We start from the raw sequence: 426,675 nt of genomic DNA on the forward strand, positions 1-426,675 counted from the left end.
ATGAAAATCAATGATTTAGCACAATACCTTAGACAAATTTCCGGCAGGGTTAGTTCTAATATCTATGCAGGCATTCAAGGACAAGCCAAACCACAACAGCTTTCCTTTGTCCGACAACTTCAAAAAGAAATGAAAGAAAAAAATAACTTGTCCACTCCCCTTAATGAATTAGAAGTGGTCGTATTCGATTTAGAAACGACGGGGTTCTATCCAGAAAAGGGTGATTATGTCCTTTCAATCGGAGCAGTGAAAATGGTCGGTCCTCATATAAGGAATCATGATACTTTTTATTCGCTCATCAAATCAGACCTTCCTTTATCCGATGAAATCTCAACTTTAACAAAGATTCAGGAGGGGCAATTACGTGATGCTCCCATTGCCAGAGATGTCTTACTCCAATTTTTCAACTATTCACAAAGTCATATTCTTGTCGCACACCACTCCAACCATGAAAAGTCCTTTATGCAGAAAATGACTTGGGATCTCTTAAAGACACGATTTGAACATCGAATCATCGATACATCCTTCTTAATACGACTTTCGGACCCATCTATGAAATCTCTACCGCTTGAAGATGTATGTGATCGATGCGGGATTGCCATAAAAGATCGTCACCACGCACTTGGCGATGCCCTAATGACCGCGCAAATTTGGGGGAGCTATTTACACCAAGCTCAAATAAAGGGATATAGTAATTTACAGGAAGTGTATGAACATCTCGCAAAGCTTTGAGCCCAAAAACACTATTTCAAACTAGTGTTTTTTGGTAAATTTCTAAAAGTTTACAACGTGAAATCCTCTCAACTTTGTAACACCTCTATCTTACTTACCTCTGATTATCTCCCCATTTACAATCCTTAGCTCTGTCAAAATAACTTAAAAATAAAAAAATTTTAAAAAACTTTTCTTTGCTGTTTTCCTTATTAGAACAATAATGTAAACGCTAACAATATTTTTGATTTATTTGAATTGTCAGATTTTTATGTTGACCATGTTTTCGATTGGTTGTATGATTATCGAAAATAATCATTCAATTCATTAAGTGCCATCGCTCCCCATCATTTGGAGAAGGGTATGGTAATTCTTTTTTAAAAATTTTTTAGTCATTTAAAGCGGTCTATCACAAAAGAGGAGTGGTTAAGTTGGGGAGTCAATGGATTTTCCTTGACGGTGAGTTCGTCAAGAAAGAGGATGCTGTAGTATCAGTTTTTGATCATGGTTTTTTATATGGTGATGGAGTATTTGAAGGCATTCGAGTTTATAGCGGTAACGTCTTCCGACTCGGTGCACACCTAAAGAGACTATTTGAATCAGCACAATCCATTATGCTGAATATTCCTTACACACAAGAGGAAATGACGCAATTAATCGTCGATACAATCAGAAAAAATCAGCTAGAGAGCGCCTATATTCGTGTCGTTGTTTCTCGTGGAAAAGGGAATCTCGGCCTAGACCCTAAATCCTGCTCAAAGCCAAGTGTCATCATTATTGCTGAAGAATTGAGAATGTACCCTAAAGAGTATTACGAACGCGGGATTAAAATTGCATCGGTTGCGAGTCGAAGAAATCGCCCAGATGTTCTAAGTCCACAAGTTAAATCGTTAAACTACTTAAATAATATTCTTGTTAAATTAGAGGCGAATCAAGCTGGGGTTGAGGAAGCATTAATGCTGAATGATCAAGGTTATGTGACCGAAGGCTCCGCTGACAATATCTTTATTGTGAAAAACGGTGTTATCTATACCCCTCCTGTTTATTTAGGAGCACTAGAGGGAATTACCCGGAACGCCATCCTTGATGTCGCAATGTCTAAAGGTTATGAGGTTAAAGAATCTCCGTTCACTAGACACGATGTCTATGTAGCAGATGAGGTATTCTTAACTGGAACAGCCGTAGAGGTTATTGCTGTTATCGATGTGGATGGCCGTCAGATTAGTGATGGAAAACCCGGTGAGGTTACGAAGGACCTCTTAGAAGAATTTAGAAAAATTGTAACAACAGACGGTGTGGCTTGTTATCCAGAAGGTGCAAACCACGCAATCGTTAGTTAGGAGCTAAAAACATGCGTAGCGATATGATTAAAAAGGGAATTGATCGGGCACCCCACCGCAGCCTATTATATGCAACCGGGGTCAAAACGAGTGACCTTGAAAAACCGTTTATCGGAGTTTGTAACTCGTTCATTGAAATTATCCCAGGACACAAACACCTTAATCATTTCGGTGAGATTGTAAAAGAGGCTATTCGCGAAGCAGGCGGTATTCCTTTCGAGTTTAATACAATCGGTGTAGATGATGGGATTGCAATGGGACATATTGGGATGCGCTATTCCCTCCCAAGTCGCGAATTGATCGCCGATAGTGCCGAAACCGTAATTAATGCACATTGGTTCGATGGAGTCTTCTACATTCCCAACTGTGACAAGATTACACCAGGTATGCTAATGGCAGCAGCAAGAACCAATGTCCCTTCTGTCTTTGTCTCAGGCGGGCCGATGGAAGCAGGTGTTTCACCATCGACTGGAAAGAATCTTTCCCTCACTTCTGTTTTTGAAGGTGTTGGGGCTTACCATAACGGAACGATTAGTCAGCAGCAGCTGCTAGACATTGAAACAAATGCTTGCCCTACTTGCGGTTCATGTTCCGGGATGTTTACAGCCAATTCCATGAACTGCCTAATGGAAGTATTAGGAATGACTGTTCCTGGAAATGGAACCATTGTGGCAACTTCTGAAGAAAGACATGAACTTATTCGTCAAGCCGCCAGGTATTTAGTAGAACTTGTCAAAAAAGATATCCGCCCTCGTGACATTATTACTAGAGAGGCAATTGATAATGCCTTTGCCCTAGATATGGCCATGGGTGGTTCTACAAATACCGTGCTTCATACATTGGCCATTGCCCATGAAGCTGGGATTGATTATGACTTACGTGAGATTAACAAAATTGCTGAGAGAGTTCCTTATCTAGCAAAAATTATGCCAGCATCTGATTATTCAATGGATGACATTCATCGTGCAGGCGGTGTTAGTGCCATTATTAATGAACTTTATAAAGTGGAAGGCGCCTTGCATGATAACTGTATTACCATTACTGGAAAGACTCTTGCAGAAAATGTGAAGGAAGCAACAATCACGAATGAAACGGTCATCCGGACCAAAGACAATCCATATAGCCCAGTTGGCGGACTATCCATCCTTTATGGAAACATTGCTCCTAACGGCAGTGTCATCAAGGTTGGTGCTGTAGATCCTTCCATTAAAACATTCTTAGGTGAAGCAATCGTTTTTGATTCCCAGGATGAGGCACAAGAAAATATTAATAACGGTACGGTTCAAGCAGGACACGTGGTCGTTATCCGTTATGAAGGTCCAAAAGGCGGACCAGGAATGCCTGAAATGCTTGCCCCTACTTCCGCGATCATGGGCCGTGGATTAGGGAAAGAAGTTGCCCTAATTACGGATGGTCGCTTCTCAGGTGCAAGCCGCGGAATTTCCATCGGTCATATTTCACCAGAAGCAGCAGAAGGTGGACCAATTGCTCTTGTTCAAAATGGTGACAAAATCCTAATCGATTTAGAAGCACGCTCTATTGAACTTCTTGTTGATGATGAAGTTTTAGCAGAACGACAGAAGGCATTTGTGAAACCAGAGCCAAAAATTAAAACTGGTTATCTTGCAAGATATGCAGCACTTGTTACATCTGCCAATACCGGCGGGATTATGAAAATTTAAAACTTTAGAACATTGGGAATTCATTAGTACCCCTCCCCTTCCTAAAGGAAGTTAAGGTGCTAAAGCGGTAAAGAAAATCATTTGACAAAAAAATATCCATAAATCGATGACGGGAATAAAGGAATAAGAATTCGTATTTTCAGAGAGCTGGGGTTGCTGGAAGCCCAGTAATACAACTTATTCTGACATCATCCCTGAGTGTTAAGCCGAACAATCATAACTTAAGTAGGCTTAATCGGGTGTCCATCTTGAACACCTGTTACCAAAAGAAGCGTTCCTCAATATTTTAGATGTCGCTTCATAAGGCAGTATTCGTAAGAATACTGTAAAAACGGGTGGTACCGAGAAAATGAAAGGTCTTTTCTCCCCGATTATTCTGCTTTTGATGTTCTTGACTGCAGTCTATTCAGGGAGAATAGGGCCTTTTTTACTATGTTTCTAATAATACCGAAGTTTCAAACAATTTTTTAAAATTCAATCATCCGCAAGGAGGGATTACGACGTGAAAGTAGAAGCAAAAAAGCTTGAGGTCCAAACAACTACAGAGCCGAGAACCGGTGCAGACCTTCTCATCGACTTACTAAAAAAAGAAGGTGTAGAAACACTGTTTGGATATCCGGGAGGTGCCGTGCTTCCAATATACGATGCCATTTATCGCGCCCAGGGTACCATCAAGCATGTTCTTTTCCGACATGAACAAGGAATGATCCATGCAGCTGAAGGATATGCGCGAGTTACCGGAAAACCTGGAGTCGTTATTGCTACCTCAGGACCTGGGGCAACCAACCTTGTGACCGGGATAACAGATGCGATGATGGACTCCCTGCCACTTGTTGTCTTCACAGGGCAGGTAGCAAGAAGTGTCATCGGAACAGACGCCTTCCAAGAAGCGGATGTTATGGCGATCACAACACCCATCACCAAACATAACTATCAGGTACAATCTATCGAGGACTTACCACGTATCGTGAAGGAAGCATTTCATATCGCTTCTACCGGACGGCCAGGGCCAGTCTTAGTCGATGTCCCTAAAGATATTTCCGCCGGATTTCTAACGGAAGAACCTGAAGAAGCAAGCATTAATTTACCTGGATACCAGCCAACAACAAAGCCGAATCCATTTCAAATAAAGAAACTTGCTGATTCGATTTCAAAGGCTTCCAAGCCGGTAATTCTTTCAGGCGCAGGTGTTCTCCATGGAAAAGCATCAGCCGAGCTCACTGCTTTTGCAGAAAAACATCAGATCCCGGTCGTTACTACTTTACTTGGACTTGGTACTTTTCCGGCAGATCATTCCCTCTCACTAGGAATGGGAGGAATGCACGGAACGTATGCAGCGAACATGGCCATTTACGAAAGTGATCTACTTATTAACTTTGGTGCCCGCTTCGATGACAGACTAACAGGCAATCTTAAGCACTTTGCTCCATTTGCGAAAGTCGCCCATATTGACATCGATCCAGCCGAAATTGGAAAAAATGTGCCAACACATCTGCCAATCGTTTCTGATACCAAAGAGGCTTTAAGTGAGCTGCTTGTTCAAGAAATAGAATCACCAGCAACCGCTGAATGGCTGCAAAAATTGAGTCAAAACAAACAGGAATATCCGCTTTGGTATAAACATGATCCAAACGGCATGTGTCCGCAATGGGTTATCGAAGCAGTCCATAAAGTAACAAACGGTGACGCTATTGTCGCAACCGATGTAGGGCAGCACCAAATGTGGGCAGCGCAGTATTACACCTTTAAACAGCCGCACCGCTGGATTACTTCAGGGGGACTTGGAACAATGGGCTTTGGGTTCCCTGCAGCGATTGGTGCACAAATTGCCGAGCCAGATAGTACAGTCGTTGCGATTGTTGGGGATGGCGGTTTTCAAATGACACTTCAGGAATTATCGATTATTTATGAACGAAACCTTCCAGTAAAGATCATTATTGTCAACAACGGCGCATTAGGAATGGTTCGCCAATGGCAGGAACTTTTACACGGAAACCGTATTTCGGAATCGATTCTTCATACACAACCTGATTTTGTCAAACTTGCTGACAGTTATTCAATTAAGGGTTACCGGGTTAACAACCAGGAAGAACTGATTACCGTGTTGCCAGAGGTATTTGCTCATAATGGCCCAGTATTAGTTGATTGCCGTGTACTTCAGCAAGAAAAAGTATTCCCAATGATTGCCCCTGGTAAAGGAATTCATGAAATGATTGGGGTGAAACCATGAAACGGATCATCACAGCAACCGTCCAAGACCGCAGCGGAGTCCTAAACCGTGTCACCGGACTTTTGCAGCGACGCCAGTTCAATATTGAAAGTATTTCAGTTGGTCCATCTGAAACCGAAGGGATTTCAAAAATGACACTAGTCGTCGAGGTTGAAGATGAACAGCGCCTGGAACAGGTGACGAAACAATTAAATAAGCAAATTGATGTTTTAAAAGTTTCAGATATTACGGATAAAGCAATTGTCGCCCGTGAACTGGCCCTAATTAAAGTAGCTTCAAGCAGTCAATTGCGCAGTGAAATTCACGGGATTATCGATCCGTTCCGCGCCCTAATTATTGATGTAAGCAAAGACAGTCTCGCCGTCCAAATTACAGGACGTCCTGATAAAATCGATGCCTTGATCGAAATGCTCAGACCTTATGGCATTAAGGAAATTGCAAGAACTGGTTTGACTGCCCTCCAGCGTGGGCACCAACCGCAAGGAAGCGACCTAGCAACATACTCACTATTAAAATAACAATATATTTGAGAGGATGATTCATAATGGTAAAGGTACTTTATAACGGAGATATTCAAGAAGAGGTTTTACAAGGAAAGAAAATCGCAGTAATCGGATATGGCTCTCAAGGTCATGCACATGCCCTTAACTTAAAAGAAAGCGGCTTTGATGTAGTAGTTGGTTTACGTGGAGGAAAATCATGGGATAAAGCAGTCGAAGATGGGTTAGACGTTCGTACTGTTGCAGAAGCAACTGCAGCTGCAGAGGTAGTAATGGTTCTTCTTCCAGATGAAATGCAGCCAAAAGTATATGAAGAAAGCATCAAAGCAAACCTTGAAGCAGGAAATGCTCTAGTTTTCGCTCATGGCTTCAACATTCATTTTAGCCAAATCGTCCCTCCTGCCGATGTTGACGTATTCTTAGTAGCGCCAAAAGGCCCAGGACATTTAGTACGCCGTACTTATACAGAAGGTGCCGGAGTTCCTGCTCTATATGCAGTTTACCAAGACTACACTGGTCAAGCACGCGATGTTGCTCTTGCTTATGCAAAAGGAATCGGTTCTGCTCGTGCGGGAGTATTAGAAACTTCTTTCCAAGAAGAAACAGAAACAGATTTATTCGGAGAACAAGCGGTTCTTTGCGGCGGTACTACTGCCCTAATCAAAGCTGGCTTCGAAACACTAGTAGAAGCAGGTTATCAGCCTGAAGTTGCATACTTCGAGTGTTTACATGAATTGAAATTAATCGTTGACCTTTTATATGAAGGTGGCTTAGAAAACATGCGTTATTCAATCTCTGACACTGCACAATGGGGAGATTTCGTTTCTGGACCACGTGTAGTGAACGAAGATACAAAAGCTCGCATGAAGGAAGTATTAAAAGATATCCAAACTGGTAAATTTGCTCAGGGCTGGATCTTAGAGAATCAAACAAACCGCCCTCAATTCAATGCGATTAATCGTGCTGAAAACAATCACCAAATTGAACAAGTTGGCCGTGAGCTTCGTGCATTAATGCCGTTTATTAAAAACAAACCAGTAAATGCAAAGAAGGAAGTGGTGGTAAATGGTTCACGTTAACATCTTCGATACGACATTACGCGATGGTGAACAGTCCCCTGGTGTGAATTTAAACCAGCTGGAAAAATTGGAAATCGCAAGACAACTTGAACGGTTTGGGGTTGATATTATGGAGGCCGGCTTTCCGGCTTCCTCCCAAGGCGATTTTGAAGCAGTAAGAGCAATCGCCCGGAATATAAAAAATGTATCAGTCACAGGCTTGGCAAGAGCGACGAAATCGGACATTGACATTGCGTGGGATGCGTTAAAAGATGCAGCAGAACCAAGGTTGCATGTATTCCTTGCCACCTCCCCAATCCATATGCAGTATAAATTGATGAAAACACCTGAGGAAGTTACACAAATTGCTATAGACATGGTGTCTTATGCGAAAAAGAACTTCCCGCATATTGAATGGTCAGCGGAAGATGCATCCCGTTCTGATTTAGATTTCCTTGTTCAAATTATTACCAAGGTCATTGATGCCGGTGCTACAGTTATTAATCTTCCTGATACAGTCGGTTATACCACACCGGAAGAATATGGACGCATGTTCCGTTACATCCGAGAAAACGTTCCAAATATTCATAAAGCAGCATTATCTTGCCATTGTCATGATGATTTAGGAATGGCGGTTGCGAATTCATTAGCTGCAATCGAAAACGGTGTAACCCAAGTTGAAGGTACGATCAATGGAATTGGAGAACGTGCTGGGAATGCTTCTTTAGAGGAAGTTGCTGTTGCTTTAAACATTCGCAAAGATAAGTATCCTTATACGACCAATTTAGTATTAAAAGAAATTAAACGCACGAGTGATCTTGTCAGCCGCTTTACAGGTATGATAGTTCCGCCTAATAAAGCCGTGGTTGGAAAGAATGCTTTCGCCCATGAATCGGGAATCCATCAGGATGGCGTCTTAAAAAATACATTAACTTATGAGATTATTACTCCTGAGTTAGTCGGGGTCAAATCTAATGATTTAGTTCTAGGCAAACACTCCGGCCGCCATGCCTTCAAAGATAAAATTGAACAGATGGGCTTTGAACTACCGGATGAAAAATTGATTGAGGCCTTTACTGCTTTTAAACAGTTAACCGACCGTAAAAAAGAAGTAACGGATGAAGATCTTTTTGCTATTTTAACCGATATTCAAACAACCGCTGTTGATATCAAAAAATATGAACTTGTTGCTTTCCAAGTCCATTACGGCTCAGCCAACTTGCCGACAGCGACGGTAGCATTAACCACTCCAGAAGGTATTCGAGTCGAAACAGCCCGTACAGGTTCTGGTAGTGTTGAAGCTTTAATGAACACATTGGAAGCACTAATTAAAGAAGAAATCCATCTTACAGATTTTAGATTAAGTTCGATTGGTCAAGGACGGGACGCACTTGCTGAGGTCCATGTCAAAATGACCGTGAACGGAACCCCTGTAACTGGACGCGGTTCAGCACAAGACGTACTGGAAGCTTCTGCAAAATCATTCTTAAACGCTGTTAATCGTGTATTTTTCAACCAAAATGCAGCTGTAAAAGAAACGGTAGTCTAATAAATCAAAAACAATAAATGAGGAGGTTGCTTCTAATGAAAAAACGTATTGTCTTACTTCCCGGTGATGGCATTGGCAAGGAAGTTATTAACTCAGCAAAAGATGTATTAAATGCAATCGCTGAAGAATACAATCATACTTTTAGCTTTGAAACCCATGAAATCGGAGGAGCAGCCATAGACCTTTACGGCACTCCCCTTCCGGAATCAACCGTTGATGCTTGCAAACAAGCGGATGCGGTATTGCTCGGTGCTGTTGGCGGGCCAAAATGGGATAACAATCCCTCCCATTTACGTCCTGAACGAGGCCTGCTAGGAATCCGCAAGGCACTTGATTTATATGCAAACTTAAGGCCGATTAAAGGATTTAAAAACCTTCTTCATGCCTCTCCTTTAAAGGAAGAAGTAGTATCTGGAAGCGACCTCCTTATCGTACGTGAGTTAACCGGAGGCCTTTATTTCGGAACACCAAGTGAACGTCGTGATAACGGAAACTCCGTTGTAGACACGCTTGTCTATTCCCGTCAAGAGATTGAGAGAATTGTCGATAAAGGTTTTCAGGCAGCCCAGCAAAGGCGTGGTCATCTTACTTCGGTTGATAAAGCAAATGTACTCGAGTCTAGCAAACTATGGCGCGAAATCGTTGAAGAGAAGAAAGCTCAATATCCAGATGTAGCTGTGGAACATGTATTAGTTGATGCTGCCGCTATGAAACTAATCACGAACCCTAGCCAGTTTGATGTCATCGTTACCGAGAATCTATTCGGCGACATCTTAAGTGATGAGGCCTCAGTTATTACCGGATCACTTGGGATGCTCCCTTCTGCCAGCTTAAATGAAAATGGAGTCGGCCTATATGAACCTGTTCACGGCTCCGCTCCTGACATCGCTGGTAAAGGCGTAGCCAATCCAGTTGCGATGATTTTGTCGGCCGCAATGATGCTTAGATACTCATTCCAATTGAATGACGAAGCTAACATCATTGAAGATGCAGTCCAATCGGTATTAGATGCCGGCTTCCACACTGGCGACCTTCAGGTTCATGATGGACGTCTTGTTGGAACAGCAGAAATGACAAAACGGATTGCAGATTACATCAAATCACAAAATGCTTCGAAGTGCATCGCTAGTTGTTATTTTTAAAAATTTCATTGGGTAAACCGTCTGTTCGGCGGTTTACCCCTAAATTTATCTAAAGAATTAAAATTCATTTACGTGAGGAAGGACGCTATGCAAACACCAAAAAATATTATCCAAAAGATTTGGGAAAAGCATGTAGTACACCAAGAAGACGGAAAACCCGATTTATTATATATCGACCTACACCTTGTTCACGAAGTAACCTCTCCTCAGGCATTCGAGGGTTTACGAATGAATGGTCGTAAAGTTCGCCGCCCTGATCTTACCTTTGCGACGATGGATCATAATGTGCCAACCCGCCAACGCCTTGTCATCAATGATCCTGTTTCAAAGAAACAAATTGATACCTTACAACAAAATTGTCAGGATTTCGGGGTTTCACTTGCTGATATTCATCACCCAGATAACGGAATTGTCCATGTCATCGGCCCTGAACTTGGACTTACGCAGCCTGGAAAAACCATTGTGTGCGGTGATAGTCATACCTCTACACACGGAGCATTTGGTGCGCTCGCTTTTGGAATTGGTACAAGCGAAGTTGAACATGTACTTGCAACCCAAACCCTTTGGCAAGCACCGCCTAAAACCTTAAATGTCAAGGTCAATGGAAAGCTAGGTACGGGTGTTACAGCTAAAGACTTAATTCTTGCCATCATCGGTAAATTCGGTGTCCAATTTGGAACAGGTTATGTGATGGAATACACAGGCGAAGCCATCCGTTCGCTCTCCATGGAAGAACGAATGACAGTTTGTAACATGTCGATTGAAGCGGGTGCAAGAGCTGGTCTTATCACTCCAGATGAAACGACTTTTGAATATTTACGCGGCCGTCGTCATGTACCGCAAGGAGAAGCGTTTGAACAAGCTGTTGCTGAGTGGAAGGCTCTTGCTTCAGATGAAGGGGCAGCCTATGACTTGGTTGTTGAGATTGAAGCAACCGAAGTTGAGCCACAAGTAACCTGGGGAACAAATCCAGGAATGTGTATTCCGATTACGGCAAATGTTCCAAATCCAGACGAAACCGAGAAACCTAGTGAAAAGGACGAAATCCAGCGTGCGCTTGAGTACATGGGCCTTGAAGCAGGTCAGCCGATCTCCAATGTGAAAATTGACCATGTTTTCATCGGTTCTTGCACGAATTCCCGTTTAAGCGACTTACGAAGTGCAGCAGAAGTAATCCGGGGCAAGAAGGTTAGCCCTTCTGTAACTGCCATCGTTGTTCCTGGTTCATTTAGTGTCAAACTAGCAGCCGAAAAAGAAGGCTTGGATAAGGTCTTTACAGATGCAGGATTTGAGTGGCGTGAAGCCGGCTGCAGTATGTGCCTGGCCATGAACGATGACATTGTTCCACCGGGTGAACGCTGTGCCTCCACTTCAAACCGAAATTTTGAAGGCCGCCAAGGAAACGGAGCCAGAACACATCTTGTCAGCCCTGAAATGGCAGCCGCCGCCGCTATTGCAGGTCACTTCGTAGATGTTCGACATTTTGCTGCTGCACAGGAGGTTAGATAGAATATGGAACCATTAAAAATTCATCAAGGCCTTGTTTATCCATTAAACCGATCGAATATTGATACAGACCAAATTATCCCGAAGCAGTTTTTAAAGCGGATTGAACGCAGTGGTTTCGGACAATTCCTTTTTTATCATTGGCGTTTTGATGATGAAGGAAATCTTCGACCAGATTTCTCATTAAATGAACCGAAATATAAGGACGCTTCAATTTTAGTTGCCGGTGAAAACTTTGGCTGCGGATCTTCACGTGAGCATGCCCCATGGGCAGTTCAAGACTTTGGCTTTAAAATCGTCATCGCCCCAAGTTTTGCCGACATTTTTAAAAACAATTGCGTGAAAAATGGGATACTTCCAATTCAGGCTAGTAATGAACAAGTTCAGTACATGATTAAAAAGGCAGAATCCGAAGAATATCAATTAACTGTCGACCTTGAAAATCAGGTGGTTTATGATAATGAAGGTTTCAAGGTTTCTTTCGAAATTGCTCCATACCCTAAAGCCATGCTGCTAAATGGCTGGGATGAGATTGGTGTTACTTTAACCTATGCGGATAAAATTGAGCAATATGAACTTGCTCGTAAATAAACATCAAAAATGAGCCTGGAATCCCAGGCTCATTTATTATTGGTTGTCATAGCTCGTTTAAAATATTTCTATTCTCAGATTCTTCGTTAAAGGTCAATACCTCTTCAACCGGCTCGTATGATTCACCGTAAAAATGATGATCTTTATAAGTGTGAATCATATCATATGTTTTTCTCATGGATTCAAAAATCATTTCTTCTGATTCTTCATTAGGCGCCCAGTAGAGGATTTCCATCCTATTAACCTCGTTTGTCGCTAATGATTTTCTCTCATAGCCGATAGAAGCGGCATGCTCAAATTTTTCACGTTTATAAAAGTGAAGCCGTTTTTCGGTATCGCTATCTTCATAGTTGACTGGTTCTACTTCAAGGATGATAGGCTTTCCTTTTCGTTTTAACTTTTCTAAAAGTTTATGGCCAAGTCCCTCGCCACGTGCATTTTTTGAAACAAATAGATAATCAATAAACACAAAATTGTCTAATTCCGCATACATCAAAACATGATTTGGTCCCTCATCTTTATGATAGATGTTTGAACGTTCTTTCAGTAAGGTTTCCATGTGAGCCCTTGATTTCATTTCTTCCACAGGAAAATACTGATTCAACTTTTCATACCAATGCATGGAAATACTCCTTTATGTGCTACTTAGTTTTTTCATTAAAACTCAGGTAATTGATCAAGATTATTTTCTTTGATACCGTCTGGTTCACTGCGGATAATGTCTCGTCCATATTTATGGAATACATCCACATGAGCAATCATTCCAGCTTTTGCTTCATTTAATGCAGTAATATAATCTAACTCCCGGCCCGTGCTTGTTTTAAACGCGATAATGTCTCCATCATCGTTTTTCCTAACCGATACGAACTCCTCTTTGCCATCAGGATTACTCTGCCCTGCTTCCAGCTGAGCTTGCTGCTGGCTGGCCTGCTTGTACTCATCATAAATTCTTTCAAAATCTTTCTGTTCCAAATCTTCCACCTCCGAACATTTGTTAGTATTTTTCTTTTTAAATAAATTATCCTTGCTTAATGGACAAAAAAGGACCAAATACCTTGGCCCTTTAGAAAATGCTTTATAATTGTTAAAATGCTCTTTACTCAGCTGTTCAGAATTTAAACTTTTGAGGAAACTGTTTGATGATTCCCTCCGATAAGACATCCGCAATTTTCATAAGGTGGATTTCCCCTTCATCAAACGCACGGACATCTCCGTTCCAATCCTTTTTAAGTCTTGCTGTGACACTATCTGTAACCATTTTTAAATGCGCATGCAGCAACTGCCTCAACGTATTCTTATCCCAATTTGGATTGGCACCGCTAAGGAACGTGGCCATATCATCTGCATTTTTGAACCAAGCCGTATTATATTTTTTCAAATCTGCCTGGTTATTGGCTTTGGCAGCTTCGAGGACCTTTCCGGCAAGCAGAATATGTTCTCGTAACATTTTGGCAAGCTTATTACCTGCCGCTTCCCCATAAAAAGGCTTAATCGCATTCCCAATTTCGTCCTGATTTCTCAAAAGTCTTGTAAGGATCACTTGCTTGTCAGGAAGATTTGCTTCAGTGCTAACAATATAACGACTCGTCCAAATCAAATGCTCCATCCAAAGTCTTCTTAAGTTAAACTTAAACTGGTGGGCAGATTCACTCATGGTCTGTTGCTGATTCGGCGGTGGCGGCGGGGCGGCCTGAACACTAATTGCAGGTAAAATTAAGACCATAGATAAGAGCAATACGGTAAATTTCTTGGTTAATTTTTTCAAATGGGAAATCTCCTTTTTTGTTAAGTTTTTTCAAAAGGATTTTTCCCCAAAAATGAAATTTTATTTATCTCCAATAAATGTCATAATAAGTTTAATAAGATTGTCCTTTGGAGGGAAATAATTGCCTTATTTAGAAAAGAACCATGACCCAAGAAGGAACGCCGCAATCCTTGCCGAATTTACCAGCCAATTTGATTTAACAAAGGTAATTCAAGAAGCCGAGCAATATTTTAATCCAACCCGATTGCGTGAAACCTCTCATCGTGGAAAGAATGTAAAGCATTCTACAGGATCTCTTTCGCAAAAACTAGCTGGAATATTTTTTCGCCTTTTATCCACCAAGTCAACTACTGTTTCTCGAGGAAAGGTTATAGTAGATAAGGCTGAAGGCGTTATACCCGATTGGAAAGATCTGTTGGACAATGAGTTCGTTCATCTAGAAAATAATATAAAGAAAGTAGTTAATGTAGTGGATTATGGGGCTGTTGGCGATGGAAAAACGGATAACACCCTTGCATTTAAAAAAGCGATTGGCAACGGAAACGTGAAGGTCATTGTACCGGCTGGCGTCTTTATCACAAAGGGAATCCAACTCCCTTCCTTTACTCTGCTAGTCGGGGCAGGCAAAGGTGTGACGACCATTAAACTTCATGATACAGCCAAAAAAGGCACAAGGCTGATTACAAACGCTGATCATTGGAAGGGTAATCACCATCTTTTCGTTGGGGCACTTAGTTTGGACTGGAATGTGGAAAGGCTTGGCAATGTGGCTAAAACAAGCGCTTGGGGGAACCACTCAAGCTGTTTAACGTATGCAAATGTTACCTATGGCTGGGTTAGGGACATTGAAGCGATGAATCCAGGCCTGCATTGCTTTGATATTTCATCGACTTTGTACAATTATGCTGGCGACGGTTTTCGAGCCCGCGGCGGAAGCAAGTATGTCTGGCTCGATAACTTAAACGGCTATGGCTTCGGTGATGATGGTATCACCACTCATCATAGTGAGTATATTTTCATCTCACGCTGCCACATGTGTGATCCGAGCGGCCGGGCCCACAAAAAGGGTTTTTCCAACTCCAACGGGATTGAAGTCGATGATGGTTCGAGAAATGTCGTATTAGTTAATAATTCTTCATCTAGATGTTTTGGCGGTGTAGAAATTAAAGCTCACGAAAATTCGTCAGCAGCTTCCAATGTCCATATTGTCGGACATATTTCCGTCAATGATAATCGCTCGTTTAATTTCCGGCATATTGGACATCACAAAAGTTCTGATGCTGAATCAAAAACGGCCTATAATATTTGTGCAGCGAATCTCGTAGCGATCGCGCCAATTTTTACTGAGTTATATAAAGGCTCAACACCGCGTGGGATGGTGATCTCCGCTTATAAAAATGTCGTGATTAACCATTTTACTTTGATTGGTGATCCAACTTATGACTACAAAGGCCACCCAGTTATTGCTGTGCAGTATCGGGCCAGAAATATCCTATTAAAGCATATTAAGGTCAAGAATTTTAAACATGCCGGAAGCGATATTAAAGTATTCGGTGGTGAAAATCGTGCGGATTCTATCCAAATTTGTAATGTGGCGAGCCAAGATTCTGCACCTAAAGTAATTGAGATTGGACCAGGTATCGAAGATGTTACAATTGAAAATCCAAAAAGCGTCCACAACTATTTGTGACGCTTTTCTCCTTTTTCAATCGTCATTTCATCGACCAGTTTTTCGGCTGCCTTGCGATATAAATTACTCATATGAACAAGGGAAGAAATCATTAAAACTTGCTCAAGATCCTGCGATTTTCCTTGATTGGCCTCTATTATTTCTTTTTCAACTTCCTTTCCCCTTTCCTCAATGTCTACTTTGAAATCATCAACATTTTTGCGGGTTAAATTCAGATAACTGGTATAAAAAGAATCAAGTTCAATTTCCTCATTGATAATTTTTTGATTGATTCCAGCAAGGGTTGCTTTAATATCATTGATTGATAGTGCCCCTTTTAGTTGGTATATCAAACTCATCAAAATGAGATGTTCTTTTGAATATTTCTTATTATGGATTGGAAAAATGAGTTTTCCTTTCGCGTAGTTGTTGATCATCGTTTTGGTAAGGACCTTGTCGTCTGCATTTCGCTTTGTCCCCGAGAATTTATTTTCAAATAACTGGATTACCTGATCCATATATAAATCGATCTGTGGTATTTCCTCTAAGGTTAAACTTGCTTCTAGGCCGAGCTGTTCAATAATTTGATTGAAATTCTTCAATTTAAAAACCCCGTTCATTTGCTTTATATTTTTTATTATACCTAAACGAATATACATTGACTAGATGAGAGTATATAAGTATTATTATAAGTAGTTATTGAAACTACATGTTGTAACAGGAGGCATTACAAATGAACAATTACATTCGCGAACCTATTAATGGACTGACTCATTTAGCGGGTGCCATATTAGCCTTTGCCGGGCTCCTTGCGATGGTTATTAAAGCGGCTGCAACTACCAGTTCACCGACTGCCATTACTGCGGTCATTATTTTCGGCGTTAGTATGATTCTGCTTTACTCGGCATCAGCCACTTATCACATGGTAATTGCGCGCGATAAAGTCATAGCCTTTTTACGCCGGCTCGATCATTCGATGATTTTCATTTTAATTGCTGGTACGTATACTCCTTTTTGTTTTATTAGCCTGAACGGAAAAATAGGGGCAATTCTATTTTCTATTATTGCAGGTATTGCCATAAGCGGGGTTGTTTTTAAAATGGTCTGGTTTAATTGCCCGCGCTGGATTTCTACCTCTTTGTATTTAGCGATGGGCTGGATGATTGTGTTTGTATTCTCGCCGCTTATGGGAAGCTTAAACCCCAATGGTTTATTTTTGCTCATCCTCGGGGGAATTTTTTATACCATTGGCGGAGTGATCTACGGTGCGAAACCTAAATTCTTGGAGTCAAAATACATGGGCTTCCATGAAATTTTTCATATTTTCATTTTGCTTGGAAGTCTATCACACTTTTTAAGCGTGTTCCTATACGTTATTTAAATATTTGAGACTTCAAAACGCCCTCGACGGATGGCGTTTTTTGTTTTTGAAATAAACTTTTTAAATGTGGCACAAAATAACTTTAATAATGCACCACACACAATAGAGGTGTTCTTAGTTGGTAAGATTAATTTTTCAAATAGTTGTGATTGGACTTTGTTCAATACTTTTTGGATTTGCCTTTAACACGTTTCTTATTCCCCATCAACTGACCTCAGGCGGCGTGACAGGCATCGCTTTTTTTATTCACCATTTTTTAAACATCAATACTGGCTGGATTATTTTGCTGATCAATATCCCGCTATTTTTCTTAGGATTAAAATACTTAGGAAAAAAGTTTATTTTGCTGACAGGCTTTGCAGTTTTTGTTTTATCATTCAGTATGAAGTTCATACCTATTCATGCTATTAGCAATGATATTCTTCTTTCCTGCATTATTGGGGGAGCACTTTATGGAATAGCCGTTGGTCTGATTATTCGGATTGGGGGTTCAACTGGTGGTACGGATATTGTTAGTCTTACGCTTGCGAAGAAAAAGAACTTGCAGGTGGGCTTTTTAAATATTTGTATGAACCTTTTAGTCGTGGGGATTTCTGGATTGATTTTTGGATGGGGTATCACACTTTATACGATTATTGCTATTTATGTGTCAGGCCGGGCAGTTGATATGGTTTACACCAATCAAAATAAATTAACGGTAACGATTGTGACGGATAAATATGAAGAATTGACGGATGCACTCATCCAATTGCATGCCCGTGGCGTGACGGTAACGGACGCAGAAGGAGCGTACACCCACAAGCCCAAGAAGGTGCTGACCACAGTGATTACCAAATACGAATTAAATGAGACTAAACATGCGATTAGAAAGGTGGATGCGAAGGCGTTCGTAAATATCATGCAAACGATGGAAGTAATGGGGCGTTTTCGGAGGGATTGATGGGGTGGGATGGGATGATGCCCTTTTAGGTAATTTTTTGGTTGCAGGGATAATCTCCTTGTTATGGTTACTGTTGGGATGTTTTTTAACCTTTTTCGGGCATCATTGGGGGCCTTTGGGTACGGCGACTCGTTTTTTTTACCTTCTCGGGCATCATTGGGGGCCTTTGGTTACCGTTAACTCGTTTTTTTTACCTTCTCGGGCATCATTCGAGGCCATTGGTTACCGTTGACTCGTTTTTTTACCTTCTCGGGCATCATTGGGGCCTTTGGGTACCGACGACTCGTTTTTTTTACCTTCTCGGGCATCATTCGAGGCCATTGGTTACCGTTGACTCGTTTTTTTAACCTTCTCGGGCATCATTGGGGGCCTTTGGGTACCGTTAACTCGTTTTTTTTACCTTCTCAGGCATCATACCTGGCCCTTGGCTACTGCTGAGCCAATTTTCTAACCTCGACAGCATCAGAAAATCGAGTCCCTTTCTCTTTCTTCAATCCCCCTCAGCTAATCTTCCAAGTTCCTCCATTAATACTCTAGCGTGATTATAGACCGGGTCCTTCGCTCCATATAGGAGCGTGACTGGGCCTCGGGCTGCCATTTCAAAGATTTGCCGGATATATTCCTGCTTTTGTCCATCTGTGCGAAGTTCCTCAAGGTATCTGTTTCGGAATTCTTCAAAAAGCTCAGGCTTATGACAAAACCATTTCCGTAACTCGTTGCTTGGAGCCAAATCTTTAAACCAATTCGACAGCTTTGCCGTATCTTTAGAAATCCCCCTCGGCCAAAGTCGGTCAATCAAAATCCTAAATCCATCCATTTCCTCAACAGGCTCATAGACCCTTTTCATCAAGATCTTATCCATACTTCACCTCCAATTAGTGTAAGGCACCCATAAACCAAATGTACGCTTCGTATGGACAAACTTCGTAGTTTGTCCACGAATGGTGTCAGGCACCAATATTAATACACCATTATCAAACCACCAATATTAATCTTCGTCCTTTACGTCGATGCTTTCTGGGATGGGTTCGTTTAGGATTTCTTCGATTAGTTGTTTGTATTTTTCCATTTGTTTTAGGTGGGTGTTGAATTGTTCTTTGTAGATCAGGTATCCTTCCCCATCAAAGAGGGCGCGGATTTTCTTTTGCTGAATGAGGCTTTTGACGGTTGCCTCTGGAACTGATAAATATTCTGCCGTCTCTTTTATTGTAAGGTACAATTTGATTACTCCTCTTTTAGAAAATTGATTTGGTTAACTACCCTTCCGGCTCTTCCCTTTGTTGTTTCCGCTTGTGATAAAGAATTAAGAATGGCTTCCTCTGTTGCTTCCGCCGCGGCAGTAAAAAGCTGATTCATGATAGGATGGTCTTCACGAAGTTGGCTGCGAGTTTCAATCCTCTCCTCAGAATAGTGAGCCATTTTGTGCGCCGTCGAAAAAGCAATGAGAATATCACCGCTGCCATGACTAAAATGACTGCCAGTTCGACCAAGGCCAATGCCGCAGCGTTTCGCTAACCGCTGTAATTGCCGGTCACTTAACGGGGCATCGGTGGCCAGAACGATGATAATCGAACCATCGGATGTCTCTGACAAGCCTTCCACCTCTGAATAACGAAACGCTCGTAATTCTTCCTTTTTCCCAAAATTGCTAAGAACTAAACATCCGACCGTATAGTCTTCAACGATTCGGGAGGACGAGCCTATCCCGCCTTTATAACCAAAGCAAACCATGCCTTTTCCTGCTCCAACCGCCCCTTCTACAGCCTGATGGTCTGATGCATTCTTAATTGCTTCAACTGCATGCTCTGGTTTTACAGGAAATAGACGAATTGAATTCAAATAACTATCATTACATTCCCCAACGACTACATTAATCGTGCCAGTCGTTTCGCCAATTTCCTGGTTCTCATCGAGCATGTATTGCAGCACTCCCTGTGTGACAGCTGGAACCGCGAAGGTATTTGTTAACATAATCGGCGATTCAAGCACACCTAATTCATTTAACTGCACAAGACCCGTTGTTTTTCCAAATCCGTTAATCACATACCTCGCCGCAATTACTTTTTCTTTAAACAAATTGCCTTTATGAGGAAGAATCGCTGTTACTCCTGTACAGGCATACTCCTCTCCTGACTCATCAAGCGGATAGTCCAGTGTGACATGGCCAACCAACACATCTGCCACATCGGTTAGACAGTTTTTCCTTCCCGTTGGCAGGTTTCCGACAATGATACCTTTTTCTCTAATCTTCATCGAAGAATCCCTGGCCGATGGTCGAGAAAGTTTTGATAAGCAAAGCCGCGAACAACATCTTCACTGTAGTATTTTAATAATTCATTAATAAGATTCTGGCTTTTCGAGGCATCCTCTAGGCTTGTAATAAAAGTTGAAATCCCATCAAAATCCGAGCCGAATCCGATTTGATTGACACCGCCCAATGAGCAAAAATGATCAATATGTCTCACAAGGTCTGAAATTGTTACTTCACCTGATTCCTTAACAAAAGGGGGATAAAAAACAACATGAATCAAGCCGCCCTTGGCAAACATCGCCTTCGCCTGTTCATCTGTTAAATTGCGCAAATGGTTGCAAAGTGCTCGTGCATTCGAGTGGCTTGCTATCGGATACTTGGCTAATTCAATGACTTCCCAAATGCCCATGTCACTCAAATGAGAAACATCAGTCAGGATTTGATGCTCATTATTAAACTCGACAATCTCTTTTCCGAGCACTGTCAGCCCCGCGCCGCGCGGTTCTCCGGCTCCATCTGCAGCGAGATTTGCTTGGTTCCATGTTAAACCAACCGACCGAACCCCGAGTTGATAAAGAATATGGAGTTTCGCTAAATCGTTGCCAATCGGATCTACACCTTCAAGCGTTAACATCGCGCCAATTTGACCAATTTTCAAGCGATCAAAATCAGACCATTCTTTGATATGGACCATGTCCGGATTTTTCCCGAGTACTTCCTTGTAAAAATAATCAATTTGCTCGAGAGCCACTTGAAATTTCTGATCACCCTTGATTTCAGGTTCAATAAATATCGCGAAGCATTGAACTTTGATTTGTCCTTGCTGTAATCGTGTTTTATTTGTATGTAATTCCGGAGCATCCGCGAACCGTAGTTTCCCTTGCGTTTCTTGAAGTTTCATCAGGGCATCACAATGCAGGTCAATGATATTCATTCAGCATACACTCCTTTTTATTAGGCTGTGTTAAACTGGTCTGTTGATTTCCGTTCCAGGCACTTTGCTTTCCGCGGGCGTGCCGGNNCCTGCGGGGTCTCCCCTGCCCCGTACTCCCGCAGGAGTCTTCGTGCCTTCCTCTCCAATCAACAGAGTGTCAATATCAACATAACCTTTAACACAGCCATTTATTAAAAATTTTATCACAACAAAAGGGGCTAGGTTGGTAAAAACCTAGCCCGACAAAAATTTAATATATTAGTTAGTTTGATTCTGCCATCTTTTTAATGCTAGGCAGTTTTTTTCCTCTCCTACAATTATGGACCAAAATGAAAAAAACTCACCGACTGGCGAGCCTGAAACAAATTTTAATATTTTCTTAGAAACACGGCCTCCTTCTCCATCAATTGATTGCGAATGCATTCATGACAAAAAGAGAGGATTTTTTCTATCTCCTGCGTTGTATTTGCCAGGACCCTGAGGGCAAACCCTGGCACAGCCAGCATCGTGAGGCCAATTCGCGCTTCTAAAACCGATTCAAAATAGTTATGGAGTTCTTCTAAAAAAAGCTGGTTTACCCGATCATCAATAACAATCATCGACCCAAAATGGGTATATCCCTCCATCAAACCAATCCCCTTGATATCCCTATCTGGTTGAAGTTTTACATGATCAAATACTATTAATCTCTCATCTCGGTATACTTCCATTTTGGCTTGCAATAAACCATATTGAAATAATGTGCCATCTGGGGCCCAGCCTGGAGTAAATATTTCTGAACAAATAAGAGAGGACCCGCTCTCCATTCGAACTACAGTCCGTTGTTTATAGCATCCATACTGGTAAGCGATAACGGGATCGGGCAGATATTCAAAAACACTGCCTCTTTTTAAATGGATCGTCATCTCTTGAACAGCCGGCTGGACTTGAGTTTTATAGATTTTGGTGGATGACTGCGTCGTGATAATCGCATGGGCTTCTTCTTCCAAACAAATATTAATTTTATAGGAGTCCCCCTCCACATAACCGCCGCCAGGATTCATAATATAAAAACAGGCTTCACCGCTATTTGTTAGGTAAACGGGTCTAGTAATTTTAAAAGCACCCTCAGTATAGGAATCTTTTAAAATTGTTTTCTTCCCCTTTCGCGAAGCGGTTAGTCGCAAGTATCCTGTCCAGTTTTCCACCTACCCTAACCCTACCAGTAATGCATTTGATTTGAGCCAATCAATAACCGCGTTCACTCCGACATCCTCTTTTAAGTTCGTAAAAATATAGGGTTTCTTGCCTCTGGCCGCCTTTGTATCTGCTTCCATGACTTCCAGGCTTGCTCCAACATATGGGGCTAAATCAATCTTGTTGATAATAAACAGGTCCGATTTAATCATCCCTTGACCGCCTTTACGTGGAATTTTTTCCCCTTGGGCGACATCGATAATATAAATAGAAAAGTCCACAAGTTCAGGACTAAAGGTAGCAGCTAAGTTATCGCCGCCGCTCTCGACAAAAATCAGCGCGAGGTCCGGATGTTTCTCTTTTAATTCATCAATCGCAGCAAAATTCATGGATGCATCTTCCCGAATCGCTGTATGGGGGCATCCTCCGGTCTCCACACCAATAATTCGTTCCTCTGGGAGCACACTGTTTTTAATTAAAAACTGTGCATCTTCCTTTGTGTAGATGTCATTGGTTACAACTGCCATTTTATATTCTTGATGGAGGTACCTCGTTAATCGCTCTACTAGCAGCGTCTTCCCTGCTCCAACTGGTCCACCCACACCTATACGAATTGGTTCCATCGTCTCTCCTTCTTTCATGGTTATTTAGGACATAAACAATCGGGTATGTAGTCTTTCGTGGCGCATTTGTGCAATTTCAAGGCCAGGAGCGACAACTCCAAAATCATCAACATCGATACGGTCAATTTCTTCTGTTGTTTTCAATAAAAAAGGCTGCAGTTCTAATAGAATACGCTGACCAGCCGTCTGCCCAAGCGGTATTCCGCGCACGCCATTCTGAATAAGAGTCACCATACTTGAATAAAGGAAAGTCAAGATCCCCTGGCTTTTCTCAATACCTAAGTAGTGACAGATGATCGAAAAAGCAATTCCAGGGTGGCCAAACGCCTCCTTGGCTCGGATTTTCTTAAGATACACTTCTAATAATGGAATGGAATATAAATCAATCCCCATTCGAATCAATCGTTCCCCTATCCGCCGGTTTGCCTCCCGTGTTTCTTTGGGGATATTCTGTATGAACAGTTTCTGATCAAGCAACCAGAGCTCTTCCATATCATTTTGAAGTAAGGTTTCATACGTTATGCGGCAGGCAAGTCCATCCGTATAGGCCAATTGTTTTTCTAAGTAAATGCGAATCCATGCAAAAAAGGTCTCCTTACTATAGACGGTTTCTTCCTGGATATACGTCTCCAATCCAAATGAATGGGAAAATGCGCCTGAAGGAAAATTCGAATCGCCAATTTGCAGTAAAGCCAAAAGTTGATTATCCATGCGAGTGTCCGATATGGCGGAAAGCCTTTTTAACCTTTCTCTCTTCTCTTGAGTACGGAACACCCAATTGGTCGAGCAGTTCCTGAACGAGATAATCATATTGGACGAGCATAACCTCACCTTCAAATTGCGCTGGTAAATGGCGGTTGCCCAACTGATGAGCAATTTCCCCCATTTGCTTTAAACTTGTCGGCTGAATCACAATCAAGTCGTCGCTGGTGACACTGATGACAATCATATTTCGGTCATCCATGAATAATATATCGCCATCAATCAAGTCTTTTGGTTCCTTTAAACGAATCCCAACCTCTTTTCCATGGTCCGTTGTCACCCGCTGAATTCGCTTCACTAAGTCATCACTCGCCAGATATACTCTTTCGATATGGCGTCCAGTCGTTGAGATTTCCTCCACATTGCCAATTACTTTTTCAATAATCATTCTCTCACTCCTAAAATAAGAAATAGCGCTGGGCCATCGGCAATACGTCTGCTGGCTCACAGGTCACAAGGTTACCATCGACGATGACTTCATAGGTTTGTGGATCGACTTCAATGGTTGGCATTTCCGCATTGTGCTTCATATCCTTTTTTGATAGCTGGCGGATTCCCTGTACCGGTTTGATTTGTTTTTTTAGTCCCAACTTTTCAGGCACCCCAAGTTCAATCGCTGCTTTTGACATGAAAGTAACTGATGTGGTGTACTTGGCTTTACCGAAAGAAGCAAACATGGGCCGATACAGAACAGGCTGCGGAGTAGGAATGGAGGCATTGGGATCTCCCATCAAACTATGCGCAATCATGCCGCCTTTGATGACGATCTCAGGTTTAACGCCAAAAAATGCCGGATCCCAAATGACGAGATCTGCCAATTTCCCCACCTCCACCGACCCCACTTCCTCTGCAATCCCGTGTGTTATCGCTGGATTAATTGTATATTTGGCAATGTATCGCTTAGCACGGAAGTTGTCGCAGGCTCCCTTGTCTTCCGGTAGCTTGCCGCGCTGCTTCCGCATTTTATCAGCTGTTTGCCAGGTACGAGTGATCACTTCGCCTACTCGGCCCATCGCCTGGGAATCGGAACTAATCATGCTGAATACGCCTAAATCGTGGAGAATGTCTTCTGCTGCAATCGTTTCTTTTCTGATGCGCGAATCAGCAAAAGCAATATCTTCAGGCACCTCGGGGTCTAAGTGATGACAAACCATTAGCATATCTAAATGCTCATCTAAGGTATTTTTGGTGTAGGGTCGTGTTGGATTGGTGGATGACGGAAGGATATACGGGAAACTCGCGACCTTAATAATATCAGGAGCATGACCGCCGCCTGCCCCTTCCGTATGGTATGTATGGATGACCCGGCCATTAATTGCTGCCAGAGTATCCTCGACAAACCCGCCTTCATTTAAGGTATCGGTATGAATGGCAACTTGTATATCATACTGGTCCGCGACTCTGAGGCAGTGGTCAATAGCTGAGGCGGTCGTCCCCCAATCTTCATGCAATTTAAGACCAATCACACCCGCATTGATCTGTTCAATTAACGGATCCTCAGCAGACGAATTACCCTTCCCTAAGAATCCCAGGTTCATAGGGAACTCTTCCGCCGCCTCCAGCATCCGGTGAATATTCCATTCACCCGGTGTACAAGTGGTTGCATTTGTTCCCGTTGCAGGACCCGTGCCGCCGCCAATCATGGTGGTTATCCCTGATGACAGAGCTGTTTCGATTTGCTGCGGACTAATAAAATGGATATGGGCATCAATCCCGCCGGCTGTTACAATCATCCCTTCTCCGGCAATGACCTCTGTCGCAGCCCCGATGATGAGATCTACGCCTTCCATTAAGAGAGGATTGCCACTTTTTCCAATTCCAGTGATTCTGCCATCTCGAATCCCAATATCGGCTTTATAGATCCCGCTATAATCCAAAATAATGGCGTTGGTAATGACGGTATCCAGTGCTCCTTGTGCTCGTGTCACAAGCGGGTGCTGCCCCATCCCATCACGGATTACTTTTCCACCTCCAAATTTCACTTCATCCCCATAAACGGTAAAATCCTTTTCTATTTCAATAAATAAATCGGTGTCCGCAAGCCGGATGGCGTCGCCTGCTGTAGGACCAAACATGTCTGCATATTGTTTTCTCGACATTCGAAAGCTCATAACGGGTTCTTCCTTCCTTGGTCCAATGGGCCATCCGTTTTATTATTCAAGCCATAAACTTCACGCTGACCAGCGAAGGGGACGAGATCTATTTCTTTCGCATCGCCAGGTTCAAAGCGGACAGCCGTGCCAGCAGGGATATTTAGATGTTTGCCAAATGCTTGGTCTCGGTCAAACTTGAGCGCACTATTTACTTCATAAAAATGAAAATGGGAGCCGATTTGAATCGGCCGGTCACCCTGATTGAGGACCATGACCGTAACAGCTGTTCTCCCTTTGTTACAGATAATCGGATCTTGTCTTAATCGATATTCTCCTGGAATCATTTCTTTTCCTCCCCAACCAAACCACTCTAAATCTAGCGAATCGGTTCATGTACAGTGACAAGCTTGGTTCCATCTGGAAACGTTGCCTCTACCTGAATATCGTGAATCATCTCTGCGATCCCATCCAACACATCCTCACTTGATAATATGTTTGCCCCCTCACTCATCAGTTCTGCCACCGATTTTCCATCTCTAGCCCCTTCGATAATTTCGTAGGTGATCAGGGCAACCGCCTCAGGATAGTTTAATTTTAAGCCTCGGTCTTTGCGGCGCCTTGCCAGGTCTGCAGCAACAACAATCATTAATTTTTCCTGTTCACGCTGAGTTAATTTCATCGCTTTCCTCCCCCAGTAAATCATAAAGTGTGCAGGCAATAATCTTCGCAGCATCAATCAAATCTTCGATGCGGATATGTTCATCGGCCCGGTGCCCGTTGGCCTCTTCTAACACTTTAGGTCCAACACCAAACATGATCGTTGGGATCCCTTTTTCATAAAAATGACGGGCATCTGCATAAATCGGTACTCCGTTAATGGCTAATTCACCCTTGCCCTTCATAATGGACTGCCAATTCGAAGACAGAGCTGAAATCAGTGGGGAATCTTCCGGAACAGGTCCGAAACTTTCCGCATGGAGAATTTTCCGAATCTCAATTTTTATTCCCGGGACCGTCTTTACAGCTTCTTCCACCACACCTCTAAATTCCGCTTCCGCTTGTGCGCCGTCTTCGCCAGGAATCAATCTTCGGTCGACTCTAATCGTACATTCATCAGGGACAACATTCGTGTTAATGCCTCCCGAAATGAGACCAACAACTAAGGTAGGATGGTCAATACCGGGTACAGTAGATTTTTTCGCAGCGAGAGTCTTTCGGTATTCATATAAACGCTTCAAAATCTCAGTCGTCGCCTCAAGCGCATCAATTCCTGTATGAGGCAAAGCAGCATGGGCAGACTTTCCAACTATTTTTACTTCAAAATGCAAACAGCCATTGTGGGCATTCACCGCTGAATAGGTAAAGCCCGCGGCGATCGCTTGGTCTGGTTTAATATCCCCTTGGTCAAGCAGCCTTTTCGGACCTAATTCGCCGCCCGTCTCTTCATCAAAAGTAAAGGCAAGGTTGACTTCCCCGTGCAGCTGCTGACTGATTTTTGCCTGTTTCAAGGCCAAAACAGCATAGGAATAGGCCGCAATATCTGATTTGGAGACAGCCACACCCCGGCCATACATCTTACCGTTAATAATCTCCCCTCCATAGGGGTCAACACTCCAGCCCAACCCTGGCGGCACAACATCACCATGTGCATTTAAGGCTATATTTGTTCCCTCTCCATTTCCAAACTTCGTGCGGCTGAGAACATTGGCCAGACTGATCATTCCATCCGCCTTCACTGCCTCTTCCTCCACATCTATAAGGGAAACATCCTCAAATCCGAGTTCTTGAAGCTGATGATATAAAAAGGCCGCAATTGGATAACAGTCGCCTGCAGGATTATCCGAAGGAACTTGCACGATCTTTTGTAGAAAATCAATCATTTCTACTTGGTGTTCCTCCACCCATTGGACTAACCGTTCCTTATCCTGATTCATCAAATTCCTCCCCTCTACTAAAGACAAACACCAAACTTCCCTTTACTCACCCCTAATTGGTCATCATAAATGACTTTCCCTCGTAAAATTGTTTTCTTCACTTTGAGTAAAAACTCCTTATCCTCATAGGGTGAATAAGCATTTCTAAAGGCCAATGACTGTTTATCAACAATCGTTGATTCATCCAAACGGATCAACACTAAGTCCGCATCGGAGCCGGGCCGAATCCTCCCTTTTCGTTCAGCAATTCCAAACCTCTCTGCCACATTCGACGTCCCTAATGGCAAAATTTGTTTGAGGCTGATTTTCCGTTTAAGGGCTTCATCAAGCAGTGAAAGCCATGTAAATTGAACGCCCTGAATTCCTCCCCACGCATCCCAAATGGAATCCGTTGCTTTCATCGAATAAAGACATGGCGAATGATCGGACCCTATTGTGTCAATCCACCCTCTTTCAAGGCATTCCCAAAGTCCCTCTACTTCTTCACGCGGTCTTAATGGCGGCGCACATTTAAGGATGGCACCACTTTTTAGAAAATCCTCCTCATCAAAAATTAAATAATGCGGGCAGGTTTCAACGGTGACGTCTATTCCGCTTCTTTTGGCCTGCTCGATCAGTCCGATTACTTTCGCCGAACTAATATGCACAAAATGAAGGGCGGTTCCATATTTGGCAGCAAGTTCTAGCGCATAATTAACGGCTTTTTCTTCCGCTGATACCGGTCTGCTCGCGAGAAAGGCCCTTCGTTCATTCATTCCCACTCTTTGTTTATAAAAATCTGTCAACTTATGAATCTCCTCATTCCATTCTGCATGGAGGGCGAGGATTTTGTTATGTTCTTTTGCTGCTTGCATGGCTTGTTTCAACCCATCCGGAGATATGAATGGGAAATCTTCAATCCCGCTCTCACTCATAAATGCCTTCCAAGCAATAATCCCCGCACTCATTTGAGAGAGCTCTTTTCGGTCAGTGATGTTCGTTTCTGTTAATCCCCCCCACAGTGCATAATCAACATATGACTTAGAAGTTAAGTAGTCCTTTTTATCTTGTAAATTCTTACTATTAATGATGGAGGGGGCACAATTTAACGGCATATCAAAAATCGTCGTAGTACCACCGATTGCTGCAGCATGGCTGCCTGTCTCGATCCCTTCCCAATCCGTTCTTCCCGGATCATTGAAATGGACATGGGCATCAATAAAGCCAGAAACAACTAGACAGCCGCCTGCATCGATCACCGTATCCGCTTCCTCTTTCAATGGTTCTGCTTCACTTTTTACAAAAGAATCAATCTGCCCATTAACCACTCGAATGTTTACCTCTCGAAAGCCCTCCTCGATAAAAACAAGCCCATTCTTCACCCAAATTTCTCTCATCTTAGGCCCCCTTAACTCCCTCGATACGTACTGTAGCCGCCAGGTGATATCAGCAATGGAACATGATAGTGGGATTCGGGATCAGAAATGCCAAAGCGAACGGGAACGCAATCTAGGAATGAAGGGTCTCCGAGTAAGGTACCGCGACTACGGAAATAATCTTCCACATGAAAACGAAGTTCATAGATTCCTCTTTTCATATTTTTCCCTTCGAGGAGAGGTTGGTTAACCCGCCCATCCTCATTTGTGTTGCATGTCAAAATGAATTGAAATCGGTTATCTGAATCAACTTGCCATAACTCCACTACCACTCCATTTGCTGGCTTACCAATACTTAAATCCAGAACGTGAGTAGTTAACTTTCCTGTCATTTCGGTAGATCCCCTGGATTTTCTAAATCATCACGTGTCATTGAGAAACATTGAAACCCGTATGGAGGACGAGGTTCGGTAAATACCTTTCCATCTTGTGAGGCTGGAATTTCATCTAAAACGGTTTCCCACGTCCGATTGTTGGATTCAAAGCGAACCTCAACTAACTGTGGAAAACGCTCTAATACACGAAGGCCAATGCGATAGATAAGATTTTGTATGGAGGGAGAATTTTCTTCATGAAAAACCGTATAAGCAATATCCCTTACCTGCTCAGCGGCGACATATCCATTTGCTTTAGTGCCCTTCGCTTCTTCAAAATCGTTATACCGCCACCCAATATTCAAAAAGATAAACAGTGGTCGATCAAAGGATTCTGGAAGTGTTGTATATTCATCTTGCACAAATCCATAAAAGGAACTGCCGCGTACCTTTAAAAGCTTAAGACCCTTTAAACTGCTGAGATGGTCAGTTGTGATAATTCCTTCTCCAGAGCGTTTCACTTCCACTTGCGCCAAAGACTGCTCATTTAATGAATAGCGGAATACTAATGGACTCGGCTCAAAACTATCCTTCGTCGGCACTGGAAGTTCGTCAAATGGGATTTGTTCACTTGAAATATCGACTGCACTCATATGTGAATACGTTTCAAGGAAACGACGGGCGACAAATTCTAGGAACCCTTCTTGGGTGGAACCTTTATAATCGCCAGCATGTTTTAGAATAAAATTTTTCATCGAATCAGTTGCGACCACTAATGAATTATCGCCATCTTTAAATGATGATAAGAAAGCATCACCCTCAACTGCCACCTTCACGTTCATTCCAAACAAAATATTGCTTCGGCCCGTAAAGGCTGATTCAGGAATCGGACGGACGGCTGTAAGCGGGGCTGCGTAAGTACGATAAACCCAAACATCTGCTTTTCCATAACGCATCGTTCTTTGCATAGCATCATCCCCTTTATTCAATAAGATCAGTTAAGCGGAAACCAACAATTTTATAGACCTCGTTTAAGGCTGTCAGGAATTCTTGCTCATAGGCATTAGCAACACGTACTTTCATTGCTGCAAGGATGGTATCCTTGTTTTGGCCCTTCACCGCCATGATAAACGGAAAGCCAAATTGTTCAACATACCTTTGATTTAGTGACATAAACTCCCTATGTTCATCCTTAGTTAACCGGTCTAGCCCGACGCCTGCTTGCTCCTTTTGTGAAACCTCTGAAATGATCAATTTAGTCCCGAGATCCGGATGTGCCCGTAGCAGTGCCAATTGCACAGCTTCTTCTGCATTTTTTACAACCGTCACCATTCTTTGTAAAAGTTCCTCACGAGAATTGCAGGGCAGACTTTCCCATGCCACCCTTGCCACCCATGGAGAGTGCTCAAACACCCATCCTACTCCACTCACAAACTCTTCTTTGTTCATTTGATTTACGGCGTCGATTGAAAGCCGCGGCTTGTTATTCACTACTCGTGCTCACCCCCTTCAGAATTTCATAGTCCTGACAGACTGCGATGACCCCGTTATCGTTCAAAGGTAATCGCCTTTTGCTTCCTCTTACTCCGTTGCTTTTGTATTAGTTCAGCAACGATACTGATAGCAATCTCCTCCGCCCCCTCTGCTCCAATAGAAAGACCGGCAGGACTGTTAATTTCCTGAGGGATTGTCAGTCCCTCAAGAAGACGTTGTGTTCTTATCCTTGGTCCAAGAACGCCTAAATACATTAAGTCCTTCCCTTTTAAATGATCCAATATCTCCTGATCCTTTTGAAATTGATGCGTAAGGACCAAGACTGAATCAGAACGAGTCAAATGAAGCAGTGGAATCGTCTCATGAGGATTTCCAACTAGCCATCCATCCGCATCTGGAAAGTAATCTACATTACACAAAGCAGAACGCCAATCGGAAACAATTACTGAAAATCCTGTCTGCGAGGCCACTTTTACCAATGGCACGGCATCAGCGCCAGCACCAAAAACAACTAGTCGAGGTTTCGGTTCAAACGAATGAATATAAACATTTGATGATAGTTCCGCAAAATATCTGATCCCGCTTTTCGGAAAGTTTTGATGAATTTCGTTTAATAGACTTTTAGCCTCATTTAGTACCCTTCCATGCCATTTTCCAAAATAATGTTGATCATCTGACAAAAATAAATAGTCAGAAACCGAATTTTCCTCGGTCATTTTTTTAATCATCGTGACTCGATGGCCATTGTCCAAATGGAACTTTAGCTTATAAAGGTGGTCACGTAGAAAGGCATCGACAGGTTCAAGAAGCACATGGATGACCCCGTTACAGCCTGCACCCTGGCCCCACGATAAATCGTCCTCCTCCCGCATATCATAAATGACAGATTTTACTTTCCCTTCATCCCTTGCTTCTTGAGCGCGATAGGATAAGTCTGTTTCTAAACAACCAGCACTTAACATACCAACCTTTGTCCCGTCACTTCGTAACAACATGGATGTACCTTCTTTACGATAGGCGGATCCTTTTACATGAATGATGGTTGCTAAACAATCGCCTTCATGATAAGAATCAGAAAATAAGGCGTTTAAGATTTCATGAATCCCTTCCATCTTGGCCCCCTATTCTTTCCTAGTTTCTAACACTATATATATTGATAGACCTCCCAAAATACACCCATGTTCTTTTTCAATTTTCTACTGACCAGGTAGTTTTAAGTAGATTGCCGAACATAAAGAACAAAGTCCATGTCATCTTTTTTCACCATAATATCCAAAAGGGGATCTAGTATCTACACTGATGTTATAAAATCTCACATGGAAATTTTATGGTTTGTGCATCACATTATTTAAAAATCATGTCAGAAATCCTTTCAACAATGGAGCATTTGTGAGCACCATAGTGAATAATGTATGTTAAGTAAATTCACTCATTTCACAGTTAACATTTTAGTACTCGCAACTTCCTCCTAATCTCCCGGTAATGCATCACATGTGGAAGTAATTTAATAGACCAATTGAAAAATAGAATGGAGTGTTAGTATGACGGATACTCTCTTTATGGAAAAGGCGATTGAGCTCGCCTTAAATAATGTATTGACGAAACAAGGGGGTCCATTCGGGGCGGTCGTCGTCAAGGATGGAAAGATTGTTGGTGTGGGCCGAAATCAAGTGACTGGGACAAATGACCCTACTGCCCATGCAGAAGTACAAGCGATTCGAGATGCCTGCCGTAATTTAAATGACTTTCAGTTGAACGACTGTGAGATTTATACCAGCTGTGAGCCTTGTCCGATGTGTATCGGTGCCATATACTGGGCTAGGCCTAAGGCTGTTTATTATGCCTGCACGAAACAAGAGGCAGCAAAGATTGGATTTGATGATCAATTTATTTATGAACAGCTATCCCTGCCCGTCGAAAATCGAAAAATACCGATGATAAAAATCTTTCCAACAGATGGAGACTTACCTTTTAGAACATGGGAGAATGCACAAGATAAAGTGGAATATTAATTTGACAAAAAGGATGTTGTCCTATGGAGAGAAAACAATTAATTAAACGAATCTCTGTATCCTCCAAAAGAGAGCCAGCTGATACTGTTATTAAAAACGGAAAAATTATTGACGTTTTTACAGGGGAGATTATTGAAGGGGACCTTGCGATCGTGGATGGATATTTTGCTGGAATCGGTGAATATGAGGGAAAAAAGATGATTGATGCGAAGGGGCTATATATTTCCCCTGCTTTTATCGATGGTCATGTACACATTGAATCCTCAATGATCACGCCAAAGGAGTTTGCAAAGGTTCTCCTTCCGCACGGGGTGACTACAGTTGTTGCCGACCCCCATGAAATTGCCAACGTATTAGGAACGGACGGAATACAGTACATGCTTGATTCCTCGGAACATCTACCGTTTGACTTTTTCTTTATGCTTCCTTCCTGTGTTCCAGCAACCGAATTTGAAACTTCCGGTGCTACTCTCAATGCCGCGGACCTTAAACCGTTTTATCTCGAGCCGCGCGTACTAGGACTAGCTGAAGTCATGAATTTCCCGGCAGTCTTAAAGGCAGAACAGGAAATGCTTGAAAAAATCTTACAAGCTAAACAATTCGGTAAAAAAATTGACGGCCATGCGGCAGGCTTATCAGCCAATGATATTAATGTTTATATGGCTGCTGGGATTCGAACCGATCATGAAAGTACAACAGCCGCGGAAGCAAAAGAACGTCTCCAAAGAGGAATGTATTTAATGATTCGCGAAGGGACAGTGGCTAAGGACTTGCAACAATTGATAACAATCGTCAATGAGCGTAATGCCAGAAGATGCTTATTTGTCACCGATGATAAACATTTAGACGATCTTGTTCATGATGGAAGCATCGATTACAACGTGAGACTTGCTATCGCCACAGGCCTCTCACCTATTACCGCCTTTCAAATGGCCACCATCAATGCAGCCGAATGCTTTGGACTCGAAAATAAAGGAGCGATTGCCCCCGGATACAAAGCTGATTTCTTCCTGTTTGATGACATGAATAAAATTAATATTAGAACTGTTTTTAAAGATGGGAAGGCTGTTGTCAATAATGGTCAACTGACTATGGATTTAAACACCCAAACTTTCGTTGAAACAGAGCGATTGAGAAATTCAGTTCGTTACCATGAGCTAACAGAAAAGCATTTCCATATTCCTTTAAGAACGAACAAAGCAAATATCATTGAAATTATTCCAAATAGTCTAGTAACTCGTCATCTGATTGAAAAGGTTGAAAAGAATGATGGCGGGTTCTTTCAAACTTCTATAACCAATGACCAATTAAAGCTAGCCGTAATTGAACGCCATCACCTAAAAAATCAAATCGGTTTAGGTATTGTTAAAGGATTGGGGCTAAAATCCGGTGCCATTGCCACAACCATCGCCCATGATTCTCATAATCTTATTATTGCAGGAACGACAGATGATGATATGGTAATGGCCACAAAGGCGATCAAAGAAATGCAAGGCGGTCTGGTCGTTGTCAACCAAGGAGAGGTCATTGCTTCATTGGAACTATCCATTGCGGGTTTAATGTCCGATCGGCCATATCAAGAGGTGTATTCTGGTCTTAAAGAAATCAATCTTGCTCTTCAAAAACTGGGAGCAAATCATCACTTTAACCCGTTTCTAACCTTATCTTTTTTAGCACTCCCGGTCATACCAGAATTAAAACTTACAGATAAGGGGTTGTTTCTAGTCAGTAAATTTAAACATATCGATCTTGATGCAAATGAAGTGTAAAAAAAACATCCTCTTGCCATTTGGGCTGAGAGGATGTTTTGGTGTATTTGCCCTTATAGAGCAACAGAATCCTGATTTTTAATTTTTCTATTATAATACCTATTGAGAAAATGACCATTTAAGGAAGCAAGGACCTGCTGAAATAGCATGCCGACAACCACTGGCACCGCTACTGCGGCTGGGAAATAGGCAACAGCGATCACTGCACCTGCACTAATATTTCTCATTCCGCCAGTGAAAGTTAGCGAAATAATGTTGGCGCGTCCACCTTTAAAAAATTTCCCTATTAAAAACGAAAACAAGTATCCAGTCAATGCAATCAAAAAGACGGTCAACGTAATGCTAACTAATTTAAGATTAATATTTTTTAAGTATGGTGCTACAACTGCTCCATTAAGCATGACCACAAAACCCAGGCATATTTTTGAAAAGGGAGCAAGGCGTGTTCCCAATTGGTCTTTAATTTTCCCCTTGGTCACTTGGTTTAAATACATACCTATCAGCGAGGGGATAACGACCATTCCCAATAGTCCCTTCATAATACTGATATAGTCCATCTCAATGGTTTCACCCATAAATAACGATAGCGAATAAGGAACAATAATGGGTGAAAGCAAGGTATCGATTAAAATAATCGATAAGACCAGCGGAATATTCCCTTTGTAAATGGCCACCCAAATGAAGCTTGTGACCCCTGTCGGGATGACCATTCCTAGAATTAGTCCTGTAATCGTATATATATCACCAGAAAAAACGACATGACCTACACTCCAAGCCCATATCGGCATAAGAATATGGAGGATTAACATCGCAATAAAAATGGGGAATGGATGAATAATTACCTCTTTTAACGAATGGAAATTGGAACTTAAACTTCCTGCGAAGGTCATAAATGCAAAAATCCATGGAATTAAGTAAGAAAAGTCCTTTAGATAGATACTGAATATTACTCCAGTCAATACACTAACCGGAGTGATTAATGGCATAATTCTTTCTAGTTGTTTATTTATCTTTTGCAACATGTTGAGAGTCTCCCTATTTATTTGTGAAGCAACTTACATTTGCCTTCCAAGCAGTAAGTCCCTCTAGAACAGTTACTATATAATTATAAAGAATACCACAATTTCTCTTCATCCTAAATCAAGTAATCTTAAATTCTTTCGAAATACGAAAAAATATACATGTCAAACATCTACTAAAGATGTATAATAATTGCAATCTATTTACATTGTAATTGAAATGAGAAAGAAGTGAAACAGTTGGCAAAAGCGCAAAAATATCAGATATACATGCTATTAGTATTTGTAATGGCCACATGGGGGCTGAATGTCATTGCGACGAAAATCATTGTTACGGCCTTTATGCCAGAGACCATTACTGCACTAAGGGTATTCACAGCGGGCATCTGTGTATTTATCATCCTTGGTTTTTTTAAGAAAGTCAGGCTGCCCTCAAGAAAAGAGTTTCGGTATATTTTTTTCGCATGTCTTTTTAACGTGGTATGCCACCATTTCTTTTTGTCACTTGGGTTATTAAAGACTTCTGCAACAAACGGGGGTCTTATTTTAGGACTTGGTCCCTTGCTCACGACAATTGTTGCCTTTTTCTTATTAGGAACTAGGATCACGTTGATTCGATTGTTGGGAATCATAATGGGTTTTATGGGTGTTACGTTTATTGTGTTATTTGGAAATGCTGGAGTAAGTACAGTTTCCAGTGGAGATATTTATGTGTTCCTGGCAATATTCGCTCAAGCATTTAGTTTTAGTTTAATTAAAAAATGTTCCGAAACTCTGGATCCACGTTTGATGACAGGTTATATGCTAGTGATTGGTTCTGTCATCTTATTTATCATTAGCCGTTTTACAGAACCAAATGGGCTGAAAGAAATTTCTCATGGTTCTGTCAGCGTTTGGATGATATTTTTTGCTTCCGCTATTATTGCCACGGCTCTTGGTCATATGATTTACAATAATGCCATCGGTAAAGTGGGTGTAGCTGAATCGGCTATTTTTATCAATTTCAACCCGTTTTTCGCCTTGATTGGTGCCGTTATTTTTCTCGACGAGCAGATTACGGCATCGCAAATATTTGGTTTTATTTTCATACTTGCAGGTGTTTTATTTGGATCTGGTGCGTTTGAGGAGTTCCTATCTCAATCCAAGCACAAAAAGAATCAATTATATTTGAATAAAGTAAAGGACTTGCATTAATGTGGCTCAAGCTTGAGTCACTTTTTTTATCCACAAAAAACTCAAACCCAATACACCTCAAGTCCTAGAATAAAATAAATCTCTGGTTCATTGAGGATAGCGAGAGGATTTCTTATCCTTAACTAGAAGATGTAAGGAAAAGGGGATGGGAAAAGTGAAAAGAATTATCTTTCTGTTATTGGTGATCACCGGATTATATATTCTCTATAATCAAGTTTCTGCGTTTGATTGGTTTAGTAAAACAGATAATAAAACCACAGAGGCAGCAATGACCAAGGATATTGATGTTATTGAAGTAGATATTTCCAGTGTAAGTACAACAATTATTCCAGAGGATCGGAAAGATGTGAAAGCCATCTACAACGGCAATGATAAGCTAACCGTTAGAGAGCACGGCGACACCATCGAGGTTTCAGTCAAACATAAGGGATTTGGTTGGTTCGACTGGTCTCCTTTCTCAAAAAAGAAGAAATTAGTAATTTATATCCCAGAAGATTATCACCGTGACATGCGCATCAGTTTAGGTTCGGGTAATGTAAGTTTTTCAGGAAAATCCAAAAATAACCCGATAAATCTTGATGAATTAACGGTTGATATTGGTTCAGGCAATATGGATCTAAAGAACATGAACATCAACCATTTTGAACAAAATGTAGCGTCAGGAGATGTAGATATTAAATCACTACAAACAGAAACTGGATCGTTTGATGTAAGTTCTGGCAGCCTGGATGTGAAGGAATATACCGGTGCCATTCAAGCGAATGTTTCCTCTGGGGAACTTGATTTTCAAGTAGATCAACTGACAGATTCAATTGATATTGAAGTCAGTTCCGGAGATGTAAAGTTAGACCTTCCTAACAATGCGGATTTCACCTTAGACGGAGACGTTGCCAGTGGGGATATCATTTGTGAACTGCCATTGACATCAAAAAACATTAAGAAAAGAAGCATCGAAGGAATTCATGGCTCTGGTAAATACAAAATAGACCTGGATGTGTCAAGCGGCGATATTACAATCCGTTAAGTTTCAAAAGCGCGTGGATGTGTGAATTCATGCGTTTTTTTATTTTATTGCTTAAAGGAACCATAATCCGAAAAATATCATATCTTATTCTGGCTTGCGTTTTAAATATGGAAGGAGAGTTACCATGTATTACTATCCCTGCCAATATCCAATCTACCCTCCATTGTCTGCATACCCGCCTCACATCGTATTTCACCCGTATCCAAGGAGTTATCCGCCAGTAGATGTAAAAATATTTGAGGGCTCCGTCAAGTCATTTCGACTATTAATGGACCAAGGGAGTATTTTGTTAGATCGCTTAGGGGACGTTGGCTTCGCTCGGAAAATGATGAGTGCAGCCCAGCAAGGGAAAAAAGCGGAAGTTGATCATTTAATTAGTTCCGTTGGATTAAAAGTACCTGTTGAAACTAGCTTTACACCATCTGGCGTCCAATTCGAACTCTACGCTTCACCGCATCCAAACAATCCTGAAAGTTGCTGCACGTTAAAAGTGTCGATGAAATGGGGGAAGTAAATAAATATTTATCAAAAAAAGTGGTATCCCCATCACAAGCGGATACCACAACTTTTTTTACTTTGCAATTGCACTATATTTAATTTTTAACACTAATATCGTTACAGCTAAAATTAACGTAATAGAGTTAGCAACAATGATTGGAATATCTTTCACAAATAGCCCATACACCAGCCACAGAAAAACTCCACTTGTGAACAAACTGTACATGACTAAGGATATTCCTTCGGTATTTTTCTCTTTAATAGTTTTAATTGCCTGTGGCAGGAATGAAAGGGTGGTTAAAATAGCTGCAGCATAGCCGAAAATTGGTATGAGTTGTTGCATTCTTTTGTCTCCTTAAAGCCATATATCCTTTAATGTCCATGATTCTAATTTAATTAATTTGGCTGCTCCTCCCTCACTAAATAATTCTACAGAAGTACTTAACGGGTCAGGATAAATGCGTGATGTCATTACTGTTTCTCCATTATTTACAAACAACTCCAATGATGACCTGTCAATAAATAGGTGGAGTTTAATAGATTCATGGTTTCCAGGTACAACGCTTGTTCTTATTCCGCCTTCTCCTTTACCCGAGTAATTGCGGTCAACACAAATTTTATCTTCTTTTACATCATATATTACAGAAGTTTTTTCTCGCCCATCCTGGGAACATCGAACACGGATACCAAACTTTTCAGCAGAACATTCCTTCAGAGAAAACTCAGCAATAATTTCTAGGCATTCACCCTGAATTTGTTTCAAAATTATTTTCTCTGAAATGGTGGTTTCTGGTACATAAATGTATTCATTCCGTATCTTCAGCAACTCTTCAATAGGGACCATAGATAAGTTGCCATTTTCATTGAATTTCAATTCACGAGGGATGGTCAATGCTCCTGCCCAACCGTGCTCTTGCTCGGGCATATGTGATTCCCACATATCCATCCAACCAATCACAATTCTTCTTCCTTTGTCATCTAGAAAAGATTGACCTGCATAAAAATCGAACCCTTTATCCAATTCCAAAAATTCACCGTGAGAGAATTTCTTAGAATTATAATCAAACTCCCCAATTAAACAACCATTTTGGTATAAGTTCTGGTATTGATCTCCCTCAGGTTCAACTCCCTGTGGTGAAAAGAGAAGAATATGTTTTCCGTCCAATTCAATGAAATCAGGACATTCAAACATATAACCAAGTTTGCCTGTACTCTCTGCTAAGACACCTTGATATTCCCAAGAAATTAAATCGTTAGATTCATATAAAACGACTCTTCCGAGGTTATCCTTTTGACTTCCGATTACCATATACCATTTATCCTCTTGCTTCCAGACCTTTGGATCACGAAAATGGGGCGAGCCTTCGCTAGGAGGTTCCGCAATCACAGGATTGCTTGAATGTTTTTCAAAATGGACACCATCGATACTTTCCGCAATGCACTGATATTCGATAAATTCATCTGTTTCCTCGTTCAAGGTAACGTGGCCAGTGTAAATCAATGTTAATTTTCCATTATTGTCAACTGCACTGCCGGAAAAACATCCACTTTTGTCATACTCTTCACCTGGGGCCAATGCTATCGGGAGATGCTCCCAATACACCAAGTCCTTACTTTTCACATGTCCCCAGTGAATCGGACCGCCTTTTGCGCTGTATGGATGATGCTGGAAGAACACGTGGTACTCCCCGTTCCACTGAATTACTCCATTAGGGTCATTAATCCAGTTTGCTGGAGCCATAATATGATAGCCAAGGCGAAATGGAGTATTTTTTACGTTTTTACTTGCCTCCTGAATAGTAGCCTGTGCTTTTGCCAAACGTTGTTGATGTTCCTGTACCATGAATATCCCTCACTTTTTTATCAGCAAAAAGAAAAACGATGAAGCGATTAAATTCAATTGCTTTTCATCGTTATCTTTTACTAGTCATCTATTATTCTATAACTCCTTCAAATGCCAAACAAAGCTTTGGAAGTCTCCCTTTATTTCTACCGGTATAGAGAGTCCAACATAAGAAAGTTCATCCCCGCCAAATACCTTTTCACTACCGACAACTTGATATTGTTTCGTAATATCGATTCCCTTCAGTCTTAATACTGTTGTTGGTGCAGCTGGCTCAGCCAAAACCCGGAAATAGTATACGATTGCTTCTGTCTTGTCCTTAGTCGTGAAAAGCCATGCCGTTTCATTTCCATCAAAAGGACTTTGCAATCGATAAAAATCACCAAACTGAATTAATTGGCGAATTTCCTTATAGTGGGAAATTTGCTTTTTGACGATTTCCTTTTCATCTTCAGTTAGTTTGGTTAAATCAAGCTCATAGCCTAAATTTCCAGACATTGCAACATCTCCGCGCATTTCTAAAGAAGGACTTCGATGAACCTGATGGTTTGGTACCGCCGATACATGTGCACCTATGGTAACGATCGGGTAAACAAGACTCGTGCCGTATTGAATCTTTAGCCGTGAGACTGCATCTGTATTGTCACTTGTCCATGTTTGCGGCATGTAATAGAGCATTCCCGGATCAAATCTGCCTCCTCCACCCGAGCAGCTTTCAAATAAAACATGCGGGAAGGAAGAAGTGATAGATTCCATCACTTTATATAATCCCAGCATATAACGGTGCGCTGTCTCTCTTTGTCTTTCAGGAGGAAGAGCAGCCGAACCGATTTCGGTCATATGGCGGTTCATATCCCATTTCACATAGGAAATTGGTACACTTGCTAAAATATTACTAATTCTTTTAATCATTTCATAGCAAACATCTTCCCTTGAAAAATCCAATATTAGCTGATTACGGCTCTCCGAACGATTTCGTCCAGGTACATGCAAGCACCAATCTGGATGTTCTCGGTATAGATCGCTATCAACAGAAATCATCTCCGGTTCAAACCAAAGCCCAAAATCCATTCCCATTTCTTTGACCCGAAGAGCGAGATTATCCAAGCCTTCGGGCAGCTTTTGGCGATCCACGAACCAATCACCTAACGAAGTAGTATCATTGTTTCTCTTGCCAAACCATCCGTCATCTAAGACAAATAATTCAATCCCTAATTCACGGCCAACTTCGGCAATATCCATAATCTTTTCAGCAGTAAAATCAAAATAAGTTGCTTCCCAGTTGTTTACTAAAACAGGTCGCTCTTTATCCCGGAAAACGCCTCTTACAAGGCGGGAACCGTACAACTCATGAAAGGTTCTTGACATACTTCCGAGACCTTCTGATGAATACACCATAACAGCTTCCGGTGTTTGAAAATCTTCACCTGGTGCAAGCTTCCAGCTAAAATCAAAAGGATTTATTCCCATTGTGACTCTTGTATTATTAAATTGGTCCACTTCCACCTGTGCAAGGAAATTACCGCTGTACACAAAGTTAAAAGCATATACTTCGCCAGTATCTTCCGTTGTCCCTTTCCTTAATAGAGCTATAAACGGATTATGCTGATGGCTGCTTGCCCCTCTTGTGCTTTCAACGGACTGGATGCCATGACGCAACTGCTGCCTTTCAATATGCCTTTCCTTTACATGCGCTCCATGCAGATGTAAAAACTCAAAATCGGCATCCCTAAAATCAACGCTAAGACTTTGAGCACTTAACAGCTTTAATGACTCTGCTCCATCATTAATAAATCGTACCGAACGCGTAATGGCATTAAGTTGCTCGAAAACGGTATAGCTTAAGATCACTTTTAAGCCGATGAAGCTATCCTCCATAGTAATTTCAAGCGTTTCTGCCTCATCCTCGTCTTCAACATATGTCGCAGGAAGCCCATCTAACGGAGCCTTTCCTTTAAAAATCGTATGGGACGCATACCTTAAATCCGATACAGTTGAACCATTGTCTAACTGCACTTGATATGCTGGTTTCCGATAATCGGTATTCCCATACTGCGGATATTCCTGAGGAAGAGTATCTAATGAAAAGGTTCTGTCTTCTTTATACGGATTTCCAGAGAAACCACGGTCTAAAAGCTGTAATGGATTTGAATGACGATATTTGTTTATTTTTTTACCCCAGTATAGATGAAGCAAGTATCCGTCACGAACAATTTCCATTACATAACTAGTATCTTTTGCCTGCAAATGAAAGGTTTTATTTTTAGAATCAAATTGAATTCCCATAAAAAAATACAACTCCTAAGGTGTTCTATTTAATAGCACCCTTTACAACCCCGCCAATTATCCATTTTTGTGCAAAGATATACACAATCACCATTGGTGAAAGGGCTAATAAGTAAGATGCGAACGCTAAGTTAAAGTCAGTGCCAAACTCAGACTGAAATATATATTGAACTAATGGAAGTGTTGCATCAGCCGGATCATTCAAGATAATCAACGGCAGCATAAAGTCGTTCCAAGCCCATAAACATGTTAAAATTCCAACCGTTGCATTAATTGGAGTTAATAGCGGGAAAATCACTTTCCAAAATACTCCCCATGTACCGCAACCGTCTACGATAGCTGCTTCCTCTAGTTCCTTGGGAATCGAGCGGATGTAACCTGCGTAAATAAAGATATTTAATGCAGCTCCATAGACTATATATAAAAAGATTAGTCCACCTTGGTTATCCATGCCAAAAGCTGCGGTCTGTTTTACTAGCGGAAGCATAATAATCGGAAATGGGATAAACATAGCACTGACAAAATAGTAGTACAGTCCTTTAAAAAATTTCTTATCCATATTTCTCGCAATCGCATAAGCGACCATTGAATTTGTTAAGATTGTAAAAACCACCGTAACAACCGTAATCAAGGCACTATTTTTGAAGGCGGCAAAAAAGTTGGTCGCTTCGATAGCCTTGCTAAAATTCTCAAAATGAAGGCCTGTTGGAAGAGAAAGTACCGATTGCGCCATCTCGTCCGGTGTTTTTAATGCAATGGAAACGGCAATATACAACGGGAAAAGTATGAATAACGACCCTAAAGCGATTAAAATGGTAACGGGCCAGTTCGTTTTTTGTCTCAACATTACATATCCATCTCCCTTTTTTGAAGTACCTTAATTTGAATTACAGAGATGACAACAATCACAATAAAGTAGATAACGGAGTTGGCTGATTGGTAGGCGAACTCTCCCCCCTGAAATCCACCTTTATAAATTAATAGCGAAATCGATTCCGTCGCACGGCCTGGTCCGCCACCTGTTAAAGCAACAATCTGGTCAAAGACCATAAGGAAGTTTTTCATCGACAGTACCATATTGATAGTAAAGAATGGCGCAATCATCGGGAAAGTAATTTTCCAGAATTCCTGCCATTTATTGGCTCCATCAAGGCTCGATGCTTCATATAGTTCAGATGGAACGGTTTGCAAACCTGATAAATATAAAATCACATTGAATGCACATGCCTGCCATACCGCTACAATGACGATTCCTAACCAGGCAAACTTCTCACTGCCTAAAATATTGATAGAAAGGAACCCAATATCTAACTTATCTCCTAAATTTGGGATGACATTTGAAAAAATAAAATTGAAAATAAACCCTACAATTAATACTCCGAGCACATTAGGTAAGAAGTATGTTGCTCGAAAAAAGTTCTTTCCTTTAATTTTTGCGTTTAATCCTATCGCGATCAAGAGACTTAAAACATTTACGAGAATGGTCGAAATAATTGCAAATTTAAACGTAAATAAATAAGAGTTTAGAATATTTAGGTCTTTAAAAAGGTTTAAGTAATTTTTTATTCCAACAAAGTCGTAAGTGAAACTTAAGCCGTCCCAGTTTGTAAATGAATAATAAATGCCTTGAAGCGCTGGATAGGTATGAAAAATAGCGAAAAGAAGAAGCGCAGGCACGGTCATTAAATAAAAAGGTACGTTTTTGAGTTTCATAGTTTTCTTCTTTACTTTTTTACTAGTAGTAGGAATACTCCCATTTTTTAAGGTGAGTTCTTCTTTACTCACTTCTTTCACTCCTTTATTTATAAAGATGGAGAAATTAGGATTCTCCCAATTTCTCCATGATTAAATTATTATTTACGGTTGGCTACTTTTTCCCATTCAGTATCTAGGGTTTTCAAGTATTGCTTAGCATCTTTTTTCTGAGTTAATACTTGCAATTGTTTATCAAGGGCTACAGCAGTTGGTACATAGTGGTCAGGGAAGTCAACGACTGCACCTTTTTCAAAGCTTGCTTTTAATCCTTCTAACTCAGGTGCTTCCTGTACGATACCTTTTTTTGCTGAAAAGGCGTTTTGCTGTGTAAGGTATTCTTTCATATTTTCATCGCTTAAAAGAAATTCAATGAACTTTTTAGCTTCTTTCGGATGCTCTGTAGTCGAAGATTGAGCAAGTAATAAATCTACACCTGATACAACTTTTGAGTCACCAATTGGGTAAGGGAATACACCTACTTCAATGTTTGGATTTGCTTTTTTAATTTCTGGAATCGCCCAAATACCTTGGAGATACATAGCAGACTCACCTTTTGCAAAGGCTACGTTTCCATCATTATACGCTTTACCATTCTGATCTTTATGGCCATATTTGAGCAAGGTTAATAGCTTTTCAGCTGCTTCCTTGTGCCCTTCAGCAAATTTTGTATCTCCTTTATCTAACTTTTTAAAGAAGTCATCTCCCTGTGTGTTTGCTGCCAGCACATTGTAAGCAGGTAAGGCTGTCCAAGCATCTTTAAAGGTAAAATAAAATGGAATTTTCCCTGCAGCTTTTACTTTTTCTGCGGCCGCGATAAACTCTTCCCATGTTGTTGGTACTTCAATGCCTAATTCTTTGAAAATAGTTTTATTATAAATTACTGCATTTGCATTTGCCGCATAGGGAATTCCATATACTTTGTCCTGTTTTGAAATATCCTTTAACATGTCAATATACGCTGGCTGAATGTCATTTAGTGCACTGTCTTTCGAAACATCTTTCAAAGCCCCTGCCTTTGAAATCTCTGCATAGGATACATCCCCGCCCATTCCAATAACATCAGGAAGATCACGTTTGGCTACCCGCGTTTTTAATACTGTTACAGAATCTGGTGGATTAGTAACAACAATATCAATATTGGGGTTTTCTTTTTCAAATTTTTTGGCTAATTCACTAAATGTACCTTTTGCTTCAGATTTGTACTCTAAAAACTCAATCTTCACCTTTCCATTTGAACCACCTGAAGCTTCTTCCTTATTGCCACATCCCGCAAGAACAGAAAGCGCTATCATACCAGTTGCAACTAACGAGATTGATTTTTTCATAGAAAACCCCTCCAAATTTTAAAAATTTTTTATTTATAAATGAACTCGGGTGTGAATACAAATAGCTATTTATAACCTCACCAAATCCATTTGTATAACACTTTTATCGTTTGTTTGCACTGACACTATCTCGAAAAATAAGCTCTGTTGGAAGGACCACCTTGAGAGGTACTGTTCTTCCCTGTAAGCGGTCATATAGCAATTTAACTGCTGTTCTACCCATTTCATCCCCATGCATTTTTACAGTAGAAAGGCGTGGATTCATATAAGCAGATGCCTCAATATCATCAAAGCTAAACACCGATACTTCATTAGGAACCTGGATATTCGCTTCATGTAAAGCACGAAGTACTCCTAAAGCCATTGGATCACTTCCTACGACAATTGCGCTTGGAAGTTGTCCACTTTCCAATAGTTCCTTTGTTAATGAATAGCCGCTTGTCGGTCCCCAATCACCCTCTAAGACATTGGCAGGATTATAAAAACCTTTTTCTTTCATTATTTTTTCAAAAGCACATTTTCGCGTATCTACTTTATCAAAGGTTTTATTACTGCTAACTCCAAATACCGTTCCTTTTCCGCCTAAATAAGCGATATCAATATGACCAAGATCTATTAAATACTCCAATACTTGGTTTGTTGCTCCTTCAAGATCAGAAATCACAACATCTACTGTATTCACTCGAGGCAGATAATCGACAGCAACAATATTATCATTTTCATAGTAAATTTCTTTTAAATCCTCAATATCTACATCACCAATGACAATGAGTCCGTCTAGACCACTCAAACTCTCTGATGTAATGGTACTTTTTCCAACCGTCATGGTAGCGACGATATTAAGCGAATATTGATTACAAATACTTTCTACTCCAAGTCGGATTGACTGAAAGTATGGATCAACAGTTTCATCGTTTAACATGATCAGTCCAATATTATTGGATTCTGTTTTTTTATCTGCTTTTCCATTCTTTCTTCTCAAAGGTTTATAGTTTAACTCATTAACTATTTCAATAACCTTTTTTCTAGTATCCTCAGATACAGAGAGCGTTGGATCATTATTTAATATCCTTGACACCGTTGCAGTTGAAACATTAGCATGTTCGGCTACATCTTTTATAGTTGCCATTTTTTCACCATCATCCTTAATTTAGTTAAATTAACTAAACTTTATATTAATAATATAACAGATAATACGCTTTCATACAATAGATTTTTAAATTATTTCAATAATACAGTAATATTTACTATATGTTTTAGTTACGTTTACTAAATAAATTACAAAAAAGAGTAAAGATAACTGTGATTTGTAGTTATCTTTACTTCCTACTGTTTACTATTAGAAAAAATATATCATTCAAAAGACTTTCTTTTATTCAGTTTAGGTCTGGTGGTTTGCATGGTGCACATAAAACAATCCTGGGCAGCTTTTTCACCTCAATCACTACAAAAACTCGGATGTAATATCCCCATTGAGGGATCTGTTGTTTTTATAAGCCCAAAAAAGAGAGTCAAAAAGTTCCCACTTTTCGACTCTCTTTTTACATTGGTTTTCTAGTTCCTAGGATCCACAAAATCAGGATAATCTGTTATAATTCCATCTACATTCATTTTTAAGAGAAATTCTGCAGCTTCATGACTGCGCACAGTCCAGGATTGTATTTTCATACCGTTTGCGTGTACTTGCTTGACTAATTCTTCCGTTACAATTCCGTAGCTTGGGTTAAAGTAATCAGCGTATGCAGCAAATTCCTTTAATGATTGTTCAGATGTGTCCGCTCTATTCGACGTAAGGACACCAATCGGTACTTTAGGCAACAGGCTATTTATTTTTTTCATGGATTCAAAATTAAAGGATTGAATAATGATTTTTTCATTTTGCGGTTTATTCAAGTTACGGTCTTTTAATTCTTGGGCTACCATTTCTTCAATTCCAGGATAGAGTTCAGGTGCCTTCAATTCTATTAAAATACCAATCTTCCCATGATAGCGGTCAAGAATTTCATCAAATGCAGGAATCTTTTCCCCTTTAAATTGTTCCCCTTTCCAGCTGCCTGCATCAAGACTTCTGATCTGGTCAAATGTTAAGTCTTTAACATACCCTGTACCATCTGTTGTTCTATCAACCTTTGTATCATGAATGATGACCAATTTCCCATCCTTGCTTCTTTGAACATCAATTTCAATATAATCTGCTTTCATGTCTACCCCTTTATCAAAAGCAGCAATGGTGTTTTCAGGCGCATAACCTGATGCTCCGCGATGGGCAACGGTATCCATTTTTCGTAACTCCCCAGTTGTTTCGGCAGCAAAAGCCTGCTGAAACGGACTAAATAATAAAGTAAAAGCAAGGCCCGTCCCCAATAACATTGTTTTTTTCATTTTTCCTCATCTCCCTTTTGTATGTTTATTACATAGAAAATTGTATGAGAAAAATGTTAAGTCACTATGGTAATCTCATATAGTCATTATTAATATTATGTAAAAAAGTATAGGTACTTGTTCATTCCTTATTTTACAAAAAAGACATTCTATTTCCTTTTGCCAAAATTAAAAAAGCAGAAACCGGATATCGGCCCTGCTCCATTCTAGTATAAATACGCTGTTCAATATACATTCAAGGGTGGCAAGCAGCCTTTTCCCCTCTAATCCATCACTTCAATAAATATATTCTTGTTTCATAGGGTTTAAGAGTGAATTTTTTCCGTAACTTCTTATCCGCACCGTCATAATTATGAAGAACAAGTTCAGAAGTAGAAAAAGATAAACTTCCCGGGATACGAAATCTGGTCGCCTTTTCACTAAAATTGTTAATTACAATCGCTTTTTGATTTCCTAATCTGCGCGTGTACACAAACAACTTCGGATGATTCGCTGCTAACAAATCGTAGGTGCCATAAACAAACACTGGATTCTCTTTTCTCAAGCGAATTAATTTTTTATAAAAAGATAGGATTGAGTCAGAATCATTTACTTGTGCCTCGACGTTAATCTCTGTGTAATTCGGATTGACCCCAAGCCATGATTGCTCCGCAGTTGTAAATCCACCTTTGTTGGTTGCATCCCATTGCATCGGTGTCCGCGCATTATCCCGTCCCTTTTCCCAAATAACTTTCATAATTTCGTCATGGGAACGTCCTTTTGCCGTTTCAACATGATAGTAATTAATCATACCAACATCATTGTATTCTTCAATGGAAGGGAACTGGACATTCGTCATCCCAATTTCCTGGCCTTGGTAAATAAACGGGGTACCCTTCATTAGAAAATAAAGGGCTCCAAGCATTTTGGCACTCTCTTTCCAATACTCCTTGTCATTTCCCCAGCTAGAAACCCGGCGCGGCTGATCATGGTTTTCAATAAATAGGGCATTCCAGCCTCTGCCTTCCAAACCTGTCTGCCATTTGGTTAAAACCTTTTTCAACTTACGAACGTCAATAGACCCTTCTGCATCCTTATCCCACAGATCTAAAAATTCGAATTGAAATATCATATTAAAATAGCCTTTTTCTTCGCCTACCCATTGATCTGCCTCATTTAATCCCACACCGTTTGCTTCCCCAACGGTCATGATGTCATAGTTTTTTATGGTTTTTTGCGAAAACTCTGTGAGGAACTCATCAATTCCATCCACATTCATCATTTTAGGAAAACAAGGTACGTAATCTAAGTGATCAGGGTTTGGCATATCAGGGAATCCTGGTTCTTTTTTTATATGTGAGATGGCATCGACACGGAAGCCGTCAATCCCTTTTTCCAGCCACCAGTTTACCATTTCGTATAAAGCATCCCTTACCTCAGGGTTTTCCCAATTCAAATCAGGCTGACGTGCGGAGAAGATGTGCATGAAGTATTGTTCTGTTTCTTTATCATATCTCCAAGCGGGCCCACTGAAAATCGACTCCCAATTGTTCGGCGCCTTTCCATCTTTACCATCACTCCAAATGTACCAATCACGTTTAGGGTTGTCTTTTGAGGAGCGTGACTCGATAAACCATGGATGTTCGTCGCTCGTATGATTGATGACCAAATCTAGGATTAATTTCATCCCACGCTGATGAACGCCCTCCAGCAGTTCGTCAAAATCAGCCATCGTCCCGAATTCATCCATAATATCCTGGTAATCGGAAATATCATAACCATTGTCGTCATTTGGTGATTTGTACATCGGAGAGAGCCAAATGACATCAACGCCCAACTCTTGTAGGTAATCTAGTTTGGTAGTCACCCCTTTTAGATCACCAATCCCATCGCCATTGCTATCCATAAAACTACGGGGATACACTTGATAAGCAACACTTTCTTTCCACCATTTTTTGTTCACTTGGGCACCTCAGTTCTAGACCGAATTCATTTATTAGCTTAAAAATTCTTGTATGCCTCTCAATCTAAACCCACCACATTTGCGAAACCGATTCCTCAATTAAGACCGATTTCAAATTGGTTACTGCCCGATTGAAACCTTCATTAATCGACATAATTGGATCTTCATGTTCGATACTGACCACATAATCATATCCGTAGGTTCGGAGTGCACTCATCATATCAGACCATTCTTTTAGGCTATGTCCACAGCCAACCGAACGGAACGACCATGCCCTCGTTTTCACTTCTCCATACGGCTGCATATCCGTTAATCCATACATATTCACATTTTCCTGATCAATGTACGTGTCTTTGGCATGGAAATGATGAATCGCATTTTCCTTTGCCAAAATTTTAATCGCTGCCACCGGGTCAATGCCTTGCCACCATAAGTGACTTGGGTCTAAATTAGCGCCAATGGCATCACAGGTCTCCTCACGAAGCTTTAAAAGTGTATATGGAGTGTGAACTAAAAATCCTCCGTGAAGTTCAAGCCCTATTTTTACATTGTGGTCTTTAGCAAATTGACCAACTTCCTTCCAATAAGGAATCAGTTTTTCTTCCCATTGCCACTTTAATACATCACCATACTCATTCGGCCAAGGCGTAACTGGCCAGTTTGGGTATTTAGCTCCTTCATGGTCGCCTGCTGTACCAGAAAAACAGTTAACAACCGGAACTTTCAGCAATGAAGCAAGTTGAATTGTTTTTACGAGTGTTTCGTGCGAGTTTTTAGCAAATTCTTTTTCAGGAGAAATTGGATTTCCATGGCAGCTGAAGGCACTAATCGTTAGTCCACGCTCTTCTACTTTTTGAATATACTCTTGGCGCGCCGCTTCACTTTCCAATAACGTGTCTAAATCACAATGGCTATTACCAGGATAGCATCCAGTTCCGATTTCAACCGCATGTAGTCCTGCACCTTTAACTGTATCAAGCATTTCCTCGAATGATTTTTCAGCAAATAAAACGGTAAAAACGCCTAGTTTCATAATGAATTTCCCTCACTCTCATAAATACGATCAATGATTTGTGAAACTTGAAGTGCCTCTTCAGGCTTTACCACTAGTTCTGCAATTCCAAGACAGGCATCGATAAAATTTTTCGCTTGCGGCACACCCGGATCTTCCTTGCCAGGAAGCCAGGCGGCCTCACTATTTAAAAGCATTCCGTGTTTCGTTGTAAAAAGTTCAAATGGAAAGACGCTTAAACCGCCGTCCGCTCCGGAAATGCTGACATTCGCCTGGTCGTCCTTGATATTCGCCGCCCAAGAAGTTTCAAATAGCATCGATGCGCCATTTTCAAATTTCATATAGGCGGTGACATGATCATCGACATTAAAGGTTTCATGATCAAACCTACCCCATTGGTTCACCTGATTCGGCTGTTTACTTAATGTGTTATATGTGGTGCCTGACACCGCGGTATGTTTTGGATTTCCCATCAGCCAAAGCGCTAAGTCGAGAAGGTGACAGCCAAAATCAATCAGGCTGCCGCCTCCTTGAAGGTCTTTATTGGTAAAACCCCCCCAGCCTGGTACCTTGCGGCGCCTTAATGCTTGGACTCTCACGACTAGCGGCAACCCTACTTCATCCATTGCCTTCTTAGCCGCCTGTGCTTCTTTCATAAAACGGTAATGGTAGGCGATCGCCAGAACTTTGTCCGCTTGTTTGGAAGCAGCGACCATTGCCTCGCATTCTTCGAAGCTAAGTGCCATCGGCTTCTCACATAGAACATGAACCCCAGCATTAAATGCGGCGATGGTAATCTCAGCGTGAAATTTATTTGGCGTACAAATACAAACCGCATCCACTTCTGGAAAAAGATCTAGATAATCCTCAAACGCATTAGGGATGTTATACTTCTCAGCTGTCTCTCTCGCTCGGTGGATATTCACATCGCTTAAGGCCGTTATTTCACAAATATCACTTAACTGTAAAAAAGCCGGGATATGGCGGCCCTGTGCAATACCGCCAACCCCGATAATTCCTATGCGAAGTTTTATCATTGTTCTCTCACTCTTACAATTTGTTTTGTTTCATTTGACTCAAGCGCTGCTAAAATAACCTCTAGTGATTTCATCCCTTCTTCACCGGGTACAAGCGGCTCCTGATCGTGAAGCACGGAATCTACAAAATGATTGATAACATGAGAGGTTCTTTGTCCACCCGCGTCATTGGACTGGATTTTCCCTAGCTGATAATTAACCACTTCTCCGTTCGAATATTGAACAACAAGTGAATTGGTTGGATCATCCTCTAATCGTAAAATCGCTTTTTCACCATATATAATAGTAGAATTATCTTCTTTACTTACATAAGCCCAGCTTGCAGCAAGTGTTCCGATAATCCCGCTTTCTGTTTTTAACACACAAACGGCATTGTCATCAACATCGGCAAATTCCTTAGCGCTCGTTTCAACAAAAGCACCTACTTCAACAATTTCTTCTCCTAGCACATAGCGAAGCAAATCGGTCTTATGAACACCTAAATCACCCATCGCCCCAACGAATGCTTTTTCCTTTTGGAAAAACCATCCTTCTTTGCCTTCGACACTCCAGCCTTCTGGACCGCCATGTCCGAATGCCGTACGGAAGCTATAAATTTTGCCAATTTCCCCGCTTGCTATTAACTGACGTGCTTTTTGATGAGACGGAACGAAACGTTGATTATGGGCAATCATTAACTTTTTGCCGCTCTCTTTCGCTGCGGCAATCATCGCTTTTGCTTCTTGCTTCGAAGTCGCCATTGGTTTTTCACAAAGAACATGTACACCTGCATTTAATGCCGCAATCGAGATTGGCGCATGAAGATAGTTCGGTGTACAAACGCTGACGACGTCCACTTCAGCATTTTTCAATAATTCTTCATAGCTTGTATATGCTGCTGCTCCGAATTTTTCAGCTACTTGATTTGCCCGCTCTTCGTTAATATCACAAACAGCTACAAGCTCTACCTGATTATTTGCTTTATATTCTAGTAAATGACGGTGCTGAGCAATACTGCCGCATCCGATTACTCCGACTCTTAATTTTCCCATTGTTATTTGCCTCCTTTAATTGCTTCTAGCGGTTTTGCATTTCCATAAACTGGACGCTCGCGTTTTACTGGCTGCGCCCATTTCACCGCATTAATAATGACGCGTTGAATGTGTTCGTTATGATAGGTTGGATAGGTTTCATGTCCAGGTCTGAAGTAAAACACTTTTCCATTCCCGCGTTTGTATGTACAGCCACTCCGGAAAACTTCGCCGCCTTCAAACCAGCTTGTAAAAATCAACTCATCAGGCTGAGGGATATCAAAATGCTCGCCATACATTTCTTCTTTTTCTAACTCAATATATTCAGAGATTCCTTCTGTAATCGGGTGGCTTGGACTTACAACCCAAAGACGCTCTTTTTCATCCGCTTCACGCCACTTCAAATCACAGCTTGTTCCCATTAATGTTTTAAAGATTTTCGAAAAATGGCCGGAGTGAAGAACAATTAGTCCCATTCCATCAAGGACACGCTGCTGAACTTTCTGCACAATTTCATCTTTTACTTCACCATGTGCCAGATGTCCCCACCATACTAATACATCAGTATTCGCTAGTACTTCATCCGTTAAGCCATGCTCCGGCTCATCAAGAGTAGCTGTTCCTGCTTGGATACCTTCAATCTGAAGGAAATCAGCGATTGTCCCGTGGATGCCGTTCGGATATATATCCCTTACAACCGGATTTTTTTGCTCGTGACGGTTTTCATTCCATACAGTTACTTTCAACATGATCAACCTACTCCTTTTTATCTTTTATTTACCTTTTATTTTAGAGAATAAAGAAATTAATGAAACGGCTTACATTGACAGATAGGGTGGAAAATATTGAACTCCATCGTTATCTATTTGAAAGGAAATTTCTGTCATCTTAATCCTCCAATTCTATAACATTACTTATTTGATTCCATCTTAAACTTTGTCTCTACAAATAAACATAGATGATATAATTGAAACATCGACTATTTTGCTATTTTATTTTTTCTAAAGGTGGGCATATGATGACAAATATATTATTCTGCGGCTATTCCTTTCACACAAATGGATATCATGCCCAACATAAATCCGGATACCCTGCGTATCTTTTTCGCCTGCAATCAGAAGGTGTCTGTGAAGTAGTGGTAAAGGGCAGTAAGATGGAACTCGAGAAAGGAGACCTTCTCCTCATTAAACCAGGGGATCACTATGAACTGCTGGTTAAAGCGGGACAAAACAGCGGGGATTATCACATAGTCTGTGAAGGAGCTTGGGTGGACGAGTGGTGGAGCCGTTCCGCTAAGCCGCCTGTCTCCCGAATCGATCTTGATGAAAAACTGCTCTCCTTATGGCGTCAAATCATAAACGAAAAACGCCGTCCATCCTCGAGCCAAAACGAAGAACTCACCGTTTATTTGCTGCGAGCACTCTGTTTATACCTGGAACGAGGTGTCAACGAAACGGTTCCTACCTTCAATCACCCGTATACCGTCACACGGATAATGAGGTACATTGAAGAGCATGCCCTAACACCATTTAGAGTGGAGGATGTGGCACGCCATGCTGGCCTTAGCGTTTCGCGTTCCGTTCATCTTTTTAAAAGCAGTGTCGGGAAAACGATGATTGAATATGCCTTAGAAATCCGTTTATCCGCTGCAGTCGAGCGAATGAAATACACATCCATGACACTTGAACAAATTGCCGAAGATTGCGGCTTCGGCAGCTATCCATATTTTCACAGGGTATTTCATAAGAAATATGGCATGGCCCCTGGGGCCTATAGGCGTCTGGAATACTAGAATTCAAGAACAGTAAATAGTAATTGAATGAGTTATTAAAAGCAGACGGTATAGCGGGAATCTTTTATAGATTCTCGTTACCATCTGCATTTTGTTCATCTATTGTTATAGGAATTTGGTGACTGCACGATTGACGTTCAACCAATTTATGTGGAATGATAATGCGCTTGGTCGGTTCTGTTCTATTTTCGATTTTTTGAATTAAACTCCTGGATGCTTGATATCCTAGTTCAAAAATATTAATATCAATGGAAGTTAAGGGTGGTTTTGACATTTCTGATAAAAGGACATTATTAAAGCTAACGACAGAGATTTCTTCTGGAACCCTGATTCCCAGCTCATCTAATGTGCTCAGTACACCTAGTGCCATTAAGTCGTCAACTACTGCGAGCGAAGTGGGGCGTTGTTCAAGCGCCATTAATTCACTCACCGCTTCTTGACCGCCTTCCCGAAGAAATTCTTCATGAAGGATGTATTCATTTTTTATGGGAATGTTTTCCTTTTTTAAAGCCTGCTTATACCCATTCAAACGGTCAACTGTAACCATTAGCTCTAGACTTCCGCCAATAAAAGCGATTTTCCGATGTCCATGGTCAATTAAGTATTCAGTAGCCTCTCTCATTGCACGAACATTATCATTATCAACATGTGTAATTTCTTCTGCATCTTTAGAAGGTTTTCCAATTACAACAAAAGGAAAATCCCTTTCTCTTAAATACGAAATGGCTTTATCCTCCACCTTGGAATTAAGAAGAATCATTCCATCTACTCGTTTTCCCTGAACCATGTGGATGACTGCTTCAAATATTTCCTCGTCTGATTTTCCAGTCGTCATATGCATGGCATATTTTTTATTATGGGCACTTTCACTGATTCCCTGTAACACCATTGAAAAAAAAGGATTCTGAAACACCACATCACCAGAGCTCGGCATGACAAGCCCGATTGTTTGGGTAGATTGAATGGCAAGGCTTCTGGCATTTTGGTTAGGATGATACCCTAGCTGCTCCATTGCCTTTTTAACTTTTCGTTTCGTTGCTTCGCTGATTCGCGAATTATTGGCAATTACTCTTGAAACAGTTGATGGGGCGACATCTGCAAGCTTTGCCACATCCTTAATGGTAACAGCCATTTTCTTCTCCCCTCTCATTCAAAGTTCATTGATTCTTACTACTAATTTTAGAATAATAGAGACGCTTATTTTTGCATATTCCAACATTTGCGAAAACGATTGCACATTCCACTCTTTATTATAAAGGCTTTATAATCAGTTATACAGCTAAAAAATAAGAGACCTCTCGATTTCAATAACCATATATCAGAAAATTAAGATTTTATTTCCAATTTTCTATTGAATTGCGCTGAGAAATAGATATAATAAGTTTTGAAAACGATTGCGCAAACGTTTGCACAATACAACAGCCTCCTATGCATTTTACATACGATTTTTGTGCAATTTCATGCAAACGGTTTCCTAGATTACTAGGTAAGGGAAAGGAGATTTTTCATGAAGAGAAAGCAGAAATCACTTCTGTCACTTGTTACAGTAGTTGGACTAATTCTTCAATTATTTTCTGGACTTGTGACAAGTCAAACAGCCAAAGCGGCAGAAACAGAACCAAAGCAGGTTGTACTTGTTGGCAGTCTGCAGGCAGTTTTAGGGAATTCAGGAGATTGGGATCCATCCTCTTCCAAAACGCAAATGGCTTACCAAGGAAATGGTTTGTATAGCTTTACCGGCACACTGCCGGCAGGAGCATACGAGTACAAAATCGCCATTGGAGGAAGCTGGAATGAAAATTACGGAGACGGCGGCGCGCCTGGCGGAAACAACATTAAACTAACTCTGACCGAACAAAAAGAAGTCACCTTCTACTACAATGACACTACCCATGCCATTGCTGACAGTACCCATTATACACTTTTGGCAGAAGACAAGATGCCTCGTTTAGTTGGAAGCATTCAACCTGCCATTAAGGCAGGGTCTGCCTGGAGTCCGGCAGACTCAACAGCGTTAATGGAGGACACCCATTTTGACAACATCTATTCCTTTACTGCAAAGGTACCTAGAGGCAGCTACGAATACAAGATTGTATTGGGAAAGGACTGGACGGAATCCTACCCTGCTTCAAATGAGAAGCTGAATGTACTCTCTGATACGACAATCACATTTTTCTATAACAACCAAACAAAAGAAGTTTATTCAGATTATAAACCTGTTGGATCTGATGGCATGATAGATAAGAATGCTCTTTATCATGATTCATGGGACCAAGTATACCGGACGCCGTTTGGGGCAATTCCTGCAGGGAAACCCGTCACATTACGGGTATCGGCAAAAAAGGGTGACCTAACAAGTGCCAGCCTGTATGTGAAAAACTATAATACAGGCACAATAAAGGTGCTTTCAATGAAAAATGCAGGCTGGACAGACACAAAGGACAAAGGTGCCATTGAGTTCTGGGAAGCCACCTTTACACCGTCTGACAAAGGAGTTCACGGCTATAAATTCATTGCCGGGGATCAGGATACAACAGTGGAATACGGAGAAGACACACAGGATGGGCATACCGGTAAAGCGGAGGATAAAAATGCAGGTCTCTTCCAATTGACCGTTTTCGACCCGGGCTATCAAACACCGGATTGGATGAAGGAAGCTGTTGTTTATCAAATCTATCCTGATCGTTTTTATAACGGCAACAAAGCAAATGACCATGTAAAGGATCAGATTGGAGCCCGAGGCAGCCAGCCAATAGAACATCCCGACTCCTGGTCATCCTTGCCTGATAATCCATATGAACAAGGCACTGGCTCCTACACAGGGGACGGTGAATTTACAAACGACTTCTTTGGCGGCGACATTGCTGGTATTAAGGCGAAGCTTGATTACCTTCAATCACTTGGCGTCAATACCCTATATTTAAACCCCATTGCACTTGCACCGTCCAACCATAAATATGATGCAACAGACTATAAACAGGTGGATCCGATGTTTGGCTCGGAAAAAGAATTCGATGATTTCTCCAAGGAATTGTCTAAACGGAACATGCACCTGATTTTAGACGGGGTATTTAATCATGTGGCTGATGATTCCATCTATTTTGACCGCTACCACAAATATAAAACAGTGGGTGCCTATGAATACTGGTCTCGTATTTACGATTTAATGAATGACGAAAAATTGTCTGAAACTGCAGCTAAGGATAAGGCCAAACAACAACTCATGGCTGAAGGACAAACCTTTAGCCCATACGGCTTTGAAAACTGGTTCCATATTGAAAATGTTAAAGTTCCAAATGAAAAAGTCAACGGTGTTTCGACGGGGGAGCATTATAAGTATGAAGGCTGGTGGGGATACGACAGTCTTCCTGTATTCGAATCCGTTAATGGCACAAAGGTTGAACATCCAAGTGAACTTAACAACACAGCATTGGCTAATTATATTTTTTATGACAAGGACTCAGTAGGAAAAACTTGGATTAATCGAGGTTCATCTGGCTGGCGCCTGGATGTAGCTAATGAAGTGGACAGTTCCTTCTGGCAGGAATTCCGCAAACAAATGAAGTCCAAGACTATGATAGGAGCTGGAAAAACACTTCAAAAAGAAGAAGAGCCACTTATTCTAGGTGAAATTTGGGATGATGCATCCAAGTACTTCTTAGGGGATCAATATGACTCAGTCATGAACTATCGTTTCCGCGGAGCCATTTTGGATTACTTAAAGAACGGTAATGCCGCTAATGCACAAAACACACTTCTCGCTATACAGGAGGACTATCCAAAGGAAGCTTTTTATGCCCTCATGAACCTGATGGGATCCCATGATACAGCTCGGGCAATCTTCCTGTTAGGCAATGGAACCGATACGTATTTCAGAGCGGAACAAGATCCGAACTACAAATACGATGAAGGTGTGAAGCGATTGAAGCTGGCTTCTATCCTGCAAATGGGTTACCCTGGAGCACCAACCATTTATTACGGAGATGAAGCGGGTCAAACAGGATCCAAAGACCCAGATGACAGACGCACATATCCGTGGGGGAACGAAAACAAAGACCTCATTGCACACTATCAAAAGATTGGTCAAATCCGCAAGGAAAATGCTGACCTATTCGCTCATGGCGATCTGCACCATATATACGCAAAGGGTGATGTGTTAGCCTATGTCCGGACAAAAGAAACAAAATCTGGACTTGTCATTATTAACAGAGGGAAAACCACACAAACGGTTGATATCGATACAAAAGTGCTGCTCGCGAATGGTCTTCGTTTTGTGGACCAATTGGACCCTAAATATGTGACTACAACGAAGGATGGCAAGCTGTCATTAACAGTTCCAGCTGAGTCCGGAAGAATGTTAATAACGGTTAATGATGTTAAACAACCACAGCCTGTTAAAGAAGTTACCGGCACAGCAGGTTCTAAGGAGGTTACTTTAAGCTGGACAGGAACAGGTACAAAATACAATGTCTATCAATCTACAGTTTCAGGTGGATTATGGACAAAAGTGAAGGAAACTACAGGTACATCTGTGAACATTTCCGATTTAAATAATGGTCGTACCTACTATTTTACTGTAACGGCCGTAAATGAAAGTGGTAATGAATCTGTACCTGCAGCCCCATCCGGCCTTGTGCCTCATTACGATGCTGCAAAGGCTAGTATTAAGGACCTGACTACATTAGATAACGGGGAACTGAATCTGGCACAGACCTCCAATGTTAAAGCAGCTTTTTACCTGCCAGGCGCGACAGAAACTGGTGCAGCAGAAGGAATCACGGCCGTTCTCCAAGTAAGAATGAAAGGCCAAACCGCTTGGACATCTTACCAAGCTTTGTATAATGGCCAGGCTCAGGGAGACCAGGCAAATGAGTTTCAGGGAGGCTTTACAGCGTATGAGGCGGGCAAATATGAGTACCGAATGGCCTTTACGCCGGATTTAGGGAATACATGGGTTTACTCAATTACTGGTGAAGTGACCTTTTCACACAGCACGTCTGATACTACCCCGCCTGCTAATGATGTAACTTTGGACACTCCGATCAAGGAATCCGGTCAGGTCAACTTGAATTGGAAACTCACGCAGCCGGATCAGCCATTTAAAACGGTCATTTACCGTGACGGCCAAATTCTTTCAACATTGGACGGCAGCGCCGCCACCTTCCGTGATTATCAGGTGGCAAATGGAACTGCCTACCAATATCAAGTGCGTGTCTATGACCAGGCTGGAAACCATGTAGAATCTAACAAGGTACGTGTAACCCCTGAAATTGTTATGGTACAAGTAACCTTTAAGGTTCATGCACCGGATTATACTGCTTTAGCAGCGCAGGTCAATATACCAGGCAGCTTGAATGGTTGGAATACTAGTGCCTGGACTATGAGCCGTAATGGCGCTGTGACGCCTGATTGGGAATACACAGTGGAACTTGAAGAAGGAACTGAGCTTACGTATAAATATACGAGGGATAATACTTGGGATCATGAAGGGTTAACAGATCATACACCATCCGATCATTCGGATGACGATATCAGTAACTATGGCTATGGTGCCCCAGGAACCGATATGAAAATTGTGGTCACGAACCAAGGCAACAACAAAATGGTGGTACAGGATACGATTTTGCGCTGGATTGATATGCCGCTGGCAGTCAGTCAAATTGATGTGAATGGTACGACTATGACCGTCAAGGGGAATGCGATCAAGGGTTCTGACTTCACCATCAATGGGGAAAAAGTGACAGTCGGAAATGATATGAATTTCACTCAATCCTTTACCCTTAAGGCAGGACAGACACAAGTACCTGTTCATATCGAACCAACTGACTCCACAAAGTCCTCCATCTTTAAAGAGGACGGCGGTTCTATTAGCAAGAATACAAAGAACTATGTCATTGATATCCTAACAAAAACGATAAGCGAGACCAAGTAAGCGGTCATCGAAAAGGTCTGCCGGGATCATGGCAGACCTTTTTTCCAATTAACTTTTTCTAAATACATGACGAATTTAATAACTTTTTATCAACTTATCCTTAAAACCGATTACTTCCTCATGGGTCGGTATGGAAGAAATGGCGCCTACTTTCGTACAAACCATTGCTCCCACTTTATTACTAAAGAAAATGATTTGTTTCAGTTGTTCGAAGTCTTTTAAAACTCTCTTTGGTTCTGTTGTTCTAGCCAACTGGTAAAGTGTTGCGCCTACGAATGCATCACCCGCACCGGTAGAATCGATAGAATCTACTTTTATACTTGGAACCAGCTCCATATTTTGCCCATTAGAAATCATCGTTCCTTCTTTTCCTAAAGTAACCGCAACGACTAATGCTCCCAGTTGATGTAGAACTTCGATTCCATCACTCAACTCTTTCATGCCAGAGATAATTTCTAATTCCTCATCGCTTACTTTTACAAAATCAGCGATAGCGATTCCCTTTTGCGCTAACTCTACAAATTGGTCTCTTCCCCCTTTCCAAAGGTCAATTCGATAGTTAGGGTCAAATGAGATAAATTTACCTTCTTCCTTTGCCGCTTCCATGACACTTAGATAAGTAGATTGAAAGGGATCCGTTAATAAAGCAGTCGCTGATCCAAAGTGAAGAATACCCGCATCCATGATTCTATTTTTATCAAGATCATTTTCCGTTAAGAAGGCATCGGCCCCACGATTAAAGACAAAATCTCTTTCGCCATTTGCTTTTAATGACACAAATGCTAGCGTGGTTGGATGCTCATCATCGAGAACCAGCATCGAGGTATCAACATTCACTTCGTCTAAAGTATTTTTTAAAAAATACCCGAACGGATCTTTGCCAACTTTCCCACTGAAGAGGGCACTGCCCCCTAGTTTCACAATCGTTGCACACACATTGGCGGGAGCTCCCCCTGCCTGTTTTTCAAAATGTTGCCCTGTAACTAAATCGATGTCTACATCTGTGCAGAAAAAATCAATTAATAATTCGCCGATACAAATGACGGATGTATTGGTCTTCATTTCCTCTCACTCTTCCTTTCTTCTAAAATCATTCTTCTTGCAAAAACAAAACTCTAACTCGATATATTCGATTAGAGCTTTGTTGAATAATGAAATTACTTCCCCCATATAGATTCTAGTTCTGTTAATTTTAATAAAGACACCTGGGTGTCTCCTTCATTTGAAAACAAAACAATTTTTTCATATGGCTGATTTGGAAAGATTAAACTAGTAATTACTACCTTCCCATCATTTGCAAATAATTCAATGGAAGAGGTATCGACAAAAATTTGAAGATTGATTTTTTCATTTTCCATTTTCAAAGGAGCTTCTTGTACCGCTGCGAAAGATTCTGAAAAACTATTTTCTCCTGCATTAGTTCTGTCAACTGCTATTAGTTCCCTTTCCACATCATAACAAATCACTGTTTTTTCATCTTTTGAACTTTGTAAGACGATACCAAACGAATTGGAAGTTTGTTTTTCAAACTCTAAATTAACTTCGACCAGTGGACTGAACATATTAAAAGATGCAGGCTGACCTGATTCAATCGTTAGGTCCTGATAAACTTCTGAGCTTTTTCGAATCGAATTGATTTCTGAAACCACCTTTTGAACCAAGCGAACTCCAGCCTCACTAGAAGTTAACAATAATTCTCGAGGTAAAGTCATCGCACTGCGCCATTCTTCCGTTGGTACTTGGTTTGCATAGCGCCAGTTACTCATCCAGCCAATATAAATTCTTCTGCCATCATGTGAAGGGATATCTGACCAGCTGACACCAGCATAATTATCCCGCCCATAATCTACCCAAAGGACCGTTTCATCGTGATGATCATTTACAAATGTGGAACCATCAAAATCACCAATAAAATACTGGGTTCTTGACCCTTCTTTAAACTCCGGGTTATCACCAATGCTGACAAACATGACCCACTTTTGCTTGTTTTCATCTCCATCAACTGACAAACGAAACAGGTCGGGACATTCCCACACGCCGTCATGTGAACCAGCCTGATGGCCAAATTCACTAGCAAACTCCCATTCTTTTAGATTAGCAGATGTATAGATGGTTACGGTTTGCCCAGTTGCTAAAACCATCACCCATTTATTCGTTTCTTCATGCCAGAATACTTTTGGATCACGGTAATCGGTAATGTTGACATCAGACAGGACTGGATTTCCTTCGTACTTCGTCCATGTTCTACCATTGTCGTCACTATAGGCGAGACTTTGACGCTGACGCGGACGTTCGGAGTCCGGATAAGTATCGGCACTTGTATAAATGGCGACTAACCCTGGTTCATCCTGGAAAAAACCTGATGTGTTATTCCAATCAACGACTGCACTACCTGAGAAAATGGCTCCATGCTCATCAGGATAAAGTGCGATGGGCAGCTGTTCCCAATGAATTAAATCCTTACTAACGGCATGACCCCAGTGCATGGGTCCCCAAGTTGTACCAAAGGGATGGTACTGGTAAAAAAGGTGATATTCATCATTAAAAAAGACCATTCCGTTCGGGTCATTCATCCATTTTTCCTCAGGGGAAAAATGAAATTGCGGCCGATGCTTTTCTTTATATCTTTGTGTCATTTGGTCTCACTCCCTTGTTATTTTACATTGGAATAAGACTGTACAAATACTTGCACTGTACAGCCTCAGCCAAAACTTTAATCTATTATTTTGTCGCTCTATCGTATCCTGCTTGTTTGATTTTTATCCAATCTTGTAACCCCAAGCGGTCTAATTCTTTCACATATCCATCCCACTCTTTTTCCACTTTGCCATTTTGAATCCATTCCGCACGTTTTCTCATCACAAAAGCAAACATATCTGTTTCAATGGTAGTAAGTTTGTCACTATCCTCTAATGAGAAGAATACTCTTGGATAAATATTTTCTGCAGTCATATGCGGTACCATAACATCCTTCATTAGCCCTAATCTCCATGCTGCATCATCTGGCTTCGTGGTAACTTTTCCATAATACTCATCTAAAATCGCTAATGGCCCGCCGACATTTGTTTTTTGTCTTAATTCTACTGGCGCAGAACCTTCTAATGGTAAATGTTTTAGCATTTCTGCCGCTTCATCCAATTCAAAGATGTTTTGCTGCGTTTTATCGCCATATGTTCCCCAGTTGTTTTGTACAGATTGTTTTGGTTCATATAATTGATCGATCCATTTTGCTGTCAATTCAATATTTTTATCTGCACTTGTAATAACCATTCGACCTCGATCAAAGCCCATTCCATTGGTTCTAGCTACATTCACATGACCATCAGGACCAGCCAGTGGCTTCATTAAGTCATACTTGTCATTCATTCCGGTAATATTAGCTTTATCCCAAGTAAAATATAAACCATAACGATTATCTTTACCTTTTGCTAGATACGTATTCCAATCTTGTTCAAACGCTTCCACATCGAGTAGGCCTTCTTTATATAACTCATTGAGGAATTTTATCCCCTCTTTATAGCCTTTGTCTGAGGCAGTAAAGGTGACTTTCCCATCATTGCTTACAACCGTATGGTCCCAGTTTTCCCCAAGGCCAAATGAACCAAATAAGAACGCTAAATCTTCCCCGCCTGCTTGCTTACCAATAAACGACATTGGGATTTCATCAGCTTTTCCATTACCATTTGGATCTTTTGTTTTAAAAGCGATCAATACTTGCTTTAATTCTTCAGTTGTTGTCGGCATTTTCAAACCTAATTTGTTTAACCATTCGACATTGATCCATGGGAAATCATCGACGGAGTGAATACTTTCTTTCCCTGAACCTAACTCCTCAATCCATGGAAAGGAATAAATATGTCCATCCGGAGCTGTCATCATCGCCTTATATTCAGGTGCAGCCTCGAGGACCTTTTGTAAGTTAGGCATGTATTTCTCAATTAAATCTTCTACCGGAATAATCGCCCCATCTTTTGCTAGCTTTAATAGATCATGGTCATTAAAACCTGCATCTAAGATCGCATCCGGTAAATCACCGCTCGCCATTACGAGGTTCCTTTTTTCAATAAAAGCATCTGAGGTGTAGTTTTTCCACTTAATATGAACTCCAGATTGATCTTCTAAACGCTTATAAATCAATTTTTTATTAGGGTCAGCCGGCGCTAATGGCGAGCTTTGGGTCATAAAATTCAATGTCACTTTTTCCTTTAAAGGAAAAGAAATATCCTTTAGTTTGTATTCTTTGGATGATGCTGTTTCACTTTTGCTGTTGTTACTGCAACCCGAAACTAGTAAGATCGTAGCAAGTGAGGCAGCCATAACTTTTTTTACATTTTTCATATACTTATCCTCCTAAATGTTATGTGTAAGCATTTACAAGTAAATCTATTAAATTGGCTCATTATTTCAATGAGCCCGCCATTACACCTTTTTCAAAATATTTTTGGAAGAATGGATACATGACCATTAGCGGCAGACTGGAAATGACAATGGATGAGTATTTAATCATTTCTGAGAGCTTTTTAAGTTCAGCCATTGCCTGCTGATCACTAATCATTCCCGGCCCCGCTTGATTTTGGATTAATATCGATCTCAAAACTAATTGTAATGGGTGTAAATTTGGATCTTCGAGATATATCATTGCATCAAAGTAAGAGTTCCATTGACCAACAAACGCATACATCGCCAAGACGAAGATGATTGGTTTTGAAAGCGGCAAAACAATTTTAAAGAAAATTAATAGATCTGAGGCTCCATCCACTTTTGCTGCTTCATGCAATTCGTATGGAATTCCTTTGAAATACGTCCTTGCCAGGATAATATTCCAAACATTAACAGCCCCAGGTAGTAAAATCGCCCAGGGGGTGTTTAACATCCCGAGGTCTTTTACAACTAGGTAAGTAGGGATAAGCCCGCCACCGAAAAACATAGTGATCATAAATAGTGTCATGAAGAAGTTTTTTCCGACAAAACCATTTACCGATAACGGGTAGGCCGCGAAAATGCAGACCACAACAGTGACAATCGCAAATCCTACCGAATATAGAATCGAATTGATAAAGCCTCGTACCATTGCATCATTGGATAAAATCAGCTGATACCCTTTAAAACTCCATTCTGAAAAATTGAATGAAATCCCTTTATTTAATAGAACCGTTGGATCCATGAATGAGGCAAGGACGACATAAACCAAGGGCACTAACACGACTAATACAGCGATGCATAGAAAGATATTATTAAAGCCTAATATGATTCGGTCTATGCGGGTGTGCTTAATATTCATATCAAGACTCCTTTTTCGTTAATATAAACCTTCTCCTTCGTTTAATTTCTTCACGATTTTATTTACAACAAATAATAGAATGACGTTTATGACTGAATTAAATAGGCCAACTGCTGTCGAATAAGCATAATCACCTGACTGCAACCCTACCTTATAGACATACGTAGGCAGGATTTCTGATGAAGGTAAATTCATTGAGGTTTGCATCAAATATGCCTTTTCAAAGCCAATCGACATAATCCCTCCCGCTGCCAAAATAAAGGTCACGGCCATTAATGGCTTCAGTGTCGGCAAATCGATATGGATCATTCTTTGAAGAATATTTGCTCCATCAATTGTTGCTGCATTGTGCAATTCAGGGTCCACATTGGCTAAAGCGGCAACGTAGATAATCGATGACCAGCCTGCAGCCTGCCAAATGCCAGAGATGATATAGATTGACCGGAAGTAATCTGGATTTGACATGAACATTAGCGGTTTTCCTGTTATGAAACTAACAAGGTGATTGATGGGACCTGTTGGTGATAGGAAAATGAACACCATACCCACGATTACAACTACCGAAATAAAGTTTGGTGCATAGAGCACAAGTTGAATATTCTTTTTAACAGCTGCCCTTCGTAGTTGATTTAGCATTAACGCAAGGATGATTGGGACTGGAAATCCTATAATTAGTCCAAAAAAACTAAGTTTAAGCGTATTCATAAAAATGTCAGCAAAATTTGGTGAAGATAAGAATTTGGTGAAATTTTCTACTCCCACCCAATCGCTTCCTACTATCCCTTTGATCGTACTAAAATCTTTAAAGGCAATAACGGCTCCATACATGGGGATGTATTTAAAGATGATAGTTAGAATAACAGCTGGTGCGATAAGCAAATAAAGATGGTAGTTTTTGATGATATAATCGATTTTGCTTTTCAATTTCGATACTGCTTTCTTTTCAGATGGGATTTTTAAAGCGGTTTCTTTTTGGGTATTTACTAATTCTTGCAATCTTTTAACCTCCTATCTATATTGGTTTATCTGGTTCTAACTTTAACAAATTTGAAAAAGGGAAGAGTTTAATATCTTTGGAAACGGAGGTTTAAAATTTTCGGCAGTTGAAAATGATTGCATTAAGGCTGAGGAAAATTTAACAAAGTATTCACGCATATCGTCTGTTAATTTTTGTATGATGAATATGGAGTTTTGAAAATGAGAGAGGATGTGGGAAATGCCTTTTAAAGCCCGAACAGTCCCAGTTGATTTAATCAAACTACGAATTTTACACAACCGAATGAATCTTTCACACGAGGAGAAGCGGTATTATTTATACCAAGAAAAAGGTTTTGCGGGTGAAGTTCAGTTTGATTTGTTAACAGAGAAGATTAGGAGTGAGTGTTATATTTTAAATGATTTGGTGCTGAAGATTAATGACACAACGTTCCAACTAGATACCACGATCATTTTTCAAAAGACAATTAGCGTTTTTGATGTAAAAAATTCCGAAGGCGATTATTGTTTTCGCAACGGCGTCTTTGAAACGCTCGCTGAAAAGGAAATTAAGAATCCGCTCGATCAGTTGAAGCGCAGCAAATCCTTATTCCGCCAATTCCTCCAAAAGCACGGATATAATCTATTAATTGAGGGAAAGGTTGTTTTTATTAACCCCCGGTTTACCTTATACCAAGCTCCTCTTAACGAACCTATCATTTATCCAACGCAGTTAGACACATTAATGGAAGAATTAAATACAGCTCCTTCGAAATTATCCGACCAGAATAAGAAGCTAGCTGAAATGCTAGTTTCGTTACATGATAGAGACTCCTCATTTATTAAGGTACCTCCATATGACTATGAGCAACTGAAGAAGGGGATTACTTGCAGAGATTGTGGTTCATTTATGATCACTGTCTTGGGAAAGAATGTTGTGTGTAATGATTGTGGATGCAAAGAGATAGTTGAAGCTGCTGTTTTACGTAATGTGAATGAAATTAAGCTCCTTTTTCCTAATCTGAAAATAACGACCAAGGTTGTGCATGAATGGTGTATGGTGGTTAAGTCTAAGAAAAGAATAAGCAGAATTCTAGAGAGAAATTTTAAGACGGTAGGGTTACGTAATTGGACTTATTATGAGTAATCCTTGGGAACTTTGTGAAAGACTTTTTTCAGGGTTCTCTATGTGGTTTTGTCCATCGGAACCTTTGCGATAGACTTTTGCCTGATCCCTTGGGCTGTTTTGTCCATCGGGTCCCTTCCGATGGACATTTTGCGTGGTCCCTTGTGTGGTTTTGTCCATCGGAACCTTTGCGATAGACATTTTGCCTGTTCCGTTGTGTGGTTTTGTCCATCGTACACCTCCGATAGACATTTTGCCTGTTCTCTTGTGTGGTTTTGTCCATCGGATCCCTTCCGATAGACATTTTTCCTGTTCTCTTGGGCCGTTTTGTCTATCGGAACCCTCCCGATAGACATTTTGCCTGGTCTCTTGGCCCGTTTTGTCTATCGGCATCCTTCCGATAGACATTTTGCCTGTTCCCTTGGCCGTTTTGTCCATCGGATCCCTCCCGATAGACATTTTTCCGGATCCCTTGTGTGGTTTTGTCCATCGGAACCCTCCCGATAGACATTTTTCCTGTTCCTTTGTTTGGTTTTGTCCGTGGGAACCCTCCCGATAGACATTTTTCCGGTTCCCTTGGCCCGTTTTGTCTATCGGAATCCTTCCGATAGACATTTTGCCGGTTCTCTTGGGCCGTTTTGTCCATGGGAACCCTCCCGATAGACATTTTGCCGGTCCTTTGTGTGGTTTTGTCCATCGGATCCCTCCCGATAGACGTTTTTCCTGTTCCCTTGTCCCGTTTTGTCCATCGGATCCCTCCCGATAGACATAGTCCCTGTTCTCTTGGCCCGTTTTGTCCATCGCACCCCTTCCGATAGACATTTTGCCGGTTCTCTTGGGCCGTTTTGTCCATCGGAACCCTCCCGATAGACATTTTGCCTATTCCCTTGGCCCGTTTTGTCCATCGTACCCCTTCCGATAGACATTTTGCCGGTTCCCTTGTATGGTTTTGTCCATCGGATCCCTCCCGATAGACATTTTGCCGGTTCCCTTGGCCCGTTTTGTCCATCGCACCCCTTCCGATAGACATTTTGCCCGTTCTCTTGGCCCGTTTTGTCCATCGCACCCCTTCCGATAGACATTTTGCCGGTTCCCTTGGCCCGTTTTGTCTATCGGAATCCTTCCGATAGACATTTTTCCGGTTCTCTTGGGCCGTTTTGTCCATGGGAACCCTCCCGATAGACATTTTTCCGGTTCTCTTGGCCCGTTTTGTCCATCGGACCCCTTCCGATAGACATTTTGCCGGTTCCCTTCGGCCGTTTTGTCCATCGGAACCCTTCCGATAGACAATTTGCCTGTTCTCTTGGCCCGTTTTGTCCATCGGAACCCTCCCGATAGACATTTTGCCGGTTCCCTTGGCCCCTTTTGTCCATCGCACCCCTTCCGATAGACATTTTGCCGGTTCTCTTGGCCCGTTTTGTCCATCGGAACCCTCCCGATAGACATTTTGCCGGTTCCCTTGTGTGGTTTTGTCCATCGGAACCCTCCCGATAGACATTTTTCCTGTTCTCTTGGCCCGTTTTGTCCATCGGACCCCCTTCCGATAGACATTTTGCCTGTTCTCTTGGCCGTTTTGTCCATCGCACCCCTCCCGATAGACATTTTGCCTGTTCTCTTTGGCCGTTTTGTCCATCGGAACCCTCCCAATAGACATTTTTCCTGTTCTCTTGTGTGGTTTTGTCCATCGGATCCTAAAAACCACCTGAGCCAATAGGGATATCTTATAATAAAAAAATCTCCTCTAGTACCTTAACTAGAGGAGATTCTTACTACTAATTGCCATTATCCTGGATTTATTTGATTTCTTTAAGACCTGTATTGATTTTTTCAACGGCCTCTTTCGCCGCAACCTTTACATCTTTTCCGCCGATTCCAACATCCTCAAATAATCTTCTGATGGCATCACTGACAACCGGATAAGCAGGAGTAACCGGGCGGTTCTTTGAATATTTTTGGCTTTGCTGTACAAATATGTTTTTAGGATATTCGTTCAACTCTGGGAAATCTTTTGCGACAGAGTATCGGGCAGGGATATCACCGGTAATGGTTACATACTTTTTCACACCTTGATATCCAGTGACATATTTGATAAACTTCCATGCCTCCTGTGGGTGTTTTGACTTTGATGTGATGCCAAGCGCCCATCCGCCATTGGGAACAAACTGATACTTACCCTTTGGCAGGGGAGTTACTCCAAAATCTTCTCCCAGTTTGAACTCAGGATGATTTTTTTCCAAATCTGTCAGTGTCCAAGAGCCAAGCACAGTCATTGCCAGCTTCCCTTCTTCAAAGGCACCACCAGGTATTTCTATCGAAGCAACACCATATTTATGATACAAGTTCTGGTAAAATCGCAGAGCATCTATTGCTTCTTTTGAATCTAAAAAGCTGCTTGCAGTAGTTCCATCAGGACTTAAAACATTAGCCCCAAACTGCCAAAGGAGTGGTGTTTTAAAATAAGCAGGAGATTCTCCATCATTAAATCCCTGAGCTGGGTCTATTCCAATTACTCCTTTAGCAGGATTATTTACTTTCTTAGCAATCTCCAATACCTCATCCCATGTTAAAGGGTTATTGGGATTTGTTGGTGGATCTGGGATTCCAGCCGCCTTTAGTAAATGTCGATTGTAATATAATGCAATACTTGACTCGACAATCGGGGCGAGATAAATTTGTCCCTTATAACTTAATCCTTTTAAAGTAGAGTCAGGGATATCATCGATCTTCCCCTCTTTTCTCATGAAAGGGTCGATTGATAATAACGAACCCGTATTTGCATACAGACCGAGCGTAGGACTGTCAATGGTCAAAATATCCGGAGGGTTCCCCGCGGCAAGTTCCGTTCGCAACCTGATTTCATAATCACTATAGGGAATCGACTTCATATTCACCAAAATATTAGGGTTAGCTGCTTCAAAAGAAGCAACTAATTCTTCATATGCTTTATTTTCTGCCACATTCCCGCCATTTCGCCAGAACGTCAACTGGATTCGTTCGGAATCCTTTACCGTGTCCCCTTTCTCTTTTTGGCCGCTGCCTGAGAATGTATCAAAAAAGGACAATGCATACACTAAAATACCCATAAGAATCACTGCAAAAATAGTGAACCATTTCTTCATCTACATTCCCTTTCTTTCCTGAAAACTTAGGAATCTATAGCATTACGAAATTCAACCGGTGTTTGTCCCACATGTTTTTTAAAAACTGTACTAAAATAGCCGGAGTTAGAAAAGCCAACTAAATTTGCTACATCAATGATTTTAAGCTGCTTGTCTCTCAGAAATTGCTGGGCTTTATCCATTCGTATTTTCACCAGATAATCACTAAAATTCTGACCAACATAATTCTTAAAGGTTTCCGATAAATGAGCACTATTGATATGAAATAGTTCCGATAATAAGGTCAGTGAAATCTCACTGGCATAATGCTGATCCAGATAATTTCGAACACTATCGACGATTAACTTCCCATTTGAAAATCGTGCCAAACGCACCTTTTCAATTATTAATTGGGCTAAGTGAAGGAGGTTTTCAAGCACTTTACTCTGCGAATTAAGCTCCCAAATACTTTGTTGGCAATTCCAAATATTTTTTTGAATATCATTTGTTTCAATATCATATTTTTTGGCAAGTGACCCTAAAAGAAATAACACTCGATTGGCAGCAAACGAAAACGATAATATCGATTGGTTCCCATCTCCTTGTAATAAGGAGTGAATATTTTCTCTAAACGCTTCGAAACTAGCATTTTCAATCGCATTAGTTAACTTTCTCTCAAAATCAGGTGAAAATTCAAACGCTTCCTCTTTCGTTATCGCCGCATCAATCACCTGCGATTGGGAGCCTAGCTGACTTTGGCTCCAAGCAAGCAAACTGGAAATATAACCTGTCTTAAAGTTTGCTAGACCCGTGACAACATTGCCAATTCCAATAACTGTTTCTAAATTCAACAACCTTTTCACATTCCGTTGTAAACTTTCAACTAAATTAGAAGGATTATTTAAATCAATTCGTATTAAAAAATGAACCATATTAGCATAGCTTGGGTCGTAAAAGGAATAAGTTCCTATATGCTCTTTTGAGATTTCCTTACATAGCATTTGAAAAGGAAGCCAGAGTTCTTTTAATCGATTGGGATTACCAAAACTCTCTCGAATTTCCACAGTAACAAATTGGACAACAGCGTTCTTATTGACGAGTTGCTCTAATTGAAGCTGACGTAGTCTCTCGATGACTAAATTAAGCTCCAGCCATTCCTCTTTCACCAAATAAAGCAAGTATTGTTCCTGCACTTCTTGCAGTTGAGATAGAACAAGCTGACGCATCTGCGCCGTTTCAACCTGTTTTTGCCTCTCCGTCTCTATTTCTTTACGGATTTTTTGTAAGGATTCCACTAGTTCATCCGGGGCAACGGGCTTTAATAGATAGTCCTTAACCCCTTCCTTCATGGAACCACGGACCAATTCAAAATCGGAATAACCCGATAATACGATTACTTTAACGTTTGGAAATTCCTGCTGACAGCGTTTAGCCAATTCAAGGCCATCCATAATGGGCATTCTCATATCTGTCAGGACTAGATCAATATCCATTTCCCCAAGCAATTCGAGTGCTTCTTTCCCATTGGAAGCCTCGCCAGCGATTTGAAACCCTTCCTCTTCCCAATCCACTTTCATCCGCAAGCCTTTACGTATTTGAATCTCATCATCCGCTATGATGACCTTCATCATGTATATCACCTCGGTCAAAATTAATACACAATGTAATCCTCGTGCCTACATTTTTTTCAGATTCAATCTTATACGAGAAATCTTGACCGTAGTAAAGCTTTAATCGGCCAAGCACATTTTTTAGCCCAATACTGTTTCCTTTGCTCTCTAAGACACTAATTGCTCCATTCTTTATTTCTTCATTCATTAAATCAGATATCACTTCTTCAGACATGCCAATCCCTTTGTCTTCTAAAATTATCAATACTTGATTGTTAATTTTTTCGGTTTTTATAAAAATATCAGCCGTAGTTTTTTCTATAAAACTATATTTAACGGCATTTTCAACAAGCGGTTGGAGAATGAATTTAATAATAGGAAGATTTTTTGTCTCCGGATCCTCTACAAGATCAATCGTAATTGCATCCTCATATCTCACCTTTAAAATATCTGTATAGCTGCGGATATAGCTGATCTCTTCACCCAATCTCACCACATCATTTTGTGTATTCAAGGAGTACCTCATCATCCGGCCTAAGTAGATACTTACGTTCATAACTTCTTTACTTTTTCCTTGTACGGCTAATCCGCCAATAATTTCAAGTGTATTATTTAAAAAGTGAGGATTGATTTGCAGTAATAAAGCTTTGTATTCCGCATCTTTCCTACGAATGTTCGCTTCATATTCAGTTTCAATTAAATTCTTCAATTGGTCGACAGTATGGTCGAACACTTTTACTACGTAACCAACTTCATCGTTTGACGATTTAATCGTTGGCATAAAGTGTTTGGCTCCTGAAAAATCGCCACGTTCGATAAATTTCATTGCTTTTGCTAGTTTTCCTAACGGGCTGACGATATTAGAAGAAAGCACGAAAGAAGCCACAATCGTTAATAAAAAAACGAGGGCGCTAATTAAAAATAGGTTACGTTGCAGAATATTTACTTTAGAGAATAAGTCAGACTTAGTCACTTCACTGACTAGAATCCAATCACCTACTGCTAACTTTTGAAAAAACACAAAGTATTTTTCGCCTTGATAATCCGTTTCTAATAAACCCTTTTCCTTCTGACTAGTTTTTATTTTATTTAAACTACTTTTCAATACCGATTTAGGGGTATCAATCTTCCCCTCTAACACATTTGCTCCCTGTTGATCTAATAAATATGCATGTCCATTTTTACCAATCGAGATTTTACCTAAGGCTGTTTCTAGCAATGTTGAAGGGAAATTAACCTTTATAAATCCGTAGGAAACAACTGTATTTAAATCAACGAGGGGCAACATATAACTATTACTAGTTCCTTGTGCCGGCATATATGGATCAATATGTGATTTAACAAATCGCTGTTCATTAATAGTAAAGTCTTGAAACCAATCTAGGTTGCGTAAATTGGAATTATTTCCCCATGCTCCTTCACCGTTATTTAAAACGACGGAGATAGACATCCCATTTGAATTGTTCACCATCATCGAAGAAAGCAGCATTTTCAGTTGATTCTTCTGTAACAAGCTCTGTTCTCGTGGTATCTCTTCATCTTTTTTTTCTAACCTTAGCCACTGCTGTGTGGTTTGATTGACTAGGACCTGTTTACCTAAATCCTCCGCCTGGGTTGTAATCGAGTCCGTATACAGCGAGTACTGATCCATCGCTTCTATGGTTAGATCCTGCGTCTGGTCTTCAATAATAGATGTAAACCATCGTGGGATAATAATCGATAAAATGATTAAGGGAATCGTTAACAAACACGTAAATATTATGAATAAGCGATTCCGTAAGGAAAAAAACATGCTATCCCCCCAAACAAAAAAGAAAACCCTTACAATCTATTTCTCAATTAATAAGATTTGGCTATTATTATTTATTCAATTTAACATATCCCCCATCAACTTACCACGGGTGATTTCATTCCAACAAAAAAGCAGAAACCGGAATTCGGATCTGCTTATTTCTGTTTTATATAGGCTTCACGGTATTCATTCGGGGTAATCCCCTCAACCTTTTTAAATACTTTTCGAAAATATTTGTCGTCTTGATAGCCGATCATATTCGCTATTTCATAGATTTTTAGCTGGCTGTTTTTTAATAAAGATTTCGCCTTTTTCATTCGAAATTTAACAATATAATCGGAGATATTCACATTAAATTCTTGTTTAAATTTTCTCGAGATATACTCTCGGCTAATATAAAAATGATCGGAAATCTCTTGCAGTTTTACCTCGCGATCGAAGTTTGCCTGCAGGTATTTTTCAATTTCATAAATGATGTTGCTATTTTTCTGAAGGGTGCCTTTATTAACCTTTTTCAAAAAGATAGCAATCTCTCGTTTCTTTCTCTTAATGTATTCTTCTAACATGAAGGAACCGTTTTCATCGAAAAATAAATCCAGCCTTTTTTGTATATCCTCTATTGCTACATTAGGAAGATGATAATATTTAAACCATCTATTGCTGATGACTAAATATTCATTTTCAACATGGAGCAGCTGTTTTATGGATAGATAGTTTTTTGCCGAAATATCCGTAGTTATTTGATGAATTACTTCATCAAATGCCTCCATTTTACCGACTTGTACAGCCAAATCGATGCTGGCAGAATAGTCCATAAGATTCCTTAATGCATGGTTAGCATGGGTTTCGTTCACATAGATTCGATTTGCTACCTTATCTAAAATATTTGAATAAGAAAATATCTGTTTGGCATGAAGATAGGAATCCATTAATCTGGCGTTCTTACTCACTAGTTTCCCTAAAGTAATCGGACAAGAGATATTCATCGTACTTTTAAGAGTCTTATAGATTCGATTTAATATTTTTCCAATTTCCGCAAACTTTTTCCAGAAGATAATTAACACTTCGCCTTTACTGGATAAATATCGAAATCCAATTCCTGATTCATTTTCCAGCATGATTTCATTTATGACATTGAGAATCGTATAGTACGTTAAATCACGATCTCCTTGAAATACCTCCATGGTCTTGCCATTAATCCGGACAAGAGCCACTTGATAGTTATCAGACGGTTGAATTCCGAAACCCTCATATAAATCGCCATTCAGATTATCACTATTCATCAGTTTGGTAAGCTTTCGGTCTCGATAAACAGGCTTCATTTCATTGATTAATTGTGTGCTGCTTTCTTTTCGGGCACGCTCTAGGGCTTCTTTTTTCCATTCATGCACGGCGGTTTCCAAGGTATGATTTAAGATTTCGGGATCAATCGGCTTTAGGAGGTAGTCAGAACTGCCGAAATGAATCGCTTTACGCATGTAATGATAATCATCATAACCTGTCACAACGATGGTTTTGCTGGTAGACTGATTTTCTTTGATCCATTCTAGCAGCAAGACGCCATCCATTTTTGGCATTTTCATATCTGAAAAAATAATCTCTGGCTTATATTTCTGGATGAGAAGGATGGCTTCCTCACCATTTCCTGCTTCATAAATTTCACTAATCCCATTTTGTTCCCACTCACCCAGTATCTTAATTCCTTCACGAACGTGCTTTTCATCATCAACGATTAATGCTTTCATGAATGCTCCACCTCTTTTTGGATAGCCTTTGGAAACTGAACAGTAACCGTAAATCCGCATCCTTCAATACTATGAATCGACATATGTGCTTGATTATTGTAATAAATTTGTAAGCGGTCATAAATATTTTTTAACCCAATCGTTTCTCTTTGCTCGCCTTCTCTTAATGCACCATTTAATAATTCCTGCCTGATTCGTTCCAACTGTTGACCGCTTACGCCTATTCCATTATCTCTTACCGTAATGCAAACCATCCCGTCCTCTTGCAGCTGACCGTCAATTTGAATGGATGCGTTATCGATTTGCTGGTCAAATCCATGCTTAAAGGAATTTTCTACAATAGGCTGCAAGATCATTTTCGGAATGTGTATTTCTTGGACTTCCTTTGAAATAGTTAAATCAAATTCAAACTGCTCATCAAAACGTTGTTTTTGTAATAATAAATATGCTTTTACATGCATTACCTCCGAATGAACCGGGACAATATCTTCCTTCATATCCATGCTGTATCGCATGATTTTCGATAATGAAGTGAGTAATGAATAAACAGGAGCAGCCTTAGATTTTAACGCTAAGGTCCCAATCGATTGAAGGGCATTATATAAGAAATGCGGGTTAATCTGCGAACGTAATACTCTCAGTTGTGATTCTTTGTTTTCAATCGCGAGTTTATATTCTCTCTCAATTAAATCATTGATTTTGGCGATCATTAATTTGAAATGTCTTCCCAACATCCCCATTTCATCGTTACCTAACGAATCAAAGTCCGCCTCAAATACACCTTGTTCAACCTTTTTCATGTTATCTATTAATACTTTAATCGGTGCCGTAATCTTAAAGGAAACAAACATCGTAGCGATAAATACAAATACGAGCGTCACAATCCCAATGACAATATTAATTAGTGCTGTTTCCCTAGCACTTTGATAGAGAACACGGTAAGGAATCCGTTTAACAATATACCAATTCTTATAAGGAGCGGAGAACTTATCATAGACAATCACACCATTGAATTGCTGATCCTTCCATTCCGTACTTTTACTAGAGACAGGCTCCTTCTTTACAAACTCAAACCACTTTTCCTTATTTTCCTTGCCAATCATCGTTTCATTGGAGGAATAGATAATCGCCCCATTTTCATCCATAATATACAAGTCTTCCATATTCTTTGTAAATAATCGACCAGCAATCGCACTTATTTTTGAAAGATTAATATCAATCGACAAAAATCCTAACATCTTATCAGAAGGAACGTCACGAAGGATGTTATGAAAGCTAAGGACATTTTTCTTTTCCGAGTTTGGTATGACGGAAATATTGTTATAGCTGTACATTTCATGTGGTGGTTCGATGAGTGAAAAGCCGTCATAGCGAGTTAGCTTGGAATAATAGGGATGCGACAAAATACTTTCATATTTACCTCTTCCGCTTATTCTTGAATGATAATTCGTATACGAATCTTTTCCTATATCAATATAGAGATGCATTTGTTCAATCTCTGGCCGGGTATTAAATAAATAGGCAAGAGCACGGCGAACTTCTTCCTGTTTGTTATTTAAATTCTCTGAGAGACCATCCCTCATCACATTCATAAAGGGTGTATATCGATAAAGTACGGACGACATCTGAGCGACATCTTCTAGATAAACCGTAAGTTCTTCCTCACCTTTGACAATTAGGTCATGATTGGTCGAAACAAAACGTTCATTGAGAGAGGTTGTTGTTTGATAATATGTAATCGCGATTGAGCTTCCAAAAGGCAGGACTGTTACAAGCATTAAAAATATAATCAGCTTTTTACGTATACCCCATTGCATAGACATCTTGGTTAGTTACCAAAGAACTAACTTTCCTCCACTTAATGAATTTTCTCTATTGTAACAACATTCCCTATCCATTCCTATGGCATTTATTGACTTGTCATCTATTTGGACTGTTCAATATATTCCACCCTACTGGTCAATGTAAGCCGTTTCATAATTTTCTAGATTCTCTAAAATGTAATTATGGAGGTGCAGGTTATGAATAGCCAAAGTAAGTTGGAAAAAGTAGAAACCCCCGTCTTAGAAGTTCACAGAAGCGCAGCGGTTTCGAAGTCAGTTTCCTTAAATAAACACAAGAAACTGAAAGATGCAGGATTATTTGCACTATTTGTGGGACCAGTTTTGCTAGCTTTTACCCTGATTGTTCTGATTCCTTTTTTTACAGGTATTTATTATGCCTTTACAGACTGGAACGGGATCACGGGAGCGGTCAAATGGGTGGGCTTGGACAACTTTAAGTACATCTTTACCGAGGACAAGCAATTCCAAGATTCCTTCAAACTCACCACGAAATATACGGTTGTTGCGATCCTTTTAACAAATGTAATTGGGTTTGGATTAGCATTACTTGTCACACAAATGCTAAAGACAAGAAATATCTTACGAACCGTTTTCTTCATGCCAAACTTGATCGGCGGCCTTTTATTAGGTTTTATCTGGCAATTCATTTTTGTAAAGGGTTTTGCATCGATTGGACAGTTAACAAAGATTCCCCTTTTTGAAATGGCTTGGTTAGGAGATGCGAATACCGCCTTCTGGGGAATTGTGATTGTCAGTGTTTGGCAAGGTGCAGGCTATATTATGATTATCTATATCGCTGCACTGCAAAACGTTCCTCAAGAATTAATTGAAGCAGCGAAAATAGACGGAGCTAATAGATGGCAGATTCTTCGCCACATAACCATGCCACTCGTTGCACCGGCGGTTACTATCTGTTTATTTTTAACTACTGCCTCATCCTTTAAAGTCTTTGATGCAAACCTGTCATTGACAAATGGCGGTCCTTTTAAGTCTACTGAAATGTTAGCACTAAACATTTATACAGAAGCCTTTGTGAATAACCGTTACGGAATTGGCGAGGCAAAAGCACTGATATTCTTCCTTGTCGTCGCAGCCATTTCCATCATTCAAGTGACGTATTCGAAGAAAAAGGAGGTCGAGTCCTAATGGGAAACAGGTATACAGGAAAAACTTTTATAATGGAGATTCTTGCCATCCTGCTTGGTCTAGCCTTTTTAGTCCCTTTCTATTATGTGATTTCAAACTCCTTGAAACCTTTCGCAGATATTTTATCTAACACCTCAGCCTTGCCGAAGGTTCTGGAGCTTCAGAACTATGTGAGTGCTTTCGAAAAATTGAACTATCTTAAAGTATTTTCAAACTCTTTAATTGTTACTGTTGTCAGTAATGTAGTTCTTGTCATCTTTTGTTCGATGGCAGCCTATATGCTGGTTCGAACAAGGAAGAAAATTAGCCATGTGATTTTCATGATATTTGTGGCAGCAATGATCATTCCGTTTCAATCGATCATGATTCCGCTTATCAAAACAGCCAGTACTTTTGGACTTTTAAATAGCGTATGGGGCCTTGTCATCATGTATCTGGGCTTTGGCTCAGGGATGACCATTTTCTTGTATCACGGATTTATTAAAGGGATTCCAGTTGAACTGGAAGAGGCTGCTATCATCGATGGCTGTTCAAGGTTTGGCGTGTTTTGGAGAATTGTCTTTCCATTATTAAAACCAATTACAGTGACCATTGTGATTTTAAATAGCTTATGGATTTGGAATGACTTCCTATTGCCATCACTTGTGCTTCAGGATCCGGAATTAAAAACGATTCCTTTAGCAACGTTCTCCTTCTTTGGACAGTATACAAAGCAATGGGATTTGGCATTAGCTGCCTTAGTCATGGGCATTATTCCATTATTAATCTTCTTTTTTGCGATGCAAAAACACATTATTAAAGGAATTACTAGTGGCTCTATCAAGTAGAAAATATACCATAGGAACAACCTCTGCTGTCTGCATGACAGATAGCAGAGACAAATATAAAATAGATTTATATACCAGGAGGGAATTTTAATGGGGATCAAAAAGTATTCTTTACTAGCAGGTGTTCTATCCGCTTCACTACTATTAGCAACAGCTTGTTCTAGCGACAGTGCATCTACTGATAAAAAAAGCGGCGGGAAAGACGGCAAAGTAGTGGTCGATCTTTTTAATGGAAAGGTTGAAATTGCCGACCAATTGAAAGCGTTAACAGATCAATATACAAAAGAACATCCCGACGTTACTTTTAATATTGAAACCGTCGGTGGCGGTGCAGATGGATCTGCAGCATTAAAAGCTAAGTTTGCTTCCAACAAGGCTCCTGATATCTTTGGCAATGGCGGTTATCAAGAGGCTCAAACATGGAAAGATAAATTCGAGGATTTATCCGATCAGCCGTGGGTAAAAGATGCCTATGAAAATGCCTTAAAGCCAATGACAATCGATGGAAAAATCTACGGACAGCCAGTAAATATGGAAGGCTATGGCTTTGCTTACAATAAGAAACTATTTGCAAAAGCTGGTATTACAGAACTGCCAAAAACATTTACGGAATTAGAAGCAGCATCGAAAAAATTAAAAGCTGCCGGTATTACTCCTTTCTCTGTCGGCTATGCGGAATGGTGGGTTTTAGCAAACCATGGTCTAAACGTACCATTTGCTTACCAACAAGCAGATGACGAGAACTACATCCAAGGTTTAAACGAAGGGTCAGCGAAAATCGAAGGCAATAAATACTTCAATGACTACTTCAAGCTTGTTGACTTAACGATCAAATATGGCAACAAAAATCCTTTAACAACAGACTACAACACGGAAGTAACCCAATTTGCCAACGGTGAAACGGCAATGATTCAGCAAGGTAACTGGATTCAACCAATGCTTGATAAACTAAATCCAGGCATGGAAGTTGGCTTTATTCCATTGGCACTTACGGATGATGCTGCTCAGGCAGATAAATTAATGGTTGACGTTCCAACGAACTGGGTAGTTCATAACAAAGCTCCTGAAGCGGATAAAAAAGCAGCAAAAGATTTCTTAAACTGGATGGTTACCTCTGAAGAAGGGAAAACAGCTCTAGTTAAGGAGTTCAAGTACATCCCTGCTTTTAAAACAATTGAAGCAAAAGCGGAAGATATTGGACCTCTAGGTGCAGAACTTCAAAAATATTCACAAGAAGGCAAAACCTACTCTTGGCAGTTCATGAAATATCCGGATGGTGCAGGCCAAGAATTTGGAGCTACTCTTCAAGCGTATGTTGGCGGCCAAAAATCGAAAGCCGAAACAGAAAAAGCTTTAGATGCAACTTGGGCTAAGTTAAAGAAATAGTCAGAAAAGCGGAAGCGTCCGTTTAGCGACGTATGGACTGGAGCGCTCTGACTGAGATAAAGGAAACACGGAGAGCGGAGCGATTCGATGTTGACTTATCGTAGGGAAGAGAGCGAAGTACACTAGTCGCTGGACGCTGGAGCTGGACAGTAATAATAGTTCAAACACTAAATTTTTCATCTTATAGGCAAAGGCTCCTCTCTATCTGAGAAGAGCCTTTTGATTATTCACGATCCGGGCTATTGACCATAATTCCAGCCACTTGCGTTAACCTTTCATAAAAAGCCAGCCCGGCAGGTTGTTGATCAAGTCCAATTTCTTCAAATGCTTCTTTCATGCAGCGAAGCCAGCATTTTGCCCTTCTAGGCGTTACTTCAAATGGCAGATGTCGATGTCTCATGGCAGGCGGTCCAAACTCCTGACTGTAAAGGGCAGGACCCCCCAAGAATTGCGGCAAAAACATCCGCTGTTTACGCTTTATTTCTTCCATATCCCCTTCAAACAATGGTCTTAGTTCTGGGTCGGCATATACACGCGGATAAAAAGCATTGACCAATTTATCTATTGTTTCTTGCCCGCCTATTTCATCATAGATCGACTTAAAATTGTAATCCACTTTTCGTCACCATCCACTATTAATTTTCCCTCTGTTTTTGATTATTATAATGTTAAAAAGGATGGTGTTTTGTGATGTAAATCACTATAAATAGCGAAATACAAAAGTTTCGAATCTTAATGCATCAGGGTCAGACCGAAACTGCTAGAATGGAGCGACCAATTCCACTTTAATACGATCTGGATCTTCGAAAAAAACAGCATAATGAGTATCTCCACCGGCAAATGGATGTTTATCCTGATAAAGAATATGGACCCCTTTTTCTTTTAATTGCATTGTTATTTGATCGACTTGTTTTCTTGATTCCGCATGAAAAGCAAAATGATTAAGCCCAACTCGTGAACGATGGTACGAGACATCCAAAAATCGTTCTTCAGTTTGTACAAAAACAAGATAGGTTTCTCCATCTTTCAAGCTGATACCCGACTCCCATTTTTGATATGGTTGATATCCTAACTCCATTAAAAACCACTGCCAAAATTCGATCGTTTTGCTTAGATTGGAAACATTAATTTCTATATGGTGCAGCATCGTTTTAATCTCCTTGTCGGCTTATCTAAATTTCCCTAGCTCCTCTATGAACGCAGGCCGGCGCATATACTTTTCTCTTAATTCCCCAATTAGCTTATGCGACTGAATCGTTCCACAGGCATTTTTGTAGGTTTTTATGATGGAACAAACCTTCCGATATTTTTTTCGATCCGTAGCCTCTTCAGCTTCATTCTCAATGTACTTAATAAACAAGGCAATTACTTCTTCTAAATAATCCTTAATTATATATGGATACAGTTCTGTAATAGTTCGAATATTTTTTTGGCAATAAATTAAAAGTTCATCCGTCAATTTCTCCCCTTGTAAAATAGAAAGGTATGCTGAGGGCTGATAATCCATTTTTTTAAATTCAGCTACAGTTTTTTTCAAAACGCCCTCCCATTCACTTGTTGTATATAGTTCTTTTAGTTTTATGTAATATGTAAATTCACCTTTGAATAACAGTTTGCTCGCCAATTGTTTTTGTTGTTCAATATCTCCAAGCAATTCATAGGCTTGGTATCGGTATTCCCGCCACTTATGGACAAGTCCTCGATATTCTTTATCCGCTTCTTCTCCATCCAAACAAAGTTGAAGTACTTTTTTGAAATCACCTTTTCCTAGTTCATTAACAATTGCCTTTTCACGGAATTCGCTAGATTTTATATTTTTATAGATAAATTCTCCCGCAGCGGCTGCCCCATCACATCGTTCAATGATTTCAAGCTGAAGTAATTTTATTTGTGTTTTTTCATATCTGTCACTCCAAGAAGATTCAGTTTTCTCAAGAAGGGTTTCCAACTGTTTTTCTAACTTTTTTCTCAAATCTTTCATAGGAGAATAGTAGGTGCAAATTTTTAATAAAGCATATCGCCAATCACTCCAGCCATCATAATGTACTTTTCCGGCTTCTTTCATGATCGCCTCAAAAAGACCTTTCTTCTCTTTTTCATTCAACACGGGCAGACTGGCAATCACCACATCGTCAATTGTTCGAATCGCCCAATTCATAACATCACCGATCGAACCATTTGAATCATCAGCAAAATTGAGCATTTTTACAACTGGCTGCATGACAACAAGTGATAATAAAATCGCACTCTCGTATTCACCGTTTTCTACTTTATGCCGCGCTTTTTGGAGGCTCAATTCTGCACCTTGTAATGCAGGACCAACATGACGCCAATCGATAAACCCTTTTCTTTTTGCCCCATTAATTGATGCAGAAATAAGTTTTTTCGCGGATGAAATTTCGTCTTTATGAGGAGTGTATTTAAATAGTAACTGTTTTTCAATTTCGGGATAATCTTCTGACAGGTCAAGAATAATCTTAATTAGTTCTTCTTTGTTTTGATTTGATAGGACGGTAATTAAATCGATTTCGCTCGACTGTGAGGTAGTGTTCGGATTAGATGGACTCATGATTTCCCCCCCCATGATAATAATTTATTCTAATTGTAACATTTTTCGGTTTGGCGGGCCGATAACATCGCTTCTACTGAGGTCCACTTTTGTTTATAATCGGTCAGAATTTTCCCCTTTGCTATGATTCAATTAAAAAGATATAGCATAACGAGAAAAGGAAACACCATATGAAAACAGCATCTACCCACTGTTTCCCATGGTGTCTCCTATGAGAATATTCTTTGAAGAAGAGATTTAGGTTTTTTACGCAATCTAGTCACTGTGCTCTGAAGTCCGTACATGAGCACTGATTTACTCATAAACAAAAGTACCATTTGGTAGGGTCTTAGTCTTATAAGAGAGGCAATTCCTAGTCTTTTTAAAATGTACATCCCTGGATAAGCAAAAAGAGTATCAAAAATTAAATTTAAAAATAGGTATCGAATAAAATTACCAAAAGTCCATTTTAAAATCCATAATGAACCGACAAAAAATGGCCCCAGCATGAATGGCAATTCGCCAATTACCCTAGGATTTATCCTTTCATAAATCCGCCACCACATTCTTTTTTTTGCGAGAATACTTTCAACAGCTACCCAGATGAACATAAATATAGCCCCTGGAAATAAACGCTTAATTGTTCGTTTCCCCATGAACGGCATCGATAACCAAGGCAGGATCATGATAACGAGTAAAATCATTTTATTTTTTCTCATCTATGTGTGCCAATCCTTTTTCTTTTTAGAATGCACAAAATTGGAAAAAACTATTTATGATTTTATAAAAATATTTTTTTCTTTAAATTGGAATTTCATATAGTAGCTATTTTTTTGTATAAAAAGCAAGTACGAACAGATTTAACGCACTATTTACGATTTATGGTAAAATTATGTAGGATGATTATCCGAAAATTCAATTTTGTCATTAGAATTAGGAGGGAGAAATTGAAAATGTTACAACGCCCACTAGTAAATGAGTACCCAGAATATTATAAACCGTATGTAACTCTAGTTCCTGATGGTGATCTATTATTACTTTTGAAGGAGCATTTGGTCAAAACAATCGAACTTTTCGAGTCACTATCCGAGGGGGGTGGCCACTTTCGTTATGCTGAAAATAAATGGAGCATCAAAGAAGTACTGTGCCATATGGCGGATACAGAAAGAATTATGAGTTATCGGCTTCTCCGCGTTGGACGTGGGGACCAGACCTCTTTGGCGGGTTTTAATGAGAATGATTATGTTCAAGGCTCGCAAATTCATAAATTACCCATAAAAAGTATTCTCGAAGACTTTATTGCCACTAGAAAAGCTACCCTTACTTTAATTCAAAATATGCCGGAAGAGGCCTGGACAAACATTGGATTTGCCAATAACACAGAAGTCACTGCCCGTGCCATCGCCTACATTATCGCAGGCCACGCTCTCCATCATTTGAATATTATTAGTGACCGATACCTGCCGTTATTAAAATAGACCAATATCGAGTCCGTGGGAAAATTTATCCTGCGGACTCAATTTTCGTTAATTTTATTGTTGCGAACATAAGTTCTCCGTTTTATAATAGAATTATCGGTAATAATAAGAAGTGGAACTCTTAAATCAAAATGTCCACAACAGCTATTATCGGATAGAGGTTCTCGAAAAAATAATTTTTTAACTGAGGAGAGGTTAATTATGACATTACGTTTGATTCCCTATTTTGTGATGGATGGAAATGCGAAGGAAGCCATACAATTCTATGAAAACGCTTTAGATGCACAAGTTCTTTTTTCACAATCTTTCGGAGAGATGCCAGAAAATCCTGATTTTCCACTACCAGCTGAAGCGAAAGACCGTATAAGTCATGCGACGATTAAAGTGGGCGAAACAGAATTAATGTTTTCCGACACTTTCCCTGGCCAACCACATCAAAGCGGTAATCAAGTGACCATCTGTATTTCAACGAACGATGCAGACCAAGCGCATAAATTCTTTGAAGCCCTGCAACAAGGCGGCCAAGTAACCATGCCTCTTCAAGAAACTTTTTTCAGCCCGGCATATGGCAGTGTAATCGATAAATTTGGTGTAACCTTCCAAATCTTCACTGAGGGCAGACAATAAATTCATACATACACAAGTTGTATTAAGATGAACCCGGTCCAAGATGTGACCGGGTTTTTTTGCCATTCTAACAAAAAAACTAATCAAGCGTGATTAGTTTTTTTAACCCATTTTCGATCGCGAAACGGCTGGCTGATATTTTCTCATTGGGGACTTTTCTAGCACTTCTTGAAGATAATAGATTCCATTCGGACTTGTTTTCTTAAGCAGCTCCAACAAGTATGTAATATCATCTAGTGCTCTATGTGTTTGGTAATCTGTAATGTTGTGTGCTTGTAATAGCGTGAGTAATTTCCCATTGGGAAATCCGTAATTTTTCCAAGGGATATTTCTCATTGTACAGTACCATTTCAGATCGTTAACTTCTGGATACATATGATAAAGAAAGCTTCGATCGAAGGAGGCATTATGAGCAAACACGGAATCGGCACGATGGAAGTATGTTTTTATTTTTACATCATAAAAGCTTTTCCCTTGAACCATTTCATATGGGATTCCATGAACTCGATACGCTGAGTCATAATTATTCCTTGCTGTACGGGAGAGGGGCTCACGTAAAAAGGAATCTTCTTCGATAATATCGATTACCTCGCCAGTGTCGGCTCGATAAGAAAATAACTTTAAGGCAAGTTCGATTACTTCATCTTTGGTTGGCCCTAAACCGGTAGTCTCAACATCTAATACTAATCCCAATTTTTCTGATCTCATTTACATGATCATCCCTTAATACTAAACTTTAACCCATTATACCAAAGGTCAATGGAGAACTGCTATCTCCAAAATGTACCTTCATGAGTATACTCAAGGGAAGAGGCGCTCCAGAGTGCCCACGACAGGTATTTTCTATGTCTTTGGGCACAATGAACCTTCCTATCGACATTAATTAATTCCCTCTTCCATCCCCGCAAGAAATGCCTTGATAATAATCATTAGACTTTCGTTCAAATCCAACGACATCTTGAACCCGCCCTTTTGCTCTAAGGATGAAAATCCATGTAAAATACTGCGCAAGCCCCTCACAGCATGCAGGGCACGCTCCCCTTCTAAATGATATGCCTGCAAAATCCGAACAGAAAGGTCAACGATTTTCGCCCCTGCTTGCTGCACATCCACATCTTCCGGATTCGGTGCAAGTAAGGTAGCCTCATAAATTCCTGGATGCCTACGGGCAAAATCTACATAAGCCTGACTTACCGCGAGGACAGCTTCGGTGCCTGACACCCCAATTGCTGCATCTGCCACCACTTTATAAAGCATATTGATTCCATAGATCGCCAATTTCTTTCGTAATCCTGGAAGTCCGTCGAAATGGTTATATAAAGAAGGCGAGCGGATACCTAGTTTCTTCGCAAGGTTTGCTAAGGTAACTTCCTGGATCCCCTGCTGGTCGGCAAGTTCTCCTGCCGCTTCAATAATAAAAGATAATTCGAGACCGATTTTTGGTCTTGGTGACATTGTCATGACTCCCTATCCAATTTTTCGTTCAAGATGTTTGATTGCCTGTTCCATTTCTTTCCTAGGATTCATCACCATCTCCCCATGGCCGACCGCAAGTAACTCTGGTTGGTAACCCACTAATTTCCGTGCGCTAGTCATGGCTGTTTCTTTACTCCAAGTACCAAAGGCTGGGAATGGAAACCATGGGACTATATCCCCTGCTACCGCCATTCCACCTCGTGTCTGCAAGGCATCCCCAGCAATCAACGCCTTTGTACGTAAATCTAAGAATGACATCGAGCCGGGTGTATGTCCTGGCGTTTCAATCGCGGTTAACGAACCAATCAAGTCGCCTTCCTTCAATAAAATACTAGCTCTCGTTTTTAATTTTTTCGGTACACCGCCTTTAATTGCGGTTTGCGCCTCATGAGGGTCAAGCGAACGATCACCGTTCATTAGCCTATTGTCGCGAACCGAAATATACACCGGTACTGCGGGCAGCATTTCTTTTATTGAATCCAGCGCACCGACATGATCTTCATGAGCATGTGTCAGCACTATTTTGGTAATTGGCTTTCCAATCGATTCCGCGGCCTTCATAATTCCCTTCGTGCAAAAACCTAGTGCCGCATCAATTAACGTTAACCCATCCTCTTCCTCCACCAAATAGCAGTTGACTGGAAAAACTCTTGCCATGAAAGTGACTTGATATAAATATCCATTTTTAATCATCCTCATCTGGCATATCCCCTTTAACTAATATCGTTAGTTTTATAATAACTAATACCATTAGTTTTATCAAGACCTTTTTTGGTAAAAATTTCAACTCTTACTTTAAAGCTATATTCATCTCCTATACCAAAAAATACTAACGAAGCACTCCATGAAAAAGGATTGTTCGTTCAAAACTTGTTCAAAACTTTTTTACGAATATGTGAAATAGTGAACATTTTACCCTAATTTCGAAATAAGTTTGTTATAGTAACAATGTAGAAAACAATTAACAAACTTTATAAACAAGGAGTGTTTCACATGGTAGTAAATTGGTTAAGAGAAAACAAAGTTGCCGCAGGAATTTTAACAGTCCTCCGCCTATATATCGGTTATTCTTGGTTAACAGCAGGGTACCACAAATTAGCAGGTGGCTTCGATGCCTCTGGATTCTTAAAAGGAGCCATCGCTAATCCCGTAAAAGGACCTGACGGCAGCGTAGTTTATGGCTGGTATGTTGATTTCTTACAACACTTTGCATTACCAAACGTTGATATTTTTAACACAATCGTTCCACTTGGCGAGTTTTTAGTTGGACTTGGACTAATTCTTGGATGCTTAACAACTGCTGCAATGTTCTTTGGTCTTGTGATGAATTTCTCTTTCTTCTTAGCAGGAACTGTATCTCATATTCCAACTGACCTTTTCATTGGAGCAATTATTCTATTCGCTGGTTATAATGCCGGCCGCATCGGTCTTGATCGTTGGGTAATCCCATTCATTCGTAAAACAGCTATTGGAGGTAATAAATCCGTAAAACACAACGTTTAAACCAAACAAAAAGCGACGCCAATCTTGGGCATTATGCCAGATTGCGTCGCTTTATTATTAATAGCTATTATCCTCTTCTAAACTTTCCTTGTTCACGTACCAATTGGTTACTTGTGTAAGAATAGCAAAGACGAAAAAGAAATTCATAGCCCAGACATTTATGAATGGAGCTATGCCGCCAAACTCAATGGTCTCAAGGCCTTTGAGATTCATGACAATCATCGATTCGATAAAAATAAGCACAAAACCCACTACACCAGCAATAGCCGCCCTAATCATATGTCTTCCCCCTGAAAAATTATTTTGTATGTAAATTCGATAAATGTATTTTGACAATTTTGTGAACACCTTACTTTTATTATATTGCAAAAAAAGGGAATAACAACACCCGGTAAGAAAAAAATTTATCCACCAACAAACGGCGCAATTTTTATAAATATTCGCTAGTTTAATAGTATCGAGTAAAAATATGGGGAGAAATTTAGATTTCAAATTTTTATAAGTATATGCCATCTTAACTACATTGCACATATAAAATCTTCACAACTTCCACACAAGTTCCACCTAAATTCTACATAAGTTTTTCATATGATTAACTCAAGTTAATACGGAAATGGTTTGAAGAACTCATTTCTTAAAACTTCCCATTATTGGATTGGTGCCTGACACCAATCCTTTTTTTTGCTCAAAGAAAAAGTCAGCCATCCCCTTTTATGATGGCTGACCTCTTTCTTTTCTTAGTTTACTCCTACTTGTGTCCAAGCGGATTTAACGGCATTGTATTGTGTGCTGCCTGATCCATAAAGGTCAGCTGCTGCAGCAAGGAGCGCTGCACGTGCCCCACTAAAATTACTTGTTGGAGTCAAATAAACTGTAAGTGCACGATAGTAGATTTTTTCAGCCACAGCTGTCCCTAGACTTGAAATCGTTAAATAGGCTGCCTTATTCGGAATTCCGCTGTTTGTGTGAACGCCGCCATTATCAGATGTTGTATTTACGTATCCGCTCATATTATCTGGCTGTCCATAAAGTTTAGGATTGGACAGGCTGCGAAGTGCATCACCAGCTGTATTCGGCGTGTAAACATCTTCCCCCATTAAATAATCACCTTTATCAAGAAACACCCCGAATGTGTCAGAAATGGACTCATTTAAGGCACCCGATTGATATTGGTACTGTAACCCAGCTGTTCTTTCCGTAACCGCATGGGTTAATTCATGGGCTACAACATCAAGAGCACCTGACAGCGAACGGAAGGTTTTTCCATCCCCATCTCCATAAACCATTTGTGATCCATTCCAGAAGGCGTTGTTGTAATTTCTACCATAGTGGACAGTGGAGCGAAGAGTGGCTCCATTATTATCAAAACTATTTCTATTAAATGTATTCTTATAATAATCATAAACAACACCGGCATAGTAGTGTGCATCTACATCGGCTCGCTGTCCGGTAGCGTTGAAATTATTATCAGCATCCACTGTATAATTACCAGGTAATCGGGATTGATTTGCTGCCGTTCTTGTTTCAATGACACCCGTCATCGGCTTAGTAATATCATATAAATAGTAAGTTCCGCTTGAGTAGTAGGTGTTTATTGTTTTCGTATCCCCAAGGACACCTACTCCTGTTCCATCAGCCACCGCATTATAGGACTTTAAGATATTCCCGTTGACAGCATCCACATAAACAACCCAATTAGCAGGGTATGGCTGAATAAATTGGAGATTTGTTTTGTAAGCCAGATTAAATTGATCGCCATTCTTATAAACTACTAATTCAGCCTTTTCAACGGTATCCTCTACCTTTTTACCGGTAGGACCATCCTCGGCATTGGTTAGGGTTTCTGCTTTTGTTACTGTAATAGATTTCCAAGACTTATCGAGAGCAGCATCCTTCGATAGCTGAGCTTTTAATGCGCCCTTGAAATAGGAAGATGCTTCTGGAAATACATCTCCATTCACTGCCGTAACAATTCCATTTTTATCGGTATGGACCTTAAACTGTGCTCCATCCACCGGAATCCCCTGAACCGATTGAACAAAATAATAGTGCTTGCTGCCAAGTTCGTCCGTCTGAACATCTAGTAAAGTTAAATCTTTAGCTGTATCTAATTGATATAGCTCTTTATTTTCTTTTAAAAATTGCTTAATGGCATCTTTATCTTTATAGGCTTTGGTAGATAACTTTCCATGAACAAAGGATGGTACCTTTTGACCTTGTTTCCAATGAACCTTTGCATCCTGACCAAACTGCATTGCATCTTTCTGAACCGTAACATTATACAGTTCAGTTTTTGCTGCAGCCGTTATTGGCAGCACAGACCCCACTGTTAATCCCAATGCTAATACTAGTGATGTTCTCTTTTTCATCGCCAACCGCCTCCTAATTTCTCTTTGTATAGAATTTTCAAAATAATCATAACACGGTGAATCTATTAGGATAATTGGGAAAAAGTAGGGGACATGGTGTCAGGCACTAACGAAAGTACTAACGAAAAATAAACTATTCTATTAAAAATCCCAACGCTAGGTTCTCAAAAGCGTTGGGAAAATTTTATTATTTATTTTTTCGGGGGTCTAAACTTTTATTTTATTTTTTGTAACTTTTTATATAGGGATTAAACATTAATTTAAGTTACTCTTTTCATAATATGAATTGATAATAATAATCTATTCGGTATTAGAATCCACTAAATAAAAACATACTATTACCAATAATAAACAACAAAATGTATTTTCGAGTGCTAAAAAAAATAGTAGAATAATCCTATACAACATTGAGGAGTAGATTACTCTTGGTTTTCATTCGCGTTCTATCGTCAATTCTAAAAAATAAATTTCTACTTTATCTACTTCTCACTTTGATTCCCGCTTTAGCCGCTAGTTCGGTGTTAGCCCAACACCAAGTAAAAATTTTGGAAGCACAAAATAAAAATAAAGCCGCACGATATGCCACCTTCCACACAATGAATATAGAAAATTTATTTAACGAAACGGTTGGCCGATTAGAAATGCTCGCAACTTCACTTAAGTATCAGAACACCAACCTATCTAATTTGGAAACAGTGCTTCGAGAAACAAAAGGGAAGGATCCTCGTCTATCTGGTTTCTTTTGGACAAATAGCCAAGGTGACTTATTAATTAGTACGAATACAAATTCTAAAAATGTGAATGTAAACGATCAACCTTATTTTCAACATGCCATCCAGACAGAGAAAACAAGTTTTTCGGACGTACATATTGGCCGGGTTACAGGCAGGCAAATCATCACAATTGCTACTCCGATTGTCGATCATGGAAAAGTGCAGGGTGTGCTTGTTGCCAGTTTACGGACAGATAAAATTGAAGCAGCCATTAAAAACCTGGTTAATGGCGAAATGGTCATTATCACCGATGATTCAAACAAGATTTTATTTAAAGCGGGTTCCCTACCTGAAAAGGACTCGGTAAAATCCAGTATGAAAATAGCCAATGTTAATTGGAAAATATCCGTCTTTGTCCAATCGGAAAATGAACTAGCTTTTTGGAAATCGTTTGTTAAATATTTGATGATTTTTTTAACCATTTCCAATATCGTCTTTTTATGGGCTCAATACTTTCTTTTGAAAAAGAAAGTACAAAGGGAAAATGCGCAAACGGAACATCATAAACTAGAATTAATCGGGAAACTTGCGGCAAGCACAGCTCATGAAATCCGGAATCCATTAACCGGAATAAAAGGATTAATAAAACTTTTAAGCGAGGAATATCACGATCAGAAAGCCCAATCCTATTTCAAAGTAATTCAAACAGAAATCGATCGAATCAATGGTATTGTTAGTGAATTGCTTGTACTAGGAAAACCCACTGCTCATACGCTTAAAATTGATAATGTTAATACCATTCTGACAGAAATCGAGCCGATCATTCATTCCGAGGCTAATTTTATGAATGTGGAGTTAATCATTAATTACTCTAAGGAAAATCTACCCGTTTCTTGTGTCAAAGATCAGTTAAAGCAAGTCATTCTTAATTTAACAAAGAACTCGTTGCAAGCCATGCCTTTTGGAGGAAAACTTTCTATCACACTTGAGGAACAGGCAGAACACTGTTTAATTACCGTCACTGATAACGGAGTGGGAATGCAGCAAGATCAAATCAACCAAGCATTTAACCCATTCTTCACACTCAAGAAAGATGGATCTGGCTTAGGATTAACTGTTTGCAAACGGATTATTGACTCCTATGGCGGGAAGATTTCAATCCACAGTATTCCAAATGAAGGAACACAAGTCATCATTACACTCCCATTGGTATTCAACCAATAGGCGTAAAAAAGCTGCCCTCGAAAACAGGGCAGCTTTAAAAATAAACAAAATGGGTGTCAGGCACCATGTGCATTCTTTTATACTTCCTCACTCTTGTTTAAAAGATTAACGGAATTCTTGAAGAGTGGAATGAGAATAATTACCCCCACGATAAATAGCAGGGCCGATAATTCGTACATGGTTACCAAAGAAGTGGTTTTCTTCAGCCATCCGCTCGCTGTCATGGTAATAACCATTGTCCCCATAAACATAGGGTTTAATATGCCATTGACTCGACCGATAAAAGCTTCTTCTGTGTTTTTCAATATCATTGTATTAATCCCAATGTGAATACAAGGCATAAACAAACCGCTAATGAATTGCGCGGTCAATGTCAGCCACAATTGTTCTGATAGCCCCATCGCGAAAAATCCTAGTGCCGAAGCGCTCATTCCAATGGCAAGCAAGATTTGTGGAGGAGTCTTTTTGGCTAACCCCATCGTGAGTCCACCACCTAAAATCATCCCCGCTCCAAAAGCTGCCATCAACCATTGCAGATCCTCTTTTGGTAAACCAAGTCTTTCTGTAATAAGGAAAACAGATAGTGGCTGCGTCAGTCCCAGCCCTAGACCTGCTGCCGCAAAACAGCCACCTAGCAAGGTCAGCGCTCGACTGTTCCAAACATAACGGAATCCTGCCTTCATTTCGTCCATAAGTGTCGTTTTAACAGGGCCTTCCTCAATTTCTCTGTCAGGTGGAAGCATAAATAGAGTCGCTGCCGAAAGCATAAAGGCAATCCCCATAATCGCAATCGCTGCATTTATACCGTAATGCTGATACACAAAAGTTCCAATAATCGGACCTAAAATCATAAAGAGCGCAAACACCGTTTGGTACATCGACATCCCCATTTGAATTAGTTCTTCTTTTACATGAAGCTTAAAAAGTTTCATTCCAGAAGGCTGTGAAAACTGTGAAAGGATCGATGACACGAGAGTTGCAAAGAAAATGACCTTCCAGCCCCCAAATACCAGTGTTAACAAAACAATAAAGATAGACACCGCACTGAGGAAATCGCACCAAATCATCGTCCGTCTCGGCCGCCACCTATCAGCAAAAGTCCCTCCAATAAAGGAAAAAAGAAAGATTGGTGCGAATTCTGCAACTGAAATCAGTGAGACTGCAACGGGATCTTCATTTGTTTTCTCAATCACAAATAATAAAATGGAGTAGTTACGTACCCAAATACCGATTTGCAAGAATAACGTAGAGAGCAAGATTGTGCGTATGACACGATTCCTAAATAAGTCCCCCATGGTAATGTTTGATTTTGTTTCTTCCATAAAAAAAACCTCCTCATCCAATTATCTGGACAGGAGGTACTTATGTAGCAAAAGGGCACAGTACACCAAGTACCTTTTACTCCCTTTTGTCTATAAAAGCCCGCACTAACCCTATCCAGAAATATGTTCGTTTAATTATCCGAATTTTTTTCTTTTAATAGGTTTAGTGAATCATTGGCCTTATGGTCACCCTTTCAATTATCGTATTCTCCATACTACTCGATTCAACTCGAAGAATCAATAGCGAAGTTTGTCAAACGGTGTATACCAATGAAAATCACCTGAACCCCTTATTAGTTTAGGTAAATCCAAGATATTCTAAACTAATAGGATCAATAAAATTAATATACCTATAGATACCTTTTAGTCTTCAAGTCTTGTTATTTGATTATATCTAACTCCTTCTTAATCATACTTTGTCGCAGTTTCGAATATAGTTCAACGAATCCGATGAAAATTATGGTAAATTTTAAATAGAAAAAAAATGAAAGTAGGCGGCTATGGTGTTAGAAAAATTCCCTGTTTATATGAGCTCTTTTAAACAAGAACGACTGATTAGAGTATACCTGCCTAGTAGTTACAGAGAGGAAAATAAAAGATTCCCAGTCTTATATATGCATGACGGACAAAATGTTTTTGAAGATGAAGGGGCCATCAAAGGGGTATCTTTAGGAATGAAAGATTACTTGGATAAGCATGGGCTTGAGATCATTGTCGTTGCGATTGATCTAAATCCTGAGGGGGAGGAACGAGTCAATGAATACTGTCCATGGGGTCATGGAGAGGTAAGCAAACAAATCTTAGGATACGCCAGTCCATCTGGCGGCCGCGGTGAAGAATATATTGATTTTATTGTGAACGAGCTGAAACCGTTAATTGATGAGAAGTACCGTACCATTCAAAATCATACATCGATGGCTGGAATATCATTGGGTGGATTAATCTCCACCTATGCAGCCTGCCGTTATCCGCATATTTTTAAAAGAATCGCAGCTTTATCACCTGGATTTTATCGAAATCAAGAGGAAATTGAAAACCTGTTAAGAACATCAGACTTATCTAAAATCGAAAAGTTTTATATGGATTTTGGCACAAGAGAAGTTGGTGCAGATGAAGAAATGAATCAAGTTTTCCTTGACCTTACCAATCGTGTATACGAAATATTGAATGAAAAAATACACGATTTTCACTTTCAGCTTGTCGAGGATGCGGAACATGCTTATCCATTCTTTAGAAAAAGAATTCCGGCCGTACTCTCCTACATATTTTCAGATTAATACGAAGAAGTACGAAAAGAAGGGTGTCAGGCACCATGTGAAAAATTCACATAGTGCCTGACACCCAATATAACCCAATTAGAATGGTTTTAAGATCATCAAGCTGATGATGATTAAAAAGATGATATTTTCCAGGTTTTCAAATTGGAAGAGTATTTTTGATAAACGCCAATATTCCGCTGGGATTTCTTCGCCTTTATGAGATTCTAAAAGTGCTTTTACTGGTTTTGACCTAGGTGATAGGACAAGCGGACCAATGGCAAGGGCCGCCAAAAAAAGAATCAGACTGGTTACATACCAACCCATCTTAAATAGGCTTGGGTTAAGGAGCCCCATACTTAACCCTGTAATTAATAAAAGCGTGCCGCCAATCATGACAAAAATGTGCAACTTATGTCTAATCTTATAGGAATGTCTTAATTCGGTCATGTTTTTTCCAGATTTAACCACGGTTGTTAATATGAATCCCGGCCCCATCCCTAGGATGGCTGAAAAAATATGTATGAAAACAAGGATTTTATAGATAGTAATCAATTGCTGCCAACCTCCATTCACTCCATCCCCATTTTATCATATTCTTAATTAATATATTAAAGTGAAATATAGTAGTTTTTGTGGCTCCTTTTGAATAAACAAATTTTTAAAGTTAACCCTATTTACAAAAAGAATATACAAAGGAGCTTTTCTGTGAAACAACCTTATGAAATTTTTAATATGATTGTTGATGAAGAGGCATACGATCAAGAAGAAGTAACCGCTGATTTTACCTACCAGGATCAAGATTATAGTATTACTTTTAAAAAAGGGGACCTCGAAGTAGTGAATGCTTGGGTCTTTAAGAACGGAGTGTCATTGCCGGCTAATTTATCCGAGAATATCATCGAATCAATTAGAGCAGATGTGAAGAATAGAATTTAGTTTATTGATGAAAAAGTATAACACACACGTAAGGCCATCAGAACTCTCTCTGATGACCTTTTCTTGTGCACCTAGTTTTGATGAGATAGGACATCATCCAGTTTCTTGATTACTTTTTAATTGTGTAAGTACCTTTTGATAGGCGGCTGCTTCTTGAATCATCCCTTTTGATTGATACATCTTACTGATTTTCCGAACAGGAGCAGGATTTTGCGGATCGAGTTCCATTTCCCAAAAGAAACAATCGATCGCTTGATCAAATTGTTTGAACTCCGCATAATAATCACCTAATTCCATCATCCGATCAGGATTCTCTAATAATCCAACCATTTCACTTATCTTTTTCATCACTTCCAGTCCCGGGATTACCATTTGTATAGGGCTGAGTTGTTCATACACGGTTTTAAGGTCATGCTCTTTAAGGAGGAATTCAGCACATTGGAACACCTTTTGTTCAAAGCGCCTAGTTTTTTCTGAATGTGGCAAGTGCTGCAACAATTTAATAAATTCATCAAAATGTTCTATGACAAATGTCGAGTCAGAATGATCCCAAATTATTAGGAGATTGGCATTGAAGGAGGCTGGCAGGTCATTGATAAATCTGAATAAGCATAGGGCAGTTTTCTCATAATTACCAGCTTGAAGCATTTTGTTGATGACAGATTCTGAATCAGGCAGCACTCGAAAGGGATTGATATTCAGTTGTGCCAAAATCAGCATCCATTCTTCCATCGTCATAAAGCGTAAGGCTCTGCCTGTATACTTCTCGATCGATTTAGTCCCTATAAGTTTCTCGGTATTTTCTAACCATAGCAATAACTCAACTAAACCGTCTTGTTTATTCACTATTTCTTCTAAACATTTTTGTTCTTCTGGATTGGTTCGATTTTTGAAGCAATTCAATTCTACATATAGGGGGTCCTTGGATAGGATTGCAGGTAAACTTGAGGAATGGTAAAAATGGTGGTATGAACTAAATTCTTGGGCGGTCAAACGTTCTTGTGCTGATTTGAAGTTCGGTGCGAAATCAGCTAACATCTGAAGGATTTGAAAGGATTTTAGAAATTTACCGTTTCTTCTAAAGTGGAAGAAAACCTTATCAATAGCCTTGATTAGTTGCTCTTTTTCGAAAAAAGAGTCAAGTGTGGTTAGTATATAGACCATTTCCTGTGGTGAGTAATCGAGTTGAAGTCGAGAAAAAAGGTTACTTTTATTGGGAATAGTTACGGTTCCTTCGGGGATTAATGCACGTAAGATTGGATGCGGAAATTCAATAGTAATACCTTCTTGAGTCGCTTTATATATAAATGTTCCTTTCTCGACTTGGTCGAGCTTTCCACCAAAAATAAGGGCATTATTATAGTAAATAAGATAATATCTTTCTTGATCTACCGTACTAAGTTGGATTACCTTACTCCTTGCATATACGGCGGCCCTTATTACATTTCCTTTTACCATATGTTTTTTATTTTTTATCGAAATTTCGGTTGGCATTATTTGATTGTTATCCATTCTGCATCTGCCCCCTATCGTAATATACAGCTATTAAAACATTTTACCTTCATGACTTTATTATATCATAAACAAAAAAAGAGGTCCTTTAACCGGGACCTCCCTTTTTAGCCTCCTAATCATTCGGGTTAATAATGGCCAATACCTGATGATCTTCCCATTTTCCGTTTATTTTCACATTTTTCACAGCTAATCCTTCTTTATGGAAACCAGATTTCTCTAATACACGAATGGAACCAATATTGTGCGGCATGACGCCGGCCTCTATCCTGTGTAATTTCAATTCCTTAAATGCATAATCCACCATCAACTTAACCGCCTCTGTTGTAAAGCCTCTCCCATTATGCTTTTCATCTAAAAAATATCCGATAAACGCACTATGAAGTGAGCCTCTAAGAACGTGAAATAAATTTATCGTTCCAATTAAGCAGCCCTCATTTGTAAAAATTCCGAACATATAACTTTGATCATGGCTGATTTCATCTTGATAAACCTGAATTCGCTGCAGTTGAGTTTCGACTGTATAGAAATCTTCACTTCGCTCCATTGAAAACATTTCAAAAAAATGGCGATTATCTTTATTTAATTGAAGGAGTGGTACGGCATCTTCTTTAGAGAACGGTCTAATATAGATTTTTTCACCTTTAAAGACAGACTTTTCTTCTCTTGCTCTTAAATGCAATACCATATGTTCGTCATTATAATCGATTCCATTAACTTTGAAGGCATTTTCCTCGAATCCATATACTTGAAAACCTAATTTACGATAAAGTTGTTTTGCTTTATCATTGCTTGCCATCACAGATAAATTTATTTTTTCAATCGCTGGAATCGATTTGGCTTTATTTATGGCCTCAGTCATTAATGCTTTCCCCACACCCCTACCTTGCTTCTTAGGGGTAACATACATCGCAAAAATATTGGCCCGATGCTGAATTTTTTCAGCATTCTCATGTAATAAAGTGACAACTCCAATTAGACTCTTTTGTTCAAATGCACCAAATGTATAATTCCCTTCAGCATTAAAATTACGGACAACTTGGTCAATCGGATTTTCTCTTTTTAAAGCATCTTCGTAACTCGTTAAGAACGCTTCCGGATTCTGCTTTAGTGCTTCCAACCTTAGCGCCCAATAGCTTTCTGCATCAGAAGCAGTTAGTAATTTAAACTCCATAATAATCCCCTCCGCAAATCTAACAGCCAAGAACTCGACCACATCCTGGCTCAGTACTTTTCTGTTGAAATTTAACAAATAGTGCTTAATAAAATTCTACATAAGTTATTATCTAAAAAGAAATGATAAGAGCAAAAACAAAGAAGGTTATCTCATGAAAAAAGTTTTAATTGGTTTATTTATTTCTATCCTCTGCTTCTCTGGAAGTATAAGTCCACTGACAGCCATAAATATAGGATCTGCGCAACAAAAACCGATTCCTCCATATGCAAAGTGGGGTACATTGGCGTTGAAGGAAACCCATAAAAAGTATCCGCAAGCCAAGATCATTGATTATCTTCACATTGGAAGAACAAGCGGACCGCAAACCTCCACCGAAAAGTTTAAGCTTTGGTTAAAAGATAAGAATAAAGAATTCGGTGTCTTCGTCAATATAGAATTTAATAAATCGACGGAAAAAGTCGTCAAGATCACTTTTCAGGAGACCTCAAGATAGTACTTTTTCAAAAAAAGAGAATCAAATTATGTTAAGATTTCTTCGACAACAGATGTACGTCTTCATACATCCAACGTTCTGATCTTCCTGGCTAACTGATGTAAAATGTTTATTCTTGGCAAACTGGTAATTAACATGGAGAATATCTATATTGTTATTCAAACACATACCAGTTGTGTAATGGAAAAGTGGACGTTGGGTCGTATATCCAAGGCCCGGCAGCATGATGTAAATACTTTTATTCAGTTTCTCATGATGAATCCATGAATACGGAATGCTTGAAAATTCATTTCTAACAACCAGTCCTTCTTTCAATTGCTCCAATCCACTTCACCTCTTTTATATCTTCAAAAACTCCTCATTTAAAAATCAGCTTAAATGACCTCCTTAAATTCATTTATAAAAATTCGAGAAGATGGCTCAACTCACCTTCCTACATTTAGAATTTATGGCTGGACGGGTGTACCTAAAACGACTTGTAAGACAAGATTCTACAGGGATTTGGACGGTTGTTGGGTTTGACCGGATTAATCAATAATATTGAATCAAAAACAGAGAACCACTAAGAGTCTTCAACTCTTAGTGGTTCTTTGCTTTTTGGCAGAATTGCATAGATTCCAATTATTAGGAACAAACTAAATTAACCAGTTAATCGGAGTGAATGTTATGCATAACTCATATTGGTATTATGCTTTACTTGTTCTAAGCATCAGTTTATTTAGTTTTATACTATTCAAAAAAAGAAACACTCAATCACTATACTTATTATTAACAAATATAGGTGGGGCTTTTCTGATTGAGACTGTCATCTATAATTTCTTAGCCTGTTACAATTATAATCCGAATTTTATCAAGGCTAATGAATTCTATGACAACAATTTGGGCGCGTTTGTTTCAAATGCCTTTGCTTTACCGGTTGTGGCCACCTTAATTGCTGTTTTTCATTTAAATTGGATATGGATTATTTTTTTCTCGGGATTATTTGTAGGAATTGAGTGGTTGTTTTTAAAGCTGCATATTTACTCCCATAATTGGTGGAGATTAGCCTATACAGGACTGGGGCTCCCATTCTATTTTGCTATGCCCAGATTTATTATCACTGGATTCTGCGTCCTTCCAAAGGATTCCAACATTATTGGATCCTTTATTTAATAACTGGCTCACTCTCTGCAAGTGCACATGTATTGCCAATCATTTTTTTCTCGAATCGAATATACTCCCCTGGTTGGTTCGAAAATCCTGGCCGTGACTCGATTGCCTTGGGTGCCATTTTCTATTTATGTGACAGTCTGTATTATTGTCTATTGACGAAACTTAGCTTAAAAAGGAATTGGATCAAATATATTTTCACGGGTTTCCTTATGTATGTAGTGAATCTAATGCTTATTAATGCTGGAATTCTTCGTAGCCTGGTCTGGTGGGACATCCCCTATTATGTAGGTTTATCAATTCTGCTCCTCATGCTGACAGAAATTATTGATAAAAGATTATCCCAATTGCCAAAGATACCTTTTGGCTACAGTTCCTCATAGCCTCAAATCCCCTGCTCCGAATAGCTAGATTCCCCATCATATCCTTCCTTTTTGCTGACATTATTTTTATTAAATTCGTTAAGAATAATGAATACACCTTCCTCCCTTTTTATTAGCGAAAAAAAAAGCGCTTGCATTTTTTCAAATTCGGCCTATAATACTTGTATACAAGTGTACTCGTATTCAATAAAGAAGGTGTAGCGATGATAGAATCAAAGGATTTATTATATCCGACCAAATGGCTCACGAAAGCTTCAGTCGGAGATCGGGTAACATATGAGCTAAGGATGCAGATTATTTCTGGTCTAATTGAAAGCGGCACCATCCTATCAGAAAATAAGTTAGCCGCTGATTTTAATGTGAGTCGATCACCGATTCGCGAAGCATTAAAAACCCTTGCTTCTGAAAATTTAATCCGGTTAGAGCGAATGGGTGCGGTTGTCATTGGTTTAACCAGCAAAGAAATAGTTGAAATTTATGATGTCCGATTACTGATTGAATCGTTTGTATATGAACGTCTTGTAAAATTAGACACTACATCATTAGTTAAGGAACTGAGTAAAATACTCGAGATGATGAAAATAGCCATCAAATATCACGATGCAGATGAGTTTGCCTATCAAGATCTCCTATTCCACGAAACAATTATTCGGGCAATCAATCATTCTTACATCACGATGATCTGGAATAATGCCAAACCAGTAATGGAGGCTTTCATCCTTTTATCGATGCGGTCCCGGTTCAAGGAAAAATACGAAGACTTTCCGCGCATTGTGGAAAATCATCAATTATATATTGATGCGATCGATGCAAAAAATAGAGACCTCATGATTCTATCCTTACATCAAAATTTCGATGATGTTCAAGGAAAAGTAGAAGACCTGTGGCGGTCTCAACAAATGCTTTCTAAAGGAGTCGAGCAAGAATAATGACAAACTATATGTTGGGGTTAGACATCGGCACGACTAGCACAAAAGCCGTTTTATTTAGTGAAAAAGGTGAAGTCATCCAACAAGAGAATATTGGTTACCCACTCTATACACCTGATATTTCAACAGCTGAGCAGGACCCAGAAGAGATTTTTGCGGCTGTAGTAAAAGCGATTTCAAATATTATGAAGCATCACCCACAAAAAGAAATTTCGTTTATTTCTTTTAGCAGTGCCATGCATAGTCTCATTGCTATGGATGAAAATGATCAACCGCTGACACCGTGCATCACATGGGCAGATAATCGCAGTGAGGCCTGGAGCCATAAAATAAAAGAGGAATTAAATGGACATGAGGTCTACAAACGGACAGGAACGCCGATTCACCCGATGTCGCCATTAAGCAAAATTACTTGGATTGTGAATGATCGTCCAGAGATAGCTAAAAAAGCGAAAAAATATATCGGGATAAAGGAATATATCTTTAAAAAGTTTTTTGACCAATACGTTGTCGATCATTCCCTTGCTTCAGCCATGTGCATGATGGATCTCAAAAAACTAGATTGGGACCAGGAAGCATTAAAAATCGCTGGAATTTCACGTGAACAGTTATCTAGGCTTGTCTCAACAACTGAGATTTTTACCAACTGTGACCCAGAATTAGCACACCAAATGGGGATAGATCCTCAAACACCTTTTGTGATTGGTGCCAGTGATGGAGTCCTTTCCAATCTTGGGGTAAATGCGATTCGAAAAGGGGAGATTGCGGTCACTATAGGGACAAGCGGTGCAATTCGGACTATTATTGATCAGCCGCATACCGATGAGAAGGGTCGCATTTTTTGCTACGCATTAACAGAAAAACATTGGGTAATTGGCGGGCCCGTTAACAATGGCGGGATGATTTTCCGCTGGGTACGGGATGAATTTGCCGCTTCCGAGGTGGAAACCGCCAAAAGATTAGGCATTGATCCATATGAAGTACTAACAAAAATCGCAGAAGGTGTACGGCCGGGAGCAGATGGATTGATATTTCATCCATATCTAGCGGGTGAACGGGCGCCATTATGGAATCCAGATGTACGCGGATCATTTTTCGGCTTAACGATGGCGCACAAGAAAGAACATATGATTCGCGCTGCCCTGGAAGGAGTTATTTACAATTTATATACAGTATTTCTAGCATTAATTGAATGCATGGAAGGTTCAGTGACACGAATCCAAGCAACAGGAGGATTTGCGAGGTCAGAGGTTTGGCGTCAAATGATGTCCGATATTTTCGACCTCGAAGTAGTTGTTCCAGAAAGCTACGAAAGTTCATGCCTGGGTGCTTGTATCTTAGGTTTATATGCTACGGGAAAAATCGATTCGTTTGATGTTGTTTCTGAAATGGTTGGAAGTACACACAAACATACGCCTAAAGAAGAGGCAGCAAGAGAGTATAGAGAATTACTGCCAATCTTTATAAACTTATCGAGAGTTTTAGAAGAAGATTATACACGGATTGCCAATTATCAAAGAGGATTAATTAATAGAAATAAATAAATTTTGGGGGAATTTTCATGCCATTAGTTATAGTTGCAATTGGGATCATAGCATTACTGATTTTAATCATGGGCTTTAAATTAAACACCTTTGTTTCACTTATCATTGTCTCATTCGGTGTGGCCATTGCACTTGGAATGAAATTAGATGAAATCATCGCAACAATTGAAGCCGGGCTAGGCGGGACACTTGGACATATAGCACTCATTTTCGGGCTTGGTGCAATGCTTGGTAAATTAGTTGCAGATTCAGGAGGAGCGCAGCGGATTGCGATGACTCTTGTTAATAAATTTGGTGAAAAGAATATTCAGTGGGCTGTAGTGGTCGCATCATTCATTATCGGAATTGCTTTATTCTTTGAAGTAGGATTAGTTTTATTAATTCCAATCGTATTTGCGATTTCTAAACAATTAAAGGTTTCTATTCTATTTCTTGGTATTCCAATGGCAGCAGCTTTATCTGTAACACACGGATTTTTACCTCCACATCCTGGACCAACAACCATCGCAGGTGAATATGGTGCAGATATTGGGGAAGTATTACTTTACGGCTTTATTATTTCCATTCCAACTGTCTTTATTGCTGGACCTTTGTTTACAAAGATAGCGAAAAGATTGGTTCCTGCATCCTTTACGAGAACTGGAGATATCGCCTCTTTAGGTGAGCAAAAAACATTCAAAATGGAAGACACCCCTGGATTTGGAATCAGTGTATTTACTGCAATGCTTCCTGTAATTCTAATGTCGATCGCTACAATTATTACTTTGCTTCAAAAAACAATGGGATTTGCAGATAACACTTTACTTGCCATTATCCGTTTTGTCGGCGGTGCATCGCCTGCCATGGTGATCTCGTTATTATTCGCTATTTATACAATGGGGTTAGCAAGAAATATTCCTATTAAAACAGTGATGGATTCTTGTTCAACAGCCATCTCACATATTGGGATGATGCTATTAATTATCGGTGGCGGCGGTGCCTTCAAACAAGTATTAATTAATGGTCATGTAGGAGACTATGTAGCTGAATTATTTAAAGGTACTTCATTATCACCAATTATTCTAGCATGGATCATCGCAGCTATTTTACGTATTGCCTTAGGATCTGCGACAGTTGCTGCTTTAACCACTGCTGGGTTAGTGATTCCAATGTTAGGTCAAACAGACGTGAACCTTGCCTTAGTCGTCCTAGCCACTGGAGCGGGTAGTTTAATTGCCTCGCACGTTAACGATGCCGGTTTCTGGATGTTTAAAGAGTATTTTGGTTTAACCATGAAAGAAACATTTGCAACCTGGACATTACTTGAGACAATCATCTCCGTTTGTGGTTTAGGTTTTATTTTAATACTAAGTTTATTTGTTTAAGATAAAGCCAATAGTGGGGGATTTATGTTCCCCACTATTGGCAGTTTAAAGGAGAAGAAAGTGAAATGGACAATACAATTGGAGTTATTGGATTAGGTGTAATGGGCAGCAATATTGCCTTAAATATGGCAAACAAAGGTGAAAAAGTAGCGGTCTATAATTACACGAGGGATCTCACAGATAAACTTTTACAAAGAATTGACTGTGAAACGATCGCCCCGTATTACGACGTACAAAGTTTTGTTCAATCCTTGGAAACCCCTAGGAAGATCTTCCTTATGGTGACCGCTGGGGCAGCCATCGATTCAGTGATTTCATCGTTAGTTCCTTTTCTTGAGCCTGGGGACATTATTATGGACGGCGGGAACTCCCATTATGAAGATACGGCCAGAAGATATGAGGATCTGAAGTCGAAAGAAATTGAGTATTTAGGGATTGGCATTTCTGGTGGAGAGGTTGGCGCTTTAAATGGTCCTTCGATTATGCCTGGCGGGGAGAAAGATGCTTATGAAAAAGTAGCGCCCATCCTCACCAAAATAGCTGCCCAAGTGGATGGTACCCCATGTTGTACATATATTGGTCCAAAAGGTGCAGGGCATTTTGTGAAAATGGTCCACAATGGCATCGAATATGCTGATATGCAATTGATCGCTGAAGCCTATACCTTTTTAAGGGAAAGATTACAATTATCTGTGAATGAAATTGCCGATACCTTTGAAAAATGGAATCAGGGTGAACTGAAAAGCTACCTTATCGAAATCACAGCCGAAATTTTAAAGAAGAAGGATGAAAAAACAGGCCTGCCATTGATAGATGTCATTCTTGATAAAGTAGGGCAAAAAGGGACGGGTAAATGGACAAGTATGCAAGCTATCGATAATGGGATTCCCTTATCCATCATTACGGAGTCATTATTCTCCCGTTATGTATCATCTTTAAAAGAAGAACGTGTTTTTGCAGAAGAAATTTTAGCTGGACCGGAAGTGGAGCTGTCAATAGAAGATAAAGATTTGTGGATTGAGCATATTAGACAGGCTTTATATATGGGTAAAGTTTGTGCCTATGCGCAAGGGTTTACACAATATAAAATGACCTCTGACCTCTATGACTGGAACTTACCATTGGAGGAAATTGCACTTATTTTCCGCGGCGGGTGTATCATTCGTGCTGAGTTCTTAAACGTAATAAGTGAAGCCTATCAAACACAAGCAAATTTGAAGAATTTATTAATTGCTCCTTTTTTCGCTGAAAAAGTAAAAGAGTATCAATCAGGTTTAAGGAAAATCGTATGTGAGGGAATTAATTCTGGAATCCCCTTTCCTTGCTTAAGTGCTTCCCTTTCCTATTTAGATAGCTATCGAAGAGGCCATTCCAATGCCAGCCTTTTACAGGCTCAACGGGATTATTTCGGTGCCCATACTTATGAGCGAATCGATATGGATGGTGTTTTTCACACTGACTGGAACTAATCTTTAATCAATCACAAAGTCCTATACTCGTTATTGAGTATAGGACTTTGTTCTATTTTTAGATAGAGTGTGAATAGAATGAAACGAAAGGATTATGGAAAGAAAAGCCAACTAATTATAGGAGGGATTTTATGTCAACATCAAGAATACTGAAATGGGTTTCAGGTGGGCTTGAAGCATTACTGGGAATTCCTGTACTTGGAGGTACGATCGTTATCAGTCTTGTATGGACCCCTCTAGCAATTATGTTAATATTACATATTGTTACGTTGGTGATTACCAAAAAAGAGGGCAGCGGGTCCATTACAGGTAGTGTCCTTGGAATCATAACTTCATGTATAGGCTGGATTCCGTTTTTAGGAATGGTTATGCATATTATCTCTGCAGTTATTCTAATGGTTGATGCAGCTAAGGCAGAAGGCAATCAAGCAGGAAGCTAATCTTCCTGCTTGATTGCCTCACTATGTATAAAACCTCTCAAACCTACTCCCCCTGTAAAAATCAGATAGGAATACTAACAGTAATCTTATCTGATTTTTACTGATTAAACTATACTATTAAATGGAATAATCTTGGGGGATAAAGACTTTTAATTGTTGCGGCTTTACAAACACTTCTTCGCCTGTCTTTAGATTAAGGCTGCGAAATTGCTCCTTTCTTAATTCTACTTCTAGGTAGTCCCCGTTATCCTTTCGAATTAGTTCAAGTTGGACAGCTGCCCCAACTAAATGAATATAATTAATTTTGGCAGAAACTGAATCCTGACTGGCTTCCCTTTCGATACTAATATCATGCGGACGAACATAACCAACTGCCTCGGTATTCTCTATCTCCGAAAATTCTGGAGCATCGACTTCAAAATGCCCATTCCGTAATTTCCCGTTATGCAGACGACCTTTAAACAAATTCACATTTCCTAAAAAGTGATAAACAAAAGGACTGTTTGGATTTTCATAAACCTCTTCTGGTGTTCCAATTTGCTCAATCTTCCCTTCATTCATCACGACCACACGATCGGCAACATCCAGCGCCTCCTCTTGGTCATGGGTCACAAATATACTGGTAATCTGATAATCATCATGAAGTTTTCTTAACCATCTGCGAAGATCTTTCCGGACCTTGGCATCTAAGGCTCCAAATGGTTCATCTAACAATAGCACCTTAGGCTCCACCGCTAATGCCCGTGCTAATGCGACCCTCTGCCGTTGACCCCCAGACAAATTGGATGGATATCGATCGGCAAAGGCCTCTAGTTTTACTAACTTTAGTAATTCCATGACCTTTTCTCTTATTTCGTTTTTGGAAGGCCGTAATTTTCTGGGCCGCACTTTTAATCCATAAGCAACATTATCAAAAACAGTCATATGGCGAAACAAAGCATAATGCTGAAAGACAAATCCTACTTTTCGTTCCTTTGTACTGATGTGCGTAATGTCTTCTTCCCCAAACAGAATCGCACCTTGATTGGCTGCTTCTAAGCCCGCGATAATCCTCAGCAGCGATGTTTTTCCAGAACCAGACGGACCAAGCAGTGCAACGAGCTCCCCCGTTTGAATATCAAGATTTATTTGATCAAGAGCTTGGAAATTTCCAAATGATTTTGAGATATTTTGGATTTGAATACTCATCTTAATGCGCTCCTTCTTCTGATTCAAATGACTTTCTTGCTTTCCACTCAATGAAATTTTTTACAATCAGTGTAATGATGGCAAACAATGACATTAAGGAAGCCACCGCAAAGGCAGCGGAAAATTGATACTCATTGTATAAAATTTCGATATGAAGCGGCATCGTATTGGTCAGGCCCCGGATATGTCCCGAAACAACCGATACTGCCCCAAACTCTCCAATCGCCCGCGCACTGCAGAGAATAACCCCATATAGTAGTCCCCACTTAATATTCGGTAAAGTTACCAAAAAGAATGTTTTCCAGCCGCTCGCCCCTAGCGTCAGAGATGCTTCTTCATCGGCCGTTCCCTGCGTTTGCATTAATGGAATCAGCTCCCTGGCGACGAATGGCAGTGTCACTAAAAGCGTGGCCAGCGCAATTCCTGGTACCGCAAAGATGATTTTGATATTATGATCAATTAACCATTGTCCAAATAAACCATGGGCACTAAATAATAAAACAAACACCAATCCCGCAATCACTGGGGAAATGGCAAATGGAAGATCAATAATCGTAATCAATAGACTTTTTCCCTTAAAATTGAACTTGGTAACCGCCCATGCCGCAGCGACTCCAAAGATGGCATTTAGGGGAACAGTAATTAAGGTAATTATCAGTGTTAGCTTAATAGCCGATAATGCGTCTGGATTGCTAATAGCCTCTAGAAAAACTGCCGCCCCTTTATCAAAGGCTTTGATAAAAATAGCAACCAGTGGCAACACCAAAAACAACCCTAAGAATGCTAAAGCGAGTGTGATGAGTACCCAGCGCACAAGGCGTGGTTCAGAGTTGCTGGACGAAGCTTGGACCGGTGCTGTTGAATACTGCAATGAGACATTTCCTGCCATAAGGACCCCCTTCTAGACCTGTTCTTTTTCATCTGTAGTTTGCTATTTTTAGATTCGCTGATAGAACCGGTAAATTCGCTGATAGAATCAGTAAATTCGCTGATAGAACCGGTAAATTCGCCGATTGAACCGGTAAATTCGCCGATTGAACCGGTAAATTCGCCTTCCTCAAAAACAATTAAAATACTAAATAAATTTCCTATTCGTCCACCACTGCAATACGTTAATAATAAGTAAGGTCGTGAAAGAAAAGATCAACATCACGGCCGCAATGGCTGTTGCACCTGCATAATCATACTGTTCTAATTTCGTCATGATTAAAAGTGGGGTAATCTCTGTCCGCATCGGCATATTTCCTGCAATAAAAACTACCGAACCGTATTCCCCCAGGGCCCGAGCGAAGGCGAGCGCGAAACCAGTCAACGCAGCCGGCATTATTTCTGGAAATATTACTTTTACAAATGTTTGCGAACGGTTTGCCCCTAAGCTTGCCGATGCTTCTTCTATTTCTTTCTCCAAGCTTTGCAAGACGGGCTGGACGGTACGTACCACAAAGGGCAGACCAATAAAGGTTAATGCCAGTGTAATTCCAAGCGGAGTAAACGCCACCTTAAAACCTAAAAACTGTCCAATCCAGCCATTCTCTGTATACAATGTCGTTAAGGCAATTCCAGCAATTGCTGTTGGCAGGGCAAACGGCAAATCAACTAGTCCATCAATAATTCGTCGGCCCGGAAATGGATAACGGACTAGCACCCATGCGATTAATACGCCAAAAATAACATTAATAAACGCGGCGGAAAACGCTGCACCAAAGCTCAATTTATAGGAGGCAACCACCCTTGGATCTGAAATCGTCCCCCCAATTTTTGACCACTCAACTGTCACTGAATTAATAAAAATCATTGATAATGGCAGAATAACAAGAATGCTTATATAAAACATCGTAAACCCTAACGACAGGCCGAATCCCGGCAGAACACTTTTTCTTTTCATTTTCATACTTGCTAATCGAGCCATGAGGTTGACCCCTTCCAAATAATATACATGTAGGGCGCCCTCCATCACACTTGATAGAGGACACCCGTCCCACTGAACAACTTTTACGGCTGGTAAATCTGATCAAACGTTCCCCCATCATTAAAATGCGTCTCTTGTGCTTTTTTCCATCCCCCAAAATCGTCGTCAATGGTCACTAGATTAATTTTTGGAAAGACATCTGCATATTTATCAAGAATCGTTTGATTGCGAGGACGATAATAGTTCTTAGCGATTATTTCCTGTCCCACATCACTGTATAGATAGTTCAAATAGGCTTCAGCCACCTCTTTTGTTCCCTTTTTCTCGACGTTCTTATCCACAACTGCAACTGGTGGTTCGGCAAGAATACTGATGGATGGGACGACAATCTCAAACTTGTCTTTTCCTAATTCATTTAGGGTCAAGAAGGCTTCGTTCTCCCAGGCAACCAAGACATCACCAATTCCTCTTTCCACGAACGTCGTAGTTGCGCCGCGGGCTCCAGAATCTAAAACTTCTACATTTTTATATAGTTGGCTCATAAATTTCTTAACTTTCGTTTCATCACCATTAAATTTATCTTTTGCATAGGCCCAAGCAGCTAAGTAATTCCAGCGGGCACCACCTGACGTCTTTGGATTCGGGGTGATGACGGAAGTACCTTTTTTCGTTAAATCGTCCCAATCCTTAATTCCCTTAGGATTTCCCTTTCTAACAAGAAACACAATCGTCGACGTATATGGTGTGGAGTTATCCTTTAGGTTCTTCTGCCAATCCTTAGAGAGTAAGCCTCCTAGATTCGCAATTTCATCAATGTCATAGGCCAATGCTAATGTCACCACATCTGCCTCAAGTCCATCCATAACGGCACGGCCTTGCTTCCCAGAACCGCCATGTGATTGTTGAATCGTCACTTTTTGCCCTTTTTCGTTTTCCCAGTACTTAGCGAATTCTCCGTTAAATTCTTCATAAAGTTCTCGGGTTGGGTCATATGAGACATTCAATAATTGGACAGGTTCCTTCGTTTTTGCAGCTTCTTGTTTGGTTCCTCCATCCTTTTTCTCAGAACTTTGGTTGCTTGCCTGTGTACCGCATCCGGCCAAAATAAGAGCGATTAGAATAAGTACAGTTGTGAATTTGTAAGTTATTTTCATTAGTAATTTCCCCCTTTTATAAACGAAAAAGACTACTTAATCCTAGACCATTCCTTTTGAATGAATTTCTGCGTTACGGCCTTAGTAAAAGACCCGTCAGAAATGGTCATCCTTCGGATTGTCTAGAGAATAAGTAGCCTTCAGTGGACTGATCGGCAATATTTTTAAAATGAACGAGATAATAAGTGTTATTACTTTTGTTCTTTCGGGATGTACTTTTTTTGTTGTGCAAATCTAGTTTTCTCTGTTTTATCAATTTGGGTAATGCTGCCATCATGTACTGTTATCACCACAGATCCATACTCCAGCCCTTTAAGTATCGACAGTATATAATTTGCTTTTGCTTGATCCACGAATGCCATCATATCATCCTCTCTTATTCTACCAATTTCATATAAGAATACTTGGTTTTATTGTAAAAAAAAAATGATCCAATGACAGACAACAATGTGGACTGCACTTACTTATTGGAAAATTCATGATCAGTCACCTTCCTAACAAAAGAGGCCTATACCCCTTTATTATTTCTAAGAGTATAAGCCTTTGGTTTTCCAATCAGCTTAATTTAACGTTTACGATATATTTTAATTATTTACATTTTATTCTGACTTTTCCTACCTGTCAAGTGGGTTTTTAAAACCCATTTGAATTATTTTAAAATAAGTCGAAAAGCTTTTACGATAATACCATCATCGGCAGGCTCGAAGTCGTATTGGGGTAACCGCTCGAAACCCATTCGTTCATATAGATTCATCGCACTTACCATAAAATCCGCTGTGTGCAGTCCTATCGCTGGATATCCCTGTGCTTTTGCACGCTTCATACATTCTGAGATCAAGGCAGCTGCTACTCCTTTTCCTCGAGCGTGCGGTGTGACTGCGAGCATCCGGATCTCGGGATAATCCAACTCACCCACCAATCCTTCATAAGCATCAGTTTTGGCTGGAAATAAGGCAACACTGCCTACGATGCTCCCATCCAACTCCGCAACAATCCGTTCCACATTTTCCTGCAAATCTGCTTCTGACGAAATGGCTTGTTTAAGAGCCTGCCAGTGCTCTTGTGGAATGCTATGGGCATGTTCTTCATAGGAGTGAACTCTTTGCTCGCGAATAAATGGGAATTCATCCGCTTCAGCATCACGTATATTCATTTTTCCACCTGCTTTTAATCAAATTTTTTCTCAATCTATTAAGAATTTCTCAGCGTTTTTACTTAAAGCTTCTCGATGATGTTCCGATGTCAAACCAGATAAATCAGGGCCTTTCGGCAATATAGTATATCCCTTTTGATCATTACTCGCGATATGGTTTGACAAATGGTAGTGCCGTTTAATCGCATCAAAATCTGTCGTATCACCAAACCCAGGAGTCTGATAAAGATCCCTTAAATAGCCCCATAGATTAGGAAAATCGACAATCCGATTTCGATTGGCCTTGAAGGCAGAATAATAGGCAGCATCGAAGCGAATTAACGTAGCATACAACCGAACATCAGAATCCGTAATAAAATCACCAAATAAGAACCGCTGTTTCGACAAACGCTCCTCCAGCTCATCCAATCTTGCAAATAAAGTGTCATATGCCTGTTCGTAGGCTTCTTGTGATTGGGCGAATCCACATTTATAGACGCCATTGTTGACTTCATGAAAAATAATATCGTTTAGCGCATCAATCTCCGCACGTAAATGCTCCGGATACAGATTAGGTGCCTGCTCTTTATGAAATGGAGCCCAGACCGTTTCGAGATAGTTTGTCAGTTTAAAATAATCATTATTAACGACCTTTTGTTCCTTCACATCCACGAAGACAGGCACCGTTGGCCTGCCAGTATAATCTGCAGCTGTTTTTAAATAAATTTCACTCATATACCTAATTCCTAATACTGGGTCAATGCCGTCCTCATCTAAAGAAAACTCCCAATCCACGTGGGGAAGATTCGGCCGCATAGGACTAGCTATCCCTAAACTGATTACTTCCTCTAACCCGAGAACACTGCGGACAATAACCGACCGATGGGCCCATGGGCAGACAGCAGACCATAATAATCGGTAACGCCCGGCTTCAACTGGCAGTTCCCCATCGTTTTGACCGAAAGGCGTAGTAAATCTATTTTTTTGACGATTAAACGCACCATCTGCAGTAATCTCTTTTGGACTTTTATATATTCCCTGATCATCTCGTGACATAAATGAATCCCCTCTAATAAATATTAAATTCTAAGTAATTCAATCGGTTTTATTAATTTTAGTATGATTAATCAATCTGTATAAGTCAATAATATTATCTGACTTCATTTAATATTCAGAATCTATACTCCTAAAGCGATCCCCTTCAAACGAAAAAGGACATCTCCATGTTGAAGATGTCCTTTCTCCGCTATTAAGCTGCTTTTTGTTCTTGATAAGGTTTAAGCTTGTGGCCTTCCCATCTAGTAATAACAATGGCAGCCAAAGAGTTTCCGACAATATTAACACAAGTTCGTGCCATATCAAGGATCCTATCAATCCCGGCAATAAACGCTAAACCTTCTACAGGAATTCCTACGCTTCCTAATGTAGCAAGAAGAACTACAAATGATACGCCTGGTACCCCCGCAATTCCTTTAGAGGTTAACATCAATACAAGTACTAAGGTGATCTGATGGCCAATACTCATATGAATACCATACATCTGCGCAATAAACAGCGCTGCGATCGCTTGGTAAAGGGTAGATCCATCAAGATTGAAGGAATATCCTGTTGGAATAACAAAAGATGTAATCGCCTTAGGACAGCCAAGTTTCTCCATCTTTTCCATGATCTTTGGAAGAACTGCTTCCGAACTTGCTGTTGAGTAGCCTAAAATTAATTCATCTTTTAGATACTTAATGAGATGGATAATGTTAAATCCAACAAGTTTTGCTGTTAAACCTAGGACAACTAAAATGAAGAAAAACATGGCTCCGTATACAACAAGAACTAGTTTACCCAATGGTATTAATGAAGCAACACCAAATTTTGATACAGTCACACCAATTAATGCGAACACACCGAATGGCGCTAACTTCATGATTTGGTTGGTAACATAGAACATCGCATCGGCAGTTCCTCTAAAGAAATTAATGATTGGAATCCCTTTCTCCCCAATTGCCGCAACTCCAAGCCCGAACATAACGGAGAAGAAAATGATTGGCAGCATTTCCCCGTTTGCGAGAGACTGAATGATGTTTGTAGGAACAATGTTTACAACAGTATCAATCATTGAATGAGATTCAGTTTGTTCCGCTGTGCTTACATAGCTGTTTATATCTGTTTTCGCAAGTTTTGATTTATCTACACCTGCACCTGGCTGGAATACGTTTGCAAATAGAAGTCCTAAAACAATCGCAATCGTAGTGATCACTTCAAAATAAAGCAGGGTTTTACCACCCAGTTTCCCCAATGACTTCATATCTCCAGTACCAGCAACACCCACGATTAAACTAGAAATAACAATGGGAACAACAATCATTTTAATTAAACGAATAAATATATCGCCAATCGGCTGCAGGTAACTTGCCACATGTGGATTACCATAAAAAACCGCACCGACAATGACACCGAGAATGAGCCCAATGAAAATCTGCCACGCTAAACTAATCTTCTTCATTTGCATTTCTCCTTTTCAATATAATAAAAGTTGATTACTATAATGAATCAACTCTGACTTATAAAATGAAATATTATTTTCTCTATTCAGTTATACTTAGTTTATATTATATAAATTCTCCTCATATAACAACAATTTTCTTCATGGAAATTACTCCTATTTGTAATATCAGAATAACAATATCCCTTATTTACCAAGACTTTTTTCCTAATATAATCGAAAAATTCCTATCTGAAAAGTATAAGAATAATGAAGATTTACAACCTGTACGAAAAGGTTCCCTACGTATTAGCCTAGCTATTGATGAATAGCCTAGTTGTAGATGGTTTTCCATACTTTTATATAGGAGGGGTCAAAATGGGGTATTATGTAAAGGTTGCCTCTCAAGTCAACATTTATGTAGAAGATATTAATCCCAAGAGCCATAAGACCGTCCTCTTTGTCCATGGCTGGCCTGCAAATCATAATTTATTTGAATATCAGTTTAATGTCCTTCCTTCCATGGGATATCGATGTATTGGGATTGATCTTAGAGGATTTGGCAAATCAGATAAACCATGGAAAGGCTACTCTTACGACAGAATGGCTGATGATATTCGCCAAGTTGTGAAAGCGCTTCGTTTACAGCATTTCACACTCGCTGGCCATTCAGTAGGTGGAGCGATTGTAATTAGATATATGGAGCGTCATAGCGGCTATGGGGTTTCAAAATTAGCCCTATTCGGTGCGGCTGCCCCTAGTTTTACCAAGCGGCCCGGCTTCCCTTTTGGGTTAGAAGCGAAGGATGTCAATACATTACTGGGACAAATTTATAACGATCGTCCGAAAATGCTCGCAGACTTCACGAACATGTTCTTCCATCAGGCAATCACCAAACCATTTTCAGACTGGTTTTTTCAATTAGGACTCCAAGCTGCAGGTCATTCCACCGCAGGTTTACTTAATTCCTTAAGAGATGAAACCTTATTCGATGATATCAAAAGGATTCAAGTGCCTACATTGATTCTTCATGGGAAACACGATCAAATTTGCCTGCCGCCGCTGGCTTCCGTCCTTCACCAAGGCATACAGAATTCTAAACTGGTTTGGTTTGAACATAGCGGGCATGGGTTGTTCTGGGAAGAGCAGAAGAAGTTTACCCAGGAATTGGCTAATTTCATTGGCTAGAATAAAACAAACGCTTCCTACATAAATAGTGGGAAGCGTTCATTATTATTGTTGGGGATATGCCTTTTGTAAAAATTGGATTGACTCGGTAATGAGCTCTTTTAATACAGAAACATCAATATCGGCAACTTTATTGATATAAACACACGCTTTCCCAGTTGTATATTTCCCAAAGTTTTTAAGTAATTCCTCACGCTTCGTCTCACCAGGTGCAAAATACAAACTAATTTTTGCCTTACGTGGTGAAAAGCCAACCAAAGGGGCATCTCCCTCATGACCAGATTCATATTTATAGTGATAAGAACCAAAACCAATGATACTTGGCCCCCACATTTTTGCCTCATAACCTGTCGTTTCAGTAAAGATATCAATTAATTTATACGCATCTTCACGCTTTTTCGGATTGTCTACTTGTTCAATAAACTCAATGACACTGTGCTCAGTTTCTTTTGTTTTTTGTTGATAACTCAATTGGTTCACTCCTTTGTTATATTTTAGTGAATATTGGTATGAAGGACAAATAACAGGCTTTTGTATTAATTAATACTCTTTCAATCCTTCCTTTCCTGCTATTTTGTTGCTTTTTCTCCAAATAAAAAAGGAGAGCAGCTCTACTCTCCTTCTTCTACAACTATGATATATCCATGTTGCTGCGGGCCGTCCTCGTATACTTCGCGAGAAACTATGTAATAGTTTTCCTTACTTTCGTCACTGATGACTAATTCACTTGGACTTTTGTCCACTGCTGCTGCTTCTAAGCTAAAATATGGCAATCCAAGTGTTGAACTATCAAATGGCATGGTTATCCCTCATTTCTATCTATTAAGATGTACATTCCCTTTGTAAAGTATAACAAATTTTTCCCCTTTGTTGTCCTAATGATTTTTCTTTAATTTCAAGTTATGGTACTCTCTTAAAAGAAAAATGAAAACGTTTTGGAAACGGGGGATTATTATGAACGTATTATGGGATTTTGACGGAACTCTTTTTGACACCTATCCAGCACTTGTCTCTGGATTCATCCGCTTAAGCCAACAAGATTTGGACCGTGATGAGGTTCTTAAATGGCTTAAAATTGATTCCAAGACTGCCTTTAAGCATTATGGAATCGGTGAGGAGCAGAGACTTGAATACCAAACTTTACATAATTATTATTCAAAGACAGAAAGCAAGCCATTTGAACACTTAAAGGAAGCATTATCCTCTGTGGAGAATAATATTATTGTGACACATCGTGATAAGGAATCCACTGTATTTCTGCTTGAGAAATACCAATTAAAAGACTACTTTAAAGACATTGTTTCCGTGGAGGAACAAGGATTTACACGAAAACCACACAGCTCCTCATATGAATATGTATTAAAAAGTTACCAAATTGATTTGGTTGTCGGTGACCGTGAGTTAGACTTAATTCCCGCTCGCAAATTAAAGATTAAAACATGCGTCTTTCAGAATCAAAACATTGAGGCGGATTTTCATATTGACAGCTATGCCGATTTTATTCCTGAAGTTCTAAACCGCCTTTAGGTTTTTATTAAAATTTTGAAACTTTATTGAATTTCATTCGTACAAGTATATATAGGTAGGATGAATGGCAGAATAAAAAAAATTATGATAGAACGGAAGATCGATATTGGGCTCTAATATTTTACTTATTGGACATTATGTTTTTGAGGCTTATTATTGGTTAATTTTAATATCCATTTTTGGTTCTTGGTTTCCTAAGTTTCAAGAAACCAAACTTGGGATCTGGATTGGCAAGTTGGTTGAACCTTATTTAGGCTTGTTCAGAAGGTTTATTCCACCACTTGGTCCAATTGATTTTTCACCAATTATTGCATTATTTGCCTTTCAATTTATCCGGAGATTTGCAATCGAAGGTCTTCGCCAATCATTAAATGTTATTGGTGTATAAGGCAAAAGAAAAGGAGCTGCGCTGCAGCTCCTTTTTTCTATATCATCAATATTTCCCTTATATCCTCTTCAGTAAGGGTAGACATGACTTTCTCATCCGAATCAATAATTTCTTCGATAAGGTGTCTCTTCTTTTCTTGCAGTTCATTCATTTTTTCCTCAATCGTCCCGCGTGCTACCAGCTTGATGACCTGGACGATATTTTTCTGACCCATTCGATGGGCCCGGTCTGCCGCCTGTTCCTCAACAGCAGGATTCCACCATGTGTCATATAAAATGACGGTATCTGCACTCATTAAATTCAAGCCGGTTCCTCCTGCTTTCAAGGAAATGAGGAACAAATCACGTTCACCTCGATTAAATCGCTCGCAGATTTCTACTCTTTCTTCTGATGGGGTCTGTCCATCCAGATAGAAGTAGTTCATCCCTTTTGTGGTTAACTCCCTGCCGATTAATTCAAGCATCTTCGTAAATTGAGAAAAAATTAACACACGTCTTCCAGAGAGCTTTGATTCTTCGACAATCTGCAAGAGCTGTTCAAATTTTGCCGAATTCCCTTGATAACCATCTACAAATAAGCCTGGATGACAGCAAATCTGCCGCAGCCGCGTCAAACCTGCCAATATTCTGATTCGATTTTTGCGAATCGTATCTTTGTCGAGATGCTTTAACGTGTCGTGCCTTAGTTTCGCCAGATAGGCGGCATACAATTTCTTTTGTTCTGGGAATAGTTCAACCGATTCCAAAGACTCCATTTTTCCAGGAAGTTCAGCGAGGACATCTTCTTTTAACCTGCGCAGTAAAAAAGGACGGATTCTCCGCGCAATCGTTTTTCTTGAAAGCTTACTATATTCCTTTAACCCGAGAAACAGTTCTGGAAAAACAACATGAAAAATTGACCATAACTCCTCTAAGGCATTTTCCACTGGTGTACCTGTTAGCGCAAAGCGATGCTGGGACTGCAGTTTTTTTACTGCTCGGGCAGTTTGGGTCAACGGGTTTTTAAAAGCTTGTGCTTCATCGAAAAACACAGTATGAAACATTTGTTTCTCAAACCAGATGATCTCGCGACGCAGCAATGGGTAGGAGATTATCATAACATCAACATTTGTCTGTTCTTTCAGGAGTTGGGTCCGCTCTGCTTTCGTTCCATCAATGACAATGGCGTTCAATTGAGGAGCGAATTTCCTGCATTCACTCAGCCAGTTATAGGTTAACGATGATGGACAAACAACAAGGGCCGGCTGCCTATTTTTTCGAATATCGGACTGGACCGACACAATATACGCGATGCTTTGAATCGTTTTTCCAAGTCCCATATCATCCGCCAATATTCCTCCAAAACCATAGTAAGCCAGAGTTTTCATCCATTTAAACCCGTGTTTTTGATACTCTTTGAGAATCGGATCTACACTTGAAGGCACTTGGAACTCTAACTTGCCGGGATGGTGCAGGTGATCCAGAAACTGCCGAAAGGAGTCCTCTAGTTTGAAGGCATCACTAATCTCAACCGTATCAAGGAGTTGAAGACCTTGCTCGATTGGTAAATCCAATCCACTGGCAAGATCCCTATTTTTGGCTAGTGGTGAATAAAGAAAACGTTGGATTTCTTCAAATTCTCTTATCTGAAGCGAGAGCAGCGACCCGTTTGGCAGACGATAATATTTCCGCTTTTCCTCTAAAGCCGCCAAAACTTCACGTATTTGTCTCTCAGGAATACCGTCCATTTCAAATTTGAATTCAAGCCAGTTGGTCCGTTCCCTTTTGACCCTTACCCTTACCTGTGGACGAAAATTCTCTCTCGAAATCCGATTTCGAACAGCTGTCGTTGCGTAAATCCGGACAAGGTTTTGGAGTTTGGGGACGACGTACGTTAAAAAATCATATTCCAGTTCTTCATTATGAAGAAAATATCCCCCGTCCGTCCTGGCAAACGCGCTATCCTCAAAAATCTGCAGGATTTCCTCTTCCTTTTCCACATCACGGATCACTAACGATCCTGTCGGGAGATCTCTATTTTCTAAAGGATTAATGATTGTATTTTCATAATGAAATTCGAGCCCAGCAAGCAGGCGGTTTTTCACACGGTCCAAGTAGAGTTTGGCTACTAGAGGTGTGGTCATCCATTGCTTCATGATTGCTTCGGCGATCGTAACTTGGCCTAATCTTTTTAATCCAGGCGCCACCTTTTCTAAAAAAAACTGGATTTGCTCTTCAGGAATCGGTATTTGACTCATTCCCGAGGCATCAAGCATCCTTTTCAGGTCGAAAAGACGTTTAAAGTCCTGCTCTACCAGTTGTTTTATTTTCCCTTCAAATAAAACAGAATGATAAGCTTCAAAGAAAATCATTCGTTGAAGATTTTTGACTCTCAGCTGATAGCCATTTCCATCCGCTCTAACAAAATCAAACTGTAAAGGCAGCCCTCCGTCAGACACATGCAGTCCCTGATAGCTTCGGCCCTCATACTCCACCTGCACCTTAGTTATCTTTCGGAGGAAAGAAAGCAGGCGTCCCCATGCGGATGATGAAATAAATAGCATTTGCTGTGTATTGATATTGTTATTGGTGTCAGGCACCGCATCCATATAAACTTTTTCATCAAGGACTACTTGGCAGAGTTGCTCGAGTACGTCATTGTATTCTTTTTGAAAGCAGTGCTGATTTGGGTCAAAATTAAATGAAATGGAAAGTTTGAAGGTCTTTCCTGCTCTCATCTGTTCCAGAAAGACACGGATGTTTTGTACTATGACGGATTCGAGTGTAACTTCAATCGTAAATAAATGGCTTCCATTGCCTATATCAACGGGTTTCAAGATAAACCCAATATCCAGCACGGTTCTTTTTTCAAAATGCAGTTGATGACTGCTAGACCGGACCGGCCGGTCGGTAAAAATATTCAATAACCCTTCAGTGAGTTCCTGATTGGTTGAATGAGCGGCGCTCGTGCTCGGGATCGTTCCTTTTTGTTGGTGCTCGTAAATGGCTAATAAAACGGCAGCAATATGCTGACAATCCTTTGAAAAAGAAGCCAGCTTCGGGCAGCTGCATTCCGTTCGAAGATCATCACCTGGACCAATCTCGATGGTTACATGAAAATCTTCATCACCTCTCACGGTTGCTTGACAGCGATGTGGGAGATATTGATGAAATATAACTTTATTCGTTTGATAAAAATACTCTCCCCGTTTGAAGGAGACAGTGCCACACATTTCTTTTATCCGTTTATGAGATAATGTTACGTTCAAGTGTTCTGCTCCCTCCTGAGGTTTGGGCTCTGGTGTCCGTTAAGATATACAACATTATAGCATAGGTAAAATTTTTTCTTATCATAGAAAAAACGCCTGTCCCTATAGAACGGAGGGCAGACGCTTAATTATGAAAATCTATTCTTCAAAACCAACTCTCATTGTATCCGGATGAGAACCTGCGCGGCTATCTTGATTTAATCCATCGATTTTTTCCATATCCTCAGCGGATAATTCAAAATCAAAAAGATCGGCATTTTCAATAATGCGATGTTCTTTGATCGATTTTGGTATAGTCACTACACCATGCTGCAGATCCCAGCGCAAGATCACTTGAGCAACAGATTTATTATATTTATGGGCAAGGTCTTCCAGAACTGGTTCATTTAGAAGCTGCCCTTGTTTTAACGGGGACCATGCTTCCATTTGAATGCCTTCCTTTTTACAGTAAGCAAGCAATTCTTTTTGGGTTAAATGTGGATGGAATTCTACCTGGTTTACCATTGGTTTAATCTCTGCGGTACTGATTAAATCTTCTAGATGATGAACAAGGAAGTTACTTACACCAATGGCGCGGACACGGCCATCTTTATAGAGTTTTTCCAATGCCTTCCATGTATCTTTATACTTATTTTTTCCAGGCCAGTGGATTAAATACAGATCCAAAAATTCAGTTCCGAGCTTGTTAAGACTAGTTTCAAAGGCTGCTAACGTTGATTCATAGCCTTGATCAGAATTCCATACCTTAGAGGTGATAAATAATTCTTCACGCGGCACGCCTGATTCTTTAATGGCCTGACCTACGCCTTCTTCATTTTTATAGATAGCGGCAGTATCAATACTAATATAGCCATTCTTAATGGCTGCTTTAACGGATTGAACGACCTCTTCTCCTTCATTCACTTTGAATACACCTAACCCCACCCATGGCATTTTTACACCATTATGTAATGTAGTAGTGTCTTTTAAATTTGTTGGCATCAACTATTCCTCCTTTTTATTAAAAATCGAAAAAAAGACGAAGGGTCTTTGTTTCGATACTAGGTAACAGCTTTATGGGTTACAGTTTATCTTCCTCTAGCGGCTTGAACTTTTTCAATATACTGTTTTGCATACTCAGTAATTTTGTTAAAATCCCCTGTTTTTGCTGGTGCCAATAGATTACCGCCTACTCCAACGGCTACGCACCCATTCTTAATCCACTGTTCAACATTGTCTAAGCTGACTCCACCAGTTGGCATAATATTTATTTGTGGAAGCGGCGCTTTTACTGCTTTAACAAAATCTGGACCAAAGGCACTGCCAGGGAATAGTTTCACAATATCAACTCCCGCTTCTAATGCACGTTTCATTTCGGTGAGGGTCATACAGCCAGGCATATATGGAACTTGATAAAGATTACATAATGTTGCCGTTTCCTGGTCAAAGGCTGGACTCACTACAAACTGTGCCCCCGCTAAAATGGCAATCCGAGCTGTCGCTGCGTCAAGTACGGTTCCTGCGCCAATCACTACATCATTATTATCTTGATAAAGGGCTGCTAATTCTTTAATCACTTCATCTGCGCCTTGGACGGTGAAGGTAACCTCAATCCCTTGAATACCGCCTTCTACACAGGCTTCTGAAATGTTAACAGCCTCTTCTTTTGAGTCTGCCCTTACAACCGCAACCACACCACATTCCGCAATTTTCGTTAAGATATGGATTTTTTTCATCATCACATTCACTTTCTTTCTATTTATTTTCTTTTCAAAAAAGTATTTTCAAATAGTTTTCATTATTCTTATTTAAATTTACAAAATCATACTCTTATCGTATCATATAATAGAACAGCGTTCCAAAAATATGAACTGAAAAACATTTAAAAGAGGTAGAAATCATGTCTAATGTTCAATCCCTTGAAAGAGCACTTACCATATTAAACAAGCTTTCTGAATATCCCGACGGCATCCAGATTACACGGCTAGCGGAGCAGGTTGGACTGACAAAAGGTACTCTTCATCGATTGTTATCTACATTATCGAATATGAATTATGTTGTTAAAGATGAAGAGACCGACAAATATAAACTTGGCTTACAAATCCTCTTTCTTTCTAGAAACCTTTTAAACAACTCAAATATTGTCACGATTGCTAAACCATTTTTAGAAAAATTATCACAAGAAGTGAATGAAACCGTTCATTTATGCATTGAAGACCGCGGCGAAGTGATTTATATTGATAAAATTGAAAGCAATCAAACCATTCGAATGTATTCGCGCATTGGCAGCAGAGCTCCTATGTACTGTACCGCTGTCGGAAAAATATTACTTTCTGATATGAATCAGGACAAATTTGAAGAACTCGTTTCAAACATTACCTTCATTCCTAAGACACCAACAACAATCACATCAAAAGAAGAATTGATTAAAGAAATCGAAACGGTGAAGGCCAAAGGTTATGCATTAGATAATGCCGAGAATGAAGAAGTATTAAGATGTATTGCCTCGCCTATTTACGACCATAAAGGCAAGATAATTGCCAGCTTTAGTATTTCAGGACCTAATAACCGAGTTACCATGGATTTGATCAACCATACATTAATTGACAAAATGAAACAGTATAGTATCGCTATTTCAAGAAACCTTGGGTATACAGGTTCTTAAACAAGATAATTTAAAGGTGAAGAAAACCAGATAAATCGGATTTTCTTTACCTTTGGCTGTGTTAAACTTGTNNAGTGTCAAAATCAACATTAACCTCTAACACAGCCTTACCTTTAATATTCTCTTCTATTAAAGCTTCTCCAAGGATTCTTCAATAAAGGCTTCCAAGTTATCTCGATTCGGTAATCCATCGTTATCCCCAGGGGACATTACCGCAAGCGCACCGATAGCTGCTCCGCGTTTTACCGCTTCCTTCAAAGGCAAACATTCTAATATCCCGCTGACCACTCCAACGGCAAATCCGTCACCAGCACCTACCGTATCAACGACTTTCTTTACCGGAAAACCCTCGGTGTAGAATTGCTCACCTTGTGAACTGGTGAACGCCCCTGCGGCCCCGAGCTTAATCACGACAGTTTTTACACCGCCGGCGTGATAATAAGCTGCTATCTCATGAACGTCTTCTTTTCCCGTTAACATTTTCCCTTCCTCAATGCCTGGAAGAACAATGTCTGAACGGCAGGCCAAGTCGTTAATGACCCGAACCATTTCTTGTTTGTCTGCCCAAAGTCCCGGACGCAAGTTAGGATCATACGAAATTTGCACACCGCGCTCACGAGCTACCTTCAAGAGCTCATAAACCATCTCTCTACACCCTGCTGATAATGCGGGGGGAATACCCGTTAAATGAATATGGTCAAATCCGTCCCAATTCAAATGAGCGATTGTTTCCAAGTTCATATGCGAAGCTGCTGAATTCTTTCGGGCTGAAAACACTTCTGGATCACCGCTCACTACCTTTTCCTTCCACTGCATTCCAGTTAAATAGTCTGCATGATACGTCACATATGTGGTATCAATCGCATTCTGCTTCAGAAATGTTTCAATATTTTTGCCAAACGGGTCCAGCCCTAATTGGGTAATATAGGTGACTTCATGCCCCAAGCGTGACATCCCAATCGAAAAGTTAACCTCTGCACCTGCCACAAAACGATCAAATCGATCAACAGTTTCTAGGGAACCCTCTTGGTCTGCTACAAATAGTGCCATCGGTTCTCCAACAGTCATAATTCTACTCATACGATCCTCCCCTTAATTGAAAGAGAGACATACATTATGTCTCCCTTGATTTACTTATCAAGCCGTTGCTTTATTTCCGCCCGGCATAACTGGTTCATTTTTTTTCTTTTTCATGTATTGCGACCAATAGGCCGTTAAAATTGGAACTAATATCGACGTTACGATAACAGACGCTGCACACAATGCCGTTGCCGATTGTGCAACCGGAAGAAATTCAGGTTTCATTGTAGCAATAATCATCGGATTGGCAACTGCAGCCCCCGCTGTACTAGAAGCAGCAAGACCAGCTGTACCGTTTCCGCCACCGATAAACTTATCAGCAAGCATTAATGGAATGCCTGTGATAACGATTACAAGAAGACCCAATAAAATTCCTGCCAGACCTGTCTTCGCAATTACCGTCAAATCAATCGAGTTACCTAGAGCAAAACCAAAGAATGGAATCATCGTATGTGTCGCTTTACTGAAAAATTCACGGAAATCTTTATCCAAGTTACCAAGAATAAACCCTACTAAGAAAGGTAAGACAGCTCCTACAAATGCTTGAGGTTGGAATGCGGCCAACCCAGTTGAACCAAGAATTAACATGGTCACTAGTGGACCTGATTCAAGTGACATTAGGACAAACGCTCCGGCTTCCTCTTTACTGCCGTACTGCTGCATAATGGAAGCATATAAGCCTCCGTTTGTCATATCCATGCACGCGATTAAAGCGAGAACAGAGAATCCTGCAAAAAAGCCAGTTTGAATCCCGCCATCTGGGATAAACATAGCAGCAACGATGGCAACGATCCATGCAACCGCTATCTTTGTTAACACAAGTGTTCCTGATTTCCGTAAAACCGTACCTGTTGCCTTAATATTGATTCCTGCACCCATGCAGAAAAACCAAACAGCTAGAATTGGTACAGTACCGGTCATTAACCCATTCGTAAATGAACCAAAATACTCACCTGACTTTGGTGCAAGCGTATGAATAATTGCACCTAAAAATAACGGAACCAGCATAAGACCACCAGGAATTTTTTCAATCGTCTTCATAATTTTCATAATGGCATACCATACCTTTCGGTTTATAATGGGTAATTTTTTTAGTAAAAAAGTGTCGAGACATGCTGTGTTATGTTCCTGAAACAAATCATGACAATCAAAGGCGGCTGGATTTAAACGATATTGACTTTGAACCGCCTCTGTCTTTAAATCACTAATTCCTTTTCCCGGCTTAACGGGCTAACCAACCACCGTCAACTGCTAGAATATGTCCATTCATATAATCGGAGGCTTTACTAGATAAGAAGACAACTACACCCATAAGATCTGACGGGTCAGCCCATCTTCCAGCTGGAATACGGGAGAGAATTTCTGCATTCCGGTTCTCATCTGCACGAATTGGCGCTGTATTGGCCGTAGCGATATATCCTGGGGCAATCGCATTGATTTGGATATTGTAATGTCCTAATTCGTTGGCGAATGCCTTTGTAAGACCCGCAACCCCGTGCTTACTTGCTGTGTATGGAGGAATAAATTTACCACCTTGGAAAGACAGCATCGAACCAATGTTGATAATTTTTCCGCTTTCTTGCTTAGCCATCACTCTAGCAACCTCTTGACTTAGAAAATAGACTGCGTTCAGGTTAATATCCATAACCGCATCCCAATCCTCTTGTTTGTAATCTAGTAATGGCGTACGACGGATGGTACCTGCATTATTTACGAGAATATCTATTTTCCCATAGACGTTCAGACACTCATCTACGATATTTTTAATATTTTCTCTTACCGTTAAGTCTGCTTGATGAAAATGAACTGTGCGTCCAGTCTCTTCGATTATAGCTCTAGTTTCATCCCAGTCTGTATTGTGGGAAACAACAAATAAATCTGCTCCCGCTTTCGCTAATGCAATCGCATAGCCTTGACCAAGTCCGGTATTTCCCCCCGTCACAATTGCAACCTTACCTGTTAATGAAAAAAAGTCTAGTGAAAAATCTCTCAAACTCATTAGTTAGCACCTCTTCTTTTTTGTCTTCTCATTGGCAGTTACAAGTTATCTAAGTTGATCCATGGTGACTTGATCCATATCGTTATAGGTTTTATTTTCTCCGGCCATTGCCCAGATAAAAGTATAATTACTAGTTGCACTGCCGCAATGAATCGACCATGGCGGTGAAATAACCGCTTGTTCGTTCTTCATTACCAGATGACGTGTTTCGGTTGGTTCCCCCATCATATGGAACATTCTTGCATTTTCGTCCAAATCAATATATAGGTAGACTTCCATTCTGCGGTCATGTGTATGTGTTGGCATCGAATTCCATACGCTTCCCGTATTTAATTGCGTCAAGCCCATCACAACCTGGCAGCTTTGGATTCCCTCATTATGTATCATGCGGCGAATCACTCGATCGTTTGCATTTTCTAGTGACCCTAATCGGTCGCCTTCAATATCTTTAAAGGCTGCGTGTTTGACGGGATACTCTTTATGAGCTGGTGCAGAGAATAAATAATACTTCGCTGGGCTTACAGTGGATTCACTCGTGAACAGTAACTCTTTCTTTCCTAATCCAACATATAAGCAATCTTTGTTGTCCATTTGATATGTCTCGCCATCCACAGTGATCCTCCCGCTTCCACCGACATTGAAAATACCCACTTCTCTGCGCTCCAAGAAGTAATCAGCTTTGATTTGGTCATACCCCTCTAAAGAAATCGTCTCTCCCATCGGTGTGATGCCCCCAACGATGGCGCGGTCTTCCATCGTATATACAAGTTTGATTTCGCCTGGCACAAATAATTCTTCAATTAGATAGTGTTTGCGAAGTTCCTCGGTCGTAAATGTTTTTGCATGGTCTGGGTGTGTTGAGTACCTTGTTTCCACAATATCCACTTCCTTATATTTAATAGGTTTTCTCTTGAGTATTTTTTGTTCCACATCGTGGTACGATGTTTCATAATTTAATTATAGCGTTTTCATTTGCAAATGGCTAGTAGTAATTTGTCAAAATTGTGAATTTTATATTTTAATGATTATTACCAGAACTTTTGGTAAAATCATGTAAAAGTATTTTTGGAGGATTTTTATTATGATTAACTACCCGCATTTAAAAAAGGGAGCTGCCATTGGAGTAACTGCACCGTCTTCAGGTGTGCCCGCACCACTACATGAAGTCATTAAACAAGCATGCAGCCGGATGGAGCAAAGAGGATTCAAGGTGGTTTGTGGAGAAACAACTTGGACTCAAGACAAAGCTAAATCAGCTCCAGCATTGATCCGTGCAGCTGAATTTAACTTAATGATGCAAAACAGTGATATTGACATTATCATTCCACCCTGGGGCGGAGAATTATTAATCGAGATTCTCGAACATATAGACTTTGAAAATATTAAAAACAAGTGGGTACTGGGCTATTCCGATGTAAGTGTGCTTTTGCTTGCGATTACCTTGAAAACAGGTATCGCTACCGCTCATGGGACAAATCTCGTAGATTTAAGAGGAGAATTGATGGATGAAACGACCGCCATATGGGAGTCTGTTTTATCAACGAACATAGGTGAATCAATTACTCAGATTTCCTCTGACCATTATCAGAAAGAATGGCAGCATGCTAATCCCTCACCCTGTGTCTTTCATTTAACCGAACAGACGGTTTGGAAAGTTGTCGGGAACCAACCTGTTAAGATCGAAGGGCGCTTGCTCGGCGGGTGTGTTGACATTATTAGGCATCTTATCGGGACACCATTCGGTGATGTAGAAGCTTTTAGAAAAAAACATATAAGCGGAGAGCCTGTTATTTGGTATTTAGAGAATTGTGAAATGAATACTGCTGATTTGCGGAGATCCTTAGTCCAAATGAAATTAGCTGGTTGGTTTGAAAACTGTTCAGGCCTAATGTTTGGACGGAGTGAAGCCAATAAGCCCGTTGAAAGCTATACGGTGGAAGATGTTTATCAAGACCTTGCTAATGAGCTTAAAATACCAATTATTTATGATATTGACTGCGGGCATCTCCCACCACAAATCACCTTCATTAATGGGGCTTATGCTGAAGTGGAAGTTGCCGCAGGTAAAGGTGCCGTTTTACAATTTTTCCGGCCGTAATTACAACAGTTGTCAGCATGACATTCGGACAGCCTTTTCCGATTTTTCGCTTCTCCTGTCCGAGTAACTGAAATACCTACTTTCTAATCAAATCGAATAGTTCATATTTGTTGGAATCATTGACTTTATAAAAATCAAGCAACCCTCCGCCGATCGTGAAATCAAACAAGGTAGAGCTTGCGAATCCCCACACTAAAAATAAAATGGTAATCGATGTAGGTAATCTTTTCGGAAATAGGAAAAATGCCAAATAGGCAACAGCCAGCATAATTAAGATATAGATCTCATTTTTCAGCAAAATGGGATGGGTTGAATCATTACAGCGGGCACGCAAAACACATCCTAAACTGAAATCATATAATCGCCTGGCCATACAGGGTACATTGAAAGGAACGGAACCTATGAAATATAAGATTATTGAAAGAGATCGTTTTAAAGTTGTTGGAGTCAAGCGCGAATTATCATGTGAGAATGGTGAGAACTTAACGGAGATCCCCAAAATGTGGGCTGATGTTCATACTGATGGAACGAACGATTTATTAATCAAGGTGAATAATGGGGAAATTAATGGCGTCCTTGGTGTATGTGCTGAAAAACGAGGCACTCAGGTGCAATTAATGGATTACTGGATTGCTACGGAACATACTGGTGAAACGCCTGAAGGTTTATTGAATCTTGAGATACCTGCTTCTAAATGGGCCGTATTTGAAGTTCACGGCGCAATGCCCGATGCTATACAAAAAGTGTGGCAACAAATATATAGCGAATGGTTCCCTTCCAGTCATTCCAAGCATGCTGGCACACCTGATTTAGAAGTCTATTCCTCCGGAGATCCTTGGAGCCCTGATTACTACTCTGAAATCTGGATTCCTATAAAATAAAGAATATGTTTCTGATTAAACGTTTGGTTAGCTCTCCAAGCCAGGTATACCAAGGATTCCGGCGATTTGATCAGACGTTTGATTAGTTTTTAACCAAAAATTAACTAATGATTAATATTTAGTTCATATTTTATTAATAATAATGAGATATAGTACTTATTAGAGGGGATAGCACGCGTGGCTATCATGGTATTAGGCGTAGGCGGAGCCGATACCTTAGGAAGAGCTCCAGCTTAACAGTTGCTCCCTTAAATATGTAGTCTATTACTTCCTTATTTATAAATACGAAAACTCAACGGGAGTGCACCTCTTCATAGAAGGAGGTGTGTTCTTTTTTATTGGCAAAGAAGAAGTTTATTCCATCAAACGTTTGATTAGTTAGTTTACCCCTACATAATGGATGCCCACGTTTTAATCAAACGTTTGATTAGTTTTCAAAATAGTTCCGTTTGTTTGTAATGAAACAAACATTCGTTGCCTATTAACTCTTTTCCTGAACGTCAGTGGGTTTTTCCCACAGTTCAATCCATCTGCCTTCAGGATCAGAAATCCAAATAAATGTTCCAAATTCACTTTGCTCCGGCTCCTTCAAAAGAGGAACCCCGCATTGGTTAAGATGCTCAAGACACTCAGCCATATTGTCAATTTGAAAATTCAACATAACAGATTGCTCTGGAGGAAAATATTCATTATCCTCTGTAAAAAATGAAAAGGCTGTTTTATTCTCTGCTCCAGGAGTAATGATTGTCATATTCCAATCATTGTCCATAGGGATACCTAGAACGTCGTTATACCATTTTTTTAAAGTTTCTATATTTTTTGATCTCCAAAAGATGCCGCCAAATCCTAATACTTTCATTTTTCCACCCCTTAAATTTAAATACTATACCTTTTAATTTACCCCTTTAATAATTCAAGATTCATTCAACTAATTCCTGTCACTAAATGATTTTTATAGTTTAATACAAAAAAAGCTTGAGGATCATAATCCCCAAGCTCTCATATTCACTATTTACCAATAAACTCCTGTGTCCAATAGTTCCCCTGCGCGACATAACCTACACCAATATAATTGTAGTTCGGGCTGAGAATATTCTTACGGTGTCCTTCACTATTCATCCAAGCTTTGACTACTTCTTCAGGAGTTCGCTGGCCCTTGGCAATATTTTCACCTGCATAACGATAGGTAATCCCATACTTCTTCATCATATCAAATGGTGAACCGTATGTTGGGCTTGTATGGCTAAAGTAACCATTTGCAGACATATCACGTGATTTTTCATGAGCCATTTTGCTAAGTGTTACATCCACTTTAAGGGCCGGTAAGCCATTTTTAGCCCGTTCTTGATTGGTTAAATCAACTACTTTTTGCTCATAAGCACTTAAGGTACTTGTAGTTTGTGTAGTAGCTGTCTCAGTTGCCGGTTGTTGCTGCACAGACTGTGGAGCAGTTTGAGCAGGCTCCTTTGTTTCGACCGTTTGATTCGGTTGAGTTTGAGTTGGCTGCTTTTCGGTATTTTGTGAAATAGTAAATCCTAAACTAGCAAGATATTTCTCCATGACACTAGTAAGCTCGTTCAAATTTGTCCCTTGGTATACATAGACTTTTTCCTGTACCGAAGGGCTATTAGTGGCCGCGTGGGCCTTATTTAAGACCGGATTTGACATCATTAATGCCGCTGCAGCTGCAACAGTAAGAATTGCTTTTTTCTTCATCATTGATTCTTCCTCCTATTTCGACAATTTGCCGTTTTTCCACAAATTCATCGTAACATATGATTTTTGTCATATTTAAGGAAGGATTTTACAACAGAATGAATGATCCATTCTAGTAGAAACTTTATCTCAAGCCAACTCCTTATTCTTTAAGTCTCTTTCTCTATCAAGGTAAAACAGTTCTTTTTGCACTTTTTCCAAATTAAGGAATAACTTCTAATAATTATAGTGAGAATTAATATTGACACCTCTTGCAAAGAGCATCCTTCTTAACAAATATTTCAAAAAAGTATCGTGTTTTACATTTATTTATTAAGAATAACCGGAGTAAGTGCTTCACTACCTGTTAAAACACCCAGCATATTGTCCGCTGCCAAATGAGCCATCTTCATTCTAGTTTTTACACTTGCACTTCCAATGTGAGGCAGGGTTACCACATTCGGCAGCGTTAATAATGGATGATCCGTTGGTACGGGCTCTTGTTCAAACACATCCAGTCCGGCGCCCCAAATCTCTCCATTTTTCAATGAATGATATAATGCTTCTTCATCAACGATCCCCCCTCTTGCGGTATTGATCAGAATGGCCTCTTTTTTCATAAGCGACAATTCTTCTTTACCGATTAAGTGGTGGACTTCAGGACTGTATGGCAGCAGCAGGCACACAAAATCAGATTGCTGCAACAAGTCCTTCATTTCTCGGTAGTGAATCCCGAGCTTTTCCTCCGTTTCCCGTTTCCGTGTCCGATTATGATAAAGAATGTTCATATCAAAACCTTGTGCCCGCTTAACGAGAGCTTCGCCAATTCTGCCTAATCCAATAATTCCCAGGGTAGCACCATAAATATCCTGTCCAGTCATTTGCATAAGGGACCAGGCGCCCCATTCCCCACTGCGTAAGTATTCAGATCCCTCGACGACTCTTCGTGCTGAAGCCATTAATAGGGCAAACGTTAAATCAGCGGTCGTTTCGGTTAAAACACCAGGCGTGTTGGTAACGACAATTCCCCTCTCCGTTGAGGATTGAATATCGATATTATTATAGCCAACCGCAATGTTACTAATGACTTGTAACTGTTTTGCTTGATTTAGCACCTCTACGTCAATCTTTTCTGTTAATAGACAGATCAGCCCGTCTACTTCTTCTATTTCTTTTAATAACACCTCCCGAGGAACCGGAACATTTTCTTCATGCCACATCTTCACATGAAATTGACTTGAGAGTTTATCAATAATTTCCCCGGGGAGTTTTCTCGTAATATAAATCGTTTTTTTCAACAATACCTCCACCTTTCAGCATACACATGATTTAAGCTGTAAACATTTCTAAGAAATGTTCAATAACAAGCGAAGACATCCCTAGTGCGGGAGCATTTTTTCCTAAGGAAGAGAGAAATAGTTCCTGATTGTTGCTTAACATGTCATTACTCCTTGAGGAAATAGAGTTTCTAATCGAGTTCATAACCATAGGCAGGGCTTCAACAATGTCATTCCGGATAATAACTGCTTTCGGGTTAAATGTATTTATAATACTTGTTAATCCAATTCCAAGGTAGAAACCGAAATTTTGTAATCCCATTAATATATCTGGATCATTTTGGTTAGCGCGATTAATTAGGTCCTGGCTGGAAGTGAAGCGATTATTTTGTTGAAAAGGCTGCAGTAATGCTTTTTCGGAGGCGTATAATTCCCAGCACCCTTTGTTGCCGCAACTGCATTTGAGTCCGTTATAGTCGATGGTTAGATGTCCCATTTCACCAGCGAATCCATTAACCCCTCGATATATATCATGATTAATGACAATACCAATTCCGATTCCCGTCCCGATGCTCACATAGATTAAGTTCTCGTAATTTTTAGCTGCCCCAAAGACTTTTTCTCCATAGGCACCGGCATTCGCTTCATTTTCAATAAAAACAGGTACTTGAAATTCCTTTTCGATATCAGCTTTTAAGTCTAGTTGATAATTCCAATCGATATTCGGTGTGAAAATAACCTTTTGCTCTGTACTGACTAGACCAGGTACGCATACCCCTATACCAATCAAACCATAAGGAGATTCTGGGATTTGATTGCTAAGTTCCTTAATCATTAAAAATAATAAATCTTTGTTGGAATCAAGAGAAGGTTCCTTTAGATGATGGAATTGATTTACGACGATGTTTCCTTTTAAATCTGTTAGAATTCCATTGATAGATTCAACACCAATATCAATTCCGATGGAATAACCGGCATTTTTATTAAAAACAAGCATCACAGGCTTTCTTCCGCCGCTGGATTGCCCTTGTCCAATTTCAAAAATCAGTTTCTTTTCTATTAATGTATTTACTTGGGAAGATACAGTCGATTTATTTAATCCTGTTATTTCCGATAATCTTGCCCTCGAGATGGGAGAATTAGAAACAATTTCATTCAGTAATACCTTCTGGTTCATTTTTTTTACTAATATTTGATCAGCGATCATCAATTGTTTGCACCCCATTTGTATAATGCGTAAATTAAGTATCAATTATTTTAGTATTATTATTCCATTATAAATCAACTTTCTGGGGAATTATACTTAAATAGTTCGAAATAAACGATTGATTAAAGCCATTTGTTTTTTTGAGACACACTAAAATATCAGTTCCTTTATTCGAACAACAAACAAATTATCTGTTACTCTTTCTCACTAAAAAAGGGCTGAATATCCAGCCCTCGGTGTTTGTTTTATTATTTGAGATTGAAATTAGTCTTAAAGATTCGAGAAGAACGGCAGGATGATTAAGCAAAGACAAAGAAAAAATATGGCCATTGCACCTATTTTTTGTTTGTCCTTCCACATGGAAACACCGAATCCTATGGTATAAAGAATAATTAAAAATAAACTCATGTAAATAAATATTTTCAACTATGCCCCCACCCTTGGAGGTTTTTTTGTTCTTTTACCATAATCAATAATTTTAACATCTACTTTCACATGAATGTCCGCTTTCTGATATGATTTTCCCCAATTGAATTTTTTATATTCCTGAATCGTCCCAAAGTATTTTCGGGCATACATGGATAATGGATATGGTACACCTTTAAATTTTGTTTGTGTTTTTTTTAATAATTTTTCGTTCAGTGTTTCTATATGAGCGGCTATTTGTTTTTTTACGATTTGTTGATTTTTTTTCTCCGTATAGTTAACCATAGATGGGTTTGATATAATTTCTATCTTTAAAGGGATGGTTATAAAAATCTTGGGCCTTTGACCCTTTAAGTCCATCTTCACTTTATTATTTTCTGTTTTCATGATTCTTGCTGCAAACTGCAACTTGTCTTCCGAAAAAGGATCAGGTATATCAACCAATATATCTTGGATACTTGTTGAATCATCTAGAATATTAATATTGCGTGTTTCTTGACCGGTTAGCTTATCAATCATCACGCCATTCTTGAAGACAGCTGACCCAATAAACTGTGCAGCTCCCACTTCGCCCGTAGCATTCAATTGCCCTGCCATGTATTCATCTTCACTTCTTACCTCAGGATTCTTTTCCTTATTGGCTGTTGTGTACATCGCCAAATAGTTATCTGTCCCTCTTTCCAATGTTTTAAAAAAACGAAAGAGGGTGGAATCTGGGATGAACCCATTTTCAATGCCGTGGTCGATCATGAATTGAAAATATTTATGTGGTCTTGTTTCCATTTTCGGCCGATTCCTAATAAAATACTCACTTGCCTTTTCTTTAGAAATGGCTAAATAACAATCCAAGCGAATGTCTTTATCCTTTAAGATGTCGTAAAACTTCTTAATAAAATCTTTGTCATGTGCATATTCCTCGGAGACAACAATAATCTTTAATAGTTCATAACTAATATCCCGGGAGATAACGGAATTGCCAGTAGCCTTCGCCGCAATGAAATCATTGGCATCAAACGTGACAATTTCCCGCGGCTTTTCGGTTGACCCGCCACCGCCTTGAATACTGCCTACTTCCGCATTGGCTAATAACATGGTGACTTTGATTTTCCCTTCAATTTTGGAGCGATCTAATCCTAGTCCGATCACATAGGCTTTGTCTTCAATTTCTTGACGATCCCAACAACCTGTTAATAAACAAACAATGAGGAAAAACAACAAAATTCTACATACTGCCTCTGTTTTTTTCATGTTTAAATTCTCCCTTTAGCAGTGCCGCCAGCCATAAAGTGATCGAAACAACCAAAAATGTAGGACCAATAACACTTCTTAATATCGGTTTCAGTTGGAGACTGAGGTCATAAGGTGATTCCGGAATGGATCCAATCAAAAAATAAATTGCTGCCAGTGCTGGAATGAGGAATTCAAAATTTTTAATTTTAAATAGTTGACCGAACATAAGTGCATTTATGTACAAAAATACGGCAAAACGAATAAATGCCGCCATTAACCAAGTGACGAAAAATACAATTTCGATATTCGGAAAAAAAGTCCCAATTGAAATAAAACGAATCACTGTGTGGAATGGATAACCAACTCCTCTTAAGGATACATCAAACATACAGATGAAAATGATAATACCCACACTTAATTGGATGCTGACGTAAACTAAGGCTATCCACGTGCCTTTTCGAAAATCTTTGTATGAGGTGATAGACGGTATAATCAAGGCAAACAGAAAAAACTCAGAAAAAAGGGATAGATTTAGGGTGCTTTGCTTCAATAATTCAAGTTTTCCAGGACCCCAAATGGGGAATAGGGATTGAATACTGCTATCTTGAGTACTTAATACGAACGAAAGGAACAAGAAAACGACTGCATAGTAAACAACCAGATAGGCAACTGATCCGATATGCTGAATTCCCTTTTTCGCACCATATACACAAACGCCCATTAAGATGGCATAGATGATGACAATCGGTGTCCTATTAAAATAAAACGTCCTTATGATCGTTGTATACGTTCTTGAATCGAACGAAATGGAAAATACATTGATGATAAATATTAGAAAACAGACAAAAAACCCCAGATATTTTCCGAGTAATTTTTGAATAACAGCAAATAGATTTTTGTTTTGATACAACGACATGGTCTTTAGTAATAAAAAGAGCGGGATAAAAGAGATTGCGGCCGTTATGATTGGGATCATCCATGCTGCGTTTTGGACCTTTTGAAACAGAGCAGTCGGTGTGTCTTCAGTTACTTTGGCACCAACCATTAAAATGGCGATGGACAGATATTCACGGATCCCAATTTTTCCAGGTTGATGCTTCATAGGTTTTTTTATCCCTTTCTTTGTTTGACAGTATCCTTTGGATTTAAATACCCTGGGCGAAACCTTTCTTTCATGGGAACATGACGAATAATTAAGTCTTTTGAAGAAATAAAATGCGGCGTCATGGGTGCAAAGTAAGGAATTCCAAATGATGTTAATGAAACTAAATAAAAAAGTCCCGGTATAAATAGAGCGACTGCGCCATAAATCCCCATAAAGGTTGCCGCCAAAATAAATAAAAAGCGCGATATGCGAATAGCAAAATTCATGCTCACATCACTGATAATAAATGAGCTTAAGCCACTTAAGGCAATAACAATGATGACAATCGGACTAATAATATTCGCTTGAACAGCAGCCTGTCCTAAAATTAATGCACCGACAATCCCAATCGTTGGACCAATAGGGGTTGGTACACGTAGTCCCGCTTCTCGAATGAGTTCAAAGGCGATTTCCATCATTAATATTTCAACGGTCGATGGAAAAGGGACACGTTCCCTTGTCCCGGCAATGGCCATTAATAAATCAGGCGGGATCATCCCTACATGATAATTTGTAATTGCAATATATAAGGGCGATGCAAACATGGCAACAAACAACGCTTGAAACCGCAAAAACCTGATGAAATTCCCATAGGGTGTACGTAGGTAATGATCTTCCGGCGAATGAAACATTGACCAAAAGGTAGCAGGCAGTATCAGACAACTTGGAGAATTTGTCATTAATAAAACGATATGGCCTTCCTCGATGAAGGAGGTGGCCCGGTCCGGACGTTCTGTATATAATATGGACGGAAACAATGACCTTGGCCGTTTTTCTAGATATTGCTCTAAAATACTTAGATCAAGAATTCTATCCGTATCGAGAGAAGCTAACTTGTCTTTTATCGTTTGAAGCAATTCATCATTTACTAGGTCTTTTTCATAAACCAAAAATACATCGTTTCTGGATCGTTTCGAAATAACCTTTGCCTCAACAATAAGATTTTCATTTCTTATCTTTTTGCGAAGTAAGGAAATATTATCCATTACCTTTTCATTAAAAGCTTCCTTTGCCCCTTTTACAATCACTTCATTTTCGGATTTCTCTATGGAACGGCCTGTAATTTTCGTCGTTTCAAATAAGTAGCATTGAGTATCGCCATCCACAAAGAGTGCAGTGACTCCACCTGTAATAAATTCCGTAATTTCCCCAACATTTGTTGCGGTTCTTTCACTTGGGTAGGAAGTGATATTTTGAATCTTACCTGACGGCTGAATATTACCAATTAATTTTTCCATGATGCCCTCTTGAATGCTTTGTGCGTCGACCATCGTAGTTATGTAAATGATAAAAGCACGGAGGTTAAGTGAACCGATGGTAAACTCACGTACCTTAACATCGATATTCATAGGCATACTGAAAATGGATTTAAATGTCACTAAATTTTGATCGTAACTACTGCTAATATCTTGTTTTTTTAATTCAATTTCCTGTGTATTGGACTGTTCACTAAATTGTGGTTCTGGATTGAGCTTCTTAAAAAACTGCTTTAAGATTTTTTTCTGCAAAATGAACCACCCCCTAATTTTTATATTGTTTTCCATTTTTAAGGGTATTTATGTACAGATTAGTAAGGATTCGGGCATATTTAATGGTTGATTTTTATTTGTTTCCAGTTATACCATAGTAAGATGATGTCGCTGCTGTAAAAAGCAGTTATGTAATCATTCATATGGATTTAAGAACAGGGGTGGATCTATTATGAAAGGAAAAATCAGACTTGTTTTGACGATGCTCATTTTTGGGAGCATCGGGGTTTTTGTAAGAAAGATTGACCTGTCTTCAAGTGAAATTGCCTTCTTACGGGGTGTCATCGGATGTCTGTTTCTGCTTATTGCTAGTTTCCTGGTCAAACATAAGCCATCTTTTCAATCACTTAAAGAAAATGCGCTTCTGCTTCTATTATCAGGTGCAGCAATTGGATTAAATTGGATTTTTCTTTTTGAGTCCTATCGCTATACGACTATATCCAATGCCACGATAAGCTATTACTTCGCACCGATTTTTGTGATGATCTTAGCACCATGGATTCTTAAAGAAAAATTGACGAGTGTGAAGATTATATGCATTGCTTCGGCGATGATTGGTTTGTTTTTAATCGTTAATCCTGGTGCTGGCGGCACAAGCGGATCACAGAATCAAACGCTAGGGATTTTTTACGGCCTTTTAGCGGCAGCATTTTATGCCAGTGTGGTCCTAATGAACAAATTTATCAAAAATTTATCAGGTTTTGAAACAACAGTAGTGCAATTAATGGCAGGAGCTCTGGTTCTGTTTCCATATGTACTCTGGCAGGGTAATTTAAACCTGGGTAGTTTAGACACAACCTCCATTATTTTCATCTTAATTCTAGGGATTGTACATACTGGATTTGCTTATTTTTTATACTTTACTTCTCTCCAAGAACTAAAGGGGCAGACGATTGCGGTACTCAGCTATATCGATCCTATATCAGCCGTGATTATTGCCGCGATTTTCTTAAACGAAGGCATGTCACTAATTCAAATGATAGGCGGTGCTCTTGTCTTAGGCTCCACGTTCTTGAGCGAAAAACTGGAATTAAAAATCTCCAAAAAAGGTCAGACTCCCACTACTTCACCGTAATGGAAGGCTGACCCTTTTTTATCCTATTATTCTCCTATACTTTAAGACTCCATTTCATTAGAAGAGCTTTCTTGCCCGTGTTGCGCCTCACAACTTTAATTGTGTTATACTTTAGAAAGTTTGTTCTACAGTGGAGGTTTAAGTAGTGGAGTTACTAAAATCAAATACCTATTCGAAATCGACTTACATCATATGGCTCATTATTGGGATTGTACTAATTGCCTTTAATTTGCGTCCTGCGATTACATCAGTAGGACCGTTAGTTGGAATGATTCAGAAAGATGTGGGACTAGCCCATTGGAGCGCGGGCTTATTAATGAGTTTGCCTTTAATTGTTTTTGCCATCATGTCACCGATTGTACCAAAGCTCGCCAATCGTTTAACAAATGAAATGGCTTTAGTAGTTGGTTTGATCTCTCTTTTAATAGGCATTGTCATACGATCTATTCCCATGGCGTTTTTTCTTTTCACAGGGACTTTGTTTATTGGGGTCGGGATAGCGATTGGAAATGTCCTACTACCTGCGATTGCAAAGGACAAATTCCCAGACCAATTTGGGCTGATGACAAGTGTTTATTCAACATCCATGGGATTAGTTGCCTCCTTAGCATCCGGAGTTAGTGTTCCGTTAGCAGTGGGAATGAACCTTGGATGGAAGGGTGCCTTAAACGTTTGGGGGATTCCCGCTGTCGCAGCGATTTTGGTGTGGATATTCCTTTCTAAATTTAATCAAGGAAATCAAAAGGAGATTAGAAAAGTCACTCCGAGTTCGAATCATGTCTGGCGTTCGCCGCTTGCCTGGCAAATCGCTATATTTATGGGGTTTCAATCTTTTTTATTTTATGTAACCATTTCCTGGTTACCTGAAATCTTACATAGCCATGGATTGAGTATGGAAACAGCAGGCTGGCTCTTGTCATTTAGTCAAATTGTCGGATTACCGGCTAGTTTCTTCATCCCTGTAATTGCTGGACGGTATCGTTCGCAAGTATGGATATCTTTTGTGTTAGGCATATGCTCTATCATTGGTTACGGAGGATTACTGTTAGGCTCTTCTTATCCGATTTTAATCGTAAGTATTATCATTATTGGAATCGCATTGGGAGGAACTTTTCCACTAGCTCTAAGTTATATTGGCCTCCGCTCTAAGAGTGCCGGCGAGGCAGCCGATTTATCTGGGATGGCACAATCAACGGGTTATATCTTAGCAGCAGTAGGTCCCTTGTTTATTGGATTTTTGTATGATTTCACCCATATGTGGATGATTCCGCTAATTACCTTAATCATAATCTCTTTCATCGTTATGCTGTTCGGGATGATGTCCGGCCGAGACAAATATGTGTAATAGTGGGGAATACTAGATTAAATACTTGGCGCACGGTGACATTCACTGTGCGCCATCTTTTTATATTTACTTCTTCCATTTAATTGATCCGCTATCACTGTGAGGATGACTATTCGACTTTAATCGTTTGTATTCATTCTCTAATTCTGTTAAAGAAAACTTCGAAAGCTGCTCCTTATTTTCAAATACTTTAAAGGTAAGCAATATATTTATTAATGTTTTCCTTCTTTGTTCTACAGCATTCCGAAGGATATTCTCCATACCATCCTCTCCCTTTGTCAGTTTGTTTGTGTTTTGATAAGAGTTACTTATTAATACCAACGAGATATCATATTTTTTGTAATTTTACACTCAACCTTTTGGATTTTTATCGACTTTTCCCTTTTATGAGCGAATTTTTGAGTTTTATGAGCGAATTCAGGGGGCAATGAGCGAATTATTAGCATCAATGAGCGAATGAGTGAATTATTGAGCGAATTCAAAATCAACAAGGTTTTAAGAAAAAAGGAGTCTTCCAATAGAATCAGCTCCATTAATTTGGATAAAAAAAAGACTTCTCAGGGGTGGGAGAAGTCTCTATCAGAATAGTCGACTAGTGAAATAGTGAAATGAATTTTTATAGTCAAAAAGGAGACACATTGATTTGTGTCTCCAGTTGTCTGGTAACGATTATTAATTAACTGACTTGTTAAAGATTAAATCAATTTATCTAATTCCAATAATACCCATATGATTACTTATTAGGATAGTAACATCCTCCGATGGATCATGTCAATGAAAAAATCTAAAAAACCTGTTGATAGTCAAAAGATTGGTGTCAGGCACCATGTGAATTTTTTCACATGGTGCCTGACACCTTACGACTTTCGTTTTTACGAAGGATTCTCCACTCAACGACTATGAAATTGACGCTCAACCCTGCCCAGATATTCACATTCAGAACTTCCTCGATCATCTTTTCTCTCCCGCCGGGAAGGGAAGTCATTTAAGTCTCTTCTCCCTTTCTTCTTCAGGCATGGTTCGCCGCTTTCCTCTGTTTTCGCTGACCCCATGGTTTAAACACCGAAATTACAAACATCGCACCAAGCGAAATAATCTGAAGGATAATTCCAATCCAGAGTTGCCACTGGTTTACAGTAAACGATGGGTTCAAAAGAGTGTTCATCCCTACCTTGGATGTCAATGTTACCGCCTTGAGTGTTAAGGAATACATAGCGAAGGGTCCCAATAGAATCGAGAGGAGCGTCAACCCTTCCTTAACGATTATCCAGTAATATTTAAACAATCCCCATTGCGTTAGCACAGATAGTAATATCCCTGTCACCACAGTGCCAATTGTTGAAGCACGAACAGAAGTTTTAGCAAGAACATGCATACTTGTATAACATGCCTTGAGCACACCGGCATCGTTCGTGTTTGCGGCAGTTATACTCAGAATTAAAAAAACAATGGCCACCCCGAACATAATTGCTGCAAATAATAAATGTAAGATAAGCAGCCATCTTCTCTGGGTAAGATTCAATTTCCTCATACTATTCCCCCTTGTCACACATTAAACCGATACCCTACACCCCAAATGGTTTCAATATATTTCGGGTTTGAGGGATTCGTTTCAATTTTTTCACGCAATTTACCAATAAAAACTGTTACCGTGGCATTGTCTCCGTTTGAATCCAATCCCCAGATTTTTTCAAATAGTTCGTCCTTGCTGAACACCTGATTCGGATGGATGGTCAAAAATAGCAGCAAGTCAAACTCCTTCGATGTAAATGGAATTTCAGTTTCATTTACGAAAACTTTTCTAGATAACTTATCAATACGAATACCTCGGATTTGAATTTCTTCTTTGTGTCTCCCAACATTATCTGACATTAATCGGTCATAGCGGGCAAGATGCGCTTTGACCCTGGCCATCAGCTCACCCACACTGAAGGGCTTGGTCACAAAATCATCTGCACCGAGACCGAGGCCTCGTATCTTATCGATTTCTTCCCTTTTAGCGGATACCATTAAAATTGGAATGTTTTTCGCATGTCGGACTTGCCGGCAGATTTCAAATCCATCTGTATTTGGAAGCATGAGATCAAGAATAATCAAATCATATTCATTTTCTAAGGCCTTTTTCAGACCTAGGTCCCCACTTGCGGCAATTTCTACCTCATAGCCGCTTGCTTCTAAATAATCTTTTTCCACTTCCGAAATGACCTGATCGTCCTCTATGATTAAAATTCGTTTCACTCGTCCTCACCCTCATGATTGATCTTTGACAGCGTAAAATATATGCTAGTCCCTTCTCCTAATTGACTTTCAGCCCAAACGGTCCCACCTTGGCCTTCTACTATCTGTTTGACAATAGCAAGACCAAGACCAGTGCCTCCCGTATCTATATTCCTCGAAGGTTCTGTCCGATAAAAACGATTGAAAATATGGAGCAGTTCATTGCTGTCAATTCCCGTTCCATTATCCTGGATGTGTATTGTTGCCTTTGCCTCGTCGTCAAACAATTCCACATTAATTTCCTTATGTGCCTTGTCCATATATTTTAAGCTGTTCTCAATAATGTTTATTATTACTCTGGTCAACTTTTCGTGGTCTGCCATAACACGAACCGGACTGGCCCTGCCAGAAGAAAACGTAATCTTAATGTTATCCATCCGCGGGTCGTGACGTAATTCCTCTATATAATTCCGTAAGTATGCCCGAATGTCCAAAGGTTCCATATGAAATGGCAGTTGATTTAAATCCAGCTTGGAATACAGCATTAATTCATCAATCAAATGATCCATATCATCCGCTTTTTTTGCAATCATATTTATATATTTTTCCTTTTTCGAAACAGTATCTGCGATTCCATCTTGAATACCTTGAACACAGGCTTTAATTCCCGTAATCGGCGTTTTCAGATCATGTGAAATATTTGAAATTAGCTCTTTCCGGTTCTCTTCATACTGTAGTTGAAGATGGATTGACTCTCTCAAACGAACGCGCATTTCTTCAAAGGAAGCTCCTAATTCTCCGAATTCATCTTTGCGTTCCAACTCCACTCCATGGTCCAGATTCCCTTTTTTAATTTGTTCTGCAGCATGTTTTAGTGTAAACAAGGGTTTAATAAAGCTTCGGGAAACTAAATAGGTAAGGACACCGTTCGTTAATCCAATAACAAGTAGCAGCGACAATACTAACAGTGGGAAAAACTTTCTTACTTCCTTGAAAAAGGGATATAAATCAGAAAGTACATATACCGTACCTGTAGTGTGATCGCTAAGGGTGATATTGAATGCTTCAACTAAAAAACGAGTTTTTCCCCAGCGGTCTTGAGTCTGACTCCTTTGCATTTTCTGAATCTCTGAAGCATCTATATCAAGGCTGTTCACAAAAGAGGAAGTGAAGCTCACTTGATTATTTTTCATCACTACAAGTCCTGAATGAACACGATTTAATTGTTCGTCTGTGTTTTTCAAGAATTGGATGTCATTGAATCGGTCTGGGTCATTTTGTGACATAAATTTCACGCCGGCAATCAAATCTCGGCGTTCATTGGTCGTTTCCCAAAAGGCTGGTATTCCCTTCCCATCCATGGTTCCTGCCATATCCTTATAAAAAGTGGAAACAAGTGTTGCTGCAATAAAGGCGAACAACACGATGGGCATGAAGGTCATGGCCATATAGGAAAGCAAAAGTCTCGTCTTGATTGACATGAGCAAATCTCCTTAACGCATTTATCCTCATACAATAATTCATCTGCCTACTGTTATTTATCATAACCTCGAATTATAAACCACTTCTAAACCAATTCTAAAAAAAGTATAAAATTATTTGTCCAGTCGGTTTGTTAAGAAAAAATAGCCGTCTTTTAGCGAAAATGGTTACTTTTATAAGGGCGATAAGTTTTTTTAACAAATAAAAAAACAGAATGCTCAACTGGCCATTCTGCTTTTTAGATCCCTATGAAAGTTAAACTTGCTGTTCACTAGAGGTTGGCTTTCCGTCTTCTATTAAGACTATGCTGCCCAGTTCTCAGCACATTTTAGCTTTCTCTTTGTTGATATTCCGGCACTTTATTCCCTTTTGCAAATGGCCAAACAAACACTTTATGGCCCTCACCGCTGCCTGCAAATTTAAACACAACAATTCCGCCGACGATGACCAGCACGCCAATCAACTGATTGAGCGTAAATGGAACCTTATTCAGACCTAGCCAGCCTAGTGAGTCCCCCAGCAGGGCAAACAACAACTGTGATGTTAACGCAATCGCAATGGCATAGGTTGGTCCGAGCCTCTTAATTCCTTGAACAAGACAAACTACCACACCTACGCCAATCATCCCGCTGAACCAGTACCACGTTTTCATATTTTCCAAATGGGATAACTGTCCACCCTCAAAGATAAGTCCGAACGTCAGTGAAGCAAGAAATCCCATCCCTAATACTAAGGTCGTTGTTGCCCATGACCCTGCCCGTTCATTGACTTTACTGTTGAAAATATTTTGCAAGGCTACCAGCGATCCGGCAATAATTGCGAATAATAATCCTAGAATCATCCATTTTCTCTCCCTTGTATTGATTTTTTTCAAACTTATTCGTAAATATTATCGCCTGCGAGACCTTTCAATCCATTTCTATCCTTAACTAATATGGAACCTCTATTCCGTTCAATCAGACCCTCTTCACAGAATTGTGTGATGACTCGATTCAAATGACGATAACTTGTTCCAATTAAATTGGCCGCATCCTTAATGCTGATACTCAGTTGGTCTTTATCGTGTGAATCAGCTTCATCAAAGGAAACCGACAAAAGGTAACTAGCCAAACGAACTTCGACCGGATACATAATATTAAAGGTCATTAAATTGTTTTTTAGCTGAAACTTCCTGGTGATAATATCCAATAAAAATTGCAGAAATGGCGCGTGGTCACTTCCATATTGCTTCAACCAGCGATAATGAATTCCAATCATCCGAACCGGCGATACCGCCTCCACCGTGTTAATAATATCAATGCCGCGGACATACTCAATATCCCCGATCACTTCAATCGGTTTCTTAAAAGAGAGAATGAGTGTTTTACCTTCCGGCGAACTAGTATAGATTTTGACCTTTCCTTTAACCAAAACATACAAATACTGTGAAGCTTCCCCCTGGGAGCAGATCAGTTCCCCTTGGTCAAAACTGTACAGCGACAAATGAGGAATCAATGGTTCATGAAATATCGAATCTAGTTGGTATGTTTGGATATAGGCGAGCAATTGATCCTGATTCTTTTGTTCCCTCACTCGGTTTCACCTCTGTTTTTAACAGTATCATGCGAGACTTAAGACCTTAGGATGACCACACCTGCAATCATCATCCCGATACCAATAAACTGTGGCAGTTTCATCTTTTGCTTTTCCAGGCCGAACCATCCGCTACTATCGATAATAAAAGTTAATGTTAACTGCGAAATCAGAATAGCCGATATACTAAGGGTTACACCGATTTCCTCAATCGATTTCACATTACTGAAGATAACAATTGCCGCAAAGGCACCACCCATCAGATATAGTGGTTTCACTTGTTTGAAGCCTTGCCATTGGCGTTCTCGAACGCACAGTAAGATAATGAAGGCCATTATGAATCCTGTAAACTGGGTAATGGTTGCAGCTTGCCATGTACCTATATCTTGACTTATTCGTGTATTAGCAATTCCTTGCAAGGTAATAAATGCCCCACCTAAAAACGCAAAGATAATTCCCTTCATTCTCTCTTCTCCCCTAATTTTTATTTCTGTCTATATTAAAAGGTATCACATGCTTGTTTGAATAGGACATATGTCCTCAACTATAAAATTGTGTTAAATGCCTAATATAAAAGACCGCCAAAATGACGATCTTTTACAGTCCATAACTTATTTCGGCTTTTTTTGGGCTTGTCTAACTACCTTTTCAAGTCCATTTTCTCCTGCAAATTCTTGATCATTTGGTTGAGCATTTTTATTGTTCTTCAATTGGTTATTCTTATTTTTAGCCATACGTTCACCACCCTTGTTGTTTCCTAATTCAAGATGCCAATTAATAAATCGTCACCCGCCATTTTAGTTTGCTAACTTTTTTGCGGGCTATGCGATTTGATTTACTATTTTTCTCAACAAATCAAAAGGATTGTTTATAGCAGCCATAGGGGTTAAATAAATAGCTATTGACTACCTTGTTGCCCCATTTTTATTATTCCCAGTCGTCAATAAGCCCTATTGGCTACCCTGTCTCCTCATTTTTATGATTTTCAGGCGTCAATCAGCCTGATTCTTTTAATTTCCGGCCGGCTCTCCTCATGCTTTTAAATAGCTTACAGCAAAAAACAGGCAACCTTGGCCAAGGTTGCCTAATAATCATTTATTCCATGGTCAGCCAGGTTTGTGACCATTTTTCAAGTTCTTGTATGATTGGTTTTAAAGAGAGTCCCTTTTCTGTAAGAGAATACTCAATTCGGACAGGTGTTTCCGGAAACACCTCTCGTTTCACAATCCCCTGACCTTCTAAATCCTTGAGCCGCTCGGAAAGGACTCTTCCGCTAATCCCCATTGAAGATTCCAAGCTGCAGAAGCGTTTTGGGCCTGATAGCAGTTGATAAATAACTAATCCTGTCCAACGCTGGCTTAACATCCCCATCGCTTTTTCAAATCGAGGACAAATGACTGACTCATCCATTGACCTTTCCCCCTCTTCGCAATTAGCAACATAATTACCTTGCAAAATATATTTATTTGACACAATCGGTTTTTAAAAATATAATTACTTACATAAAGTAACTGACTAACGAATAATTATTAACTATGAATATTTTACTTTAACCATTTACGGTTCGTCAATACATCAGATAGAATAAGGTGGTTTTCAAACATGAACCTTGAGGCAGATGTTTGTATTGTAGGTGCAGGTCCCGGAGGCGCGTTACTAGGATATTTGCTTGCCAAAAAAGGAATTTCAACGATTGTACTCGAACGTCACAAAGGGATCGATAAAGAATTCCGTGGTGAACATCTCAATCAGGACGGAGAACGAGTATTAAAAAAATATAATCTTTATGACCAAGTAGAAGCTGCTGGGTTATTATTAATGGAACGAGTGGAATATTGGCAGGACGGAAAGGCAATAAAGACCATCACACCTGGTGCTGGGGAGCAGCATGTCGGCATTCATGTCCCGCAAAAGAATTTGTTAAGCGTGTTAATTCAAGCATCTGAACCTTATCAGAATTTCAAACTGATGATGGGGACAAAGGTGACAGAGTTAATGTTTAATGATATAGGTAATGTAACTGGTTTAAAAGCACTATATGGCGAGCAAGAAGTGACAATAAACAGCAAGATTGTTGTCGGTGCTGATGGCAGGTTCTCAACAGTAAGGAAACTGGCTGAGATGCCTTTTACAAAGAAAACACATGGATACGATTTGTTATGGGCGAAAATTCAAAGCCCAGCTAATTGGGAACCAACTATTAAAAACACTTTGGTGAATGGAAATCAACTGGCTTTGTTTACCCAGGCAGGCGGGTACATTCAAATAGGCTGGAATATTGAAGAAAATTCTTATCCATCCTTAAAAAAGCAATCATGTGAACCTTTTATCAAACAAGTGATAGATGCATTTCCAGAGTTAACCGAAACAATCCGTACCCAGATTCGATCCTGGGACGATTTTATTTTATTAAAAGTGCAAAGCTCACATTCTCCAACATGGGTGAAAGACGGGTTGGTGATCATGGGCGATGCCGCACATACGATGAGTCCAACTGGTGCATTTGGGATCAATTGTGCACTATTAGATGCAGATGTATTAGCTGATGTACTGAGCGAAGCACTCGACAAACAGAACCATAGTGCGGCACAATTAAAAAGATTCGAACACGAACGACGGGATCATACAGAAAAGCTGCAACAACAGCAACGAGAGAAAGAAAAAAACTATCGGGAAAATTTTGCCGTGCCAGTCCTTTCTTGACAGAAATGGCAGTAGGAATCTATGAAAATATGGATTGGGGGAATTCATAGTGGAACAAATTCAATTAAAAGCAGATACTCTCTCTTTTTTAGAGGATAAAATAAAGTTAGTTAAAAAAGGTGAGGAAGCGATTTACCTAGTGGGACCGATCAAGCTTCCAGTCAATTTATATGGTGAAACGGTAGAATTTAAATGGTACAGCTGGCTGAAGAGTGAACATGTAACAGAAGATTTCCAGCAAGTCATTGATCAATTAGCTTCTGGGAATTTAGCGGAATACCAACAATCAAGTGTCCTCGTTTATGGAGATTTTGAATACGGAGAGGATGCATTAATCAGAATGCATTCTATTTGTCATACAGGAGATATCTTTGGCAGCAAGCGCTGTGATTGCGGTTTTCAACTAAAGCAATCGATGAAAATGATTGCCGAGCATGGAACCGGAGCGTTATTTTATTTAGCCAATCATGAAGGCCGAGGAATAGGCTTATTTAGCAAGGCAATGGCCTATATTCTGCAAGAAAATGGCTACGACACAGTCGAGGCAAATGAAGGACTTGGATTTCCAGATGATACACGAAATTACGAGGATGCGATTGAAGTGCTTAAAGCGCTAAGAAGCAAACCTGTCACCCTCATCACGAACAATCCGAGAAAGCTTAAGGCCTTAAAAGCAGCAGGTGCAACAGTTTCTGGACGAACTCCTCTTTGGGGCGATATCTCCGAGTACAACGAAAAATACTTACAGACGAAAGTAAAAAAATCTGGTCATATGGCGTAGGAAAATAAAACATTCAAAGTTATTGACATTTCATGACAATTGTTTTAAAGTAACAAAGGCAATAATTAAATAACAAAATTCATTTGTTTGTGGACTTTTCTAGAGAAATATCTCTATTTTCGCCACACAGTTCTCACGTGAGAGCTGTGTGGCTTTTTTGTTGTTTGGAAACTGGATCGAAAGATTAAAAAAATCAAAAAGGGGTAGAAAAAATGAAAACTTGGCACTATGCATTGATTGTTTTTTTAGGAGGATGCTGTTACGGTGTATTATCGACCTTTGTTAAGCTTGCTTACTCAGCTGGGTTTACGGTAAAAGAAGTTACCGGGAGTCAATTCATACTCGGGACCTTACTCATTTGGAGCGTCGCACTGTTTTCAAAGAAGGCAAAACTTACCCTACTGAACATAGGTAAATTGCTTTTAGCAGGAATTCCAGTTGGGTTGACGGGCATATTTTATTATCAATCCCTGCAGACCCTTGATGCTTCACTTGCGATTATCTTTTTATTTCAATTTGTATGGATTGGCACTTTTATTGAATGGATGGTTTATAAAAAGATACCTAGTATGGGGAAAATGGCTTCGATTGGGGTTCTAATCATTGGCTCGATTCTTGCTGCTGGCATTATTACTGAAGGCGGCGTAGATCTAACCTTGCAGGGAACAGTGTGGGGACTGCTTTCCGCGATTTCATATACTGCTTTTATCTTTCTCAGCAGTTCTGTGGGAGAGGGTACACCGCCAGTACAGAAAAGTGCACTCATGTCCACTGGCGGATTAATCACAGTTTTATTAATTTTTCAGCCAACAAATTTACTTCATTTACCTGTAATGATGGGAGTGGCTCCTTATGGATTGTTCCTAGGATTACTAGGCGTCGCCTTGCCACCGCTTTTATTTTCTATTGGAATGAAGCATGTTGGACCAAGCCTCGGAACCATCTTAACAGCCTCTGAGCTACCGATTGCTGTTATCTTGTCTGCTATCGTTCTAGCCGAGAATGTTAACTTGTCACAATGGCTTGGAGTTGTCCTTATTTTAGGGGGGATTATGGCCGCGAACGTTAAATGGCCTAAGCCTCAAATGAAGTCAGCATCATTGGAAAGTAAATCGGTGTTATAAGATTTGTGGGGGCTGTCATGATGGCCCCCATTTTTATTGATAAGATGGTCTTTTTAAAGAGCATTTACTTGCTGCATCCTGTAAATTCGGAGCGAAGAAGCTTAGCTTTTTTATAAAGTAACAGGTTTCTGGAAAATGATGCTCTAAAAATCGTAAGGTTGTTTTATTAAGCAATTTATTTTCCTTATATTTAATCACCATGTTGTAGACAAATTGGCTCATCTCTTGAGTTGTTTTTCCCACTTCATTAGCAAATTCAGTTTGACGGGCGAACCCTGGCTCTTTGAACCGCAAATAACCCTTTAAGTGGTGATTTTGAACGATATAAACTTGAAATTTGTTGATATACATTTCCGCTTGAGTACTGGCCATGATTTCAATGGGGTCAATAATATTCTTAAACAGAACGGCGTGTCCCAGTTGATCTTCAAGCCATAAATCCATTAGGTCTGGTAATGGAAGAGGTACAGGCTCTCTTCCATAAACCAACAGACTTGAAAACCGCAGATATTCTTGATTTTCAGCTAATGTTCCGTTCAGGTAGGTTGGCGATAAATTTAAATTCACCTTATTATCAATTCTAAGCGCCTGCAATTTCCCTTCAAATTCAAAATATCCTTTTGCAACAGGCCATGCTCTTTGGGAAAAATAGATCATAGCTTCGTCTGTATAGTTACTTGAACTTGGAATATTGTCTAATGATGCAATTAAATCCCCAAATAAATTAATATATTGTTGCGCAGTGTTAACGTATTGAGCTTCGCTAACAGAAAGATTGTCTCTCACAAAATACGCATGATCCTGTAAAACTTCTAACCAAAATAAATGTTCATCCCATACGGAAATCATATTTCTTTGCAATGCTCTCCCCCCCCTCTACCCCATTTATATGGATGAGAGGACTATGAAAGAATAAATTCACACACATTCTTATGTGTTTATAACCAAAGAAAAAAAGACCGATTTGGTCTTTTTTATGTCATCTTCAACTATGCAGCCAATCGCTTAGCAGCAAATAAATTACAACCCGCTATTTCTCCCAAAGCTCGACCAGCCGACCTTCAGGATCTTTAATCGCTGGGAGGTGCTGTTTTTAAATGCAATCTCTCTCGCATACCCCCTTACCTCTCAAACAAGTTAATATTATTATATTACAAATTTACCCTTTTTTCACAATGATTTATTAATAATAGCTTAGTCCTCAATAAGAAAAATTCAATAGCATTCATCAATCCAATTTTTAATGGTAATACTAAAATATATTCGAAAAGTAAAATAGGTAAGGAATGGTAAACGATGCCACGAAAAGCTTCACTAAATAACGAGGTGCCTGACACCGAAGAGATTGTTGTATCGCAAACTAACCAAAAAAAAGAGGATGATATCGATAAACTTTCACGTATGTTAGGTGCTGTAATGAGTTATCTATCGGATGATGAATTAGAGGAACTTGACATCGAATACCTTTTAGATGATACAGAAGGGTTACGGGATTGGTGGGATCAATATCGAGAAAGTAATAAAAAACAATTGGAGGAAGAAATTAAAGAATCTCTAGGTGAACTGTCATTAAAAGAACTGGAAGAAATCCGTGAAAAGATCAAGGAAAAGCAAAATTGAAAACTCACTAATTCATTAAAATCGTTATACACGTTTTTTAAAAATAGACCTCCTAAATTTTAGAAATATCTATTTTAAATTCGTACAAATATAGTTAGAATAGATTTTATATGACTTTAAGTAAAGAAGGAAAATCTATTGACTACAGAAAACAATAAGTACCAGGACCAATCATTATTTAGCATCACGTGGCCTCTTTTTATCGAAATATCGCTCCATATGGGTATGGGAATTGTTGCCACGTTAATTTTAAGCGGATATTCTGATAACGCAGTGGCAGGAGTTGGCGTAGCCAATCAGATTATTAATATATTTATTTTAGTATTTAATGTCACAGCTATCGGAGCAACCATCTTGATTGGTCAAAATTTGGGGGCGAACCGATTAGACCGGGCACGACGCCTTGCAAGATCTGCATTTGGGGTGAACTTCTGGATTGGTGTTGTGATGACCATCGTTGTAGTGGCATTTGGCGGTGTATTTTTAAACTTTTACGGCCTGAGCGGGGAAGTTTACGATTTTGCTTACTCCTTCCTTTCTATTATTGGTCTGTCTCTTTTCCTTGAAGCCATCGCATTAGCATTAAGTGCTGTTTTGCGCAGCTACGGACACACAAAAGAAACTATGGTTGTTACGGTTATCATGAATGTGATTAGTATGGCCGGTTCCTTTATTGCCATTAAAGGATGGTTCGGCCTCCCTGTAACAGGTGTTGCCGGTGTTGCTTATGCCATGTTGGCTGCCCGAATTTTTATCATTGCAGCACTTTTTTATTTTGTTTATAGGCAACTAGCTTTAAAGTTTCATATGAAAGATTTGTTTAAAATTAATAAAAAGGATGTTAAGGGGCTACTTTCGATTGGGATCCCATCTGCTGGAGAAAACCTCTCTTATCAATTTTCACAAGTGGTGATTACAAGCTTGGTAGCACTAACCGGGGATGCTGCATTAGCAGCACGGGTGTATATTTTAAATATATCCATGGTTTGCTTCCTATTTACATTTGCCATTGGCCAAGGGACACAACTGTTGATTGCCCGTTATATCGGAGCCAAGCAATATGACCGGGCCCTAAAAAGGGGCCTGAAGACTTTAAAAATTGCCGTGATTGTTTCGGCATCGGTATCACTTGCGGTTGCTTTAATCGGCAAGCCAATTTTAACTATATTTACAAGCGATGCAGACATAATCGCTATCGCTCTCCCAGTATTATGGGCGATTGTGTTCATTGAACCGGGCCGGGCCATGAATATCGTTCTCATGGGTTCTTTAAAATCAGTCGGTGATGTACGCTTTCCTGTTGTCATCGGTATCATCAGTATGTGGGGTATTGCTGTTGTCTTAAGTTACTTTTTCGGAATTACACTTGGTTTAGGGCTGTTAGGAATTTGGCTTGCCCAAGGATTGGATGAATGTATCCGAGGGTTCTTCGCCCTTAAGCGCTGGGTCTCCAAACCATGGTTAAAGAAGAAAGTGGTCGAACAAAACTTATCATCAAGTTTGTCTTAAATGACTTGGTAACTCTCATTAACATGGCTGCCGAAAGGGCGGCCATGTTCTATTTTTACGAAATTAACTGAAAGTGGATGGTGTGTTTTTAATCCAATTGGATGGTTAATGATTCATCCAGTTGAGCTATTATTAACCTATTAACCTATTAATCTTTAATGGAGATGATGAAAATGACCTGGGCTGTGGTTTCGATAATTATCGTAAGTACGATTAAAATATTATTGACTTGTCTTCCAACCGGGCCAGTGGAATGGCTTATAAGGAAATTTGAAATTCACTCAAAACTAAATGAAACAGACGCCACCATAACCATTGACGGAAAAAACTTAACAGGTGAAGACAAACTTCAATTGATTCATTACTTTAACGAAGCTGTCTTTTTAAAGCAGCATTATATCTATCCAGGGACGGAGGAATTATTTTTACATCCTGAAAATAGTCAGCCTCCAGTGGTTATTGATACGAAAAGCGGCAAAAAAGAGGTTCGATTATTTGTTTACAGTTACAACGATCGCATTGATGTCGTCAAACAGTACAAGAAGAAGGTCATCGCGTATAGTCTATCTTCCGAACCTCTTCAAAAAAGTACTTTGGAAGTCCAATACTAATTATGAAAATGAACACGGAAGCCTAGTCCCGTGTTCATTTTTATTTCTATTGATTTTTTAATTCCTCCGTTATTCTGGTTAAATCCTTTCGGCGATAGACGCTTAAGACAATTCCAACTAAAATAGCATTTAGCAGCGTTGGCATTAGTCCATAGCTGATAAATGGCAAGGATATCGAAATTAAAGGAAAAATACCTAATGTCATTCCGATATTAGTAGCTAGCTGGACGGTATAAAGAGAAACGGCACCGATTAGCAGAAGTTTGCCGTACGGATCTTTCATCCTGCTTGTGATGACCATCATTCTGGCGATAAACAGGCCAAGGATTACCACTAATACAAGAGCTAATAGCCATCCATAGTAATAGGTAAAGCTGACAAAGACTAAATTGGTGTGGGCCAAGGGAATAAATTCTTTGTCCATGGAGTGGCCAAACCAGCCTGCTTTTAACAGAAATTCTTTCACATGCAAGATCATATACCCTGGTCCATCCGCGTATTCTTCTGGGTTTAAGTAAGCCAACAATCGATCTTTTTGGTATATACTTAAAAACTTCCAAGAAATGAAACTCACAACCAAGAATAAACTAACGGAAACTCCCCAGATGGAAAGAACAGTTTTTCGACTAAACCTGCTCCACCAAAGCATCGAAAAGACCATGATGGTGTAAATGTATGTGGAAGGAATACTTGGTGCCGTTAAGAGTAAAAAGAATGGCAGAGAGAAAAGCAGAATAAACTGCCAGACCTTCAACCTCTCAAGATCCAATATGGAAGCCCAGGCAAGGAAGAAGAATGGGAGCGACATGATCGTTTCAATCGTTAACGGTCCAATCCTAAAAAGTGAAAGTCCATTGATTGTGGTATTTGAAAATAGTCTTAACACCAGAAGAATCATTACCCCAATGGAATAATATAACCAGCCTTGCTTTTTGAACTTCCGATAATCCATCAGCATGATTCCTAGAACGGATGCGCTCCCGATTAAAGTAATAATGACTTTAGACGGTAACAAATATTCTCCTATACTGATTGAAAACATTGGTAAAAATCCGAGCCCGAAAATGGTCACTAAAAGAACCACAAGAATCCAATCTACTTTTGGTCGATGGAGTTTATTGAGCTGCTTCCCTAATTGAACCGGGCTTCCCATATGTTCTACTGCCTTTTCTTCAGCTTCTACTTCTAGAAGTCCCTTCTCTATCCAAATATTTTTCGCTTCCTTTACATGATAATTCAATTCATCTATCACATATTTCTTTGCATCCTTCGATTTGATTTGAGCGATGACTTCATTTAAAAAGACTTGTTTTTTATTCACTAATGCCTCACCTCTCAAATAATTCTTTCCATGCCACTTGGCTTTTTATTTGTTTTTTATCGGCTTTCCGTAACACTTTTCGTCCCTTATCTGTTAACTGATAATACTTTGCCTTTGCTTCAGTCCAGCACGATTGGATACATCCGGACTGTTCGAGTCGATGTAAAAGAGTGTATAAAAATCCTTCATTGTCTTCAAACTTTTTAATGCCTCTTCCCCGCAAAAGCTTCGTTAATTCAAAGCCTGTTTTTTCATGAACAAGCAGCTGCATTACCGCTACTAAAATGTCCTCGTCAGTTTCGGGTGGTTGATTAATTTTTCCAAGGATATTCCTGCGATGCTTCTCTGTAAACTTCAATTGAGAAAACGCCTGTCGATCCATGGCTTTTTTTAAGTTCTTTAATCGGTCCTCCATCACCATTCCTCCAATCGTTCTTTCAAAAGTTCCTTTGCCCGTCTAAGCCTGGTTTTCACAGTATTCGCCCCTACTTCCGTTACTACGGCAATCTCCTTAATAGGCAATTCCTCATAATAAAAGAGATAAATGGCTTCCCGATATTTAATAGGAAGGAGCATGATCGCAGCAATCAATTGATCATCCTCTTGTCTTTGGATGACTATTTGCTCAATCATTTCCTTTTTCGTCGTGTTGTTTAACGGCTCCTCTTCAGTAATTACGACGTTCTTGTTGTACCAGCTTTTTAGAAAATCTTTGCAATGATTGATGGCAATCCTCCATAACCAAGTTCGCAACTTGGATTTCCCTCTATATGTATGGAGCCCTTTATAACACTTAACAAAAATGTCCTGAGTCAAGTCTTCCGCGATGGTGCGATTATTCACATATGAAAAGACCAGCTGGAGAACGTCCTGTCCATACCTGTTCATAATTTCATCTATAAGTAATTCTTTATCTTCTGTCTCTATTACTTCCAACGTCAGTTCTTCCATGTCTTCCCCTCCTTCCTAAACTATAGACGATAGACTCCTTTATAAAGTTTTTATAACAAACACCGAAGGCAGGGATAGCACAAATATATACCATAATAGGCGGCTGGCTTCAGGCTGCTGGTAATCCTTCAAATGCAGTTGGTGTAGATATTGAAATATCCGGTTCAGAAGAGGAAGGAACAGTGATAGATGCCCTTGGCAGCGGAATACAAGGCCTTGGTGCAGCTTTTGAGGAAACAAAAAGAACCTTCAATCCAAAGTTAGATTAAAGGTTCGGTATTTTATTACCTTGGTTGCTACTTCAAAGAATTAACTAAAGACCAGCTCTTTTTCTCTTAGTCCAAGTGTCTGCTCTGTGGTAGTATGAATTTCATCCAGAAGGTTTGGATTTTCCATTAATGACATGCCATAAGAAGGGATCATTTCTTTGATTTTCGATTCCCACTCTTTGATATGTTCTGGGAAGCATTTTTTGATGACCTCAAGCATGACGTGAACGGCAGTAGAAGCACCCGGTGAAGCACCTAGCAACGCTGCAATTGAGCCATCAGCGGCAGTAATCACTTCCGTACCAAATTGCAGTGTTCCTTTGCCGCCTGCTTCGGTATCTTTGATTACTTGTACACGTTGGCCGGCTACTACTATATCCCAATCCTCTGTTTTAGCATTCGGGATAAACTCTCGTAACTCTTCCATACGCTGTTCTTTCGTTAACATTACTTGTTGAATCAGGTATTTTGTTAGTGCCATCTCTTTTGCGCCTGCAGATAACATAGTCAAAACATTATTAGGTTTGACAGAAGTAATTAAATCCATATTTGAACCGGTTTTTAAGAACTTTGGTGTGAAACCGGCAAATGGTCCAAATAGCAGCGATTTTTTATTATCGATAAATCTCGTGTCAAGATGCGGAACAGACATTGGCGGAGCACCAACCTTAGCTTTGCCGTATACTTTTGCATGATGCTGTTCTACAACTTCTGGATTGTTACATACCATGAATAGTCCGCTTACTGGGAATCCTCCGACATGTTTTCCTTCTGGAATGCCCGATTTTTGCAGCAAATGCAGACTTCCTCCGCCCCCGCCGATAAAGACGAATTTTGCGGTATGGCGTTTGACTGTACCACTAAATTGATTCTGCACTTTCAATTCCCATTGGCCGTCGTTAGTACGCTTGATACCGTTAACATTATGATTATAGTTTATCTGGACATTTTTAGTCTCTAAGTGGTCAAACAACATGCGTGTTAATGCACCAAAGTTGACATCTGTTCCAGAGTCAATTTTTGTTGCAGCAATCGGTTCATTCAATTTCCGGCCTTCCATGATCAGCGGAATCCATTCAATCAGTTTTTCATGATCTTCAGAGAACTCCATTCCTTGAAATAAAGGATTTTTTGACAGCGCTTCAAAACGTTTCTTCAAAAAAGCTAGATTTTCTTCCCCTTGTACTAAACTCATATGTGGCAAACGTCTAATAAAGTCCTGTGGATTATCAATCAGATTGTTTTTTACTAGATAAGACCAAAATTGCATGGAAACCTGAAACTGTTCATTAATTCTTATCGCTTTACTAATATCTAAAGATCCATCTGGTTTTTCAACTGTGTAATTAAGTTCACAAAGTGCTGCATGCCCTGTTCCTGCATTATTCCATTCGTTAGAGCTTTCCTCACCCGCGTTCTCGAGTTTCTCATACACAGTAATTTCCCATTCTGGTACTAATTCTTTCAAGAGTGTCCCAATAGTCGCACTCATGATTCCGGCACCAATTAAAATGACGTCTGTTTTTGTTTCCCCGTTGTTCATTTTAACCCACCTTATCCCCTGAAATTTGGCAAAAAAGATGCAGGTGTTACACCAAGGTAATGCGCGATCTAATCACACACCTTTTCTGTCTCAAAAGTATTCCAAACTCATAATCTATAACATTATTTAATATTAATATATCTACTATTATTATATGACAATTTTAAATTATTTAAAAGGTATTGAAAAGCGAGAAGTCTTTCCATATGGTTTTTAATGATATTTTTTCCCAAGTGGAGACCAAGGGGACGGTTCTGTCATATGTATCTCTACTTACAACGATCCCTATATTTTTCCAAAGAATGCCGTAAAATAAATCGTATGTTTCCTGAATTATATTATGAATCTCTTAAATAGGTCATATAAATCCCCAGTTTGAAGTGATTTCAAATGATTATCCAGCAAATATCTAAAATAAAGGAAGAAAAACCCGACTCTCCTTAGTAGTAGGAAAATCGGGCTTTTTCTTTAGTAAAATAGTGTTCTACTCTTTTTTTCCGAAAGAGATATTGTGATTTAAAAAAATTTATACCGTTTGCAGTTCTTTTTCACTATAGAATGCCGGTCTTTCTTGAAGTTCGATAGATTCTTTCTCACCTGTTTGCTGGGCTTTGACACATGCATCAGATGTTACTGCTGCTATGTAGCCATCCCATGAGGTTGGTCCTTGCGGCTGACCTTTTTTAGTAATTGAATCAATAAAGTCCTGGATTTCAACATCGTATGCGTCCATAAAACGGTATTTCCAATCAGTTAAGATCGCTGTGCTTAATTTTGCATCTTTGCGCATAACAACACTTGGAACTTCCGGCAATTTCGCGATTCCATCTTCACCAATAACTTCACATTGAATGTCGTAGCCATATCTGCAATTCACAAAAACTTCCACATTCATTACAATGCCCCCAATTGTTTCAATTGTAAATAATTGCGGATCTTGTAATTTTTCATGTGAATATTTGGTTTTCTTTGGAAAAACCACTTGAACGGATTTATAGTCGTCATTAACCAACCAGTGAAGAACATCAATTTCATGGATTAATGTATCTTGAACGGCCATTTCAGTCACATAGTTTTCATCAACTGCCGGGTTACGGTGTACAGCACGAATCATTAATGGTTCACCAATTTCATTGTTGTCAATCACTTGTTTTAATTGAACATATCCGCTATCATAACGGCGCATGAAACCAACTTGAACCAACTTCTTACCCTGCTTCATTTCTGCTTCTACAATTCTCATACAGCCTGCAGCAGTAGTAGCTAATGGTTTTTCACAAAATACATATTTACCAGCCTCAACAGCTGCTACTACTGTTGCTTCGTGTGCAGGACCCCAGCTTGTAACCAGGATGGCATCCACATTCTCATCCGCAATTAGCGCTTTGTCATCAGGATAGACGACTGCATCTAATTGATAGGCCTCAACTGTTTGTTTAGCAGATTCTTGATTGACATCTGTTACAGCAACAATTTTTCCACCTGATAATTTATTAGTAATTCTATCAATATGTTCTCTTCCAATTGCACCTGTTCCTACTACACCAAATCTTAAAGTCATGTTGATACTCTCCTTTATGTTTACGTAATTAATGTATTACAACTAGACAACGCTTACATATTCCACTTAAGTCATCATTCAATCACTGTTTGATACGATTATTGATTGGAAGCTTGTTGATGACTTTCTTGTCCATAGTTACGGAAATAACTTTCTAACTGCTCAAGTGACTTTCCTCTTGTCTCTGGCAAAATTTTATTCACAAATAGTATGGCGGCAATTCCACACACAGCGAAAAGGAAGAAGGTGATCGATAAGCCCACTGCACTTAGTAATATTGGGAAAAATAGCCCAACAAGGAAGTTTGTGATCCATAAGCAGAAAACCGTAACACCCATTCCAAGTCCGCGTAATTTTTGCGGGAAGATTTCCGATAACATGAGCCAGGTGACCGGAGAAATAGCTCCCTGTTGGAATGCAAGGAAGGTAACAGTCAAGGCGAGAACAACAAACGGAAGTGCTGGAGATCCCTTAAGTACTAACGAGAATACTCCAATTAAAGCAAGAGCTGCTGTTGTTCCCGTCAATCCAGCAATAAGCATCGGACGTCGACCAATTTTTCCTAATAGCCAGATCCCGACAATAGTTGCTACTACTGAGATGACACCATTAGCAATATTTCCGATCAGTGCTGCATTTGTTGAAAAACCTGATTTTTGAAGAATTTGAGTACCATAATACATGATGGAATTAACACCAGTTATTTGTTGAACAATCGCAATACCAATTCCAATCCCGATAATCCGGCGGACCCACGGTACATTTAAATCCTTAAATGTTGCATGCTGAGTCCCTGTCTCTTGAGCAATATTATTTTTAATTTCATCAAGTTCCGATTGGGCACGGTTTGCATCACGTATGTCTTTAAGGACTCTAAGCGCATCGCCCAGTTTTCCTTTTGATGCCAGCCAGCGCGGGCTCTCTGGAACCGCTAACATTCCAAACCATAAGACCACAGCCGGAAGTGACGCAATCACTAACATATAACGCCAAACATGTGAAACCCCTTCACCAACTGTATTTCCAAGAATGGCATTAAATACAAACGCTAACAATTGACCGGAAACGATCATTAATTCGTTCTGGGTAACCATTCTTCCCCGCATCTCGGCCGGAGACATTTCAGCTAAAAAGGATGGTACCATGACGGATGCAGCCCCTACCGCTAAACCCAGTAAGAATCGGAAGACAATCATCACACCAGCAGACGGTGAAAGGGTACATCCTATTGCTGCTATAAAAAATAGTAATGCAAGATTAAGAATCATTTTGCGGCGTCCAAAACGGTCTGATAAGCGCCCGCCAAATACTGATCCAAGTGCTGCGCCGAAAAGAAGTGAACTTGTAACAAGACCTTCAGTAGCAGGGGTTAGATTTAACTGGTCCGATTTTGCCATAAATGGTAATGCACCGTTGATAACACCTGTGTCATATCCGAAGAGTAGTCCTCCGAAAGTGGATATAACTGTAATCTTCTTTAAAGCCTTTTTGTAATCACGTGGTCTTTCAATCGCCTGATTACTCATAATTTCCCTCCCCAGGGTTCGTTTTTTTAACCTTTGATTAATGAACTATTTTCTAATGGAAGTAACTCTTCATTAATGTAATGACGGGCTTTCAACGCATACTCCAACGGATGTGCAACTGAGGGGTCTTGTTCTGCTTCAATGACAATCCAGCCTGAATAATTTGTTTCCAAAAGCTGATTGTATACTTCTGTAAAATCGATGCAGCCATCACCAGGAACGGTAAACATTCCTGCCAGAAAGGATTGTAAGAAAGACTTTCCTTCTTTTTCACATTGTTCTTTTACGGCTGGACGCACATCTTTAAAATGAACGTGTTGAATACGATTGATATGGCTAGTTAATAAAGTCATATAATCAGCATCGGATACAAAGATATGGCCGGTATCATACAGCAAATGAACGTGATTCGGATCCGTGTTTTCCATCAGACGATCAATTTCGGCTAATGTTTGTACGCCCGTCCCCATATGATGGTGAAAAACTAGCTTCAAACCATAGCCTTCAGCAATTTTTCCTAATTCATTGAGTCCCTTGCATAACTGATCCCATTCTTTATCTGTGAAGCATGGTTTTTCTTTAAACACATTTTTCTCTGTACCTTGAATACTATAGGTTTGTTCTGATACAACAGCAACAGCTGCGTTAACCGCTTTCAAATATTCGCAATGTTTATGGAAAGCTTGCGATGCTGCTTCCACGCCGTCGCGAATAATAAAACTACTAAACCACTGTCCGGCAATTTTTAAGTTGCGGAGTTGAAGTTCTTTGTTCAATACTTTCGGTTTTGGAAAAAAGCCGCCAACTTCTGTTCCTTCAAATCCTGCCACTACAATATCACTAAGTAAGTGGGACAAGGTATTCTCTGCGCCAATTTCCGGAATATCATCATTTCGCCATCCAATTGGAGCGATCCCCCATGTGATTTTTTTATTTTCCATCGTTTAACCCTCTTCCTTTTTTAAAGTAGGACTGTTTAACCGGTTGACCTTATTTTATAAATTATGAAGAATCGATGTATTATATAAAATTGCTATCAAATTATCATTTCTTGCTAAATTACTTAAATAGTATCAACATTTAATAAAAAGATACCCAAAGAAAAGGGTATCTTTTTAAAATATTTAATTAAAAACAAAGTTTTCTAAACTTTCCAGGAGTAATACCTCCAGTTGATTGGGAGAACACCTTAATAAAATGACCAATACTATTAAACCCACATTCCATGCTTATTTGCTCAACTGAAAGATTGGTTTCCACCAATTGATTCTTAGCCTGGATCAATCTGTAGTTTAGTACATATTGGTGGGGGCTGGTTCCTATATACTTTTTAAACGTACGACAAAAATGATAGGTACTCAAATTTGATATTTCACTCAGCTGCTCGACGCTAATTTTAGATGAGTAATTCTCACTTATATAAGTCAGGACGGCTTGCATTTCGTTTGGTACTGCTTTTGCCACATTTGCATCTCTGTTTTCAAACGTATTCCGGGTACTTTCTACTAAATTACCCAGCAGTTCATAAATTTCTAATGATATTTTAAAATCAATTTCCTGTTTCGACTCTATTAGGGATAAAATAGTGGGAATATTATTTTTTTCAGCAGGCAGTCTATAAATACAACCCTTTCTTTTGTATAACTCGTTATACATAGCTTGCGTTTGACTACCTGTAAAGTGAATAAATTGGAAGGTTGTTTCTTCCAGTGCATAGTAATTATTTTTTTCTTTACAATCTAGAAGAACAATATCATCTTTCGAGGCTACAAATGCTTGGTCAAGATAGTGGAATTGCATCGATCCTTTTTTTATATAAAAAAAGAGAAAGGCATTCATGTAATCACGCTGAATGCTGTAGGGAACATCTACTATATATTCCCCTCCCCATAGGACATAATGATATAATTCTTTCGTTAAAGCGGAAGGTTCATAAAAATATAATCCCTTTTTTGACCTGATGCCCGGTTCTACTTTTGGAATATAGAAATTCACTTTTTCACCTCTCACCTAATTGTAAACACTAACATTACTAAATATAGTATATTTTATCCTGACCCAAAAGTAATGGTCCATTTTTAGGAACTTTTCAACTATTTTATATTCTTTGAGTATCGTGCAAAGTCCTAATTCATTACCAAGAGTTATCAACTAAATTATAAAATAGCACCAAAATACAATTTTAGAGCAAGATTATATAAAGTAATGAAGGAATATTTCTATTAAACTGAAATCGCATACATAAGTTATTAAATGGAGGTTTACCTATGAAATTATCATTTAATGAAGGAACAACATTCGAAAGTGCTTCTCTTCAACAGAATTTAGAGTATTGTGAAAAACACGGTTACGATTTTATTGAAATTCGCTCCATTGATCAGTTAAAAGATTATCTTAAAGAATACACATTAGATGATTTAAAAGCCTATTTTGATACCCATCATATTAAACCACTTTCTTTGAACGCATTATGCTTTTTTAATAACCGTACGAAAGAAGACGAAGAGAAGATTATCGAGGAATTCAAGGAATACTTGGAGATTTGCAAAAAAATAGATTGTCCATATATTTGCGTGGTACCATCTAATATCGATGTGACGGAAAAAGGAAAGACATTGACGGAAGAAGTAAATGCAAGTTGTATTCGAGTTTTAACCCATCTATCTGATTTAGCCGAACCATACGGAGTAAAGATTGCGATTGAGTTTATCGGCATTCCGCAAAATACAGTTAATACATTTGCACAAGCATACAGCATTGCAAAAACAGTTGATCGAGATAATGTAGGTCTCGTGTATGATACGTTCCAATTCACTGGAATGGGGTCAAGATTAGAAGATGTAACAGATGAAACAGCAGATAAATTGTTTATCTTCCATATCAATGATGTGGAGGGTTATCCGATTGGCCAAATGCGTGATAGTGACAGAGTATGGCCTGGGCACGGTGTGATTGATTTAGAAGCACATTTAAAACGATTAAAAGAATTGAATTATGATTTTGTCGCATCCGTTGAGTTATTCCGACCAGAATATTATCAAATGGATCCGGAAGAAGTCATTAAAAAAGCAAAAGAAACGACCTTGGAAGTATTGGAAAAGTACTATCATAATCAAGCTGTTCATAATTGATCGTAAGGCATAAAGGATTTTTTGTAGAAAAAGTCCTTTATGCCTTTTTTAATTCCTATAAAAAATAGGGACTATGTCTTCCTTAAGCGGGAAAAAATAATCTCATTGAACAGATAAAAATTTATTAAAAAAGTAGAGATGATAGGACCATCTCTACTTTTTCAAGTGCTGCTGAAATTTTAAAACTCCAACTAAATGGAAGAAATAAAGGTTAATCTCAAAAACTAAGCGTCTGTTTTAAAGCATCAACTGATGTTCTGATTCCCGCCTCAACAGACATTGTCAGATCTTCCATTTCAAGTGAAACTTCATCGTTATACCCCATCATGCGAACAACCGAGAAGAATTCCTTCCACCATTGCAAATCTTGACCGCAGCCAACAGCTACATAATTCCAGGCTCTATTTGCTATATCCGTAACCTCTTTTGTTTCCAATACGCCATTAATAGCAGATAAATGTCTTTCAAGTCTTACATCTTTACCGTGAACATGGTGAATGGCAGCTCCTAATTCTCTTGCCGCAATAATTGGATCTGCCCCCATCCAGATTAAATGGCTTGGGTCTAAATTCAAACCAACCATTGGACCGACTGCATTACGCAATCTAAATAATGTTTCTGGATTATAGACTAATTGCGAACTGAAATTTTCAAGGGCAATTTTTTCGACACCGCATGATTCCGCCTTTTTCACTAACTCTTTCCAATAAGGAATGGCTACTTCATTCCATTGATAATCCAAAATCTCTTTTAATACTGGAGGCCAGCTGACTGTATAGGTAATCCAGTTAGGAATTTTATCTTCCGGACTTCCTGCCGGCAAACCGCTCATCATAATGACCTTCTTCACACCAAGTAATCCGGCTAGTTCCATTGTTTTTTCTGTTACCTCTCTGTGCTCTTTTCCAAGTTCGCCTGGATCTAAAGGATTCCCGGAACAATTCAAAGCGCAAAGTTTAATATTCCGCTTTTCTAATTCACCTAGAAATTCACTTCTTTTTGCTTCACTTTCCAGCAATTCATTTAAACGCAAATGTGGAGCCGGCGACCAGCCTCCTGTGGTCATTTCAATGGTATCAATACCCATTTCAGCAACAACATCCAACATTTTTTCAAAAGGTAAATGGCCTAAGCTATCTGTTACATATGACAATCTCATGTTAAAAACCTCTCAATCTAGTTTATTTTTATGCCAAAACTAAGCTATCTTTATATAAAGCTGGACATTCTTCAAGTTGAATTTGTACACGTTCCCCAGTATCTCTTGCCTTTGAACAAGCCGTAGAAGTAATCGCCGCCACATATCCATCCCATGCATTGGGTCCATTTAATTCATCTGCTTTCACGAAATCAACCCAAAGCTGAATTTCTCGATCATATGCCTTTACAAAGCGATCCTTCCAATCAGATGATACTTTTGTAAAATCTTTACCTTCCGTACGAACACTTGAAAAAGCTGGATCCGTTAAAAATACCATTCCTTCTTCACACATTACTTCGCATTTTATATCATATCCGTAATGGCAATTCACAAAGATTTCAATATCAATATGAATGCCCGACTCTGTTTCTAAAATGACAATCTGCGGATCATGTAACTCTTTATGTGCACTGGATGTTCTTTTTGGTAAAATAACTTGTGCCGATACATAGTCTTCTTTCAGTAACCATCTTAATACATCAATTTCATGTACCACTGAATTTTCAACAGCCATAGGGGTAGTATAACTTTCATCTACACCAGGATTTCGGTGAGCACAGTGAAGCATTAGTACTTCTCCAAGCTTTCTGCTATCAAGTATTTCTTTTATTTCTTCGTATCCTTGATCATATCTTCTCATATATCCTACTTGAACTAATTTTTTACCTTGTTTTATTTCTTCATCCATGATTCTTTTACAGCCCTCCGCTTCAACAGCTAAAGGTTTTTCGCAGAATACATATTTTTTATTTTTTATAGCTTCTAAGACATAACCCTCATGTGTTGGATCCCAAGAGGTAACGACAACCGCATCCACCTCAGGCAATTGAATGAGCTCTTCTCCAGTTTCTACAAATTTAGCACCAACTTCTTGTGCAATTTGTTGTGCTCTTTCCACATTTATATCAGAGACTGCAACCACCTTTGCCCCCTTTGTTTTATATGTAAGTCTTCGAATATGATCCATCCCAATTGCACCCGTACCGATAACACCAATCTTTAATTCCACAATAAACACTCCCTATTAATAATTTTCCCGGATTAAGCACTTTCCTATAAAAAATCTCACTAGTATTTTTATAGGAAAGTCAGCAATCTATAAAACACAAAAATTTGTAGACGCATACATATTTATATGTAATTCGCCTTTTTTCTTCTAAGACAACAGAAGTTGTTATTTTGATACTGCAGCTTTCTGATCAACATGAACCCCATCATAGGTGCGGAAGTAACTCTCAATCTCCTCAAGAGAGCGACCCTTTGTTTCAGGCATCATTTTCCAAATAAAGGTGATAGAAACCAATCCTACTGCCGCGAAAGCAAAGAATGTTCCAGATAGGCCAACTTTTTCGATTAATATTGGGAACAAGAGGCCAATGACAAAATTTGTTATCCAGAGAAAGAAAACGCTGATCCCCATGCCAAGACCTCTCAGTCTTAACGGGAAGATCTCTGAGAGCGAGACCCATAATACCGGTCCAATGGCTCCCTGCATGATTGCTAGAAACGTGACTGTCAGGGAGAGTATTACATACGGAAGGGATGTATTCCCTTTCAGAAGGGAAGAAAACACTCCAATAAGTAAAAGTACCGTTGTTGTTCCAGCTAAACCACTCAGCATCATGGATCGTCGTCCAACTTTTCCAAGCAGCCAAATTCCGACGAAAGTTGCCAATACCGAGATCACCCCATTCGCAACATTACCGATAAGAGCTGCCTTTGTAGCAAATCCCGCTTCTTTCAAAATTTCAGAACCATAATACATAATCGAGTTAACCCCTGTAAGTTGTGACGACATCGCAATTCCAATTCCTAGAACCACTATTCGTCGCACCCAAGGTAAACCCAAATCTTTCATTGTTGCTTTCTGTATTTCAGATTCTGATGCAATGGCATCTTTAATTTCTTGCAATTCTACTTTGGCCCTGCTTTCTTCACGCACTTGTTGGAGAACACGTAAAGCTTCCCCCACTTTTCCTTGCGATGCCAACCAACGAGGGCTTTCAGGTACGATTAGCATTCCAAACCAAAGGACAACGGCTGGAAGTGTTGCTATAACTAGCATGTAACGCCAAACATGATCATTTTCACCCAATGTTGATGCAATGGCGGCATTAGCAGCGAATGCTAGAAATTGTCCAGTAACGATCATTAACTCATTCTGAGTAACCAACCTGCCCCGCTGTTCGACTGGTGCCATTTCTGCTAAAAAGGTTGGAACTGTAACTGAGGCCCCTCCAACTGCCAGCCCAAGTAAAAAGCGAAAAACAAGCATCATACCTGCATTTGGTGCAAGGGTACATCCAAGTGCTGCAATAAAGAATAGTAATGCCAGACTAAGAATATTCTTTCGGCGACCGTTACGATCTGACAGCCTACCGCCAAACACTGCCCCAAGTGCAGCTCCGAAAAGAAGTGAACTCGTAACAAGTCCTTCTGTTAACGGATTAAGATTGAGTTGGTCGGATTTAGACATATAAGGAAGGGCACCGTTGATTACTCCAGTATCATATCCAAACAGCAGTCCCCCGAATGTTGATATTAAAGTAATGATCCGTAAAAATGCCTTTGGAGTACGCCCCTTTTCAGTTACCTGATTTGCCATAAGTATTTCTCCCCCCACATTTTAATGTTTAATATGAACTTTCGAGCCATTTATGTATAAATCTTAGAGGCTACTTAGGCTCATTTACGCATACGCTTGCATTTATATTTAAATAAAAATGGTTAATTTAATCATTCTTTTTTACTAACCTCCAAATATATCCTTATAAATATAAACGTTTAACGCATACGCTTGCATTTGTTGGTAAAATAATAATTAGTTGCTATTTTTTATCTTCTAAAAGAATCTTAGATTCATGCATACGCTTGCATTAATGAGAGAAAAGGAGTAAGTTAGACTTTTCCTCCGCAAGATTCTCTTATAACTAATGTAGGACTAATTTCAAGTTTTTGTTTCATGGTTGATGTCGAATTTAATTTCTCTATTAACCGTTTACATGTTAGTGTTGCAATTTCTTTTATAGGTTGATGGATGGTTGATAGATATGGTTTATAGAAAGTACATAACTCAATATCATCAAATCCTATCACGGCTATTTCATTAGGAACATTTATATCCAGTTCCTTCAATGCCGAGATTGCCCCTAATGCCATCAGATCATTCTGAGCAAAAATGGCTGTCACATCTTTTAAAATATCCATATTTTCCTTTATCAAGCGGTAACCCGAATGGAAGGTCGTGTCCCCATAAAATAATTTATCACCATCATATTGAAGATGATGATCCTTAAAAGCTGCTTTAAAGCCTTCAGTCCGCTGTTCAAACTCGCCGCCGTTGATATTAGCAGACAAACACATGATGTTCCTATGACCTAGATTAATTAAGTGATCACCCGCAATATACCCGCCTTTATGCTGGTCAACACAAACAAAATCTACATCCTTTGTTTTATAAAATGGTGGTAAATACTTGCAGAATATGAAAGGGACTTCAGTTTTTTCTAGTGCTTTTATGGATTTATCATCTAAAGACGGCTCCATTATAATCAGTCCATCTACTTTCTTTGCAGCAATGAATCTTTCGATATTATTTTGTTCTGTAAACCGATTCTCAAAAAATGAGCTAATAACATCCATTTGCATCTGTTCAAGAGTTTCAATAATTTCATTCTGCCATGAGCTAAAGTATACTTCTATACCCTGTCCAAATAAACTCTTAGGTAAAATGACACCTATAGTACTGGTTTTATTCGCGCTTAAGCTTCTTGCATTAGCATTAAATTGAAAGCCATGCTCTTGTGCGATTTTCAAAACCTTTTTCTTGGTTTTCTCTGAAATCATTGGACTGTCATTTAAACATCTGGAGACAGTAGATTGACTCACATTCGCCATTTTTGCAATATCTTTCGTGGTGATTGCCATAATAGCATTCTCGCCTCTTTATTATCTATTTTTTATTAGACTACGCATACGTATGCGCTTTGAATAATATTTTATAATATTCAGTCTATAAAATCAATAAAGAGTTCTCCTTATCCAGCCCCTCTCTCTAGAAATTTTAAAGAAAGTTATTCAATAGTTTACATTTTGGTTAACTGTTGAATAATCTATGGGTAAATATTAATATCAAAAACGCTTTCAGTCAATAGTTGTTTCAAAATTTATCAAAAAATTTAAAAAAGCCCCTTTCTGTGAGACAATTTTACTATCTGCACAAAAGGGACAATATCAAATGGACATTTATATGTTTAATTTTGAAATGTAGAAGCTCACATGATTCAACACTACTATTCTACGCCTTCATTTTAAAGTTCTCTTCTATCTGTTCAAGCGAAAGCCCTCTTGTCTCTGGTAAGTTTTTCGCTACGAATGCCACCCCAATGAACCCAAACACAGCAAATAAGAAAAATGTTCCTGAAAGTCCGACAACCTTCAAAAGAGTAGGGAAGAATAGACCTACTATAAAATTGCAAAGCCATAAGAATAATGTAGCAATTCCCATACCTACACCACGTAAGCGAGCAGGGGAAATTTCAGCAATAATCAGCCAGCCTAAAGGGCCAATCGCCCCTTGGAAGAAGGCTAAATATAGGACTGTCAGTGTTAAAAGTTCTTAGTCTATTGATTTCTTAGTTATTCCTTCTTGTCTTGTACATTTTTTTAATGGTTAAATAGATTCTAGACGCCAGCCTTACTTTTAGATTGTTGGACAAACAAAGCTGCAGATTCCCCATAACGCACCTCAAGGAAGAACCCTTTAGGAGTTCTTCCTTACTCATTACTCATCGCTATCATTTACTTTTAAGAATTATTATTTTTACTAGAGTGGTAATTTCTGATTCTTTACAGCCCGGCTGTTTCCCGGATGTACTCTCTTGCTTTCACTGCATATTCGAATGGATTGGCAATTGCCGGATCCTGTTCGGCCTCAACTACAAACCATCCATTATAGTTTGCTTCGCTTAGGATCTCAAATACTGGTTTGAAATCAATGACGCCGTCTCCTGGTACGGTGAAAACCCCTGCTTTTACTGCCTGCAAAAAGCTCATTTTTTCACTATGTACTCTTTCCATAACATCCATACGGACATCCTTTAAGTGAACGTGATGGATCCGATCAACGTATTTTTTTAATACTGCCAGATGATCCTCGCCGGAGAATACCAGATGGCCTGTATCGTAAAGAAGGGATACTTTTTCAGGGTCGGTTCCTTCCATTAAGCAGTCTATTTCTGTTGTGGTTTGCACGCCTGTACCCATGTGGTGATGGTAGACAATTTTCATGCCCTTTTCAGCCGCCAGGTCGCCAAGGCGAGTCAGCCCTTCCGATAAGAGCTTCCAATCTTCTTCAGTATTTACAGGTTTACTTGCAAATAGCGGTGTTTCCATTTGGCCCTGGATGCTGTTGCCTTGTTCCGAGACAACAATTACTTTTGCGCCCATATCATGAAGAAAATCACGATGTTCGATAAAGGCTTTTGCGGTTTCATCGAATGGTTTTGAAGTTAAAAAGGAACTAAACCAAGCACTTGCAATCTCTAATCCTCTTAAAGAAAGGGCCTTTTTTAAAACCTCTGTGTCTCGCGGATACTTGTTTCCCACTTCACTTCCCGAAAAACCGGAAAGTGCCATTTCACTTATGCATTGCTCGAAGGTCACTTCACTTCCGAGTTCAGGCATATCATCATTCGTCCAGCCGATTGGGGCAATGGCCAATTTTACTTGATTTGCGCTAAACATGATCATATCCTCCTTCATCTTGTTCTGAGTTTGTAATAATGGCCTATTCTTCTCTTTGCCATTTAGTAATACATAACCTCCTAAAAACGGCAGATCAAGCGGATGATTTTCTCTACTATTAGGAGGTTCGTAGTTTATTTCTTCATTTCTATTAAATTACTAAAGCTGCTTGATTTAATTGAACAGGTGCACCCTTTTCAAGCGATTCTTTTGCTGCCTTTGCAATTTTCTGAGCTTGTAAGCCATCAAAGCCCGTACAGTTAACTTCTGTATTTTTGAGAATAGCGGAAGCAAATTCTACCACTTCATCGATATATGCTTGATTATAACGCTCAAGGAAAAAGTAAAGCGGCTTTTCTTTCGTAACACTCTCTGCTGTTGATACTTCTACATTAGTGGCACGATTGTTATCGGCTTGTGCTGCCCCTTTGGCACCGAAAACTTCAAGACGCTGGTCATAGCCATACACTGCCTGGCGGCTGTTATCAATGACTCCCAAAGCTCCATTGGCAAATTTTAGCGTAACGATTGCAGTATCGATATCACCTACTTCGCCAATTGCCGGGTCAACAAGGACTGCCCCTGCAGCTGATACCTCTACTACTTCACTACCCATTACATAACGGGCCATATCGAAATCGTGGATCATCATATCCATAAACAATCCGCCGGAAGCCTTCACATAATCAACACCTGGTGGCTGCGGGTCACGTGAGGTAATTTTTAAAATATGAGGCTCGCCAATTTGGCCGTCTTTCACAAGTGTTTGAATTTTGCGGAAGTTAGGATCATAGCGGCGGTTAAAACCAATTTGCAGTTTTACACCGGCTTTTTCAACAACTGCCAATGCCTCTTCTGTTTCCTCAACTGAAAAGCTAACCGGTTTTTCACAGAAGATATCTTTGCCGGCAAGAGCTGCTTCTTTAATGATAGTAGCGTGTGTATTGGTTGGTGAACAAATGAAAACGGCTTGAATTTCCGGATCATTTAGCAACTCGTGATAATCAGCTGTTAAAACCTCAATTTGTTTTTCTTTTGCCCATGATTCAAGGTGATCTATAAAAACATCTGAAACACTTTTAATGCGAATTTGTGGTATCTTTCTTAAATTATCTACATGTAATTTTCCAATCCGTCCTGCACCAATAATCCCAATTGTCAATGAAGTCATGAAATGATTCCTCCAATAATATTATTCGGTTAAGCGATTTCCTTAACAACGATTATACATTTTCTATATATTTTCATCGATCAGTTATTTGAATTTCCTTAATTTTAACTTAAAGTGATTAAGCGCTTACTCTAAAAGGGAAAAACCCCGACCTAGCTGGGTTTTCCTTCAATATTTTTTAAACTTCTTACAGAATTCCGTTCTACCAGCATAGGTGAGAGCATGATCCGCTGCTGTGGCATCGTTGGGTCTTTCATTAATTTTAAGAGCTGATCAATCGCATAGTGGGCTAATTCTTCTTTCGGCTGAGCAATTGTTGTTAAACCTGGATCTGCTAATTCAGCGTAAATGGTATTATCGAAACCAACAATTGATAAATCTTGCGGTATACGAATATTTACTTTCCGCGACTCATTAATAAGGATAGCAGCAATCAAATCTGTTGAGGCAAACACAGCAGTAGGCCTATCCTTTAAAGAAAATATTTTCCTTGCTGCGGCTTTTGCCTCGTCAATAGTAGACATCGCGTTGACCGTCCATTCTTCCTCTAACGAAATCCCTTCACCAGCTAACGATTGTTTGAATCCCTCTAAACGCATGCGTCCGCTGGCTCGATTTAATTCGGCTATGATCGCAATATCCGTATGTCCTTTATCCAATAAATAACGGCCTGCCATATATCCACCTCGTACATCATCAGTAGTAACAATGTGTGATGAAAAACGGAGGTTATCAATTGAAAACATTAAATGGGGGATATTTTTTCTTTGTAGATTTTTATATACCTTCCAATCTTCCTGCTCTGTCGCGATAATAATCCCGTCAACTTGCTTTTTTAATAAAAGATCCAAATATTCCTTTTCCCGCTCAATTTGGTAATCAGTGCTACACATAATAATTGCATAGCCCATCTCGCGTGCATTGTTTTCCAACGCCCGCCCAACTTCTGCAAAGAAGGCATTTGAAATATCAGGAACAAGAACTCCAATCGTATATGTTTGCTTTCCTGTTAATGCCGCTGCAACACTGCTTGGCTGATAGTCAAGTTCCCGCATTATTTCAGTCACTTTTTTCCTGGTTTTTTCACTGATCCGACCTGAATTATTAACTACCTTTGATACGGTTGCAATGGAGACCCCCGCCTTTTCAGCTACATCGTAAATCGTCGGCTTCATCCACTTTCAAACTCCTTCTAAACTGTCCTATTTTGATACCATTTTACCATGAAGGAATTTTGGGGGTAATACCAGGACTAATTATTTTGAAATACTCTTTAAGAAATCAAGTTGTTTTTGAGCATTATCCTTCGTAATAACTTGAATTCCACTGTCGATGCGGTTTGAGATCTTTTTGCCATCAGCTACTTTTAAAGCATTTTCAACACCTTGGTATCCCATATTATATGGACTTTGTGCAATAGTACCAGCAAGACCTCCGCTAAGAATTGATTGAACTGCTTCTTGAGTACCATCAGTACCGATTACTTTAATATCCAAGTGTTTTGCCTGAACCGCACGCAATGCTCCAAGTGCCATATCATCATTAGCTGCAAATACACCTTTTACGTCACTGTGTTTCTCAATAATATTTTCCATAACTGACAATGCTTTTGCTTTGTCGCTATCGGCAGGCTGTTGTGCAACGACTTTTATTCCTTCTTTAATAAGTTCGTCCTTAGCACCTTTAATCCGTTGGTCAGTCGCAGGGTTACCGAGTGCTCCTGCAATAAGGACAACTTTATCACCTTTGTGAAGCATGGAACCAAGCAATTTACCTGCTTGAGCACCTGCTGTTGCATTATCCGTACCGATGAAGGTAGTTTTGCCATCAAATGTAGCGTCTGAATCAATTAAAAGCACCGGTATTTTCGCTTTTACCGCACTGGTTAATACTGGTACAACCGTGGTTGGCTGCGATGGAGATACAACAATTGCACTTGGTGACTGGCTGATTTGGTCTTGAATCATGTTAACTTGTTCCATAACTTGTGATTCAGCTGATGGTCCTACTACATTTACATTAACCCCCAGCTTCTTACCTGCTGCCTCAGCACCAGCCTGGACATATTGCCAATAAGGGCTTGATAATGTTTTTAATACAACAGTGACGCTTTTATCACTGTTATTACTTGCGGTTGCGCTGGTGCTTTTACTAGTACTTGATGAACAACCGGCGATAAATGTCATGCAGGATAAGGCTACAGCAGCACCAACTAATTTAATTTTATTCGTATTCATTTGTATTCCCCCACTTTTCCTGTTTTTAATGAAGTTTTATGACTACCACATAGTGATAAAGAAGTCGCGTTTTGTATAGATATTTGGCGAACAAGATACAAACAAAAGAATTACTTTTTCTTTGCTCTGCGTTGACGGATTACGTCTACATAAACTGCCGCGATGATAACGATTCCAATTACAGCCATTTGCGAGTCTGCAGAAACGTTCAGAAGGTTTAAACCATTCCGAAGAACAGCAATTGTTAATGCACCGATTAATGTACCTGAAACTGTACCAACCCCGCCAAAGAAACTGGCGCCACCGATGATAACAGCTGCAATCGCATCAGATTCATAGTTAAGTCCTGCAAGCGGGAATGCTGAGTTAACACGTCCTACCATTACTAACCCTGCAAGACCTGCCATCAAACCACTTAATGAATAAACGATCATAAGCACACGATCAACCTTGATCCCTGATAGACGAGCAGCCTCCGGATTGCCACCAATCGCATAAATATAGCGGCCTGTCTTAGTTCTTGTAAGGAAAATATGAAAGATTACATAAACAACAATTACTAGAAGAAAGCTTACTGGAATCGGACCAACGAATTGATTTCCAGCAAATTGAATCATAAGCGGGAAACCGGCAATTGGTGCAGCCGCAGTTACAATAAGTGCAATTCCCCGGCCTATAAATTGTGTTCCAAGAGTTGAAATGAATGGGTGTGGTAAATGCAGTTTTGTTAATAAAATTCCATTTATCCAGCCGAAGAAAGTGCCTACACCAAGACAAACAATGATTCCGATAACCGGGTTCATGTGCATGTTGACGGTTACAATTCCCATAATCATAATCGATACTGCAAGAATTGCACCTACTGACAAGTCAATCCCAGCAGTCAAGATTGCCAAAAGCATTCCGATCCCAAGGAGAGCATTAATGGAAGATTGACTGGCAATATTCATGAGGTTATTAACCGTTAAAAACTTATCTGACAGGGAAGAAAGGATTACAACCAAGATGATAAGAGCTAATAGAGGTCCCAGCTTACTGATTACTTTCTTAAATGTGTTTTTATCTTTTGGTAATTCGGTTTCAGATTTTGTTACGACTTGAACTTGACTCATTTTTTCATCCTCCTGTAGCCGCTTTCATTATTCTCTCTTGTGAAGCTTCTCTAATCGGCAAATCTGCTGTTAATTTTCCCTCACTCATAACTAACACTCGATCACACATCCCAAGAATTTCGGGAAGGTCTGATGAAATCATTATGACGATAGAACCGTTTTCAACTAATTGATTCATTAAACGATAGACTTCAACTTTTGCACCTACGTCTATTCCTCTTGTCGGTTCGTCAAAAATAAATACCTTTGCCTGGGTACATAACCACTTGGCGATAACAACCTTTTGCTGATTTCCTCCACTCAAGTTCCGAGAGTGAAGTTCAATGTTACCTGGACGAATTTTTAACTCTTTCACATAATTTACTGCTTCTCTACGCATTGCTTTTAAATCGAGCAATCCTGTATTTCCTTTAAACTTATCCATATTAGCTATGGCCATATTAAAGTCAAGCGTCATATCAAGCAACAGGCCTTCACTTTTGCGATCCTCTGTTATAAAGGCAATTCCTGCGTTGATAGCGTCCCGTGGAGATTTAATCCGGATTTCCTGACCATCAATAAAGACCTTCCCGCCTTTATGTTGATCAACACCGAAAATCGCTCTAGCCAATTCGGTACGTCCTGCGCCAACAAGTCCTGAGATCCCTACAATTTCGCCATATCGGACTGAAAAATCAACCGGCACATTTGTGCCTGCTACAACTAAATTTTCAACCCGGAATCCTTCTTTTCCCAAATTAAAGGATTGCTTAGGAAATTTTTCATCCAGTGAACGTCCAACCATTAATTCTATCCAGAGGTCGGTTTCAGTTGTTTTTACTGGTAAAGTTTCAATTTTGAATCCATCACGTAGAATGGTAATTCTGTCACCAAGGTGCCTAATTTCTTCAAGACGATGGGAAATGAAGATAATCCCAATTCCTTTTTTCCTAAGTTCTTCGACCACCTTATATAACTGTTCTACTTCCTGGGCGCTTAAGCTGGAAGTCGGCTCATCCATAATAATTAATTTCGCATCCAGTGCGATCGCTTTCGCAATCTCAACCAGCTGTTGCTGCCCAATGCCTAGTTTCCCAAGCTGCTCATCTGCAAGTTTTGGGTCCTGCCCAAGCAACTCTAAACAGCGCTCTGCTTCTTTTCGCATTGCTTTGCGGTTAAGTAAGGACATTTTGCCGCTGTGTTTTAATTCTCTTCCAAGAAAGATATTTTCATATACTTTTAGTTCTGGAATAACATTCAGTTCCTGATAGATGGTCGCAATACCTAATGTCATTGAATCAACCGGGTTATTTAGGTGAACCAGGTTCCCTTCCCAGTAAATTTCTCCAGCATCCTTTTGATAAGCGCCTGTTAAAATTTTGATTAAAGTTGATTTGCCTGCTCCGTTTTCCCCAAGTAACACATGAACTTCACCAGCTTTTACATCGAGGTCGATCCCCTTTAGTACATGGTTTTGATTGAAGCTTTTTTTAATTCCTTTTATTTCGAGGAGGCTCCTTGTATGTACAACCATATCTGATCCCCTTTCTTCGTTTTCCCCTAAATATAACGAGAACTTCTTGGGTAAGCGCTTTCCCTTTGTCTAGAATTATATCATCATATTCTCAATATGCAACAATATTTTGAATATTTTTTGAACATATTTTGGATAAATGTTGTAAAAATTTTAAAACACTACTATCCTAATGTTTAATATTTGTCATAACAGATCCGTTTGACAATGACCAGTAGGCTTTTTCCAGATAGTGTGCCATTTGAAGGGAGTGATCTGAATTATATACTGGATTTTCCCTGCTAAGTATACAGTCTTGGAAATGTTCAACCTGTCTTAAATATTGATCATCTTTCAATCTTTCAAAAAGAATAACATTATTATTTTCATCTCTGACAGTAATTTTTCCGCATTTATCATCAGAAACGTCAGGCCGAAAAGAGGAATCTACTGTTATGGAACCTTTTGGTCCTATTACTTCATAGCGATTAATAAATGGGAGTTCTATCGAAGCGGACACTTCAGCGATCCGATTTTGTTCGTCTTTTAAAACACAAACGGAAGTTGTATCAACACCGTATTCAGGATGAATATTTCCGCTCATAGAGATTTGAACTGGTTTAAAGCCGATCATTTGAGTTACTGCATGAAGTCCGTAGCAGCCTACATCCCTCATAGCACCTCCGCCCAATTCCTGATTTAATCGAATATCCCCCTGATCCTCAAGCATCCATGAGAAATGGGCTTTGATATGACTGTATTCACCGATGACTCCCGAGTTGATTAACTCTTTTGCACGCTCATGCTGACAATGAAATTGATACATAAACGCTTCCAAAAAAACTACGTTATTTTCTTGTGCAGCATGGTGGATTGACTCCATTTCGGCTTCTGTTAATGCAGCCGGCTTCTCCAGAAGAACGTGCTTGCCATTTTTCATTGTTTTTACAGCCCATTCAGCATGCAATGAATTGGGAAGTGGAATATACACAGCATCAATGGATGGATCCTCAATTAGTTGTTCATACTTTTGATAAACAATAGGAAAATTAAAGCGCTTAACTTTTTCAGAACTCTTTGAAGCAATAGCAGTTACCACTGCACGGTTTGAACGGCGTAAAGCCGGGACAAGCTCATCGTATGCTATATTAGCTGCACTTAAAACTCCCCATCGAATTTTCCTCATAGTTTTCCTCCTTATTTTAAATCTATTAAAAAATTAATATATTACAGATTCATTAGGTTAAGCGCTTTCCTTATTCCTTATTAATAATAACCCCTCATAAGAGAGAATTCAATATTTATTTTTAAAGTATTGAGAATTTTTTGAAAGTTTTATCGAAATAATAAAACTTAAAGAACATCAAGTCAACAGGTTATGTTTCACGCTTACATGGCTAATGTTTTCGTTTTCAAGTATTTCGCCAAAAGTTAACCAAAAGATATATCAACATGAGCACCAGCCTATTCTCGAAAAATAACAGAGAGAATGGGCTGGTGTTTTTTCACATGACCTTTCGTTCTTCTACGAATTGTAATATCTCTCCATTCGACCTTTTTAAATGAATGGTTTTATGGCCATTGATGCCCGGCCTTAAAGTTTATCATGGAAATATTTTATTTTTCGGCTGTGTTAAATTTAGCTGTTGATTGTCGAATAATTAATTCCGGAGAAAGTAACAAACGTTCCTTATTCGTCTTTTCCTCCTTCATTTCCCCGATTAACAATTCAACCGCTTTCGCTCCCATTAGTTTAATCGGCTGTGCTATGGTTGTTAACATTGGCGATGTTGTGGTAGAAAGCACAGTGTTATCAAAACCAACAACCGATAAATCTTGCGGTACGTTTAAACCAACTTCCTTAGCAGCCTGTAAAACCCCTGCTGCTAATAAATCATTGCTCGCAAAAATTGCTGATGGCCTCTCTTTCATTGAGAGAATTTTTTTTCCGCTTTGGTAACCTTTTCGAATGGTTGCTTCTGTTTTTACAATATAGCCATCCGGTATCGATAAGTCCGCTTCAAGCATCGCTTCCTTAAATGCATCCATCCGCGCGGTATTACTACGAACATTTTCGATGATGATTGCAATTCTTTTGTGGCCCAAGGAAATTAAATGGGAAGTTGCTAGATATCCCCCTTTATAGTCATCCACAGTCACAGTATTTACGGATAATTTTGGAATATCTGAAGCTAATAATACCATCGGGAATCCTTTATCCAGCATCTCTTCAAGTAAATCCGGACTTCGGAAAGCAGATGCTACAACCAGACCATCTATCCTTTGACTGGTTAACAGCGATAAATAGCTCTTCTCTTTTTCAGAATCATTATCTGTATTGCACATCATCACGTTATATCCAAAATCATGACTTCGGTCTTCAATACTTCTTGCAACTTCGGCATAAAATGGATTCGAAACATCCGGAACTAGTAGGCCGAAAGCCTTTGTTCGCTTTCCCCTTAATGAGGCTGCAGCTACATCGGGAGAATAATTAAGTTTTTTCATTGCTTCCCATACTTTTTTTCTGGTCTGCTCACTAATGCTGCCAGTATGATTGATCACCTTCGAAACAGTTGTTGTCGAAACACCTGCTTCCTGAGCGACACTATGAATGGTTACCTTCATAATAGACCCTTCTTTCCCAGTAACCTTTTTTATGTTGTGATTATAACACTTTAAAGCCATGAACATCAGAAAAATAGACAGTGCTGCCCTAAAGCAAACTGTCTAAAAAAGAACTTATTTATGAATTTAATTAGATTAAAAGATTTTATAAGGTGATTGAACAGTTATCAATTCTCCTGTTTCAAACGACTCTTTACAAGCATAACCAAGAGCTGTTGATAATACTCCATCTTCAACCGTAACATTCGGCTGTCTCTTTTCTCTGACACAAGAAATAAACTCTTCGACCTCACTTAAATAGGCTTGTTCAAATCTCTCTAAAAATCCATCCGAGCATTCCTTTACAGCACCAGATTCATCAAATACCGTGACCATATTTTTTTCAGGAATGGTTCCAATTCGTAATGTACCTTTTGTACCAATGATTTCTGTTTCAATATGATATCCATGTGCACAGTTACGTCCGGCAATAAAAACGCCCATTTTATTTTGTTCAAATTTCACTAAGGCAGTCCCTGTTTCAGCATCGTTCAACTCCGCTATTTCAGGATATCCATAAGCGCCGCCAATTGCCCAAACTTGTTTAGCTTCAACGTTTAATAACCATCTGGCAAGATCCAAATCATGAATAGCCATATCTAAAAACAAACCGCCACTGTAATTATTTTTTGCAAATTGCATAAATCCATGTATTGCCTTTGCAGGATCAAAACCATAACAGCGAATTAAGTATGGCTCACCAATTTTGCCTTCCTCTATTTTCTTTTTCGCATATGCATAGGACTTGTCATATCTTCTCATAAAACCAAGCATGAATACTTGGTCTTTATGCTTGTTCACTACTTCTTGAACGCGCAATGCTTCCTCCATATATAAACCAAGTGGTTTTTCACTGAATACATGAAAACCTGCTTGTAATGCTTTCTCGATTTGTTCGCAATGAAACCCTGACGGAGAAGCAATAAAGATTGCGTCCAGTTCTTTATTTTTTAGCATTTCATCATAGCTGGTATATGCGTATGGTATATCCCATTCCTTTTGGACTTTTTCAACTTCTTCTGGAATCACACTGCAAACAGCTGATAATTCGCAATTTGGTATGCGAAACGCTAAATTCTCTGCATGTTGTCTCCCTAATCTTCCTAATCCTACAATCCCTACCCTAACCTTTTCCATCGTAAATCCCTGCCTTTTTTTTGGATTATTGTTAAGTAAAACGTTTTCTTTTTTTCATAAATATTAGGAATCTATTAAACCTCAAAAGCAAAAAATATTGTAGATTATACCTGAAAGAAAATGATTATATTTTTAGGTAAACGTTACCCCTTTTTTACGATTATATTATCCATTTATCCTCAAGTCAACATTTTATTTATTAAATCGAGGAAGAAGAAAATCCTAATTATAAAGACTTTTTTAAGTTAACTTTCCTACAAATTATATTCTTACTATTTCTCAGGGTCAGGGTAAACGTTACCCTATATCTAAAGGATATACTCCTTGGAATCGTACACCTTCTAATATCAATTGCTTCAGTTTAAGGATCTCTATCTGGCCTTTAATATTAGAATGGCCATTTCCAATGGCTTAACGATTGGTTCCTATTCTGGACTCCTTTAATCACATTTACTATTATTTATTGCTTTATACTTTTTCATCTTATTATAATAAAAATACAAATACATTAAGCGATATTACTAAATACTTAAATATATTGCTTCTATAAATTAAAGGAGAGCCCTATGAAAATTATTGAAAAAGGTGTGTTGCAAAAATCTGAAATTTTTTTTCATATTCCTAGTGAATTTGCCAAAAAGGCACTTTACTGTTTGCATGATTCTGGCCTTTTCCATTGTGATGATAGATATATCGTGGAAAGAAATCATTACCACAACTATCTCATCATGTTGATTAGGAAGGGATCCATGACCATTAGATATAGAGATCAGGAATATCAAGCTAGAAAAAACACTCTCGTATTTCTCAATTGCCATGAACCTCATACATACTTGGCAAATGAACATGTATTCTTTGAATGGTTTCATTTTTCAGGCATTGCGAGTCAACCTTATTTTGATTTTCTTTATGAGAAAAGTGGATGTATTTTTTCAATCGATAATAATATTGTCATTCCAGAATGCATGGATCAAATACTCCATATGGCCGAAAAGGGTAATATCAATGAGCATTTTGTTTCGATGAATATTCATAAAATTATGTATGAGTTGAATGAGATTTCAAATGAATCAACCGATATTCAAGAAAAAATTATTCTCCAAGCGATTGCCTATATTGAAAGCCACTTTAATACGGAAATCAATCTTAAAGAGCTAGCACAATACGTCAATTTAACTCCCTTTCATTTTTCTCGTGTATTTAAGAAATATACTGGATACTCGCCATATGAATATGTCCTTAACTTTCGCATAAACCATGCGAAAACATTACTTCAGAACACGAATCTTTCAATTAAGAAGATTTCTATTACAGCAGGATTTAATAGTGATACGCACTTTATCACAACATTTAAAAAGCATACGAACCTAACCCCAAAACAGTTTAGAGAATTACAATTCTAGGATCGAGATTTGACGCCCAATAAAAAATCACTTCAAATATTGAAGTGATTTTTTATCGTGAGCCGATCTTTCTTTCCTATAAAGCTTTAAAATTATCTTCTATTTGTTCTAATGAAAGCCCTCTTGTTTCAGGCAGGTACTTTGCTATAAAAATGACACCCAAAGCACCAAATACAGCAAATATGAAAAATGTTGCTGAAAGTCCAATTCCATTTAAAAGAACAGGAAAGAACATACCTACTAAGAAATTGCAAATCCATAAAAACAAAACGGCAATTCCCATCCCCATACCACGTAAACGGGCCGGGAAAATTTCCGATAATGTCAGCCATGTCATCGGACCAATAGCTCCTTGAAAGAACGCTAAATATAGTACGGTCATTGATAATACTACGTAGGGCAACATTGGCGAACCAGCAAGCGCCAGGGTTGCAATCCCAATCGCAATAAGTGCAAGGGTTGCACCGATTAAACCGGTAAGAAACATGGTCCGTCTATTCACTTTGTGCATGATGGACATTCCAACAATAACGGCAATCACAGAAATTAAGCCATTTGCTACGTTCCCGATCAATGCTGCTTTTGTTCCAAAACCAGAATTTTGTAGAATCTGTGTTCCGTAATACATGATAGAGTTTATACCTACTAATTGCGAGATAGCTCCAATCCCCATACCAAGAATGACAATCCGTCGAACCCAAGGGATCCCCAAATCTTTGAATGTTACTTTTTTTGCTTTTTTCTGTTCTAAGATATGTGCTTTAATTTCATCTAATTCGAGTGCAGCGGCATCCTCATGACGAATCTGTTTAAGTATTCTTAGTGCGTCCCCAACTCTTCCTTTCGAAGCTAACCAACGGGGACTTTCAGGTAAAATAATGACACCAATCCAAAGCGCTACAGCTGGTAAGGTAGCAACCACTAACATGTAACGCCATACATGACCTGTATCTCCAAAAACATTCCCAATAACTGCATTAAATACGTACGCAAGAAATTGTCCAGTCACAATCATTAATTCATTTTGAGTTACTAACCTGCCACGGCGCTCTGAAGGTGACATTTCGGCAAGATAAGATGGAACGACTACAGAAGCGCCCCCGACAGCTAGTCCTAATATAAAACGGAAAATAACCATTACAGTTGTATTGGGGGCTATGACGCAGCCTAATGCAGAAAACAAAAATAAAATGGCCAGATACATGATGGCCTTGCGACGCCCCTTTTGATCCGATAAACGGCCGCCAAATAATGAACCAAAAGCGGCGCCTAATACTAAAGAACTTGCGACTAGCCCCTCAGTGAAAGGCGTTAAGTTTAATTGATCGGGTTTAGCCATAAATGGAAGTGCACCATTTATAACTCCTGTATCATAGCCAAATAATAGTCCCCCAAATGTTGATACAATGGTAACTAACTTCAAAAACTTTTCTGGGTCCTTCTTTGTATGTTCCAGTTGAACTGACTTATCAGTCACTCTGATACTTTCCATGTTAAATTTCCCCTTTGCATTAGTTTACATGTTAGTCTAGTTACTTTATGTATTTTAGCAATATAGAAGTCTATCCGATTCTCCAATCACCTTAAAACAAAATTGTAATCGCTTACTATTAATACTAAAAAATAACCCATTTTAGAGTATTATAGTAGTGTTGTCATATTCTGAAAAGCTATTATCTTATCATTTTAGAAGCAAGAGAGCCTGTCAACCAGGCTCTCAAGCATCAGCTCATACCAATTGTTGTTAAGTATTTTCTAGTTCTTTTTGCGATTGGGAATGGTTTCTCAAAAGGCGCAGGATACATATCTTGTTCAACGATTGCCCAACCGGAAAAGTCAATATCCTCTAATACTTGCACGAATGCTTTCATATCGACAACACCAAGTTCAGGCTCACACATAATATCTTCACTCACTGCCTTTGCGAAGGACCAGCCCTGTACTTGCATTTTTTCTCTAACGCTTAGATCACAGCTTTTTATGTGAAGATAAGGAATACGAGCGTGATACTTCCGCATAAAAGAAACTGGATCCCCATCTGCGTATGCATGATGGCCTGTGTCCAAACAGAGATTAATATCCGTGTCATTCAAGAGTCTTTCAATTTGCTCTTCCGTTTCAACATGGCTTTGGGCATGCGGATGAAAAACCACTTCCAAACCGTAATTTACTTTCGCATGGTCACGGATTTTTATGATGTTGGTAATAAACTTGTCCCAGTCTGCGCCGTTTAAATCTCGCGGTCTTACCAATTCACCGGTAAAAAGATCAGTATAACAATCATCAATCAAGACCACATATTTTGCACTCTCAAATTTCAGTTGAAGCTCAGACATCTCATCTAGCAAGGCAATCAGTTCCTCCGTTTTGCGATTGGATGTTAGATCTCCCACTAGGGTAGTTGCGGTCAATTCAAGATTTCTTTTCTCAAGTTCTTCTTTTAGTCGTTCATATTCATTCGGAAGGTATCCCCATGGTCCCAATTCAATTCCTGCATATCCGGCTTCAGCCATTTCATTCATACATCTTTCCCATGGTGTTTGTTTTTCATTTTCAGGAAACCATACTCCCCAAGAATCTGGTGCTGTTCCAATTTTGATGTTCATGTTTCTCTCCTCCTCTTAAATAACTGCTGCCACTTGCTTTTCTACTTCGACCCATTTTCTTTCTGAGGCAGATTCTAGAATAGCGCTTACAGTTCTGTCGATTTTATAACCAAACTCAAAATCACACGCGTATGGCTTGCCTTCTGTAATGGCAGAAAGCAGTTCATGCGCCTCTAAAACTTTCATATCATTGTATCCAATCGCAATCCCAGATGCAGGATAGAAGGCATTGTATCCTTTATGTTCAGGACCGAGAAATACATTTCTGAAACCTCGATCAGCACTACTGTCAGATGTGAAGTAGACATTCACTTCGTTCATTCTTTCTAGTGAATAGTGGACCGAACCCTCTGTTCCTTGAATTTCAAATGATAGATAGTTTTTGCGCCCTGTTGCCACACGACTTGCCCCAATTGTGCCAATTGCTCCGTTTTCATATTCTGCAAGAATATTAATCAAGTCATCATTTTCTACATCAGCAAGTTCCGATGATCCAGCTTGTTTTGGTCTTTTCGGAATCACGATTTTCGATAAGGCATTTACACTTTTAATATCTCCAAGGATAAACTGAGAAACACTAAGCAGGTGTGAGCCTAGATCACCAAGGGCACCACTGCCAGAATGTTTGTTGATATGACGCCATGTAATCGGCAATGTTGGATCCAATAGTCCATCCTGGTCGTAAGTTCCTGAGAACCTCATGATTTTTCCTAGTTTACCAGAATAAACAAGTTCCTTAATATAAGCGTTTGCAGGATTCATCACATTGTTGTAACCAACGTAATTAACGACTCCCTTTTGCTTAGCAAGTTCGGATAATTCTTTCGATTGCTCTGCTGTAAGAGTTAATGGTTTTTCACAGTAAACGTGTTTTTCGTTTTCCAAAGCTGCTTTTGCCACCTCATAGTGGAAGGCATTTGGTGTAGCAATATCAACAACATCTACATTTGGATCCGTAACAACCTCTTGCCAGCTTTCAACCCATCTTGAATATCCAAGTTTCTCACACGCTACCTTAGCTGCCTCAATACTTACATCTGCTACCACTTCAAAAACCGGTTTTCCGGAGTCCGGTCCAAACAACATTAAAGCATTTAAAAATGAATTAGTGTGGGCCTTCCCCATCCATCCTGCACCAACAAGTCCTATTCTGATCTCCTTCATATATATCTCTCCTCTTCAAAATACTATTATTTATTGCTTTCTACATGTTTAATTTTATTACAATGAATACACAATTACATTAAGTGATATTGCTCACTTACTTAAATATCTTGCTCTTTGTAAGGGTGTTCAAAACTTTGAAATATTTTGAATGAGAGTTCCACATAAAAAAAAAAATTCCCCTTTTTTAATAAAAAGGGGAAGATCTTTGTCCAATATATTTACTAGGCACGAGCCTTACTTTTTTCGATAGATTTTTCTACTGCCATTTCAGCATGATTCTTCCCCCAAATGATGGTGAGAAGCGTAGCCAATAATCCCAATAACCCGACAAAATAAAAACCCGCTTTAATTCCCATCATCGAATTGAAGATACCCGCAAAAAATGGCCCTAAAAAGATTCCAATCGCATAAATCGCCTGGTAGGCTCCCATCGCCGTCGCCCTTTTTTCGGGTGCAATTTTATCAATGGCCAATCCCAATAGCAACGGGAAAATTAAGCCCAGTGAAAATCCGCAAAAAATCTGTACGGTCAAAAATATTCCTTTACTCTGAACAAACGGAATCAGTAACGTAAAAACAGAGGCAAGGAAAAAGGCCGTTCTTAGGGCATTCCATTCACCCAAAAGCGGAACCAATACTCTCCCCATAAAAAGAGTCGCAATGGCGTGTGGGATCATAAACGCAAACACGATCCAAGTTAGCTCACTTTTCGTAAAGCCAATCTGGAGGGCATAGTTGGATGTAAAGCCAAACATCGTTGAAAAAATAATACTATGTGCCAAAATCGATAAGAGAGCCACCTTCAACAATGATGGTTCTTTTATAACAACTGCTAATTCCTTCACCTTTAGCGGCTCTCTCTCTATTACTTCTTTTGATTCATAGATAAACAGGGATAGAATCAAACCGAGAACGCTGAAAGATACAGCCAACCAAAATGGAGCTTTCCAACCCCATTCACTTACGATTGAACCACTGAAACTCATCCCTAAAAACTGGGCAAGTACGATAATAAATGAAATACTCCCCATTGCCCGATGGATTTCATGATCAGCAAAGTAACTTGGGTATAAGACGGTAAAGGCAACCCACGTTGCTGCTGAAATTCCTGCAAGTGCGCGGGCTGCAAGAGCCCAACCTAAACTATCGGTTAGTAAAAAAATCACACAACTAAACAAACTGACCAACATACCAAAAATAATAAATGGTTTCCTAACCTTTTTTACATCAGAAAAGATGCCAATTGGGAGTCTGCATAAAAGCTGCATAACCCCGTAGCTGCTTAATACTATCCCAATAAATGTATACTTTCCGCCCAATGATTCCAGATAGGGTGAAAAAATAGGTACATAGAGAAATTGCGGAAACCACAATAGAAACGAAACAACAATAAATAGATATTTGTTTCTATTTGATCGTAATGTACTCAGACATACCACCTCCAATTTAATAAAGTTTAAGAAAAAACCGGGCAAAGATCGCCCGGTTGAAATTATGCTTTATTATTTGATCTAAAATCTCTAATCTTCTCTTTAACTGTTTCTTTCACAGCTTCCTTACCTGGTGTAAGGATTGCCCGGGCGTCATACACTTCTTTATCGTTCTCGAGTACATTGCGGACAGCTTTCGTCCATGCCTGCAAGCATTCTGTATTTACATTAATTTTGGCATGCCCCAATTCAATCGCTTGATGGATTTGGTGTAATGGAATGCCAGAACCGCCATGTAATACAAGTGGCACATTGGTTAATTCTGAAATCTCTTTCATTTCAACGAACCCTAATTTTGGTTCTCCTAGGTAGGGTCCATGTACAGAACCAAGGGCCGCTGCCAGTGCATCAACTTCTGTTTCTTGGACAAGCCGTAAACATTCTTGTGGATCCGCGTAATTAATGCCGCCGATAAGACCATCTTCGTTACCGCCCACGGTTCCGACCTCCGCTTCAACTGTCACACCGTAAAGTCGGGCATAGTCCGTCACTTGCTTTGTCATGGCAATGTTTTCTTCAATGGAATAGTGCGAGCCGTCAATCATCACGGAAGTATATCCAGCATCAATGGCTTCCTTACATCTTTCCACATTTTTTCCATGATCAAGATGCAGGGCAACCGGTACCGTAATCTTCTTTTCCTCTACAATTCTATTTACCATCGTAGCAATCGTCTTAAATCCGCCCAAATAATCTACTAATCTATCGGAAGAGGCCACAATGATAGGAGACCGTTCCTCCTCAGCCGCTTCCAGCATCGCTTCTGCCCATTGAAAGCTGTTGATATTAAATTGCCCTACTGCATATTTTTCTTGTTTCGCTTTCTCAAGCATTTCTTTCATCGGAACTAAACACGATGTTGAGATCATTTCCATCCCACCCCTCTTGTCTGAATTTTCAAATTTATTAAGGCGGATCAAATTCAAGTGAATTTGATCCAACCTCATGTTGTTTTAAGCTTTTTAGTATTGTTTTGCAGTTTCTAATTTGTGCTTCCTTAACTCAAATGCCTTTTGGATGCTTTCTTTATCGGATACTTCTGCCACACCGACATTCCACCAGCTATCATAGCCATCTGTCATTGTTTTTGGAAGGACTTTAATATCGATTAGTGTAGAGACTTCCTGCTTCTTGGCATCTTCTAAAGCAGCCTTTAATTCTTCTACTGTATTGACGCGATATGTTTTTGCACCATATCCTTCCGCCACTTTTGCATAATCAATATTTAAGATTTTATTATCATGGGTTCTAAATTCACAGAAATAACTGCCTCCGCCATGATCCATTTGTAAATTATTGATACATCCAAATCCTGAATTATCAAAGAGGACAACATTGATTTTTTGTCCGTATTGAATAGACGTGATTAATTCAGAATGCAGCAATAGGAAGCTGCCATCACCAACAAGGGAATACACTTCTTTCGTTGGCTCCGCCAATTTTACCCCTAATGCACCGGAGACTTCATACCCCATGCAAGAGTATCCGTACTCGACATTGTACGTATTTGGTTCAGACGTATTCCAAATCCGCTGTACGTCACCTGGAAGGGACCCAGCTGCGGTGATGATCACGCTATCAGGTGAAATCGTCTCATTCACAGCTAGTAATGCGGTCGTCTGAGCAAGCTCTGTGTTAAGTGCGTCCGCATATTCATTTAGTACTTCTTGCGAAAAATGATTTTTTACTTCCGGAAGGAAATTTTCACGTTGGAATGTTACATGACTCAAACGGTCGCGTTCAGCATTCCATTCCGCTTTCAATTCAGCAATTTCACTGCCAAAATCACTTTCATATCCTTCTAATAATGGAGCCAATTGCTCTAATGTTATTTTTGCATCTGCGACAACTTGGAAGGCATCCATTTTATATGCTTGCAGACGGCTGACATTGATGTTTAAAAACTTGGTTCGGTCAAAGTCAAAGGCCGTTTTGGAAGAAGTCGCAAAATCGGTATATCGTGTACCAATTCCAATAAATAAATCGGCTTGACGTGCTGCTTTATTGGCTGCCAGTGTACCAGTAATCCCCATTCCACCTAGATTATTTTTGAAATCAGATTCTATTGTGGCTTTACCGGCTTGTGTTTCTACTAATGGGATATTATGTTTTTCCGAAAGCGAGACCAAAATATCACGTGCTTGGGAGTATTTTGCGCCACCGCCAACTAATATGACCGGTTTTTTGCTTGCACGGATCCGTTCAGCAGCTCCCTTAAGTTCCCGCTCAACTGGTGCTTTACGATCCACATAATGGACTCGTTTTTCAAAGAATTTTTCATCATAGTCAAACGCTTCCCCTTCTACATCTTGCGCAATACAAATCGTTGCCGGACCAGCTTTTCCCTGGTCGGTCATCACTTCAAAGGCACGAAGCAAACTTGGCATTAACTGTTCAGGCCGTGTAATCCGATCCCAATATCTAGAGACTGGTTTTAATGCATCATTTGTCGTTACAGCTAAGCTGTATTCCTGTTCTACTTGTTGTAAAACGGGATCAGGCTGTCTGGATGCAAAGGTATCACCCGGGATAAACAATACAGGGATGTTATTAGCCAAAGCTGTTCCAGCCGCTGCGGCCAAGTTCGCTGACCCTGGCCCAACAGAAGTTGTTACGGCATAAATTTTTTGTCGAAGCATTTGTTTACTGTAGGCGATGGCTGCGTGTGCCATCCCCTGTTCATTTTTGCCTTGAATCACTTTTAAATGGCCTGAGTATTGCTCAAGTGCCTGCCCTATTCCTAAAACATTTCCATGTCCAAATACATTAAAGATTCCTTCAACAAATGGAAATTCTTTTCCGTCCACATGGATATATTGTTGATTTAAAAATTTAATTAATGCTTGCGCCGTTGTTAATCTAATTTTCCCCATGGCTATTCTCACCTCAAACTGTTTGTTCAGCTTTTTCAGATCTTTCCGCAATCAACTGTTCAATTTCAGATACGGTTGGCATCGCTTCTGAAGAACTGTGTTTACTTACCACAATGGCTGCAGAGGCACTGCCGAATTTAAGAGCGGTTTCAATATCCTTGCCTGTGATTAAAGCGTATAAGAAGGCAGATGCGTAAGAGTCGCCTGCACCAAACGTTTTTAAAACTTTTGTTAAGTAAGCGCGGCCTCTAAATGTTTCTCCTGACTTTGCATAGGCATAGGAACCTTCTACACCATGTTTGATCACAACTAATTCTGGAGAATGCTTAAACAACTGTTCGATGGTTGCTGCGTTGCTGCCTTCAGTCACATTTTCCATGACATCAAATTCATCGCGTGTACCAACAACAACATCTGACTGCTGTGCTACTAATGTATAATAAACAGATGTTTCTTCAAGAGATGTCCATGTATATCCGCGATAGTCTAATTCGAATACTACTTTTACATCATTTTTCTTTGCTAGCTGAATCGCTTTTAACACCGCTTCACGAGAAGGGCTTTTGGCAAGAGCAGTTCCGGAAACAAGCAGAACTTTTGCTCTTTTAATATAATTTTCATCTACCTCTGAAGGCTGTAAATAAAGATCAGCAACTTCATCACGGTACATGAGAATGCTGCACTCTTCCGGACTTTTAATCTCTGTAAAAGCCAGGCCTGTCTTATGACCTTCTTGATCCACCACCATGTTGGATGTATCCACACCCACACCGCTCATATATTGCTCAATAAACCGGCCATGCTGATCATCGGCAAGTTTCCCAATGAATCCTGCTTTTAATCCAAGCTTTGATGAACCGATGGCGATATTTGCCGGTGAACCACCTACATACTTTTTAAATGTCATCGTTTCTTCCATTGGACGGTTGTATTCCACTGCGTTCAAGTCCATGCAAGCACGGCCGATGGCAATAAGATCAAACTCTCTATCAGAATGAAATTGAATTTTCATGATTAAAGCCACTCCTTTATTTTCGGTTTAGAATCCATTCATGGGCTGGTTCGTTGTAGAATTTCCAGATACGTGTTGGTCCTGCCATTACATTTAAATAATAGGACTCATAACCATCAGGCACACCAACTGGATGGTATCCAGCCGGTACTAATACGACATCACCATTCTCTACTGCCATGGTTTCATCAAGTGAACGGTCATCTGTATAGACGCGTTGGAAGACAAATCCTTGCCGCGGGTTCATTTCATGATAGTAGCTTTCTTCTAAAAAAGATTCATCCGGCAAATTATCTTGATCATGCTTATGCGGCGGATAGCTTGACCAGTTTCCGCTTTCTGTGAATACCTCTACAACTAGCAAGCTATTTGCAGACGGGTCTGAATCAGGTAAGATATTATGCACTAAACGCTTATTGCTGTATTTTCCTCTATTTTCAATTCCATTCTCTTCAGCCTTTATTAACTTTGTTGGGAGTTGATTGTTCGAAGGAGAGTAGCAAAGAGCCACACGAGCTTGTGTAACACCCTCTACCACAAAAGAACGATCATTTGAAACATAGACACTATCGGTTGGTCTCTTTTCGAAAACGCTTTCCCTTGTGCCAATATTCTCATATACTTCTCCGTCAGCCGACACATTTATTTTTCCTGTTAGGGCAACGATGCAGCATTCCACTTTGCTTAAGTCTTCTGTATACTTAGCACCTGGGGCTAAATCTACTACTTTAAAACCAACATATTCTAACGGGGAGTTTTCACTAGTTACTTCATGAACGATGGTAACTCCTGGTGACGTTTCGTTTTGTTTGGGCTTTCGGAGCAATTTACTCAACTTGTAATCCTCTCCTATCTATGTAATAGCTATTATCCTGACCGTAGAGGACAGGATAATAGCATTTTATGTTGCTATCACTTATTCGAATTTTGGTGTTTTATAATTAGCCGTAACAACTTTTTTATGTGTATAGAATTCAACCCCGTCTTTTCCGTTGGCAGGTAATGTTCCATAGAAGGAAGATTTCCATCCTGAGAACGGGAAGAAAGCGATTGGAGCTGGAACACCTAAGTTAACTCCAAGCATTCCTGCATCGATATTTTCACGGAAGTAACGAATCGAAGATGCATTTGAAGTATAGATACATGCACCATTTGCAAACTCAGATTTATTGGCTGTTTCAACCGCTTCTTTTAGATGTTTAACACGAACGATGGAAAGGACTGGTGCGAAAATTTCATCTTTCCAAATGGTCATATCAGTTGTCACATCGTCGAAAATCGTTGGTCCGACAAAATATCCTTCTTCAGGGGCATTTTCACGGCCATCACATACAAGTTTAGCACCTTCATCAATACCTGTTTGAATATATCCTAATGTACGCTGCTGATTTTGTTCGCGAATAACTGGTCCTAAGAATACACCCTCATCAAGGCCATGTCCGATTTTGACCTCTTTTGCTTTCTCGACTAATTTCTCAAGAAATTCATCTGCAATTCCTTCTTCAACTGTTACAACAGCGCAAGCCATGCAACGTTCGCCAGCAGAACCAAACGCTGAAGATATAACGTTAGTTGTGGCAAGTTCTAAATCTGCATCGTTTAATACGATGGAATGGTTTTTCGCACCTGTTAAGGCTTGAACACGTTTTAAATTTTGGCTTCCGCGCTTATAAACATATTCTCCAACTGGCTTTGAACCTACGAATGAAATAGCTTTTACTTCTGGGTGGTCTAACAGTCCGTTTACTACATCATGTGCACCATGAACCACATTAAATACGCCCTTAGGAAGTCCAGCTTCTTCTAATAGTTCTGCTAATCTATTAGCCAATAATGGTGTTCTTTCAGATGGTTTAAGAACAAAGGTATTTCCAACGGCAATGGCGGTTGGGAACATCCAGCATGGTACCATCATTGGGAAGTTAAATGGTGTAATTCCGCCAACAACACCGATTGGATAACGATAATTTGTGACCTCAACATCTGTTGCAATTGTTGAAAGTGAATCTCCCATCATCAGTGTAGGAGCACCTGATGCAAATTCTACATTTTCAATTCCGCGCCCTACTTCCCCAAGTGCTTCTGTAAGATTCTTACCATTTTCTATTGTAATGATTTTAGCCAATTCTTGCTTGTTTTTTTCTAATAGCTGCTGGAAGTTGAACAGGACTTTCGTACGTTTTAGCACGGGTACATTTTTCCAGCTTTCAAATGCTTTTGCTGCTACTTCTATGGCATAATCAATTTCTTCTTTTGTTGAAAGGGGAACCTGGGCAATGACTACTTTTTTCGCAGGATCGTACACATCTTCGAATTGAGTCGCTTTACTTTCAACCCATTCACCATTTATGTAATTTTTTAGTTTCTTTACCTGTGTTAATACTTTAGACATCTTTTTTCCTCCTTAAGAAAAACTTCTTATCATTTTTTGAGTAATTTTTAATTTCGAAACGATTAAGACTCTAGTTAACTGGTAAGATACTTTTAATTATTTGTTACTTGTTGGTTATGTTTTGGTCATCTTTGATTACATCTTAATACTATAAACGCTTTCAGTCAACTATTTTTTAATATTTTTTTAGTATCGAGTTAACATCATTTCGGCCCTAGGCTCCTTACAATTTACCAGTTAAAAACTGTGCTTCTCCAAATCCAAAGCTCCAGTCAGACGCCCCATTGGTAACAATAGAAACCATAATATCATTTGGGGCAATTCCACAGCTTTCACCAAGCTCTTGTACCAAGAGTTTATAAAAGGATTTCTTTTGCTGATCACTTCTTTGAGTACTTGTTACACTCACAATGACTAAATCATGGCTCCTCTCGAATCCTAATCCAGTATCTTCAATGATTAATTCATTGACAGGATGTTGATTTATTATTTGGTAACGATCTCTTTCAGGTACGCCAAAAGCCTTTACAACGGCTCGGTGGGAAGCATCTAATAATTGTTTTAAAGCTTTATCATCCCGGCCCTGTATTAAATCAAAGCGAATTAACGGCATATGTCTCTCCCCCTATTAAAAGTAGGATTTCAACCAACTTATCAACTCACTATTAAATATTGAGCATCTTTTGGTTAAGTTATGATTATATCATAGTGTTAATTCAGGCTGTCGTCAATACTTATTCAGCCATTTGGAAGAAAAGTTTTTGGAACTACGAGAATTCATTGACTAGCTTTAGGAATTTGCTAAAAGAGATAGAATCTAAAAAAGCCTTTCCTCATCAAACACTGAGGAAAGGCTTTTATTTTATGAGATTTTTCCACCCAGACTAGAGTTTCTAGTATATTCTAAAACGCTACTTGCGCACGATTAAATATATAATCCTTCTCTAATGGATTTCAACGTTACCTCATTGGACCACTCCGGTTTATCAGGAAACGCGAATACTGAATTTGTTACAATTCCATCAAATTTCATTTCTCTTAATTTCCGATATAATGCATCGAAGTTTACTTCCCCTTGGCCAGGATTCAAATGTTGATGGATGGTTACGTTTGCATCAGGCGGATTAATGATATAACGTAATCCAAATGCCGCTTTATGATTAAGCGTATCAGCAATTAGGACATGTGCGAGTAAATCTCCTGCTTCATCTAAGTGTTTGGCTACATCACCAATACCATCATCATAAAAGAAAGCATGTGCTACTGAATATACCAACTTAATCCAATCTTTATCAAGTGCACGAATCATTTGAATTGCCTCCGTGTTCAACTCAATAAAATCATGGGGATGAGATTGTAAATTTAGTTTAATACCTTCTTGTTCAAAGATCGGCATTAACTCGTCCATTGATTTTACAAAAGCAGCTTCACTTTCAACTGGACGGCTTTTGTCACCGGCAAATTCGCTGTTCATTAAATCAACTCCTAATTCAGAAGTGATTTCAATACAACGTTTCCAATTCCTTACTGCAGCCTGGCGTACTTCTTCGTTTGGCGAAGACCATTGTTGAACAGGAAGCACGGAAGAGATTTGAACTCCGGCATCTGAACAATATTTTTTCAAATCTTTTATCAGCTGCTTATCAACCTTTGGATATTGATTAAACCAAATAAAATCTTTACGTGGAGATAACTCCACCCATTCATACCCTAATCTGGCAACTGCATCGATAGTATCTTTTAAATTTGTGTTGTCACGATAATGTGACGGATCGTAAGCTAAACGCATTTTCATTTTCCCCTTTCTTTTGTAAGCAAAAACATGTCACTTATGTTTTGTATTACTATTAATAAGTAAATACTCTTTATTACTCTTAATATGTAATGTAATTCTCTACCCATTCCAAAATATTTTTTAGCCGAATATAAATCCCAAAGCCATTTCATCATTAATAACCTTCATATACCCAAAGTTTTTATTATATGTTGGGTAACTCTTGGTTATCTATATGTACATATTAATACGAAACGTACCTACAATCAATATTTTTTTATTATTTTTTTATGAGAATATGTGAGAACCATAAATATTTACAAAAAATCCCCTTCTTTCGTGGCGTTAGCCACAATTGAAGGGGATTTTGAAAGATTCCACTAGTCAGCCATAACAAGTTGTATGCCATTTTTCTTAGCATATTCTTGATAGGTTTCATTCGGAAGCGCGTCGGTAACAATATAGTCAATTTCATCAAAACCGCAATAGGTCATTAAACCATACTTATCAAATTTATCGTGGTCTACCAATAAATAGACCTCTGCACTTCTATTCACAACGATCTTTTTCAATTCACTTTCTAGGGGGGATGCGTTGGTTACACCATTTGTTAAGGAAATCCCAGTGGAAGCCATAAAGGCTTTCTTAATATTATAATCTTTTAGCAAATCCATATTTCGCGGGTTTACAAATGATTTGGTTTTACGTTCAAGCATACCACCGATTGTGATAACATTTATTTTTTCATATGGAAGTGAATCAACTATAAAATCAATGTTATTTGTAAAAACCGTTACTTGTTTGTCCTTTAAATATTCAAGCATTTCAATTGTAGTCGTGCCTGAATCAATAAAAATAAAATCCCCATCTTCCACATAACTTGCTGCCTTTTTTGCAATTAATTCTTTCCGATCCTGGTTACGCACTTGTCTTACTTGGAAAGATTCGAGCTTACTTTGAACGACGGATACCCCGCCGTACACTTTTTTAAGTTCCCCGCGGTCCACCAATTCTTGGACATCGCGTCTGATCGTATTTTTAGATACATTAAAAACTGTAACTAATTCGTCTAATGACGCTGATTGATGCTCATTAACATATTCTTGAATCTTTTTTAAACGTTTCTCTTTAATCATATCCGTTTCACCCTAGTTTTCTGCATCATAAATTGTTATTGTTTACAATTATAACATATATATTACCAACAACTAACCAAAACCTTGGTTATATTTTTAAAAAATGTAAAGTCATTTATTGGGTCTTTTAATTGGCTATGATTAGTTGTATGCCATTATTCCTAGCGTATTCCTGATAGGAATTACTTGGGAGCTTATCGGTTACTAGATAATCGATCTCAGCTAAACTGCAATAGGTCATTAATCCATATTTATCAAACTTGTCATGGTCTACTAATAAATAAACCTCGGAACTTCTGTCAACAATTGTCTTTTTCAATTCACTTTCTAGAGGGGATGCATTCGTTACACCGTTTGCTAATGAGATACCAGTAGATGCCATAAACGCTTTCTTAATATTGTAATCTTTTAGTAAGTCCAAACTTCGTGGGTTACTAAACGAATTGGTTTTAGGATCAAGCATCCCTCCGATTGAGATGACATTCAAATGTTCAAATGGAATGGCACGAAGAATAAAATCAATACTATTCGTAAATATGGTCAGCTGTCTTTCCTTTAAAAATTCAAACAATCCGATTGTCGTGGTTCCTGAATCAATGAAAATAATATCGCCATCTTCCACATAACTTGAGGCTCTTTTCACAATTGATTCTTTTTGCCCTTTGTTACGTATCTTTCTATCTTGAAAGGATTCAAGTCTTTTACGAACGGTAGTAACCCCGCCATAAACTTTCTTCAGTTCTCCACGGTCAACTAATTCTTGAATATCTCGTCTAATGGTATTTTTAGATACCTCAAAAACTGTAATCAGTTCGTCTAATGACACTGATTGATGCTCAAGAACATATTCCTGAATTTTTTTGATACGCTTCTCTTTCATCATTTTAGTTCACCCTAGTTCTGGCTTAATAATACCCATTTATTATATAATATAACACAAACATCACCAATACTTAACCAATACTTTATTATTTTTTCCAAGAAAGTGATTAACTTAATAATTTGTTATTCTACAAATCGGAATTTAATCGTTCAGGTATATTTTTCTATTTTGTTAATCTACCTAAAAATCAAAAAGTCCCCTTTATAATAAAAAAGGGGAATTTCTTTTGGTTCACTTATTAAGAATTAGATTGGATAATTTGTAATATTTCACTACGAGCTCTAAAACGATGGGATTGTAACATGGATCGAGCAGCATCCGGTTCAGCGGAATGCATAACAGCAACAATGGCCTTCAATTCGGAGTAAAAAAGATTGGCGCTTCATCAATATTCTTTAGCCATATATGCTCTTTACGATTTAAACCGTCCTTCACCCAGACATCACCTTTAGATCCCACTCTCTGCTTGCGAACCCAAGTAAGATAGGTACCAACAACTTGAGGTACTTCATCAAGTTCATTATTGTTTGGAAATGAGATTTGCTTTTGTTCTTTTGTTTTAATATTAATCTCATACAGTGTGGTGAACATCGTTGGAACGGGCCCTTCTTTCCACACCTTGTTCTCTTTTGCGCGAGCGACAATCACCTTTTCCGGTGAGAACCATTCCAAATCAAGGTCTACAAAACCTTTAGGTGTGTATTCCTTTTGCGGCTTGTAAGTTGGCATATCAGCAATCGTCGTTTTCTTATTTTCAACAAAAAATCTTCCTTCTCCTGAAATATAGGCTAGTTGGTTGGCTGATGGAGCCCACTTGAACCAGTTTTTGAAACCTAACATTTTACCTACCGCTTGAAAGTGTTCTCCTTTGGAGGTTAAAACACATAAAGTATTGCTATCCATCGACCAAGAGGCGGTTGGAGTTGCTAAAAAGCTAACCCACTTCCCGTCCGCACTCCACTTAAAATAATCAGCATCAATCGCAAACAGCTCAGGTTCTTTTGTTTTTATGGTATAAAAATGCCTCATTTTTTCTTTCGCGAGATTGGCATCTACTGGTATTCGATAAAGCGGAATGGGCCCCCATCCCGTTGGACGTAACTTAGATTGTGAGGCAACGATAAATTCCTTCCCATTCGGAAACCATTCAAAACCGCTAACCCCAAGTGAGACATTTTCAAAACCTTCCGGACGGCCATTCTTTGTTTTCGTAATGTTCAAAATGCCTTGATCATTGTAGGCTAATTGATTTTTGGTTGGAGACCATTTAAAGTCAGATGTTTCGACCCTTACGTAAGGCTGGTAGGTTTCCCTTTCCTTTGTATCATAAATAAACAGATTAGATTTTTCACCCTTTTCATCCCCATCAATAAAACCAATAAACCTGCCATCATATGACCATTTCTGAGAATACACATATCGATTTTTAGTGATTTGTATTTCTTGTTCTCCCTTTTTGATCCAGAGCTGATGGTCACGGATAAAAGCAGCAGTGAGCGGAGTTTCTGCACTGACAACCAACGAAAAATTAAGACTGAATAAAATTATTAATAATACAATCCGAAATCCCAAGAGTATCCCTCCTGTTTATATTGTGCCCTGATAGGAACTTGGGATGCTCCTAACTAACAATCGTGAAATGGTCCAATTTGGAGGATATCTTCCAATTTTAAGTACCCGATCTGATAAATAACCGGAGAAATTCCGCTTAATTCTTAATTATCATTAAAAAGGGCTCAAATAGACGGAGAAATTCCGCCTATTGACTCGAAAAACATGAAAATGGAAGATTTTTCTTTGCATAAGCGGAAAATCTCCCCTTATTTCCCCCAAAACAAGCCCCATTCTGCATATAACCGGAAAATCTCCGCTTACTTTCGCTGGTTACTCGATTAAGGAAAAGACGTTTTAGTTTAAAAAACTGATTTTCGAATGATTACCCACTGCCTCGGGAATAATTTATTTATATTTAAAGAAGGTGGGATCCTTTTGATTTTAACAAATCCGATAAGCTCATCAGAGGTAGGAACCCTTTGGCTTACATACCAAGAAAAAACTCTTATTATGAGAATTTTAGAATATTTCATGAAAAAAGCGGATGACGAGGAAGCCAGGAATATCTTAGGTGGCTTATGGCAGGAGTTAAATTACTATGTTATAGAAATTGAGAAAATATTTAGCCAGCAAGGGGTCGTTATTCCAATTGGTTTTAGGAAAGAAGATGTTAATTTAGAAGCGCCCAAATTATTTGACAATGGATTTGACGTGATGTTTTTACGAGTATTAAAAGAAGTAAGCATGGGTATGTACACCATTAACATGAATATGGCATATAACGATGATGTAATAAAGATTTATGAAGGACTTACCACTGTTACCCACAAAATTTATAAGTTAGCCACCCTATATTTACTGGAAAAAGGAATCTTGACCCTTCCACCAAAGGTGACAATGCCAAAAACAACAGAATTTATTAAGAGTAAGGATTATATGAACGGCTTTCACCCATTTAATTCTAAACGGGCATTAAACGACATTGAACTTGGTGTACTCCATCATGGAATAGAGACTAATAACATTGGAATGCAGCTTATTACAGGATTTGCTCAATGCGCGCAGAGCAAAGAAGTTAGAAAATATTTTGAAAAAGGGAAAGAACTTGCAAAAAAACAAGTTAAAATATTCCAAGGAATTCTTTTGGAAAATGATATACCGTTTTCGGCCCATTCAGGGGGTACGGTAACAACGTCAACCATTGCCCCATTTTCAGACAAACTAATGATGCATTGTATCACCTTTCTAAATGGATTTTGCATCGTAGGAAATAGCTTTGGTACATTTTTTACATTAAGAAATGATATCTCCTTAAAATTAGCCCTCCTAGCCAAAGATATCTATTTTTATGGTCAAGAAGGGATTGAAATTATGATCAAGCATAGATGGTTTGAGGAACCACCTCAATCAGAAGACAGAAATCAAATCATAAATAACTCATGAAGTTTTGCCAATTCAAATAAAGAGCGTTGCAAATTCTTGCATCGCCCTTTTCACTTCTATACTAGTCTTTTCCTTGCTAGTAAATACCCAAAACCAATAACAAAGACTGTAATTGCAGTAGGAATCAATAACTGTAAATCACGAGTGAGAAATGATACAAATTCGGGTTCCTCGACAATCATTTCTCCTGCAGTCCAAGATAAGATTCCTGAACCTGCATAGGAGATAATCGGGTACTTCTCCATTGCTATTAATATTAACTGGCTTCCAAAGACAACAATTGGAACACTTACAATCACACCGATCACAATACCGCCCAAATTCCCACCAACTGCCCCCGCAATAGCTAGGACATTATCAAGAGACATGACAGCATCTGCAATGATAATTGTTTTGACAGCGGAAAATAAACTTGCCCCGCCCTCTTTCAGATGTTCCTCCTCCTCACCAATTAATAACTTAATGGCAATATACACGAGCAGAAGGCCGCCAATAAAGGTAACGAACGGTACGTCAAGCAGGTTAACAATGACTACTGCAAAAAGTAAACGTAAAATAATCGCTCCAAAGGTTCCCCAAAAGATTGCTTTCTTTTGCTGTTTCTTTGGAACATTTCGTGACGCCATTGCAATTACAACTGCATTATCTCCACTTAATACAATATTAATTACTATAACTTTCAATAATACTGCAAATGACAAACCAAAAATCTCCAAAATATTCACCTCTGGACAAGTTTAACTTTGTCATTATATTCATTTGATATAAAGAATAGAACACCTAATGTCACAATCGAATATTTTATCTCTTATCTAATTGAGTATAGCTCTCCATCTTTGTAACTGAATAAGCGACAAAGTAAAGAGTTAAAAAAATAATAAAATCATATAAAGTGGACCAATTTTTAGGGTTATAAAAGTCGATTGCATCAAAGAAATTCATTCCTCCAAAAGCACTAATTGCAGCGAATACGACTCCTTTTAACAAGGGATTCATTTTTGGCTTTATTTGTAGAGCAATCATGATCCCAACTGGTGCTAAAGAGAAGTGATAAGGTAAAAACAGAAAGGGGGCTAGTGGAATGATTACCATTGGATAAGACCACAACCCTAGAGATAAGGCAGCAAGATCTATTGTAAGTGACAATATAATGGTCATTAAGCCTGCTAAAAGAAGGCGTGCTGTGCTATCTTTTTTCCTAAATATAATCCAAACAATCCATGGAATAATAAATAAGGCCACTCCAAACCACCATTGCCATGTTGAGAGAAAATCTTCTTTCAATGTTTTAGCAAATAAAGAACAAACCTCAGTGAGCTGGTTGTAAGCTTTTTCTGATTGAGCGAGCCCTTCCTCAAATGCCATTCATATTACATCTCCTTAAAACATAGTTATTACATTTTTTCTGTTAAACAGTCTTTTATTCACTTAGCCTTTTAAAGAATTTTCATAACCTAAAATTAAAAAGTTCATTAAAAATAACTTATCAATTTCCATTTGTTCTCACCTCTTCCGTATTTTTTACTGACATAGAAATAGATATGCATTTCTTAGGACTTAAACCTTTTAAGGGAAATTGACAAAAATGAGCTAATAAAATGAGGATGTACATTAGTATGGCTAGAGTTAACAGAAGTAGAAGGTGATTCAGGCTACAATTCACTCCTTGAAAGAATTGACACTACTAATGATTTTTAATCAGATGATTCAATCTAACAATTTTAATTGTGTGGAACACTTTAAGCAAGAACTAGAAAAGTATTTAAAATACTATAATCACAAACGAATCAAGGCAAAATTAAAAGGCATGAGTTCAGTTCAATACCGAGCTCATGCCCAACAAGCTGCCTAACGAAATATTGTGTCTAATAATAAGAAACATCGGTTCCACAGATTCCCACAATTTCGATGCGGAGTATTCCTTCCTCAGCTGAGATATCCGGTATATCAAATTCATGAAGAGCTGTTTCCTTTTGACCTACTGCTACCGCTGCTAAAACTTTTTTAGCCATTTGTTTGCCTCCTTTTGTTATAATGTATATTTTTCTAAAGTAGATTTGGCAAACAAATCTTCTATCTTTAATTGGTTCTTGATCATTCCCTGTTCATAGGAATAGGCTACAGCCGCTTCTAAGGTTTGGCGGTTATTTTCTAATCCGTATGGCCAGAAATCCTCTCCCATTAATTCTCTCGTATTCTCCCATTCGGAAGTGAACCATGGAAGTGTTACTTTTAATGCGGCCGTTTGCTTGAAACCCTCATATACCTTTTGTTTTGCCTGCTCAAAAGCCTTGAATAAATTTTGAGCAACCCATGGATGTTCTGCTAAAATTTCATCTTTTATCGCTACTACATGCATAATAGGAAAAATCCCGGTACGCTTGTAATATTCCTTTTCAACAGCTGGATAATCAGGAAAAAGACGCTGAACATTTGGCGACCCTTCAAGAAAACAAGACGGTGCACGTGGTGCGATAAAAGCATCTATTTCTCCAGATTCGAGCATTTGATTTAAAGTTTGGTTATCATCGATTTGCCTGATGTTAATATTCCAAGGTAGGTCAAGCTTAATCTTCTCGATTCGGCCTGCTGTTTCTTGTCCGCCAATATACCAATTCATGTCGGCTGGATGAACTCCGTAATCATGTTGGAGTATACCACGAATCCAAAGGCAGGCGGTTAACTGATATTCTGGAATCCCAACTCGTTTTCCTTTTAGATCTTCCGGTTTTTTTATACCAGAATTCTTATTGATATAAATGCCGGAATGGCGGAAGAATCGGGACATAAAAACGGGAATCGCCGTGAAATTAGGATAACCGCGATCCTTAGCAACTAAATAAGATGATAAGGATAATTCTGCTACATCAAATTCTTGGTGACGCATCATTCTCCAAAAGGTTTCCTCAACCGGCATATTCAACCAATTAAGATCAATTCCTTCTACTTGAACAGAACCATTAGTTAGAGCATGGATCCGATCGTAATCCCAGCAGGCAAAGCTTAATGATAGTTTAGACATATAGCAACTTCCTCTCTCAATTACTTTATAAAAAATTATATCTTTCATAATGCCTTATGGATGCATGTGTTGGAAACAGGCTGTCCCTTTATACGGCACACTATTTAGCGAAATCATTTGAAAAAATAGGTATTTGTCGTTAAAATAATAATAATAAAAATATTATGAAAATAAAAAGTGAGGGACGAAAAATGTTGTCTTCAGTACATAATGCAATCAGAATTTTACAGACATTTTCGAAGACAGAGACGGAATTAGGAATAACTGAATTGAGTATTCGATTAGGGCTGGCAAAGAGTACTGTTTTCCGGCTTATGAAAACATTAAATGAATCAAATTTAGTCGAAAAAAATCAGGAAACCCAAAAATATCAATTAGGTATCGCTGCATTCGAGCTCGGCTTCACTGTCTATCATTCAATGGAACTACGCAGAGTTTCAGTCACTATCCTTGAAAAGCTAGCAAAGTCTATTAACCGCGTTGTACGGCTTGGTGTATATGATAATGGTGGAGTGGTATACCTTGTTAAGCGAAGTCCCGATGGGGATAATGGAACGAAATCGAAGATCGGTGACCGGATTCCTACACACTGCACTGCAATTGGTAAAATGCTGTTAGCTCACCAAAATGACAAAGAAGTTGAAAGGGTAATTGAAGATGGTTTGACTCAATATACAGATAAAACAATTGTTTCTGCAAACGAATTGAGAGAAAATTTAAACGAAATTAGAAAGAAAGATTTTGCTTTAACAATGGAAGAGTTGAGAAATGGAATCTCCTCTGTAGCAGTACCTGTAAAAAATGACTTAGGAAAAGTGGTAGGCGCGATAAGCATTACCGGTTCTAGATCATTTTTTTATTTAAATCAGATCGAGCAATACGTGCGTGAACTCAGACATTGCAGCAGCCTGATTACAGAACGAATGGGAATGGACTACTATTAATTAATAATAGACTGATAGCAGTAATTACATACTTAATTTTCGAGAAATGATTAGTCTAACTAATCATTCTTTCTTTTTATATAAAGTTAACTATAGGTTTTCATTTTTATTTTAGTAAAATGTGTTGGAGTACGTTGATGAATAACATTCATTGTTAATATTTACAAGTTAACAATAGTGAAAATTTTTTTAAGCTCGTTCCATATATGAGAACAAAGCAAATTACACGCTTATTTTTTTATGAGAATATATTTACTGTAATATTTAGAATATTTTTTAAAAGATAACGAAGACATTCCGATTTTTTTTCGGAGTGAAAGCGTTTCCTTGAAGGAGGAGATAGGTGGTAGAAGGAATCGTTCAATAAAACTGTAATTATTATTTCTTGTACTAATAAAACAAATCTAGGGGGGCTAAATGATGAAAAAAGTAGTATATGGATTTTCACAAAAACTATTCGTCGTACCATTCTTGATACTAGCTTTGATACTTAGTGCTTGTGGAAAAACGGAGAATACTCAATCAAATGTAAAAGCTGGAGACGGTACAAGTAAAGATGGAAAAACGAGCATTAGCATGGCATTCCCTTCCTATAATGCTAGCTATCTGCCAGTATTCGTTGCTGAAAAGAATAAGCTGTTTGAGAAAAACAATCTTGTAGTTTCTATTACAAAGGTACAGGGCGGAGTCATTGCGCTTAGAGGACTTCAGACAAATGAGTTTCAGATTATTTCCAGTCTTCCAGAATCAGTCATAAATGGCATCGCATCTGGAGCGAATATCAAGTTGATTGGGACATTTGACGATCAATCCATGTATAGTATTTACGCAACATCAGATATCAAAAAACCGGAAGATCTTAAAGGACAAGTTGTGGCAACGAATCGGACAGGAAATGGCACAGACATTCAGCTCCGCTGGTGGTTACAGCACAATGGATTGGAACCTGATAAGGATGTCCGTATTATAGAAGCCGGTGAAAACTCAACTCGTCTTCAAGCATTAGTAACCGGTCAAGCGAAGTTAACCATTCTAAGTCAGCCAACAGATTTAAAAGCAGAAGCTGCCGGAATGCATAAATTATCTCTTATGAGGGATGACCTGAAAACGTATAATCACAACATGTTAATTGCCAATGGAGAGTTTTTAAAGAACAATCCGGAAGCAGCAAAAGGCTTTATGGCTGCTATTGCTGAAGCAACCGAGTATGCAAAAAAGCCAGAAAATAAAGAGGAAATGGTTCAAATCATAATGGAAAAATTAGAAATGAGTCAGGGAGACGCTGAAAAATCTGTTGATTTCGTGTTGCCTGCTTTAGCAGATAAAGGTAAAGCTAACATTGAAGGGCTTGAATGGGCTGTTAAAACGGCGAAAGAAGCCGGGATGTTAACAGGTGATATAACAATCGACCAATTATATGATGATTCTTATATTGTAGATTAAACAAGTACATTCTTAAGTAAAATCTATCTAAAGAGGTGATCGCCATGACTAAAACATTCGTAAAAACAAAGACCCCTATTTTAAAATTTGATAATCTGAACGTTATTTATAATGAAGGTCAGCCGAATCAAGTACATGCATTAAAGGATGTTTCCGGAGAAATACATGAGGGAGAATTTATTTCGATCATAGGACCGAGCGGATGTGGAAAAAGTACGCTTCTTCACACATTAGATGGCCTGCTTAAGCCTACCTCTGGTACTATTTTGATAAATGGATCAGAAGTTCATGGACCTGATGAAAATAGAGCAATGGTATTCCAGGATTTTGCCTTAATGCCATGGCAAACAGTCTATGATAATGTTGCTTTTGGATTACGGATGGCAGGAAAGAAAAACAAGGAGATTCGTGATAAAGTCTTGCATTATATCAAAATGGTTGGCTTGGAAGGTTTTGAACATAAATACCCTCATCAGCTGTCCGGAGGAATGAAACAAAGGGTTGGAATCGCCCGTGGTTTTGCAGTAGAGCCAAAGGTTTTACTGATGGACGAGCCATTCTCTGCGATAGATGAACAAACACGGGAAATCATGCAGGAAGAAGTCTTGAAAATCATGTTAAATGAGAAGAAAACGGTCATTTTCATCACACACTCGATTGATGAAGCGGTTTTTCTCTCCAGCAGAATTATCTTAATGTCCGTGCGGCCTGGACAAATAGTGGATGAAATTAAAATAGATATCCCTTATCCAAGAACGCTTGAAACGAAAGTGTTACCCGAATACCAGGAATATAAGCAGTCGATTTGGGATCATCTAAAAGGGGAAGTAAGAAGGCAATATAAGAAGGGGGAAGCATAATGCAAGAAGTAGGAGTTACTAAAAATCTCTCATCATCTACTTTGAAAAAGAGTACATGGAAGATACCTAAAGGTGTCCTCTATCCTTCTGTGACACTGCTCATTATTTTAATTATTTGGGAGTTATGCGGTCGCTTAAATCTCATAGATCCGTTTATGTTTAGCTGGCCAAGCAAAATTTTTTCCGAAGCCATTGTCTTTTTCGTCTCTGCAGAGGTTTTTACACATCTTGCTGTCAGCGGGATGGAGGTTGGCATTGGATTTGCTATGGCGTTAATCGGAATTCCAATCGGATTAGCAATGGGATATTGGAAAAATCTTGAATTAGCTTTTGATCCCTTTGTAACAGCACTCTATACAACACCAATGATCGCATTGACACCATTATTTGTGTTATGGTTCGGTTTAGATACCCTTTCCAAGGTTATGATGGTGTTTGCCCTATCCATTTTCCCAATTTTGATTAACACAATGTCAGGTGTCAAAATGACGGACCCGTCTTTAATTAAGGCTGCCCGCTCCTATGGGGCAAGCAAAGGACAAATGTTTAAAGAGGTTATTTTGCCTTCAGCCTTCCCATTTATTATTACTGGAATCCGCTTAGCACTTGGGCGAGCATTAATTGCAGTAGTTGTTGCAGAAATGCTTGCAGGTAATAAGGGAATTGGGTATGCAATCAGGCATGCATCAGAGCTGTTCCAAACTGCCCAATATTTAGCCTATGTGGCGGTATTAATGGTAGTAGCTGTTTTATTAACAGAGCTTTTAAAGATATTTGAAAAGAAAATTGCTCCTTGGCGGAATTTATAGGGTGAAAAAATTATAGTTTGAGCTGTTTTAAGGTTAAAAACGAAAAAACTCACCGAAATCGGTGAGTTTTTCCCTTCCCTCTCCTTATTATTGGATGGAGTTAAGAGTTACTAAAGGATTATTTAGGTTTTATCTTTTGATTTGGATTTAATATAAATGATGTCCTGATCAACCGTAGATTCCCTTTTTTGACGAGTTTCTTCTATTTAAATAATGTAATCCCGAGGTTCTTTTTTGCGTGTTTGTTATATTATTTAAAATAGTGGGAAATTTTAAAAAAAGTGAAACCTGTTCCATATACAGCAACAGCATAGTTGTATGTGGAACAATTAGTCGATAAAATAATATTAGAAAGTATTATAGATTGCCATTTTAAAGGAGGGTTTTTTAACCATGCAAGTTGAAACTAAAACGGTAGTAGAACCTATTGTAAAACCATTTGATTGTTTAAATTATATTGACGGGAAATTTGTTGAATCTGTAGATGGAAAAACATTTAAAAACGTGAACCCTGTTACCGAAGAAGTTTACGGTACAGTTGCAGAAGGAAGCGCAGCAGATATTGATTTAGCTGTTAAAGCTGCTAAACGTGCTTTTGAAGAAGGACCATGGGGAAAAATGAGTGTTCAAGCTCGTTCAAAAATTATCCGCAAAGTTGGGGATATTCTTGAAGCAAGACAAGAAGAAATCGCTCAATTAGAATCATTAGATACTGGTAAACATCTTAAATTCTCACGTCACGTTGATGCTCCTCGTGCAGCAGCAAACTTCCATTTCTTTGCTGACTATATGCTTTCCGTAGGGACAGAGGCATACCAGGATGAAGTTCATCATGCACTTAACTATGGTTACCGCCGCCCCATCGGAGTAGTTGGATTAATCCAGCCATGGAACCTTCCATTATTCTTATTAACTTGGAAATTAGCTCCAGCTTTAGCTGCAGGTTGTACAGTCGTTATTAAACCATCTGAATTAACTCCAATGACAGCAACAAAATTAATGGAAATTCTTAAAGAAGCTGGCGTGCCAGATGGAGTTGTAAACTTGGTTCACGGTTTTGGACCTGGCGCGGGCAGTGCAATCAACAAACACCCTGACATTGCAGGTATTGGCTTTATCGGACAAGTAAGTACAGGTGCTCGGATCATGGCGGAAGCTGCCCCAACATTGAAAAAACTATCTTTCGAATTAGGAGGTAAAAACCCGAACATCATCTTTGCAGATGTGGATATTGATGAAGTAGTCGCAACAACTGTTAGATCAAGTTTCACAAACCAAGGGGAAGTTTGCGTTTGCGGTTCAAGAATTTATGTTGAACGCCCAATTTTTGACGAATTCGTAGAAAAATTTGCAGCAAAAACAAGAGAATTAAAAGTTGGTGATCCATTTGATCTGTCCAACGATCAAGGCGCATTAGTTGCTAAGGTACACTATGATAAAGTAATGAGCTACCTGAAAATCGCTGAAGAAGAAGGCGGTACTTTCGTTACAGGAGGTAAGCGTCCTGAAGGTTTGGATAAGGGATATTTCATCGAACCAACTATTATTACTGGTTTAGATGACAGCTCTCGATGTGTTCGTGAAGAAATCTTTGGACCAGTTGTTACCGTTATTCCATTCGACTCCGAAGAAGAAGTGATTGCAGCAGCAAACGATACTCGGATGGGCTTAAGTAACACAATCTGGACAAACGATATCCGTCGTGCCCACCGTGTAGCACAAAAAATCGAATCAGGTTTATCTTATATCAACTGCTGGTTTGTACGTGATTTAAGAACTCCATTCGGCGGAACGAAGGATAGTGGAATAGGTCGTGTTGGTGGAGTTCACAGCTGGGAATTCTACACTGAACTAACTAATATTTGTGTTAAACTATAATTCTTTTTAGGCTGTGTCAGATGCCATTGTTGATTTGAGCGGAATAATTAAATGTTTCTCTGCATTTACACACTTTAACTACATAAATAAATAGAAAGGATGTATTCAATTGACTAGTAAAATTGAAAAGTTTGCAGCTCAGTTATTAGAAGCTGAAAAGAAACACGTTGGAATTGACCCTATAACAACAGTTGATCCAGAAATTACGGTTGATGAAGCCTACTATATTCAATTGGAAAATATCAAAAAGAAATTAAATGAAGGACAAAAAATTGTCGGCAAAAAAATCGGTCTAACCTCCGTTGCAGTTCAAAAAATGTTGGGAGTTGATGAGCCTGACTATGGACATCTATTAGATAGCATGGTGGTTGAAAATGGAGGTACGATTTTTTGCGAAAACATGCTCCAGCCAAAAATTGAAGGTGAAATCGCCTTTGTTTTGAAAAAAGATTTAAAAGGTCCAAATGTTACTGCTCTTGATGTATTACAAGCAACAGATTATGTTATTCCCGCCCTGGAAATTGTTGACAGCCGGGTGCAAGATTGGAAAATTAAACTGCAGGACACGGTTGCTGATAATGCTTCTTCTGGATTGTTTGTTTTAGGAGGCACGCCGACAAAAATTGAAGATATTAATCTTGAATTAATTGGTATGGTTTTATACCAAAATGGTGAAGTGGCGAATACCGGTGTAGGTGCAGCTGCACTTGGAAATCCTGCAACTTGTGTGGCATGGCTTGCCAACCGTTTAGCCGAATACGATATTACCCTAAAAGCCGGGGAAGTCATCCTGTCAGGGGCATTATCTGGCATGGTAGTTGCAAATCCTGGAGACAATTTTACAGCAAGGTTTGCTCATCTTGGACAAGTAAGTGTTAACTTTAAATAATAAATAATAAACAAATTAAAGTGACGAAAGAGGAGAAAAAAATGGCTAGTGAGATTATTAGGCAAATTGCTGATTACTTAATTGCTGCAGAAGTAGATAAACGTGAGGTTGTAAAAGTTACTTCAAAAATTAAACCAGATTTAACAGTCGAAGAGGCTTATGAAGCACAAGAATTACTTGTTCAGAAAAAATTGGATGAGGGCAAGAGAATTGTTGGACCTAAAATGGGATTAACAAGTAAAGCAAAATGGGATCAAATGGGTGTCTCGGAACCAATTTACGGATATATATTCGATTATATGCTGATTGATAACGGAGGTGCACTTCCTTATTCTGAACTAATTCACCCAAAAGTAGAAGCAGAAATTGCTTTTGTAATCGGCGAGGATATTGAAGGACCAGGGATTACAGGCGCTCAGGTACTGGCAAAAACAGAGTATGTTTTACCTGCACTTGAAATTATTGACAGCCGCTATGAAAATTTTAATTTTACACATACAGATGTTATTGCCGATAATACGTCTGCTTCCAGAGTAGTATTTGGAAATACGCTTAAAAAACCTAGTGAGTTTGACTTGGAATTAGTAGGCTCAACATTATCGATTAATGGAAAAATTAGAGAACTAGGTACGGGTGCAGCCGTTTTAGGACATCCTGCCAATGCAATTGCTGTATTAGCCAATATGCTTGCAAGAAAAGGTGAAAGAATTTTGAAAGGTGACATCATTTTATCCGGAGCGATAACAAGTGCAGTACTGTTAAACGTAGGGGATTTTGTTTCTGCTAAATTTGATGGTCTCGGGGAAGTTACTTTCACTGTTACAGAATAATTTAATATATCTTGATTTCATACTTGAAAGTATAATAAAAAAACAGATGTTTCAAGAAGAACGATTCTTCAAACATCTGTTTTTTTGTGATTTTGATAGATTCTATTACTATTTATATACTTGGAAACATACTACTTTAAACTTGAAACCTTGTTTTTCGAAAACGTAATAAGGGGATTCCAGCTTCCCGATGATTGTCCGTCTGCATAATAGACTGGAGTACAATCTATGTCGATGACTCCCAAAAGCATCGCTACATGTCGGCCGCCTGATTCCACTTTAGCTATACTTGAAAATTGTGGCAGCATTTGATAGGCAGCATGATAATTTTTATTCATAATTAAATCTAAAAACTCTTTATTAAGGGCATGTTCAGAAAGAGTTGGCATATTGTGCCTTCCACGTACTAAGTTATGGGATAAAGCACCGCTTGAAACGAAAACAACCTTCTCCTTCGTATCCTGTAAAACCTTAGCGATGACTTGGCCCCATTTATAGGTTTCTTCGATATTAGCAGCTAGCGTAACAGATAGGTTGATAACAGGTATATCTTCTTTTGGGACGAGATACCGTAAAGGTACAACCGTACCATAATCCCACTCGAAATGCCCCCCGTATACCCCTTCGACTGGAATATTGGCCGCTTTTCCGGCTTCTACTAATTTTTTTCCCAAGTTTTCGTCACCAGGGTAATTATATGGAACGTCTGTAATCATATCTGGGGCTTCCTGTGCAGTCAGCAGCCCTTTATGAACTGGATTACAGTCAACATAATGTGCAAAAGTAGATGGCCAGTGACAAGAAACTAAAACAATCACATCCGGTTTGATTTGGGCAATTTCCTTTGCAACTTCTTTCAAACCCGCAACTATGTTTTGCTGAAAATCCGGTACTTTATCCTCGTGGCAAAGACTTGGAGCGTGTGGTACAAGCATGCTTAACTCAATTGACATGAATAATTCCTCCTAGATTGTTTTTATATAGTTTGAATTATTTTTGTATTTAAAAAATTTCAACCACTATGTTAATAGTGGCTTATTCCTTTTTCTCCTACAAGGATGTTATTCTTCTATATGGAACAAAAAGGAGATTTTCGTAAGTTTATTTGTGGTTCTTTTCAAGCATCAAAAAACCCCTTTGCAAAAAGGAGCTTTTTGAAGTTTTGTTTTAAACTTTACATCCACGGTGAGACGGTAACTAATAACCGGGATGAGTCAACCTCTCCTGCAGCTGTTCTTAAAGCCAGGTCGGTCTCACTTAATTTATAATTATGTGAATTCATGATACCGAGAGGAAATTTACCGGAAGATATAAGCTCTACAGCCATTTGTACCGATTTATAACTATGTCCGCGAACTCCTTTAATTGTTAACGATTTGTTATAGATGATATCAAGATCAAAATCATTGAAGCGTTGGTGTTTTAATGCTCCTAATAACACAGTACCTCTTGTTTTTACCACTTCTAATGATGAGATGACAGGGTCCGTTCCTCCACTCGTTACATCAATAACCAAATCAGCCATTTTTCCATTCGTTATTTCAGAAACCTTTTCGATCAAATCCTCTGAACTTACATTAACCGTATAATCAGCACCAAGTTCCAGAGCCAGTTTCAGACGTTCAGCACTACTATTTCGTCCAGTCATAATTACCGTTTCAGCTCCGGCTGCTTTTGCAGCTAAAGCACATGCCAGTCCTTGCTGGCCTGGACCTTGAATAACTACAACATCCCCGGGGCCGACTTGCCCGATGATTCGCATCCATTCAAATCCGTTAGATAATGGTAATGTCAATGCTGCCTCATCAGCTGGAACATGAGAGGGAATTTTGTGGATTACAGCATTGGGATGCAGGTATAAATATTGACTGAAACCTCCGTAAAGCGATGGTTCAATAGCAATTGGTGTAGCTCCATATCTAATTCCATTCGCTTTTGGATTCGTGCTTGCACATAAACGATATAAACCGGTTCGACAAAATTCACATTGACCGCAAGGAATATACTCTTCCATGACAATCCGGTCGCCTTCTTTAACGCCCCAACGCTTCGAAGCTAATTCACCAATTTTGTAAATATGACCTACTACATGGTGCCCTAAAATCATAGGTTCTTTTAAATTATTATAATAAGAAACATCCGTACCACAGACCCCTACAATTTCTACTTTTAAAATACCTGTATCTTTATCTATATCTGGTAATTGAACTTCTTTAATCTCTGTATGTTTGGTACTCGTTGCTACTGCAGATAATGCTGTTTCTCCCATGAATACCCTCCTCTAAGAATCCTTATTTAGGTCCCTTACCCCGTTTTATTTTCAATATTAAATATGTTTTTATTACCCCTGTTTAAAACCATGAAAACTATTGTAGGATTAAGATGTTTTCCAACTGCAAAGGAGTAACGTCCCCCTTGCTTTTAATTTTTAAGTTTACTAAGGTGGTAATCCCATACCTTTTGAATATTTTTCGGCTGCCAAATAAATTTTGACATACTAACGATTTCCTCATCCTCTAATGAATGAGCATAGCCTAATTGACTTGCCGTATATTGACGCTGTGCGTTCTCTTCTAAAAACACACTACGCACAAATGTTTCGATAATGGAATGACCGGTGATGACGGCACCATGTGCCTTTAAAAGAGCAATATGATGATCTTCTATTTTTCTTGCCAATTCATCGGCAATTTCAACGTTACTAATTGAATGAGATTTAGAGAAAACTGGAATCGTTCCCAGCACTGCTCCTTGTATAATGACTGGACGCAGCGGCATCTTCGCTATTGTAAAGAGCGTTGACCACCTGGGATGGGTATGACTGATCGCCTGAACATCTGGTCTACGCTTGTAAATTTGTGTATGAAGAGGATATTCATTTGGCGGCCTACCCGTTCCTTCAACAAGGTTTCCGTTCATATCAATGGTAATGATATTATCTACAGTTAAAGAACTTCTGCTTGCTTCAGCCGAGTTTATGAAAATCAAATCGGTTTTAGGAATCCGAACACTGGAATGACCATTAAAATCGATATGTCCGATATTCTCCAACATCCGAATCCCCTCTACCAGCTGCTTTTTTAACTCTTCAAGATGATAAACGTTCAAATAGTAACCTCCCATCACTAACCTAATCGCCTAACCAATTACGATAAAACCTGCTCCGATCATAGCAATAATAGCTGCCAAATAAACAGTTTTAGATGTTCCCTCATGAGTTTTAAAAGTAAAAGCTGACAATATAAGTGTAAAAATAACATCGGTTGACGTAATAATCGCTACTCTGGATACATCACTAAACATTAATGCCGAAAAATATAGAATTTGCCCTAATGAAGTGGCTATTCCTGCGGCAAATAACCAAGGTTGAAAATATGTAAAGGTCTGAACGATCGATTGTTGGAATGTCTTTTTTAGCAAAGAGATAATGAGGAATATCAGGATCCCTACAAGTGCTCCGATCATGGTGCCGAAAAATGGATCAGGAATTTCGGACAACCCCTCTTTTCTCACCACGTAACCGACCGAATACGCTAAGGCAGAGACCACGCCATACATATATCCTAAACTAGTAATTAATTTAAATCGTTTGATCCAAAGTATACTTTTATTTACATTTTTATTGGACTTTACAACTGTAGATTCGTTCGCAGCAGCAGTCTCATTTTTTTGTAATCTTCTATTTGAAATAATCGTTTCATACATCAAGAACGATGAACTAGCAAAGATCATGATCATTCCACTGAAAACCATAAGGTTCATCGATTCATGAAGGAACACCACACCAATCAGGACAGTAAAAAGTGAATTTAAACGTTTAAGTGTAGAAGCCCGTACTGAACCTAAGTGCTGGATAGATGTAAATAGTAAACTTCTCCCGATGTAAGCTGTTAAGATACCTGCTAAAACATACCAGCCTATCCCTTTTGTTGTATATTGCGGCCAATCCTGAAATAGCCCCTTGGCCAGGGTGATGATGCCCGCAAGTCCAAAGGTTATCAGGACAGAGAGAAACGCTCCGTTATTTTTTGAAATAGGGGTTACCCCTTTTTTCACCATGACATTGCACAGCCAAAAGAAAAGGCAGCGACTAAAGCTAAAATTTCCCCTATCATTCCACAGCTACCAAACTTGAATGATATCCGCTGATTCTACTGCATCCCAAAGGTTTTTCACATGAAACCCATCCCGTTCTGCTTCTGTCCATAAATCATCAACTGGCCTAAGCCCAATAACGACTGAGATATCATGATCCCGTAACATTTTTGCAAATTCCATGCCTTCTCTGCTGTATCCCAGTATCGCAATGGATTTACCATATAAATAATCTGGTATCACCAATTGTTCCGCTAATGCCATACGATTCACCCCTTAAAGTAAAAGCCAGTACGATAGAAAAATTCACAACTATTCTATCGTACATGGTTTTCATCTAAATCTGAAATTCTAGTTAATTGCTTTAAATTGTTTTAATAAGCTGATATTTTGCTGTCATATTTTCCTGCAAACCTTTTCTCCAATCAACTCCCTTAGGAAGGAAGGCATCACAAGCCCTTACATCACGGTAGGTTTCTGGATGAATCCCTTTTGGAGCCTTACCACTTTCCACCTCTCTTACCGCTTCTAACAATAGCTGTCTTGCTGCAATAATTGCTAAATCGGCAGTTCCAAGACGTTCTTTTGTACGGTCAGGAAACGGTTTTTCCATGGTCTCCTGCAAAGCATAGTCCTGAGTGTTAATTCCCTCTATTCCGGTAAATGTTTTCGTGCGCTGAACTTCTCGATCAATGAGATAATCATTGGAAGGATTTCGTTTTAATCGATAACCTGGCAGTACATCATCAGGACCTCTTCCAAAGGCAATCTCCTGCTGTAAGGAAAATTCCGGATCTAAAGGAATGGAAGGTTCAGAAGTATATTTAAAATTCCAGACCCACACACTTTCATCATCAATTGGTACCCATATGTGACCGCGAATGGTTGGATATTCCTCTTGGCTGCCATCGTGCCACTTCAACATCTGACCACGCATTTGCTGGGACGGCATGATAAACTGATAGGCACGAATATAGTTGCCATCATCTTTTAAATCGCGGATCCCCGCATAACGAAAACCGTAATCCGTTTTATCCACTTCGAGCTTTGGATTTGTTGCACGGTTGCGTAAGGAATTTTTATCTTGGATATTGTTATTATGAGCAAACGACGAATGGGATGTATCAATTCCGCCTTCAAGAGCTTGCAGCCAATTGCAGCCCTCATAGGTTTTCGACACTTGGAAATGAGTTTCAGGTGCCCTCAACCATTCATAATCCGGAAAGCTTGGCTGTTTTTCTTTAGGTCCCATATAGGTCCAAACGATCCCGTTTTTCTCCCAAGTCGGATAAGATGTCAGATGAACTTTTTGCTTAAAGTTGCTTTCACTCGGTTCATTTGGCATATCTACACATTCACCGTCTCGATTAAACTTCCATCCGTGATATGTGCAGCGAATCCCACATTCTTCATTCCTACCCCAGAATAAATGCGCCCGGCGATGTGGACAATACGCGTCTAAAATCGCTACCTTCCCCTCTGAATCACGGAAAGCAACCAGATCTTCCCCTAATATTCTCAATCTAATTTGCGGACTATCTGGTTTAGGTACCTCTTCTGAAAGAATTGCTGGGACCCAGTATCTTCTGAATACTTCCCCCATTGGTGTTCCTTTGTTCGTTAGACATAGTTTTTCATTATCCTCTTTTTTTAACATAAAGCTCTCTCCTTTTTAAGATTATTTTGAATTTATTGATCATTTATAAGAAAATTATACGATGATAAAAGGGAGTATTATAGGGAGGGTTCTTGCATATGAAACAAAATGAAAAAAATAATCAACCTTTTTAAAAATTATTTATCTGCACCCATAAAAGAAACAGGTTGTTGCGATAGTTTATTTTCTTTTTCAGCGAAAAGGGACAGGTTACACTGTAATCATACGAGGTAGAGATTACTTGCGGGGATAGAGGCTATGCACATGATCAAAAAAGGACAGACTCTCCAAAGGGAGAAGTCTGTCCAAAATCAAAAGAATTCATCCATCAACTGTTTGGACTAGTTGCTTAAGACCAGGGGGCACTAGAAATCTTTTGCATTTTTTTATTTTCTTCAAGTATTTGCACCAGAACATGATTCCTATTTTATTTCGCCTCTACGATATGAGAGGGATTCTTATAATTAAGGTTTGAATGTTGAGGCTCAAAAGTCATGAGCACATTTCCACTGCCCGAAGATTGACCATAGCCATAATAATTACTTTTCTTACTCTCTTCCAGCACACCTAGCAGCGCTGCCAGATGACGGCCACCTGATTCTACACCCGCATTTCTCGCATACTGAGAAAGCATGTTCCTCGCAGATGAAAGGTCATTGTTTTGCAAATACTCTAGGAATTGACGGTCAAGAGCCTGCTCAGATAAGGATGGCATCGCCTCCGGTCCCCTTACAAGGTTATGGGAAAGAGCACCGCTACTGATAAACATGACATGTTTATCGCTTTCCCGTAAAACTTTTCCTATTTGTTGCCCCCAAGCATACGTTTCTTCTAAACTAGCAGCCCATGTCACTGAGAGATCAATGACAGGGATATCTTCTTTTGGAACGAGATAGCGAAGAGGGACGATTGTACCGTAATCCCATACGTATGTTGGATCGTCTACCGCTATGACAGGAAGACCTGTCTCTATCCCTGCGGCTACTAATTGGCTGGCTAGCTCTGTATCTCCGGGATAATAGTAGGGAACATCGGAAATAAGTTCAGGACACTCGAATGCCGTTAAAATCCCCCTGTGTTCAGGCGTAACATCCACAAAATGCTTAAAACTGGACAACCAATGACAAGAAATCATCACGAGCACATCAGGCTTTGCTTCTTCAATGACCTTTGCCACTTGATGCATTCCCTCCACGATCTCGTTCAAAAATTCCGGAGCTTGATCCTCATGACACATGCGAGGTGTATGAGGTGTAAGTATTCCTAGTTCAAGCGTCATTTGCACTTCTCTCCTTTCCATTTACGTTCTATCTGTTTGGCATGTCTGATACAGATATACCCCCGATTCCCCAGTGAGTTTTTGGCACTTCTGATACAAGAATACGAACGTTTTCTTTTGGAGCACCAAGCGTAGTGCTGACGACTTCTGTCACATTATGAATGAGTTCCTTCACTTTCTCTTCGGGTCTTCCTTCCAAAATCTGAATGTTTACAATCGGCATAGCCTAATCACCTCCTCTAACATGAAGAAATGTTCTATTCAGCCATCTTAAAAGACACTTCTCTTAAACCGTCAAGCTTAGCTAGAACCTTATTTCCAGACGCTCAGCGAATGCATCCGTTTTTCAACCCTTGACTTCTTGTTATTTATAGTAACGGGGTGTTGTTCATTATACAACAAACTCATTCTTCTATATGGAACAAAAAAATAAAAATTTTTAAATTATTTAGAATATTGCACTTGTTATGAGGTTTAAGTTAAAATATGTTGTACATCATAAGAGATTAATGTTCTTATATAAGCATCAATTAGAAAGGAGAATGTTTATGGAGACTAAGAACAATCAAGATTACCTGCTTTCTTCAGTAAAAAATGCTCTTCGTCTATTACGAAGCTTTTCGATAGATGAACCTGAGAAAAAGGTAACTGACTTGGCTTCTTCATTGGGTCTGGGCAAAAGCACAGTTAGTCGTTTATTAGCGACTCTCGCAAGTGAAGGGTTTGTGTATAAAGACCCTGAGACGCAAAAATATCGTTTAGGTCTCACCATTCTTAATTTAAATACCATAGTCACTTCAAACCTTGAAATTAACCGTGAATCACAACCTGTTCTCCAAAAGCTGGTCAATGAGGTTGGAGAAACAGCTCATATTGCTGTATTGGAAAATATGGGTGTTGTTTATTTAAATAGGGTAGAGTGCAAACATCCCGTACAAATTTTATCTCATATCGGAAGAAGAAACCCTCTTCACTGTACGAGTTCAGGAAAAGTGATCCTTGCCCACCAGAAGGAGGAAATAATTGAACAATTCTTCGAAGAAGGCCTTCAAAAATATACGATGAATACAATAGCCGATCCTGATGACCTTCGCAACATATTAAAAACTGTCAAGGAACAAAGATATGCGGTAAGTGTTGAGGAACTTCGCGAAGGAGTTGCATCGGTTGCTGCCCCAATATGGGATTACACCGGAAAAGTCATGTATGCTGTAAGTGTTGTTGGACCTGTCCATCGTATGAATCCTCATAACCCTGCACTCATTAATAAAGTGAAAAGTGCGGCTAAAGAAATATCTGAGAGGCTGGGTTACAGGAAACATTAATTTATTCAATAGAGAAAAAGGAGCGTGATTACTTTGTTTGATATGCATACTCACTTCATTCCGCCAGATGTCTTGCTTTGGCTTAAGGATAACCAGAATTTGGTTCAAGCAAGATGGGAGAAAAAATCACCAGATCAAGCTGACTTTCTTACAGTAAATAATAAATGGGGATTTGAGCTCAAAGAGTCATTTATCAATCCTGGATTATATCTGCAGGAACAAGAAAAAGCGGGCGTTTCTCATTCCCTTGTCTCACCTATTCCCCAGCTTTTTATGTATGATTTTCCTGAATATATTACAAGTGAGCTTTCAACAGTCTACAATCGTTCACTAAGCAATTGGATTCATGACAACAGTGAGCGATTATCGGCACTAGCTACCATTCCATTAAACAATCCTGTCCATGCAGCAAACGAATTAAAGCATGCGATGAATTTAGGATTAAAAGGAGCCATAATTGGGCCAGGGCTATCAAATGTCATGTTAACAGACGAATTTTTCACTCCATTTTGGGAGGAAGCCAATTATCAAAAAGCCATCATTTTTATTCATCCTCTGCTTTGTGAGGATCCGCGACTTCAGAAAAGGATGATGCCTAATCTAATTGGGGTACCGTGGGAAACAACCATTTGTGCTGCAGATTTATTGTTAAGTGGTATGCTGGACAAATATCCAAATGTAAGAATTTTGCTAGCTCATGGCGGCGGCTTACTTCCCTACCAGATTGGGCGTTTAAATAAAGGTTATGAAAAATGGATAGGGGTTTCCTCTTCATTGCAAGCTCCTCCAGAAGAGTACTTGCGCCGCTTTTGGTTTGATAACGTACTTTGGAACAATACAAGCTTGAATTTTCTCGTAGAAATGGTTGGATCCGATAGAGTGGTTCCTGGATCGGATTTTCCTTTCGACCTATGTGCTTGGCCTCCTATAGCAAATAATGAGAGTGGAGTTAAATCTCTCCTATCTATCTAAAGGAGTTATAGTAGAACGACAAGTAGTCAAGGCTTTATGAAAGCGCTTGACTGCTTGTGTATCACTTCTATAAATTAATTACCTCTGCCACACAAAGTTGACAGAGGCGGTTATTGCCCTTGAAGATTTCATCTTTCCAAGCTGATATAAATAAAATTTGTCCCTTTTGAACATTTGCTCCGATTTCAACTGCCAGAGCAGCGTATTTCTCTAATTTTTCATGAAAAGTTCTCATATCGTTTCCCCTTTGTATTGAATTTCTTGCAAATACAGATGGAAAATTACCTACTATTCTTAGACGGAATAATATGAATTTGGTTTCTTCTTTCATCAAAAGAGTTCACACATCCTCATCGAATACCTTTTGTCTACAATCTGAGCCTAGCTTTTTAAGCTAGGTTATTTATGTATCTGCAGTATTTATTAAAATCATATCAATTTTAAAAATCTATTTCTCCAGTCCTCTGCAAGAGCATCAACCGTCAATATTTTTTCAACGGATGTTTTATCTTGTTGTTGATGAAAAAGAATTTGTGTAGCAAAGGAAACGGAAATTTCTTTTGAGTGTTTTTCAATAAGAGTGATTTCCGAATCGAAATTAATCGTCCCCTCTTCCAATACCCGAAAAAAGTAACCAGTTAGGGATGTTTCAACCACTTTCTTTAAAAATTGATTCTCCTGATTATATTTGGAGATAGTTGCACAAGGTACTCTCCCTTGTGTTACTTGAACAATGGTTTCCCCTATTTTAAATATATCGCCAATACAAACTTGTTCTTCCACCATTCCTGTTGCAGTAATATTTTCCCCAAAGGCAGGTAGAATTAGCTTTTTTTGAAATATCTCTTCCCAATAAGAGTAATGCTCAAATGCATATAAACATACCGCACGATCTGGTCCGCCGTGAAACTTGTGGTTTTGAACATCATCACCTACAAAGCCAGATTTTTTCAGCTCAACAGCTTGTACAGATGACTTTCCGATTGCGGAAAGTTCTTTTTTATTGTTCCAATTAAATTCCTTCGGTTTTCCAACAGCTAAATTAATAATTTTTCGATTCAATTTGAATTTACCTCACTTTTACCAAACTCTTTATTTCATATGCAAATCCCCACCTAGTCGAGCAACCTGCAATTGTTAGATGCAACTATTATGTCCAAGCGTCTTTTAAAAGCTTTATACCTAATTGTATTTCCTCACAAGTAAGATTACTGAATCCGAGCTTAATTATTGCCCCGTCAGAATGATTTTTTATGAAATAGATGGAGGTAGGATACACCTTAACCCCATTAATAGAAGCCCGCTCAATTAACCATTCTTCTGTACGATTCAGATGTACCTTAACTAATACGTACAAACCAGACTGTTCCCCAATAATGGATATATTTTGTTTGAAGTGTTTTTTTAATTCAGAAACGATGCACTGCATTTTTCGCTTATACACAAGTCGCATTCGTTTAATATGGCGACTCCATTCCCCCTCTTCCATAAATTTAGCCATTGTAAGCTGACTAAGAAGGGAAGTGGTACTCTCGAAATGGGTAAATCGGTGTTTATAATGCTTTAAAAGGATCTGTGGCAGCACCATATAACTTAGACGGATTCCTGGAAGAAATGACTTTGAGAAATTCCCTAGGTAAATAACTTTTGTTGAATCAATAGAAGCAAGTGCTGGGAATGGCTGCTGCGTATATCGAAATTCACTATCATAATCGTCTTCGATAATATATCCATGATTCTTGTTCGCCCAATGAATAAGCATTTGCCTTTGTTGAATAGACATGCTTACTCCTATTGGACTTTGATGGGAGGGCGTGACATAGATTAGCCTTGAATTCATTTGTTCTAATTTAGAAAAATCAGCACCAGATTCATAAACGGGTAAAGTTTCAAGCGTGAAACGATGAAATTGAAAAGCTTCCCTTGCTCCATCATAACCTGGGTCCTCTACAATAATGCTAGTGAAATCCTCCTTCAGGATTTGCCCGAGATAAATCAACATTTGTTGGGTACTACTGCCGATTATGATTGCATTTGGATTTGCTTTCACCCCACGGGATTGCAGTAAATATGCGGAGATTTGTTCACGCAGGCACAGTTCACCAAAGGGTTCCCCATATCGAAAGCTTCCCTGTAATGTTAGCACCTGATTTGAGATTCTCCTCCAAACTTTCAGGGGAAAATTGGTTTGATCTACGGCTCCTGCCCGGAAATCAATTAGGATTGGTGTCACCGGCTTTGTTTGCTTTTTATTGGGAAAAATTAAATCATCTTGAACTATAAGTGGATCTAATTCATTTACAAAATACCCTTTTCGACCTTCTCCACGGATATAACCTTCAGCTACAAGCTGCTCATATGCCATTAATGTGGTATTACGACTTACTTGAAGTGAGTCTGCTAGACCGCGAATGGAGGGCAGTGGGTCACCAGCCGGTATGTCGCCACGCTCAATAAATAATTTAAACTGCTCGTAAATTTGTTTGTATTTGGGCAAGTCATCCTTAAAAGCAAAAATGGTTTCTTTCATTTACATTACACCTTTGACATGTTCTTTTATTCATAATTGTACCTTTTTATATGTCAGTTGGCATTATAAAATATCTTATACAGTACCGCCAATTACTGGCCAAATGAAGGAGGAGCTAATCATGTATATTCCTAAAGATTTTAAACTAGATGACGAAGAAATCATTAATGATTTTATCGAAAAATACAGCTTTGCCACTTTATTTTCTCAGCACAACGGAGAACCATACGCTACCCATCTTCCACTTACATTAAATAAAGATGAGCGTGCCTTATATGGTCATTTTGCCCGCCAAAATGACCAGTGGAAGGATATTGAAAACCAACAAGTTCTCGTTGTTTTCCAAGGTCCTCACTGTTATATTTCACCTTCTTGGTACGAAACAAAAAAGGCAGTACCTACTTGGAATTATGTGTCTATTCATATATATGGAAAGATGGAGATGGTCGAGGAACCAAAAGTAATATTTGATTCTTTAAATGACATGGTAAAAAAATATGAAAGACCAGATAGCTTATACAATTTAAAGGATGTAGATTCACAATTTATCGAAGGAATGAGCAAAGGGATTGTCGCATTCAAAATAAACATCTCAAAAATTGAAGCAAAAGCTAAATTAAGTCAAAATCATCCCGCCGAACGGCAGGAGTTAATTATTAATCAACTAGAAAGAACTTCCCAACAAGATAATATACAAGTGGCATCCCTTATGAAGAAAAATCTACAAAAATAAAAGTTTTTTTCATCTGTTTTGTAGCGCTAACTTGCCTTATTGAGCAGGATTGTCATAAGAAATTTTGTTTTTATCTTTCGACATTTTTCCGCAATCTAGGAAGGGTAAAAAAATACATTTGAGAGTAGAATCATATAAAGTTTATTGATTTTATTGACTTTTATTGTCATTACCGTTGTTAGAAAGGATGGAAATTTTTGGTAAGTAGAGATTTTGTCAAATCTTGACCTTTTTTTTAGCTTTATTCAATTTCATTTTATTTGTAAAATAAAAAAAAGTTAGAAAACATTTATAGAAATACCTAAATGCAATTGGATTTATTAGAGAAGTGCACGAACCAAAAAGTTAGAATGAAATAAAGGAGATAGAACAAAATGTACAAGTATACAATCTATGTAACGCATAATGGCAAAGTCTATCAAACCAACGTAATAGCTACCAAAAACCAAACAGAAGAAGAAGTTTATCGTATAGCACAAGAACAAGTTCTTAAACAATGGGCAAATTAAATACGGGATCTTGGGATTAAAATGGAACTTCCACTTGAAAAGTAGATTTTGGATTGCTTCCTTTACTAGAAATCTAGCTGCCAATGGTGGCTTTTTTTGTTTAACAAAAGGACGGGTTAGTGAAAGGGAAGAAAAAAAGTGCCTTCTTTTAAATACAAATAAATAAAGGTCATTTAAGATGGATAAATACCTACTATTCTTAGACGGAATAATTTGAATTTGGTTTCTTCTTTCATCAAAAGAGTTCACACATCTTTTATTCAAGGGGTCTAATGAAAATAGCCCCTCTCACCATTTGAGAGGGGTTTTATCTATGGTAAAAAAACATTAAATAGAATTCAAAAAGGATTGAATAAATGGGATAGCAGCACCTACAGGTACCCCATTAACGGATGAACGGCTTATGTGAATAAAAGGCTCGCTGCTCGGAAATGCAGATTTTTCATTAATTTTTTCATGAAGAATGTCAATGTCTTCTTCTATTAAGTATGGAGATAGATGTCCACCTAGTATAAATTCTCTGTTAAGGACAAGATGGATATTGTTGATTGAAAATGCCAATTGATCTAAAAAGGAATTCCACCTCTCAGCATATGAAGGGATACCCATACGAACCTGTTGGAAGAAAAAATCTAATGACTCATCTTCATCCAGAAGGGCATTAATAGAGCTATACGTTTCCATGCATCCTTTTTTTCCGCAGTAGCAGGAAGGCCCGTTAGGATTAATCGTCATATGCTCGATTGTTCCGCTATGTCCTTGTTTTCCCATATAAATTTGATCATTGATAATAATGGCTCCGCCAAGATGGGGACCAATCGAGAGATATACAGCATCTCCAATATCATTTCTTACCCACAACTCCGTTGTTGCTGCACACTTTGCATCATGTAAAAACCTACAAGGATAATGGAGAAATTGGGTAAAAACCCCAATCTCTAATCCTGTTGGGATTAATATTTTTCCATACGTTATTTTTTCACCGTCATTTGATGTCAATCCTTGTACAGCAAAACCAATCCCAAGAATTTGATCCTCTTCCACATGAAGAGATGTGATGAAAGACTGTACAGCATAGCTTAGCTCTTTATAATACCTCTCCACATTGGAATAATCCATCGCAAGTCTCTGATGTTGAAAAGCATGGCCGCGTAAATCAATGGCTATAATTTGGACGGTCCTTTTCTGTATTTCTATTCCAATGCTGATACGAGCCTGAGGACATATTGCATAAGCGGTGGCACGCCTGCCTACCGAAGATTCAAACTGCCCACTCTTCTCAATCAATTTTTCTTTTTCCAAGCGAACGAGATTTTGGGTCACAGTTGGTAAACTTAAATTTAGTTGGTTCGCAATTTCTTGTTTAGAAAGTTTCTGATTTTGATATATGAGATGATAAATCGAGGAATAATTACCTCTTTTTATATCTTTAAATGTGATGCTATTTTCCATGTTATACCTCATTTTGCAAAATGATTTTATAAAAAACATTTTTTAAATTCAATTTAAATATACCACACAAATTCATACAATCACAACTTTGTCATGAAGTGTCTGCCATTTTAATATTTTGTCCTTATTGACTTCGTTAAGAAAACGTTTTATTATGTAAATACATTTTATAAAACGACTTTATAAAATTCATTTCACAAAAAAAGAAATGGGGAAAAAACATGGGTATTATTGAAAAAATGAGACTGGACGGGAAGAAAATTTTTGTCACTGGTGGTGCAAGGGGAATTGGAAAAAGTGTTGCGACCGCTTTTGCTGAAGCAGGAGCAGATATAGCCATCGTTGACCTCGATATCGAGGAAGCAAGCAAAACAGCAAGAGAACTAGAAGAAAATAATGGGATTCAATCCATTGCCATCAAGGCAGATGTTACAAACCCAGAAGATGTAAATGCCATGATCGAAAAAGTACTGGATGCTTTCGGCCGTTTAGATGTTGCCTTCTGTAATGCCGGAATCTGTATGAATGTTCCAGCAGAGGAAATGACGTATGAACAGTGGAAGAAAGTAATTGATATTAATCTCTCCGGCGTTTTTCTAACAGCGCAGGCAGCTGGTAAAGTCATGTTAAAACAAGGCGGCGGTTCTATTATTAATACGGCATCGATGTCAGGGCATATTGTGAATGTGCCACAACCGCAAAGCTCCTACAATGCCTCAAAAGCCGGGGTCATCCAGTTGACTAAATCCCTCGCGGTGGAATGGGCGACAAGAAATGTCCGCGTCAATTCTATTAGTCCTGGATATATTGGAACCGAACTGACATTAAATTCTCCGAGCTTACAGCCATTGATTCAACAGTGGAATGAAATGGCACCGCTTCACAGAATGGGAAGACCGGAAGAACTTCAGTCCATCTGTGTCTATCTTGCAGGAGATACTAGCAGCTTCACAACGGGATCTGACTTTGTCATCGATGGTGCCTTTACTTGTATTTAATAGACTAAAAGATTCTTAGGAGGAGTAACTATGAAGTACTTACTAGGTACAGATATCGGAACATCCGGCACCAAAACCATCCTAATGGACACAGAAGGCAATTTGATTGCTCAAGATTTACAAGAATACGATGTTTTGACCCCAAAGCCTTTATGGGCAGAGCAGTGGCCAGATGTATGGCTTGATGCAGCAAGAACATCCATTAGAAACACGGTACATAAGTCAGGAATTCCAGCGGAGAACATAAAGGGTATCGCTATTAGCGGTCTATACGGGGGTTCAGGAATTCCCTTGGACGAAAACATGGAACCGGTTAGGCCATGCATGATTTGGATGGATCGAAGAGCAGAAGACGAAACAAAATGGGTAATCGATACGATCGGAGAAGAAAAACTACTCGACATTACCCATAATGGGGCCGACCCTTATTATGGCTTTACCAAAATGTTATGGATGAAAAATCATGAACCGGAAAATTGGAATAAAACCAAGCTTTTTCTTCCGCCAAATGATTATGTCATTTATAAGCTGACTGGAGAAATTGCTATTGATTATTCTTCTGCAGGAAATATCGGCGGGATTTTTGATATGAATAACAGAACCTGGTCCAAAGAGTTGATGAATGCGATGGGCATTCCGCTGTCGATGATGCCAGAAAAGATCGTAGAATCAACTGATAGTGTAGGTGGATTGACAAAAGAAGCCGCAGCCGAGTTGGGACTTTCTGAAGGAATGCCAGTGATCGCCAGTGGCATTGACTGTGGTGCTGCCAATATCGGTCTCGGTGTATTTGAATCTGGGATTTATGCAGCAGCCATTGGAACTTCTATGTGCGCGGCCTTCATTTCCGATAAACCAGTGAAAGGAAAAGATTTGATTGTCTGGCCCTACTTATTTGATGCCAAAAGACTTTCCTATAATTTTGCTGGTGGAGCGACAGCTGGAGCGATTGTGAAATGGTTCCGTCAAACGATGTGCCAATATGAATTGGAAGCAGAGAAAGCGGGCGGGAAAAATGCCTATGATCTATTGAATGAACAAGCTGCAGAAATTCCAGTTGGAAGCGATGGGTTGATTGTCCTTCCATACTTTATGGGAGAAAGAAGTCCAATTTGGGATTCCGATGCAAAAGGGACAATCGTGGGACTTTCATTGGCGCATACCAAAGCGCATATTTATCGTGCCTTTCTGGAAGCGGTTGCGTTCTCTTTACGGGATGCAATGGAAGCGACAGGAGAAGACCTTGGAGAATATATCCTGCTGGCCGGCGGAGTCACCAAATCAAAATTGTGGAGACAAATCTTCGCCGATGTCACGGGTTATCCAGTGGTCTGTCCTATTCATGATGTAGAAGCGAATATGGGTGATGTCATGCTGGCTGGAATTGGCACAGGTCTTCTCTCTTATGAAGATGTGAAGAAATGGCAGGTTCTCGACCAGAAGATCATGCCTAATAAGGGGAATCATCAGAAATATACTGAGTATTACCAAGTTTATAAATCTATCTATCAAAATTTAAAAGCTGATATGAAAACGTTGACAAGGCTTTCTGCAAGATAATTTGAGCATAAGCAAATAAAGGATGGTTGATGCAGATGAATAGATGGAAGAAAAGAATTGGATACGGGGCTGGCGACTTCGCCTGCAACCTCGTATTTAGTACGATGGCGTCTTATTTGTTGTTTTTTTATACCGATGTCTTTGGAATCACTGCAACCGTTGCCGGTACTTTAATGTTAGTAACCAAAATCATCGATGCTTTTGCCGATACGGGGATGGGATTATTGGTCGATCGGACTCGTACAAGATGGGGACAAGGAAGACCTTACTTCATAATCGGAGCAATTCCGTTTGCTGTTTTTACCATCATGACCTTTATTGTTCCGGATTTCAGTATGTCCGGAAAGATTCTCTGGGCTTATATCACTTATTGCTTGTTAAACATTGCCTATACAGTGGTCAATATCCCATTAAATACCATTGTACCAAGGTTAACGTCTGATAACCATGAGCGGAACTGGTTAGTATCGACAAGGATGATTTGTGCATTAATTGGAACCGCTTTAGTTATGACGATTACAACGCCGCTTGTCACTTTCTTTGGTCAAGGTGATACCCAAAAAGGCTATTTGATTACAATGACCATTTATGGCATCGCCGCGGTGTTCGTGTTTGTATTTACCTTTATGAACACCAAAGAGGTGGTTCCGCCTACTGTTCAACCTGGGAAGTCCTCTTTTAAAGACGATTTTAAGGGATTGACCGGCCCGGCTGTTATTTTCTTTATCTTGAACTTTCTCTATTTTGGTCTTTTTGTCATTCGAAATACAACCGTGATCTACTATTTCACCTATAATCTGGGACGTACGGATTGGCTGACGTTTGTCGGACTATTCGGCATTCTCTCTGGACTGCCAATGCTGCTGCTCTTGCCTTGGCTTCAAAAGAAAATGCCGAAGAAAAATGTATTGCTTTTAAGTACGGTCATTTATATTGTCGGAGATTTAGTGATTTATTTCGGAAAGTCATCACCTGTCTTACTGATTGCCGGTTTGACGATTACCGGCCTGGGGATTTATGGAATCTTCGGAACTACCTTTGCGATTCAGCCAGATGTTATTGATTATTCCGAGTACAAAAACAACAGAAGTATTGCAGGGATGATTGCAGCCTTTCAAGGTTTTTCTGTTAAGGTAAGCTTGGGACTTGGGAGTGCACTCGTTGGAGTGATTTTGAAAATGGGCGGCTATGTTCCCAATACCACACAAACTGCCAAAGCTTTATCCTATATCGAAATCAGTTTTATCTGGGTGCCACTCGCCATTTGTTTACTGATTGGAATTACGATATGGTTCTATAAACTTGACGATAAACGGGCCGAAATGGATGTAGAACTCGACCGCCGACGTGCATTGGTAAACCAAAAGGTTGAAAGCCACAATGCCGTAAACCTCTAATAAATTGGAGCCTTTCTGAATAGAGAGGCTCTTTTCTTATGTTCCATCTATGTTTTATTCTTCCTCTATGTGCCTGAACACCACAGGAGGCAGGTGAACAAGTTTGACAAAAAAATTAAATATACCTAATATAATTATTAATCTCTTTATTTAAATAGGAAGCAGGTGTTTGCATGCAGTATAGTATTGGTGTTGAATATGGCCTGCATTGCCTTGTTTATTTAATTGATATTCCTCCAGATTCAAGCATAGGAATAAAGGATCTTTCTGCCTTTCAAGGCATTTCAGAGACATATCTCTCAAAAATTTTTGCTAAATTAGCCAAGGCAGGTATCGTAAATTCAGTACCTGGGGTTAAGGGCGGCTATAGATTAGCGAGGTCCCCAGAAGAAATTTCTTTTTGGGATGTAATCGAAGCAATTGAAGGGAAAAAGCCCATTTTTCAATGTAAAAATATAAAAGATAATGGCCTTCTGGTTCGAGATAACCAAAACTCCAGCTGCTGCTCCGAAACTTCCGCCTGCACCATTAACCTAGTTATGCTTGAGGCAGAAGAAAATATGCGAAATTTCTTACGTAAAAAGACCCTTTCATGGCTGAATGAAGAGCTGGATCATGTTTTATCGAAACAAACACGTCAAGATACACGTGAATATTTTGAGAAGAGTAACAGTTAATCAAGACACCCCTTTCCCCTCTATCCCGCAAGTTAAGGGGGTCTTTACCCAATTACCCATAAATTTCAAAAAATACAGCTCCAAAAACAAACATTCTATCCCGATTCATTTCCCCTACTAAAACCAAATTCTCTTATCTTATGATAATCCCTATATTACAAATCGAGCGCTAATCCCCTTTTGAGGTTAGCGCTCGATTAATGTATAGACATAAAAATTCTATTTTGCCGCAGTTGCGAAATTCCCCATTGAAATCGAGATTCGATTCCAACTATTAATTTGATTGATCAAAATAACAAGATCTACATAATCCTTTTCACTAAAATGAGCACGAACTCGATCATAAAGCTCATCGGGTACTCGCTTAGTTGGTATTAACGTCACATGTTCAGTTAATTCTAATGCTGCTTTTTCAGCATCCGTGTAGAAGTCACAATCTTCCCATGCGCTTACGCAGTATAAACGCTGTTCCGTTTCACCCATTTTTCGAGCATCAGCGGTATGCATATTAATACAATAAGCACAGCCATTAATTTGAGAAGCACGGATTTTAATTAGTTCACGGAGCTTACGGTCTAGTCCACTAGTTTTCGTATACTTCTCCATTTCCATCATGATTTTAAGTGCTTCAGGTGCTATATCATAGTAATTAATACGTAGTTCCATTTCTATTCCCCCTACAATTATAGATACAGTTAATCNNGATTAACTGTATCTATAATTTACACCTTTAATTAGCTTTTGTCAATTCGAGATTATTGGTTCTCCATAGAATAGGACTTTAAAAATTTAGCCTAGATATACGGTCCACATGGAAGGTTCCTTAAAGTGATAATGGACCACGCTATCGAGATTGGCGGGTTATTGCTTATTATTTATGTGGTCGAAAGATGGTGGAAAAGTAAGCACTAGATTATCCGTAAAAATAAATAACCCGGAGTTTTCTCCGAGCATTCAGTAGTATTAATATTCATCTATAGCTAAAACAGCTAGTGCATAGACACCATATTCACTTCTCTAAACAGTTCTAGTTCCTTTGCCAAGGCTTCTCTCATTTTCTCTCCACACCTTTGACTACACAAACGAAAAATTCCACCATTGGATTTAGCCTCCGAACCTTGGACCACAACAATCATAGGAACACTTGTATTACGAGAAAGAAGTGCAGCATCTATCCACTAAAAGTGGTATTATAATGGCTAGTGAAATGTATAGGAGGGTTATCTTGAAAAAGCTTGTAAAAGTTGTTGCTGCTATTATTGAAAATGAACAGCAAGAAATTCTATGTGCGCTAAGATCTCCAGAAATGTCTATTCCAAATATGTGGGAGTTTCCTGGTGGTAAAGTGGAAGCAAATGAGGACATTTATTCAGCGCTAAAAAGGGAAATCGATGAAGAGCTGGGATGTAAGATTGAGACATTTAATGAAGTTTTTAATGACAACACCCATGAATACGAAACATTTATTATCAACTTGATATCAATTAAATGTAGAGTTGTTGAGGGAACACCGTTGCCAAGTGAGCATTCAAAGTTAATTTGGTTAAAACGAGAAAACTTAGATTCACTAAAATGGGCACCGGCGGATGTTCCAGCTGTTGAACAATTAATCCAAGAAAAATAGTCTTCTCGAAATGAGAAGACTACACTTTTTTTGTAAACTCAGTATATAAAGATGCCGGGACTTCATTTTCTAATTCCATGATGACAGTAATTGGCTTATCTCCTTCGAAGGAAATAGAATTCCCTTTCCCAATGTAAATATACGGTTCAGTTTTTCCATCGATCTCTCTATATTTTCGAATAAATAAGTGGAGATTTACGCCGCGCTGCTTATTAAAGATTATATTCTTGCCTCTTTCAGACTGCTGGGTAGTACTATTCACCGACTGCCATTGGAACTCATAAGGGCTAATGAATTTATCCTTGTAGTTAATACTTTCCTTTACATCCTCTTCTTTGTGTAAGTCAATGAAAAGGAAATACTCGTTCCCATTTGCAAGTAAACCGGAGCCCCTGAAAGAACTATGGATTTTCCGATAATTCGATAGTAAAGCAGCGTCTACCATTTGATATTGTTCATAAAGTTTAAAGTGAGGGACTCCGTAATATACACCTTTGAATTCTTTCTCGTAACGGAAAATTCCATAGGTGATGATATCTTCAATATAATTCTTGAATTCTTCATTTTCTAATACCTCTTTAAAAAGAGGTGTTTTAACTAATTTGCCATTGCTATAGTGCACTAACCTTGGTTTATTTTTAATCTGTACACTATCATAGTAATTTTGATTTAAGCACTCAAATGCATGCAAAATACTATCATCATCCACGTAATTGATCATCTTTAGAATTTGATACTTAGCTGTCTCCAGATCAATTTCTTCGTGCTCTGACAAATACCGAATGATGACAAACTCATATATCCTCTTTAGTGGAAGTTTACTTGATAACTCCTTCAATACACCCTCAAGCGATTCGTTCAGTAACAGACTTTTTAAATGCTCGTCCTTCTCTACTTTCGCAACAAAGGATAGATATGTTTTCTCACGATCAATAAATTTCACAGGATCGGGTGCTCCATCGTATTTCAGATAATCCAACAGCAAATAAGGAATTCTCCCTTGATTAAGCTTCTTAAATTCGAAATACTCTTCCTTCAAATACTTCATTGAATTAAAGTTTTCTTTATCAATCTGAGCCAGAATCCTTTCCTCAGAGATCTTATCCATTTGGATATGAGTACACCCAGGTATATTGGCAAATCCAGTTGCAACTGCTACTTTCAAACTTTCTTTATCATAATAACGACTCCCATTTAACGCCAACGCAATCAGAAATGTTTTATTGTGGTTTCCGATAAAATCAAGAACTGTCAGGAATTCCTTATTACCATGCCTTCGTAATCCCCTACCAAGCTGTTGAATAAAGACAATGGGAGAGTTTGTTGGTCTTAACATTAATACAGTATTAACAGAAGGAATATCGACACCCTCATTAAAGATATCCACGGTAAAAATAAATTCTAACTCATCATTGTCAGTCTCTAATCGATTAATATATCTCTCACGGGTTTCAGGTGAATCAGCACCATACAGACACACACTTTTATAGCCCCGTTTATTAAATTCACTAGCCATATACTGAGCATGTTCTATGCTGACACAGAATCCTAGGCCTTTTCTTTTGTCACCATCATGACCATAGAAATCCATCTTTTCGATGATAAAATCAACCCGTTCATTGACCTTCAACCTCTTGGTAATTTCGGGGATATCATCAATATCCACATCACTTAAATCGATGCCTTCGATATCGGTGATGCCAAAATAGTGAAAAGGTATCACCAACTCATCCTCTAATGCTTCGTGCAGCCGCACCTCTAAAGCTACATTATTATCAAACAAATCAAAAACATTGTAACCATCACTGCGTTCAGGAGTTGCTGTCATCCCTAAAGTAAACTTTGGCTCAAAATAGCTTAAGACAGTTTGATAAGTTGGACTGGTGGCATGATGGGCCTCATCAATGATTAAATAATCGAATTCATCTTTTCCAAATTCCTCATAGCATTTTGAAATGGTTTGGATCGTTGCAAACACATAATCTACATGTTTCTGTTTGTGATTACCTGTAAGTAATCCAAAGGTGATACCATCATTAGGAAGAAGCATCTCAAAAGTATCTTTTGCTTTTTTTAATATTTCTTCTCTATGTACGATGAACAGGAGTTTTCTTGATTTAAAACGCTTTACATCAAATGCGGACATATAGGTTTTACCTGTTCCGGTTGCTGCTATGACCAAGGCCTTTTTCTCGCCGAAGCTTCTAAGTCTCTCCAAATTCTCTGTAGCACGCTTTTGCATTCGATTTGGAACAATATATTGTTTGTTTTCATAAATCAATTGGTGAGTTCTTTGTGTTTGCTTAAAGCTCGCCAAAAATTCTTCATATCGCTTAATAAAATCCTGATCAGCATCCTCACTCATATTCCAGAGATTATCATATTCCTTCAAAACATCTTGAATAAACCGACCATTTTCTTTCGTAATAATCTCGACATTCCATTCAATATTACTTTTTAGTGCACTTTGTGTAATATTAGATGAGCCAATAATGACCTTATAACTATCACGGTACTCAAATATGTATGCCTTGGTATGGAAACCAATCTCTTTATCAGTAACAAACACCTTCAACTCAACGTTATTAAACTCTTTGAGTTTTTCTAAAGCCTTAGCATCTGTGAAGTTTAGATAGGTCGAAGTGATAATCTTCCCTTTGATTCCTTTTTTCTCTGCTTCCATTAACGGATCCAGCAGCAGCTGCAGCCCACTAAAATTAATGAACGCGACACTAAAATAAAACCGCTCGCACTCGTTCATCGATTTCACTAATTCTCTTAATAAATTGCCTTTATCTGAATTAACAATAAGTTTCTTTTCAGTCGCTTCCATTTCAATTTCCCCTGATTTTTCTGATATTGTTATTTATTGGATATACCAAAATTGTACAATATAATTGGGGAAATAAAAAGATCATCTATTTTTTATTGGGAATCCCTGTGGTGCTGCTGTATTCATCAATCTTCACCTACCGTTAGGTCAAATTCAAATCCACATGAAATATCTCTTCCGGCAGAAAACCATTTTGGTGATCTCCTTTGCTTTGGTGAGCAATTCTGACTTTCATAAAAGGAATCAATTTCTTCTACGGTATATAAGGAATCATTTAACCATGGATTTTCCTCTATACATGGATGAAAAGATTCTTGTTGTTGTTTTTTATTTTCTTTTTATTTTCTTCTTCTTCTTGTCCCCGTATCGTATCACGAGGCGTCAACGTATCGTCATGTTCCCCGCAGTCAGTAACTTGATATGTATTCTTTTCATTTTGATCGCTATGTTCCTTACTGAACCCCCTCTCTTCTTGATAACAAAATGATTCAAATAGGCTGCGAATTTCCTGATTTTGAATGGATTCCGAAACATAGCGAATAAGTGAAAGATCCTCCACATCCTTTAACTCAGAAAAAATACAGTCCATCACCGGTTTCCCGCCTTTCACCAGGTTATCCTTCCACCAGTTTTTCATTGCCAGTTCTCTCGTATCAGGATTGTACCGTATAAACTTGTGGTGCTCGATGAATCGTTCCATTAACGAATGTACAATCTCAATCGAATAGCCCAAATCAAAAGCCATTTGTTTTTTCGTAATTTTATAGATGCCAGTTTGAGTCGTATTTTGATTCGTAAGAAGATAAAGATAAAAATATTTGTCCTCAGGGGTCATCTCTTCTACAACAATCGGATTCTTCCAAAAATCTGTAGGAACCATTCTAAACCTTGCCATCTCTAACCACTACCTTTCGTATTTCATAATTGATAAAGAAATAAATATAGGAAAGTGCCATATGTGAATATCCCCACCCTCAGTACTTCTACGATATCGAGTTTGGCAAGATCAAGCGAACTTCCTTTTTTCACTTTTGAAGGCATTTTTAGCGTGAAACATCATAAAAAGCCTTCAAAAAATGATTTTTGAAGGCTTTTTTTGCAATTTCGTTAAAATTTTACCCATTTTTTTTGTAAAGTTGCTATTTTTTCTATGTGCTTGAAACTCATTTGGAATCCAGCATTTGATTGAAATTTTTTTGTAATAACTCGACTCGGTGTAGTACCATTTGCTGATTTTTATGAAGCTTCTAGGATTTTGTCCTCATTTACTATATTTACCAAAATTGGAATAATAGTAGAGTATCACTTTTTCAAAGGGGGAGTTTCATGTTTCGTCGTAAATCGATTATCTCAGTTCTCGCAGCAAGCATGCTTCTATCATCAGGGGTGGTGTATGCCCAGGCAAATAGTGCCCAAAATGCACAATCAGACACAGCTTTTGACAACAAGGTTATCAAAAAAATCAGTTCAGAGAATATGTACAATACGATAAAGTATCTTTCGGCAGTACCAAGGGAAGCGGGTACCGAGGGAGAGGTTCGCGGGGTTGAGTACATAGAAAGCCAGTTTAAGAGCTTAGGACTCGAAACTAAAAGAATACCTTTCCCAATCTATGATTATAAGACAAACCATGAAGCAGCGAAAATTAACGATACGGAAATTGCTGCACATGCCTTTAGCGGCAGTTATAGTGGTACTATCACTGCAGAGCTTTTTGATGCAGGTAAAGCTTTACCAGGAACAGTTAGTGATGAGGTAAAGGGAAAAATTGCCTTAGTAGAACGTGGTGAAAATACCTTCGTGGATAAGATTCAGAATGTTTTGGATAAAGGCGCAGTTGGGGTTCTTATGTACAATAGCACCGGAACCAGTAATGTCTTTGGACAAGCTGCTGAGGGACAAAATATCCCAGCTGTCGGAATTACAAGAGCACAAGGCTTAGATTTAGTAAAAAAATTAAACAATGGTGAAAAAGTTAGTGCAACCCTAGACGTCGATATCCAAAAAATCGAAAAAACATCCTATGTAGTTGAAGCTAAATTAAAGCCTAAAAAGAACAAAGATACCGGTCAAATTGTCACAATAGGTTCACACCATGACTCCGTTCCGAATGGACCAGGTGCAAATGACGATGCTTCCGGAGTCTCAGCGGTATTGGAGCTAGCAAGAATTTTTGTGAATACACCGATTGATACAGAAGTCCGCTTCCTTACCTTCGGTTCGGAAGAAAGAGGGATGGTGGGCTCATCATTCTACGTTTCGCAGCTTCCACAAAGTGATATAGACCGCATGGTTGCCCACTTCCAAATGGATATGATTGGCGGAGCAGAAGCAGGAGAAGATCATCCATTAGGCGGGCTGATCATGTATACCATTGATGGTAAGAAGAATCTGGTTACCGACTTAGGAGCGTCATCCACATCGAGATTGTATGATGTTGCAATACCGTATGGACAGTTAGGAAGAAGTGACCATCAGCCATTCCATGACGTTGGCATTCCTTCTGCTTTATTTATTCATTCACCTGTTGAACCTCAGTATCACAAGCCAACAGATACGATTGAGCATATCAGCAAGGAAAAGCTGCAACAAGCTGCATCCATCGTTGGAGCATCAGCCTATCAAATTGTTCGCCCAGATACACCAGCTCTTGATCGAGCACATGTGGCTCCTGCAACAGTTGACTACGATTTTGAAAACAGACCAGTAGATTAATAAAAAAATAGAAAAAACGCTTGAATCAAAAGATTCAAGCGTTTTTTTCTATGGGCATAAAACACCTTCCAGATTTTCATCCAAGATTTCTTAATTGAAATTTTTTACATTGAGGCGTATTCTATTAAAGTTCGCTTTTTATAGAAAAATAGATGTTAGGCTCAATAATCTAAGGTCTATGAGCCAGCAGTTAGTTCTATTAAACTGAGGGAGAAGAGATCTAATGAAATTAAAATGGTTTTTAATGATGGCAGGCTTAATTATAATTTGGAGTGTTTCTTGGCCAATTTATAAAGTTGCATTAGTCTATACACCTCCTTTGCTTTTTGCCGGGATGAGGTGTTTGTTTGGCGGCGTACTCCTAGGTGCTGTCATTTGGAAAACACGTGACCGGATCCATTGGCGAAAGAATTGGAAAATATATGTCGTCACCGGCACTTTAAATATCGCTTTGTTCTATGGGCTGCAAACCGTGGGGCTTAAATTAGTACCATCAGGCTTATTCTCAGTCATTGTCTATTTTCAACCTATTTTAGTTGGTCTGCTTGCATGGCTATGGTTAGGCGAATCGATGACCCTCCCTAAGGTATTGGGACTTATTCTAGGGTTCCTTGGAGTCATTTCTGTAAGCGCAGAAGGATTTTCCGGCCATGTTTCCATTTTAGGTATTATACTCGGCATATTATCCGCGCTTTCCTGGGCATTAGGTACAGTGTACACCAAAAAAAATTCTTACTCGGTTGATTCTCTTTGGATGGTGGCATTCCAGTGTTTAATTGGGGGATGTGTTCTGATGATAGCCGGACTTTCGTCTGAGAATTGGTCCAGTATTGTTTGGAATGATACATTTATTTGGGGGCTTTCCTTTGGTACGATTCTAGGGATTGCGTTATCATGGATTCTCTACGTTATACTTGTGAAAACAGGAGATGCCAGTGTTGTCGCAACATTTACATTCTTGGTTCCAATGCTCGCAGTTATCATCGGTACTGTATTATTAAATGAACCCTTTACGAAACTTTTATTCCTAGGAATTGTCCTGATCGTGGCCAGTATCTATCTTGTAAATAAGAAGCAAAAGCAGGCGTCGGAACAGATTGTCATTCAAGGGAAAATGGGAGTTTAATGCTTATAAAGAAGATACATTCACTTTTTAGTCAATAATAAAAGGATAGTGGAGCAGAATAAATGCTCTATCTATCCTTTTTTTGTACATTTCATGTAACAATCTTCCAGACATGACAAACCAAGGTCAAATCAGATATTCCTTCAAATCCTATATTGTTGCACATCATCTTTATTAAAAAATCTCATGTTCCTTCGTTTTCATGTTACCACCTCGAATAGGACCGCTACTCCAATTCCCCCACCACTTCCAATGGCAGCCAATACATATTTCATACCCTTTCGTCTTTGAACTTCATAGAAAAGCCTCGTGATTATGATACTTCCTGAAGCTCCATAAGGATGTCCTAGCGTTAAAGCTCCACCGCAAACGTTCAACTTGTCATAAGCAATGGAAAGTTCTTTTATACAGGCGACAATCTTGGAAGAGAAAGCTTCGTTTATTTCAATTAGGTTTATGTCCGCAATGGTTAATTCGTTTCTTTTTAATAAATCTTGAATCGCTGGAATAGGGGCAGCCCCTGGGTAATTAGGATGTACACCTGTGACTTCACTATCCAAAAATCGTAATATGGGTTGGAATCCATTATTTAATGCCATGTTTTCTTCCATGACAAGTACAGCCGATGCCCCGTCATGTATCCCACAACTGTTGGCTGCGGTAACGGTACCGATCTTTTTAAATATAGGCTTCGCCCTATTTAAAAGTACTTCCATCTTTCTTTGCCTAAAAAGTTCTTCATCTTGGTGAAAATCACCAATTTGAATGATCTCTTGATTAAAATATCCTTTATCATAAGCTTCCCAGCTACGTTTATAACTTAATAAAGCATATTCATCCTGCATTTCCTTTGAAATGGCGTATTTTTCTGCCACATATTCTGCTGCAACGCCCATATCTGGGTCGCCAATTTTTTTAGGAGAAAATCTCGCTCTAGATGGAAACGGAGAGGTACTCGTACTTTCTACACCACCAGCAATGTAACAACGGCCAGCACCGCCTTGGACAAAGTAACATGCCATCCGAATTGCTTCCAACCCTGCACTACATTGACGGTCAATGGTGATTCCCGTTAATGAAAGAGGAAGTCCTCCTTCTAACGCAGCAACTCGAGCTACGTTTCCACCTGGTCCAACTACATTTCCCAAAATGATGTCATCTATCCTATCTTCCAATCCTTTCGCTAAATGTTGGAGGAGAGGAGCCGCAAGCTTATGTGGCTGAATGTCTCGTAACATTCCACCCATTTTTCCAATTGGTGTTCGTTTCGCTTTGACAATTACTGCCCTTTTAATCACTGCTCACCTTACTTTCCATTTGTTTTATAAGCTCAGCACGAGCTATCTTACCACTCGTTGTATAAGGCATTTCAGATAGAAAAAACCATTTACGAGGAATTTTAAAGGAAGATAAATGCATCTTACAAACTTTTTTTAAATCTGATGGGCTAGCCTTTCCTTTTACTACTGCAGCCACAATTTGACCCCAGTATGAATCTGATAGGCCTATTACAGCAACTTCCTCGACATCTTGATGCAAGGCAATTACTTTTTCAATTTCTTCAGGAAAAATATTAATTCCCCCATATAAAATCATATTTTGTTCACGGCCGATAATATATAAAAAGCCATCCTCGTCAAAATAGCCCATATCATGGACCGTGGCCCACCCCTCTTCATCATGAATGGAATGAATGGTACTTCCCTCATAATCAAAGTACCCATTTATCACAAATTTGCTTCTCACATATATTTTTCCGGTCTCATTTAGCTTTGCTAATTTCTGATCTGGACGCCGTATTTGTACCTCAACTCCATAACAAGGCTTTCCGACAGATGTTGCTTTCTGAATACCTTCTCTATCAGAAAGTACCGTAATGAAGCTCAATTCACTAGCTCCATAAAACTCGTACATGGTCATACTAGGAAACATATGACGGATTTCAAGTTTTGATCTTTCAGACCATTTTGCACCAGAAGAAAGAATTTTTATAGTCTTATCGATTTGGATTCCTTTTTTCAGGAATGCTTCTACCATAGTCGGAACTACATAAATGGTTGTAATGGGTAAGGACTGTATCCATGTAAGTGCTTCAATAGGAGAAAACTTTTCTAAAAGAAATACCGTTCCACCTAAATACAAGGTGCTAATAGCTCCATACAGAAAATGAGAATGAATTAGGGCACCAGGAATAAGAACTTGATCGGATTCATCTAATCCGAAATCAAAACGATTGCAAGCAAAGCTAGCCACCCATGAATCTTGAGAGCGAACAAAAGCTTTTGGGTTACCTGTTGTACCAGAAGTAAATCCAATGTAAAAAGGCAGACTTTCTTCTGTTTTTCTTACAGTTGCAGGATCAAATTGAGGGATTTCCTGTAAACAATCATCCAAAATCGTTACATTAGGAATGATTTGCTTGATTTGAGAGTAAATTTCTCTAGTTGTGACAACGATAGAAGGGCGGGAAAGGATGACCCTTTTTTCTAATTCGGATATATTCCATTTCAAATCATATGGAACAGCAATCCAGCCAGCCTTAGATGCTCCTGCAAAGAGTTGTAGGAAAGGGATACCGTTTGGCAAAAGGATTCCTATTGTTTTATTTTCTGAATGAAGTGAGTGAAGCCAGTTCGCTGTTTGATTAATCAATTTATACCAATATTGATAACTAATTTGCTGATGATTTGTATGGATCGCTATTCGGTTGGGGGATAATTTTGCGAAAGTCTTATATGAATCTGTAATATTTCCCATGATATATCTCCTTTAAAAAAGAGACACATCAAGGTGTCTCTTAAGATTTAGATATTTTTAGTTAAGTTATTAGAATAACTTGTTGCTAATGAGCGTGAAAAAAACGGGTGCTTTCTTAGTCTGTAAACTAAAATAGAAGCTAAAATAGCTTTTAACACATCCCCTGGTATATAAATTAAACTTAATTTAACAGCTTCTAAAACAGGAATTTCCATCATAAATGCTTGCGCAGGAATTCCAATTAAATAGATTAATAGAATTCCAACTGTCAAATTAATCATTAAAACATGTTGTAATTTTAAATTTTGAAAACGTGATAGTAAATACCCAATACAAAAAGCCGTAATTGGCCATGAAATTAAATAACCAACACTTGGTCCGACAAATACACTTAGTCCACCTCGTCCTCCAGATAGAAGAGGCATTCCAGCAGCAACAAGTAATAAAAAGATGGTTTGGCTCATCGCCCCTAATCTTGCTCCCAATACTCCTCCTGTAAGAAGCACACCTAAAGTTTGTAATGTAATAGGAACAGGAGTAAAAGAAAGCATAATAGGCGGAACTACGCCTAGAGCGCCCATGACGGCAGCAAACACTGCAACAGAGGTCATTTCTTTAATTTTCATTTTTAATTCTCCCAAATGATGAATTTGTAATATTTACAACCATCATAATAATGAATCTCACATTAAATGTCAACTAGATTTTTATTGCAGTTAACAATGGAACTTCATTATTCAAAGTATCAGTATTATCAAGACCTTTCGAATGTACAGCTTCCTTTTAGCAAGAATATAAAAAAGGCTCGGAAACATTCCAAGCCATATGTCGATTAGATGATTATCCCCATGCAATAATGCTTCTTCCAAAACCCCCACACCTTTTCAAAAAAAATCCCAAACCATACTTTTATTAGTATAAATTTTTTAACAGTCTACCTCTACTGAATTTTCTCTATCTATTTTTAATCCAAATTGGCTTTTTGAAAAAATTTCTATCAGTTTTTTTAATTCACGTTTCTATTTTCTTCAACTATAATAACCATAGTGGCAGCTCAGCCATTTTAGTTAAAAATACATACCAGATGGGGGTGAAAGCCTGTGGCATTATTGATGATCATATTGCCTCCTTTTTTCATTTTTTTCACCGGGTATCTTGGTCAAAAATTAATTGGCTTTGATATCAAATCAATTTCAATGGCCGCCCTATATCTCATGTCTCCTTTTTTGGCATTCCGAACTTTTTATACGAATGAATTAACAATGGAATACTTTTATATCTTTTTATTTTGTGTTCTTCTTTGTTTTCTGCTAGTTTTAGTCGTGGCAGTGAGCAGTTATTTCTCTCATGCTTCCAAGCAGCAAATGTCCGCGATGATGCTCGGAGGAGCCTTTATGAACGCTGGTAATTATGGTGCCCCTGTTGTTCTCTTTGCTTTCGGTTCGGCTGGCTTTGATTACGCGGTCGTTATGATGGTTTTTCAATCCTTTCTTATGAATACTGTTGGTCTCTTTTTTGCATCGCTTGGCGGTGAAGAGGGAGCTTCTATAGGCGATTCCTTTAAACGTGTGATTCGGATGCCGGTTCTTCACGGAGCAATAGTGGGTGTTAGTCTACAACTGTTTTCTATAAACCTACCAGAAACTTTTATGGAAGCATTTAATATGATCGCGAATGCGTCCATTCCGACTGTTATGCTGGTCCTCGGGATGCAATTGGCTGTAATTACAAGAAAACGAGTCGCCTATCAATTTGTATCCGCTATTACACTTATACGAATGTTTATTTCTCCAGCATTAGCGGTCTTGATAGTATCGTTTATGCCGATTGATTCTCTATTAAAAAGTGTCCTAATATTACTAGCAGCAATGCCGGCTGCAGCAAATACAACCATGTTTGCCGTCCAATTTGGCACAGAACCCGACCTCGTTTCATTTACAACCTTGGTCACTACGATTTTAAGCATTGTGACTATTCCACTCGTGCTTCTATATTTAGGTGTATAAGTACTCACTTAAAGATAAAAAGCTTGTAGGTAATCCAATCTCCCTACAAGCTCTATTCTTTCTATATTCCCATTTATTGCATCGGATTTTTAAAATTATTAACCAAAATCTGTACTTCATCATTTTCGTGAATGATTCCAGGACTTTCTACTGCACAAACAATCCCCCGTCGCTTATAACCTGCTTTTACAAAACGGATGGATAACTTCTCATGATCATCATAATGCTTTTGGATTTCATCACCAGGTAAGGTACAAGGCTGGTTTTCACCCATACATATTAATCCAGCTCCACTTGTGAAAAGGATACGTGATCCCATGGGGAGTTTTGTCAATTCCGGATATCCCGTTATCAAGAGATTAGCCCCTAACCACTCTGGCAGAACAGCTTCAACACCTAATTCTTCTGCGATCCTGTCTAATTCTTCTACTGACACAATCGTTATTTGGCGGCGGTTTAGAATCTCTGTTCCTCTTGGATACATCGGCTGCCTCGAATCCGCCTTACTGGTAATACCAAAGTGGCGGTCACCACGAATCCCGCCAAACTCAAGATTTGTTTCTGGTATTCTTCTAGTTACGAATGTCTTTGGATCATCTGCAATTAAAACTGCATTTATGTTTGCCCATACTTTTTCCATTAGAAAGCTCCTTTTATTCTTACAAATACTACCTCACAACACCGGTCGAATTGGAAATACCTGTGCACTTAATTACAAACTAATTGAAAGGTGTAGTTAAATTCATTTTATCAATCAATTAAATCCAATACAAAGCAAGTGGTTACGTGGAAAAAGGTGCCTGACCCCCAATGAATTAATACTTTAACGCATTGGGGGTCAGGCACCAAAGACAAAACTGTAATTTTTACATATTCCTTTTGTATTTAGGCTTATACCGGAAATTCACAAAATGAATGCTTATTCCTACTAGCAGCATCCCGATAATCAGTGGATATGTTACCTTTTCTCCTAAGAAAAGCACTCCGAGAATAACAGCCACAATCGGGACGAGAAACGTATAGGAACCCACTTTGCTTGCCTTACCGGCATTAACAAGACTGTAGTAAAGAATGTATGCCAATGGTATGCCAATAGTCGCACCAAAGCCGAGGCCAGATATGTAAAATCCATTCCATTCGATGGCAGACCAACTTTCGAACACTGATCCGATACTTAGGAGGAAAATACCGCCGATGATACATTGAAGCGCCACCATCCAAAACGAATCAACGTCTCTGCTTACTTTCTTAACGTAGATTACTCCGAACGCCCAACTTATTGCAGTTAGTAACCCGAGTATTACTCCGATTGGTGAGATATGGACTGTCAGACCATCCACACTAACTACCGCTATTCCAACAAATCCTAGAAGCAGACCAAGTATTTGGACTGGCGATAAATATTCACCAAGTAACAGCCAAGCGAAAAGGCCCAGTAAAATCGGCTGAAAATAGACAAGAACGGAAAACAATCCACCCGGTAGATAGAGCAATCCAGCCGTCTGAAGCCCGAAAAAAAGGATCGTGTTAAAGAAAGCCGCTATAAAGTACTTCTGCCAGTTCTTCCGCCAATTTATCGCCTTCCGTGTCTTCCAAATGATAACTGTCAGCAGGATACCTCCTAAAAGTGCACGCAGTCCCGCATAAAGCAATGGCGGTGAATAGGGTACTGCTAATTTATTGATTGGCCAGCTTGCTCCCCAGATCAAAATGAGGACGAGAAGCGCAGCAGTTGATTTTGTAAACACCATCTACATCCCCTTTTCAACGACAAAAAGCATGTCGCAATTGTAACTGCAAAGTTCGAAGAGACGATGCACTAATGCATCGCCTCATTTTAGTAAGATAATTTACACACCCTACTATTAGAATTACATTTCTATTTTACTATAAAATTATGATGACAAATACGTCTTATAAAACACTCAATTCTTCATCTTTTATATCACTGATGAACATACATCCTGGTGCATGAGTAATCATGATCGAGGGCTTACTTTCCATCGCAACCGCTTGAGGAGTTACACCACAAGCCCAAAATACTGGAATCTCCCCTTGTTTAAATGAGACAGCATCTCCAAAATCAGGTTTTGAAATATCCATGATGCCAATTTGGCTAGGATCCCCGATATGAATTGGCGCACCGTGTACGGCTGGAAAACGTGATGTAATTTGAACGGCACGGATTGCATCTTCTGGTGTCATCGGCCGCATACTGACGACTGTCGGACCCTCAAACATGCCTGCTTTTTGGCACTTAATATTCGTTTTGTACATCGGAACGTTACAGTTTTCTTCGATATGTCTGATTGGAATACCGCCCTCTAGGAGTGGTGTTTCAAATGTAAAGCTGCAGCCTAACAAGAAGCCAACCATATCGTCTTCCCAGTACTCAGTAATATCTGCGACTTCTTCTGTAAAAACACCGTCTCTGTAAATACGATATTTCGGGATGTCTTTACGGATATCTGCACTTTTGGCAATCATTGCAGGAACATAGGAGCCAGGCTCCGTCACGTCCAATAAAGGACATGGCTTCGGATTCCGCTGGCAAAAAAGCAAAAAGTCAAAGGCATGCTCCTTTTTTAAGATAACCAAATTCGCTTGGGTATTCCCTTTTGACATTCCTGCCGTCGGTCCAGTAATCTCTTGTTTCCGAATCAACTCTCTTATTTCTTGCGGCTCCAACGTTTCATATTTCCCCATAAAGCTACCTCCCAAATTGGCTACTTATAAAATTACTTAAAAACCAATGGCAATTGCTCGATCAATGTCACAATACTTAAATACCCCATAATCACTACCACAAAGCCGCCCGTAATCGTCAACCAAAGGGGATGCTTATACTCACCAACAATACTTTTCTTATATGCAGCAACTAATAATGTACCTAAACCTATTGGCAAAATAAGTGCGTTTAATGCTCCAACAATAAGCAAGATTGTTACTGGTTTTCCAACAACGGCAAACGTGGCAGTTGAAATAACGATAAATGCAATAATGACCCAATTTTGGTTTTTCTCAATAGCAGGATGAAATGTACGGATAAATGAAACCGACGTATACGCCGCTCCAACAACAGATGTTACCGCCGCAGCCCACATAATTACACCAAACATCCGATATCCCACGTCACCTGCAGCCAGTTGGAACACTGAAGCTGGCGGATTCGCTGGATCAATAGCGAGTCCTTTTGTTACAACCCCAAGAACAGCCAAGAATAATGCCACCCGCATAACACCGGTAACAAGAATCCCTGTAACAGAGCTTTTCGTAACGGCTGGCAATGCTTCAACACCTTTGATACCCGCATCTAATAAACGGTGTCCTCCTGCAAACGTAATATATCCTCCTACTGTACCGCCAACAAGCGTAACAATCGCAAACATGCTAATCTTTTCCGGTATAACCGTATTCACAATCGCCTCTCCAACCGGCGGTGATGTCGTGAATGCCACGTACAGCATAAGGAGGATCATTACAAACCCTGCTGCTTGAGCGAATTTGTCCATTGCTTTCCCTGCTTCTTTCACGACAAAAATAAAGATCGCTAACAGCGCACTAATCACAGCACCTGTAACTGGATCCCAGCCAAGCATGGCATTCAGACCCAATCCAGCACCGGCAACGTTTCCGATATTAAATGCCAAACCTCCAATGACGATAAGTATGGCCAAAACCACTCCGAGTCCAGGGAACACTTTATTGGCAATTTCTTGTCCACGCAGCCCGGAAACGGCAATAATTCTCCAAATGTTCATTTGTGAAAAGATATCTAATAATAATGAAATTAAAATAACAAATGCAAAGCTTGCAGCCAATTGCTGTGTAAATACAGTCGTTTGTGTCAAAAATCCAGGTCCAATTGATGATGTCGCCATTAAAAAGGCGGCACCGAGTAATACGCTTCTACTTACCTTCATTTTCCCTGTCGCTTTGGCATTTTCCTGTATAACATCAAATTTAGGATTTTCCATATTAAACCTCCAAGTTAGAGATTGCAGTTACAGTAATATTCTTCTTTTCTAACGTTTCATTTATATATTTTGCAAAGGCTAAGGCGTGTGCACCATCTCCATGAATACAAATGGTATCTGCACGAAGCGAAACTTCTGTTTTCTGCTGGGAAACTACTTTTCCTTCGGTCACCATTTTCACAATTTGCGTAACCGATTGTTCTTGATCTGTAATCAATGCATCCTCTTGTGAGCGGGAAGTCAGAGACCCGTCCGCTTGATACGTGCGATCTGCAAACACCTCATGTGCTGTTCGTAAACCGATCTTTTCGCCGGCCTTTGTTAATTCGCTGCCCGCAAGGCCGAATAATATCAATGACGGGGATACGTCATAGACCGCTTGTGCAATGGCTTCAGCAAGTTTTCGATCCTTTGCCGCCATATTGTACAAAGCACCATGGGGTTTTACATGCTGCATCTTTTCATTAAAAGTCATTAAAAACCCTTGCAATGCCCCAATTTGGTATACAACCATGTCATATCCTTCTTGAGGTGTAATCGCCATCTCTCTTCGCCCGAAGCCGTTTAAATCTGGCAAACCAGGATGAGCTCCAATTTTGACACCATGAGAAATAGCCATCTTCACCGTTTCTCTCATCACACTGGGATCTCCACCATGAAAGCCACAAGCAATATTTGCAGATGTGACGTATTTCAAAATTTCTTCCTGTTCCCCAAGCTTGTAACGGCCAAAACTCTCCCCTAAATCACAATTCAAATCGACTTGAAACATATTTCTCCCCTCCATTGATCACTCGTCTACTCATGCAATAAGCGCTCTCATTTGTTCCACATTTCGGAACTTAGGTTTTGAAACTTAAACCCATTCTAGCATAATTATTTTCAATTGAATATATTGTTTGCGAAATTATATGAAAATTATAAATATCATAATATTCTATATTTCAAGACTTGTATTTTAATTTGAATGTAAACTATAATGTTTGTAATATCCGTTTGACAGAACTTAGTTACCGAAATTCGAAACCTAGAGGAGCTGTTTAGAATGGCCCATCAGAAAAATAATGCGAACATAAGGCCTTTAGGGGATTCTGCACTAGTCATTCAATTAGGCGATGGAATCAGCCCCGCCACCCATGAGAGAGTGAAAAATCTTTCCAACTTATTAGAAAAAGAGCCGTTTACAGGATTGATTGAATCTGTGCCGTCTTATAATAGCTTGACCATTTATTACAATCCTGTTGCCGTCTATTATTCCAGCTCAGATAAAGAACTATCAAGTCCTTATAAAAAAGTCAGCGCTTTCATTCTAGCGTTGCTCGATAAATTAGGAACAAGCGAAATATCCGAACAACGGCTGATAACAATCCCCGTCCTGTACGGAGGAGAGTTTGGTCCAGATTTGGAATATGTAGCAAATTATCACGGCATTTCTGTTGAAGAAGTAATTCAAATTCATTCTTCAAATGATTACTTAGTCTATATGATTGGCTTTGCACCAGGGTTTCCGTTTATGGGCGGAATGGACGAAAGAATTGCCACACCACGAAAGGATTCACCCCGACTTGCCATCACTCCGGGATCTGTTGGAATTGCTGGTAAACAAACAGGCATCTACCCGCTGGAAACACCGGGTGGATGGCAAATTATCGGCCGTACTCCGCTTGATTTGTTTCTTCCAGAACTTTCACCGCCATCCTTATTACAGTCTGGAGATAGAATCCGCTATGTACCGATAACACTTGAAGAGTATGCTGCCTATAAGGAGATGAAACAATGAGCATTAAAGTGCTTCATCCAGGATTATTGACTACGATTCAAGATTTAGGGAGATTCGGCTCACAAAAATTTGGGGTCATCGTCAGTGGAGCAATGGATCCCATTTCTCTTAGAGTTGCAAATTTACTTGTCGGAAATGACGAAGGCGAAGGAGCACTTGAAATAACACTTTTTGGGACCACTCTCCAATTTGAAACTGATGAATTAGTTGCCATTACGGGAGGAGACCTGCAGCCCACGATTGATGGAGAAAAAGCACCCATGTGGCGGCCGGTTTTGATTCGGAAAGGATCTATTTTAAAATTTAAATCCGCCATGAATGGGTGCAGGGCCTACGTGGCATTCGCCGGCGGAATAGTGGTTCCTGAAGTTATGGGAAGTAAAAGCACTTATCTTCGTGCAGGGATCGGAGGGTTTCACGGCAGAGCATTACAAAAAGGCGATGTATTGGAATGTGGAGATTTCAATCCACTCAGCCAGGCATTCGTTCATCAACTAGAAAGAATGCCTACTCATTTTAATTGGTCTGTCAACTATACAGAATTTTTGACGTTCAATAAAACACAAACGATTAGGGTTTTACAAGGGGCTGAGTTCGAACGTTTCGATTCGGCCAGTCAACAAGCGTTTTTTTCAAAGCACTATAGATTAACAACTCAAGCTGATCGGATGGGCTATCGGTTAGAAGGCGAATCACTCTGCTTATCAGAGAAATTTGAGTTATTATCAGAAGGAGTCACGTACGGTACCATTCAAGTCCCTTCAAACGGACAACCCATTATTTTAATGGTTGATCGACAAACAACTGGAGGATATCCAAAAATCGGTCAAGTCATTTCCACTGATCTACCTTGTTTAGCACAGATGCAGCCAAACGCACACATTCAATTCAAGGAAGTGTCACTTGAACAAGCAGAAGTAGAATTAATCAAGCAAGAGCAGTTGCTCCGTAAAATATCTATGGGCATTCATTTTAAAGCATTTCATGAATGAAGGATATAAGCGGATGAAAATCGACAACTGATTGCTGATACGGCACTGCCACATCCCCCTCTAGAAGTTGCCGGTACTACCGTAAATTTCTATGCACGTACAACCAACAAAAGTAAAATAAGCGGAGATTTTCCGGTTAAATGTAGAATGTAGCTCGTTTCGGAGTAAATAAGGGAAGATTTTCCGCTTATGCAAAGAAAAATCTCCCCATTTCATGTTTTTCGAGTAAATAGGCGGAATCTCTCCGTCTATTTAAGCCTTTTTTAATAATAATTACGATTTAAGCGGAATTTTTCCGTCTATTTATCAACTCGGGTGCTTAAGCTGATCCCCCAACCGATAAGTGCGAAGCATTGATGCAGAGACCGCCCCGTTCTTTTTATTCCGTATAGCCTAAACGCGTTGAAATTTCCTTTGCAACGCTTTTTACTTTTTTCGCATATTTCTCAATGTTCTCACCCTGATAATTTGCTTCGATACCTGCGATACTTATACCCGCAACAACTTCCCCTTTGTGATTAAAAATCGGAGCGGCAATGGCAGATGTATGGTTTTCCAATTCAGAATGGCTAATTGTAAATCCATCTATTCTCGCCTGTTTTATCGCTTCATAAATTTTATCCTTGTCAGTAATTGTACCAATTGCAAATGATTTTGGCTCAATGGATTCGAGGTATGACTGCACTTCCGAATCAGGTAAAAAGGACAAGATCGCACGTGGACAGGCACCAGCATAAAGCGGGCTTTTCCTTCCTATCGCAGTATACAGACGAACCTTTTGTTTGGTGTCAATCTTCTCAATATAGATTGCTTCATTACCATCTCTAACAATCAAGTTAATTGCTTCCTTTACATCATTATGCAATTCATTCATAAACGGATAAGCAATCTTACGTAAATCAATCCTGCCCAAAACCAAATGACCAAATTTGAGAAACAAGAGTCCAAGTCGGTATTTCGAATCACTTCCTTTTTCCAAGAACTCCATTTCCTCTAACGACCTGAGCATTCGATAGACTGAAGTTTTCGGAATCCCCGATAGATTAATAATTTCCTGAAAGGATAATTCGGTATGCTCTATAAATAAATTTAATACATCCATCGAACGGACAACCGTTTTGTTTTTGTTGTTCATAATCGTAGCCTCCTTCCCATTCACCATTTCGGATCGTAGTTACTCCTGCGATGATCTTTCTAGTATTCCATAAGCTTTTCTACCATTCCACTTTAATATACTCCTTACGTATTCTATACAAAAATTATTCTACATGAAAATTCAAGTTTGCACAGGTTATTGGAAAAAGATGATTATATTTAGTAAATTCAAATGAAGATTCTCTCCTAAAAGTGCCATCCGAAAAAAGCACTGACTAAAGGTGTAAAAAGTATCCCTTTTTTTCCCATATCTAATTTTCTTATAAGTAAGTATAATTTTTTTCAATTTTAATTATTCAGATAATTATATTATCCTTATCCGTAAAGCATCTGAAGTTTTTAATAAAATTATGGGAGCGAAAAAATTCTCGGAGCGTTTGCAATATAGTTCTATCTGTTTGGATAAGTAGGGGGAGAATTAAATGGAAGCAAAATTTTGTAAAGAGTCAAGAGTTATACGAACAAGTCGTGTATTCCCAAATGACGTAAACAATCACAATACATTATTTGGCGGACGATTAATGAGTGACGTGGACCAGGTAGCGTCCATTTCCGCAGCTCGTCATAGTCGCACAGAATGTGTAACAGCCTCAACCGATTCAGTAGACTTTTTATGTCCTATTCATACATCAGATTCGGTTTGTTTTGAATCCTATGTGACATGGACAGGTACATCATCCATGGAGGTTTTTGTAAAGATTATTGCTGAAGATTTAAAAAGTGGTGAGCGTAGAATTGCAGCTACTGCTCTATTAACGTTTGTTGCACTTGATCAGCATAAACGTCCAGCACATGTTCCACAGGTCATTCCTGAAACTGAAGAAGAAAAAAAATTGCATGAATCTGCACCGGACCGAGCAATAATGCGCAAGGAACGAAAACAAAAGAGCAAAGCATTAGCTGCATTCTTAACACACTAATAGAAGTTCGATTTCTATGAAAAATTCGAGCAAAAGCAAGGAAATGGCCTTCATCATGGGATGAAGGCCATTATTTGCGCAAATAAAACTAGCAGAACTATCCGTTTGAACTATGCCTTATAAATTAAAACATACTCACCTGGTCCAATGAGCGCCACCCCGAGGACTACAGCGATCAAAATAAAGTTATATTCATAACCGCCTTCAGTCAGCCAAAAGCCATTCCTGCCATGGACGGTGAAGATGGCGTCAATCATAACGATTGTGATAAGTATTGCACCCAGCCAGGTGAACAGTCCCGCTGAAAACAGCAGTCCGCCAGCCAATTCAAATATTCCTGCTAAAATTGCCCATGTCTTGCCGCCTGTCTTGATTCCGATCGACCCTAAATATTCACCAAATTTAACTACACCTGGACCGCCAAACCAGCCGAATAATTTTTGGCATCCATGCCCCGCGAACGTCATTCCAACAGCCAATCGAATTATCAAGAGCCCTAAATTAATCATTCCTACCCCTTCTTTCAAAGACGATAGCCCAACATTATTAAAGCCGGACAACTAAATATTCCATTTAACTTACTACTTTTTACTGTTGATTTACTCGGGACCGTTTGATGAAGAACGATAGAACTAATGCTACAAATGCGATTCCGGTTGCAACAATAAAGGCATCATTAATCCCTTCAATCGTAGCTTGCTGCATGGTTTGACCGTAAATTAAATAGGTGGAAAGCTCTTTTCCGGTTGCAGCCGGCAGGTTCGTGAAAGCTGACAAACCTTGAGCTAGCTGCGATAAACTGCTGGTTATAAAAGAATTGGAACTTGAGATGGCATCCCCATACTCACTATAATGAAATCCTTGTCTTGTCGTCATGACTGTAACTAGGAAGGCGGTCCCTATACTTCCAGCGACTTGCCTTGCGGTGTTCGAGGCAGCCGTCCCATGAGCACCAAGGTGACGTGGTAACTGATTCAGTCCTTCTGTCATGACGGTCATCATGATAAAGGACATACCAAACATCCGCATCACGTATAAAAACAGAATATGGCCATAACTGGTTGTCATACTCAGGCTGGTAAATCCCCATGTGGTAAGTACAGTAATCGCCAATCCAGTAACGGCTAGCCATCTTGCCCCGATTCTATCAAAAAGGGCTCCTGAGATAGGGGACATTATGCCCATCACGATGGCACCCGGAAGCATCAACAGACCTGATTGTAAAGCTGTATACCCTCGAATGTTTTGCAAATAAATCGGAAGTAAGATCATTGCGCCAAACATAGCCATGTTAACAATCATACTGATAACGGTTGTTAAGGCGAAAATATCATATTTAAAGACCCGTAAATCAAGCATTGGCTTTTCTGCCGTCAGTTCCCGCCAAACAAAACAGATTAAAGAAATTATTCCAATGATTAAGGAGATAACCACCGTTTTACTGGACCAGCCATCATTACCCGCTTCACTGAATCCGTATAACAAGAACCCAAAACCTAGGGTTGAAAATAAAAATCCTGAGAAATCAAATTTAGGATTTGTGACTTTAGTAACGTCCTTCATCCACATGAAGCTAAGAATTAAATCAAGCACACCGATTGGGATAACAATATCAAACAATAACCGCCATGAAAAATGTCCAATGAGCCAACCGGATAATGTCGGACCAATCGCAGGAGCAAATATCATAACAATCCCCATAATCCCCATAGCCTTGCCGCGCTTTTCCGGAGGAAATAAGGCAAAAAACACAGTCATTAACAGGGGCATAATAATACCTGCACCGCAAGCCTGAATGACCCTTCCAATCATGAGCATACTAAAGTTTGCTGACACTGAACAAACTACTGAACCCAATGTAAATAGAAAAATGGCGCTAATGAACAGTTTTCTGGTTCCAAACTTCTCTATTAAATAGGCCGTTATAGGAATCGCAATTCCGTTTACTAACATATATCCTGTGGAGAGCCATTGTACGGTATTGGCTGAAATCCCCAAATCATTCATAATATGAGGAATCGCTACATTTAGCAAGGTTTGATTCAGAATAGCAACAAACGCACCTAGCATTAAAGCCACAAGAACTTTTCCGTTTCCTGAATCTTTCTCAGAATCGGAAGCAGATAGTTCTTTCGGCTGAACATCCTCCACTGCATCTTCCAATTCTGCTTCCAGATGAGCGGAATCTTTCAACACTTCCTGCGAGGAAATCTCCTCAGCCGTTATGTCCTTGATTTCAATCTGAGGTATATTTTCCTTAATCTCCTCTTCATAAGTCTCAGGGAAAGCGGCCTTCTCGATTACCTCTTCATTCATCTTTTTTGTTTGTGCTTTGTTTAATCTCTTTTTATTGAATATTCTTAAATTTATTAAGAGTAACAGCAATAGGCCTAAGACAACATAAACAGTGATATAAATTAGCATGTTATCACCTACTTATGAATCCGTACTGTTACGTTCATACCGGGAACGATGGCTACACCTTTATTATCATCAATGGAAATTTTCACTGGAATTACTTGAGTCACTTTGGTGTAGTTCCCTGTATTATTCGAACTTGGTAACAAAGAGAATGTTCCAGCCGTCGCTAAACCAATTTGCTGCACTTTTCCTTTTAACGTGTTATTTGGAAAGGCATCCACATAGATATCGACATCCTGCCCGATTGTCACTTCATCAATTTTGGTTTCCTCAATATTTGCTGTAACCCAAAGATTATTAAAATCATATTCTTTCGCTAATGGTGTTCCTGCAGCCACAAATGAATTTTGAACTCCACTATTCTGAACGATCGTCCCGTCTGTTGGCATTGTCACTTTCATGTCAATAGGTTTACCTTTTTCATCCGTTGTTGCAATGGCTCCAACTTTAGAATCCTTTGAAAAACGATCACCAAGATTGACTTCCCAATTGGTCAATTTGCCATCGGCCGGAGCAGCAATCGTTACTTGTTGTCCTGCTATTTGGGCATTATCCGTCGATAAATAATTTACTGCTCCATTATAATAAGCATATCCTCCAACACCACCACCCACTAATATAAGTAGAATAATAACGTTCAATAACAGCAATTTTTTAGTGCTCATTCCTTTTTTCCTCCCTTAATGGATGAATAGCTTAAAGCGTACGGTTTTGGTTCTCCATTCATTATGTTATCCGCGCTCTCCCTTCCTTTGCTTTCCTTACTTAATAACGTATAGAATGAATTATAAATAATCTATTTTTGAGCGTCAATAAACAAAATGACATATTGTCATTCGGAATATTGACAAATAAATATAGGAATATTATCATACCTTTAATTCTATTATGACACGTTATCACTTCAAAAAAGGAGATCGACCATGCCAAAACAAACCTTTTTTAATTTATCAAACGAAAAACAAAGATCATTAATGAATGCTGCTAAGAAGGAGTTTTCGAGGGCCCCTTTACATGAGGCTTCCATTTCGAATGTGATCAAGGATGCTGGAATACCCAGGGGTAGTTTCTATCAATATTTTGAAGACCTAGAAGATCTATTCTACTATTTATTACATGAGCATTCGCAACGGAATTATGAGCGATTTATCGCAATCATCAAAATGAACAATGGAGATTTATTTGAGTCTATTATGGATTGGTTTAAAGGCATTCTTATTATTTTTGAAGAACCAGAAAATCGACAATATTTTAAAAATGCCTTTTTAAATATGAATTATAAATTCGAAAAAACATTTACTCAGAATATGTATGGGGAAAGAAGAAAAAGCAAATTTTTTGAAATTATCCACTTAATTAACCCGGAGAATATAAACATATCGAATGAGGAAGATCTCTACCACATCTTTAAAATGCTGATGGCTGTTTCGTTTCAGAATCTCGCCCATGCATTCGGAAAAGAGATGCAAATTAAAGATGTTATAAAAACCTTTTCGTTGGAGATTGAATTACTTAAAAAAGGTTTTTATAAGGATCCTAAATAAACTTAGAGATGGTTAGTATTCAAACCCCGTTTTAGCGGCTTATGGACTGGAGAGCTGTTTTTCTTTATTTGAATATGTTAGTAAAAGGAGGGAATGGTAAGAAGTAGAAAGGGTGTTTTTCCGGTGAATATGGAAAGATGGATAGTGGCAGGTTCCTTATTGTTAAGTATTATTTCGCTAAAAAAATTGGTACCAAGAGAGAAATGGAGAGATGCGTGGATATTATTTCTATTTCTTCAAGTAATTACTTGGCCAGCAGGATTATTTGCTGTTGAAATGGGCTGGATTGAGTATCCTACACAATTACTCCCGCAGGCGAATAAGTACAATAAGACAAGTTTCTCATTTGAATTCTTCATATTTCCAATAGTAGCTATTTTTTTCAGCTTATATTACCCCTATAAAATCAAAAGATTGAAGGCTCTGTTATATTACCTGTGTTTTGCGGGTTTCTTTACATTATTAGAAGTACTTCTTGAAAAATATACTACTTTGGTGGAATATCACGATTGGAAGTGGTATTGGACATTATTAACTGTGATGATTTCTTTATTTATTAATCATAAATATTATTTCTGGTTTAGAAAACGATTGATCAAGGTAAAAAGTTTATGAACAAAGAAATTCTTATATTATTATCTCTTGGATAATATCAATACTATTACTGTTTAAATATATACCAGTAAATCGGAAACGAACGGCTCATTTAACATTTGTATTTGTCCAGGCAATCGCTTGGATATTCCAATATTTTCAATTATTATTTGGATTAGTGGAATTTCCTTATAGAGAATTTGACTATGCCACACGGATGAGTTTTTCTTTACATTATCTAACTTATCCTACATTCGGTGTATTATTTATTATGTTATATCCTTTAAATAAAGGGAGAATTAGAATAATCTTGCATTTTTTAATCTTTGCTCTAGCAATATCAACATATACATTTTTAATTGAAAAGTATAGTTCTCTTTTCGAATTTAAGAAATGGAATATATATATTGGCATTCTAAGTAATATGATTATTTTATACATAGTGAAAAAATTTGTTTTTTGGTATCAAAAAGGGTTAGTTTAATTAATTATTGTGTTAACAATATAATAATTTTTCGAGCTTATTTCACAGAAGCTCCTGATTGGATTGGAAATGCTTGGTGAATTTAATTACAAACTACTTCAATGGTGTGGTAAAATTCAATTTATCAATCTATTAAATCCAATACAAAGCAGGTGGTTACGCGTGTCCTCTGAAAAAGAAGTGAAGCTTTATTTTGTTCGGCATGGAGAGACCCTTTTTAATGTAGAGAAACGATTACAAGGATTTTGTGATTCACCTCTTACGGATAAAGGAATTGAACAGGCGAAATCTGTAGGAATGGGTTTATCTGATATCGAATTTAAAGCAGTATACGCAAGTGAAAGCCAGAGAGTAGTAGATACGGCTAGGTATGCCATTGGCCATCAAAACATCCCCATCATAACTGATCCACGTCTAAAGGAAATGAACTTTGGGGTTTTGGAATCCCTATTACAATCGGAAATTCTAGCTCAATATGGGAATATCCTAGAAACATTATTTAGCATTAGCGATTTAAATCTGTCAGCACCTGAAGGAGAATCCTACTTACAGCTTTTTTCACGGACAAACACTGCTATCAATGAGATTGTTCATAAACATAAACATGACGGTGGCAATGTTCTAGTATTTTCACACGGGGTTACAATCGGCAACTATTTAATGCAATTAGCAAAAATGAGCAGTTATATTCACCATGATAATTGCAGTGTTTCTGTAATCAGCTATTTGAACGGTGAATTTTATGTAGACAGGATTGCTGACACTTCTTTTAGAGATAATACAAAATAAGATATTTAGATAAACTAATATAAGTACTAATCAGCCATATAGTTTGAAATTCTTCCCAAAAGAATATCCCAAAATTTCAATAAAAAAGGCTCTGACGTCTCCCCTGAACTGTGACCCATAAAGTGGACAGTTTAAAAAAAGACCTTTTTATGCAGCTAGTAGATGACTCCGGCCCAATACCGAAAAAAATGGATCTCAAGTGCTAAATACCATTTTGAAATCTGCGTATGTAAGAACTATCGAAGAACAAAAAAGACGGTTTCCACCTGCTAATAAGACTCAATTAGAATACTATTTACTTATACAACAGGAGGAACGATTGATTTCGTACGAAAATGGAGCATTAATGATATGAAAATTCCACCTGAAGAAGTTGTCCGCATCTTAGAAACTATGTATATGACCTAATCTCAAAAACATTATTTTTATTAATGAATGATTATACACATTTTATTGAAGGCCCGGTATTATAAAAATTTTTTTGAATTTTAGCCGTAAAAATAAGATTTTTTTGATTAGAATTTAACATTATTAAAATCTATAATTAATGAAAGCGCATTAATACAAGCGTCCGGAATGCTTATATTGATATCATAATATAAAAGGAGCTCATTTTTTCAAAAAAGGAAGTGATGTAATGGATGATGAACAACTCTTAACCTTCATTACTGTTCTTGAGTTAAATAATTATTCGCGTACAGCAGACCACTTGAATTTAACACAGCCTGCGGTAACGGCAAGAATTCAAAAATTAGAAAATGAACTGGACTGTAAATTATTTTACCGCGACGGAAAAAGGATCCTATTGACTAAGGAAGGAACTGCCCTGTATCCATATGCACGTAAAATATTAAACTATGTAAAAGAAGCAAGACAGGTGATTGAAGGTATTAAAACTCCAATGATTACCATTGGATTATCACCTGCTATCTCTGTTTCGATTGTCTTAGAGGTTTTATCACTGCTGCGCAATACAAGTGAGTTTTCGTTTGAACTAGTGGATGCAGCGGACTCTGTAGAAGTTTCTAAAATGATTGAAGATGGGTCAATCGATATAGGGCTGGTAAGAGATGTAATCCCATTTACAAATCTGGAATCTGAATATATTTTTCATGAAAAGCTTGTTTTTATTGTTGGAAAAGACCATCCATTAGTTGGAAAAGCTGAAATTTCCAAAGACGATCTTATTGACCATACGATGATTTGCTATCGTAGGGAAACAGCCTTATGGCGAAAAATTGATGAAAGATTAATCGGAGTAAGAAATCTAAAACGAATTGAAGTTGGCGGATTCGAAATGGTATTATCGATGATTAAAAATAACTGGGGTTTTAGTGTCGTACCAGAACTAATTCTAGCTAATGACACAAATACACACAATAAAGATTTATGTACCGTCCCTTTTGCTGAATTTAAAGATCTCGCTTATAATGTTGCTGGAATATATAAAAAGGATTCTCCAAAATTAGAAAGGCTTCTTCTGTTTCTTCATACTTTTGAAACTACTTTAAAAAATTTAAAAACTATTTAAATATGTATACGCTATCATCAGCAATAACAAAGGACATTCCATATAAACAGAAATGTCCTTTGTTATAAATCTATACCGTTTCTTTAATAAAACTTGCTTTATTTAACCCCAGAAACTCGATAGCATTTTCTCCAAGCATTTTTTATCTTTTCCTCATCCAAAACATTTTCTAGCATTACGACTACATTTCCTGGTAGTGCTTCTCGCAGCAAAAATGTCTAGTCAGTACCCATGATGATGGGATCAGCCCCCAATTTTTCAATCACTAAAATATCATTCTCAATTATTAATGGTTTTTCTACAAAATTAATCTTTTTCATTATTTTTTGTATTACTTTCGGAAAAAAGTAAGCTCCAAAAAAAGCACAAATAAAAGCATGTGACCAAGTTTTTAACCATGCATGTAAAAATGTTCCATCATAACCCTTATTTATTAAGACTAATATTAATGAAATAAAAAAGGACATACTACAAGCCATTAAAAGTGCAAAAATGATATTTTTTATTTAATACTAATATTTATTATTACTCATCTCCTCATCATTTAATTTATCTACATTTTTATCTTCGAATACCTTCATACATATTGTTTCAAATAAGAACAGAACAAATAACAGATATTTCCTGATCTATAGAACCTATAGGTCAAGATAAAAGAACATTCCTATTAAAATGGAATGTTCTTTTATTTGGCCTATTCCGATTCTTTAATAAAACTCTCTCTATTTAATCCTAGAAACTTAATCGCATTTTCTCCAAGCATTTGTTTCTTTTCCACATCCGAAACATTTTCCAACATTTCAACTATTTTCCCCGGCGGTGCTTCCCGCAACATAAATGGATAATCTGTACCCATGATAATATGATCAGCACCAAATTTTCCAAGCATAAATTGGAGATTGCACGGATCGTAAACGAGCGTATCGTAATAGAGTTTCTTCGCATAATAGCTTGGTGGCCGTTCCGTTGTGCGAATATGCGGCCATACTTCCCAGGCTTGGTCGATTCGCGGTAATAAATACGGCAGGGACCCTCCGCCATGGGCAAAGCAGATTTTTAATTTTGGAAATTTATCAAGAATACCGCTGAAGATTAGGCTTCCTGCCGCAAGAGCTGTTTCGGACGGCATTCCGATCGAATACATAAAGTTATGGTTTGGCATTCTCTCTACTCCGACCGTGGCCCATGGATGAACTAAAATGGGTACATCCAATTTTGCCGCTGCCTCCAGAAATCTTTGAATCTCTGGATCATCGAGGGTTTTTCCATTTGCGTTGCTGCCAATTTCAATCCCGATCAGCCCCAGCTCGTTAACTGCTCTTTCCATTTCTGCAATCGCCAAATCCGAATTCTGCAATGGTACCGTTCCAAGGCCGACAAAACGATCAGGATATTGGGCTACTACCGAAGCTATAAAATCATTTTGTGCTTTCGACAGCTCTAAACACTTTTCTACATCTGCCCAATATGTAAACGTAACCGGAATCGGAGATAAAACTTGGACATTGACACCTTCTGCATCCATTTCAGCGAGGCGCTTTTCAGGATTCCAGGCATTCTCGTCGACTTTTCGGAATGACTTTCCATCCTTGTAAATTTCAGCTCCACAGCTGCACGTATGCTTTAAAATCGGAAAACGATCATCCGCATATTTTTCCGCAAAATCAGGAAAATTCTCAGGAATAATATGGGTGTGAAAGTCAACCCGGAAATTCTCACCTTTTGACACGATGCTGCCTCCTTAAAGGTTAATTGTTGATTGATTATTGATTAACTTTTTCCAGGTCTTCCTTTATCAATTTACCAACTTTTCCCCATCCTGGTTTAGGTTTTCCTCCCCATTCATCAAGGGTATGCATGGTTGGTTCTAGACGGCGAGGCTCTCTTGGATTTTCCTCCGGAAATTCTTCCATTCCTTGACTATACTCAATCGTCAAGCCGTCAGGATCCGCAAAATATAGGAAAATGCTACCCGATGGGTGATGTTTTCCTGGCCCAAAAAGAATCGGAACATTGTTATCCTTTAATCTATTAACTTGAATCCCCACATCATCTACACGTTGAGCTTGATAAGCAAGGTGATTCAATTTATTTTCTTTTCCTTTTGTCAGGGCAAAATTATGATGAAATGGAGTTCCAGCTGCCCTTAACCAGGCCCATCCCGTTTCCCTTCCTTGGATATCTGAAATATTGAAGTTCAAAACATTCGTAAAGAAATCAAATAATTCGTCAAATTTATTAGTTTCATAAACGACATGAAGTAGTCTCGTAATTCTGGCCTTCTTAGGAACAAATGGTGTACCCATTTGCATAATTTGCACATAAAATTCATACGTTACGCCTAAATATGGATCTTTAAAACGCAATGTTCTACCTTGGGCCAAATTTTGGCACTCCTCTGCGCTTAATTCGACAGGATTTACACCTTGTTTCGTTAAATGGTCAAACACTGCTTGAAATTGGTCTGCCTTTTCAAGCTCAAATGCTACTCTTTTTAACCCAGGTTCTTCTCCTTGTTCAAGGATTAAATTGTGATGGTCACCGCTGCATCGAAGGTATGCAGCATCAAGAACCCGTTCAACAAATTCCATACCAACAATATTTTCATAAAAATCTACCGATTTATTAAGATCAGTCACGCTTAACACAACATATCCCAACTTTTTATAACGAATCATTCAAAAACCTCCTATATTTGAGGATCTGACCCTCATAGCTTAACAGCGTTAATGTGTTAATTCGTATGAACCCCAATCAAAATCTGACTTCATATTATAAAATGATACTTACTTTTCCGTGCGGGCGGAGACTGTCCAATTTGAGAATGACTTTCTTGGATTGAATCTTTAATTTTCCATTTTCTTTTACCAAAATGTATTCGTTGACCCCGACATAATTGTCCAGTACTTCACGTTTCGTACGGTAGGTAGAGAAATTGCATCTGATTTTTACGGCATCCTCTTCATTATTAACGATTCTTACATTCGTCACATTGTGAAGAGTAGTGGAGTGTGGGTATTCTACATGGGCTTCTCTTTTCAGTAATCGTAACGCCCGCTGTTCTAAACGGGCACGATCATCATGAACAAAGAAAAGCGAGTTTTTAAAATCCGCATCAGGATTTCCGATGGGCGGAATCACATACGTTCCATTGCTTGAGAATAATGCAGCCCACTCCTTTAACTTAAACTCATCAAGAAGCTCCCCCTCATGGAATAAAAAATCTTCAATTTCCTGACGTGTTATGTTCATACTTCCACCTTCCCAGCTTCTTCTTTTTTGCTTTCCGCTGCTGTCATCCGTTTATCCCATTCACGCCAAAATGCACGCATTTGTTCTTCATCCGTCGCTTGGGGAATTTCCCTGTTCATTCCTTTGGAAATATCATTCCATCCGACTTTTTTAGTATTTAAAAAGCCTTCCTGGCATAGTTCAAGTGCTTCATTATCATCCGGAGTCGCAAAACCGCCTGGCCCTAAAAACTCTAAGTAGCTGTCATTCCGGACCACCCTGAAACCGTCTGTTTCATTTATAGGAGATAAAGCATAGGCGGTTACTTGCATATAACCCGGTTCAATAGGATAAAAGGTTCTGATTGCAATCGCCATGATATCATTGATGACTAGGTTAGGGAAAATTAAAATATTGCGGTTCTTTTTCGAAATGCGGTGGGCTCTTTCTTCGCCAAATTTTTCTACTAAGCGAGCATTGTTTTTGTCGATAATTTCTTTCGCCTCTTCACCGTAACCTTCAATCCATTTTCCGATTGGTCTTGGCCACGGGGCATAATATTCCATTACGGCATGTCCATTCCCCAGAGCGCGTGCTTCCCCTGCAAGGCTGTCTTTTTCCATTATTCCGCCGCGGGTCGCAACAATATCAAAATAGGTTTTATGGGTTGGTACCCCGTGGTATAAATCAAAACTATTTTCACAAAGTAATTTCCAGTTCGCTCGTACGCTATATTCTTGGGAATCCTGCAAAACTTCCATTCCAACTTCTGTTTGATCTGCCACCAAGTCGAGATACTCTTTGGCACCTGCCAGGTATTCCTCTAATGATATAGCGTTGTCATCAAAGTTAACGAATACGAAACCGCGGTAACTTTCAAGTCGTTTGACAGCCAGCATATTTTTAGATCCATCGCAGTTATGGTCTTCCAAGAAACCAAATTTATCAGGTAATCCGACTAATTCCCCTTGCGTATTAAAGCTCCACGCATGATAGAAGCAGCGGAATACTTTTGAGTTTCCTTTTCCTTCACGGCATACGAGCGCACCCCGGTGTGGACAGGAGTTATATAATGCCCTTATTACCCCATCATTGCCGCGGGTAAATAAAAGGTTTCGTCCACCAACTTTTCTTCTATGAAAATCGCCTTTATTCGGTACTTCTGATTCATGCCCGATATATAACCAGCATTTATCAAAAATTTCATTGCGTTCGATTTCTAAAATTTCCGGATCAATAAAAACTTCACGATTTACTTTGAATAAACACCTCTGTTGATCATCCTTAAGATAATTGCTCATTGGCTCTCCCCCTAAATAAGTTTTTTTGTAAACCTGCTCATCATCTATGTCAGTTCTGAAAGAGGTTTTAGAAAACCTTAAAATCATTTTTATTACATCGTGCTTCCGTCATTTACACTAATCACTTGGCCCGTAATAAAAGTCGCCTTATCGGAAGCAAGGAATACGACGGCATCCGCCACTTCTTCCGGATTGGTCCCTGTAACCAATACAGTCGCACCTACTTGTGATAAACCAATTGCAACCGCTTTCCCAATTCCTTGTGAAGAACCTGTTACATGGCTACTCTCCCTTCCAAAAGATAGGCTTGTGATTGACTCTACGACTCGACATGCTAATATCACCTCTTTTCCTTGTAATCTCTTTTTTGGTTTGTAAAGAAAATGGTCTGTTTCCTTTTTGTCGTGACAATCAAATACACAAAAACTAACATCATTCCGGATACCTCAACTAAATGTAATCGCATCCAAAACATAACTCAGTGTGCTTAGGTAAACAGCGTTTAATGCATTTTTCCAGATAATATCTGAACATATTGACATTTAAAATTTCAGAATATTATCTTAATTGGTTTAATTTTAAATCTTTTTTTTGTGAAAATCTAATCGAAATATTCTTACCTTTATTGACTAAATTCAAGATTTTATTTATATATAAACATCATGAATACTCTGTTAACCCCTGTGCAAAGAGATGATTTAAAAGGAATAATAATAGATTTCGTTTGTCCTGAGTAAATTTTAAAGACATTTAAATAGTCATGACATAATAAAAAAAGGTAAGGGGAACTCGAAATTATAAAAGGAATAAACTAAAAGAATCTTTATATTTGTTTAAAATCACTTGAAAACTTTACCATATTAAAAACCCCCTTAAGTAGGATTATTAGTCCAACTTAAGGGGGTAACTTCATTAAGTTACCTTTTTCTAATGACTAAAATATTGTTTATTACAGTGTTATTTACTGCTAAAAAAGTTTCCTCCCCTCCGAAAAGTGAACCCGTTACTTTTCCTCCTGGCTCCTATTTGTTGAAACTGGATGAATTACATAATAGAATCCTAAAATATTTTCAATTTCTCCTATGTCTAAATATTCATCTGATAAATCTTTAAGCACTATCTGTGCATCTTGAATATCCAATTTCTCTAGTTTTTCAATGAGTTCAGATACTGTCATTTCTTATTTTCCTCCATTAAAATGAAAAGCTTCCTTTGGAAATTTGCTGACAATTGGGGATTCTAGCATGATTGGAACTCAAGTTATTATCCACCCTGCCGGGATTTCCGGATTCATTCGGCTTGCGGGGGTCCCGCTTCCATTTGTCAGCTACGGGTAAATTTTCTCTAAGTGCGAAACCAATTAAGCAATTCCCACTTGGTTCTATTTCTTATTTGTAAAATCTTTTAAAGAAACCTTTACCGATGTCTGCAATGTTTTTATAATGAGTTTGCACCTGGAAGATTGACCTGAAAACAATGGATTATTATGATAAAAAAATTCGTTAATGTAACGAATAAAATCAGACAGATATAAAAAATACCAATTCAACAAGATGAATGGGTATGCCTTTAAATCTATTTCTACTATGGCTAATAACAACAATATGAGTGAATAACAAGAAGAGGTGTAGCGAACCTCCCTTAAGGGGATGTCAGTACCTCAGGTTTATCGACAAACCCGAATATTTTCGAATTTGTCGACAGTCTGAACTCCCTTTCAAAAAATATAGGGAGTTTTAATTTTTTATTTCTAAGGTTGTGAAAAATTACCTTTATAAAAACAACTAATAGTTTGTCATTTTTCTAGAATACAGTTACTAGACTCATGCTTATTCGTTTATTTTCTATCAGAAACCGGTACACCGGCAACTCCCCAATGAGTTTTTGGCATTTCATTTACCAATACTCGAACGCCAGTTTTTGGTACAACTAATGTTTCAACAACAGTATCAGTAATATTTTCAATTAATGCTTTTATTTTTTCAGGTGGTCTACCTTCCATAATATTTACTTGAATAAGTGGCATGGTAATTCCCCTTTCATAAATTATATTTTCCTATTGTAATATGTTTTAAAATTGCTGATTTATTTACCAACAGAGAAAGTTACTTCGCCCAAGCCATCAAATTTACCTGAAACAACGTCGCCAACTTTTAACAATATTGCACTTGTTAAGGCTCCCGATAATATGATTTCGCCTTTTTTAATTTTATCTCCTTTTCTGGCGAGCATGTTTGCCAATACTGCAATGGCATTGGCAGGATGTCCTAAAACGGCAGCCCCAGCGCCCAATTCTTTAGTTTGTCCATTAATGGATAAAGTCGCCCCTACTAATTCAAGTTCAAAGTCATTTGGTTTTCGAAGTGTGTTACCAAATACGACCCTTGAAGTAGATGCATTATCAGCAATTACATCTGTGTGGGTAAAGTTAAAATTTTCATAGCGGCTATCAATAATTTCAAGTGCAGGTAAAACATACTCTGTTTTAGCTAACACTTGTGAGCCGGTAATTCCAGGTCCTTCAATATCTTCGCCAATCAAAAACGCAATTTCTGCTTCCACTTTTGGATGGATCAGATCAGAAAATGGAAGAACACCACCGTTATCGATCAACATATAATCAAACACATATCCGTAAATTGGCTCAGTAACGCCCATTTGTTCCCACTTCGCCTTGCTTGTTAATCCCATCTTAGGGCCAATGATTCTTCGGCCCTCGTCTAATTTTTTTTGAACAAGCAGTTCCTGTGCCTGATAAGCTTCCTCAACTGTTAAATCAGGTTTAAACGTCTTAGTTACCTTTACAACTTCACGTTTTTCTACTTCCGCAGCAACTAAGTAATCAGCAATTTGTTTAATAATTTCACTTGCCATACCTTTTCCTCCTTTGATCCAGATTCAGTATCTATTTATGCCAATTATTTAAAGTTAACGCTTACTTGACCAAGATGAGCAAATCTTGCTGTAAAATTGTCGCCCGGATTAACGACAACCATGCCGGAAAGTGCACCCGAAAGGATTACTTCACCTGCTTTAAGAGTAATATCATAATCTGCTAAACGATTCGCCAGCCATGCAACACAAGTTGCCGGATTTCCAAGTGCAGCGGCTCCAACACCTGTATTGGCAACTTCACCATTTTGCAAAAGTACCATGCCTATTAATTCCAAATTAATATCTTGAATTTTTGTAGGCTTGCCACCCAATACAAATAATCCGGATGAAGCATTATCAGCGACCGTGTCTGGTAGCTTAATTTTCCAATCTTGTATCCGACTATCTACAATTTCTAAAGCAGGAACAACATAATCTGTTGCTTGTAGCACATCAAGAACAGTTACACTCGGACCTTTTAAATCTTTCTTTAAAATAAATGCAATTTCACCTTCTACTTTCGGCTGAAGCATGTTTTCACAAAAAATAGTACCTCCATTTTCAACGACCATGCTGTCTAATAGATGTCCATAGTCAGGCTCATCAACACCCAACATTTTTTGTACGGCAACAGAGGTTAATCCAATTTTTTTGCCAACAATTTTCTGTCCTTCAGCTAGCTTCTTTTTAATATTTTCCAATTGAATATAATATGCCTTATCTACAGTAATTTCTGGATCTACCACAGTTAGCGGATTAATTCCAACGCGTTTTTTTTCAGCTTCTAATAATTTAGCAGCAAACTTTTCAATTTTACTAGTCAATTGAATATATCCTTTCTATTATAAATGTATTTTGACACTGTTTAGTATAAGCTGAGAAACATTCAAAAAAGTTGCACGGTATATCTTATTTAAACCGTGCAATATATCCATGTTAAAAAAAAAATTAAAGTTTAACACAAATATTAGATATTTCAGTGTAGAATTCCCAACTGTGACTACCGCCAACACGACCTAGTCCACTGTCTTTCGTACCTCCGAATGGAGTTCTAAGATCACGTACAAACCAGCAGTTGATGTAAGATAAACCTGATACAATTTTTTGGGCTACACGGTGTGCACGACGGATATCGTTAGTCCAGATTGTGTTACTTAAGCCCATCCGAGTGTCGTTTGCTGCCGAAATCACTTCTTCTTCTGTGTCAAATGGAATAACTGTAACAACCGGTCCAAAGATTTCTTCACGAACACAACGAGATCTGTCATCTAGACCAGTAATGATGGTTGGTTCTATGAAATATCCTTTATCCAAACCATCAGGGCGCTTACCTCCTGTAACGAAAGTACCGCCTTCTTCTTCAGCAATTTTCAGGTAGCTCATTACTTTATCATAGTGTACTTTGGCGACTAATGCGCCTTGATCATTGCTCATATCAAATGGATCGCCAACTTTTAATTCTCTTGTTTTAGATGCAAATCTTTCTACGAATTCATCAAAAATTGGACGTTCAACATAGATTCTTGAACCGCAGACACAAACTTCCCCTTGATTTGTAAAACTTGATCTAATGGTTGTTGCCACTACTTCATCAATTTCGACATCTGCAAAGATAATGTTAGGGTTTTTACCGCCTAATTCGAAAGAAAGCTTTTTTAGTGTAGGCGCAGCTTCTTCCATGATTTTAGCACCTGTAGATACTTGCCCGATAAAACCGATACCAGCAATGTCAGGGTGTTTGTTGATTGCACTTCCAGCACCAGGTCCAAAACCGTGAACCAAGTTTACAACTCCATCCGGAACACCAGCTTCTTTAAGAATTTCCATTAATCTTGTTGCAGTCATCGGGGTTATTTCAGATGGCTTAATCACTACTGTACATCCTGCAGCCAAAGCTGGAGCTAATTTCCATGTTAATAAGAATAATGGAAGATTCCATGGCTGGATTAATCCAACTACTCCAATCGGGCGGCGATATCCGTAGTTAAGCGCATAGTGAGTTTCATCTTGGTATGCCTCTGTTCCTATAGAAATCATGTAATCAGCAAAAAAATGGAAGTTTGCTGCTGCACGAGGAGCATCAACGTGACGTGAGAATTTAAGGTGCTTACCAGTATCTAATGATTCTAATTGTGCGATTTCTTCTTGTCTTGCTTCAAGAATGTCACCAACTTTGCGGATAATTCTTGAACGTTCATTTACAGTCATTTTTCCCCATTGGCCCTCTTCAAAAGCACGTTTAGCAGCTTTAACAGCTAAATCAATATCTGCCGCGTTTCCTTCTGCAACTGTACCATAAACTTCCTCAGTTACAGGATTCACGTTATTAAACGTTTTTCCATCTACAGATTCAACAAATTTACCGTCGATATAATGTAAACAATCAAATGGTTTTACGATAGGTTCAACTACTGTTTTAGTTTCGACTTGCGCCATTCATAATTCCTCCTTGGTTTTGATTTTAATATTTTCTAAATATAGCGTTAATGCTTACATGTTTTATGTTAATGCTTATTTGTTAATGGAACTTTCCACTTCACTTAAAAGATTTAAAAAAGTGTGCGTCTTACCCAACCTAAATTATAAGATAATGCTTACTTGTCCGTGCGGAAGGAGGCTGTCTAGTTTTAGGATGACTTTCTTGGATTGAATCTTTAATTCTTCTTTTTCTTTTACCAAGATGTATTCGTTGACTCCGACGTAATTGTCGAGCACTTCACGTTTTGTGGGATAGGTTGAGTATATGCAGCTTACCTTACGGCATCCCCTTCATTACTAACGATTCTTACATTCGTGATATTGTGAAGAGTAGTTGAATGCGGATATTCTACCCGGACCTCTTTTTCAATAATCGTAACGCCCCTGTTTTTGACGGGCTCGATTTTCATGAACGAAGAAATTTTTAAAAGTCCGCATCAGAATTTCCGATGGTCGGAATCACATACGTTCCATTGCTTGCGAATAATGTAGCCCACTCCTTTAGCTTAAACTCATCATGAGGTTTCGCCTCATGGACTAAAAGATCCTCAATTTCCTGACGTGTTATGTTCATACTTTCACCTTCCCAGCTTCTTCATTTTTGCTTTCCGCTGCTGTCCTCCGTTTATCCCATTCAAGCCAAAAGGAACGCATTTGTTCTTCATCCGTCGCTTGGAGAATTTCCCTGTTCATTCCTTCTTGTCGTGACTATCAAATGCACGAAAACTAGCATCGAACCCGGGCACCTCAGCCAAATGTAATCGCATCCAAAAGTTAAAGCCAATGTGCTAAGGTAATCAGCGTTTATTGTATATTTCAGATAATATCAATATCTAAAAATGTTAATATTTAAATATATCGGAATATTATCTTGATTAACTTAATTTTAAATCTTTTCCCCATGTAATTCTAATCGAAATAATCTTTCTTCTAGAGCCAAAATTCAAGATTTTTTTAATATATAAACACAATAAATACATTGTTAATTCTAATGCAAGGAAATGTTTTAATAGGAATAATGAATAGACTTCGTTGTCCTGAGTGAGTTCTAAAAAACGTTTAATTAAAAAAGGGTAAGCGGAGTGGAAATAAAAATAAAACTACGAATAAATAAAAAGACATCTTTCTATATAAATCATTCCAAATTTATTTTTTTCCAAAAAAAAAGCCGTTCTCCCTATAAAATGTACCCTAATAGAGTACTTAAAAAAAGTCTACCTAAAAAGAGAAGGGCAAATTCGCAAGAGACATTTTGTTGCTGTTTGTACCATCTTGTTTTCTCCTCCTAATATGGCTCTGATTTTCTAAATAAGAATTATTAATTAATACAGTAATATTTTCTCCTTATAGATCCCGTTATTGACTTACAACTATAAAAAATATTTTTAAAAAACCGCCTTTTTATAAATTATATTCTATTAGATATTTCAATAGCTATTTATTACAATATAAACATTCGGAAAATTCTCATATATTTAAAATATTTATTTTCTGAATGCTTAAGACAAGGGAATTCTTAAAGTTATTGGAAGACTTAGGGTTATATAAAAAAGGGGGGCAATGAATATGCCATTATTAATGGTTGCACTTGGAGTTATTCTACTAATCATTTTAATCACGGGCTTCAAATTAAACGCTTTCATTCCATTGATTATTGTTTCGTTTGTTGTGGCGCTGGCATTAGGGATGCCGCTAGGTGACATAGTCACTTCAGTAGAAGCTGGATTAGACAGTACTTTAGGATACATAGCGCTAATCTTAGGTTTCGGAGCGATGATTGGTCGTTTGATCGCTTATGCAGGTGGAGTCTATCGAATTTCAATGACATTAATCGATAAGTTTGGAAGCAGGAATGTGCATTTACGACATATACGATTCTTTCATCAGTAGCATCAATTGTTGGAATTATTCTTCTTAATGGATACTTCTGTCATATTAGCTGGTGTAACCATTGTAGCTATCCTAATTGCTGCAGTTGTTATTCACACGATTGAAGGGGCTGGAAACAAGAAGAAGCAAATTAAAAATATTTCTGTTTAATCTTTATATATTTACATAACACCAAGAGAAAGCTATCTGATAAATTCCTTTCACAATGAAGTTACTTATAAAATTAAATAGCAAGATGCTTCCTATTTTTAATAGACTTTCTATTCTAATTATGAAAAATGAAGAAAATATAATACGAAATGAGGTTTTTAAATGAAGATCATCACAGTACTTGGAGCAGGTATAATGGGTCATGGCGTTGCTCAATTACTTGCACAAGCAGGATATATTGTACGTATTCAAGCTAGACGCGAGACATCATTGGAAACAGCAAAAAAAATGATTACGAACAGCTTGAAAATTATGGTTGATAAAGGCATGCTGTCACAAGAAAAAATGGAGCAGACTTTGGATAATATTAAATATACAACAGATTTACTTGAAGCGATCCAGGATACTGATTTTATTCTAGAATCTATTCCAGAAGTGCTTGAGACAAAATTAGATACTTACGAGATTATTGAAAGCATTGTCTCTGAAAAAACGATTATTGCATCTAATACATCTACTTTCCCATTAAAAGAATTAACACAAAGAGCAAAACATCCGGGAAGATTTATCATTACACACTACTTTAACCCTCCACAACTTGTACCAATTGTAGAAATTGCTAAATTTGAGAAGACAGATGAAAATGTCATAAAAGTAACTTATGACCTAATGAAAGAAATCGGTAAAACTCCAGTAGTACTGAAAAAAGAGATTACCGGCTTTATCGTTAACCGCATACAAGTAGCCTTTCTACGGGAATGCTTCAACTTAATTGAATTGGGAGTATGTACGGCAGAAGATATTGATATCGCTGTCAGAGGAAGCATGGGCTTTAAATGGGCTTTCTGCGGACCAATGGAAAGTCAGGATTTAGCAGGTCTGCAAACAACACAAGCTATGGTATACAACATCGAGCAGGATTTATCGAATACAAGAGAAGTTCCTAAATTCTTAAAAGAAATGGTCGAAAAAAGTGAATATGGTATTCGTTCAAATAAAGGTTTCTATGAATACGATGATAATGGGGCAAAAGCAATTTATACACGTGATGATAATTTCCTAGATCTTCTAAAATTAATTCAAGACAAAGAAGGAAAAAACAGCATCAGCAGTTAAATAAGCAATGTGACAGTTTAAAAATAATAAGATAGAAGTTGGTTTAGCCGGCTTCTTTTTTTTGCTCCGTACAGCGTCTCCGCTATATACCAACAAAAAAAGCCTATCAAATAATATAATTTGATAGACATTTCACCTTACATGTTATTTGTTTGTAATAGGTAATGGAGCCCTTTAATATTTTTCTACTTATTTTTTGAATGGATAAATTCTTTTTCAACAGAAAGTTGTAAGCTGGATACCATGTTGTTAACTGCACTAAACAGAGCTTTTACTGAGGAGGTCATAATATCCGTATCAATTCCGCATCCCCAATATACAGCACCATTCCTTGCGGTAATTCCTACATAAGATACAGCGTTTGATCCTGAACCTATCTCCAGCGCATGCTGCTTATAGACCAAATCTTTATAATCGATACCCAGTTGGGTTTGAAGAGCGTTGCTGACAGCATCAAGTCTTCCATTTCCCACACCAGTAAATTTATGTTCTTCATTATTCATCCGGATCGATACAATCGTTTCGTAATAACCATTTTGAGTGTATTTATAACTGATGAATTCGATAGGGGTGTTAATATTTACATATTCATTGATGAAAATATCATAGATTTCATTGGGCATAAGTTCCTTGTGCTTATGATCTGAAACATTTTTCACACAATATCCAAAGCTCTCACGCATTTCGGTAGGTAGGTCAATTCCATACTTTCGCTTAAGGATATAACCGATTCCTCCCTTACCGGATTGACTGTTAATTCGGATGATGTCTCCTTCATATTCTCTTCCTATATCCATCGGATCAATTAATAGATAAGGTACAGTCCAATACTGACGTTCTGCTTCCTCTCGCCATTTCATACCTTTGGCAATGGCATCTTGATGGGAACCTGAAAATGCAGTAAAGACAAGTTCACCGCCATATGGGTGTCTTTCGTGAACCTTCATTCTTGTTAATTTTTCATATTTGGAAATAATAGTAGGGATATCTTCAAAATTCAGCTTGGGATCTACCCCATGGGAATACATGTTTAATGCCAGCGTTACGATGTCCACGTTCCCTGTTCTTTCTCCATTTCCGAACAATGTTCCTTCGACTCTTTGCGCTCCGGCAAGCATTCCTAGCTCAGCATCTGCTACCCCAGTTCCTCTGTCATTGTGCGGATGAAGTGATAGGATTACATTATCTCGGTAGCTCAAATTGTCACTCATATACTCAATTTGACTTGCGTAAACGTGAGGCATGGACATTGATACCGTAGCTGGTAGATTGATAATTACATTGTTACCAGCTGTCGGCTGCCAAATATCAAGTACCTTGTTGCAAATTTCAAGTGCAAACTCCACTTCTGTACCCGTGAAGCTTTCAGGAGAATACTGAAATTGGAAATTCCCTTCGGTTTCAGCAGCATATTTCTTTAGTATTTTTGCTCCAGTTACAGCAATATTAATAATTTCTTCCTTAGATTTTCTAAATACTTGCTTACGCTGTGCTATAGATGTGGAATTGTACAAGTGCACCACTGCTTTATTCGCACCCTGTAACGCTTCAAATGTTTTTTTGATAATATGTTCTCTTGACTGTGTTAAAACTTGAATTTTCACATCATCCGGAATCAAATTTTCTTCAATTAATGTACGTAAAAAAGCAAATTCAGTTTCCGAGGCAGCTGGAAAGCCTACTTCAATTTCCTTGAAACCTACTTGTAAAAGCAACTGAAAATATTCTAACTTTTCCTCTAGACTCATTGGGACGACCAAAGCCTGATTCCCATCACGTAGATCAACACTACACCAGGTAGGAGCTTCTGTAATATACTCCTTCTCTGTCCATTTCAAGCATTGCACTGGGGGCATAAAGTAACCCCTAGAATATTTATCGATATTTTTCATCCCGACTCCCACCTTTTCAATTGTAATTGTTAATTTATTTAAAATAAAAAAGCCCCGTCTCTATAAAAATATAGAGACGAGGCATTGCTCGCGGTACCACTCTAATTGATTAATCATAATAATATTAACCCACTCATTTTCAGTGGCAATCACCACCTATCTACATAACGGTAGAAAACCGACATCCCCTACTGATTAAGTTCAGGGAGTAGCTCTTGGATGAGTTCAAAGGCAATAACTACCGATTCTCACCAACCATCGGCTCTCTAACAAGTTTATAATTCCTTTTACTATTTCCAATCTTTGCTTAATATTTAATTAAATTCGATAATATATCGATAAACTCGAGTTGTCAATACCAAATTTACTGAAAATAAAGATTAATATGAATTAATATCACTTCTTTAAAAGAAAACCCCTATATTAATACCTTCCTTTAGTACTTCTAATTTTTACTTTTGCTTTCATTTGTGCCATTTGATCACACCTGTTTCAAAGTATTAATAGAATCAATATGGACAGGAAGATTCGACCTTAAAAACACATTATTTATCAGAGATGACTATTTGAAAAAGGACTATTCAAGTTGATCCAATTAGTAGGAAGCACCATTGTTTTATAACTTTTGTCTTAAGTTCCTTACATCCTAGATTTGTAAAATATCTGACAACTTCCAACTAAGAAAAAATATTATAAAAATCTTTGATTGACCTTTTGCTGGACCTGGGATACCCCCTCCTTTTTTTAACTAGTCATATGTCATTTAGTCTTGTCTATAAATATCTAATAATATCATCTCCGTGAGCAAGTTGTGACCAAAGGTGTGACCATTTTTCTTAGTTTAATTAATGGTATTAAACTAGTTATTGAAGAGGTGGATACAAACCTCCTCTTCTATTTTAGTAGGACTTAATCCTGAATTACAAGATAGCCAAATTATGTTGGAATGAGAAGAAGTTTCAAAAGAAAAAGAAATTCTTAACCTTGGTCAGAGCCTTTTCTTGTCCTGCTATTGCTTTTACTGTCCGCTGTTTATCCCCGGTAATCAAGATTACTTCTATTCCTATACCTTTAAGGCGGCTTATGGCTGATTTTGATGTTTCTTATAACGAACCATCAATATCTGATTAACTACAATTTATTACAAACTTATTACATTATTTTTACGATTTCGACAAATTATAGCAAATTATTCAATTGATATGTAAACTAAAATTAATAAATGAAACGATTACTAAGGGGATACACATGAAAAAGAAAATTATAGCATTCGTTACAGCTACCGTATTCGGGACTTCCCTATATAGTACGTCAGCCATGGCTGCAACAATCAAAGTTAAAAGTGGGGATACTTTATCAAAGTATTCAAAGCAATATAAAATATCAGTTTCAGAGATTAAGAAAGCTAATAAATTATCAAGCGATAGAATCAAAATAGGTCAAAGTATATACATACCTGAAAAAGGCAAGGTCGTGACTAAAACAAACACCAATCCATCTTCATTGGTATATACGGTAAAATCCGGTGATAGCTTGTCATCAATCGCAAAGAAGTATAGGACAACTGTAACACAACTAAAAGCAGGGAATCGATTGAAATCGAATCTAATTAAAATAGGTCAAAAATTAAAAATTAGTAGTGGTACTGTAACATCACCTGTTGCTCCAGCTCCCGCAGCAAATAAACCTGCAGTGTCTACCATTAATAAAAACAAGTTGATTCAAAACGCTAAAACTGTGGTTGGCAGCCCTTACAAATGGGGAGGAACTACTCCAAGCGGATTTGATTGCAGTGGATTTATTTACTATGTGATCAACAAACAAAAATCCGTATCTCGTCAGACTGTTGCTGGATATTGGAACAAGATGAAACCTGTGTCTACTTTATCCGTCGGCGATTTTGTCTATTACGAAACGTATAAAAAAGGTCCTTCACATATGGGAATCTACGTAGGAAATGGTCAGTTCGTTCATTCTGGGTCCCATGGAGTTGAAATTTCCAATATGAATATTTCTTACTGGAAATCTCGCTATCTTGGAGCAAGACAACTCTAGTTTCAAAAGTCCTTATGTATCGATAAGGGCTTTTTTTATTTATCTAACTAAATGATTCTATCGCAAATGTCCAATTAAGGTCATTCCCGAAAGTAAATGCGACGCTTATTTTAGCATCGCACCCGTTTTTTAATAACATGTTGGTTATAAAAAGGAATGAATTATAAATAGAATTGCAAAACTAACTCCAGAACGCAAATGCCACTTCCTGTCCATCCTCTGATATCGAAATAATCCGGATATAGGGACTGGCAGAAGGACTAGCAAGGAAAGCAATCCACTTATATTATTAAAATCAAATTTGAAGCCGTGCATAAAGACAGCTACCGTATGCACGATAATAAAAGCGATAGCGATAATCGCTGCTGGAGTATGCCATTTTCGGGCAAAGCGCAGCAAAATAGCCAACCATTTTTTTACCTCTACTTGACCTTTCAGCATACGAAGCCTCATCACACGAAGAAGCACATAATACGCAAGTACAAAAAATAAGGCAATTCTAGCAATGGAGCCAAAATCTTTAAATGTATGTTCGAACTGCCTGCTGTGCAAAGTGGTTAATGGAAGCTGTAATAGCCCCTTAAGTTCCCAAAACACTATCAAAGCAACGCAATGATTAACCATATTCGTTCCTTTTTAGGAACCCATCCTTGTTTTTGAACCCTGATTTCCCGAGTATTCACTGATTTGTCCTCCTAAATAAAAGTAAGAACCTTTCATTCAGTTTCCTCATTCCAAGATGACTCCATTTTTTTATAAAACAATCCACTTAAAGTTAAAATATCCTTCAATTTTATTTAACTACAATTTAGCACACTAAATGAATGCATTTTATATATTAATGAATTATTAATAATAAATTAATTGAAAAAATAGGTTCATATTATTGATTGATCTTTATAAGCTGGTCGATAAAAAGCTGCTGATTCCCGCATCTAGGAACAGAGGGTACGCACTTATCGGGTGGGGAATTAGGTTAAGCCCCGAGCTAATAAATAGACGGAGAAATTCCGCTTAATTAATAATTATTATTAAAAAAGGCTTAAATAGACGGAGAGATTCCGCCTATTTACTCAAAAAACGTGAAAATGGGAGATTTTTCTTTGCATAAGCGGAATTTCTCCGCTTATTTACCCCGAAACGAGCTCCATTCTGCATTTAACCGGAAATTCTCCGCTTATTCTACTTTTGCTGGTTACAGACTAAACTTCCCCATTAATATAAAAATAAAAAGCTGCCAAAATGACAGCTCTGTTCTTCATAGTATTGCATTAATTCTATATGCCGAGTTTATTTCAACGAAATCTTCACAACATCTTCCAAATATTTCGTTGCACTATATCCAAAAATCTCCAGCTTTTTAGGAACCACTTTCTCACCAGTGCCGTTACCGTCCAACTTCATGCTTTGAACGGTTACGAAATAACGAGGTTGCTCGATTTCATCAAAAGGGACTGGGAATTCATTCGTATCGTATTCCGTCCCATTTTTATCAACGAGCACTCCATCCGTATTCATCTCCGTAGTAATCGGCTCGTTTTCATCTTCTCCCACAATATTGAAGTTAATCGCCTCATACGCTCGATTCTTCACTTCATGATCGCTTATGACAATAATGGAGGGCTGTCCAACTTCCAGTTTGTCGATAGAGATTGTACTGCCTGCATATTCAAAAGTTTGAGGATACTGCTTAGCAGCATCCAGTTCGATGGTTTTTGGGTCTTGAAACGTTAAATTAATAGATGCGAGTTGAACGTGAACCTCTTTTGGCTTTTCTCCGAAAAGGGGTTCAAAGTTTGTTTGAAAAGTCGTCCAATTCATGTCTTGCTGTGAATTCATAAAAGTGCTGCCATACAGATCAGTTTTTACAATTTTATTGTTCACTTCCAGATTATCAATATTAAGAACATCAATCATCTTCTCTGGCTTTTCATTATTAATACCATATTGCAGAATTGTTGCTGTTGGCGCAATGGTTAGTTTATCAAATCGAACCGGGATCCCCTCGACTTCTGTTTCTTGATTCAAGGCATATTCAACGGAAGGCTGTTTTGTCACAGGAATCTCGAAATTCCACTCCCCAGTTTCATATCCAGGGTACAAGGGAGTGCTAATAACTTTCTGGTCAGAGGAATCACGAATCAATTTCAAGAGCCTTGTGATTTTTAGTTTGATCGTTCCATTCTCCTTATTGAGTGGCAGCAGACTAATTTTTCCTTGATACACATTCTTCTCTTTTTTATTGCCATCTGATTTAAGGTCAGGGGGATAGTACCTAGGATGACCTTCCGTATTCATGAGGTCAAGTTCATTCTCCACAATAACCCCATCATCATAATTCATCATATATTTATTTTCTTCATTTGTATCTTCGATTTCATAAAAGACAAGCGTCTGAACATCATCAGCAATCACACTTCTGATCTTAATTTTCACCCCATCGCTTTCCGCTTCCAGGTTCATCCTTTCACCAAGGTCCTGTTGCAGAAAGGGACGCAATTCCTGATCTTTTTCTGTCCAAGTATAGTAGAGGCTAGTAAAACTCTCTGTAAAAACTTCTATCCCTATTAATAATGCTATAAAACTTGCAAATACAATGCCCATTCTTAAACGTTTCTTGTTCTTTTGTTGTCTGTCCTTTTCCTTTTCTACCAGCCTTGCTTTGACGTTCTCCATGAAACCGGATGGTATATGCAAATCTTTCATCCCATCGGTTAGATCTATCATGGTTAACATGACATCTTGAAAGCCAGCCAAATCCACCTGACATTCTTGACAATGATAAATATGTATCTCTAAATCAATCTTTTTTGGGCGATCTAGAGTTCTTTCTAAATAATCGATGTACTCCTTATAATATTCCTTACAACCATTAAAGGATGAACCGTACCCCATTTCTATCCTAAGTGACTGAATTCCGGAAAACAAAAGCTCTTTCAGCTTTTCCACTGATATTTGGAGAAGCTGTGCCGCTTCCACATGTGAGAGACCTTTTACATAGGTAAGGACCATCGCTTCTTTCTCAATGTCTTTCAATTGATCAAGTGCTTTAAATATACTCTGACGTGGTTCACCTTCCCCAGAAGCTTGTAAACCTCTATCAATAGAAAGCTCACGACAAATATGTATGAAAATGGATGTAACCCATGTTTCGAATGATGTTTCACTTTTAAAGCGCGGCAATTCTTTGTGGATTTTTAAAATGGACCGGTAAAAAAGCTCTTCCATTTCCTTCTGGTTACTAAGATAGGACCAACCAAGCGTATAGAACGCCTGTTTATGCTGATTCAACCAATCGAAGATGGATTCCACGCTTTTTTTGCTTATTGAAGTGATTGAAGTAGAATCTATCTTTGCTGGGATCATTCATGCGTTCCCCCCTTTTCGTTCTCTATATGGTATTTATACTTTGAATTATCTTCCTATTATAATAGATTTCATTTAAAATTGGTCTATATTTCCTTTTCTTAACAAAAGTATCCTGCCACTATCTGCTATATTTTCCAAGTATTTTAATTAATAAAATCCCGGATTTCAATCTGAAGGAACCGATGCAGGAAGAAACCTTGTTACTTGATGTGTATTAAGTTCTGTGAAGTGTTAATAATTGTTAGAGATAAGTGAAAAAGGAGCGAGGGAAATGACCTATATAGTTGATTTTAAAAATGTGTCTACAGTTGGCTTAGAGTCCTCACCTATAGCAGAAGCGCTTGCTGGTTTACGCGCGAATGAAGCCCGTTATTTTATGAATAAATACAAGCATGAGTTTACGGTTGAACCAGCTGACGAAAGCCAGGAGACCATTGATTATGTGAACCGGATTTTGAAAGAAGAACGTGATATAGAGTTTGCGGCCAAACCTTTAGAAACTTCGCGTTTTCAAGTGGAAAATATCAATTGGGCTTACGTCTTTTATGAGGATGGTCTTGAGGTCAACGTCTTGTATACGTTAGATGGCTCAAAGCCGAAACGTGCCGTTGGTTTTAAGCTTTCGGAGGGGATGGAGGTACCCAAGGAGTTAGAAGGGAAGTTTAAGTTTGCTAGACAGAAATCTAAACTAGCTGGAACAATTCGGGGCTCGTTTTTTGTAATTAAACGAGAATATTAAAGTAAGGAAAAGGGATAGTCAAGGAATCCTGCCATTATTCATATTCCTTGCCGCGTGAATTAAAATAAAGCAGCATCTTCCTTTAAGTAACCAGCAAAAATAAGCGGATTTTTTCCGGTTAAATGTGGAACGGAGCTTGTTTCGGGGTAAATAAGGGAAGTTTTTCCGACTATTCAGCGCAAAATCCCCCATTTTCAATTTTTACGAGTAGATAGGCGGAATTTCTCCGTCTATTTAAGCTATTTTTAATGATAATTACAAATTAAGCGGAATTTTTCCTTTTATTTATCTGATTGGATGCTTAACATGCCACCTCCGATATGAGCGGATTCACATGATCCCAGATTCCCCCCTATCCTTTCATAGATTCCTATAAAATAAAGCTGCCTGGAATGACCGGCAGCTTTTTAAAGGAGTTATACTAAATAATCAATCAGTTTTTCTTTCGGATGGCCAAAGATTTCTGCTTCTAGCCTACGGCCGGTCGGGGTAGCCGCCAACCCGCCTTCGGCTGTTTCCCTTAACGCAGAAGGCATTGACTGTCCAATCGCATACATGGCTCCAATAACTTCGTCACATGGAATCCTGCTGGTTATCCCAGCAAGGGCCATATCGGCAGCTGTCAAAGCATTGGATGCACCCATTGCATTCCGTTTCACGCAAGGCACTTCAACGAGACCAGCAACCGGATCGCAAACAAGGCCCAGCATATTTTTTAAGGTAATGGCCATCGCTTCGGCTGATTGCTTAGGCGTACCTCCAGCCATTTCAACAATTGCAGCTGCTGCCATCCCTGAAGCCGAACCTACTTCTGCCTGACAACCGCCTGCAGCCCCTGAAATGGATGCATTGTTTGCAACGACAAATCCAAACGCCCCTGCCGTAAATAAAAATTCAATCATTTCCTGCCTAGTTGGATTGAGTTTATCCTTTACTGCAAATAATGTACCTGGAACGACTCCCGCCGATCCTGCCGTCGGTGTGGCACAAATGATGCCCATTGCTGCATTGACTTCATTCGTGGCAACCGCCTTGCTCACCGCATCCAACAGCAATGTGCCGGTAAGAGATTTCCCGCTTTGAATATAGTTTTGCAGCAATACTGCATCGCCGCCTGTGAGTCCTGTGCGTGATTTTACTCCTTTTATGCCCCGTTCGATCGCCCGTTCCATTACGGTCAGGTTTTGATCCATTTTGGCAAGCACTTCTTCACGGGAAAGGCCAGAAACTTCTATTTCCTGCCGAATCATAATTTCGGCTATTTTTACCTGATGTTGTTCCGCCAGCGAAACAAGTTCAGCTACATTACGAAACATAGCATTTCCCCCTGAATCTACTAATCATTTATGTTTAATGCCCGAAAATATTATCATTCAACAATACGGATGACACTTACAACGTTGTCCAGCTTTTGCAGATCGCTTACCAACTGGTTATTTATCTTTTCATCCGATTCAATGACCATGATGGCCATGTCGCCTTTATCTTTCCTGGCCACTTCCATATGACCGATGTTTATTTTATTTTGCGAAAAAATGCTTGTTACCGAGCTGATGACGCCAAAACGATCATTATGAATGACGAGGATTGCAGGGTCACCCGATAATTTTAGTTTGAAGGAGTTGATTTCTGTTATTTCAATGGCTCCTCCGCCGATGGAGATGCCAATGATCTCCAGCTCTTTATCTTCCGCAAAAAGATTAATCTTTACTGTATTGGGATGTTCTGTAATGGCTTCTTCCTCTTGAAAGATGACCTCCATGCCCAGTTGTTCTGCTATTTCCATAGCCTCGGGGATCCGCTCGTCAAATGTATCAAAATCCAATAATCCCGCTACGAGAGCTAAGTCAGTACCATGTCCTTTATACGTCTTTGCAAATGAGCCGTACAGCGAGAGGACAGCCCTTTTCGGCTGGCACTCGAACAGGGTTCTGGCCACGCGGCCAATTCGGACTGCACCAGCAGTATGTGAACTGGAAGGTCCAATCATAATCGGACCAATGATTTCAAATGCTGATCGATATTTCATTGTTTTCACCCGTTCCTATACTTATGATTCTTTATATTAATGTTCCTTTTGCATCCAGCCTTTAAGGAAAAATAGGGACAAGTTATAAAAACTGTCCCTATTCTGTATTAAAATTTACACTGCTTTCTTATCTGTCCGATCTTCTGTTTGAAGTTCCGTAGGTACACGCTTGTTGATTCCGAAAGCATAAAAGCTGATTGCTACAATAGCCAGGAAGACGATACCCGCAATTAGTGAAATACGAGTGTCTTCGTTGAACCACATACCAACAAGCACCGCTGTCAGATAGGCAATTGTCACATAGTTAGTGACAGGTGCAAAAGGCATTTTGAATGGATGGCTGGCCATTTTATCAGCATGAACCTTTCTGAACTTGATTTGGCTGATCAAGATGACAAACCAAGGAACCATACCTGGAAGAACACTTGAAGCATAGACGTACACAAACAATTTTTCTGGTGCAATATAACTTAACACTACACCAACGCCAAGGCCGATTAGAACGCCAATTGTACCGAATAAAGGCACTCCGTTACTCGAAACCTTTGCAAACGCTTTTGGAGCTTGACCATTAACACCAAGAGTATAAAGCATGCGCCCTGCGCTGTAGATACCGCTGTTACATCCGGACATCGCAGCAGTGATAACAACAAAGTTAATGATTCCGGCTGCCGCTGTAATACCGATTTTTGCAAAAGTTGCTACGAACGGGCTTCCTAAAGAAGTTAATTGATCCCATGGATAAACTGTGACAATAACAAAGATTGCACCAATATAAAATACGAGGATACGCCAAATTGTACTTTGAATCGCGTTCCTTATTGTTTTCTGAGGATCTTTCGCTTCACCAGCTGTAATACCAATAAGTTCTACACCTTGATATGCACCAACAACGAGTGATAGGGCAAAGAGGAATCCTTTAAGACCGCCAGTAAAGAAACCGCCATTTTTCCAGAGGTTCGATAAGCCGATTGATTCTCCTCCGTTACCAAGACCGAAGAAAATCAGGCCAAAACCTGCAACAATCATCAATACAATCGTAACTACTTTAATCAACGCAAACCAAAATTCGAATTCACCAAATGATTTAACAGAAATAAAGTTCGCTGCCCCAAGGATAACCATTGCGATTAGGCCTGGGATCCACGCTGGAAGATCTGGAAACCAATACTGCATATATGTGCCGATTGCGATAACTTCCGCCATACCAACAACTACCCACTGGAACCAGTTGCTCCAGGCAGTCATATATCCTGCTATTGGATGGATATACTTATATCCAAATGTTGCAAATGAACCTGTACTTGGTTCCAAGTAGAGCATTTCGCCCATGGCGCGCATTATCAAATAAAGAAAAATTCCTGTAATTCCATATGCTAACATAACGGATGGACCCGTCCAGCCTATTGTGCTGGATGATCCCATAAATAGACCTACCCCAATCGTTCCACCCAAAGCTATCATTTGAATATGGCGCGAACTTAAGCCCCTACTCAATTCCTTGTTTGCCATTTCGTTTCCTCCCCTGTACGCTTATTGTCAAAATTCAAGCAAGATTCATATAACCCCATGTTCATATTTATTATTGCAAGATAACTTAAGATAACATAATCACCAGAAAGTAGTCCACCCGAAAAATACAATTGTCTTTTTTCTAGAGATGGATTATAATAGACTGGTAGACGGAAGTTTGTACAGTTTGCAGAAATTAAAAGGCTAATGCAAGTTCTCTAAAAGGAATGCCTAATTTCTCTGATAAATTTTCCAACATGTCTTTTGTCATACGATCCAAGTCGTATTGTGGATTAAAATCCCATTCTTCACGTGCGGCAGAGGCATCAATACTATTTGGCCATGAGTTTGCAATGCCTTGGCGTACAGGATCAACATTGTATGACATTTCAAATTCAGGAATGAACTTCTTAATTGATGCAGCAATTTGTTCTGGCTCAAAGCTCATCGCAGTGATGTTAAATGCATTGCGGTGCTTCAATCGTGAAGGATCAGCCTCCATCAATTGAATGATTGCTTCGATTGCATCTGGCATATACATCATATCCATAAACGTTCCTTTGCCAATGAAAGATGTATATTTCTTGTTTTTCAGCGCTTCGTAGTAAATGTCAACTGCATAATCGGTTGTTCCCCCACCTGGAAGAGTCTTGTAAGAAATCAGACCAGGGAACCTTACTCCGCGTACGTCTACACCGAATTTGGAGAAATAGTAGTCACAGAGCAATTCTCCGGCTACCTTAGTAACACCGTACATTGTGGTAGGCCTTTGAACTGTATCCTGAGGTGTCATATCTGCCGGTGTTTCCGGTCCGAAAGCTGCGATGGAGCTCGGTATAAAGAGTTTTAGGTTTAATTCACGTGAAACTTCAAGTGCGTTCATAAGACCGCCCATATTTAGATCCCATGCGAATTTTGGTTTTGTTTCACCTACCGCCGACAGCAGCGCAGCAAGATGGATGAGAGTGTCGACTTTATATGTTTTGCAAAGGTCAAGCATTGCTTTAAAATCCATCACATCAAGGATTTCAAATGTACCTCTTTCGATGACTGGATTGCCTTCAATACGGCGGATGTCTGTTGCGATAACGTTTTCTGTTCCGTACACTTCTCTGAGACGGTGTGTCAATTCAGAACCGATTTGTCCAAGACTGCCAGTTATAAGAATTTTTTTCATAAGACTTTACCTCCTAAGGTTTCTACTATAAATTTTGCAATTGATTCTAGTATTCTGTTATTCTTTGTAAAATTTTAAATGATTAGATAATAGACAACTCTTTGCCAATTTTTTCATAAACTGCCAGAACCTCATCGAGCATTTCCTTGGTATGTGCAGCCGTAGGCATATTTCTAACCCTGCCTGTACCTCTAGGAACCGTTGGGAAGGTAATCGATTTTGCATACACACCTTCTTCCATCAGCCTGCGAGAAAATAATTGGGTAAGATCTTCTTTTCCGATAATGCATGGAGTAATTGGAGTTTCGGAATGGCCAATATCGAAACCAAGTTTCTTTAAGCCTTCTTTTAGATATCTTCCGTTTTCCCAAAGCTTTTCAACTTTTTCTGTCGATTCAGTCATAATATTGATCGCTTCAATACAACCGGCAGCATCGCCAGGAGTCAATGAAGTTGAAAACAGGAACGGACGTGCCCGGACTTTCAGCCAGTCAATCAATTGCACTGACCCTGCTACATATCCGCCAACGACGCCAATCGCTTTTGAAAGGGTCCCAATCTGCAGATCAATTCGGTCTGAGAGGCCAAAATGCTTGACTGTACCAGCACCGTTACCCATTACACCTGAGCCATGAGCATCATCTACATATGTGATTAACCCAAACTCTTCAGCAATTTCAACGATTTCCGGAAGCTTTGCTACATCACCGTCCATTGAGAAAACTCCGTCCGTGATGTACATGACTTTTTCGTATAAGCCGCTTTCAATCGTTTCTTTCGCAACTCGGCGTAAATCGTCCATGTCCTGGTGTTTGACGCGGATAATTTTCGCTCCAGATAATCTGCATCCATCAATGATCGATGCATGGTTTAATTCATCCGAGAGAATAGCATCCTTCTTAGTCATAAGAGCTGAAATAGCACCCATGTTGCAATTGAACCCCGACTGGAAGGCAATTGCCGCTTCGGTATGTTTGAACTTGGCAATTGTTTTCTCTAATTCATTATGAATGCTCAATGTACCATTGATTGTACGGACTGCACCAGCTCCCAACCCATACTTATCGATTGCTTCATGCGCCTTTTGCTTCATTCTTTCATTATTGGCAAGGCCAAGATAGTTATTGGATGACATATTGATTAGTGATTTGCCATTGATGGTAACTATAGGGCCATTGGGTCCTTCTACAGTATCAATAACATTGTAAAGACCATTTTCCCTCAACTCGTTCAGTTGGGGTGTTAAGAAGTCCTTTAAAACCATTTTCGCCAAAATAATTCCTCCTCTTAAATTACCTTACTAAGGGTTCTTCACATAACAACTACTCGTATTTTTTATCGGGAACATCATTTTAATACCGCTTTACTTGAAAGCGATTTCAGCCACCTTCCAAAAAAAAGCAATTAGTTTTCAATAAATAATTACTCCCTAAATTTTCAAATCGTACTTTTTGACCGAATGAAGTTATGCTATTGAATTGGATGTGTCATAATAAACTTGTTTAGTTGATTCATATGTTCAGTGCTATTCTATAATTATGTCGGAAAAGTGTCAATACTGTTAGAAAAAGACGAATCATTCAGACTAATGCCTCGATTAAAGAAAGATAGAGAAATAAAGGGTTCATTAAGGCTGGCTAGAAATCATTTTTTGCTTTTGGAAAATCTATTGGGCAGCAACAAATTCACATTAATCCTGAAACAGGACAAACAACCTTCATACCGAACGGGACAAAGGTCGTTTGTAAATATATTTACTTACCATTTAATACACATCACGCTGATAACGCCCTTGCTTCTGCATATCTTTCAGATACGCTTCTGCTTCATCGCGGCTCATGGAACCCTCTTTCTCAATTATGTTAGTAAGTGTTTCATGGACGTCCTTCGCCATGTATTCCTTATCTCCACACACATAGAAATAAGCACCTGTTTGCAGCCACTCGAATATTTCTTTACTGTGTTCTTGCATTTTATGTTGAACATATACTTTTTGAGCGCCATCGCGAGAGAAGGCCGTATCTAATTTAGAAAGTACTCCCTCTTGCAGATATTGTTCCAACTCATCTTTATAAAGGAAATCAGAAGCTGCATGCTGGTCCCCAAAAAATAGCCACGAACGGCCTGTTCCTCTATTCACTGTACGTTCCTGTATAAAAGAACGGAATGGTGCAATACCTGTCCCAGGTCCAACCATAATAATATCAGTATCTTGAGACTCTGGCAGATGAAAATGTTTATTTGCTTGTATAAAAACTGGAAGCGTATCTCCTTCATTCACACGTTCCGCACATAACACAGAGCAAACCCCTTTACGGTCGCGTCCATGAGCTGTGTAGCGTACAGCACCGATAGTTAAATGAACTTCCTCTGGATTCGCTGCAATGCTGCTCGCAATCGAGTAGAGCCGCGCCGTCATTTTTCTTAAAATAGAGACAAATTCTTGAGCAGTTGCTTTCCATGGACCGAATTCACGTACCATATCAAGTAAATCCCGCCCATAGCAATATTCCTTCAATTGGGCTGCATTTTCAACCTGGATGAGCTTTTGTAACTCTTCGTTTTCTGTAAAGGCAGCTGCCTGCTGTAAGACCTTTTTAGATAGCAGTGTAATTTCAAAATAGGTAGTTAACGCTTCCATTAGTGGAAGTGTTTCACCTTGCTTATTGATTGTTACAGGCGTTGCTTCATCCCAGTGCATCTCTTCAAGCAGGGAAGCAACAAGTTCTGGATCATTTGAAGGAATAATACCAAGGGCATCACCTGGCACATAAGAAAGCCCCGACCCTTCTAGTGATAACTCAATATGCCTTGTTTCTTTACTAGAGCCTGCACCATTTATATTAATGTTTTTAAGAATTTTTGCTTGAAACGGATTTGTTCGTGAAAATGTTGTTGGAACTTGTTTGTCTTTTTGGTCAGTCTTTGTGTTATCCAATGTTTTTTGCATGGTTCTTAACCTCCAAAAGTAATATATACATTTTAACATTAATTTTGGAAATTAGATGTATATTTTTTCACAATATTCTTTCCAATTCCAAATGAATTTCCCAATTAAAGTTAAAATGGGTAAGAGCTTTTATTTCAAAGTTTTTAAAATAAAGTTAGCAAATATATATAATTACAACATGATAAAATCGATAGATTGGAGATAATAGCAATAGTAAGGAAATATTTACTCCAGCGATTGTACTTGCCTTATTAATGATTATATCAGGTAATTGAATATGGCTAAAATTTTAAACGATAGATTTAGTTATTTTTTTTAGAAATAGCTTGTTTAAAAAGCCTCCTAAATTGCTCCCGATCTTCTGCCGTAAACGGCTTTGGTCCCTTTGTCCGCTTTCCGCCTTTTCGAGCCATTGCACTTAAGTATCGTGTTTGTAATAATTGATCAATGTTTTCATTGGTATACCTAAATCCTTTGTGGTGAAGGACGATACAGCCTTTTGGTAAACCTAGCGATGCTAATCCATAATCTTGCGTAACAATCATATCACCTGATTCGACTAACTTCATAATCCGATAATCGGCAGCATCCGCTCCAGAATCAACATAAATAATATCCACTCCTGAAGGTTGTTCCGCATTAGAAAAGTGCGAAAAACTCGTAACAAGGATAACAGGAATTCCTGCTTTTCCTCCTTCCGATATAATAATATCTTTTACCGGACAAGCATCCGCATCTACATAAATTTTCATCTTTATCTCTCCTATAAAGAAGTTCGAATTACTTGTGATACTATTGGTAAATTACGCTTTTGTCAAACTATGGAATCAGAAGTACGGTGCTTTGCTTTGTATAGTACCTAACATCCAGTATGTTTAGAAATTACCAGCCAATTAGAAAAATCCTAATTAACATTAATTTAGTTAATCAGGATTTATTAAAACGAATTAATGCTTCTTTCTCAACAATAGTAACTTCATACCTTATAAACTTAGATTGGCCCTGGGGTATATCCTAAAAAGGAATCGTGGGCTGAAAAAATACCTTCTTGTTGTAAAGGTTTAAATACCCGAAACTTACGGAGTTGTTTTCCATAAACATGGATGGTTACTGCCGTTTGATCGCCCTGGGTTTCAAGGATATGACAATCCGCTGGGGGCAGGAGTTTGCCAGTCATTTGCTGATTTACAATCAATGTATCCGTTTGCCTGAGCTTTACTACACTTTCTGAAATCTCATCCACTCGAAGATAGTTCGTCACCTTGATCTGTCCAGCCACAACCCCTTCGGCTCCCCAAGTACCATCGTGATCATGGAGTAACGTTTTCTGCCCCGGCTTCCAGACAAGTGCAATGATCTCAAAACGATCCTGCGGATCACAATATAGGGAGTGGCGGGCATAACCTTCCGAGCTGGGCTTGCACTTTTCGGGTGAGAGCCAGGATGTGGTACGAAGCAGCTCACCGAGCAAACGCTCTGCCTCTGCCACCCGAACGGCCTCACTCTCATTTCTCTCTATGATCCATGTCATATCTCGAATAAAGTCGACCAGAGTATATTCCGTCGTTTGATTTGTCATGATACATTGTCCTCCTATGAAGGATAATTTCTTATTGTAAATTATGGGATAAACCTTTCCATAACCACTATGGATACCTTTGTTAATTCTTTAATATGAGAAATCTTTATCTCAGGTCTGAAAAACATTTCCGATAATACCAAGGAAGAAAAAGGACCTTATGTAAGGGTCTCTATTACACTATGGATTCTAATTCTTTACATGACCGATAGATAAGTTCAAAAAGCAGGTCCAAATCAGTTAATTCAACACAGGAAAATGCGATTCGAAGATCCGTTTTGGCTAGGGAGATAGTCCCCACTCCGTACCGCTTGAGCAAATGGATCCGCAGCGTTTCTGCATCGGAATGCTTGATTCGAAGACACACGAAATACCCTGAATTGAATGGATAGGGTTCGAATGCATCCGCATATTTCCCGTCTGCTAAAATCTCTTTGACTCGTTTCGCCCTAGCTTCCATAACCTTATTTCTCTGTCTGCGCTGCACTTCAAATTCGGGATTTAACAAGGCATCCAAAATGATTGTTTGAGAAAGGTGGGGACTGCAAGAAATGGTACTACGAATGGAACCCATCGTCTTTTTCTCCAGCGCTTCCAAAACCAAAGCATCTTGGATTCCAAATGTGAGAAACCCAACACGAAAGCCCCAAGCATATTCTTCTTTGGTTGCCCCATCAATTTTAATGGGGAGGACACGAGGGTGTAACCCTACTAAACGAGCAAATATAGATTCTTTGATTGAATCTTCATAATATAATCCAAAATAAGCGTCATCAATAACAGCAACAATGTTAATCCCCAGATCCGCTGCCTGCTTGATGGCATGAAGGATTTCCTCCACTTCTTTTTCCAACGGAGTATAGCCTGTTGGATTATGAGGGAAATTAAGCACCAGGATGACTTTTCCGCTCTTACAGGATAAAAGGGCCTCCAGCAAACCTTTTCCATTAAATAGGTTTGCTTTGGTGAATAATGGATAGGTCACTGTATGGCTGCCGCGGCGGACGTTGAATGTTATATGATAATTATCCCAATACTTATCTGGTAGTAAAATAGGATCCCCCTTTTCGACAAACAGGTCGGATACGATACTCAATCCATGGGTCAGCGCGTTCGTCACGATCGGAGTGCCAAATTCCTTTCCTTCAAGGGAAGGATTATCTTTAAGAAGCTTCTTTCTCCAAACTTCACGCAACTCTGGTTTTCCTGCCGTTGGTGCATATGGATACAGGTCTATCGGATCGTAGGAGGAGAGGTTCTTGTGGATGACATCTAAATACATTGGTTGTCCACCCTCTGAAGCCATCCCGATTGTTGCATTGAATCGGTCTGCTTTTCCCTTTGCCTCTCCAGCCTGGCTGACAATCCCTTTTGGAAAATACAATGATTTTCCCAACAATGACAACATCTCATATACTGGTTTATTGCGTTCTTCAATGACTTGATTTAATTCTAAAGCCAATGGGTTTAGCACTTTATTCGCCTTCCTTTTATTAGCAATTGTCTGGCTTCATTTAATTCGTTCTTTTCTTTAATCCTGGATATCTAATTTCCATTAATTTGTTAAGTAATACATCTAAGTCTTGACTATATTTAATGGTTCTTGTATCACACAGTCCATACATGAATCCTGATTTCTCCATATTGACTTTTAGATGATTGTATTCCTTCACATATTTCATAAGTTCCATTTTTTATTCCCCCTAAATGTACATTAGATATGGTGATTCTAGCCCTAAAGTCAAAATAGTGCCAATACAAAAAACAAGTCAATACAATCGATAATTTCGAATATATTGCCAATAAATATTGAGTGACTACTCAATATTTATTGGCTTCAGATTAATGCATTCTTATTTTCTACTTTCCTCTAAGATCTGGTTGAGAAACTGTTCAACCTCTTCCTGGCTTTTTCCGAGTTTACTAACAAAGCGATTAAGTTCCTTCCCGCCTTGAAAAACAATAAAGCTTGGGATTCCGTACACATCTAGCTTTTCTAGTAGTTCCGGAAAATGTTCTCGATTTACTGCGATCATATCTACTTTTTCTTTATACGCTTCTTCCAAAATCGGCATGAATAAATCAGTATGCTGACAGTCTGGGCAATATTCAGCATAAAATTTGGCCATTACTGGTTTTGTTGATAAAATCGCCTCATTAAACTCTTGTTTTGTTTTGATCTCTTTCATAATTAAAATCCTCCCTATATTTTATTTTCAAATGTTATATTGATAGTTTCCACTACTAAAACGCAATTGTATCAAGGTATCTTTCGCAATCCAGCGCAGCCATACAACCACTTCCTGCAGCAGTAATGGCCTGGCGGTATTTATGATCTTGAACATCCCCGCAGGCAAATACGCCAGGAATATTTGTTTCTGTTGTACCAGGATTCACAATGATATATCCCATATCGTCCGTTTTGATTTGATTGTCTAAAAAAGATGTGTTCGGTTTATGGCCGATTGCCATGAAAATACCATCAGATTCCAGAAATTCGTTTTTTCCAGTTTCACGGTTTTTTACTTTCAAGCCAGTAACGTGTCGTTCTCCTGCCATTACTTCTTCAGGAATGTAATCTAAACTCCAAGTAATTTTTGGATTATTTTTGGCACGGTCTTGCATAATTTGGGAAGCGCGAAGCTCCTTTCTGCGGTGCACGATACGAACCTCCGAAGCAAACTTCGTTAAAAAATTTGCTTCTTCCATAGCCGAATCTCCGCCACCGACAACAATAACTTTCTTTCCTCTAAAGAAAAATCCATCACACGTTGCACAGGTACTTACCCCACGGCCAATATTTTCCCTTTCCCCTGGAATATCCAAAAGTTTCGCAGAAGCTCCCGTTGAGATGATTAATGATTGCGTTTTGAGCTCCCCTATTCCTTCCAGCGTTAAGGTAAAAGGGTTATTTGAAAAGTCGACTTTTTTTACCCACCCCCTTTTAAACCTTGCTCCAAAATGCTCAGCTTGCCTTCGCATGTTCTGCATCAACTCTCGTCCCATAATCCCTTCTGGAAAACCAGGGAAATTCTCAACATCTGTTGTCAATGTCAATTGCCCCCCTGGTTCAGGTCCTTCGATGACTAAAGGACTTAGGTTAGCACGTGCTAGATAGATTGCTGCAGTCAGCCCAGCAGGGCCAGTTCCTAAAATAACGGTTTTATACATCACTTACCTCCTCGTTGTGCTAATCTCTTAGTCATAAATATTTATTTGCAATTTTTATGCCAACTTTCCATCCCTGTAATAACGCTATTTTTACAACCGATCTATAGATCAATCAGTCCCACATCTATCACGATTGAGAAAAATATTTTCAAGATTAAGAAAAACATCTCCAGACAATTTTCCGAAGATATTAATTTAGCTGAAATAGCAACCAATACGAGATAGGAAGAATAGTTTAACAATGATAATGTCTTAGTTCCCCAAGAACTTAGTTAAAAAAAGCAAACAGAGCGACTTCTGTTTGCTTTTATCATTATTTAAATACCTTTTCTAGCAGGTGAAGAGCTTTCGTACGTGAAAGTTCCTTGTCTTGCTTACGAACGATGAAGAGACCTTCCATAACATTTTCAAGTGCAGTCATATGAGGGAACAAATAATAACCTTGGAAAACCATACCTGTTTGTTGACGGAACTTTATAATCCTATCTTTTGGAACTTGTTTTTTATCCTGAAAATCCAAAGAATATTTTCCAAGCTTGATAGTTCCTTTTGTAGGCATTTCCAGTAAATTCAAACAGCGTAACAAAGTTGTTTTGCCTGATCCCGAAGGCCCAATAATACAAACCGTATTGCCTTCCTCTATTTTCAAATCGATTCCCTTTAAAACTTCTGTTTGCCCAAACTTCTTATGCAGGTTCTCTATCTCAATCACTTGAATATCCCCCTATCAAGTCAGCCCTCCACATATCGATCAAGTCGTTTTTCCATACGTCCTTGAGCGTTAGAAAGAACTGTACTGAAAATCAAATAAATAAATCCTGCTAGACAATATAGTACCAATGGTTCATAGGTTGTTGCTGTAATTTGCTGCGCGATTCTAAACATTTCGGTCACTGTTATGGTAGCAGCCAATGATGTATCCTTCACCAAGCTAATAAAACTGTTTGACATGGGTGGGACAGACACCCTTGTTGCCTGCGGAAGAATAATCCTTTTTAATGCTTGACGATAGCTCATCCCAATTGAGTAAGCGGCCTCCCATTGACCCTTGGGAATTGAAAGTATAGCTGCGCGAATAATCTCTGAGTTATAGGCGCCAACACTAATAGTGAAACCGATAATAGCCGATGGCAGCGGACCAATTGTAATCCCAACACTTGGAAGACCATAGAAAATAATAAACAATTGAACCAGCAGAGGCGTTCCCCTAATTACCCATACATAAAATCTTGCAACAGCGTCGAGAGCCCGAATTCCCGAGATTCGAGCCAGTGCTGTAAGCAAAGCAAGAATGAGTCCCAGAAAAAAAGATATAAGTGTCAATGGTACGGTAAAAGCGATCCCTGCTTTTAACATCGGTAAAAATGAGTTTACAATGATGTCAATAATTCGCAGCATTCTTTCATCAGCAAACATTGGAACACTCCTTATTTTGAAACATCGGTTTCAAAGTATTTTTGTGAGATGCTTAAATACGTACCATCTTTCTTCATATCGGAAAGTGCTTTATTTATCGCCTCTACCAATTCTTTATTCCCTTTCCTAAGCATAATTCCCATTTGTGCCGGTTCATCTAGCTCTGCTACAGCTTTAATAGGTGCATCAGGCTTTTGTTTTTTGAAATCGAGATAGGACAATCCATCATTTACAGTCGCATCAGCCGTTTTGAAAGTATTAAATCAACGGATTGATTAAATCCTTCGACCCCCACAATCTCAGCACCGTTGGATAGTGCTATATCCTTAAAATTACTAGTTAGTGTCTGAGCTGCTTTTTTTCCTTTCAAATCTGCAAATGATTTAATAGTTTCATTGTCTTTGTGAACAATCAAGAAGGGTTTTGACACAATATACGACTCAGAAAAATCGTATTTTTCCTGACGGTCAGGACGTATTCCAACTTGATTAACAATGATATCGAATCGCTTCGAATCAAGACCTGCAAATATACCGTCCCACGGGGTTTCGATAAATTCTGGTTTCACACCAAGTCTGTTCGCTACTTCCTCAGCGATTTCAATATCAAAACCAGTTAATTTTCCTGAAGCATCATGGTAGCTAAACGGTGCATACGTTCCTTCTGTTCCAATTTTAATTTTTCTATCTGCTTTAATTTGCTTTAGCAGATTCTTACTCCCAACTGCCTGATTATCCGGTTGAGTGGTTGCTTGATTTTGAGTTTTTCCACATGCAGTTAACATAAGTGAAACGAGTAACGAAAAAGCGACTATTTTTAAACTCTTTTTCATAAAAATATCCCCCTTTGTAATGCGTTCAAATGTTCTCCTGGAAAACTCAATTGCAATTCCCTCTTAAACTTCAATAAAAGAGCGAAGTATTGGCGTATAACGCTGAGGCTCCGCCAGAGTGTATAAACAGGATGTTATCGTCCGGCTTAAAGGTGCCTTTTTGTATTAAATCAATGAGTCCCGCTGCTGCTTTACCTGTATATACCGGATCCAGCAAAATTCCTTCTGTTCTTGCCATGAGCTTGACCGCTTCCACCATTTCAGGCGTAGGTAAAGCATAGCCTGGTCCGACATATTCATCAAAACACGTAATAGCCTCACTAGGGATTGAATTTGGAATGCCGATATGTGCTGAAGTTTCTTTAACAAGTTGAAAAACTTTCTCTTCCTGTTCCACTTTTCCTCTGCTTACGTTCATTCCGATTACCGGTATTTTACTTTGGTTTCCATAAAAGCCAGTCACCAAACCCGCATGCATTCCTCCGCTGCCGCTTACACAAACAACAGCATTCATATTGACTCCTTGATCAAAGGACTGTGCCAAAATCTCCTGAGCGCAAGCAGCATATCCCGTTGCCCCAATACCATTCGATCCCCCAACCGGAATGATATAAGGTTTACCTCCCTCATTCGTTACCTCTTTTGCTACTTCCAGCATTTCTTTCATCAAGTCTGTCCCATTAGGTATAACCTTGACTTTTTCAGCGCCCAGTAAATGATACAGAAAATAGTTACCATTAAAATCCGGATCAGAATTTGTTAAAAGCCCCTCTTCCAATACGAGAATACACTTCATTTTCTCTTTAACGGCAGCGGCCAGCGTTAAACGGCAATGATTTGATTGAATGCCTCCACATGTAATTAACGTATCCGCGCCTTTTTCCAATGCATCGGCCACGAGGAACTCTAGTTTTCTTGTTTTATTTCCGCCGGCCGTCAGCCCTAGTAAATCATCCCGTTTAATATAAACCGAAGGGCCGCCCAGAACTTCAGAAAAATGATGTAATTTCTCAATGGGTGTATATGTTGGTGTATATCGTTGTCTAGAAAATTGTGCTAAATTCATATTAATCTCCTCCTGGATCCTCTATTTACAGCCATATATAAATTAAGAAAAGAGAGTATCAATCTGACGTTCTCTTTTCAATTATTATGATTAAGTCATAGCAACTGCTTCGATTTCAATCAAAGCATCTTTTGGTAAACGAGCAACTTCAATCGCGCTTCTAGCTGGATAATTCCCGGAAAAAAATTCACCATATACTTGATTCATCGTGGCAAAATGATTCATATCGCTTAAAAAAACCGTTGTTTTTATTACCTGCTGTAAGCTTGCTCCCGCCGCTTCTATAACCTGCTTGAGATTCTCGAGTGACATCCTTGTTTGTTCCTCAATATTATCAGGCATTTCTCCGGTTTCCGGATGGATCGGGAGCTGCCCTGACGTATACACTACATTTCCTGCTTTAATACCTTGTGAATAAGGGCCGATAGCCTTGGGAGCTTGTTTGGTCATGATTGTTTCTTTTAACATAAAAACCACCTCTTTTTTTTTATGTAATCCTATTAAACGGAATTGTGTTTACTATTCCTCTGAAAAATATGCGCTTTACATTACATGAAGCTTTCCCTGCTATTCTTTGCGTTCAAAATCACACTCCATAAGTGGAACAACTTTTGTTTTCTTAATGAATTTATAACCAAGCCAGAGAAGCAAGAAAATAGGAAGACCAATATATGTCGCGAGAAGTTCTGCCCAGCTTACTTGATGTCCGGAAAAAAGATGCTGTCCAAGAATGAAAACCACAAAAAATAACAGCGTGATAACCGGACCCAGCGGGTACCATTTGGCTTTAAACGGCAATTCATTTAAATCTCTTCCTTGTGCCACATATGCCTTACGAAAACGATAATGACTTACGGCAATTCCTAACCACTTGATAAATCCGGTAAGAGCTGAAGCATTTACCAGCCAAATAAAAACCGAACCATTTCCAAATAGGGAAGCCAAAAAGGAGATAAGTCCTAAAATCGCCGTCGTACACAGAGCCAACATGGGAATTCCCCTCCGGTTAAGCCGGCCAAAGATACGTGGTGCCTTTCCTTCTTTCGCCAATGCCCATAGCATTCGTGAAGACGCATACATTGCTGAATTAGCTGCCGATAAAACAGACGTAAGGAGCACGGCATTCATAACTGAGGCCGCAAATGCCAGACCAGCTCTTTGAAGAACGAGCGTGAAGGGACTGATAGAAACATTTTTAACTCCGGATTTAAGTAAGTTCGGATCTGTATAGGGAATAATCAAGCCAATTACAAAAATCGTTAATACGTAGAAGATAAGGATTCGCCAAAAGATTGAACGAATCGCTTTTGGTACGTTTTTCGAAGGATTATCGGTTTCACCAGCAGCCGTCGCAATTACTTCGGTTCCCTGAAATGCAAAACCAGCGACGAGCATTACACTAAAGATAGATATAAGCCCTCCATGAAAAGGAGCATCTCCTTGGGTAAAGTTACTGAATCCGACCGCTTGTCCTCCCATAATTCCAAAAATCATAGCAACCCCAATAACGAGAAACACGATGATCGAGATGACCTTAATACCGGCAAACCAATATTCAGATTCCCCAAATGCCTTGACTGATAAAATATTTAAGATTAGCAGCAACCCCAGAAATAGTGCGCTCCACCAGAGAGAAGGTACGTGTGGGAACCAATACTTCATTATAAGGGTAGAGGCCACCAAATCAGCAGGAACCGTAATCGCGGTTGTATACCAATAGTTCCAGCCTAACGCAAAGCCAAACGCAGGATCAACATACTTTGAGGCATAAATGTCAAAGGCCCCTGGAACCGGTAAAAAGGCCGATAGCTCTCCCAAACTATTCATGACAAAATAGACCATAATGCCAACCAGAATGTATGCAGCAAGCGCTCCTCCCGGCCCTGCAGTGCTAATCGTTGATCCGCTGGATACAAACAATCCCGTTCCAATAGCGCCCCCAATAGCCATCATCGTTAAATGTCTAGATTTCAGCTTCCGTTGTAATGATCCTTTTGAATTTCGCTCTTCTATTACATTACTTAGCTCAGCTTCTAATTTCGCCATAGCATGTCCCCCTATTTACTCATAGTTCAAATGCAAATTGTATTGTCTCCTCTGACTGTTAATCTCTCATGAGTCTTTTTAGAAATTTCAGTTATAAATTATATTTTTCCAATTTTCGATAAAGAGTAGACAGGCTAATCTGTAGTTCCCGGGCGATTTGTTCTTTATCATATTTTTCAGCTAAGAAGTAGCTCTGGATTACATCTCTTTCATATTCTGAAATCATTTGTTCTAAACTCATTCCTCTACTCTCGACAGAGAGACGATCCTGTTGAAGTATATAATCAGGTACATCATGGAAGCCGATCATATCTGATTCAACCATATTGACCATATATTCTACGGCGTTTTCCAACTGCCTTATATTCCCCGGCCAATCATAACGTATAAGCCATCGCTCAAGCATAGGGTCAAGACTCAGCGGAGACCTTCGCATGATCCTGCAATGTTTTTGAATGAAATGGTCGAGATACAAGGCAATATCATCACGCCGCTCTTGTAAGGATTTAGTATGAAGGGGAATGACATTGAGACGATAGTACAAATCCTCGCGAAAAGTGCCCTTCTGCACCATTTCTTCCAAGTTTCGGTGAGTAGCCGCAATCACCCGTACATTAATCCCGATTGCTTTTTTTCCACCGATTCTTTCAATCTCTCTTTCTTGTAAAACCCGTAATAATTTAGGTTGCAAGAATAGAGGCATATCCCCAATTTCATCAAGAAAAATGGTTCCATTGTCCGCTAATTCGAATTTTCCTATTTTCCCATTCCGGTTTGAACCGGTAAATGATCCCCCCTCATAACCAAACAACTCACTTTCCAATAAGCTTTCAGGTATGGCGGCGCAATTGACTGCTACAAATGGATACGCCCGGCGCTTGCTTTCATAATGAATCGCTTTGGATAATAATTCCTTCCCCGTACCGCTATCTCCCCTTATCAGGACAGTGGATGGGCTGTTTATAATCCTTCTTGCTTTTTTAATCACATCTTGAAGCCCAGAATCTTTACCAAGAATGTTTTCAAAAGAAATGGTATTTGGGGGGACCGGGATATCCTCTTGAATTTTACATCCCTTTTCTTTACCAAGTTCCAGCATCGCTAATTTATTGCCTAACAATGTACTACCATTGCTTAAAAAACGTATCAGCTTCTCTGATTCTATAATCATTTTTTCCTTTTGTTTATGAGAAAAACCAATTATGCCGATGACGCCAACTAATTTATCTTGCTTTACAATAGGAAATCCAATGGTGGCGAGTTCTTTGCATTGATTAACGAATTGACACTTCATACATTGGGATTCATCTTTTTTTACATTGTAGATTACTCCAGGCTCTCCAGTTTCCAATATCATTTTGAAAAAGGAGCCTTCCGGAGCCGCTTTGCCAATAAGCTCTTTATAATAGCCGGTCCCGCTAATGCGAACGCCCTTTTCATCAAGTACAGTTATATCCAAACCAAGGATTTCTGCCGTGTTCTCCGTGTAGTCTTGAATAAACTGCTGTATGCCAATAAAGCCTGCCATATGATCCTCCTTTCCTATAGCAATTCTTCATTTAAAATAATAAGCATCAACAAAAATAACTTAATGAACCTTGCATAAAGAAGCGACAGCGTTTTCTATTCCACCCAGTGCATTTTTTAACATCGAACGCGGACAAGCAATATTTAGCCTCATAAATCCTTCCCCTTCCCTACCGAAAATGTGACCTCCGTTCATTGCAACTCTTGCCCTCTGTAACATAAATTCATCCAATTCTTTAACTGAAAAACACAATTCTCGGCAATCCAGCCATACAAGGTATGTGCCTTCTGGCTGGATGACCTTGATTTGCGGGATGTTGTTGCGGAAGTAATTTAGAGTGTACTCCAGATTCTCCTGCAAATATTCTAGGAGCTGATCCAGCCATTCTTCTCCATAGCGGTAAGCAGCCTCTAACGCAACAACACCAAATATGTTTGGCGAGCCAATGGATAATGTATGAAGTTCCTGATTATACCTATCACGCAGTTGCTGATTTGGAATAATAATACTCGACGTCTGCACACCCATTAGGTTAAAAGTTTTGCTTGGCGCAATGCAGGAAAGGGAATGATTCGCAAACTCTTCTGAAATAGAAGCAAAAGGAATGTGAGTATGTGTCTTAAAGACAAAATCAAAATGAATTTCATCCGCTATAATGAGAATGTTGTGCTTTATACAAAGCTGTCCCAACTTCGTCAATTCTTCTTTACTCCATACCCTTCCGATGGGGTTATGGGGACTACACAGAATTAACATTTTTACCTTTGCATCTATCTTTGCCTCTAAGTCCTCGAAATCCATGGAATAACACCCATTTTCAAGCATAAGCGGATTGCTGACAATTTCACGGCCGGCTGCTTGGATCACACGGGCAAAATGATGGTATACAGGCGGTTGGATAATAATTTTATCTCCTGGCTTCGTAAAGGACTGAATCGCAAGCGATAAGGCCGGAATTACACCTGGGCTGTGGGTAATCCATTCTTTCTCAACGGACCATCGATGTCTTCTTTTTATCCAGTCAACAATGGATTCCATATACGAGTCTGATCTAAGCCCGTAGCCATAAACACCGTGCTCTGCCCGCTGTTTTAATGCTTCGATGACAGGTTGGGGAGACTGGAAATCCATATCGGCCACCCACATCGGAATAACATCCTTTTCGCCAAATTGATTTTTAAGATGATCCCATTTTTCACAATCCGTGCCCCGGCGAAAAATCTCTTGGTCAAAATTATATTTCATGAAGTATCTCTCCTTTTCATGTTTGCTTATGCATAAACTCATTACGTCATTTATACAAGCAATTTTCATGCCAACTTATTCCCCTTATAAAATCGCCTTATTTTTATAAAATTTTTAATTGAATTCCGAATAGTGCGAATGTTAGTTTAATAAACGTTTTCATAATAGGCATGGAAAGTTTGCAAATATGGTAAATATTTCGCATAGATGATAACATTCAAAGATTTCAATTAAACATCTCTAGTGGTTCGCAGCTTTTCCTGTTTTCTCCATTCCTCATATCCGCCCACAAGACTTTGTACGTCTTTATAACCATGAACTTGCAGAATACTTGCAGCGATAGCAGATCTTCCGCCAGTTTTGCAATAAACTAAAATGGGTTTACCATGCCCAATGGTGTGTGCCTGTTCCTGCAGATGACCGAGCATCACGTGCTTCGCCTGCGGAATATGACCGTCTTCCCACTCGGCTTTACTTCGGACATCAAGTACATATATGCCTTCCGTTTGAATTGCTCCCTCTACCTGATCCCATGTCACTTCTTCATATTTCATTCCACGCGTATCAGATTCACCTAGCAGCTCCATCACACACGGATCCATTGTGGCAACGATACCATCCAATCCAATGGACTGGAGATCCTTCACGATATCTGCCACATCTGTATTGGTTGCTAGAAGATAGCTTGGCTGATCATAATTCAGTAACCATCCCGCCCAAGTTACAAATGATTTATTATACGGAATATTCAACACGCTTCGTATATGTTTTGCAGCAAAATCACTGGCTGGACGCGTATCAACGACCATCCCTTGCTGCACCCATTCCTGCACAATATCGACCGAAGCCTCCATACGAAGCGGTACTGCCATCCCTTGAATTTGCTGTGCCCCCTCTTTATTCAACCGCTTCATCATTGAAAAATAAGGGGGTGCCTCCGGCTGTCCAGCCAACAGCGCTTCTATAAAACGATCCTCGTTCTCATATTGCAATGCCCAATTTGTCCGTTTTTCATAGCCGATGGTTGAAGAAGGTACTGCTCCTAACGCTTTCCCACAGGCACTCCCCGCTCCATGTCCTGGCCATACTTGCAGATAGTCAGGAAGCTTTTTAAACTGCTTTAGTGACCGATACATCATGCTTGCCATTTTTTCTGAGGAACCTCGTACCCCCACGGATTTTTCTAATAAATCGGGACGCCCCACGTCACCAACAAACACAAAATCTCCGGTAAATATGCCGATTGGGCCCTTAATAGATGCACCGCCATCTGTTACAAGCAGCGAAATATGTTCAGGTGTGTGTCCTGGTGTATGCATCACCTCAAATTGGATATTTCCAATGGCAAAAACATCTCCATTTCTAAGATAAAAGTGATCATACCCCGTTGCGTACTCATATTTCCAGTCCGGTCCTCCTTCATCAGAAAAATACAATGTAGCTCCCAGTCTGGAAGCTAGCTCCTGCGAACCAGACAAAAAGTCTGCGTGGATGTGTGTTTCCGTTACCCCCACAATCCGAACACCATGTTCTCTTGCTGTTTCTATGTAAGGCTCTATATTGCGTGATGGATCAACAATGATCGCTTCTCCGGTCTCCTGACATCCGACCAGGTATGAAGCTTGAGCCAGTTTCTCATCATAAAAGTATTTGAGTAACATCAGTCATCCTCCTTTTAAGCGCTTCTTTTGTTTTGTAATGACCATCAGAAACATGATTACATCCTACCTTTGAGCATTCCCTTCCAATACATAACGGGAAGGAAGTTTTTCTTCAATACATACATGCTGTACCTCTCGCGTGCCTGATTGATTGGGAAGGTTTCTTGCGGCTGTAAATCATAATTGAATTCAGCCAGTATAAGCCGTCCATATCCAGTAACAAGCGGGCATGATGTATAACCGTCATATTGATGAACCAATGGTTTGGCCCCCATCTGATCAAGTAAATTTTTCACAAGAACGGGTGCTTGTTTACGAATCGCAGCCCCCGTTTTCGACGTAGGCAGGTTGGTGCAGTCCCCAATGCCAAAAACATTGTCAAAGCATGGATGCTTCAGCGTATATTTGTCTACATTCAGCCAGCCATTACTTGCCGCAAGCGGGCTATTCTTAATAAAGTCAGGGGCGCTCATTGGTGGTACCACATGAATCATGTCATATTGGATATTTACACGTTCTTGTGTGTTCAAATTTTCGAATGTCGCTTGCTTTTTTTCACCATCGATTTCAATGAGATTGTGCATAAACCATGTCTCGATTTCTTTTCGTTCTATTATTTTGTTAAGTGCCTGTTCATATTTTTTTACATTGAATATGCTTGGGCTTCCTGAAGCAAAAATAACTGAAGAGTGTGGCCGCACTCCTGACTTTCTGAAATAATCATCCGCCAAATACATGATTTTTTGAGGGGCTCCACCACACTTCACCGGAGTATTCGGATTCGTAAAGATGGAAGTACCTCCTTTGAAGTTGCGAATCGTTTCCCACGTGCTATCAACATAGTCATAAGAGTAATTACTACATACCCCATTCTTTCCCATACTTTCTTTTAACCCCTTGATTTTATGCCAATCAATTTGAATCCCTGCAGCAACAACTAGATACTCATAGTGCAGTTTCTTTCCAGATGCTGTTACAACCGCATTTTCATTTGGTTGAAATTCTGTAACCGCCTCTTGCACCCACACGGCTCCACTCGGAATAACGGAGGCTTCTTCCCTTTGTGTCACCGTTTTATCCGCTTCGCCAGCTCCGGCAAGCGTCCATAATGGCTGATAATAATGTTTTGCTGCGGGTTCAACGATGGCAATATTTCCACTTAGGCTGCGTGATTCACGCAGGAGACGGGCTGCAACCGTAATTCCAGCACTCCCTCCACCTATAATCAAAATTTTGTAATGTGTCTCATTCTTCACCTTTGGCATTTTTATTTCCTCATCTCCATTTTAGTAAAGCAGCTCACAAATCTAAGGCTTCCGCATTAATAATCAGCATGTAAATGGCGACGAACATAACGACGCCGGAAAATATATAATGGAGTGTGCGCCGCTGCTTACTTAAGCGTGCCGCAAGCCTTGCCCCCACCAATCCACCGCCAACTCCGCCTCCAACAAACGCCAACATCACCCACCAGTTTATGAGGCCGGAAAAACTGTAATTCACCGCGGTTGCAAGTCCGAATGTACCCACTGATACCAAAGAAGTTCCAATTGCCGCAATCATTGGCATTCTTGCCGCAAAAATCAACCCAGGAACAATCAAAAATCCTCCGCCAATCCCGAAAAATCCGGATAACAATCCCACCAAGATCGCCGTGGTGATCAACTGTGGCATTTTGATTTGATTTTTAACATTGTCTGCTTGGCTACTCTCCTCTTTTTTTGGCAAAACCATTTTTACAGCCATAACAATCATCAGAATGGCAAAAAGAAACAACAACTGTTTCCCAGGTACCAACTTTCCAATCATTGATCCTGTATATGCACTCAGGGCACCAGGGATGGCGAAAACAATTGCTGCCTTCCACTGCACATTACCGGCACGTGAGTGTGGAATAAGGTTTACGTAGGCATTTATCGCTACAGCTAATGCTGTCGTGCCAATGACCACATGAGGATCTTTCATACCGACAACGTAAAGCAAAAGAGGAACGGCAAGAATAGATCCACCTCCACCAAGTAAACCAAGTACGAATCCAACAATCGTTCCAGAAAAAATGGAAAGGAATACTTGAATTGTTGTCATTCTTTTCTGAGACTCTCACAGAGCAGCTGGTAATTCATCTCCTCCCTCCCTTCTCTATTTACTTATCATTTATAATGCAAGAACCATGCCAACTGATTTCTTCTGTAAAACTGCTTGATTTGCGCACCCCGATCTTTGAAAATTCTCAATTTTGAATCATTCATTTTAAAAAATCCTTTACCATCAAGCTCAGCTTCTTCCTAGGACTAGGAACCCGTTTTGCATCTGTGATAAACCTTTTTTAGATTTCGAATAACTGAAATACATGAACATGTTATTGTGTTACCTCTGATAGGGATAGCACCATTTACCGATCAAGTTAATTAACTAGAAATAAAAAAAGCTTGAGAAAAATTTTTGTCCTCAAGCCTTTTACATTATCAATATTAAAGCTAACTGGCCCTAAATTCCCCTATACAATAAAGTAAGCTAGAATGGAAAGACAGATAGATGTAATCCCCATCGCGATTAACGGTTTTAATGCTTTCGTACGAAGATCCCGAAGACTTACATTTAATCCAAGTCCAACCATTGCTGCTGTTAAATACCAGGTAGTAAGCTTGGAAATACCATTCATAAATTCACTTGATACTGGAATAGTTGTACCAAGAACATAACTTCCAATAATGCTCATGATAATGAACCCTATTAAAAACCATGGAAATTCAACCTTCGTTTCAGAACATTCGTCCCTAGAGCTTTTCCTTTTCATGATGTACATCAAAAGAAAGCACAGTGGAACAAGTAAAAACACTCGACCTAATTTTGCAAGTAAACCAATAGCCAGCGCATCTTGTCCCCCTGGTGCTGCAGCTAAGGCTACGTGCGCAATTTCATGTAAGCTAATTCCTGACCAAATGCCATAATCTATGTCTGACAACGCTAGAAAGGGCCGTAATATCGTATAAGAAATCGCAAAAATCGTCCCAACTAAAGCTATGATACCAACACCCATTGCGGTATCTTCATCTTTTGATTTAATAATTGGTGCTATCGCAGCTATGGCTGCCGCACCACACACCCCTGTACCTATTCCAAGTAGAAGTGATATATTTTTATCTGCTTTCAACAATCGAGCTAGCCCTAATGTTACCAAGATAGCAAAGATAATAACCCCAGTATCTCGAACCAGTAATCCTAAACCATCCTGTAAAACCATACCTATATTGAGCTTAAGTCCATACAAAATAATCGCAAACCGTAATAATCTTTTTGAAGAAAATCCTATACCTGAACGGAGGAGTTCAGGGTAACCAAAAAATTGCCGATACATGACTGCGATCACAATCGCGGATGCTAGTTGACCAACATGATCAAATCCAGGCGTTTTTGCCAATAAGTAGCCCAGTAAGGCAATCATAAAGGTAAAGCCAATTCCACCGATCCATTGGCCAAAAGACGTGGTTTTCTTTAGGGGCTGGATAGGCTCTTTATTTACTCTAGTGTATTGCGCTTCCATACCATCACCACCTATATTTATTTACAATCTCAGACTAAACCTTTTCCATGCATAAGAAAAATAATTATTTATGATACTTATCATAAGTAAAACTATATAATAAAAAATAAACGGAAAAAGGGGGGATAAAAATGGATCAACAGTTACAAGTCTTCGTAACGGTAGTTGAGATGGAAAACTTTTCACGTGCAGCAGAAGAATTACATATGACTCAACCTGCAGTAAGCCAATATATTCAATCTTTTGAGCGTACCATGGGGACAAAATTGTTAGAGCGCAGTAATAAATTTGTACGCTTAAATAAAGCTGGGGAAATTGTCTATCATCATGCAAAAGAGATATTAGGTCTCTACACAAAAATGCATTACTTAATAGATGATCTAACCAACAAGTCGAGTGGACCGCTTTCAATTGGTGCCAGTTATACATATGGAGAATACGTTTTGCCGCATGTTATTGCAAAAATGCACAGGAAATATCCATTAATCACTCCAACCATTACGATCGGGAATACAAAAGAGATAGCAAAATTAGTTTTGGAGCACCAATTAGATGTGGGAATTGTCGAAGGGGATTTCAAAGATAAAAATTTAGTAATCGAACCTTTTGCAGAAGATTCCATGTATCTGGTGGCATCGCCAAAACATTGCTTGGCACAAAAAAATGGTGAAATTAACATATCAGAATTAGAGGAAGAAACGTGGATTGTCAGGGAAAATGGTTCTGGAACTAGAGAAGTGACTGAGAAAATGTTCAGATTATCTGAAGTCATTCCGAAAAAATCATTGGAGTTTGGAAGTACACAACTAATTAAGGAATCTGTAGAAGCAGGTCTTGGTGTTAGTCTACTTTCTTACTGGGCGATTCGTAAGGAATGTTCAATGGGCTCCTTACATGTCATAAACGTAAAACAACTTCCAATTAAACGGAAATTTTCAATTGTCTTACGATCCCCATTCCAGACTAAAGCGTTAAGCGTATTTTTAGAACTAGTAAGAGACAGTAATAAGGCCATACCTGATTGATGAAGTGGTTGCAGTTTAGGTTCATTATCAGGTTTGTACCCGATCTATGAAATAGACGGAAAGATTCCGCTTAATTAATAAAAACTATTAAAAAACGCTTAAATAGTCGGAGAGATTCCGCCTATTGGCCTGAAAAGTTCGCAAATGGGAGATTCTGCTTTGCATAACCGGAAAACCTCCGCTTATTTACCCCGAAAACGAGCTCCATACTGCACTTAACCGGAAAATCTTCGCTTATTTTACTTTTTTGCTTGTTACTCGAGAGACAAGACATCTCATTTAATATGAAGTGAGTTGTTTTCATGCATTAAGGTGAGGTTTTATTTAAATAAGGTTTTGGTATTCCAAATAAAGAAACTCGCCAATTAATTAATATGGCGAGTTTTACTTTTTATATACCAATACAACTGTTATTTCAGCACGTATTTTAAGAAAAGCGCCTCAAAACGAACCCTTCCCCTTTGTTCCAACTATTACCCTTTTACAGACCCTGCAGCAATCCCCTCTACAATACGGTCACTTAAAATAAAGTACGCAATCAATACTGGGATAATACTGATCATTAGCGTTGCACCAATCGCACCCCAGTCAGTCAAATATTGCCCTACGAAGTTGTTTACCCCAACAGTGATGGTTTTCCATTTATCAGAGCTTAGGAATGTGTTAACAAATACGAATTCATTCCAGTTGTAAATCATGTTGATAATGACAGTAGTAGAGAGAACAGGTACTGTCATTGGAAGTGTAATTTGGAAGAAGATTCGGTGGATCGAACAGCCGTCCACAACCGCTGCCTCTTCTATCTCTCTTGGGATTGTCCTGTAAAATCCTGATAGAATCATAATCGTAATCGGCAAGTTAAAGGCTACATACGATAGGATCACGGACATTGGATTATCAATCATATTGGCCGTTTTAAAGAAATTAAATAATGGAATTAAGGTGGAATGAAGTGGAATCATATATCCGGCCATAAACAAACCTAGAACTAATCCACTTAATTTCCATTCCATTCTTGTGATCGCGAACGTTACAAAACTCGCAAGAATAACAGTAAGTACGACCGCTGCCACCGTATACAACACACTGTTAAAGAAGTAAACATCGATGTGACCCGCTGTCCAAGCCTTTACATAGTTTCCCCATTGGGGAGCTTGTGGAAGCGCAAACGGTGACATCCCAAAAACCTCTTGATTGGTCTTTAAGGAAAACAGGAATAGCCATACCAGCGGATAAACCTGAATAATTGCAATGACCGCCAGGACGAAGTACAAGATTCCGTATCCAATTTTGTTTCCTAGTGATTTACTGGTTTTATAAGAAGCTGATAGGGTCGTTTTTTGTATTTCAACTGCAACCTTACTCATCCTTTTCACTCCCCTTTTTAATAGTCAACATCTTTTGTATTAAGTAATTTTTGAATTAGCCATGTTGCCACAAGACAGATGATCAATAAACCGAATCCAATCGCACTTCCGTAACCGAAGTTATATTTACTAAATGCTTCTGTATACATGTAAGATGCCATTACCTCACTCGCTCCGTTAGGACCGCCTCCGGTTAAGACGAAAATCAAGTCAAAGTATTTTAACGAACCGACAATGGCTAGGATCACCATGACTTTTATGACACCTGCAATAAGAGGAACCTTAATTTTATAAGCAATTTGAATCGGAGTTGCCCCATCTATTTTTGCCGCTTCGATCAGTTCTTCGGGAACATTTTTTAATGCTGCATAGAAAATAATGATGTAAAAACCTGCAAATTGCCAAACGATTGGAAGGAATAGCGCAAATAATACTATTTTAGAATCCGCTAGCCAAAGCGGAGGATTTTCAACGCCAACCAACACTAGCAATCTGTTAAGCATACCGTTCGTTGGGTCAAAAATCTTCGCCCAAAGCTGTCCGATTGCTACTGAAGATAATAACATCGGGATTAAGTAGATTTTTCTTAAAAAGTTAGCACCTTTGATTTTACTTGCTAAAATCAAGGATAAAATTAAATAACCCACCAAGCTTAAAGTTGAAAAAAGACCGAGTAACAGGGAATGCCATGCACTTTGCCAAAACTTTGTGTCCTTTGTTAATTCAATGTAATTTTCTAAACCAATAAACTTCATCTTTCCGATGCCGTTCCAGTCCATCAAACCATAATATCCAGTTAAGACAATTGGGATATAGATTAATAAGAGAATAAGAATTAAGGCAGGAAGTACATACAGGCTGATTACCCATTTATTTGACATTACACTTCTCATCTGAATACTCCTTTCTAATTTGAAAAGAAGTTAAAATGATAGGGGGCATAACCTGTATGCCCCCTTCATTTGGATTTATTAGGCCAATTTTTACTTTTTCTCTTTAGCAAGTTCATCCGCATGCTGTTTAACAAAATCCTTCGGTGTCACTTGTTTTCCGAATAGAGCTGTCATTAAATCGTGGTGTAATTCTGCTACAGCCGGGCTTGCTTGAGTATCAAAATAAGTTGTTACGTTTGATGCTTCACTTAAATCTTTCAAGATATCAATGTACATTGGTGCAAGGTCCAGCTTAGATGTGTCTACTTTCGTTGCAGGAATCACACCAGCATCGGTAACTGATTTTTCTCCCCATCTCTTCACAAGATAGCCCACAAAATCTTTTGCTTCCTTTTGAACTTTAGAATCTTTAGCTACGAATAGACCAACTCCAGGTCCGCCTACATAGCTGTTGATGCTTGTCCCTTTTCCGCCTTCATAAGTTGGGAACTTGAAATAGCCAATCTTATCTTTAAATTCTTGCTTAACATCTGGGCTTGTTGTGTAGTTCGGTAACTCCCATGTAGCTGTTAAGAACATCGCTGCTTGTTCGTTCATGAAATATCCTTTAGCATCGTCATTTGATAATGCGCTCGCGCCTTTAACAAAACCACCCATATCAACTAGGTTTTGTACCTCTTCAGCTGCTTTTACGATAGCCGGATCATCCATTTTTGCTTTCCCTTTTATTACATCTGTTAGAATGGTAGATCCGCCAATCCGGTCAGCTAGATACATAAACCAGAAAGATGCTGGCCAGCCGTCTTTTGCACCAACCGTCGCAGGAATCACACCATTTTCTGCTAAAGTTTTCACAACATGTTTATACTCGGAGAAAGTCTTTGGAACTTCGAGATTATATTTTTTGAAAATTTCTTTGTTGTAGAACACGTAGGAAATATTTAATTCTAGTGGAAGACCATATGTTTTTCCGTCCACTGCATATGATTCTTTAACACCTGGGATAAATGCATCTTTAAGATCTGCATCTCCGCTTACGATATCATCTAGCGGTGCTAACATATTACCTTCTACATAAGGCTTAATGAACCCATCTGACCAAGTCATCCCAATATCAGGAAGCTCATTAGATGAAGCTAACACCTTAAGCTTTTCTCTGTATTGATCAGGATTTAAAATTTCTGTTTCAATTTTTACATTATGATCTTTTTCATATTCACTAATGATGTCTTTTACTATGGAGAATTGAGCATTCGAGCTGCCTTCCGGCCATAAATGCATGAATTTAATAACTTTTTTGTCATCTGAACTGCTTTCCTTGGATGAACTTGAGGAAGAGCAACCCGCAAGCACTAGAGAGACAAGCATGATTACAGACATAAATATTGCAACCGTTTTCTTTTTTAACAATGTGATTCCCCCCTATGACCTTTTCTAGATATTCCTTACACTTATAGTCTACATTCAGACAGTTCTGAAAAATAGGTCACAACGATTAGGAAAAATACTACTATTTTTAGAAAGCCTTTTCATTATTATCCTTTCGGTATGCACTTGGTGTCATTCCCTCTAGTTCTTTAAAGATCTTAATAAAATATTTTGCCGTTTTATACCCGGATTCTTCTGCAATATCGTTAATGGGAAGATTAGTAGATACCAATAGTTCCTTTGCTCGCTGGATTCTTCGCCGGGTTACATATTCACTGAAGGTTAATTTGACATGTTCTTTAAATAGGACACTTAAATAACTCGGATTTAAATGAACATGATCGGCAACTTCCTTTTGGGATAGCTCATTTTTTAAATGGTTGTTGATATAATCTATCGCTTCCCTGACAGGTTCACGATTAGAAGGAATTTGGGCATTCGCAGCAACGAGTTTCGTATCCACCACTTTCTCAATCAATCCGGCCCGTTCCTTTTTCTCCACCGTTTGAACCGCTTCCTCCACGGCCTCTATTAACGCTTTTTTACTAATGGGTTTTAGTAAATAGTTAATAACACCTAAACGAAGGGCTTCCTGGGCATATTCAAACTCAGAATATGCCGAAATCACAATGATGACAGGGGATATATTTTGTTCTTTGGCGATTTTTAATAATTGTAAACCCGTTATTTCGGGCATGTGGATATCTGTGATGAGAATATGCACTTTATGTTGCTTCATCAGTTCAATAGCTTCATCTCCATTCGAAGCTGTATTTATTTTATATTGTCCATTTGCCCAAGTATCCAATGTTTTCTTTAATCCTTGGCGGGTTCTTGGTTCATCATCTACGATCAAAATTGCCTTTGAATTCAACATGGTCTTCCTCCCCCTTTACCGGTATGACAAATGAAACCGTTGTTCCAATGTTTACTTCACTGATAATGGCAAGTCCACTTTTTAGACGATCAGGATAGTATAATTCTAAACGTTTGTGTACATTGGAAATCGCCATTCCGTTACCGTTTTTAGAGATGATCCCGCCTGATTGAATAGCCTGTTTAATAGAGTCTAATTTTTCTTGATTAATACCTGGGCCGTCATCCACTACAAGTATTTGCAAATAATCTTGATCCGCCGTTGGTTGTATGGTAACCGATATCGTACATGGTTTCATCGTATTTCCTGCTCCATGGAGAACTGCATTTTCAACTAACGGCTGAATCAACAGTTTTGGAATTTTCACGTGCCCTGTTTCAACAGGCATGTGTAAATTCCATTTTAAGTGATCTCCGAAACGCATCTTCATAATTTCCATATAGTCTTCAATATGTTGGATTTCGTCCTTTATAGAAACCCAATCTCCATCGTTTTGCTTGGTGATCGTATAACGGAATAAATTGGACATGGCAACGACAAACTCTGCCAGTTCTTCCTCATCTTTATCCTCTAGCGTCCACTTAAGGGCGTCCAATGTATTAAACAGAAAATGAGGATTAATTTGCGCTTGTAATGCTTTTAATTCACTCCGACTTCGGGTAATTTCCTTTTGATATACCATTTTAATCAGATGATTGGTTTCTTTCACCAGTTGGTTATAAGTACTATTTAATTCATTAATTTCGTTTACCGTGGTAACGCTTGGGTTCATCGTTAATGAACCTGCGCTTGCCTGCTGCATCGTTTTCGTTAATTTAATAATCGGCCTTGTAATAAAAGTGGATAAAAAGAGCGAACTAATCAAAAAGATAACGAAGCCAATAATCCCAGATATAACTATTCCCGAACGTAATACACTTATTCCTTTTGTAAGAGCCTTAACAGGGGTTAAGATGACCATTGTCCACCCGGTTTGATAAGACGTTTGTTTTGTCATCATATACTCCTGATTATTCAGTGAAAGAGTCGGAGCTTCATTGTTTAAAATTGGTTTAAGAGATTTTTGGTAGTTTGATAGAATCACCTTTGAATTTTGATCTAATAATATAGAGTACTGGTTTTCAATATTGGTTTCGTCTTGGTCCACAAACTGTAGATAATTTCGATAAATACTAATGAGCAGATATCCGCCATTTGCGTAGTCATGCCCCATTAAATTCACGCGTCTTAAGGCAAGGATGTTATCTGAGTTACGCGGATCATCACCAATCCAAACCAGTCGTCCATGCGCGCTATCAGCCTGCTGGATCCACTTCCCGTCAATCCTAGTGACTAGATTCGTATCATCTATTGGAACTAAACTGTTCATCATATTGGTATAAAGTTCAAAGGAAAAAATCCCCTCTGTATTAGCTTGAATGGTATTCACAATTCCTTTTAATTGCTGGCGTTCGGCAAAAGAAATAGGGTTCCCTCCATATGCCTTAGTTAAGGTCCGTTGAATCGTATCATTCGTCATGACTAGCTTCGAAGCCATGTTAATTTGTTTATACAAAGATTCTAATCTTCCATTTGCCTCTACTGCTGTCTGTTGAATTTGTTTTTCGGCATTATTTTTAAGCAACGTGGACACTTTATTAAAAGTTAACAGTCCGACAATCAATAAAACAATTACCATAACGACTAAAAATACGACGAGTATTTGATTTCGTAATGTGTTCCATTTTTGTAATCTTGAGAACATATAATCGCCCTTCTAGGATAGTTTTTACCTGCTATATAGAAAAATTGTAAAATTCTGTTAAATTAGTTTAAAAATCAAAGATATGTCAATTTTTTTAAAAGTTGGTCATGTTCAATATAGCTTCAATGGTCTATAATTGTATAAAACTAAGCATCATCAGAAGGGGACTTTTTATGAATAAGCTATCTATGAGTGGACTTTATACCCTTACCGAGTGGATCACTAAATTCGCCTATGTGAATCTATTATGGATTGGCTGCTCTCTCCTTGGACTCGGGTTGTTTGGAATTAGCCCTGCAACCACTGCGATGTTTACGGTTATTCGGAAATGGATTATGGGTGAAAGTGATATCCCAGTGTTTCAAACCTTTTGGAGCACCTATAAAAAAGAGTTTCTTAGAAGTAATGGATTAGGATTGGCTCTCACTATATTAGCCAGTATTATTTATATTGATTTGAACTATATCAAAATCGGTACAAGCATTCAAATTCCTTTATACTTAATTATTTTCGCGATGATTATGACGGTATTGTATATATTCCCCGTTTACGTTCACTATGAAGTGAAATTTAGCCAGATGTTTAAAAACGCTTTCTTCATCATGATAGTGAATCCGGTTCCTAACATGATAATGATTATTGGATTTATCGCTGCAATCTTTGTCATGAGGTTTATACCCGCACTATGGTTTATCTTTGGCGGGAGCATTACGGCGGGAATCATCATGGCATCCTGTTATCTAGCCTTTCAAAAAATCGAAAAGAAAAAAGGGCAGGCCGCAGCTTAACACTCATACGATTAGAAACTGAAGTAGCAAGAGGAAGCACAAACTCTTAATGTGCTTCCTCTTTTTATGCTAATTTTAATAGTTCACTCACCGTTACAAGTTGATAGCCTTGTAATGTCAACTCGGTAACTAGCATTCGAACTGCTTCTATCGTTTCTGAACGGTCCCCATAGCCATCATGAAAAATGAAAATACTGCCATTTTTGATCCCTTCTCTTGATTTTTCCAGGATATGCATCACACCGGGCTGTTCCCAGTCCTGTGCCTCTAAATTTATTGCACCAATCATCGGATATCCCTTCTGCATGAGTAATGAAACTGTGTCCTGATTATAATCGAGGTAAGGAGGCCGGAAGACAACTGGCTTTCGTCCGGTCAGCTCCTTTATTAATACCTCATTTTGTTCGATTTCCTCTAAACATTCGGCAGTGCTTAACAGAGATAATTTCGGGTGGGTAAACGTATGATTTCCGATTTCATGTCCTAGGGCAGCCACTTGTTTTACCACCTCAGGATTTTTCTTCATTTGATCACCAATCATAAAGAAGGTAGCTTTCCCAGCTGCCTCCGAAAATATCTCTAATACTTGTGGTGTGTAGATGGGATTGGGCCCATCATCAAACGTAATTGCCACTGCCTTACGCGATGTAGGAACAGCGTGAATCATAATGAACAACCCCTCAATACGGACCTCTAATATGACCCTTTACTTTTTCCTGATAGAAACGTTCAATCTCTTGCATTTCATCTTCTGAAAAAGGTTTTGTCTCAAGTGCTGAGAGATTGTCCTCGACCTGTTTCACATTTTTAAACCCAGGAATAATACAAGTAATTTCTTTTTGGTCTAAAATCCAGCGCAGTGCCGCACTTGCCATCGATTTCCTGCCTTCGCCAATCCACCTTAACTGATCAGCTAATTCTACTCCCTTTCGGAATCCAAGGCCTGCAAAGGTTTCTCCTACATTAAAAGCCTCCCCATTTTCATTAAAATGGCGGTGGTCATCGGCTTCAAAAACATGCTCGGCCGTAAACTTACCAGTAAGCAGACCGCTGGCAAGCGGTAATCTAACAAGAAGCCCTGCCCCTTTTTGATAAGCCTCCGGGATTAATTTCTCTAATGGCTTTTGGCGGAACATATTAAAGATGATTTGCAGGCTCTTAACATTTGGATATTCCAAACAAATTAACCCTTCTTCAACGGTTTCCACACTAACTCCATATTGACGGATTTTTCCTTCCTGCTTTAGCCGATCCAGTACTTCAAAAACACTGCCATCTTTTAAAATCTCCGTTGCCGGGCAGTGAATTTGATACAAATCAATCGCCTCTCTATTCAAACGGCGAAGGCTATCTTCACAATAGGCACTAACTTTTTCATAGCTATAATTTTTTGGATCATGAATATCACCCTGACGGCAGAACTTTGTTGCGACATAAATCTGGTCTTCCCTGCCTTTTGTGGCTTTGGCCAGTAACTCTTCACTATGACCGTCCCCATATACATCGGCCGTATCAAAAAAATTAACCCCCTGGTCAATGGCATATTCCAAAGATTTCAGTGCTTCTGTGTCATTTGTTTTCCCCCAAGCACCACCGATTGCCCATGTGCCAAAACTAACCTCACTAATCATGATTCCTGTATTACCTAATTCACGATAATTCATTTTTTAATCACTCCTTTATAAAGAGAGCTGACCCAGGCCAGCTCTCCGTTACTTTCTAAACTCTCTTAATTGCTCATTCAATTCCTTTGTTTGTGGATAAACATGTTGATAAATGGTAAATAGCTTTTTATATGCTTCCACATTTTCCTGAATCGGAGTATAGGTTTTTGAAGTTTGAATAAATTCTTGCGCACATTCTTTTAGGGAAGGATACCAGCCGCAGCCGTAAGCAGCTAACATCGCTGCCCCCATTCCAGGACCTTGCTCGCTTGTAAGCTTTTCAATTTTTGCGTTAAAAATATCTGCCTGCATTTGCAGCCATGTGTCATTTTTCGCTCCGCCGCCAATAGAAATAATAGAATCAATCGTCTTACCGCTGCTTCTAAAAATCTCAATCGATTCATGTAAGGAGAAGGTAATACCTTCAAGCACTGCACGGGCAAAGTGCTTACGCTCATGGGAAGCATCGACACCTATAAAACTGCCGCGAATGGTTGAATCCGCATGCGGTGTTCTTTCCCCTACAAGATAAGGAGTAAATAATAAACCATTGCTTCCTGCCGGTACTTCTTCCACACCTGCTAATAACTGTTCAAATGCCTCTTCCTTAGCAAACGTATCTTTAAACCAGCTTAAACTATAGCCGGCTGCAAGCGTTACTCCCATCGTATAGTAAGCATTTTCTTCACCGTGATTAAAATAATGAACCTTCCCCTCAAAATCGAGGTCATTTCGTTCTTCATAGGAAAGAACAACGCCAGAAGTACCGATACTGCATAAGGTTTTACCTTCCGCCAAAATCCCTGAACCAATTGCACCGCAGGCATTGTCCGCTCCACCTGCGAAAACTTTTACCGCATCAGACAATCCCGTTTCTTGGGCAAATTCAGCTTTAACCCTACCCACAAATGCATGTGATTCTACCAGTGGAGGGCAGAAATCAGCGGTTAAACCGAACGTTTCAATTAATTCATTGCTCCAATTACGATTGGCTACATTTAACAATAAAGTCCCTGCGGCATCAGAGTACTCCATATGGATATTTCCAGTCATTCGGTAACGCAAATAATCCTTTGGAAGCAAGAATACGCTGGCCCGTTCAAATACTTCAGGTTCGTTTTCTTTTACCCAGAGGATCTTAGGTAAAGTAAAGCCCTCAAGCGCAGGGTTTTTCGTTACTTCTAATAAACGCTGACTGCCAACAACTTCGTAAATCTCCTGGCATTGTTTACTCGTCCTTGTGTCATTCCATAGAATGGCATTTCTTAGTACTTGGTTGTTTTCATCTAATAAAACAAGGCCATGCATCTGCCCAGAGAAAGAGATGCCCTCGATATCGTTTATGTCTCCATCGAATTGTTCAATAAGCTCTGCTAATCCTGCCGAGGTTTTGTCTACCCATTCTTCCGGGTCTTGTTCGCTATAGCCTGATTTTTCAATAATAAGAGGATATGATTTAGACACTTCTTTGCAAACTTCACCATGTTGATTGACAAGTAATATCTTTACGGCACTCGTTCCAAGATCAACACCAATTACGTATTTCATCCGGATCATCCTTTCCTTATAGCTGTGTTAAACTGGTCTGTTGATTTCCGTTCCAGGCGCTTTGCTTTCCGCGGGCGTTGCGGGGAGCCTCCTCGGCGCTTTCAGCGCCTGCGGGGTCTCCCCTGNNCTCCCGCAGGAGTCTTCGCGCCTTCCTCTCCAATCAACAGAGTGTTAAAATCAACGCGAACCTTTAACACAGCCTATCCTATAAAAATGTGCTGGAGTAATAGACTGCCAGCACATTTTTGATGATTATATTAAGTAGTTATTAAACAGTTACACTTGAAAGTGTTTCTAGTAGATATTGATTAATTAAAGCTTTTAGGCGCTCTGTTCTGCCTGAGATGTTTTTAATTTCTGTTAATTGAAGAGCATATGCTTCAAGTTCACGGAAGTTTGTTTTTCCTTCTACGATGTCTAAGCCAATTCCATTTGTATAGCTGCTGTAACGCTCTTCAATAAAGCTATCAAGAACTTTATCTTCGATTAACTTGTTAGCAACTTTTAGGCCAATCGCAAATGCGTCCATACCTGCAATGTGTGCGTGGAATAGGTCTTCTGCTTCGAATGAACCTCTTCTTACTTTTGCATCGAAGTTTAAGCCGCCTTTTCCTAAGCCGCCATTCTTCAAAATTTCGTACATAGCTAATGTATTTGTATATAAGTCAGTTGGAAATTCATCTGTATCCCATCCAAGCAGTGTATCCCCTTGGTTGGCATCGACAGAACCAAGCATTCCGTTAATACGAGCTGTTCTTAATTCATGTTCGAACGTGTGACCAGCTAAAGTAGCGTGGTTCGCTTCGATATTAAACTTGAAGTAGTCTGTTAAATCATATTTTTGCAAGAATGCTAGACCAGTAGCCACATCGAAATCATATTGATGTTTAGTAGGCTCTTTTGGTTTTGGCTCAATTAGGAATGGAACGTTTAAACCAATTTCTTTCGAATAATCTACTGCCATATGAAAGAAGCGTGCTAAGTTATCTTGTTCCAGCTTCATGTCTGTATTGAGAAGTGTTTCGTACCCTTCACGGCCGCCCCAGAATACATAGTTTTCTGCTCCAAGCTCTTTTGCTACTTCTAACGCTTTTTTCACTTTCGCTGCAGAGTAAGCAAACACATCTGCATTCGGAGCAGTAGCCGCACCATGAACATATCTAGGGTTAGTAAACATGTTTGCCGTGTTCCACAATAATTTTGTCTTGCTGGTTTTCATGTATTCTTTTATCATTGCAACGATTACATCTTGGTTCTCGTTTGTTTCTTGCAACGTGCTTCCTTCAGGAGCAATATCAACGTCATGGAAAGCAAAGAAAGGAACATTTAATTTTTCAAAAAGTTCAAATGCAGCTTCCACACGTGCTTTCGCTAAATCTAATCCTTTCAGGTGATCCCACGAACGGATTGCTGTACCTACACCAAATGGATCGGTACCATCTGCAGTAAATGTGTGCCAATATGCTACAGAGAAACGAAGAATTTCTTCCATTGTCTTGCCATTTATTTTTTCTTCTGGATTATAATACTTAAATGCTAATGGATTTTTAGATGCTGCACCTTCAAATTGAATTTTATTAATTGTTTCGAAATAAGCCATGAGATTATTCCTCCTAGAGTTTTATGGGTTCAGAATAACTTTGCAAATGCTTTCACTTTCTAATCAGATTATAGCACCATAAACTTAGTTTGTCTATTAGATAAACTAAGTTTAAGAAAGTATTTTTTACATGGGCTTCATCTGCCATAATTCCTTTTTTTTCATCCCCATTTATTTATACACTATATACATTAATCTGATCGCATTTTCAGATGTTTTTTCAAGGTTATCAAATGCTCTATTTTTTAGTTGATGCGAAGAAGAAATCTCCTAATTTTGCTAGACTGGACACTCTTCATTTACCGCTTAATCCCCATTTCCCTTCACTCGGGAAATGGGGACACTCTTCATTTACTGCTAATTATTTTCTACCTCAACTTTTTCATATGTGTGTTTTTTCAATACCTCGAGCAAGCCTTCATTAACTTTACAGTTTTTAAAGGAGAACGACTGCATGATCAGGTCAATTTCTTCCTCAGAAAGTTCTTTAAAAATCTTTGCGTACTCTGGCTGGATTAGTGCGCCGGCATAGACAGTCAGAATGACTTGAGAAAGGCTGGAAAGATTATACGCGTGAGACATTTCCGGATTGACCACCTCTTCCAAATGGTTAGCTAATTCCTCAACAGATTGTCTTGCCTTAAAGCCTGGCAGCCAAATCATCCAATCGTCTGTGTTTAATGCATGTTTCATTTTAAAAATGGAAGAAAGCTTCTGCATGTATTCCGATTCTGGATCAAGGGTCACTAATCCCATTACACCGACATCTTTATACGTCCAAGTGGTCCAATGTGCTCCAAATTCTTCAAAGATACTAAGTTGATCATCCATCGCACCCAGGCGATCCCTAATTTCATTTTCTGGTCCATTATAAACGGAACCGAACTCCCCAACCCATAAAGGCACATGATATTTTTGTGCAAACTTTGTACCTTGATGATCATAAAATACTTCCTCTTGGACAGCCTTATCCCAATACTTTCCACTTTCTACACGGGCTGTCTTCGCGTCAGCTACTCCTGGATAAGCCCCTGGCCCGAAACCAGCTGCCGTATAGTTATGGCTGCTGTATACAAGATTTTTTGCAAAGGGAGCCTCTAAACCAGCAAACTGCTTTGAATAGTTATCCCCCTCTAGGAAAATAATGTGGTCGGGGTCGATTGCGCGAATTGCTTCAACGACGCGTCGATAAATACGATTCATCCTGTCCCAGTCCGGTTGATAATTGCCAAAGAATGTATGTGGGAAATCGCCATGCGGTGTATTCACACATGGTTCATTCATAACATTATAACCAGCAATAACTCCTCTTCCTTTGTAACGTCGAGCAAACTCTTCCCATAAAGAGACAAATCTGTCTTGATACGTTTTATCATGCCAGAAAAAACTATGACGTACATCATTATCGGAATGCCAGTGAGTATTTTGGAAGCCCTGCACAGCATGAAGGTCAAGTATAACGTAAAGCCCATACTTTTCGCATAAATCAATGATCTTGTCTAAGCGTTTAAATCCTGATTCCTTGTAAGTAAAGGGTGCCTCATCATCCTCAAAATGACGATAATTTAAAGGAATGCGTATGGTAGTTGCTCCCCAGCTTTTAATAAACTGAATATCATCTTCACCGAAAAAGTAATGCAGCATCCGGTCAAATAAAAATTCAGCTTTTTCTTTACCAATCACTTCTGCAACAGTATGACGAAGAGCGTGCTCCGTCCCAGTATAGCCATTAATAAAGTCCTCCATATTCATCCATCCGCCAATACATGTGCCTCTTAGTTGAATGGTGTTACCAGTAGAATCAGTAATTTTTTCATTTTTTACTTGAAGCAAGTCCATAACTATTCCCTTCCCTTCAATGCAATGTACTAAATTTCTTTATATGAAAAATAGTCAAAATCAGCAGGTTGACTTGTTCCGCTTGTATCTTGACAATGCATACCAACAAATGCTCCCGTAAATCCATTAAGCCGGACATATTCGTCCGATAGTTTATAAGATTCAAAGGTGACAGGTATATCCGTCCAAGTTTCGTTATCAAAAGAATAAGCGAATTGAAAGGTATGTTTTTTGACTTTAACTTTTAAATGAACATACTCAACCGATTCTGGAACTTGAATTTCTGACCCTTGAAGCGGTTGTGAGAAAGCAAAATTATCACAATTCATGATATCAATGATCCGGCCCTTTTCTTCATTCCAGGTAATTTGAACAGATGTCCAATTTTCTGTATTATAATAGCAAACCAAGCCTGCAGCCTGTTGGAATGTATTTGGCTGGAAGGAAACCGCTGTACCAGCTTCAAAATGGAATGACTGCCAGCGACGGGCAACCAGGGCTTGCGTAAAGCATGACGTTAATGACTCTTTTCCATAAAGGCGTAAATTCCCCAGTCTGTCAGTTAAGGACATAATATCATCTGTTAATGGAATCCTTAAGGACTGATAATGATGGTTCAATGTTGGGCTGTCAAAGTGATCAACTTCGTCATAATCTCTTTCCCATTTAACTTCTTCCATCTTTGGTGCTTCTACTTCAACAGAGCCTTGTTTTCCTCCCACAACGTATGGCCAGCCGTCTCGCCATTCAAGTTTTTGAATGGCCGTCTCTCTCCCCAGTGGACAAAAACCTCGATAATCAAGTACCGGTTTATCATCTTTAGGCAGCGGTCTGCCAGTGAGATGCGCTAAATACCATTCATCTGTATGTGTTTGAACAATAGAGGCATGTCCGCATCTTTGCAAAGGATTTCTAGGATCATGCCAGGAAGTAAGGAATGGATGATCTGGGTGCAACTCATAAGGTCCTTCAATATTTTTTGATCTTGCTAGTGTTGCTGCATGAGCATATCTCGTTCCACCCTCTGCTGTCAGCAGATAGTAATAACCATTGATATGATATAAATGTGGTCCTTCAGTCAGTCTAATGTCGGTTCCTTCAAAAATCACTTTCGGCTTTCCAATTAAACGACCTTCCTGATGAGAATATTCTTGTAAGACAATTCCTCCAAAAGAGTGTTTATACGTTCTTTGGTCCCAAAGCATATTGATGATGTATTTTCTCCCATCCACATCATGGAATAAGGAAGGATCGAAACCTGAACTATTCAAATAGATCGGGTCGCTCCAATCACCATCGATCGTTTCACAAGTAGTCAAGTAATTATGAGTGTCCTTCCACGCACCCGAATGTTGTTTCACATCGGAATAAATCAACCAGAATTTGTCATCAGCATAGGTTAAGCATGGTGCCCACACTCCGCCGGAATTGGGGTTCCCTTTCATATCAATAAGGGAAATCCGGTTTAATGGACGTGATACAAGATGCCAGTTTACTAGATCCTTAGAATGATGGATTTGTACCCCAGGGAACCATTCAAAGGTAGATACCGCGATATAATAATCATCCCCGACCCTGCAAATGCTAGGGTCTGGATTAAAACCTTTTAATACAGGATTTTGGATTTTCATTGTGATCATCCTCTCGTTTTTAATACATTAAGAATTCGTTTATGTTCCTTTTCATCCAAGTTATATAAGAAGATGGCCACTAGCTCGATGATAACAAATACGGCCGGAATGACAGTCATGGTAATCAAAATACCATTCAATGCTTCTGGAGTTTGCGCTTGATTAGCAACATAACCGAATTTGGCCAAAATTAATCCTGGAACAATTCCTCCGATTGCCATACCAAACTTGAAGAAGAATCCAACCAACGCATAAATGACACCGCTTGCACGTTTACCAGTCTTATATTCGCCAAAATCGATGGTTTCAGGAATTAACGCCCATGTAAAAGCACCTGCTGTTATTGTACCGAGTGCTGCAATTAAGCGTCCTGCAAATACAAATGGAACCATGGTCGGCGGAATAAGGAAAAGAGCTATTAAGCCGATTGCCTTTAATGATAAAGCTGTAAATAATAGCTTTTTCTTACCCATCCATTTGTACATTAATGGCATTAATGGCATAAGGATAAGTGCAGGAAGCGTTCCCATTAAACCATACCATTTTACTAATTCCGGTCTGGCAACGTTATACGTTACATAATAAATTCCAACAGAGTTAACAATGGAGTTTACACCAAAATTAAGTATAAAGAAAAAGCAAACGATTAATAGTGGACGATTTGTTTTTAATTGAATCCAGATATCTTTAAAGTTAATCTCTGCTTCTTTTGAATGATTAAGCGGAACACGTTCCTTTGTGTTATAAAAGCTGTATATCAACAAAAATGCTCCTAAAATCCCCATGATAGTCATGGTGATTTGCCATCCGGAGCCTGTTTCTCCAGTCATATTTGTGAAGATTCCAGCTAAAAGGGGCACACCGAAGGAGACGATCAATCCACCAGTGTTTCCGAACAGCATCCGTACTGAAGTCAAGCTAACGACTTCTTTGTTATCTTGAGTTATGGCTGAAGTAAGCGCTGCATATGGAATGTTAATCACTGAATACGTAATCGATAATAAAATATAAGTTACATATGCATACACAAGTTTCATAGGATCAGAAAATCCTGGAGTTGTAAAACAGAGAATCGCTACACCCGCAAATGGAAAGGCACCGTATAAAAGATAGGGACGAAATCTTCCGTATTTTGTTTTGGTCTTATCTATAACTGCTCCAATAAATGGATCGAGAACCGCATCAATCAACCGAACAACTAAGAACATTAATCCAGCAGCTGCTGCCGTGATTCCAAAAACGTCAGTATAGAAAAATAATAGATAGCTACTTACCGTTTGATAAATGAAGTTACAGGCCAAATCACCCGTACCATAGCCAAACTTTTCCTTCATCTTGATCTTTTCGGGTTGAACTACTGTCAATTGCTGAGCAACACTTGTATTCATTCTGATTCCCCTTTTAATTATTATTTACAAACGCTTAGTTTGTTGGTCCTATAAACAAAGTTATGATAATATTATTATCCAATCTACCAAACTGGATAAAAACCTTTATGGATTTCCTTCCATGGCATTTTCACGCCACAATGCAGGACCGTTGTGCTTTGTATCCCTTGTACCTTCCACTTCACTCCTTTTACTCTATTTATGTGTGCCTGCACTGGCTGAGAAAGGGATTCCTGCCAGTGCACTCTGAACAGACTTCAAGGTGGTTTTATATTATAAAACACAATTTTATAATATAACCTTATTTAGCTAAATTATATCACCTTACAACAAGGAAATCTATTCCTACTTAGGACATATTTTCTAACCTATTATTTACGAATTTACACTAAAACCCCGTTATAATTAGGAATAACTTGAACAATCAATGCATCTAATTCTTGCAAAAGTAGTTTGATGGACTCTATTTGTTTGTCATTTGGCTGGATAAGCGGTTTTTGACTATATCCCTCTAATTCAATCCCTTGAAGAACCATCGCTTGCTTCATAATCGGGATAAACGGAGTCCCAATATCGTATAGCCCCATCATTTTATCGACAATCTTTTGGATTTCAGCCACTTTTTCCAGGTCACGCAAGTTGATGGCCTTTACCCACTCAGAAAATACTGCTGGATATAAGTTGGAGAGCCCCCCAATACAGCCATTACCACCACAAAGTATATTATGGGCAAAGTTTTCATCAAATCCGGAGTAGACAATAAATTCAGGGAATTCGTTCCGCACCGTTTGAATCAATTCTCTTGTATGCGTCATTTCCGTGACAGTATCTTTATATCCTTTAATATTCTTATGTTTCCTCAAGAGATTGAGAGTCACTTGCGGAGACAAGTCATGGCCTGTCCTTGCAGGGAAATTATACAAATAAATATCACCATTTACCCAATCGGCAACCTGATCGTAATAGTCCTCAACACTTTCATCCGAAAGTGAAAAATAATATGGACTGATAATCATAACACCATCCGCACCGGCATCAATTGCATAATTGGAAAGCTGGATCGTATCTTCCACCGTCATGCACGAAGTCCCAATATACACTTTGGTCCGATGATTCACATGGTTAACCACAAGGTCGATCAATTCTTTCTTCTCGGCATCATTCATGGCGAAAAACTCTCCAGTACTGCCCATAATGACTAAACCGTCTACTCCCCCATTAATTAAAAAGTCATAGATATTTTTGTTAGCCTGATGGTCCAATTTGCCCTCAGCAGTAAAAGCAGTAACAACCGGCGTTAGAAATTGTGCTTTTTTCAATGAATCTCTCTCCTTGGATACCCAGCAGGCTCTAATTTTACCTGAGCCCGCCGGGATAATAATATTTGTTTAATGAGCTATAATACATCCAATGAAATTTTTACTCTCTTAAAAATTACTTAATCACACTTTTTTCTTTTTTTTGGTCCGCTAATGCTTTCATGCCTGCATTCAATACTTCAATGATTCGATCAGTATCATAAACACTACCTCGCCAAGTTCCTCCACTCGCGGATTGAAGTGCAGCCCATAATCGAGTATCATCCGGTAAGCCAGGATCTGGCTTAACGCCTTGATGTGTCCCACGTTCATCTAATACTCTAGTTGCCTCTTCAATCGACAATCTATTGTCCTTTGTCCCGATAAAGTTAACAGTACCGACCAATTGTTCTCTGTCAATAATAATTTCAATTACATCTCCATCACGTAATTTACCAATTGGTCCCCCTGCCAACGCTTCTGGCCCAATATGTCCGATACATGCCCCAGTTGAAACGCCTGAAAAACGTGCATCTGTTAGTAAGGAAACATGTTTCCCATAAGATAAGTGTTTTAATGCAGAAGTTAATTGATAAGTTTCTTCCATTCCTGTCCCCAATGGTCCTCCACCCATAACAACCATGATGTCACCTGCTTCGATTCCGCCTGTTTTAATCGCCCTGATCGCTGCTTTTTCAGAAGTAAAAATCTTTGCTTCACCAGTATGACGATAAACACCATCTTCTCCGACCACGGAAGGATCAATGCTAGTTGATTTTATGACAGAACCTTCAGGTGCAATGTTACCTTTCGGAAACGTAACTGTTGAGGTTAATCCTCGTTGTTTTGATTGAATTGGACTCATGATGACCTCATCTGGTTGAATTCCATCATGTTCCACCAATAGTTGTCTAAATTTCGTACGTCTTTCTGAGGTTTCCCACCAATCAAGGTTTGCTCCAAGAGTTTCCCCTGTCACTGTAAGAACATCTTCATGTAACAGGCCTAATTTCCTTAGATGAAGCATAACTTCAGGTACGCCTCCAGCTAAGAAAGCTCGAACGGTTGGATGGTTATCTGGACCGTTTGGCAATACATTTACTAAGCGAGGCACCAATTTATTGATTCTTTCCCAATCATCTACAGTAGGAATTTTGCAGCAGGCAGCATGTGCAACAGCAGGAAGATGTAAAAGCAAGTTGGTTGAACCACCAAATGCTGCATGAAGGACCATTGCATTTTCAATTGCTTTATCTGTAATAATATCCTTAGTAGTAATGTTTCTCTTTTCCAATTCCAACGCTGCGCGTGCTGACTGTTTCGCGACTTCTTCCCAAACAGGCTGGCCAGACGGTGATAAAGCAGAATGCGGCAGTGCCAATCCCAGTGCTTCGACAACCACTTGTGAGGTTCCAGCAGTTCCTAAGAACTGACAACCACCACCGGATGAGCCACATGCCACACAACCAAGTCTTGCGGCATCCTCCAATGAAAGCTCACCATTTGAAAACCTTGCACCAATCGTTTGAACCTTGCCCGCATCTTCCCCATCTGTAGGCGGAAGTGTTGCTCCTCCCGGAACGAGGACGGTTGGAAGATTATGCATGGATGCCAGGGCAATCATCACGGCCGGGAGACCCTTATCACAGGTGGCAACACCTATAACGGCTCGTCTTGTCGGGATGGACCGGATTAGGCGTCTCATCACAAGGGCTGCATCATTCCTATATGGAAGGGAGTCAAACATGCCTGTTGTCCCTTGAGAGCGGCCATCACATGGATCACTTACAAAACTGGCAAATGGGACGCCTCCTTGCTTAGTAATTTCTTCAGCAGCAGCCCTCATTTGCAATCCTAATTCATAGTTTCCAGTATGATATCCTAATGCAATGGGAGTGCCATCATGATCCCGAATTCCTGCCAATGTTCCGATAATCAGCACCTGTTTTCCAAGGAGCTTGGAAGGTTCCCAGCCCATTCCGGCATTTTGGGTCATACCAAAAATATCACCGCTTGGAAGTTCTCTTAACATTTCGGGCGTCAGTGGAAGTGAACCTTCCGGCCCTGCGCCATGAGTCTTTATGCTATAAAGGGATTGATTTCCTTCGTCAAATATTGAATTTAATGACATAGTAACCTCCGATGAATTTATTTACTACCAAGTAATGATTTTATGTATATTTATAGTTTTATAATATAAAACTAAGTTTTATTATTTGGTTGTGATTTGATTATAGCATATCTTTATTTATTGTGCCTATTCCATTACAACCTAAAAATTGTTTTTTCAAAATTTTTTATCCACATTTATTAATCCATAATGTTTGTTATAATAAGATATAATTTTACAATATAAAACCAAAGGAGTTATTTATGCCTATTATTCAATCTGTTGAACGGGCTCTGAAGATTCTAGATTTATTTGATGAGCATAAGTCGGAGCTAAAAATTACCGAAATTAGTGAAAAGATGGGGTTGCATAAAAGTACTGTACACTCCCTATTAAAAACACTTCATGAGTATTCCTATATCGATCAAAATCCGGATAATGGTAAATATAGATTAGGATTGAAACTAGCTGAACGAGGGAATTTAGTCATCAGCAATATGGATATAAGAAAAACGGCAAAAAAATACCTTCTCGATCTTTCTGCCAAAACGGGGCAAACAGTGCACCTGGGGATATTGGACGGTCGGGAAGGCGTGTATATAGATAAAGTAGAAGGGGAACAATCAATTATTCGTTATTCACGTATTGGCCGAAGACTCCCCCTCCACTCTACTGCGATTGGAAAAGTCCTTTTAGCCTATCAACCCCCTAATGAATTGGAGCACTTATTAAAAAATTATAACTACCAGTATCAAACTGCAAATACGATCATCAATGAAGCGATTTTTCGAAAAGAAATTGAAAAAGTCAAGGAGCAGGGCTATGCAGTAGATGAACAAGAAAACGAGCAAGGTGTTCGTTGTGCTGCTGTACCCATATTCAACGGGAAGGGCCGGGTCCTGGCTGCAATTAGTATCTCCACTTTAATTTCTCGTGTGAACGATCCGGAGCTGCAGATATTTATTGATCTTCTCAAAACATCCTGTAATGAACTCTCGGAACAAATGAAATATGGATATGAATGATTTTTCCTTAATAGTTAACAACTAATAAAAAACATAGGCTATTAAAAAAGTTAGTTGTTTGGATATACAAAGTCATCTAACTTCGGATATAATAACATGGTATGTTTCTAAATTATTTGATGGGGAGATATGATGATGAAAAACTCAAAGCCCAATGAACCATTAGTTACGCATATTTTTACAGCAGATCCTTCCGCACATGTCTTTGAAGGTAAGCTTTATATTTATCCTTCTCATGACCTTGATCACGATGAGCCATCTAATGATAATGGTGACCAATATAAGATGGAAGATTACCATATTTTATCCATGGATGACGCAGGTGCACCATGTGTAGACCACGGAGAAGCTCTTCATTTAAGAGATATCCCTTGGGCAAGTAAACAGCTTTGGGCACCAGACGCTGCTTACAAAAATAACACCTATTATTTATTTTTCCCTGCAAGAGATAAAGAGGGTATTTTCAGAATTGGCGTTGCAACTAGCCCTAATCCGGCTGGACCTTTTACACCAGAAGAAAATTATATACCTGGCAGCTTCAGCATTGATCCCGCTGTCTTGGTGGATGAAGATGACAAAGCATATGTTTATTTCGGCGGGCTTTGGGGAGGACAATTAGAAAAATGGCAGACAGGAACTTTTATCCCAGATGCTGAAGGTCCAGCCGCTGCAGAACCTGCTTTAGGACCAAGAGTAGCTGAACTAAGCGACGATATGCTTACTTTTAAAAGCGAACCAAAAGAAATTTCCATTGTCGATGAAAACGGTAATCCAATTCTTGCAAGTGATGAGGACCGAAGATATTTTGAAGGACCATGGGTTCATAAATACAATGGTCTTTACTATCTATCCTATTCTACTGGTACCACGCATAAAATTGTTTATGCTGTAAGTGATAATCCACAGGGTCCATTTGTGTTCAAAGGGACAATTCTTACACCTGTAATTGGCTGGACCACACATCATTCGATTGTCCAGTTTAATGATAAATGGTATCTGTTCTATCATGATTGCTCGTTATCAGATGGCGTGAATCATAAGCGTTCTGTGAAATACACGGAACTAAAATATAACGAGGATGGAACGATTCAAACGATTGACCCTTATGGAAATAAATAATTAGATTGACCACTGACCCTCATAAAGGGGTCAGTTTTTTTGATCTTTGGGAGTTTTTTATATCACCTGCCACTATTTAATGGCCCAATAACCATGCACTGGTTTCCCTACTAATATTTTCCGACATTTTTTTTGAATTTTTTATTGCCATTTATAATAGTTGCTGATATTATTGAAGGTGCGTAAATTGGAAAGCTGTTATTCAATATGTCTGGATCTTTCCAAGCAGATAATTTTTGACCACTTCCTTCAAGAAGTTAAGGCCATACGGACAGCCGGGTCAAATGCCGAATGGCAACTTTAGTTGCCTTATTGATTGAGTTAAAAGCTCAAATTTTATAAGTTGGTTACTTTACAACCAGTGCATATGCACACAACTTGTGAAACGGTCAATAAGAGTAGTAAAAGTAATTATTTGCTATATAGACTCTGATCCTAATAAGATATATTTTGAATATTATAGAGCTTCCTTACTGATTTTATAAGGACCTTTATCGTAGTGGTATGATTTCTATTACGGTATACGTATGCTTTTTTAATATTGATGATTATATCTAAAGCAAGTGTTGTGCGCGGTTATGCGTTATGATTCACTTGCTTTTTTTGTTGTGAAATTTTAAGAGGAATTCAATTTCTCTCTGCATTAAAAAAAATTAACCAGTTAGGAGATTAAGAGAATGGGAAAAGCACTTATTATTGGCGCCGGCGGCGTGGCATCAGTAGCAATTCATAAATGTGTACAAAACAGTGAAGTATTTGAAGAGATTTGCATCGCGAGTCGTACAAAATCGAAATGTGATGAATTAAAAGCGAAATTAGATGGCGGTAAAACAAAAATCACGACTGCACAAGTAGATGCTGACAATGTAGATGAATTAATTGCCTTAATCAATGAAGTAAAACCAGATATCGTAATGAACCTAGCTTTACCATACCAGGACTTAACAATTATGGATGCTTGTCTTGCAACAAAGACACACTATATGGACACAGCAAACTATGAGCCAGAAGATACCGCTAAATTTGAATATAAATGGCAGTGGGAATACCGCGAGCGTTTTGAAAAAGCTGGAATCACAGCTCTTTTAGGCAGCGGCTTTGACCCTGGTGTAACAGGTGTATTCTCCGCTTATGCTCTAAAGCATTATTTTGATGAAATCGAATATATCGACATTCTTGACTGCAATGGCGGCGACCATGGCTATCCATTTGCAACAAACTTTAATCCTGAAATCAATATCCGTGAGGTTTCTGCTAACGGAAGATACTGGGAAAACGGTGAATGGGTTGAAACCGAGCCAATGGAAATCAAACGCGAATATAACTTCGCTGAAGTTGGTCAAAAGGATATGTATTTGCTATATCATGAAGAGCTTGAATCTCTTGCGCAAAATATCCCAGGGATTAAGCGTATCCGTTTCTTCATGACGTTTGGCCAAAGTTATATTACACACTTAAAAGCGCTTGAAAACGTGGGAATGACTTCTATCGAGCCAATTGAATTCGAAGGACAACAAATCATTCCACTTCAATTCTTGAAGGCTGTATTACCAGACCCAGCTTCCCTTGGTCCACGTACAGTTGGTAAAACCAACATCGGCTGTATCTTCAAAGGGAAAAAAGACGGAAAAGATAAAACCTATTATGTATACAATGTTTGTGACCACCAAGAGTGCTATAGAGAAGTCGGCTCTCAAGCCATCTCTTATACAACAGGTGTTCCTGCAATGATTGGTGCTGCAATGATTATGACTGGCAAATGGAATAAACCAGGCGTATTCAATATTGAAGAATTTGATCCAGATCCATTCATGGAAGAGTTAAACAAATGGGGCCTTCCATGGGTAGAAGATTTTAATCCTGTGCTTGTTGATGCATTGCCTGAAGAAGCAAAAGAGTTGGAGCTTGTTCGTTAAGATGCGGTTTGAAGAATTACCAACACCGTGTTATGTCGTTGATGAAGGCCTTGTGGAAAAAAATCTCAAAATCCTAAACGGTGTCATGAAACGCACAGGTGCTAAGATTGTTTTAGCGCAAAAGGCATTTTCGATGACAAAATTCTACCCTCTTATTGGGGAGTATCTAAGTGGAACAACCGCAAGCGGTTTGTACGAAGCACGACTAGGTTACGAGGAAATGGGCAAAGAGAATCATGTCTTTGCCCCTGCCTACCGTGCAGATGAAATCGATGAGATTATCTCAATTTGCGATCATATTATTTTCAATTCTTTCTCACAATTGGAGAAATTTAAAGATAAAGCACTTCAAGCTGGCAGAAAAGTTGGCTTGCGCATCAATCCGCAATGTTCTACTCAAGTAGGACATGAAATCTATGACCCTTGTTCACCAGGTTCAAGGTTCGGTGTCACGATAGAACACTTTCGTCCCGATTTGCTGGATGGTGTTTCAGGGCTGCATTTTCATACCCTTTGTCAGCAAAACTCTGATGACTTAGAAACGACACTTAATGCGGTCGAAGAAAAGTTTGGTGAGTTTCTTCCGCAAATGGAATGGATCAACTTTGGCGGTGGTCATCATATCACAAGAGAAGATTATGACATTCCGCGGCTGGAAGCGTGCATTAAAAGAATGCAGGATAAATACGGTTTAGAGGTTTACCTTGAGCCAGGAGAAGCAATTGCTCTTAATGCTGGGTACTTAATTACCTCCGTACTTGATTTACATCAAAACGGATTAGAGATTGCGATTCTTGACACTTCTGCTACCTGCCATATGCCTGATGTCTTGGAAATGCCTTACCGTCCTCCTCTTTTTGGATCAGGAGAAGCTGGAGAAAAGCCATATACATATCGTCTTGGCGGGCAAACCTGTCTTACAGGAGATGTGATCGGCGATTATTCTTTTGATCAGCCATTAAAGAGCGGTGATCGCTTAGTTTTCGGTGATATGGCGATCTATACGATGGTCAAAAACACCACGTTTAACGGAATGCCATTACCTGCCATCGCTGTTCAAGATAAAGATGGGGATTGTCAGGTTGTGCAGCAATTTGGCTATCAAGATTTTAAAATGAGACTAGCTTAATAGAATAGTAGAAAAAGGGAGAAGTGCGAGTAATGCACTTCTCCCTTTTATTTTGCCCAGCATTCTCTTAAAAGTCCCCTATTACATTGTTGAATGCTTTTTTACTGCATTTTTTACCAATGGTAATGTCATCTGGTTTGTCAGCTCACCAAGTTTTTCTATCCTAATGGTTATTTCATCTCCTGCTGTCAGCCAATCCTGTTCATACTCCGGTAGACCAAGGATGACTCCTTCAGGTGTTCCAGTGATAATCAAATCACCTGGCTCTAGGGTTATATAGTTGGAAATATAACTAATAATCTCATCGCAATAAAAAATCATGTCCGCTGTATTGGAAGATTGTCTAACCTTACCATTAACAATCGTTTCAATTTTCAACTGATTTGGATTGCCGACTTCCTCAGCAGTCACAAGATACGGCCCAACCGGACAAAACCCATCAATTGCTTTTCCTAAGAGCCATTGATTTGTGCGGAATTGGAGGTCTCTTGCGGATAAATCATTGGCATTGCAATACCCTGCCACATAATCCAATGCACGTTCCTTTGATACACTTTTGGCAATTTTTCCAATTACGATGCCAAGTTCTGCTTCAAAATCAACTTGCTTCGCATCTGCGGGAATCTCAACTTTGTCTCCATGACCAGCTAGGGAATTGCCATACTTGTTAAAAAGTACAGGCGTTTTAGGCGGTTCCATATTTGATTCTTCTGCATGCTTCCGATAATTTAGGCCCACACAAATAATTTTTGCACTTTTCGGTACACATGGACCATATTGAACCTGATTCTCTGCCAGGGTGAAAGCGCTGAAATCCTTGTTTGAGTGAACGAAATCTTGAAAAAGTTTTTTAGAGTTCTCATCCGCTTGCAACCATTGTTCTAATGATAGAGGAATACTCTGAGGCTCATTCGCCGCCTCCCAAGCCTTCACAATGTCTAGAATACCGGTATCTGTTTTCACACCAAATTTAGATGGATCATTTGAATTCAATTTATAGTTTACTAGTTTCATATTGTTTAGATTACCTTTCCACTTGATTAGTTTTTTTAATTTATCTAGTTTTGTTGTTCCACATATTTACTATAGCATGGAGATTTTTAGCGAGCAAGATTAGTGTTTTGAATTTTCCGAATAATTATATTTTCTATCATCCCTGGTTCCAATGATTTAATCAAAAGATAAAATTTCGCTGTGCATAGTAAATAACTATAAAACGAACTCCTTCTGTGTAAAATTACTTGTATGGGTAAGGGATTCAATCAATAACATAATTGCCATACTAGTATCATTTCTGACTTGTGAGAGAAAGTTCGTTGTAATTCCTTTAAAATGAGTAGGTTCGTTTGAAACCTCATGACACATAAAAAAACACTATCCTTTCCATCGTATTACAGAAAGAATAGCGTTTTTTTCATTTCTGGGGTATCGATTTGCGTTAGAGCGATAGGTATGTAGTGGATAAGAATGCGAATGCCAACACAAGATAGAACCAGCAGAAATTTTAGGTCGTAAATTTTAAAACATTATTGGCTTTTATCCCTTGCTACTTTAAACTTATGCCTCTCTAGTAGCCTTTATTATGGTTGAATTTTCCTCATCACTATCGGTATTACTTGCATCACTAAGTGAACGTGATTTAGTTTCAGGAGCCCAAGCTAACGATACAATTGTCCCGATGATGAGAACCGCTGTAAGAGCAAGCATTGAAGGTTGAATCCCGAATTTAGAAATACTAATAGGAAGAAGAAAGGTTCCTATTGCTGACCCTATCTTGCTAACTGATGTAGCAAACCCCACTCCTGAAGAACGAAGTGATGTTGGAAAACTCTCCGGAGGAATTGAAGCAGTAAGATTACAGACTGCTGACATTATTAAGGTGAAACCGATAAATGTAATAATCATAAGGGCAGATCCTGTTGGCAAAAGGCTTAGTAAGAGTAAAGAAACGCTTAGAAAGATAAAGGATCCGTTTAAGAATGCCCTAGTAGATAATTTAATTGTTAAAAAGATGCCAAGAATTGAACCTATAAAAAGCACTCCGTTTAATAATAGGTCTGTACCAAAGTTTCCATGTAGCCCCAAGGCTTTTAATATAGATGGAAGAAAGGTATAGATTGCCCAATAAGGAACAATAATACAAAGGTAAAAAATACAGTTAAATGCTGTACGTTTTCTCATATTTTTGCTAAACAAATCAGCATAACTTGCTTTTGTTTTAACAGGTGTTTCATCATCAAGTTCGACGTTTTGTCCAATATATTTCTTTACAATTTGTCTAGCTTCTTCAATACGGCCTTGATTAACTAACCATCTTGGAGATTCGGGAGTTCCCATTCGCATGATAAAAATTATCACTGCTGGCAATGTAGCAGAAGAAAGCATCCAACGCCATGACTCAGGACCAATATGAGTTAAAGAAAATCCCACGACAGTTGCAAGAACGAAGCCCAATGTCCATATAACGCTAAATGACCCGAGTATGGCTCCACGATGTTTTCTTGGCAAAATTTCCGCTAGCATTGTATGTCCTACGCTATAATCTCCTCCAAGGCCAAAACCAAGTAGTAGCCTCAAAATAAACAATTCACCTGCATTGTCAGCAAAAAATTGTAAAAAGGATGCAAGGATAATAATTATAAAGTTTAAGGAAAATACTTTTTGTCTGCCAATTAAATCCGCTATCCTTCCAAGAATTAAACTTCCTAAAAAGAGCCCAATTAAGGCCGAACTTCCAATAAGACCGACCCAAAGCGGACTAAGGTCAAATTGAGGTGTAAGTAAAGTGAGAGCGATACCAATCAATCCTAATACGTATCCATCGGTAAAGTGTCCGCCAAATGTTAGGGCTGTCATTTTAAAGTGAAATTTATTTAGTGGAGCATCATCAAGCTTTACTATTTGTTTTGCCATATTATTGCCCCTCTCCTCTGATTTTTGTATTTAAGATGGAATTCTCAAATAATGATTTAGAAATGTTCATATTTTCATCCCCTTTTTCAAATTCAAGAAACATAGACGGTTTCATTATAATTTTGTAGAGTTGAATAATCTTAAAATATATTTTTCCATTTGTTTGATCCTTCAAGGTAAATACCTTATCCCTCCATTTTATCATTCCGATTAAAAATCCAATAAATAATGATTTTTTCTTTAGGTAATCGCTTTCAAATTTAGGAACCATGATATCATTAGTTATTTTATCAGATTACCAAATGACAAAGGCTAATCAGGAAAAATATACTTAATTAGTAAAACTTTAAATTCAAGAACTTATCTTCCAAATCGGGAAGAAAAATAATCAGCATCCAATAATCTGATCCATAAATTGATTAAAAATGTTTTTCCTCATCGTTTGTTTACAATCTATAGATTAATTTCGTTGATTTCCGGTTTTTGCTCAATCTAATTAATGTATTGGATTATTAGGTTCGACGTCAATGTGATTTAAGACCTAACCCAAATAAAAGACCTTACTACCTTTAATTTTCACTACAAGTACCCATTGCTGCTGAATTTCCGCAGATTGGATATATGATTTTAATAAAGGTAAAGCCTTTGCAATAAATATGGATTTGCCTCATTTGCACGTTGCGAATAGTGAAAACTAAAGAAAAAAATTTTTTGGTAATAGATTTCTCATTTGAATCTTCTTAATCCTTTTCATCAATAAACAAACTTATAAAAACAGCAAATCAAATTCTTCATAATCCCCTCCTTTTTTTTAACTAGTTTTAAAAAACAAATTCTCAATATGAACATGTTCACCAAATGAACATGTAATTAATAATAGTACAAAAAATAGAGAGTGTAAACTGAAAATTTGGAATTTATTTTTTTTTCTATTTTTCATTGCGAGATGTGGAGTAAAATGGAAAAGGAAGAATTATAAGTTGTACAAAAATATATAAATAATGACGGTGGCTATAATATCTAAGTGAAATCTATGGAAAAACCCATAATACATTAAAAAATAGGTTCTACAGTATCAATATCATGATGAAGAAGGTCTTCTAAAAACCTATACAAACTATTCTGCTCAGTTTAAACTAGACGTACTGGGCCCTTACCGTTTTAAATATTATTAAAGGGATTTTATAAGTATTTTACGTTTAAAATAAAGCGGTTACTTGTTTGATTCTTGTAAAAGGTTGATGATGGAGGGGGATTTTATGAAACGCAAAGAGATACAGATGAATCGTATGTGGAAATATTTTGTAGATGCAACAGCTCAAATAATTGAAGAAGAAGGCTTGGAAAACGTTACGATAAGAAAGATTGCGGATATTGCAGGGTATACAGCTTCAACTGTATATAACTATTTTGATGAACTGTCCCATCTAATTTTTTTCGCTTCGATGAGATTTCTTAATCCATATATTAAAGAATTATCTTTTTACATGACAACAGGAAAGAACTCGGTAGAAAAATATTTATTAAGTTGGGAATGTTTTTGTAACCACTCATTTAACAATCCGCACATTTATAACGCAATTTTTAATGCAGATTTGGGAAGCAAACCAGAAGAATTACTAAATAATTATTTCGAAGCTTATCAAAATGATTTAACAGGAGTATCTGATGAAGTAAAGCCCTTAATTTTTGAACATAACATTTCAAAAAGAAGTAAAGCGGTTTTGCAAAAAGCTGTTGAAGAGGGATATCTAGATAGTGATGATAGTGAAGAAATAAATAATATGACTATCTTAATATGGCGCGGAATGTTAACAACTGTCTTAAATAAGCGCAGAGATTATAATCCAGAAGAAGCTGCAGCGGAAACGATGAGATATGTCAGGAAGATAACAATGAATGCTTTAAAAAAACCTTTAGAATTATCTTGAGTTTTATCTCAGTTTGTTCAGTTTAAGTTGGAAAGTATTTCATATTATTAACCTTTTAGTCTAGTTTCGATGACTAAAAGGTTTTTTTTACTTTGACTGATCGTATAGAATGGTGCAAACGTAGTGCGTGGGAACGGAAAATATTTCAAAGTATTATTGTGTTTAAAAATCACATATGTTAATATATTCCTAAATATGAACATGTTCATATTAAAAACATATTCATTTTTTTGGTGAAACGGATTTAGGCAGGACGATAGGAAGCGAAGGTTTTAATTGGACTTTATCATTTAGGAAGAGCATTCTTTCGAATTTATTATCCATTACAAAAAAGTTAGTTTGTAATCGCTTTCTAGTCGATTGAATAATTGCTGATTAAATATTTTTGAATGGAGAGGGAACTATGCACACTACGAAAATTATAAGCTCTGACAATTTCTCATTCACCCTTGACGGCTATTTAGCCTCCTTAGAAGACATTTTCCCCGGGTTGCATAATCAGGATCGCATAGGCATTGTAGTTCGTAGCCCCGGTGGAGCGACAGGCGCCAGCGGACTGTTGATGGCGACGATAACACACTTCTATGATTCATATAGATTAAATCTTGGAAATGAAATAGGAAAGGTACGAATTTATCCAGAGTGCTTTATATTCCATGTTGGAAAGAGTCATGGCAACCACGCAGACATGGATGTGTGGCCCCCGCATCGAGAGGTTGTGGTGGAGGATGACCCAGAGCAAATCTTAGAGGTAATTAATGATCGTGCTATAACTCGTTTAATTGTCGAAGATTCCCCTCCATTATCGGCCACGTTCCTGCGTGAGACAATCAGTAGTGCTGAAAGCCGGATTCTTAGTACCATTGCCTATTCTGCGATTGGTCGTGTCGACAAAGCTGACGTGAGTGTAACGAGTAATAGAGTAGTAGAAAATTATGTTCTCAACACGCTAAGGTTGTCGAAGGAACTTCTTGAAGAGGAGCTTGAGCATATGCTTGAGGTACGTGAAAGACTCGCTGTAAATGACCAAGTTACAGAGACTTACCGTCGAATTAATTTATCTGATGCCCTTCGTATGCTTAGCCCCAATTCAAATGCAGGATCGACTACGCGTCACACTATTTCTATTAGCGCTCCAAATGCATCGATAGTCATAACCTAAAGTTAAAAGAGATACTAAAAATTTACCCGATGCATTAACCAACTAGTTTCCTTCTTTTAAATGAATAACAGTTTATACTCATAGTTTTAGTAACTTTGTTCAAAATAGGGATGAAAAATACATTAATTATATTCCCATTTTCCATGATGATCAACATGTAACAGCTATTGTAACTGCTGCCGGATAAATCAATGCTCTTAAACTTGCTGACAAAAACATTGAAGATATACGTGTCGTATCAAACGGTGCGCAGGTGTAGCGATTGTAAAGCTCTTACTTCATATGGGGGTAAAGGATGTCATCATTTTTGATACAAGTGGGATTATATATGATGGACGTCCAGTCTGGATGAATCCATTCAAGGTAGAAATGGCCCGCATCACCAATAAAAAACAAAAACACGGGACACTAGCGGATGTATTTATTGGCGTATCAGCGGCTGGTTTAGGAACAAAAGACATGGTTCGTTCCATGAACCTTGATCCGATTATTTTTGCCATGGCTAATCCAGTACCAGAAATCATGCCAGAAAATGCAAAAGAAGCCAGAGCACTAGTTGTTGGAACAAGGCGATCTGATTACCGATTCAAATCAATAATATTTTGGAATCCCCTGGAATTTTACGTAGTGCTTTAGATGTTCATGCAAAAGAAATCAATGAAGAAATGAAGTTGGCATCTGTGTATGCGATTGCCGGATTAATCACACGATGTACTTAATCCCAATTATGTAATTCCCAATCCATTTGAACGCCGTGTATTTGCCCAATTAGCATCAGCTGTTGCTGAAGCTGCAATGGAAACGGGTGTTTCAAAAAAATGTAAATGTTGAAGAGATAAAAAAGCGTCTATTAACACTAGTTGAAGAAAAATAACCTGCTTTATTAAAAATCTTAAAACTAAAGTGTACCTTAATCTATTATAACTAACTTTAAATAATTACAGTAAAGCGTTAGTCTGATTCATTAAGGTTTATTGAGGAGGTGGCCGTGTAAGGGTCCCTCTAACCTACTTTGACGAGATTCTACAGCTATAAATGTCTATTATTGCATAAAATTTCCACTATTATTAGCAATTTTATTTCTTCATTAATAAACAGACTTCCTCCATTGACTTAACAGTTTTATCTCACCTGATTTCCATCGGTGGTTATCCCTCTATAAAGCTAATAAACTTTTCCCTATTTTCTAAACAAAACTTATTTAATAGTCAATTATAACTCTAAGGGTTTTATTAAAGAATTCATCGTTATCTTTCTGACATATCGCATCGTATCTGCTACAGCTTCTTCAGGCTTAAAATCTCGGCGATTATTTAAAACTGTTGTTAGCATCCCGCGCCATATTAATATAGTCATATTAATAATTTCTTCACACACTTCATTATCTAGATAACCTTCTTCCACAGCATTTTGCAATACTGCTTTACTTCTTTTCGTAATATTATGTTCAAAAATTAAAGGTTTTATTTCATCAGATAGTCCTGTTAAATCGTTTTGATAAGCTTCGAAATAACGTTCTAGTAGTTCCTCTGGTTTGCTACCCAAATCTGCATTGAAAATAGCGTTATAAATGTGTGGTTTGTTAAAAGAGTGGTTACAAAAACATTCCCAACTTAATAAATATTTTTCGACCGAGTTCTTCCCTGTGGTCATGTAAAAATCAAGTTCTTTAATATACGAATTAAGATATCTCATTGAAGCGAAAAAAATTAAATGGGAAAGTTCTTCAAAATAGTTATAAATAGTAGAACTTGTATAACCAGCAATTTCCGCAATTTTTCTTGCTGTAACGTTTTCCAAGCCTTCTTCTTCAATTATCTGAGCTGTTGCATCTACAAAATATTTCCACATGCGGTTCATCTGTATTTCTTTGCGTTTCATAAAATCCCCTCGCTCACCATCAACTTTTACAAGCCTCAAACAGCTAATCGCTTAAATTTAAAATTTTCACTCTTTAAACGTACAATATTTATACAATCATTTCAATTATATTTAAATAATATTATATACGATAAGATGCTTTTTCATTTGGTAATATGCATATTAAGTCTATTGCAATAATATGAACATATACATATTATGAATATGTTTTTAAATAAATTGTAATCTTAAATTTAATTGATTGTCTGCTAAATAGATATCCAAATGGAATAGAAGCAATGTCGAATGGTGACAATTGCAAATCCTTTTACATCTTTATCATCAGGATTTACAAATCGATATTTATGATTCTAGAAAAGGCATGACACAAGAACAAATTAACCGTCTCGGTGAGCCTTATTTTACTACAAAGGAAAAAGGAACAGGTCTAGGGATGATAGTTTCCTTTAGTATTATAAAAGGAATGAACGGAAGTATCAACTTGACAAGCGAGCCTCAAAAAGGGACTTGTTTCTCTATCAGACTCCCCCTCTATCAAAAAATAGGCGAACCAAATGTGTATAAAACTTCTGAGGAAATGACCTTCAAAAGAATAGAAAGAATTTCTTCTCATCCTATTATCAAAGACGACCCAACGAAAATGTCTATCTAAGGCATTTTCCTTTGGCCGTCTTTCTAATTTGGGAATCTATACTTTTCAAATTTCCACAATATCTTCGTTGAAGAAGTCCTCCATTTAGTTAGGTTGAACGCACGTAGAATTAGTCGTGACTTGATCGACATCACTTATTAACCGATTAGGAAGTAATATTTTTTGTTCCTCCCCCTCAAATTAAATCTCTGAAAGGAGATGAAATAATTGTTTCTTTTAAGACTACGAAACTGCTCTTGGGCAAGGATTTTCAGAACCCTATTTACGGGACTAACAATATTCTTATTTTAATATTGGGTAAATAATATCCATCTAAATTATCTCTAAACCCTTTCAACTTTTGATCTATTAATATGATTAGTAACCACTTAAAATGTTAAAAATAAATAGAAGCCAGTAGTAAACGATATTTTGACAATATCGTTACGTCCTGCCTTCTTTTTTTCCCCTCTCCATATTCCCCTACAAACTGGCTGCCAACTCCAACCCTTCAAGAATGGCTTCTTCTACGGTTCGCGGAATAAGACTGTCACCAATCCGGTGTAGATTAGGTATATGTTCTTTTAGTTGATGATAAAGGTCATTCTCTTGAAGAAGACCATAGGCTAAGACAACCGTATCAATGTTATCACGTTGGAGTTCTTGTCCCGTATAAATATTGGAAAAAGAAACCGAAGTTGTATCGACTCCGGATAGCTTGTATTGCGAAGTCATCTCAATTTCCTTTAAGAACATCTGGGTTAAAGTAAATGTTCTAACTTTCTCCTGAATAGAGTGTCCCACTTGATAACAAGAAGTAATTAATTCTACATCACAGCCTAACTCCTTTAAATAGAGAGCAACTCCAACCCCTGTCATATCCCCTTTCCAATCGGCAACCACTACTTTTTTTCCAGCTTCCTTGCGACGTGTTAGAATATCCCAGGCAGTTACAACATGTGGAAAATCCATCCCTTTCACATGTGGGATATACGGATTAGCGCCTGTCGCAATGATGACCTCATCCGGCTTCATATCGAGAACCATTTCTTTTGTTACTTCCGTATTTAAACGGACTTGAACACGGTAGTGATCCAAATCACGCTTCAAATTGGATACTAGTTCCCCAAATTCTTCTCTACCTGGAATTTTACGGGCCATTTTGACTTGTCCGCCCAATTCATCGCTCTTCTCCAACAGTGTCACTTGATGACCACGTTCTGCAGCAATTACTGCTGCTTTCATTCCAGCAGGCCCTCCACCTACCACCACGACATGTTTCATTTTCTCCGCTTTCGGCATTTCAGCGTATTGAAGCTCCCGCCCGGTAACAGGATTTTGCAGACAGCTAATTGGAATATCTAATTGCATATGCCCAATACAAGCCTGATTACAGCCAATACAAACCCGAATGCGTTCTAATTCTCCACGGAAAGCCTTATTAGGCATGTGTGGGTCGCAAATCATGGCCCGCGTCATACCAACCATATCGGCTTGTCCATTAGCAAGTACATTCTCTGCAATAACTGGATCATTAATTCGGCCCGCAACAAAAATTGGTACGGATACTTGCTCACGGATTTTAGCTGCATGAGAAGCAAAATGAGCAGGCGGGACTGGTGCAGGAGGCACAATAAAGGCTGAACTGGCATAAGTAGCCGAGCTACCTCCGGTTAAATTGAAATAATCAAGGCCTCCAATATGTTTATCGATATACTGCAAAATTTCTTGTATTTCTCCATACTCTGCCCCTTCATCTTCTAAATCATCAACACTGAGCCGCAATCCGACAACAAAGTCTGATCCGACTTTCTCACGAACAGTTTCCACAATTTCTTTTAGGAAACGCAGCCGATTTTCGATAGTTTGCCCACCATACTCATCTTTTCTCAAGTTCAAACGGGGTGACCAAAATTGGCTTGGCAAATAGCCATGAGAAGCGACAATCTCTACACCATCTAGTCCTCCTGTCTTTACCCTTACTGCTGTATCTGCATATCCTTTAATAATGTCTTTGATTTCTTCTCGCTCGAGCTCTTTTGGAATAATACGAAAGCGATCTGCCGGAACAGCAGATGGTGCTACCGCTACCGATGTTCCTGAAGGGAACACCTCTCTTCCTGGATGAAAGAGCTGTACAAACATTTTCGTATCGTACTGGTGAACTGCCTCTGCCAGTTTTTTATAATACGGAATAACTTCATCTTTAAACGCACAGATTGTATCCGCTGTAAAAAAGGCAGTTGGATGGACAGCGTTCGCTTCTACGATAATTAATCCCGCTCCCCCTTTTGCTCTTTCTTTATGATAAGCAATTAAGCGGTCCGTAGGAATTCCATTTTCCACATAGGAAGTCATATGACCAGTACTTAATATCCTATTTTTAATCCAAATAGAGCCAATTTTCTTTGGTGTAAACAAATATTTGAATGTTGTCACGTTCTCTGCCTCCCCTTCACCATCAACTTCCACTTTATACCAATGAATTCACCACTTCAGCAATATCCCTTGTAGCCATATTTGTACCTTTTGTCTGATTCAGGGAATCAATTGCCTCTTCCATCATGACAAGGCAAAACGGGCAAGCAGTCATCGTTGTGCAAGCACCCGTTTTGACAGCTTCTTCTCCCCGAAGAGAATTAATTTTCTCCCCGCGTTTGACGGTCTCAAACATCGCTCCGCCACCCGCTCCACAACAGAAAGATTGTTCCTTCGATCGTTCCATTTCGACAATCTCATAGCCTAGCATTTCTAAAATATCCCTCGGTGCTTCAAAGATTCCATTTTGACGTCCTAAGTAGCAAGGATCATGGTATGTCACAATTTCCCGTTCTTGTTTTTCAGGAATTTTTAAACGTCCGCTCCGGATGAGATTATAAATATATGTGGTATAATGCGTGACCTCAAAATTACCGCCAAGGGCAGGATATTCATTTTGGAACATATTAAAACAGTGAGGACAAGTGGTGACAATAGATTTCACTTCATGCTCTTTGAGTGTTTTGATATTGTGCTGAGCCAATTCCTGAAATAAGTTTTCATCCCCCATTCGGCGTGCGATATCCCCTGTACAACGTTCCTTTGTTCCTAAAATCGCATAATCCACACTGGCTTTTTTCATAATTTCACTAAATGCTCGAGCGATACCTTGGAGTTTTGGATCATAAGCCGCGGCACACCCTACCCAAAATAATACTTCCATCGTTAAGCCCCCTCTTTCTGATTCTCTTTGTTGTTTTTATTCGTTTCTAAAACTGGAACATTGAGTCCTCTACTCCAGTCCCCCCGTTCGGACCAGGGTTTTCCGAAAACATTATGCTGTTCTTCTAATTTAATTAAAGTGTTCTCTGCTTCTTCTTCGATTACTTGACTCTGTATAAGTCCCCGGCGCATGGATAAAATTAAATCAACATGATTGATGGAAACCGGACACGCTTCGACACAAGCACTACAGGTTGTACAAGATTGCAACTCTTCTGGCGCAATGAACGCAGCAACCTCTAGGTCTGTATGCATATTATCTCGAATTTTCGTTACAATAGAACGAGGTGCCAGCGGTTTGCCGCTGTTATGGGCTGGGCATTGGCTGTCACACCGACCGCATTCTGTACATGCATCGGTACTGAACAGTTGCCAGTTCGTAAAATCGGTAATGGTATTAACACCTTGTATTCTTATAGATTCATATCGCTGCGCTTCTGTCATATCCATTAAGTTATAAGGAGTGCCAACTTTCCCCGTACGTTTCACAGGCTGAAAAAGAATGTTGATTGGAGCCGTAATTACATGAAATAATTTAGTATAAGGAATGATAGCCACTAGGATAAATGCTAAAAGAGCATGGCTTAGCCACCAAATCGGATAATATTTCAAACTGAAGAGCAAATGATCCTGAAATAAAACCGACAGCCCATAACCTACAGGTGACCAAACAGAATGGGACACCTGCGTCTCAGCAAGTCGAATTCCTTCCATTATATATCCGCCAATACCAATCAAAAATAATAGCAGAAGGAAAGCTTGATCAGCCAAACCGTTTCTCAACCTCGGGCGTTTCTTTCTAGCTCTAACCACCATAGCTAACAATAAACCGATAAGGAACAGAACACCAAAAACATCTAAAACCAATTCATAGAGACGATAAAAATTTCCTCGAAGCAACGGAATTTTAAAATCATAATCAATGACAACAAGAACGGTACCGATGAATAAGATCACAAACCCGTAGCTTGTAAAACGGTGCATAAAGCCAAACAATCGGTCTCTTTTTATCTTTTTTTGATCAACAACCATTTTAAAGAAGTAATCAAAATTGGTTTTCACATCATCCCAGCTTATTTTCTCTTTGACTCCCTTTTTCCATAAACGATACCGCCGATAAAAGCCATAAATGAAAAAGCCCATTGCGATAGCTGCTAGAACATAAAGCATAATCTTGTAATCAGAGGAAATTGCCCAAAAGGTGTCCCTTTGCACGGTCTGCATCATTTACTCCTCCTTTAACCATTTTTGTAACTTCTGTGAAATAAAATGAATGTTTCGATCAGTAATTTCGGAAGCCACTTTTTCCCCGGTATTTTCAGACATCTCACGATTAAGCCCCATAATTTGAAGAAGACGAAGCTCTGGAGTTAAATGGTCATCCGGAATACCAAAATAACGTATATTCGGCTTTGGTTCAGACACCTTTATGACTTTAACCTTTGAATGATTCGATGGACCTTTTTGTATCCGCTGCCGCACTTTCTTTTGGTTTGGCATGGAACGGGAGTAACGAGGGATATAGCGTTTTCTACCTAATGAGCTGACCACCCCGATTAAAGCCGGCAACCGAACTTCATAAGTTTGGACGATACCTCTTCCTTCGCCTCGTTTTACTCTCCAGACGCGATCGTCTATGACTTCAATATGCTGGATATTGGTTATGGATGGAATTTCCAACGATTCAGCTATCATAAAAGGTGTGACTCCTAAATTCTCATCTTCGCTTACAGAGCCGCTTAAAATCACATCAAAAAAACTAGTTCTGCCTTTTAATTCACTAGCCAGTATTCTCGCTGCTTCATTGCGACTTTCACGTAAACCGGGCTGCCGAATGATTAGACATTCATCTAAATTATATTTAAGTAGGCTATTCTCATCGACACTCATATCTGGATCGGCCGCCAACAAAACAGTGATTACCGCACCATAATTCTTTTTATAATCACACGCCCACTGCAGGGCATGAAGATCAGCTGTATTAAAAGTATTACTTATAAAGGAAAATCGCTGCTTTTGATAATCCCATTGAATTGAATTGGAGTCCATTACAGGTTTAACCAATATGCAAATGTTTAACATTGACTTCACCCTGCCTTTCAGCTTGAAGAGATTCTATAAGTCTTGGTACGACTTCTTCGTAATCACCAACAATTCCAATGTCACAGCGCTGAAAAATTGCGGCAGATGGATCATTGTTAATCGCAATAACATTTTTTACTCCTTTAATCCCTTCAAGATGCTGGGAAGAGCCCGAAATTCCAATCGCAATGTAAATATCAGAATCAATCGTCGAACCACTAGCCCCAATACGCTTTTCTCGTGGAATTAATCCTAATTCATCGGCGACTTTACTGCCTCCAATGGGTGCATTCAAAATCTCAGCCAATTGTAAAATGGGGTCAATGGCATTTCCGTTGTACACGCCACGTCCAATTCCAATTACTACTCTAGCTTCCGTTATTTTCAACTCTTTCCAATCTACCTGTTCCTCCAAAAGAAACTGAATTGGGCTGAGGATATGTGCTTCTATATCAATCTCCTGCACGAAGTTTGGCTCTCCATACTGCTCCGTTCCGTACAAGATGGAATTCTCCAATGTCAAGTATTGCTGTTTTTCATCTAAAAAAGTAACAAATTCATGTGCTTTTTCCTTATAAATTTCCCGTTTAGCAAGTAACGATAAGGCCTCGGCTTTATCCCAAGTCACCTCTATTGCATTCGTAATGATAGATCCCTCATACCGCGTAGAGGCTCGTACAGCAATTTCGTGATACAGTGGATGAGAAGAAAATAAATATATTCCTTTTTGATCACTTATAAATGCTCTAATTTTCCTAAAAGCTTGAATATGGTAATCTGCTGTTTTCCATTTTTTTATATCTAATTTGACATGGTACACTTCATCAAAGGGAAGCCGTTTCAGTTCATCGGGTTGAATGCCAGTATGCACGATAATCGCTATCATTTTTGTCTTTTCATTAGGGATTTTTTTTGCCCATTCTATCATTCCCCATGTTTCCTTCGTAAACGATGACCCGTTTTTAACAGGGAGATAGCAAAATACGTTAGACTCCATCTTAGTCTTCCACCTCACTTATTTTATTGCCTGATATAGTCTTTCGAATATATCAGGCAATCTTGGAATCTATTACTTCAATAATCTCCAGTTGACAGGATATAAAGTAAAGTAAAATTCTACTTCTTCATCTGTCCCATAGGTAATTTCCGCTCCGTCTTTCATAAAGTAAATGTCACCCTGATTCGCTTCAATCTTTTCTCCATTATGAGTAATGTACATGCTGCCTTTGGAGACATAGATCATTTCATCATATTTAATTTGCCAGTCGAAGTTACCATTTTTCATGCGGCAAACCCCACCACCAAGTGTAGTAGAGATTGGATTGATGACAGGGGCAATTTCTTGTACCTCCGCTTCAATTCCAAGTGAATTGAACTTAATTTCTGATTCTTTGATTAAGGTAACCAAGCTCTTACCATTATTCTCATAATGAACATCTTGCTTTACTTCTTTCCAATTCACAGGATAGGTTGAAAAAACGAATTCCACTTCTTCATCTGTCCCATAAGTAATAACGGCTCCTTCTTTCATGAAATAAATATCGCCTTGCTTTGCTTCAATCTTTTCTCCGTTATGGCCAATGTACATGCTGCCTGATTGAACGAAAATGACTTCATCATATTTAATCTGCCAATCGAAGTTGCATTCCTTCATTCGGCAAATACCCCCACCCATCGTTGTGGATAATGGATTTACAGCCAATGCCATTTCCTGTACTTCTGCATCAAGACCTAATGGGCTGAATTCAATTTCATCCGCCTTCAGCAAGGTTACTAAGCTTTTTACTGTATTTGTCATTTCTGTTCCTCCTCAACTTGTTTGAGTTCAATTTTGTATTGATGTATAATAAATATTGGTTAGGTATCAGCCTAAAAAATTTAGTGTGAACAACGGAAATTTTTTAGGCTGATGCTTTTTGGTTCTCTTTTAAGCATTAATACGATAGATCCTTGATCTTCTTGAATTTCGTAGCTTCCGATTGAAACCTTATCCGGATTAAACAAAGACTTACCTGTGTTCATATCAAACTCCCAACCGTGTAAAGGACATCTAACAATTTGATTATCGCAACCGTAAATAAATTCACCAGGATTCGAAGGAAGCATTGCTCCACTGATAGACCCGTAAATCATCTCCACACCTTGATGGGGACAACGGTTTCGGAAGGCATATAGTTGCCCATTAACATTGACCATCGCAATTTCTATTCCATCTATCTCGACTAATATTCGTTCCCCTGCCTTTAAATCCTCAGTAGAACAAACGATGACTCTATTTAACTTGCTTTCTTTCATTGTCTCCATTATTTTGCCTCCCCACATACTCTTTTACAGCCTGTAAGAATTTTTTGCATTTTCATAAAAAATTTTGTGCTTTAACTCTTCTGGAAAATGTAAGAATGCCCGGTCACTTTCATCACCATCCCAATGTGGGTAATCACTTGCAAATAAAAGCATATCTTCCATTTTCGCCATACAAATCAAATCTACAATGTCTTTTGGACGGAATGTCTCTTCAATTGGTTGAGTACCTAAACGGACATTTCTTCGGATATACTCGCTTGGTAGTTCCTTAACCCAAGGAATTTCACTTCGAAGAGCTTTCCAATTTTTATCTAATCTCCACATAAGGGATGGCATCCAAGAAAATCCATATTCGATAAAATTAAATTTTAGATTTGGAAATTTCTCAAATACTCCTTCACAAGCGAGACTCATAATTTGTCTTTGGGCTATGAGAGATAAGGTAGTATGCCACTCTGCATAGGTCGAAGCCGGTCCGACCGCACCAGGGGGAGAATACTCCGATGTCCCTTCACAGTCAGGATGTAAAACAATTGGAAGGTTATATTCTTGTGCTACTTCATAAAGCGGCCAAAAATGGCGTTTCCCTAATGGGATGTTGATACACTGAAGGTTAATGCCTACAATCCCAGGTTTGTGCCCAATACGTTGAATTTCCTTTATAGCCAAATCTGGGGCAACCGGAGTAGCAGACATCGTCATTTTAAAGCGCGAATCACTTTCTACCCATCGATTATATAGCCAATCATTGGATGCAGATGTGTAACCTGCTGCAATTTCTACATTGTGATAACCTGCCATTGTTCCATGGCCAATATTTAAGATTCCATATTTGTGATTATGGCGATCAAATAAATCCTTCACAACGAAATCGGGTTCAGAACCGGGAATCCCCCCCTGTGGAGTAATTGCATCTAAACGAAGAACATGGTTAGGATTAGCGTACCTTGCTTTCGGAAAAGTAAAGGATCCCGCGTTCATGTTGGACAGCATATTTTTCTCAAATTTCCCTAAATTCATATGTCTTTGAACCCCTTCTTCCATATACGGAATGAGTTCATCGAAATTATCCAAGTATGGGTGCACATCGCAGTCAATTATAGTTCTTGTATTTTTCTTGAGTTCTTCCTGTTCCTTTAAGCTCACTTGCATTTATAAAACACTCCTTCTATATTTTTTGGAAGGTAATTAAAATAGTAAAAGTCCAGATATTGATAAGTAATTTTAAATCCAATCCAATAGATTTCTTCTCAGATTAGTACTAGACCTGATATTTTTATGTTTTCTGATTCTCAGACGGAATATTAACAAAGGCATCCATATTTTTGTTCTTTACAAAGGGTATCACCGTACCAAATATAATAAGGGTTCCACCAATGAAAAATTTCACATCTAAGGATTCACCTAAATAAATCCAACCTAAAAGGATCCCTACAACAGGTGTAAAAAATTGGAACATCGCACCGGTTCCAGCTTCTATTAATTCAATTCCTTTATTCCAAAGGTAAAAAGCACAAGCTGTCGCCACTACACCAATATAAAGCGTGCCCATCCAAATGGATTTGTTTTGAAAAAGCTCAAAAGTATGTCTATTGGATTCCCAAAGCATCAAAGGAGTTGTCATTATTAACGCTGAACCTAAGCCAGAGATTGTAACCAAAAGAGCTGAATATTTCAACATTGCTCTTTTAACATAGACACAATATATTCCCCAGTTTAGGGTTCCTAAAAGAAGTATAAGATTCCCCGACATGTGTAGGACCCCATCAGGATCCATTCCAATCACAAGTGATACCCCACAAAACGTAATAATGATTGACACTACTTTTTTCTTCGACAAAGACTCTTTCAAAACCCAAGCGGCAATAACTACGGTGAACAGTGGAGCAATAGAAGCAATTAGGCTTGCCATATGAGCGGTGGATAGATGAGTGCCTACGAAAGCCAATCCATTTGCCAAAAAATAGCCTATAAAACCTAGAAAAACAAGCAAACCCCAATCTGAGCGACGAATCTTTTCTTTTTTTGTAAACAGAAAAACAACCAATAAAATGATAAAAGCCAGCGCATATCGGGTCCATAATAATGTAAAAGCCGGTATATAATTTAGAACAAATTTTCCTACTACATACATGCCTCCCCATAAACACGCAGCAGTAAATAAGCATAAACTTCCCAATAAAGGCTTGCTATTCATGGATTAATCTCTCACCTTTTTATGAAATAGGCATATTCCAACTCTCCAGATCATCCGAAAACACTTTCATTTTAACGAATGTTTACATCCTTGCTAATTTTTTGCTTCTGTTTTCCAATCGAGCTGGTCTCTTTCTGAGATAGCCCCATAGTTTCTGGAGCCTAAGCGGAAATAAATAAAGCTAGCAAAAGACTCCAGACATCACGGAAGTATCATGAATATTTCTAAGTCAACCTTAGTTATCAGCACAGAATTTTTTCGACTAACAATAGTGAATGGTTTTAGGGTTTCACAAATACTGTTTTAATTGATGTAAAGAATTCAATAGCTGCCTGCCCCTGTTCACGGGAATGGGAACTCGATTGCTTCATGCCTCCAAATGGAGCCTGCAGTTCAACCCCTGCACTTTCCGCATTGATCCTAACAAGCCCTGCCTCAATTTCGTTAATGAACGAGAGCATATGTCCAATATTAGTTGTAAATATTGAAGCGCTAAGTCCATATTGAACATCATTTGCAACAGCTAATGCTTCTTCCATTGTTTCAACTTTAATTAGTACTAAAACAGGCCCGAAGATTTCCTCTTGTGCAATTGTCATAGATGATTGGACATTTTCAAATATGGTTGGTTGTACAAAAAAACCATTATCATGTCCGTCTACTTCGATCCTCTGTCCGCCATAAAGGAGAGAGGCTCCTTCGGAAAGTCCTTTTTCGATGTAGGACAAAACAGTATACAATTGACTTTCATTGGCGCAAGGCCCCATCCAAGTATCGTTATGTAGACCATCGCCAACCTTTAAAGCGCTTACTTTTTCTAGTAATTTTTGTTTGAATTTATCATAGACATCACTTTGCACAATGACACGGCTTGTTGCCGTACATTTTTGTCCAGTAGAACGTAGCCCACCGCTAATCGTTGCTTCTACAGCCAAATCCAAATCCGCATCGGATGCTACAATTACCGGATTTTTCCCACCCATTTCCAGTTGGTATTTTGCTCCCCTTGCAAGGGCACCTTGTCCAACTTGTTTACCAATATGATCAGATCCGGTAAATGTGATTCCATTAATATCAGGATGATTAATAATTCCCTCTCCAATTACTGAACCACGACCGGTGATCATATTAATCACCCCAGCTGGAAAACCTGCTTCGTGGAAACATTCAATTACTTTTGCAGCAGTAATGGCTGTCTCTGAAGCTGGTTTAAGTACAACCGCATTTCCGTACACTAAGGCAGGGGCTATTTTCCAAATTGGAATGGCCACTGGGAAATTCCAAGGCGTAATAACTCCCACGACCCCAAGAGGTATACGGGTAGTAAACATTAACGCATCTTTATCGGTGGACGGAATAACATCTCCGATTTTTCGCATCCCTTCACCCGCATAATAACGAAGAATGGCCACCCCGCGAGCAGTCTCCCCCTTCGCTTCAGGAAAGGTTTTCCCCATTTCTCGGGTCATTGTTTCTGCGACTTCATCTATACGCCTTTCCAAAATATCGGCAGCTCTATTTAGAAATTCTCCTCTAGATGGGCCAGCTAATTTTCTCCAATGTCTTTGAGCTTCCTTTGCCGCATATACCGTTTGATCCAAATCCGCTTTGGAAGATTCCTGAACATAACCTACTATTTCATTTTTATTGGCTGGGTTTATACTCTCACCTACCACTTGTGAAGAGGAAGAAATCCATTCTCCGTTAATGTAATTAAGGTACGTTTTGATTTCTGTTTGAACTGTCATATTGTTCACTCCATTCAATAGTACTTGATCAATTAGTTAATCAACGAGTAAGCGATTACTTACTTAACACTCGTCGTGTATTAAAGTTTTGGATTGGATTATCAATATTCCTAAAAATTAGCCCCCTCGATTTCTATTCGCCTCCTAAATAGTTCACAAGTTATGAACTTGTTAATTTTATGAACATGTTCACCATTAAGGTAATAGTAGCATAAACACCACAAAAAAAACAATTACATTTTTAAATATTTTAAATATTTTAATTATGGGTAAAGTGTAAATTTATCGACCAATATGTGGTGGGTATTTTTCTCGTTCGTTGGATCTACCTATTCAATTCTTTGTTGAATATAGTTTCTATATTGCTGTCATTAGTTCGGATTATCATTCCCTAATAAATTAAACAACCCTTCAGATTCCTGATGGGCTGTTTGTTATTAGTTTTATTCATGGTTAGTTGACTTTCTTTCCACTATTCCGCTTTTTCTAAAACCGTCCTCCGCCTAATGCTATATTCCACACTCGCTCCCCAGGACACTGTGTTTAGATTCGGACTATTGCTGGGGGGCATGTACCCGCTGAAAAAGCCCAATTTTTTTAGTTGAGTTTGGGCCTCTTCTCTTGTAATCGTACCTGCTCGTTCTTTTTCCATGATATCCTCGGCCTTTGCTTTCGTATCTTCATCGAGATTGGAGAACATATCAGCACGGTTGCCCCCGCCGCCGTCTGGGCATCCTCCAGGGCCAGTGCTTTAATACAAATTCTTTGCTTTTAATAGAAGAAACATGAATTCACAAATCTTCAAAATTTTTTTCTTAAGGATTGTTTAAGGTTGGTATTTAATAATAATATCTCTGCCCTCGATGGAGTGAAATCAGCCATTATGTTGAGCTATGACGGGAATTTTTAATGCTTAATACACATCCATGAAAGAAGCTGATTATTGTTGCATTTAATCAGCTTCTGTCCATTTTTTTGTTTTATTTACCGGCTTTGCGGGAAATACATATAAAATTTCACTCTTAGACAAAATGTGACAAAGTTCACACTATAAAATCTAGTAGAATAGTATTAAAATTTAAGTATAATATAATATATTGAAGTTTGGATGCAGAACCAAAGGCTTAAAAGTCGAAGGACGTCGAAAGCTGGGTTGTTAGGTAATTTGGGGGGAATAATTGTGGAAAATGTGGCAAAAGAATCAGTAGGAGAAATAGGTCAACGCCAGTCGAAATCAACGAAATGGTATAAGAACTGGAAATTTATCACAACCGGTATAATCGTTATCATCGCAATCATATTTGCGGCAATCAGCTATTATCAGGCAAATTACTTTAATTCACATATTGAAATTAATGGCACAAATGTCGGAGGATTAACTCCTGATGAAGCACTCAATAAATTAAAATCGTCTGTCTTAACAAATAAGGTCTACGTTGGACAACAACAAATTTTAGATGGAAAAGATACGAAGATGGAATTTACAGAGGAAGATCTGCCAGGTGTTAAAAAGTTATTAAAAAGCCAATGGTCAATTTTTCCCTCTTCAAAGGTGAAAGAATATTCCTTATTGCCGAGTAACATCGATCAGTATCGAAGCCAAGAAATGAAGAAACAAGTTGAAGAGAAGCTTGTAAAAATGAATAAGAACTTAACTCCGCCTAAAGATGCAAAGGCCATTTTGAAAGAAGGTACAGTCATCATTTCAAAAAGTAAGAATGGTGAGCAGTATGATGTTGCCAGTCTTTTAAAAGACTTCGATAAGCATGGATATACTAGTGAAATCCATTTGAGCCCTGTATACATCCAGCCAATTAAAGAAGACAGTCAGATTGTCAAAAATGAAGAGAAAAAGCTGCAGGATCTTCTTCAACAAACCGTTGAGTACAAAGTCCAGGACAAGGTTTATTCTTTAAAAGGCAGCGAATTAATAAAAAATGCTACGGTTTCAAAAGACATGGAGGTTAAGATTGACAAAGGTGATCTTAAAAAGAAAATCGAAGAAATAAATGAGTCTCAATCCACATTAGATAAAAATTTTAAATTTAAAACCCATTCAGGTTCAGTCATTTCAGTTAAAGGACAAGGTTATGGCTGGGCATTAGACGTGGCTAAAGAAACCAAACAGGTAAAGTCCGCTTTTGAAAAAGGAACGACCTCCGTTTCTGCATCTAATACGGTCGGACATGGCTGGAGTGGTGAAGGCTACGGATACGATACCACAACAAACAATGGCATCGGTGATACATATGCGGAAGTTTCGATTGCCGAACAGCGTATTTGGATTTACAAAAAGGGTAAATTAGTCATCACAACGAATGTCGTGACTGGTAAACACAGCACTGGGAATGATACATCAAAAGGAGTGTGGTATATCCTCTATAAACGAACACCTGCCACACTAACAGGCAGAGAGCTCGGAGGAAAACCGAGTTATGAAGTACAAGTTGATTATTGGGCACCTTTTACGAATGATGGACAAGGATTTCACGATGCCGGCTTTCGATCAAACTGGGCAAGTAATGCCTACTTAAATGCAGGATCGCATGGCTGCGTTAATACACCGCCTAGCGCTATGAGTACCGTATATAATAATCTCAGTACTTACGAGCCGGTCGTCATTTATTAAATAAGCAATTAGAATCAGGAAATCACCAATGATTTCCTGATTTTTTTCAATCATTTTCGTATGTTTATTCGTTGGAGGTTGATAGTTTATATAGAAGCTTCCCATGTTATGAATGTGCTTGAAATTTTTTTCGTAAACTCCCTACCAACCATAGTAAAAGAGGGATTCCTACCATATTGACCGGAAGAGCAAAATTGATCCAATACTTATTCAGATAAAGGAGGCTAAACGTTGGGGTGGGAAAGATGACCGATATCCCAAAAAAGACGGGCACGGTAAACCAGAGCATTTTTCGCCAGTTTTTGATATGGAACAATTGTGCGGTTCCATAGTTAGCTAAAAAGAAGTAAAGCGATAATTTAATAAAAATACTAAGGATCCAAACTAGAACAGCCAGGATTTCTAAGTTTTGAATAAAATCCATCACTGTAACATAGCTGACCGTATCAAATGCAGGATGCCGCAGCTTTGATGCAATTTCTGGTCCCAATATCAGCAATACTCCAATTACGACTGAACTAACAAGCCCTGAAGCTACAGCAATTCCCAAAACTGCGCTTTTTAAGCCCTTTTGTGGATGGTCCATAAATGAAAGGAGCATTAACATCATGACAGACTCTCCAAGAAAAGAGAGCGGAGTTAAGGTTCCTTTCATAATTGGCAGGAGTCCCGTATCTGAAAAGATGGGCAGAAAATTGTGGTAATTAAAAATGGATACGGATAAAAACAACATAATGAGAACGGATAGGAATACGATGGGACCAAACACTTCGCTGCACCGTCCAATCCCTTCAATGCCTCCACTGTAAGTTACATAGATTAGTGTCAAAAGCATGGTTAACACTAATATCCACAATGGTGTAGTTGGAAGTAGTATGGTAATGGTAAAGTCTGCAAATTCCCTTAAGATATCACCAATTACAGAAAACCATTGAATAAGATAAACAGCTACAATAAGCAATCCGAACCACTTGCCAAAAATAAGCTGACTATATTCAACAAGTGTTTTTCCTGGATAAAGAAGGGCAGCCTTTGAGGACACGTATACAATCATAATACCTAACATTCCGGCAAGGCAATAGCATATCCAGGCATCTTGCTTAGCAACCTGAAAAGTTGGGGAAATGGTAATCAGTATCATATTTCCCGTTTCGAAAGTGAACATCAGCCAAAAAATTTGCAGTGCTGAGAGTTTCATTTTTTGACCTCACTTTCTTTATACATCAATGAGGTACCATTCATTCCAATGTCCGTAATCTTAACGTCGGCTTTTACTATAATCTTAGCCTCTGAAAATTTCTTATCCCATTCATTTTTCAAAGATTTCCACATTTTTGGTTTCTTTCGATGGATCACTTCGCCAAATCCAAAGATATCTAAGCCATACTCATTTTGTACTTTTTTTATCGTTTGTTGAACTTGTTTTTGGGCATAAGTTTCGAATTCCTTTTCGCGCTGTTTAAGATTGTTGTGGTACTGAACATCCAAATTTGAATTATTTTCCGTTAAGGTCCCCTCGCCCTTCAATGTGACTATGAACTTAATTTGATTATGATGACTAATATGCGGTTTAATTTTACTGCTAATTCGGTTTAATTGGAGACTTGCATTACTATCCTTTTTTGCAATACTAATCGTATATTTTTTCAGAATTCCCATTACCCACAGCATATGTTTGTTTTCTTCCATATTTAAAAGTCCCCGCATTTTTAGGTTTTGATCGAATATTGCCACTCCTGCAATCCGTAGTAGAGGTGGATTAGCTGATCCCACTTTCCCTGCTTTATTTCCATTCTGAGAACTGCTGAACTCAAGAACAGGCATTGTGGAGCGTAAACCGTCACTATTAGCTGCCGTCATAAAATTTAAGTAAGTCGTGTTCCCTCTTCCTCCCGATTTTTCATGTATACTTAAAGCCGCAGTAGCCGGTGGCTTTTCTAAAGGATTGGTTAGAGAAAGTGCTTCTTTAGCCGTCGCACCCTTGATGACAAATATATCCGTTCTCAAACTAACCTCGGGACTCCTTTGATTTGCATCCAGCATTTTCTTTAGTCCACGACGTGCAAATTGCTCGCCAAGAATAATGACACGTCGCTGACCGGCAAACAACTCCCTTGGAAGTTTTAACTGTATGTTATCCAAACAGTCGCTTGGATTTTTTCCCTTCGCAGAAATCGTAAAAAATCCCTTTTCTCCTCCTGTACCGCCTTGGGTTTGCATATTAGATGGAATGACAATTTGACCGCTTATTTCTACTCCATTATTTTTTGCACTATCATAGCCTGAAGCCAGCCATATCGCTCGTTCATTTAACTCTTTGCTATCCCAGCATCCAGAAATGAAAAAGAGGGAGAAACATAATACTAAATGAAGAATGTACTCTTTCTTCAATCATCTCTTCCCCCTTTTTTCGGACTTGGCTTTTGTCCAGGAGGAATTCGTGGTTTATTGCTGCCGAAGGTAAAAATCGGACCAAACTGCATAGCCCATCGGGGTGACCTGAAAAATGCGCTCTTTAAATCCCGGGGAATCTGTGGGGCCACAGGTGTAAAATACGGAACCCCAAAAGAGCGGAGATTGACAAGATGAATGGTCAGCATAATAAAGCCCAGTGTGATCCCGTATAAACCAAAGATTCCAGCTAAAATCAGCATGGCAAATCGGACGAGCCTCAGCGCAGTTCCAAGATTGTAACGTGGAATTGAAAACGAGGCAATTCCGGTTGTAGCTACGACAATGACCATGGGGGCAGAGACGATACCTGCTTGTACAGCTGCCTGTCCGACGACAAGAGCTCCAACAATACTGACCGCTGAACCGACCGCTCTTGGCAAGCGTATCCCAGCCTCCCGTAACCCTTCAAACACAAATTCCATAATCAAGGCTTCAATGATGGCTGGGAATGGGACACCCTCTCGAGCTGACGCTATACTAATAAGGAGTTTAGTGGGTATTAGTTTTGGATGATAGGTTGAAAGCGCGACATATAAAGATGGTAAAAAGAGAGTCATATTAAACAAAACATAACGAACAAACCGGATGAAATTGGTATAGAAAAAACGTTCATAGTAATCCTCAACCGTCTGAAGTCCATCCCAAAATGTCATTGGAGCAATGAGGGCAAACGGAGTATTATCGACGAGAATCGCGACTTTTCCTTCCAATAAGTTGGCCACAACAATATCTGGCCTTTCTGTATTTTGAATTTGCGGGAATGGTGAAAATGGCATGTCCTCAATAAATTCCTCTATGTACTCAGATTCCAGTATCGCGTCAATTTTAATACGCCCCAACCTTTTACGTACCTCTTCCAATAGTGAATCCTGAGCAATTCCCTCAATGTAAGCAATAACAATATCGGTTTGAGAAAGTTCGCCAATCGAGAGGGACTCCAATTTCAGTCTAGTGCTTCGGATTCTTCTGCGGAGAAGGGTAGTATTTGTCCGGATTAATTCTGTAAATCCATCTCTCGGGCCTCTAATGGTGATTTCTGTTGCCGGTTCTTCCACATTCCGCATTTCAAATTCTGTTAAATTGACAAGTAAAGCTTGTGATTCACCTTCTAATAATATTCCGACATTCGCCTTCAAGACCCCATTAACCAGTTCGTGCATCTGTGAAACAGTTTTAACAGGAGTGACAGATAAAAGCTGTTTCTCCATGATTTGTACTATCGATCGAATTTCAACGCTATCATTGGGAAGCCCCTCAAATACCATCGGTTTGAACAGCATACTCTCCAGAGTTTTTGTGTCAGTTAATCCATCTAAATAAGCTAGAAGAATTTTAGGTTTGCCTGTTATATATATAGGACGAATGATAAAGTCAGCGCAATTTTGAAACATTTCTTTTAAAATTTGTTCGTTTTCCGAAAGATTCGTACTGAATGGTTCGATAGTTTCTTCTCCAAGGGACAGTGAAATGATTTTCTTCAATTTATCTACCTTTTCTCGTTTACGGAACCGAACCATTCTTGTGCCCCCTTTAATTCACTGTGTATTATTTTTCCAATAAGGGAGGTTTATATGCACTTTTTACGGAGGATAAGATGTAATTTTTTACAATTACAAAAAAATTGCTCACTACTCAAATTAGCCTTTAAATCTCTCTAGTCTGTGGAAGCATGTTTTTGCTATAAATAGAATAAAATCGAAAAAAGGACAATTTCCTAGAAAGGTGATCAAAGTGAAAGAAATTACCTTTAAAGCATTTGCTGTCACCCATGAAATTGACTTGAACAAAATTGCCATTCATTGCGGGATTCCTAAAAAATTCACCTGGGAACAACCTTTGATCCTAAGAGGCGCTATTCTAGAATCGATTCTCCATAGCAATGTAGATGATTCGCAAATGGTGCTGATCTTTTCTTTTGGCAGTATTGTCTTCATTAATCATTTGTGTGTTGATGAGATCGAGAGTTTATTGTATTACATCCATTCCTTCGAACCAGATTTTGACATTAAACAAGCCGACAGATATAGCGACGATTACTGCCTTCATATTACTGAGACGGAGAACCTTGAATTGACGGACGAATATGTAGTCGTCCCTGAATATGAAGAATTTTACCCTGAATTGATTTCTACTGTTATTGCAAAATCCGTGGCGCTTGAAAAGACAGAGGAACAACTTGGGCAAATCCATGACAAACTCGAAACCATGATCGACAGACTGGAGAAAGGCAACCTGCGAATTGGTAACAAGGAGCTGGCCCGGACGACAGCAAAAATCGTCCGTCACGAATACAATACCCTTGCGTATATCATGATTTTGGATAAGCCTGATATTACCTGGACGAGCAGCGCGGCCAGCGGTTTTTACGACAGAATGGTGGAGTTTTTTGAATTGAACGATCGCTATAAAATATTGAAGATCAAAACGGAGATTTTATACAACATCATGGATGGTTTTTCCACCATCAGCCATTCAATTCGAGGATTATTCGTGGAATGGATCATCGTCACTCTTATTGTCATTGAAATTGTCCTGACTGTCTTGGAAATTGGCGGCTGGCTATAAATAAAAGGTGACACCCGGTGCCTTCGGACTGGGTGCCTCTTTGCTTTGATTTAGTATTAGAATAAACCTCTAGTTTAAGCTCGCTTTCATTTCTTCTACGGATTCTACCTCAAATCCTAAATCAAGTAACATTTTGTGATCTTCGGATTCTTCTTGTCCAGTAGTTGTTAAGTAATCACCGACGAAGATGGAATTGGCTGCATATAAACCCAATGCTTGTAGTGAACCAAAGTTGACTTCTCGTCCGCCTGAAATCCGAATTTCTTTTGTTGGATTAACAAAACGAAATAACGCCAAAACCTTTAAACAATAAAGTGGGGTTAGTTCTTTTACTCCTTCTAAAGGAGTACCATCAATCGCATGTAGGAAATTAACTGGAATGGAATCCGCATCAAGAGCTTTTAAGCTTTTAGCCATATCGACTACATCTTGCTTTGTCTCCTTCATTCCTACAATAACACCTGAACATGGCGACATTCCGGATTCTTTTACTGTTTCTACCGTATTGACTCGATCATCGTATGTATGGGAAGTTGTGATGTTGGCATGGTTGCTCGCTGATGTATTGATATTATGATTGTAACGATCTACTCCGGCTTCTTTCAGCTGCTTCGCTTGTTCTGGTTTTAACAGTCCAAGACAGGCACAAACTTTCAATCCATATGTTTCCTTTATTTCTTTAACTGCCTCCACTACGTGTGCAACATCTTTATTAGATGGTCCTCTGCCACTAGCCACAATACAGTACGTCCCTATATTTAAATCATGTGCACGTTTTGCGCCTTCAAGTATCGTATCCTTATCTACCATTCTGTAAGAATTAATCGGTGCTGTCGAAATAGATGATTGAGAGCAATAGCCACAATTCTCGGGACAGAGTCCAGATTTCGCATTCAAGATCATATTAAGTTTTACCTTTTTTCCATAATATCGCTTTCTGATTTGAAAAGCAGCGTGCATTAGTAGAAGAACGTCATCATCTGGACATTCTAATATGGAAAGTGCCTCCTGATTGGTTATATCCATCCCATCTAACACTCGATCTGCAAGATTCATCCATTTATTCATCTTTATCCCTCCATTTTAAAATAAATACTATATATTCTTTTATTGTAAACTATAATAATAAATAGGTTAACAATAAAATGAAATAATCGTAAATAAAATTAGATTTGCTCATTGAAACATTAGATTCGCTCGATGCAGTCTAAAAGTCGCCCATTGGAACCCCATATTCGCCCATTAACCTGAAAAATTCGCCCATTGATGTGACAAATCGAAGACAAGGCGCAAAAAAAAGCGGGGATATCTCCGCTTTTTCTTGGAATTCTTCGCATTCTATTGATAATGTAAACACTCTTTTGTCTCTATTCAGGGAAAATTCCTCTTACCATTCTTTAACGCTCTCCCTGTAACGCAGCTTTTGTTTTTTACCGATCTGACCGTCTAACCACTCGACCAAATCTTCTAAAAACTTCTCTTTTCCCGCTTCATCAAAGGGTCGATGCTTGGCCAAAGGGTACTCGCATAGCTGTTTATCCTTTGAGGAAACCCGGTAAAAAAACTGATTCAACTTTGTTGGTGGTGTAATTTTATCATCAAGTCCATACTGCAATAATAACGGCAGTTTAATCGACTGTGCCTGATTCTCTAAACGTGATATCGCTTGAATCAATCCACTTCCCAAACCTGGTGTAACGATATTGTGACGCAAGCGATCGGAATAGTACTTAGTACGCACTGCCGTATTTTTCTTCATCAAAAAGATTCTTCGAGATTTATTGATACTATAGTCTGGTTTAACCTTACCCATAATGGTTATGCCTAACTGCTCTAACGGTTTCACTTCGTATGAAATGGCCGGCGATAGAGCAATAATTCCTGAAATGCCGTCACTATAATCCAAGGCATAATCAAGAGTAATCAAGCCCCCAAGGCTATGCCCCACAATATACAAAGGCCTTTCAGGCTGATCTAGCGCAACAAGGTTTCGAAACTCATGTAAATCTCCTCTAAATTCATCCCATGATTGGATAAATCCCCTTTTACCAGAGCTTTTTCCATGACCGCGTAAATCAAACGTATAAACTATATACCCACTTTTAACCAGTCTTTTGAATAGATTCTGCATTCCGCCGCTATGGTCGCCATGTCCATGAACTAAAATAACTGCTGCTTTTGAAGCTGTCAATGGTTCGATTACTTTAAAAAATAGTTCTGTTCCACCGTCACCATTAAATGTCCCTGCTGTAATCATCTTTGATAATCCTCCTGTTGCAAACACGATTAAAAAATGGATTTGACCATAGAAAACTTATTAAATCCATTTTAGTATAAAACAAGGTAAAAGCAATTATATTCAGGGGCATTATCATACCTTTTATAAAAAGAAAAAAATAGACACCCCATCACTTCGGTAAGGGTGTCTGTTAAAGCTTTCATGGAATCATGCCTTGGCATTCAAATTCCTAATCATATTGCCAAGGTGGAATACTATCTCAATACTAGCCAGTTCTTAATTAAGAAAGCATTTCTTCTTTTTCTTTTCCGTATTTATTATTCCCCTTTTTCTCCTTTTCCTTTAATACATAGCTGAGTAAGTCTAGTACAATACGGGCTGCTACTTGTCCGGTCATGCCCGTTGGATCATATGGCGGGGCAACTTCAACTAAGTCAAAGCCGATGACTTCTCCTCTTTTGGAAATTCCGTCAAGCAATTCATTAACCTCATCATAGAGGAGGCCTCCTGGAGAGGGAGTGCCTGTTCCAGGGGCAATTGACGGATCGATTCCGTCGATATCAATCGTTACATAATATTTTTCTCCCGGAGGAATTAGCTCCAGCACTTCCTTAAGTCCCTTCTTTCTCATCTGTCGCGGTGATAGGATCACACTGCCATACGCTCTTGCTGCTTCGACGTCTTCTTTTTTGCTGCTGCTAATCCCGCGAATGCCAAACTGAAATATCTTCTGAACGTAATCCAGCTCAGATAAGCGGCGTATGCAGTTTCCGTGACCATACCGCATGCCTGAGCGGTGATCCGCCCAGTCTAAATGGGCATCAATTTGAATCACATGAAACGGACCTATATCTTCTAGTCCTTTTCCGACTGCTGCAGTGATGGAATGATCGCCGCCTAATACAACCGGCATCGCACCTTTGGAAATAATTTTTCGGATTGCTTCTTCTGTATTCTCATGGCACTGCATAATATCTCCGTGTACCATGTCTACATCACCGCAGTCGACTACTTTCCATTCAGGTCCTAGGTACATAATATCGTTTTCAATATCATAAGCACCCTCCAAACCGAAACTATATAATGTAGAGCCTTCGCGGATTCCTCTAGGGCCCATTCTTGCTCCTGATTTCCATTGTGTACCCATGTCATTAGGCACCCCAATGACCGCCACATCAGCGTCAAGCTGGTTCAGGTCCGCACATATTGGGTATTTCCCAAAAGTACAAATTCCTGTAAAAGGTAAATTTAAAAACTGTTTTTCATTACGATTAGACATTCATGCTGCCTCCTTCTAGATTTTCATCCTCGCTTTTTGCTCATGCAAGGTTTTCTGCCAGCGGGCCAGTCTTAATAAAGGATTTTTAAATTTTGCTTCTATACTTTTTATACAATTAATTTTCAATTAAAGTAGTGGTTTTCACCTCATAAGTCTTTTGAAATAAGTTTAGATAGTCCTCTTTTGTCAGATCTCTTGAATTCGCCTGAGTACATAAATGTTTAAAGGCTCCTTCCGCTAGAAAAGGGAAGTCTTCGGGATTTACATTGCCTAAATCTCGGAAGCTAGGAATCCCGATGTTATTTGCCAGCTCTTTTAACAGCACAACACCTTCGTACGCCGTTTCCTCAACTGTTTTTCCTTCAGGATTTGCCCCAAGCTTGATTGCTACCTGGGCGTGCTTTTCTGGATTTGAAGGAATATTAAATTCAAATACATGTGGAAGAAAAATTGAATTCGCCACTCCATGTGGAGTATCATAGAGTCCTCCAAGTGGTTCGGCCATCGCATGTACAGCCCCAAGATCCGTGTTATCAAAGGCGATGCCTGCAACTAAACTGCCCAAAAGCAAATTTTTCCTAGCCTCTAAATCATGACCATTTTCTACTGCTAATGGAAGGTATTTGGCTATTAATTCAATAGCATATAGCCCCAAAGCATCTGAAAGTGGTTGAGCAACTTTGCAGGTATAAGCTTCAATTGCATGTGTAAGTGCATCCATTCCTGTAGCTGCTGTAATCGATTTAGGCAAGGTTAACGTCAATTCAGGATCAACAAGTGCCAGTTTAGGAGCGATTTTCAAATCTAGTATCGCCTCCTTCTGTTTCGTCACGGTATCCGTAATGACAGACCCTCTTGTCACTTCACTACCGGTACCTGAAGTTGTCGGAATACAAATTAGTGGTGGGATTTCCCGTTCCAGTAAATTTACCCCGTAACGTTCTCTTAGCTCTCCTCCATGTGTAAGAAGTGTCCCAATTGCTTTAGCTGTATCCATTGAGCTTCCGCCGCCAAGACCAATTAAGAGATCGATATTCTGATTTTTAAACTGTTGATAAGCACTCTCGCAATCTACATCTTTTGGATTAGGTGATATTTCATCATAAACAATATAATTGACACCTTCTTGATCTAATGACTGTGTGATTTTTTCCAAAATTCCTGTTTGCGCAAGTCCTTTATCTGTAATAATAAGCGCTTTATTTCCACCTAATTCTTTAGCCCTTTTCCCAATATTCTTTACTTTCCCATTCCCAAACTCTATAGAAGTAGGCAGATTAAAATGAAAATCCCATAACATAATAAATTCCTCCTCTGTTTTTTGAATATTCCGAATTTAAATTTTATATTTTTAATTAATTGCTAAACCATTCAGTTGGCTTAACATCTAAATTAATATTGATTTGCTTTACCTCAGTAAACGTATCCAAGCCAAAGGTTCCTAACCCGCGGCCAATCCCGCTCTGCTTGTAACCTCCCCACGGTGCTTCATTATAGGCGAGGTTATAAGCATTAACATAAGTAATTCCGGCTCTTACTTTTTTAATAACCCTCAAAGCTTTGGCGCCATCTTGTGAAAAAACACCAGCTGCAAGCCCGTATGAAGTATCATTTGCCAGCTGGATTGCTTCCGCCTCATCTTTAAACTTTTGAACGACAAGAACTGGACCAAAGATTTCTTCCTGAACAATTCTCATGTCAGGTTTGGTGTCAACAAATATTGTTGGTTCCAAAAAATAACCATTTTCAAGCCCGTTGCTTGTGATACGGTTGCCACCGCAAGCTAATGCAGCCCCTTCGTCTAAGCCAATTTGAATATATTCAAGGATCTTCTTCATATGGTCTTCACTTACAAGCGGGCCCATCTCGGTAGAGGAATCATCCCCAGGGCCAACCTGAATCTTTTTCGCTCTTTCTACCAATCTAGCAATGAACTTATCATGAATGCTCTCTTCTAACAGTAAACGGGATCCCGCATTACATACTTGGCCGGCATTGGTAAAAATTCCGTTCAAAGCATAATCAATGGCTGTCTCAAAATCTGCATCAGCGAAAACAATATTTGGCGACTTGCCGCCTAGTTCGAGTGAAATGTTTTTAATATTTCCTGTTGCTGAATTCATGATTTTTCTACCCGTTGCTGTACTACCTGTAAAAGAAATCAGATCCACCTTTTGGCTTTCCGCTATTTCATTTCCTACTGTTGAACCACCTCCCAAAACTAAGTTTGCAACACCAGCTGGTACCCCCACTTCTTCCATGATCTCAAATAATTTGTAAGTGGTGACTGGAGTGATTTCAGCTGGTTTAAATACAAGCGTATTTCCCGCAGCAAGCGCAGGGGCTATTTTCCAAGCTCCCGTCAACAATGGAAAATTCCATGCAGCGATAAGTCCGCATACACCGACAGGTTCCCGAATAACCATGGCTTGCACAGGATCGGCAACAGAATACGTTTGACCATTTGGCTTTGTCACTAACCCAGCATAGTATCGAAAGCAATTCACGGTATCAGCAATATCAAACTCGGATTCTTTAAGAGGTTTTCCCGTATTCTCTGTTTCAAGTTGGCTAAGCTCGTCTGCCTTTTCTTCAATCTTATCCGCTATTTTAAATAAGTAGGTTGCACGTTCAGATGCCGGTAAGTCTGACCAAATTCCAGAATCAAAAGCTGTTCGTGCTGCATTAATCGCCATTTGGGCTTCTTCTCTACTTCCCTGCGGGGCCTCAGCCATGATATTACCGTTTGCAGGATTCACAACATGACTCTTAGCTCCTCTTAATGAATCCATCCATTCACCATTAATAAACATTTTCAACTTCAGCATTTTTACAAACCTCCAGTATATTATTTTCACCTTACCTGTTGAGGGATAACCTCTCGATTAATGTCATGGACATTTTGTGGAATCAATTCTTTTTCAAAATGAAACTCAGGAAGTGGTTGGCGGAACCATTTCGTCAAATAAATAAGATAAATCAAGCCGCATGCCATCCAGATGCCCCCGAGAATCAACGCATCCCTTTCTAAATGCGACCACAACCATACCGTAAACCCTGCGCCAACGAGTGGTAATAATAGGTACCGAATGCAATCCATAAAAGAACGCTTATGATTTCTGATAAAATAATGGGCGATAACAGACAGATTTACAGAAGTAAAGGCAATTAACGCTCCAAAATTGATAAACTTAATAACTTGTTCTAGGGTTAATGGAATTGCGAGTAAAGAAACTACGCCAATCACAATGATGCCAAGTGACGGTGTTTTAAATTTAGGATGAATGTATCCAAATATTTTTTTAGGTAATACGGAATCTCGTCCCATCGCATATAACACTCGCGATGCGCTTGTGATTGAAGCGATTCCTGAAGAGAAATTACCAATAATCACTGCTGTAATAAAAATGGACTTAAATAAATTTCCTCCGATCAGCACTGCAATTTCAAGGGCTGCAGAATCAGCATGTTTGAAAGCAATGCCCGGATGCACCAATTGTGCTAAGTAAGAAGAGCCAATATACAAAACTCCGATAAACAATAGCATGATGATAATCGCTCTTGGGATCGTTTTTTCGGGATTGATTGTTTCCTCTGATAAAGTGGTGAGTGAGTCAAAACCAAGAAAACTAAAGCAAAGAATGGTAGCTCCTGCCAAGATAACGGACAAGGAAACATCTGCATCAAACAATGGCTTAATGGAGAAAAGACTACCCGCCCCTACTCCTTCTGATAAACTTTTGAAGGATAATATCCAGAAAAGGCAAACAAAAATGACTTGAGCAATAACAAAAATTTTACTCGTTATTGCTGAGATCTCCACACCTAGTATGCTCGGAGATACGATGCTTGCAGTTAACACAATTACCCACACATAATGCGGGATTCCAGGAAATACAGCACTTAAAAAGACAGTGGACATCAAGCAGGTAACCATAGGCGTTAATATATAATCAAGCATAATCGTCCAACCTACAATGAACCCAACCTCAGAATTAATAGATTTTTGCGTAAAGGAATAGGCTGACCCTGAGATCGGGTAGGCTTTCGCCATCTTGCCATAGCTGAGAGCTGTAAAAAGTATTGCTAGAAAAGCAATAATGTATGCAGTCGTAATAACACCTCTTGAGGTAACGGCAGCAATTCCATAGGTATTAAAAAACACCATGGGGTTATTCCATGCAATCCCTAAAAAAACAACCTGTGACAAAGTAAGTGTTCTTGCAAGCGCTTTCTGTTTCATAACTCAACTCCCTTCGTATTAGTAAATTTAATTCTTAGATGATTTAGAAGATTTCGTATTTTTATTGTAAACCTTGTTGTTACACAAAGGTCAATAGATGTATTATATTTTTTAAGGGGGGTTAATTCATTGAAAATAAAGGAAAAATTAACCATTGGTGAAATGGCGAGATTAAGAGGGGTAACATCGGAGACTTTACGTCACTATGATCGAATTGACCTATTCAAACCTCAATATGTCGATCCCGATTCGGGATATCGCTACTATTCTATTTTTCAATATGAAGTTTTAGGGACCATTAAAGAGTTGCGGCAACTTGGGATGAGTACGGACGAAATAAAGGATTATTTTAATGAACGTAATTTTAATAAGTCCTTGGACATTCTGAAAACCAAGCATACAGAACTTGTGTCAAAACTGAACGAGCTACATGACTTGGAGGAAAATATTCGGGGGAAAATTGGATACTTGGAGCATGTAGCGAAAGAAAAAGAACTTCAATCGGTGTTTTTCCGCGAAATAGGAAGAAGGAAGTTAATTACCTTAAATGAAAAAATAAATAATAATTTGGAACTCAGTTATGGTGTTATAAGGTTAGAGAATATGCTTACCGAGAAGACACCAATTCTGGCTAGTAATAGACTGGGCATTATCATCCAGGAAGCGGATCTTCGAGCGAAACGATTTGAAGAACCATCCATTATTTTTGTAGTGGCAAAAAATAAAGAAAAAATACCAAAACAGTGTCAAATGACGGTTCCTGCTGGGTTATTTGCGTGTATTCGTTATAACGGAGAATTATTATGGAATCGAAGCGAAAGTTTGAGTAAGATATTGGAATATCTTGATGAAGCCGGATATCACATAACCGGCGATGCGCTGCAAATTATGCACGTCGATATTACAATCACCGATAAACCAAATGAGATTACATTCGAAATTCAAGTTCCCGTTCAAATAAAAAATTTTTCCCAATAAAAACACAGGGGTCAACTAACCCCTGTGTTGAATTACTTTTGATTGTCTAACGATAAATTCAATCCTTTTTGATAATATTGCTTCATCATTTCTTCAGGAACCATATTTCCACCAGTCCCCCAGATAATATGTGTAGCTTTACTCATTTTTTCCGTTAAATTATGCTTCAGTAAATAATTCGTTCCATCTTTAGATAATTTAATTGGTCCTATCATGCCTGCTAGTGCTGAAGGTTCTAAACGAATCCCCTCTGTATCAACTAGTTCCTTTAATAGCTTATACAACTGTTCATCGCTAACCGTATAATTACCACTTAGAAACGGTTCTATAGTTTTACCTACAAATCCAGATGGTCTTCCTACAGCAAGTCCATCAGCGTCTGTTACATTATCAAGACCAATATCTTGCACAGAAATTTTATCATGAAGTCCAGTCATTAAACCAAGTAACATACATGGAGAGTGGCTAGGTTCTGCAAAGAAACAGTGAACATGGTCTTGATACACTAACTTCAAACCAAAAGCTATTCCGCCAGGACCACCGCCTACTCCACATGGAAGGTAAACAAACAAAGGATGATTTTCATCAATTGTTATCTCTAACTCTTCTAATTGTTTTTGTAATCGAAATGCTGCTACTGCGTATCCTAAAAATAGGTCATAAGAATTTTCATCATCTACAAAATAACATGTAGGATCCCCATCTGCTTGGAGTCGACCTTCCTCTACTGCTTTACTATAATCCGATTCATATTCAATTACATTAACATTTTTGCTTCGAAGTAAGTCTTTTTTCCATTGTTTTGCATCAGCCGACATATGAACGGTCACATTAAAACCTAACTTTGCACTTATGATGCCTATACTAAGTCCTAAATTTCCAGTCGAACCTACTGCGATTGAGTATTGGGAGAAGAAGGTTCGAAACCTATCACTATCTAAAATGGAATAGTCATCTTGAATCGTCAACAATTGATGTTGAAGAGCTAAATCTTCGGCATGTTTGAGAACTTCATAAATCCCGCCTCTTGCTTTTATAGACCCTGATATAGGGAGGTGACTATCACACTTAAGCAATAATTCACCTAATATCGGTTGTCGATAATTCTGCTCTAAAGATTGTTTCATAGAAGGAATTCTCACCAATGGAGATTCTATTATCCCATTCTTCTTTTTTGTTTCTGGGAAAACCTTGGCAATATATGGAGCAAAACGTTTCAATCTTTCCTCTGCATCCTTTACATCGTCTTGAGTAAGGGGGGATTTTTTAATTCCTGTTTTAAACTTTTCAATTTTAGGATTTAACCACAATATTTCATTCAACGAAATGAGTTTGTTTAGTAAAGGATAGTTTTCTTTCCATGTTTGTAGATCACCGAATTCAATCTCTTTCACTTTGATAGTCCTCCTCATTAACTTGATTATAGTCATCAGCACAACGTAAAATATAATTTAATGATTGTTAAATGCAGTTTAACATATATTTGAAAACGGTGACCCCGCCAATTTTTTAATTTTTTTATTTAACAAACGGCCACACTTCAATAACAACCAATTAAAGGTATTTTTTTATAATGTGTCTTTTCTTGGTATAATAGATAATGTTTTTAAAATTACATGTATGGTGATTAACTGATTTAGAATCAATTCACTATTTATATAGTAGGTAAAGATAAATTTTAGTAAGTTTTATCGTTACGAAAAGAGGAGGAACATATGAATAAACAGAGTATATACGGATTAACGATCGATCAATTAGCCGACTGGCTTGAGGCCCACGGCGAGAAGAAGTCGAGAGCACAGAAAGTTTGGGAATACCTTTATCGAAAGCGTGTCACAGCATTCTCGGAGATGACGGAAGTTAATCCAGAGTGTGTTCAACTATTAGCAGACAACTTCGTGATCCAAACCTTACAGGAACACATTAAACAAGAATCCGCTGATGGCACGATTAAGTTTTTGTTTAAATTGCAGGATGGCAATTTAATCGAAACGGTTTTAATGAGGCAGAAATACGGCCTTTCAGTTTGCGTGACAACACAAGTTGGCTGTAACATCGGCTGCAGCTTTTGTGCAAGTGGGTTATTAGCGAAAAGCCGCGATTTATCCAGTGGGGAAATTGTTGAGCAAATTATGAATGTGCAGCTGCATCTGGACAAAAAAGGCCTGGGAGAAACCGTCAGCCATGTGGTTGTGATGGGCATTGGGGAACCTTTTGATAATTTTGAAAACCTATTAGATTTTATCAAGGTAATAAAAGATGATAAAGGACTAGCCATCGCGGCTAGACGTATCACCGTCTCCACAAGCGGTCTTGCGGACAAGCTGATTGAGTTCACGGATAAAGGGCTGCAGGTAAACCTGGCAGTGTCATTACATGCGCCAAATAATGAACTTCGGACGCGTATTATGAAAATAAACCGGGCCATTCCGATTGAAAAATTAATGAAGGCTATGGAGTATTATGTAGACAAAACAAATCGACGGATTACGATTGAATATATTCTGTTGCGAGATGTTAATGACCATAAACAAGAAGCTGAGGAGCTTGTCGACCTGCTTCGTCCACTCGGGCAGAAAGTCTATGTAAACTTAATTCCATATAACCCGGTTGATGAACACAGTCAATATCAACGAAGTGAACAGGAATCGGTATTGTCCTTTTATGATACGTTGAAAAAGGGCGGGGTTAATTGTAAGATCCGCCAAGAGCATGGCACAGACATTGATGCCGCGTGCGGTCAATTACGGAGCAAACAAATAAGAAATGCTTAAGCATAGTTTTTTAATAAGAAAAGCGCAAGCGCCCTGGTCAGCGGCGTATGGCCTCCTCGAAAGAGCTAACGTTCTTTCTTCGTGCGATGCTTATGCTGCCGAAGCCTTCCTTGTGGAGCACTCCAACTGAGATAAAGGAAACACGAAGAGCCGGAGGCGCATTCGTGCTTGACTTATCGTAGGGCGGAGAGCGAAGGACACTAGCCGCTAGGGTGCTGGAGCTAGACAGTAATCTTATAAGACCGGGTAGCGATACCCGGTCTTTTTTGTCGATGCGGATTTCGACACTTTCCCCTCCATTTCCCGGGAAAAAATTCAGTTGATACAAGTGTTTATACTAAAACTAATCAAACGTTTGGTTAGTTTTATTTTTGTCGGAAATAGTCCAAACCCATAGAAAAAAGGTATCTAAATAATCTTTAGACACCTTCTTTTTTTGCTATTCGCTATCGTTACTCGGTAAACTTTTTAAAAATTAATGTAGCATTATGTCCGCCGAATCCTAATGAGTTGGATAAAACAACTTGAACATCTTTCTTCTTTGCCTCATTTGGGACATAATCTAAATCCAGTTCTTCATCCGGCGTTTCATAGTTGATGGTTGGCGGAATGATTCCCTCATTGATGGCTAAAACAGAGAATATCGCTTCAATTGCGCCAGTGGCACCTAATAAGTGACCAGTCATTGATTTCGTGGAACTAACCGATAAATGGTAGGCATATTCTTTGAAAACTTCTTTAATGGCTAACGTTTCATACAAATCATTATAATTAGTGGATGTCCCATGTGCATTAATATAGTCAACTTGTTCAGGGGAAATATCCGCATCGTCTAATGCCAATTTCATTGCCCTGCCAGCCCCTTCTCCGTCGGGTGCAGGCGTGGTAATATGATGGGCATCACCGGTTGCGCCATAGCCGATTAATTCTCCATAAATCTTAGCACCACGGGCAATTGCGTGTTCTAGTTCTTCTAGGACCACAACTCCTGCGCCTTCCCCAATTACAAAACCATCGCGATTCTTATCAAAAGGCCGACTTGCTGTGTTCGGATCAGGATTTTTAGAAAGAGCGGTCATATTCGAAAATCCAGCTACGGTCATTTCAGTAATCGTCGCTTCTGTTCCACCCGCAATCATCATCTCCACATCCCCTTTTTGAATGACGCGGAATGCATCACCGATGGAATTGGCCCCGGATGCACATGCAGTCACCGAACAATTGTTGATTCCTTTAGCACCCAGCGCAATGGAAACTTGTCCAGCTGCCATGTCTGGGATAAACATCGGAATGGTAAACGGGTTGACTCTTCTTTGTCCTTTTTCAATAAACTTCCTATGTTGTTCCTCGAATTCACCTAGTCCGCCAATTCCTGAACCAATCCAGACACCGACCCGTTCTGCTGGAATGTCTTCTCCGATCTGAATCCCCGAATCCTTTACGGCCATTTGACTTGCTGCTACCGCAAACTGGCTATAACGCCCCATCCTTCTTGCTTCCCTTTTATCCATAAACTCTTCTGGTGCAAAGCCTTTTACTTCCGCAGCAATTTTAATATCGACCTTTTCTACATCAAAGATAGTGGCTGGGCCAATACCCGATACACCATTTTTAATATTTTCCCATGTTGTTTGAGCATCATTCCCCAAAGGAGTGACTGCTCCAATACCTGTAATCACTACTCTTTTACTCATAATAATGCTCTCTCCCACCCAGTTATAAGTTACCTACACTCTATAGTGTATCGAATTCAGAGAGGATGGACAAATTGATTGCAAACGATTTTAGGATTTAGTTTATTCAGATGTAACCAACTGTTTTAGCAATATAAGAACTATTTCGGACAGAAGGTTGTTTTCAGTTTCATGAACATATACATTAATCGTGCATTTCTACCTTTTTGCGAATGAGGATTCATTTTTGGGCTGAGGCATTTTATGAATAGTTTGTCACAATAACATGAGGAATTCCCTTGGCTTAAACAGCGATCATGATGGTAACAGCAGTTATCTACATCATTAATGGGTCTTCCCGGTCCGCTGCATCCTGGACCGCACCAGCGATAATTTGGAAAAATACAGAGGGGCAGGCTGTTTTTTCTCCGTGTCAATATCTCCACCTCCTAGAAATTGATTACTATATTAATATGAAAAAATAAAAAACCTGATTAGACTCGTTTTATAAAAAGATGTTAATCACAGCTGCAGCCCACATTCCAATAGGAATTTATTTTTGCTTGCAGGTACATGGTTCTCTAACAAGCTATGTTGGAATATAAATAAACATATATATAAACTTCACTTGAAAGGGGAATCAATTCTTATGGATTTTTGTATTTCTTGTGGGAGTGAATTATCCAAGTATGAAAGGAATCGAAGTGAATGCTGGGAGTGCATGGATACCACCACGGAGGCTTATACAGAAGAGGAATAACAATTAAAGCATAAATGGCCCCTAGTCCAATAAGGATAGGGGCCATTGTATTTTTATCTAAAGTGATCATGTACTCAATTAAGGGTATTCTAACGCTCTCGCTTGGTTACCGATAATTCTTTTATTTTCTCAACCCAATCCTTGAACGTTCCAAATTCACTTGCATCGAATCCAAAGTGCCTCTTTATTATATGGACAAATTCGCTTTCATGATCGTGAAAAACTCCATCAGAATAAATAAGCTGAAAGATTTCAGTTAAGACGATATATTTAGAGCGTTCACTTTTAAATTCCGTTAAAATTTCTTCTATAGAGAGACCCTCGAGCTCATAATCGTCCAGCTCCATTTCCCTTTGATATTTTTTTAGCAAGGAATTTTCATATATGGATAATTTGCCATCAATTCTGGCAATCATTGCAGCCAATTCAAGAAATGCGATTTTTTCCCTTTTCTCTAGTTCTTCTAAAAACATTACACGTACCTCTCCTTTTAACCTTTGTTATATTTATACGAACAAATCCCCATAAGGTTTCATCGCACTTTTGTATATGATTCCCTAATTAATTATTAATATAGAAAGATCCTTCTACCTATTTCAAAAAAACCCAAGAAGACAAGAGCAGTTCTGCCCTTGTCTTAACTTTAACATTTGATTATTATGCCTTATTCTGCAATTTCCAGTTCAATTCCATTGGAAGTGAAAAAATAACTTATTTCTTCAGAAACAGGTTCGTCCGTAATAAAAATGTCGATTTCATTAGGACGCGCAAACGTTGCAATGGAACTTTTGTCAACTTTACTATGATCCAGCAATCCAATGACTTTATTCGCAACGGAAACCATAACCTTTTTTAATTCTACTTCATATAAGCTAAAATCAGAGAGGCCATCGCGAATATTAAAAGCGTGGGCGGATGTGAATAAAATATCAATATTAATTTTCCGTAATAGCTCCTCCCCTAATAACCCTTCGATGGAATTAGAATTGTTCCTAACAATTCCGCCAATGATAATGACGGTTAAATATGGATTCTCTTTTAACATCGCCGCTGTTGCAATTCCACTTGTCACGACTGTTAATCTCTTTTTTGTGTCACACAAAAATTTGGCTAGTTCGAAACAGGTTGTACTCGCATCTAAAAGAATACATTGCCCCTCTTGTATATACTTAAGCGCACTCTTACCGATCCTTTGTTTTTCCGCGCGGAATTTCTTTTCGCGAATTTCATAGTTTTTTTCAAGTTGATCCGATTCTTTATTGGTTTCTTCCGCTTTCAGCATCGCCCCGCCATGTGTACGTAAAAGCAAGCCTTGTTTCTCCATTTGGTTTAAATCCGATCGTATGGTGGCTGCAGAAATATTAAGCAAACCGGTCAAATCATTTACAGTTACGACTCCCTTTTCTGTCAGTAATTCAATTATTAAATTTCTGCGTTGATCTGCGAACATAGTTCCACCCTTTCATTTATTTTCGAAAGTTTACTAAACATTCTACCGAAATAATATATTTACTCATATTATATAGCTAAATGGCTAAAAAGTCCTGTTTAATCACCGAATATGCTAAAATATTTATTTTTTCCATTTAAATCTACTTTCACTTTATTTTGTTTTATTTTGCTTTACCGCGGTAATTAAATATATTTGAAAATAAAGGAAAACAAAATTTCATACTTCTTAGCAAAATAACCAATAAAATCGGAAAAAAAAGTCCCCTCCGAAGTAGAGAGAAGACTTCGCTTCTCTTCCTACTAAAGAGGAGATTCAATCATAGGACTTGACTTGCTTTACTTTCTAGATGTAATTCAAGTTGCTTTAGAATGACTTGGAAACTGTCGATGTTCCAAGCAGCTCTGCCAATAAAGAGTCCATTCACATTTTCTAAATCGATATATTCAAGAAAATTATCATGATTCACACTGCCACCATACAAAATCGGTATTTCACGGCCAACTTCTTCAAAAAGCCCTTCTAATGTATGTCGAAGAAAGTCATGGATTTCAGAAACATACCCGGCATCTGCAGGAACGCCTTGCTCGCCAATCGCCCAGACAGGTTCATAAGCGACCAGAACCTCCCTTGCCTGTTCCCTGGATACTCCCTGCAGGCAAACCTTTAGCTGTGCTGCCAATGTTTCTTTCGAAATCTGCTGTTTCTTCTGCTCTATGTTTTCTCCAATGCAAATTAGAGGCTTCATTGAATAGCGTAAGGCAGCATGAACTTTTTTATTAATCGCTGCATCCGTTTCATTAAAATATTGTCTGCGTTCCGAATGGCCAAGCTCAATCATATCAATACCAATTTCAGTTAGCATTCGCGGAGAAATCTCTCCTGTAAATGCACCACTATCTTCCCAATGCATGTTTTGGGCCCCCAAATAAATATCGGAACCAGCGGTTATCTCTTTAATAGGAAGAAGGGATGTATGAGAAGGAATAATAAATAATTGGAGATTCGAAGTGATCGCTTTTGAAATCTGTCTAAGTCCTTTCGTAAAGTCGATTCCTTCTGCGATGGTCTTTGTCATCTTCCAATTAGTCCCGATCCAAATCTTATTCATCTAGAAACCTACCTCCCTCGTCCAATCTTTTCTTGTTGATTCTATCATTATCTACTGGCTACTAAATTTAATGCTTTTTCTAAAATTGACCGGACGATTGTTTCATTCTCTTGGTAATTGTCCTTATCTTTCCCTCTTACTTCCACAGCGACACGGAGCCCATGTTCGGATTGGAGACTAAGTTCGTCAGCTTTTCGTAAAATATCACTGATTTTCTCAATAGTTAAGAAGCCTGGTTCTCCAATAGGCATATGGAAATCCCCATATAATTCACTGGTCGGATCGACCACCGCATTGGAAAAATGAATTTGATGAATCTGTGCTTTTGCTAGTTCTAATGCCTCCGAAATGTCTTCCTTATTTAAGGCAGCATGCGCGGTATCAAAGGCTAAACCAATATTGCTGTGCTTTTTAGCCACACTTGAAAGCAATTCAACGGTATCACTCATTGGACCAATCAGACGTTTTTTATGGGCAAAGCGATCCAAATGTTCGACCAACACATTCATTCGATATTTGCCGGCTTCCTCGCAAATATCACATAACGCTTCAAAAAAGCCTTCCATCGCTTCAAGTCGACGCTCTGGGCCTGGATCTGGACCTGGAACAAAGGCAATATTGCTTGCCCCGCACTCTGCAGCCAAATAGATATTCTCTTTAATCTGACGAACGGATTCAGAGCGCAATTGTGAATCCAACGAGGAAACATCCAGCTTGTTTTTATCTATTAAAAAGGTTAACCAATGTGTTAGTTGAAAGTTGTATTGTTCCTTTAAGGCCAAAATACGTTTTCTCTCTTGGTGGTTTTGCCCGTCTGCTATTTCATACGAACGATAAAAACCATCGACAGCCATTTTTTCTAGCAAATTGACAGTGAAATCCTTTTCTTGTTGCATTGGAAAATAAATCTCAGGGACAAGCAGGGATGGAATAAACCGGGTACTCATTTTACATTTCTCCTTTATCGATAGGTTATCAAATGCTTTTCTTGTTTTTCCAATCAGTTAAATGACTTAGTCATCCTATATTTTAGGATTGCAGCAGAGCAAAGCTAGATTGATAGCTTTGGTAAGCATCTGCGGGCGTTCCATTTTGATGAATAATTTTATTTAACCCCGCCACGACACCAATTGGATTTTCATCCAGGGTAATATTCCGACCAACAGCCACACCTTTTGCGCCCACATCCATGCAATGTTTTACATAATTGAAATAGTCAAGGATGTTATCCGTTTTTGGCCCCCCTAACACAAGAACGGGCCGTTTGGCAGCTTCAATGATTGTCACATCAGCTGGATCTCCAGTTAATCTAGTCTTAATAATATCTGCTCCCAACTCTGTCCCGATCCGTGCTGCTGCGGCAATCGTCTCGATTTGATTGGATTCAGGGCTTGTCACATGATAGCTATACGGCAGCGTCTCACACATATATGGAACATTCCAATTATCTGCCGCTTTGGCAAGTTCCCAGGCCATTTTGTGTGAGGCCGTTTCACCATCCGCACCGGGGAAAGTCATCGAAATAACACTGTCTGCCCCAAGCTTTAGTGCATCTTCAACCGAAAGAATGTCTGTAGTCTGGGGAATCCGAGCATCAAATACGCTGGTAGATAAGTCAGCACGGACAACCAACCCAACGTCCTTAAAGGACTCAGCGTATAATTTTGCCATTCCATATGTAACAATGACAGCATCAAGCCCGTTCTCAATCAGCTGTGGCAAAAGGGCAATCGTTTGATCAATTCCTGCTGTCTTGGTGGAGAAATAGTATCCATCCAATGCCAGCGTAATTGATTTACCATCATTTGAAAAAATGTGTGACATCCTTCTTGTTTTGGACATAACCGGCTCCCTTTCTTTGTTCACATCTCTAAACCTTGTAAAAAAGATCCCACGGTGGAGATCTTTTCTTCTAAATTATTTAACTGGTGCACTTTCTAATAGGTCAGCTTGAACGAGAATCTTTTTAAGCTCCTCAATCTTTTCAGCACTTAATGACCTTGCTGGTGCTAGAACGTTCGTGGAAATATCCAATCCCCTCAATTTCATGGCTTCCTTTACCACACTTACAAACGGTGAATCAAGTTTGTACATAGTTGGCAATACGGCCATTCGTTGGTGGAATGATACTGCTTCATCAATACGGTTCTCTTTGAACCCCTTGTAAACACCAAGCGCTAATTCCGGAGCGAAATTAACAGAAGCACTAATCGCACCATCACCGCCAAGAGTCAAGGTTTGTAGGAAATGATCGTCAAAACCAGAGAACACCACAAAATCCGGATGTTTCCCTTTCACGGTTAAAATCATGTCGCGAATATGTGAAACACTTTCAACTGTTTCCTTGATTCCAACGATATTCTCATGTGCATCAACCAATTTAAGGACAAATTCCGGAGTTAAATCCTGTCCTGTCATGGTTGGGAAATTATAAAGTAAAATCGGTAAGTTAACAGAATTGGCAATTTCACTATAATGAGCAAATAAGTTTTCTTCAGTTAAATTCCAAAAGTAAGGGTTGATGACCACTACCGCATCTGCTCCTACTGATTCGGCATGTTGACTGAGCAGCACGACTTCACGTGTATTCGTGCTTCCTGTACCAATTAAAACTGGCACCCTGCCGTTTACATATTCGGTTGTGAACGAAGCTACTTCTTTGCGTTCTTCCACAGACATTTGTGAAAATTCGCCGCCTGTTCCTAAAAAGAACAAACCATCCACACGAGCTTCAATTAAGAAATCAATAACAGTTGCCATTCCTTTTTTATCAAGTCTGCCTTGTTCATCAACAATAATTGATACTGGTGGAATAACTCCCTGGAATTTTTTATTTGTCATTTTAATTTCTCCTACCTGTTTAATAGTTTTATCACAATACCAACTTTATTGTTGAACGGCGGCTTTCTCGACCCATTCTCTCATTGATTTGAACATGATCCAGACGGTTGTTGCTCCGGCATCTTGGTGACCGATTGCTCGTTCGCCAAGTGATTTTGCCCTGCCAAACTTCGCGACATATTGCTTCGACTTTTCTACACCGCCTGCTGCATGTTTTTCAGCAAGGGCAAGTCCTTCTAGTAAACTATGATTTGCTTCCACACTTAGTTTAAGTCCGTCCACGGCAGGCTCTAGTGCGTCAATCATCGTTTTATCTCCTAATTCAGCCTTCCCGCGTTCTTTAATAGATTTCACGGATCCTTCAAGAATTTGCGCTAATAGCGGCAGGGACAGTTCCTCTTGTGGTTCAAGACCTTTCACACCGCCAGTAAACAATGTTCCAAAAATAACACCAGAAGCCCCGCCCATATTCGCAATCATCGACATACCTATTGTTTTAAAGACGTCATTGATAGTTGTAAACTCTTTTTTGGTCAAATTTTCTTCTGCCTTTGTAAATCCAACTGCCATGCCAATTCCATGATCTCCATCACCAATAGCGCTATCAATTTTGGTTAAAAACGGTTTGTTCTCAATGACTTGCTCACCAACATACAAGAACATATTCTTAACTTGTTCAGCATTCAACTTAACCTCTTGGACACTATTTGGCATAAACGTTCCCTCCGATTTTTGCAGGTATTAATCCTTTTTTGTAATACGGTGAATCTGCAGGTGCATTATATAAATCTTTTAATTCATCATCCAACTTCAGTAAAGTGATTGAGAATCCAGCCATTTCTTGTGTTGTACAATAGCTATTTACATCCATGTCATACGCTTTAATCTCTTTTTCTTCTAAAATTTGTGCCACTCTGCGGTTTATGATTAATAGTTCCATTAGTGTTGTGGACCCGAGGCCATTCACTAATACAGCCACTTCATCGCCAGCCTCAATATTGCTTTCCTCAAGAAGCTTTGCCAATAACTTATCTGTTAACTCATCAGCAGGCATCATTTTCGTGCGTTCCATTCCCGGCTCCCCGTGGATGCCCATGCCAATCTCAATTTCATCGTCACCTAGTGTGTATGGCAGCTCTACCGCACCGGGAATCGATCCTGGAGCTAAGGCAACACCAATGGAGAACGTATGGTCATTCGCTTTCTGGGTTACTTGTGTAACTTCTTCTAATGACAATCCTTTTTCTGCCGCAGCCCCAGCAATCTTAACGACGAAAATATCTCCGGCAATCCCCCGGCGATCTCCTTTTCGTTCAACAGGAGCGGATGCTACGTCATCGGTTACGAGGACTGTCTTTGTCTGAATATCTTCCATTTCTAGTAATTCTTCTGCCATGCCGAAGTTTAATACATCGCCAGAATAGTTTCCGTAGATAAATAGAACTCCCTTGCCAGAATCCACTGCCTTCGCTACTTCAAATACATTCGTTGGCGGCGGAGCTGCAAAAACATTCCCCAATGTGACCCCATCAGCTAGTCCTTCCCCCATCAGCCCCAAAAACAATGGTTCGTGGCCGCTGCCGCCACCAGTAACGATCGCCACTTTATCCTTGAGATTCCGGCGAATGATTCCGTTTACATTTTCAACTTTTTGATAAGTACTTTTATAAGCTGCTAAAAATCCCTCAATTGTTTCTTCAACTACGCGTTCGGGTTGGTTAATAATCTTCTTCAAACTAAACTCCCCTTTCTATTAAAAACAAAACTTATTATATTTTCGTTTATTTTTATTTGTTTTCATTTATAATCATAACTCTCTATTTTTATTGTGTCAATTTTCATTTTATTAAAAATAGGTTAAATTTTCTATCTTATTTCGACAAAAATCCACATTTCTTCAAAGAATAAGAGGGCCACGGATTAGCAGCCCTCTTATTTTTCATCTATTATGCAGCCTTGGCTGGTTTAATTGGCTCTTTTACAACAAACCAATAGAAGAAGGCTGCAAATCCAGCTATAACCCCACCGGAAATAAAGGCTATGGAATAAGAACCTGTTGCATCTAAAATGATACCTGTTACTAATGGCGCAAATGCTCCACCGAAGTATCCACCGAAGTTCTGGATCGCACCGACAGATCCAACCATGGCAGGAGGTGCTACGTCACCAGACAATGCCCATGCACTGCCAGTAATCGCTGAAACCACACAAAGTGCTAAAGTCATCAAAGTAATCGTGATCCCTAACCCATGTACAAATGGAAGTGCAATAACAAACGCAGCAGCTAAAAGTGCACTGATCGCAATCAGACCACGTTTCGCGTTAATTGGAGAACAAATTCCTTTATCCGCTAACACCTTTGTGATGTAACCGCCGCCTAAGTTTCCGACAATCCCTCCGAAATATGGAATAGCCGCATAAATACCGAGTTCTTTAAAGGTAATATCTTGTGTTTTTAATAGATATAAAGGTAAGAACGTAAGGAAAATATTCCAAATCCAAATCGTACAGAAGAAGCCGCCGATCATTCCCCAGACACTTCTATACTTAAATAACTCTCTCCATTTGATATTGGTTGATTCAACGGTATCATTGCTTGCGCCGCCTTCAGCCTTAATATAATCATATTCCTCTTTAGAAAGAAGCTTACTCTTATCAGGTGTTTTGTAGAATTTCATAAATAAAAGGACAAAGACAATACCAACTGCACCAGTAATGAAGAATAATGCACGCCAGCCAAATGCAACCTGAATAGCCACTAAAATAGGTGGTGCAATAGCAGGACCAACCTTTGATGAGGCATCCCAAAACCCAGTTGCTAATCCCCGTTCACTCTTAGGGAACCATTGGGCAGTAATCTTAGCATTAGAAGGCATACATGGCGCTTCCCCGACTCCAAGTAAGAACCTTGCTCCAACTAAGGTAAGCAGCTTGTTACATGCTCCTGTTAAAGCAGTTGCAATACTCCACCATAGAACAGCAATCGAGTAAATTCGCTTTGCTCCGAATTTATCAATTAACCAGCCAGAAGGAAGCTGCATACAAGCATATGTCCAAGAAAAGATCGTTCCTAATAGACCGATATGCGTCATATTTAGGTTTAAATCTTCAACCATCGCTGGTGCTGCAATGGAAAGATTGGTTCGGTCTAAATAGTTAATAATTCCACCGATTAATAGCCAAATAACAACGGTCCAACGGAAATTCTTTTTTGGTTTCGCTGCCTTGACCGGGAAATCCGTCTGAAGCGCTTGTTCTGTTTTCATGTTATTCCTCCTACATCTATTTTTATTGGTGTTTATTAATGTCTTTAGATAGCGCTTACATATGTGGTAAAAAAAGCTACCCCGATCTTATGTAAAAAGAAAAGGATAGTGCTGCTAAAAAAGCTCTAAAGGCAGCAATCGAATTATTTACTTCCGACTAAGTTCATCGCACTCTCCAATGCAGCCCGGATCGTTCTCTCATTCGCAAAATAATCAATCTTATCTCTGCCTTGCACCTCTATTGCTACAGGTAAACCTTTTTCTGCCTGGATACCTAGTTCATCGGCTTTTTGCAAAATACGAGACATCTTTTCAATCGTTAGAAAGCCTGGTTCACCAATTGGCATATGGTTATCTCCATATAAAGGGCTTTCGGGGTCTAGGACGACATTTGCAAAATGCAGACGGTCCATGGTTGTTTTTGCCAATTCTAATGAGGTAAAAATATCTTCACGATTAAGCGCCACATGGGCTGTATCAAACACGAGACCAACATTCGAGTATTTTTCCCTCACCTTTGAAATGATAGGAACAGCTTCACTCGTAAGACCTAAAACTCGCTTTTTATGCACTTCGCGATCCATTGCTTCTATGGATACATGCATATTAAACGTGGATGCCTCCTCGCAGATTTCACATAGACTTTCATAAAAAGCCTCTAGTCCCTGCTTGCGGAACTGAACACCTGGATCTGGACCAGGGACAAATGCAACCGTAGAAACGCCGCACTCCGCTGCCAAATATAGGCTTTCTTTTATCTTTTTAACGGTTTTTTCTCTTAAACTAGTATCTAGGGCGGACACATTGAGGTCCGTCTGATATGTCAAGAACGTTAACCACTGCAAGATTGATAAGTTATTTTGTTCCTTAGCCCGCAAAATTCTTTTTCGATCCTCTTGGTCATAGCCATAACCAATCTCAAACGAACGATAGAAGCCTTGAGAACCTAGGTTTTCAACTACACTTGCAGCGAAACCTTTTTCATCTTTTACCGGGAAAAACACTTCCGTGACGAGCAGCGATGGGATAATTCGGTTACTCATTAAATTCTTACTCCGTTAACAATAGGCTTTAATTTTTCATCTACATATTTACTAATATCATAGATGCATTGATCAGCATTTGTTTTCGTTTCTTCTGTTTCTTCCTCAACCATAATCCAGCCGTCATATCCATAATCAACTAATGATTGAACTATGGCAGGAAAATCGATATCACCGGTGCCCATCTTTTTCCACTCAAAGCTTTTTGAACAATCTTTAAAATGAACATGTTTGATAATTGGTAAATACTTTTTAACCACTTCGACTGGGTCCATTCCTCCAGCTGCAATGTGGCCAACATCTGGTGTGTACGCAACATATCTTGTATCTAATTCCTCAAAAAGAAGGTTGTAATCGCTTTCTGTTCTGAAATAAGAAGTTGCCGGAGAATGTGGATGAAACACCGCAACGATGCCATTTTCTACCGCACGTTTACTTACTGCATTCACACAGCTTATAATATCTCGTTGACGTTTTAATAGATTGTCGCGATTTGGCCCCACTCGTGGAGGTAAGTTTAATTTTGCATTCGGGAAGTGTTTTAGATAGTTAATATAATAATCGGCCCGCTGCTTTTCTTCTTCCGATTCTGTGTCACTTTCCCAGCTGAACGGCAAGGTAATTGCTGCTAATTCAAGATCCAAGCTATCTAGTTTTTCTTTTAGTTTTTCAGGTGCTTCATTATATTTCCCCAATAAAGCATATTGAACGTCAATCCCCTTGAATCCAGCTTTCTTCACTGTATCAATCATATGATCCAAGCAATCTACTTTTTCATCATAATCTAGTACCCATGTTGATCCGTGACATCCAAACTTAATCGTCATTTTCGATTTCCCCCTTAATTAAAATTAAACTACTTCATACTGCGAAATTTTTCATAACTCAGCAAATGTTTGCAAAAAGGTAATAAGCAAACAAGTTGTTTGTCTATTTAGAATATTATCATTTGTTTTTGTTTTGTCAATTGTTTTTAGAAAAATATTTTTTATCTGAAAACAAACGAAAGAAAAAATCTAAAAAAGTAGTGAAAATCCAACAAACTCCTGTTTATTTCATTTCTTTCATATAATACACCGATTTAGTAATCTGTCATGAAAGTAATTATCACAATCGTTTGTTTTCATTATTTTTCGATTACCAAGAAAAACATTGACATAAACGAAAATAAATGAAAAAATATGACTAATAAATTAAATTGGAGTGATAATTATGAAAATTGGAATTGGTTCAGATCACAATGCTTTTCAAATGAAAGAAGAAATAAAGTCATATATTAGTAGTTTAGGGCATGAGGTTGTCGATTATGGATGTTATTCAGAAGATGAAGTCGATTATCCTGGCGTAGCCTTTAAGGTAGCAACTGATATCACAGCCAACCAACTAGAACGAGGCATTCTCTTCTGTGGAACTGGGATTGGAATGTCCATTGCAGCTAATAAAGTTCCGGGAATTCGCTCTGCCCAATGCCATGATGTTTACTCAGCAGAACGCGCACAGCTCAGCAACAACGCACAAATCATGACCATCGGAGCAAAGGTTATCGGTGTAGAACTTGCTAAAAAAGTAGTCTCAGCTTACCTAAGTGTTTCCTTTCAAGGTGGTAATTCCGCAAGAAAAATTGATCAAATCATGGGCCAAGAAAAGGAATACCTACTAAACGGTTCATGCAGCTAAGCTAGCTTCTCTTAGACTTGTGGACTCACTTATTACTAAGAGGAGGAAAACACGATGCAGACAAAAAGTCAGCCCTGTACGATTGGGCTAGTGATGGATTTCCTTGCAGTCTCACAACAAGCAGCGATTGCTGCATACCCTTGGATCGGTGTAAAAGGAATAAAATCATTGCGGATGGAGCTGGGACAACTGCAATGCGAGACCGCATGAACCTAATTGATATGCAAGGAACCATTGTTATCGGTGAAGGTGAAATGGATGAAGCCCCTATGTTATACATTGATGAAAAACTCGGAACTGGAACGGGGCCATTTGTTGATATCGCTGTCGATCCTATCGAGGGAACAACATTCCTGGCAAAGGGGCAAGAAAATTCACTTGCAGTCATTGCTGTTGCTAAGCGAGGAAGTCTGCTGCATGCCCCGGATATGTACATGAAAAAGATCGCTGTTGGTCCGAAAGCAAAAGGCTGCATTGATATCGAGTTACCGCTAACAGAAAATATCAAAGCTGTGGCGAACGCACTTGGAAAGGATGTAAAGGAATTAACTGTCATGATTCAGGACCGGCCGCGGCATGAAAAACTAATGAATGAAGTCATATCAGCTGGTGCCCGATTGAAGTTATTTTCAGATGTGGATATTACAGGGGCCATTGGAACCGCTATAGATGAAGTTGATGTTGACCTATTAGTAGGAACGGGCGGTGCGCCAGAGGGAGTCATTGCTGCCACTGCCTTAAAATGCCTTGGAGGTGACTTCCAAGCGAAACTTCTTCCCCAAGATGAGGCTGAATGGAATCGATGTATGAATATGGGAATTTTACATCCCGAAAAGCCCTTAACCATAGATGAGATTGTCAAAACAGATGACTGTTTCTTCGTCGCCACAGGAATCACCAATGGGGTTCTGCTGAACGGGGTAAAGAAAAAGGATAACGGGACAATGCTCACCCACTCACTAGTTACTATTGGCGGTGAAACGAGAAACTCCCAATATATCAATGCGGCTTTTTATTAATGTGCACTAATTATCTTAAATAGAATTATGAAGATACATTCTCCAGCAGCTTATACATGAAAAATTATAGCTTTATTTTTTGATGGCATTTTTTAATGGATAAGTTAATAAGTATATTACGACAGTAGTATATTTATTAGGAGGGTCGTAATGCATAGTGGTGAAGGCTTACATCCTGATACAGGTGTTACATCCAGATTATTTGTTGAGCGATCATTAAATGAAATACGTTTTTGGGCCAGGATTATGAAAGAGCACTCTTTATTTCTTCGATTAGGTTTTAGAGCAGACGACACACAACTAATTCAGGAGGCCAATCAATTCTACCGAATATTTGAAAACATCGAACAAAGAGCACATTCCTTTAACAATCAAACCGATCCTGAACAAATAAGACGATTTAATACAGAAGTCCAGCAAGCGGCAGGCAATATTTTTGTATTTAAACGAAAGATCCTAGGATTAATTCTCACATGTAAAATGCCAGGAGCAAATAATTTCCCTCTATTAGTTGATCATACCAGTCGGGAAGCAAATTATTTTAGAAAGCGCTTAATTGAATTAAATGAAGGGAAATTACAATCGCTTCCAGATGCAATTATTAAAGAAAATGTCTTCTTCTTAAGGATTATGGCAGACCATGCCAAATTTATTGGTCATCTCCTTGATCCGTCAGAAAGGAAACTAGTTGATGTAGCGCGTGATTTCAGTAATGATTTTGATCAATTGCTGTATCAAGCAAGAGACTTAGATTCTATGAAGCCACAATCTCAAACCGTTCCTATGTTAGATCAATTCCTTGATCAAAATCGTGTGTCGGTTTCCTCTCTAAGGGACTTCAAGAAAACCGCTCGTGATTTAATTGAACAATGTAAAATAAAGAGTATCATTCATCCGCTATTAGCAGATCATGTTTACCGTGAAGCTGATAGATTCTTAGAAATAATTGATATGTTTGATGCTCATCTAACAAGCGGCAACCCACCATCTAGATAGTAGAAGAACCTCTACTTAATGTTAAAAAGGCGAACAGCTAATGCTCGCCTTTTTTTACGTTTATTTATTTTTCACTGTTATCTTCCGGTGCAGTACATGTTTTACAGCACCCACATACTCAGCAACGGCACGCTGACTAATAGAAGCGTTCGGATTTAGTCCTTCAAATCCATGATAACATCCAGGATAAAGGTGGAATTCCACATCAACGCCAGCCTGGCTGAGCTTTGTTACATAAGTAAGTGTCTCGTCACGGAATGGATCTAATTGCCCTACGCACGTATAGGTATATGGGAGCCCTGTCAGGTCGGTTGCTCGCGCCGGCGCCGCATATTCTGAAACATTTTCTGTACGATTTTCCCCATTGAGGTACATGGACCAGCCTTTTTCATTGAGGTCATGGTTCCAAATCATATTTCCGGTTATCTCCAAACTAGATGGAGAATTATTGTGATCATCAATCATCGGATATAGCGGCATTTGGAAACATAATTTTGGACCATTTCGATCGCGGGCCAATAGTGCGAGGGCCGCCGTTAAGCCTCCGCCTGCACTAGCCCCCCCGGCTCCAATGCGGGACGAATCAATACTTAAGTCATCAGCATTTTCAGAAACCCATTTTAGGGCAGCATAGCAATCTTCCAAGCCTGCTGGAAATGGATCCTCTGGAGCTAATCGATAATCGACAGAAATGACCACACAATTCGCATCAATGACAAATTGTTGGCATAAAGCATCATTATCCTCAGGTGTTCCAAGGACATATCCGCCGCCGTGAATCCATAAAAGAGCAGGCAATCTCTCATCTTTTTCTTTTGGTTCATAAATTCGTACCCTAACTTCAAGGTTAGCCTCTGGACCAGGAATCATCCGGTCATAAATAGCAACATGCTCGTCTATTGGTATTTCGATAGAATCTGCCGCCTCCGCCATAAACTGTCTAAATTCTTTTAGGTTGTCCAAATCAAGCGGTGGAAATAATTCGAGCGTCTCTCTCAATTCAGGGTCAATTCTATTCTTCATCGATAATCCCCTTTACTAGCAATCTTATTTTAGAAACTTCAACAATAATTTATACGCTTACAAGATAGTGGGTATGACTTTTTTTGGATAACTTTCAGTTATTCAGATATTAAAACTTATGGATACTCCCCCTTGTTTCACAACAATCTGGAAAAATTCAGGGTTTAGGTTCTAGAATTCTACAAAACACTTGAAATTTTCCAATTATTTCGTTACCTTTTGAAAATAAGGGGGAGTTGCCGTGATTAGAAAACTTACGGACCAAGACCATCAACAGGTTCTTGCTTTTTTAAGTGAGGAACCATCTATAAATCTATTTATCATCGGGGATATTGAGGCATTCGGTTATTCTTCGGAGTCCCAAGAACTCTGGGCCGAGTTTAATGAAGAGAATACAATTATAGCTGTACTTCTAAGGTTCCATCAATCTTTTATAGCTTATGCAAAAGGGGATTTCGATACGGGCGGCTTTGTATCGATTATGAAAAACTACAGCCAGCCCATTCTCTTATCTGGAAAATCAGATATTATAGCAAAATTTGAAGCATATGATGAGCTCCGGCTTGGTAAAAAGCAAGTGACTTATTTTGCCGAGTGTCGTACCAATAAATTCCTGTCTCCTGACGACGTCGTATATAAAAAGGCTAGCATCGAAGACGTCGATCAAATTTTAGAACTCCGCAAATCAATTGAAGAATTTCATGTCAGAGAGGATGCCCGGGACGTATTGGTACAGTCTATTGAGGCGAATACATCAAGAACCTATTTTACAGAAGTAAATGGGGTTATGACCGCTTGTGTCTCAACCGCAGCGGAAAATTCAATGTCGGCAATGATTGTCGGTGTCTGCACCAGAAAAGAGTATCGCCGAAAAGGCTTAGCCTCTTCAATTATGAAAAAAGTGGTTCAGGATGTCCTAAATGAGGGCAAAACCCTTTGCCTATTTTATGATAATCCTGAAGCAGGCCGGATTTATAAGCGGCTGGGCTTTAAGGATATTGGAATGTGGACCATGCACCGCTGATCGTTCTGTTCAAATGCTCAACCACCAAATACAACTGATCATCGCTCATCGAAAAATAACTTCGAAGAGATTGGTTTCATTTATCACCTTAACTACTAACTGTTTAACATTTTCAATTTACCAATGAATTTAAACAAGACAGAGAGCATTTTGCCCACTGTCCTCTTTTCTGCTAACTATATGGACGTAACCATCCCGCCATCTACAAGTACAGAACTACCGGTTATATATGTACTTGCATCTGATACAAGAAAGGTTACAACTCTGGCGAATTCTTCGGGTGTGCCATACCTTCCTAAAGGTATGGCTCTTTTAGACTGAATCTCTGCTTCTTCTAAGGAAATCCCCTGCTTTTCAGCATTCAGTTGATCAAGATGAGTAGTCCTGTCTGTTTGGATTCTGCCTGGAGCAACTGTATTAACTAAGATATTATAAGGTGCAAGTTCTTCAGCAAGTGTTTTAGTCAGCCCTACAATTCCTAGACGGAATGTATTAGAAAGAATGAGGCCTGGAATTGGCTGTTTAATTGATGTGGAAGCAATATTAATAATTCTTCCTCCACCCTGCTTCATGTCAGGCAGCACTTCACGGATAATTCTAATGTAGCTAAAGAGATTCAATTCGAATGCTTTTTGCCAATCTTCATTAGAAATCTGTTCAAACGTCCCCCCAGGAGGACCCCCCGCATTGTTAATCAAAATATCGATTTTTCCAAACGTTTCGCGGGTGAACTGTACCAATGAATGGATATCATCTAGATTCGTAATATCGGCACGATGATAGGCGACCCTTCCTTTCCCGAGCTGATATAATTCCTCCTGTACTTTTTGCAGCTTTCTCTCATCACGACTCGAAATCACCACGTTTACTCCTTCTTCTACTAATTGTGCGGCGATGGCTTTTCCAAGGCCCTGACTCGAGGCGATTACAATAGCGTTTTTCCCTTGTAAATTTAAATTCATATGTAAGCTCTCCTTATTTTTCATTTTTCAATTATCATTTTCAGCCCAGACTTTATGCAGCGATTTATGGCGTCACCAAAGCTCATCCGGATACTTGATAAATAGAAGTCCCTCGTAAAAAAACGAGGGACTTCCTATTAACTTATGATTATGCTTTTACAAACACCGTTTTAATAGAAGTAAAGAACTCGATCGCAGCCTGCCCTTGTTCCCGCGAATGAGAACTGGACTGCTTCATTCCGCCAAATGGAGCTTGGAGTTCAACACCTGCTGTTTCCGCATTTACTCTTACAAGTCCCGCTTCCATTTCGTTAATGAAAGAGAACATGTTACTGATGTTTTTCGTGTAAATAGATGCACTCAAGCCAAACTCTGTATCATTTGATTGTTCTAATGCTTCCTCTAGGGTATCGACTTTAATTAATGCAAGAACCGGACCAAAAATCTCTTCACGTGCGATAATCATGTCATTTGTGACATTTTCGAACACCGTAGGCTGTATGAAGAAACCGTTTTCCGTTCCGTTTTCTGCTGGTCTTTCGCCGCCATAAAGGAGGGTCGCTCCTTCTTCCTTCCCTTTTTGAATGTATGATAGGACCGTATTTAATTGATTCTCACTAGCGCACGGTCCCATCCACGTTTCCCCTTGCATTCCGCATCCAACTTTTAGTGCACTAACCTTTTCCAAGAGCTTTTCCTTAAACTCATCATACACGTCAGTCTGTACGAAAACGCGGCTTGTTGCCGTACATTTCTGTCCGGTCGACCTTAGGCCCCCGCTAATCGTGCCTTCCACAGCAAGATCAAGATCCGCATCATTTGCAATAATAACAGGATTCTTACCACCCATTTCAAGCTGGTATTTTGCTCCGCGCGCAAGAGCTCCTTGTCCCACCATTTTACCTACAGTGTTGGAGCCTGTAAAAGTGATGCCATTTATATCAGGATGTTCAATAATCCTCTGACCAATAACGCTTCCCTGACCTGTGACCAAATTTACAACCCCTACTGGGATACCTGCTTCGGCAAAACACTCGATTACTTTAGCAGCGGTAACAGCAGTCTCCTGAGCTGGTTTCAGCACAACCGTGTTTCCATAGATTAGAGCCGGGGCCATCTTCCAAATCGGAATAGCTACAGGAAAGTTCCAAGGTGAAATAACACCGACCACACCGAGAGGTACACGTGTGGTAAACATGAGCGCTTCACTATCCGTAGATGGAATAACGTCACCGATTTTTCTCATCCCCTCGCCAGCATAATAGCGAAGAATAGCTATCCCGCGTGCCGTTTCCCCTTTTGCCTCTGCGAATGTTTTTCCCATTTCTTTTGTCATTGTTTCTGCAATATCACTAAGACGTTCTTCCATTATATTGGCTGCTTTATATAAATAGTCGGCTCTTGCAGCTCCAGAAAGTTTTCGCCATGCTTTTTTCGCCTGCTTAGCCGCTGCTACGGCTGCATCCACATCCTCTTGAGAGGAAGACTGCACGTAGCCAACGATTTCATTTTTGTTTGCCGGGTTGATGCTGCCAGTCACTTTGTTTGCTGATGACTCAGTCCACTCTCCATTAATAAAGTTTTTATAGGTTAATACACTGTTTTCAACAATACTCACCATTATTAATCTCCTTCTCCTCGTTAATCGATTTGTACATCAGTTTGCCAAAAGTTAAATGTATCGACGGAATTTATAATCCTTATGCCAAAATTAATGTTTCTTCCTTATTATATATATCTTTTTGAAACTCTTCTAAATTACCATAGTAAGCATTTTCAATGATCTGTTTAATATCAGCAGGCCTTGTCAGTCTAGGGTTAATAAGAACGTTTCCGCTCCTCATTGAATCTTCTACTAATTTAGACAAATATTCTAATGAGACGCCCAACTCCTTAATATTTAAAGGAATTTTCATGGCTTGATTCATTTCAATAACAGATTCTATTGCTTTTCCAGCAGCCTCCTGTATGGATAATCCGCGAACATCCTTTCCTAAAGCGATCGCGATATCTTTATATTTATCGGCACATGCTGGTAAGTTAAATTTCATAACAAAAGGCAATAGCGCTGCATTTGCGATACCGTGCGGAATGTTAAAGACTCCGCCAAACGTATGAGAGATAGCGTGAACATTCCCTAAGCGTGATTGGGAAAACGCAACGCCAGCCATCATAGAGGCTACCAGCATTTTTTCCCTGCTTTCGATATCCGTTCCTACGAAGTAAGATTTGGTTAAATTTTCGCCAATCATTTTAATCGCCTGCATCGCGAATCCCTGGCTCACTGGGCTCGCTGCTTTGGATGTATAGGATTCTATTGCATGGGTTAAAGCATCCATACCCGTCGCGGCTGTGATTTCTTGTGGAAGATTCAAAGTAAGAGTCGGATCCAGTATGGCCAGAGTTGGAAACAACATCGGGCTAAGGACTGCTAATTTAAAGTGAGTTTCTCTGTTGGTTACAATAGTGGAATTCGTAGTTTCGCTCCCTGTTCCTGCCGTAGTCGGTATTGCGATAATTGGAAGTGGCGGCCTTTTAATTTTGCCCACCCCTTCATACTCCAAGATATGGCCGGGGTTGGTAGCCATCGCGGCTATTCCCTTTGCAGTGTCTATGCTGCTTCCACCACCAACAGCAAGTACTGCGTCACTTTTATAGTCCTTAAGTTTTTGAGTACCCCTATGAATGGTTTCTGCAGAGGGGTTCGGTTCTACCTCATCATACAAATCATAGTCCATGTTAACTGCAAGAAGGGACTTTTCAATTCCTTCTAAAAGTTTGGCTGCTCGCACTCCTTTATCAGTTACGATGAGTACTCTAGTAGCTCCCAATTCTTTAATGAATTCTCCTGTTCTTTCAGATATACCATTGCCAACTTCCACTCTCGTCGGCATAAAATACTTATAAGATATTGAAGACATTGGTTTTAACTCCCTCTCTACACAGTTTCTTCTGATTGAAATACTCACTCGATATTTATTTAATTATTTAAAATTGGATTTTTAATTTAAATTAAAAATTTTTTACTTATTTAAAGGATGAGGGGATATAACACCATTTTTCATATTTCAGTTTAAAACGATATGACCAAAATCCCCTCATATATCTATTTTTGATACAAGGAAAATACTTATATACCTTGTGGTTTTTTCAACTGTCTTTAGTCTTTTGTCACTATAACGTGTTATTAACTAAATATCTTTTTTACCTGTTTCAATGGACACTGTAAAAGAAATGCGAACTGAAAGTAGATGTATCTTTTATTACTTTGATATTACGTTTGGATAATCGAAACTTTCAGTTTTTTTGTTTTCTTTTTCCAAATCTTGGTCCTTTGTTTCTTTCGCACTAAAAATTGCTATTAGGGAAATTAATCCAATAAACATCATGTAAATAGCAACAGGTACCCATGAATTGTTAAAACCATTCATCAATGCTGTAGCAATCAATGGTGCCGTTCCTCCGGCCAATGCTGCTCCAATCTGATAGCCGACAGTTACTCCTGTGTAGCGCACATTTGTAGGAAATATTTCAGAAAACAACGTCCCAAGTACAGCAGTGACTGGCGCCCATAGTATACCTAAACCAATAATTGTGGCAATAGTTAACCATAGGGTCGATCCTAAGGAAAGTATATAGAAGTATGGAAACGCATATAAAACTATTGCAATCGTTCCGCCGATAAACAGGGGTTTTCGGCCTATTTTATCAGAAAGAGAACCCATAAATGGTATCGTAATGGTCGTAATTATTGTTCCAATTGTGACAGCATTAAGCACCGGTGTTGCATTGAAACCAAGGTGCCCTGTTGCATATGCAATAATAAACGTCGAAAAAATGTAAAACGGAGCCGTTTCTCCCGCTTTTAACCCCACAGCGATTAATACAGATCTCCAGTTGTAACGGAAAGTATCGATGAGCGGAACTTTGGAAATGTTTTCACTTTCCTTTGCTTCTTGAAACGCAGGTGTTTCATCTATTCCATTACGGATCCATAATCCAAGGAAGACAAGCACAGCACTTAAAATAAACGGAAGGCGCCAACCCCATGCCAAAAATTGGTTGTCAGGTAATGAATTCATGAGGGTTATGGATATCGTACCGAGAAGTAATCCAATTGTAACTCCCATTTGAGGCACACTTCCAAAGAAACCTCTCCGTCCTTTAGGTGCATACTCAACTGCGAGTAGCAAGGCACCACCCCATTCTCCACCGATCCCAAGCCCTTGTACAAGTCTTAAGGAAATAAGTAAAATTGGTGCCCAAATACCGATAGTTTCATAAGAAGGTAGTAATCCAATTAAAACTGTGGCGCCACCCATTAATGACAACGTGAGAACAAGTGTCTTTTTTCTTCCTATTTTATCGCCGATATGGCTGAAGATGACGCCACCTAACGGACGAATAAAAAAAGGAAGGGCGAACGATGCATAAGCAATAAGCAATCCAACTGCAGGGTCTGTGGTAGGGAAGAATATTTTATTAAATACTAGTGCAGCTAGAGTACCATAGAGAAAGTAATCGTACCACTCGATCGAGCTACCTATTAAACTCGCCACAAGTGCTTTTGTTGTTACCCTTTTAGATGGATATTGTTTTTCCATTAATAGAATTCCTCCTTTTAGCTACCCTCGATCTGTAGAGCCTTTTTGGTACCTTATATAAATAAAACTAAACTTTTCGTTTGACACGATAAGACCTTTTTGAGACAACTCTTAATTTCAATTAGTTCCCACTTCATCATGGGTATCATAACTCACAAAAACAAATTCCTATTCTTTACAAATGTTCCTATTCCGACATTTAAAACTATTCTCCAAGAGAACCCGAAGCACAAGTCGTTAGGAACTTACCATTAAGTCAAGAGCAAACAGAAGCCCGAACTTAATGGTTTAATTTAAATGTGAACGTATAGTTCTTTGTCTTCAATAGAGACATCAAACCGTTCCACTGTTACTTCATAGCTCTTAGTTCTCTTCTTAGGATCGACGACCATGCACCCCGTTTTTATTTCGAATTCCCATTGGTGCCAAGGGCACCGCACAATCTCGCCTTCACGTTCGTGAACAAAATTGCCCGGACCTGTAGAGTTAATAAACTCTGTCGTAATACCTGAACAAAGAGCAGCTCCCTGATGAGGGCAGGTGTTACGGATTGCAAAAAACTCCCCGCCGATATTATAAACACCGATGCTGCGTCCGTTCGCTTCAATAATCTTCTTACCTCCTTCAGGAATCTCAGATGCCTTTCCAACTAAAAAACCTTTCATCACTCAGTCCCTCCTTGTCTTTTTCTTGCAGGTAGTCCATATAAGTCAGCTGCATTTTGATAAAAAACTCGTTCCCATAATGCATCATCAAGTTTGGGAAATGTCTTCAGAGGTGAATCAAAATCCCAATGCGGATAATCACTGCAATATAATAAAGTTTCATCCGCATAAACAGCATTCATCATTTGTCGGAACATTTCTTGATTCGGCGTCGGCTCAAGTGGTTGTGAGGACACTTTAATGTTACTGCGGAAATACTCACTAGGTCGTTTTTTCACCCATGGTGTTTGAAAGCGTAATGCTTTCCAATCCTCATCCAACTTCCATAAATAAGGGGCCAGCCAAAACACGCCTGCTTCCTGTAGCACGACCTTCAAAGTAGGGAATTTTTCGAAGACCCCTTCATAGATAAAGCTTGCTAAATGTGCCGCCATAACCTGTGGTCGAGTTGCTCGGTACTCCGGATAGTAGGAAACCCAACCTGCCCCTGTTGTAGGTGGGTTAATGCCAACACCTTCCATTAGAACATGAATGGTAAAAGGCAGATTATGTTCGACGCAAGCTTCATAAATCGGATGATAGTACCTATTTCCATAGGGCTTATCAGCTCCGCTCGCTACAATAACTTGCACCATGTCCGAGTGTAAGCCGACACGATGAATCTCTTTTGCAGCAAGCTCAGGATCCTGCTTTGGAATAAACACTGATCCTTTCAGCCTGCGGTCTCTCCCAAGCCACTGCTCCAAAGTATATTCATTTATCGCTGAACTGATAGCTGCAGCGTAATCCACATCAGGCGATGCTTGACAAGAGTAATCACTACCGGTTAATATGCCGTACTCAACATTAAATGGATCCAAATATTGAGAGCTCATGAAATCAAGATTGCTACCAGGAAATCCGCCGTCAGGGGGTGTTGAGTCTGCCCTTTGACCTACATTAATACCACCGTTTAAATATAAGGAACCAGGAAGCCGCCACCCCCACAAATCGATCTGGTCACGGTAGACTCTTGGTAAATACTTTTTAATTTCTTCAAGCGGTGTATAGTTATGGATGTCACTGTCAATAATAGTGCGTTTCGTTTTAGTTATTTGTTTTTTCAGTTGTTTACCTTCTGTTACTTCCATTTCATTTCCACTCCTTTAGGCGATGTAATATACCTATACTCCTAATTTTTCATTAATTATAAAAATTTGAGTAAATCGCTATCGTGATGATTACCTTCAAAAAACGTTCTAGTAAAAAAGATTAGTAGATTTTTATTAAAAACCTGAACACAAGTAGAGAAATTAGATTTTCAAAGACTCATAAGATAATTATTATCCATTTTTTACACGTATTCTTAACGGAGTTATCGGGACCAAGGGTTGTATGTAGTGTATACGTTTCCATTTATACCATTGAAAAAAAGCCCAATTTTTGGTTCTTCTGTATGGACAACTAATACCTTTCAATGTGATGTTGAATATGAATTCAAACATTTCAGTTAGAGTTAATTCACTTTAAATTTTAAAAGCTAGTAGAATATTTAAAGCGTGTACAAAATTCCTGTATTATTTTTATCCTCCAAACGTTTTTTATCTTTTTTTCATTCTCTTGCCCCCTAAATTTTTAACTTTGGTGAATGTCATTCACTAAAGTGATTATATTTAAAAAAAAAAGAAAATTCAATATTTTTTTTAGATATTTTCCAACTAGTTATGAAAGATATCTCAATCCCTGTAGTATTCTTAAGACAAAATAGTATGATTTTTATTTACTCTATATAAGAGGTTAAGAGAGCGCTAACTAATCCGCTTTTATAAGAATACAAATTAAGTGTTTACTTATTTTAGACAAACTTCTTTCTTAGGTGGATTATCTTTGAAGTTAACTGTTGGCAGTGTGAAAGGTTTTTGACTTGTTAATAATTATTTAAGTATTGGGAAATGCTAGAGTTTCACTTGAATTATTTTTGATTTTAACTTAAGATTTATACTTAAAGGGATAGATAACGCCGTTCACTAAATTTAAATAAGTTTAATGCTTAAAGAGGAGGTAATTTTATGACAGATAATAAGCGTGTATCCTATGGTAATGTTTCTCATGCATTAAATATCTTATTGTTTTTTAAAGAACATGAAGAATGTAGTTTGGGTGAGCTGGCAGAAATACTTGATCTTAGAAAAAGTTATTTATTGAAATTGCTTGATAATTTGAAAGAAAAAGGATTTATCGCTCTGAATACCGATACAGGAAAGTATCGACTAGGGTTATCTTGTTTAGAGTTGGGCAATGCTTATGAAAAAAGGCTCGATATTCGCAAAGTCTCCCATCAACATCTAGTTCATTTATCGTCAGCAACTAATGAACTGGTTCACCTTGGTGTAATGGATTCTAATATAGTAGTCTTGTTGGAGCGAATTATGAATCAAGAATCAGGATTGCGTTTACAATTCCATCTATCTTTAACATCGCCTCCTTATTCGACAGGACTTGGAAAAGTTTTGTTGGCTTATAGTGATCAAGAAATGGTTGAAAATTATCTATCTACTGCAAAATTGGAACCTTATTCTCCTCACACTACTGTTGATCCTAACATGATTCGTGCGGAATTGGAGCAGATTAGGCATAAAGGTTATTATTTGTCCTTTGAAACATTTGAAAGTGGTGTATCTTGCATTGCCGCTCCTGTTTTTTCACGTCACGGTAAAATTGCTGCTGCCATAAGTATTTGTGCGCCAACGGTTCGGACTATGGCCAAAGAGAAAGAGTTTGTTAAATATTTACTTGAAACTACTTCCAAGATATCAAGTAAACTAGGATACAACTCTCAAATTGAAATAAAAGAATCATCACCACAATTGTGATTTTGCCCCAAAGAATGAAAACACTCACAGATTTCAGCAATAATGTTAGCGTCGACTAAACATTATTGGAGGATCTAAAAGTGTTTTCCGTATCACTAGATTTGCAAGAATTTGAATCTGTTAACTAGTATTTTCTTCTAGTCATGTCCATAACTGAGGGCCAGAAAAGTTCGTGACTTATCTGTAGTAGGTAATCTTCTTTACCTTTTTTCAGAGTAAATAGGTACCCCCTTTTTTAGCTGTTGGGTAATTCTTCTTAACAGCCTATTTTTGTTTCTCATCATTAACTTTCAAATTCGAATAAATTATAATCCTTTATTTGAACATAATTTTTTTCTAGATTGATATATTGGTATGTCCTTTTTGCTAGATTTTTTACGTCAAGTCCATCTGAAAGTACAACAAATCATCCTCAAACCTTTTATTAGTAGGATTATACTGTTAGTTTTCACAAAAACTCTTATGTTGGCCATATCATCCGGAAAGGAAGAAGGAGAATTCCATGACTTCAAAAGGCAACATCACTAAAAAACGCGCTTCCCTTCCCCTGGGAATTTGGGTACTCATCTTAGGAATCATATTTGCAGGCGCTAACCTTAGGGCTCCCCTTACAAGTGTAGGCCCTATCATTGAAACGATTCGCCAAGATACTGGAATGTCTCATACATTAGCAGGTATGTTGACTACTTTACCATTGCTTGCGTTTGCTCTTTTTTCACCCCTTGCTCCAAAAATTTCTCGTCGTGTTGGATTAGAATATACACTATTTGGAGCCTTGCTTTTGCTAGTAGCAGGGATAATCATACGCTCTATACCTTACATAACTGCATTGTTTATCGGTACAGCAGTGCTTGGTATAGCAATCGCATTATGCAATGTGCTTTTACCCAGTTTGATTAAACGAGAGTTTCCCAATAAAGTCGGTATTATGACAGGTATATACGCCGTGTCTATGAATTTGTGGGCAGCTGTTGCCTCGGGAATTACTATTCCCATCACCGAAGGAGTAGAATTTGGATGGCGAGGTGCTCTTGCTTGTTGGGTCCTTCTTTCTGTCATTTCAATTGTTTTCTGGATTCCTCAAATACGTGTTCACCACCAGACAACAAGTTCTCTTGATACAGGAGGATCTTTATGGCATTCTCGTCTTGCATGGAACGTCACTTTTTTCATGGGTTTACAATCTACAGCCTTTTATGTTGTGGTAACTTGGCTCCCTTCGATTCTTCAACAACAAGGGATTAGCCCATCTGGAGCAGGATGGCTCCTATCATTAACACAATTTGCAAGCCTTCCAGCCACATTAATTGTGTCAATTCTTGCTGGTCGCTTTTCTAATCAACGTTGGCTGGTTGGGCTCTCAGTAATCTTTTTACTCTTAGGTTACGCCGGACTTTTTAGTGGCATTACCTCTTTAGCACCGTTATCCGTCATTTTAATCGGCGTTGGAATAGGGTCAGCGTTTGGTCTGGCTACTCTGTTTTTTGTACTACGTACACATAACGCACATCAAGCTGCCGAATTATCCGGTATGGCTCAATCAGTTGGTTATTTATTAGCAGCAATAGGGCCGACTCTTTTTGGATTTATACACGATGTAACTCACAATTGGACTATCCTTCTACTAATTTTGGGTTTAGGAGCCTGTCTTCTCTTTATTGTTGGTATGGAAGCCGGAAGTAGTAATTTTGTAACCACACATCAGGGCAATTACAGATCAAGTACGATAAAAAAGAAGGCATAGCAAGTAAAAAAAATGGTATTGAAATGCCCTCGAGCTAATAACAGATCCTGCTTTGAATAATTAAATTAATGCTACATATACTACTCTTTAGATTTAGGGGGGTGAGTATATGCCAAATCAACAAAACAACCAGCAAAAAGGGAAAACTAATCCTAATCAACAAGGGGCCGGGTCTCAGTATCACGAGGAGCATGCGAGTAATGTTCCGGATTATGGAGCAAACACGGTCGATCCCAATGCTTTTACAAATGCAGCTGAAAACAATGAACAATCTTGATTTTTTTTAGACGCCCATTTGTGGCGTTTTTTTACTGTTTGGCGTTGTCGAGATTAACTGCTTATTTGATCTCTCTTCAATAAGGAGATTAATTACTATCTCTGTTGAAACATTTACCATTTATCAGCTCCACTATCTGAATGGATTGGCACCCAATGCTAAATAACCAAATGGTGACCCATTGTATAAGATCATACTGCCAATTCCAATTCACATAATTTACGGCATCTACTATTTTTGCTAAATTTTCTAACCCCACGATCAGCAATATGGTAAAAAGCGAAAGTCCAATTTTCATTAACTTATGATCCGTGGAATATAGGCGGTCAATATTCCATGTCACTACTAGGGGGTATAATACTAGAAAAGTGAGATAAAATGTTATAATCCCTGCAATCTTATCTGATAATTGAATGCTCTCAAGATTTAACATAACAATATCCATCACATTGCTATCAAGATATATGACAAGGATTATGATAAAAGCCAGTTCAAGTATGTTTAAATTTTTAGGCATGACCGTAAAATATATGATCACAAGTGAACATATGGTTGAAAAAATCACCAATGACATCTGTGTAACTCCCTTTATTCTTTGTCCTGTCTAAGTATTAATTTTTAGTTTTGGCATTTTTCTAGGTAATTATGTTTGTTTTTCTAAAAATATATTTTTGGAATTATTCGATTTTTTAATCAAGAGAATGGCAGTGAGTGCTGCTTAGGTGTTATAGTTAGATAATAAAGTTTATTTCATTTAGAATTTCCACAAAGCAAAAAGCCTACTAATCATCAAGATAAAGTAGAGAATCGATAAGAGGTGTAAGCATGAAACAAGAAATTGGATTTGTTCAAAGAGAAGTATTAAAGGAAAAACCTGATTTTGCTTCACTTGGTTTTGGGAAGTATTTTAGTGACTATATGTTTGTCATGGATTATCAACATGAAATCGGCTGGTATGATCCAAGAATTACTCCTTACGAACCTTTAACTTTAGAGCCGTCTGCCATGGTTTTTCACTATGGACAAGCAATCTTCGAGGGAATGAAAGCCTATAGGACGGCTGATGGAGCCATACAGCTTTTCCGTCCAGAGAAAAACATGAGACGTTTGAATGAATCTTGCGAAAGACTATGCATTCCGCAAATTGATGAGGAATTTCTATTAAAAGCCATTAAACAATTAGTTTTAACCGAAAAAGATTGGGTTCCTGATGGTGAAGGTACTTCTCTTTACATTCGTCCGTTTATTTTCTCAACGGAACCATATCTTGGCGTCCGTCCGGCGAAACAATATAAATTGCTTGTAATTCTTTCGCCATCTGGAGCTTATTATGGAGACCAATTAAGCCCTGTTAGAATTTATGTAGAAGAACATTATGTTCGTGCGGTAATTGGCGGAGTGGGTCATGTGAAAACTGCTGGAAACTATGCAGCCAGTCTTAAAGCGCAAGAAAAAGCAGATGAAAATGGATTTGCTCAAATTCTCTGGCTTGATGCGAAAGAAAATAAGTATGTCGAAGAAGTTGGCAGCATGAATATCTTCTTCAAAATTAATGGTGAAGTGGTCACACCACGATTAAACGGAAGTATTTTACCAGGGGTAACACGTGATTCCGTGATTGAATTACTAAAATATTGGAATATTCCTGTACGGGAAGAGAAAATTTCCATTGAAGAGGTATTTGAAGCACATGCACGCGGAGAGCTTGAAGAAGTGTTTGGTGCAGGAACAGCTGCTGTTATTTCCCCTGTTGGCGAATTAACTTGGAATGACCAGGCGATTACCATAAATGAGCGTCAAATCGGCGAACTCTCGCAGCGGATTTATGATGAAGTGACCGGCATTCAACTTGGTAAAAAAGAAGATCCGTTTAACTGGACAGTGAAGATTGAACAGGTAGAAGTGTAAAAGGAAAACCGGGCAAATCGCCCGGTTTTTAGTTTTGTGGCGAACAGTGTCTTCACTGTTCGCCTATTTTTTTGAAAAAGAAATTTCCCTCTCTATGTGTTGAAAAATATCCTTGTTACACAAAATACTTTAAGAGAGGAGACCTGCAATGGAATTTTTTCTACTTATCCTTTTATTACTTGCTGTCATTGGATTATCTAGTTTCATCCATCACTTTTTTCCATACATACCAGTGCCGCTGGTTCAAATTGCGCTTGGGGTGTTACTTGCTTCGCTGCCGTTAGGCATTCATATCCCCATGGAGCCGGAGTTGTTTTTCGTATTGTTTATCGCTCCCCTGCTTTTTCATGATGGAAAAAATGTTTCACGGCACGCACTATGGAAATTACGAAAACCGATCCTCCTACTTGCCCTCGGTCTAGTATTTGTTACCGTATTTACGATTGGATATTTAATTTATTGGCTGATTCCGTCCATTCCACTGCCGGCTGCTTTTGCTTTGGCTGCGATTCTCTCTCCGACCGATGTCGTTGCTGTGGGTGCTATTTCGAGCCGGGTGAAGATACCGGAAACGATTATGCATATCCTTGAAGGGGAGGGCTTAATGAACGATGCCTCTGGATTGGTTGCATTTAAATTTGCGGTTGCCGCAACGGTTACAGGTGCTTTCTCATTAGCTCAGGCAAGCGGGAGTTTTATCGTAATTGCGATTGGCGGTCTAGCAGGCGGTTCACTTCTAGCCATTCTAATCATTCAACTGAAAATCTTTATTCGCCGGCTGGGGATGGAGGATGTGACCATCCACATGTTGATTCAACTTCTTACCCCATTCGTGATTTTTTACCTTGTGGAGCATGTTCATCTCTCGGGTATTTTATCTGTGGTTGCGGCAGGGATTGTACATACCATCTACCGCGAACGTGATCAATCTCCTGCGATGAAATTACAATTGGTTTCACAAAACACGTGGACGGTGCTTATCTATATCTTGAACGGATTGGTGTTCCTTCTATTAGGTCTGCAAGTTCCAAGTGTTATCAGTGAAATTTTCAAGGACCCGTTGTTTAATAATTGGGAAGTGAGTAAGTATATTTTCATCCTATCCGCTGCCCTTCTCTTCTTGCGCTTTTTATGGATTGGTGCGGCATGGAAGTGGGAGTGGCTCAAAAAGGAAATTGAAATGCCTTCAATGAGAGCGATTGGTATTATCACTATTTCCGGAGTCAGAGGGGCGGTCACCCTAGCCGGAGCATTCACCATTCCCTATGTCCTAGCCGATGGAGCCCCTTTTCCTCAGCGTTCTTTAATTATTTTTATAGCCGCTGGGGTTATTCTGGTCACACTCCTAACGGCCAGTATCTTCTTGCCAATTCTTGCTAGGACAGAAAAAGTAAACGCTAATGAACAACGGGAAATAATGGCACGAGAGGCGAAGCTGCGGACAATTGATTCCGCTATTCGGTCGATTCGTGAATTGATGAACGATGAGAATCGCGGTGCTGCGGTTTCGGTTATTGCCTCATACAATCAAATTAGAAATCAGCTGAACATGGAAAATAATAAAAACCCCGAGCACTTAAAACTACTGGAAACTGAAATTCGGATGAAGGCCTTGGAAGCTGAAGCCCTTTATATTGAAACATTAAAATTAGAGGGGAAAATCGACCGAGAAACGTATTATTTGTCCGATGAACATATTCAGAGGATGAGGCTTGCTGTAACCAATCGGATGCGCTTTAGAAGATTATTTATTGGAACACTTGCTAAAAGAAGTGTCTTCAAACTAATTCAGTTAATCATTCCGAAAAGCCAGCAACAGCTTGAAACCCGCCAGGCGCAATTGAAGAAAATGATTCAGTTAAAAGTGAATATGGCGAAAGCTGCCATTAAGTATTTAAATAACCAGATGACACCTGAAAATGAGCATGTGTATTTAGTGATTATTGGAGAATATAGCGAAATGCTCACGAAATTTAAATTGGCGAAAAAGGGGGCCGACTCTGCTCATTACAGGCATTTACAAAGAGAATTGCGTGCAAAGGCATTCCAGGCGGAACGAGATGAAATTCAGAAATTGTACGAAGAAGGAGAAATCACTGCCGATATCATCCGGAAAATTCGCAAGCAGATCAATATTCGGGAGGCCTACTGGATGGAAGAAAGCAGTCTCCATACTCATTAGTAATCCACCGCACAATTGTACAGAGAAGTGACAGCCGGCACAGACCATATGCGTCTTTTTCTTCTTTTCATGACATAGTTTATTTGCTCCAGTACATCCTAAAAAGAAGAATTCTGTGACGGAGGAGAGAATACATTGAACATTGATGATATCATCGTAGCGCGTGAGAAAATGAAGGGAATTGTTCATACCACTCCCCTCGATTATTCGAAGACTTTTAGTCAGCTCGCTCATAATGAAATTTTTTTAAAGCTGGAAAATCTCCAAAAAACAGGCTCCTTTAAAGTAAGGGGCTCTTACAATAAGCTAAATTCGCTCTCACAGGAAGAACTTTCAAAAGGTGTTGTCGCAGCATCTGCTGGAAACCATGCGCAAGGAGTAGCGTATTCGAGTCAAATGCTTGGAGTACCGTGCAAAATTGTAATGCCTAAAGGAGCTCCACTTAGTAAAATTCTAGCCACAAAACAATATGGTGCAGAAGTAATTTTAGAGGGTGCCACATTCGATGATGCTCTCTCCTATGCATTAAAACTTAAAGAGCAACTCGATGCCACCTTTATTCATGCTTTTGACGATGAGGCCATCATGACAGGGCAAGGTACGGTCGGGTTAGAAATCTTTGACCAGCTTCCTGATGTGGAGGCGGTTGTTTGTCCAATTGGCGGCGGCGGGCTGATTGCTGGTGTGGCCATGGCAATTAAGGAAAAAAATCCCGATATATCGGTTTACGGTATTCAAGCACTAGCTTGCCCAAGTATGAAGCAGTCCTTGTTTGAAAATAAACCTGTGATGGTTGACTCCACTCCTACAATGGCGGATGGAATTGCCGTTAAAAAACCTGGGTTGAAGCCCTTTGAAATTGTTCAAAAATACGTGGATGATGTTTTTTGCGTCGATGAAATGGAAATTGCCAGGACCATGCTCATGTTGATGGAAAGAAATAAACTATTAGTAGAAGGATCAGGTGCTGTATCACTTGCTTCCCTACTTTATGAAAAGTTGAATATAAGGGATAAAAAAGTGGTGGCTGTATTAAGCGGCGGCAACGTTGATATGAATTTTATTTCAAGAATTATAGAACGCGGTTTGGTTGAATCTGGAAGGTATGCGATTTTTACCATTACCTTAAAAGACAAACCAGGTGAACTGCAACGAGTCTTAAGCTCGATTACAGATTTGGATGCGAACGTTCAATCTGTTAATCTCCATCGAATTGGCAAAGATATTTATCCCGGCTATGCCCAAATTGAGATTTCAGTCGAGACAAAAAACCACGATCATATTGAGCAGCTGCATAAAGTTCTTATCGAGAAAAACTATCGCGTGGAAATGGGTCATTGTTAGAGTTATTTAGAGCTTGGGCGTCCAAGCTCTTTAACTTATTTATACTAGGTGCCCAATAATCTCCTCGTTTGTACATTGTAGAAAATCTGGGAGATCCTCTCGATTGGAAGTTAGTTGAAAATAATAAGTAACATCTTTGTCCTGATAAGATTGATAGCGTAATATATTCTTTTCACAAGCAAGTTTACTTATGATCTGTTCATAAAATTGCCCCTGCGTCATACAATCCTTCGTACCTAAATGAATGATCCCCTTTAGTTGATTTTCAATGATGAAGCGTAGTTGCTTTGCTAATTGAGCATCCAAAAGATTGTTACACACCAAATTGTTATAGACATCGATTATTTTATTATTTTTTATGCTTTCTTTTATTAAATGCAATCTAGGGGAATTCTTCCCCCAGATTGCAGGGATTCGGCTAACAATCACTCGCTCATCCAAAATTTCTTTAAGTATATTTTCACATGCGATTTTGAACTTCCCATAATCTGATTCAGCAAGAATAAGTACTTTTTCCATCACAATTCCCCACCCCTGCAACATTAGAATTTTTTTCTATGTAAAAAGCTAGGCATGCTACCTAGCTCTTTGATTCTACAACTTCTTTACAAATTCAGATTTTAAACTCATTGCTCCAAAACCATCAATTTTGCAATCAATATTGTGGTCTCCATCCACTAAACGGATGTTTTTAACCTTTGTACCTGCTTTTAAGACTGATGAGCTTCCTTTAACTTTCAGGTCTTTAATAACGGAGATCGAGTCCCCATCATTTAAGACATTTCCATTGGAATCCTTCACTACTTTTAGATCTTCTTGTTCTGCTTCTGATTCTAAATTCCATTCATGAGCGCATTCAGGACAAACAAAAAGACTTCCGTCCTCGTACGTATATTCAGAATTACATTTTGGGCAGTTCGGTAGATTAGACATTTGTAGAATACCTCCATTCATCCCTGTTATTCTAATACATCCGATGGGTTCTAGTCTATATCTGTTTAAGAATGCAAAATATATCTCATTTAGACATAACCCCCGATTAAAAATACATTTTCAACTTATATATTCTTGAAAACCCCCTGGATTCCTTGTATTCACTCTCTTACAAAAAAAGAGTGCCTGACACCAATTCGGTGAATACCGAATTGGTGTCAGGCACCATTCATTTTTCCTATTCTAAATTGCTATGTCGGCCGAAAGCTAGTGTGTGGTCTACTTCATTGAGTTTGCTGTATAGCAAACATAGGGTATCAAATAGAATGTGTGCACATTGGTCAAATAATGAACCTAGCGGCTGGATTGTTTTCAATTCGTTCTCACGTCGATACTTTGTTGCTGCTTGTACATGGAGAATTTCCGTTGCCGCTGCTGCTAATGGCGACTCGGGATTGGTCGTCACAGCCATTACCGGACAGCCAAGGGAGTTCGTTTTTTCAGCAGTCCAAACCACATTTTTCGTTGTACCTGAACCGGAAATGGCCACTAAAAGATCCCCTTCAGCAATCGATGGTGTAATCGTTTCCCCTACAACATACACTGTTGCTCCCAGGTGCATTAAGCGCATCGCAAATGATTTAGCCATTAACCCGGAGCGTCCTTCACCGATAACAAAAATCCGCTTTGCCTTTTGCAATTGAACCGCTAACTCCTGAAGCTGAGCCTCTTCCATTTGGGTAAGAACCGTTTCTACTTCTTTTAAAATAGTAGGAATTACTAACATGTCGTTTTCTCCTCCGTTTTTGATATAACTTGTTTAAATCGTGCCGCTGCCACGGATGGGTTTTCCGCATTCGTAATCGCTGAGCCGATAATGACCACTGCTGGATGTATAGATTTGATGAGATCCTCTATCGAACCCAGCTTAATCCCTCCTGCTGCTGCCACCTGAAACCCTGAGAAATCACTAGGCTTAGTTCCTTGATTTTGATCGCCTAATTCCTCTTGTTGATCCTTACTCACATGCTCGCAAAAAATGGCATCATTGTATTTCCGTAATGCTTGTTTTTGTTCATCCGATGTATTTAATAAATCAATCATGACTTTTTTTTGATAACGATTGGCCACTTCCATACATGTATCAATGGTCACTAGTGGAGAAACTCCCATGACCGTTGCCACATCTGCTCCCGCTTCAAAACAAAGTTCAAATTCATAACGGGCATTATCAATCGTTTTAATATCTGCAACAATTTGTTTATTTGGAAAGGCTTGTTTTATCTCTTTAATACTCTTTACGCCGAATTCCTTAATGAGCGAAGTCCCAACCTCAATCCAATTAATGGAATCCTCCACTTTTTTCGTTAATTCGATTGCTTCAGCTATATCCATTCGATCCAAAGCCAGTTGTATATTCATAATCAAACTCCTTTATATGGGTTTGTTGATAAACCGATTTACTAAATCGGTTTATGAAAAGATTATACTTCATTTGTAAGCGTTTTTCAATATGTGCCTGAACCTTTGTCATGGTGTCAGGCACCACTAAATCTTTTTACATCATTCTACTTGGAAAGACAAACACTTCAGGGGATATGTTGCTTTTGTTAATTTGTTCAAATAATAGTTCAGCGGCCTTTTTTCCCATTTCCTTTGCTGGCTGTACGATGAAGGAAATCGGCGCCTCTAGCAAATGTGCAAATGGAATATTATCAAATACGACCAATTCAAGTTCTTTTCCAAGCTTAATACCCTTTTCCTTTAGAAATTCTAAGACCGCCAGTAAGACTCGATCATTTGCTGCAAAGATGGCCGTTGGCTTAACATCTAAAGCAAAAAGTTGTTCAATTTTGCTTTTCAATTCAGGGATACTCGCTTTGATAATGAAGTCTGGATTTACCTCCATACCGGCATGGGCAACAGCCTTTGTATATCCTGCCAACCGATCGATACGGGTACTAACTGTCAGAGGCTGGACCACAAATGCAATATTCTGGTGACCCTTCTCAATCAAATGCTGCACAGCCTTATACGTAGAATCCGTATTATCGGTAATGATGGAAAACACATCAAGATTCTCTACTTTTCTATCAACAAAAACAACGGGATAGCCCTGTTTGACCATCCGTTTGTATAAATCATTATTTTTCCCTGTAGGAAAAATAATCAAACCATCTACCTGCTTAGCCCGTAACATTTCAATATATTTCTTTTCCTTTTCAGGATCATCATCGGCATTACAGACGATGGCGTGCAAATCATGTTTATGACAAAAATCCTCAATAGCACGGCTGATTTCCGTTGAAAAATAATGCGTAATATTAGCGACAATGATTCCCACCATCGAGGTTCGTTTTTGTTTCAAGCTTCTAGCAATAAAATTCGGCTGATAGCCAAGTTCTTCAATTGCTTCTTTAATTTTTAGTTTCGTTTTTTCCCCCATATATTCAAACCGATTATTTAAGTATTGAGAAACGGTACTTTTTGATACACCGGCTGCTTTTGCGACGTCGGCCATTGTTACTTTTTCCATGCCTATCTTCCTCTTTCCTCTTGGTCACTGACTTCATTTTAGCGGCAAATCTACTAACTTTCCAGTTATGACGAACGGATTGTTCTTAAAGATGAGAACCTCTATAAATAAGAAACAGCCTTGGAAAGATTCCAAAGCTGCTTCCACTTTTTTAAGCACTCATTTTAACACCTTTTGGCTTGCTTTTATCCTTTTTTGCCGATTTAACCGCTAAGATGGTTAAAATTGCAGAAAGGAATAGAGAACCTGCCATAAAGATATATGAAGTACCGAATCCACCAGTAGCATCATTTAAATATCCTACGATATAAGCACCAACAAATGAGCCTAACGCACCCATACTGTTAATAAGGGCCATCGCACCGCCAGCAACATTACGCGGAAGGATTTCCGGAATGATGGCAAAGAATGGACCGTATGGAGCATACATGGCACCGCCAGCAATCACGAGTAAGACAAATGAAATCCAGAAATGTTCTGTTCCAATCGCATAAGAAGCATAGAAAGCGATTGCACCAATCAATAGGAATGGCCAAACAAATGCGTTTCGATTCAATGTTTTATCAGAGAAATAAGAAGCCACAAACATAAGGATAATAGCTAAAATATAAGGAACTGAAGATAACCAGCCTGTTTCTACAATATCCATATTTGGTGCGGCTTTAATAATCGATGGAAGCCACATAACAAACCCATATACCCCGATGCTCCATAAGAAGTATTGTGCACTTAACAAAATAACTGGTTTTGATTTAAAGGCTTCGCTGTAATTTTTTACAGGCTTAATTCCTTCTTGCTCTTTTGCTAATTGTTGTTCAAAATCATGCTTTTCTTGTTCAGTTAACCATTTCGCATCTCTCGGTTTGTCATTGACAACTTTCCACCAAATAAATGCCCAAATCACAGCCGGAAGACCCTCAGCGATGAACATCCATCTCCAGCCCACAGAGTTAACTAAATAACCAGAAACAATTGACATCCATAATACCGTTGCAGGATTTCCTAAAATAAGGAATGTATTTGCACGAGAACGTTCTGCTTTCGTAAACCAGTTACTTAAGAGTACCAGCATGGACGGCATAACGGCACTTTCCACAACTCCAAGTAAAAAACGAATCACAAATAACAATTTAATATTCGAGATCATACCTGTAAAGGAAGCTAATAACCCCCATGCAATCAAGGACCAGAAAATGAGAACCTTCGCACTCTTTTTCTCGGCAAATGCCGCACCAGGTACTTGGAAAAAGAAATATCCTAAGAAGAATAGAGAACCAAGTAACGAAGAAGTACCAGCAGTAATGTGAAGATCCTCCGCTAATCCTGAAGCCGCACCGAATCCATAGTTGGCACGGTCAAGATAAGCTAAACTGTACGTGATAAAGGCAATTGGAATAAGACGTAACCATCGTTGTTTTGCAATCGTTTGTTTCATGTTATTTCACTCCCTCTAATTGATTTTCTATATATTTTTCTAACACTGCTTTGGTTGGATAGCCATCATTATCACCAGGTGATTGAACCGCTAACGCACCAATCGCATTGCCTCTTAAAACCGCATCCTGAACGTTTAAACCTTCGAGTAATCCACTGATCACCCCAACCGCAAAACCATCGCCGGCCCCAACGGTATCAACCACTTTTTCCACATGAAAGCCGCGAACGGTGCCTTCTTCTGTAGCTGTTTTATAAAAAGCTCCCTCAGCCCCAAGCTTAATGACTACCAGCTCTACGCCCTTTTCTAAATAGAAGGAAGCGATTTCACGGGGTTCCTTAAAACCTGTTAAAATTTCACCTTCAGTAATACCAGGTAACACATAATCTGCTTGGAACGCCACCTCATTGATTTCCCTTACCATTTCTTCTTGTGATGCCCAGAGTGTTGGTCTTAAATTCGGGTCAAAGGAAACCTTTTTACCGTTCTTTTTCATAAAGGTTAGAGCGTGTTTTGCAAAGGCTCTTGTACTTTCCGAGAGGGCTAATGGAATCCCCGTCATATGCATGTGCTTTGCATGCTGAAAGTACTCTTCATTGAAATCATTGCAGTTTAAATGGCTTGCCGCCGATCCTTTGCGAAAATATTGAACCTCTGGGTCGCCCTCTAAAACCATCGATTTCAACTGGAACCCAGTCGGATAGTGTGGGTCAATCAAAACATGCCCAGTGTCAACGTTTTCATTTTTGATCCGTTCGATGACAAACTTTCCAAACGCATCGTTTCCGACTTTACTCGCCCAACCTGAGCGCAAGCCCAATCTAGCAAGTCCAATGGCCACATTTGTTTCTGCTCCAGCAAGTTCACGGGTAAATTGGCTGACTTCGTGTAAGGAACCTGGATGATTGGCCATAAACATTGCCATTGCTTCACCAAAAGTAATTGTATCTAAATGTTGCATGATATAACCTCACTTTCCATAATCATCTGAACAAACTCTCGTGTTCTCTCCTTCGGTTCAATGGGAAACTCAAGCGCCTTCACCATTTCAGCGGGAAAATGATTCATGACCTTCTCCCAACTGTGACTTTCATCTTTTTGCAGCGGCACCGTGATAAACTCTCCATTATCATCTTCTACCTGTTTTAAATGCAAATACATGACATATGGTGCAAGCTTGCTGACGGCTTCGTCTACTTCTTGACCAGAATAATACCAGTTTCCGGCATCAAAAGTCATTTTAACTGGTGTACTCTGTTCGGAGGCGCTTTCAAAAAAGGATGATAAATGATGGATATTCCCTCCATGAAGCGTTTGATCATTTTCAACCAACAATTGAACTTCCTGATGCTGATCCAAAAAGGTATTCAGTTCGATAAGATCAGATTGGCCTTTTTGAAAATAGCCAAGTGACACTTTAATCCATTTAGCACCGAGATCTTTTCCTTCTTCAAAAATCTCAATTAATTCCTTCTTGTTCAATTGGTGATCCACTTTCCATAACTCAATCGGAGCCGAATATACTGTGAATAATTGATATTGTTCAATTTCTTGTTTAATTTGATGAAGTGGTGGATCTTCGACCGACAATAATTCGCGTCGAATCTCAATTCCATAAGCACCTGAATCTGCAATGAGATTAATAAATGAAGTTTGCCCTTTCTTCAAGACTTCAAATCTATCAAATGCGTTTATCGGGACAATTACATTATTCATAACAAAATCCCCTTTTAAATAAATACTTGTGATCATAGGATAAACCGTTTTAGTAAATCGATTTAGTAAATCGATTTATACATATTATAAACCTAGTGAAAGCGCTTTTGCAATAAAAAATTAAATTTTTTTTGGTGCCTGACACCAAAATTAGGATGGCTCCAAAAGAAGAACCCCCAAAATTATGGAGGCTCGTAAGTTTATCTGGATGCTATGGTATTAATAATATTTTCCCTGTGCTTTGCCGGCTTTCTAAATATCGGTGTGCCTCTTGTCCATCGCTTAGTGCAAAGGTAGTTGGTTTAGATACTTTAACTCTTCCTTCCGACATCCACCCGAACAGTTCGGTTGAACGAGCAATTCGTTCCTCTCGGTTGGTAAGCACATTCCATAGGTCTCCACCCGTCAATGTTTTGGACGTATCCATTAACATTCTTGGATCCACCAAAGCTGGGTCCCCTCCTGCCATTCCGTAAAATACTACCGTCCCGCCGATGCGAGTGACATCAAAACTGTCTTGAAGCGTTGAACCTACTGATTCATAGACCACATTGACACCCTTCCCATTTGTAGCTTCGAGTATTTGCCTTTTCCAATCATCCTTATACAAGAACACTTTATCCGCTCCTGCTTCCTCTGCCGCCTTCGCTTTTTCCAGGGACGAAGTTAAACCTATTACCGTTCCGCCCAGTAGTTTGACAATTTGAACCAGAAGCTGCCCGACCCCGCCCGCTGCCGCATGAACTAGTACGATATCATTCTTTTTTACGGAATAACTATCCTTTGTTAAATAATGAGCCGTTAATCCTTGTAATAGGACAGAAGCGCCTTCCGCAAACGAAATTGTTTCAGGCAGAGGGATCGCCTTTTCTACAGGGACTGCCACGAACTCTGCATTAGCATGTGGTACATCGGCAAAGGCAATAGGATCGCCAATGCGGATGCCTTGAACATTTGCTCCGACCTTTGCGACCGTTCCTGCCCCTTCATATCCTAAAATAAATGGAGGCTCCCCCTCGAGATGGTAGTTACCTTTTCTTCTATATATATCAGCAAAATTTAGGCCAATTGCTTTCATATTAAGGAGTATTTCATCCGGACCAATAGCAGGTTCGTTGATTTCTGAATACTTCAGTACCTCTGGCCCGCCAAACGTATTAAACACTAATGCTCTCATATCGATAACCTCATTCAAACTAATTTTTGCACTACACTTTTATTAAATAGAATTATGCTATGGATTGCAACTCGCTTTACCGGCAGGGCTCCCCATGAAGAAGAACCTCTCTCTCCTGCTCAGTTTTACTTTTGATAAATTACAATCCCCTACATTTTAACTTGCTTCACATCGCCGGGTAAGATACGCTTCATACAGACCACATGAACAAGGAGATATAAATATATGGATAGAAATAAATTTTCAGCAATTGCCCACCGCGACCATGCCTTTAGTAATCCAATCAGTGAAGACAAGATCATGAAGATGCTCGATATCATCTCTCCCAATGCAAAAGATAAAGTAATTGATATAGGAGCAGGAAAGTGCGAACTGTTAATCCGCTTGTTGGAAAATTATCAAGCAGCCGCTACAGCTATCGAATTGTATGAAGGGTCCATCGAGGAAGCAAAGCAAAAGGCACACGGCAGAATTCCTGAAGGCAGCATCGAATTTATTGTGGAAGATGCCGCCTCAGCAGTCAAAGGATGCGAGGAAGATGGGTATGATTTGGGGATTTGTATTGGTTCAACCCACGCATTAGGTGGAATGGAACCCACCTTACAGACATTAAAACGTCTAGTTAAGCAAAATGGTTACATTCTGATTGGCGAGGGATATTGGAAACAGACTCCAAGTCCTGCGTATTTAGAAGCGCTCGGAGGCGCTGATGAGTCGGAATGTAAAACCCATGCGGATACTGTTAAGGCTGGCGAGGAACTAGGATTAATCCCGCTTTGGTCTTATGTTGCCAACGATGATGATTGGGACGATTACGAGTGGCTTTATTCGATGTCCGTCGAGAACTATTGTCTTGAGAATCCAGATGATCCAGATTGTAATGCGATGTTGGAGCGGATTCGAACATGGCGCCGGACCTATTTGACCTGGGGCAGGGATACGTTGGGATTCGGCCTGTATTTGTATCGGAATAACAAAAACAAATAATACCTTACAAGCCTTATATACCAAGGCTTCAACCCTATTTAATCAAACGTTTGATTAGTTTTTCAGCGGTATTTTCCGACCTTTTTTAATCAAACGTTTGATTAGTTTTTCCTCAAAAAAATTTCTCACACCAGAAAAATCCTTTAATACTAAGGTCTCGCCCCCATTTAATCAATCGTTTGATTAGTTTTTTCAAAAATACCCTATCCCTCATAAATCTATATATCTCAAGGCTTCAGCCCTTTTTAATCAAACGTTTGATTAGTAACCACAATTAGACTTATAAAACCACATCTGTTACACTAATATAGTTACCCAGGGTAATTATTACTCTAGCTAACTATTCGACTTATTCGAGGTGATTTAAATAAAGACTTCACAAAAATTCTTTCATCAATTATTGATGCTTTACCGCCCGTTCGAAAATAAATTGAATTTCCATTTGGCTGAGCATCAACTTCACAGAGCTCAATGGTCTATTTTTCACTGCTTATCCAATAATGGACCTGCTACACTTGTGGATCTTTCTCATTATTTATATGTAGAAAAACCCACAGTTACTAGGACTATTAATCGATTAGAGGAACTGGGCTATGTCGAACAGGTTCCTAGCCATGATAAACGTGAAAAGCGGATACAGCTGACTGAACTAGGAAAAAAAGTATATATAGAAGTTCGTGTCACGATTGATCAGTTTGAAAATGACATCTTAAAAGGTATCTCAGAACACGAACAGCTTGAAACCATCCAGATTATGGGGATCATTCGAGATAATATTATTAAGTAAGGGGTTTAATAACGTGAATCAACCAAGAGCTAAACTTTGGACTAAAGATTTTACGATTGTTTCCGGGGTCAATTTTTTCGTCACTTTAGTCTTTTATTTATTAATTGTCATCATTGGTGTCTATGCAGTAGACGAATTTCATGCTTCCACAAGTCAAGCAGGTCTTGCCACAGGAATCTTTATTGTTGGTTCATTAATTGGCAGGTTTTTGATCGGTAGATTTATTGAGTCTATTGGAAGGAAGAGAACATTAATCACTGGTTCCATCCTTTTTATTTTCACACTTCTTTTATATTTTCTGAATTTCGGGATTACCTTCCTGCTTATAACACGACTATTCCATGGGATTGCAGCCGGAATGGTTGGTACAGCAACAGGAACGATCGTGGCCCAGATTATCCCTGCTTCACGGAAAGCTGAAGGAATTGGCTATTTCAGTATGAGCGCAACATTGGCTACCGCAATTGGCCCATTCATTGGCCTATACATGACCCAGCATACGGACTTTCAAATGATATTTATTTTCTCCCTTGTAATAGGGATCATTAGTTTAGTCACAGCGTTCTTTGTAAATGTGCCTCAATTAGAAGGAACACCCCAACCAACTGAAACAAAAGGATTTAAACTTTCTAATTATATTGAGCCCAATGCATTGCCAATTGCAGTTATTACATTAGTAGTAGCTTTTTGTTATTCCAGCGTTCTTTCATTTATTAACTTCTATGCAATAGAAATTGACCTAGTAAGCGCGGCAAGTTTCTTTTTCTTAGTTTATTCTATTGCCGTATTGTTATCACGCCCCCTTACCGGCCGTATAATGGATTTAAAAGGGGCAAACTATATTATGTATCCATGTATTATTGCCTTTGCCGTTGGTTTGTTTCTGCTTAGCACCGCAAACATCAGCATTATTTTATTAGCAGCAGGAGTATTAATCGGCCTTGGTTTCGGTAACTTGCAATCAAGTACCCAAGCTATAGCAGTAAAACTAACTCCTCCCCATCGGATGGGATTGGCCACTTCCACATTCTTTATCTTTCTTGATGCGGGTCTGGGGTTCGGTCCATACATCCTCGGGTTTATTATACCGTTAACAGGCTATCGTACTTTGTATGTCATTTTAGGTGCAGTCGTTCTCGCATCGATGGTTCTTTACCACTTCCTGCACGGTAAGAAAGAACTTCCAAGAAGAACCAGGGTGAATGAACCAACACCTGGCACTCATTGATTCCTAGCACCACCCTTCAGGCGGCAGACATAAAACCCGTCTTAAGCAAATATGATTAACATAAGAATCCTAAATAAAGGGGTCGGTAAATTTGATGATTTTTAATAAAATTGCATTATCCTTCGTAGTTTTCTTTTCCATCAGTATGATCATAAATACTTATTTAGGAGAAAAGGAACAGATTCAATCGGATGTTATTTATTTTGTGATGAACGGGTTTGCATATATTGTATCTGCATTAGAAGTAGAAAAAGAAGAACAGGGGTTAGAAACTGCATAAACTTTACAAATATAGTTCCTTTTCCCCCTTGAAACAAAAGGAATATTCTGATATATTTACTATTAATTATATATTTTTCTTACTTCAATACTTTTGAAGTGAGGATAGAGGTGCAAAGACCATTAGTACACAACTGGAGGATAATGAGGTCCAACGATGGTTGTAGAAAGGGGAATTTGCCGAAGTTTCATTGATTCTCATGATCATGAAGCTGGTTCTGCTATTGAATAAATACAGAACTGTCATATAGGAGACTATATGGAGGGCTATCTTACGCACGGGAACTTAGTTTTATTTATGTTTCTACTGCAACAGTGAACCCTCACTGTTGCTTTTTTGCGTTGAATTTTGAATGGCCTTGCCCACCTCTAAATTTTATAAAAATTTATTAAAAGGGTGAGAAAAAATGAATTTTGGCCAAGTTTTAACCGCAATGGTTACACCATTTGATCAAAATGGCGAGGTTGATTTTAACGCAGTAAGAAGATTAGTAGATTATTTAATTGAAAATGGGACGGACGGTCTCGTCGTTGCCGGTACAACCGGTGAATCTCCAACTTTAACGACGGATGAAAAAATCGCTTTATTTAAAGCCGTTGTCGTCGCAGCGAGAGGAAGAGTCCCAGTTATTGCTGGCACTGGCTCGAATAATACACGGGCATCTATCAGTTTAACAAAGCAAGCTGAAGAAACAGGTGTAGACGGGATCATGCTCGTTGCTCCATACTATAACAAACCTTCCCAAGAAGGTATGTATCAACATTTCAAAGCAATCGCTGAATCTACATCATTACCGGTTATGCTTTATAATATCCCTGGTCGAAGTGTGGTCAATCTATCCGCAGAGACCATTGTTCGCCTATCCCAAATCGAGAATATTGTTGCTGTTAAGGAAGCAAGCGGCAACCTGGATGACATGGCTTCTATTATTAGCCAAGCCCCTAGTGATTTTACCCTTTATAGTGGGGATGACAGCTTAACATTGCCGGTTTTAGCGATTGGCGGTGCTGGAGTTGTATCTGTTGCTTCCCATGTAATTGGCAATGAAATGCAAGAAATGATAAATCATTTTAAAAATGGACGCGTCCAAGAAGCGGCTCACTCTCATCGCCAACTGCTTCCTCTTATGAAGGCATTATTTACGGCTCCTAATCCGGCCCCAGTAAAAGCAGCCCTGAACATGAGCGGGGTGCAGGTTGGTGGACTTCGATTGCCATTGCTGCCTTTGAGTCACGATGAAGAAATGGCATTGCAAGTGGTTTTACCTGGACACCAAGTCAAAACATTAATTTAAATGCTTGTAGGCTGTCAACACATAGGGAATTTTGAATTCCGTACTGTTGACAGCCTTTTATTTTTCGGACCCTGACTGAAATTTTTCACTTTCCCTTTCCAATAAAGTCCAACCAAAAGGGCATACTATTCATATTTACATGGAATAGGGAGGATATTTACTTGCAAACCAATAATCAGCAATTATCCATTTTTGCTTTAGGCGGTATCAATGAAATCGGAAAAAACATGTATGTGGTTCAATATGCAGACGATATTTTTATTATTGACTGCGGCGGGAAGTTTCCAGATGAGAGTTTATTAGGAATTGATTTAATTATCCCTGATATTACTTATTTGGTAGAAAATCAGGAGAAAATCCGTGCTTTAATTGTCACTCATGGACATGAGGACCATATTGGCGGGATTCCGTATATATTAAGAAAATTGAACGTTCCTATTTACGCTACCCGCTTTACCTTGGGCCTGATTGAATTAAAAATTGACGAACACAGGTTGAATGGCAACACGAAACTCGTGACGATTGATTCAGATTCCAAGCTTGAGTTTGGAGAAACAACCGTTTCCTTCTTCAGAGTAAGTCACAGTATCCCGGATTGTCTCGGCATTGTTTTTCATACTCCTGAGGGGAATGTCGTTCATACTGGGGACTTCAAATTTGATTTAACACCAGTGAATAATCAACATTCTGATATTCATAAGATGGCTGATATTGGTGAGCAAGGTGTCTTAGTTTTAATATCAGAAAGTACCAATGCCGAGCGTAAGGGGCTAACGCCATCCGAGCAAATGATTGGTGGCACTTTAGATGAAGCCTTCATGAAAGCAGAAGGAAAAATCTTTATATCTACGTTTGCCTCGAATGTAAATCGTGTCCAGCAGGTCGTCGCCTCTGCCATAAAATCCAATCGAAAGATCGCCCTGCTTGGCCGTAGTATGGTAAATGTCGTTTCTGTTGCGATAGAGCGCGGGTATTTAAACGTGCCAGAGGGAATGCTCATCGAAGCACGGGATGTTGACCAACTGGCGCCGGAAAAGGTTGCCATCCTATGTACTGGGAGTCAGGGGGAACCTATGGCCGCCCTTGCGCGACTGGCAAGCGGAAACTACCGGGATGTTTCCATTTATCCTGGGGATACAGTTATCTTAGCTGCCTCCCCAATACCGGGCAATGAAAAAAATGTGTCGAGAATCATCGACAACTTATTTCAATTAGGTGCTAAAGTGATCTATGGCTCGGGTAGTTCAACGGGCATGCACGTTTCAGGGCACGGTTATCAGGAAGATTTAAAGCTCATGCTTACCTTAATGAAACCAACCTATTTTATTCCGATTCATGGTGAATATCGAATGCTGCATCATCACCAGATGTTAGCAGAGTCTGTGGGCGTAGAAAAGGGAAATACATTTATTATTAAAAATGGTGATGTGGTTGATATCGAAAATTCCGTTGCCCGTCAGACCCGGTCCATTCCAGCTGGGGATACGTATGTTGACGGGATGGGCGTTGGCGATGTTGGGGACATTGTGCTCAGGGACCGGAGGCAGCTTTCTGAAGATGGAATGCTCGTAATTGTGATTACCATTAGTAAAGGAGACCGGAAGATTATTTCTGGGCCTGACACGATTACCCGCGGGTTCGTCTATGCCCGTGACTCAGACCAGCTCCTCAAAGAGATTAACCGCCTTACTAAGAAAACCATTAATGACCTCCAAACTGAAAATATCCGCCAATGGAATGTCATGAAACAAAACATCAAGAAAAGCGTCGGACAATACGTATTCGCCCAAACAAAAAGAAAACCGATGATTCTCCCTATTATAATTGAAATATGAAAAAGGGTGTCAGGCACCATGTGAAAAAATTTCACATGGTGCCTGACACCCAATGTTTTAATTGTTTTAATTACCTTCATTTTTAACCTGTTGGTAATTTTATTTTATCTAGTATAGTGGTGAGATAGTTTTTGACTGTGTTGATTTTTGTATGTTCTTTGAGGTGGTGTTGGCGGATTACTTCCATATCTTGTTTTTGGTCAATGGGGTCTTCATCAATTAGTTCGGCGTTATAAATTTTATCCCCGTTATGAATGCTGCGAATGGAATTGGCTAGTTCATCACTAGGGCTATCCTTCAATAAAAACCCTCTTACCTCCGCCCGTAATGCACGACGATAATATCCACTTCGCGCAAAGGTAGTTAGGATAATCACCTTGCAGCCAAATGACTTTAATGCTTCTGCTGCCTCTAGCCCACTCATTTCAGGCATCTCTATATCCATAATACAAACATCAGGCTGAAGTTGATGCACTAGTGAAAGCGCCTCTTCCCCATTGCTCGCCTGACCGACCACTTCCATATCTTCTTCCAAATTCAAGAGAGAACCCATTGCTCCAAGCAGCAGTTCCTGATCCTCTGCAATAACGATTCGAATCATGTAAGCTCTCTCCTTATCCGGCAGTTGTTATGTAAATAACAACTCCCCTTAATGAAGGGGAGCTAGCCTGTTATAATGGGACCCTTAGTTGTTAAATTTCCGGTTTCACTTGTTGGACAGTGAACTTTTTCTTTGCTAAAACTCTAACTTCTTTAAAGGTTACAAAGTTTTTTTGTTCTTCATCCCATAAACGGAAGCGAAGAGACTTTAAGCTTGTAGCAAGGGTAATTGTTGGAACCTTTTGTAATGGAGGCGTGTTTTTATGTGCCTCTTCCAATTTATAGTTAGGTACTCTTGGGCTTAAATGGTGCACATGATGAAAGCCAATATTTCCAGTTAACCATTGCAATACTTTTGGAAGTTTATAGAATGAACTTCCTTCTACTGCTGCTTTCACATATTCCCACTCTTTATCTTCTTCAAAGTAAGAATCCTCAAACGTATGCTGTACGTAGAACAGCCATACACCTAATGCGCCTGAAATCATGAAAATTGAGCCTTCAACTAAGAGAAATGACTGCCATCCGATAGCCAAACAAAGCAAACTGATTAAGGCTACAATGAGCATATTGATTAAATATGTGTTATTACGTTCTTTTCTTTTTGCACCTTTACGATTAAAACGATTCTTAAGAAGGAACACATAGATCGGACCCAACCCAAGCATTACCAAAGGATTGCGATAAAAGCGATAAGCCAAACGAAGTTTTAGTGGTGCTGCTAAATATTCATCTACTGTTAATGTCCAAATATCTCCTGTACCTCGTTTATCCAAGTTCCCACTTGTAGCGTGGTGAACGGCATGTTCATATCCCCATTTATCGAACGGGAAGATCGTTAGTACCCCCATCATCGTGCCAACGATTCGATTCGTGCGCCGGCTTTTAAAAAAGGAATAATGGGTGCAATCATGAAAGATGATAAATATCCTTGTGAGAAATCCTGCAGCAAGGATGATTGGTACGAGTGCTAACCAATAGGAAACGGATAGGCTCAAATAGCCAAGGTACCATAAGGCAATAAATGGTACGACCGTATTAATAATCTGCCATACGCTTTCTTTTGTCGTTGATTTTTCAAAGGGAGCCACTTGTTTTTTTAGAGTCTTCGTATTTTGTAAGGTCATTTTTTGAATTCCCTTCCTTCTTCGTGTCGTTATATCAAAGTATAGAGAAACAAGTTTGTCCTTGTTAGTAGCAGGTGTCATGTGCAGGGTATGACAAATGTCACATTACAATAATATTTTTCAGCAAATTGGTGCCTGACACCAGATATACCAACACTTCTGGTGTCAGGCACTTTTTTTGAAATAATTTTAAAAATTATTTTGGGTGAATGGTGTATTTCCAGTATAATGGAGCGTATTCAGTTTATGCATATGATATTTCTTCGCGAGAAATCCTAAAGGTAAGCCGGATAATACTAATAAATGAGGTTAATACATGAGTAAAGTAAGTTTTGCGGATTATCATTTAAGTGACGAAATCACAAGAGCACTGACCATTTTAAAATATGACACACCTACCGAGGTCCAAACCGAGGTCATTCCCTTGGCATTGAAGAATCAAGATCTGGTTGTAAAATCGCAAACGGGCAGTGGTAAGACGGCTTCCTTCGCGATCCCTGTTTGCAACATGATTAACTGGGAAGAAAGAAAGCCACAAGCATTAATTCTTACCCCGACGAGAGAACTTGCGGTTCAAGTACGCGAGGATATCACGAATATTGGCAGGTTTAAACGGATTAAGGCCATGGCCGTTTATGGGAAAGAACCTTTTTCAAAGCAAAAAGAAGAACTGCAGCAGAAAACGCATGTCGTCGTCGGAACACCCGGACGCGTCATGGACCATATTGACAGAGAGACCCTCATTCTTGATGAAATAAAGTATCTTATTATCGATGAAGCAGATGAAATGCTTAATATGGGGTTTATCGACGAAGTCGAAGCGATCATAAAAGAACTTCCTTCCAACCGAGTCACCATGGTCTTCTCGGCTACCTTACCGGAGGATGTTGAAAACCTCTGCCATAAATATATGAAAAATCCAGTAAATATCGAAATTGCATCAGCCGGGGTCACGACAGATACGATTGAACATCTGTTAATCGAGGTCAAGGAAGCAGACAAACTTTCCCTGCTCAAAGATGTAACGGTTGTCGAAAATCCAGATAGCTGTCTTATCTTTTGCCGGACAAAGGAACATGTCGATACCGTTTATTCCGAATTGGAAGAATCGAATTATTCTTGCGAACGACTTCACGGCGGATTAGAACAACAAGATCGATTTGCGGTAATGGATGGCTTCAAAATGGGAAATTTCCGCTACCTCATCGCCACAGATGTGGCCGCACGCGGAATTGATATTGATAATGTCACCCTCGTCATCAACTATGACGTCCCAATGGAAAAAGAAAGCTATGTCCACCGCACTGGAAGAACCGGTCGAGCCGGCAATGAAGGAAAAGCGATTACCTTTGCCACGCCATTTGAAGGGAAATTTGTTCGGGCGATTGAGCGCTATATTGGCTTTGAGATTCCGAAAGTTGAGGCTCCAAAACCAACTGAAGTTGCAAAGGGAAGAGACGCATTTGTAGAAAAAAGCGGCGGCCGCCGTGTCGTCAGAAATAATAAAACCGCTCGGATTAACCAAGGTATCATGAAGCTCCATTTCAACGGTGGAAAAAAGAAGAAGATGCGCGCAGTCGATTTTGTTGGGACGATCGCAAAAATCCCTGGTGTCACAGCCGAGGATATTGGCATTATCACCATCCAGGATCAAATGACCTATGTTGATATTTTGAATGGCAAGGGCGCACTCGTCTTACAGGCAATGGAGAATGCCACCATTAAGGGAAAGAAAATTAAAGTTAGCAAAGCCCTAAAATAACATTTTACTTAGAGCGATTAACCATGATAATTGTTCTTTTCATTTGTACCCTAACATAAAATGCCCTCTGTTCTGGTATGCAGTAGTTGCTCCTAATTTAATTGTTACTGGCTCTGTTGCGAGACAATATGATTGTATTTCTAGTAATTTGGATACCGCTATCGGGCGGTATTCTTTTTTTCATCTTACATAAGAGGATAATTTTTGAAGAAAATAACGGTATTACTGTTCTTAGGAGGCAATATTTTGCTAGAAAAAGCTTTCATTAAGACACGGCTGATTTTTATTGTACTTTTTGTTGTATTCATCACCACTAGTGAACAAAGTAATGACGTACTAGCATTTACAAGTCAAGTGCTCCAAAGGGGCTCATCGGGAGAAGATGTTATTGAGTTGCAGTCACGACTCAAATATAACGGCTTTTATACAAGTAATATTGATGGTGTATTTGGCTGGAATACCTATTGGGCCGTACGGAATTTTCAAGACCAATTTGGTCTTCCAGTAGATGGAGTTGTAGGAGCTAAAACAAAGGCAGCTATTGTGAAAGCAACAAAGTATGAAAAAACTAATTCATCAGGTAACAATTCAGCTAATGTCACAGGCAATTTCTCACAAAATGATATTCAATTGATGTCAAACGCTGTTTACGGGGAATCACGTGGTGAGGAATACACAGGGCAAGTCGCTGTTGCAGCAGTTATCTTGAATCGGGTCAGCCACTCATCGTTTCCAGATACAGTTGCAGGTGTCATCTATCAACCAGGAGCCTTTACTGCCGTGGCAGATGGACAAATTAATTTAACACCCAATGAGACTGCGAAAAAAGCAGTTATGGATGCCATCAACGGCTGGGATCCTAGTGGCGGAGCCATATATTACTTTAATCCTGATACCGCGACAAGTGGTTGGATATGGAGTCGGCCACAAATCAAAAGGATTGGTAAACATATTTTTTGTAAATAGTGAATGTAAAAAAAAAAAACGACTTAGAAGTTGTAAGAAACTTCTAAGTCGTTTTTTATGATGGGCCTAAATGGACTCGAA

The 426,675-nt window shown here is 39.1% G+C and carries 391 protein-coding genes, 7 pseudogenes, 1 riboswitch and 1 other annotated feature; of the genes and pseudogenes, 123 read left to right on the top strand and 275 right to left on the bottom strand.

Features of this window, described 5'->3' with window-relative positions; all coding sequences use genetic code 11:
* The 10 genes from COJ96_RS21210 to leuD all read left to right on the top strand — a co-directional run bounded on the left by COJ96_RS21210 (position 1) and on the right by leuD (position 12,309).
* On the top strand, positions 1-732 hold the full coding sequence (locus COJ96_RS21210; RefSeq protein ID WP_098575780.1) for an exonuclease domain-containing protein: 732 nt from the start codon (positions 1-3) through the stop codon (positions 730-732).
* 410 nt (positions 733-1,142) lie between these two features.
* Positions 1,143-2,051 (top strand): branched-chain-amino-acid transaminase, encoded by a 909-nt coding sequence (gene ilvE, locus COJ96_RS21215; protein WP_098575781.1) that lies wholly within the window; start codon positions 1,143-1,145, stop codon positions 2,049-2,051.
* An 11-nt stretch (positions 2,052-2,062) separates the two neighbouring features.
* Positions 2,063-3,733: a dihydroxy-acid dehydratase gene (gene ilvD / locus COJ96_RS21220; RefSeq protein WP_098575782.1), complete on the top strand. Its 1,671-nt coding sequence runs from the start codon at positions 2,063-2,065 to the stop codon at positions 3,731-3,733.
* A 502-nt stretch (positions 3,734-4,235) separates the two neighbouring features.
* Positions 4,236-5,963 (top strand): acetolactate synthase large subunit, encoded by a 1,728-nt coding sequence (gene ilvB, locus COJ96_RS21225; RefSeq protein ID WP_098575783.1) that lies wholly within the window; start codon positions 4,236-4,238, stop codon positions 5,961-5,963.
* Positions 5,960-6,481 carry an acetolactate synthase small subunit gene (ilvN, locus tag COJ96_RS21230; RefSeq protein WP_098575784.1) on the top strand — a complete coding sequence of 174 codons (522 nt, stop codon included), beginning with the start codon at positions 5,960-5,962 and terminating at the stop codon, positions 6,479-6,481. Before ilvB ends, ilvN begins: the two co-directional genes overlap by 4 nt.
* A 26-nt stretch (positions 6,482-6,507) precedes the next feature.
* Positions 6,508-7,542: a ketol-acid reductoisomerase gene (ilvC, locus tag COJ96_RS21235; protein WP_098575785.1), complete on the top strand. Its 1,035-nt coding sequence runs from the start codon at positions 6,508-6,510 to the stop codon at positions 7,540-7,542.
* A complete protein-coding gene (locus tag COJ96_RS21240) occupies positions 7,529-9,070 on the top strand; it encodes a 2-isopropylmalate synthase (protein WP_098575786.1) in 1,542 nt (513 codons plus the stop codon). The genes ilvC and COJ96_RS21240 overlap by 14 nt, the downstream gene beginning before the upstream one ends.
* Before the next feature lie 35 nt (positions 9,071-9,105).
* Positions 9,106-10,212 carry a 3-isopropylmalate dehydrogenase gene (gene leuB / locus COJ96_RS21245; protein ID WP_098575787.1) on the top strand — a complete coding sequence of 369 codons (1,107 nt, stop codon included), beginning with the start codon at positions 9,106-9,108 and terminating at the stop codon, positions 10,210-10,212.
* Positions 10,213-10,299: 87 nt separating this feature from the next.
* Positions 10,300-11,721: a 3-isopropylmalate dehydratase large subunit gene (gene leuC / locus COJ96_RS21250; protein ID WP_098575788.1), complete on the top strand. Its 1,422-nt coding sequence runs from the start codon at positions 10,300-10,302 to the stop codon at positions 11,719-11,721.
* 3 nt (positions 11,722-11,724) lie between these two features.
* On the top strand, positions 11,725-12,309 hold the full coding sequence (leuD, locus tag COJ96_RS21255; protein ID WP_098575789.1) for a 3-isopropylmalate dehydratase small subunit: 585 nt from the start codon (positions 11,725-11,727) through the stop codon (positions 12,307-12,309).
* Between the two features lie 46 nt (positions 12,310-12,355).
* Here the strand turns inward: leuD and COJ96_RS21260 are convergent, their stop codons facing one another.
* From COJ96_RS21260 to COJ96_RS21270, 3 genes are all read right to left on the bottom strand, one after another.
* Positions 12,356-12,931, bottom strand: coding sequence for a GNAT family N-acetyltransferase (locus tag COJ96_RS21260; protein ID WP_098575790.1), 576 nt, complete (start codon positions 12,929-12,931; stop codon positions 12,356-12,358).
* Between the two features lie 35 nt (positions 12,932-12,966).
* Positions 12,967-13,215 (bottom strand): DUF3892 domain-containing protein, encoded by a 249-nt coding sequence (locus COJ96_RS21265; protein WP_373561738.1) that lies wholly within the window; start codon positions 13,213-13,215, stop codon positions 12,967-12,969.
* A 202-nt stretch (positions 13,216-13,417) separates the two neighbouring features.
* Positions 13,418-14,074: a glycosyltransferase gene (locus tag COJ96_RS21270; protein WP_098575792.1), complete on the bottom strand. Its 657-nt coding sequence runs from the start codon at positions 14,072-14,074 to the stop codon at positions 13,418-13,420.
* A 121-nt stretch (positions 14,075-14,195) separates the two neighbouring features.
* On the opposite strand from COJ96_RS21270, the gene COJ96_RS21275 reads away from it, so the two are divergent.
* The gene (locus COJ96_RS21275; protein WP_098575793.1) at positions 14,196-15,764 is read left to right on the top strand and encodes a glycosyl hydrolase family 28-related protein; all 1,569 of its coding nucleotides are present in this window, start codon (positions 14,196-14,198) and stop codon (positions 15,762-15,764) included.
* Here the strand turns inward: COJ96_RS21275 and COJ96_RS21280 are convergent.
* Complete coding sequence (locus COJ96_RS21280) at positions 15,755-16,345, bottom strand: DUF1836 domain-containing protein (protein ID WP_098575794.1); 591 nt, start codon at positions 16,343-16,345, stop codon at positions 15,755-15,757. The genes COJ96_RS21275 and COJ96_RS21280 overlap by 10 nt on opposite strands.
* Before the next feature lie 131 nt (positions 16,346-16,476).
* Here COJ96_RS21280 and trhA point away from each other — a divergent pair, with 131 nt between their 5' ends.
* Entirely contained in the window at positions 16,477-17,124 is a 648-nt protein-coding gene (gene trhA / locus COJ96_RS21285; protein ID WP_098575795.1) for a PAQR family membrane homeostasis protein TrhA, read from the top strand.
* A gap of 118 nt (positions 17,125-17,242) precedes the next feature.
* Positions 17,243-18,064, top strand: a complete 822-nt coding sequence (locus COJ96_RS21290; protein ID WP_257148582.1) for a YitT family protein — start codon at positions 17,243-17,245, stop codon at positions 18,062-18,064.
* Positions 18,065-18,554: 490 nt separating this feature from the next.
* On the opposite strand, the gene COJ96_RS21300 is transcribed toward COJ96_RS21290, so the two are convergent.
* The 17 genes from COJ96_RS21300 to COJ96_RS21380 all read right to left on the bottom strand — a co-directional run bounded on the left by COJ96_RS21300 (position 18,555) and on the right by COJ96_RS21380 (position 32,172).
* Complete coding sequence (locus tag COJ96_RS21300; protein ID WP_098575797.1) at positions 18,555-18,926, bottom strand: DUF488 domain-containing protein; 372 nt, start codon at positions 18,924-18,926, stop codon at positions 18,555-18,557.
* A gap of 126 nt (positions 18,927-19,052) precedes the next feature.
* On the bottom strand, positions 19,053-19,283 hold the full coding sequence (locus tag COJ96_RS21305; RefSeq protein ID WP_098575798.1) for an excisionase family DNA-binding protein: 231 nt from the start codon (positions 19,281-19,283) through the stop codon (positions 19,053-19,055).
* 5 nt (positions 19,284-19,288) lie between these two features.
* Positions 19,289-20,317 (bottom strand): DmpA family aminopeptidase, encoded by a 1,029-nt coding sequence (locus COJ96_RS21310; RefSeq protein ID WP_098575799.1) that lies wholly within the window; start codon positions 20,315-20,317, stop codon positions 19,289-19,291.
* A complete protein-coding gene (locus COJ96_RS21315; protein WP_098575800.1) occupies positions 20,314-21,249 on the bottom strand; it encodes a dipeptidase in 936 nt (311 codons plus the stop codon). The genes COJ96_RS21310 and COJ96_RS21315 overlap by 4 nt, the downstream gene beginning before the upstream one ends.
* Before the next feature lie 368 nt (positions 21,250-21,617).
* A complete protein-coding gene (locus COJ96_RS21320) occupies positions 21,618-22,436 on the bottom strand; it encodes an urease accessory protein UreD (RefSeq protein ID WP_098575801.1) in 819 nt (272 codons plus the stop codon).
* A complete protein-coding gene (ureG, locus tag COJ96_RS21325; protein WP_098575802.1) occupies positions 22,437-23,048 on the bottom strand; it encodes an urease accessory protein UreG in 612 nt (203 codons plus the stop codon).
* A 24-nt stretch (positions 23,049-23,072) separates the two neighbouring features.
* Positions 23,073-23,759, bottom strand: coding sequence for an urease accessory protein UreF (locus COJ96_RS21330; protein ID WP_098575803.1), 687 nt, complete (start codon positions 23,757-23,759; stop codon positions 23,073-23,075).
* Entirely contained in the window at positions 23,752-24,198 is a 447-nt protein-coding gene (gene ureE, locus COJ96_RS21335) for an urease accessory protein UreE (RefSeq protein ID WP_098575804.1), read from the bottom strand. Before ureE ends, COJ96_RS21330 begins: the two co-directional genes overlap by 8 nt.
* A gap of 10 nt (positions 24,199-24,208) precedes the next feature.
* On the bottom strand, positions 24,209-25,921 hold the full coding sequence (ureC, locus tag COJ96_RS21340) for an urease subunit alpha (protein ID WP_098575805.1): 1,713 nt from the start codon (positions 25,919-25,921) through the stop codon (positions 24,209-24,211).
* Entirely contained in the window at positions 25,918-26,247 is a 330-nt protein-coding gene (locus COJ96_RS21345) for an urease subunit beta (protein ID WP_098575806.1), read from the bottom strand. Before COJ96_RS21345 ends, ureC begins: the two co-directional genes overlap by 4 nt.
* Positions 26,248-26,279: 32 nt before the next feature.
* A complete protein-coding gene (locus COJ96_RS21350) occupies positions 26,280-26,582 on the bottom strand; it encodes an urease subunit gamma (RefSeq protein ID WP_098575807.1) in 303 nt (100 codons plus the stop codon).
* On the bottom strand, positions 26,563-27,837 hold the full coding sequence (locus COJ96_RS21355; RefSeq protein ID WP_098575808.1) for an ArgE/DapE family deacylase: 1,275 nt from the start codon (positions 27,835-27,837) through the stop codon (positions 26,563-26,565). Before COJ96_RS21355 ends, COJ96_RS21350 begins: the two co-directional genes overlap by 20 nt.
* Positions 27,838-27,854: 17 nt before the next feature.
* Positions 27,855-29,213 carry an allantoinase AllB gene (gene allB, locus COJ96_RS21360; protein ID WP_098575809.1) on the bottom strand — a complete coding sequence of 453 codons (1,359 nt, stop codon included), beginning with the start codon at positions 29,211-29,213 and terminating at the stop codon, positions 27,855-27,857.
* A gap of 11 nt (positions 29,214-29,224) precedes the next feature.
* The gene (gene uraH, locus COJ96_RS21365) at positions 29,225-29,584 is read right to left on the bottom strand and encodes a hydroxyisourate hydrolase (RefSeq protein WP_098575810.1); all 360 of its coding nucleotides are present in this window, start codon (positions 29,582-29,584) and stop codon (positions 29,225-29,227) included.
* Positions 29,581-30,534: a factor-independent urate hydroxylase gene (gene pucL / locus COJ96_RS21370; RefSeq protein ID WP_098575811.1), complete on the bottom strand. Its 954-nt coding sequence runs from the start codon at positions 30,532-30,534 to the stop codon at positions 29,581-29,583. The genes uraH and pucL overlap by 4 nt, the downstream gene beginning before the upstream one ends.
* Before the next feature lie 13 nt (positions 30,535-30,547).
* Positions 30,548-31,057: a 2-oxo-4-hydroxy-4-carboxy-5-ureidoimidazoline decarboxylase gene (gene uraD, locus COJ96_RS29360; RefSeq protein ID WP_257148583.1), complete on the bottom strand. Its 510-nt coding sequence runs from the start codon at positions 31,055-31,057 to the stop codon at positions 30,548-30,550.
* A 56-nt stretch (positions 31,058-31,113) separates the two neighbouring features.
* Complete coding sequence (locus COJ96_RS21380; protein ID WP_098575812.1) at positions 31,114-32,172, bottom strand: XdhC family protein; 1,059 nt, start codon at positions 32,170-32,172, stop codon at positions 31,114-31,116.
* A 429-nt stretch (positions 32,173-32,601) separates the two neighbouring features.
* Between COJ96_RS21380 and COJ96_RS21385 the strand changes: the two genes are divergently transcribed.
* Together COJ96_RS21385 and ade are read left to right on the top strand one after the other, a co-directional pair.
* The gene (locus COJ96_RS21385; protein WP_098575813.1) at positions 32,602-33,072 is read left to right on the top strand and encodes a nucleoside deaminase; all 471 of its coding nucleotides are present in this window, start codon (positions 32,602-32,604) and stop codon (positions 33,070-33,072) included.
* Between the two features lie 23 nt (positions 33,073-33,095).
* Entirely contained in the window at positions 33,096-34,841 is a 1,746-nt protein-coding gene (gene ade / locus COJ96_RS21390; RefSeq protein ID WP_098575814.1) for an adenine deaminase, read from the top strand.
* A 53-nt stretch (positions 34,842-34,894) separates the two neighbouring features.
* On the opposite strand, the gene COJ96_RS21395 is transcribed toward ade, so the two are convergent.
* Positions 34,895-35,863, bottom strand: a complete 969-nt coding sequence (locus tag COJ96_RS21395; RefSeq protein WP_098575815.1) for a bile acid:sodium symporter family protein — start codon at positions 35,861-35,863, stop codon at positions 34,895-34,897.
* 228 nt (positions 35,864-36,091) lie between these two features.
* Between COJ96_RS21395 and COJ96_RS21400 the strand changes: the two genes are divergently transcribed.
* The 3 genes from COJ96_RS21400 (at position 36,092) to COJ96_RS21410 (ending at position 38,592) form a co-directional block, all read left to right on the top strand.
* Positions 36,092-37,054: a DMT family transporter gene (locus tag COJ96_RS21400; RefSeq protein WP_251459389.1), complete on the top strand. Its 963-nt coding sequence runs from the start codon at positions 36,092-36,094 to the stop codon at positions 37,052-37,054.
* A 145-nt stretch (positions 37,055-37,199) separates the two neighbouring features.
* Positions 37,200-38,078: a LiaG family protein gene (gene liaG, locus COJ96_RS21405; RefSeq protein WP_373561735.1), complete on the top strand. Its 879-nt coding sequence runs from the start codon at positions 37,200-37,202 to the stop codon at positions 38,076-38,078.
* Positions 38,079-38,202: 124 nt separating this feature from the next.
* Positions 38,203-38,592: a YuzC family spore coat inner layer protein gene (locus COJ96_RS21410; RefSeq protein ID WP_098575816.1), complete on the top strand. Its 390-nt coding sequence runs from the start codon at positions 38,203-38,205 to the stop codon at positions 38,590-38,592.
* Positions 38,593-38,649: 57 nt separating this feature from the next.
* Here COJ96_RS21410 and COJ96_RS21415 read toward each other — a convergent pair whose 3' ends face one another.
* From COJ96_RS21415 to COJ96_RS21475, 13 genes are all read right to left on the bottom strand, one after another.
* Positions 38,650-38,919, bottom strand: a complete 270-nt coding sequence (locus tag COJ96_RS21415; RefSeq protein ID WP_098575817.1) for a SemiSWEET transporter — start codon at positions 38,917-38,919, stop codon at positions 38,650-38,652.
* A 12-nt stretch (positions 38,920-38,931) separates the two neighbouring features.
* Positions 38,932-40,419 (bottom strand): glycoside hydrolase family 32 protein, encoded by a 1,488-nt coding sequence (locus tag COJ96_RS21420; RefSeq protein ID WP_098575818.1) that lies wholly within the window; start codon positions 40,417-40,419, stop codon positions 38,932-38,934.
* A 96-nt stretch (positions 40,420-40,515) separates the two neighbouring features.
* The gene (locus tag COJ96_RS21425; protein WP_098575819.1) at positions 40,516-42,705 is read right to left on the bottom strand and encodes an alpha-galactosidase; all 2,190 of its coding nucleotides are present in this window, start codon (positions 42,703-42,705) and stop codon (positions 40,516-40,518) included.
* Positions 42,706-42,730: 25 nt separating this feature from the next.
* Positions 42,731-43,552: a carbohydrate ABC transporter permease gene (locus COJ96_RS21430; protein WP_180230209.1), complete on the bottom strand. Its 822-nt coding sequence runs from the start codon at positions 43,550-43,552 to the stop codon at positions 42,731-42,733.
* A complete protein-coding gene (locus COJ96_RS21435) occupies positions 43,552-44,418 on the bottom strand; it encodes a carbohydrate ABC transporter permease (protein WP_098576149.1) in 867 nt (288 codons plus the stop codon). Before COJ96_RS21435 ends, COJ96_RS21430 begins: the two co-directional genes overlap by 1 nt.
* A 140-nt stretch (positions 44,419-44,558) precedes the next feature.
* Entirely contained in the window at positions 44,559-45,785 is a 1,227-nt protein-coding gene (locus COJ96_RS21440) for an ABC transporter substrate-binding protein (protein ID WP_098575820.1), read from the bottom strand.
* Positions 45,786-45,888: 103 nt separating this feature from the next.
* Entirely contained in the window at positions 45,889-46,914 is a 1,026-nt protein-coding gene (locus tag COJ96_RS21445; RefSeq protein ID WP_098575821.1) for a LacI family DNA-binding transcriptional regulator, read from the bottom strand.
* 425 nt (positions 46,915-47,339) lie between these two features.
* A complete protein-coding gene (locus tag COJ96_RS21450) occupies positions 47,340-48,167 on the bottom strand; it encodes a glycerophosphodiester phosphodiesterase (RefSeq protein ID WP_098575822.1) in 828 nt (275 codons plus the stop codon).
* A 271-nt stretch (positions 48,168-48,438) separates the two neighbouring features.
* A complete protein-coding gene (locus tag COJ96_RS21455; protein ID WP_098575823.1) occupies positions 48,439-50,109 on the bottom strand; it encodes a glycoside hydrolase family 13 protein in 1,671 nt (556 codons plus the stop codon).
* Between the two features lie 64 nt (positions 50,110-50,173).
* The gene (locus tag COJ96_RS21460; RefSeq protein ID WP_098575824.1) at positions 50,174-51,142 is read right to left on the bottom strand and encodes a sugar phosphate isomerase/epimerase family protein; all 969 of its coding nucleotides are present in this window, start codon (positions 51,140-51,142) and stop codon (positions 50,174-50,176) included.
* The gene (locus tag COJ96_RS21465; RefSeq protein ID WP_098575825.1) at positions 51,139-52,158 is read right to left on the bottom strand and encodes a Gfo/Idh/MocA family protein; all 1,020 of its coding nucleotides are present in this window, start codon (positions 52,156-52,158) and stop codon (positions 51,139-51,141) included. Before COJ96_RS21465 ends, COJ96_RS21460 begins: the two co-directional genes overlap by 4 nt.
* Positions 52,155-53,189 (bottom strand): Gfo/Idh/MocA family protein, encoded by a 1,035-nt coding sequence (locus COJ96_RS21470; protein WP_098575826.1) that lies wholly within the window; start codon positions 53,187-53,189, stop codon positions 52,155-52,157. Before COJ96_RS21470 ends, COJ96_RS21465 begins: the two co-directional genes overlap by 4 nt.
* A 2-nt stretch (positions 53,190-53,191) precedes the next feature.
* On the bottom strand, positions 53,192-53,917 hold the full coding sequence (locus COJ96_RS21475; RefSeq protein ID WP_098575827.1) for a ThuA domain-containing protein: 726 nt from the start codon (positions 53,915-53,917) through the stop codon (positions 53,192-53,194).
* Between the two features lie 266 nt (positions 53,918-54,183).
* Between COJ96_RS21475 and COJ96_RS21480 the strand changes: the two genes are divergently transcribed.
* Positions 54,184-54,960: an AraC family transcriptional regulator gene (locus COJ96_RS21480; protein WP_098575828.1), complete on the top strand. Its 777-nt coding sequence runs from the start codon at positions 54,184-54,186 to the stop codon at positions 54,958-54,960.
* Between the two features lie 64 nt (positions 54,961-55,024).
* Here COJ96_RS21480 and COJ96_RS21485 read toward each other — a convergent pair whose 3' ends face one another.
* Positions 55,025-56,092: a LacI family DNA-binding transcriptional regulator gene (locus COJ96_RS21485; RefSeq protein WP_098575829.1), complete on the bottom strand. Its 1,068-nt coding sequence runs from the start codon at positions 56,090-56,092 to the stop codon at positions 55,025-55,027.
* Positions 56,093-56,467: 375 nt separating this feature from the next.
* On the opposite strand from COJ96_RS21485, the gene COJ96_RS21490 reads away from it, so the two are divergent.
* On the top strand, positions 56,468-60,892 hold the full coding sequence (locus tag COJ96_RS21490) for a pullulanase X25 domain-containing protein (RefSeq protein ID WP_098575830.1): 4,425 nt from the start codon (positions 56,468-56,470) through the stop codon (positions 60,890-60,892).
* A gap of 75 nt (positions 60,893-60,967) precedes the next feature.
* On the opposite strand, the gene COJ96_RS21495 is transcribed toward COJ96_RS21490, so the two are convergent.
* From COJ96_RS21495 to COJ96_RS21515, 5 genes are all read right to left on the bottom strand, one after another.
* Entirely contained in the window at positions 60,968-61,954 is a 987-nt protein-coding gene (locus COJ96_RS21495; protein ID WP_098575831.1) for a carbohydrate kinase family protein, read from the bottom strand.
* 95 nt (positions 61,955-62,049) lie between these two features.
* Positions 62,050-63,528, bottom strand: a complete 1,479-nt coding sequence (locus tag COJ96_RS21500; protein ID WP_098575832.1) for a glycoside hydrolase family 32 protein — start codon at positions 63,526-63,528, stop codon at positions 62,050-62,052.
* An 85-nt stretch (positions 63,529-63,613) separates the two neighbouring features.
* Positions 63,614-65,230 carry an ABC transporter substrate-binding protein gene (locus tag COJ96_RS21505; protein WP_098575833.1) on the bottom strand — a complete coding sequence of 539 codons (1,617 nt, stop codon included), beginning with the start codon at positions 65,228-65,230 and terminating at the stop codon, positions 63,614-63,616.
* A gap of 61 nt (positions 65,231-65,291) precedes the next feature.
* A complete protein-coding gene (locus COJ96_RS21510) occupies positions 65,292-66,173 on the bottom strand; it encodes a carbohydrate ABC transporter permease (protein ID WP_098575834.1) in 882 nt (293 codons plus the stop codon).
* An 18-nt stretch (positions 66,174-66,191) separates the two neighbouring features.
* On the bottom strand, positions 66,192-67,127 hold the full coding sequence (locus COJ96_RS21515) for an ABC transporter permease (protein WP_098576150.1): 936 nt from the start codon (positions 67,125-67,127) through the stop codon (positions 66,192-66,194).
* Between the two features lie 262 nt (positions 67,128-67,389).
* On the opposite strand from COJ96_RS21515, the gene COJ96_RS21520 reads away from it, so the two are divergent.
* Positions 67,390-68,295, top strand: a complete 906-nt coding sequence (locus COJ96_RS21520) for a nuclease-related domain-containing protein (protein WP_098575835.1) — start codon at positions 67,390-67,392, stop codon at positions 68,293-68,295.
* Here the strand turns inward: COJ96_RS21520 and COJ96_RS28295 are convergent.
* From COJ96_RS28295 to COJ96_RS21555, 7 genes are all read right to left on the bottom strand, one after another.
* Positions 68,269-68,712, bottom strand: a complete 444-nt coding sequence (locus tag COJ96_RS28295) for a hypothetical protein (protein WP_142333034.1) — start codon at positions 68,710-68,712, stop codon at positions 68,269-68,271. The two genes, COJ96_RS21520 and COJ96_RS28295, sit on opposite strands and share 27 nt — an antisense overlap.
* The gene (locus COJ96_RS21530) at positions 68,606-69,907 is read right to left on the bottom strand and encodes a hypothetical protein (RefSeq protein WP_098575837.1); all 1,302 of its coding nucleotides are present in this window, start codon (positions 69,905-69,907) and stop codon (positions 68,606-68,608) included. Before COJ96_RS21530 ends, COJ96_RS28295 begins: the two co-directional genes overlap by 107 nt.
* A gap of 160 nt (positions 69,908-70,067) precedes the next feature.
* Positions 70,068-71,393 carry an ABC transporter substrate-binding protein gene (locus COJ96_RS21535; RefSeq protein ID WP_098575838.1) on the bottom strand — a complete coding sequence of 442 codons (1,326 nt, stop codon included), beginning with the start codon at positions 71,391-71,393 and terminating at the stop codon, positions 70,068-70,070.
* A 26-nt stretch (positions 71,394-71,419) separates the two neighbouring features.
* Positions 71,420-73,003, bottom strand: coding sequence for a response regulator transcription factor (locus COJ96_RS21540; RefSeq protein ID WP_257148586.1), 1,584 nt, complete (start codon positions 73,001-73,003; stop codon positions 71,420-71,422).
* Positions 72,978-74,774: a sensor histidine kinase gene (locus COJ96_RS21545; protein WP_098575840.1), complete on the bottom strand. Its 1,797-nt coding sequence runs from the start codon at positions 74,772-74,774 to the stop codon at positions 72,978-72,980. Before COJ96_RS21545 ends, COJ96_RS21540 begins: the two co-directional genes overlap by 26 nt.
* A 155-nt stretch (positions 74,775-74,929) precedes the next feature.
* Entirely contained in the window at positions 74,930-76,519 is a 1,590-nt protein-coding gene (locus COJ96_RS21550; RefSeq protein ID WP_098575841.1) for a response regulator transcription factor, read from the bottom strand.
* Positions 76,516-78,342: a sensor histidine kinase gene (locus COJ96_RS21555; protein ID WP_257148587.1), complete on the bottom strand. Its 1,827-nt coding sequence runs from the start codon at positions 78,340-78,342 to the stop codon at positions 76,516-76,518. The genes COJ96_RS21550 and COJ96_RS21555 overlap by 4 nt, the downstream gene beginning before the upstream one ends.
* A gap of 198 nt (positions 78,343-78,540) precedes the next feature.
* Here COJ96_RS21555 and COJ96_RS21560 point away from each other — a divergent pair, with 198 nt between their 5' ends.
* The 3 genes from COJ96_RS21560 to COJ96_RS21570 all read left to right on the top strand — a co-directional run bounded on the left by COJ96_RS21560 (position 78,541) and on the right by COJ96_RS21570 (position 81,722).
* Entirely contained in the window at positions 78,541-79,509 is a 969-nt protein-coding gene (locus COJ96_RS21560; RefSeq protein WP_098575843.1) for a carbohydrate ABC transporter permease, read from the top strand.
* Positions 79,509-80,336, top strand: coding sequence for a carbohydrate ABC transporter permease (locus tag COJ96_RS21565; protein ID WP_098575844.1), 828 nt, complete (start codon positions 79,509-79,511; stop codon positions 80,334-80,336). The genes COJ96_RS21560 and COJ96_RS21565 overlap by 1 nt, the downstream gene beginning before the upstream one ends.
* Positions 80,337-80,426: 90 nt before the next feature.
* Positions 80,427-81,722, top strand: a complete 1,296-nt coding sequence (locus COJ96_RS21570; RefSeq protein ID WP_098575845.1) for an ABC transporter substrate-binding protein — start codon at positions 80,427-80,429, stop codon at positions 81,720-81,722.
* Positions 81,723-81,945: 223 nt separating this feature from the next.
* Here the strand turns inward: COJ96_RS21570 and COJ96_RS21575 are convergent, their stop codons facing one another.
* The 4 genes from COJ96_RS21575 to COJ96_RS21590 form a co-directional block, all read right to left on the bottom strand.
* The gene (locus COJ96_RS21575; protein ID WP_098575846.1) at positions 81,946-82,338 is read right to left on the bottom strand and encodes a globin domain-containing protein; all 393 of its coding nucleotides are present in this window, start codon (positions 82,336-82,338) and stop codon (positions 81,946-81,948) included.
* Positions 82,339-82,482: 144 nt separating this feature from the next.
* Positions 82,483-82,869, bottom strand: a complete 387-nt coding sequence (locus COJ96_RS21580) for a VOC family protein (protein WP_098575847.1) — start codon at positions 82,867-82,869, stop codon at positions 82,483-82,485.
* A gap of 21 nt (positions 82,870-82,890) precedes the next feature.
* Positions 82,891-84,291, bottom strand: coding sequence for a hypothetical protein (locus COJ96_RS21585; RefSeq protein WP_098575848.1), 1,401 nt, complete (start codon positions 84,289-84,291; stop codon positions 82,891-82,893).
* 209 nt (positions 84,292-84,500) lie between these two features.
* Entirely contained in the window at positions 84,501-84,989 is a 489-nt protein-coding gene (locus COJ96_RS21590; protein ID WP_142333035.1) for a hypothetical protein, read from the bottom strand.
* Positions 84,990-85,223: 234 nt separating this feature from the next.
* Between COJ96_RS21590 and COJ96_RS21595 the strand changes: the two genes are divergently transcribed.
* Together COJ96_RS21595 and COJ96_RS21600 are read left to right on the top strand one after the other, a co-directional pair.
* Entirely contained in the window at positions 85,224-85,748 is a 525-nt protein-coding gene (locus COJ96_RS21595; RefSeq protein ID WP_098576151.1) for a DinB family protein, read from the top strand.
* Positions 85,749-85,949: 201 nt separating this feature from the next.
* Complete coding sequence (locus COJ96_RS21600; RefSeq protein WP_098575850.1) at positions 85,950-86,375, top strand: VOC family protein; 426 nt, start codon at positions 85,950-85,952, stop codon at positions 86,373-86,375.
* 102 nt (positions 86,376-86,477) lie between these two features.
* Here the strand turns inward: COJ96_RS21600 and COJ96_RS21605 are convergent, their stop codons facing one another.
* The 3 genes from COJ96_RS21605 to COJ96_RS21615 all read right to left on the bottom strand — a co-directional run bounded on the left by COJ96_RS21605 (position 86,478) and on the right by COJ96_RS21615 (position 88,550).
* Positions 86,478-87,083: an exonuclease domain-containing protein gene (locus COJ96_RS21605; protein ID WP_098575851.1), complete on the bottom strand. Its 606-nt coding sequence runs from the start codon at positions 87,081-87,083 to the stop codon at positions 86,478-86,480.
* 171 nt (positions 87,084-87,254) lie between these two features.
* The gene (locus COJ96_RS21610) at positions 87,255-87,830 is read right to left on the bottom strand and encodes a TetR/AcrR family transcriptional regulator (RefSeq protein ID WP_098575852.1); all 576 of its coding nucleotides are present in this window, start codon (positions 87,828-87,830) and stop codon (positions 87,255-87,257) included.
* Between the two features lie 12 nt (positions 87,831-87,842).
* Positions 87,843-88,550: an MBL fold metallo-hydrolase gene (locus tag COJ96_RS21615; RefSeq protein ID WP_098575853.1), complete on the bottom strand. Its 708-nt coding sequence runs from the start codon at positions 88,548-88,550 to the stop codon at positions 87,843-87,845.
* 294 nt (positions 88,551-88,844) lie between these two features.
* Here COJ96_RS21615 and COJ96_RS21620 point away from each other — a divergent pair, with 294 nt between their 5' ends.
* On the top strand, positions 88,845-89,354 hold the full coding sequence (locus COJ96_RS21620) for a DoxX family protein (protein WP_098575854.1): 510 nt from the start codon (positions 88,845-88,847) through the stop codon (positions 89,352-89,354).
* Between the two features lie 57 nt (positions 89,355-89,411).
* On the opposite strand, the gene COJ96_RS21625 is transcribed toward COJ96_RS21620, so the two are convergent.
* Positions 89,412-89,633 (bottom strand): hypothetical protein, encoded by a 222-nt coding sequence (locus COJ96_RS21625; protein WP_098575855.1) that lies wholly within the window; start codon positions 89,631-89,633, stop codon positions 89,412-89,414.
* A 458-nt stretch (positions 89,634-90,091) separates the two neighbouring features.
* Entirely contained in the window at positions 90,092-91,723 is a 1,632-nt protein-coding gene (locus COJ96_RS21630; protein WP_098575856.1) for a M4 family metallopeptidase, read from the bottom strand.
* Positions 91,724-92,148: 425 nt separating this feature from the next.
* Here COJ96_RS21630 and COJ96_RS21635 point away from each other — a divergent pair, with 425 nt between their 5' ends.
* The gene (locus tag COJ96_RS21635; RefSeq protein WP_180230210.1) at positions 92,149-93,660 is read left to right on the top strand and encodes an ATP-binding protein; all 1,512 of its coding nucleotides are present in this window, start codon (positions 92,149-92,151) and stop codon (positions 93,658-93,660) included.
* 77 nt (positions 93,661-93,737) lie between these two features.
* On the opposite strand, the gene COJ96_RS21640 is transcribed toward COJ96_RS21635, so the two are convergent.
* Complete coding sequence (locus tag COJ96_RS21640; RefSeq protein WP_098575858.1) at positions 93,738-94,982, bottom strand: MFS transporter; 1,245 nt, start codon at positions 94,980-94,982, stop codon at positions 93,738-93,740.
* A 500-nt stretch (positions 94,983-95,482) separates the two neighbouring features.
* Between COJ96_RS21640 and COJ96_RS21645 the strand changes: the two genes are divergently transcribed.
* Positions 95,483-96,259 carry an alpha/beta hydrolase gene (locus tag COJ96_RS21645; protein ID WP_251461004.1) on the top strand — a complete coding sequence of 259 codons (777 nt, stop codon included), beginning with the start codon at positions 95,483-95,485 and terminating at the stop codon, positions 96,257-96,259.
* A gap of 78 nt (positions 96,260-96,337) precedes the next feature.
* Here the strand turns inward: COJ96_RS21645 and COJ96_RS21650 are convergent, their stop codons facing one another.
* Positions 96,338-96,793 (bottom strand): DUF2269 family protein, encoded by a 456-nt coding sequence (locus COJ96_RS21650; protein WP_098575860.1) that lies wholly within the window; start codon positions 96,791-96,793, stop codon positions 96,338-96,340.
* A 153-nt stretch (positions 96,794-96,946) separates the two neighbouring features.
* Here COJ96_RS21650 and COJ96_RS21655 point away from each other — a divergent pair, with 153 nt between their 5' ends.
* Positions 96,947-97,177, top strand: a complete 231-nt coding sequence (locus COJ96_RS21655; RefSeq protein WP_257148588.1) for a hypothetical protein — start codon at positions 96,947-96,949, stop codon at positions 97,175-97,177.
* 93 nt (positions 97,178-97,270) lie between these two features.
* Here COJ96_RS21655 and COJ96_RS21660 read toward each other — a convergent pair whose 3' ends face one another.
* From COJ96_RS21660 to COJ96_RS28840, 3 genes and pseudogenes are all read right to left on the bottom strand, one after another.
* Positions 97,271-98,689 carry a tetratricopeptide repeat protein gene (locus tag COJ96_RS21660; protein WP_098575861.1) on the bottom strand — a complete coding sequence of 473 codons (1,419 nt, stop codon included), beginning with the start codon at positions 98,687-98,689 and terminating at the stop codon, positions 97,271-97,273.
* A 115-nt stretch (positions 98,690-98,804) separates the two neighbouring features.
* Positions 98,805-99,377: a GNAT family N-acetyltransferase gene (locus tag COJ96_RS21665; RefSeq protein ID WP_098576153.1), complete on the bottom strand. Its 573-nt coding sequence runs from the start codon at positions 99,375-99,377 to the stop codon at positions 98,805-98,807.
* A 9-nt stretch (positions 99,378-99,386) separates the two neighbouring features.
* Positions 99,387-99,863: pseudogene (locus COJ96_RS28840) on the bottom strand (GNAT family N-acetyltransferase); the annotation flags it as partial.
* A 154-nt stretch (positions 99,864-100,017) separates the two neighbouring features.
* Between COJ96_RS28840 and COJ96_RS21670 the strand changes: the two are divergent.
* Positions 100,018-100,359 (top strand): YqzG/YhdC family protein, encoded by a 342-nt coding sequence (locus tag COJ96_RS21670; RefSeq protein ID WP_098575862.1) that lies wholly within the window; start codon positions 100,018-100,020, stop codon positions 100,357-100,359.
* 21 nt (positions 100,360-100,380) lie between these two features.
* Here COJ96_RS21670 and COJ96_RS21675 read toward each other — a convergent pair whose 3' ends face one another.
* On the bottom strand, positions 100,381-100,683 hold the full coding sequence (locus tag COJ96_RS21675) for a hypothetical protein (protein WP_098575863.1): 303 nt from the start codon (positions 100,681-100,683) through the stop codon (positions 100,381-100,383).
* Between the two features lie 342 nt (positions 100,684-101,025).
* Between COJ96_RS21675 and COJ96_RS21680 the strand changes: the two genes are divergently transcribed.
* The 6 genes from COJ96_RS21680 (at position 101,026) to COJ96_RS21705 (ending at position 107,637) form a co-directional block, all read left to right on the top strand.
* Positions 101,026-101,511, top strand: coding sequence for a hypothetical protein (locus COJ96_RS21680; protein WP_098575864.1), 486 nt, complete (start codon positions 101,026-101,028; stop codon positions 101,509-101,511).
* Between the two features lie 583 nt (positions 101,512-102,094).
* Complete coding sequence (locus COJ96_RS21685) at positions 102,095-102,820, top strand: GntR family transcriptional regulator (RefSeq protein ID WP_098575865.1); 726 nt, start codon at positions 102,095-102,097, stop codon at positions 102,818-102,820.
* Entirely contained in the window at positions 102,820-104,364 is a 1,545-nt protein-coding gene (gene gntK / locus COJ96_RS21690; RefSeq protein ID WP_098575866.1) for a gluconokinase, read from the top strand. Before COJ96_RS21685 ends, gntK begins: the two co-directional genes overlap by 1 nt.
* 17 nt (positions 104,365-104,381) lie before the next feature.
* The gene (locus COJ96_RS21695; protein ID WP_098575867.1) at positions 104,382-105,728 is read left to right on the top strand and encodes a GntP family permease; all 1,347 of its coding nucleotides are present in this window, start codon (positions 104,382-104,384) and stop codon (positions 105,726-105,728) included.
* 65 nt (positions 105,729-105,793) lie between these two features.
* The gene (gnd, locus tag COJ96_RS21700) at positions 105,794-107,197 is read left to right on the top strand and encodes a decarboxylating NADP(+)-dependent phosphogluconate dehydrogenase (protein ID WP_098575868.1); all 1,404 of its coding nucleotides are present in this window, start codon (positions 105,794-105,796) and stop codon (positions 107,195-107,197) included.
* Between the two features lie 131 nt (positions 107,198-107,328).
* Positions 107,329-107,637, top strand: coding sequence for a hypothetical protein (locus COJ96_RS21705; RefSeq protein ID WP_098575869.1), 309 nt, complete (start codon positions 107,329-107,331; stop codon positions 107,635-107,637).
* A gap of 117 nt (positions 107,638-107,754) precedes the next feature.
* Here COJ96_RS21705 and COJ96_RS21710 read toward each other — a convergent pair whose 3' ends face one another.
* The 8 genes from COJ96_RS21710 to COJ96_RS21745 form a co-directional block, all read right to left on the bottom strand.
* Positions 107,755-108,825, bottom strand: coding sequence for a sulfate/molybdate ABC transporter ATP-binding protein (locus COJ96_RS21710; RefSeq protein WP_098575870.1), 1,071 nt, complete (start codon positions 108,823-108,825; stop codon positions 107,755-107,757).
* Position 108,826: 1 nt separating this feature from the next.
* Positions 108,827-109,714 (bottom strand): sulfate ABC transporter permease subunit CysW, encoded by an 888-nt coding sequence (cysW, locus tag COJ96_RS21715; protein ID WP_098575871.1) that lies wholly within the window; start codon positions 109,712-109,714, stop codon positions 108,827-108,829.
* A gap of 186 nt (positions 109,715-109,900) precedes the next feature.
* The gene (gene cysT, locus COJ96_RS21720; RefSeq protein WP_098575872.1) at positions 109,901-110,734 is read right to left on the bottom strand and encodes a sulfate ABC transporter permease subunit CysT; all 834 of its coding nucleotides are present in this window, start codon (positions 110,732-110,734) and stop codon (positions 109,901-109,903) included.
* Positions 110,735-110,817: 83 nt separating this feature from the next.
* A complete protein-coding gene (locus COJ96_RS21725; RefSeq protein ID WP_098575873.1) occupies positions 110,818-111,888 on the bottom strand; it encodes a sulfate ABC transporter substrate-binding protein in 1,071 nt (356 codons plus the stop codon).
* 191 nt (positions 111,889-112,079) lie between these two features.
* Positions 112,080-112,250: a YezD family protein gene (locus COJ96_RS21730; protein WP_180230223.1), complete on the bottom strand. Its 171-nt coding sequence runs from the start codon at positions 112,248-112,250 to the stop codon at positions 112,080-112,082.
* A gap of 287 nt (positions 112,251-112,537) precedes the next feature.
* The gene (locus tag COJ96_RS21735) at positions 112,538-113,041 is read right to left on the bottom strand and encodes a GNAT family N-acetyltransferase (RefSeq protein ID WP_098575874.1); all 504 of its coding nucleotides are present in this window, start codon (positions 113,039-113,041) and stop codon (positions 112,538-112,540) included.
* Between the two features lie 30 nt (positions 113,042-113,071).
* A complete protein-coding gene (locus COJ96_RS21740) occupies positions 113,072-114,076 on the bottom strand; it encodes a glutathione S-transferase family protein (protein ID WP_098575875.1) in 1,005 nt (334 codons plus the stop codon).
* Between the two features lie 193 nt (positions 114,077-114,269).
* Positions 114,270-115,517 (bottom strand): cation:dicarboxylate symporter family transporter, encoded by a 1,248-nt coding sequence (locus tag COJ96_RS21745; protein ID WP_098575876.1) that lies wholly within the window; start codon positions 115,515-115,517, stop codon positions 114,270-114,272.
* A 357-nt stretch (positions 115,518-115,874) separates the two neighbouring features.
* Here COJ96_RS21745 and COJ96_RS21750 point away from each other — a divergent pair, with 357 nt between their 5' ends.
* Positions 115,875-116,684: an alpha/beta fold hydrolase gene (locus COJ96_RS21750; protein WP_098575877.1), complete on the top strand. Its 810-nt coding sequence runs from the start codon at positions 115,875-115,877 to the stop codon at positions 116,682-116,684.
* Positions 116,685-116,729: 45 nt separating this feature from the next.
* Here the strand turns inward: COJ96_RS21750 and COJ96_RS21755 are convergent, their stop codons facing one another.
* The gene (locus COJ96_RS21755; RefSeq protein WP_098575878.1) at positions 116,730-117,155 is read right to left on the bottom strand and encodes a DUF1801 domain-containing protein; all 426 of its coding nucleotides are present in this window, start codon (positions 117,153-117,155) and stop codon (positions 116,730-116,732) included.
* A 140-nt stretch (positions 117,156-117,295) separates the two neighbouring features.
* A complete protein-coding gene (locus COJ96_RS21760; protein WP_098575879.1) occupies positions 117,296-117,484 on the bottom strand; it encodes a hypothetical protein in 189 nt (62 codons plus the stop codon).
* A 154-nt stretch (positions 117,485-117,638) separates the two neighbouring features.
* Here COJ96_RS21760 and COJ96_RS21765 point away from each other — a divergent pair, with 154 nt between their 5' ends.
* Both COJ96_RS21765 and COJ96_RS21770 read left to right on the top strand, forming a co-directional pair.
* The gene (locus tag COJ96_RS21765) at positions 117,639-118,211 is read left to right on the top strand and encodes an HAD-IA family hydrolase (RefSeq protein WP_098575880.1); all 573 of its coding nucleotides are present in this window, start codon (positions 117,639-117,641) and stop codon (positions 118,209-118,211) included.
* Positions 118,212-118,317: 106 nt separating this feature from the next.
* A complete protein-coding gene (locus COJ96_RS21770; RefSeq protein ID WP_098575881.1) occupies positions 118,318-118,599 on the top strand; it encodes a YggT family protein in 282 nt (93 codons plus the stop codon).
* 37 nt (positions 118,600-118,636) lie between these two features.
* On the opposite strand, the gene COJ96_RS21775 is transcribed toward COJ96_RS21770, so the two are convergent.
* The 3 genes from COJ96_RS21775 to COJ96_RS21785 all read right to left on the bottom strand — a co-directional run bounded on the left by COJ96_RS21775 (position 118,637) and on the right by COJ96_RS21785 (position 123,561).
* Positions 118,637-121,846, bottom strand: a complete 3,210-nt coding sequence (locus tag COJ96_RS21775) for a DEAD/DEAH box helicase (RefSeq protein ID WP_098575882.1) — start codon at positions 121,844-121,846, stop codon at positions 118,637-118,639.
* A 138-nt stretch (positions 121,847-121,984) separates the two neighbouring features.
* Complete coding sequence (locus tag COJ96_RS21780) at positions 121,985-122,827, bottom strand: aldo/keto reductase (protein ID WP_098575883.1); 843 nt, start codon at positions 122,825-122,827, stop codon at positions 121,985-121,987.
* Between the two features lie 86 nt (positions 122,828-122,913).
* Entirely contained in the window at positions 122,914-123,561 is a 648-nt protein-coding gene (locus COJ96_RS21785; protein ID WP_098575884.1) for a bifunctional 4-hydroxy-2-oxoglutarate aldolase/2-dehydro-3-deoxy-phosphogluconate aldolase, read from the bottom strand.
* Between the two features lie 164 nt (positions 123,562-123,725).
* On the opposite strand from COJ96_RS21785, the gene COJ96_RS21790 reads away from it, so the two are divergent.
* A complete protein-coding gene (locus tag COJ96_RS21790; RefSeq protein WP_098575885.1) occupies positions 123,726-124,490 on the top strand; it encodes an IclR family transcriptional regulator in 765 nt (254 codons plus the stop codon).
* Positions 124,491-124,619: 129 nt separating this feature from the next.
* Here COJ96_RS21790 and COJ96_RS21795 read toward each other — a convergent pair whose 3' ends face one another.
* The 4 genes from COJ96_RS21795 to kduI form a co-directional block, all read right to left on the bottom strand.
* Positions 124,620-125,570 (bottom strand): sugar kinase, encoded by a 951-nt coding sequence (locus COJ96_RS21795; protein ID WP_098575886.1) that lies wholly within the window; start codon positions 125,568-125,570, stop codon positions 124,620-124,622.
* Between the two features lie 57 nt (positions 125,571-125,627).
* Positions 125,628-126,620: a 2-keto-3-deoxygluconate transporter gene (kdgT, locus tag COJ96_RS21800; protein ID WP_098575887.1), complete on the bottom strand. Its 993-nt coding sequence runs from the start codon at positions 126,618-126,620 to the stop codon at positions 125,628-125,630.
* A 172-nt stretch (positions 126,621-126,792) separates the two neighbouring features.
* Entirely contained in the window at positions 126,793-127,569 is a 777-nt protein-coding gene (gene kduD / locus COJ96_RS21805; protein WP_098575888.1) for a 2-dehydro-3-deoxy-D-gluconate 5-dehydrogenase KduD, read from the bottom strand.
* 45 nt (positions 127,570-127,614) lie between these two features.
* Positions 127,615-128,445 carry a 5-dehydro-4-deoxy-D-glucuronate isomerase gene (gene kduI, locus COJ96_RS21810; RefSeq protein ID WP_098575889.1) on the bottom strand — a complete coding sequence of 277 codons (831 nt, stop codon included), beginning with the start codon at positions 128,443-128,445 and terminating at the stop codon, positions 127,615-127,617.
* Positions 128,446-128,650: 205 nt separating this feature from the next.
* Between kduI and COJ96_RS21815 the strand changes: the two genes are divergently transcribed.
* The gene (locus COJ96_RS21815; RefSeq protein ID WP_098575890.1) at positions 128,651-129,667 is read left to right on the top strand and encodes a S66 family peptidase; all 1,017 of its coding nucleotides are present in this window, start codon (positions 128,651-128,653) and stop codon (positions 129,665-129,667) included.
* A gap of 76 nt (positions 129,668-129,743) precedes the next feature.
* Here COJ96_RS21815 and COJ96_RS21820 read toward each other — a convergent pair whose 3' ends face one another.
* Positions 129,744-130,001 carry a hypothetical protein gene (locus COJ96_RS21820; RefSeq protein WP_257148589.1) on the bottom strand — a complete coding sequence of 86 codons (258 nt, stop codon included), beginning with the start codon at positions 129,999-130,001 and terminating at the stop codon, positions 129,744-129,746.
* A 67-nt stretch (positions 130,002-130,068) separates the two neighbouring features.
* On the opposite strand from COJ96_RS21820, the gene COJ96_RS21825 reads away from it, so the two are divergent.
* Positions 130,069-130,548, top strand: a complete 480-nt coding sequence (locus COJ96_RS21825; protein WP_098575891.1) for a GyrI-like domain-containing protein — start codon at positions 130,069-130,071, stop codon at positions 130,546-130,548.
* Positions 130,549-131,029: 481 nt separating this feature from the next.
* Here COJ96_RS21825 and COJ96_RS21830 read toward each other — a convergent pair whose 3' ends face one another.
* From COJ96_RS21830 to COJ96_RS21860, 7 genes are all read right to left on the bottom strand, one after another.
* Positions 131,030-131,407 carry a VOC family protein gene (locus COJ96_RS21830; RefSeq protein WP_098575892.1) on the bottom strand — a complete coding sequence of 126 codons (378 nt, stop codon included), beginning with the start codon at positions 131,405-131,407 and terminating at the stop codon, positions 131,030-131,032.
* Between the two features lie 149 nt (positions 131,408-131,556).
* Positions 131,557-132,264 carry a CAP domain-containing protein gene (locus COJ96_RS21835; RefSeq protein ID WP_098576155.1) on the bottom strand — a complete coding sequence of 236 codons (708 nt, stop codon included), beginning with the start codon at positions 132,262-132,264 and terminating at the stop codon, positions 131,557-131,559.
* A gap of 305 nt (positions 132,265-132,569) precedes the next feature.
* Positions 132,570-133,541, bottom strand: coding sequence for a 2-hydroxyacid dehydrogenase (locus COJ96_RS21840; RefSeq protein WP_098575893.1), 972 nt, complete (start codon positions 133,539-133,541; stop codon positions 132,570-132,572).
* A 31-nt stretch (positions 133,542-133,572) separates the two neighbouring features.
* Positions 133,573-134,730, bottom strand: coding sequence for an ROK family transcriptional regulator (locus tag COJ96_RS21845; protein ID WP_098575894.1), 1,158 nt, complete (start codon positions 134,728-134,730; stop codon positions 133,573-133,575).
* A gap of 423 nt (positions 134,731-135,153) precedes the next feature.
* Positions 135,154-136,401 carry a Ger(x)C family spore germination protein gene (locus COJ96_RS21850; protein ID WP_098575895.1) on the bottom strand — a complete coding sequence of 416 codons (1,248 nt, stop codon included), beginning with the start codon at positions 136,399-136,401 and terminating at the stop codon, positions 135,154-135,156.
* The gene (locus COJ96_RS21855) at positions 136,376-137,485 is read right to left on the bottom strand and encodes a GerAB/ArcD/ProY family transporter (RefSeq protein ID WP_098575896.1); all 1,110 of its coding nucleotides are present in this window, start codon (positions 137,483-137,485) and stop codon (positions 136,376-136,378) included. The genes COJ96_RS21850 and COJ96_RS21855 overlap by 26 nt, the downstream gene beginning before the upstream one ends.
* Before the next feature lie 8 nt (positions 137,486-137,493).
* Positions 137,494-139,035: a spore germination protein gene (locus COJ96_RS21860; protein ID WP_257148590.1), complete on the bottom strand. Its 1,542-nt coding sequence runs from the start codon at positions 139,033-139,035 to the stop codon at positions 137,494-137,496.
* Positions 139,036-139,228: 193 nt separating this feature from the next.
* On the opposite strand from COJ96_RS21860, the gene COJ96_RS21865 reads away from it, so the two are divergent.
* Positions 139,229-140,131, top strand: a complete 903-nt coding sequence (locus tag COJ96_RS21865; RefSeq protein ID WP_098575898.1) for a DMT family transporter — start codon at positions 139,229-139,231, stop codon at positions 140,129-140,131.
* A 145-nt stretch (positions 140,132-140,276) separates the two neighbouring features.
* Positions 140,277-141,476: a CynX/NimT family MFS transporter gene (locus COJ96_RS21870; protein ID WP_098575899.1), complete on the top strand. Its 1,200-nt coding sequence runs from the start codon at positions 140,277-140,279 to the stop codon at positions 141,474-141,476.
* A 66-nt stretch (positions 141,477-141,542) separates the two neighbouring features.
* Here the strand turns inward: COJ96_RS21870 and fbpA are convergent, their stop codons facing one another.
* From fbpA to COJ96_RS21910, 9 genes are all read right to left on the bottom strand, one after another.
* The gene (fbpA, locus tag COJ96_RS21875; protein WP_098575900.1) at positions 141,543-141,737 is read right to left on the bottom strand and encodes a Fur-regulated basic protein FbpA; all 195 of its coding nucleotides are present in this window, start codon (positions 141,735-141,737) and stop codon (positions 141,543-141,545) included.
* 748 nt (positions 141,738-142,485) lie between these two features.
* Positions 142,486-143,007, bottom strand: a complete 522-nt coding sequence (locus COJ96_RS21880) for a hypothetical protein (RefSeq protein WP_098575901.1) — start codon at positions 143,005-143,007, stop codon at positions 142,486-142,488.
* 14 nt (positions 143,008-143,021) lie between these two features.
* Positions 143,022-143,714, bottom strand: a complete 693-nt coding sequence (locus COJ96_RS21885) for a response regulator transcription factor (protein ID WP_098575902.1) — start codon at positions 143,712-143,714, stop codon at positions 143,022-143,024.
* Positions 143,711-145,174, bottom strand: coding sequence for a sensor histidine kinase (locus tag COJ96_RS21890; protein ID WP_098575903.1), 1,464 nt, complete (start codon positions 145,172-145,174; stop codon positions 143,711-143,713). The genes COJ96_RS21885 and COJ96_RS21890 overlap by 4 nt, the downstream gene beginning before the upstream one ends.
* Positions 145,175-145,503: 329 nt before the next feature.
* Positions 145,504-146,016, bottom strand: a complete 513-nt coding sequence (locus tag COJ96_RS21895) for a DMT family transporter (RefSeq protein WP_098575904.1) — start codon at positions 146,014-146,016, stop codon at positions 145,504-145,506.
* A gap of 35 nt (positions 146,017-146,051) precedes the next feature.
* A complete protein-coding gene (locus COJ96_RS21900) occupies positions 146,052-146,747 on the bottom strand; it encodes a Crp/Fnr family transcriptional regulator (protein WP_098575905.1) in 696 nt (231 codons plus the stop codon).
* A gap of 38 nt (positions 146,748-146,785) precedes the next feature.
* Complete coding sequence (locus COJ96_RS21905) at positions 146,786-147,211, bottom strand: DMT family transporter (protein ID WP_098575906.1); 426 nt, start codon at positions 147,209-147,211, stop codon at positions 146,786-146,788.
* Positions 147,212-147,358: 147 nt separating this feature from the next.
* On the bottom strand, positions 147,359-147,481 hold the full coding sequence (locus COJ96_RS29365) for a hypothetical protein (protein ID WP_257148591.1): 123 nt from the start codon (positions 147,479-147,481) through the stop codon (positions 147,359-147,361).
* A gap of 361 nt (positions 147,482-147,842) precedes the next feature.
* Positions 147,843-148,157 carry a winged helix-turn-helix transcriptional regulator gene (locus tag COJ96_RS21910; RefSeq protein WP_098575907.1) on the bottom strand — a complete coding sequence of 105 codons (315 nt, stop codon included), beginning with the start codon at positions 148,155-148,157 and terminating at the stop codon, positions 147,843-147,845.
* A gap of 192 nt (positions 148,158-148,349) precedes the next feature.
* On the opposite strand from COJ96_RS21910, the gene COJ96_RS21915 reads away from it, so the two are divergent.
* The 3 genes from COJ96_RS21915 to COJ96_RS21925 all read left to right on the top strand — a co-directional run bounded on the left by COJ96_RS21915 (position 148,350) and on the right by COJ96_RS21925 (position 151,355).
* Positions 148,350-149,450, top strand: coding sequence for an FAD-dependent monooxygenase (locus tag COJ96_RS21915; RefSeq protein ID WP_098575908.1), 1,101 nt, complete (start codon positions 148,350-148,352; stop codon positions 149,448-149,450).
* A gap of 49 nt (positions 149,451-149,499) precedes the next feature.
* Entirely contained in the window at positions 149,500-150,231 is a 732-nt protein-coding gene (locus COJ96_RS21920) for a GTP cyclohydrolase II (RefSeq protein WP_098575909.1), read from the top strand.
* A gap of 212 nt (positions 150,232-150,443) precedes the next feature.
* Positions 150,444-151,355, top strand: coding sequence for an EamA family transporter (locus COJ96_RS21925; RefSeq protein WP_098575910.1), 912 nt, complete (start codon positions 150,444-150,446; stop codon positions 151,353-151,355).
* Between the two features lie 33 nt (positions 151,356-151,388).
* Here the strand turns inward: COJ96_RS21925 and COJ96_RS21930 are convergent, their stop codons facing one another.
* Entirely contained in the window at positions 151,389-152,216 is an 828-nt protein-coding gene (locus COJ96_RS21930; protein ID WP_257148592.1) for a DUF2935 domain-containing protein, read from the bottom strand.
* A gap of 435 nt (positions 152,217-152,651) precedes the next feature.
* Between COJ96_RS21930 and COJ96_RS21935 the strand changes: the two genes are divergently transcribed.
* The 3 genes from COJ96_RS21935 (at position 152,652) to COJ96_RS21945 (ending at position 155,095) form a co-directional block, all read left to right on the top strand.
* Positions 152,652-152,975, top strand: a complete 324-nt coding sequence (locus COJ96_RS21935; RefSeq protein ID WP_098575911.1) for a hypothetical protein — start codon at positions 152,652-152,654, stop codon at positions 152,973-152,975.
* A gap of 138 nt (positions 152,976-153,113) precedes the next feature.
* Entirely contained in the window at positions 153,114-154,484 is a 1,371-nt protein-coding gene (locus COJ96_RS21940) for an MATE family efflux transporter (protein WP_098575912.1), read from the top strand.
* 173 nt (positions 154,485-154,657) lie between these two features.
* Positions 154,658-155,095, top strand: a complete 438-nt coding sequence (locus COJ96_RS21945; RefSeq protein ID WP_098575913.1) for a YfmQ family protein — start codon at positions 154,658-154,660, stop codon at positions 155,093-155,095.
* A gap of 46 nt (positions 155,096-155,141) precedes the next feature.
* Here COJ96_RS21945 and COJ96_RS21950 read toward each other — a convergent pair whose 3' ends face one another.
* From COJ96_RS21950 to COJ96_RS21960, 3 genes are read right to left on the bottom strand one after another with little or no spacing between them, the layout of a single operon-like run.
* A complete protein-coding gene (locus tag COJ96_RS21950) occupies positions 155,142-156,416 on the bottom strand; it encodes an FtsW/RodA/SpoVE family cell cycle protein (protein WP_098575914.1) in 1,275 nt (424 codons plus the stop codon).
* A gap of 7 nt (positions 156,417-156,423) precedes the next feature.
* Positions 156,424-156,831 carry a PadR family transcriptional regulator gene (locus tag COJ96_RS21955; RefSeq protein WP_098575915.1) on the bottom strand — a complete coding sequence of 136 codons (408 nt, stop codon included), beginning with the start codon at positions 156,829-156,831 and terminating at the stop codon, positions 156,424-156,426.
* On the bottom strand, positions 156,831-157,367 hold the full coding sequence (locus COJ96_RS21960; RefSeq protein WP_098575916.1) for a sigma-70 family RNA polymerase sigma factor: 537 nt from the start codon (positions 157,365-157,367) through the stop codon (positions 156,831-156,833). The genes COJ96_RS21955 and COJ96_RS21960 overlap by 1 nt, the downstream gene beginning before the upstream one ends.
* A gap of 95 nt (positions 157,368-157,462) precedes the next feature.
* Here COJ96_RS21960 and COJ96_RS29630 point away from each other — a divergent pair, with 95 nt between their 5' ends.
* On the top strand, positions 157,463-157,636 hold the full coding sequence (locus COJ96_RS29630; RefSeq protein ID WP_373561739.1) for a DUF6944 family repetitive protein: 174 nt from the start codon (positions 157,463-157,465) through the stop codon (positions 157,634-157,636).
* Between the two features lie 40 nt (positions 157,637-157,676).
* On the opposite strand, the gene COJ96_RS21965 is transcribed toward COJ96_RS29630, so the two are convergent.
* The 5 genes from COJ96_RS21965 to COJ96_RS21985 form a co-directional block, all read right to left on the bottom strand.
* The gene (locus COJ96_RS21965) at positions 157,677-159,179 is read right to left on the bottom strand and encodes a malate:quinone oxidoreductase (RefSeq protein WP_098575917.1); all 1,503 of its coding nucleotides are present in this window, start codon (positions 159,177-159,179) and stop codon (positions 157,677-157,679) included.
* Between the two features lie 526 nt (positions 159,180-159,705).
* Positions 159,706-160,740, bottom strand: coding sequence for a bifunctional inositol 2-dehydrogenase/D-chiro-inositol 1-dehydrogenase (gene iolG / locus COJ96_RS21970; protein WP_098575918.1), 1,035 nt, complete (start codon positions 160,738-160,740; stop codon positions 159,706-159,708).
* A 98-nt stretch (positions 160,741-160,838) separates the two neighbouring features.
* A complete protein-coding gene (locus COJ96_RS21975; protein WP_098575919.1) occupies positions 160,839-162,266 on the bottom strand; it encodes a sugar porter family MFS transporter in 1,428 nt (475 codons plus the stop codon).
* A 26-nt stretch (positions 162,267-162,292) separates the two neighbouring features.
* A complete protein-coding gene (gene iolE / locus COJ96_RS21980) occupies positions 162,293-163,207 on the bottom strand; it encodes a myo-inosose-2 dehydratase (RefSeq protein ID WP_098575920.1) in 915 nt (304 codons plus the stop codon).
* A 187-nt stretch (positions 163,208-163,394) separates the two neighbouring features.
* The gene (locus COJ96_RS21985; protein WP_098575921.1) at positions 163,395-164,261 is read right to left on the bottom strand and encodes a helix-turn-helix domain-containing protein; all 867 of its coding nucleotides are present in this window, start codon (positions 164,259-164,261) and stop codon (positions 163,395-163,397) included.
* Between the two features lie 272 nt (positions 164,262-164,533).
* Here COJ96_RS21985 and COJ96_RS21990 point away from each other — a divergent pair, with 272 nt between their 5' ends.
* Positions 164,534-165,397: a sugar phosphate isomerase/epimerase family protein gene (locus COJ96_RS21990; protein WP_098575922.1), complete on the top strand. Its 864-nt coding sequence runs from the start codon at positions 164,534-164,536 to the stop codon at positions 165,395-165,397.
* Between the two features lie 217 nt (positions 165,398-165,614).
* Here COJ96_RS21990 and COJ96_RS21995 read toward each other — a convergent pair whose 3' ends face one another.
* From COJ96_RS21995 to COJ96_RS22060, 14 genes are all read right to left on the bottom strand, one after another.
* Positions 165,615-166,556, bottom strand: coding sequence for a sugar phosphate isomerase/epimerase family protein (locus COJ96_RS21995; protein ID WP_098575923.1), 942 nt, complete (start codon positions 166,554-166,556; stop codon positions 165,615-165,617).
* Between the two features lie 28 nt (positions 166,557-166,584).
* Complete coding sequence (locus tag COJ96_RS22000; RefSeq protein WP_098575924.1) at positions 166,585-167,607, bottom strand: Gfo/Idh/MocA family protein; 1,023 nt, start codon at positions 167,605-167,607, stop codon at positions 166,585-166,587.
* A gap of 165 nt (positions 167,608-167,772) precedes the next feature.
* A complete protein-coding gene (locus tag COJ96_RS22005; protein WP_098575925.1) occupies positions 167,773-169,203 on the bottom strand; it encodes a sugar porter family MFS transporter in 1,431 nt (476 codons plus the stop codon).
* A 293-nt stretch (positions 169,204-169,496) separates the two neighbouring features.
* A complete protein-coding gene (locus COJ96_RS22010) occupies positions 169,497-170,525 on the bottom strand; it encodes a LacI family DNA-binding transcriptional regulator (RefSeq protein ID WP_098575926.1) in 1,029 nt (342 codons plus the stop codon).
* Between the two features lie 370 nt (positions 170,526-170,895).
* Positions 170,896-171,204 carry an MFS transporter gene (locus COJ96_RS22015; protein WP_098575927.1) on the bottom strand — a complete coding sequence of 103 codons (309 nt, stop codon included), beginning with the start codon at positions 171,202-171,204 and terminating at the stop codon, positions 170,896-170,898.
* A 242-nt stretch (positions 171,205-171,446) separates the two neighbouring features.
* Positions 171,447-172,343 carry a myo-inosose-2 dehydratase gene (iolE, locus tag COJ96_RS22020; protein WP_098575928.1) on the bottom strand — a complete coding sequence of 299 codons (897 nt, stop codon included), beginning with the start codon at positions 172,341-172,343 and terminating at the stop codon, positions 171,447-171,449.
* Positions 172,344-172,494: 151 nt separating this feature from the next.
* Complete coding sequence (gene iolG, locus COJ96_RS22025; protein ID WP_098575929.1) at positions 172,495-173,514, bottom strand: inositol 2-dehydrogenase; 1,020 nt, start codon at positions 173,512-173,514, stop codon at positions 172,495-172,497.
* Between the two features lie 152 nt (positions 173,515-173,666).
* The gene (locus COJ96_RS22030) at positions 173,667-174,689 is read right to left on the bottom strand and encodes a LacI family DNA-binding transcriptional regulator (RefSeq protein WP_098575930.1); all 1,023 of its coding nucleotides are present in this window, start codon (positions 174,687-174,689) and stop codon (positions 173,667-173,669) included.
* A gap of 81 nt (positions 174,690-174,770) precedes the next feature.
* Positions 174,771-175,751 carry a sugar ABC transporter substrate-binding protein gene (locus COJ96_RS22035; protein WP_251460899.1) on the bottom strand — a complete coding sequence of 327 codons (981 nt, stop codon included), beginning with the start codon at positions 175,749-175,751 and terminating at the stop codon, positions 174,771-174,773.
* A 110-nt stretch (positions 175,752-175,861) separates the two neighbouring features.
* Positions 175,862-176,863 (bottom strand): ABC transporter permease, encoded by a 1,002-nt coding sequence (locus COJ96_RS22040; protein ID WP_098575931.1) that lies wholly within the window; start codon positions 176,861-176,863, stop codon positions 175,862-175,864.
* Between the two features lie 4 nt (positions 176,864-176,867).
* Positions 176,868-178,376: a sugar ABC transporter ATP-binding protein gene (locus tag COJ96_RS22045; protein ID WP_098575932.1), complete on the bottom strand. Its 1,509-nt coding sequence runs from the start codon at positions 178,374-178,376 to the stop codon at positions 176,868-176,870.
* A gap of 169 nt (positions 178,377-178,545) precedes the next feature.
* Complete coding sequence (locus tag COJ96_RS22050; RefSeq protein WP_098575933.1) at positions 178,546-179,541, bottom strand: Gfo/Idh/MocA family protein; 996 nt, start codon at positions 179,539-179,541, stop codon at positions 178,546-178,548.
* Positions 179,542-179,972: 431 nt separating this feature from the next.
* Entirely contained in the window at positions 179,973-180,983 is a 1,011-nt protein-coding gene (locus COJ96_RS22055) for a LacI family DNA-binding transcriptional regulator (protein ID WP_098575934.1), read from the bottom strand.
* Between the two features lie 135 nt (positions 180,984-181,118).
* Complete coding sequence (locus COJ96_RS22060) at positions 181,119-182,159, bottom strand: Gfo/Idh/MocA family oxidoreductase (RefSeq protein WP_098575935.1); 1,041 nt, start codon at positions 182,157-182,159, stop codon at positions 181,119-181,121.
* Between the two features lie 566 nt (positions 182,160-182,725).
* Between COJ96_RS22060 and COJ96_RS22065 the strand changes: the two genes are divergently transcribed.
* Positions 182,726-183,562, top strand: a complete 837-nt coding sequence (locus COJ96_RS22065) for a helix-turn-helix transcriptional regulator (RefSeq protein WP_098575936.1) — start codon at positions 182,726-182,728, stop codon at positions 183,560-183,562.
* Positions 183,563-183,638: 76 nt separating this feature from the next.
* Here the strand turns inward: COJ96_RS22065 and COJ96_RS22070 are convergent, their stop codons facing one another.
* The 14 genes from COJ96_RS22070 to COJ96_RS22135 all read right to left on the bottom strand — a co-directional run bounded on the left by COJ96_RS22070 (position 183,639) and on the right by COJ96_RS22135 (position 200,467).
* Positions 183,639-185,054, bottom strand: coding sequence for a sugar porter family MFS transporter (locus COJ96_RS22070; RefSeq protein WP_098575937.1), 1,416 nt, complete (start codon positions 185,052-185,054; stop codon positions 183,639-183,641).
* A gap of 232 nt (positions 185,055-185,286) precedes the next feature.
* On the bottom strand, positions 185,287-186,168 hold the full coding sequence (locus COJ96_RS22075; RefSeq protein ID WP_098575938.1) for a sugar phosphate isomerase/epimerase family protein: 882 nt from the start codon (positions 186,166-186,168) through the stop codon (positions 185,287-185,289).
* 15 nt (positions 186,169-186,183) lie between these two features.
* Complete coding sequence (locus COJ96_RS22080) at positions 186,184-187,332, bottom strand: Gfo/Idh/MocA family protein (protein ID WP_098575939.1); 1,149 nt, start codon at positions 187,330-187,332, stop codon at positions 186,184-186,186.
* Positions 187,333-187,556: 224 nt separating this feature from the next.
* Entirely contained in the window at positions 187,557-188,765 is a 1,209-nt protein-coding gene (locus tag COJ96_RS22085) for an MFS transporter (protein ID WP_098576158.1), read from the bottom strand.
* A 62-nt stretch (positions 188,766-188,827) separates the two neighbouring features.
* Positions 188,828-189,700, bottom strand: coding sequence for a class II fructose-1,6-bisphosphate aldolase (gene fba / locus COJ96_RS22090; RefSeq protein WP_098575940.1), 873 nt, complete (start codon positions 189,698-189,700; stop codon positions 188,828-188,830).
* An 87-nt stretch (positions 189,701-189,787) separates the two neighbouring features.
* The gene (gene iolD, locus COJ96_RS22095) at positions 189,788-191,698 is read right to left on the bottom strand and encodes a 3D-(3,5/4)-trihydroxycyclohexane-1,2-dione acylhydrolase (decyclizing) (RefSeq protein WP_098575941.1); all 1,911 of its coding nucleotides are present in this window, start codon (positions 191,696-191,698) and stop codon (positions 189,788-189,790) included.
* A 13-nt stretch (positions 191,699-191,711) separates the two neighbouring features.
* On the bottom strand, positions 191,712-192,710 hold the full coding sequence (iolC, locus tag COJ96_RS22100) for a 5-dehydro-2-deoxygluconokinase (RefSeq protein ID WP_098575942.1): 999 nt from the start codon (positions 192,708-192,710) through the stop codon (positions 191,712-191,714).
* Positions 192,711-192,726: 16 nt separating this feature from the next.
* A complete protein-coding gene (gene iolB, locus COJ96_RS22105; protein ID WP_098575943.1) occupies positions 192,727-193,545 on the bottom strand; it encodes a 5-deoxy-glucuronate isomerase in 819 nt (272 codons plus the stop codon).
* 81 nt (positions 193,546-193,626) lie between these two features.
* Entirely contained in the window at positions 193,627-195,102 is a 1,476-nt protein-coding gene (locus tag COJ96_RS22110) for a CoA-acylating methylmalonate-semialdehyde dehydrogenase (protein ID WP_098575944.1), read from the bottom strand.
* A gap of 223 nt (positions 195,103-195,325) precedes the next feature.
* Positions 195,326-195,715: a tautomerase family protein gene (locus COJ96_RS22115; RefSeq protein WP_098575945.1), complete on the bottom strand. Its 390-nt coding sequence runs from the start codon at positions 195,713-195,715 to the stop codon at positions 195,326-195,328.
* Between the two features lie 312 nt (positions 195,716-196,027).
* Entirely contained in the window at positions 196,028-196,891 is an 864-nt protein-coding gene (locus COJ96_RS22120) for a sugar phosphate isomerase/epimerase family protein (RefSeq protein ID WP_098575946.1), read from the bottom strand.
* Between the two features lie 365 nt (positions 196,892-197,256).
* Positions 197,257-198,012 carry a DeoR/GlpR family DNA-binding transcription regulator gene (locus COJ96_RS22125; protein ID WP_098575947.1) on the bottom strand — a complete coding sequence of 252 codons (756 nt, stop codon included), beginning with the start codon at positions 198,010-198,012 and terminating at the stop codon, positions 197,257-197,259.
* A gap of 127 nt (positions 198,013-198,139) precedes the next feature.
* The gene (locus tag COJ96_RS22130) at positions 198,140-198,895 is read right to left on the bottom strand and encodes a DeoR/GlpR family DNA-binding transcription regulator (RefSeq protein ID WP_098575948.1); all 756 of its coding nucleotides are present in this window, start codon (positions 198,893-198,895) and stop codon (positions 198,140-198,142) included.
* A 354-nt stretch (positions 198,896-199,249) separates the two neighbouring features.
* Positions 199,250-200,467 (bottom strand): eIF2A family protein, encoded by a 1,218-nt coding sequence (locus COJ96_RS22135; RefSeq protein WP_098575949.1) that lies wholly within the window; start codon positions 200,465-200,467, stop codon positions 199,250-199,252.
* Between the two features lie 417 nt (positions 200,468-200,884).
* Here COJ96_RS22135 and COJ96_RS22140 point away from each other — a divergent pair, with 417 nt between their 5' ends.
* A complete protein-coding gene (locus COJ96_RS22140) occupies positions 200,885-201,892 on the top strand; it encodes a DUF3231 family protein (protein WP_257148593.1) in 1,008 nt (335 codons plus the stop codon).
* Between the two features lie 56 nt (positions 201,893-201,948).
* Here the strand turns inward: COJ96_RS22140 and COJ96_RS22145 are convergent, their stop codons facing one another.
* Both COJ96_RS22145 and COJ96_RS22150 read right to left on the bottom strand, forming a co-directional pair.
* Entirely contained in the window at positions 201,949-202,593 is a 645-nt protein-coding gene (locus COJ96_RS22145) for a TerC family protein (protein ID WP_257148594.1), read from the bottom strand.
* A gap of 100 nt (positions 202,594-202,693) precedes the next feature.
* Positions 202,694-203,257, bottom strand: coding sequence for a CBO0543 family protein (locus COJ96_RS22150; RefSeq protein WP_098575952.1), 564 nt, complete (start codon positions 203,255-203,257; stop codon positions 202,694-202,696).
* Positions 203,258-203,534: 277 nt separating this feature from the next.
* On the opposite strand from COJ96_RS22150, the gene COJ96_RS29370 reads away from it, so the two are divergent.
* Positions 203,535-203,744 (top strand): IS3 family transposase, encoded by a 210-nt coding sequence (locus COJ96_RS29370; protein WP_257148595.1) that lies wholly within the window; start codon positions 203,535-203,537, stop codon positions 203,742-203,744.
* A 13-nt stretch (positions 203,745-203,757) separates the two neighbouring features.
* Here the strand turns inward: COJ96_RS29370 and COJ96_RS28845 are convergent, their stop codons facing one another.
* Both COJ96_RS28845 and COJ96_RS22160 read right to left on the bottom strand, forming a co-directional pair.
* Positions 203,758-203,904: a hypothetical protein gene (locus COJ96_RS28845; protein WP_180230211.1), complete on the bottom strand. Its 147-nt coding sequence runs from the start codon at positions 203,902-203,904 to the stop codon at positions 203,758-203,760.
* Between the two features lie 17 nt (positions 203,905-203,921).
* Positions 203,922-204,914, bottom strand: a complete 993-nt coding sequence (locus tag COJ96_RS22160) for an ABC transporter substrate-binding protein (protein WP_098575953.1) — start codon at positions 204,912-204,914, stop codon at positions 203,922-203,924.
* A gap of 191 nt (positions 204,915-205,105) precedes the next feature.
* Between COJ96_RS22160 and COJ96_RS22165 the strand changes: the two genes are divergently transcribed.
* The 7 genes from COJ96_RS22165 to COJ96_RS22195 all read left to right on the top strand — a co-directional run bounded on the left by COJ96_RS22165 (position 205,106) and on the right by COJ96_RS22195 (position 212,567).
* Positions 205,106-205,858: an IclR family transcriptional regulator gene (locus tag COJ96_RS22165; RefSeq protein ID WP_180230212.1), complete on the top strand. Its 753-nt coding sequence runs from the start codon at positions 205,106-205,108 to the stop codon at positions 205,856-205,858.
* A 417-nt stretch (positions 205,859-206,275) separates the two neighbouring features.
* Positions 206,276-207,301, top strand: a complete 1,026-nt coding sequence (locus tag COJ96_RS22170; protein ID WP_098575955.1) for an ABC transporter substrate-binding protein — start codon at positions 206,276-206,278, stop codon at positions 207,299-207,301.
* Between the two features lie 44 nt (positions 207,302-207,345).
* Entirely contained in the window at positions 207,346-208,161 is an 816-nt protein-coding gene (locus COJ96_RS22175; RefSeq protein WP_098575956.1) for an ABC transporter ATP-binding protein, read from the top strand.
* A complete protein-coding gene (locus COJ96_RS22180) occupies positions 208,161-208,970 on the top strand; it encodes an ABC transporter permease (protein WP_098575957.1) in 810 nt (269 codons plus the stop codon). The genes COJ96_RS22175 and COJ96_RS22180 overlap by 1 nt, the downstream gene beginning before the upstream one ends.
* A gap of 393 nt (positions 208,971-209,363) precedes the next feature.
* Positions 209,364-210,848 (top strand): aldehyde dehydrogenase, encoded by a 1,485-nt coding sequence (locus COJ96_RS22185; RefSeq protein ID WP_098575958.1) that lies wholly within the window; start codon positions 209,364-209,366, stop codon positions 210,846-210,848.
* A gap of 109 nt (positions 210,849-210,957) precedes the next feature.
* Positions 210,958-211,737, top strand: coding sequence for a 2-keto-4-pentenoate hydratase (locus COJ96_RS22190; protein WP_098575959.1), 780 nt, complete (start codon positions 210,958-210,960; stop codon positions 211,735-211,737).
* A 41-nt stretch (positions 211,738-211,778) separates the two neighbouring features.
* Complete coding sequence (locus tag COJ96_RS22195; RefSeq protein WP_098575960.1) at positions 211,779-212,567, top strand: 2-keto-4-pentenoate hydratase; 789 nt, start codon at positions 211,779-211,781, stop codon at positions 212,565-212,567.
* A 131-nt stretch (positions 212,568-212,698) separates the two neighbouring features.
* Here the strand turns inward: COJ96_RS22195 and COJ96_RS22200 are convergent, their stop codons facing one another.
* The 6 genes from COJ96_RS22200 to COJ96_RS22225 all read right to left on the bottom strand — a co-directional run bounded on the left by COJ96_RS22200 (position 212,699) and on the right by COJ96_RS22225 (position 218,319).
* Positions 212,699-213,520, bottom strand: coding sequence for a DODA-type extradiol aromatic ring-opening family dioxygenase (locus COJ96_RS22200; protein ID WP_098575961.1), 822 nt, complete (start codon positions 213,518-213,520; stop codon positions 212,699-212,701).
* Between the two features lie 221 nt (positions 213,521-213,741).
* Entirely contained in the window at positions 213,742-214,836 is a 1,095-nt protein-coding gene (locus COJ96_RS22205; protein ID WP_098575962.1) for a zinc-dependent alcohol dehydrogenase, read from the bottom strand.
* Between the two features lie 152 nt (positions 214,837-214,988).
* Positions 214,989-215,675, bottom strand: coding sequence for a class II aldolase/adducin family protein (locus tag COJ96_RS22210; protein ID WP_218936519.1), 687 nt, complete (start codon positions 215,673-215,675; stop codon positions 214,989-214,991).
* Between the two features lie 30 nt (positions 215,676-215,705).
* Complete coding sequence (locus COJ96_RS22215) at positions 215,706-216,689, bottom strand: EamA family transporter (protein WP_306460609.1); 984 nt, start codon at positions 216,687-216,689, stop codon at positions 215,706-215,708.
* The gene (locus COJ96_RS22220) at positions 216,690-216,926 is read right to left on the bottom strand and encodes a ketol-acid reductoisomerase (RefSeq protein ID WP_098575965.1); all 237 of its coding nucleotides are present in this window, start codon (positions 216,924-216,926) and stop codon (positions 216,690-216,692) included. It abuts the gene before it with no gap.
* Between the two features lie 100 nt (positions 216,927-217,026).
* Complete coding sequence (locus COJ96_RS22225) at positions 217,027-218,319, bottom strand: Rieske 2Fe-2S domain-containing protein (RefSeq protein ID WP_098575966.1); 1,293 nt, start codon at positions 218,317-218,319, stop codon at positions 217,027-217,029.
* Between the two features lie 237 nt (positions 218,320-218,556).
* Between COJ96_RS22225 and COJ96_RS28305 the strand changes: the two are divergent.
* Positions 218,557-218,672, top strand: a pseudogene (locus tag COJ96_RS28305) (IS6 family transposase); the annotation flags it as partial.
* A gap of 74 nt (positions 218,673-218,746) precedes the next feature.
* Here COJ96_RS28305 and COJ96_RS22230 read toward each other — a convergent pair.
* A complete protein-coding gene (locus COJ96_RS22230; protein WP_098575967.1) occupies positions 218,747-219,598 on the bottom strand; it encodes a DODA-type extradiol aromatic ring-opening family dioxygenase in 852 nt (283 codons plus the stop codon).
* Positions 219,599-219,626: 28 nt separating this feature from the next.
* Positions 219,627-219,821: a 4-oxalocrotonate tautomerase gene (locus COJ96_RS22235; RefSeq protein ID WP_098575968.1), complete on the bottom strand. Its 195-nt coding sequence runs from the start codon at positions 219,819-219,821 to the stop codon at positions 219,627-219,629.
* Between the two features lie 319 nt (positions 219,822-220,140).
* On the opposite strand from COJ96_RS22235, the gene COJ96_RS22240 reads away from it, so the two are divergent.
* Positions 220,141-220,923 carry an IclR family transcriptional regulator gene (locus tag COJ96_RS22240; RefSeq protein ID WP_098575969.1) on the top strand — a complete coding sequence of 261 codons (783 nt, stop codon included), beginning with the start codon at positions 220,141-220,143 and terminating at the stop codon, positions 220,921-220,923.
* A gap of 33 nt (positions 220,924-220,956) precedes the next feature.
* Positions 220,957-221,895: an amidohydrolase family protein gene (locus COJ96_RS22245; protein WP_098575970.1), complete on the top strand. Its 939-nt coding sequence runs from the start codon at positions 220,957-220,959 to the stop codon at positions 221,893-221,895.
* A 67-nt stretch (positions 221,896-221,962) separates the two neighbouring features.
* On the opposite strand, the gene COJ96_RS29500 is transcribed toward COJ96_RS22245, so the two are convergent.
* The 3 genes from COJ96_RS29500 to pdxR all read right to left on the bottom strand — a co-directional run bounded on the left by COJ96_RS29500 (position 221,963) and on the right by pdxR (position 224,425).
* Complete coding sequence (locus COJ96_RS29500) at positions 221,963-222,229, bottom strand: hypothetical protein (protein ID WP_306460611.1); 267 nt, start codon at positions 222,227-222,229, stop codon at positions 221,963-221,965.
* 95 nt (positions 222,230-222,324) lie between these two features.
* The gene (locus COJ96_RS22250) at positions 222,325-222,957 is read right to left on the bottom strand and encodes an MOSC domain-containing protein (RefSeq protein WP_098575971.1); all 633 of its coding nucleotides are present in this window, start codon (positions 222,955-222,957) and stop codon (positions 222,325-222,327) included.
* 88 nt (positions 222,958-223,045) lie between these two features.
* The gene (gene pdxR, locus COJ96_RS22255) at positions 223,046-224,425 is read right to left on the bottom strand and encodes a MocR-like pyridoxine biosynthesis transcription factor PdxR (RefSeq protein ID WP_098575972.1); all 1,380 of its coding nucleotides are present in this window, start codon (positions 224,423-224,425) and stop codon (positions 223,046-223,048) included.
* Positions 224,426-224,546: 121 nt separating this feature from the next.
* On the opposite strand from pdxR, the gene COJ96_RS22260 reads away from it, so the two are divergent.
* Both COJ96_RS22260 and COJ96_RS22265 read left to right on the top strand, forming a co-directional pair.
* Positions 224,547-225,158, top strand: a complete 612-nt coding sequence (locus tag COJ96_RS22260; protein WP_098575973.1) for an FMN-binding negative transcriptional regulator — start codon at positions 224,547-224,549, stop codon at positions 225,156-225,158.
* Positions 225,159-225,532: 374 nt separating this feature from the next.
* Positions 225,533-225,667 carry a BA3454 family stress response protein gene (locus tag COJ96_RS22265; protein ID WP_098575974.1) on the top strand — a complete coding sequence of 45 codons (135 nt, stop codon included), beginning with the start codon at positions 225,533-225,535 and terminating at the stop codon, positions 225,665-225,667.
* A 327-nt stretch (positions 225,668-225,994) separates the two neighbouring features.
* Here the strand turns inward: COJ96_RS22265 and COJ96_RS22270 are convergent, their stop codons facing one another.
* A complete protein-coding gene (locus tag COJ96_RS22270; protein ID WP_098575975.1) occupies positions 225,995-227,119 on the bottom strand; it encodes an ROK family transcriptional regulator in 1,125 nt (374 codons plus the stop codon).
* A gap of 221 nt (positions 227,120-227,340) precedes the next feature.
* On the opposite strand from COJ96_RS22270, the gene COJ96_RS22275 reads away from it, so the two are divergent.
* The 4 genes from COJ96_RS22275 to COJ96_RS22290 all read left to right on the top strand — a co-directional run bounded on the left by COJ96_RS22275 (position 227,341) and on the right by COJ96_RS22290 (position 231,751).
* Positions 227,341-228,117, top strand: coding sequence for an SDR family oxidoreductase (locus COJ96_RS22275; protein ID WP_098575976.1), 777 nt, complete (start codon positions 227,341-227,343; stop codon positions 228,115-228,117).
* Between the two features lie 30 nt (positions 228,118-228,147).
* Positions 228,148-229,677: an FGGY-family carbohydrate kinase gene (locus tag COJ96_RS22280; RefSeq protein ID WP_098575977.1), complete on the top strand. Its 1,530-nt coding sequence runs from the start codon at positions 228,148-228,150 to the stop codon at positions 229,675-229,677.
* Between the two features lie 35 nt (positions 229,678-229,712).
* Entirely contained in the window at positions 229,713-231,074 is a 1,362-nt protein-coding gene (locus tag COJ96_RS22285; protein ID WP_098575978.1) for an MFS transporter, read from the top strand.
* 173 nt (positions 231,075-231,247) lie between these two features.
* Positions 231,248-231,751, top strand: coding sequence for an RrF2 family transcriptional regulator (locus COJ96_RS22290; RefSeq protein WP_098575979.1), 504 nt, complete (start codon positions 231,248-231,250; stop codon positions 231,749-231,751).
* A gap of 219 nt (positions 231,752-231,970) precedes the next feature.
* Here COJ96_RS22290 and COJ96_RS22295 read toward each other — a convergent pair whose 3' ends face one another.
* Positions 231,971-232,417, bottom strand: a complete 447-nt coding sequence (locus tag COJ96_RS22295) for a carboxymuconolactone decarboxylase family protein (protein WP_098575980.1) — start codon at positions 232,415-232,417, stop codon at positions 231,971-231,973.
* A gap of 559 nt (positions 232,418-232,976) precedes the next feature.
* On the opposite strand from COJ96_RS22295, the gene COJ96_RS22300 reads away from it, so the two are divergent.
* Positions 232,977-233,375, top strand: a complete 399-nt coding sequence (locus tag COJ96_RS22300; protein WP_098575981.1) for a (deoxy)nucleoside triphosphate pyrophosphohydrolase — start codon at positions 232,977-232,979, stop codon at positions 233,373-233,375.
* Between the two features lie 19 nt (positions 233,376-233,394).
* Here the strand turns inward: COJ96_RS22300 and COJ96_RS22305 are convergent, their stop codons facing one another.
* Positions 233,395-236,208 (bottom strand): DEAD/DEAH box helicase, encoded by a 2,814-nt coding sequence (locus COJ96_RS22305; protein WP_098575982.1) that lies wholly within the window; start codon positions 236,206-236,208, stop codon positions 233,395-233,397.
* A 292-nt stretch (positions 236,209-236,500) separates the two neighbouring features.
* The gene (locus COJ96_RS22310) at positions 236,501-237,103 is read right to left on the bottom strand and encodes a hypothetical protein (protein WP_257148596.1); all 603 of its coding nucleotides are present in this window, start codon (positions 237,101-237,103) and stop codon (positions 236,501-236,503) included.
* Between the two features lie 431 nt (positions 237,104-237,534).
* Here COJ96_RS22310 and COJ96_RS22315 point away from each other — a divergent pair, with 431 nt between their 5' ends.
* On the top strand, positions 237,535-238,923 hold the full coding sequence (locus COJ96_RS22315; RefSeq protein ID WP_098575983.1) for a M28 family peptidase: 1,389 nt from the start codon (positions 237,535-237,537) through the stop codon (positions 238,921-238,923).
* A 223-nt stretch (positions 238,924-239,146) separates the two neighbouring features.
* On the top strand, positions 239,147-240,049 hold the full coding sequence (locus COJ96_RS22320) for a DMT family transporter (protein WP_098575984.1): 903 nt from the start codon (positions 239,147-239,149) through the stop codon (positions 240,047-240,049).
* A 200-nt stretch (positions 240,050-240,249) separates the two neighbouring features.
* Here the strand turns inward: COJ96_RS22320 and COJ96_RS22325 are convergent, their stop codons facing one another.
* The 3 genes from COJ96_RS22325 to COJ96_RS22335 are packed head-to-tail and all read right to left on the bottom strand — an operon-like array spanning position 240,250 to position 243,432.
* Positions 240,250-241,344 (bottom strand): acetyl-CoA C-acyltransferase, encoded by a 1,095-nt coding sequence (locus COJ96_RS22325; protein WP_098576159.1) that lies wholly within the window; start codon positions 241,342-241,344, stop codon positions 240,250-240,252.
* The gene (locus COJ96_RS22330; protein WP_098575985.1) at positions 241,340-242,806 is read right to left on the bottom strand and encodes an AMP-binding protein; all 1,467 of its coding nucleotides are present in this window, start codon (positions 242,804-242,806) and stop codon (positions 241,340-241,342) included. Before COJ96_RS22330 ends, COJ96_RS22325 begins: the two co-directional genes overlap by 5 nt.
* A gap of 47 nt (positions 242,807-242,853) precedes the next feature.
* Positions 242,854-243,432, bottom strand: a complete 579-nt coding sequence (locus COJ96_RS22335) for a biotin transporter BioY (RefSeq protein WP_098575986.1) — start codon at positions 243,430-243,432, stop codon at positions 242,854-242,856.
* Between the two features lie 474 nt (positions 243,433-243,906).
* Here COJ96_RS22335 and COJ96_RS22340 point away from each other — a divergent pair, with 474 nt between their 5' ends.
* Positions 243,907-244,812, top strand: a complete 906-nt coding sequence (locus COJ96_RS22340) for an AEC family transporter (protein WP_098575987.1) — start codon at positions 243,907-243,909, stop codon at positions 244,810-244,812.
* A 73-nt stretch (positions 244,813-244,885) separates the two neighbouring features.
* Here COJ96_RS22340 and COJ96_RS22345 read toward each other — a convergent pair whose 3' ends face one another.
* The 5 genes from COJ96_RS22345 to COJ96_RS22365 form a co-directional block, all read right to left on the bottom strand.
* Positions 244,886-245,452, bottom strand: coding sequence for an MOSC domain-containing protein (locus COJ96_RS22345; protein ID WP_098575988.1), 567 nt, complete (start codon positions 245,450-245,452; stop codon positions 244,886-244,888).
* A 226-nt stretch (positions 245,453-245,678) separates the two neighbouring features.
* Positions 245,679-246,563 carry a DMT family transporter gene (locus COJ96_RS22350; RefSeq protein ID WP_098575989.1) on the bottom strand — a complete coding sequence of 295 codons (885 nt, stop codon included), beginning with the start codon at positions 246,561-246,563 and terminating at the stop codon, positions 245,679-245,681.
* 163 nt (positions 246,564-246,726) lie between these two features.
* Complete coding sequence (locus tag COJ96_RS22355; protein ID WP_098575990.1) at positions 246,727-247,518, bottom strand: putative hydro-lyase; 792 nt, start codon at positions 247,516-247,518, stop codon at positions 246,727-246,729.
* Positions 247,519-247,550: 32 nt separating this feature from the next.
* A complete protein-coding gene (locus COJ96_RS22360) occupies positions 247,551-248,789 on the bottom strand; it encodes an NRAMP family divalent metal transporter (protein ID WP_098575991.1) in 1,239 nt (412 codons plus the stop codon).
* A gap of 1 nt (position 248,790) precedes the next feature.
* Entirely contained in the window at positions 248,791-249,561 is a 771-nt protein-coding gene (locus tag COJ96_RS22365; protein ID WP_098575992.1) for a LamB/YcsF family protein, read from the bottom strand.
* Between the two features lie 273 nt (positions 249,562-249,834).
* Here COJ96_RS22365 and pxpB point away from each other — a divergent pair, with 273 nt between their 5' ends.
* Together pxpB and COJ96_RS22375 are read left to right on the top strand one after the other, a co-directional pair.
* Positions 249,835-250,569 carry a 5-oxoprolinase subunit PxpB gene (gene pxpB / locus COJ96_RS22370; protein WP_098575993.1) on the top strand — a complete coding sequence of 245 codons (735 nt, stop codon included), beginning with the start codon at positions 249,835-249,837 and terminating at the stop codon, positions 250,567-250,569.
* On the top strand, positions 250,566-251,561 hold the full coding sequence (locus tag COJ96_RS22375; RefSeq protein WP_098575994.1) for a 5-oxoprolinase subunit C family protein: 996 nt from the start codon (positions 250,566-250,568) through the stop codon (positions 251,559-251,561). The genes pxpB and COJ96_RS22375 overlap by 4 nt, the downstream gene beginning before the upstream one ends.
* Positions 251,562-251,940: 379 nt before the next feature.
* Here COJ96_RS22375 and COJ96_RS22380 read toward each other — a convergent pair whose 3' ends face one another.
* On the bottom strand, positions 251,941-252,696 hold the full coding sequence (locus tag COJ96_RS22380) for an IclR family transcriptional regulator (RefSeq protein ID WP_098575995.1): 756 nt from the start codon (positions 252,694-252,696) through the stop codon (positions 251,941-251,943).
* 442 nt (positions 252,697-253,138) lie between these two features.
* Between COJ96_RS22380 and COJ96_RS22385 the strand changes: the two genes are divergently transcribed.
* Positions 253,139-253,636, top strand: coding sequence for an acyl-CoA thioesterase (locus COJ96_RS22385; protein ID WP_098575996.1), 498 nt, complete (start codon positions 253,139-253,141; stop codon positions 253,634-253,636).
* 110 nt (positions 253,637-253,746) lie between these two features.
* On the opposite strand, the gene COJ96_RS22390 is transcribed toward COJ96_RS22385, so the two are convergent.
* The 3 genes from COJ96_RS22390 to COJ96_RS22400 form a co-directional block, all read right to left on the bottom strand.
* Entirely contained in the window at positions 253,747-254,145 is a 399-nt protein-coding gene (locus COJ96_RS22390) for a DoxX family protein (RefSeq protein WP_098575997.1), read from the bottom strand.
* Positions 254,146-254,224: 79 nt separating this feature from the next.
* Complete coding sequence (locus tag COJ96_RS22395; RefSeq protein WP_098575998.1) at positions 254,225-256,060, bottom strand: DHA2 family efflux MFS transporter permease subunit; 1,836 nt, start codon at positions 256,058-256,060, stop codon at positions 254,225-254,227.
* Between the two features lie 8 nt (positions 256,061-256,068).
* Entirely contained in the window at positions 256,069-256,722 is a 654-nt protein-coding gene (locus tag COJ96_RS22400) for an HlyD family secretion protein (protein WP_098575999.1), read from the bottom strand.
* Between the two features lie 258 nt (positions 256,723-256,980).
* Between COJ96_RS22400 and COJ96_RS22405 the strand changes: the two genes are divergently transcribed.
* The 5 genes from COJ96_RS22405 to COJ96_RS22425 all read left to right on the top strand — a co-directional run bounded on the left by COJ96_RS22405 (position 256,981) and on the right by COJ96_RS22425 (position 260,999).
* Positions 256,981-257,601, top strand: coding sequence for a TetR/AcrR family transcriptional regulator (locus COJ96_RS22405; protein WP_098576000.1), 621 nt, complete (start codon positions 256,981-256,983; stop codon positions 257,599-257,601).
* Positions 257,602-257,694: 93 nt separating this feature from the next.
* The gene (locus COJ96_RS22410) at positions 257,695-258,216 is read left to right on the top strand and encodes a CBO0543 family protein (RefSeq protein WP_257148597.1); all 522 of its coding nucleotides are present in this window, start codon (positions 257,695-257,697) and stop codon (positions 258,214-258,216) included.
* Positions 258,217-258,340: 124 nt separating this feature from the next.
* A complete protein-coding gene (locus tag COJ96_RS29505; protein ID WP_306460610.1) occupies positions 258,341-258,679 on the top strand; it encodes a CBO0543 family protein in 339 nt (112 codons plus the stop codon).
* 162 nt (positions 258,680-258,841) lie between these two features.
* Positions 258,842-259,468, top strand: coding sequence for a histidine phosphatase family protein (locus tag COJ96_RS22420; RefSeq protein WP_180230213.1), 627 nt, complete (start codon positions 258,842-258,844; stop codon positions 259,466-259,468).
* Positions 259,469-260,105: 637 nt separating this feature from the next.
* On the top strand, positions 260,106-260,999 hold the full coding sequence (locus tag COJ96_RS22425) for a LysR family transcriptional regulator (RefSeq protein WP_098576002.1): 894 nt from the start codon (positions 260,106-260,108) through the stop codon (positions 260,997-260,999).
* 218 nt (positions 261,000-261,217) lie between these two features.
* Here the strand turns inward: COJ96_RS22425 and COJ96_RS22430 are convergent, their stop codons facing one another.
* From COJ96_RS22430 to COJ96_RS28850, 7 genes are all read right to left on the bottom strand, one after another.
* The gene (locus COJ96_RS22430; RefSeq protein ID WP_483861186.1) at positions 261,218-261,505 is read right to left on the bottom strand and encodes a DUF2798 domain-containing protein; all 288 of its coding nucleotides are present in this window, start codon (positions 261,503-261,505) and stop codon (positions 261,218-261,220) included.
* 188 nt (positions 261,506-261,693) lie between these two features.
* Positions 261,694-262,728: an amidohydrolase family protein gene (locus tag COJ96_RS22435; RefSeq protein WP_098576004.1), complete on the bottom strand. Its 1,035-nt coding sequence runs from the start codon at positions 262,726-262,728 to the stop codon at positions 261,694-261,696.
* 34 nt (positions 262,729-262,762) lie between these two features.
* Positions 262,763-263,677 carry a VOC family protein gene (locus COJ96_RS22440; RefSeq protein ID WP_098576005.1) on the bottom strand — a complete coding sequence of 305 codons (915 nt, stop codon included), beginning with the start codon at positions 263,675-263,677 and terminating at the stop codon, positions 262,763-262,765.
* Positions 263,678-263,771: 94 nt separating this feature from the next.
* Entirely contained in the window at positions 263,772-264,251 is a 480-nt protein-coding gene (locus COJ96_RS22445; RefSeq protein ID WP_098576006.1) for an aromatic-ring-hydroxylating dioxygenase subunit beta, read from the bottom strand.
* Positions 264,248-265,531 carry an aromatic ring-hydroxylating oxygenase subunit alpha gene (locus COJ96_RS22450; protein WP_098576007.1) on the bottom strand — a complete coding sequence of 428 codons (1,284 nt, stop codon included), beginning with the start codon at positions 265,529-265,531 and terminating at the stop codon, positions 264,248-264,250. The genes COJ96_RS22445 and COJ96_RS22450 overlap by 4 nt, the downstream gene beginning before the upstream one ends.
* Positions 265,532-265,623: 92 nt before the next feature.
* On the bottom strand, positions 265,624-265,875 hold the full coding sequence (locus COJ96_RS22455) for an SDR family oxidoreductase (protein WP_257148598.1): 252 nt from the start codon (positions 265,873-265,875) through the stop codon (positions 265,624-265,626).
* A gap of 659 nt (positions 265,876-266,534) precedes the next feature.
* Complete coding sequence (locus tag COJ96_RS28850; protein WP_180230215.1) at positions 266,535-266,708, bottom strand: hypothetical protein; 174 nt, start codon at positions 266,706-266,708, stop codon at positions 266,535-266,537.
* Positions 266,709-266,748: 40 nt separating this feature from the next.
* Here COJ96_RS28850 and COJ96_RS22460 point away from each other — a divergent pair.
* Positions 266,749-266,868, top strand: a pseudogene (locus COJ96_RS22460) (cell division protein FtsW); the annotation flags it as partial.
* Between the two features lie 500 nt (positions 266,869-267,368).
* Here the strand turns inward: COJ96_RS22460 and COJ96_RS22465 are convergent.
* The 6 genes from COJ96_RS22465 to COJ96_RS29380 all read right to left on the bottom strand — a co-directional run bounded on the left by COJ96_RS22465 (position 267,369) and on the right by COJ96_RS29380 (position 271,576).
* Positions 267,369-267,578 carry a 4-oxalocrotonate tautomerase gene (locus COJ96_RS22465; RefSeq protein WP_257148613.1) on the bottom strand — a complete coding sequence of 70 codons (210 nt, stop codon included), beginning with the start codon at positions 267,576-267,578 and terminating at the stop codon, positions 267,369-267,371.
* A gap of 38 nt (positions 267,579-267,616) precedes the next feature.
* Entirely contained in the window at positions 267,617-268,405 is a 789-nt protein-coding gene (locus tag COJ96_RS22470) for a 2-keto-4-pentenoate hydratase (RefSeq protein ID WP_098576010.1), read from the bottom strand.
* Positions 268,406-268,449: 44 nt separating this feature from the next.
* Positions 268,450-269,229, bottom strand: coding sequence for a 2-keto-4-pentenoate hydratase (locus COJ96_RS22475; protein WP_098576011.1), 780 nt, complete (start codon positions 269,227-269,229; stop codon positions 268,450-268,452).
* 124 nt (positions 269,230-269,353) lie between these two features.
* Positions 269,354-270,841, bottom strand: coding sequence for an aldehyde dehydrogenase (locus COJ96_RS22480; protein WP_098576012.1), 1,488 nt, complete (start codon positions 270,839-270,841; stop codon positions 269,354-269,356).
* 466 nt (positions 270,842-271,307) lie between these two features.
* Positions 271,308-271,457 (bottom strand): nuclear transport factor 2 family protein, encoded by a 150-nt coding sequence (locus tag COJ96_RS28855; RefSeq protein ID WP_180230216.1) that lies wholly within the window; start codon positions 271,455-271,457, stop codon positions 271,308-271,310.
* On the bottom strand, positions 271,454-271,576 hold the full coding sequence (locus COJ96_RS29380; protein WP_257148599.1) for a hypothetical protein: 123 nt from the start codon (positions 271,574-271,576) through the stop codon (positions 271,454-271,456). The genes COJ96_RS28855 and COJ96_RS29380 overlap by 4 nt, the downstream gene beginning before the upstream one ends.
* Before the next feature lie 873 nt (positions 271,577-272,449).
* Here COJ96_RS29380 and COJ96_RS22485 point away from each other — a divergent pair.
* The 3 genes and pseudogenes from COJ96_RS22485 to COJ96_RS22490 all read left to right on the top strand — a co-directional run.
* Positions 272,450-272,740 (top strand): annotated as a pseudogene (locus tag COJ96_RS22485) (GntT/GntP/DsdX family permease); the annotation flags it as partial.
* 42 nt (positions 272,741-272,782) lie between these two features.
* Positions 272,783-272,923 (top strand): hypothetical protein, encoded by a 141-nt coding sequence (locus COJ96_RS28860; RefSeq protein WP_180230217.1) that lies wholly within the window; start codon positions 272,783-272,785, stop codon positions 272,921-272,923.
* Positions 272,924-273,085: 162 nt separating this feature from the next.
* Positions 273,086-274,039, top strand: a complete 954-nt coding sequence (locus tag COJ96_RS22490) for a 3-hydroxyacyl-CoA dehydrogenase family protein (protein ID WP_098576014.1) — start codon at positions 273,086-273,088, stop codon at positions 274,037-274,039.
* A 185-nt stretch (positions 274,040-274,224) separates the two neighbouring features.
* Here COJ96_RS22490 and COJ96_RS22495 read toward each other — a convergent pair whose 3' ends face one another.
* Positions 274,225-275,931 (bottom strand): 2-isopropylmalate synthase, encoded by a 1,707-nt coding sequence (locus tag COJ96_RS22495; RefSeq protein ID WP_098576015.1) that lies wholly within the window; start codon positions 275,929-275,931, stop codon positions 274,225-274,227.
* 69 nt (positions 275,932-276,000) lie between these two features.
* Positions 276,001-276,244 (bottom strand) — a binding site (T-box leader).
* A 935-nt stretch (positions 276,245-277,179) separates the two neighbouring features.
* Between COJ96_RS22495 and COJ96_RS22500 the strand changes: the two genes are divergently transcribed.
* Entirely contained in the window at positions 277,180-277,986 is an 807-nt protein-coding gene (locus tag COJ96_RS22500) for a C40 family peptidase (protein WP_098576016.1), read from the top strand.
* A 144-nt stretch (positions 277,987-278,130) separates the two neighbouring features.
* On the opposite strand, the gene COJ96_RS22505 is transcribed toward COJ96_RS22500, so the two are convergent.
* Together COJ96_RS22505 and COJ96_RS22510 are read right to left on the bottom strand one after the other, a co-directional pair.
* Positions 278,131-278,610, bottom strand: coding sequence for a hypothetical protein (locus tag COJ96_RS22505; protein WP_098576017.1), 480 nt, complete (start codon positions 278,608-278,610; stop codon positions 278,131-278,133).
* A 666-nt stretch (positions 278,611-279,276) separates the two neighbouring features.
* Positions 279,277-281,352, bottom strand: a complete 2,076-nt coding sequence (locus tag COJ96_RS22510; protein WP_098576018.1) for a DUF4179 domain-containing protein — start codon at positions 281,350-281,352, stop codon at positions 279,277-279,279.
* A gap of 274 nt (positions 281,353-281,626) precedes the next feature.
* On the opposite strand from COJ96_RS22510, the gene COJ96_RS22515 reads away from it, so the two are divergent.
* Positions 281,627-282,094, top strand: a complete 468-nt coding sequence (locus COJ96_RS22515; protein WP_098576019.1) for a phage tail protein — start codon at positions 281,627-281,629, stop codon at positions 282,092-282,094.
* A gap of 416 nt (positions 282,095-282,510) precedes the next feature.
* On the opposite strand, the gene sdaAA is transcribed toward COJ96_RS22515, so the two are convergent.
* The 24 genes and pseudogenes from sdaAA to COJ96_RS22635 all read right to left on the bottom strand — a co-directional run bounded on the left by sdaAA (position 282,511) and on the right by COJ96_RS22635 (position 307,850).
* The gene (sdaAA, locus tag COJ96_RS22520; protein ID WP_098576020.1) at positions 282,511-283,410 is read right to left on the bottom strand and encodes an L-serine ammonia-lyase, iron-sulfur-dependent, subunit alpha; all 900 of its coding nucleotides are present in this window, start codon (positions 283,408-283,410) and stop codon (positions 282,511-282,513) included.
* A 53-nt stretch (positions 283,411-283,463) separates the two neighbouring features.
* The gene (sdaAB, locus tag COJ96_RS22525) at positions 283,464-284,123 is read right to left on the bottom strand and encodes an L-serine ammonia-lyase, iron-sulfur-dependent subunit beta (RefSeq protein WP_098576021.1); all 660 of its coding nucleotides are present in this window, start codon (positions 284,121-284,123) and stop codon (positions 283,464-283,466) included.
* A 114-nt stretch (positions 284,124-284,237) separates the two neighbouring features.
* Positions 284,238-285,635, bottom strand: coding sequence for an amino acid permease (locus tag COJ96_RS22530; protein ID WP_098576022.1), 1,398 nt, complete (start codon positions 285,633-285,635; stop codon positions 284,238-284,240).
* A 196-nt stretch (positions 285,636-285,831) separates the two neighbouring features.
* Positions 285,832-286,812: an L-threonine 3-dehydrogenase gene (locus COJ96_RS22535; RefSeq protein ID WP_098576023.1), complete on the bottom strand. Its 981-nt coding sequence runs from the start codon at positions 286,810-286,812 to the stop codon at positions 285,832-285,834.
* A gap of 82 nt (positions 286,813-286,894) precedes the next feature.
* Positions 286,895-288,076: a glycine C-acetyltransferase gene (locus COJ96_RS22540; RefSeq protein ID WP_098576161.1), complete on the bottom strand. Its 1,182-nt coding sequence runs from the start codon at positions 288,074-288,076 to the stop codon at positions 286,895-286,897.
* A gap of 501 nt (positions 288,077-288,577) precedes the next feature.
* Complete coding sequence (locus COJ96_RS22545) at positions 288,578-289,762, bottom strand: sulfite reductase subunit alpha (protein ID WP_098576024.1); 1,185 nt, start codon at positions 289,760-289,762, stop codon at positions 288,578-288,580.
* A gap of 302 nt (positions 289,763-290,064) precedes the next feature.
* Positions 290,065-290,514, bottom strand: coding sequence for a YaiI/YqxD family protein (locus COJ96_RS22550; protein WP_098576025.1), 450 nt, complete (start codon positions 290,512-290,514; stop codon positions 290,065-290,067).
* 239 nt (positions 290,515-290,753) lie between these two features.
* Positions 290,754-291,341, bottom strand: coding sequence for a cysteine dioxygenase family protein (locus COJ96_RS22555; protein ID WP_098576026.1), 588 nt, complete (start codon positions 291,339-291,341; stop codon positions 290,754-290,756).
* 175 nt (positions 291,342-291,516) lie between these two features.
* Positions 291,517-292,815 carry an aminotransferase class I/II-fold pyridoxal phosphate-dependent enzyme gene (locus tag COJ96_RS22560; protein ID WP_180230218.1) on the bottom strand — a complete coding sequence of 433 codons (1,299 nt, stop codon included), beginning with the start codon at positions 292,813-292,815 and terminating at the stop codon, positions 291,517-291,519.
* Positions 292,816-292,855: 40 nt separating this feature from the next.
* Positions 292,856-293,032 (bottom strand): aspartyl-phosphate phosphatase Spo0E family protein, encoded by a 177-nt coding sequence (locus tag COJ96_RS22565; RefSeq protein WP_098576028.1) that lies wholly within the window; start codon positions 293,030-293,032, stop codon positions 292,856-292,858.
* Positions 293,033-293,194: 162 nt separating this feature from the next.
* On the bottom strand, positions 293,195-293,530 hold the full coding sequence (locus COJ96_RS22570) for a thioredoxin family protein (protein ID WP_098576029.1): 336 nt from the start codon (positions 293,528-293,530) through the stop codon (positions 293,195-293,197).
* Positions 293,531-293,585: 55 nt separating this feature from the next.
* Positions 293,586-294,512, bottom strand: a complete 927-nt coding sequence (gene trxB, locus COJ96_RS22575; RefSeq protein ID WP_098576030.1) for a thioredoxin-disulfide reductase — start codon at positions 294,510-294,512, stop codon at positions 293,586-293,588.
* A gap of 322 nt (positions 294,513-294,834) precedes the next feature.
* A pseudogene (locus tag COJ96_RS22580) lies at positions 294,835-295,224 on the bottom strand (ATP-binding cassette domain-containing protein); the annotation flags it as partial.
* A gap of 20 nt (positions 295,225-295,244) precedes the next feature.
* Positions 295,245-295,928, bottom strand: a complete 684-nt coding sequence (locus tag COJ96_RS22585) for an amino acid ABC transporter permease (RefSeq protein WP_098576032.1) — start codon at positions 295,926-295,928, stop codon at positions 295,245-295,247.
* 11 nt (positions 295,929-295,939) lie between these two features.
* Positions 295,940-296,760 (bottom strand): annotated as a pseudogene (locus COJ96_RS22590) (amino acid ABC transporter substrate-binding protein).
* Positions 296,761-296,830: 70 nt separating this feature from the next.
* A complete protein-coding gene (gene cuyA / locus COJ96_RS22595) occupies positions 296,831-297,826 on the bottom strand; it encodes a D-cysteate sulfo-lyase (protein WP_098576033.1) in 996 nt (331 codons plus the stop codon).
* 90 nt (positions 297,827-297,916) lie between these two features.
* Positions 297,917-298,294 carry a RidA family protein gene (locus COJ96_RS22600; RefSeq protein WP_098576034.1) on the bottom strand — a complete coding sequence of 126 codons (378 nt, stop codon included), beginning with the start codon at positions 298,292-298,294 and terminating at the stop codon, positions 297,917-297,919.
* Between the two features lie 99 nt (positions 298,295-298,393).
* Entirely contained in the window at positions 298,394-299,872 is a 1,479-nt protein-coding gene (locus tag COJ96_RS22605; protein WP_098576035.1) for an amino acid permease, read from the bottom strand.
* A gap of 91 nt (positions 299,873-299,963) precedes the next feature.
* A complete protein-coding gene (locus COJ96_RS22610; protein ID WP_098576036.1) occupies positions 299,964-301,400 on the bottom strand; it encodes a sigma-54 interaction domain-containing protein in 1,437 nt (478 codons plus the stop codon).
* A gap of 60 nt (positions 301,401-301,460) precedes the next feature.
* Entirely contained in the window at positions 301,461-302,645 is a 1,185-nt protein-coding gene (locus tag COJ96_RS22615) for a MalY/PatB family protein (RefSeq protein ID WP_098576037.1), read from the bottom strand.
* Between the two features lie 230 nt (positions 302,646-302,875).
* Positions 302,876-304,306 (bottom strand): MBL fold metallo-hydrolase, encoded by a 1,431-nt coding sequence (locus COJ96_RS22620; RefSeq protein WP_098576038.1) that lies wholly within the window; start codon positions 304,304-304,306, stop codon positions 302,876-302,878.
* Positions 304,307-304,362: 56 nt separating this feature from the next.
* Positions 304,363-305,571 (bottom strand): NAD(P)/FAD-dependent oxidoreductase, encoded by a 1,209-nt coding sequence (locus COJ96_RS22625; protein WP_098576039.1) that lies wholly within the window; start codon positions 305,569-305,571, stop codon positions 304,363-304,365.
* Between the two features lie 34 nt (positions 305,572-305,605).
* Positions 305,606-306,391 (bottom strand): sulfite exporter TauE/SafE family protein, encoded by a 786-nt coding sequence (locus COJ96_RS22630; RefSeq protein WP_098576040.1) that lies wholly within the window; start codon positions 306,389-306,391, stop codon positions 305,606-305,608.
* 412 nt (positions 306,392-306,803) lie between these two features.
* On the bottom strand, positions 306,804-307,850 hold the full coding sequence (locus COJ96_RS22635) for a YeiH family protein (protein ID WP_098576041.1): 1,047 nt from the start codon (positions 307,848-307,850) through the stop codon (positions 306,804-306,806).
* 131 nt (positions 307,851-307,981) lie between these two features.
* Between COJ96_RS22635 and COJ96_RS22640 the strand changes: the two genes are divergently transcribed.
* Positions 307,982-308,875, top strand: coding sequence for a LysR family transcriptional regulator (locus tag COJ96_RS22640; RefSeq protein WP_098576042.1), 894 nt, complete (start codon positions 307,982-307,984; stop codon positions 308,873-308,875).
* A gap of 473 nt (positions 308,876-309,348) precedes the next feature.
* Here the strand turns inward: COJ96_RS22640 and COJ96_RS22645 are convergent, their stop codons facing one another.
* From COJ96_RS22645 to COJ96_RS22665, 5 genes are all read right to left on the bottom strand, one after another.
* Positions 309,349-310,242: a carbohydrate ABC transporter permease gene (locus COJ96_RS22645; protein ID WP_098576043.1), complete on the bottom strand. Its 894-nt coding sequence runs from the start codon at positions 310,240-310,242 to the stop codon at positions 309,349-309,351.
* Between the two features lie 17 nt (positions 310,243-310,259).
* Positions 310,260-311,135, bottom strand: a complete 876-nt coding sequence (locus COJ96_RS22650; protein ID WP_098576044.1) for a carbohydrate ABC transporter permease — start codon at positions 311,133-311,135, stop codon at positions 310,260-310,262.
* 90 nt (positions 311,136-311,225) lie between these two features.
* Positions 311,226-312,515 carry an extracellular solute-binding protein gene (locus tag COJ96_RS22655; RefSeq protein ID WP_098576162.1) on the bottom strand — a complete coding sequence of 430 codons (1,290 nt, stop codon included), beginning with the start codon at positions 312,513-312,515 and terminating at the stop codon, positions 311,226-311,228.
* 136 nt (positions 312,516-312,651) lie between these two features.
* A complete protein-coding gene (locus COJ96_RS22660) occupies positions 312,652-313,440 on the bottom strand; it encodes a response regulator transcription factor (RefSeq protein ID WP_373561736.1) in 789 nt (262 codons plus the stop codon).
* Positions 313,406-315,184, bottom strand: a complete 1,779-nt coding sequence (locus COJ96_RS22665) for a sensor histidine kinase (protein ID WP_098576045.1) — start codon at positions 315,182-315,184, stop codon at positions 313,406-313,408. Before COJ96_RS22665 ends, COJ96_RS22660 begins: the two co-directional genes overlap by 35 nt.
* 173 nt (positions 315,185-315,357) lie before the next feature.
* Between COJ96_RS22665 and COJ96_RS22670 the strand changes: the two genes are divergently transcribed.
* Positions 315,358-315,972, top strand: a complete 615-nt coding sequence (locus COJ96_RS22670) for a YesL family protein (protein ID WP_098576046.1) — start codon at positions 315,358-315,360, stop codon at positions 315,970-315,972.
* Between the two features lie 64 nt (positions 315,973-316,036).
* On the opposite strand, the gene COJ96_RS22675 is transcribed toward COJ96_RS22670, so the two are convergent.
* The 9 genes from COJ96_RS22675 to COJ96_RS22715 all read right to left on the bottom strand — a co-directional run bounded on the left by COJ96_RS22675 (position 316,037) and on the right by COJ96_RS22715 (position 329,071).
* Positions 316,037-316,639 carry a polysaccharide deacetylase family protein gene (locus COJ96_RS22675; RefSeq protein ID WP_098576047.1) on the bottom strand — a complete coding sequence of 201 codons (603 nt, stop codon included), beginning with the start codon at positions 316,637-316,639 and terminating at the stop codon, positions 316,037-316,039.
* Positions 316,640-316,652: 13 nt separating this feature from the next.
* Positions 316,653-317,636: an aldo/keto reductase gene (locus COJ96_RS22680; RefSeq protein ID WP_098576048.1), complete on the bottom strand. Its 984-nt coding sequence runs from the start codon at positions 317,634-317,636 to the stop codon at positions 316,653-316,655.
* 48 nt (positions 317,637-317,684) lie between these two features.
* Positions 317,685-319,184, bottom strand: coding sequence for a xylulokinase (xylB, locus tag COJ96_RS22685; RefSeq protein WP_098576049.1), 1,500 nt, complete (start codon positions 319,182-319,184; stop codon positions 317,685-317,687).
* A 268-nt stretch (positions 319,185-319,452) separates the two neighbouring features.
* Positions 319,453-320,784 carry a xylose isomerase gene (xylA, locus tag COJ96_RS22690; RefSeq protein ID WP_098576050.1) on the bottom strand — a complete coding sequence of 444 codons (1,332 nt, stop codon included), beginning with the start codon at positions 320,782-320,784 and terminating at the stop codon, positions 319,453-319,455.
* Between the two features lie 357 nt (positions 320,785-321,141).
* A complete protein-coding gene (locus COJ96_RS22695; RefSeq protein ID WP_098576051.1) occupies positions 321,142-322,623 on the bottom strand; it encodes a glycoside hydrolase family 5 protein in 1,482 nt (493 codons plus the stop codon).
* Between the two features lie 29 nt (positions 322,624-322,652).
* Positions 322,653-324,254: a glycoside hydrolase family 43 protein gene (locus tag COJ96_RS22700; protein WP_098576052.1), complete on the bottom strand. Its 1,602-nt coding sequence runs from the start codon at positions 324,252-324,254 to the stop codon at positions 322,653-322,655.
* A 5-nt stretch (positions 324,255-324,259) separates the two neighbouring features.
* Entirely contained in the window at positions 324,260-325,642 is a 1,383-nt protein-coding gene (locus tag COJ96_RS22705) for a glycoside-pentoside-hexuronide (GPH):cation symporter (protein ID WP_098576053.1), read from the bottom strand.
* Positions 325,643-326,025: 383 nt separating this feature from the next.
* Complete coding sequence (locus COJ96_RS22710) at positions 326,026-326,961, bottom strand: dihydrodipicolinate synthase family protein (protein WP_098576054.1); 936 nt, start codon at positions 326,959-326,961, stop codon at positions 326,026-326,028.
* 115 nt (positions 326,962-327,076) lie between these two features.
* Positions 327,077-329,071, bottom strand: coding sequence for a YjhG/YagF family D-xylonate dehydratase (locus COJ96_RS22715; protein WP_098576055.1), 1,995 nt, complete (start codon positions 329,069-329,071; stop codon positions 327,077-327,079).
* Between the two features lie 242 nt (positions 329,072-329,313).
* Between COJ96_RS22715 and COJ96_RS22720 the strand changes: the two genes are divergently transcribed.
* From COJ96_RS22720 to nspC, 4 genes are all read left to right on the top strand, one after another.
* Positions 329,314-330,075, top strand: coding sequence for an IclR family transcriptional regulator (locus COJ96_RS22720; RefSeq protein WP_098576056.1), 762 nt, complete (start codon positions 329,314-329,316; stop codon positions 330,073-330,075).
* A gap of 132 nt (positions 330,076-330,207) precedes the next feature.
* Positions 330,208-331,194, top strand: coding sequence for a glycoside hydrolase family 43 protein (locus tag COJ96_RS22725; protein ID WP_098576057.1), 987 nt, complete (start codon positions 330,208-330,210; stop codon positions 331,192-331,194).
* A gap of 677 nt (positions 331,195-331,871) precedes the next feature.
* Positions 331,872-333,110 carry a saccharopine dehydrogenase family protein gene (locus COJ96_RS22730; RefSeq protein ID WP_098576058.1) on the top strand — a complete coding sequence of 413 codons (1,239 nt, stop codon included), beginning with the start codon at positions 331,872-331,874 and terminating at the stop codon, positions 333,108-333,110.
* Position 333,111: 1 nt separating this feature from the next.
* Entirely contained in the window at positions 333,112-334,239 is a 1,128-nt protein-coding gene (gene nspC / locus COJ96_RS22735) for a carboxynorspermidine decarboxylase (protein WP_098576164.1), read from the top strand.
* Positions 334,240-334,320: 81 nt separating this feature from the next.
* On the opposite strand, the gene COJ96_RS22740 is transcribed toward nspC, so the two are convergent.
* Both COJ96_RS22740 and COJ96_RS22745 read right to left on the bottom strand, forming a co-directional pair.
* A complete protein-coding gene (locus COJ96_RS22740; protein WP_098576059.1) occupies positions 334,321-335,253 on the bottom strand; it encodes a fumarylacetoacetate hydrolase family protein in 933 nt (310 codons plus the stop codon).
* A 543-nt stretch (positions 335,254-335,796) separates the two neighbouring features.
* Complete coding sequence (locus tag COJ96_RS22745) at positions 335,797-337,152, bottom strand: MFS transporter (RefSeq protein WP_098576060.1); 1,356 nt, start codon at positions 337,150-337,152, stop codon at positions 335,797-335,799.
* Positions 337,153-338,411: 1,259 nt separating this feature from the next.
* Between COJ96_RS22745 and COJ96_RS22755 the strand changes: the two genes are divergently transcribed.
* The 3 genes and pseudogenes from COJ96_RS22755 to COJ96_RS29385 form a co-directional block, all read left to right on the top strand.
* Entirely contained in the window at positions 338,412-339,083 is a 672-nt protein-coding gene (locus COJ96_RS22755) for a TetR family transcriptional regulator (RefSeq protein WP_098576062.1), read from the top strand.
* Between the two features lie 562 nt (positions 339,084-339,645).
* Positions 339,646-340,245 carry a hypothetical protein gene (locus COJ96_RS22760; protein WP_257148600.1) on the top strand — a complete coding sequence of 200 codons (600 nt, stop codon included), beginning with the start codon at positions 339,646-339,648 and terminating at the stop codon, positions 340,243-340,245.
* Between the two features lie 97 nt (positions 340,246-340,342).
* Positions 340,343-341,076, top strand: a pseudogene (locus tag COJ96_RS29385) (NAD(P)-dependent malic enzyme); the annotation flags it as partial.
* A gap of 381 nt (positions 341,077-341,457) precedes the next feature.
* On the opposite strand, the gene COJ96_RS22770 reads toward COJ96_RS29385, so the two are convergent.
* Complete coding sequence (locus COJ96_RS22770) at positions 341,458-342,126, bottom strand: TetR/AcrR family transcriptional regulator (protein WP_098576064.1); 669 nt, start codon at positions 342,124-342,126, stop codon at positions 341,458-341,460.
* Between the two features lie 295 nt (positions 342,127-342,421).
* Here COJ96_RS22770 and COJ96_RS22775 point away from each other — a divergent pair, with 295 nt between their 5' ends.
* Positions 342,422-342,778 carry an ATP-binding protein gene (locus tag COJ96_RS22775; protein WP_257148601.1) on the top strand — a complete coding sequence of 119 codons (357 nt, stop codon included), beginning with the start codon at positions 342,422-342,424 and terminating at the stop codon, positions 342,776-342,778.
* A gap of 462 nt (positions 342,779-343,240) precedes the next feature.
* Here COJ96_RS22775 and COJ96_RS22780 read toward each other — a convergent pair whose 3' ends face one another.
* The 11 genes from COJ96_RS22780 to COJ96_RS22830 form a co-directional block, all read right to left on the bottom strand.
* Positions 343,241-345,196, bottom strand: a complete 1,956-nt coding sequence (locus tag COJ96_RS22780) for an oxidoreductase (protein WP_098576165.1) — start codon at positions 345,194-345,196, stop codon at positions 343,241-343,243.
* Between the two features lie 34 nt (positions 345,197-345,230).
* On the bottom strand, positions 345,231-345,959 hold the full coding sequence (locus COJ96_RS22785) for a (Fe-S)-binding protein (RefSeq protein ID WP_098576065.1): 729 nt from the start codon (positions 345,957-345,959) through the stop codon (positions 345,231-345,233).
* 2 nt (positions 345,960-345,961) lie between these two features.
* The gene (locus COJ96_RS22790; RefSeq protein ID WP_098576066.1) at positions 345,962-347,245 is read right to left on the bottom strand and encodes a 4Fe-4S dicluster domain-containing protein; all 1,284 of its coding nucleotides are present in this window, start codon (positions 347,243-347,245) and stop codon (positions 345,962-345,964) included.
* A complete protein-coding gene (locus COJ96_RS22795) occupies positions 347,246-348,100 on the bottom strand; it encodes a hypothetical protein (protein ID WP_098576067.1) in 855 nt (284 codons plus the stop codon).
* Complete coding sequence (locus COJ96_RS22800) at positions 348,075-349,097, bottom strand: electron transfer flavoprotein subunit alpha/FixB family protein (RefSeq protein ID WP_098576068.1); 1,023 nt, start codon at positions 349,095-349,097, stop codon at positions 348,075-348,077. The genes COJ96_RS22795 and COJ96_RS22800 overlap by 26 nt, the downstream gene beginning before the upstream one ends.
* Positions 349,098-349,169: 72 nt before the next feature.
* On the bottom strand, positions 349,170-349,898 hold the full coding sequence (locus tag COJ96_RS22805) for a cupin domain-containing protein (RefSeq protein ID WP_098576069.1): 729 nt from the start codon (positions 349,896-349,898) through the stop codon (positions 349,170-349,172).
* Between the two features lie 80 nt (positions 349,899-349,978).
* Positions 349,979-350,404: a Rieske (2Fe-2S) protein gene (locus COJ96_RS22810; protein WP_257148602.1), complete on the bottom strand. Its 426-nt coding sequence runs from the start codon at positions 350,402-350,404 to the stop codon at positions 349,979-349,981.
* 24 nt (positions 350,405-350,428) lie between these two features.
* Positions 350,429-351,556, bottom strand: coding sequence for an amidohydrolase family protein (locus COJ96_RS22815; RefSeq protein ID WP_098576070.1), 1,128 nt, complete (start codon positions 351,554-351,556; stop codon positions 350,429-350,431).
* A 124-nt stretch (positions 351,557-351,680) separates the two neighbouring features.
* A complete protein-coding gene (locus COJ96_RS22820; RefSeq protein WP_098576071.1) occupies positions 351,681-352,601 on the bottom strand; it encodes a DMT family transporter in 921 nt (306 codons plus the stop codon).
* Positions 352,602-352,882: 281 nt separating this feature from the next.
* A complete protein-coding gene (gene gucD, locus COJ96_RS22825) occupies positions 352,883-354,349 on the bottom strand; it encodes an alpha-ketoglutaric semialdehyde dehydrogenase GucD (protein WP_098576072.1) in 1,467 nt (488 codons plus the stop codon).
* Between the two features lie 472 nt (positions 354,350-354,821).
* Positions 354,822-355,049 carry a hypothetical protein gene (locus COJ96_RS22830; RefSeq protein WP_098576073.1) on the bottom strand — a complete coding sequence of 76 codons (228 nt, stop codon included), beginning with the start codon at positions 355,047-355,049 and terminating at the stop codon, positions 354,822-354,824.
* Between the two features lie 477 nt (positions 355,050-355,526).
* Here COJ96_RS22830 and COJ96_RS22835 point away from each other — a divergent pair, with 477 nt between their 5' ends.
* A complete protein-coding gene (locus COJ96_RS22835) occupies positions 355,527-356,978 on the top strand; it encodes a L,D-transpeptidase family protein (protein WP_373561740.1) in 1,452 nt (483 codons plus the stop codon).
* Positions 356,979-357,084: 106 nt separating this feature from the next.
* On the opposite strand, the gene COJ96_RS22840 is transcribed toward COJ96_RS22835, so the two are convergent.
* Genes COJ96_RS22840 through COJ96_RS22850 form a run of 3 tightly spaced genes read right to left on the bottom strand, consistent with a single transcriptional unit; the run spans position 357,085 to position 360,949 of the window.
* A complete protein-coding gene (locus tag COJ96_RS22840) occupies positions 357,085-358,176 on the bottom strand; it encodes a GerAB/ArcD/ProY family transporter (protein WP_098576075.1) in 1,092 nt (363 codons plus the stop codon).
* Positions 358,173-359,369: a Ger(x)C family spore germination protein gene (locus COJ96_RS22845; RefSeq protein ID WP_098576076.1), complete on the bottom strand. Its 1,197-nt coding sequence runs from the start codon at positions 359,367-359,369 to the stop codon at positions 358,173-358,175. The genes COJ96_RS22840 and COJ96_RS22845 overlap by 4 nt, the downstream gene beginning before the upstream one ends.
* Positions 359,366-360,949: a spore germination protein gene (locus COJ96_RS22850; protein ID WP_098576077.1), complete on the bottom strand. Its 1,584-nt coding sequence runs from the start codon at positions 360,947-360,949 to the stop codon at positions 359,366-359,368. The genes COJ96_RS22845 and COJ96_RS22850 overlap by 4 nt, the downstream gene beginning before the upstream one ends.
* A gap of 214 nt (positions 360,950-361,163) precedes the next feature.
* Here COJ96_RS22850 and COJ96_RS22855 point away from each other — a divergent pair, with 214 nt between their 5' ends.
* Positions 361,164-361,997 carry an RMD1 family protein gene (locus tag COJ96_RS22855; RefSeq protein WP_098576078.1) on the top strand — a complete coding sequence of 278 codons (834 nt, stop codon included), beginning with the start codon at positions 361,164-361,166 and terminating at the stop codon, positions 361,995-361,997.
* A 69-nt stretch (positions 361,998-362,066) separates the two neighbouring features.
* On the opposite strand, the gene bioB is transcribed toward COJ96_RS22855, so the two are convergent.
* The 6 genes from bioB to COJ96_RS22885 form a co-directional block, all read right to left on the bottom strand.
* On the bottom strand, positions 362,067-363,065 hold the full coding sequence (gene bioB / locus COJ96_RS22860; RefSeq protein WP_098576079.1) for a biotin synthase BioB: 999 nt from the start codon (positions 363,063-363,065) through the stop codon (positions 362,067-362,069).
* A 319-nt stretch (positions 363,066-363,384) separates the two neighbouring features.
* The gene (locus tag COJ96_RS22865; RefSeq protein WP_098576080.1) at positions 363,385-364,254 is read right to left on the bottom strand and encodes an alpha/beta hydrolase; all 870 of its coding nucleotides are present in this window, start codon (positions 364,252-364,254) and stop codon (positions 363,385-363,387) included.
* A 262-nt stretch (positions 364,255-364,516) separates the two neighbouring features.
* A complete protein-coding gene (gene speB / locus COJ96_RS22870; protein ID WP_098576081.1) occupies positions 364,517-365,515 on the bottom strand; it encodes an agmatinase in 999 nt (332 codons plus the stop codon).
* 115 nt (positions 365,516-365,630) lie between these two features.
* On the bottom strand, positions 365,631-366,815 hold the full coding sequence (locus tag COJ96_RS22875) for an iron-containing alcohol dehydrogenase (RefSeq protein WP_098576082.1): 1,185 nt from the start codon (positions 366,813-366,815) through the stop codon (positions 365,631-365,633).
* Positions 366,816-366,870: 55 nt separating this feature from the next.
* A complete protein-coding gene (locus COJ96_RS22880) occupies positions 366,871-368,343 on the bottom strand; it encodes an aldehyde dehydrogenase family protein (protein ID WP_098576083.1) in 1,473 nt (490 codons plus the stop codon).
* 26 nt (positions 368,344-368,369) lie between these two features.
* Positions 368,370-369,758, bottom strand: a complete 1,389-nt coding sequence (locus tag COJ96_RS22885; RefSeq protein WP_098576084.1) for an APC family permease — start codon at positions 369,756-369,758, stop codon at positions 368,370-368,372.
* Positions 369,759-369,887: 129 nt separating this feature from the next.
* On the opposite strand from COJ96_RS22885, the gene COJ96_RS22890 reads away from it, so the two are divergent.
* Positions 369,888-370,736, top strand: coding sequence for a MerR family transcriptional regulator (locus COJ96_RS22890; RefSeq protein ID WP_218936520.1), 849 nt, complete (start codon positions 369,888-369,890; stop codon positions 370,734-370,736).
* Between the two features lie 32 nt (positions 370,737-370,768).
* Here the strand turns inward: COJ96_RS22890 and COJ96_RS22895 are convergent, their stop codons facing one another.
* Positions 370,769-372,130: a D-serine ammonia-lyase gene (locus COJ96_RS22895; protein WP_098576085.1), complete on the bottom strand. Its 1,362-nt coding sequence runs from the start codon at positions 372,128-372,130 to the stop codon at positions 370,769-370,771.
* A 321-nt stretch (positions 372,131-372,451) separates the two neighbouring features.
* On the opposite strand from COJ96_RS22895, the gene rlmN reads away from it, so the two are divergent.
* Positions 372,452-373,510, top strand: coding sequence for a dual-specificity RNA methyltransferase RlmN (gene rlmN / locus COJ96_RS22900; RefSeq protein ID WP_098576086.1), 1,059 nt, complete (start codon positions 372,452-372,454; stop codon positions 373,508-373,510).
* 452 nt (positions 373,511-373,962) lie between these two features.
* Here the strand turns inward: rlmN and fabF are convergent, their stop codons facing one another.
* From fabF to COJ96_RS22965, 12 genes are all read right to left on the bottom strand, one after another.
* Positions 373,963-375,204: a beta-ketoacyl-ACP synthase II gene (fabF, locus tag COJ96_RS22905; protein WP_180230220.1), complete on the bottom strand. Its 1,242-nt coding sequence runs from the start codon at positions 375,202-375,204 to the stop codon at positions 373,963-373,965.
* An 828-nt stretch (positions 375,205-376,032) separates the two neighbouring features.
* Positions 376,033-376,416, bottom strand: coding sequence for a hypothetical protein (locus COJ96_RS22915; protein WP_098576088.1), 384 nt, complete (start codon positions 376,414-376,416; stop codon positions 376,033-376,035).
* Positions 376,417-376,607: 191 nt separating this feature from the next.
* The gene (locus COJ96_RS22920) at positions 376,608-377,393 is read right to left on the bottom strand and encodes a DeoR/GlpR family DNA-binding transcription regulator (RefSeq protein WP_098576089.1); all 786 of its coding nucleotides are present in this window, start codon (positions 377,391-377,393) and stop codon (positions 376,608-376,610) included.
* A 319-nt stretch (positions 377,394-377,712) separates the two neighbouring features.
* The gene (locus COJ96_RS22925; RefSeq protein ID WP_098576090.1) at positions 377,713-378,504 is read right to left on the bottom strand and encodes a triose-phosphate isomerase; all 792 of its coding nucleotides are present in this window, start codon (positions 378,502-378,504) and stop codon (positions 377,713-377,715) included.
* A gap of 47 nt (positions 378,505-378,551) precedes the next feature.
* Positions 378,552-379,451, bottom strand: a complete 900-nt coding sequence (locus COJ96_RS22930) for a sugar phosphate isomerase/epimerase family protein (RefSeq protein WP_098576091.1) — start codon at positions 379,449-379,451, stop codon at positions 378,552-378,554.
* An 82-nt stretch (positions 379,452-379,533) separates the two neighbouring features.
* Entirely contained in the window at positions 379,534-380,346 is an 813-nt protein-coding gene (locus COJ96_RS22935) for a class I fructose-bisphosphate aldolase (RefSeq protein ID WP_098576092.1), read from the bottom strand.
* 75 nt (positions 380,347-380,421) lie between these two features.
* Positions 380,422-381,345 carry a dihydrodipicolinate synthase family protein gene (locus COJ96_RS22940; protein ID WP_098576093.1) on the bottom strand — a complete coding sequence of 308 codons (924 nt, stop codon included), beginning with the start codon at positions 381,343-381,345 and terminating at the stop codon, positions 380,422-380,424.
* A 45-nt stretch (positions 381,346-381,390) separates the two neighbouring features.
* Positions 381,391-382,059 (bottom strand): dihydroxyacetone kinase subunit DhaL, encoded by a 669-nt coding sequence (dhaL, locus tag COJ96_RS22945; protein ID WP_098576094.1) that lies wholly within the window; start codon positions 382,057-382,059, stop codon positions 381,391-381,393.
* The gene (locus tag COJ96_RS22950; protein WP_098576095.1) at positions 382,049-383,080 is read right to left on the bottom strand and encodes a dihydroxyacetone kinase subunit DhaK; all 1,032 of its coding nucleotides are present in this window, start codon (positions 383,078-383,080) and stop codon (positions 382,049-382,051) included. Before COJ96_RS22950 ends, dhaL begins: the two co-directional genes overlap by 11 nt.
* Positions 383,081-383,291: 211 nt before the next feature.
* Positions 383,292-384,611, bottom strand: a complete 1,320-nt coding sequence (locus COJ96_RS22955; protein WP_098576096.1) for an MFS transporter — start codon at positions 384,609-384,611, stop codon at positions 383,292-383,294.
* 143 nt (positions 384,612-384,754) lie between these two features.
* Positions 384,755-385,654 carry a sugar phosphate isomerase/epimerase family protein gene (locus tag COJ96_RS22960; RefSeq protein WP_098576097.1) on the bottom strand — a complete coding sequence of 300 codons (900 nt, stop codon included), beginning with the start codon at positions 385,652-385,654 and terminating at the stop codon, positions 384,755-384,757.
* Entirely contained in the window at positions 385,654-386,481 is an 828-nt protein-coding gene (locus COJ96_RS22965) for a sugar phosphate isomerase/epimerase family protein (RefSeq protein ID WP_098576098.1), read from the bottom strand. Before COJ96_RS22965 ends, COJ96_RS22960 begins: the two co-directional genes overlap by 1 nt.
* A 385-nt stretch (positions 386,482-386,866) precedes the next feature.
* Between COJ96_RS22965 and rpiB the strand changes: the two genes are divergently transcribed.
* The 4 genes from rpiB to COJ96_RS22980 all read left to right on the top strand — a co-directional run bounded on the left by rpiB (position 386,867) and on the right by COJ96_RS22980 (position 389,346).
* A complete protein-coding gene (rpiB, locus tag COJ96_RS22970) occupies positions 386,867-387,331 on the top strand; it encodes a ribose 5-phosphate isomerase B (protein ID WP_098576099.1) in 465 nt (154 codons plus the stop codon).
* Between the two features lie 54 nt (positions 387,332-387,385).
* The gene (locus tag COJ96_RS29390; RefSeq protein ID WP_257148604.1) at positions 387,386-387,541 is read left to right on the top strand and encodes a hypothetical protein; all 156 of its coding nucleotides are present in this window, start codon (positions 387,386-387,388) and stop codon (positions 387,539-387,541) included.
* Positions 387,526-388,350 carry a class II fructose-bisphosphatase gene (gene glpX / locus COJ96_RS22975; RefSeq protein WP_257148605.1) on the top strand — a complete coding sequence of 275 codons (825 nt, stop codon included), beginning with the start codon at positions 387,526-387,528 and terminating at the stop codon, positions 388,348-388,350. Before COJ96_RS29390 ends, glpX begins: the two co-directional genes overlap by 16 nt.
* Before the next feature lie 150 nt (positions 388,351-388,500).
* Positions 388,501-389,346: a DUF2935 domain-containing protein gene (locus COJ96_RS22980; protein WP_098576100.1), complete on the top strand. Its 846-nt coding sequence runs from the start codon at positions 388,501-388,503 to the stop codon at positions 389,344-389,346.
* A 60-nt stretch (positions 389,347-389,406) separates the two neighbouring features.
* On the opposite strand, the gene COJ96_RS22985 is transcribed toward COJ96_RS22980, so the two are convergent.
* Positions 389,407-390,369 carry an alpha/beta hydrolase gene (locus COJ96_RS22985; protein WP_098576101.1) on the bottom strand — a complete coding sequence of 321 codons (963 nt, stop codon included), beginning with the start codon at positions 390,367-390,369 and terminating at the stop codon, positions 389,407-389,409.
* Between the two features lie 241 nt (positions 390,370-390,610).
* Here COJ96_RS22985 and COJ96_RS22990 point away from each other — a divergent pair, with 241 nt between their 5' ends.
* A complete protein-coding gene (locus COJ96_RS22990; RefSeq protein ID WP_098576102.1) occupies positions 390,611-391,393 on the top strand; it encodes a GNAT family N-acetyltransferase in 783 nt (260 codons plus the stop codon).
* Positions 391,394-391,569: 176 nt separating this feature from the next.
* On the opposite strand, the gene COJ96_RS22995 is transcribed toward COJ96_RS22990, so the two are convergent.
* From COJ96_RS22995 to COJ96_RS23020, 6 genes are all read right to left on the bottom strand, one after another.
* Complete coding sequence (locus tag COJ96_RS22995; protein ID WP_098576103.1) at positions 391,570-392,355, bottom strand: SDR family oxidoreductase; 786 nt, start codon at positions 392,353-392,355, stop codon at positions 391,570-391,572.
* Positions 392,356-392,503: 148 nt separating this feature from the next.
* The gene (gucD, locus tag COJ96_RS23000) at positions 392,504-393,976 is read right to left on the bottom strand and encodes an alpha-ketoglutaric semialdehyde dehydrogenase GucD (protein ID WP_098576104.1); all 1,473 of its coding nucleotides are present in this window, start codon (positions 393,974-393,976) and stop codon (positions 392,504-392,506) included.
* Positions 393,977-394,055: 79 nt separating this feature from the next.
* Complete coding sequence (locus tag COJ96_RS23005; RefSeq protein WP_098576105.1) at positions 394,056-395,276, bottom strand: iron-containing alcohol dehydrogenase; 1,221 nt, start codon at positions 395,274-395,276, stop codon at positions 394,056-394,058.
* Positions 395,277-395,618: 342 nt separating this feature from the next.
* Entirely contained in the window at positions 395,619-396,959 is a 1,341-nt protein-coding gene (locus COJ96_RS23010; RefSeq protein WP_098576106.1) for an MFS transporter, read from the bottom strand.
* 293 nt (positions 396,960-397,252) lie between these two features.
* Entirely contained in the window at positions 397,253-397,624 is a 372-nt protein-coding gene (locus tag COJ96_RS23015) for a Rieske (2Fe-2S) protein (protein ID WP_180230225.1), read from the bottom strand.
* Positions 397,624-398,754 carry an amidohydrolase family protein gene (locus COJ96_RS23020; protein WP_098576108.1) on the bottom strand — a complete coding sequence of 377 codons (1,131 nt, stop codon included), beginning with the start codon at positions 398,752-398,754 and terminating at the stop codon, positions 397,624-397,626. Before COJ96_RS23020 ends, COJ96_RS23015 begins: the two co-directional genes overlap by 1 nt.
* Before the next feature lie 918 nt (positions 398,755-399,672).
* On the opposite strand from COJ96_RS23020, the gene COJ96_RS23025 reads away from it, so the two are divergent.
* From COJ96_RS23025 to COJ96_RS28870, 3 genes are all read left to right on the top strand, one after another.
* Positions 399,673-400,476: an IclR family transcriptional regulator gene (locus COJ96_RS23025; RefSeq protein ID WP_098576109.1), complete on the top strand. Its 804-nt coding sequence runs from the start codon at positions 399,673-399,675 to the stop codon at positions 400,474-400,476.
* A gap of 502 nt (positions 400,477-400,978) precedes the next feature.
* Positions 400,979-402,220: a CynX/NimT family MFS transporter gene (locus tag COJ96_RS23030; protein ID WP_098576110.1), complete on the top strand. Its 1,242-nt coding sequence runs from the start codon at positions 400,979-400,981 to the stop codon at positions 402,218-402,220.
* Between the two features lie 109 nt (positions 402,221-402,329).
* Complete coding sequence (locus tag COJ96_RS28870) at positions 402,330-402,497, top strand: hypothetical protein (RefSeq protein ID WP_155928503.1); 168 nt, start codon at positions 402,330-402,332, stop codon at positions 402,495-402,497.
* Between the two features lie 88 nt (positions 402,498-402,585).
* On the opposite strand, the gene COJ96_RS23035 is transcribed toward COJ96_RS28870, so the two are convergent.
* Complete coding sequence (locus tag COJ96_RS23035) at positions 402,586-403,071, bottom strand: hypothetical protein (RefSeq protein ID WP_098576111.1); 486 nt, start codon at positions 403,069-403,071, stop codon at positions 402,586-402,588.
* 251 nt (positions 403,072-403,322) lie between these two features.
* Between COJ96_RS23035 and COJ96_RS23040 the strand changes: the two genes are divergently transcribed.
* The 3 genes from COJ96_RS23040 (at position 403,323) to ilvA (ending at position 407,931) form a co-directional block, all read left to right on the top strand.
* On the top strand, positions 403,323-404,405 hold the full coding sequence (locus COJ96_RS23040) for a branched-chain amino acid aminotransferase (RefSeq protein WP_098576112.1): 1,083 nt from the start codon (positions 403,323-403,325) through the stop codon (positions 404,403-404,405).
* Positions 404,406-404,553: 148 nt separating this feature from the next.
* Positions 404,554-406,587 carry a Na+/H+ antiporter gene (locus tag COJ96_RS23045; protein WP_098576113.1) on the top strand — a complete coding sequence of 678 codons (2,034 nt, stop codon included), beginning with the start codon at positions 404,554-404,556 and terminating at the stop codon, positions 406,585-406,587.
* A gap of 171 nt (positions 406,588-406,758) precedes the next feature.
* A complete protein-coding gene (gene ilvA / locus COJ96_RS23050) occupies positions 406,759-407,931 on the top strand; it encodes a threonine ammonia-lyase (protein WP_098576169.1) in 1,173 nt (390 codons plus the stop codon).
* A gap of 39 nt (positions 407,932-407,970) precedes the next feature.
* Here the strand turns inward: ilvA and COJ96_RS23055 are convergent, their stop codons facing one another.
* From COJ96_RS23055 to COJ96_RS23095, 10 genes are all read right to left on the bottom strand, one after another.
* On the bottom strand, positions 407,971-408,450 hold the full coding sequence (locus COJ96_RS23055; protein ID WP_098576114.1) for a Rossmann-fold NAD(P)-binding domain-containing protein: 480 nt from the start codon (positions 408,448-408,450) through the stop codon (positions 407,971-407,973).
* Between the two features lie 75 nt (positions 408,451-408,525).
* The gene (locus tag COJ96_RS23060; protein WP_098576115.1) at positions 408,526-408,864 is read right to left on the bottom strand and encodes a zinc ribbon domain-containing protein YjdM; all 339 of its coding nucleotides are present in this window, start codon (positions 408,862-408,864) and stop codon (positions 408,526-408,528) included.
* A gap of 238 nt (positions 408,865-409,102) precedes the next feature.
* The gene (gene hxlB, locus COJ96_RS23065; protein WP_098576116.1) at positions 409,103-409,651 is read right to left on the bottom strand and encodes a 6-phospho-3-hexuloisomerase; all 549 of its coding nucleotides are present in this window, start codon (positions 409,649-409,651) and stop codon (positions 409,103-409,105) included.
* Positions 409,645-410,286 carry a 3-hexulose-6-phosphate synthase gene (gene hxlA / locus COJ96_RS23070; protein ID WP_098576117.1) on the bottom strand — a complete coding sequence of 214 codons (642 nt, stop codon included), beginning with the start codon at positions 410,284-410,286 and terminating at the stop codon, positions 409,645-409,647. The genes hxlB and hxlA overlap by 7 nt, the downstream gene beginning before the upstream one ends.
* 136 nt (positions 410,287-410,422) lie before the next feature.
* Positions 410,423-411,400 (bottom strand): LacI family DNA-binding transcriptional regulator, encoded by a 978-nt coding sequence (locus tag COJ96_RS23075; RefSeq protein WP_098576118.1) that lies wholly within the window; start codon positions 411,398-411,400, stop codon positions 410,423-410,425.
* A 33-nt stretch (positions 411,401-411,433) separates the two neighbouring features.
* Positions 411,434-411,559 (bottom strand): hypothetical protein, encoded by a 126-nt coding sequence (locus COJ96_RS29395; RefSeq protein WP_257148606.1) that lies wholly within the window; start codon positions 411,557-411,559, stop codon positions 411,434-411,436.
* Entirely contained in the window at positions 411,552-412,835 is a 1,284-nt protein-coding gene (locus tag COJ96_RS23080) for an MFS transporter (RefSeq protein ID WP_098576119.1), read from the bottom strand. The genes COJ96_RS29395 and COJ96_RS23080 overlap by 8 nt, the downstream gene beginning before the upstream one ends.
* A gap of 1 nt (position 412,836) precedes the next feature.
* Positions 412,837-413,796 (bottom strand): sugar kinase, encoded by a 960-nt coding sequence (locus tag COJ96_RS23085; RefSeq protein WP_098576120.1) that lies wholly within the window; start codon positions 413,794-413,796, stop codon positions 412,837-412,839.
* The gene (locus COJ96_RS23090) at positions 413,784-414,551 is read right to left on the bottom strand and encodes a sugar phosphate isomerase/epimerase family protein (protein ID WP_098576121.1); all 768 of its coding nucleotides are present in this window, start codon (positions 414,549-414,551) and stop codon (positions 413,784-413,786) included. The genes COJ96_RS23085 and COJ96_RS23090 overlap by 13 nt, the downstream gene beginning before the upstream one ends.
* Positions 414,552-414,762: 211 nt before the next feature.
* On the bottom strand, positions 414,763-415,728 hold the full coding sequence (locus tag COJ96_RS23095) for a quinone oxidoreductase family protein (RefSeq protein WP_098576122.1): 966 nt from the start codon (positions 415,726-415,728) through the stop codon (positions 414,763-414,765).
* 225 nt (positions 415,729-415,953) lie between these two features.
* Here COJ96_RS23095 and COJ96_RS23100 point away from each other — a divergent pair, with 225 nt between their 5' ends.
* The 6 genes from COJ96_RS23100 to COJ96_RS23125 all read left to right on the top strand — a co-directional run bounded on the left by COJ96_RS23100 (position 415,954) and on the right by COJ96_RS23125 (position 422,139).
* Positions 415,954-416,715: an SAM-dependent methyltransferase gene (locus tag COJ96_RS23100; protein WP_098576123.1), complete on the top strand. Its 762-nt coding sequence runs from the start codon at positions 415,954-415,956 to the stop codon at positions 416,713-416,715.
* A 367-nt stretch (positions 416,716-417,082) separates the two neighbouring features.
* A complete protein-coding gene (locus COJ96_RS23105; protein WP_098576124.1) occupies positions 417,083-417,502 on the top strand; it encodes a MarR family winged helix-turn-helix transcriptional regulator in 420 nt (139 codons plus the stop codon).
* A gap of 13 nt (positions 417,503-417,515) precedes the next feature.
* On the top strand, positions 417,516-418,730 hold the full coding sequence (locus COJ96_RS23110; RefSeq protein WP_098576125.1) for an MFS transporter: 1,215 nt from the start codon (positions 417,516-417,518) through the stop codon (positions 418,728-418,730).
* A 94-nt stretch (positions 418,731-418,824) separates the two neighbouring features.
* Entirely contained in the window at positions 418,825-419,010 is a 186-nt protein-coding gene (locus tag COJ96_RS23115) for a hypothetical protein (protein WP_251463336.1), read from the top strand.
* 97 nt (positions 419,011-419,107) lie between these two features.
* A riboswitch (Lysine riboswitch) is annotated at positions 419,108-419,287 on the top strand.
* A 129-nt stretch (positions 419,288-419,416) separates the two neighbouring features.
* Positions 419,417-420,304, top strand: coding sequence for a 4-hydroxy-tetrahydrodipicolinate synthase (gene dapA, locus COJ96_RS23120; RefSeq protein ID WP_098576127.1), 888 nt, complete (start codon positions 419,417-419,419; stop codon positions 420,302-420,304).
* Positions 420,305-420,465: 161 nt separating this feature from the next.
* Positions 420,466-422,139, top strand: coding sequence for a ribonuclease J (locus COJ96_RS23125; protein ID WP_098576128.1), 1,674 nt, complete (start codon positions 420,466-420,468; stop codon positions 422,137-422,139).
* Positions 422,140-422,221: 82 nt separating this feature from the next.
* On the opposite strand, the gene COJ96_RS23130 is transcribed toward COJ96_RS23125, so the two are convergent.
* Positions 422,222-422,740, bottom strand: a complete 519-nt coding sequence (locus tag COJ96_RS23130; RefSeq protein ID WP_098576129.1) for a response regulator — start codon at positions 422,738-422,740, stop codon at positions 422,222-422,224.
* Between the two features lie 91 nt (positions 422,741-422,831).
* On the bottom strand, positions 422,832-423,866 hold the full coding sequence (desA, locus tag COJ96_RS23135; RefSeq protein ID WP_098576130.1) for a Delta(5) desaturase DesA: 1,035 nt from the start codon (positions 423,864-423,866) through the stop codon (positions 422,832-422,834).
* Positions 423,867-424,182: 316 nt separating this feature from the next.
* Between desA and COJ96_RS23140 the strand changes: the two genes are divergently transcribed.
* Both COJ96_RS23140 and sleB read left to right on the top strand, forming a co-directional pair.
* The gene (locus COJ96_RS23140; protein WP_098576131.1) at positions 424,183-425,628 is read left to right on the top strand and encodes a DEAD/DEAH box helicase; all 1,446 of its coding nucleotides are present in this window, start codon (positions 424,183-424,185) and stop codon (positions 425,626-425,628) included.
* A 246-nt stretch (positions 425,629-425,874) separates the two neighbouring features.
* On the top strand, positions 425,875-426,594 hold the full coding sequence (sleB, locus tag COJ96_RS23145; RefSeq protein WP_098576132.1) for a spore cortex-lytic enzyme: 720 nt from the start codon (positions 425,875-425,877) through the stop codon (positions 426,592-426,594).
* The last annotated feature ends 81 nt before the right edge of the window (positions 426,595-426,675 follow it).

Source organism: Bacillus sp. AFS073361, from assembly GCF_002567005.1.
Classification (GTDB): Bacteria; Bacillota; Bacilli; order Bacillales; family Cytobacillaceae; genus Neobacillus.

Excerpts from the sequence above, each read along its gene's own strand:
- COJ96_RS21210 (WP_098575780.1), top strand. The coding sequence starts at position 1 with ATGAAAATCAATGATTTAGCACAATACCTTAGACAAATTTCCGGCAGG.
- ilvD (WP_098575782.1), top strand. The coding sequence starts at position 2,063 with ATGCGTAGCGATATGATTAAAAAGGGAATTGATCGGGCACCCCACCGC.
- ilvN (WP_098575784.1), top strand. The coding sequence starts at position 5,960 with ATGAAACGGATCATCACAGCAACCGTCCAAGACCGCAGCGGAGTCCTA.
- ilvC (WP_098575785.1), top strand. The coding sequence starts at position 6,508 with ATGGTAAAGGTACTTTATAACGGAGATATTCAAGAAGAGGTTTTACAA.
- COJ96_RS21240 (WP_098575786.1), top strand. The coding sequence starts at position 7,529 with ATGGTTCACGTTAACATCTTCGATACGACATTACGCGATGGTGAACAG.
- leuB (WP_098575787.1), top strand. The coding sequence starts at position 9,106 with ATGAAAAAACGTATTGTCTTACTTCCCGGTGATGGCATTGGCAAGGAA.
- leuC (WP_098575788.1), top strand. The coding sequence starts at position 10,300 with ATGCAAACACCAAAAAATATTATCCAAAAGATTTGGGAAAAGCATGTA.
- leuD (WP_098575789.1), top strand. The coding sequence starts at position 11,725 with ATGGAACCATTAAAAATTCATCAAGGCCTTGTTTATCCATTAAACCGA.
- COJ96_RS21260 (WP_098575790.1), bottom strand. The coding sequence starts at position 12,931 with ATGCATTGGTATGAAAAGTTGAATCAGTATTTTCCTGTGGAAGAAATG.
- trhA (WP_098575795.1), top strand. The coding sequence starts at position 16,477 with ATGAACAATTACATTCGCGAACCTATTAATGGACTGACTCATTTAGCG.
- COJ96_RS21300 (WP_098575797.1), bottom strand. The coding sequence starts at position 18,926 with ATGGATAAGATCTTGATGAAAAGGGTCTATGAGCCTGTTGAGGAAATG.
- COJ96_RS21310 (WP_098575799.1), bottom strand. The coding sequence starts at position 20,317 with ATGAAGATTAGAGAAAAAGGTATCATTGTCGGAAACCTGCCAACGGGA.
- COJ96_RS21315 (WP_098575800.1), bottom strand. The coding sequence starts at position 21,249 with ATGAATATCATTGACCTGCATTGTGATGCCCTGATGAAACTTCAAGAA.
- ureG (WP_098575802.1), bottom strand. The coding sequence starts at position 23,048 with ATGGAACCAATTCGTATAGGTGTGGGTGGACCAGTTGGAGCAGGGAAG.
- COJ96_RS21330 (WP_098575803.1), bottom strand. The coding sequence starts at position 23,759 with ATGGATAATCAACTTTTGGCTTTACTGCAAATTGGCGATTCGAATTTT.
- ureE (WP_098575804.1), bottom strand. The coding sequence starts at position 24,198 with ATGATTATTGAAAAAGTAATTGGCAATGTGGAGGAAATCTCAACGACT.
- ureC (WP_098575805.1), bottom strand. The coding sequence starts at position 25,921 with ATGAGCTTTCGAATGTCGAGAAAACAATATGCAGACATGTTTGGTCCT.
- COJ96_RS21345 (WP_098575806.1), bottom strand. The coding sequence starts at position 26,247 with ATGATTCCAGGAGAATATCGATTAAGACAAGATCCGATTATCTGTAAC.
- COJ96_RS21350 (WP_098575807.1), bottom strand. The coding sequence starts at position 26,582 with ATGAAATTAACTCAGCGTGAACAGGAAAAATTAATGATTGTTGTTGCT.
- COJ96_RS21355 (WP_098575808.1), bottom strand. The coding sequence starts at position 27,837 with ATGAATCAGGATAAGGAACGGTTAGTCCAATGGGTGGAGGAACACCAA.
- allB (WP_098575809.1), bottom strand. The coding sequence starts at position 29,213 with ATGAGAGAAATTTGGGTGAAGAATGGGCTTGTTTTTATCGAGGAGGGC.
- uraH (WP_098575810.1), bottom strand. The coding sequence starts at position 29,584 with ATGACAGGAAAGTTAACTACTCACGTTCTGGATTTAAGTATTGGTAAG.
- pucL (WP_098575811.1), bottom strand. The coding sequence starts at position 30,534 with ATGCAAAGAACGATGCGTTATGGAAAAGCAGATGTTTGGGTTTATCGT.
- COJ96_RS21380 (WP_098575812.1), bottom strand. The coding sequence starts at position 32,172 with ATGGAAGGGATTCATGAAATCTTAAACGCCTTATTTTCTGATTCTTAT.
- COJ96_RS21385 (WP_098575813.1), top strand. The coding sequence starts at position 32,602 with ATGACGGATACTCTCTTTATGGAAAAGGCGATTGAGCTCGCCTTAAAT.
- ade (WP_098575814.1), top strand. The coding sequence starts at position 33,096 with ATGGAGAGAAAACAATTAATTAAACGAATCTCTGTATCCTCCAAAAGA.
- COJ96_RS21395 (WP_098575815.1), bottom strand. The coding sequence starts at position 35,863 with ATGTTGCAAAAGATAAATAAACAACTAGAAAGAATTATGCCATTAATC.
- liaG (WP_373561735.1), top strand. The coding sequence starts at position 37,200 with ATGGGAAAAGTGAAAAGAATTATCTTTCTGTTATTGGTGATCACCGGA.
- COJ96_RS21410 (WP_098575816.1), top strand. The coding sequence starts at position 38,203 with ATGTATTACTATCCCTGCCAATATCCAATCTACCCTCCATTGTCTGCA.
- COJ96_RS21415 (WP_098575817.1), bottom strand. The coding sequence starts at position 38,919 with ATGCAACAACTCATACCAATTTTCGGCTATGCTGCAGCTATTTTAACC.
- COJ96_RS21420 (WP_098575818.1), bottom strand. The coding sequence starts at position 40,419 with ATGGTACAGGAACATCAACAACGTTTGGCAAAAGCACAGGCTACTATT.
- COJ96_RS21425 (WP_098575819.1), bottom strand. The coding sequence starts at position 42,705 with ATGGGAATTCAATTTGATTCTAAAAATAAAACCTTTCATTTGCAGGCA.
- COJ96_RS21430 (WP_180230209.1), bottom strand. The coding sequence starts at position 43,552 with ATGTTGAGACAAAAAACGAACTGGCCCGTTACCATTTTAATCGCTTTA.
- COJ96_RS21435 (WP_098576149.1), bottom strand. The coding sequence starts at position 44,418 with ATGAAACTCAAAAACGTACCTTTTTATTTAATGACCGTGCCTGCGCTT.
- COJ96_RS21440 (WP_098575820.1), bottom strand. The coding sequence starts at position 45,785 with ATGAAAAAATCAATCTCGTTAGTTGCAACTGGTATGATAGCGCTTTCT.
- COJ96_RS21445 (WP_098575821.1), bottom strand. The coding sequence starts at position 46,914 with ATGGCAACTATAAAAGATGTAGCCGAACATGCTAATGTTTCAACTGCA.
- COJ96_RS21450 (WP_098575822.1), bottom strand. The coding sequence starts at position 48,167 with ATGAAAAAAACAATGTTATTGGGGACGGGCCTTGCTTTTACTTTATTA.
- COJ96_RS21460 (WP_098575824.1), bottom strand. The coding sequence starts at position 51,142 with ATGAAACTAGGCGTTTTTACCGTTTTATTTGCTGAAAAATCATTCGAG.
- COJ96_RS21465 (WP_098575825.1), bottom strand. The coding sequence starts at position 52,158 with ATGATAAAACTTCGCATAGGAATTATCGGGGTTGGCGGTATTGCACAG.
- COJ96_RS21470 (WP_098575826.1), bottom strand. The coding sequence starts at position 53,189 with ATGGGAAAATTAAGAGTCGGAGTAATCGGATGCGGCAGTATTGCTCAG.
- COJ96_RS21475 (WP_098575827.1), bottom strand. The coding sequence starts at position 53,917 with ATGTTGAAAGTAACTGTATGGAATGAAAACCGTCACGAGCAAAAAAAT.
- COJ96_RS21480 (WP_098575828.1), top strand. The coding sequence starts at position 54,184 with ATGATGACAAATATATTATTCTGCGGCTATTCCTTTCACACAAATGGA.
- COJ96_RS21485 (WP_098575829.1), bottom strand. The coding sequence starts at position 56,092 with ATGGCTGTTACCATTAAGGATGTGGCAAAGCTTGCAGATGTCGCCCCA.
- COJ96_RS21490 (WP_098575830.1), top strand. The coding sequence starts at position 56,468 with ATGAAGAGAAAGCAGAAATCACTTCTGTCACTTGTTACAGTAGTTGGA.
- COJ96_RS21495 (WP_098575831.1), bottom strand. The coding sequence starts at position 61,954 with ATGAAGACCAATACATCCGTCATTTGTATCGGCGAATTATTAATTGAT.
- COJ96_RS21500 (WP_098575832.1), bottom strand. The coding sequence starts at position 63,528 with ATGACACAAAGATATAAAGAAAAGCATCGGCCGCAATTTCATTTTTCC.
- COJ96_RS21505 (WP_098575833.1), bottom strand. The coding sequence starts at position 65,230 with ATGAAAAATGTAAAAAAAGTTATGGCTGCCTCACTTGCTACGATCTTA.
- COJ96_RS21510 (WP_098575834.1), bottom strand. The coding sequence starts at position 66,173 with ATGAATATTAAGCACACCCGCATAGACCGAATCATATTAGGCTTTAAT.
- COJ96_RS21520 (WP_098575835.1), top strand. The coding sequence starts at position 67,390 with ATGCCTTTTAAAGCCCGAACAGTCCCAGTTGATTTAATCAAACTACGA.
- COJ96_RS28295 (WP_142333034.1), bottom strand. The coding sequence starts at position 68,712 with ATGGACAAAACGGCCAAGGGAACAGGCAAAATGTCTATCGGAAGGATG.
- COJ96_RS21530 (WP_098575837.1), bottom strand. The coding sequence starts at position 69,907 with ATGGACAAAACGGCCAAAGAGAACAGGCAAAATGTCTATCGGGAGGGG.
- COJ96_RS21535 (WP_098575838.1), bottom strand. The coding sequence starts at position 71,393 with ATGAAGAAATGGTTCACTATTTTTGCAGTGATTCTTATGGGTATTTTA.
- COJ96_RS21540 (WP_257148586.1), bottom strand. The coding sequence starts at position 73,003 with ATGATGAAGGTCATCATAGCGGATGATGAGATTCAAATACGTAAAGGC.
- COJ96_RS21545 (WP_098575840.1), bottom strand. The coding sequence starts at position 74,774 with ATGTTTTTTTCCTTACGGAATCGCTTATTCATAATATTTACGTGTTTG.
- COJ96_RS21550 (WP_098575841.1), bottom strand. The coding sequence starts at position 76,519 with ATGAAAGCATTAATCGTTGATGATGAAAAGCACGTTCGTGAAGGAATT.
- COJ96_RS21555 (WP_257148587.1), bottom strand. The coding sequence starts at position 78,342 with ATGTCTATGCAATGGGGTATACGTAAAAAGCTGATTATATTTTTAATG.
- COJ96_RS21560 (WP_098575843.1), top strand. The coding sequence starts at position 78,541 with ATGAATAGCCAAAGTAAGTTGGAAAAAGTAGAAACCCCCGTCTTAGAA.
- COJ96_RS21565 (WP_098575844.1), top strand. The coding sequence starts at position 79,509 with ATGGGAAACAGGTATACAGGAAAAACTTTTATAATGGAGATTCTTGCC.
- COJ96_RS21570 (WP_098575845.1), top strand. The coding sequence starts at position 80,427 with ATGGGGATCAAAAAGTATTCTTTACTAGCAGGTGTTCTATCCGCTTCA.
- COJ96_RS21580 (WP_098575847.1), bottom strand. The coding sequence starts at position 82,869 with ATGCTGCACCATATAGAAATTAATGTTTCCAATCTAAGCAAAACGATC.
- COJ96_RS21585 (WP_098575848.1), bottom strand. The coding sequence starts at position 84,291 with ATGAGTCCATCTAATCCGAACACTACCTCACAGTCGAGCGAAATCGAT.
- COJ96_RS21590 (WP_142333035.1), bottom strand. The coding sequence starts at position 84,989 with ATGAGAAAAAATAAAATGATTTTACTCGTTATCATGATCCTGCCTTGG.
- COJ96_RS21595 (WP_098576151.1), top strand. The coding sequence starts at position 85,224 with ATGTTACAACGCCCACTAGTAAATGAGTACCCAGAATATTATAAACCG.
- COJ96_RS21600 (WP_098575850.1), top strand. The coding sequence starts at position 85,950 with ATGACATTACGTTTGATTCCCTATTTTGTGATGGATGGAAATGCGAAG.
- COJ96_RS21605 (WP_098575851.1), bottom strand. The coding sequence starts at position 87,083 with ATGAGATCAGAAAAATTGGGATTAGTATTAGATGTTGAGACTACCGGT.
- COJ96_RS21610 (WP_098575852.1), bottom strand. The coding sequence starts at position 87,830 with ATGTCACCAAGACCAAAAATCGGTCTCGAATTATCTTTTATTATTGAA.
- COJ96_RS21615 (WP_098575853.1), bottom strand. The coding sequence starts at position 88,550 with ATGAGGATGATTAAAAATGGATATTTATATCAAGTCACTTTCATGGCA.
- COJ96_RS21620 (WP_098575854.1), top strand. The coding sequence starts at position 88,845 with ATGGTAGTAAATTGGTTAAGAGAAAACAAAGTTGCCGCAGGAATTTTA.
- COJ96_RS21625 (WP_098575855.1), bottom strand. The coding sequence starts at position 89,633 with ATGATTAGGGCGGCTATTGCTGGTGTAGTGGGTTTTGTGCTTATTTTT.
- COJ96_RS21630 (WP_098575856.1), bottom strand. The coding sequence starts at position 91,723 with ATGAAAAAGAGAACATCACTAGTATTAGCATTGGGATTAACAGTGGGG.
- COJ96_RS21640 (WP_098575858.1), bottom strand. The coding sequence starts at position 94,982 with ATGGAAGAAACAAAATCAAACATTACCATGGGGGACTTATTTAGGAAT.
- COJ96_RS21645 (WP_251461004.1), top strand. The coding sequence starts at position 95,483 with ATGGTGTTAGAAAAATTCCCTGTTTATATGAGCTCTTTTAAACAAGAA.
- COJ96_RS21660 (WP_098575861.1), bottom strand. The coding sequence starts at position 98,689 with ATGGATAACAATCAAATAATGCCAACCGAAATTTCGATAAAAAATAAA.
- COJ96_RS21665 (WP_098576153.1), bottom strand. The coding sequence starts at position 99,377 with ATGGTATTGCATTTAAGAGCAAGAGAAGAAAAGTCTGTCTTTAAAGGT.
- COJ96_RS21670 (WP_098575862.1), top strand. The coding sequence starts at position 100,018 with ATGAAAAAAGTTTTAATTGGTTTATTTATTTCTATCCTCTGCTTCTCT.
- COJ96_RS21680 (WP_098575864.1), top strand. The coding sequence starts at position 101,026 with ATGCATAACTCATATTGGTATTATGCTTTACTTGTTCTAAGCATCAGT.
- COJ96_RS21685 (WP_098575865.1), top strand. The coding sequence starts at position 102,095 with ATGATAGAATCAAAGGATTTATTATATCCGACCAAATGGCTCACGAAA.
- gntK (WP_098575866.1), top strand. The coding sequence starts at position 102,820 with ATGACAAACTATATGTTGGGGTTAGACATCGGCACGACTAGCACAAAA.
- COJ96_RS21695 (WP_098575867.1), top strand. The coding sequence starts at position 104,382 with ATGCCATTAGTTATAGTTGCAATTGGGATCATAGCATTACTGATTTTA.
- gnd (WP_098575868.1), top strand. The coding sequence starts at position 105,794 with ATGGACAATACAATTGGAGTTATTGGATTAGGTGTAATGGGCAGCAAT.
- COJ96_RS21705 (WP_098575869.1), top strand. The coding sequence starts at position 107,329 with ATGTCAACATCAAGAATACTGAAATGGGTTTCAGGTGGGCTTGAAGCA.
- COJ96_RS21710 (WP_098575870.1), bottom strand. The coding sequence starts at position 108,825 with ATGAGTATTCAAATCCAAAATATCTCAAAATCATTTGGAAATTTCCAA.
- cysW (WP_098575871.1), bottom strand. The coding sequence starts at position 109,714 with ATGGCAGGAAATGTCTCATTGCAGTATTCAACAGCACCGGTCCAAGCT.
- cysT (WP_098575872.1), bottom strand. The coding sequence starts at position 110,734 with ATGGCTCGATTAGCAAGTATGAAAATGAAAAGAAAAAGTGTTCTGCCG.
- COJ96_RS21725 (WP_098575873.1), bottom strand. The coding sequence starts at position 111,888 with ATGAAAATAACTTACAAATTCACAACTGTACTTATTCTAATCGCTCTT.
- COJ96_RS21730 (WP_180230223.1), bottom strand. The coding sequence starts at position 112,250 with ATGGCATTCGTGGATCAAGCAAAAGCAAATTATATACTGTCGATACTT.
- COJ96_RS21735 (WP_098575874.1), bottom strand. The coding sequence starts at position 113,041 with ATGAATATACGTGATGCTGAAGCGGATGAATTCCCATTTATTCGCGAG.
- COJ96_RS21740 (WP_098575875.1), bottom strand. The coding sequence starts at position 114,076 with ATGTCACGAGATGATCAGGGAATATATAAAAGTCCAAAAGAGATTACT.
- COJ96_RS21745 (WP_098575876.1), bottom strand. The coding sequence starts at position 115,517 with ATGAAGAAGATTAGTTTAGCGTGGCAGATTTTCATTGGGCTCATTCTC.
- COJ96_RS21750 (WP_098575877.1), top strand. The coding sequence starts at position 115,875 with ATGGGGTATTATGTAAAGGTTGCCTCTCAAGTCAACATTTATGTAGAA.
- COJ96_RS21760 (WP_098575879.1), bottom strand. The coding sequence starts at position 117,484 with ATGCCATTTGATAGTTCAACACTTGGATTGCCATATTTTAGCTTAGAA.
- COJ96_RS21765 (WP_098575880.1), top strand. The coding sequence starts at position 117,639 with ATGAACGTATTATGGGATTTTGACGGAACTCTTTTTGACACCTATCCA.
- COJ96_RS21780 (WP_098575883.1), bottom strand. The coding sequence starts at position 122,827 with ATGCCAACAAATTTAAAAGACACTACTACATTACATAATGGTGTAAAA.
- COJ96_RS21785 (WP_098575884.1), bottom strand. The coding sequence starts at position 123,561 with ATGAAAAAAATCCATATCTTAACGAAAATTGCGGAATGTGGTGTGGTT.
- COJ96_RS21790 (WP_098575885.1), top strand. The coding sequence starts at position 123,726 with ATGTCTAATGTTCAATCCCTTGAAAGAGCACTTACCATATTAAACAAG.
- COJ96_RS21795 (WP_098575886.1), bottom strand. The coding sequence starts at position 125,570 with ATGAGTAGAATTATGACTGTTGGAGAACCGATGGCACTATTTGTAGCA.
- kdgT (WP_098575887.1), bottom strand. The coding sequence starts at position 126,620 with ATGAAAATTATGAAGACGATTGAAAAAATTCCTGGTGGTCTTATGCTG.
- kduD (WP_098575888.1), bottom strand. The coding sequence starts at position 127,569 with ATGAGTTTGAGAGATTTTTCACTAGACTTTTTTTCATTAACAGGTAAG.
- COJ96_RS21815 (WP_098575890.1), top strand. The coding sequence starts at position 128,651 with ATGATTAACTACCCGCATTTAAAAAAGGGAGCTGCCATTGGAGTAACT.
- COJ96_RS21825 (WP_098575891.1), top strand. The coding sequence starts at position 130,069 with ATGAAATATAAGATTATTGAAAGAGATCGTTTTAAAGTTGTTGGAGTC.
- COJ96_RS21830 (WP_098575892.1), bottom strand. The coding sequence starts at position 131,407 with ATGAAAGTATTAGGATTTGGCGGCATCTTTTGGAGATCAAAAAATATA.
- COJ96_RS21835 (WP_098576155.1), bottom strand. The coding sequence starts at position 132,264 with ATGAAGAAAAAAGCAATTCTTACTGTTGCAGCTGCAGCGGCATTAATG.
- COJ96_RS21850 (WP_098575895.1), bottom strand. The coding sequence starts at position 136,401 with ATGAAAAAAACAGAGGCAGTATGTAGAATTTTGTTGTTTTTCCTCATT.
- COJ96_RS21855 (WP_098575896.1), bottom strand. The coding sequence starts at position 137,485 with ATGAAGCATCAACCTGGAAAAATTGGGATCCGTGAATATCTGTCCATC.
- COJ96_RS21865 (WP_098575898.1), top strand. The coding sequence starts at position 139,229 with ATGAAAGGAAAAATCAGACTTGTTTTGACGATGCTCATTTTTGGGAGC.
- fbpA (WP_098575900.1), bottom strand. The coding sequence starts at position 141,737 with ATGGAGAATATCCTTCGGAATGCTGTAGAACAAAGAAGGAAAACATTA.
- COJ96_RS21880 (WP_098575901.1), bottom strand. The coding sequence starts at position 143,007 with ATGAGGAAATTGAATCTTACCCAGAGAAGATGGCTGCTTATCTTACAT.
- COJ96_RS21890 (WP_098575903.1), bottom strand. The coding sequence starts at position 145,174 with ATGTCAATCAAGACGAGACTTTTGCTTTCCTATATGGCCATGACCTTC.
- COJ96_RS21895 (WP_098575904.1), bottom strand. The coding sequence starts at position 146,016 with ATGATTCTAGGATTATTATTCGCAATTATTGCCGGATCGCTGGTAGCC.
- COJ96_RS21905 (WP_098575906.1), bottom strand. The coding sequence starts at position 147,211 with ATGAAGGGAATTATCTTTGCGTTTTTAGGTGGGGCATTTATTACCTTG.
- COJ96_RS29365 (WP_257148591.1), bottom strand. The coding sequence starts at position 147,481 with ATGGCTAAAAATAAGAATAACCAATTGAAGAACAATAAAAATGCTCAA.
- COJ96_RS21910 (WP_098575907.1), bottom strand. The coding sequence starts at position 148,157 with ATGGATGAGTCAGTCATTTGTCCTCGATTTGAAAAAGCGATGGGGATG.
- COJ96_RS21915 (WP_098575908.1), top strand. The coding sequence starts at position 148,350 with ATGAACCTTGAGGCAGATGTTTGTATTGTAGGTGCAGGTCCCGGAGGC.
- COJ96_RS21925 (WP_098575910.1), top strand. The coding sequence starts at position 150,444 with ATGAAAACTTGGCACTATGCATTGATTGTTTTTTTAGGAGGATGCTGT.
- COJ96_RS21935 (WP_098575911.1), top strand. The coding sequence starts at position 152,652 with ATGCCACGAAAAGCTTCACTAAATAACGAGGTGCCTGACACCGAAGAG.
- COJ96_RS21945 (WP_098575913.1), top strand. The coding sequence starts at position 154,658 with ATGACCTGGGCTGTGGTTTCGATAATTATCGTAAGTACGATTAAAATA.
- COJ96_RS21955 (WP_098575915.1), bottom strand. The coding sequence starts at position 156,831 with ATGGAGGACCGATTAAAGAACTTAAAAAAAGCCATGGATCGACAGGCG.
- COJ96_RS21960 (WP_098575916.1), bottom strand. The coding sequence starts at position 157,367 with ATGGAAGAACTGACGTTGGAAGTAATAGAGACAGAAGATAAAGAATTA.
- COJ96_RS21965 (WP_098575917.1), bottom strand. The coding sequence starts at position 159,179 with ATGAACAACGGGGAAACAAAAACAGACGTCATTTTAATTGGTGCCGGA.
- iolG (WP_098575918.1), bottom strand. The coding sequence starts at position 160,740 with ATGACTTTAAGATTTGGTGTAGTAGGAACAGGTGCAATTGGAAGAGAA.
- COJ96_RS21975 (WP_098575919.1), bottom strand. The coding sequence starts at position 162,266 with ATGAGTAATCAGGCGATTGAAAGACCACGTGATTACAAAAAGGCTTTA.
- iolE (WP_098575920.1), bottom strand. The coding sequence starts at position 163,207 with ATGGAAAATAAAAAAATCACATGGGGGATCGCTCCAATTGGATGGCGA.
- COJ96_RS21990 (WP_098575922.1), top strand. The coding sequence starts at position 164,534 with ATGAAATTATCATTTAATGAAGGAACAACATTCGAAAGTGCTTCTCTT.
- COJ96_RS21995 (WP_098575923.1), bottom strand. The coding sequence starts at position 166,556 with ATGAGATTGTCATATGTAACAGATAGCTTAGGCCATTTACCTTTTGAA.
- COJ96_RS22005 (WP_098575925.1), bottom strand. The coding sequence starts at position 169,203 with ATGGCAAATCAGGTAACTGAAAAGGGGCGTACTCCAAAGGCATTTTTA.
- COJ96_RS22010 (WP_098575926.1), bottom strand. The coding sequence starts at position 170,525 with ATGGCAATCACCACGAAAGATATTGCAAAAATGGCGAATGTGAGTCAA.
- iolE (WP_098575928.1), bottom strand. The coding sequence starts at position 172,343 with ATGTTTAGCGCAAATCAAGTAAAATTGGCCATTGCCCCAATCGGCTGG.
- iolG (WP_098575929.1), bottom strand. The coding sequence starts at position 173,514 with ATGACTTCATTGACAATTGGGATTATTGGTGCAGGACGGATTGGAAAA.
- COJ96_RS22030 (WP_098575930.1), bottom strand. The coding sequence starts at position 174,689 with ATGAAGCCGACGATTTACGATGTAGCTGAAAAGGCGGGGGTCTCCATT.
- COJ96_RS22035 (WP_251460899.1), bottom strand. The coding sequence starts at position 175,751 with ATGAATACGAATAAAATTAAATTAGTTGGTGCTGCTGTAGCCTTATCC.
- COJ96_RS22040 (WP_098575931.1), bottom strand. The coding sequence starts at position 176,863 with ATGAGTCAAGTTCAAGTCGTAACAAAATCTGAAACCGAATTACCAAAA.
- COJ96_RS22045 (WP_098575932.1), bottom strand. The coding sequence starts at position 178,376 with ATGGTTGTACATACAAGGAGCCTCCTCGAAATAAAAGGAATTAAAAAA.
- COJ96_RS22050 (WP_098575933.1), bottom strand. The coding sequence starts at position 179,541 with ATGAGGAAAATTCGATGGGGAGTTTTAAGTGCAGCTAATATAGCATAC.
- COJ96_RS22055 (WP_098575934.1), bottom strand. The coding sequence starts at position 180,983 with ATGAAGGTAACCATTCATAGTGTCGCTCAGGAAGCAGGTGTTTCGACA.
- COJ96_RS22060 (WP_098575935.1), bottom strand. The coding sequence starts at position 182,159 with ATGGAAAAGGTTAGGGTAGGGATTGTAGGATTAGGAAGATTAGGGAGA.
- COJ96_RS22065 (WP_098575936.1), top strand. The coding sequence starts at position 182,726 with ATGAAAATTATTGAAAAAGGTGTGTTGCAAAAATCTGAAATTTTTTTT.
- COJ96_RS22070 (WP_098575937.1), bottom strand. The coding sequence starts at position 185,054 with ATGGAAAGTATCAGAGTGACTGATAAGTCAGTTCAACTGGAACATACA.
- COJ96_RS22075 (WP_098575938.1), bottom strand. The coding sequence starts at position 186,168 with ATGAACATCAAAATTGGAACAGCACCAGATTCTTGGGGAGTATGGTTT.
- COJ96_RS22080 (WP_098575939.1), bottom strand. The coding sequence starts at position 187,332 with ATGAAGGAGATCAGAATAGGACTTGTTGGTGCAGGATGGATGGGGAAG.
- fba (WP_098575940.1), bottom strand. The coding sequence starts at position 189,700 with ATGGAAATGATCTCAACATCGTGTTTAGTTCCGATGAAAGAAATGCTT.
- iolD (WP_098575941.1), bottom strand. The coding sequence starts at position 191,698 with ATGGGGAAAATTAGATTAACAACGGCGCAAGCATTAATTAAATTTTTA.
- iolC (WP_098575942.1), bottom strand. The coding sequence starts at position 192,710 with ATGAAAATTCAATTTCATTCTGATAGAGAGTTTGATCTTATTGCCATC.
- COJ96_RS22110 (WP_098575944.1), bottom strand. The coding sequence starts at position 195,102 with ATGTCTAAAGTATTAACACAGGTAAAGAAACTAAAAAATTACATAAAT.
- COJ96_RS22115 (WP_098575945.1), bottom strand. The coding sequence starts at position 195,715 with ATGCCGTTAATTCGCTTTGATTTAATACAGGGCCGGGATGATAAAGCT.
- COJ96_RS22120 (WP_098575946.1), bottom strand. The coding sequence starts at position 196,891 with ATGCGTTTAGCTTACGATCCGTCACATTATCGTGACAACACAAATTTA.
- COJ96_RS22125 (WP_098575947.1), bottom strand. The coding sequence starts at position 198,012 with ATGATTAAAGAGAAACGTTTAAAAAAGATTCAAGAATATGTTAATGAG.
- COJ96_RS22130 (WP_098575948.1), bottom strand. The coding sequence starts at position 198,895 with ATGATGAAAGAGAAGCGTATCAAAAAAATTCAGGAATATGTTCTTGAG.
- COJ96_RS22150 (WP_098575952.1), bottom strand. The coding sequence starts at position 203,257 with ATGGCATTTGAGGAAGGGCTCGCTCAATCAGAAAAAGCTTACAACCAG.
- COJ96_RS28845 (WP_180230211.1), bottom strand. The coding sequence starts at position 203,904 with ATGGCTAAAAAAGTTTTAGCAGCGGTAGCAGTAGGTCAAAAGGAAACA.
- COJ96_RS22160 (WP_098575953.1), bottom strand. The coding sequence starts at position 204,914 with ATGTCTAAACTATCATTAAGCTTTGCCTGCTGGGATTACGATCGGATC.
- COJ96_RS22165 (WP_180230212.1), top strand. The coding sequence starts at position 205,106 with ATGTTGTCTTCAGTACATAATGCAATCAGAATTTTACAGACATTTTCG.
- COJ96_RS22170 (WP_098575955.1), top strand. The coding sequence starts at position 206,276 with ATGATGAAAAAAGTAGTATATGGATTTTCACAAAAACTATTCGTCGTA.
- COJ96_RS22175 (WP_098575956.1), top strand. The coding sequence starts at position 207,346 with ATGACTAAAACATTCGTAAAAACAAAGACCCCTATTTTAAAATTTGAT.
- COJ96_RS22180 (WP_098575957.1), top strand. The coding sequence starts at position 208,161 with ATGCAAGAAGTAGGAGTTACTAAAAATCTCTCATCATCTACTTTGAAA.
- COJ96_RS22185 (WP_098575958.1), top strand. The coding sequence starts at position 209,364 with ATGCAAGTTGAAACTAAAACGGTAGTAGAACCTATTGTAAAACCATTT.
- COJ96_RS22195 (WP_098575960.1), top strand. The coding sequence starts at position 211,779 with ATGGCTAGTGAGATTATTAGGCAAATTGCTGATTACTTAATTGCTGCA.
- COJ96_RS22200 (WP_098575961.1), bottom strand. The coding sequence starts at position 213,520 with ATGTCAATTGAGTTAAGCATGCTTGTACCACACGCTCCAAGTCTTTGC.
- COJ96_RS22205 (WP_098575962.1), bottom strand. The coding sequence starts at position 214,836 with ATGGGAGAAACAGCATTATCTGCAGTAGCAACGAGTACCAAACATACA.
- COJ96_RS22220 (WP_098575965.1), bottom strand. The coding sequence starts at position 216,926 with ATGGCATTAGCGGAACAATTGGTGATACCAGATTATTTATATGGTAAA.
- COJ96_RS22225 (WP_098575966.1), bottom strand. The coding sequence starts at position 218,319 with ATGTTAAAAAAAGAGGATAATGAAAAACTATGTCTAACGAACAAAGGA.
- COJ96_RS22230 (WP_098575967.1), bottom strand. The coding sequence starts at position 219,598 with ATGACGCTTGAACTAGGAATACTTACACCTCATACACCTCGCATGTGT.
- COJ96_RS22235 (WP_098575968.1), bottom strand. The coding sequence starts at position 219,821 with ATGCCGATTGTAAACATTCAGATTTTGGAAGGAAGACCCGAAGAGAAA.
- COJ96_RS22240 (WP_098575969.1), top strand. The coding sequence starts at position 220,141 with ATGTTTATGGAGACTAAGAACAATCAAGATTACCTGCTTTCTTCAGTA.
- pdxR (WP_098575972.1), bottom strand. The coding sequence starts at position 224,425 with ATGAAAGAAACCATTTTTGCTTTTAAGGATGACTTGCCCAAATACAAA.
- COJ96_RS22260 (WP_098575973.1), top strand. The coding sequence starts at position 224,547 with ATGTATATTCCTAAAGATTTTAAACTAGATGACGAAGAAATCATTAAT.
- COJ96_RS22265 (WP_098575974.1), top strand. The coding sequence starts at position 225,533 with ATGTACAAGTATACAATCTATGTAACGCATAATGGCAAAGTCTATCAA.
- COJ96_RS22270 (WP_098575975.1), bottom strand. The coding sequence starts at position 227,119 with ATGGAAAATAGCATCACATTTAAAGATATAAAAAGAGGTAATTATTCC.
- COJ96_RS22275 (WP_098575976.1), top strand. The coding sequence starts at position 227,341 with ATGGGTATTATTGAAAAAATGAGACTGGACGGGAAGAAAATTTTTGTC.
- COJ96_RS22280 (WP_098575977.1), top strand. The coding sequence starts at position 228,148 with ATGAAGTACTTACTAGGTACAGATATCGGAACATCCGGCACCAAAACC.
- COJ96_RS22285 (WP_098575978.1), top strand. The coding sequence starts at position 229,713 with ATGAATAGATGGAAGAAAAGAATTGGATACGGGGCTGGCGACTTCGCC.
- COJ96_RS22290 (WP_098575979.1), top strand. The coding sequence starts at position 231,248 with ATGCAGTATAGTATTGGTGTTGAATATGGCCTGCATTGCCTTGTTTAT.
- COJ96_RS22295 (WP_098575980.1), bottom strand. The coding sequence starts at position 232,417 with ATGGAACTACGTATTAATTACTATGATATAGCACCTGAAGCACTTAAA.
- COJ96_RS22305 (WP_098575982.1), bottom strand. The coding sequence starts at position 236,208 with ATGGAAGCGACTGAAAAGAAACTTATTGTTAATTCAGATAAAGGCAAT.
- COJ96_RS22310 (WP_257148596.1), bottom strand. The coding sequence starts at position 237,103 with ATGGCAAGGTTTAGAATGGTTCCTACAGATTTTTGGAAGAATCCGATT.
- COJ96_RS22315 (WP_098575983.1), top strand. The coding sequence starts at position 237,535 with ATGTTTCGTCGTAAATCGATTATCTCAGTTCTCGCAGCAAGCATGCTT.
- COJ96_RS22320 (WP_098575984.1), top strand. The coding sequence starts at position 239,147 with ATGAAATTAAAATGGTTTTTAATGATGGCAGGCTTAATTATAATTTGG.
- COJ96_RS22330 (WP_098575985.1), bottom strand. The coding sequence starts at position 242,806 with ATGGGAAATATTACAGATTCATATAAGACTTTCGCAAAATTATCCCCC.
- COJ96_RS22335 (WP_098575986.1), bottom strand. The coding sequence starts at position 243,432 with ATGAAAATTAAAGAAATGACCTCTGTTGCAGTGTTTGCTGCCGTCATG.
- COJ96_RS22345 (WP_098575988.1), bottom strand. The coding sequence starts at position 245,452 with ATGGAAAAAGTATGGGCAAACATAAATGCAGTTTTAATTGCAGATGAT.
- COJ96_RS22350 (WP_098575989.1), bottom strand. The coding sequence starts at position 246,563 with ATGGTGTTTACAAAATCAACTGCTGCGCTTCTCGTCCTCATTTTGATC.
- COJ96_RS22355 (WP_098575990.1), bottom strand. The coding sequence starts at position 247,518 with ATGGGGAAATATGAAACGTTGGAGCCGCAAGAAATAAGAGAGTTGATT.
- COJ96_RS22360 (WP_098575991.1), bottom strand. The coding sequence starts at position 248,789 with ATGGAAAATCCTAAATTTGATGTTATACAGGAAAATGCCAAAGCGACA.
- COJ96_RS22365 (WP_098575992.1), bottom strand. The coding sequence starts at position 249,561 with ATGTTTCAAGTCGATTTGAATTGTGATTTAGGGGAGAGTTTTGGCCGT.
- pxpB (WP_098575993.1), top strand. The coding sequence starts at position 249,835 with ATGGCCCATCAGAAAAATAATGCGAACATAAGGCCTTTAGGGGATTCT.
- COJ96_RS22375 (WP_098575994.1), top strand. The coding sequence starts at position 250,566 with ATGAGCATTAAAGTGCTTCATCCAGGATTATTGACTACGATTCAAGAT.
- COJ96_RS22380 (WP_098575995.1), bottom strand. The coding sequence starts at position 252,696 with ATGAACAACAAAAACAAAACGGTTGTCCGTTCGATGGATGTATTAAAT.
- COJ96_RS22385 (WP_098575996.1), top strand. The coding sequence starts at position 253,139 with ATGGAAGCAAAATTTTGTAAAGAGTCAAGAGTTATACGAACAAGTCGT.
- COJ96_RS22390 (WP_098575997.1), bottom strand. The coding sequence starts at position 254,145 with ATGATTAATTTAGGGCTCTTGATAATTCGATTGGCTGTTGGAATGACG.
- COJ96_RS22395 (WP_098575998.1), bottom strand. The coding sequence starts at position 256,060 with ATGCTAATTTATATCACTGTTTATGTTGTCTTAGGCCTATTGCTGTTA.
- COJ96_RS22400 (WP_098575999.1), bottom strand. The coding sequence starts at position 256,722 with ATGAGCACTAAAAAATTGCTGTTATTGAACGTTATTATTCTACTTATA.
- COJ96_RS22405 (WP_098576000.1), top strand. The coding sequence starts at position 256,981 with ATGCCAAAACAAACCTTTTTTAATTTATCAAACGAAAAACAAAGATCA.
- COJ96_RS22410 (WP_257148597.1), top strand. The coding sequence starts at position 257,695 with ATGGTAAGAAGTAGAAAGGGTGTTTTTCCGGTGAATATGGAAAGATGG.
- COJ96_RS22425 (WP_098576002.1), top strand. The coding sequence starts at position 260,106 with ATGGATGATGAACAACTCTTAACCTTCATTACTGTTCTTGAGTTAAAT.
- COJ96_RS22440 (WP_098576005.1), bottom strand. The coding sequence starts at position 263,677 with ATGATTCGTTATAAAAAGTTGGGATATGTTGTGTTAAGCGTGACTGAT.
- COJ96_RS22445 (WP_098576006.1), bottom strand. The coding sequence starts at position 264,251 with ATGAACATAACACGTCAGGAAATTGAAGATTTTTTATTCCATGAGGGG.
- COJ96_RS22450 (WP_098576007.1), bottom strand. The coding sequence starts at position 265,531 with ATGAGCAATTATCTTAAGGATGATCAACAGAGGTGTTTATTCAAAGTA.
- COJ96_RS28850 (WP_180230215.1), bottom strand. The coding sequence starts at position 266,708 with ATGACAGTATCTGAACTCATTGAAAAACTAGAGAAATTGGATATTCAA.
- COJ96_RS22470 (WP_098576010.1), bottom strand. The coding sequence starts at position 268,405 with ATGGCAAGTGAAATTATTAAACAAATTGCTGATTACTTAGTTGCTGCG.
- COJ96_RS22480 (WP_098576012.1), bottom strand. The coding sequence starts at position 270,841 with ATGGCGCAAGTCGAAACTAAAACAGTAGTTGAACCTATCGTAAAACCA.
- COJ96_RS28855 (WP_180230216.1), bottom strand. The coding sequence starts at position 271,457 with ATGAACATAACACGTCAGGAAATTGAGGATCTTTTAGTCCATGAGGCG.
- COJ96_RS29380 (WP_257148599.1), bottom strand. The coding sequence starts at position 271,576 with ATGAACAGGGAAATTCTCCAAGCGACGGATGAAGAACAAATGCGTTCC.
- COJ96_RS22490 (WP_098576014.1), top strand. The coding sequence starts at position 273,086 with ATGAAGATCATCACAGTACTTGGAGCAGGTATAATGGGTCATGGCGTT.
- COJ96_RS22495 (WP_098576015.1), bottom strand. The coding sequence starts at position 275,931 with ATGAAAAATATCGATAAATATTCTAGGGGTTACTTTATGCCCCCAGTG.
- COJ96_RS22500 (WP_098576016.1), top strand. The coding sequence starts at position 277,180 with ATGAAAAAGAAAATTATAGCATTCGTTACAGCTACCGTATTCGGGACT.
- COJ96_RS22505 (WP_098576017.1), bottom strand. The coding sequence starts at position 278,610 with ATGGTTAATCATTGCGTTGCTTTGATAGTGTTTTGGGAACTTAAGGGG.
- COJ96_RS22510 (WP_098576018.1), bottom strand. The coding sequence starts at position 281,352 with ATGATCCCAGCAAAGATAGATTCTACTTCAATCACTTCAATAAGCAAA.
- COJ96_RS22515 (WP_098576019.1), top strand. The coding sequence starts at position 281,627 with ATGACCTATATAGTTGATTTTAAAAATGTGTCTACAGTTGGCTTAGAG.
- sdaAA (WP_098576020.1), bottom strand. The coding sequence starts at position 283,410 with ATGTTTCGTAATGTAGCTGAACTTGTTTCGCTGGCGGAACAACATCAG.
- sdaAB (WP_098576021.1), bottom strand. The coding sequence starts at position 284,123 with ATGAAATATCGATCAGCATTTGAAATCATTGGTCCGATTATGATTGGA.
- COJ96_RS22530 (WP_098576022.1), bottom strand. The coding sequence starts at position 285,635 with ATGGCAAACAAGGAATTGAGTAGGGGCTTAAGTTCGCGCCATATTCAA.
- COJ96_RS22535 (WP_098576023.1), bottom strand. The coding sequence starts at position 286,812 with ATGAAAAAAATTCTTATAACTGGCAGTCTTGGACAAATCGGTTCTGAA.
- COJ96_RS22540 (WP_098576161.1), bottom strand. The coding sequence starts at position 288,076 with ATGGTTTTAAAGGACTTCTTAACACCCCAACTGAACGAGTTGAGGGAA.
- COJ96_RS22545 (WP_098576024.1), bottom strand. The coding sequence starts at position 289,762 with ATGCAAAAAACATTGGATAACACAAAGACTGACCAAAAAGACAAACAA.
- COJ96_RS22550 (WP_098576025.1), bottom strand. The coding sequence starts at position 290,514 with ATGAAAATTTATGTAGATGCGGATGCTTGTCCGGTAAAAGATATTATT.
- COJ96_RS22555 (WP_098576026.1), bottom strand. The coding sequence starts at position 291,341 with ATGACAAATCAAACGACGGAATATACTCTGGTCGACTTTATTCGAGAT.
- COJ96_RS22565 (WP_098576028.1), bottom strand. The coding sequence starts at position 293,032 with ATGGAACTTATGAAATATGTGAAGGAATACAATCATCTAAAAGTCAAT.
- COJ96_RS22570 (WP_098576029.1), bottom strand. The coding sequence starts at position 293,530 with ATGAAAGAGATCAAAACAAAACAAGAGTTTAATGAGGCGATTTTATCA.
- trxB (WP_098576030.1), bottom strand. The coding sequence starts at position 294,512 with ATGTATAAAACCGTTATTTTAGGAACTGGCCCTGCTGGGCTGACTGCA.
- COJ96_RS22585 (WP_098576032.1), bottom strand. The coding sequence starts at position 295,928 with ATGTTTGCTGATGAAAGAATGCTGCGAATTATTGACATCATTGTAAAC.
- cuyA (WP_098576033.1), bottom strand. The coding sequence starts at position 297,826 with ATGAATTTAGCACAATTTTCTAGACAACGATATACACCAACATATACA.
- COJ96_RS22600 (WP_098576034.1), bottom strand. The coding sequence starts at position 298,294 with ATGTTAAAAGAAACAATCATGACCAAACAAGCTCCCAAGGCTATCGGC.
- COJ96_RS22605 (WP_098576035.1), bottom strand. The coding sequence starts at position 299,872 with ATGGCGAAATTAGAAGCTGAGCTAAGTAATGTAATAGAAGAGCGAAAT.
- COJ96_RS22610 (WP_098576036.1), bottom strand. The coding sequence starts at position 301,400 with ATGGCAGGCTTTATTGGCATACAGCAGTTTATTCAAGACTACACGGAG.
- COJ96_RS22615 (WP_098576037.1), bottom strand. The coding sequence starts at position 302,645 with ATGAAATATAATTTTGACCAAGAGATTTTTCGCCGGGGCACGGATTGT.
- COJ96_RS22620 (WP_098576038.1), bottom strand. The coding sequence starts at position 304,306 with ATGTTACTCAAATACTTTTATGATGAGAAACTGGCTCAAGCTTCATAC.
- COJ96_RS22625 (WP_098576039.1), bottom strand. The coding sequence starts at position 305,571 with ATGCCAAAGGTGAAGAATGAGACACATTACAAAATTTTGATTATAGGT.
- COJ96_RS22630 (WP_098576040.1), bottom strand. The coding sequence starts at position 306,391 with ATGACAACAATTCAAGTATTCCTTTCCATTTTTTCTGGAACGATTGTT.
- COJ96_RS22635 (WP_098576041.1), bottom strand. The coding sequence starts at position 307,850 with ATGGAAGCGCAATACACTAGAGTAAATAAAGAGCCTATCCAGCCCCTA.
- COJ96_RS22640 (WP_098576042.1), top strand. The coding sequence starts at position 307,982 with ATGGATCAACAGTTACAAGTCTTCGTAACGGTAGTTGAGATGGAAAAC.
- COJ96_RS22645 (WP_098576043.1), bottom strand. The coding sequence starts at position 310,242 with ATGAGTAAGGTTGCAGTTGAAATACAAAAAACGACCCTATCAGCTTCT.
- COJ96_RS22650 (WP_098576044.1), bottom strand. The coding sequence starts at position 311,135 with ATGAGAAGTGTAATGTCAAATAAATGGGTAATCAGCCTGTATGTACTT.
- COJ96_RS22655 (WP_098576162.1), bottom strand. The coding sequence starts at position 312,515 with ATGTCTGTAATCATGCTTGTCTCTCTAGTGCTTGCGGGTTGCTCTTCC.
- COJ96_RS22660 (WP_373561736.1), bottom strand. The coding sequence starts at position 313,440 with ATGTTGAATTCAAAGGCAATTTTGATCGTAGATGATGAACCAAGAACC.
- COJ96_RS22665 (WP_098576045.1), bottom strand. The coding sequence starts at position 315,184 with ATGTTCTCAAGATTACAAAAATGGAACACATTACGAAATCAAATACTC.
- COJ96_RS22670 (WP_098576046.1), top strand. The coding sequence starts at position 315,358 with ATGAATAAGCTATCTATGAGTGGACTTTATACCCTTACCGAGTGGATC.
- COJ96_RS22675 (WP_098576047.1), bottom strand. The coding sequence starts at position 316,639 with ATGATTCACGCTGTTCCTACATCGCGTAAGGCAGTGGCAATTACGTTT.
- COJ96_RS22680 (WP_098576048.1), bottom strand. The coding sequence starts at position 317,636 with ATGAATTATCGTGAATTAGGTAATACAGGAATCATGATTAGTGAGGTT.
- xylB (WP_098576049.1), bottom strand. The coding sequence starts at position 319,184 with ATGAAATACGTAATTGGTGTTGATCTTGGAACGAGTGCCGTAAAGATA.
- xylA (WP_098576050.1), bottom strand. The coding sequence starts at position 320,784 with ATGGCTTATTTCGAAACAATTAATAAAATTCAATTTGAAGGTGCAGCA.
- COJ96_RS22695 (WP_098576051.1), bottom strand. The coding sequence starts at position 322,623 with ATGGACTTGCTTCAAGTAAAAAATGAAAAAATTACTGATTCTACTGGT.
- COJ96_RS22700 (WP_098576052.1), bottom strand. The coding sequence starts at position 324,254 with ATGAAAATCCAAAATCCTGTATTAAAAGGTTTTAATCCAGACCCTAGC.
- COJ96_RS22705 (WP_098576053.1), bottom strand. The coding sequence starts at position 325,642 with ATGAATACAAGTGTTGCTCAGCAATTGACAGTAGTTCAACCCGAAAAG.
- COJ96_RS22715 (WP_098576055.1), bottom strand. The coding sequence starts at position 329,071 with ATGTCATTAAATTCAATATTTGACGAAGGAAATCAATCCCTTTATAGC.
- COJ96_RS22720 (WP_098576056.1), top strand. The coding sequence starts at position 329,314 with ATGCCTATTATTCAATCTGTTGAACGGGCTCTGAAGATTCTAGATTTA.
- COJ96_RS22725 (WP_098576057.1), top strand. The coding sequence starts at position 330,208 with ATGATGAAAAACTCAAAGCCCAATGAACCATTAGTTACGCATATTTTT.
- COJ96_RS22730 (WP_098576058.1), top strand. The coding sequence starts at position 331,872 with ATGGGAAAAGCACTTATTATTGGCGCCGGCGGCGTGGCATCAGTAGCA.
- nspC (WP_098576164.1), top strand. The coding sequence starts at position 333,112 with ATGCGGTTTGAAGAATTACCAACACCGTGTTATGTCGTTGATGAAGGC.
- COJ96_RS22740 (WP_098576059.1), bottom strand. The coding sequence starts at position 335,253 with ATGAAACTAGTAAACTATAAATTGAATTCAAATGATCCATCTAAATTT.
- COJ96_RS22745 (WP_098576060.1), bottom strand. The coding sequence starts at position 337,152 with ATGGCAAAACAAATAGTAAAGCTTGATGATGCTCCACTAAATAAATTT.
- COJ96_RS22755 (WP_098576062.1), top strand. The coding sequence starts at position 338,412 with ATGAAACGCAAAGAGATACAGATGAATCGTATGTGGAAATATTTTGTA.
- COJ96_RS22760 (WP_257148600.1), top strand. The coding sequence starts at position 339,646 with ATGGCGACGATAACACACTTCTATGATTCATATAGATTAAATCTTGGA.
- COJ96_RS22770 (WP_098576064.1), bottom strand. The coding sequence starts at position 342,126 with ATGAAACGCAAAGAAATACAGATGAACCGCATGTGGAAATATTTTGTA.
- COJ96_RS22785 (WP_098576065.1), bottom strand. The coding sequence starts at position 345,959 with ATGGAAGTATTATTTTGGGTAGGGTGTGCCGCGGCTTATGATCCAAAA.
- COJ96_RS22790 (WP_098576066.1), bottom strand. The coding sequence starts at position 347,245 with ATGATGCAGACCGTGCAAAGGGACACCTTTTGGGCAATTTCCTCTGAT.
- COJ96_RS22795 (WP_098576067.1), bottom strand. The coding sequence starts at position 348,100 with ATGTTAAACATTTGCATATTGGTTAAACCTGTAATGGACTCCAATTCA.
- COJ96_RS22800 (WP_098576068.1), bottom strand. The coding sequence starts at position 349,097 with ATGGAGTCTAACGTATTTTGCTATCTCCCTGTTAAAAACGGGTCATCG.
- COJ96_RS22805 (WP_098576069.1), bottom strand. The coding sequence starts at position 349,898 with ATGACAAATACAGTAAAAAGCTTAGTAACCTTGCTGAAGGCGGATGAA.
- COJ96_RS22810 (WP_257148602.1), bottom strand. The coding sequence starts at position 350,404 with ATGGAGACAATGAAAGAAAGCAAGTTAAATAGAGTCATCGTTTGTTCT.
- COJ96_RS22815 (WP_098576070.1), bottom strand. The coding sequence starts at position 351,556 with ATGCAAGTGAGCTTAAAGGAACAGGAAGAACTCAAGAAAAATACAAGA.
- COJ96_RS22820 (WP_098576071.1), bottom strand. The coding sequence starts at position 352,601 with ATGAATAGCAAGCCTTTATTGGGAAGTTTATGCTTATTTACTGCTGCG.
- gucD (WP_098576072.1), bottom strand. The coding sequence starts at position 354,349 with ATGACAGTTCAAACAGAAATCAAAACGTACCTTAATTACATTAACGGA.
- COJ96_RS22830 (WP_098576073.1), bottom strand. The coding sequence starts at position 355,049 with ATGTTCTCCAATCTCGATGAAGATACGAAAGCAAAGGCCGAGGATATC.
- COJ96_RS22840 (WP_098576075.1), bottom strand. The coding sequence starts at position 358,176 with ATGAAACTCTCAGCACTGCAAATTTTTTGGCTGATGTTCACTTTCGAA.
- COJ96_RS22850 (WP_098576077.1), bottom strand. The coding sequence starts at position 360,949 with ATGGTTCGGTTCCGTAAACGAGAAAAGGTAGATAAATTGAAGAAAATC.
- bioB (WP_098576079.1), bottom strand. The coding sequence starts at position 363,065 with ATGAATAAATGGATGAATCTTGCAGATCGAGTGTTAGATGGGATGGAT.
- COJ96_RS22865 (WP_098576080.1), bottom strand. The coding sequence starts at position 364,254 with ATGATTACAGCAGGGACATTTAATGGTGACGGTGGAACAGAACTATTT.
- speB (WP_098576081.1), bottom strand. The coding sequence starts at position 365,515 with ATGTCTAATCGTAATGAAAAACAGTTTTTAAATTTACCTTTTACAGGA.
- COJ96_RS22875 (WP_098576082.1), bottom strand. The coding sequence starts at position 366,815 with ATGTTATGGGATTTTCATTTTAATCTGCCTACTTCTATAGAGTTTGGG.
- COJ96_RS22880 (WP_098576083.1), bottom strand. The coding sequence starts at position 368,343 with ATGCTGAAGTTGAAAATGTTTATTAATGGTGAATGGATGGATTCATTA.
- COJ96_RS22885 (WP_098576084.1), bottom strand. The coding sequence starts at position 369,758 with ATGAAACAGAAAGCGCTTGCAAGAACACTTACTTTGTCACAGGTTGTT.
- rlmN (WP_098576086.1), top strand. The coding sequence starts at position 372,452 with ATGAATAAACAGAGTATATACGGATTAACGATCGATCAATTAGCCGAC.
- fabF (WP_180230220.1), bottom strand. The coding sequence starts at position 375,204 with ATGAGTAAAAGAGTAGTGATTACAGGTATTGGAGCAGTCACTCCTTTG.
- COJ96_RS22915 (WP_098576088.1), bottom strand. The coding sequence starts at position 376,416 with ATGTTTTTAGAAGAACTAGAGAAAAGGGAAAAAATCGCATTTCTTGAA.
- COJ96_RS22920 (WP_098576089.1), bottom strand. The coding sequence starts at position 377,393 with ATGTTCGCAGATCAACGCAGAAATTTAATAATTGAATTACTGACAGAA.
- COJ96_RS22925 (WP_098576090.1), bottom strand. The coding sequence starts at position 378,504 with ATGAATAAGATTTGGATCGGGACTAATTGGAAGATGACAAAGACCATC.
- COJ96_RS22930 (WP_098576091.1), bottom strand. The coding sequence starts at position 379,451 with ATGAGTACCCGGTTTATTCCATCCCTGCTTGTCCCTGAGATTTATTTT.
- COJ96_RS22935 (WP_098576092.1), bottom strand. The coding sequence starts at position 380,346 with ATGTCCAAAACAAGAAGGATGTCACACATTTTTTCAAATGATGGTAAA.
- COJ96_RS22940 (WP_098576093.1), bottom strand. The coding sequence starts at position 381,345 with ATGACAAATAAAAAATTCCAGGGAGTTATTCCACCAGTATCAATTATT.
- dhaL (WP_098576094.1), bottom strand. The coding sequence starts at position 382,059 with ATGCCAAATAGTGTCCAAGAGGTTAAGTTGAATGCTGAACAAGTTAAG.
- COJ96_RS22955 (WP_098576096.1), bottom strand. The coding sequence starts at position 384,611 with ATGAAAACAGAACAAGCGCTTCAGACGGATTTCCCGGTCAAGGCAGCG.
- COJ96_RS22960 (WP_098576097.1), bottom strand. The coding sequence starts at position 385,654 with ATGAGTAACCGAATTATCCCATCGCTGCTCGTCACGGAAGTGTTTTTC.
- COJ96_RS22965 (WP_098576098.1), bottom strand. The coding sequence starts at position 386,481 with ATGACGATTAAGTTTGGATGTCACGGATCAACATGGGTACTAGATTAT.
- rpiB (WP_098576099.1), top strand. The coding sequence starts at position 386,867 with ATGAAAATTGGAATTGGTTCAGATCACAATGCTTTTCAAATGAAAGAA.
- COJ96_RS29390 (WP_257148604.1), top strand. The coding sequence starts at position 387,386 with ATGCAGACAAAAAGTCAGCCCTGTACGATTGGGCTAGTGATGGATTTC.
- glpX (WP_257148605.1), top strand. The coding sequence starts at position 387,526 with ATGCGAGACCGCATGAACCTAATTGATATGCAAGGAACCATTGTTATC.
- COJ96_RS22980 (WP_098576100.1), top strand. The coding sequence starts at position 388,501 with ATGCATAGTGGTGAAGGCTTACATCCTGATACAGGTGTTACATCCAGA.
- COJ96_RS22985 (WP_098576101.1), bottom strand. The coding sequence starts at position 390,369 with ATGAAGAATAGAATTGACCCTGAATTGAGAGAGACGCTCGAATTATTT.
- COJ96_RS22995 (WP_098576103.1), bottom strand. The coding sequence starts at position 392,355 with ATGAATTTAAATTTACAAGGGAAAAACGCTATTGTAATCGCCTCGAGT.
- gucD (WP_098576104.1), bottom strand. The coding sequence starts at position 393,976 with ATGGTGAGTATTGTTGAAAACAGTGTATTAACCTATAAAAACTTTATT.
- COJ96_RS23005 (WP_098576105.1), bottom strand. The coding sequence starts at position 395,276 with ATGTCTTCAATATCTTATAAGTATTTTATGCCGACGAGAGTGGAAGTT.
- COJ96_RS23010 (WP_098576106.1), bottom strand. The coding sequence starts at position 396,959 with ATGGAAAAACAATATCCATCTAAAAGGGTAACAACAAAAGCACTTGTG.
- COJ96_RS23015 (WP_180230225.1), bottom strand. The coding sequence starts at position 397,624 with ATGAAAGGTTTTTTAGTTGGAAAGGCATCTGAGATTCCTGAAGGAGGT.
- COJ96_RS23020 (WP_098576108.1), bottom strand. The coding sequence starts at position 398,754 with ATGGAAGTAACAGAAGGTAAACAACTGAAAAAACAAATAACTAAAACG.
- COJ96_RS23025 (WP_098576109.1), top strand. The coding sequence starts at position 399,673 with ATGACAGATAATAAGCGTGTATCCTATGGTAATGTTTCTCATGCATTA.
- COJ96_RS23030 (WP_098576110.1), top strand. The coding sequence starts at position 400,979 with ATGACTTCAAAAGGCAACATCACTAAAAAACGCGCTTCCCTTCCCCTG.
- COJ96_RS28870 (WP_155928503.1), top strand. The coding sequence starts at position 402,330 with ATGCCAAATCAACAAAACAACCAGCAAAAAGGGAAAACTAATCCTAAT.
- COJ96_RS23035 (WP_098576111.1), bottom strand. The coding sequence starts at position 403,071 with ATGTCATTGGTGATTTTTTCAACCATATGTTCACTTGTGATCATATAT.
- COJ96_RS23040 (WP_098576112.1), top strand. The coding sequence starts at position 403,323 with ATGAAACAAGAAATTGGATTTGTTCAAAGAGAAGTATTAAAGGAAAAA.
- COJ96_RS23045 (WP_098576113.1), top strand. The coding sequence starts at position 404,554 with ATGGAATTTTTTCTACTTATCCTTTTATTACTTGCTGTCATTGGATTA.
- ilvA (WP_098576169.1), top strand. The coding sequence starts at position 406,759 with ATGAAGGGAATTGTTCATACCACTCCCCTCGATTATTCGAAGACTTTT.
- COJ96_RS23055 (WP_098576114.1), bottom strand. The coding sequence starts at position 408,450 with ATGGAAAAAGTACTTATTCTTGCTGAATCAGATTATGGGAAGTTCAAA.
- COJ96_RS23060 (WP_098576115.1), bottom strand. The coding sequence starts at position 408,864 with ATGTCTAATCTACCGAACTGCCCAAAATGTAATTCTGAATATACGTAC.
- hxlB (WP_098576116.1), bottom strand. The coding sequence starts at position 409,651 with ATGTTAGTAATTCCTACTATTTTAAAAGAAGTAGAAACGGTTCTTACC.
- hxlA (WP_098576117.1), bottom strand. The coding sequence starts at position 410,286 with ATGAATATACAACTGGCTTTGGATCGAATGGATATAGCTGAAGCAATC.
- COJ96_RS23075 (WP_098576118.1), bottom strand. The coding sequence starts at position 411,400 with ATGGAAAAAGTAACAATGGCCGACGTCGCAAAAGCAGCCGGTGTATCA.
- COJ96_RS23080 (WP_098576119.1), bottom strand. The coding sequence starts at position 412,835 with ATGAAACAAACGATTGCAAAACAACGATGGTTACGTCTTATTCCAATT.
- COJ96_RS23085 (WP_098576120.1), bottom strand. The coding sequence starts at position 413,796 with ATGCAACATTTAGATACAATTACTTTTGGTGAAGCAATGGCAATGTTT.
- COJ96_RS23090 (WP_098576121.1), bottom strand. The coding sequence starts at position 414,551 with ATGAATAATGTAATTGTCCCGATAAACGCATTTGATAGATTTGAAGTC.
- COJ96_RS23095 (WP_098576122.1), bottom strand. The coding sequence starts at position 415,728 with ATGAGAGCATTAGTGTTTAATACGTTTGGCGGGCCAGAGGTACTGAAG.
- COJ96_RS23100 (WP_098576123.1), top strand. The coding sequence starts at position 415,954 with ATGGATAGAAATAAATTTTCAGCAATTGCCCACCGCGACCATGCCTTT.
- COJ96_RS23115 (WP_251463336.1), top strand. The coding sequence starts at position 418,825 with ATGATTTTTAATAAAATTGCATTATCCTTCGTAGTTTTCTTTTCCATC.
- dapA (WP_098576127.1), top strand. The coding sequence starts at position 419,417 with ATGAATTTTGGCCAAGTTTTAACCGCAATGGTTACACCATTTGATCAA.
- COJ96_RS23130 (WP_098576129.1), bottom strand. The coding sequence starts at position 422,740 with ATGATTCGAATCGTTATTGCAGAGGATCAGGAACTGCTGCTTGGAGCA.
- desA (WP_098576130.1), bottom strand. The coding sequence starts at position 423,866 with ATGACCTTACAAAATACGAAGACTCTAAAAAAACAAGTGGCTCCCTTT.
- COJ96_RS23140 (WP_098576131.1), top strand. The coding sequence starts at position 424,183 with ATGAGTAAAGTAAGTTTTGCGGATTATCATTTAAGTGACGAAATCACA.